Genomic DNA, 325,000 nt, shown 5'->3' on the forward strand with positions numbered 1-325,000 from the left:
CGAGGAACCCGAGGAGCTGCGCCAGCTGGTCGAAAGCGCCGACACGCTCGAGGGCTTTGCCACCGGCGTTGCCGACCTCGACAACGACATCGGCGCACCGATGGAGGATTTCGCCTCGGCCAAGGGCAGCCTGCCGATGCCGGTGATCGGCTCGGTGCTGCGCCAGTTCAACGAGGCCGACGCCGCCGGCATCCGCCGGCCCGGTCTGGTGGTGGCGACGGCGCCCGCCTCGCTGGTCACTGCGCCCTGGCCGGCGACGATCCGCTATCGCGGGCCGCTGCTCGACTACGGAAATGTGATGATTCTCGAACCGGCGAAGGGCTATCTTCTGGTTCTGGCCGGGCTGGGCACCGTCTATGGTGAAACCGGCGACGTGCTGGCCGCCGGGGCCCCGGTGGGGCTCATGGGCGGCACGGAACCCGGCGCGCAGGAATTCGGTGCCGATTTCGTGCAGGCGGCGCAGAAGGGCGGCAGTGCGGGCCGCACCGAGACGCTGTATTTGGAATTGAGGAAGGGCAAGGCGCCCGTGGACCCCGCCGCGTGGTTCACCCAGACGAAAGACCAGGGGTAGAGTATGAAGAAGTTCGTCATGGCCGCACTCGGCGGCACGGTTGCCGGGGTGCTGATCTCGACGCAGGTCGCCCCGCTGCTGGCGCAGGAGGCCAGCAAGCCCGCCTCGGTCTATGAACAGCTCGATCTGTTCGGCGACATCTTCGAGCGGATCCGCGCGGATTACGTCGAACCCGTCGACGACAAGAAGCTGATCGAGGCCGCGATCAACGGCATGCTCAGCTCGCTCGACCCGCATTCGAGCTATCTGCCGCCCGACGATTACGCCGACATGAAGGTGCAGACGCGCGGTTCCTTCGGCGGACTCGGCATCGAGGTGACGCAGGAAGACGGCTTCGTGAAGGTCGTCTCGCCGATGGACGGCACGCCGGCCGCCGAAGCGGGCATCCAGTCGGGCGATTACATCACCCATGTCGACGGCGAGAGCCTGATGGGCCTGACCCTCGACCAGGCGGTCGACAAGATGCGCGGCCCGGTCGGCAGCGAGATCACCATCACCGTGGCGCGCCAGGGCCAGCAGGACCCCTTCGACGTGACGATGACCCGCGACACGATCAAGCTCACCGCGGTGAAGGGCCGGCTCGAGGGCAAGACCGTCGTGCTCCGGATCACCACCTTCAACGATCAGACTTTCCCGAACCTTCAGGAAAGTCTGAAAAAGGCGATCGACGAGGCCGGTGGCTTGGACAAGGTCGACGGCATCGTGATCGACCTGCGCAACAACCCGGGCGGGTTGCTGACCCAGGCGATCTCGGTCTCCGACGCCTTCCTCGACAAGGGCGAGATCGTCTCGACTCGCGGCCGCAAGCCCGAGGACAGCGAGCGCTGGAACGCGACACCGGGCGACCTGGCGCAGGGCAAGCCGATCGTCGTGCTGATCAACGGCGGCTCGGCCTCGGCCTCGGAAATCGTCACCGGTGCGCTGCAGGACCACCACCGCGCAATCGTCGTCGGCACCAAGAGCTTCGGCAAGGGTTCGGTGCAGACGGTGATGCCGATCCGCAGCGAAGGGGCGATGCGACTGACCACGGCGCGCTATTACACGCCCTCGGGCCGCTCGATCCAGGCGCTCGGCATCCAGCCCGATATCGTCGTGCCGCAACCCGATGCCGCCCCGACCACCGAGGACCAGACGAGCGAGGACAAGCCCGCAGCCAAGACCCGGTCCGAAGCCGATCTGCAAGGGATTCTGAGCAACGACTCGATGACCGAGGACGAGAAGAAGCAGGCCGAGGAAGAGCGCGCCAAGGCCGAGGAGGCCGCGAAGCTGCGCCTGCAGGACTTCCAGCTTGCCTATGCGATCGACATCATCAAGGGCATGAAGGTGATGGCGCAGGACACTGACGCCGATCCGGCGACGCCCGCGGCCCCGGCCGATGCCGCGCCGGAAAAGGCACCGGAGAAGGCGCCGGTGAAACCCGCGCCGAAACCCGCGAACTGAGACAACGGGGGGCCGACCGGCCCCCCTCTTTCGCCAGGAAGAAGACCATGACCCCCGAAGAAATCTCCGCCCTCCCGTATCGCCGCAACGTCGGCGTGGTGCTGATGAACCCGCAGGGCCTGGTCTTCACCGGCCAGCGCATCGACAGCCCGGTGCCCGCCTGGCAGATGCCGCAAGGCGGCATCGACGAGGGCGAGAAGCCGAAGGAAGCGGCGCTGCGCGAGCTGTGGGAAGAAACCGGCGTGCGCCCCGATCTGGTCGAGAAGATCGCCAAGACGCGCGACTGGATCACCTATGACCTGCCCGCGGATCTGGTCGGCAATATCTGGAAGGGCCGCTACCGCGGGCAGAAGCAGAAGTGGTTCCTGCTGCGCTTCCTCGGCCACGACAGCGATGTGAACATCGCGACCGAGCATCCCGAATTCTCGGTCTGGGCCTGGAAGCCCCATACCGAGGTGCTCGAGGGCATCGTGCCCTTCAAGCGCGCGGTCTACGAGGCGGTCTTCGCCGAATTCCGCGACTATTTCGCCTGATCTTCAGAAATCGAGACCTAGGTCGAGCGTGCGCGCCGAATGGGTAAGCGCACCCGACGAGATATAGTCGACGCCCGTCGACGCCACCTCGGCAATGCGGGAAAGCTGCATGTTTCCAGAGGCTTCCAGAACCACGCGACCGCCGGCAAGGGTCACGGCGCGGCGCAGCGTCGGGGTGTCCATGTTGTCGAGCAAGATCACGTCGGCGCCGCCGACCTCCAGCGCCTCTTCCAGCTGATCGAGACGGTCGACCTCGAGCTCGACGCGCATCATGTGGCTGCGCGCCGCCTTCGCCGCCTCGAGCACGGCACGGATGCCACCCGCCGCGGCGACGTGATTGTCCTTGATGAGAATCGCGTCCGACAGGCCGAAGCGGTGGTTCGAGCCGCCGCCATGCGCGACCGCCATCTTTTCCACCACCCGCAAGCCCGGAGTCGTCTTGCGGGTGCAGGTGATGCGGGTTTTCGTGCCCCGGGTCTCGGCGACGAAGGCCGCGGTCAGCGTGGCGATGCCGCTCAGCCGGCCGGCGAAATTCAGCGCGACGCGCTCGCCCATCAGGATCGAGGCGGCATCGCCCTCGATCCGCATCAGCGTATCGCCGGGCGCGATCGGGCTGCCGTCGGTGACACACGTTTCGACGCTCAGCGCCGGGTCCACCAGGCGGAAGGCGAGAGCCGCGATCTGCATCCCAGAGACCACGCCCGCCTCGCGCGCATTCAGCCGGGCGGCATAGCGGGTGCCGGCCGGCACCACGGCACGGGTGGTGACATCGCCCATCGGCGACAGGTCTTCGGTCAGCGCCGCGCGCACCAGCGGTTCAAGCAGGAAATCGGGCAGGGGGGCGGTCATCGGTCCTCCGTCGCGCGGGCGCGGATCGCGCACGCCTCGTCAAGCGTGATGCGGGTGCGGCGGGCCCGGGTTGGGTCTGCCTGTGGAAAATCGGCGCGGAAGTGGCCACCGCGGCTTTCCTCGCGCGCCAGCGCCGCCGCCGCGATCAGCGTTGCCGTCGCGGTCATGTTGCGCAGCGAGTCGCCGGTGGTCGCGGCCTCGATCTCGGCGATGGTGCGCAGCGCGGCTTTCAGCCCGGCAGCGGTGCGCACCACGCCGACGCCATCGGTCATCGCCGCGCGCAGCCGGGTGACCGCGGCCTCATCGGTCACTTCATTTCCCTCGGGGATCTCCAGATCGACCTCGGGCGCCGATGCCATCGGCACGGCCGAAGCAATGCCCTCGGCACAGATCCGGGCAAAGACCAGTGCCTCGAGCAGCCCGTTCGAGGCAAGCCGGTTCGCGCCATGCAGCCCGGTCGAGGAGGCCTCGCCGCAGACCCACAGATGGCCGAGCGACGCGCGGCCATCCTCGGTCACGTCGATGCCACCCATGTGGTAATGCGCGGCGGCGGCAACCGGGATCGGCTGCGAAACAGGGTCTATTCCGGCCCTTTTGCAGGCCTGCGCCACGGCCGGGAAGCGGGTCAGGATCTCGGCGCCCAGACAGGCGCGGGTGTCGAGCGCGGGCGCACGACCGGCCTGACGCTCCAGATAGACGGCGCGGGCGACGATGTCGCGCGGCGCAAGTTCGGCATCCTTGTGAACGGGCAGCATGAAGCGCTCACCCCGCGAATTCACCAGAACCGCGCCTTCGCCGCGCAATGCCTCGGTCGCGAGGGGCGCAGGGTCCTCGCCACTCGCAATCGCGGTCGGGTGAAACTGCACGAATTCCGGATCGGCGATGCGGGCGCCGGCGCGCGCCGCCATGCCGATCACCTGTCCCCGGATCCGCGGCGGGTTGGTGGTGACGGCGAAAAGCCCGCCCGAGCCGCCGCCGGCCAGCAGCACCGCCGGCGCGCGGAGCAACAGCTTGCCCGAGGGCGTATGCGCCTTCTTCACCCAGACCCCGGTCACCGCGCCATCGGTCACCTCGAGCGAGGTCGCAAGCACCCCCTCGGCGACCTGGATCGAGGCCGTGCCACGCACGGCGGCAATCAGCGTCTGCATGATCTCGTGCCCGGCCTGATCGCCCTTCACCCGCACCACGCGGGCGGTCGAATGCGCCGCCTCGCGCGACATCACATAGCCGCCCTCGGGGCTGCGGTCGAAGGGCGTGCCAAGCGCCGTGAGGTCGAGGATGCGGCTCGGCGCCTCGCCCGTCACCAGCCGGGCGATGGTCGGATCGACGATGCCGGCCCCCGCGGTCTCGGTGTCGCGGGCATGGGCGGCGGTGCTGTCGCTGGCCGCCATCGCCGCCGCAACGCCACCCTGCGCCCAGGCGGAAGAGGCGCCTTCGCCCAGAACCTCGGGCGAGATCACCAGAACCGGACGCGGGGAGAGCTTCAGAGCCGCATAAAGCGCGCCGAGCCCAGCCCCGACGATCACGATGCGCGGGGTTTCGATCACTTCGCGATCTTCCGCGAGAGATCGATCATCCGCTCGACCGCCACGCGCGCCTTCGCGGCGATGACGGGATCGACGGTGACCTCCTCGGTCCCGGTATGCAGCGACCACAGTATTTTCTCGAGTGTGATCTTCTTCATGTAGGGGCACATGTTGCAGGGCCCGACGAAATCCACATCCGGCAGCGCGTCGGCGATGTTCGACGCCATCGAGCATTCGGTGACCAGCATCGCGTGGCTCGGATGTTCGCGGGTGACATAGTCGATGATTCCCGAAGTGGACCCCGAGAAATCCGATTCGGCCACGACATCGGGCGGGCATTCCGGATGGGCGATGATTCGCGTCTCGGGGTGCAACGCACGGAACTCGCGCAGGTCGCGCGCGGTGTATTGCTCGTGCACGATGCAGGACCCGGCCCACCAGACCACGCGTTTTGACGGAACCTGCTTCGCCACGTTCTGCGCAAGATATTGATCTGGCGTCATAATTACCGTGTCTTCCGGCATCGCCGCGACAATTTGCGCTGCGTTGGCAGATGTGCAGCAAATGTCAGACGCCGCCTTCACAGCGGCCGTCGTGTTGACATAACTCACGACCGGAGCGCCGGGATATCGGGCCCGCATCTGGGCGATTCCCTCGGGCGTGATCGATTCGGCAAGCGAGCAGCCGGCCTCGACATCGGGAATCAGCACCGTCTTCGCCGGGTTCAGGATCTTCGAGGTCTCGGCCATGAAATGCACGCCGCATTGCACGATCACCTGCGCCTCGACCTTCGTCGCCTCGATCGCCAGTTGCAGGCTGTCGCCCACGACATCGGCAACGCCGTGATAGATCTCCGGCGTCATGTAGTTGTGCGCCAGGATCACCGCGTTCTTCTCGCGCTTCAGCCGGTTGATCGCACGGATATAGGGGGCGTGACGGGCGAAGTCGGGCAGGGGGACGACGCGGTCCATCCGGGCATGGATGTCGCGCATCTCCTCGGCCAGTGTCAGCGACGGCGCAAGGTCATAGGCCTCGGCCAGGGTGGCACGGATCACGGCAAGGTCCAGCATGTTTCCTCCCGACACATGAGAACGAGCCAGCATGTAAGGGCTCGGACCGCCGGGTGAAACAGCAAAATTGCTGGAAAAGACGAATTTATGAAACTTTTATCGGATGGTCCGATTCAACGGTTCCAGATCGCTTTCTCGCCCAGCTTGGCCACGAAGGCAGCATGGGCCTCGGCCTCCTCCGGAGTGATGCGCGAGGGCAGGGGCGTCGGGCGCGGACGCGGGCGCCAGTCATCCTCGGCGCTCGCATTCTTCGCGCGCGAGGTATCCACCGTCAGACCGAAGACCGGCTGCCGGCCGCCGATCAGTTCGAGATAGACGTCAGCCAGAATCTCCGAGTCAAGCAGCGCCCCGTGCAGCGTGCGCGAGGAGTTGTCGATGTTGAACCGCCGGCACAGCGCATCGAGCGAGGCGGGTGAGCCCGGAAAGCGGCGGCGCGCCATCATCAGCGTGTCGAGCGCGCGGTCATTCGCGATCAGCGGCTTCTTCGCCCAGCCCAGTTCCGCGTTCAGGAATTTCATGTCGAAGGCGGCATTGTGGATGACGAGCTTGGCATCCTCGCCGATGAAATCGAGGAAGTCCTGGGCGATGGCGGCAAAGACCGGCTTGTCGCGCAGGAACTCCTCGCCCAGCCCGTGGACCTCGAAGGCCTCGGTCGGCATGTCGCGTTCGGGGTTGATGTACTGGTGATAGGTGCGGCCGGTCGGCACGTGGTTGAACAGCTCGACCGCACCGATCTCGACGATGCGGTGACCTTCGTTCGGTTCGAAGCCGGTGGTTTCGGTGTCGAGGACGATCTCACGCATGGCGGGCCCTGATCTCGGCAATCAACTGGCGCACGGCTGCGCGGGTGCCCTCGATCGTGTGGGTCTCGATCACATGATGGGCGCGGGCGCGCTTGTGCGCATCGGGAAGCTGGCGGTCGAGGATCAGGTCGAGCTGCGCCTCGGTCATCGTGCCGCGGGCCAGGACCCGGGCACGCTGATGCTCGGCCGGGACCGAGACGACAAGCACGGCGTCACAGATCTTGTCGGCGCCGGTCTCGAACAGCAGCGGGATGTCCAGAAGGATCAGATCGGCCTCGGAATGGGCCTTGATGAACTCCATCCGCGCGGCCGTCGTCAGCGGGTGAACGATCGATTCCAGCCGGGACAGAGCCTGTTTGTCGCCGTGCAGGACCTCGCGCAGGCGCGCGCGGTCGACGGCACCTTCGACCACGACGCCGGGAAAGGCCTCGGCAATCGCCGGCACGGCGGCGCCACCCGGGGCGTAAAGCGCATGCACCGTCGCATCGGCATCCCAGACCGGCACGCCTTCCTCGGCGAACATCTTCGCCGTGGTCGACTTGCCCATGCCGATCGAGCCTGTCAGGCCGAGGAGAAAGGGTCTGTTCATGCCGAAAGCACCGCCTCGCGCAGCTCGGGCGTGACCTCGGGGCGGTGGCCGAACCAGCGCTCGAAGCCCGGAACGGCCTGATGCAGAAGCATGCCCAGACCATCGACCGTGGTGCAGCCCATGGCCGCCGCCTCTTCCAGAAGTTTCGTGCGCAGCGGGGTATAGACGCAGTCGGTCACCACGGCGCGGCTGTCGAGCGCATCAAGGGGCACGCGGAATTCGGCCTTGCCCTCCATGCCGAGGGAGGAGGTGTTCACCACGGTGCGGGCGTCCTCCATCATGTTGCCGGCCTGCACCCAGTCATAGACGACGACGCGGGCGCCGAATTCGGTGCGCAGCACATCCGCCCGCGCCCGGGTGCGGTTCGCGATGCGGATCTCGGGCACGCCGACCTCGAGCAGCGAGGCGACGATGGCGCGCGCGGCGCCACCGGCGCCGATCACCGCCGCCGGTCCCTCGGCCGGTGCCCAGCCCGGCGCGCCCTCGCGCAGGTTGGCGATGAAGCCGTAGCCGTCGGTGTTGTCGGCATGGATACGGCCGTCCGGGCGGAAGATCAGCGTGTTCGCCGCCCCGATCAGCGCGGCACGGTCCGACACCACATCAGCCAGCGCCAGCACCGCCTCCTTGTGCGGAATGGTGACGTTGCAGCCGACGAAACCGGCCTTCGGCAGCGCGCGCAGCACCGTCTCCAGGTCTTCGGCCGCCACATCCATCGGGATGTAATGGCCGCGGATGCCGTATTGCTTCAGCCAATAGCCATGCAGCGCCGGCGAACGCGAATGTGCAATCGGCGAGCCGATGACGCCGGCCAGCGGAATCCGGGGATGGTCGTTCATGTCGTCAGATCTCCGCGCACATGCAGCCAGTTCAGGAACTCGATCAGCGGGAGCCCCAGAACGGCAAAGTAATCGCCTTCGACGGCAGAGAAAAGCCGCACGCCCTCTTCCTCGAGCTTGTAGCAGCCGACGGCGTGGCGAATGCTGTCCCAATTGCGCGCGACATAGTCCTCGATGAAGGCGTCGGAGAGCGGGTGCATCCGCAGCCGCACCTCGGACACATGGCGCCACAGCGGCGCCCCGTCGCGCAGCGCCACCAGCGCCGACAGCAGCCGGTGCGTCTGACCCGACAACGCGCGCAGATGCTCGATCGCCTCTTCGGGCGTCGCGGGCTTGGCAAAGATCCGGCCCTTCAGCTCCAGCACCTGATCGGCACCGAGGACCAGGTGCCCCGGCCGCCGCGCCGAGATTTTCGCGGCCTTCATCTCGGCCAGCGCATCGGCGACGTCGCGCGGCGTCGCCCCTTCGGCCTCGAGCGAGGCACGGATTGCCTCTTCGTCGATGCGGCCGGGCAGGATCTCGACCTCGATGCCGGCGGCGCGCAGCAGACGCGCCCGGATTTCGGAGGAAGAGGCGAGGGTGAGGGCGAAAGTCATGTGGACAACATCCGGGAGAACTGCCGGGGCAAAGCTGTGGAGCCGCCGGGGTATGGAATTTCCTCCCCTGTTCTGGCGCGTTTCGGCCTGGAACGAAAGCGGACTCTGCACCTGTGACTCCGCTCTGGGGGCAAATGTGAGCGACTCATGAATCGCCAGTGAGTCGTCCGGCTTTTCCACAGATTCGTCCCGCCCGATGATTTCGTGAATCTCATTGAAGCTGAAAGATAATTCCGCGACATCCCGAGTCCGGGACAAACAGATGGGGACTCTTGTCCACCCTGGGGAAAACTGTGCTGAAACTGCGTAATCCCCATTATCCACAGGGCAAACATCATCATCATCTTTTCTTTTATTTCTTTTTATCTTTATGAAGTGATGCGAACGGAGGGACCGATGACCGACTTTCTGCTGACCGCCTACCCCTGGGTCAAAAGCCTGCATGTCATGTCGGTGCTCGCCTGGATGGCGGGGCTGTTCTACCTGCCACGGCTTTACGTCTATCATGTCGAGGGCCTCAAAAAGCAGGGCGTGACCCGCGGTTCGGACATGGAGCTGCTGTTCCGGCATCAGGAACGTCTGTTGATGAAGGCGATCATGGCGCCCGCGATGCTCTCGAGCTGGTTCTTCGGGCTGCTGCTGGTCGTCACCCCGGCGGTGATCGACTGGTCTGCCGCCTGGCCCTGGGCGAAGTGCGCCGCGGTGATCGCGATGACCGGCTATCATTTCTTCCTCGAGGTCGCGCGCAAACGCTTCATCGCTGGCGAGAACCGGATGACCGGCCGGCAATGGCGGATGATGAACGAAGTTCCGACGCTTCTGATGATCGTCATCGTGCTCGCGGTGATCGTGAAGTTCTGAGCATTCGTTGACTCGCGGCCCCTCAGGGCTTATCTGCGAAATCAGCCCCGGCCGTCCGGCCGACAGGTTCTTCTGAAGACGACGATGGACACGCGCTGCCGGGACGCCGGCCGGCGCCCTTTGCGGATGGAATGCCGATGAACACCGAAACCGAACGGCTCAATCTTGCGGATCTGAAGGCCAAGAGCCCGAAGGACCTGCTGGCGATGGCCGAGGACTGGGAGATCGAGAACGCCTCGACCATGCGCAAGGGCGAGATGATGTTCTCGATCCTGAAAGAGCATGCCGAGGAAGGCGTCGAGATCGGCGGGGACGGTGTGCTCGAGGTGCTGCAGGACGGGTTCGGCTTCCTGCGCTCGCCCGAGGCGAACTATCTGCCCGGCCCTGACGACATCTACGTCTCCCCCGACATGATCCGGCAATACAGCCTGCGCACCGGCGACACGGTCGAGGGGATCATCCGCGCACCCGGCGAAAACGAGCGCTATTTCGCCCTGACCTCGGTCGAACGGATCAACTTCGAGGACCCGGACAAGGCCCGCCACAAGGTCGCCTTCGACAACCTCACGCCGCTTTACCCGGACGAACGGCTGAAGATGGAAATCGAGGATCCGACGATCAAGGATCGTTCGGCCCGGATCATCGACCTCGTGGCGCCGATCGGGAAGGGGCAGCGCGGCCTGATCGTGGCGCCGCCGCGCACCGGTAAGACGGTTCTGCTGCAGAACATCGCGCATTCGATCGCGACCAATCATCCGGAATGCTACCTGATCGTGCTTCTGATCGACGAACGTCCGGAAGAAGTGACCGACATGCAGCGCTCGGTGAAGGGCGAGGTGATCTCCTCGACCTTCGACGAACCGGCGACGCGGCACGTCGCGGTCGCCGAAATGGTGATCGAGAAGGCGAAGCGCCTGGTCGAGCACAAGCGCGACGTGGTGATCTTGCTCGACTCGATCACCCGTCTCGGTCGCGCCTACAACACCGTGGTGCCGAGCTCGGGCAAGGTGCTGACCGGCGGTGTCGACGCGAACGCGCTGCAGCGGCCGAAGCGCTTCTTCGGTGCCGCGCGCAACATCGAGGAGGGCGGCTCGCTGACGATCATCGCGACTGCGCTGATCGACACCGGCTCGCGCATGGACGAGGTGATCTTCGAAGAGTTCAAGGGCACCGGCAACTCGGAAATCGTGCTCGACCGCAAGGTGGCGGACAAGCGCGTCTTCCCGGCGATGGACATCCTCAAATCGGGCACCCGCAAGGAAGACCTGCTGGTCGACCAGAAGGATTTGCAGAAGACCTATCTGCTGCGCCGCATCCTGAACCCGATGGGCACTACCGATGCGATCGAGTTCCTGATCTCCAAGCTGAAGCAGACGAAGTCGAACGCCGAGTTCTTCGATTCGATGAACGGCTGAGGTCTTTCGACCGATGGACACCATCTTCGCCCTGGCGACGGCTCGCGGAAAGGCGGGCGTCGCGGTCGTCCGCATTTCCGGCCCGCGGGCCTGGGCGGCGGCCGAGATGCTGGCCGGGTCCTTGCCCGTGCCACGCCAGGCCGCGCTGCGCCGGCTGCGGCTGGCGGGGGACGAGCTCGACGAGGCGGTGGTGCTGTGCTTTGCCGCCGGCGCGAGTTTCACCGGCGAAGAGGTGGCTGAGCTTCATGTGCATGGCGCGGTGGCGACGGTCGCCGCGGTGCTGCGGGCGCTTGGGGGCATCGAAGGGCTGCGGCTGGCCGAGCCCGGCGAGTTTACCCGCCGCGCGCTGGAAAACGGCCGGCTCGACCTGGCCCAGGTCGAAGGCCTGTCGGACCTGATCGAGGCGGAGACCGAGGCGCAGCGCAAGCAGGCGCTGGCAGTTCTGTCGGGCTCTGTCGGTCAGGTGGTCGAGGACTGGCGCGCGCGGCTGATCCGGGCGGCGGCGCTGCTCGAGGCAACCATCGATTTCGCCGACGAGGAGGTGCCGGTCGACGTCAGCCCAGAGGTGACCACATTGATCGACGGTGTCATCGCCGCGCTGCGCGATCAGATCGCGCGGGTCGGCGCAGCGGAGCGGGTGCGCGAGGGCTTCGAGGTGGCAATCGTCGGTCGGCCGAATGCAGGCAAGTCGACCTTGCTGAATGCGCTGGCCGGGCGCGAGGCGGCGATCACCTCGGAAATCGCAGGCACGACGCGCGATGTGATCGAGGTGCGGATGGACCTTGGCGGGCTGGCGGTCACCCTGCTGGACACCGCCGGGCTGCGCGAGACCGGCGATGTGGTCGAGGCGATCGGCGTCGAGCGGGCGCTTGCCCGGGCGGCGCAGGCCGATCTGCGGATCTTCCTGCTCGACGGGGCGGAAGTGCCGCTGCTGCTGCCCGAGCCGGGCGATCTGGTGGTGCAGGGCAAGGCCGATCTTCACCCGGGTGAGGGGCTCGCCGTGTCGGGCAAGACCGGGGCGGGCCTTGACCGGCTGGTCGCCGAGGTCACCGCGCGGTTGCAGGATCGGGCCGCAGGGGCCGGCGTGATGACCCGCGAGCGACACCGGATGGCAATGGAGCGCGCATTTCAGGCTTTGGAATCGGCGCGAAATGAGGTATTGCGCGGGTCCGATCGGGTCGAGCTGGCCTCCGAAGGGGTGCGTCAGGCGGCCCGGGCGCTTGAATCCATGGTCGGGCGGGTGGATGTGGAGCATCTTCTCGACGAGATTTTCGCGAGCTTCTGCATCGGCAAGTGAGGAGTGTTTCACGTGAAACATCTTGACGTCATCGTCGTCGGCGGCGGTCATGCCGGCACCGAGGCAGCCCATGCGGCGGCCCGGGCGGGGGCGCGCACGGCGCTGGTCACGCTGCGGCGCGAGGCGATCGGCGTGATGTCGTGCAATCCGGCGATTGGCGGGCTGGGCAAGGGCCATCTGGTGCGCGAGATCGACGCGCTCGATGGCGTGATGGGGCGGGCGGCCGACTTTGCCGGCATCCAGTTCCGCCTGCTGAACCGGCGCAAGGGGCCGGCGGTGCAGGGTCCGCGCGCGCAGGCGGACCGCAAGCTCTATCGTCTGGCGATGGCGCGGCTGACCGAGGCGCAGGAAAACCTCGAGGTGATCGAGGGCGAAGCCGCCGATCTGATCGTGATCGAAGGCCGCGTCGCCGGCGTGCGTCTGGCCGACGGCAGCGAGATCGGCGCGGCGGCGGTGGTGCTGACCACCGGCACCTTCCTGCACGGTGTCATCCATATCGGCGATCAGCGCCAGCCGGGCGGTCGTATCGGCGACAAGCCGTCGATCGCGCTGGCCGACCGGCTGCGCGATCTGGCCTTGCCGCTTGGTCGGCTGAAGACCGGAACGCCGCCGCGACTCGATGGGCGCACCATCGACTGGTCGGTTCTCGACAGCCAGCCGGGCGATGACGATCCGGCGATGTTCAGCTTCCTGCACAAGGCGCCCTTCGTGCGGCAGATCTCCTGCGGCATCACCCATACGAACGAGCGCACGCACGAGCTGATCCGCGAAAACCTCGGCCGGTCGGCGATGTATGGCGGCCATATCGAGGGGGTCGGACCGCGCTATTGCCCCTCGATCGAGGACAAGGTCGTGCGCTTTGCCGACAAGACCTCGCATCAGGTGTTCCTGGAGCCCGAGGGGCTGGACGACGACACGATCTATCCAAATGGTATTTCCACCTCTTTGCCCGTCGATGTGCAGGAGGTTTACGTCCGCTCGATCCGCGGTCTCGAGGATGTGAAAATCCTGCAGCCGGGCTATGCGATCGAATATGATTTCGTCGACCCGCGCGCGCTGACCCCGACGCTGGAACTGCGCGAGCAGCCGGGGCTTTATCTTGCCGGGCAGATCAACGGCACCACGGGCTATGAAGAGGCGGCGGCGCAGGGGCTGGTCGCCGGTCTGAACGCGGCGCGGGCGGCGCAAGGGCAGGGGGCGGCCATCTTCAGCCGCACGAACAGCTATATCGGCGTGATGATCGACGATCTGGTGACGCGCGGTGTGGCCGAGCCCTATCGTATGTTCACCTCGCGCGCCGAATTCCGGCTCTCGCTGCGCGCCGATAATGCGGACCAGCGGCTGACCCCGATGGGGATCGCGCTTGGCTGCGTGGGGGGGGAGCGGCAGGCGGCTTTCGCGCAGAAGATGGAGGCGCTGGACGTCGGCCGTGCGCTGCTCGATTCGCTGATCCTGACGCCGAAACAGGCGATTTCCGCCGGGCTGAAGGTGAACCAGGACGGCAGCAAGCGCTCGGCCTTCGAACTTCTGTCCTTCCCGGACATCGGCCTGGCCGAATTGTCGGCCGTGTTCCCGCAGATGACGGAGCTTCCCACCGAGATCGCCGATCAGCTGGCCAAGGACGCGCTCTATGCCAGCTATATCGAGCGGCAGGAGCGCGACGTGGCCGCAATGAAGCGCGACGAGCATTGGGAAATTCCAGCCGATTTCGATTATGCGGCGCTGTCCGGCCTGTCGAATGAGCTGAAACTGAAGCTCGGTCGGGCGAGGCCGCAGACGCTCGCCCAGGCCAGCCGGGTCGATGGGGTGACGCCGGCGGCGCTGGCGCTGATCCTTGCCTGCCTGCGGCAGGCCAGCCGGGTGGCCTCGGCATGAGCGTCGAGGTCTTCTCCGCGGCCGTCGATGTTTCACGTGAAACACTCGACCGGCTGACCGCCTACGAGGCGCTTCTGCGCAAGTGGAATGCGGCGATCAACCTGGTCTCGCCGCAGACGCTCTCGCAGGTCTGGACGCGGCATTTCCTCGATTCGGCGCAGATCTTCGCGCTTGGCCCGGAGACGGCGCGGACCTGGGCCGATCTGGGCAGTGGCGGCGGCTTTCCCGGACTGGTGATCGCGGTGCTCGCGGCCGAAAAGCGCCCCGATCTGGTGGTGACGCTGGTTGAAAGTGACCGGCGCAAGTCGGCCTTCCTGATGACCGCGGCGCGCGAACTCGGCCTTTCCGTTGCGGTGAAAAGCGATCGGATTGAGGCACTCGCGCCGCTTCAGGCCGATATCCTCAGCGCGCGTGCGCTGGCGCCGCTGAGCGATCTTCTGGGCTTTGCCGAGCGCCACCTTGCCCCCGGCGGAACCTGTCTTTTCCCGAAAGGGGCGCGCTGGCGCGAAGAGCTTGCGCCGGCGCAAGAAAGGTGGTCCTTTCACCTCAACCCGCATCCCAGCGAGACCGAGTCCGAAGCCGTTATCCTGCAGATCGATGGAGTGAAACGTGTCTGATCCGACTCGGCCGCCCGGGCCCAGAATCATCGCCGTCGCCAATCAGAAGGGCGGGGTGGGCAAGACCACCACCGCGATCAACCTTGCCGCTGCACTGGTCGAGGCCGGGCAGCGCGTGCTGCTTGTCGATCTCGACCCGCAGGGCAATGCCTCGACCGGGCTTGGCCTCGAGACCGAGGATCGGAAGTCGAGCACCTACGAGCTGATCCTCGAAGACGCGCCGATCTCCTCGGTCGTGCAGGAAACCGGCATCGAGGGGTTGTGGATCTGCCCGGCGACCACCGATCTCTCGTCGGCCGACATGGAGCTGGTGTCGAACGAAAAGCGCAGCTTCCTGCTGCATGACGCGCTGCGCCAGCCCGACATCGACGCCTTCGCGCTTGATTATGTGCTGATCGACTGCCCGCCGTCGCTGAACCAGTTGACGGTGAACGCGATGGTCGCGGCGCATTCGGTTCTGGTGCCGCTGCAGGCGGAATTCTTCGCGCTCGAAGGCCTGTCGCAGCTGATGCTGACCATTCGCGAGGTGCGCCAAAGCGCGAATCGTGACCTGCGCATCGAAGGCGTGGTTCTGACCATGTATGACGTGCGCAACAACCTCTCCCAGCTGGTCGAGGCGGATGCGCGCAACACGCTGGGCGAGCTCGTGTTCCGCACGATGATCCCGCGCAATGTGCGGGTGTCCGAGGCGCCGTCCTATGCGATGCCGGTCACCAGCTATGATTCCGGCTCGCGTGGGGCGACGGCCTATCGCGCGCTGGCGAGTGAACTTCTTGCCCGGCATGCCGCGGCGACTACCAGGGGATAAGGGATGGCGGAGAAGAAACCCGAACGGCGTGGTCTGGGGCGTGGTCTGTCGGCGCTGATGGCGGATGTCCATCTGGCGCCCACGGCCGAACCCGCGGCGGCACCGCGTCGGGCGGAAATGTTCGTCCCGATCGAGAATATCGAGCCCAATCCCGACCAGCCGCGCCGCGATTTCGAGCCCGAGGCGCTGGATGAACTGGCGGCCTCGATCCGCGAGAAGGGCGTCATCCAGCCGCTGATCGTGCGCCGCCATCCGCGCAAGGAAGGGCAATACGAGATCGTCGCCGGCGAGCGGCGCTGGCGTGCCTCGCAGCTGGCGCAGCTGCATGAGCTGCCGGTGATCCTGCGCGAGTTCACCGATAACGAGGTGCTCGAGGTCGCGATCATCGAAAACATCCAGCGCGCCGATCTGAACCCTCTGGAAGAGGCGCTCAGCTATCGCGCGCTGATGGATCGTTTCGGCCATACCCAGGAAAAGGTGGCCGAGGCGCTGTCGAAAAGCCGCAGCCATATCGCGAACCTGCTGCGTCTGCTGAACCTGCCCGACGAGGTGCAGGGGATGCTGCGCGCGGGTCAGCTGAGCGCGGGGCACGCGCGGGCGATGATCACCGCGCCCGATCCGGTCAAGCTGGCGCGCGATACCGTCTTGAAGGGGCTGTCGGTGCGCGATGTCGAGCGGCTTGCGAAAAAGTCGGTGACGCCGCCGGGCGAGGGGGCACAGAAGCCGCGCCGCCCGTCCGAGAAGGATGCCGATACCCGGGCACTGGAAGGCGATCTGAGCGCTAGCGTTGGTATGAAGGTGTCGATCGACCACAAGGGGTCGGAGGGTGGTCTCGTCACCATCGCCTATCGCGACCTCGACGAGCTGGACCGGATCTGCTCGCTCCTCAGCGCCGGGCGCTGAAGCTCAGGGCATCAACTCCCGGATCACGCCATTCAGCACCGCGCGGCCTTCACGGGTGGCGCGGATCCGGCCATCCAAGGTTTCCACCAGACCCAGCTCGCCCAGATCTGCGAGCTTTTCGGCGGGCAGGTCGGTGCCCGAGAGCGCGCGATAGCGCGCCGGATCGATCCCCTCGCTCAGCCGCAGCCCGAAGAGCAGGAATTCGACCGCCTGATCCTCGAGCGGCAACGCCTCGCGCGGGAGTTCGCCCGAGCCGCGCTGCTCCACGGATTGCAGCCACAGGGCAGGGGCCTTGGGCGTGACCGTCGCCTGCCGCGTGCCGCCAAGGGTCAGCCGGCCATGCGCGCCGGGGCCGATGCCGGCGTAATCGCCATAGCGCCAATAGATCAGATTGTGCCGGCTTTCGGCCCCCTCGCGAGCGTGGTTCGACACTTCATAGGCCGGAAGCCCCGCCGCCTCGCAGATTTCCTGCGTGCGCAGATACATGTCGGCGGCCAGTTCCTCGTCGGGCAGGCCGGTCAGCTTGCCGGCCGCGGCACGGCGGCCAAAGGCGGTGCCTTCCTCGATCGTCAGCTGGTAAAGCGAGAAGTGATCCACCGCCATCGCCAGCGCCTCGCGCAGTTCGGCCTCCCAGGCGGACAGGTCCTGATCCTGGCGCGCATAGATCAGATCGAAGCTGACGCGGTCGAAATGGCTGCGGGCGATGTCGAAGGCGGCGCGTCCCTCGGCGGCGCTGTGCATCCGGCCAAGCCGCGTCAGATCGGCGTCGTTCAGCGCCTGCATCCCCATCGAGACGCGGTTCACGCCGCCCTCGGAATAGGCTCTGAACCGGCCGGATTCGATGCTGGTGGGGTTCGCCTCGAGGGTGATCTCGATGTCATTCGCCTGCCGCCATGTGCGCCGCACCCGTTCGAGGATCGCCGCCACAAGGTCGGGGTCCATCAGCGAGGGGGTGCCGCCGCCGAAGAAGACCGAGTTCAGCACCCGGTCCTGCGTTTCGGCGCCCAGACGGTCGATCTCGGCAAGATAGGCGCGTTGCCAGCGTGCCTGGTCGATCTCCGCCGCCACATGGCTGTTGAAATCGCAATAGGGGCATTTGGCGGCACAGAAGGGCCAGTGCAGGTAAAGGCCGAACCCGCCGTGCCGCCAATCGTCGCTCATCCCTTGAACGCCGTCACTTCGATCTCGATCTTCATCGCGGGGTTTACCAGCCCCGCGACGATCATCATCGCGGCCGGGCGGATCTCGCCGAAGGTCTCGGACAGGGCGGGGATGATTTCCTCGACATAGGCCGCATCGGTGATGACGTAATTCGCCCGCACCACATCGGCCATCGAGAAGCCGGCGCCTTCCAGAACGCCCCGGATCGTGGCGAGCGTGTTGCGCGCCTGCTCCAGGACGCTGTCCGGGAAGGTCTTGCTGACCGGATCGGCGCCGGTGGTGCCGGCGACGAAGCACCAGTCGCCCTGCACCACGGCGCGCGAATAGCCAAGTTTCGGTTCATAGGGCGAGCCGCCCGAGATGTTCTGTCGTGCCATTTTCGCCTCGAAACATTGCACCAGCTTGCGGAAGGCATCCGCGCGGTGGCTGATCTGGTTCTTCTTCGCCGGGTCCATCTCGGCGAAGGTGATGTCATGGCCCTCGGGCTGGAACATCGGGTCATAGCCATGGCCATGCGCACCGCGCATCGGCCAGATAAGCTGGCCCTCGGCCTTGCCCTCGAAGACCTCGTCATGGCCATCTGGCCAGGCGAGCACGAGGGTCGAGCGGAAGCGCGCGGTGCGCGGCATCGGCGCGGCGATCTTCTCGCAGGCGTCCCAGGTGCGGGTCATCGCAAGCGTGAAGTCGCGCCCGGTCGGGGTTTCGGCCCAATCGGCGGTATAGACGCCGGGGGCACCGTCGAGCGCGTCCACCTCGATGCCGCTGTCGTCGGACAGCGCCGGCAGGCCGGTGGCCTTCGCCGCCGCATGTGCCTTGATCCGGGCATTGCCGACGAAGGTCGTCTCGGTTTCCTCGGGCTCGGGCAGGCCGAAATCGTCGTTCGACAGCACGGTGATGCCGAAGGGCGCGAGCAGCGCCCGCATCTCCTCCAGCTTGCCCTTGTTGTGGGTGGCGAACAGCAGCCTGTCGCCGGTGAACTTCCTCATGCCAGCGCCGCCTTCTGCGCTGCGACCAGCTGCGCCACGCCCGCCTCGGCCAGGTCGAGAAGCTTCGTCATCTCGTCGCGCGAGAAGGTCGCGCCCTCGGCCGACATCTGCACCTCGATCAGCTTGCCGGCGCCGGTCATGATGAAGTTGCCGTCGGTGCCCGCCTCGCTGTCCTCGGCATAGTCGAGGTCGCACACCGGCTGGCCGGCATAGATGCCGCAGGAAATCGCCGCGACATGGTCAAGCAGCGGGTCCGAGGCGATCAGACCCGATTTCAGCAGCTTGTTCACCGCAAGACGCAGCGCGACCCAGCCCCCGGTGATCGAGGCGCAGCGGGTGCCGCCATCGGCCTGGATCACGTCGCAGTCGACGACGATCTGCCGCTCGCCAAGGGCCGAGCGGTCGACGCCGGCGCGCAGCGCGCGGCCGATCAGGCGCTGGATCTCCTGCGTGCGGCCCGACTGCTTGCCGGCCGCCGCCTCGCGCCGGGTGCGCGAATTGGTGGCGCGCGGCAGCATGCCGTATTCCGCCGTCACCCAGCCCAGCCCGGTGCCCTTCAGGAAGGACGGCGCGCGGTCCTCGATCGTTGCGGTGCACAGCACATGGGTGTCACCGACCTTGATCAGGCACGAGCCCTCTGCATGTTTCGTGATCCCGGTTTCGATTGAAATCGGGCGGCATTCACTTAGATTTCTGCCGGAGGGGCGCATGATCAGTCCTTTCGAAGAGTTTGCCTCATTTGAGGCCGCCCGCGCCATGATGCAACCCCGAAGCAGGGCGACGCCTGATTGACGGGCGCGGCAGGGCGGCTTTAATGCGGGGATGAGCCACGCCATGCACGACCAGACACAACTTCTGACGGAACTCAACGACCGCTCGCGCGAGGTTTTCCGGCGGGTGGTCGAGGGCTATCTCGAAACCGGCGACCCGGTGGGGTCACGCACCCTGACCCGGCAGATGAGCGAGAAGCTCTCCGCCGCGACGATCCGCAACGTGATGCAGGATCTCGAATACATGGGGCTCCTGGGCAGCCCGCATGTCTCGGCCGGGCGGGTGCCGACGCAGCTCGGGCTGCGGATGTTCGTCGACGGCTTCATGGAGGTCGGCGAGGTTCACGTGACCGACCGGCAGGCGCTGGATGCGACGCTGGGCGCGAACGAGCCCGGGGTGGGCTCGCTTCTCGACCGCGTCGGCGCAGCGCTGTCGGGCATCACCCATGGCGCGAGCCTGGTCCTGGCGCCCAAGCACGAGGCGCCGATCCGCCACATCGAATTCGTCTCGCTCGGGCCCGATCGGGCGCTGGTGGTGCTGGTCTTTGCCGACGGGCAGGTGGAGAACCGCGTCTTCACCCCGCCGCCGGGGCAGACCCCCTCGTCGATGCGCGAGGCCGCGAATTTCCTCAATGCGCTGGCCGAGGGCCGCACGCTGAGCGAGCTGCGCGCCGATATCCGCGAAGAGATCGTCGCGCGCCGGCAGGAGCTTGATACGCTCGCCGCGGAGCTGGTCGAAAGCGGGCTCGCGCAATGGGCCGATCAGGGCGCGCCCTACGAGCGGCTGATCGTGCGCGGGCGTTCGAACCTGCTCGACGGCGAGGAGGATCTCGACCGGATTCGGTCTCTGTTCGACGATCTCGAACGCAAGCGCGACATCGCCGAGTTCCTCGACCTGACCGAGGACGGCGACGGTGTGCGCATTTTTATCGGCTCGGAGAACAAGCTTTTCTCACTTTCGGGTTCCTCTCTGGTCGTCTCTCCCTATATGAACGCGGATCGGAAGATCATCGGTGCGGTCGGCGTGATCGGGCCCACGCGGCTGAATTACGGCCGGATCGTGCCGATTGTCGATTATACGGCGCAGCTGGTCGGGCGGGTTCTGTCCGGCCGCGGCAAGGGGTAGGACCATGACCGAGAAGAAAGACGAGATCCTCGAGGATCAGGAGCAGCTGAACGACCCGCTGGGCGCGGCGATGGCGGAAGGCTTCGACGAGATCGAGGCCCTGCGTGCCGAGCGCGACGAGTTCAAGGACCGCTTCATGCGCGCGCTGGCCGATGCCGAGAACGCCCGCAAGCGCGCCGATCGCGACCGTCGCGAGGCCGAGAACTATGGCGGCTCGAAACTGGCCCGCGACATGTTGCCGGTGTTCGACGCGCTGAAGCGTGCGCTCGATGCGGCGGGCGACGAGGTGCGGGCCGCGGCGCCGGCGCTGATCGAGGGGGTGGAACTGACGCAGCGCGAGCTGCTGAACGTGTTCAAGCGTCACGGCATCCAGGCGATCATGCCGCAGGTCGGCGACAAGTTCGATCCGCAGCAGCACGAGGCGATGTTCGAGGCGCCGGTGCCCGGCACCACCGCGGGCGACATCATCCAGGTGATGACCGAAGGCTTCCTGCTGCATGACCGGCTGCTGCGTCCGGCCAAGGTCGGTGTCAGCTCGATGCCGAAGAGCTGAGTCCCGGTGGGGAACCCGGGCGCCTTGCCCGGTCTGTGAAACGGCCTTCCTCCGGAAGGCCGTTTTTTTACGCCTCACCCCGGGATATTTCCGGCAATTGGAAGATCAGGGCTTGAGCAGGGCCCGGAGGCCATAAAGAGCCTCCATCGCCTGTTTCGGCGTCATCTCGTCGGGGTTGATGTCGCGCAGCGCCGCCGCGATGGCCGCGCTTTCGGGGGCGGCGGCTGCGGGCGCCGGATGCGCCGCGGCCGAGAACAGCGGCAGGTCGTCGATGACCATCTGCTTCTTCCCGCCGCCCTCGCGGTCGCCCTGTTCCAGCGCTTCGAGCACGACACGGGCCCGCGCCACCACGCTTTCGGGCAGGCCTGCGAGCCGCGCCACCTGCACGCCATAGCTGCGATCGGCCGCGCCCTTCTTCACCTCGTGCAGGAAGATCACCTCGCCCTGCCATTCCTTGACCGAGACGGTGGCGTTCTCGACGCCGTCGAGCTTCGCCGAAAGCGCCGTCATCTCGTGGTAATGGGTGGCAAACAGCGCGCGGCAGCGGTTCACCCCGTGCAGATGTTCCAGAACCGCCCAGGCGATCGACAGCCCGTCATAGGTCGCCGTGCCGCGGCCGATCTCGTCCAGGATCACAAGCGCGCGGTCGTCGGCCTGATTGAGGATTGCCGCGGTCTCGACCATCTCGACCATGAAGGTCGAGCGGCCGCGGGCAAGGTCATCGGCGGCACCCACGCGCGAGAAGAGCTGGCTCACCAGCCCGATATGGGCGCGGCGCGCGGGCACGAAACTGCCGGCCTGGGCCAGCAGTGCGATCAGCGCGTTTTGCCGCAGGAAGGTCGATTTGCCGGCCATGTTCGGGCCGGTCAGCAGCCAGATCGCCGGCGTCTCGCCCGAGGTCAGGGCGCAGTCATTGGCGATGAAGGGCTCGCCCGAGCGCTTCAGCGAGGCCTCGACCACCGGGTGGCGGCCGCCCTCGATCTCGAAGGCGCGGCTTGCGTCCACCGTGGGTTCGACCCAGTCCTCGCCCGCGGCCAGATCGGCGAAGGCGGTGGCCAGGTCGATCTCGGCAAGCGCCCGCGAGGCCTCGCCGATCGGTCCGGCATGGGCGAGAATGGCCTGTTTCAGGCTGTCATAGAGCCGTTTCTCGATCTCGAGCGCGTGGTTGCCGGCGTTCAGGATCCGGGTTTCCAGCTCGCTCAGCTCGAGCGTGGTGAAACGCACCTGGTTCGCCGTGGTCTGACGGTGGATGAAGCGCTCGTTCAAGGGCGCCGAGAGCATCTTCTCGGCATGGGTGGCGGTCGTCTCGATGAAATAGCCCAGCACGTTGTTGTGCTTGATCTTCAGCGAGGTGATGCCGCTTTCCTCGATGTATTGCGCCTGCATCCGGGCGATGACGCCGCGGCCCTCGTCGCGCAGCTGGCGGGTCTGGTCGAGCTCGGCGTCATAGCCGGTCGCGATGAAGCCGCCATCGCGCGCCAGAAGCGGCGGCTCGGCGACGAGCGCCGCATCCAGAAGTGCGGCGAGGGCATCGTGGCCCACGAGCACCGCGGCCGCCTCGGCCAGAAGCGCCGGCGGCTCCACCGGGGCAAGGCTCGCGGCGATGCGTCCGGCCTGGTCGAGCCCGTTGCGGATCGCCGCCATGTCACGCGGGCCGCCGCGGTCGAGCGAAAGCCGGCTCAGCGCGCGGTCCATGTCGGGGCAGCGCCGCAGATCGGCGCGCAGATCCTCCGAAAATCGACCCTGTTCCAGCAGGAAACGCACGGCATCATGGCGGGCGTGTATCTGGTTCAGATCGCGCGAGGGGGCCGAGATGCGGCGCTCCAGCAGCCGTGCGCCGGCGGCGGTCACGGTGCGGTCGATGGTGGTCAGCAGCGAGCCCTCGCGCCCGCCCGACAGCGCCTGCGTCAGTTCGAGGTTGCGCCGGGTTGCGGCGTCGATCTGCATCAGGCTGCCGGCCTCTTCGCGCAGCGGCCGGCGCAGCAGCGGCAGCTTGCCGCGCTGCGTCAGCTCCAGATAGTCGACGATCGCCCCCATGGCCGAAATCTCGACCCGCGAGAAGCTGCCGAAGGCATCGAGCGAGCCGACCGAGAACAGGCCCAGCAACCGCCGTTCCGCCCCCTGGCTGTCGAAGCTTGCGCGTGCAAGCGGGGTCAGCGCCGCCTTCAGATCAGAGACGATCTCGGCGCAATCGGCCTCGCGCAGCTCGCTCACCAGCACCTCGCGCGGGGCAAGGCGGGCCAGTTCTGGCGCAAGCCGGGTCAACGGGCAGGGCATCACCCGGAACTCACCGGTCGAGATGTCGACCCAGGCCAGCGCGCCCTCGCCGTGCATCTCGCTCCAGGCGGCCAGGAAGTTGTGGCGCCGCGCCTCGAGCAGGCTTTCCTCGGTCAGCGTGCCGGGGGTGACAAGGCGCACCACGTCGCGCTTCACCACTGATTTCGCGCCGCGCTTCTTCGCTTCGGCCGGGTCTTCCAGCTGTTCGGCGATGGCGACGCGGAACCCCTTGCGGATCAGCGTCAGCAGATAGCCCTCGGCGGCATGGATCGGCACGCCGCACATCGGGATTTCCTCGCCCAGATGCAGCCCGCGTTTCGTCAGCGCGATGTCGAGCGCGGCCGAGGCCGCGACGGCATCGTCGAAGAACATCTCGTAGAAATCGCCCATCCGGTAGAACAGCAGCGCCCCCGGATTCGCCTCCTTGATTGCGAGATATTGCGCCATCATCGGCGTGATTGTCGGCTCGGCCATGCGTTCCCCCGTTTGGCGCGACCCTACAAAAGGCGGAATCCGGGTGCAAATCCATTGAGACGTGCCAGAGGTGGCGTTATGAGAAGGCGCGACCGGAGGAGCACCATGTCAAGCAAGAACCGCATCACGCCTGAAGAGGCGCTGGCTTACCATCTCGACCCGACGCCCGGGAAATACGAGATCACGGCGTCGAAGCCGATGACGACGCAGCGCGATCTGAGCCTTGCCTACAGCCCCGGCGTCGCGGTTCCGGTCGAGGCGATCGCCGACCGGCCCGAGACCGCCTATGACTACACGGTCAAGGGCAACATGGTTGCGGTGATCTCGAACGGCACGGCGATCCTTGGCATGGGCAACCTTGGCGCGCTCGCCTCGAAACCGGTGATGGAAGGCAAGGCGGTGCTGTTCAAGCGCTTTGCCGACGTCAACGCGATCGACATCGAGCTCGACACCGAGGACCCGGACGAGATCATCAAGGCGGTGAGCCTGATGGGCCCGACCTTCGGTGGCATCAACCTCGAGGACATCAAGGCGCCCGAGTGCTTCATCATCGAGCAGCGGCTGAAGGAGATCATGGACATCCCGGTGTTCCATGACGACCAGCACGGCACGGCGGTGATCTGCGCGGCCGGCCTGATCAACGCGCTCGAGCTGAGCGGCAAGAAGATCGAGGATTGCCGGATCGTGCTGAACGGCGCCGGCGCCGCCGGCATCGCCTGCCTCGAGCTGATCAAGGCCATGGGCGCGCAGCATGACAACTGCATCATGTGCGACACCAAGGGCGTGATCTGGCAGGGCCGCACCGAGGGCATGAACCAGTGGAAATCGGCCCATGCGGCGAAGACCGACGCGCGCACGCTGGAAGAGGCGATGGTGGGTGCGGATGTCTTCCTCGGCGTTTCGGCCAAGGGTGCGGTGACGCCCGAGATGGTGGCGAAGATGGCCGACAACCCGGTGATCTTCGCGATGGCGAACCCCGATCCGGAAATCACCCCGGAAGAGGCGCATGGCGTGCGCCCCGACGCGATCGTGGCGACGGGCCGGTCGGATTATCCGAACCAGGTGAACAACGTCCTCGGCTTCCCCTATCTCTTCCGCGGCGCGCTCGACATCCATGCCCGCGCGATCAATGACGAGATGAAGATCGCCTGTGCCAAGGCGCTGGCCGAGCTGGCCCGCGAGGACGTGCCCGACGAGGTGGCGATCGCCTATGGCCGCAAGCTGACCTTCGGGCGCGACTACATCATCCCGACGCCCTTCGACCCGCGGCTGATCCACGTGATCCCGCCGGCGGTCGCCCGGGCCGGGATGGACACCGGCGTCGCGCGCCGGCCGATCATCGACATGGACGCCTATGTGCTGGGCCTGAAGACGCGGATGGACCCGACGGCGTCGATCCTGCAGGGGATCCAGGCGCGGGCGCGGCAGGCGCAGGCGACGATGATCTTCGCAGAGGGCGACGATCCGCGCGTGCTGCGCGCCGCGGTGGCCTATCAGCGCAACGGCATGGGCCGGGCGATGGTCGTCGGCCGCGAGAGCGACGTGCGCGAAAAGCTGGAAACGGCGGGGCTGGGCGATGCCTATCGCGAGCTGACCGTGGTGAACTCGGTCAATTCGAAGCACATCGAGGCCTACAAGGACTTCCTCTATACCCGGTTGCAGCGTCAGGGCGTGGACCGCGAGGATGCGCACAAGCTGGCCACCCGCGACCGCCATGTCTTTGCCGCGCTGATGCTGGCGCATGGGCATGGCGACGGCATGGTCACCGGCGCCACCCGCAAGTCGGGCCATGTGATGGAGCTGATCAACAAGGTCTTCGACGCGCGCCCCTCGGATGGGGCGGTGGGGATCACCGCGCTTCTGCACAAGGGGCGCGTGGTGCTGATCGGCGACACGCTGGTGCACGAATGGCCCGACGAGCATGACCTCGCCGATATCGCCACCTCGGGGGCGCAGGTGGCGCGAGCGCTCGGGCTCGAGCCGCGGGTGGCCTTCTGCTCCTTCTCGACCTTCGGCTATCCGGTGTCGGAACGGGCGACGAAGATGCATATCGCGCCGCAGGTCCTGGACGAGCGCGGGGTCGATTTCGAATATGATGGCGAAATGACCGTCGATGTCGCGCTGAACATGGAGCAGATGAAGAACTATCCGTTCTGCCGTCTGACCGGGCCGGCGAACGTTCTGGTGGTGCCGGCGCGGCATTCGGCCTCGATCTCGGTCAAGCTGATGCAGGAGATGGCCGGGGCGACGGTCATCGGCCCGATCCTGACCGGCGTCTCGGCGCCGATCCAGATCTGTTCGACGGTGTCGACGGTGAACGACATCCTGAACATGGCCTCGATCGCCGCCTGCAAGCTCGGCCAGCGGCGCTGACCCCGGCCCCGGGGGCCTCGCGCCCCCGGACCCCCGCGAGGTATTTCGGGCAAGATGAAAGGCAGCCGCATGACCGTCTACACCTTGGGCTCGATCAATGCCGATCATCTCTACCGGCTGCCGCATCTGCCGGCGCCGGGCGAGACGCTGGCGGCGCTGTCCTATTCCGTCGGGCTTGGCGGCAAGGGCGCGAACCAGTCGGTGGCGCTGGCCCGCGCCGGGGCCACGGTGCGCCACATCGGCGCGGTCGGGGCCGACGGGCTGTGGATGGTGGCGCGGCTGACCGAGGCGGGCGTCGATTGCGCGGCGGTGTCCGAGGTCGAGGGGGCCTCGGGCCATGCGATCATCGCGGTCGACGCGGCGGGCGAGAATGCGATCCTGCTCCATCCCGGCGCGAACCGGCAGATCGATGCCGCGATGGTGCGTGCGGCGCTAGAATGCGCCCGTGCAGGCGATATGCTGATGCTGCAGAACGAGACCTCGGCCCAGGTCGAGGCGGCGCGGATCGGGCAGGAACAGGGTCTCTTCGTCGTCTATTCCGCCGCGCCCTTCGAGGCCGAGGCGGTCGAGGCGGTGCTGCCCTATCTGTCGCTTCTGATCATGAACGAGGTCGAGGCGGCGCAGCTGTGCTCGGCGCTGTCGCTGACCTTCGAGGCGCTGGCGGTGCCGCATGTGGTGGTCACCCGGGGGGCGCGCGGCGCCGAATGGCATGACCGCGCCGGCGCGGTGGTGCACCGCGCCCCGGCCTTTGCGGTGACGCCGGTCGACACCACCGCGGCGGGCGACACCTTTGCGGGCTATCTGGTCGCCGGGCTGGCCGAGGGGCTTGGCCCCGAGGCCGCGATGCGGTTCGCTTCGGCTGCGGCGGCGCTGAAGGTGACGCGGGCGGGAACGGCCGATGCCATCCCCGCCCGCGATGAGGTCACGCGCTTTCTGGCGGCTCAGCCGAGCGAATAGCCGGTGCCGCGCACGGTGCGCACCGGGTCCGCCCCGCCATTCGCCATCAGCGCCTTGCGCAGCCGCCCGACATGGACGTCGATGGTGCGGGTGTCGACGTAGATGTCGCGCCCCCAGACCCGGTCGAGCAGCTGGTCGCGGGTCCAGACCCGTCCGGGTTTCTCCATCAGCGTCGAGAGCAGCCGGAATTCGGTCGGGCCGAGTTTCAGCGGTGCGCCGTCACGGAAGACGCGGTGCTCGGCGGCGTCGAGGATGATGTCCTCGAACTGCAGCCGTTCGCCCATCGTCGCCGGGCGGGTGCGGCGCAGCTGGGTGCGCAGCCGCGCCATCAGCTCGACGACCGAATAGGGCTTCACCACATAGTCGTCGGCGCCGGTCTCGAGGCCGCGCACGCGGTCGGCCTCTTCCGACCGGGCAGAGAGCATGATGATCGGGATCGAACGGGTCTCGGGGCTGGCTTTCACGCGCCGGCAGATCTCGATTCCCGAGACATTGGGCAGCATCCAGTCGAGCACGATCAGGTCGGGTTTTTCCTCCCGGACCATCAGCAGCGCCTCGTCGCCATTCACTGCCATGGCGACGCGGAATCCCTCGGCCTCGAGGTTGTATTGCAGAACCTCACGCTGGGCCGATTCATCCTCGACCACCAGCACGCAGGGCTGTTGGGCGGGGCTCATGCGTCAGTCCTCCACCTTGTCCAGGCTCACGCTGTCCGACTTCGGCCGGTCCTCGTCGGGCATTTCGCCGGTGACGAGATAGATCACCTGCTCGGCGATGCCGGTGGCCAGGTCGCCCATCCGCTCGATGTTCTTCGCGATGAAATGCAGGTGCATGCAGGCGGTGATGTTGCGCGGATCTTCCAGCATGTAGGTCAGGAATTCGCGGAACAGCGCGTTGTACATCTGGTCCACCTCGATGTCGCGCGAGCGGACATCGGCGGCCAGTTTCTCGTCGCGCTGGATGTAGCTGTCGATGGCATCCTTCAGCATGCCCTCGACCGCCTGCGCCATGCGCCGGATCGCGCCGGCCGAGCCGCTGATCGTCGGCATCTGCGACAGCACCTGGGTGCGCTTGGCGATGTTCTTCGAATAGTCGCCGACGCGCTCGAGGCTGCCCGCGATCTTGATCACCGAGAGCGCGACGCGCAGGTCCGAGGCGGCGGGCGAACGCAGCGCGATCAGCCGTGCGGCCTCGCCGTTGATCTGCTCCTCGAGCTTGTCCACCGCCTTGTCGCGGCGGCGCACGGTCTCGGCAAGTTCGTCGTCGCGGGTTTCAAGGGCCTGGGCGGCGTCGAGAAGCTGGGCTTCGACGAGGCCGCCCATCTTCACGACCATCGCCTGAACCGCCTCGAGGTCGCGGTCGAAAGAGGAAACGATATGCTGGCTCATGTGTCTCTCCGTCAGCCGATCCGGCCGGTGATGTAGCTCTCGGTGCGGGGATCCTTCGGGTTGGTGAAGATCTGCCCGGTCTCGCCGTATTCGACGAGATTGCCGAGGTGGAAGAAGGCGGTGCGCTGGCTGACGCGCGCGGCCTGCTGCATCGAGTGGGTGACGATCACCACCGAGAAGTTCTCGCGCAGCTCGTCGATCAGTTCCTCGACCTGTGCCGTGGCGATCGGGTCGAGGGCCGAGCAGGGCTCGTCCATCAGCAGAACTTCGGGCGAGGTGGCGACGGCGCGGGCGATGCACAGGCGCTGTTGCTGGCCCCCCGAGAGGCCGGTGCCCGGCGCGTCGAGACGATCCTTGACCTCGTTCCACAGCGCCGCCTTGCGCAGCGAGCTTTCGACGACCGCGTCGAGTTCGGCCTTGTTCTTCACCAGGCCGTGGATCTTCGGCCCGTAGGCGACGTTGTCATAGATCGATTTCGGGAAGGGGTTCGGCTTCTGGAACACCATCCCCACCCGGGCGCGCAGCTGCACCGGGTCGACCTTCTTGTCATAGATATCCTCGCCGTCGAGCAGGATCTCGCCCTCGACCCGGCAGATGTCGATGGTGTCGTTCATCCGGTTCAGGCAGCGCAGGAAGGTCGACTTGCCGCAGCCCGACGGGCCGATGAAGGCGGTCACCGTCTTGTCGAGGATGTCGATGTGCACATCCTTGATCGCGTGCGAGGCGCCATAATAGACCTGCACGTCATGTGCGGCGATCTTGATGTCCTTGGTCTCCACGGCTCTCTCCGTCAGTCGCATGTCGTTCATGGTGGTCACTCCTCACCAGCGCCGCTCGAACTTGCGGCGCAGGACGACCGCGAGCGAGTTCATCACGAGAAGGAAGACGAGCAGCACGATGATCGCCCCCGAGGCGCGCTCGGTAAAGGCGGGATCGGCCCGCTGCGTCCAGCTGTAGATCTGCACCGGAATGGCCGAGGCAGGGTCGAAGAAGCCCTCGGGCGGGGCGGCGGGATAGTCGCGCACGAAGGCCACCATGCCGATCAGCAGAAGCGGCGCGGTCTCGCCGAGCGCCTGGGCCAGGCCGATGATCGCGCCGGTCAGGATGCCCGGCATGGCAAGCGGCAGCACGTGGTGGAAGATCGTCTGCGTCTTCGAGGCGCCGACGCCAAGGGCGGCGTCCTTGATCGAGGGCGGCACCGATTTCAGCGCGGCGCGGGCCGGGATGATGATCCGCGGCAGCGTCATCAGCGTCAGCACCAGACCGCCGACCACCGAGGAGGACTGCGGCAGCCCGCCGAAGTTGATGAAGGCGGCGAGGCCGAGGATGCCGAAGACGATCGAGGGCACGGCGGCGAGGTTGGCGATGTTCACCTCGATCAGGTCGGTGAAGCGGTTCTTCGGCGCGAATTCCTCGAGGTAGATCGAGGCGGCGACGCCGATCGGCAGCGACAGCACCAGCACGATCAGCATCATGTAGGCCGAGCCGAGGATCGCGACGCCGAGGCCCGCGGCCTCGGGGCGCAGTTCCGAGGCGTCGGGGCTGAAGATGAAGCCCGGGTTGAACTTCAGCGCCAGCAGGCCGGCATCGCGCATCGCCTGCGCCAGCTCGAGCTGCACCGGCGAGACGTTGCTGTCGAGCTTGGCGCTCTCCATCGTCACGCGGCCCTTGAAGAAGCCGTCGATGCGGCCGTTCGCCAGCGCGTCGAAGCTGACGGTGGTGCCGATCAGATCAGGATTGGCCAGCACCAGATTGCGCAGCTGCGCCGGCGCTTCCTTCGAGATCATGCCGCCGACGTCCTTCGGTTTCATCCCGGCGGGAAGCAGCGCCTTTTCGGTCAGCTCGGCGGTCAGCGCGTCCTGCAGCAGCTTGCCATAGGCGATGGTCGTCACCTTGGCGATCGCGGCGGGGTCGCGGGTGCCCTCCTTGTCGAGCACGGCGGCATCGAGCGGCACCTGCATCGTCAGCACGCTCTGGCGGAAGGCACCAAGGCCCGAGCCGAGCACCGAGCTGAGCAGCACGACGAGCGCGAGCAGGCCGAAGCCGACCGCGGCGACGCCATACAGGCGGAAGCGCTTCTCGGCGGCGTTGCGGCGCTTGGTGCGGGGATCGATGGCGTAAAGCGAGGGGCGGGCCTTCGCGGGCATGTTCGTGGCCTCGGCGGTCATTCGTATTGCTCCCGGTATTTGCGCACGATGACGAGCGCCAGGATGTTGAGCCCGAGCGTGAAGACGAACAGCGTCAGGCCGAGCGCGAAGGAGACGAGGGTCTCGGGGCTGGCGAATTCGGTGTCGCCGGTCAGCTGGCTGACGATCTTCACGGTAACGGTGGTCATCGCCTCGAACGGGTTGAGCGACATCTTCGCCGCGGCACCGGCGCCGAGGACCACGATCATCGTCTCGCCGATCGCGCGCGAGGCGGCCAGAAGGATCGCGCCGACGATGCCGGGAAGCGCGGCCGGCAGGATCACCTGCCGCACGGTCTCCGACTGCGTCGCGCCAAGGCCATAGGAGCCGTCACGCAGCGACTGCGGCACGGCGTTGATGATGTCGTCGGACAGCGACGAGACGAAGGGGATCAGCATGATGCCCATGACGAGGCCCGCGGTCATCACCGAGCTCGAGGAGGTGCCAAGGCCGAGCGGCTGGGCGAACCAGTCGCGCAGCACCGGGCCGACGGTGATCAGGGCGAAGAGGCCGTAGACGATGGTCGGGATGCCGGCGAGCACCTCGAGCAGCGGCTTCGTCATCGCGCGCACCTTCTTGCTGGCATATTCGGCCAAGAAGATCGCGGCGAAGATGCCCACCGGCACCGCGACGACAAGCGCGATCACCGAGATGTAGAGCGTGCCCCAGATCAGCGGCCAGATGCCAAGATCGGAGCCACCACCAAATTTCGGGTTCCAGGTGGTGCTCAGGAAGAACTTGCTGGCAGGATAGAGCCGGAAGAAGTGGATCGTCTCGAACACCAGCGACAGCACGATGCCGACGGTGGTCAGGATCGCGACGAGCGAGGCGGCGATCAGCAGCACGCGCACGAAGCCTTCGGAGACGTTGCGGGCGCGGAACTCGGGACGGATGCGCGAGAGCGCATAGCCAAAGCCCGCGAGCGCGAGCGCCAGCACCGCGACGGTCAGCGCCAGATGGCCGCTGTGCGACAGATCGCGATAGGCCTTGGCGGCCTCGAACACGCCGGGTTTCACATTGGTGCCGACGGCGACGCCCACCTCGGCCAGACGGCTGCGCACGTCGGCCAGATCGGCGCGCATCGCGGCGATGTCGGTTTCGCCCAGTTTGCCCCGGGCAAGGATCAGGTCGATGCCCTCGGCGACGCGACGCACGTCGGTCATCACCAGGCTGGCCGAGCTGCCATCGGGAATGTCGGCAGCCGAGATCATCGAGGTCACGCGGGTCTCGATCAGCAGCGGCTGCACCAGGAGCCACAGCAGCATCAGCAGAAGAGCGGGAACGGCAGTGAAAAGAAAGACGGTCTGGCCGTAATAGCCGGGAAGGGAATGCAGGCGCCGGATGTCACCCCCGGCCTTCGACAACGCAAGCTGCCGACCGATGAGAAAGCCGGCGGCGGCAAGGGCGATCACGATCAGGGAAAGAAGGCCGATGCTCATGGGAAATTCCAGCTGAGAAGGGAAAGGTGGCGCCCGAAGGCGCCACCGGAGTTCCTTGCGAGGATCAGTTCAGCGGACCCATCGCGACGTCGTTCTTCACCATCTCCTGGGTCTTGGCCAGTTCCGGATCGGGAACCAGGCCGTAGGCCGCCAGCGGGCCGTTCGGGCCGGCCATGTCGTCCGAGACGAAGAAGTCGATGTATTCCTGCAGGCCCGGGACCACGCCGATATGCGCCTTCTTCACGTAGAAGTAGAGCGGACGCGAGACCGGGTAGTCGCCCTTGGCGATGGTCTCGACCGACGGCATCACGCCGTCCATCGTGGCGACGCGCAGCTTGTCGGTGTTGTTCTGGTAGAACGACAGGCCGAAGACACCGATGGCGTTCTTGTTCGCGTCGATGCGCGACAGGGTCTCGGTGTAGTCGCCGTCGATGTCGACCGAGGTGCCGTCGGTGCGCAGCGTGTTGCACTGGGCGACAGCGGCCTTTTCCTTCGCCTTGTCGTCGCCTTCGGCGGCGGCGAGGAACAGGTCATAGGCGCCGGTGGCCTTGCAGCCGGCCTCGATCACCTTGGTGTCGAAGACTTCGCGGGTGCCGTGCTTGGTGCCCGGGATGAACATCAGGATGTCCTGCGCCGGGAAGTCGGCCTTGACGTCGGCCCAGGTCTTGGCGGTGTTGGCGACGACCTTGCCGTCCTTCGCCACGTTCGCACCGATCGCGCCGTAGATGTCGGCCGGGGTGAAGGCGAATTCCGCACCGTTGATGTCGCTGGCGAAGACGATGCCGTCATAGCCGAAGCGGACTTCCATGATCTCGTTGACGCCGTTCGCCTTGCAGGTGTCGATGTCCGACTGCTTGATGCGGCTCGACGAGTTGGCGATGTCGATGGTGTTTTCGCCCACGCCTTCGCACAGCTTCTTGCGGCCGGCGCCCGAACCACCCGATTCCACGACCGGGGTCGGGAAGCTGAAGTTCTCGCCGAAGGCTTCGGCAACGATGGTCGCGTAGGGCAGCACGGTCGAGGAACCGGCCGACTGGATCTGGTCACGGGCGAGGGCACCCGAGGCCGAGGCAGCCACGATGGCCACGGCCGAGACGGTGAGTTTCACGGACTTCATGGAACACTCCTGAGTTCACTTGCGGGGCCGGTCGCGGCCTCGGGCTTCTCCTAGGATCTGCCCGTGACGCTTATGCAAAACATATGTGACAGTTGCGTGACAAACCCTTTCGGGCAAGTCTCATCGTGTCAGGGAACGGGCGATCAGCGCCGCTGCCTCGGGGTGTTCGCCGATCGCAGGCAGAAGCGGGCCGGTGAAGCCCGCGGTGGCCAGAGCCTCGGGAATGTCCTCAGCGACATGGCCGGCACGCTGGGCGAAGAAGGGCAGGCACAGGCCGGAAAGGCTTTCGGCCGCGACATCGGCCAGAAAGGGGGCCTCCTCGATGAAGGCGGTCCGGATGCGCCAGAAGCGGGTGAGCGGGCGCAAGCGGCGCGCCATCGCCTGCGCCGTATCCTTCGAGCGCCGCGCCACCTGCGAGCCATGCGCCACCAGGATCAGATCGGCACTTTCAGGCTCGATGCCAGCACTTTTTGTCGCTTCCGTGACAGTTTTCGCAATCAGACCCGGCAGGTTCGGCTCGGTGCCGAAGGGCGGCAGGACCCGTGCCGTCACCCCGGCGAGTGCCAGCCGGCGCGGCAGCTCGCGCCGGGTGAACCAGCCCTCGGCCATGAAGAACGGATAGATCTCGGGTGCGTCGAACCCACTGAGCGCCGCCTCGAGCGCGCCCGGCAGCGCCAGCGTCGCGCCGCGGATCTGATGCTCCGGGCACAGCGCCTGCACCCGTGCGGCAATCGATTTCAGCCCGGCATCAAGCGGGGCCGGGTCGGAGGGCGAGCCATGGGAGACGAGGATGATCTGACGCATGGGAGGCAAGCTAGGGGCCGGCAGCGAAACGGCAACGGGCGGGGCGCCTGACCGGGGCTCGATTCGGCAAGATTGAGTAAAATTGAAACTGTTACGTCGTTGAGGCGAATCGCCCGCTGGCATACCCGGAAGGCAATCGGCTGACAGGGCCGGTGGTCCGGACCGGGCCGGCAGGAGCAGACCTCCGGCCCGGGTCTTTCGCGGGCACATGCGGGGTGAAGGAAGGGCCGGCAGCCCCGGCCTTCACTTCGCGGCCGCGCTCAGGGCTCGACGCCGCCAAGCGCGCAGAGAATCCGCCATTCCTCCTCGGTCACCGGCTGCACCGAGAGCCGCATCGAGGTGACGAGCGACATCTCGGTCAACCGCGGGTCGGCCTTCACCTCGGCCAGCGTCACCGGCCGGACGAAGGGCTTCACCGCGCGGATGTCGACGCAATCCCACCGCGGGTCCTCGGTGGTGCTGTCGTGATGCGCCTCGGCGCAGACCTCGGCGATGCCGACGATCTCCTTGCCGATGTTGGAATGGTAGAAGAAGCCGCGGTCACCGACCTTCATCTCCCGCATGTTGTTGCGGGCAAGGTAGTTGCGCACCCCGTCCCATTCCTCGCCGGCTGCGCCCTTCGCCACCAGCATCTCCCAGGAGAACTTGTTCGGCTCGGACTTGAACAGCCAGTATGCCATCAGCCGACGACCTTCTTCCATTCGGTGACCGAGACGCTGTCGAAGAGCCCCGCCTTCGCATAGGGGTCGTTCGCTGCCCAGTCCTGCGCCGCAGCCATGCTGTCGGCATTCAGGATCACCAGCGAGCCGACCATCTGGCCCTCTTCGAGGAAGGGGCCGGCGACGAAGACGATGCCGGTTTCCTCGATATAGGCGAGGTGAGCGGCGCGGTTGTCGAGGCGGGTCTGCAGGGCGCCGGGCTTGTCGCGGCAGATCACGGCATAGGGCATTTCATTCCTCCTTCAGGGGGCGGGACAGCAACGCCTGCGCGGCGTCGGAAACGGTGATGCGGTGCTCGCTCAGCGCCGCGACCATGGTCGCGATCGGCATCTCGACACCACGCTTTTGGGCCAGAACAGAGACGGCCTTGGCGGTGGCCACGCCCTCGACCGTGGTGGTCGGGTCGAACTCCTCGCCGGCGCCAAGCGCCTGACCGAAGCGGAAGTTGCGCGACTGTGCCGAGGTGCAGGTGAGCACAAGATCGCCAAAGCCCGAGAGGCCCGCCAGCGTCTCGGCCCGCGCGCCAAGGCGCAGCGCCAGCCGGCTCATCTCGGCAAAGCCGCGGGTCATCAGCGCGGCGCGGGCGGAATCGCCAAGCCCCGCGCCGATCACCACGCCGGCGGCAATGGCGATCACGTTCTTCAGCGCCCCGCCGAGTTCCGCGCCGAGCGGGTCGGTGCTGCGGTAAAGCCGCAGCGTCGGGGTCGACAGCCGGGCCTGCAGCGCCTCGCAGTCCTCGGCGCAGGCAAGGGTGAGGGCCGTGGGCAGGCCGCGGGCGATGTCGGCGGCAAAGCTCGGCCCGGTCAGGATCGCGGCCGTCGCATCGGGGCAGGTGGCGGCGATCAGCTCGGTCGGGCCCCGGCCCGTCGTCAGGTCGATCCCCTTCGAGCAGGCGACGAGGGTCTTGCCGGCAAGGCGCGCGGCATGGGCCGTCAGAAAGCCGCCCATCTGCTGCATCGGCATCGCCAGAAGCAGCACCGGCGCCTGCGTCGCCACCTCGATTTCCGCCGTCACAGAGACGTTTTCGGGCAGAACGGTCATCGGCAGGCGGCGGTCATTGCGCCGGCTGGCCTGCATCTCGGCGACGTGGGCAGCGTCGCGGGCCCAGAGCGTGACGGGCCCGTTCTGCGCCAGCGTCACCGCCAGCGCCGTGCCGAAAGCCCCTGCGCCCAGCACCGCAACCGTCATGCCTTCGCCCCCTTCTTGCCCGAGCCGAGCATCGCCGGCGCGGAACGGTCAAGCGGCCAGCGCGGCCGGGCCGACAGGTCCATCCCGTCCTGCGCGCCGGCCTCGAACCGCGCGATCCCGGCATAGGCGATCATCGCCGCATTGTCGGTGCAGAGTTTCAGCGGCGGCGCAGCGAAGGTCGCGCCGAATTCGGCCGCCACCTGCTCGAGCCGCGCGCGGATGGTCGCATTCGCCGCCACGCCGCCCGCCACGGCAAAGGCCGGGTGTTCGGGGGCATGCGCCAGATACTCGCGCAGAGCGCGGCGCGATTTTTCCGCCAGAACGTCGGTCACCGCCGCCTGGAACCCGGCGCACAGGTCACGCCGTGCCTGCTGGCGCAGACCGCCGTGTTCGGCCACCTCGGCGTCGCGGGCGCGCAGAAGGGCGGTCTTCAGCCCGGAAAACGACATGTCGCAGCCCGGCCGGTCCAGCAGCGGGCGCGGGAAGTGGACGGCCTTCGGATCGCCGCTCATCGCCTCGGCCTCGACCGCCGGCCCGCCCGGCTGTGGCAGGCCCAGAAGCTTCGCCGTCTTGTCGAAGGCTTCCCCCGGGGCGTCGTCGATCGTGCCGCCAAGGCGGGTGAAGTTTTCGGGCCCGTGCGCGATCAGGAACTGGCAATGCCCGCCCGAGACGAGCAGCAGCAGATAGGGGAAGGCGAGCCCCTCGGTCAGCTGCGGCGTCAGCGCATGGCCCGCAAGGTGGTTCACGCCAACGAGCGGCAGACCCGCCCCCGCGGCGATACCCTTCGCGCACATCACCCCCGACATCACGCCGCCAATGAGCCCGGGCCCGGCGGTCACCGCCACCCCGTCGAGATCGGCAAGCGTCACGCCGGCCTCGGCCAGCGCCTCCTCGACACAAAGGTCGAGCTTCTCGGCATGGGCGCGGGCGGCGATCTCGGGCACGACGCCGCCATAGGGGGCGTGCAGCGCGGTTTGCCCGGCGACGACCGAGGCCAGGATGCGCGGCCCGGTCGCCTCCATCCGCACCACGGCGGCGGCGGTGTCGTCGCAGCTCGACTCAAGTCCGAGGAAGGTGAGGGTGCGGGTCATGGCGCCTCGGTTGCACGGTGCTTTCTTCGCAGGTAACACCGGGGCACAGACCCTGCAATCCCGGGACGTGCCGTGACCGAGGCCAATTCCCCCCGTCCGCCGCTGCTGCTGACCCGCCCTCGCGCGGGATCGGAGCGGTTCGCTGCGCAGTTCCGCGCCCGTTTCGGGGCGGACTGGCCGGTGCTGATCTCACCCTTGACCGAGACCCGCCCGACCGGGGCCGAGCTGCCCGCGGCCGAGGCGCTGATCTTCACCTCGGAACAGGCGGTGGCGCCGGTCGTGGCGGTCGGCCCCGCGGCGGGACGGCGTGCCTATTGCGTCGGCGCGCGCACGGCCGAGGTGGCGCGGGCGGCAGGCTTCGACGTGGTCGAGGGGCCGGGCGAGGCGCGGGGCCTTGCCGCGCTGATCGCGGCGCAGCACCGCGGCGGTCGCCTGCTGCATGCGCGCGGCCGCGAGGTGGTGGCGCCGCTGGCCGACTGGCTGAATTCCGCCGGAACAGAGACGATCGAGGCGGTGGTCTACGCGCAGGAGGCGCTGCCCCTGTCCACGGCCGCGCGCGATCTTCTGGCCCGGGCGCCGGTGGTTCTGGCCCCGGTGTTCTCGCCGCGCAGCGGGCGCCTTCTGGCACAGGCGGTTTCGGGGGCACGGGCGGCGCTGTGGCTGGCGCCGATCTCTGCCGCGGCGGCCGAGGGCTGTGCCGGGATCGCCGCGCGGATCGAGGTTGCGCCGACCCCGGATGCCGCGGGCGTGCTGAGCGCGCTTGCGCGGCTTCTTGGCGCGGAGGCACCCGGGACGGACAAGGCGGGTTGAGCCATGTCGACCGGGCCACTAGACTGCCGCTGACAAACGTTGGTTGCGCATCGTCGCGCCGGGACTGGAGGAGCTGCCGTGGCACATACCGAACACGAGAAATCCGAAGCGGCCGAGGTCAGCGCGGCACAGGACACCCCCGAGACGAAAGCGCCGATCGACGAGGCCGAGGTCGTCGAGCCCACGGTGGCCGCACCGGCCTCCGCCCCCGCGGTGGAGACGAAAGCCGACCCCGCTGCACCCCGCCGGGGCGGCTTCGTGCCGCTGTTCCTGGGGGGCGTGATCGCGGCGGCGCTGGGGGCCGGCGCGACGGTCTGGGCGCTTCCGAACCTGCCGCCGCAGCTTGCCGCGATGATCCCGATGGGGACCGACCGCACCGCCGCGCTCGAGACCGAGATCGCCGCCTCGAACGCTAAGATCGACAGCCTGACGGCCGAGCTGAAGACGCTGAAATCCGCCGCGCCGACGCCGCCGGACCTGTCGGGCGTGCAGGCCGCGCTGGACGAGGCGGGCTCGGCCACGCGCGCGGTGCAGGAGACGCTGGCCGCACTCGAGGCGCGGGTGACGGCGCTGGAAAACCGTCCGGCGGCCCCGGTTGCGGGCGGTGCCGCGCCGGTCGATCTGAGCGGGATCCAGGCGCAGATCGACACGCTGCGCGCCGAGATGGCGACCGGGGGGCCGGCCGAAGCGGCCGCGCGCGCGCAGATCGCGGCGGCGGTGGCCGAGGCGCAGGCGCAGATCGGCGCGGTGCGTGACGAGGCCGGTAAGCTGAGCGCCGGGGCCGAGGCTGCGGCGCAGCGTGCGGTGGCGCAGGCCGCCGTCGCCCGTGTTGCCGCCGCCTTCGAAAGCGGTGCGCCAATGGCGCCGGCGCTTGCCGATGCGCAGGCCGCGGGCCTGACCGTTCCGGCCGTTCTGTCGGGCGATGTGCCGACGCTTTCGGCGCTGCAGACCGCCTTCCCCGAGGCGGCGCGGGCGGGGCTTGCCGCCTCGCGCAAGGCCGCGCCGGGGCAGACGCTGGGCGCGCGGTTCAAATCCTTCTTCATGGCGCAGACCGGGGCGCGGTCGCTGGAACCGAAGATGGGCGAGGATGCCGATGCGGTGCTGTCGCGGGCGCAGGCGGCGGTGGATGCCGGCGATCTGGTCACCGCGATGACCGAGATTTCGGCGCTGCCGCAGGCGGGGCAGGCGGTGATGACCGGCTGGCTGACGCAGGCGCAAAAGCGGCTCGATGCCGCCCGGGCGGTGAGTGATCTCGCGCAGTCGGTGAAGTGAGGAGGGGGCGATGATCAGATCCTTTGTGAAAGTCGCGCTCTTCCTCGTTCTGGTGGCGGCCGTCGCCCTTGGCGCTGCGCATCTCTCCGACAGCGGCGAGGGCGTGCGGGTGATCGTGCTGGGCACCGAATACAGCTTTGGCCCGCTGCAGGCGGCGATCGGGCTTGTCGTGGTGCTGGCGGTCCTGTGGCTGGTGATGAAGCTGGTGGGCCTTCTGATCGCCTTCCTGCGCTTCCTGAACGGCGACGAGACCGCGGTCAGCCGCTATTTCGACCGCAACCGCGAGCGCAAGGGCTATCGCGCGCTGGCCGAGGGCATGCTGGCCGTCGCCTCGGGCGAGGGGCGTCTGGCGCTGGCCAAGGCGACGAAGGCGCAGCGGCTGTTGCAGCGGCCCGAACTGACGAATCTTCTGGCGGCGCAGGCGGCCGAGGTTGCGGGCGACCGGGTGAAGGCCACCCGCGCCTACAAGAAGCTGCTCGAGGATGACCGCACCCGCTTCGTCGGCATTCGCGGGCTGATGCGGCAGAAGCTGGCCGAGGGCGACACCGAGACGGCGCTGAAGCTCGCGCAGAAGGCCTATGCGCTGAAGCCTGCGCATGAAGAGGTGCAGGATACGCTGCTGAAGCTGCAGGCGGAAAAGGGCGACTGGAAGGGCGCGCGCGAGGTGCTGAGCACGAAACGCGCGCAGGGCCAGCTGCCGAAGGATGTGCATCGTCGCCGCGATGCGGTGATGGCGCTGCAGGAGGCGAAGGGCGTGCTCGAGGAAGGCGCGACCGTCGAGGCGCGCGAGGCGGCGATTGCGGCGAACAAGGAATCGCCCGATCTGATCCCCGCCGCGGTGATGGCCGCGCGCGCCTATATCGAGGCCGGCAGCCCGAAGAACGCGGCGCGGGTGCTGCAAAAGGCCTGGGAGGCGCAGCCGCATCCCGACCTTGCCGCGGCCTATGCCGAGATCGCCCCCGACGAGGCCCCGGCCGACCGGCTGCGGCGGTTCGAGAAGCTGCTGTCCCTGCGCCCCGATCACGAGGAAACGCGGCTTCTGCGCGCCGAGCTGCTGATCGCGGCCGAGGATTTCCCGGCGGCGCGGCGCGCGCTGGGCGATCTGGTCGAAACCCATCCGACGGCGCGCGTGCTGACCATCATGGCGGCGGTCGAGCGCGGCGAGGGCGCCGAGGATGCGGTCGTGCGTGGCTGGCTGACCCGGGCGCTGACCGCGCCGCGCGGGCCGCAATGGTGCTGCGACAAATGTCAGAACATCCAGGCCGAATGGACGCCGATCTGCGACAATTGCGGCGGGTTCGACACGCTGAGCTGGCGCGAGCCGGTGCAGGCTGAGATGCCGCTGCCGCATGGGGCCGAGATGCTGCCGGTGATCGTCGGCAAGCCGCAGCCGCGGCCGGGCGACATCCCCGAGGCCGATCTGGCCGACCCGGCACAGGGTTCTGACGCGAAAGACGAAAATTAGGGCTACACATCGGCGCGCGGGCATGCTAGTTGCGCGCCACCCACCGTGCCGGTGTAGCTCAGCTGGTAGAGCACGTCATTCGTAATGATGGGGTCGGGGGTTCGAGTCCCTTCACCGGCACCACCATCCTTCCCGGGATGGTGGTTTTTTCTTTCCCGCAGACAGGGTTCCCGATTGCCCCTCGGCCGGCGCTTTCGCCTTGAGCCGATCGGTCGATTGGTCGAAGCTGCCGGGATGACCGATGTTTCCTCCCCCTCCGAGACCGCCGCGACGGGCACCGCGCTTGCCCTGATCGAGGCGGCGGTGCGCCTCTTTGGCACCAAGGGCTTTGCCGCCACCACGACGCGCGAGATCGCCGCCGCCGCGGGCACCAATGTCGCCTCGATCGCCTATCATTTCGGCGGCAAGGAGGGGCTGCGGCGGGCCTGCGCGCAGGAATTCGCGCGGCGCATGGGGGCGATGCTGGCGGCCCTGCCGCAGCCCGACCCGTCGAGCCCGGCCGAGGCCGCCGCGGCACTGCGCGCGATGATCCGCCAGATCGCGCCGCAGGTGGTGGCGAACGAGGCCTGGCGGCCGATGATCGCCTTCATGCTGCGCGAGGTGGCCGAGGACGGCGCCGGCGCCCCGGCGATTTACGAGGGGATGATCGCGCCGCAGCACCGCCGCCTGTGCCGGCTCTGGGGGCTCGCCACCGGGCAGGCCCCGGAAAGCGACGCGGTGCGGCTCACGGTCTTCACCCTGATGGGGCAGATGCTCTATTTCCGTCTCGGCGGGCCGATGGTGGCGCGCCGGATGGGCTGGGCCGAGATCGGCCCGGCCGAGGTCGAACAGATCGTGGCGCGGCTGCTGGCCAATGTCGATGCGCTGATGGCGGCTGCGGCCCGGGACGTGCCGTCACCGGCATCGTGATGTGCATCTGCAGAATTTCATCGTAAGATCAAAGCGAATCGAATTATTTCCTGCGGTCGGTTGCTGCCTTTGCGCGGTCGGACGCTGGTTCGGCAGAAGGGAACCGACGATGGCGGGCATTTCCCCTTTCTCGCGAAACCTCCCTGCGACGCGGGGGCAGCGATGAGCGATGCGGTGGTGACGGCGGTGCGCGGCCCGGTGCTTGACCTGCGGGTCGGGGGCGCGCTGCCCGCGATCAATGACATCTTCGAGATCCCCGGCCCCGCCGGCACGGTGGTGGCCGAGGTGCAGGCGCATCTCGACGCCCGGCATGTGCGCGCGATCGCGCTGCAATCGACGCAGGGCGTGGCGCGTGGCAGCGTCGCGCGCATCCCCGGCGGGCCGCTTTCCGTGCCGGTGGGCGAGGCGGTTCTGGGCCGGTTGCTGAACGTGCTGGGCGCGACCGGCGACAATGGCCCGGCGCTGCCCGCGGACGCGCCGCGCGCCCCCATTCACCGCGCCGCGCCGCCGCTTGCCGCACAAAGCGCGCAGACCAAGGTGTTCTCGACCGGGATCAAGGTGCTCGACCTGCTGGCGCCGCTCGCGCAGGGCGGCAAGTCGGCGATGTTCGGCGGGGCGGGGGTGGGCAAGACCGTGCTGGTGATGGAGCTCATCCGCGCCATGGTCTCGGGCTATGACGGGATCTCGGTCTTCGCCGGCGTCGGCGAGCGCTCGCGCGAGGGGCACGAGATGCTGAACGAGATGCGCGATTCCGGCGTGCTCGATCAGACCGTGCTGGTCTATGGCCAGATGAACGAGCCGCCGGGCGCGCGCTGGCGGGTGCCGCTGACCGCGCTGTCGATCGCCGAGCATTTCCGCGATGTCGAGGCGAAGAACGTCCTGCTGCTGATGGACAATGTCTTCCGCTTCGTTCAGGCGGGCTCGGAAGTGTCGGGGCTTCTGGGCCGGATGCCCTCGCGCGTGGGCTATCAGCCGACGCTCGAGACCGAGGTGGCCGATCTGCAGGAACGCATCGCCTCGGTCGGTCGGGCCTCGGTCACCGCGATCGAGGCGGTCTATGTGCCCGCCGACGATTTCACCGACCCGGCCGTGGCCGCGATCTCGGCCCATGTCGACAGCACCGTGGTGCTGTCGCGCGCGCTCGCCTCGGAAGGGATCTATCCGGCGATCGACCCGATCTCGACCACCTCGGTGCTGCTCGATCCGGGGGTGGTGGGGGTCGAACACGCCAGCGTCGCCGGCCGGCTGCGCGAGGTGATCGAGCACTATCAGGAACTGCGCGACGTCATCGCGCTTCTGGGCGTCGAGGAGCTGGGCCGCGAGGAGCGGCTCTTGGTCGGCCGGGCGCGGCGGCTGCAACGCTTCCTGACCCAGCCGTTCTTCGTCGCCTCCGCCTATACCGGGATGGAGGGGCGCTCGGTGCCGATCGCCGAGACGGTGAAGGGCTGCAAGGCGATCCTCGACGGCGCCTGCGACGACTGGGACGAGGGCTCGCTTTACATGATCGGCACGCTCGACGAGGCGCGTTCGCGCGAGGAGGCGCGCCGTGCCAGGGGGAAGGCGGCATGAGCGGGCTGCACCTCACCGTGACCACGCCGCTTGCGGTGGTGCTGGACGAGGGCGCGGTCGCCTCGATCCGGGCCGAGGACGAGAGCGGGGGGTTCGGTCTGATGCCCGGGCACGCCGATCTGCTGACCGTGCTGCGCCCCTCGGTGCTGCACTGGCGGCGGGCGGATGGCACCTGGCATCACGTCGCGCTGCGTGGCGGGGTGATGCGGGTCGCGGGCGATGCCGTGCGCGTCGCCTGCCGCGAGGCGGTGGCGGGTGATGATCTTGACCGGCTCGAGGCGCTGGTGGTCGAACAGGCCGCCGCCCAGGCCGATGCCGCCCGGCGCGCGCGTGGCGAACAGCTGCGCCTGCATACCGCAGCGATCCGCAACCTGATGCGCAAGCTCGGCCCCGGTGGCGGGCCCGAGCCCGAGTTCGACGAGATCGGGGAGGCGTTTCGATGATCGACGATGCAGACCCGAAACTGCGCCGCGCCGTCAACGAGGCGCGTGGCCGGGTCGAGGCCGGCCAGAAGGATCCAGAACCGCCGCTGGCCCGCCGTTTCGGCCAGATCGGCGTGCTGGGCTGGGTGATCGTCGGGCCGACGCTGGCGGGGCTGGGGCTCGGCCATTGGATCGACGGGGCCCTGAACTCCGGCATCACGGTGAGTGCGGCGCTGACCATGCTGGGCGCCGGGCTTGGTCTCTATCTCGCCTTCAGATGGATGCATCAGCAATGAGCCAGAGCGCACAGATCCTTCTTTCGCTTGCGGCGCTGGGGCTGGGCACCGGCGCGGGCTGGCTGCATTTTCGCACGCTGCGCGCGGTGTCCGACCGGCTTCTGTCGGGCGATCTGACCGCCGTCGCGCTGCAGGTCGGCCGCTTTGCGGTGCTCGGCCTCTTCCTCTTCCTGTGCGCCAAGGCGGGCGCGGCGCCGCTTGTCACTGGCGCGGCGGGGGTGCTGATCGGGCGGCGCATCGCGCTGAAACGGATGGAGGCCGCGGCATGATCCAGTCACCGCTGTCCGGCGATATCCTGTTCTCGATCGGCCCGCTTGGCGTCGACAAGGCGGTGGTCACCACCTGGGTGCTGATCGGCGCGCTCGGCTTCGGCTCCTGGGCGGTGACGCGGCGGCTGACCCTGCGCCCGGGCAAGGTCCAGGCGGTGGTCGAGCTGGTGGTCACCACGCTTGATGCGCAGATCCGCGCCACCATCGCGGGCGAGCCCGCGCGCTTCCGCCCGCTGATCGGCACGCTTCTGCTCTACATCCTGACCGCGAACTGGTCCTCGCTGATCCCCGGGGTCGAGCCGCCGACGGCGCGGCTGGAAACCGACGCCGCGCTCGCCGTGATCGTCTTCGTCGCGACCATCGCTTACGGCATCCGCGCGCAGGGCCTTGGCGGCTATCTGGCCAGTTTTGCGCGGCCAAGCTGGGTGATGGTCCCGCTCAATCTGGTCGAGCAGGTGACCCGCAACTTCTCGCTGATGGTGCGCCTCTTCGGCAATGTGATGAGTGGCGTCTTCGTCATCGGCATCGTGCTGACGCTCGCCGGTCTTCTGGTGCCGATCCCGCTGATGGCGCTCGATCTGCTGACCGGCGCCGTGCAGGCCTACATCTTCGCCATCCTCGCCCTCGTCTTCATCGGCTCTGCCGTCGAGGGCGAAGGCAGCAGGAATCCTCCCCCGAAACAGGAGAAAGACGCATGAACTGGGTCGAAATCGTCAGTATTCTCGGCGCGGCGCTTGCCGTGTCCTTCGGCGCGATCGGGCCGGCACTGGGCGAGGGGCGCGCCGTCGCTGCCGCGATGGAGGCGATCGCGCGTCAGCCCGAGGCGGCGGGCACGATCTCGCGCACGCTCTTCGTCGGCCTCGCGATGATCGAGACGATGGCGATCTATTGCCTCGTCATCGCGCTGCTTCTGCTCTTCGCCAACCCCTTCGTTCACTGACATGAGCTTCGACTGGGTCACATTCGGCTTCCAGCTGGTGAACGTTCTGGTTCTGCTGGCGATCTTGCAGCATTTCCTGTTCCGCCCGGTGGCCGAGATCATCGCCAAGCGTCAGGCGGAAACGCAGGAGGCGCTGCGCCGTGCCGAGGCGGCCGAGCAGGATGCCGAGGCGGCCGAGCGCGCCGCCGAAGAGGCCCGCCATCAGACCGAGGCCGCGCGCCATGACGTGCTGACCGCGGCCCAGGACGAGGCCGAGACGCAGCGCAAGGCGATCCTCGACGCGGCGCGGGCCGAGGCGGCGTCGCTGGTGCAAAAGGCCACGGCGCAGGCGCAGGCGACGGTCTCCGGCGCGGCGGCCGAGACGCTGACCCGCGCGCGTGATCTGGCCGAGGTGATCGCGCGGCGCGCGCTGTCCGCGCAGCCTGACGGCGCGGGCTATGCCACGCGGCTGGCGCAGGCGCTGACGGCTCTGCCCGATGACCAGCGCGCGGCGATCCTGTCGGGGGCGAACCTGCGGCTCGCGGCCCCGGCACCACTGAGCGCCGCCGATCAGGCCGCGGCACTGGCGGCACTCGGCCTTGAAAACATCGGTTTCGAGCAGGATCAGAGCCTGATTGCCGGGCTCGAGCTGCGCTCGGACACCGGCCTTGTGCACAACTCGCTGGCGCATGATCTCGACCGGATCGCGCAGGCCCTGACGGCGGAGGCGGCGGCATGAGCGACGCCCCCCTCGACGGGCTGAAGGCGAAGGTGGCCACGGCCGCGCTTGGTCCCGAGGCCGAGGAGATCGGCACCGTCACCCATCTCGCCGACGGTCTGGCCGATATCTCGGGCCTGCCCGACGCGCAATTCGGCGAGATCCTGGTCTTCGACACCGGCGCACGCGGCTTCGTGCAGATGCTCGACACCGACAGCGTCAAGGCGGCCTTCCTCGACCCGATGACCGGGGTCGAGGCGGGATCGGTGGTGCGCCGCACCGGACAGCTTCTGTCGGTGCCGGTGGGCAAGGGGCTGCTCGGCCGGGTCGTCGATCCGCTCGGCCGGCCGCTCGACGGGCTCGGACCGATCGTGGCCGAGGCGATGATGGAGACCGAACGCCCCGCCCCCGAGATCATCGAGCGCGATTTCGTCGCCGAGCCGGTCGAGACCGGGATCCTGGTCGTCGACGCGCTCTTCGCCGTGGGGCGCGGCCAGCGCGAACTCATCATCGGCGAGCGGCAGACCGGCAAGACCTCGATCGCCATCGACGCCATCGTGAACCAGAAACGTTCCGACATCATCTCGGTCTATGTCGCGATCGGGCAGCGCAGCACCGCGGTGCGCCGGGTGATCGAGGCGGTGCGCGAGAAGGGCGCCTTCGAGCGCACGATCTTCGTCGTCGCCCCCGCCACGGCCGAGCCCGGGCTGCGCTGGCTTGCACCCTTTGCAGCGACGACGATGGCGGAATGGGTGCGCGACAGCGGCGGGCATGCGCTGATCGTCTATGACGACCTGACGAAACACGCCGCCGTGCACCGCGAGCTGGCGCTGCTGTCGCGCCAGCCGCCGGGGCGCGAGGCCTATCCGGGTGACATCTTCTACCTGCATTCGCGGCTCCTCGAACGGTCGGCGAAGCTGTCGAAGGAGAAGGGATCGGGCTCGCTCACCGCGCTGCCGATCGCCGAGATCGAGGCCGGGAACCTGTCCGCCTATATCCCGACCAACCTGATCTCGATCGCCGACGGGCAGATCGTCACCTCGGCGGCGCTGTTTGCCGGCAACCAGCGGCCGGCGGTCGATATCGGCCTGTCGGTCAGCCGGGTCGGGGGCAAGGCGCAATGGGGGGCGCTGAAGGCCGTTTCGGGCCGGGTTCGGCTCGATTACGCGCAATATCTGGAAATGAAGATGTTCTCGCGCTTTGGCGGGTTTGGCGATGCGGCGATGAAGGCGCGGCTGGCGCGGGGCGAGCGGATCGGCGCGCTGCTGACCCAGCCCCGGTTCGAGCCGCTGTCGACGCCCGCGCAGGTGGCGTTGCTCGCCGCGCTGGACGCGGGGGGGCTCGACACGATCGAGCCCGGCCAGATCGCCGCGGTGAAACAGGCGCTCGAGCCGCTGATCGCAGCCGAGCCGAAGTTGGCCGCCTTCCGCGAGAGCCCGGCGAAGCTGAGCGACGAGTTGCGCGCGGTGCTGGTCGCCTGCGTGAAATCGGCGGTCGGGCGGATCACCGGGGGGGCGACGTGAGCCGGCCCGAGGAGATCCGCGACCGGCTGGCGAATGTTCACCAGATCGGCTCGATCATCTCCACGCTGCGCGCGATTGCCGCCGCGCATCAGGCCGAGGCGAAGGCGCATCTGCAGGCGATCCGCGCGCAGGAGGCGGCCGTGGCCGAGGCGCTGTCGGTGGCGCTGGCACTTGGCGGGCCGAATGGCGCCGGCGCTCCGGCGCCGGGCATCACGATTGTCATCGGCGCAGCGCAGGGGTTTTCGGGCACCTATGGCGAGCGCATGGCCGAAGCCGCGCAGGCCGCCGTGCGGGCGGGCGACCGGCTGATGGTGGTGGGCAGCCGCACCCTTGGGGCGCTCGCCGATCAGGGGCTTGCGCCGGACTGGAGCGCCGAGATGGCGCCGCATGCGCCCGAGGTGCCGCCGCTGGCGATCCGCATGGCCGACGCGCTGTTCGAGCGGCTGGCAGAGGCGCCCGAGGCCTCGGTGCGGATGATCCACGCCGACCCCGACGACATCGCCGCCGGGCCGCGGAGCCGCAGCCTGTTTCCCTTCGACACCAGCCGCTTTCCGCCCGACGCCCGGCCCGCGCCGATGCTGAACCTGCCGGCACAGAGCCTGATTGCGTCGCTGATCGAGGAATATGTCTTCACCGAGATCTGCGAGGGGCTGATGCTGGGCTTTGCCGCCGAGAATGCCGCCCGGGCCGAGGCGATGGGGCGCGCGCAGACCGCGGTGAAGCGCATCGCGGGCGACCTGCGGCAGGAGTTCCAGCGGTCGCGGCAAGAGCAGATGACGACCGAGATCGTCGAGCTGGCCACCGCGGCCGAGGCGGTGGGCCAGGCCTGACATGGAAAGGGCCGCCCCGGGGCGGCCCTTTCGGCGTCGTTTCCCGTCCGGTCAGACCGGCGGCTGACCGCGCAGCGCGCGCGCCAGCATGGCGACGACGAAGAGGATCAGGAAGATCACGAACAGGATCTGCGCGATCCCGGCGGAGGCGCCGGCGATGCCGCCGAAACCGAGCGCCGCGGCAATCAGCGCGATGATCAGGAAGGTCAGTGCCCAGCCAAGCATGGTGTCTCTCCTTGTGAATGGGGGATGCGGGCTGTCCCTGCATCTCATGCCATTCCAACGTCCGGCGCCCGATGGGGTTCCGGTTTGGCGCGCGCGGAAATTTTTCGTCCCGGCGGGAACCCGAACGGCAAAGCCTGCGTTTCCCCCGCGGATTGCAGGCGAGGACATCGGCGATGGGCGGCAACATCATGCATCTGAACGGGGTCTGGGGGCTGGTGATCCTGGCGCTCGATCTCTGGGCGCTGGTCTCGATCGTCACCTCCGGCCGCAGCACCGGGTCCAAGGTTCTCTGGGCGCTTCTGGTGATCCTGCTGCCGGTTCTGGGCTTTCTCGTCTGGCTCGTGGCGGGGCCGCGCGCCTCGTCTCGAAACGGTTGATCCGCCGCGTTTTCCCTTCCCTCACCTGGCCCCGCCTCTTCGGATGCGGGGCCTTTTTCTGTGCGCTCAGCCGGGCAGACGGTTGCAGGTCAGCAGCACGCGGGCGCCGCTGACGCCGCTGCGGGCATTCTCCTGCGCCAGTTCACGCCAGGCCGAAACCGCCCGCACAGGGTCGAAAAAGCCTTCGCCCGCCACCTCGGGCAGCCAGTGCCGCATCAGCGCGCTGCGCAGCGCGCCGATGTCGTCGCCACGGCGCAGATAGAGCCCGGCATGGGTTTCGGCGCGCAGCGCGCGGCGGCTCAGATCGGCCGAGCCGGCGATCGCCGCCTCCTCGTCAAACAGGGTGACATTGGCGCAGCCCCCGGGCGCAAGGCCCAGAAACAGCCGGGCGCCGAAGGCCCGCGTCACGAGTGAGAGCGCCTGTCGCTGGCGCAGCCGGTCGAACCAGTTGCGGTCCGCGGGTTCGGTCGCGGGCAGGATCAGGATCAGGCCCAGCTGTGGTGCCGCCGCCGCGCGCTGCGCGAAATGGCGGGCCAGGCCGAGGCAGTCGAAGTTCTGGGTCTCGACATAGACCAGCCGCTGCGCCCGGCGCAGCAGCATGTGATGCGCGGTCTCGAATTCGGTCGCGAGCTGGCGCGGCACGAAAAGCCCCGCAAGCCCGGGCCGCGGGCAGGAGAGCGTGCGCAGCAGCCGTTGCGCAGGCGGCGGCGGGCGCGTGCCCGCGGTGAAGGCCGCGAAGCCGTCGAGATGGCGGCGGGCCTCGGCCACCACCGGGCCCTCGGCCTGCAGGAACAGGCTGCGCCCGGTGGTGGCCGTGCCCGCAGGGGTGCCCGACAGGAACAGCCGCCGGTCGTCGATCAGCGCGAGGGATTGCCGATGGCCGCGCGGGAACAGCGCGAAGGGCAGCAGGGGCGACCGGCGCGCCGCGGGATGTGCGACGCGCGTCACCGTCAGCCGGCCGGCCATGCCGCTTGCCTCGGCCGCCTGCGCGATCGCGGCCAGGGCGTCGGCGTCTGCTGCGCCCTCGGTCGCGTCGAGCGCGATCGACACGGTGACGCCCCGGCGCAGCAGGTGATGCAGCAGATCCGCCCAGGAGGGGCCGAAGCGCCGCGCCCGGGCCGAGATCAGCGGCCGGGTCGGATCGAAGCGCTGAAAGCTTGCGTCGAGGCTGTGGCGGGCATCCAGCACCGCGGCCTCGAAGGCGATGCGCGCCTTCGAGCCGTCAAGCTCCCAACCGATCCGCCCGCGGGCGTTGATGCCTGCCTGTCTGAGCCGTTCCATGGTCCTTCCTGCTGCGCCTCCCCGGCCGTCTTTCCGGATGAACGAGGATCGCCCCGTCCGGTTCCCGGAAAAATCAGCCCCGCGCCCCCTCCTCGTGTCGCAGCTCGGCCTCGTCGAGCGGGCGCAGCTCGAAGCGCACCGTCAGCGCATAGCTTCCGGGCGGCGCGTCGATCTCCATCTGCCCGCCCAGCTGCTGCACGAAGGCGCCGACCAGCTGCGAGCCAAGCCCCGTGCCCTCGGCCGCTTCGGGCGGCGCCTGATGCGCGGCCTCGGTCGCCACGGTGTTGCGCACGACGAGCAGGGCGCGTCCCGCTTCGGGCGTGACCAGCGTCACGCTCAGCTGCGGCGTGCCGGCATCGGCCGAGGCGTATTTCATCGCATTCGTCATCGCCTCGGTCACCAGCAGCGACAGCGGCACCGCCTGATCGGGGGTCAGGCGGATCGGCGCGATCTCGGTCGTCACCTCGATGCGGCGGCCCGGCCCGGTGGCAAGGCGGGTGATCTGGCGCACGATGTCGGGGATCAGCTCGTTCGCGCTGATGTCCGACAGGCCCGAGGTCTGGTAAAGCCCGCGGTGGATGGTGGCGAGGCTGATCACCCGTTCCTGCAGCGAGCGCATCATCCCCTTCGCCTCGGGCGAGCGGGCCTTGCGCATCTGCATGTTGATGATCGAGGCGATGAGCTGCAGGTTGTTCTTCACCCGGTGGTGCACCTCGCGCAGCAGCACCTCCTTGTGGTGGATCATGTCCTCGAGCTCGGCTTCGTCATGCAGGATCGTCTCGGTCATCTTCTCGTAATTCTCGGCGAGATCGCGGATCTCCTGCGGCGCCCCCTCGACCTCCAGATCGCCGACGATGCGGTTGCCCGAGGCAAAGCTGGCAAGCGCCCGCGACAGTCTCTGCACATGCCCGATCACCAGCTTCTGCATCGCGAAATAGGCGACGAAAAGCGAGGCCGCCCACATCAGCGCCGGAAACAGCACCGGCGGGAAACGGGTGACGGGGCCGAAGCCGAAGGCCTCGTCCGCGGGCCAGGAGCCAAGCGCATAGAGCAGGTCGGGCACCAGCTCGACCACGGAATAGACCCGGGTGTTGCCGCGCCGCGACTCGGCGGTGAAGGTGGTCGCGCGGTCGCGCGCCAGTTGCTGCAGCGAATGATCGACGGGCAGGCGGCTTGGCGCATCCTCGACCCCGCCCGAGGAGGTCAGGATATTGCCATCGGCATCGAAGGTCATGATCACCAGCGGCCGCTCGTCGGATGGCGCCTGCGCGTCTTCGGCCCGGGCGAGTTCCGAATGCGGCAGCGACAGCGAGATCACGCCAAGCCGGTTGCCGGCGTCGTCGGTGACCGGGTGGGCAATGCCGAGGATCGAGGCTTTCGAGATCGGCCCTGCCGGATTCACCGCAAAGGAGGGCCCTTCGGCCGCGAGCATCCGCTCGAACAGCGGGTTGCCGGAAAAGTCATAACCCCGCCCGGTCGAGGCACAGGTCATCTGGCCGTCGCGCGGGATGAAGGCGGCGAGCGAGATGTGCCCGTCGGAGGCAGCCACCCGGCGCATCAGTGCCGAGCAGGCGATGGGGTCGCCGATCAGCGGCCGCACCGCGTCGCTCAGCAGCCGCGCCTCGGCTTGCGCCTGCTGGATCAGCCGGGTCTCGCCCGAGACCGCGCGCAGCGTCTCGCCCATCAGCGCCGCCTCCGAGCGGGCGCGGGTCTCGCGCATCGTCGACAGGGATTGCACGATCGCGATCAGCAGCAGCGGGAACAGCGCAACCGCCAGCAGGAAGGCAAGCCGCACCCCCAGCCTGCCGAAGGGATGGCTGCGCGCCGTGTCGCCGGCTTCGGTGCTCATGCAGCCGCGATCCCCGATTGACCGAGAACGCCAAGTGCGGCCTTGTCGGCATCGACCAGCAGATCCTCGCCGTCCTCGAGATGCAACAGCTCGGCCAGGCGGGCGCGGGCGCGGTTTGCCCGGCTTTTGACCGTGCCGACCGCGACGCCCATCATCTGCGCCGCCTCTTCATAGGCGAAGCCCGAGGCGCCGACGAGCACCAGAACCTCGCGGTGTTCGGGCGACAGCTGGTCGAAGGCCTGCAGGAAGTCGTTCATCGCCAGCCGCCCGTCATGCGCGGGTTTCTCGCACAGGCTGGCGGCGTGGATGCCGTCGGGGTCGGGCAGCTCGCGCTTGCGCTTGCGCTGGTCGGAATAGAAGGTGTTGCGCAGGATGGTGAAGAGCCAGGCGCGCAGGTTCGTGCCGGCCTGGAACTTGTCGATATTGCTCCAGGCCTTGACGATCGTGTCCTGCACGAGGTCGTCGGCACTGGCGGAATTGCGGGTCAGCGACATCGCGAAGGCGCGCAGCGCCGGCAGATGCCCGGGCAGCTCGTCGCGCGGATCGGTCAGGGTGTCGGAGGGCGCCGTCATTTGCCGCCCTCCTTTTCTCTGAGTTGTGCCAGCAGGATCTTGAACCGATCGGGAACCTCTTCCTTCAGCGTGTCCTCATAGACCCGCTTCAGGTTTTCGTTGATCTGCTCCCGGATGCTGGCTTTCGACGTATCGTCAGCCATGTCTTTGTACATTTTCCTCGGATCCCCGTAACTTCTCATGGAACCAAACGCGGGGCCAGACGTTTGGTTCCCGAAAAAACGAAAAGAGGGAGCTTTTCATGTCCACCGATCTCGCAGGGTCCATTGGCGCGAACCTGCCCTACCTGCGCCGCTATGCGCGGGCCCTGACGGGCAGTCAGGACTCGGGCGACCGCTTCGCCGCCGCGACGCTCGAGGCGATTCTGGCCGATCCGACGCCCTTCGACGGCGCGGGCGATCCCAAGGTGGCGCTGTTCCACGCCTTCCACCTGGTCTGGGCCTCGGCCGGGGCGCCCTTGGGCGAGCCCGACACGCGGCTCTCGGCGCGGGCGCAGGACCACATGGCGACGCTGACACCGAACACCCGCGAGGCGCTGCTCTTGAACACGATCGAGGGCTTCCGCGTCGAGGAGATCGGCGCGATCATGCAGATCGGCGCCGAGGAGGCGGCCGGACTGATCGATATCGCGCTGCGCGAGATGGAGGCCTCGGTTGCCGGCAAGGTGATGATCATCGAGGACGAGGCGATCATCGCGATGGATATCCAGAGCATCGTCGAGGAGATGGGCCACCGCGTCACCGGCATCGCCGCCACCCGCAGCACCGCCGTGGCGCTGGCCGCGCGCGAAAAGCCCGACCTGATCCTTGCCGACATCCAGCTGGCCGACAATTCCTCGGGGATCGACGCGGTGAACGACATCCTCGAGCAGTTCGACGAGCTGCCCGTCGTCTTCATCACCGCCTTCCCCGAGCGGCTGCTGACCGGCGAACGCCCCGAACCCGCCTTCCTGATCACCAAGCCCTATACCGAGACGCAGGTGCGCTCGGCGGTCAGCCAGGCGATGTTCTTCTCCTCGACCGAGACCCTCGTCGCCTGAGGACCGGTTGGAATGACGCAGGGCCCCGGCATCATGTCGGGGCCTTTCTCATGCGGATTTCCGCCGGAACAGGGTCTGTTGACGCGATCGTGCCGGAACCGGGGCCGTCGCTCGCTGGTTTCCCTTCCATCAGCGGACGACGTCCGCCCATGAAGGAGAGAGACCCATGATCCGCAAGATCCTGATGACCACGACCGCGACGCTGCTTCTGGCTGGTGGGGCGTTCGCCCAGCCGACCCCGGTGCAGGAGATCGACGTGAACGCCGATCTGACCGCGATCAAGAACCCCGCCGCCGCGGCCTATTTCGCCAAGCTGCCCGACGATCTTCAGGCGCGCATCGCCGCCGATCTCGCGCCTGACCGGCTGGTGACCGAAGGCGGCTCGAAGATCACCGTCGACATCGACGCGCTGGCGCTTGCCAGCAGCTGGGCCGCGCTGAACGACCTGTCGCAGTCGACGCTGACCGGCACGGTGAGCGTGACCTCCGACGTCGACAACTCGAACTTCGACAATTACACGCTGACCGTCGCCTATCCGGACGTGATCGCCTTCCTGCCCGAGGGGGCGGACGTGACCAGCCTGACGAAGGACAGCCCGATCTACTACCAAGCGATGGTCAACGCCTTTGCCGACCATGTGGTGAAATCGCTGAAATAAGCCGGCACAGAGCCTTTTTCACGCCCCGGGGCCCTTGGCCTCGGGGCGTTGTCGTGCCCCGCTCAGCGCACCAGAAGCACCGGCACCTTGCACGAGCGGATCATCGCCGTGGTGGTCGAGCCGATGATCAGCGAGCGGATGCGCGAATGGCCATAGGCGCCCATCACCAGCATGTCGAAACCGGCGCTGTCGACCAGATTGCCAAGTGCCACATCGGGAACGCCGCCCACCGTCAGCGTCTCGGTCGCGATGCCGCCGGCCCGCAGCAGCGCCGCCGCATCGGCCAGCCGGCGCTCGGTCTCGGCGGTTTTCACGCCGACCGCGACGACGGTGATCTGCAGATCGGGGAACAGCGGCGAGCGCGCGATATAGTCGATTGCCTTCAGCGACGAGGCGCCGCCGTCATGCGCCACCAGCACCTTCTTAATCGGCCGGAAGGCACGCGAGGCGACCAGAACCGGATGCTGTGCCGAGCGCACGATCCGTTCGAGATTCGAGCCGAGGTGTTCGATGGCGAAATCGGCCGCCTCGCCGCGCTTGCCGATCAGCACCATCTCGGCGCCCATCTCGTGCCGCGCGAGCGTGTCGAGCAGATCGCCATGCACAAGCTCGCTCGAAACCGCCTGCACGCCGCCCTTGGTCAGCATGTGGCGCGCATCCTCGAGGATGGCGATGCCGCGATGGGTGACAAGGCGGGCGCGCTGTTCATCGACCGCGGCAAGCTCGGCCTGCAGCGCCGACCGCGTGCCCAGCCCCTCCGAGGGGGCAGCGGAGCCGCGCCGACCCAGAACGTGCAAAAGCTCGACCGAGGTGCCCATGCGTTTGGCCACCCAGGCCGCGTGATCGCACACGCTGGCCGAATAGATCGAGCCGTCGACGAAGGCGATGATCCGTTTGCTCATGACAACCTCGAAGCGCCAGAGGAACCTTTCGATATCGCTAGCCTTTTCGAAGCCGGACGGAAAGGGCCTTGCAGTCGCAGTTGCGTGTGCCGGCATGGTTGCGCCGGTCGCCGCCTTGGGGGAAGGTGGCGAAAAAGGGTTTTCGCGTGCGCGGCATCTGGACATTTCTTCTGGCGCTGGCCGGTCGGCTGGCCGACACCAAGATCACGCTGATCGCGGCGGGCGTCGCCTTCTACGCGATGCTGGCGGTGTTTCCCGGCATCTCGGCGACGATCGCGGTCTGGAGCGCCTTTTCCGATCCGATGGTGATCGAATCCTATCTGCAGGTGGCCGATGATTTCATTCCGCCCGAGGCCTACGAGATCCTGAACACGCAGATTCTGGCGCTGCTGAACGGGCCGCGCGACAGCATCGGGCTGTCGACGCTGATCTCGGTCGCCGTCGCGCTGTGGTCGGCGCGGGCGGGCGTCGGCGCGCTGATCGAGGGGCTGAACGTGATCCACGGCACGCATTCACGCACCACGCTGCTCAGCTATCTCTTCGGCTATGTGATGACGCTGGCGCTGGTGGGGGTGATGCTTGCCGCGCTGGCGACGATCGTCGTGGTGCCGATCGCGGTGAACTTCCTGCCGTTTCACGCGCTCACGGGCTGGCTGCTGTCGGGGCTGCCCTGGGGCGGGATGCTGCTTCTGATGCTGACCGCGCTTGGCATCCTCTACCGCTACGGGCCGAACACCCGCGGCGGGCGTGACCCGATCCTGACCTTCGGCGCGATCCTCGCCGCGCTGGTCTGGGCCGGGGCCTCGCTGGCGCTGACCTATTATCTTGCGAACTTCGGCAGCTACAACAAGATCTATGGCTCGATCGGCGCGGTGATCGCGCTGATGATGTGGCTCTATCTCAGCGTGTTTTCGGTTCTGCTGGGGGCGGCCCTGAACGCGGAACTGGCCGCGTGCAGGGCGCGCCGTGCCCTTCAGAAGAACGCCTGAAGCCCGGTGATCGCGCGGCCGAGGATCAGCGCATGCACGTCATGCGTGCCCTCGTAGGTGTTCACCGTCTCAAGGTTCACCATGTGGCGGATCACCTGGAACTCGCCCGAGATGCCGTTGCCGCCGTGCATGTCACGCGCCAGCCGCGCCGCATCCAGCGCCTTGCCGCAGTTGTTGCGCTTGATGATCGAGATCATCTCGGGCGCGGCATTCGCCTCGTCCATCAGCCGGCCGACGCGCAGGCAGCCCTGCAGGCCGAGGCTGATCTCGGTCAGCATGTTGGCGAGCTTGAGCTGATACAGCTGGGTCTGTGCCAGCGGCTTGTTGAACTGCTTGCGATCAAGCCCGTATTGCCGCGCGGCATGCAGGCAGAACTCGGCGGCGCCCATCACGCCCCAGGCGATGCCATAGCGGGCGCGGTTGAGGCAGCCGAACGGGCCCTTCAGCCCCTCGACGCCGGGCAGCAGCGCGTCTTCGCCGACCTCGACATTGTCCATCACGATCTCGCCGGTGATCGAGGCGCGCAGGCTGAGCTTCTTGCCGATCTTCGGCGCGCTCAGACCCTTCATCCCCTTCTCGAGGACGAAGCCGCGGATCTTGCCGCCATGCGCCTCGGACTTCGCCCAGACGACGAAGACATCGGCGATCGGGCTGTTCGAGATCCACATCTTCGAGCCGTTCAGCACATAGCCGCCGGCGGTCTTCTTCGCCACGGTCTTCATCGAGGACGGGTCCGAGCCCGCGTCCGGCTCGGTCAGGCCGAAGCAGCCGATATATTCGCCCGAGGCGAGCTTCGGCAGGTATTTCATCCGCTGCTCTTCCGAGCCGTAGGCATAGATCGGGTACATCACCAGCGAGCTTTGCACCGACATCATCGAGCGATAGCCCGAATCGACCCGCTCGATCTCGCGGGCCACAAGGCCATAGGCCACATAGGAGGCGCCGATGCCGCCGTATTCCTCGGGCACGGTCACGCCCAGAAGGCCCATCTCGCCCATCTCGCGGAAGATCGCCGGATCGGTCTTCTCATTCTCGAAGGCCTCGATGGCGCGCGGCTGCAGCTTTTCCTGCGCATAGGCGCGGGCCGCGTCGCGCAGCATCCGTTCTTCTTCGGTCAGCTGCAGATCCAGGCGGAAAGGGTCTTCCCAGTTGAAGCTGGAGAGGTCAGGGGCGTCTTTCGGCTTCAGGGCCATCGGGGTCCTCCATGTGTTTCATGCTTTATGGGCCTGTTTCCTGCGTGTTTCTACCGCTATTCTGGCGGCAGATCATGCACGGAGCACATACATGAGCCTGCCGCGCCGCTATATCCCCTCGGTCTCGCTGCTGTCTGCCTTCGAGGCGGTGTGCCGGCTTGGCTCGACCGCCGCCGCGGCGCGCGAGCTGAACCTGACGCAAGGCGCGGTCAGTCGGCTGGTGCAGAACCTCGAAGGACAGCTCGGCGTCACGCTGTTTCGCCGCGAGGGGCGGCGGTTGCAGCCGACAGAGCCCGCGCTCGCCTATGCGCGCGACGTGCGCAAGGCGCTCGAGCTGATCGCGCGGGCCTCGCTCGGGCTGCGGGCGAACCCGGGGGGCGGGGTGCTGAACCTCGCGATCCTGCCCACCTTCGGCACGCGCTGGCTGGCGCCGCGGCTTGGCGCCTTTCTGGCCGCCAATCCGGGGATCACGCTCAATCTCGGCACCCGGATGCGGCCCTTCGATTTCGCCTCGGAAACCTTCGATGCGGCCATTCATTTCGGCGTGCGGCCCTGGCCCGGGGCCGAGCATCTGACGCTCTTCGAGGAGCGGATCGTCGCCGCCTGCTCGCCCGAATTTGCCCGCCAGCATCCGATGACGGTGCCGGCGGATCTAGAAAAACAGTCCCTGTTGCAGCTGGAATCGCGGCCGAATGCCTGGAACGCCTGGTTCGCGCATCACGGGCTCGAGGCGCCGCACACGCAGGGCATCATGTTCGACCAGTTCGCGCCGATGACCCAGGCCGCGGTGCATGGCGTCGGCATCGCGCTCTTGCCCGAGTTCCTGGCCCGCACCGAGATCGACGAGGGGCGGCTGGTGCGCACCCCCGGCGACGTGGTCGCGGGGGTGGGCACCTATTCGCTGGTCTGGCCGGCCGATGTCGCGCCCTCGCCGCCGCTGATCGCCTTTCGCGACTGGATCGCCTCGGTCGCGGCTCAGTAGTCCTTTTCGAAGTAGAGGCCGAGCGCGCTATCGCCGGTCGAATCGACGCTGCCGCGCGCCGTCAGATGCGAGGTCAGGTCGAGGTTCAGGTTGATCGCGGTCGAGCCCGAGCTTTCCACCTCGACGTCGGTATAGATGTTCTCGGACAGGTATTTGCCGGCGCGCAGCGTGGCATTGCCCGAGGCATCCGTGCCGATGTCGAGGTCATCGAGGCCGAAGCCCTGGCGCAGCTTGGCCACGATCCCCTCGCCGCCCTTGCCGGCGAGCGAGGCGACGGCCGAGGCGAGCTGCGCCGCCTGAAGCGGCGACAGGTTGGTCAGGCCGCGGTTGAACAGCAGCCGCGCCAGCACCTCTTCCTCGGGCAGTTCCGGCGAGGAGGAGATCTTCAGCTCGGGCGCCGAGGCTTCGCCTTCAAGCGTCAGGGTGATGGTGTAGCCGTCCTGCTCGGTCACCGCGCTGAACAGGATCCAGGGCACCAGCGCCCCCTGCATCGCGACCTGTCCCTCGCTCAGCGTGAAGCGCTTCGCCAGCACGTCGAGCCGGCCGCGGATCAGGCTGAACTGACCCACCGGCACGATGTTCGCCGTGGTGCCGGTCAGCCGCAGCGCCCCGCCCAGCTCGGCGTCAAGGCCGCGGCCGCGCACGAAGATCTGCTTCGGCGCCGAGATCGTGATGTCGAGCGCATAGGGTCTGCTGCTGCCCGAACCGCCCGCGCTGTCCTGCTGCAGCAGGCCCGCGCGGGCACGGGTGGTGCGGGTGGCGGCGGATTCGTGCAGGTGGGTGATGTCGGGGATCGCGGCCGCGCCGCCAAGCCCGGTTGAGGGCACGCGCAACTCGGTCTCGGCCAGCGTCAGCGCGCCCGAGATCTTTGCGCCGCCCGCCATCGGTCCGGCGATGCGCAGCGCTCCCGAAACGCGGGTGTCATACAGCTCGGGGTCGCGCAGATGCGCGCCGTTCAGCGTCAGCGCAAGGTCGGCCGCATAGGGCGCCGACAGCGTCACCGGCCCCTTCAGCGCGACGGTGCCGCCGCCCTTCAGCGCGCCGTCGAGCGCGAGCTGCACCCGCCCGCCCGACAGATCGGCACGCAGCCCGATGTTTTGCAGAACCAGACCGAAGGTCGGCGCGGTCAGCCGCAGATCGGTGCCGCTGATCCGGCCCGACAGCGCCTGCAGCCCGGGTGCCCCCTTCATCTGCAGATCGAAGCGCAGCGGCCCCTGCACCGAGCGCGGCGAGAGGAAGGTGTTCGCCAGCGCGGTCTCGGTGGTGCCGGCGATCTTCAGGTCGGTGCTGGCGAAATCGGCCGCGACCGAGCCGGTGACGGCGGCCTGGGTGCCGCCCGGGCCGGTGCCCTTGAGGTCGACGCCATAACCCTTGCCGGTGTCGGTGACGGTGCCCGCAAGGGTGACCGGCCCGGCAAAGCCCGGCGCCAGCAGCGCCGCATTCGCGAGCCGCGCCGAAAGTGCGATGCGTTGCCCCGCGCCCTCGGCCGTGCCGCTCGCCTTTGCCGTCAGCTGCGGCGCGGCGAGGTCGAGGCTCTTCAGCAGCGTGCGTCCGTCCTTCTGGTCGATCAGCAGCGAGATGCGGCTCTCGCCCGCCAGAATCCGGTCGATTTCGGCCCGGCCGGAGGCCAGGTTCTTCGCCACTGCCTCGGCGCTGATCTCGCGCGCGCCCTCGACGTCCGAGACCCGTGCCGTGGCGTTCAGCGCGCCGCGATAGCCGCGGCCCAGCACCGAGAGATCGGGCAGGGTGATCTTCGCGGTCAGGTCGTTCTTGCCGGTCGAGAGCCTGCCCGAGGCGGTGGCATCAAGGCTGCCGGCACTGGCGTGGAAGCTGCGCAGCAAGAGCCCGGTCTCGTCGCGCTTGGCCGAGGCCTCGATCACCGAGGTGCCGGCGAGCAGCGCATCCGCCTCGGCGACGCCGGTCTTGATGTCCTGGGCGGTCAGGGTCGTCTCGAGGTCGAAGGCGCCGGTGAGCAGGGTCATGCTGCCCTTCACCTTGCCCTCGGCCGCGCCCGACAGCGGCTGGCCGGCCAGCGCGGCAAAGTTCGACAGTGCCGCGGCGCGGGCGTCGAGATCGGCGGTCACGTCCACACCGCCCGACAGGTTGTCGAGGGTGAGAAGGCCCGAGAGCGACAGGTCGCGGCCGATCAGCTTCAGCGCCGGCAGGCGCAGCGGCTTGCCCTGCTGCCAGAAGAACACGGTGCGGCCGGTGACGAAGGGGCCGATCGCCGAGGCGAGCGCCGGGTCCGTCATCTCGATGCCGTTCGCGGTGAAGGTCAGCGTGCCGCCGGCGGTCGGGGTGCCGCTCGCCGTGCCGATCCGGCCCGATCCGGCAAGGCGCAGGCTTTGCACCCTGGCCGTCGGCTGTTCCAGCGCGTCGAGCCGGGCGTCGAGTGTCCAGCCATCCGCGGTGGCGCTGTCATAGGCGAGCGAGACGGTGCCCTTCTGGACCATCGTCTGCCCGCCCGACACCGGCAGCAGCACCGGCGCGCCCGAGGCAAGGCCAAGCTTCGCCGTCAGGTCGAAACGCGAGGGCAGACCCGAGGGCAGCAGGTCAAGCTGCCCCGAGAGGTCAAGTGCGTCGCTCTTGACGCTCAGGCTCGTCAGGCTGAGAGCGCCGCTGGGAGCCCGCTCGCCCGCGACCGAGATCGCGCTCTGGGTGCCGAAGAAGTCGTGGTATTCGGGCGGCAAAAGCGGCGTGATGTCGCCGCCCAGAAGCGCGCGGAAGCCCTGCACCGGGGTGCTGCCCGCGGGCGCGCCCTTCGGCACGGCAGAGGTCAGCGTCACCTTGCCGGTCAGCCGCGGCGCGCCCTCGGTGCTGAGCACGGTATCGGCGGTGAAATCGTCAAGCGTGCCCGAGCCCGCAACGGCCAGCGTCAGCGCCGGCGTGCCGGGCAGGCCTGCCAGTTTCGACACGATCCCGTCCTTGCCCTCGTCGACCAGCAGGTCGAGAGAGAGCGCCCGGCTGGCATTGGCATAGCTGCCGTTGAACGAGACCTTGCCCTTCGGCCCGCCGCTGCGGGTGACGTCGAGCTTCGCGCTGCCCTCGCCGCCCGAGAGCGACATCGCGCCGTTCACCGCAAGCGTGACCTCCTCGCCCAGAACCGGGGCGCCGAGCACCACCTTTTGCGCCTTGAGCGCGCCGATCTCGACCGAGACGGGCAGCTCGGGCAGCGAGAAGGGCTTGGCCTCGGGGCTTGGGGCGCTGCTCGCGGCGGCGACCGGCAGGCGGGGCAGGTCGATCTCGTCGGCCGACAGCTCGCCGATCTTGATCCGCCCGGTCAGGATCGCGGTGCGGTCCCAGGCGAGCGCGCCGTTGCGGATGGTCAGCCAGACCCCCTCGTCATCGGCGATGGTCAGCGTGTCGAAGGTGGCGCGCGACGACAGCGCGCCCTTGAACCCCTCGAGCCGGATCGTGCGGCCCGCGCCCGAGAGATTGTCCTCGATCAGCCCGGTCAGATAGGAGCGGTCGCGCTCGGTCTGCTCGGCGGTGGGTTCGGCGGGGGCCTCGACCGTGGCGGGCGCGTCGGGAAGCGTCGCGTCCTGTGCGGCGGCGGCGATCGGGGTCAGAAGCAGGAGGAGAAGAGCCAGAATGCGCATCAGAAGGCCTGCCCGATCCCGAGATAGATCTGTGCCCCGTCGCCGGTGCTGCCGCTGACCGGCGCCGCGACATCAAGCCGGATCGGCCCGATCGGGGTGTTGTAGCGCAGCCCGAGGCCCGCGCCCGATTGCCATTCGCCGCCGCTGAAATACGCGTCGGCGCTGATGAAGCCCGCGTCATAGAAGGCGACGATGCCGATCGCATCGGTGATGCCGGCGCGCAACTCGCCCGAGACGCCGAGGAAGCGGGTGCCGCCGGTGCGCAGCGTGCCGCCCTCGAGCACGTCGACGCCAAGCGATTCATAGGGCTGGCCGCGCACCGTGCCGCCGCCGCCCGAATAGAAGAGATAGTCACGCGGCGTCGCGGCCAGGCTTGGCCCGAAGACGCCGCCGATCTGCGCGCGCCCGGCAAGGACAAAGCGGTTGTCGGTGCCGAACCCCTTGTAGGCGCGGAAATCGCCCTTCAGCTGCGCCCCCGATCCGGTGTCGCCAAGCCCGACGAAGGGGGTCAGCGCGACCATGCCGTAATAGCCCTTCGTGGCATTGGCGGCGACGTCGCGGTTGTCCCAGGTGAGGGTGTTCGGGAAGGCCACCTGGCGGAAGATGGTCTTGCCGGCGGCGTCGTTCACCTCCGACCACTGGTATTCGACCGCGCTTTCGCCGGTCAGCCGGTCGCTGAAGATATGCGACAGGCCGAAGCCGAGGGTGAAGGTGCGCTCGTCGTAATCCTCCTCATAGGTCTTGGCGATTTCCGAGACGACGAAGGCCGAGGTGTCTGGGGTGAAGGTGGCGGGCCGGTCGAGCCGGGCGCCGAGCGTGTAATCGGTGCCGCCGGTCGCGCCGCCGATGCCGGCGACCTCGGCGTCGATGCGCAGCTTCTCGCCGCCGCCGAAAAGGTTGCGGTGCAGCCAGTAGCCGTTCAGGGTCAGCCCGTCGGAACTGGCGATCTCGGCGCCGGCGCCCATCCGGCGCAGCTTTTCCTCGACCACGGCCAGCTCGACATCAAGGCTGTTGCCGGGGCCGAGCTTTTCGGCCTCGGTCAGGGTGACCGAGCTGAAGATGCCGGTGCGGCGCAGCCGGGTGCGGACCTCGTCCATCTTCTCGGGCGCGTATGTCGCGCCGGTCGGAAAGCCCGCGATCTCGACCAGACGCTTGGTGCGCAGCCGCTCGTTGCCCGAGGTGCGCAGGTCGCCGAAATGCACCACCGGGCCGGGGGCCAGAGTGACATCGGCGGCAAGGGTGTTCTCGCGGTGATCGGCGATGATCTTCTGCCCGGCGACGGCGGCCTTGGCGTGGCCGGCCTCGCGCCAGCCGCTGACACCCGCGGTCGCCGCCTCGACGATCAGGCCCGAGCGGGCGGTGGCGCCGATCCTGTAGTCCTTCGGCAGCTGGGTGCCGGGGGCGACCGGGGCGATCGCCGCCTGCGAGAAGACGAAGCGCGGGCCCGGTTCGATCGTCAGCTCGATCTTGCCGATCCGGGCCGGCGCATCCATCGGCGCGATCGCTGCCGCCTCGTGCCCGTCGATGCGGATCGAGATCGTGCCCGAGTAATAGCCCTGATCGTAGAGCACGCCCAGAAGCCGGGCGTAATCGGCCCGGGCAGAGGCGAAAAGATCCTGTGCGTTCGGGGTCTTGGCGGCCCCGGCCTCGCGCGAGAGCGAGGCGTTCTGCAACGTCGTGCGCAACGCCTCGTCGGCGCCCGGAGTGATGAAACTGACAAGATCCGCGGCATGGGCCGGCCCGGCCAGAACCGAGGCCGCGAGAATGGCGGAAAACACGAATTGCGGACGACGCACGGAAACACTCCCATCACAGTGTTTCCAAGATGCAGGATCGGGTGCCGAATGCCCAGAGCCGAGGCCCCGCCCTGCGGGGTTTTTCCGGCCATCGGCGGAAAATTGACCGCGCGCTCAGCTGCGGATCAGCGCGCCGAAGATCCGGTCCATGTGCTCGGCCAGATAGATCGCCAGCCATTTCGAGAAGCGCTCGGGGTGGCGGCGGACCTCGGCGGCAAGGTCGTAAAGCCCGACCCAGCGGATCTCGGCGACTTCCTCGGGGTTCGGGGTGATCGTCATGCCGGGGCGGGCATAGGCGAGGTAGATGTCCACCACCTCATGTTCGATCAGACCGTTGCCGACCTCGGCGCGGTATTCGAGCCGGTCGGCATGGGCCGGATAGAGGCCGGTGATGCCCAGCTCCTCGTTCAGCCGGCGCAGCGCGCAGTGCTCGGGCCGCTCGTTCCATTTCGGATGGGTGCAGCAGGTGTTCGCCCAAAGCCCGGGCGAGTGATATTTCGTCTCGGCGCGGCGCTGGATCAGCACCTTGTCGCCGTCGAGCACGAAGATCGACACCGCCGGATGGCGCAAGCCCTGACGGTGCACCTCCATCTTGTCCATGGGGGTCAGCCGGTCGCCGACCCAGGCGGGGATCTGGTCGTTCATCGCTGTCCTGCGGGAATGGAAACGCCGCCGCAGAATGCTCGCGGCGGCGGTCGATGTCATCGGGTCATGGCGCCCCTGAGGCAGCGTGCCGCGGCCCCGGACGGGCTCAGGACACGTGGGCGGGCGCCTCGGCGGCCTGCAGTTCGGCCCGGCGGGCAAGCTCGGCGCGGTAGAGCGCGACGAAATCGATCGGCTCGAGGTTGAAGGGCGGGAAGCCGCCGTCGCGCGTCACGTCCGAGACGATGCGCCGCACATAGGGGAACAGCTGCCGCGGGCATTCGATCAGCAGGAAGGGGTGCATCTGCTCTTCCGGCACGCCCTCGATGTGGAAGATCCCGCCGTAATCGACTTCGAGCAGGTAGAGCGGCGTGTTGTTCGCCTTGTTGGTGGCGGTGATCTTCAGCTTCACCATCACCTCGAACTGGTGCTCGACCGAGCGCTTGCGCGCGTCGAGGCTGACCTGCACCTGCATCTCGGGCTGCACGTCGTTGCTTTGCAGCCCCTTCAGCGCCACCGCGTTCTCGAAGGACATGTCGCGCACGAACTGCGCGAGGATGCTCATTTTCATCTGCGGCGCTTCGGGCGCGGCGCCGTTCGTCTGCTGGGTCATGGGTCCCTCCACAATCTGTCTGCGCCGGGTGTAGCATCCCGGCCCGCGCGTCTCAATGGCGCGTCCAGCCCGAAGGACCGCGCGGCGGCAGGTTCGTGGGGTCGATCTCGTGGAAATCGCCGTCGATCACGCCGGGGCCCGTGCCGGGACCGGTGTCGCGCCGGCCGAAATCCTGCGTGCCGAAGCCCTGCGCGGCCCCGCCCATCGAGAAGCTCGCCACCTGCACCCGCTTCGACAGCCAGCGCAGCACGGCGTCACGCACCTGCGGGATCAGCAGCAAAAGGCCGCAGGCATCGGTGAAGAACCCGGGGGTCAGCAGCAGCGCGCCGGCAAAGAGGATCATCGCGCCATGCGCCAAGGGCGCCGTCGGATCGCCCAGTTCCGCCATCGAGCGGCGCAGATCCGCCATCGCCCGCGCCCCCTGGCTGCGCACCAGCGCCGTGCCCAGCATCGCCGTCAGCACCACGATCGCCAGCGTCGGCCACAGCCCGATCAAGCCGCCGACGCGGATGAACAGGGCAATCTCGATCACGGGCACGGCCAGGAAGGCCAGAAAGATCCACATACATCACTCCTTGGGCGCCGGTGGACTTGATCGCGCCCGTAGCCTACATAAGTGGGGAGTGCGAATTTACAAACCTGCCTCGAAACGGAACCTCATGTCGAACGCCGTCATTCAGCTCATCGTCCTCGCCGGGATCGCCATTTTCCTGATCCTGCGGCTGAAGAACGTGCTTGGTACCCGCGACGGGTTCGAAAAGCCGGTCGTGCCGCCGCTCGAGGCGCCCGAACCGGCCGAACGCCGCGCCTTCGAGGTGATCGAGGGCGGCCCCGACCGCGATATCATCGACCATGTGCCCGAAGGCTCGGACGCCGCCGTGGCGCTGGCGCAGATGAAGCGGCTCGAGCCGGCCTTCAGCGTGGCCGAGTTCCTGAAAGGGGCGCGCGGCGCCTACGAGATGATCGTGATGGCCTTCGAGACCGGCGATCTGGAGAAGGTGCGCCCCTTCCTGTCGCCCGACGTCTTCGACGCCTTCAACGCGGCGGTGCAGGACCGCGCCGCCCGCGGGCTCGAGGTGCAGGCGGAATTCGTCGGGTTGCGCGAGCTCGTGCTGAGCGAGGCGAGCTTCGACCCCGCCACGCAGGAGGCCGAAATCACCGTGCGCTTCGGCGGCGAGCTGATCTCGGTGGCGCGCGACGCCGCGGGCACGGTGGTCGAGGGCGATGCCCGCGCGCCGCGCAAGCAGCGCGATCTGTGGACCTTCGCGCGCAAGATGGGCAGCGCCGACCCGAACTGGCAGCTTGTGGCGACGGGCGGCTGAGCCATGCGCCCGCTCGACTGGGCAGAGATTCCCGGCTGGGACGCAGACGATCACGCCGCCGCACGGGCGGCGTTTTGCGTGACGGGCGTGGCGCCCGAGGGCGATGCCCGCAGCTGGTTCGAGGCGGCGTTCGAGCCGGTCGAGGTGACCGATCCGGGAAGCGCGCATTTCACCGGCTATTACGAGCCCGAACTTCCGGCCTCGCGGTCGCGCTCGGTCCGCTTTCCGGCGCCGCTTTACGCGTTGCCCGCCGGGTTCGATTTCTCCCGCCCCTGGGCCAGCCGGGCCGAGATCGTCGCGGGCGATCTGCTGGCGGGCTATGAGATCGCCTTCGTCGAAAGCGCGATCGAGGCGTTCCTGGCGCAGGTCCAGGGCTCGGTGCGGTTGCGGCTTACCGAAGGCGGCACGCTGCGCCTCGGCTTTGCCGGCAAGAACGGCCAGCCCTATCGCTCGATCGGGGCGGAACTGGTGGCGCGCGGCGTGGCGCCGGTGGCCGAGATGACGCCCGACCGCATCCGCCGCTGGTGCGCGCAGAACCCGGCCGCGGTGCAGGATCTGCTGAACACCAACCCGTCCTTCGTCTTCTTCCGTCTGCTCGACCTGCCCGAGGGCACGGGCCCGATCGGCGCCATGGGCCAGCCGGTGACCGCCGGGCGCAGCCTTGCGGTCGATCCGGAGGTCATCCCGCTTGGCAGCCCGGTCTGGGTCGATTGCCCGGGCTTCGGCCGGCGGCTGATGGTGGCGCAGGACACCGGCTCGGCGATCCGCGGCGCGGGGCGCGGCGATCTGTTCCTGGGATCCGGGGGCGAGGCCGGGCGGCAGGCCGGGGCGATCAACGCCCGCGGGCGGATGATCTGGCTGCGGAGGCGGGGATGAAACGGCGCCGCAAGCTGAGTTCGGAAGAGCGCGAGCTGTGGGACAAGGTCGCGGCCTCGGCCCGGGCGATGCACCCGAAACACCCGAAACCGGCCGAAACAGAGCCTGTTTTGCCGCCCGACCCCGTCTTGCCGGCGAAGCCGCCGCGGTTCGAGGCGAAGGCCTTCCGTCTTGGCCAGACCGCTGCGCCGCCGCGGCACGGCCATGACCTTGCCCCCAGCATCGGCGAGCATCTGGCACGGCAGCCGGTGGTGATGGACCGCAAGGCGCATCGCGCCATGACCCGCGGCAAGCTCGAGCCCGAGGCGCGGCTTGACCTGCACGGGATGACGCTGTCCGAGGCGCATCCGGAACTCATTCACTTCGTGCTCAGCGCAGCCGATCGCGGCTGCCGGCTGATCCTGGTCATCACCGGCAAGGGCAAGCGCGGCCTTGACGACGGACCGATCCCGCAGCGCATGGGCGTGCTGCGCCATCAGGTGCCGCACTGGCTGCGGCTGCCGCCCTTGGGCGCAGTGGTGATGCAGGTGAGCGAAGCGCATCTGAAGCACGGCGGCTCGGGCGCCTATTACATCTACCTGCGCCGCCGCTAGCCGCCGATCGCCTGCACCGGGGTCAGGATCACCTGCTTGGCGTCCTGCACCGTCATCACCACGCCGGCGATGAAGGTGGAGTTGGCCGATTGCGCGCCCTCGAGGATCTGTGCAAGCCGGTTCGAGCTGCGCAGAAGCTGGATCAGTGCGGGCGAGTTGCCGATGTTGAAATGCCCCTCGCGGGTGTTGAAGGCGCCGGTGTCGACCACCGTCACCTTCAGATCGGCGAGCCGGTCGACCCCGGTCATGTTGCCCAGCCGGGATTTCTCGCCGCTCAGCCGCGAGGACAGCAGCAGCGCCTTGTCCTTTTGCGAGGTGAAGATGATGAAGGGCTGCGGCAGCCGGCCGATGCGTTTCGCCTGCGCGCGGAACACGTCGACGTCGATGTCGGGCGAGATCAGCACCACGCCCGAGACCCGCGACATCGTCTCTGTGTCGGCTGAAATTGCCACCTGCCGCAGGGTTTCCATGCTGAGCGCCGCGCCCATCGAATGGGCGACGATCAGGATGTGGCGCGCGCCCGCAAGGCGCAGGTCGCGCAGCAGCGTCTCGAACCCGTCGCGCGCGAACAGCGCCGAGTCGCGGTCATAGGCATAGCCCATCACCTGCCCGCGCGAGGGCCAGGAGTAATGCACCAGCACACCGGGCAGGTCGAAATCGGCGCCAAGCTGGGCAAAGCGGTAGAGCCCCTCGGCGAAATTGGTGTTGTAGCCGTGCACGAAGACGATCGCCTCGTTGCCGTTTTGGGCGAGCGCACGGTGCAGGTCGGTGCGGAAGGCGGCGGGGGTCGGGTAGATCTCGGAGCGGGCGACGAGGAAGTCGCGCTTCGGGTCGGGCCTGCGCCCTTCCTCGGGCACCTGCAGCTCGCCCGTCTTGTGCTCGGGCGGCACCGCCACGTCGAAGCGCGCCAGTGCCAGCGCCGGGCTGCGGGCAAAACCGAAGTCCTGCCCGCTTTGCAGGTTCGCGCCCCGGGTCGAGCCGACGAAGATCGGCCGCGCCGGCGCGGCGGGATCGGGCGCATAGGCGATCTCGGCGCGCGGGGCGCAGCCGGCAAGGGCGATCAGCAGGGCGAGGACGATCTTGCGCACGGGGCCTCCTTGACTGCGCGCAAGATAGCAGATGCCGCCCGCTTCACCAGCCGCGCGTCACAACACGTAGCGGCTCAGATCGGTCGAGCGGGACAGATCGCCCAGATGCTTCTCGACGAAGGCCGCATCCACCACGACGCTTTCGCCGCCGCGGTCGGGGGCCGAGAAGGACAGCTCCTCGAACACCCGCTCCATCACCGTGTAGAGACGCCGCGCGCCGATGTTCTCGATCGTGCGGTTGACCTCGGCGGCGATGCGGGCGAGCGCCGCGATGCCCTCGGGGGTGAAGCTGACGGTGACCTCCTCGGTGGCCATCAGCGCGGTGTATTGCCGGGTCAGGGCGTTGTCGGTCTCGGTCAGGATCCGGGTGAAATCGTCCTCGGTCAGCGCCCGCAGCTCGACCCGGATCGGCAGGCGGCCCTGCAATTCGGGCAGCAGGTCCGAGGGCTTGGCGATGTGGAAGGCGCCCGAGGCGATGAACAGGATGTGGTCGGTCTTCACCGGGCCGTATTTCGTCGAGACGGTGGTGCCCTCGATCAGCGGCAGCAGGTCGCGCTGCACGCCTTCGCGCGAGACATCGGCGCCGCGGGTCTCGGCGCGGGCGGCGACCTTGTCGATCTCGTCGATGAAGACGATGCCCGATTGCTGCACCGCCTCGAGCGCCGCGGTCTTCACCGCCTCGTCATCGAGAAGCTTGTCCGCCTCTTCCTGGATCAGCACCTCATAGCTTTCCGCGACGGTCATCTTGCGCCGGGTGCGCCGTGCGCCGCCGAAGGCCTTGAACAGGTCCTGCAGACCCTGCATCTGCGTTTCCATGCCCGCACCGCCCAGGCCCATCATCGGCATCGCCGGGGCGGCATCGGCTACCTCGAGCTCGATCACCTTGTCGTCGAGCTCGCCCTTCTTCAGCTTCTGGCGGAACAGGTCGCGCGTGCCCTCGCGCGCGTCGGAACCGGCGAGCGCCTCGATCACCCGGTCCTCGGCGGCCTTGTGGGCGCGCGCCTTGACCTCCTCGCGCATCCGCTCGCGGGTCTCGGTCACGGCGACATCGGTCAGGTCGCGGATGATCTGCTCGACATCGCGGCCGACATAGCCGACCTCGGTGAATTTCGTCGCCTCGACCTTGAGGAAGGGCGCCTTCGCAAGCTTGGCCAGGCGGCGCGAGATCTCGGTCTTGCCGACGCCGGTCGGCCCGATCATCAGGATGTTCTTCGGATAGACCTCCTCGCGCAGCTCGGGCGCAAGGTGGCTGCGCCGCCAGCGGTTGCGCAGGGCGACGGCGACGGCGCGCTTGGCGTCGCCCTGGCCGATGATGAAACGATCAAGTTCCGAGACGATCTCGCGCGGGGTCAGGTCGGTCATTTCGCGATGCTCTCCACCGTCAGGTTGCCGTTCGTGTAGACGCAGATCTCGGCCGCGATCGCCATCGCCTTGCGGGCGATCGTTTCGGCGTCGAGATCGCTGTCGATCAGTGCCCGTGCCGCGGCGAGCGCGTAATTGCCGCCCGAACCGATCGCGGCGATGTCATGCTCGGGTTCCAGCACGTCGCCCGCGCCGGTGATGACGTAAAGATCGGCACCGTCGGTGACGATCAGCATCGCCTCGAGGTTGCGCAGATACTTGTCCATGCGCCAGTCCTTCGCCAGCTCGACGCAGGCGCGGGCCAGCTGTCCGGGCGCGGCCTCGAGCTTCTTCTCCAGCCGCTCGAGCAAGGTGAAGGCATCGGCGGTCGAGCCGGCAAAGCCCGCCACCACGTCGCGCCCGCCGGGCGAGAGACGACGCACCTTGCGCGCCGTGCCCTTGATCACCGTCTGGCCAAGGCTGACCTGCCCGTCGCCCGCCACCACAACGCGGCCACCCTTGCGCACGCCGATGATCGTCGTGCCGTGCCAGCCGGGGAATTTGTCTTCCGCCATGTCACCCTCCGTTTGCGCTGCCAGATATGAGGGCGCTTCGGTCGCGCTGCAACCCTTGCCGGGCGCGTGCCGCCCGCGTAGCCTGCGCGCCATGAGTTCCCGCGAGACCCTGACCCTGTATCTTGACGCCCCCGCGCTGCGGCGGGTCGAGGCCGGCACGCACAACTTCTTCGGCAAGGTGATTGCGGCGGTGACGAGCGCGGGCTGGCAGGTGGCGCTTGAAGAAAGCACGCTGGCAAGCCGCCTTGCCGCGCCGGCGCGGCCGGGTCATGCGCTTTTCCACATGGAGGAGCCGACGCATGAGCGCGCGCTGACCTGCCGGCGCAGCTATGTCGGCGCCTTCTGGCAGATCGAGGCGGTGGCGGAGCGCTGGAACTGGCCGGTGGCGCGCACGGCCTTCGACCCCGAGACGGTCGATGCGCGGCAGGCGGGCATCTTCTTCCGGAACTGGAGAAACAGGCTCTGGCCCGGCGGGTGCGACACCACCGACCGGGGCCATATCTTCGTGCCGCTGCAGGGGCGGCTGCTCGATCATCGCAGCTTCCAGTCGATGAGCCCGGTTGCGATGCTCGAGACCCTGCTGGCGCGGACCGACCGGCCGATCATCGCCACGCTGCACCCGAACGAGATCTATCTCGACGACGAGACCGCAGCGCTCGCGGCGCTGGCCGCACGCCATCCGCGGCTCACCGTGCAGAAGGGCGGTTCGGCCGAGGTGCTGGCAGGCTGCACCATGGTCGCCTGCGAGAACAGCGCGATGGCCTTCGAGGGGTATTTCCTGGAAAAGCCCGCGCTGCTTTTCGCGCAGATCGACTTTCATCACATCGCGGCGAGCGTGCCGCGCGACGGGATCGAGGCGGCCCTTGCGTCGCGGCCCGCGCCCGATGTGCGCCGCTATCTCTACTGGTTCCTGCAACAGCGTGCGATCAACGCCGGGCGGGGCGACAGTGGCGACCGCATCCTGGCCGCCTTGCGCCGCAACGGCTGGCCGATCTGAAAAAGGGCGCCCGAAGGCGCCCTTTTTTGTCAATCCGGTCTGGCGGCGATCAGAGCGCCGATTCGATCCACGACTTCAGCGCGGCCTTCGGCGCGGCGCCGACCTTGTTCGAGACGACCTGGCCGTTCTTGAACAGGAACAGCGCCGGGATGCCGCGCACGCCCAGAACGGCCGGGCTGTCGGGGTTCTCGTCGACGTTGACCTTGGCGATCTTCACCTTGCCTTCGAACTCGGCCGCGATCTCCTCGAGCGACGGGCCGATCATGCGGCACGGGCCGCACCATTCAGCCCAGAAGTCGACGACGACGGGGATGTCGGAATTGCGCACTTCCTGATCGAAAGTGGCGTCGGTGACGGCAACAGTGGTCATGGGGTTCTCCTGAGGGTCTGGTTGCGGGGAAGGTAGGCCCCGCCCCCCGAAGCGTCAAGACGCGGGGGCTGTGCGCAATGCCGCATCCATCTGTGCGTCGTCAAGCCGTGTCAGCGTGGCGCTACGGGTCCAGACCAGCAGGCATTCGATGCGCCGCCCGGGATAGATCTGCCGCAGCGCCGCGCGATAGGCGGCGAGCTGGCGGACAAGGCCAAGCGGCACCTCCTCGGCGCTGCCCGGCAGCACCGCGTTCGACTTGTAATCGAGCACGCTGACCAGATCGGGCGTCACCCGCAGCCGGTCGATGGTGCCATGGATGCGCTGGTTCTCCAGCTCGGGCAGGGTCGCGGTGATTTCCACTTCGGCGAGCGTGTCGGGGCCGAGAAAGCCCATCTCGTCCAGCCGGTCGAGCACCGGGGTGACGAGGGTCAGAAGTGCCTCGGCCTCGGTCGCGTCGGTGCGGTCCGGTCCGGTGGCCAGCAGGTCGCGCGCGACCTCGGGCCAGTCCTCTCGCGGCCGCTCGGGCAGGTGTTCAAGGAGCAGGTGCAGCTGTCGGCCGCGGCGCTTGCTTTCCTCCTCGGTGGTGAAGTCGGTCTCGCCCGGCAGCGCCTTCGCCCCGCCAAGGTCCGAGGGCGAGAGCGTCGCCGCCGGCCGCTCGCCCCGCGGCGCCCGGCGGCGGATCCAGTCCGGCAGGGCGGTGGCATCGGAGCGCGCCGCAGCCGCGGGCGCGGCCGGCTGGGGCCAGTCGCCATGCGCAAGGCGCGCGACGGGCCCAAGCGCCTGCGCCTGCACCGATTGCGCCGAAACAGGCTCTGTTCCGGCCCGTTCGAGCCCCGCCTGCACCAGCGTGTACCAGCTGTCCTCGCCTTCGCCGACATCGCCCGCCGCCGCCACGATCAGCCATTTCTCGGCCCGCGTCAGCGCCACATACAGAAGCCGCATCCGCTCCTCGCGCGCCCGCGCAATCGCCGCTTCGTGCAAGTCGCGCAGCACCGGCGGCATCTCGGCCGTGGGCCCCTTCCAATAGGCCGTGCCCTCGGGCGTGGTGTAGACATCCGACCCATTCGGCGGGCGGGGCTTCGCGGTATCGGGCAGGATCACGATCGGCGCCTCGAGCCCCTTGGCGCCGTGCACGGTCATCACCCGGACGGTGCGGCCCTCGTTCTCGAGCTGCCGCTTGACCTCGATCTCCTCGGCGCCGAGCCAGCCGAGGAAGCCGGTGAGGCTGGGGATTTCCGTGCTCTCATAGGCCAGCGCCTGCGAGATCAGCTCATCGATGCCATCCTCCGCCTCGACGCCAAGCCGTGCGATCAGCCGCTCGCGCGCGCCGTGACGGTTCAGCAGCCGCTCGATCACGTCATAGGGGCGCAGGAAGTCGGCCTGATCGAGCAGGTCCTGCAGGATGTCGAGCGTTTCGGGGTGAGTGCCGTCGCGCCGCAGCGCCTGCCACAGATAGCCCTTGCGGGGCTGGGCGAGCGCGTAAAGTTCGCGCTCGCTCCAGCCGAAGATCGGCGAGCGCAGCGCCTCGGCGAGCGACAGGTCATCCTCGGGCGTGGCCAGAAAGGCCAGAACAGAGCCGATATCCTTCACCGCAAGCTCGGCGCCCAGCTTGAGCCGGTCGGCGCCGGCGACGGCAAGTCCCGCCGCCTTGCAGGCGCGGATGATCTCGGCAAAGAGCGGGCCGCGGCGCTGCACCAGCACCAGGAAGTCGCCCTCGTGCACCGGCCGCGCGCCCGCGCCCTCGGGGATCTGCACACCGCGCGCGATCATCGCGGCGATCTCGGCGGCGATGGTGCGGGCCAGAACCACCTGCGCATCCTCGGCACCGGGCAGATCGACCGGGGCCTCCCAGTCGTCCTCGCTCTCGTCCTTCGACTGCTCGATCGCGGGCCAGAGGTCGACGCGGCCGGGCAGGCCGGTCTTGAAGGCGATATGCTCGGGCACACCGCCCAGTCCGCCAGCCGCCTCGCCCGCGAAGGTCAGGTCGACCAGTCGCAGGATCGCCGGCGAGGAGCGGAAGGAGTGCTGCAGCTCGCTCACCTGCAAGGGCCGCTCGATCGCCGCGAATTTCGCCGAAAAGTGGCTCTGCATCGCCTCGAAACGGTGCAGGTCGGCGCCCTGGAAGGAATAGATCGACTGCTTGCGGTCGCCTACGACAAAGATCGTGCGGGTTTCCTGCCGGGCGCCCTCGCCGGCGGTGAACTCGTCGGCCAGCCGCTCGATCACCGCCCATTGCCCGGGGCTGGTGTCCTGCGCCTCGTCGACGAGGATGTGGTCGATGCCGCCATCGAGACGGAACAGCACCCATTGTGCCACCGAGCCGCGCGACAGAAGCTGTGCTGCGCGGTCGATCAGGTCGTCGAAGTCGAGCCAGCCGCCGAGCGTCTTGCGCACCCGATAGCGCGGCAGGAAGACGCGGGCGAAGCGGTGGAGCGCCAGGGTGCGCGCGACATTGGCCAGCGCGAATTCGGCGCCGCGCGCCTCGGCCACGCGCTCCATCAGGGCGCGGAAGGCGTCGGTCAGCTCCTCGCCCAGTTCCTTGACTGCGCCCTTGGTCAGCAGGCTGGCGCTTTTCGCCTCGGCGATGCGCAGGCCGTCCTTGCTGTAGAGGAACTGTGCGAACAGCGGGGGCAGTGCCGCGGGCCCCGGGTCGCGCCAGTCGATCGCGGCCAGCACCTCGGCCAGCTTCTTCATCGTCGCGCTTTGCCCGCGCAAGACCGGCAGAACCGCCTCGATCAGGGCCGCCTCGCTGCCGTCGAAGGCTATCTCGGGCAGATCGTCGGGGCCGAAACCGGCGGGCAGGCCCAGCCCCTCGAGCAGCGCGGCGCGGTCCGGATCGTGCTGGAAAGCGACCCTGTTCTTGCGAATCTCGTCGATGATCTCGCCCAGATCCTCGCCGGTGTGGAAGGCGAGAAGGTCATCCAGAACCGCCCGCTCCGGTCCCGCCGCGATCTCTTCCAGCACATCGGCGCGCAGCTCGGCCGCGCTGCGATCGTCAAGCTCGGTGAAGCCGTGCGGCACCCCCGCCTCGAGCGGGAAGCGGCGCAGAAGCGCACCGCAGAAGGAATGGATCGTCTGGATCTTCAGCCCGCCCGGGGTCTCGATCGCCTGCGCGAAGAGGCGACGCGCCTGCGCCAGACGCTCGTCGGTGATCGGCCCCGCCTCGCCCAGCCGGTCAAGCTCGCCCCGCAGCGCGCCGTCTTCCAGCATCGCCCAGGCCCCGAGCCGCTTCAGCAGCCGGTTCTGCATCTCGCTCGCCGCGGCCTTGGTATAGGTCAGGCACAGCACCTTCTGCGGCTCGGTCCCGCCCAGAAGCAGCCGCGCCACGCGGTCGGTCAGCACCTTGGTCTTGCCCGAGCCGGCATTCGCCGACAGCCAGGTCGAGGCGGCGGGATCGGCGGCGCGGATCTGCCGCTCGGTCGCCAGATCGGGTCTGTTCATGCCAGATCCTCCGGTTCGGCCCGGTCGCTCAGCTGCCATTCTCCAAAGCGCGAGAGCTGGTCGTAATCGCTGACATCGCGGGTCGAGCGCAGCGCGCGGCGCGCGGTATAGCCGGTCTTCGGGTCGAGATAGCGCGCGATCAGCCGGGTGAATTTCTCCCAGCTCTCGGCGACCTCCTCGCGCGGGATGGCCAGGTCGCGGGTCTCACCCTCGCCGCCAAGGCGAATATAGGTCATCGCCGCCACCTCGCGCGGGCCAAGCGCGGTGAAGGCGCCGCGCTCGATCATCGCGGCTTCCAGCAGCAATTGCTTGTCGTAATAGCGCACTTCCTTGTCCGAGGGCGGCAGGCCGGATTTGTAGTCGAACAGATGCGCGCGCCCGTCGGTGCGGATGTCGATGCGGTCGGGTTTCGCGGTCAGGGTGAAGCCGAGCGCGGGCAGGGCCTGGGTGCCGCGAGTCTCGATCACCACGGGCGTGCCCTCGGCCTGACGGCGGGCCTCGTCCTCGACCAGGCGGCGGGCGATGCGGCGGATCCGGGCGAGCCAGAGCCTTTGTGCGCTTGGCCAGGGGATCTCGGTCGCAAGCACGTCTTCGGCGATGGCAAGGAGCCGGGCCTCGGCTGCGTCAAGGCTTTCGACCTCGGGCCGGGTCTTCAGGAAGCGTTCGACGATCAGGTGCAGCACCTGACCGCGCAGCCGCGGATCGGGTTCGGGCCGCAGCGGATCGAGCGGGCGCAGGCGCAGGATGCGCCCGGCGTAAACCGCGTAAGGGTCGCGGATCAGGGTCTTGATCGCGGTCACCGGCAGCTCGCGCGGGCGGACCTCGGCGGGCGGACGGGGCGCGGGGCGGGGGGCGGGCGGCAGGCTCAGCCGCGGCGCCTCGGCGGCCTCGGCGAGTTGCAGCCAGGCGCTGCCGCGTGCCCGCATCGCCGCCAGCGCCTCGGGGCCATGCCCGCCAGTCAGGCCGCCGAGCAGGTTCGTCAGCCGGTTCAGCCAGCGCGAGGGCACGGTTTCCGCATCGGCATCGCGGCGCGAGCGCGACAGCACCACCTGCCGTGCGCCGATCGCCTGCTGGAAGTCATGCGCCGACAGGCCGATCTGGCGTTCGGGCAGTGGCAGGCCGGCATCGAGCCGCATCTTGCGGCTCAGCCAGGGGTCGGGGGCCGGCGCCTCGGGCCAGCTGCCCTCGTTCAGCCCGCCCAGAAGCACAAGCCCCGCGCCCTGTACGCGGGCCTCGAGCGCGCCGAGGAAGGTGATGCCAGGATGCACGGTCAGCGGGTTGCGCACCTGCCCCGCGCGCAAGAGCGTGTCGACCAGATCGGCGTAATCGGCGGGGCCATAGCTGCCGCCGTGTTCGGCCTCGGCGGCAAGCTCGGTGAAGACCCGCAGGCATTCCTGCCCGGCGTCCAGCTGCCAGAAACCGCTGGCCTCGGGCGAGCCGTCGGGGCCGGCGGCCAGCGTGGCCACCAGCGCCAGATGCGTCTCGATGCAGGCCGAAAGCGGCTGAACCGGGGCGTCCTCGAAGCGCGGCAGAAGGGCGGCCAGCCAGTCGGCCCAGGCCTGTTTCGCCGCATCCCCCCCGGCCCAGCGGGTCAGCGCCGCGGCATCGGGGAAGGCCGGGCCATGACGGCGCAGCCAGAGTTCAAGCTCGCGGGTGAAGCGCAGGTGATGGCCGCGCATCGTGGCGCCGGCGCCGGTCAGCGGATGCTTGAGCAGCACCAGAAGCGGTTCGATCATCAGCGTGCGGCCGCGCAACCGCGCGACATGGCGCAGCAGACGGCCGGGGGCCGACAGGTGCAGCGGCGCGCCGGCGCTGTCATCGGGCAGGATGCCCCAGCGGTCGAGCGTGGCGGCGACGCGGCGGGTCAGCATCCGGTTCGGGGTGATCAGCGTGGCGGGCTCGCCCCGCTCCGCCGCTTCGCGCAGGATCAGTGCAAGCGCCAGCGCCTCGTGCCGCGGATCGGGCGCCTCGATCAGCGAGAGCCCCTCGCAGGCGGGGCGCAGGTCACCGAGCTGCGCGCCCTCGTTCAGCCATTGGTCTGTGACCGGCGCCGGCCGCAGCGCGAGCGAGACAAGCGCATTGCGATGGCCGGTGTCGGGTTCGGCATCGGTCCAGCGCTGCACCTCGGCCGGGCTGCGGTGAAGCCGGTCGAGCAGCGCGCGGAAGCGGAATTGCGGATGATCCTCGATCGGCATCTTGCCGGAACAGAGACTGTTCCAGGCCGGTTCAGGCATCTGGAAATCGAAGCCCGGCAGCACGATCAGCCCGTTCGGCAGCGCCGCCACCGCCTCGATGAAGAGCGCCGTCGCCCCGTGCGAGCCGGTCGAACCGGCAACGACGATCCGCTCGTCCGTGGGCGCGTCGCGCCAGCGCGCGGCCAGCGCCTCGACGATGCGGCGCTGGCGGGCCTCGATGTCGGGGGCGCTGTCTTCCTCGAAGAAGCGGGCGACGATGCGGATGAACTCGAGGCTGAACTGCCAGTGCTCGGCATGGCTGTCGCGGATGTCGAGCGCCTCGAGCGCCTCGGGCGGCACGCCTTCGCCCTGCATCTCGGACATCAGCGTGGCAAGGCTGTCGGTCAGGCTGAACAGACCCGCACCGGCCTCGAAAGCGGGCAGGCGTGAGACCAGACCCGCCACCAGCTGAGCGAGTTCCAGCCGCCGGCGCAGCGGCGAGACATTGGCCGGGATGCCGGCAACGGGCTCGCGCCGCAGGTCGGAGATCAGCGCGAGGCGGGGCAGGAAGCGGGCGCCGGCGCGGTCGAATTCCTCGCGCACGCGGCGCATCATCCGGCCCGAGTTCAGGTACAGCCGCAGCCGTGCCATCGCCTCGGGCGGTTCGGCCTGCAGTCGCGCGATCAGGCCGGTGACAAGCTCGCGCGCGAAATCGACGCCCGGCGGCAGGGCGAAGAGCGGCGCCTCAGCCATGGCGGGCGCCCAGCATCGCCTCGGCGAGCGGAATGCTTTCGGGCCGACCGACGTCGCACCAGCCGCCCGGATGCACCACGCCGAAGACGCGGCCCTCGGCCAGCATCCGGTCCCAGAGCCGGTTGAGCGAGAAGACCTCGTCCGAAATCGTCTCTATTCCGGCCGGATCGAGGATCTGGGCGCCGGTGTAGACATAGCCCGGCCCGCGCTGGATGCAGCCATCGGGGGCCAGCGAGAAATCGCCCGTGCCGTTGTGGCCGGTGGCGCGTTCGACCGGCACGAGGGCAAGCAGCGCGCCCATCCGGGCGGGGTCCCATCCGGCGCGCAGTGTGGCGAGCGGGTTCGGCCCGGTCCAGATCGCGTCGGTGTTCAGGGTGAAGACGGGGCCGGGGCCAAGCAGCGGCAGCGCCTTGCGCAGCCCGCCGCCGGTCTCGAGGATGCGCTCGCTCTCGTCCGAGATCCGCACCCCGCTGCCGGCAAGATGTGCCGCGACCTGTTCGCCAAGGTAATGCGTGTTTGCGACGATCCGGGCGACGCCCGCCGCGCGCGCGATGTCGAGCGCGTGGTCGAGAAGCGGCCGTCCGGCCACCTCGACCAGCGGCTTCGGCCGGCTGCGGGTCAGCTCTCCCATCCGGGTGCCGAAGCCCGCGGCAAACAGCATCAGCGCGTCGGGGCTCATGCGGCCTCCTGCTTCAGCCGGGCGATGAGCGCGGCATCGGGGGCGGGGAAGGCCGCGGTGACCGTCGCCGCCAGATCGGCGAGCGCCGGATGGGCGAGGTTGTGCATCAGGTTCGCCCAGTTGCGCGGCATCAGATCGAGGTAATGCGGCTTGCCGTAAAGCTTCGCGAGGCGGGCGAAGACGCCCTGGATGCGCAGTGCCCGCTGTGCGCCGAGAAGGGCGCAGGCCCTGTCGAAATCGGCCGGATCGAGCCCGCGCGCCGCCGCATAGCGGGCCCTTTCGCGTGCCTCGACTGCGGGCGAGACGGCGCGGCGCACGTCCTGCAGTGCCGAGACGAGGTCATAGGCCGGGTGCGCGGCAACGGCATCCTGGAAGTCGAGCAGGCCAAGCCGCGCCGTGCCTCTGCGCTCGGGCAGCCAGAGCGCATTCTCGGCATGGAAATCGCGCAGGCACAGCACCGGGGCCACGGGGACAAGCCCGGCGTAAAGCGCCGTGATCGCGCCGGGCACCGCCTCGGCGGCGGTCCGCGACAGGGTCGGATAGTGTTCGACGGTCAGCTCGACCAGCTCGGCCAGCGCCGGCCCGTCGAGGGGCGCGACGAACTCCGGCGCGGGCAGGCGGTGCAGGTCGAGCAGGAAGTCGGTGACGAAGCCATAGATCTCGCCCTCGCGCGCCGGGTCGTCGTGCAGCAGCCGCGACAGCAGGTCATCGCCCAGATCCTCGAGCAGCATCAACCCCGCCGCCGCGTCCTCGGCGAAGATCTCGGGGGCGGAAAAGCCCGCCGCGCGCAGCCAGCGGCCGATGCGGGAAAAGCGGGCGATCTCACCGGGCGAGGGCGAGATCATCAGCACCGCGCGGGCGCCCGTGGGGCGCGCCAGGCGTTCATAGCGGCGGGCCGAGGCATCGCCCGCCAGCGGGCGGCGGCTGGCATCGGCCCAGCCGGCCGCGGCGAGGAAGGCATTGAGTGTCTCAGGCATCGGGCCAGCTTTCCAACGGCTGCAGGCGGGTGCGCCAGCCGGCATCGCCCGCGATCTCGACTGCGCGCGCCGCGCCGCCCGCGCGCAGCGAAAAGCGCAGGGTGAGGGCACCCGCAGGGGTCAGATCGCCCAGCCGGTCGGGCCACTCGACAAGGCAGATCGCGCTCTCGAACGCCTCTTCAAGGCCGAGCTCGATCGCCTCGTCGGGATGGGTCAGCCGGTAGAGGTCGGCGTGCCAGATCTCGGGCGCGGCATCATAGCTTTGCACCAGCGTGAAGGTGGGCGAGGGAATATCCTCGTGCCGGCCAAGCGCCGCGAGCCGGGCCGAGATCAGGGCCCGGGCGAAATGCGTCTTGCCGGCGCCGATCTGGCCCTCGAGCAGCAGAACGTCGCCCGCATGCAGCAGCGGGGCGAGGGTTTCACCCAGCCGGGCGGTGGCCTCGGCATCGGGCAGGGCAAGCGTGAAGAGGGGGGGCGTCTCGGTCGGCATGGGCGCACTCTACCGCGCCCGGTCCGCGCCGCAACCCGTATCAGATGCTCGGCTGCGGCAGGACGACGGCAGGGACCCGGGCGGGGGTGAAGCCGGCCATCATCGCCCCGCCCTGGATCGGCACGAAGCGGCAGTGCAGCGGCGCGCCGTCGGGCAGGGGCACCTCGCCCTCGATCGTCAGCCGTTCCGCCGAGCGCAGGCAGAAGGCGCGCGCCTGCGGCCAGAGCATGCTTGCGCCGCAAACCTCCTGCCAGCGCCGGGTTGCATCGAGGATGGTGACGCGGCCCAGCGTGGTGCCGGGCTCCACCTGCCACAGCCGGTCATAGGTCCGGTTCGACAGCGCAAGTTCGCCCGAGGCGCGGAAGACCGCGACGGCTTCGGGCATCAGGTCGAGCACCTCCTGGCTCAGTTCCAACTCGGCGCGGAAGCGGCGGGACAGCGAGATCTCGGCGGTGATGTCCTCGAACAGGAAGGCGACGGCCCCATCGGGGTGGGGGCGGCCGGTGACGCGATAGGTCTGCCCGCCCGGCAGGCTCCAGGTCTCGGTGTGAAAGCCCGCGGCGGCGGCCTTTTCCAGCGCCGTCATCTGCAGCCGCCAGCTGCGATAGTCCTTCGGTTCGGGCATCATCCGCGACTCGCGCAGCCGGTCGAGCAGGGCATAGAGCGTCGGCCGGGCCGAGAGGAAATCGGGGCTGAGCTGGGTCAGGTCGATCAGCGCCGGGTTGAACAGCTGCAGCCGGCGCTCGCGGTCGAAGATCGCAAGGCCGATCGGCAGGCCGGCGAAGGTCTTCGTCAGGGTCTGCACGAAATCGCGCAGTGCGGTCTCGGCACGCACGGCGGCATCGGCGGGCTGGGCGTAATGCAGCGTGCCGTCGGTCAGCGCGAAGCTGTGGCAGTCGAACCAGACCGGGCCGCTTTGCCGGGCCAGACGCAGCCGGCGCGGCGTCGGATGCGGCGCCTCCTCATGCGGGAACAGCCGCGGCAGCGGCCAGACGAGGCACTCCTCGCTGTCACCGAAGGCCTCGGACAGCAGCAGATAGGCGCGGTTCGCCCAGCAGATGCCGCCCTGCGCATCTTCGCGCCAGACCGGGGCGGGCAGCGAGTCGAAGGCCTGGCGCAGCAGGGAGAGCTCGTCCTCGAGGGCGCGCTGCGACAGCCCGTCGACCAGCACGCCGCTGCCCTCGGCCGCCGGGTCGATCAGGGTGATGCGGGCCAGGCCGCCGAGATGCTCGGCCAGCAGCCGCAGCGGTGGGCGGCGCTCCGGATCGGGCACCGAGGTCAGCTCGATCCGGCCCTGTTCGGCCAGTGCGCCCATGGCGCGGGAAAAGCCCTCGAACCGCGGCGCGAGGAAGGCGCAGAGCCGGTCCCAGTCGCTGCCGCTGGCGCGGGTCGCGGCGATCAGGCTGCGGGCGGGGCCGGTGGCATCGACAAGGTGATGATCGTCGAAGAGGAACACCGCGGGTTCGAGAACCGGATGCGCGGCGGCGCTCGGGCGGGCAGGGGCGCGGCGCGGCGCGAGATGCGACAGCAGCAGCAGCGCCAGCATCGCCGCACCGATCGAGGTGGTCACGATGATCACGGCCTCGAGCCATCCGCCCTGCATCGCCCATATCCTTTCCGCCCTTCGAGGGAATCCTCCGGGCAGATTGGCTAATTACACGTTAAGCGTGTATTGCGCGAGAGTTTTCGCCCTGGGGTTATGCCGTGATCGGGACATTTTCGCCCAGAGGGCCGGTTTCGGGGGCAAGAAGGCGCGCCGCGGGCCAGCGCACCTCGACGACCGCGCCCGAACGGCGCGGCGTGGCGCCGTCCTCGCCCGCGGGTTCCGAGCCATTGGCGAATCGCAACCGGGCGCCGGTGCGCTCGAGCAGGGTCTTGGCGATGAACAGGCCAAGACCCATGCCCTCGTATTCCGGGCGGGTGCCGCGTTCGGTCGGGCGGCTGTGCAGGAACGGGTCGCCGATCCGGCCGATCACCCCCGGCGCATAGCCGCGGCCATCGTCGGTGATGCGCACGGTGATCTGCTGGCCGGTCCATTCGGCGTCGACCCAGACCGTGCTCTGCGCGAAGTCGACGGCGTTCTGCACCAGGTTGCGCAGCGCGTGGATGAGCTCGGGATAGCGGTAGATCGTCGGCTGCCGGTCGGACCCGCCGGGGGCCGGGGTGGCCTCGAAGCGGATCTCCTTGCCACGGTCGAGATGCGGCTCGGCCGCCTCGCGCAGCACGGCAAGCAGCGGTGCCGAGCGCAGATGCAGGTCATCCTTTCCGGCGCGGCCCATCGAGCGCAGGATGTCGCGGCAGCGGTCGGCCTGCTCGCGGATCAGCAGCGCGTCCTCGTACAGCTCGGGCCGGTCATCAAGCTCGTCGGCAAGCTCCGAGGACACCAGCTTGATCGTCGCGAGCGGCGTGCCGAGCTCATGCGCCGCCGCCGCCACCACGCCGCCGAGGTCGGTCAGCTTCTGCTCGCGGGCCAGCGCCAGCTGTGTCGCCAGCAGCGCATCGCCCATCGAATGGATCTCGCCGGCGATGCGGTGGGCATAGCCGCCGAGGAAGATCACCCCGACCACGATCGCGACCCAGGTGCCGAATTCGATCACCGGCGGCATCGCCAGCTCGATCCCGTCCCTGGTCGTCAGCGGCAGGTTGAACAGTGCCACGAAGGAGATCATCGCGATCGTCGCGGTGCCCAGAAGCAGCGTCGGGCGCAGCTCGAGCGCGGTGGCGGCGATCGTCGCAGGCACCAGGATCAGCAGCGCGAAGGGGTTGTTCAGCCCGCCGGTGAGGGCGAGCAGCAGCGCGAGCTGGGCGGTGTCGAAGAGCAGCGTCGCCGTCACCTCGGCCTGGCTCAGCCGCCGGCTTTCCGGGAACAGCCGGATCGCCACCAGGTTTGCCGCGACCGCGGCGCCGATGGTGGCCAGGCACAGCGGCAGATCAAGCGCGATGTCGAACCAGTAAAGGGCGACCAGCAGCGCGCCAAGCTGCCCTGCGATCGCCGTCCAGCGCAGGAAGATCAGCGTGCGCAGGCGGACCCAGTCCTGATGGCTTTCGGCCAGGCGCAGTCCGGGTTCGGGCCGTTCCGCCATCTCTGCTCCGATCCGGACCCGCAATTGATGGGTCCTGTTGTCACATTTTCCGTCGCGAACCTTGATAGTAGCGTCCCGCCCTGCGATCAATGCACAGCCCACCGGAAGGACCGACGATGAAGATCACCCCGAAAGCCGCCGCCATCGCCGCCGCCGTCCTCGTGGTCGCCGGACTGGGCGCCACCTGGCTTGCCACCCGCGGCGGAGATGCCGATATGTTCGTGCAATGCCGCAAGAGTGTCGTCGGCGGCACCGCGAAGATCGGCGGGCCCTTCACCCTGGTCGACGAGAACGGCAAGACCGTCACCGACAAGGACGTCTTCACCAAGCCGAGCCTGCTCTACTTCGGCTATACCTATTGCCCCGATGTCTGCCCGATGGACAATTCGCGCAATGCCGAGGCGACGGATATCCTCGACGGGCGCGGCTATGACGTGACGCCGGTGTTCATCTCGGTCGACACCGACCGCGACACGCCCGAACTGCTGCGCGAATTCACCGATATCATGAGCCCGAAGATGATCGGGCTCACGGGCTCGAAAGAGCAGGTGGCGGCGGCCTCGCGCGCCTATCGCACCTATTTCAAGGTGCAGAATCCGGGCGACCCCTACACGCTGATCGACCACTCGACGCAGACCTATCTGGTCTTCCCCGAGATCGGCTTTGTGGAATTCTACAACCGGGACACCACCGCCGAACAGATGGCCGACTCGGTCGCCTGTTTCGTCGATGCGTGGAAGGGCGCGGGAAAATAAGGGATTTCCGGCGCAGCCGGAAATTGACCCGTTCCGCCTGACGCCTTAGAACCGTCTCAGCAAACATGCGGGGGACGGAAGATGGCCGAGGACGATTTCGCGGAACTGGGGGCGGACCGGACGCTGCTTCTGGTCGATGACGACGTGCCCTTCCTCACCCGTCTCGCCCGGGCGATGGAAAAGCGCGGCTTCGAGACCGAGACCGCCGAGACCGTCGCCGCCGGCAAGGCGATCGTGCAGGGCCGCCCGCCCGCCTATGCGGTCATCGACCTGCGGCTTGAGGATGGCAACGGGCTCGAGGTGGTCGAGGCGCTGCGCGAGAAGCGCCCCGATGCGCGGATCGTGGTTCTGACCGGCTATGGCGCGATCGCGACAGCGGTGGCCGCGGTGAAGATGGGGGCGACCGACTACCTGTCGAAGCCCGCCGATGCGAATGACATCACCAGCGCGCTTCTGGCGAATGGCGAGGCCCTGCCGCCGCCGCCGGAAAACCCGATGAGCGCCGATCGCGTGCGCTGGGAGCATATCCAGCGTGTGTATGAATTGTGCGACCGCAACGTTTCTGAAACCGCACGCCGGTTGAATATGCACCGCCGCACGCTTCAGCGCATTCTGGCGAAACGCAGCCCGCGCTGATTTTTCAAAAAACTTGAAACCGACTCCATTTTGGTGTTTATCTCGGGAAAACGGACCCCGGAGGCTCTGGAATGGATATCAGTTTCGACGATCTGACGCTTGCCGAACTCAAGACGCTGCGTGCGAAAGTCGACCGTGCGATTGAAACCTACGAGGATCGCAAAAAGCGCGAGGCGCTGGCCGAGCTTGAGGAAAGCGCGCGCAAGATGGGCTATTCGCTTGCCGAACTGGCCGAGCTGAGCAGCGCCAAACCCCGCAAGACGGTGGCACCGAAATATGCCAATCCCGAAAATGCGGAAGAAACCTGGACCGGGCGCGGGCGCAAGCCGAAATGGGTCGAGGCAGCGCTGGCGGCCGGCAAGTCTCTGGAAGATCTGGCAATCTGAGGCTCAGACCTCGGCTTTCAGCCAGTCGACGAAAATCTGTGCTGCCGGGCTCAACGGGCCCGGTGGCCAGACCAGATAATAGCCGAGGCTTTCCTCGTTCAGCTCGCGGATTTTAATCAGCCAGCCGATTTTCAGGTCTTCCTCGATCAGCGCCTCGGTTTCGAGGTGTAGGCCAATGCCTTCGCGTGCGGCCGACAGCGCCAATTCCTCGTTCGGGAAGTCGACGAATTTCAGCGCGGCGGGTTTCAACCCGATGGATTCCAGCAATTGCATCTGTTCTGGCCAATCGCCTTCGCGGATCCAGGGCAGCATCGACATTTCACGCAGGCTGAGTTTCTGCCGCCCGCCCAGCAATTCCGGTGCGGCGACCACGATTTGCGGAGCCGAGGTGAGAAATTCGGAATTCACCCCCGGCCAGCGGCCATTGCCGAAGCGGATGCCCAGATGCGCGCCCATTTCGCGCAGATCGCCGACGCGCGGTTCGGGCAAGAGCGAGAGCGCAATTTCCGGATGCCGTTTCCAGAATTTCGCCAGCCGCGGCATCAGCCATTCCGCGGCGAAGGCCGGGGGCAGGGTGACGGTCAGCGGCCGTTCCGTGCGCGCCGCGCGCAGCCCCTCGACCGCGGTCTGGATCAGCAGGAAGCCATCGGTCAGCGCCGAGGCCAGCCGCTCGCCCTCGGCCGTCAGATGCACGTGCCGGCCCTCGCGCCACAGCAGCGCGATGCCAAGCTCGGCCTCGAGCGCGCGCACCTGCTGCTGCACCGCCGCATGGGTGACGTTGAGCTTGCGCGCGGCGGCGCTGAAGCCACCCTCGCGCGCCGTTGCGGCAAAGGCGCGCAGCGCCGTCAGCGCCGGCATGTGACGCCAGTCGATTTCACTCATCTGTTAGCCATTCTTGCAGGTCTGGAAAAATTCCTGACTCGCAAAAATCCGTGCGTCAACGCAAATACAGGGCATCAACACAAGAAAGGAGATCAGGAAATGATCCGCATGCTTGCAGAAGTGATGACCCTCGCCATGGGCGGCTATGCGCCGCGTGCCGCGGGCAAGGGTGAATACAAGTTCAATCGCTGAGCGCGCTCAGCAAGGCCATGTGGCGCGCGGTATAGTCCGCGCGCACCTCGGCCGGGGGGCGCAGCCGGATCGCGAGCCCCCGCATCAGCCCCGCATCGGGGCGCCCGAAGATCCGGTCCGCCTCTTCTCGTGAAAATCCCGCGATCGCCTCGGCCTCGAGCCGCGCCGACAGGATGTCCGCCTTCTTGATCGCCGTCTTGATCGGGCCGGGCAGCACCGCGGGCAGGCCAAAGCGCAGGTGCACCGCCGCGCTCAGCCGCGCATCGAGTTCACCATAGCCCTCGCCGATCGCTGCCTTCACCGGGCTGATCATGTCGCCCAGAACGTATTCGGGCGCATCGTGCAGCAGCGCGGCGAGTTGCCAGCGCGCGCCGACGCCCGGGTTCTGCCGGTCGAAGATCTGCTCGACCAGCAGTGAATGTTCCGCCACCGAATAGGGGAAATCTCCCCTGGTCTGGCCGTTCCAGCGCGCCACGAAGGCAAGGCCGTGGGCGATGTCCTCGATCTCGATATCGACCGGTGTCGGGTCGAGCAGGTCGAGCCTGCGCCCCGAGAGCATCCGCTGCCATGCCCGTTTCATGCCGCCCTCCCTGTGGTCCTGCCCGTGCTAGCGAAAGCGTGCCGGGCTGTAAACGGCGCGGAACCGGATCGGCACGGCCCGCGTTCCCCCCTTGAACGGATGACAGGAGAGGATACGCATGACGCCCGATCCGAAGAAGCTTTCCGCCGCGGCCGCTGTGATGGCGATCGCCCTTGCGGGCTCGGTCAGCATGGCCGTCTCGATGGTCGGCCCGCGCGAGGCCGCACCGCTTGCCCGCACCTCGGTCTTCCCGCAGGTGCCGGCCGGCGCCGATCGGCCGATGGATGACGTCGGCCCCGATCTCAGCTGGGGCGATCTGTCGGTGTTCGACTCGATCTCCGAGATCGGCGCGGCGCAGTCGCCCGATGTGCCCTATTGCGATCACCGCCGCGCGCTGCTCGACACGCTCGACCATGACTTCGCCGAGAAGCAGCGGGTGATCACGCCGCTCGAGCAGAACCGCTCGGTCGAGCTCTGGGCGTCGGACATCATGGGCACCTGGACGGCGGTCTATACCCGTGCCGATGGGGTGGCCTGCGTGATCTCCTCGGGCGTCGGCTGGGAGAAAGGTGACAACCCCGTTGCGCTGCTGAAATCCGAGGGGCTGCTGCCCGCCTGAGCGCGGCCGCCCCCCTGATTGCCGCGCCGGCCCCGAAATGATAGACAGCGCCCCAATTCCGACATTTGGGAGCCTCTCATGGCCGATTACATCGTCAAGGACATCGCTCTGGCCGACTTCGGCCGCAAGGAGCTCGATATCGCCGAAACCGAGATGCCGGGCCTGATGGCCTGCCGCGAGGAGTTCGGGAAGACCAAGCCGCTCAAGGGCGCGCGCATCGCCGGGTCGCTGCACATGACGGTGCAGACCGCGGTGCTGATCGAGACGCTGAAGGTGCTGGGCGCCGATGTCCGTTGGGCCTCGTGCAACATCTTCTCGACCCAGGACCACGCCGCCGCCGCGATCGCCGCGACCGGCACCCCGGTCTTCGCGATCAAGGGCGAGAGCCTCGAGGAATACTGGGCCTATACCGACCAGATCTTCCGCTTTGCCGAGGGCACGGCGAACATGATCCTCGACGATGGCGGTGACGCGACGCTCTACATCCTGCTCGGCGCGCGGGTCGAGGCGGGCGAGACCGACCTGATCGCGGTGCCGACCTCGGATGAAGAGGTCTGCCTGTTCAACCAGATCAAGAAGCGGATGGCGGAAACCCCCGGCTGGTTCACCCAGCAGCGCGCCGCGATCAAGGGCGTGTCCGAGGAAACCACCACCGGCGTGCATCGCCTGTATGACCTGCACAAGAAGGGCCTGCTGCCCTTCCCGGCGATCAACGTGAACGACAGCGTCACCAAGTCGAAGTTCGACAACAAGTATGGCTGCAAGGAATCGCTCGTGGACGGCATCCGCCGCGCCACCGACGTGATGATGGCGGGCAAGGTCGCCGTCGTCTGCGGCTATGGCGACGTGGGCAAGGGCTGCGCCGCCTCGCTGCAGGGTGCGGGTGCGCGCGTGAAGGTGACCGAGGTCGACCCGATCTGCGCGCTGCAGGCGGCGATGGACGGCTTCGAGGTGGTCCTGCTCGAGGATGAGGCGCCGAAGGCCGACATCTTCGTCACCACCACCGGCAACAAGGACGTGATCCGCATCGAGCACATGCGGGTGATGAAGGACATGGCGATCGTCGGCAACATCGGCCATTTCGACAACGAGATCCAGGTCGCCAGCCTGCGCAACCACAAGTGGACGAACATCAAGGATCAGGTGGACATGATCGAGATGCCCTCGGGCAACCGGATCATCCTGCTCTCCGAAGGGCGTCTGCTCAACCTCGGCAACGCCACCGGTCACCCGAGCTTCGTGATGTCGGCCTCCTTCACCAACCAGGTGCTGGCTCAGATCGAGCTCTTCACCAAGGGCGATGAGTATGCGCCGGGCGTCTACATCCTGCCCAAGCATCTCGACGAGAAGGTGGCGCGGCTGCATCTGGCGAAGATCGGCGTCAAGCTGACCGAGCTGCGCCCGGATCAGGCCGAATATATCGGCGTCACCGTCGAAGGCCCCTACAAGGCCGATCACTACCGCTATTGAGCCGCCCGACCGGCGACATCAGGCCGCGCCTCCTCCCGGGGGCGCGGCTTTCGCGTTTCAGGGGGCCTGATCGGCGGATTTTCCCCTGTGGGGATCTGCCGCGGAAGAATGACTTTGTTCCCGGCGCGCCCTGTCCTAGGCTTCGACCGCGAGGCCGCCCCGAAGACGGCCGCGAGATCGACATTTCAGGTGAGGATTCCGGGATGGGGAAGAGAGACGAACTGATTGCGAAATACGCGGAGGACCTGCAGTCCAAATGCGGCATGACGCCGGACATGGATCTGCTGACCAAGGTCACGATCGGCTGCGGCCCGGCGATCTACAATGTCGATGCCGAGACCGTCGCCGCTTCCGACCCGAGCGAGCTCGAGACGGTGAAGACCAATTTCCTGATGAAGAAACTGGGCCTTGCCGACGGGCCCGAGCTGATGGACGCGATCGACGCCGTGGTCGAGACCTATGGCCGGTCGGAACGCAACAAGTATCGCGCCGTGGTCTATTACATGCTGGTCAAGCAATTCGGCAAGGAAGCCGTCTACGCCTGAGCTGCAAGGCTGCCGAAGGCGCCCGGGGCACTCCCGGGCGCCTTCGTTTCAGAACAGCGCCTTGATCCCGGCGATATGCGCGGGCGCCGCGGCCCCGGCATCGGCGGCCAGCGCCGTGACGGTCTCGGCCATCGCCTCGGGGGCGACGATGCGGTCGATCAGCCCCCAGGCCAGCGCCTCCTCGGCCTCGATCTTCTGCCCCGCCATCAGGATCATCTTCGCCCGCGCCGGCCCGATCAGCGCCGCCATCCGGCCCGGGTCCGAGGGTTGCGGCAGGAAGCCGAGCTTCATCACCGGATAGAAGAATTTGGCACCCGGCACCGCAAGGCGCAGGTCACAGGCCAGCACCATCCCCATCGCGCCGCCCGCCAGCGTGCCGTTCAGTGCCGCGATCGTCAGGCAGGGCATGCGCGCGATCGCGCCCGACAGCCGTTCCCAGACCGGGCTGGTGGCCAGACCTGCCCGCGCCTCGTCAAGGTCGGCGCCGGCCGAGAACACCTTGCCGGTGCCGCGCAGAACGAAGACCTTCACCCCGGCCTCGGCCGCCGTCTCGGCCGCCACGGCGATCGTCGTCAGCATCTCGGTGGTCAGCGAATTGGCCTTTTCCGGCCGGTCGATGGTGACGGTGCGGACCCCGTCCGCGGTTTCAACCTGGATCATCCTTCTCCCCTCGCGCGCGTGCTCGTGCTTTCGGCAGAGTCCTAGCAAGGCCGCGGGCTCTTGACCATCACCCCGGGCCAAAGGATGCTTCGCGCGACAGTTCTTTTGGAAGGGTGCACAATGGCACGGGTCGGTTCCGCGGCGATGAGCGCGGCGATTTTCACGCTGATGGCGACGACGGCGCTTCATGCCGATGTGACGGCCGACGAGGTCTGGCAGGCCTGGACCAAGCAATACACGGCCTATGGCTATCAGGTGGCGGTGGGCGACAGCGTCCGCGCCGGTGACATGCTGACGCAGCGCGATGTGCGGCTGACGAACCATGTCGAGGGATCGGACTTCACCATGACGATCCCCGAGCTGCGCCTGCGCGAGATGGGAGACGGCACCGTCGAGGTGACCGGCTCCGAAAAGATCAGCGCCCAGGCAACGAGCGCGGTCGAGGGCCAGACGCCGCTGCAGATGGAAATCGGCATCACCCAGGCGAACGGGGTGACGATCGTCTCGGGCACGCCCGATGCGCTGTCCTATCACGTCACCGCGCCCGAGCTGGTGATCGACATGGACCAGACCACCGCGGGCGCGCAGACCGAGGTGCCGGTGAAGGTGTGGATGTCGATGTCGGGCATCGACGGGGCCTATCAGGTCACCACGGACGGCGGCCAGAACGAGACCTCGGACTTCGCCATCGCCGGGATGAAGATGACCGCCTCGGGCGCCGATCCCGAGACCAACGGCACCTTCAACCTGGCGGCCAGCCTGGTGAACCTGAAGATGAAGAGCACCATGAGGATGCCCGAGGGCGCCGATCTCGAGGATCTGGGGGCGGCGCTTGGCAAGGGCCTCGCCATGGATGTCTCGGGCAGCTACGGCGCCACGACCTTCAGCGTCGACGCGGCCGCCGCCGAGGGGCCCTCGGGGCTGTCGGGCGGGGCGCAATCGGGCAGCTTCACGATGACGCTGGCGCCCGAGGGGATGAAATACACCGCGACCGGCGAAGGCGCGACGATCGAGGCGAAGACGGCGCAGGTGCCGGTGCCGCTGTCGGCCACGCTCGATCGTGCGGATTTCGAGGCCTCCTTCCCGCTCAAGAGCAGCGATGCCCCGCAGCCCTTCACCGGGCGGATCGCGCTCGACGGGCTCGGGCTTTCCGAGGACGTCTGGAAGATGGTCGATGCGCAGGGGCTTCTGCTGCATGATCCGGCGACGCTGGTTGTCGATCTCACCGGCACCGCGCGCCCGCTGATCGATCTGTTCTCGCCCGAGGCGGCGCAGGCGCAGATGCCGCCGGTCGAGGTCAACAGCCTCGAAGTCAAGCGGCTGCAGCTGACGCTGGCGGGGGCCGATCTGTCGGGGCAGGGGGGCGTGACCTTCGACAATTCGCTGGGCACGCCGACGCCGCTTGGCGCGGTCGATCTGAAACTGTCGGGCGCGAACAAGCTGATGGACAGCCTGGTGAAGATGGGGCTGATGCCGCAAGATCAGGTGATGTTCGCGCGCATGATGCTTGGGCTCTATGCCGTTCCGGCGGGCGATGACCTGATGACCTCGAAGATCGAGTTCAAGGAAGGCGGCAAGATCCTCGCCAACGGCCAGCAGATCCAGTAAGAGACCCACATTGCGGGGCCGCCCGGGAATTTCCGGGCGGCTTCTGAGTCACGGAGACCCCATGTCCGACACACGCCTGAGCGATCTGACCGAAGCCCTTCTCGACGCGGCGAAAAAGGCGGGTGCGGGGGCGGCCGACGCGATTGCCGTCGATGGTCGGGCGGTGTCGATCGATGTGCGCGAGGGCCGGCTCGAGCAGGCCGAGCGCGCCGAGGGCGTCGAGATCGGGCTGCGCGTGCTGCTTGGGCAGCGCCAGGCCTGCGTTTCGGCTTCGGATATTTCCGCGCGCACCATCGCCGAGATGGCGGAACGCGCGGTGACGATGGCGCGGCTGGCCCCCGAAGACCCCTATATCGGGCTGGCGGACCCCGCCCAGCTGGCGCAGGGCTGGGACATCGCGGCGCTCGAGCTTTCCGACCCCGCGGCGGAACCGGCGGCCTCCGATCTTGAGCACGACGCCCGCACGGCCGAGGCTGCGGCGCTGGCCGTCGAGGGCGTGTCGCAGGTGCAGTCGGCCTCCGCCTCCTATTCCGCGCGGCGGCTGCATTTCGCCGCGACGAACGGATTTTCCGGCGGCTATGCCCGGACCTCGCGCTCGGTCTCGGCGGTGGCGATCTCGGGCGAGGGGCTGTCGATGGAGCGCGACTGGGCGGCCGAGAGCCGCACCTTCCAGTCGGATCTGCCGGCAGCCGACAGCGTCGGCCGGCAGGCGGGCGAGCGCGCGGTCGAGCGGGCAAATCCGCGCCGCCCGAAGACCGGCGCCTTCCCGGTGCTGTTCGACGAACGCATCTCGGGCAGCCTGATCGGTCACCTTCTGGCCGCGATCAACGGCACGGCGATCGCCCGCGGCGCGTCCTGGCTGCGCGACGCGATGGGAACGCAGGTGCTGCCCGCCGGCATCAGCCTGATCGAGGACCCGCTGCGGCCGCGGATCTCGGGCTCGCGCCCCTTCGATGCCGAGGGGCTGGCCACGGCGCGGCGCGCGATCGTGGCGGATGGCGTGCTGCAGGGCTGGACGCTCGATCTGGCCACGGCGCGCAAGCTCGGTCTTGAAAGCACTGCGAGCGCCTCGCGCGGGACGGCCTCGCCGCCGTCGCCGTCGGTCGGCAATGTCGCGCTGACGCAGGGCAACCTCGGCCGCGACGGGCTGATCGCCGAGATGGGGACGGGGCTTCTGGTCACCTCCTTCATCGGCGCGACGATCAACCCGACGACGGGCGATTATTCACGCGGCGCCTCGGGCTTCTGGGTCGAGAACGGCGAGATTCTGTATCCGGTGAACGAATGCACCATCGCCGGCAACCTGCACGAGATGCTGCGCCGGATCACCCCGGCGAACGACGCGCGGGCGCATCTGAGCCATGTCGTGCCGTCGCTTCTGGTCGAGGGGCTGACGCTTGCCGGTGCCTGAGAACGACGCGGATCTTCAGCTTCTGAGCGAGGCGGCCGAAGAGGCCGGCGCGCTTGCGCTGCGCTACTGGAAGCACCGGCCGAGCGCCTGGGAAAAGGACGGCGGTGCCGGCCCGGTGTCCGAGGCCGACCTGGCGGTCAACGATCTGCTCGAGGCGCGGCTGCGCGCGGCGCGGCCCGAGTATGGCTGGCTGTCCGAGGAAAGCCTCGACGATCCGGCGCGGCTGCAGGCAGATCGGATCTTCGTTGTCGATCCGATCGACGGCACCCGCGCCTTCCTGAACGAGGAAGGCGGGTTCGCCCATGCGCTGGCGGTGGTCGAGCGCGGCCGGGTGGTGGCGGGGGTCGTGCACCTGCCGGTGCTGAACCTGCACTACAGCGCCACCGCGACCGGTCCGGCGCTGCTGAACGGCGAACCGATCCGGCCGAGCGCCACGGCCGCGGTCGACGGCAGCACGGTGCTGACCTCGAAGCTTTCGGACGATCCCGCGCAGTGGCGCGGCCCGGTGCCCGACTATCGGCGCAGCCTGCGCACCTCGCTGGCCTGGCGGCTGTGCCTCGTGGCCGAGGGGCGGTTCGATGCGACGATCTCGCTGCGCCCGGCCTGGGAATGGGACATCGCCGCCGGCAGCCTGATCGCCGAGCGTGCCGGCGCCGTCGCCAGCGACCGGCTGGGCCGCGCGATCGCCTTCAACTCTCCCAATGCGCAGGCGAACGGGCTCGTTGTGGCACCGCAGGATCTGCACGCCGATTACATCCGCCGGCTGCGCCCCTGGCCGGGCTGAGCGGCACTTACCGGATGTAAAGATTCACCCCCTAGCTTCGGCCTCGGCAAGAACTGCTGAAGCGGGGAGAATCCCATTGCAGACCCTCTGGCGCATCCTCCTGGCCGTGCTGCCCTTTTGCGCCGCGCTGCCGGCCGTCGCCGCGACGCCTGTGGAGCTGTCGGCAAGTTGCGAACGCGCGGCCGAGGATGCCTCGCGCCGAACCGGCGTGCCGGTCTCGGTGCTGAAGGCGATTGCGCTCAATGAAAGCGGGCGCAAGGTCGGCGCGGGCTTCGGCCCCTGGCCCTGGACGGTGAACATGGAGGGCGCCGGGCACTGGTTCGACACGCTCGACGAGGCGCGCGCCTATGTCTATCAGGAGTTCAAGCGCGGCGCGCGCAGCTTCGACGTCGGCTGCTTCCAGATCAACTACAAGTGGCACAACGAGAATTTCTCGTCGATCGACGAGATGTTCGACCCGATGTCGAGCGCGGTCTACGCCGCGAAATTCCTCGCCGAGCTTTATGCCGAATCCGGGTCGTGGAACACGGCAGCGGGCGCCTATCACTCGCGCACCAAGGAATTCGCCGATCGCTATGCCGCCCGCTTTGCCACGCTGCGGCAGCGGTTCGCCGCGCAGGACGGGATGCCGCTGCCGCCCGGCGGTTCCTCGGCGCCCGGGGACGGGATCCCCGAGATCCCGGATATCGTGATGGCGATGAACGGGCCCGAGCGGCCGCCGCGGGTGAACACCTATCCGCTGTTGCAGCGCAAGGAGGACGCCGCGCCGCCGCCGCTTGGCGCCGCCGCGGGCGCCAGCCTGTTCGCCGCCGCTCTGACCCGCGCCGGGGTGGAGTGAGAATGCAGCGCCTTCTGCTGACCACCCTGTTCCAGCCGACGATCCTGCTTGCCCTGGCGCTGATGGCGGTGATCGTGATGATGATCCTGCCGGTGCCCTCCTTCGTGCTCGACATCGGCCTCGCCACCTCCTTCGCGCTGGCGATCCTGATCTTCACCGTCACCCTGTTCATCGAGCGGCCGCTTGATTTTTCCGCCTTCCCGACGATCCTGCTGGCCTCGCTGATGCTGCGGCTGTCGCTGAACGTCTCCTCGACCAAGCTGATCATCGGCCAGGGCCACACCGGCACCGGCGCCGCGGGGCACGTGATCCAGGGCTTTGCCAATTTCATCATGGGCGGCTCGGTGCTGATCGGCCTTGTGGTCTTCGGCGTGATCCTGATCGTCAACTTCATCGTCATCACCAAGGGCGCCGGCCGCATGGCCGAAGTGGGCGCGCGCTTCGCCCTTGATGCGATGCCGGGCAAGCAGCTTGCGATCGACAGCGACATGAATGCCGGCGCCATCGACCACGCCGAGGCCCGCGCCCGGCGCGAGCGCGAACAGGCCGAGACCACCTTCTTCGGCTCGCTCGACGGCGCGTCGAAATTCGTCAAGGGCGATGCGGTGGCGGGGCTGATGATCACGCTGCTGAACCTTGTCGTCGGGCTGATCATCGGCACCGTGGTGCATGGCATGCCGATCGGCCATGCGCTGGAAACCTATGCGATCCTGACGGTGGGCGACGGGCTGACCAGCCAGATCCCCGCGGTCATCATCTCGATCGCCTCGGCGATCCTGCTGTCGCGCGGCGGCGCCAAGGGCTCGGCCGACATGGACCTGTTCCGCCAGCTCTCGCGCTATCCGCCGGCGCTTGGCACCGTCGCGGTGCTGATGGCGCTTTTCGCGCTGGTGCCGGGGCTGCCCTTCCTGCCCTTCATGGCCGGGGCATTGATCCTTGGCGGCACTGCCTGGATGGTGCAGCGCGCCGAGCAGAAGCGTGCCCGACGCGAGGCGATGAAGATGCCGCTGCCGGCCGAGCCGAAGCGGCGCTCGATGGGCGATGTGCTCGACGTCGATGACATCCATGTCGAATTCGCGCCCGATCTGGTGACGATGGCGCTTGATCCGGCGACGGGCCTCGATGCGCGGATCACGAACATGCGCAACCATGTCGCGGCAAGCTATGGGCTGATCCTGCCCGAGATCCGGCTGACCGACGACCCGACGCTCGACCCCGGCTGCTACCGCATCCGCATCCAGGGGGTCGAGCAGGCGAAGGACCGGCTGCACCCCGATCGGGTGCTGGCGCTGATCGCCGACAACCGTGACCTGCTGCCCGAGGGCGAGGACGTGCGCGAGCCGGTCTATGGCGCCCCGGCGCGCTGGCTGCCGCGCGCGCAGCAGGAAGAGGCGTCGCTGTCCGGCTCGACCGTGGTCTCGCCGACCGAGGTGCTGGCGACGCATCTGCTCGAGGTCATCAAGCGCAACTTCTCGCGGCTGATGACGCTGCGCGCGCTGCGCCGGTTGCTCGAGGAGATGGGCAACCTGTCCGACCCGGCACGCGCCGAGTCGAACCGGCGCATCCTCGACGAGCTGATCCCTGACAAGGTGCCGATCGATCTGCTCCTTGCGGTGCTGCGGCTGCTGCTCGAGGAGCGGGTCTCGATCCGCAACCTGCTGCTGATCGTCGAGGCGATCGCCGAGGTGCGCGCGCTGCAATCGCCCGAGGCGATCTGCGAGCATGTGCGCCAGCGTCTCGGCTTCCAGCTGGTGGCCGAGCTGCGGCGCGAGGATGGCACGCTGCCGCTTCTGCAACTGGCGCCCGAGTGGGAGGAGACCTTCGCCGCCTATCAGCTGCCGGGCGATCGCGGCGCGGGCGATGTGGCCCTGCCGCCCGACAAGTTCAACCGTCTGGCCACCAATGTGGCCGAGCGCATCGCGCGGGCGGGCGAGGCCGGGATCTTCCCGGCGCTTGTCACCTCGACCCGGCGGCGGCGGTTCCTGCGCACGGTGCTGGGCGCGAAGGGGATCACCACGCCGGTGCTCAGCTTCGAGGAGATCGGCCTCGACGCGCGCCCGGCGATGGTCGGGGTGGTGCCGACATGACGGCCGATCTTGCGCAGCTGATGGCGCAGGCGCAGGGCTTTCTGGCCGCGGCCTTCGTCGTCTTCCTGCGTGTCGGTGCGGCGATGGCGCTGATGCCGGCCTTCGGCGAGCAGCTGCTGCCGATGCGGGTGCGGCTGGCGCTGGCCGTCGCCTTCACCCTGATCGTGCTGCCGGCGCTTGGCCCCGGTCTGCCCGTCGCGGGGTTTTCGCCGGTGCTCTTCGCCGAGGTGCTGATCGGGCTTCTTTTGGGAATGATGCTGCGGCTTTTCGTGCTGGCGCTGCAGGTCGCGGGCACGATGATCGCGCAGTCGATCTCGCTGTCGCAGCTCTTCGGCGGCACCGATGGCGAGCCGCAACCCGCGGTCGGCAACCTGCTGATCCTGTCGGGGCTGGCGGTGGCGGTGCATCTTGGCCTGCCGGTCAAGCTCGCGCAGCTTTTGGTGCTGTCCTATGACGCGTTGCCGCCGGGGCGCTTTCCGGACGGGGCGCTGGTGCAGGCCTGGGGGCTGTCGGGCGTGGCACAGACCTTCACCCTCGCCTTCTCCATCGCCATGCCCTTCGTGCTGGGCGCGCTCGTCTACAACGTCGCGCTTGGCGCCATCAACCGCGCCATGCCGCAGCTGATGGTGGCCTTCGTCGGCGCGCCGGCGCTGACGCTCGGCGGGTTGATCCTGCTGTTCATAGCGCTGCCCTCGGGGCTGATGCTCTGGTACGGCGCCTTCGACGCCTTCATCGCCGATCCGTTCGAGGTAAGCCGATGAGCGAGGAAGACGACAGCGAACGCGAATTCGACCCGACGCCGCATAAGCTCGAGGAGGCGCGGCGCAAGGGCGACATCGTGCGCTCGAGCGAGATCACCGTCGCCGCGGCCTATGGCGGCATCCTGCTCGCCTCGCTTGCGCTTGGCGGGCGGGCGCTGATCGCCTTTGGCGATCAGGCGATGGTGCTGCTCGATCAGGCGGACGGGCTGTCGCGGCAGATGCTCGGTGGCGGCAACGCGGTGGCCGCGGGGGTGGTGGCGCGGCTGCTGGGACCGGCGATGCTGTGGCTTCTGGCGCCGGCGGTCCTCGTGCTGCTCGCCCTGCTCGCGCAGCGGGCGATTGTCGTCGCGCCCGACAAGATCATGCCAAAGCTCAGCCGCATCGACCCGTTGGGCAATGCGCGGCAGAAATTCGGCCGCACGGGGCTTTTCGAATTCCTGAAAAGCTTCGTCAAGCTGGTGGTGATCGCGGTGATCCTGGCGCGGTTCCTGTCGGGCAAGGTGGCGCAGATCATCGCCACGCAGGAGATGGGCGTGCAGATCGCGGTGCGCGAGATGCTGCGGATGCTGCTCGATTTCCTGACGCTTCTGGCGGTGATCGCGGCGGTGATCGCGGCGATCGATTACCTGTGGCAGCGCGCCGAATTTCTGCGCCGCAACCGGATGACGCGGAAGGAGCTGATGGACGAGATGAAGCAATCCGAGGGCGATCCGCACATCCGTCAGCAGCGCCGGCAGAAGGCGATCGCGATCGCCACGCGGCAGATGATTTCCGAGGTGGCGAAGGCCGATGTCGTGGTGGTGAACCCGACCCATTATGCCGTCGCGCTGCAATGGCAGCGCGGCTCGGGCCGGGCGCCGGTCTGCATCGCCAAGGGCGTGGACGAGATTGCCGCGCGGATCCGCGAGGTGGCGCAGAAATCGGCGGTGCCGATCCATTCCGACCCGCCCACGGCGCGCGCGCTTTATGCGACGATCGATATCGGCGAGGAGATCCGGCCCGAGCAGTATCGGGCCGTCGCCGCCGCGATCCGCTTCGCCGAGAAGATGCGCGCCCGCGCGAAAGGCAGGCGGTGATGCGCGCGAAGGATCTGGCCGGGCTGAACCGCATCGCGCGGATGCGCCGCGAGATCGAGCTGGCCGAACTGGCCGCCCGCGCGGCCGAGGCGGCGCGGCTGAGTGCGGCGCGCGCCGAGCTGGCCGAGGCGGCGCAGATCGCGCGGCGCGACGGGCAGGGCTCGGTTGCCGCCGCACAGGCGGCCGAGCAGTTCGGCCATTGGGTCGACGGTCAGGATGCGGCGCTGCGTGCCGCACTCGCCGAGGCCGAGGCGCAGAAGGCCGCGCAGCGCGCGGTGGCGGCGCAGGCCGTCGGCCGCCAGCAGGTGCTTGACCAGATCACCGAGCGGCTGCGCAAGGGGCTGCGCCGCTGAACTCAGCGATTGTCCTGACGCGCGATGTCGGAGATCAGCACCACCTTCACCGTTGGCCCGAGACTGCGGCGCGCGGCCTCGAGCAGCGCCCGGCGCAGGTCCTCCATCTGCCCGGCCGAGGTGAAATCGCCGCGGAAGCCGCCGGCATTGGCATGGTCGAACAGCACCTGCAGCAGCGCATCGCGCAGCTTCGGCTCGGCGGCATAGACCGCCTCGGTGCCGCCCGTCGCGACCTCGAGGCTGAGCGACAGCACGACCAGCGAGACGATCGTGCCGTCCTCGACGTCGGGCACGATGAACTGGTTGTTCAGCTTGACGAATTCGGAGCTTGCCGCACCGCCCTCCGCGCTCTCGGTGCCTGCGGCCTGTGCTGTGGGGGCCGCCTCGGTGCCGGCCTCGGCCGCGGCCGGCGGCGCCGGGCGCAGGAAATAGCCGGCCGCGGCGCCGGCGCCGATGCCGAGCAGCGCGAGCAGGATGGGGAGGAGCAGCCTGCGCATTCCCGGGCCTCAGAACGGCAACAGCACGTCGGCGACCTGCTGGCCATAGCGCGGCTGCTGCACGTCGGTGATCTGGCCGCGCCCGCCATAGGAGATCCGCGCGCCGGCGATCTTGTCATAGGTGATCTCGTTCTGCCGGCTGATGTCCTCGGGCCGGACGAAGCCCGAGACCAGCAGCTCGCGCACCTCGTAGTTCACCCGCACCTCCTGACTGCCCTGGATCCGCAGCACCCCGCTTTGCAGCCGGTCGAGCACCGTCGCCGCCACCCGCAGCGTCAGCTTTTCCTTGCGCGCGACCGAGCCGTCGCCCTGATAGGACGAGCTTGAATTCGTCTCGTAGGCGTTCGCCATCGAGGCGCCGTCGGGCATGTGCCGGTCGATGCGCTGCGGGATGCCGCCGAGGTTCGGGATGCCCATCTTGTCAGAGCCCGAGCGGCTGCGGCCGGTGGTGTTCGAGATCTCGGCCTTGTCGTCGATCTCGATCACCACGGTCAGGATGTCGCCGCGCCCCATCGCGCGCCGGTCGCCGAGCAGCGAGCCGCGGGTGCCCGACCACAGCGAGGCCTCCTGCGCGGGGGTCTGCCGGTTCAGCCGGTCGGGCATCGCGGCGCTGTTCATCGCGAAGAATTCGTCGCCATCCTCGACCGGGGTCATGCCGGGCACCTTGCCGACGTTCTCGAGCCTCTGGCAGGCGATAAGCGATCCGGCGAGGAGGATCAGGATCAGCGGACGCATGGCAGCCCTTTCATTGCGACTGGACCTGGGTTGAGCCGTCGGCCGCAATGGTGGCGAGGACGATGGCCTTGGAGGCGGTGTTCATCACCCGGATCGTGTCGCCGACACCGCCCCGTTCGAGGGCGCGGCCCTCGGTGCGGATGTCGAGCGGGCCGCGGTGATAGGCGAGCGGCACGGTCTGGTTGCGCTCGATGATCGCGGGCGGGCCGAGATCGGCGAGCAGGATCGGCCGGCCCGGATAGATCGCGACCCGGGTCTCGAGCCCGATCGCGTCGCGCGGGTCGGTCAGAGCGCCCGGCACCGTCTGCCCGTCGACCGTCACGTCCGCGGCGGTCAGCACGGTCTGCGCGCGCAGCACGCGCGCCGCGACCAGCGTCTCGGCCGGGGCGGGGGCCGCGGCGAGCAGGGCAAGCACAAGGGGCAGCGCGGTCCGCATCAGCGCAGCTGCGTGGTGGCGCCGAGCATCTCGTCGGCGGCGGTGATGACCTTGGCGTTCAGCTCGTAGCCGCGCTGCGCCTTGATCAGCTCGGTGATCTCGCGCACCGCATCGACCGAACTTTCCTCGAGATAGCCCTGTCGCAGCGTGCCGAGCCCGTTCTGCCCGGGTTCGGAGACCTGCGGCGGGCCCGAGGCCTCGGTCTCGAGGAAGAGGTTCGAGCCGATCGCCTCGAGCCCCTTGTCATTGGTGAAATTCGCCAGCGTGATCTGGCCCAGAAGCTGCGGCTGCACCTGGGTGTTGAAATAGGCATAGACCTCGCCCGCGGCGTTGATCGCAAGCGTGCTGGCGTCGTCGGGGATGGTGATCCCGGGGGCCACCGGATAGCCGTCCGAGGTGACGATCTCGCCATCGGGCGAGCGTTTCAGACCGCCGTCGCGGGTATAGCCCGAGGCACCCGAGGGCATCGTCACCTCGAGATAGCCGGCGCCGTCGATGGCGAGGTCGAGATCGCCGCCGGTCTGGGTGAGCGTGCCCTGCGCCAGGTTCACGCTGACCGCCGTCGGGCGTACGCCGAGGCCCAGCTGCACCCCGGCCGGGATCACCGTGCCATCGGTCGAGCTGATCGTGCCGGGGCGTGTCTGCTGCTGGTAGAACAGGTCGGCGAATTCGGCGCGGCGGGCGTTGTACCCCGTCGTTGACATGTTCGCGAGGTTGTTCGAGATCACCTCGACCCGCGTCTGCTGGGCGCTCATCCCGGTGGCGGCTATCTGCAGGGCACGCATTCAGATCTCCTATTTGCCAAGCGTCGAGATGACGCCGCGGATGCGTTCATCCTCGCGGTCAAGGAAGTTCTGGCCCAGCTCGTAGGCGCGCTGAACCTCGATCATCCGCGAGATTTCGGACACGGGATCGACATTCGATCCCTCGACGAAGCCCTGAAGCAGGGTCGCCTTCTTGGTCGGCTCGACGCCCGAGGGGGCCGAGAAGCGGGTGCCGGCGACATGGCGCAATTCGGTGCGGTCGGCGGGTAGGAATACCCCCACCTGCGCCACCGGCGCGCCGGCGACCGACAGGGTGCCGTCCTGCGCCAGGGCAACCGGGCCCTGGTCGGTCGGCACGAAGATCGGCGCGCCGCCCGCGTCGAGCAGGCGAAAGCCGTCGGGGGTGACCAGCTCGCCCTCGGCCGAGGGGGTGAAGCTGCCGGCGCGGGTCAGCTGATTGCCCTCGGGCGTCTCGATCTGGAAGAAGCCGTCGCCCTCGATCGCGAAGTCGAAGGCGCCGCCGGTCTGGTCGATCGGGCCCTGCGACAGGTCGACGTTGCGGCCATGCGCATAGGCCATCGAGAGCGGTTCGCTCTCGAGCCCGAGATCGGCGACATATTCCGAGAAGATCACCCCCTCGCGCCGGAAGCCGGTGGTCGAGACGTTCGCGATGTTGTTCGCGACGCTCTGCATCTCGCGCATCAGGCCGGACTGGCGGGCAAGGGTGGCGTAGATCGCGTTGTCCATGGCTCAGCTCCCGGCGATCATCGGAATGATCCGCGTGGTGAAGAAATCGACCAGCGTTTCCGACATGAAGGACATCGACACCCAGAACACCACGAGCATCGCCCCCACCTTCGGCACGAAGGTCAGCGTCATCTCCTGCACCGAGGTCAGCGCCTGAAACAGGCCGATGGTGACGCCGGCGATCAGCGCCACGGTCAGCATCGGCGCCGAGATCATCACCGCGATCCACAGCGCCTGGCGCATCGTGTCGAAGAAGACGAGGTCGTTCATCTCACACCGGCATCCGCAGGATTTCCTGATAGGCCTCGACCACCTTGTTGCGCACGGTGACCGCGGTCTCGACGGCAAGCTGGGTCTCGGCCAGGGCCTGCACCAGCGAATGCGGATCGGCCTTGCCGAGCATCGTGGCCTTGGCCGTTTCCTCGCCCGAGCGCAGCGTCGCCTCGAAGCTGTTGGCGAGCGAGCCGAGCGTGGTTTTCGCGGGTGAGCCCGTGTCCGGGGCTGCGGCGGTCCGGGCGCGGGCATAGGCCTGGGCGGCGACGGAGGTATTGAGTTCCATGGGGGGGAGGGGCCTTTCCGGATCAGCGGCGCAGCAGGTCGAGCAGCGCCGAGGACATCTGTCGCGTCTGGTCGAACATCTTCAGGTTCGCCTCGTAGCTGCGCTGCGCCTCGCGCGCGTCGGCGATCTCGACCACGAGGTCGACATTCGAGCCCTGGTAATAGCCGGTCTCGTCGGCCAGCGGGTTCGACGGGTCATAGACCTGCTCGAGCTCGGACCGGTCCAGCTCGACCGGGCCGAGGGCGACCGCGCCGGTCGTCTCGCCCATCTCGGCGACCTGTTCGAAGGACGAGATCTTGCGGTGATAGCCGGGGGTGTCGGCATTCGCGATGTTCTCGGACACGTGCCGCAGCCGCTGCGCCTGCGCCTTCATCCCCGAGGCGGCGAGCGAGAAGGCCGAATTGAAATCGTTCACCGTCATTTCCCTCCGAGGCTGGTGCGCAGGATGTCGAGCGAGCTGCGATAGACGGTGAGCGCCAGAGTGTGCGAGCGCTGCACCTCGGCCGATTTCACCATCTCGTCCTCGAGCGAGACGGAATTGCCGCTGGGCGAGGTCGCCTCGGCCTTCGGGTCGGGGGCCATCGCCACGGTGAGGCCGTTCGAGGCGCCAAGGTGGCCTGTCCGCGTTGTCCGCATCGGGGTGGCAAGTTCTTCCTGATAGGTCTCGGCAAAGCTCGGCACGTCGAGGGCGCGATAACCGGGGGTGTCGGCATTGGCGACGTTCTGCGCCACGGCATTTTGCCGGAACGCGGCCTGCTGGGCCATCGACTGGGCCATCTGCATCAGCTGGATCTTCTCGAACATCGGGGTTTCTCCTCCGAGCCATCAACACTCGCTTAAGGGCGAATCATTTAAGAAAACCTTTCAGAAACACGGGAGTGCAGGATGGCGTCAGCGGGGCTTGAACGGCTGTGTGCGGAAATCTCGCAGATCGCGGCGCTGCGCCCGGTGGGGCGGGTGCTGGGCGTGGGCGGCGGCACGATCGACGCGGGCGGGTTGTCGGTGCGGGCCTCGCTGGGCGATCGCGCGCAGATCCGCTGCCGCTCGGGGCGCCTTTTCGGCGCCGAGGTGATCGGGCTGAGGCCCGAGGCGGTGACGCTGCTGGCCGATTGCGCGCCCGAAGGCGTCGCGATCGGCGATGCGGTCGAGGTGCTGGGTCAGACCGGCATCGCCCCCGATGACAGCTGGATCGGCCGGGTGATCGACCCGTTCGGCCGCCCGCTCGATGGCCGGCCGATCCTGCGCGGCACCGCCGAACGGCCGCTGCGCGCCGACCCGCCGCCCGCCGCGCAGCGCCGTCGTCTGGGGGCGCGGCTGGAGACCGGGCAGGCGGTGTTCAACACCTTGCTGCCGCTGGTGCGGGGCCAGCGCATCGGGCTCTTCGCGGGCTCGGGCGTGGGCAAATCCTCGCTGCTGGCGAAATTCGCGCGCGGGGTGGCGGCCGATGTCGTCGTCATCGCGCTGGTGGGCGAGCGCGGGCGCGAGCTGCGCGAATTCGTCGAGAAGGTGCTCGGCCCCGAGGGGATGGCGCGCTCGGTGATCGTCGCCGCCACCTCGGACCAGTCACCGCTGGTGCGCCGCCGCTGTGCCTGGGCGGCGATGGCGGTGGCCGAGCATTTCCGCGACGCGGGCCGGCAGGTGCTGTTCCTCGCCGACAGCGTCACCCGCTTTGCCGAGGCGCATCGCGAGGTGGCGCTGGCTGCTGGCGAACCGCCCAGCCTGCGCGGCTATCCGCCCTCGACCGCGCATCAGATCATGGCGCTGGCCGAACGCTCGGGGCCGGGGCCCGAGGGGGCGGGCGACATCACCGCCGTGTTCTCGGTGCTGGTTGCGGGCTCGGACATGGAGGAGCCGGTCGCCGACATCCTGCGCGGCACGCTCGACGGTCATGTCATTCTCGACCGCACCGTTGCCGAACGCGGCCGCTTTCCGGCGGTGGATCTGCTGCGCTCGGTCTCGCGCGCCTTGCCCGATGCCGCGACCCCGGCCGAGAATGCGCTGATCGCCCGGGCGCGGCGGCTGCTGGGCGCCTATGACCGGGCCGAGCTGATGATCCAGGCAGGGCTTTATGCCGCAGGCTCCGACCCGGTGATTGACGCCGCGATCCGGGTCTGGCCGGCGCTGGACGGCTTCATCGCCCGCGACGAGCCCGACGATACCGCCGCAAGTTTCACCACGCTCGCCACGATTCTGGCCGACACGCCCTGAGGGGCGCCCCTCAGGCGCGGTGATAGGGGGTGCCGGCGAGGATCTGGCCGGCACGATACAGCTGTTCGGCCAGCATCACCCGCACCAGCATGTGCGGCCAGACCATCTTCCCGAAGCTGAGCGACCAGTCGGCCTTGGCGCGCAGGGCGGGGGCGATGCCGTCGGCGCCGCCGATGACGAAGGCCAGATCGCGCCCGGCATCGCGCCAGCCCGCGAGTTTCGCGGCGAATTCGGGCGAGGAGACCAGATCGCCGCGCTCGTCAAGCGTGACGAGCACCGCGCCGGCCGGGATCGCGCGCTCGAGCAGCGCCGCCTCCGCCTCCATCCCGAGGTTCTTCTTGTCCTCGACCTCGACGACCGAGGCCGGGCCCAGCCCGTAGGACCGCCCGGCCTTGGAGAACCGTTCGAGATAATCGGAGATCAGGTCAAGCTCGGGCCCCTTGCGCAGCCGGCCGACCGCGCAGACCGTCACCTTCATCGCCGGATCAGACGTGGGCGCCCGAGGGCATCCACATCTTCTCGAGCTGATAGAACTCGCGCACCTCGGGGCGGAACACGTGGACGATGACGTCCTGCGTGTCGATCAGGACCCAGTCACCCTGGTCCTTGCCCTCGATCTTGCTGTTGCGCCCGAAGTCTTCCTTCAGCCGCTCGACCAGCTTCTCGGCGATGGCGCCGACCTGCCGCGAGCTGCGCCCCGAGCAGATCACCATGTAATCCGCGATCGACGACCGGCCGCGCAGGTCGATCGTGATGATGTCCTCGGCCTTGTCGTCCTCGAGCGAAGAGATCACGCGCGCCAGGATCTGGTCGCTCGTGGGGTCGGCCCCGGCGAGCTTCGTGCTCATGGGTGCCGCCTTTGCGTCCGAGACACCGGACGCGAGTGAGAGATGAGACAGGACATTGTCCTCCGAAGGTTCGCGCGCCGCCTCCGCCCCGGCGCGGGGCATGACAAAAACGTAGCATCGCGCCCCTGAAATCTCAACCGATCGGAGCGCGCAATCCGAGCCGGCTCTGCGATTTGGTGCCGATTGTCAACCCCTGCGGCCCTTGCTGCGCTGCGGCGGGGCGAGATTTTCTTGCCTGAGAGCAGGGGATCGCCTATATCGCCGGGCATGATCACCGTTTTCGACATGGATGACCGCGCCCGGCTGAAAGAGCGCTTCTACGGCGAAAGCCGCTCCATCCTCGCCCGACTTTGATGTCGGCGCGGGGGCGCCGTGTTGCGTCCCTGTCGCCCGCGGCCGCGCCCTTTGCCCGGCGGCCCGCCCGATCCGTTACAAGCCATCGAAAGAGAGAGCCATGTCCGCTCCGAAGACCCTCTATGACAAGATCTGGGATGCCCACGTCGTCTCCGAAGACGCCGACGGCACCTGCCTGCTCTACATCGACCGCCACCTCGTGCACGAGGTGACCAGCCCGCAGGCCTTCGAGGGGCTGCGTCTGGCCGGGCGCAAGGTGCGCGCGCCGGAGAAGACCATCGCCGTTCCCGACCACAACGTTCCGACCACCCCCGACCGCGAGCAGGGGATCAAGAACGAGGAAAGCCGGATCCAGGTCGAGGCGCTCGACAAGAACGCCAAGGATTTCGGCATCAACTACTACCCGGTCTCCGATATCCGTCAGGGCATCGTGCACATCGTCGGGCCCGAGCAGGGCTGGACGCTGCCGGGCATGACCGTGGTGTGTGGTGACAGCCACACCGCGACGCATGGCGCCTTCGGCGCGCTCGCCCATGGCATCGGCACCTCGGAGGTCGAGCACGTCCTGGCGACGCAGACGCTGATCCAGAAGAAATCGAAGAACATGAAGGTGGAGATCACCGGCAAGCTGCGTCCGGGCGTCACCGCCAAGGACATCACCCTCGCGGTGATCGGCAAGACCGGCACCGCCGGCGGCACCGGCCATGTCATCGAATATTGCGGCGAGGCGATCCGCGATCTGTCGATGGAAGGCCGGATGACGGTGTGCAACATGGCGATCGAAGGTGGTGCGCGCGCCGGCCTGATCGCCCCCGACGAGACCACCTTCGAATACATCAAGGGCCGTCCGCACGCGCCGAAGGGCGCGCAGTTCGAGGCCGCGCTGACCTGGTGGAAGACCCTCTTCACCGATGAGGGCGCGCAGTTCGACAAGGTCGTCACGCTGAAGGGCGAAGAGATCGAGCCGGTCGTGACCTGGGGCACCTCGCCCGAGGACGTGCTGCCGATCTCGGGCGTGGTGCCCTCGCCCGAGGACTTCCACGGCGGCAAGGTCGAGGCGGCGAAGCGCTCGCTCGACTACATGGGGCTGACGCCCGGCATGAAGCTGACCGACATCGCCATCGACACCGTCTTCATCGGCTCGTGCACCAACGGCCGGATCGAGGATCTGCGCGCCGCGGCCGAGATCGTGAAGGGCAAGAAGGTCAAGGACGGTATGCGTGCCATGGTCGTGCCTGGCTCGGGCCTCGTGCGGCTGCAGGCGGAAGAGGAAGGCCTCGCGCAGATCTTCATCGACGCGGGCTTCGAGTGGCGCCTTGCCGGCTGCTCGATGTGTCTCGCGATGAACCCGGACCAGCTGAGCCCGGGCGAGCGCTGCGCCTCGACCTCGAACCGCAACTTCGAGGGCCGTCAGGGCCGCAACGGCCGCACCCACCTCGTCTCGCCGGCGATGGCGGCGGCGGCGGCGATCACTGGCCACCTGACCGACGTGCGGGAACTGATGTGAACAGCGGACGGATGGGGTAAGCTTTCGGCAAACCTCACAGGAGTGGACCCATGAAAGGCACGACTTCCCTTTTCGTCGCCGGCACGCTCGCCCTTCTGGGCGGGCTGGTCGCGATTTTGTTCCCGCTGCCCGCCTCGCTTGCCGTGGCGGTCTTCGTGGGCTGGTTGTTCCTGTTCAGCGGCGTCTTCGCCCTTTGGGCCGGGTTCTCCGACCGGACGATTCCGGCCCGCGGCTGGCTGATGGGCTTCGGCCTGCTCGACCTCGTCGTCGGCGTCTGGATCCTGGCGAACCCGCTCGCCGGTCTCGTCTCGCTGACGATCGTGGTGGGGGCGCTGTTCCTCATCTCGGGGATCGGGCGGCTGATCGTCGCCTTCGCCTTCAGCGGCAGCTCGACCTTCTGGGCGATGCTGCTGTCGGGGGTGATCTCCGGCGGGCTGGGCCTGTTCATCCTGTTCACCGTTCCGGACTCGAGCCCGATCCTGCTTGGCACGCTGCTTGCGGTCGAGCTGGTGGTGATCGGCTCCTCTCTCATTGCTCTGGGCCTTGAGCTCAAGAAAATCGGAAAAAACTGAAATGCAGAAGTTCACGAAACTCACGGGGATCGCGGCGCCGATGCCGCTGGTCAACATCGACACCGACATGATCATCCCGAAAGGCTTCCTGAAGACGATCAAGCGCACCGGGCTTGGCGTCCATGCCTTCGACGAGATGCGCTACAACCTCGACGGCACCGAAAAGCCCGACTTCGTGCTGAACAAGCCGCAGTATCGCGCGACCGAGATCCTCGTCGCCGGCGACAACTTCGGCTGCGGCTCCTCGCGCGAGCATGCGCCCTGGGCGCTGGCCGATTTCGGCATCAAGGCGGTCATCTCCACCTCCTTCGCCGACATCTTCTTCAACAACTGCTTCAAGAACGGCATGCTGCCGATCGTTCTGCCGCAAGAGCAGGTCGACATCCTAATGAAGGATGCCGAGAAGGGATCGAACGCGCGCATGACCGTCGATCTCGAGGCGCAGGAGATCACCACCTCGGACGGCGTGGTGATTCCCTTCGAGATCGACCCGTTCAAGAAGCACTGCCTGCTGAACGGCCTCGACGACATCGGGCTGACGCTGGAAAAGGTCGCGGCGATCGACGCATTCGAGGCGCAGGCCGCGCAGTCGCGCCCCTGGGTCTGATCCGGTCTAGTGGCTGCAAGCCCTTGAAACACAAGATGAAGGCCGCCTTTCGAGGCGGCCTTATTTTTGCGCCGGATTTGATGCAATGCGGCACCAGTTCCTTCACCAAATCGCCCGATTGTCGCGCCATTGGTTAACCAGACATTGCCAGCCGAGGCAAAAATGGACAAAATCAAGGCAATATTGAGGCAGTCCGTCACAATTGGCGGGTCCAGACGGCGAAACCCCGGCATCCGATCGGGGGCGCGGAAGGCAAAGGGCAGAATCGTGGTTTCTCGCTATGCAGGCGCATTGCTGCGGGCGTTGCTCGTTGCATTGGTGGTTTCCATCCCGTCGATGGCGCTGCGCGTCGTCAGCGACGATGCCACGCAGATCGTCGCCCTCGTCTCCTTCTTCGCCGCCGCGATCACCTTCTTCGAATATGCCTCGGTCTATCCCGGCCTGATCGAGTTCCGCGACGCCCCGCCCTACAACCGCATCCGCTTCACCGCGCTCTTTGCCATGGTGACGCTGCTTTCGGTGACGGCGCTTGCGCAGATCGAGCCCTCGACGCTGTCGCAATTCGTCTATGTGCTCGGCGCGATGATGGCGCGCTCGGTCGACATCCCCTACAGCCCGGTGCGTCTTCTGGTGCTGATCCTGCCCGAGGACGCCCCCGCCGCGCGTGTCGAGGCGCTGCGCACCGCCGCCGGGATCGCCTACATGACGGCGCTGATCGCGCTTGGCTATTTCGTGGTGACGATCCGCGCGCTTGGCTGGCCGAAGTCGCAGGGCAGCTTCAACGTCTGGGTGAACCTGCCCACCTTCGAGCCGACGGCGGGCGCCGATGTGGTCGAGCGGCTGCGCCGCGACGCCTGGTTCAACATCTCGCTGGGCTTCCTTCTGCCCTTCCTCGTGCCGGTGGTGATCAAGGCGGTCTCCGTCTCGGTCTCGCCGGTCACGCTCGACAATCCGCTGACGATGATCTGGGTGGTGACGGCATGGGCCTTCCTTCCGGCAAGCCTTTTCATGCGCGGCATCGCGGTCGGCCGGATCGCGCAGATGATCGAGGACAAGCGCCGCGAGGCGGGGGCCCGCGGTCTGCTGCCGGCCTGATCGCGGCGCTGTGCCTGCTGGCCGTGCCGGCCGCGGCCGAGAGCCTGCGGCTCGCCACCTGGGACGCGGGGTTGAGCCGGCGCGGGCCGGGGCTCTTGCTGGCAGACATCGAGACGGGCGATCCGCAGGTGACGGCGGCGGCGGCGCTGATCGCCGGGGCGCGGCCGGACGTTCTGCTGCTGACGGGCTTTGACTGGGACCACGACGGGCGGGCGCTTGCGGCCTTTTCGGCGGCCCTCGGCGCCGCCGGGCTGGTCTTGCCCCATCGCTACGCACCACGCCCGAATGCCGGGGTGCAAAGCGGGCTCGACCTTGACGGCAACGGCCGGATGGGCGAGCCGCGCGACGCGCAGGGCTATGGCCGCTTCACCGGGCAGGGCGGCATGGCGCTGCTGTCGCGCCTGCCGCTGCGGACCGAGGCCGCGCGCGACTTCTCGGCCTTTCTCTGGGACGATCTGCCCGGCAGCCTGATCGAGGGGGCGGGGCTGTCGCCTGCGGCGCGGGCGGTGCAGCGGCTGTCCTCGACCGGGCATTGGGATGTGCCGGTCGCGCTGCTCTCGGGGCGGGATCTGCACCTGCTGGCCTTCGCCGCGACGCCGCCGCTCTTCGACGGGCCCGAGGACCGCAACGGCCGGCGCAACCGCGACGAGACGGCCTTCTGGCTGCGCTATCTCGACGGCGCGTTGCCGGTGCCACCGCCGCTCGCATCCTTCGCGATCCTGGGGGATGCCGATATCGACCCGGTGGCGGGCGAGGGGCGGCGCGATGCGCTGGTGGCGCTGCTCGCTGACCCGCGGTTGCAGGACCCGCGCCCCGAGGGCGCGCAGGGCACGGCCACGGCCCTCTATGGCGCGCCGCTGCGGCTTGACTACATCCTGCCCTCGGCCGATCTGCGCGTCACCGGCGCGGGGGTGATCTGGCCGGAGGCGGGCGAGGCGGCGCCCCGTCGCGCCCTTGTCTGGGTCGATATTTCCCTGCCCTGAGAGGGGCCGCGCTTGACCCCGGGCGGGGCATTCGCTAGGCCGCTTGCAACCCTTTTTTCTATGGGAGGAAAGCATGTCGAACCCCTCTATCCTGATCCTTGCCGGCGACGGCATCGGCCCCGAAGTCATGGACGAGGTGAAGAAGATCATCACCTGGTATGGCGACAAGCGCGGTCTTGCCTTCGACGTGACCGAGGATCTCGTCGGCGGTGCCGCCTATGACGCGCATGGCGTGCCGCTGACCGACGAGACCATGGCCAAGGCGCAGGAAGTGGACGCGGTCATGCTGGGCGCCGTGGGCGGCCCGAAATACGACGTGCTCGACTTCTCGGTGAAGCCCGAGCGCGGCCTGCTGCGCCTGCGCAAGGAGATGGACCTGTTCGCGAACCTGCGTCCGGCGCAGTGCTTCGACGCGCTCGCCGACTTCAGCTCGCTGAAGAAGGACGTGGTCGCCGGGCTCGACATCATGATCGTGCGCGAGCTGACCTCGGGCGTCTATTTCGGCCAGCCGCGCGGCATCTTCGAGGAGAACGGCGAGCGCGTCGGCCTGAACACGCAGCGCTACACCGAAAGCGAGATCGCCCGCGTCGCCCGCTCGGCCTTCGAGCTGGCCAAGCGCCGCGACAACCGCGTGACCTCGGTCGAGAAGGCGAACGTGATGGAATCGGGTATCCTGTGGCGCGAGGTCGTCACCGCGATCCGCGACGCCGAATACCCCGAGATCACGCTGAACCACATGTATGCCGACAACTGCGCGATGCAGCTGGTGCGCGCGCCCAAGCAGTTCGACGTGATCCTGACCGATAACCTCTTCGGCGACATCCTGTCCGACTGCGCCGCGATGCTGACCGGCTCGCTCGGCATGCTGCCCTCGGCCTCGCTCGGTGCGCCGATGGCGAACGGCCGGCCGAAGGCGATGTACGAACCCGTGCACGGCTCGGCCCCCGACATCGCCGGCCAGGGCAAGGCGAACCCGATCGCCTGCATCCTCAGCTTCGCGATGGCGCTGCGCTACAGCTTCGACCGGGGCGACGAGGCCACCCGTCTCGAGAAGGCGGTCGAGAAGGTGCTGGCCGATGGCGTGCGCACCGCGGATCTGATGGGCCCCGAGGGCGGCACCCCGGTCTCGACCACCGAGATGGGCGCCAAGATCATCGCCGCGCTGGACGCGAGCCTCTGATCTTCCCGAAATTTCGGATCGTTCTGAAAATACAAAAGGGGCAGCCGATGGGCTGCCCCTTTTGCTTTCGGGCGACCTCAGTCGGCGCCGAAGAGGTCGCGGGTGAAGACCTTGTCGGCGACGTCGCCGAGTTCGGGCACCATCCGGTTCGCCAGGATCAGATCGGACGAGGCCTTCAGCTCGGCCAGGTCATGCGTCACCCGCGAGCCGAAGAAATCCGCCTCCTTCATCGCCGGCTCATAGACGATGACCTCGACGCCCTTCGCCTTGATCCGCTTCATGATCCCCTGGATCGAGCTTTGCCGGAAATTGTCCGAGCCCGCCTTCATCACCAGCCGGTAGACGCCGACGCGTTTCGGCTTCCTGGCAAGGATCTGATCGGCGATGAAATCCTTGCGGGTGCGGTTCGCATCGACGATCGCGCTGATCAGGTTCTGCGGCACATGGCTGTAATTCGCCAGAAGCTGCTTGGTGTCTTTCGGCAGGCAATAGCCGCCATAGCCGAAGGACGGGTTGTTGTAGTGCCGGCCGATGCGCGGGTCGAGGCAGACGCCGTCGATGATCTGCCGCGTGTCCATCCCATGCGCCAGCGAATAGCTGTCGAGCTCGTTGAAATAGGCGACGCGGAGCGCAAGGAAGGTGTTGGCGAAGAGCTTGATCGCCTCGGCCTCGGCGGAATCGGTGAGCAGCACCGGCACATCGGGGTCGAGCGCGGCTTCCTTCAGCAGACCGGCGAAGGCCGCGGCCCGCTCCGAGCGCTCGCCGACGACGATCCGCGAAGGGTGCAGGTTGTCGTAAAGCGCGCGGCCCTCGCGCAGGAATTCGGGGCTGAAGATGATCCGGTCGGTGCCAAGCTCGGCGTTCAGCCGGCGGGTATAGCCCACCGGGATCGTCGACTTGATGACGATCGTCGCCGCGGGCGCGATCGACAGCGCCTCCCTCACCACCGCCTCGACCGAGGAGGTGTCGAAATAGTTGGTGTGCGGGTCATAGTTCGTCGGCGTCGCGACGATGATGAACTCGGCATCCTCGAAGGCCGCGGCGGGATCGGTGGTCGCGGTCAGGTCGAGCGGCTTTTCGGCGAGATAGGCCTCGAGCTCGGTGTCGATGATCGGGCTCTTGCGATCGTTCAACAGCTTGACCCGCATGGGGTCGACGTCGAGGGCGCGGACGCGGTTGCGCTGCGACAGCAGAACCGCATTGGAAAGGCCGACATAGCCGATGCCGGCAACGGCAATTTTTCTTCCAGACATGTGTTCAATGACCCGTTGTGCAAGATCAGTGTCGGCCGGACAAATGCGGCGTCCCCCAAAGGGCTAGCATCCGGCTGCCTCATTTGGGAGGGGAATTGCGCCGAAAACGGCACCGACTTGCGCCATTTCCGAGGTTTTCTGGCCGGTTTCGTCGCGTCCACTGCGTGGTTCGGTCCGGAACGGGAGGGCGGCGCCGGGCTTCAGACCACGAAGATGTCGGCCGCATCGAGATCCGGGCGGGTGGTGAACTCGGCCACCAGCTGGGCCCGGATGTCGCCGGTGCCATCCGGATCATACCAGAGCGCACCATTGTCGTGATCGTAGAAGAAGCGGTCATTGGCGTCCTGCGCCTCGGTGCCCTCGGCAAAAAGCGCATTGCCGAGCCGTCCGGCGCCGATGCCGGTGAAGACGGCCATGCGCAGCACCAGCCGGTCACGCCCCGGTTCGAAATCGACGATCGAGTCGACGGTGTCCTCATCCGGCGCGGTGTCGAAAAGGAACGTATCCGCACCGGCGCCGCCGGCCAGCGTGTCGTTGCCGTCGCCCCCGATCAGCGTGTCGTCGCCCGCGCCCCCGGCAAGGCGGTTGTCGCCTGTGTTGCCGGTCAGCACATTCGCCAGCGCATTGCCGAAGCCCTGCAGGTTGGCGGTTCCGGTGAGCGTCAGGTCCTCGACCGCGGCGGAAAGCCGATAGCTGACGCTGCTGACGACGGTGTCGCGGCCGGCCCAGGCGGGCAGCTCGAACACCACGTCATTCGGATTGTCGACGAAGAAGCGGTCGGACCCGGGGCCGCCGGTCATCCGGTCGATGCCGGCGCCGCCCATGATCGTGTCATCGCCGGCGCCGCCGAAGATGGTGTCGGCGCCCGCCCCGCCGACGAGCAGGTTGTTGCCGGTGTTGCCGGTCAGCACATTCGCCAGCGCATTGCCGAAGCCCCGCAGATTGCCGGTTCCGGTGAGCGTCAGGTCCTCGACCGCGGCGGAAAGCCGATAGCTGGCGCTGCTGGCGACGGTGTCGCGGCCGGCCCAGGCGGGCAGCTCGACCACCACGTCATTCGGATTGTCGACGAAGAAGCGGTCGGACCCGGGGCCGCCGGTCATCCGGTCGATGCCGGCGCCGCCCATGATCGTGTCATCGCCGGCGCCGCCGAAGATGGTGTCGGCGCCCGCCCCGCCGGCCAGCAGGTTGTTGCCGGTGTTACCGGCCAGAACATTCGCCAACGCATTGCCGAAACCCTGAAGGTTGGCGGCGCCGGTGAGCGTCAGGTTCTCGATCGCCGTGGTGGCGCCGAGGCGGAAGCTGACGCTGCTGACGACGGTGTCGCGGCCGGCCCAGGCGGGCAGCTCGACCACCACGTCATTCGGATTGTCGACGAAGAAGCGGTCGGACCCGGGGCCGCCCACCATCCGGTCGGCGCCGGTCCCGCCCCAGATCGTGTCGTCGCCGGCGCCGCCGAAGATGGTGTCGGCGCCCGCCCCGCCGGCCAGCGCGTTGTTGCCGACATTGCCGGTGATCACGTTCGCCAGCGAATTGCCCGTGCCGTTCAGGGCGCGGGTGCCGAGCAGGGTGAGATTCTCGACATCGGCGCCGGCGCTCAGCCGGTAGGTGACGCGGCTCAGCACCGTGTCGACGCCGGGCGCGCCCGCCGCCTCGACGATCACGTCATTCGGATTATCGACCCAGAACCGGTCGGAGCCCGGTCCGCCCACCATGCTGTCCGCCCCCGCCCCGCCGATCAGCAGGTCGTTTCCGGCGCCGCCGATCAGCGTGTCGTTGCCGCCGCGCCCTTCCAGGCGGTCGGCGCCGGCGCCTCCGGCGAGGCTGTTCGCCTGATCGTCGCCCAGAATCACCGAGACCGTGCCGGGGGGCTCTGGCCCGGTGGTGTCGGTCGGGTCTTCGGGCAGGTAATGGGCGATGCTGATGATGCCATCCGCCGCCAGCGCCGCAGCACCGATTGGCCGGCCATCGCGCGAGACGATGGTCAGGCTCTCGCGGCCGAAGGTGATCGTGGCGCCGGTCGCGGTCTCGGTGATCGTCAGCTGCGAGACCGAGCGCAGCATCGGCCAGAGCGACAGGTCGATGCGGTCGGTGGCGAGGTCGAAGCCGGTGATGACGTCATGCATCCCGTCGGGCGACAGCACGAAGATGTCGGTGCCGGCGCCACCGATCAGCGTATCGGTGCCCGCTCCGTCGATCAGCACGGCGCCGTCGCTGCCGGCCTCGATCCGGTCGTTGCCGGCGCCGCCGTCGATCACGTTGCGTCCCGCGGCCGCGCCCGACAGCGTGTCGGCGCCGTGGCTGCCGAGGAGTGTCGCACCGATCGGGCCGAGCGTCGCCTCGAGCGTGGTGATCCCGGCTTCGGTGCCGCTTGCCACATGGATCTGCACCGCCTCGTCGGTCGCGGTCATCGCCAGCGCCGAGATCGCGTCGAGCGTCATCGCATCGCTGTCGGCCATGGTGTCGAGCAGCAGCAGATAGCCGCCGGGCAGCAGCTGGAACAGGCTGACGCCATCGTCCGAGCCGCTGACGGCGATGAAGCTCTGTCCGTTCACCTCGGTGATCGCGAGGTGGGAGGCATTGGCGAAGCGGGTGCCGAGATCGTCGATCACATGGTCATGCGCGACGAGGGCACCGGTCGCGGTGATCTCGACCACGCTCAGGCTGTTCGAGGTGGCGCCGGTCAGCACCGCATAGGTGACGCCGGCGACCGTCGTCGTCTGCATCTGCACCGCGCCCGCGATGCCAAGGCCGCTGGTCACGTCGAGCCGGCCGGTCTGGGTGACGGTGCCGTTCGGCCCGACGGAATAGGCGGCAAAGGCCGTGGCGCCATCGAAGCCCGCGAGCAGGAAGGGCGTGCCGTCAATCTGCACCTGCTCGAGGCAGGTGAGTCCGGTGGCGCCGCCGATTGCCCCGCTTGCGAGGGTGACATGGTTGCCAAGCGTGCCATCCGCCCCGACCTGCCAGCGCTCGAGCCCGTCCGAACCATGCACCGCGCCGAAGACGAAGCGGCGGCTTCCGACCTCGACCAGCTCGATCTCGGAGAGGCCTGCGGGCAGGGCGGCGGTGGCAAAGCTGCGGGTGCTGGCGCCAAGGCGGCCCGCGTCGTCGATCTCGACCCCGGTCAGCCCGCTGCTGCCGACGCCGGTCAGGGTGACCACCTCGCTCTCGCCGTCGAAGGAAACCACTTCGATCGTCGGTTCGACCCCGACGGTGGCCGCCCCCGCGATCGGCTTCCGGCTGACGAGGTCGAGCCCGTCGCCTCCTGCGTCAAGCTCCCACACGGCAAGGCCAAGCCCGCCATCGGGCCGGGTCACGGAGAGGATGCGCGGCCCGTCCGGCCCCTGCTCGACGACGAGATCGGTGATCCCCTCGAGCCAGGTGTCGCCCGCCGCCGTCTCGGTGCCCAGATGGGTGAGCCTGATCTCCGCCATCGCGCGATCCCCCGTGTTCGCCAGGATCCATCCTGCGCCTGTCGCCGTTAACGGGGGCTGAGCGGATTGCGGCGCAACGGTGGTCTTTGCTTCCGATTTGAATGACATTGTCCGGGCCCCGCAGTGCGGCTGCGGCCGGAAGCTGCCGGTCACGGGGTTTTCATGCCGGCGCGCCCTTGCGGTCCGGTGGCAAAGGCGCTTGATACGGCCTATATCTCGCTCGACAGCATCGAAGGGGACAGGCGTGGCCATCCATCTGCACAAAAACGACCTGCCCGAGGGGCTCGACCTCGGCCCGGTGGTCGCGATCGACACCGAGACGATGGGGCTCGACCCGCGGCGCGACCGGCTTTGCCTCGTGCAGATGTCCTCGGGCGACGGCAATGCGCATCTGGTGCAGATCGCCAAGGGGCAGACTGAGGCGCCGCGGCTGTGCGCGATGCTGGCCGATCCGGCGGTGGAAAAGCTCTTTCATTTCGGCCGTTTCGACATCGCCGCGCTGTACAACGCCTTTGGCGTGGTGACGGCGCCGGTGTTCTGCACCAAGATCGCCTCGCGCCTGGTGCGCACCTTCACCGACCGGCACGGGCTGAAATACCTGCTGCAGGAGCTGGTGGGCGTCGATGTCTCGAAGCAGCAGCAGACCTCGGACTGGGGGGCGGCCGAGCTGACCCCGGCGCAGCTCGATTATGCCGCCTCGGACGTGCTTTACCTGCACGCGCTGAAGGCCGAGCTGGTGAAGCGGCTGGCGCGCGAGGGCCGGACCGAGCTGGCGCAGGCCTGTTTCGACTTCCTGCCGACGCGCGCGCGGCTCGACCTGATGGGATGGGACGAGCCCAATGACCTCTTCCACCACTGAGTATCTGGCCACCGGGCGCAAGGTCATCGCGATCGAGGCCGAAGGGCTGACGGCGCTCGCCGCCAGCCTCGACGACAGCTTTGCCCGCGCGGTCGAGACGATCCTGCAGGCGAAGGGCCGGGTGATCGTCTCGGGCATGGGCAAATCGGGTCATATCGCGCGCAAGATCGCGGCGACCTTCGCCTCGACCGGCACGCCGGCGCAATTCGTCCACCCGGCCGAGGCAAGCCACGGCGACCTTGGCATGGTCACCCGTGACGACGTGGCGCTGGTGCTGTCGAATTCGGGCGAGACGCCGGAGCTCGCCGACATGATCGCGCATACCCGGCGCTTCTCGATCCCGCTGATCGGCGTGGCGAGCCGGCCCGAGTCGACGCTGCTGCGGCAGTCGGACGTGGCCCTCGTGCTGCCGCAGGCGCCCGAGGCCTGCGGTTCGGGTGTGGTGCCCACCACCTCGACGACGATGACCCTGGCGCTTGGCGACGCGATCGCCGTGGCGCTGATGGAGCATCGGCACTTCACCCCCGAGATGTTCCGCACCTTCCACCCGGGCGGCAAGCTCGGCGCGCGGCTGTCGAAGGTGGCGGACCTGATGCACGACGACATGCCGCTGGTCGGCGAGGCGACGCCGATGTCCGAGGTGCTGCTGGAAATCTCGCGCAAGGGCTTCGGCGTCGTCGGGGTGACCGACGCGCGCGGCGATCTGGTCGGCATCATCACCGATGGTGACCTGCGGCGCCACATGGCGGGGCTTCTGGATCACGCGGCGGCCGAGGTGATGACGCGCAACCCGCGCACCATCGCGCCCGGCGCATTGGCCGAGGCGGCGGTGGCGCTGATGAACGAGCGCAAGATCACCTGTCTCTTCGCCGTCGACGGGCGCCGCCCGGTCGGCATCCTGCATATCCACGACTGCCTGCGCGCCGGGGTGGTCTGATGGTGTTCGACAACCGCCATTCGCGGCTTGTGGCCCTGGCCAAGGTCGCGCTGCCGCTGGCGGCGCTGGCGCTGTTGTCGACGATGTTCCTGTTCTCGGACAAGGTCGATCCGACCACCGCGACGCCCTATGCCAATGTCGACGTGACCGAGCTCGCGAACGAGCCACGGCTGACCACGCCCGAATATTCGGGCCTGACCGAGGATGGCGCATCGATCACGGTGAAGGCGAAGACCGCCTTTCCCGATGCCAAGGGCGGATCGGGGGCCAGCGCCCAGGCGATCGTCGCCAAGCTCGAGGCGAAAAGCGGGGTGGTCGCCGATCTGACCGCGAAGGCCGGGGTGATCGACCCGCAGTCGAAGCAGATCCACCTGAGTGAGGGCGTCGCGCTGCAGACCTCGACCGGCTACCGGATGAGCACGGCGGCGGTCGACATGGCGACCGACCGCTCGAGCCTGGTGGCGCCCGGGGCGGTCTCGGCCGAGGCACCCTATGGCACGATCACCTCGGGTGCGATGCAGATGACCCGCGCCACCCCCGAGACGCCCTATGATCTGGTTTTCAACGGCGGCGTGAAGCTGATATATCAGCCGCAATAAAGAGGTTCCGATGCGTTTGCCCGCCGTTCTCGCCCTGCTGTGCCTTGGTCTTCTGCCCGGGCCGGTCCTTGCCCAGCAGATCGCGCTTGGCGGTATCCGCGCCGATGCCAAGGCCCCGGTCGAGGTGACCGCGGACAGTCTTGCCGTGAACCAGACCGACGGCACCGCCACCTTCACCGGCAATGTGCTGGTGGTGCAGGGCGGCATGCGGCTGAAAGCGGCCGTGGTGAGCGTCGAATACGACCCCAAGGACCGCAGCAAGATCAACCGCATGCATGCGACCGGCGGGGTGACGCTGGTGTCGCCCACCGAGGCCGCCGAGGCGAAGGAGGCGGTCTATGACGTCGCCGCCTCGAATGTGGTGATGACCGGCGATGTGCTGCTGACGCAGGGCCAGAACGTGATGTCGGGCCAGAAGCTGACCGTCGATCTGAAGACCGGCACCGGCCAGATGGACGGGCGGGTGCGCACCATCCTGCAGCCGGAGACGAAGAAATGAACGATCTCGATCCGGTGGCGGATCTCGGCCTGCAGGCGCCGGCCGAGACGGGCGGGCTGCGCGTCGTCAACCTGCGCAAGAGCTATCGCAAGCGGCTGGTGCTGCGCGACGTGTCGCTGCATCTCGATCGCGGCGAGGTCGTGGCGCTGCTCGGCCCGAACGGTTCGGGCAAGACCACCTGCTTTTACGCCATCGCCGGGCTGATCAGCCCCGATTCGGGCAAGGTGACGATCGACGGCCGCGAGGCCACCGGCCTGCCGATGTATCGCCGCGCCCGGATGGGCATCGGCTATCTGCCGCAGGAGGCCTCGATCTTCCGCGGCCTGACGGTCGAGCAGAACATCATGGCCATTCTCGAGATCGCCGTGCCCGAGCCGCACCGGCGGCGCGAGCGGCTCGAGGAGCTGCTGGGTGACTTCTCGATCGCGCATCTGCGCCAGGCGCCGGCGCTGGCGCTGTCGGGGGGCGAGCGGCGCCGGGTGGAGATTGCCCGCTGCCTCGCCGCCGACCCGAAATATCTGCTGCTCGACGAACCCTTTGCGGGCGTCGACCCGATCGCCGTCGGCGAGATCCGCGCTCTGGTGTCGCACCTCAAGGAACGCGGCATCGGCGTGCTCATCACCGACCACAACGTGCGCGAGACGCTGGAGATCGTGGAACGGGCCTATATCCTGCATGATGGGCAGGTTCTGATGTCCGGAACCACCGACGAGGTTGTGCGCGACGAGAACGTCCGCAGGGTCTATCTGGGCGAGAATTTCCGGATCAGCTGACCGGTGCTGCGCCGCGGCGTAGGTCCCCCGTTGACACCCCCGCCGTTCCGTTCCCAAATGAGACAAATGCGTGAACACCGCCCCCCTTCCCGAGCGACCGCGCCGCCTCAAACACGGCATCATTGGGGCTTTGCTTCCAGGGTGCAATGTGGCAGTTCCCCCAAGGATTTAACCAGCCTGCCGCGTGGACGTTCCGTCCCGCTCGCAGGTCACTGACGTGAAGGAGAAGCCATGCGTTACCAGATCAGCGGAAAACAGATCGACATCGGGGAAGCGCTGCAAAGCCACGTGAAGTCCGAACTGGGCGAAACCGTGGACAAGTATATGCAGCGTCCGACCGATGCGACTGTCGTCTTTTCGCGCAACGCGCATGAATACATCTGCGAGGCCACGGTCCACCTGTCCACCGGCCTCACCGCTTCCGCCAGCGGGCGCGCCACCGAGGTCTATGCGGCCTTCGAAGCGTGCCGCGAGAAGATGGACAAGCAGCTGCGTCGCCACAAGCGCCGCCTGAAGGACCACCACAAGGAGCGTTCGGAGCCGGTTGAATTCGACGCCGCGGATCTGTATGTGCTCGCCTCGGATGAAGACGAGTCGGCGGCCGAGGGCGAAAGCCTCACCCCGGTCATCGTCGCCGAGATGGAGACCCGCGTCCCCACGATCTCGGTCGGCGAGGCGGTGATGCAGATGGAACTCGCTTCCAAGCCTCTGCTCGTCTTCCGCAACGAGAAACATGGCGGGGTCAACGTCGTCTACCGTCGCGACGACGGTCACGTCGGCTGGATCGACCCGCGCCACAGCAAGTGAGCGTCTGATCCATGGCGGGCGCAGAAAAAGGACAGATGGATCTTTCGACATTGCTCAAGCCGGATGCCGTCAAGGTATTGGCGACTGTCACGAGCAAGAAGCGCCTGTTCCAGGACCTTGGCGACATCGCGCATTCAGCCTACGGGCTGGATGCGATCCAGACCGTCGACGCGCTGCAGGAACGCGAGACGCTCGGCCCCACCGGCGTGGGGCATGGCGTGGCGTTGCCGCATGCGCGTCTGCACGGTCTGAAGACGGTGATCGGCGTGTTCCTGCGGCTGGAAAAGCCGCTTGATTTCGACGCGGTCGACCGGCAGCCGGTCGACCTCGTCTTCGCGCTGTTCGCGCCGAAGGATTCCGGGGTCGAACACCTGAAGGCGCTGGCGCTGGTGTCGCGCACGATGCGCAACGCCGAGACCTGCGCCAAGCTGCGGGCGAACACCGACCCGGCGGCACTGCACGCGGTGCTGACCGCGGCGCAGGGCGCGCAGGCGGCCTGAGTCAGGCCCGCTTCCAGTCCGAAAACCCGAATTGCATGAAGTCGCGCGTGTAAGCCTCACGCGCGGCTTTTTCCATAGACGGGGTCCAGATCTGCGCAAGCTTCACCGGCGCGGTGTCGCCGTCCTGCGCCGCGAAGGCCGGCGCCTCGATCCCGGCGGCGCGGGCGAGATAGGCGAGGTCGTCCGCCAGCTGGTCTTCGCGCGCGACCAGATCGGGCGGTGCGACCTGCGCAAAGCCCTGCAGTGCGGCCGACTGGCTGGCCCAGAGCGTGTGCACCGGCAGGCTCGTCTGCGCGTTCAGGTTCGACTTCAGCCAGCCGAGGAAGGCCTCGAGCCCCGCGGCCCAGTCGGCGGCGGAGAGGGTCTTGCCCTCCTCGGGCAGGGGCAGCTTGTAGGTGTCGCGCAAGACGGCCCGGGTCTCGGCCAGGTTGTTCCAGCTTTGCACCGCGGCAAAGGCCAGATGGGCGCGCAGAAGCGGGTGGCGCAGCACGGTGAAGCTGCGATGCCCCGGGCGCTGGCGCTTCCACTGCCGCAGGGTCTTTTGCGAGAAATCCTCGGTCAGCGCGCCAAGCCCGCCCAGCCAGGCGCGCAACGGCCCGTCCGAGGCCGGGCGCAGCGGCATGTAGAGAAGTCCGGCATCGCAGCCGATGAACCCGGGCACGTTCGGGCCGCGGCGCGGCTCGAAATTCGGGGTGCGCGACAGGTTGAAACGGTCGATCCGGGCAAGCGAGGCCTCCATCTCGGGGAAGTTCGTCACCTTCGCCTCGAGCGCCTCGGGGTTCTGCACCACAAGGCTCGAGGGCAGGGCGCTCAGCCGCCCCGCGACGCCCAGCCAGGCGGCGAGCCCGTTCAGCACCTCGAGATCCTGCGCGTCCTCGTAATCGATGTAGAAGGCGCTTTGCCCCGAGACCTGCAGTGCGTGCATCAGCAGCACCTGGAAATCCTGCAGCTCGGCCAGATGTTCCTCGAACCCGGCGGCGTCGAAATGTGCCTGCGCCGCCTTGCGGTGCTTGGCATCGCCGAGCTTCCACTGCCCGGTGGCGCGGGCGATCTGCAGGCTGACATAGCTTTCGATCGGGTTGCGCGTCAGAACGATCTTGGCGCAGCGCGGATCGTCCAGCATGGCGCGCAGAACGCGCGGGTCGTGGTCGTGGAAATAGCGGCAGCCGTTCAGCCCCGGCGCGCTGCGGATGCGGTCCCACAGCACCATCGGGTCGGCGTCGCGCTCGGCCCGGCTGACGCCCAGAAGCGACGTCTTCTTCGGATAACCGATCAGCGCGGGGTTGAAGGCCTCGCCGTGGCAGGTGACGCCGTCGAGCAGGTTCAGTGCCGCCTCGAGCAGGTTCGAGCCGGTGCGCATCTCGGCAAAGATCACGAAGCTGTCGAAGGAGGCCATCTCATTTCACCAGATAGGGGCGCCCACGGCGCGTGTGTTTCGGCTGCGGGTCGTCGCCCACGGGGAAGTCGCCCATCAGGCGCGGCTGCATGCCCTGGTTCTTCAGGTTCTGCAGGAACTGGCCGAAGCCGGTCAGGTCGACCATCTGCGGCGCCTCGGTCAGCCGGCGGGCGCTGCGCGGGCTGATCTCGTCGATGATCGTCTGCAGCGGCTCCATCGGGTTCTCGATGAAATCGGCCATGGTCCAGATCCGGACCCGGGCCTTCACATACATCGAGCGCAGGATGTCGAGGTGATAGGTCTCGATCCGCTGCAGCCGCGCCGCCTCGCGCCGGATGTCGCGGAAGTTGCGGTTCGAGCGGAACAGCGGCACCGCCCAGGCCCCGCTGATCACCGAGATCTGCGCATTCGGGTCGGTGGCGGTGAACCAGTCGATCGACTGGTTGTCGCGCGGCGAATACATGAAGCACTGCCGCTCGCCGCGGGCGTTCCAAATCAGGTTGGTCAGGAAGCCGCGCGGGTTGTAGTCGCGCAGCTTCGCGCTGTCGGAGAGGCAGCCGTTGAACATCGTCTCGCCGCCGGCGAACTCGGCCCGGTCATGGGCGAAAAGATGGCCGTGCACCCGGGCGACGACGTATTTCGCGAGCCAGCCTTCGAAGTTTTCGAAAAGATCGGAAAATCCCTGGAACACCGAGTAGGGCGCCGAGGTCTTGCCGTTTTCCTGGTCCTGACGGGGAAAGCGGCTTTGCATGTAAAGCCCCGGCCGCCCCTTGGTGCGCCGCTCGACCGCCTTCGAGAACAGCCGGTCGATCTTCGCCGGATTGGGCTCGGCCGGCGGGCTGACGGCGGGGCGGGGGGCGAGGAAGGTGGCGTAGAGCCGGTCCGCCTTGGGCCAGATCTTGCGCGCGACGAAACAGTCCGAGCGGCGCAGCAGCTGCAGGTGGTCATCGTAGAAGATATGCGGCTTGCCCTGATAGTCGAACTTCGACAGCGTCAGCGAGCGGCTTTCGATGCTGGTGGCATAGAGCCGGGCGAGCGACTGGAAATAGCTTTCGTCGGGGATCCAGACCCGCTTGAAGAAGCGGTCATACATCGGCCGGTCCGGGTCTTCGAGGATGGCGCTGAGCGTCTGCCGGGTCAGGCACCACCACTGGCTGCCCAGATGCGGCACCAGCCCGTCGGGCAGGCGGCGCTTGACGCCGATGCGGCGCTGGAAATCGACATAGCGGTCGAAGAGCCGGCGCTGCTTTTTCCAGGAAAACGGGAAGCGCAGGGTGAAGCGCTCCATGTCGATGCCGCCGACGGTCCAGCCGACCTCGGCGGTGGTGACGCTCTCGATGAAATCGGTGTGCGGGCGGGCGTCGAGATAGTCGACCAGCTCCTCGACCGGGCGCAGCGGCAGGCAGGACCCCGAGGCGAGGAAGACGTGGCGCACGTCGGCGTGGCGGGCCAGCAACTGCTCGGCCCCCGATTGCGCCGCGGCGACCAGCGAGAAGGTGCCCCATTCGCACTTGTAGCGCTTCGAGAAGGAGACGGTGTCGAGATCGGCAAGGCTCTTGCCGAGCGCGGCATAGTCCTTCGACGGCACGCGCGCATCGACATGGATCACCACCGGTGCGCCGCTTTCGGCCCAGTAGCGCGCCACCTGCGCCGCCCGGTGCAGCGCCGTGTGGCACATCATCACGAACCCGACCGTCACCGCCGCCCCCTCATGCCCAGTTGCCCTTCGACATGAGGCCGAGAATTTCGAGCTGGCGCCAGTTGATGTATTTCTCGGACCATTTCGTCCACAGGTCCGGCTCGGCGCTCAGCGTCTCCTGATAGGCGGCATATTCGCGCGAGCCGGCGTAATGCTCGCGCCGCTTCATCTCCTCGGCGACCTTGGCGGTGAGGGGCGAGAGGAACTTTGCGTGCAACAGACAGCCCGAGGCCTTCTCGCCGCCCCATTCGTCATAGACCATGTTCAGCCCGCGCGGCAGCAGCATGTGGGTCGAGGAGGCGAAGACGAAGTCTCGCTCCCATTTCACCAGCGGGATCTTGTTCAGCGAGGGCGCCGCCTCGGGTGTCTTCGAGAAGAACATCCGCGCTCGCGGCCCGCCCTGGATCCAGAGGTTCTGGAAATACCAGTTGCGCGCGATCGTGTAATTGCCGGCATCGAACCACGAGGCGATCTCGAACGGGTTCTGCCCCTCGCGATAGGGCACCGCGTCGATCGGCCCCTTCGGATACATGTCGATCAGCATCGCCGGGAAGGAGCGGATGTCGTAGGTGTCGAGCCAGTCGGTCAGCGCCTCGATCGGGCGGGTGTCGCAAAACGGGTAGACGAAGAACTCGTCCGGATCGACGGTCAGCGTCCAGTGTCCGGTGCCGTAATGGCGCAGCAGGTGGTTCAGCCAGTCGACACCGAAGGACGAGGCCTTGTAGCTTGCCCCGGTGCTCCACAGCGACACGTCTTCCTGCGCCTCGAGATAGGTGTCCGAGCCGTCGTCCGAACCATTGTCGACGATCAGGAAGTGCTTGATCCCCAGGTTGCGGTAATAGCGCAGGAAATAGGGCAGGCGGATGCGTTCGTTGCGCAAGGTGACGAAGGCGAGGATGTCGGAGGGCGCGATCGCCTTGGTGCGGTCGATGACGATGCGAAGCTCCCGCCGCTTGCGGAATGCGCGCAGCTGACGTCGCCGGCGCTCCATCCTCAGGCGATATAGGCTTCTCAGGTTCACCGATCGTCTCTCACCAGAAATCTGCATAGCCGGCCAGAATGTGACGGAAAGCCGTTGAAACAGGGTAAAATCGTCTCCGTTCCGGAAACATCTTGCCCGCCTCGCCCGCCCGTTCCTTCCGGCCTCACGAATTCGGGGGAAGAATAGGCGGTCGCGGCGGTCGCGTAAACAATTGTCTCTGTGTGGTCAACGGTTTGGCTCCTGCCAGTTGCCGCGCGTCATCAGTCCGAGGGCCTCCAGATCGCGCCAGTCCGAAAGCCGGTGCGACTGCGCATCGCGCAAGACCGGATCGGCGATGATCCCGTCATAGTAACCATCATAGCGCTCGGCATGGGTGAAATGCTCGCGTCGCAGCTTTTCATCGCGGGATTTCGCGATCACCTCGCCGAGGAACTTGGTGTGCAGGAGCACCCCGGTCGGCGCGTCGAGCCGGACATCGAAGCCCGCATTCAACCGCCGGGGCAGGGCGATATGGGTCGAGCTGACATAGGCATAGCGCCAGTGCCAACGGATCAGCGGGGTCTTGTGCAGATGCGGCGCACGGTCCGGGGCGTCGGCGAAGAAGACGCGCTGGCGCACCCCACCGCGGATCGAGATATTGCCGAATTTCGGCTGATATTCCCAATCGTAACCCTCGGCATCGAAGAGCGGCAGGGCCCGAGACGGGTCCTCGCCGGGCGCGGCATGGGCGGCGGACAGCGGCCCCTCGGGATAGAGGTCGAGCATCATCGCCGCCATCATCGGCAGGCCGCGCGCATCGAGTGCCGCGGTCAGCTCGCGCAGCGTCGCGCGATCGCCATGCGGAATCAGCAAAAGCTCGTCGGCGTCGACGGTCAGGCACCAGTGCCCGCTGCCGTGGCGCGCGAGCAGCCCGTTCAGCCAGTCCATCCCGAAGCGGGAACCGCGATAGCTGGCCCGCGTCGTCCAGAGCGACACGTCGGGTTCGGCCGCCAGCGCCTCGGGGCTGCCATCGTCGCTGGCATTGTCCACGAACAGGAAATGATTCACCCCAAGCGCGCGGTAATGGCGCAGGAAGAACGGCAGTCGCGCCGCCTCGTTCCGGATCGTGGCGAAGAGAAGGATATCCCCTTTGCGGATCTGCGCCGTCCGGTCGACGCGCGACGTGAGATGACGCCGCCGCCGCCGGATCGCGCGGGCCAGCAGGTAGCGGCGCTTCGCGCGCAGCCGTCCTGCCTGCCACAGATCAGCAAGTGAAATCATGGCACCCCCCGTGGGGTGTCATTTTTCATAATGTCCGCTCTGATGCCAGCGCCAAGCGTCGGCAATCATCGTCGTCAGGTCGGCCCGCTTCGGGGTCCAGCCCAGCGTGTTGACCGCCTTGGTCGAGCCCGAGACCAGCACCGCGGCATCGCCCGGCCGCCGGTCGCCCTCGATGATCGGCACGTCGCGGTTCGTCACCGCCCGCGACTGCGCGATCACCTCGCGCACCGAGAAGCCCTTGCCGGTGCCGAGGCAGAACACCTCGGACGGCTTGCCCTCCTCGAGCCATTTCAGGCCGAGCACATGCGCATCGACCAGGTCCGAGACGTGGACATAGTCGCGGATGCAGGTGCCGTCGGGGGTGGCATAATCCGAGCCGAAGACGGTCAGCGCCGGGCGCCGCCCGTCGATCGCGTCGAGCATCAGCGGGATCAGATGCGTCTCGGGGCGGTGGAATTCGCCGACCTCGGCCTCCGGGTCGCAGCCCGCAACGTTGAAATAGCGGAAGATCACCGAACGCAGCCCGTGGCTGTTGCCGAAATCGCGCAGGATGTCCTCGATCGCGCGTTTCGAGCCGCCATAGGCGTTGATCGGCATCTGCCGGGTCGTCTCGTCCAGCACCACCCCGTCCTGGTCGCCATAGGTGGCGCAGGTCGAGGAGAAGACGAAATCGAGGCAGCCGGCCGCGGCGGCCGCCTCGATCAGGGTGAGTGACGAAAGCACGTTCGCACGCCAGTATTTGCCGGGGTCCTTCATCGACTCGCCGACGAGGCTGAGCGCGGCGAAATGCATCACCGCGACCGGTTTCCACTTGGCGAAGACCTCGTCGAGCCGCGCGCGGTCGGCAAGCTCGCCCTCTTCGAGCGGACCGAACTTCACCGCGTCGCGCCAGCCGGTGACGAAGCTGTCATAGGTGACGGGCACATAGCCCGCCGCCCGCAGCGCCTTGCAGGCGTGCGAACCGATGTAGCCGGCGCCGCCGGTGACCAGAACGTGCTTTGCCATCGTCGCTTACTCGGCCGCCTTCTGCATCGCCATGATGTCGGAAAGGAAGCCCGCGAACTCGTCGCGCAGGTCGGGACGGGCAAGGCCGAAGGCCACCGTCGCCTGCAGGAAGCCCGCCTTCGAGCCGCAGTCATAGCGCTGGCCGCGGAAGCGGAAGCCATAGACCGGGTTGCCCTTGGTCAGTTCCTCGGCGATCGCGTCGGTCAGCTGGATCTCGCCGCCGGCGCCCTCCTTCTTCTGGTTGAGGTTGTTCATCACCTCGGGCGTCAGGATGTAGCGGCCGATGACGGCGAGGTTCGAGGGCGCCTCTTCCGCCTTCGGCTTCTCGACCATGTGGCGCACCTTGACCATCTGGCCGTTCTCGCTCTCGATGTCGAGGATGCCGTAGGACGAGGTCTTCTCGGTCGGGACTTCCATCGCCGCGACGACGTTGCCGCCGGTTTCGGCATGGGCTTCCATCATCTGCTGCAGACAGGGCTTGTCGGCGGCGATGACGTCATCGGTCAGGATCACCGCGAAGGGCTCGTCGGCGACGAGCTTGCGCGCGCACCACACCGCATGGCCAAGGCCGAGCGGGCGGTTCTGACGAACGTAGGCGATGGCGCCGGAATCCATGTTGGTGGCCTGGAGCGCTTCGAGAAGCTCGGTCTTGCCCTTCTTGCGCAGCGACGCTTCGAGTTCGGGGGCGTCGTCGAAATAGTCTTCCAGGGCGGACTTGCCGCGCGAGGTCACGAAGATGAATTCCTTGATGCCGGCCGCACGGGCCTCGTCAATCGCGTATTGAATGAGCGGCCGGTCAACCAGGGTCAGGATCTCTTTCGGGATCGACTTGGTGGCCGGGAGGAAGCGGGTCCCGAGGCCGGCGACGGGAAAAATCGCTTTCGTGACCTTGCGTTTCATTATGCACCTTTTTGATTTGAGCCTGCCGGCTCGCGTAGACACCGCGGCATTCTCTTCCAGAACAGCCGGGTTCTCAAGCGCGCTGCAGAGCGGAAAAATGAGTTGTGAGAAAAAGCTGCGGATTTCGGCTCATTGTTGCCGGGCGGGATATTCCCGGGCCCTGACGGTCGCGCGCTGCGCCGCAAAGGCCCGGGATGCATTGGATGCCGCGGCGAATCGGGGGCAGGCCGCGGCGGTTCCCGTCACTTCACCAGCAGAACGCCGGGAGCGTAGGCGATGAAGAACGGGTTGGCGAAGCCTTCCTTGCCATAGACGAAGGGGGCGTGATCCTCGAAGCGGACCATGGTGCCGCCCGCGCCGCGCAGCACGGCATCGCCCGCCGCGGTGTCCCATTCCATGGTGCGGCCAAGGCGCGGGTAAAGATCCGCCTCGCCGGTGGCGACCAGGCAGAACTTCAGCGAGGAGCCGGCCGAGGTCATGTCCTTGACCGCATAGCGCGCGATGTAATCATCCGTCGCCTGGTCGCGGTGCGACTTCGAGGCGACGACCATCAGGCCGCGGTTGTCGGGCACCGAGACGGTGATCGGGCGCTGTTCGCCGGGCGCGTCCTTGGCGAAGTCGGGGCCGATCTCCTCGACCGAGCGGCCATCGGCGAGGGTGTAGAAAAGCCGCCCCTTCGCCGGGGCATAGACCACGCCACGCAGCGGCACGCCGTTCTCGACATAGGCGATGTTGACGGTGAAATCGCCGCGGCGCTGGACGAATTCCTTCGTGCCGTCGAGCGGGTCGACGATCAGGAAGGTGCTGACGTGCTGGCTGTGCGAGGCGGCCTGCTCCTCGGTGACGAGCGCCATCTGCGGGAAGGCCTCGGCCAGCCCTTCCGAGATCAGCGCATCCGCCGCCTCGTCGGCCTCGGTCACCGGCGAGTTGTCGGATTTCGATTTTACCTCGAAGTCGGGCGAGTTGTAGATCTCCATGATCCTGTCGCCTGCCTCGAGGGCCAGCCTGCGCATGATCGTCGCGAGACGCACGAAATCCATTTTCAACTCCATTCCGGCCACATCCAGGCCCAATTGCCATGATCTGACGGGGAACTTAAGATGACTGTCAAGGGATCGGCAAGGTTCCCGGGCCACAATCGTCGCAAGGCAGCAGGGCGGGACCATGTTCAGGGCAGAGCGCAGCAAGAGTACCCTCGGGTCGACCTTCAGTCTTCTGGAGCTGATCTATCACGCCACGGTGCGGCACATCCGCCGCTCGCAGGGCAATGCCATCCTCGGTCTGCTGCGCAACATGGCGCAGACCTTCCTGCTCGTGCTCAGCTTCTACATCATGTATTCGGTGCTTGGTCTGCGCGGCAACACCATCCGTGGGAATTTCCTGCTCTACATCATGAGCGGAATCTTCCTGTACCTGACCCACACCAAGGCCATGGGTGCGGTGTTCGGCGCCGAAAGCTCGACCTCGGCGATGATGAAGCACGCGCCGATGACCACCGCGGTCTCGATCACCTCCGCGGCGCTGAGCGCGCTGTATCTGCAGGTGCTGTCAATGGTGGTGGTGCTCTACATCTACCACGCCGCCTGGGGACCGATCGAGATTTACGACTGGGTGGGCGCGATGGCGATGGTTCTGCTGTCGTGGTTCACCGGGGTGGCGCTCGGCCTCGTCTTCCTGGCGGCCAAGCCCTGGGCGCCGGGGTTCGTCGGCATCGTGCAGGCGATCTATTCGCGCGCGAACATGATCGCCTCGGGCAAGATGTTCGTGGCGAACAACCTGACGCACAAGATGCTGGCGCTGTTCAGCTGGAACCCGCTGTTCCACACCATCGACCAGGCGCGCGGCTACACCTTCATCAACTACAACCCGCATTTCTCGAACTGGCACTATCCGCTGGTCGTCGGGCTGGCGTTGCTGATGATCGGGCTGATGGGCGAGTTCTACACGCGGCAATATGCCTCGCTCAGCTGGGCCGCGCGGCGCTGATCAGCGCCGGCGGTCAGCGCTGGCGGATCGTGTCGCCGAGCTGCAGCACGGGTTCGAGTTCGATCACCTCGCCGCCGATCATGCCGCTGTGCGGACGTCCGGCGATGATCTCGGCGGCCTTGCGGCCGATCTCGCGCCGGCAGGCGTCCATCGTGGCCAGCCGCCGCGGCAGCCCCTCGAGCAGGTCGACGCCGTTGAACCCCGCAAGGCCCAGCCGTTCGGGCACGTCATAGCCGTTCTCGAGGCACCACAAGAGCCCGCCCGCGCCGATCATGTCGTTCGAGTAATAGAGGAAATCGAGCTCCGGGCTGCGCGCGAGGATCGCCTGGGTCATCTCGCGCCCCTTCAGCAGCGCCGAGCCGCCCGAGTAGAACTCGGTGTCGTTCACCGCCAGCCCGGCGGCGGCGAGGCCCTCGCTGAAGCCCTCGAAGCGTTTGCGGGCGCGGTGGTCCTCGGGCATCTTGGTGCCGAGGAAGCCGATCTTGCGATAGCCCGCGGCGATGATCGCCTCGGCCATGTGCCGCCCGGCGCGCCGGTGCGAGATGCCGACGACCGAGTCGACCCCCTCGCCGTCGACATCCATGATCTCGACCACCGGCACGCCGGCGTTCTCGAGCATGGCGCGCGCCGCCTCGGTGTGTTCGAGGCCGGCGATGATGACCCCAGAGGGGCGCCATGACAGCATCTCGTAGAGCACCGCCTCTTCCTTGTCGGGGCGATAGTTGGTGACGCCAACGACCGGCTGCAGCCCGGTGTCCTCGAGCTCGGCCGAGATCCCCGAGAGCACCTCGGGGAAGACGAGGTTCGACAGCGACGGGATGATCACGCCGACCAGGTTCACCCGCTGCGAGGCGAGGGCGCCGGCGATCTTGTTCGGAACGTAGCCGAGCGTGCGCGCCGCCTCGAGCACCTTCTCGCGCGTCGTCTCGGACACGTCGCCACGGTTGCGCAGCACGCGGCTGACCGTCATCTCCGAGACCCCCGAGGCCTCGGAAACGTCACGCAGGGTCAGGGGACGACGCGGGTCAACGGGAGAGCGAGCCAATCGAAAACCTTTCGTGAATGTCCTTCATGCTTAGCGCCAAATATTTCCCTTGCGCAAGCATCTGGCAAGCTCTATGTTAGCGATAACGGCGACGGGCGAGACTCCGAAAAACCCGAGACCGAACAGCTGCCGCGTGTAGACTCCGATCGCAGCAGAGGAATTGAGGGGGGGAGCGGTGGGCCAATACGCTCCCCCTTTTCATGTCCGCAGTTTCCCGTGTCCTTGTCCTGCGCATGCTTGCGTTTCAGCGGTTTTCCCCGCAAAAGAGACCGGCGTGGCCCCGTGGCTCAACTGGATAGAGCAGCCCCCTCCTAAGGGGCAGGTTGGTGGTTCGAATCCACTCGGGGTCACCAGATTTTCCAAGACATCGAGGGATGGTTCGGCGGGGGCCAATTCTGCGGGGGCCAATTCTTCGGTGCGCCCGCTCCGGAGGCGGCGCGGGCCTCAGATGTCGCCGCGACGCGGGGCACGGCCGCCGAGCCAGGCACAGGCGAGCACGATCGCCGCACCCAGAAGCTGCACTGCACTCAGCCTTTCGCCGAGAATCATCCAGCCCAGCAGCACCGCGGTCAGCGGGCTGAGAAAGCCGAAGCTCGTCACCGTGGCCGGGCCGAGCCGGGCGATGCCGCGAAACCAGAAGAAATAGCTCAGCGCCGCGCCGGCGAGGCCGAGCCAGAGGAAGCCCGCGATGTTGGCAAGGCTCGGCGACGGCAACGGCGGTTCCACGATCAGCGCGACGGGCAGCAGGAGCACCCCGCCCGCCGTCAGCTGCCAGGCGGTGAAGGTCAGTGCCGGCACCGCGGGGCGCCATTTCCCGGTCAGCACGACGCCAAGCGCCATCGACAGCGCGCCGATCAGCGCCGCCGCCACGCCCACCGGATCAAGCCCGGCCTGCGGGCCGAGGACCAGCAGCGCCACACCGGCGATCCCGGCCAGTGCCACGCCGATTCCCCGCGCGCTCAGCGGCGTGCCCAGCAGCCCCCGCGCCAGAAGCAGCACGAAAAGCGGCTGCACCGCCCCGAGCGTTGCGGCGACGCCGCCGGGCAGACGATAGGCCGCGACGAAAAGTGCCGCCCAGAACAGCGCGAAGTTGAGTGCGCCGAGAATCGCCAGCCGGCCAAGCCAGGCTAGGGGCGGCAGCTGCCTGGTCAGCGCGATCAGCAGCAATCCCGCCGGCAGCGCGCGCAGCGCCGCAGCGCTGAGCGGATAGCCGGGCGGCAGCAGTTGCGAGGTGACGATATAGGTGCTGCCCCAGATCGCCGGGGCGCTGGCGGCAAGAAGGGCATCAGTGGTTCGCGACATCGGCGGCTCCATTATCTTGACGTCAAGATAACTCCGCCGGAACTATCTTGACGTCAAGATGATTCTTCGCCATTGCTGTCTGCATGGATCAGGTTGACCGCATTCTCGCCCAATGGCGGGCCTAGCGCCCGGATCTGGACGTCGGCCCGATGGGCACCTTCGGCCGGCTGAAACGCCTGTGCGATCACCTCGCGGCCGAGCTGGCCGGGGTCTACAAGGCGCATGGGCTGAGCGCGGCGAGCTTCGACGTCCTGGCGACGCTGCGCCGGTCGGGCGCGCCCTATGCGCTCAGCCCCTCGGCGCTGATCGCCTGGACGATGGTCACCTCGGGGACGATGACGAACCGGCTCGACCGGCTCGAGGAGGCCGGGCTGATCGAGCGGCGCACCAACCCCGAGGATGGGCGCGGCTCGGTCGTCGCGCTGACCGGGGCAGGGCTTGCGCTGATCGATGAGCTGTTGGGCGCCCATGTCGCGAACCAGCATCGCCTGATTGCGGCCCTGCCCGAGGAGGTCCGGGCGACGCTGGATGCGGGACTGCGCGCCTGGCTTGCCCCGTTCGAGGGCGGAGCCGGGCCGGGCTAGGCGCCGCGTCGTTCCTCAGCGCAGGATCGACGGCCGGCCGGCGGGGGCAAGCGCGTCCAGAAGCGCATCGCGCCGGCCCTCCATCGCCTCGGCCAGCAGCAGTCCCGTCGTCGGGCCAAGGGTGAAGCCCTGATGGCCATGCCCGAAGTCGAGCCACAGCCCCTTGTGGCGCGGCGCCTCGCCCAGCAGCGGCAACATGTCGGGCAGGCAGGGGCGGTGGCCGAACCACTGCGGTTCCTCGACGCGCGGGCCAAGCTCGATCAGGTCGGCGACGGCGGCCGCGCCGCGGCGCAGCTGCACCGGGTCGGCGGGCGCCTTGCGGTCGACGAGTGCGGCCCCCGTGGCCAGCCGCAACCCGAAGCGGGTGGGGGTCATCACCACCCCGTTCGCGTCGTCGATCAGCGGCCGGTTCAGCGGTGCGGGGCTGTCGAAATGGCCGTGATAGCCACGTTTCCACAGCATCGCGACGCGATAGCCGAAGCGGGCAAGCAGGTCCGGCGCCCAGGGGCCGAGCGCCACCACCACCCGTTCGGCATCGATCCGGCCGGCCTTGGTTGCGACCGACCAGCCGGCGCCCGACTGCGCAAGGCTGAGGGCGTCGCCGGTCAGGAAGCGGCCGCCGCGGCGCACGAGAAGCGCGGCATAGGCGGCGGTCAGGCCGCCCGGATCGGTACAGGTCCAGCAGTCGTGCCAGAAGAGCGCGCCGGGCACGGCGGTCTTGAGCGCGGGTTCGGCGCGGGCCAGGGCGGGGCCGTCGAGCACCTCCGAGGCGGTCCCATAGTCGCGCTGCAGCCGCTCGGCCCCGCGCGCGGCGCGCTCAAGGGCGCGGGGGTCGCGGTAGACCTGGCCATAGCCGGTGCGGCGGATCAGGGCGTCCTGACCCGAGGCCGCGATCAGCGGCTGATGATCCGCAGTCGCCCGCTGGGTGAGCCTGGCATAGATCGCCGAGATCTGCCGGTGCCGCGCCGGGGCGGAGTTGCGGAAATAGGACCACAGCACGGGCGCCATCTTCGGCAGCGCGCCGGGGTCATAGACGATGTCGTTCGTCCGCCCGGCGGCATAGGCGATCAGCGTGCGCAGGTCGCGCGGGATCGGGTAGGGCTCGACCGCCTCGGCCTGGATGAAACCGGCGTTGCCGAAGCTCGTCTCCTCGCCGGGGCCGCGCCGGTCGACCAGCGTCACGTCGTGGCCACGCGCCTGCAGGGCGAGGGCCGCCCCCGCGCCGACCATTCCGGCGCCCAGAACGATGATCTGCGCCATCGCGGTTCTCCTGTAGGGGGCCGCGCCGGCACCTGTTCCGTCGGCCGACGGCGTGCCGGGGCGGACGGGGCCGCTAGAGCAGCAGGTCGCGCAGCGCCAGGCTGCCCGAGATCTGAAGGGCGAAATCGGCCGTTCCGTCGCCGTCGACATCGCCCAGAAGCAGGACATGCCCGTCGGCGGAGGCAACGCGCAGCTGCCCTGCGGCGCTGAACGTCTCCGACCCGATGTACTGGAAGGCCTGGTCGCCTGCGCGGGTGAGGTCGGCGTCAAGCGCGCTCAGGTCGATGCGGTCGACGCGGGTGATGAAATCGCCGATCACGTCCATCGCCTCGGGCGTGCTGTCCGAAAGATCGGTGAAGACGAAGCGGTCGGCGCCGGCGCCGCCCCACAGCGTGTCGGCCCCCGCCCCGCCATCGAGGCGGTCGCGCCCGTCGCCGCCGTTGAGCAGGTCGTTCCCGTCGCCACCGGCCAGCGAATCGTTGCCGCCATCGCCCGCCAGCGTGTCGGCGCCGTCACCGCCCACGAGGGCGTCATTGCCGCGTGCACCGGTCAGGCTGTCATTGCCATGGCCGCCGTCCAGCCGGTCGTTGCCGCGCCCGCCGTCCAGCAGGTCGTTGCCGTCGCCGCCCTCGAGCGTGTCCGATCCGGCGTCGCCGAACAGCCGGTCATCGCCATCGCCGCCATAGAGCCGGTCGCTTCCGTTCCCGCCCAGAAGCGTGTCGGCACCCGCGTCGCCGTTCAGCCGGTCGTTGCCGGCGCCACCGTCGAGCCGGTCATCGCCCTGGCCGCCCGAAAGCGTGTCGCCACCGCCGCCGCCCAGCAGGGTGTCATCCCCGCCCAGCCCGTCGACGAGATCATTGCCGCCGCGCGCGTCGATCCGGTCGGCACCGTCGGTGCCCGCGAGGATGTCGCCGCGCCCCGTCGCGGTGATCGAGGTGCCCACGACCACCACCGGCGCGGGGTCCTGCGTCGGCACGGTATAGCCGCCCGAGGCCGGGATCAGCGCCGCGGTGAGCGGATCACTCGCGAGATCGGTCACGAAGTCTGAAAAGAAGGTCGAGGCAAGGGTCATCGCGAAGGTCCGGGCTGCCGCTGGGAAGGAAAATCCCGGGCGAGAGTGCCTCTGCCCGGGATGATTTGCAATGTGTCGCGCGGGGTCAGATCGCGCCGTCGACGCCGTCGGGGCCGATCACCCGGCTCGGCAGGCCGATCTTGCCCAAACGCTCGAGGAAGGGCCGCGCCGGCAGCTCCTCGACGTTCGCCATGCGGTGCACGTCCCAGGTGCCCTCGGCCACCATCAGCGCCGCCGCCACGGCGGGCACGCCCGCGGTGTAGGAGATGCCCTGCGAGCCGACCTCCTCATAGGCTTCCTTGTGATCGGCGACGTTGTAGACGAAGACCTCGGTCTCCTTGCCGTCCTTGAGCCCCTTCACATAGTCGCCGATGCAGGTCTTGCCGGTGTAGTTCGGCGCCAGGCTGGCCGGATCGGGCAGCACCGCCTTCACCACCTTCAGCGGCACCACCTCGAGCCCCTCGGCGGTCTTCACCGGCTGTTCCGACAGCAGGCCGAGGTTCTTCAGCACGGTGAAGACGTTGATGTAGTGATCGCCGAAGCCCATCCAGAAGCGCACGTCGGCCTGCGGGTAATTGGCCGAGAGCGAATGCACCTCGTCATGGCCCGACAGATAGGCCTTCTGCTTGCCCACCACCGGCAGATCCCATTCCTTGCCCACCTCGAACATGGCGTTTTCCTGCCACTTGCCACCCTGCCAGGAATAGACCGTGCCGGTGAACTCGCGGAAGTTGATCTCGGGGTCGAAGTTCGTCGCGAAATAGCGGCCGTGGCTGCCGGCGTTGATATCGACGATGTCGATCGCGGTGACGGTGTCGAGATACTCGTCGGCGGCGAAGCGGGCATAGGCGTTCACCACGCCGGGGTCGAAGCCCGCACCCAGGATCACCGTCACGCCCTTCTCGGCGCAGAGCTCGCGCTTCTTCCACTCGTAATTGCCATACCACGGCGGGATCTCGCAGATCTTCGCCGGGTCTTCGTGGATCGCGGTGTCGATATAGGCGGCGCCGGTCTCGATGCAGGCATCCATCACCGTCATGTTGACGAAGGAGGAGCCGACGTTGATCACGATCTCTGCGCCGGTCTTGCGGATCAGCGCGGCGACTGCGGCGCTGTCCATCGCGTCGACGGCGTGTCCCTCGAACGTGCCCGGCACTTTCATCGCCTTCTTCTCGTGGACCGAGGCAATGATCGCGTCGCATTTCGCCTTGGTGCGCGAGGCGATGTGCAGGTCACCCAGGATGTCGTTCGACTGCGCGCATTTGTGGGCGACCACTTGCGCCACACCGCCGGCACCGATGATGAGCACGTTCTTTTTCACTTCAGCTGGCTCCTTTCACGAGCAAGGGGAAGGGGGGCGTCTCGGCCCCTCAGGAGAGCGAGGAGAGATAATCCTCATAGGTGAATTCGCGGATCAGCTCGACCGCGCCATCGGTGCGACGGATCGCGATCGAGGGCATGTTGACGCCGTTGAACCAGTTCTTCTTGACCATCGTGTAGCCCGCCGCGTCGCGCACCGAGATCCGGTCGCCGACCTGCAGCGGCGCGGCAAAGCGCGCCTCGCCGAAGATGTCGCCCGCCAGGCAGCTCTTGCCCGCGATCTGATAGGGGAAATCACCGTCCTGCGGCAGCTTCGCGCTTTCGCGGTAGATCAGCAGGTCGAGCATATGCGCCTCGATCGAGCTGTCGACGATGGCGATCTGCTTGTCATTCTCGAGCAGGTCGAGGACCGAGACCTCGAGCGTGGTCGATTGCGTGATCGAGGCCTCGCCGGGTTCCAGATAGACCTGCACGCCGAAGCGCTCGGAGAACGCCTTCAGCCGCGCGGCCAGTTCCTCGATCGGGTAGTTCTCGCCGGTGAAATGGATGCCGCCGCCCAGGCTGACCCAGTCGAGTTTTTCCAGAAGCGGCGCGAAGTCGCGCTCGATCCGGCCGAGCTGTTCGTCGAAGAGCGCGAAATCGCGGTTCTCGCAATTGTAGTGGATCATCACGCCCGAGATCAGATCGGCCACGTCGAGCAGTTTCGCGATGTCCCATTCGCCAAGCCGCGAGAACGGGCGCGCCGGGTCGGCCAGATCGAAGCCGGAGGTCGAGAACCGCGGGTTCAGCCGCACGCCGCGCTGGATGCCGGCCGATTGCGCCTCGAAGCGTTTCAGCTGGCCGGTGGTGTTGAAGATGATCTTGTCGGCGTAACCGCAGGCCTCGTCGATCTCGCGGTCGGACCAGGCGACGGAATAGGCGTGGGTTTCTTTGCCGAACTTCTCGCGGCCAAGGCGCAGCTCGTAGAGCGAGGACGAGGTGGTGCCGTCCATATACGGGCGCATGATGTCGAAGGCCGACCAGGTCGCGAAGCATTTCAGCGCCAGCAGCGCCTTCGCCCCGGACGCTTCGCGCAGGGCGGCGATCTTGCGCATGTTCTCGAGGAGACGCGCTTCGTCGATCAGGTAGAAGGGTGTCGGAATCATGGGCCCCCCCAAGCGGCAAAGTGAAGCCGCGATATAGGCCCCCGCCCCTGCCTTCGCAAGGAAAACTCAGTCGACCCGCAGCGCGTCCTTGGCTACCGCCAGAGTGTAACCCTTGCGTGAAATGTTCCTGACAAGCAGTTCCGAGACAAGCGCGTTGCCGAGCCCGTCGCGCAGCCGCTTGATCCTTGTGGCGCCGGCGGCCTCGTCGCACTCGGCCTCTGGCTTGCCCGAGATCACCGATTCGATCTGCGCGCCGGTGAGGATGTCGTCGTCCATCCGCGCCTCCGCCAGCACGGCCAAGGTCTCGATCGCGGCGGGGGTCAGCGAGAAGGCCATGTCGTTCAGCATCACCGCATTCTCGGCGCGGCGGATGCGCAGGCTCTGCACCTCGATCCCGGTGCGGCGGATCTCGCCCATGCGCCGGTTCAGCCCGACGATGGTCAAAAGCAGCACCAGGGCCGCCACCATCAGCGCGGTGGCAAAGACCAGCAGGATGAAGATGATGATCCGATAGGAGGTCAGCATCTCGGAAAAGGCGGTGCCCGACTGGCCCAGAACCTCGAGCAGGCGCAGCTGCGTCGGGTCGGTGAGCGCATCGTTTTGCACGAAGATCTGCTCGACGCGCGCGTTGAAAGCATCGGCGTCGGGCAGCGACAGGAACAGCAGCGCCGCGGCAAGACCGAGGATCGCGGTGATGCCCGCCACCCCCCAGGTCACCGCGCGGGCGCCGGTCTTCAGCCCCTCAGTAACGGAGGAAGTATGGTCCGGCACTGGCTTTCCTCTGCTCGAGTCCTTCGGGCCCGAAAATGGACACGATGTTGAGCAGCGTCCAGCCGTCTCGCGCCAGTCGCGGCGCCAATGCGCGGGAGGCCGCCTGTTTCGTGCAGGCATTGTCGGGCAGCTGTGCCACGCCGTAGTGGAGGCGCAGCGGATCGTCCCGCTTGGCCTTGTAATCGGCATAGCACTGCGCCTGCGCCGGGGCGGCGACCAGCACGACAAGGGCAATGGCAAGGGCGGAGAGCGCGTGTGTCATCATGCCTGACAGGCTGCGATGGGATGCGAGGTTATGCAATGACAAAAGGGGTTTGCGCCCGTTGTTATCGGATAACCGGGGGCTGATATTGCGCGGCGGAGGGGCTCTGGCCAAGGGTGAGGGCATCGCAACTGCGGGCCCTCCCGCATCAGCCAGGACAGATCCCATGACCGGACTTTTCCGCACCCGCCTGACCGCCGCCATCACCGCTGCCGCGGTGGGGCTCGGCGCTCTCGCCACCACCGCCACCCCGGCTGCCGCGCTCAGCGACGACGGCCGGCAGGCGCTCGGCTGGGTCGTCGGCATCGGCGCCGCGGCGCTGCTGCTGAACGAACTCGACAAGGACAAGGGCCGCCGCCGTGCCGCCCCCGCTCCGGTCTATGCGCCGCCCGCCGGATATTACGGTGGCGACCACGACCGCTATGACCGCTACGACCGGGACGACCGCCGTGCCTATTCCCCCTCGCGCAATTCCGTCCCGGGCAGCTGCCTGATGCAGGTGCGCACCCGTGACGGCCGCCGCGAGGTGATCGACGGCAATTGCGCGCAGCGCGCGCTTGGCCGGGTCGAACTGCCGCGCAGCTGCGCCTTCGACCTGCTCACCGACCGTGGCCGGCGCGAGCGCGTCTATGGCCGCAACTGCCTCGAGGACCGGGGGTTCCGCATCGGCCGGTACTGAGTCGGCCGACTGCGGCGAGAGGGCGGGGGGATCCCCGCCCTTTTCCGTTGCGCGGCAGGGGCCGAAAGGGCAGGACGGGGCCATGACACAGGCACCCGATTATTCCTTCGAGCTGGCGGCGCAGGCGCGCGGCCTGCTCCGTATCGCCGGCACCGACGAGGTCGGCCGCGGCCCGCTGTGCGGCCCGGTCACCGCCGCCGCGGTGATTCTGGATCCCGCGCGCATCCCCGCAGGGCTGAACGATTCGAAGAAGCTGACGGCGAAGCGCCGCGCCGCGCTGGTCGAGGAGATCACCGCCTCCGCCGACTGGTGCGTGGCCCACGCCAGCGTCGAGGAGATCGACAGCCTCAACATCCTGCGCGCCAGCCATCTGGCGATGTGCCGCGCCGTCGCCGGGCTGAGGACGCGCCCCGATCATGTTCTTGTGGACGGGAACCGCTTGCCACAAGATCTAGGGGTCTCGGCCGAGGCGATCGTGAAGGGGGACGGGCGCTCCGTCTCGATCGCGGCGGCCTCGATCCTGGCCAAGGAAGCGCGCGATGCGCTCATGGTGGACTTGGCGCAACAATACCCCGGCTACGGCTGGGAACGGAATGCGGGCTACCCGACACAGGATCACCTACAGGCCCTTCTAGATCTTGGCGTGACCCCCGTTCATAGGCGTTCCTTCAAGCCCGTACACAACATCTTGTGCCAAGCGAAATCTGTAAGTGCTTGATTCAAAAAAGAATTTGACGGGGAATCGCCTTTGACTCATGTTTGACCCCACCAGATCGGCACAAGCCGACACCCATACGGGCAAGCCCGCAAAGGGCAGAACGAGGCAGACATGACGAAAACCACCGTGCGGGCGCAGCAGCCATTGCTGCCGCTCAACCAGATTCTTGCAGGCGACTGCATCGAGATGATGAACAGCTTGCCCGAGGCAAGCGTCGATCTCATTTTCGCCGATCCGCCCTATAACCTGCAGCTGCGCGGCGAGCTGCACCGGCCCGACAATTCCAAGGTCGACGCCGTCGATGACGCCTGGGACCAGTTCGGTTCCTTCGACCATTACGACCGCTTCACCCGCGACTGGCTCGCCGCCGCGCGCCGGATCCTGAAGCCGAACGGGGCGATCTGGGTGATCGGCTCCTATCACAACGTCTTCCGCCTCGGTGCCGAGCTGCAGAATCAGGGCTACTGGATCCTGAACGACGTGGTCTGGCGCAAGTCGAACCCGATGCCGAACTTCCGCGGCAAGCGGCTGACCAACGCGCACGAGACGCTGATCTGGGCCTCGAAGGGCGAAGGTGCCAAATACACCTTCAACTACGAGGCGCTGAAGGCGCTGAACGAAGGCGTGCAGATGCGCTCGGACTGGGTGCTGCCCATTTGCACCGGCAACGAGCGGCTGAAGGACGACGCCGGCGACAAGGCGCATCCGACGCAAAAGCCCGAGGCGCTGCTGCACCGCATCATCCTCGGCACGACGAATCCGGGCGACGTGGTGCTCGACCCGTTCTTCGGCACCGGCACCACCGGCGCCGTGGCGAAGATGCTCGGCCGCGACTACATCGGCATCGAGCGCGAGGAAGCCTATCGCAAGGTCGCTCTGAAGCGGCTCGAGAAGGTGCGCAAGTTCGACAAGGAAGCGCTCGAGACCACCACCTCGAAACGCGCCGAGCCGCGCGTGCCCTTCGGCCAGCTGGTCGAACGCGGCATGCTGCGCCCGGGCGAAGAGCTTTACTCCATCGGCAACCGCTTCAAGGCCAAGGTCCGTGCCGACGGCACGCTCGTCGGCAATGACGTGAAGGGGTCGATCCATCAGGTCGGCGCCCATCTCGAGGGCGCGCCGTCCTGCAACGGCTGGACCTACTGGCACTTCAAGCGCGAGGGGAAACTCGTGCCGATCGACCTGCTGCGTCAGCAGATCCGGGCCGAGCTGAACTGATCCCGATCACGGGTTACCGCCAGTGCCCGTGGTCCGCCCGCGGGTACGACCTTGCCCCGCCGTTCGCTCGGCGGGGTCTTTTGGCCAAGGGCCGCCGCACTTTTCATCTTGCCTGAAATACCTCGCGGGGGTCCGGGGGCGCGCAGCCCCCGGCGCGTTCCACCCGAACCCGCTCAGCCGTCCTCGAGATGCGCGCGCAGCTCGCGCAGCACCGGCAGCACGGCCCGCACCTTCTCCGGGCCAACCGAGCGCACCACATCCGCGATCACCGGCATGAAGGCCGCCAGCGCCGCGTCGCGGGCATGCCGCCCGGCGGGCGAGATCGAGACGAACTTGCGCCGCGCATCGTCCCAGTCGGGGCGGATATGCACATGCCCCGCCCATTCGAGCTTCGACAGCGTGTTGGTCATCGCGCCGCGGGTGACGTGAAAGGTCGCGGCGAGCTGAGCGGGGGTGCGCTCCTCGCCGATATGGGCGAGATGGTTCAGCACCGAGAAATGCGAGATCTCCATGCCGCGCGGCAGCGCCCGGCTCACCGTGTTGCGGGCAAGCTGGTCGACCATGAAGACCTCGGCGAAAAGCGAGGCGGCCAGCGGATCCGAGCCGTCGTTCATGGGCCCTCGAAGTCGCGGTCGTGGGAAAGCGAGGGCACGCGGCCGCGGGCCTCGGCGACGCGCGCCATGTCGATCTCGACGAGCGTCACCCCGGGTGCCTCGCCACCATCGGCCAGCACCTCGCCCCAGGGGGCGACGGCCAGGCTGTGGCCCCAGGTGCGCCGCAGCCGCTGGCCGGGGGTGGCGTCATGCACGGCATGGGCGCCGCATTGCGCGGGGGCAAGGACGAAGCAGGTGTTCTCGATCGCGCGGGCGCGGATCAGGCTTTCCCAATGTGCCGCGCCCGTGGTGTCGTTGAAGGCGGCGGGCAAGGTCAGGATCTGTGCGCCCCCCTTCGCGGTGCGGCGGAACAGCTGCGGGAAGCGCAGGTCATAGCAGATCGCCATGCCGATCTTCGCAAATCCCGCATCGGCGACCACCGCCCGCGTGCCGGGGCGATAGCCCTCCGATTCGCGGTATTTCTCGGTTTCCGAGACATCGACGTCGAACATGTGGATCTTGTCATAGCGCGCGACGATCGCGCCCGAGGGGCCGATCAGGAACGAGCGGTTGGCGAACCGGCCATCGGCGTCATGCGTCTTCAACCCGAGCGAGCCGATCAGCAGGGTGATGCCAAGCTCCGCGGCCTCGGCGCGCAGCGCGGCAAGGGTCGGGTCGTCTTCCTCGTGGCACAGCACCTCGCGCTGCCAGCCGCGGTCCGAGGACAGCAGGTTGGTGCATTCGGGGGTCAGCACGAAGCTGGCGCCGGCGGCCGCGGCCTCGCGGATGAAATTCAGCGTGACCGGCAGGTTGGCCGCCGGATCGTCGCTGACCGACAGCTGGACAAGAGCGGCCTTCATGCGTCGGCCAGCATCGCGTCGAGCTTGCCCGCCGCGTCAAGCGCATGCAGATCGTCGCAGCCGCCGACATGCGCGCCGCCGATGAAGATCTGCGGCACCGTGCGCCGGCCGTTCGCCCGCGCCATCATCGCGCTGCGCAGCGACGGATCGGCGCCGACATCGGTCTCCTCGAAGGTCACGCCCTTCTTCGTCAGCAGCGCCTTGGCGGCAATGCAATAGGGGCAGGTGCGGGTGGTGTAGATCTCGACGCGTTTCATGGGCAATCCCTCCGGTCCGGGCAGATTAGAGGGATTTAGGCGTCTTTCGCAACGCGCGCCAGTGCCGCGACCGAAACCCGCGCCGCGCCGGCCTCCAGCACCGCCTGCGCCGCGGCGGCAAGGGTGGCGCCGGTGGTCATCACGTCATCGACGATCAGCACCGGCCGGCCGGCGATCGCGGCGGCGTGGCGTGCCCGCACGGCGAGCGCGCCGTCGAGATTGGCGAAGCGTTCGGCAGGGCTGCGGCCGTCCTGGCTGGGCGTGGCGCGCAGGCGCACCAGCAGGTCGGGCAGATGCCTGCCCCCCGCCGCCCGCGCCACCTCGCGCGACAGCAGCGCCGCCTGATTGTAGCGCCGCCGGATCAGCCGCAGCCGGTGCAGCGGCACCGGCGCGATGATCGTGTCCTCGCTCAGCAGTGGCGCCGCGGCGCGGGCGAGCCAGCCGCCAAGCGGGCGCGCCAGGTCAAGCCGGTCGCCGTGTTTCAGTGCCAGCACCAGTTGCCGCCCGGTGCCGGCATAGTGCAGTGCCGCGCGCCCCTGCGCCCAGGGCCGCGGCGTGGCAAGGCAATCGTCGCACTGGACCTGCCCCTCGGCCTCGCCCGGCAGCGGTGCGCCGCAGGCGTCACAGGCCAGCCCGGTGATGAAGCCGGTCTCGCTCCAGCACGGGCCGCACAGGCCGAAGTCGGTGGCCACCGCCGCGCCGCAGGCGATGCAGCGCGGTGGCAGCACGACATGCAGCAGCTGCAGCGCCATGGCGCGGATCGCCGCTGGCATCCGTTCGCGGATCGCCGTAATCTCCGGCCCCATCATGACCACGCCGCTCCCCCTGACCGATCGAGACGCGCTGACGCGCCACCGCCGCCGCGCCGCCGCAGAGCCCGCGCTGTTCCTGCACGAGGATGCCGCCGCCGAACTTCAGGAGAGGCTGCTCGAGGTTAACAGAACGTTTACGGACCCGGCCCTGGTGACGAATTTCCCGGGTCCCTGGCGCGCCGTGCTGCCCGGGGCGACGGTCGTCGCCGATGACGAGGTGCTGACCCTGGACCCCGGCGCGCATGACCTTGTCGTGCACGCGCTGTGCCTGCACTGGTCGAACGACATCGTCGGGCAGATGGTGCAGGCGGCGCGCGCGCTGCGGCCCGACGGGCTGTTCATCGCGGTGATGTTCGGCGGCCAGACCCTGACCGAGCTGCGTGCGGCGCTTGGCGAGGCCGAGATCGCCATCACAGGCGGGCTCAGCCCGCGGGTGTTGCCGATGGGCGAGATCCGCGACCTCGGCGCGCTGATCCAGCGCGCGGGGCTCGCGCTGCCGGTCGCCGACAGCGTGATCCGCAAGGTCACCTATCCCGACCCGCTGCGGCTGCTGACCGATCTGCGCGCCATGGGCGAGACCAACGCGCTGAGCGCGCGGCCGCGCCATTTCACCCGCCGCGCGGTGATCGCCGAGGCACTGCGCCACTATGCCGAGAATTTCGCCGAGCCGGACGGCCGGGTGCGGGCGACCTTCGACATGGTCTGGCTGACCGGCTGGAAGCCGCATGAAAGCCAGCAGAAGCCGCTGCGCCCCGGCTCGGCCGCGCACCGGCTGGCCGAGGTGCTGGGCACCTTCGAACTGCCGGCGGGCGACAAGGCCGGGCGCTAACCAAGCGCGGTCAGGAACCCTTTCGACCACCAGTGCACATCCTTCTTCAGAAGGAGCTGCATCATCCCCTCGTGCCGGCGCTGGCGCTCGGTCAGCGGCATGGCGAGTGCGGTCATCATCGCCGTCGCCATCTGCTCGGGGTCGTGCGGGTTCACGGTGAGCGCGTCGACCAGCTGCTCGGAGGCGCCGGCGAACTGGCTCAGGATCAGCACGCCGGGGTCGTCGGGGTCCTGCGCCGCGACGAATTCCTTCGCAACGAGGTTCATCCCGTCCATCAGCGGCGTCACCAGAGCGATGTCGGCCGCGCGGTAGAGCCCGGCCAGCACCTCGCGCGGGACGGGGCGGTTGATGAAGCGGATCGGCGTCCAGGTGATGTCGGCGAAGGTGCCGTTGATCTGGCCCGAGAGATGCTCGGTCTCCTGGCGGATGTCGTCATAGGCCGGCACCCCCTCGCGCGTCGGCGGCGAGATCTGGATCAGCGAGACGAGTCGGTGCCAGTCCTCGTGCCGGTCGAGGAATTCCCCGAAGGCGCGAAAGCGCTGCGGCACGCCCTTGGTGTAGTCGAGCCGGTCGACACCGATCATCAGCCGCCGGTTCGGCTTCACCAGCCCCTCGGGCAGTTTCGTCACCTGCTCCTCGGCGAGCGTGCGGAACTCGGCCGCGTCGATGGCGATCGGGAAGGCGGCGATGCGCACCTGCCGCGGCTCAAGGTGGATGAAGCCGCCGGCAAGCTCGGTCGCGCCGCCGATCTGCACCATCGCATCCATGCAGTTGCGCACGTCGCGTTCGGATTGCAGGCCGACAAGCTCGTAATGGGAAAGCCATGCGCACAGCTCGGGCCCGTTCGGCAGCGCCTGAAGGGCAAGCGGCGTCGGGAAGGGGGTGTGCAGGAAGAACCCCATCCGGTTCTCGGCACCCAGCACCCGCAGGTCATGGGCCAGCGGCAGCAGATGGAAATCATGCACCCAGATCCGGTCGTCGGGATCCAGCACCTCGAGCAGCATCTTTGCCAGGCGCCGGTTCACCGCCTTGTAGCCCGCGAGATAGTCGCCGCGGATGTCGAGCAGGTCGGTGCGGCCGTGAAACAGCGGCCAGAGCACCGAGTTTGCATAGCCGTGGTAATAGCTTGCCTGCTCCTCGGGGCTGAGGTCGAAGGCGAGGCGGCGGAACGGGCCGCCCTCGATCTCGGTGAAGCGGTTCTCGGGCGTCTCGGAGAGCTCTCCCGAGGTGCCGATCCAGACCCCGCCGCGTTCGGCCAGGGTATCGGCAAGGGCGACGACCAGCCCGCCCGAGGGGGTGGGGCCAAGCGGCAGGCGGTTCGAGAGGCAGATCAGGCGTCCCATCTCAGCCCTCCATGCCAAGCCAGTGCAGCACCGCCTGCGGGTCCGGCAGGCGATAGCGCGCGGCACTGTCGCCGGGGCCGACCTTGATGCCGAAACCGCCCTGCCGGCCGGCCCAGGCCAGCGCCGGCTCGTCGGTGGCGTCATCGCCGAGGAACACCGGCGCGCGGCCGGCAAAGGCGGGCAGCGCGGTCAGTGCGGCCAGCGCCCGGTCCTTCGAGGCGCCCTCGGGTTTCAGCTCGAAGGCCATCTTCGCGGGCTGCACGGCAAAGCCGGGGCTCGCCGCGGCAAGGGCCTCGACGAAGGCGGCCACCGCGGCCCCGGCCGCGGGCCGGTCGCGGAAATGCACCGCCCCGCCCAGCGTTTTCGGCTCGTAAAGCAGGCCTTCGCGTGCGGCAAAGCCCGAAAGTGCAGCCTGCACCGCGTCGATGCCGGCGGGGGGGCGGGCGAGGGGCGGGGCCATCCCCCGTGCCTCGGCGCCGTGGCTGCCGACGAGGAGCCCGTCGAAGCCGTCGAGGAAGCGGGCGAGTTCGGGCAGGGAGCGGCCAGAGACGATGGCGAGCGCACCGTCAAAGATCTCGCTCAGCCGGCGCAGATGCGCGGCAAGGCCCGGCGGGACCACCACCGCGTCGGGTCGCGGCGCAATGCCGACGAGGGTGCCGTCGAAGTCGAGGAAGAGGGAGGCGCGCGCGAAATCGGGCGCGGGCGGGGCGCTTGCGGAAAAGGGGCTGTCGGAAGTCATGGCTGAAGGGTAGGTCATCCTGTCCTGATTGCAACGGTCGCATTGACCCGGGGGGAAAACGCGATAAGTCGGGGGTGGTTCCCGAAGCGACAGGACATGAGATGAAGATCGACCCGAACCCGCGCCTTGCCCACGCCCCCGCCGACCACCCGCCGGTGCCGCAAGCGAAGATCGGGGTGCTCTTCGCCAATCTCGGCACGCCGGATGCGACCGACTATTGGTCGATGCGGCGCTATCTGAACGAATTCCTCTCGGACAAGCGGGTGATCGACATCCCGTCGTGGAAATGGCAGCCGCTGTTGCAGCTGATCATCCTGACGAAGCGGCCCTTCACCTCGGGGGCGAATTACCGCTCGATCTGGAATACCGAGGCGAATGAAAGCCCGCTGATGACGATCACCAAGAGCCAGGTCGCGAAGCTGCGCGAGGCAATCGAGGCGCGCTTCGGCGCCGGCGTGATGGTCGATTTCTGCATGCGTTACGGCAATCCCTCGACCGCCTCGGTGGTCGAGCGGATGGTGCAGGCGGGCTGCGAGAAGATCCTGTTCTTCCCGCTTTACCCGCAATACGCCGGCGCGACGAGCGCCACCGCGAACGACGCTTTCTTCCGCGCGCTGATGACGCAAAAGCGCGCGCCCGCCGCCCGCACCGTGCCCGAGTATTTCGACCGGCCGAGCTATATCGATGCGCTCGCGCAGTCGGTCGAGCGGGTCTATGCCACGCTGCCTGCCCGCCCCGACGTGCTGGTGGCCTCGTATCACGGCATGCCCAAGCGCTATCTGATGGAAGGCGACCCCTACCATTGCCAGTGCCAGAAGACCTCGCGCCTGCTGATGGAGCGGCTTGGCTGGCAGAAGGGCGATATCGACACCACCTTCCAGTCGGTCTTCGGCCGCGAGGAATGGCTCAAGCCCTATACGGTCGAGCATGTGGCCGAGCTTGCGAAGGCCGGCAAGAAGAACATCGCGGTGATCTCGCCGGCCTTCTCGGCCGATTGCATCGAGACGCTCGAGGAGATCAACGGCGAGATCCGCGAGGCCTTCGTGCATGCGGGCGGCGAGAGTTTCACCTACATCCCCTGCCTCAACGACGACGAACCGCATGTGCGTGCGCTGATGGAAGTGGTCGAGGAAAACCTCGCCGGCTGGATCGACTGACCGCTCAGAAGATCTCGAACAGACCCGCCGCGCCCTGGCCGCCGCCGATGCACATCGACACGACGCCAAGGCGCGCGCCGCGGCGGTGGCCCTCGATCAGCAGGTGCCCCGCCATGCGGGCCCCCGACATGCCGTAGGGATGGCCGATCGCGATCGCGCCGCCGTTCACGTTCAGCCGTTCGTCGGGAATGCCGAGCCGGTCGCGGCAGGGCAGCAGCTGCGCCGCAAAGGCCTCGTTGATCTCCCACAGGTCGATGTCCGCGACGCGCAGCCCGGCGCGGTCGAGAAGCCGCGGGATCGCGCGCAGCGGGCCAAGGCCCATCTCCTCGGGCGCGCAGCCCGCCACCGCAAAGCCGCGCAGTGCGCCAAGCGGGGTCAGCCCGCGCCGCGCCGCCTCGGCCGCCGACATCAGCACGCAGGCCGAGGCGCCGTCGGAAAGCTGGCTCGCATTGCCGGCGGTGACGCAGCCCTCGGTGCCCAGCACCGGGGCCAGCGCCGCCAGCCCCTCGGCCGTGGTGCCGGGGCGGTTGCATTCGTCCTGTTCAAGCCGCACCGGCTCGCTCCGGGTCTCGCCGCTCGCCTTGTCGGTGACGCGGCGCAGGGCCTCGACCGGCACGATCTCGGCTGCGAACCGGCCCGCCACCTGGGCCGCGGCGGTGCGCGCCTGGCTTTGCAGCGCATAGGCATCCTGCGCCGCCCGGCTGACGCCGCAGCGCTGCGCGACCACCTCGGCGGTCCCGATCATCGTCATGTAATAGCTGTCGGGCACCCCCGGGCAGCGGTAGCGGGTGCCGTTCCACGTCGCGTTCTGCACCAGCGAGATGCTGTCGAGCCCGCCGGCAAGGGCCACCTCGACCCCCTCGACGGCGATCATGTGCGCGGCCGCGGCAATCGCGTTCAGCCCCGACGCGCATTGCCGGTCGACGGTCGCCGCGGCGACCGTGTCGGGCAGGCCCGCGGCCAGCACGGCGTGGCGTGCGACGTTCACCCCGGTGCTGCCCTGGGTCAGGGCCGAGCCGAGGATGGCCTCCTCGATCTCGCCGCCCTCGAGGCCGGCGCGGGTTACCGCGGCGCGGATCGCGTGGGCGGCCAGCGCCGGCCCCTCGAGGTCGTTGAAGGCGCCGCGATAGGCCTTGCCGATCGGCGTGCGGGCGGTTGAGACGATGACGGCTTCGCGCATTCGTTGGATCCTCAGACGGGTTCGACGCCGCACCAGTCGGCGATGAAAAGGGCGGTGGAGCGGGTGACGCGGCGGAGGCTTTCCAGCTCGACGCGCTCGTCGAAGCCGTGGATCGCCTCGGCGCGCGGGCCATAGACGATGGCCGGCGTGTCGGCATAGAGGCCGAAGAAGCGTGCGTCGGTGGTGGCGGTGATGGCGCGGCGCGGCAGTGCCTCGCCGGTGGCGCCCAGATGCGCGCGGTCGATCGTGTCGATCGCGGCGCGGGCCTTGGCCGAGACGTCGTCCGACAGCGCATACCCCTCCGCCATGAAGCCGTGATAGACGAGCTCGGGCAGGGCGTCGCGCAGGAAGGGATTGGCGCGGGCGGCGTCGCGGATCACCGCCTCGATCTCGGCGCGGGCGGTGGCCAGATCCTGCCCCGGATAGACCGCGATGCGCAGGTCGAAGACGCACCAGGCGGGCACCGAGCTCGGCCAGTCGCCGCCGGTGATGCGGCCGATGTTCAGGTTCACCGGGTGATGCGCATGGGCGAAATCGTGATGGCGGCAGGCCGGAGCGTTCCAGCGCGCCTCGAGCCCGTGCAAGGCCTCGATCAGCGGGAAGGCCGCCTCGATCGCATTCGCGCCGCTGCCGGCATAGGCGACATGGGTCGGCAGGCCGCGCAGATGCACCTGACACCAGATCACCCCGAGCTGCGCGGTGACCAGGCTTTCCTCGAAGGGCTCGGGGATCAGTGCCGCATCGGCGCGATAGCCGCGCACCAGACAGGCAAGGGCGCCATTGCCGGTGCATTCCTCCTCGACCACCGATTGCACGAAGACATCGGCCGCCGGCTGCAGCCCGAGCGCGCGCAGCGCATCGAGCGCGAAGAGGTTCGAGGCGAGCCCGGCCTTCATGTCGCCCGCGCCGCGGCCGTAAAGCCAGCCGTCCTCGACGCGGGGCGCGAAGGGCGGGGCGCTCCACATCTCCTCGGGGCCTGCCGGCACCACGTCGACATGGCCGTTCAGGATCAGCGAGCGGCCCTTGCGGCTGCGGCTGCGATGACTGCCGACGACGTTCCAGGCGTCCTCATAGGGGGTGAGCACGGGCGAGAAGCCGGGCTGGTCGCGGATCTCGTCGAGCGAGATCTGCCAGCGGTCGACGGCGAGGCCGCGCGCGGCCATCTCGTCCGCCATGAAGGCCTGTGCGCTCTGCTCGTTGCCGCGGGTCGAGGGATGCGCGGTCAGCTCGCACAGGAAGTCGATCTCGCGCTCGAAGAGCGTGTCGACCGCCGAGAGGATGCGGGTGGAAAGGTCGGGGTCCATGGGGATGCCTCAGAATGTTGGGATCTCGCCCGCGGGCAGGGCAAGGGGGGCGCCGGTCGCCTCCTGCACCTCGCGCGCGGTGATGCCGCGGGCCAGTTCGCGCAGGGCGAAGCCCGTGGGGGTGATGTCGACCACCGCGAGATCGGTGAAGATCCGCGCGACGTGCGCGGTGGCGGTCAGCGGCAGCGTGCAGCGCGACAGGAGCTTCGGATTGCCCTTGCGGTCGGTGTGGGTGGTCAGCACCACCACCCGCCGTGCCTTCTGTGCGAGTTCGATCGCCCCGCCCGCCCCCGGCGAGAACCGCCCGGGGATCTTCCAGTTCGCCAGATCGCCGGTCTCGGCCACCTCGAAGGCGCCGAGCATGGTCAGGTCGAGCCGGCCCGAGCGCACCAGCGCAAAGCTCACCGCGCTGTCGAAATAGGCCGAGCCCGGGATCGGCGAGACATAGGCGCCGCCGGCATCGATCAGGTTGCGGTCTGCCTCGGCCACGGGCAGCGTCGGGCCGATGCCGGCCATGCCGTTCTCGGTGTGCAGGCAGACCGGGAAGCCCGCGGGCAGGTGGTCGACCACCTGGGTGGGCAGGCCGATGCCGAGGTTCACCACCATGCCCGGGGTGATCTCGCGGGCGGCGCGGGCGACCATGCGCCGGCGCGGATCGGGGGTCTTATCGTCTGACAACGCCGTATTCCTCGCTGATCTCGGTGAGCGGACAGATCCGGTCGACGAAGACGCCGGGGGTCTCGACCGCGTCGGGGGCCAGCCCGCCCAGCGGCAAGAGCGTCTCGGTCTCGGCGATGACGAGGCGCGCGGCCATCGCCATCAGCGGGTTGAAGTTCCGCGCCGTGGCGACATAGGCGAGGTTGCCGAAACGGTCGGCGCGGTCGGCGTGGATCAGCGCCGCGTCCGCACGCAGCGCGGTCTCGACCAGCAGGGGGCGGCCCTCGACCTCGATGCGCTGCTTGCCGGCGGCCAGTTCGGTGTCGAGCCCGATGTCGGTCAGGATCGCGGGCAGGCCCGCGCCGCCCGCGCGGATGCGCTCGGCCAGAATGCCCTGCGCGCAGAACTCGACCTCGAGCCGGCCCTCGTTCATCGCGGCGATGGCATGGGCGTTCAGCCCGATATGGGTGGCGATCAGCTTGCGCACCCGGCCCGCGGCGATCAGGTGGTCAAGGCCCATGCCGGTCTCGTTGGCGTCGTTCTTGATCAGGGTGAGCCCGGTCTGCCCCTGCCGCAGCAGCTCGCGCAGCAGGGTGAAGGGGGTGCCGGGCACGCCGAAACCGCCCACCATGATCGTGGCGCCGTCGGGGATGGCGGCGATGGCCGCCTCGATCGAGGCGGTCTTGTCGGGAAGGCTGGTCACGCCGCGGCCTCCGCCTGCACCGGCAGGTCATGCGCCGCGGCAAAGGCATCGAGCGCGTCGGTCAGGATCGCCATCAGCTCGTCGATCTGCGCCGCGGTGATGATCAGCGGCGGGCAGACGAGGAAATGGTCGCCCTCGACCCCGCCGCGGGTGCGGCGCGAATAGATGATGAGACCGCGCGCATAGGCGAGTTCCACCAGCTCGCTAAAGGCGTTCCATTCCTTCGGCAGCGGCGCCATCGTGGCGCGGTCCGAGACCATCTCGAAGGCCAGAAGCAGCCCCTTGCCGCGGACATGGCCGATGAAGGGATAGCGCTCCATCAGCGCCTCGAGCCGGGCCTTCAGCAGCTCGCCCATCTGCGCGCCATGCTCGATGATCCCGTGCTCTTCCATCTCGTCGAGCACGGCGAGCCCCGCGGCGCAGGCGAGCGGGTTGCCGGCATAGGTGAAGCCGTGCAGGAAGCCGCCGGCGTCGAGCAGTGCCTCGACCATGTCGGCGCGTGCCGCCACCGCACCGAGCGGCGCATAGCCCGCGCCGAGCCCCTTCGACATCGCCACGATGTCGGGGGTGATGCCCCAGTGCTCGCAGGCCAGGAAGGTGCCGGTGCGCCCGGCGCCGGTCATCACCTCGTCATAGATCAGGATCACGCCGTATTCGTCGCAGATCTCGCGGATCCGGGTGTAATAGCTGTCGGGGGCGACGAGCGCGCCGGTCGAGGCGCCGCCCACCGGCTCCATGATGAAGGCAAGCACGGTCTCGGGGCCCTCGGCCTCGATCCGCTCGCGCAGCATCTCGGCATAGCGGATGCCGCGCGCCTCCTCGGTCAGGTTGTCGAGGTCGAGATAGGTCTGCGGCGCCTTCACATGCGGCATCTCGCGGAACATCGGCGCGAAGGGGCCGGCGAACAGCTTGCCCCCGGTCAGCGCCAGCGCGCCAAGGGTGCCGCCGTGATAGGCGGGGCTGCGCGAGATCACCTTCCAGCGGCTGTGCTGGCCCTGGGTGACGGCATATTGCCGGGCGAGCTTCTCGGCCGTCTCCACCGCCTCCGAGCCACCCGAGACGAAGAAGATCCGATCGAGCCCCGCCGGCATGCGCGCGGCCAGACGCGCGGCCAGATCCTCGGAGGGGCGGGTGCGGAAATGCAGCCGGTAGCCGAAGGTGGCGCGGTCCATCTGCGCCTTCATCTTCGCGAGCACCGCCGGGTTCGAATGCCCGATGTTCGACACCATCGCCCCCGACGAGCCGTCGATGTAGCGCTTGCCGCTCTCGTCATAGAGATAGATCCCCTCGCCCCGGTCGAGGAAGGGGCGCGGCTGGCGCGACTGGTAGAACAGATGGGACTGGTTCTCGGTCATTTTGCACCTTCGAGATATTTGCGCAGGAAGTTCCGGGTCCGCTCCTGGGCGGGGGTCTTGAACACCACCGAGGGCGGGCCCTCCTCGACGACGACACCGCCGTCCATGAAGATCACGCGGTCGCAGACCGAGGCGGCGAAATCCATCTCGTGGGTCACGATGATCATCGTCATGTGTTCCTCGGCGAGGCGCTTCATCACCTGGTTCACCTCCTCGACCAGCTCGGGGTCGAGTGCCGAGGTCGCCTCGTCGAACAGCATCAGCTTCGGCTTCATCGCCAGCGCCCGGGCGATCGCGACGCGCTGCTTCTGCCCGCCCGAGAGCTGCGAGGGGTAATAGTCGATGCGTTCGAGCATGCCGACATGGGCGAGCTGTTCCTCGGCCAGCCGGTTCGCCTCGGCCTCGCCAAGCCGCTTGAGCAGCTTCGGCGCCATCGTCACGTTCTGCCGCACGGTCAGGTGCGGGAACAGGTTGAAGTGCTGGAACACCATGCCGATGTGCTGGCGCATCTCGTTGATATGCGCCTCGTACGCGCGGTGCGGCAGGGTCTTGTTCACCTGCACGCCCTCGAGCAGCACCTCGCCCGCGCTGAGCGGATCGAGATCGTTGATCGCGCGCAGCAGCGTCGACTTGCCCGAGCCGGAGGGGCCGATGATCGCGACGATCTCGCCGCGGTTCACCGTCAGGTTGACATCGCGCAGCACCTCGAGCGCGCCATAGGATTTCTGTGCGTGGCGGATTTCGACGAAGGGGGTCTGGGTCATGTCGCTTCCGATCTCTCAGCGGGAGAGCCGGATGCGCCGTTCGATCCGGCGCAGGACGGCTTCCATCCCGAGGTTGATGACGTAGTAGAGAACCGCGGCCGCGGCGTAGAATTCAAAGGCGCGGTAGGTACGGCCGATGGCGAGCTGTGCGGCGAGGGTCAGCTCGGCCACCCCGATCACCGAGACGAGGGCCGAATCCTTGAGCAGCGCGATCAGGTTGTTGCCGATCGGCGGCACTACCGAACGCACCGCCTGCGGCACGACGATCCGCATCAGCGCCTGCGGCCGTGACAGGCCAAGGGTGCGGGCGGCCTCCATCTGGCCGCGGTCGACGGCCAGGATCGCGGTCTGGATCAGCTCGGAATTGTAGACCGCGTAATGCAGGCCAAGTCCGATCACCCCGGCGACGAAGGCGGGCAGGTCGATGCCGATCTGCACCAGGCCGAAATAGATCAGGAACAGTTGCAGCAGCAAGGGCGTGCCCATGAAGAGCCAGGCGACGAAGCGCGCGGGCAGGCGGATCGCCCAGGGCCCGTAAAGCGCGATCACCGCAAGCACGATGCCGCCCAGGAAGCTGAGCAGGGCCGAGACGACGGTCAGGAGCACCGTCCAGAGCGCCCCGAGCAGCAGCGGCCCGGCGAAGGACGGCACGGCGGAGAAATCAAGCCCCATGGCGTGCACCTTTCGGCTGGAGGGGGAGACGGGCGCGGCTCATGGCAGGCGCACCCGGCGATCGAGGAAGGTGATGACCTTGCCCGTCGCGGTGATGATCGCGAGGTAAAGGACGCCTGCCAGCAGGAACATCTCGAACGGCTTGTAGGTCGAGCCGATGTAGCGCTGTGCGGTATAGGTCAGCTCGATCACCGAGATCGCCGAGACGAGGGCGGTGGCCTTGATCTGCGCGTTGATGTTGACGCCGAGCGGGCGGATCATCAGCCGCAGCGCCTGCGGCAGCACCACCTTGCGGAAGGCCTGCGCGCGCGAGAGGCCCAGGGTGCGGGCGGCTTCGGCCTGGCCATGGTCGACGGCGACGATTGCGCCTCGCATCGTCTCGGTCATGTAGGCGCCGATGTTGATGCCAAGACCGATCACCCCGGCCGAGAAGGCGTCGAGCTGAATGCCGATCTGCGGCCCGCCGAAATAGAGCAGGAACAGCTGGATCAGCGCCGGCGTGCCGCGGATCACGCTGACATAGGCGGCGCCGAGAAAGCGCAGCGCGGCGTGGCGCGACAGCCGCGCCGCGGCGCCGAGCGCGCCGCAGGCAAGCCCGATCAGCACGGTCAGCACCGAAAGCTCGACGGTGACGACGGCCGCCTGCAGGAAGAAGGGGGTGACCTTCAGGATGAGATCTGTGTCCATGACGGTCGGACCTGTCGCTTGGGGGATCGGACGCGGCGCACCGCCCGGGCGCGAAGGGCCGGGCGATGCGGGCGGGGGCGGGCGTCAGCGGATGTCGCCGCCCACCCATTTCTGCGCGATCGCCAGATAGGTGCCGTCGGCCTGCATCGCGTCAAGCGCGTCCTGCATCGCCTTGTGCAGCTCGGGGTTGCCCTTGCGGATGGCGATGCCGGCCTCGTCGGCGACGCCGGGCAGTTCGACCTCGAGCTGGCGCACCGGCGCGTCCTGGCTGCGGATCGCCAGCAGCACCGGGATGTCGTCGTTGACGATCGCGTCGACGCGGCCGTGCTCGAGCTCCATCAGCAGCTCGGGCAGGCCCTTGTAGGTGCGCACCTTGTAGCCCGCCTCGCGCGCCCATTGCTCGTGCGTCTCGCCCAGCGTGGCGCCGAGCGTCGCCGACTTCAGGTCGTCGAGCGTGGCGATCTTGCTGTCCTTGGCGACGAAGATGCCGCGGCGCATCCGGTAATAGGGGCCGACGAAATCGACGACCTGCCTGCGCTCGTCGGTGATCGACATCGAGCCGACGATGGCGTCGTACTTGTTCGCCAGCAGCCCGCCGATGATCCCGTCCCAGGCGGTGGTGACGATCTCGACCTTCAGGCCCATGCGCTTGCCGATCTCGGCGCCGATCGCCGGGTCGAAGCCAACGACCTGGTTGCTGTCGTCGACGAAGTTGAAGGGCGGGTAGGCGCCCGACATGGCGATGCGCAGCACGCCCTTGTCCTTCAGCGTGGCAAGCTCGTCGGCCATGGCGGGGCCGGCAAGGCCAAGCGCCACCCCTGCAACGAGGGCGGATTTGAGAAAACTTCTGCGGCTGGTCATTTCGTGCACTCTCCTGTTGGGGGACGCCGTCGGTGCGGCGACTCTTGGTGATTTTGTGCCGCGGCACGGGGCCGCGCTGTGATGGAGGTTGCACGTCGCGCAGTATTACGCAAATAAGTAATGAGAATTCTAAATATAGATAAGATCTATGGTCAGGCCCTACGAACAGCGTTTCCCCTGGACCCTCGACTGGAACCTGCTGCGCACCTTCATGGTGGTGGTGGAACAACGCGGCATTTCCCGCGCGGCCGATTTCCTGGGGCTGAAACAGCCCACGATCTCCTCGGCGCTGAAGCGGCTCGAGGACAGCGCGGGGCATCAGCTGATCGTGCGAAAGCCCAATGATTTCAGGGTGACGCGCGCGGGGCAGCTGCTCTATGCCGAATGTTCCTCGATCTTCGGGGCGGTGTCGCAGCTGCCCTCGCTGCTGGAAACCGGCAGCACCGAGCTGCGCGGCCATATCGCCATCGCCACCACCTCGCATGTGGTGTCCGAGCATTTCGACGAGGTGCTGCGCGCCTTCACCGAGCGCCAGCCGAAGGTGACCTTCTCGATCACCGTGGCGGAAAGCGACGAGGTCGTCAGCCGGATCAGCCAGAACCGTGCCTCGCTCGGGATCTGTCTGCTGAACCGGATTCCGCCCGAATTGCAGGCACAGGTGCTCTATCGCGAGTATTTCGGCCTGTTCTGCGGCCCGCATCACCGGCTGTTCCACCAGCCGCAGATCGCGCTGTCCGAACTCGAGGACGAGCGCGCGGTGTCGTTCCAGACCGAGGTCGAGGGCGGTGCGCTGGAACCCGTCACCCGGCTGCGGCTGCGCGCCAAGATCTCCACGCGCTGGAGCGGGGTGTCGTCGAACCTGCTCGAGCTGCGGCGGATGATTGTGTCGAATGTCGGCATCGGCGCGCTGCCGCTGCATGTGGCACGCTCGGATGTCAGCCAGGGGCTGTTGCGCCAGCTGCCGCCCTATGACGAGCTGCCGCTGGTGAACATCTATCTGCTGACCAACCCGCGCCGGCGGCTGTCGGATGCCGAGGCGGCGCTGGTGAAGGCCTGCAACGAGATGCTGCAGCGCGTCGACCTGCGCGAGCGCACCTACAGCTGAGCCGGCCATGAAAAAAGGGCCCCGAGGGGCCCTTTCGCATCCGGCTTGCGGCGTGGGGTCAGATCAGCACGACCTGGGTGCCGACCTTGGTCAGGCCGTAGAGTTCCTTGATGTGCTGGTTGTAAAGACCGATGCAGCCGTTCGACGACTTGCGCCCGATCTTGCGCGTGTCGTGGGTGCCATGGATGCGGTAATACTGCCAGCTGAGATAGAGCGCGTGGGTGCCAAGCGGATTGTCCGGGCCCGCGGGCACGAAATCCGGCCAGTCGGGGTTGCGCTGCTTCATCGAGGGGGTGGGCGACCAGGTCGGGCCCTCGACCTTGCGGATCACCTCGGTGCGGCCGCGGCGGGTCAGCTCGTTCGAGACCGGAACCGAGGTCGGGTAGAGCTTGTAGACCGACTGATCCTCGGACCAGAAATGCAGGCAGCGCGAGATCGTGTCGACGAGGATGATGCCGTTCGTCGTGTTGCTGAAGTAATCATGCCAGTCGAGCTCGCGGAAGCTCGAGATGTTGCGCCGCATGTTGGTGTTCGCCGATTCCTCGAAGGTCTCGAGCCCGGCGTCGGGGGTCTGCGCGAACACGGCAGGAGCGGCAAGGCTTGCACCGGCAAGGGCCGCAGTGCCGAGGAAGGCGCGACGATCAAGCGTTTTGCGCGCGATGGTCATGGGTCAACTCCGCTTGCGGCCGAGTCCCGCGGCCGCTTCGCGCGCAGCATTAGTGCGCCTTTGCCGCAGGTGCAAATCAAACCATCGTCATCAGGCGATTTCACGCAACTGTGGGTTTGCGTGGCCTTTGCGCGAGGTGTAAGGCTCGGCGCTGAAATTCCGGGGGACAGAGAATGACCAGCGTGAAAGCCCTGATGCTGCTTGCCGTGATGGCGGTGGCCGCCTGCCAGCCCGCAGGGCCCGAACTCGGCCCTGACGGCAAGCCCTTGCCGCAGGTGTACCAGATCACCTCGAAGGTCGGGAAAGAGATTCCCGGTCGCGTGCTCGAGGCGGTGAACTCGTTGCGTGCCGCGCGCGGCACGGCACCTGTCGTGCTGAACCCGCAGCTGATGGCGGCGGCGGCGGCGCATTCGCAGGACATGGCGCAGCAGAACCGGCCGTGGCACTGGGGGTCTGACGGCTCCTCGCCGATCGACCGGGCGCGCCGGCAGGGCTTCACCGGCGAGCTGGTGGGCGAGAACATCTCCGAGACCTACGAGACCGAGACCGAGACGCTCTCGGCCTGGATGGGGCTCTCCGACACCCGCGACGTGATCCTGAACCCGACCGCGACCGAGATGGGCTTTGCCTGGTATCAGGAGCCCTCGGGCAAGATCTGGTGGACCATGGTGACCGGGCACAACTGAGCCCGGTCCGCCACCGACAGCGCATGAAAAAGGGCCCCGCGGGGCCCTTTGCCGTCTCCGGGATCTGTCCGCCGCTCAGGGCATCAGGAAGACCGGGGTGCCGGTTCCGACCATGGCATAGATCTCCTCGATCTCGGGATCGGTCACCGCGACGCAGCCGGCGGTCCAGTCCTGGCGGCCGCCGTCCTTGCCGGCGCGGCCATGGATGAAGATGTCGCCACCGGGCTTGCGGCCGAGCGATTCGGCGAAGACGCGGTCCTGGTCGTTCGGATAGGAAATGCCGAGCGACAGGTGATAGGCCGAGTTCGGATTGCGGCGGTTGATGTAGTAAAGCCCCTCGGGGGTGCGGCCGTCGCCCTCGAACTGCTTGCGTCCGACCGGGTTGCCGCCAAGCGCGACCTTGTAGTCGCGCACGACCTTGTCGCCCGAGATCAGATACATCTCCCGCTGCGCCTTGTGCACCTGGATCTGGGTCACGGGCGGGCCGGAATAGCGTTGGAACTTGGTGGAATCGCCGCCACAGGCGGAGAGGAACGGGACGGTCGAAAGTCCCGCAAGAAGCGTGCGCCGGTGCATGTTCATGCCTGTTATCTGCTGCTCATTTTTCGCCGACCCTAGCACAATTCTCGGATCGCGCGAAGCCCCTAGCGCCGTTCGAAACGTGCGGCAAGCTCGACATGCGCAGACCAGCGGAATTGATCGACGACGATCAGTTCTTCGAGCGAAAAACCGGCATCCAGCAGACGGCGGGCGTCGCGCGCGAAGGTGACGGGGTTGCACGAGACATGCACCAGCCGGCCGAGTCGCGAGGCGGCGATCTCGCCGATCTGGGCCTCGGCGCCGGCGCGCGGCGGGTCGATCACCACCGCGTCGAAGCGGTCGATCTCGTCGGGCAGCAGCGGGCGGCGGAACAGGTCGCGGGCCTCGTGGGTGACACGCTTGAGGCCCTGCGCCTCGCGCCAGCCACGATCGAGCGCGGCCAGCATCGCCGCTTCGCCCTCGACGGCGTGGACCTCGGCGGTCTCGGCGAGCGGCAGGGCGAAGGTGCCGCAGCCGGCAAACAGGTCGGCGACGCGGGCGGCCTTGCCCACCGCCTGCCGCACGAAGCCCACCAGCGCCGCCTCGCCCTCGGCCGTTGCTTGCAGGAAGGCGCCGGGCGGCGGGGTGACACGGGCGCGGCCGAAGACCTGCTGCGCCGGGCGCCGGGCGGCGACGGTTTCCTCGCCCCAGCTCAGCCGGGCAAGATCGTGGCGGCGGGCAAGGTCCGCGAGCGCCTCGAAGAGTGCCGGGTCCATGTCCTTGCCGCCCTTCGCGGCGATCTCGACGCCGGCCTCGCTCAGGGTCAGGGCGAAGGCGATCTCGCCCTTGCGCGAGGCGCCAAGCGCGGTCGCCTCCTGCAGTGCAGGCACCATCGCCAAAAGCTCGGGGCGCAGGATGCGGCAGCCGGGCACCTCGACCAGCGTGTCCGAGGCGCGGGCGTGAAAGCCCACAAGCGTGCCCTTCTTCGTGCGCCGGCCCGCAAGCGTGGCGCGGCGGCGCGAGAATTCGGGCGAGGTCTCGACGCGGGCGACCGACGCCTCGATGCCGCGCTGCGCAAGCGCGTTCAGCACCACCGAGGCCTTCCAGCCGGCGACGAACCCGTCCGAGCCATGCTGCAGCACGCAGCCGCCGCAGGCGCGGTAATGCGGGCAGGGCGGCTTCACCCGGTCGGCCGAGGGGGTGAGGATGCGCGGCGCGGCGATGCGGCCGGCCTCGACCTCGCCCTCGACCTCCTCGCCGGGCAGGACCATGGCGACATGCACGGTGCCCTCGGGGCCGCGGGCAACCCCGTCGGCGTGCAGCGAAAGGCGGTCGATGGTCAGCGTCATGGCAGGGCTCCTTTGCGCGGGAAGTAGCAAAGCCGGGCCCGCCGCGCCATCGTTATTGCGCGGCCTCCTCCTCGGCCGTGTCCTCCTCGGTGCCGAGGAAGCCGCCCGATTGCCGGCTCCAGTAGCGGGCATAGAGCCCCTGCGCCGCCAGCAGCTGGGCATGGCTGCCCTGTTCGACGATGCGGCCGCGGTCGAGCACGACGATGCGGTCCATCTCGGCGATGGTCGACAGCCGGTGCGCGATGGCGAGCACGGTCTTGCCCTCCATCACCCGGGTCAGCGCCTCCTGGATCTGCGCCTCGACCTCGCTGTCGAGCGCCGAGGTCGCCTCGTCCAGCACCAGGATCGGCGCGTTCTTGAGGAAGGCGCGGGCGAGCGCGATGCGCTGTCGCTGCCCGCCCGAGAGCCGCACGCCGCGTTCGCCAAGCGCCGCGTCATAGCCGCGGTTGCCCTGGAAATCGACGAGGCCACGGATGAACTCGTCGGCCTCGGCGGCCTTCGCGGCGGCGATCATCTCGGCCTCGGTCGCGTCGGGGCGGCCGTAAAGGATGTTCTCGCGCGCCGAGCGGTTGAACATCGCGGTCTCCTGCGTGACCATGCCGATCTGCCGGCGCAGGGATTCCTGCGTCACCGCGCGCAGGTCGTGGCCGTCGACGCGCACCGCGCCCTTCTCGGTGTCATAGAGCCGCAACAGCAGCGCGACGAGGGTCGATTTCCCCGCCCCCGAGGCGCCGACGATGCCGATGCGTTCGCCCGGGCGGATGGTCAGGGTGACGTCATCGAGCCCGCCCGCCTGCCGGCCATAGGCGAAGGAGACGTGGTCGAAGGCGATCTCGCCCCGCACCCGCTCGAGCGCGATCGCGTCGGGGGCATCGGTCAGCTCATGCGCCGGGGTCAGGGTGCGCATGCCGTCCTCGACCTCGCCGACATTGCCCCACATCGCCATCAGCGCCTGCGACACCCAGCCCGACATCTGCGCGATGCGGATGGCGATGGCGCCGGCCGCGGCGATGTCGCCGGGGGTCGCGGCGCCCTTTTGCCACATCAGGATCGCGCCGCCGACGAGCAGAATGGGCAGCAGCCCCGAGAAGGTGATCTGCGACAGCCGGTACCAGGTGCTGGTGACACCGAAATCGCGGGCGCGGTCGCGGAAGGTCTCCATCGCGCCAAGCGCGGCGCGGTCCTCGTGCTCGGCATGGGCGAACAGCTTCACCGTCTTGATGTTGGTGATGGTGTCGACAACCTGCCCGGTGACCATCGCCCGGGCCGAGGCCCGCGCCTTCGAGCGGCCGCGCACATGCGGCAGGAAGCTGCGGATCAGCGCCAGATAGGCCACAAGCCAGATCGCCAGCGCCAGCGCCCCCCAGCCGTCGATGCCGGCCAGCAGCACCACCGAACCGACGATTGATGCGAGCGCGAAGAACACCGTGCCGATCACCTCGGACACGGTGTCGGTGACGGCGCGGGCGGTCTGCATCTGCTTTTGCGCGATGCGGCCGGCAAAGTCGTTGTCGAAGAAGGTGACGGCCTGGCCCATCGTCCAGCGGTGCAGCCGCGACAGCACGAGCGGCAGAACGTTCGGCCCGATCAGCATGTTCGACGACCACGTGGAAAGCCCGAAGGCCGCCGGCCGGATCACCAGGTAGAACAGCGGAAAGGCCAGCAGCAGCGCCCAGTTGTCGTGCAGGTAGCTCGGCCCCGGGGTGCCGGTGGCGCTGTCGATGACCAGGCCAAGCAGCCAGGCGGCGGCGACCTCCATCGTGCCGGCGGCGGCCGAGAAGAAGCCCGAGACCCAGATCGCGGGCCAGGCCCCGCGCAGGCACCAGCGGAAAAAGGCGCCAAGGCGCTGCGGCGGTGGCCCCTCGGCGGGGCGGAATGCGTCGATCATCGAAAACCCTTTCTGCCCGCCGAATATAGGGGCGGGGCGGCCGGGGGAAAGGGCTCAGCCCAGAAGGGCGGCGCGGTCGAGGGCAAAGCCCGAGGCGATCCAGCGCGCCTCGAGCTCCTTCAGACGGGCGCCAAGCGCCGCGCCCTGAAGTGCGGGCATCAGGTCGGCAGCCTGCACCGGGAAGCGCTGCGCGGCGCCGAATTCGACCCTGTTCCGGCTCGTTTCCGCGGGCGGCATGCCGGTCAGCGCGGCCTGGATCAGCACCGCATCCAGCCCGTCGCGCGCGCCCAGCCGATAGCCCAGAACCGCCGGCCCCTCGCCCGAGAGCGCCCCCTCGCGCAGCCGCTCGAGCCGCCGCGCCTCGGGTTTCGACAGCCGCAGCCGCTCGGCCGGATCGGTGCCGCCCAGCACCACCAGCCGGCGGATCGGGTCGGCGGGCAGCCCGGCCTCGAGATGAACAAGCGGCGCGAGCCCGGCCGGATCGGCGCCCGGAAGCACATGCGGCAGGATGCCGGTCGTGGCCATCGCGGCGATGGCGGGCGCGGGGTCGGGGGCGCCCAGAAGCTTGCGCATCTCGTGGCCGACCCGCTCGCGCGAGAGCCGCTCGATCCCCTCGGCGAGCATCGCGCAGGCGGCCAGCCCTTCGGCATCGAAGCCCTCTTCGGGCGCGCCATACCAGGCGGTGAAGCGGAAGAAGCGCAGGATGCGCAGGTAATCCTCGCGGATGCGCTGCGTGGGTTCGCCGACGAAGCGCAGCCGGCGCGCCGCCAGATCGGCCAGCCCCTCGCCCAGCGGGTCGAGCACGGTGCCGTCGGCGCGGGCGTAGAGCGCGTTCATCGTGAAGTCGCGCCGAGCCGCGTCCTCCTCGATCCGGGTCGAGAAGGCGACGGTGGCGTGGCGGCCGAAGGTCTCGATGTCGCGGCGGAAGGTGGTGATCTCGTGCGGCTCGTGATCGGCGATCACCGTGACCGTGCCATGCTCGATCCCGGTCGGCACGGCGCGCAGCCCGGCCGCCTCGGCCAGCGCCACGACCCGCTCGGGCCGGGCGTCGGTGGAAATGTCGATGTCCGAGACCGCGGTGCCAAGGGCGGCGTTGCGCACGCAGCCGCCGACCAGGAAGGCCAGATGCCCGCCCGCCTCGAGCAGCGCCAGAACCCGCTGCACATGCGCGGCCTCGATCCAGGCGCCGGTCAGCCTCATGGCGCCATCCGGTCGCTCAGCGCGCGCAGGATCCGCGCGGTTGCCCCCCAGATGTAATAGGGGCCGAAGGGCGCGACGTAATAGCTGCGCCAGGTGCCGCGCCAGCGCCGCTTCTCGATGCGGAAACGCGCGGGGTCGGCGACATGGGCGAAGGGCACGGTGAAGATTTCCTCGACCTCGCCGGGTTCGGCCTGCGGCACGAAGGGGCGGGCGACGCGGGCGATCACCGGGGTGACGAGAAAGCCGGTCACGGTCTCGTGTGGATCGAGCGTGCCGAGGATCTCGACGTTCTCGGGGGGCAGGGCGATTTCCTCGCGCGCCTCGCGCAGCGCGGCCATCGCCGCGCTCGGATCGCCGCTTTCGACCTTGCCGCCCGGAAAGGCGATCTGGCCGGGGTGGTGGCGCAGATGCGAGCTGCGCTTGGTCAGCCACAGCCGCAGCCCCGCCTCGTGTTCCTCGAGCGCGACCAGAACCCCAGCCGGGCGCAGCTTGCGCCCCTCGGGCAGGACGACGTCCGGGTTCAGGTCGTAATCCGAGGAGGGCCGCCCCGGACGGGCCAGGGCGGCCAGAACCGGGGCGAACGCATCACTCATCGGCAGCCACCTTCGGCGTGCCGTCGGGGTTCACCGTCGCCTCGAAGCCGAGCGAGGCGGGGTCGAACTCGTAATGTGCGCCGCAGAACTGGCAATCGGCGGTGACCTTGCCGTCTTCGGTGGTCATGTGGCCGATGTCCTTGGCGGAATAGATCGCCAGGCTGTCGCGCACCCGCTCGGCCGAGCAGGTGCAGCCGAACTCCACCCGCTGCGGATCGAAGACGCGCGGCACTTCCTCGTGGAACAGCCGCACCAGCAGGCCGGTCAGTTCGACGCCCGGGCCGATCAGCTCCATGTCCTCGACGGTGTCGAGCAGCACGTTGGTGCGCACCCAGTTCTCGTCCTCTTCCCCCGCAAGGATGTCGGTGTGGCGCAGCAGGCCACCCTCGCCCGAGCCCTCGCGCGCGGCGCCGGCAACGGCGGGCATCATCTGCAGCATCACGCCGCCCGCCCGCCAGCGCTCGCCCTGACCGGGCAGGATCGAGCGGCCATAGGCCAGCTCGAACCGGGTGGGCAGCTGTTCGGACTGCGCGAAGTAGGTCTCGGCGCAGGCGGTCAGCGAGCCGCCGTCGAGGGGCGTGATGCCCTGATAGGGCAGCGTGCCCTCGCCCTGGTCGATCAGGATGGCGAAATAGCCCTCGCCGATCTGGGCGAAGGGCGGTGCGCCGGGGTCGAGCCGGTCGGCGTCGAAGCTCGCCCAGCCACGGATGCGGGCGGGTTCGCCATTCTCGCCGGGGCCGTAGTAATCGGTGGCGAGGATGCGGATCGGGCCATTGCCGCGCACCTGGATCGAGAGTTTCCAGCGCAGCTTGATGGTCTGGCCGATCAGCGCGGTGAGCAGCGCGACCTCGGCCACCAGGGCCTCGACCATCGGCGGGTAATTGTGCTGTGCGAGCACCTGCTCGAGCACGCCGTCAAGGCGCGCGATACGGCCGCGCACGTCGGAACGGTCGAGCTGGAACGGCAGGACGGTATCGTCCCATGCGATTTGCGAAAGCGTGGTCATGTATTTCCCGGGGGTTTTCGTTCAGCCCTTGGGCTGCCATACCCTGCCTATATAGGCGCGGCAACCTTTCGACCAAGGGGGCGCAGCACAGGAGGGCAGGATGCGGCGGTTTGGAGAGGCGATCGTGCGGGGGCAGGCCTATCGGCCGCGGCCGGGGGCCTATGCGGTGCTGATGCGCGCGGGCCAGGTGCTGATCACCCATCAGTCGCGGCCACACCCCGAGTTCCAGCTGCCGGGCGGCGGCATCGACCCGGGCGAGGGCGCGTTGCAGGCGCTGCACCGCGAGGTATTCGAGGAAACCGGCTGGTCGATCGGCGCGGCGCGGCGGCTTGGTGCCTATCGCCGCTTCGCCTACATGCCCGAATACGACCGCTGGGCCGAGAAGATCTGCACCGTATTCCTCGCCCGCCCGGTGCTGCGCCGCGGTCCGCCGAGCGAGCCGGGCCACAGCGCGGTCTGGACCGCGCCCGAGGAGGCGATCGACCTGCTTGCCAGCGAGGGCGACCGGCATTTCCTGGCGCAGGTGCTGCGCGGGGGCGAGGTCTAGTCGGCGTTCTGCTTGGAGCCGTCGAACTCGAACAGGATCGCCGAGACGTCATCGCTCAGCTGCCCGCCGGTGAATTTCTCGAGATCCCAGTAGAAGGCATCGAGGAAGGCGGGGCCGCGCAGGCCGCTGCAGCTGCGCATGATCCGCGCGAGCCCCTCCTCGGCCAGCAGCATGCCGTGCTGGCTCGAGGCCTCGGTGATGCCGTCGGAGGCCAGAAGCAGCCGGTCGCCGGGGTTGAGCTGGGTGGTGATGGTCTCGTATTGCGCATCGTCGATCAGGCCGATCGGCATGCCGCCGGTGCCGAGAAACTCGATCTCGCCGCCCTTGCGCTGCACCGCCGGGTAGGGGTGGCCCGCCTGCACCAGCGCCACCCGGCCCGAGATCAGGTCGACATCGGCATAGATCAGGGTGAAATAGCTGTCAGTCGACATCTCCTGCAGCACGAGCGCGTTCAGGAAGGCCGCCAGCTCGGCCGGGTCGCGGGCGTCGTAGATGCCGTATTCGGTCTGGATCAGGGCGATGTTCTGGTCTGGCGAGGAGCCCGACAGATAGCCCGACAGCCGCGCCGTCATCAGCGCCGAGGTGATGCCGTGGCCCGAGACGTCGATCCCGTAGAGGCCGACGCGGCGCGCGTTGATCGGGAAGAAACCGACCAGATCGCCGCCGACATGACCCGAGGGATGCAGCATCAACGACACCTGTGCCGAACCGAAGGAACGATAGCGTTCCTTCACCAGGCTCTGCTGCAGCTTGCAGGCCTCGGTCAGGTCGCGGTCGACCGAATCATAAAGCCCCTGCAGCTCGCGCAGGGTGGAGGAGAGCATGCGGTTCTTCTCCTGCAGCTCGCGCTCCATCGTCAGGATCCGCTCGCCCGCGGCAAGGCGGGCGCGCAGCTCGGTGCCGTTCACCGGCTTCGACAGATAGTCGTCGGCACCGCTCTCCAGCCCGTAACTGACGTCGTTCTTGTCGTTCTTCGAGGTCAGAAGAACGAAATAGCCATAGCTCGCGCGGTCCATCTGGCGGAAGCGGCGACAGAATTCGATGCCGGTCATGCCGGTCATCATCCAGTCGGACAGCACGATGTCAGGCTCGATCTCGGTGCAGATCTCGAGGGCTTCCTCGGCAGAGCCCGCCTCGATCACCTCATAGCCGGCGCGGGTGAGCTGCGCCGAGAGGATGCGCCGCTGCATCCGGCTGTCGTCGACAACCAGGACGCGTCGGGTCGTGCGGAAGGTGGCCGCGTCTTGCGCGGACCTGCGCTGGGGCAGCATCGTCTGACTCGAACTCTCGGCAAGGGCCATCTGCATCGCTCGGAGTGTCCGGCGACGGGCTTAAGATCAGGTGAATCGATCTGGTTAAGCCTTCCGCAAGCATTGCCGCCTAGCTTGCGCATCAGGAGACATGCCGAGGAGGCGCGCGCGATGATTGACTGGGAGCGGGTGACGGAGTTGCGGGAGGAGGTTGGCGCCGAGGAATTCGCCGAGGTGGTCGATCTGTTCCTCGACGAGGTCGAGACCACGCTCGCCCGGCTTGGCGAGGCCCCGGGGCAGCTCGAGGACGAGCTGCATTTTCTCAAGGGCTCGGCGTGGAACCTCGGTTTCCGCGAATTCGGTGCGCTGTGTCAGGACGGCGAAAGGCAATGTGCCGCGGGGCGGGGGGGCAGCGTCGAGATCGGCGCGGTGCGCGAAAGCTATGCCCGCTCGAAGCAGGCCTTCATGGCCCGCGCGGCGGAATTCCTGTCCCGCCCCGAGGCTCAGATCAGGAATTCGGCCAGCGCCTCGTCATCGGTGATGTCGCGATAGGTGAAGCCCGCCGCATCGAGCTGATCGGTCAGCGCGGCAAAGGCCCCGGCCTGTTTCGTCTCGATCCCGATCAGCACCGAGCCGAAGTTGCGCGCCGATTTCTTCAGATACTCGAAGCGGGCGATGTCGTCGTCCGGGCCCAGCATCTGCAGGAATTCCTTCAGCGCGCCGGGGCGCTGCGGCATGCGCAGGATGAAATACTTCTTCAACCCCGAGAATCGCTGCGCGCGCTCCTTCACCTCGGGCAGGCGCTCGAAGTCGAAATTGCCGCCCGAGGTGACGCAGACCACGGTCTTGCCGCGGATCTCGGGGCCGAGCTCGGGCAGGGCGTCGACGGCAAGCGCACCGGCGGGCTCAAGGACGATCCCCTCGACGTTCAGCATCTCGAGCATGGTGACGCAGATCCGGTCCTCGGGCGCGCGCAGGATCTGTTCGGGCGCGACCCAGTCGAGTGCGGCGAAGGGCAGCGCGCCGATCCGCGCCACCGCGGCGCCGTCGACGAAGCTGTTCACCTGTTTCAGCGTCACCGGCTCGCCCGCCGCGATGGCCGCGGTCAGGCTGGCGCCGCCCGCGGGCTCGACGAAGCGGAAATCGGTGCCGGGCGCGGTCGCCCGCAGATAGCCCGTGACCCCGGCCGCCAGCCCGCCGCCGCCCACCGGCAGCACCACCAGATCGGGCGCCCGGCCAAGCTGGTCGAGGATCTCAACGCCGACCGAGGCCTGGCCCTCGATCACGTCCGTATCGTCGAAGGGGGCCAGGAAATGCGCCTGCACATCGGTGCAATAGGCCTTGGAGGCGGCCAGCGTCTGGTCGAAGTAGTCGCCCGTCAGAACGATCTCGACCGCGTCGCCACCGAAGGTGCGGGTCTTGTCGATCTTCTGCTGCGGCGTCGTCACCGGCATGAAGATCGTCCCCTTCACCCCGAAGTGACGGCAGGCGAAGGCCATGCCCTGGGCATGGTTGCCGGCCGAGGCACAGACGAAATGGCGCGCCTCGGGGTCGTGCTCGCGCAGCTTGCGCATCGCGGTGAAGGCGCCGCGCAGCTTGTAGCTGCGCACCGGCGTCAGATCCTCGCGCTTGAGCCAGATCTCGGCGCCATGGCGCTTCGACAGGAAGTCGTTGCGCTGCAGCGGGGTCGGCTCGAACAGCGCACGCAGGGCGCGGGTGGCGGCGAGGGCGGAAAGGGCGAACTGGGTCATGGCGCCAGCTGTGGCGCGCAAACTTCGGGCAGGCAAGCCGATTCCCTTTGTGTCGGGAACAATTCCGCGCCCCCCTGCATGCTTGCAGGCCTTGAGATGCAGGGCAAAACGCACTATCCCGCGCCAAAACCATATCCGGAGGCTCTCCATGTCCGCGCCCAAGAAAGTCGTCCTCGCCTATTCGGGCGGCCTCGATACCTCGATCATCCTGAAATGGCTGCAGACCGAATACGGCTGCGAGGTGGTGACCTTCACCGCCGACCTCGGCCAGGGCGAAGAGCTGGAGCCCGCGCGGCAGAAGGCGCTGATGCTGGGCATCAAGGAAGAAAACATCAACATTCTCGACCTGCGCGAGGAATTCGTGCGCGACTTCGTCTTCCCGATGTTCCGGGCGAATGCGCAGTACGAAGGGCTTTACCTGCTCGGCACCTCGATCGCGCGGCCGCTGATCTCGAAACATCTGGTCGAGATCGCGCAGCGCACCGGCGCCGATGCGGTGGCGCATGGCGCGACCGGCAAGGGCAACGACCAGGTCCGGTTCGAACTGGGCGTCGCGGCGCTCGATCCCTCGATCAAGACGATCGCGCCCTGGCGGCTGTGGGATCTGACCTCGCGCACCAAGCTTCTGGAATTCGCCGAACAGAACCAGATCCCGATCGCGAAGAACAAGCGCGGCGAGGCGCCGTTCTCGGTCGACGCGAACCTGCTGCACACCTCGTCGGAAGGCACCGTGCTGGAAAACCCGGCCGAAGAGGCGCCCGACTATGTCGCGCAGCGCATCGTGCCGGTCGAACAGGCCCCGAACGAGCCCGAATTCATCGAGGTGACCTTCGAGAAGGGCGATGCGGTTGCGATCAACGGCGAGAAGATGTCGCCCGCGACGATCCTGACCAAGCTCAACGAGCTCGGCGGCAAGCACGGCATCGGCCTGCTCGACTTCGTGGAAAACCGCTTCGTCGGCATGAAGTCGCGCGGCGTCTACGAAACCCCCGGCGGCACCATCCTGCTGGAGGCCCACCGCGGCATCGAGCAGATCACCCTGGACAGCGGCGCGGGCCACCTCAAGGACTCGATCATGCCGCGCTATGCCGAGCTGATCTACAACGGCTTCTGGTTCTCGCCCGAGCGCGAGGCGCTGCAGGCGCTGATCGACAAGACCCAGGAATACGTCACCGGCACCGTGAAGCTGAAGCTCTACAAGGGCTCGGCGCGGACCGTGGCGCGCTGGTCGGACTACTCGCTCTATTCCGAGAAGCACGTGACCTTCGAGGAAGACGCGGGCGCCTATGACCAGCGCGACGCGGCGGGCTTCATCCACCTGAACGCGCTGCGGCTGAAGCTGATCGCGACCCGCAACGCGCGCGTGGCGAAGAAATGAGCCTCTCGCAGCCCCGCGCCGCCATCGTCACTGTCTCCGATCGCGCCTCGCGCGGCGAGTATGAGGACAAGGGCGGCCCGGGCTGCGAGGCCTGGCTGCGGGAGGTGGTCACCACCCCCCTCGCCATCACCCGCCACATCATCCCCGACGGGCGCGAGAGCGTGGCCGACACGCTGCGCATGCTTGTCGGGGAAGAGGCGGACCTGATCCTTGTCACCGGCGGCACCGGCCCGGCGCCGCGCGACGAGACGCCCGAGGGTGTCGTGCAGGTGATCGAGAAGGAACTCGCTGGCTTTGGCGAGGAAATGCGCCGCGCCTCGCTGCTCGAAGTGCCGACGGCGATCCTGTCGCGCCAGTCGGCGGGCATCGCCGGCAAGTCGCTGATCATCACCCTTCCGGGCAAGCCCTCGGCGATCGCCACCTGTCTGAATGCGGTCTTCGCCGCCGTGCCCTATTGCCTTGATCTGATCGGCGCCGCCTTCCTCGAGACCGATCCCGCGAAGATCGCGGCGTTCCGTCCGAAGGCGAAGTGACGGCCAGCCACGGGCCTTTCGCGCCCCCGGAGGGCGCAGGCCGCTTTCCCGCTTCCAATTGCCTCAAATATCCCGGGGTCCGGGGCAGCGCCCCGGTTCAGCGCTTCACGCTTGCGGTGACATAGTTCACGCTCAGATCGCGGTCCGACAGCGACCAGCGCCAGGACAGCGGGTTGAACACCATCCCCTTGCGGTCGACCGGATCGAGCCCCGCGCCGCGGATCAGCGCGTAAAGCTCGTCGGGCGTCACGAATTTCGACCAGTCATGCGTGCCCACCGGCAGCCAGCGCATCACCCGTTCGGCACCGATGATCGCCATCATGTAGCTTTTCGGATTGCGGTTCATTGTCGAGCAAAACATCAGCCCGCCGGGCGCCAGCAGCTCGGCGCAGGTGTTCACGAAGCCCTGCGGATCGGCGACATGCTCGATGATCTCCATCGCCAGCACCACGTCGAAGCGCTCGCCCGCCGCGGCCAGGTCCTCGGCCGCGCAGTGGCGATAGTCGATCGTCAGCCCCGACTGCTCGGCATGCAGTTTCGCCACCGGGATATTGCCGCCGGCGGCATCGGCGCCGACCACGGTCGCGCCAAGCCGCGCCATCGGCTCGCTCAGCAGCCCGCCGCCGCAGCCGATGTCGAGCAGCCGCAACCCGTCAAACGGGCGCGGCGCCTTCAGGTCGCGGCCGAACTGCGCGGCGATCTGCGTCACCAGATAGTCGAGCCGGCAGGGGTTGAGCATGTGCAGCGGCTTGAACTTGCCGTTCGGATCCCACCATTCGGCGGCCATTGCCTCGAATTTGGCCACTTCTGCCGGGTCGATCGTCTGCGTCGCAGCTTCCATGCCGTCCTCCGTCATTCCTTGCGCCTCCCCCGTGGCGGGCGGAGCTGAGCCGTTATATAGTCGGATCATGGATAGAAACGCAGGGCAAAAACGCGCAGCCGGCGCCTTTCTCTACCCGCCGGTCGAGCCCTTCGACCAGCGCATGCTCGACGTGGGCGATGGCCACCGGATCTATGTCGAGCAATCGGGCCATCCGCAGGGGCGCCCGGTGGTGGTGTGTCACGGCGGGCCGGGGGGCGGGTGCAGCCCGGCGATGCGGCGGTTCTTCGATCCGGCGCATTACCGGGTGATTCTGTTCGACCAGCGCGGCTGCGGTCTGTCGCGCCCGCATGCCTCGGTGGCGAAGAACACCAGCTGGGATCTGGTCGCCGACATGGAGAAGATCCGCCTTGCCCTCGGGCTGCGCAGCTGGATCGTCTTCGGCGGCAGCTGGGGGGCGACGCTGTCGCTGCTTTATGCCGAAACCCATCCCGAGCGGGTCGACGCGCTGGTGCTGCGCGGGGTGTTCCTCGCCATGCGCAGCGAGCTCGACTGGTTCTATGGCGGCGGCGCGGGGCAGTTCTTCCCCGACCTGTGGGAGCGTTTCACCCGGCCGATCCCGGAGGACGAGCGCGGCGACCTGATCGCGGCCTATCACAAGCGCCTCTTCTCGGGCGATTACGCCGAGGAGGCACGCTTCGGCCGGCACTGGGCGATGTGGGAAAATGCCCTTGCCTCGGTGGATTACGACGGGTTCCCGGGCGAGGCCCCGGCCGATTACGCCCGCGCCTTCGCCCGCCTCGAGAACCATTATTTCACCCATGGCGCCTTCCTCGAGGAGGATGGCCAGATCCTGCGCGACCGCAGCCGCATCGCGCACATTCCGGCGATGATCGTGCAGGGGCGGATGGACATGATCTGCCCGCCGGTCTCGGCCTGGCGGCTGGCGCAGGGCTGGGATCGGGCCGAGCTGCGCATGGTGCCCGCCGCCGGCCACGCGCTGAGCGAGCCCGGCATCGCCTCGGCGCTGGTCGCGGCGATGGACCGGATGCGCTGAGGGAAATCCGATCACGACCTCTTGAAAGCCCGGGGCCGCTTCCCATCTGCTCCCGGCGGGCCGGGCCCCTCTGGCGTTTCCTGTGAGACGCGATGTCGGACCGCATCGAGTGCGCTCGATGTCGGCCCGGTGGCACGGTCGACCTCGGCGCGTTGCAACACGAGGTCATGGTGGAATTCCTTCTCTTTGCGTTCCTGGGCACTCCGGTCTGGATGTGGCTCGTCTTCGTCGCTCTGGTTCTGGCGCTTCTGGTGCTGGATCTGGGCGTTCTGAACCGCACCGATCACGAGATCGGCGTCGCCGAAAGCCTGCGGATGTCGGCGCTTTACATCACGCTTGGCCTGTCCTTCGCGGGCTTCGTCTGGTTTCTCAAGGGGGCGGAGGCGACGGCTGATTACGTGACCGCCTTCGTCGTCGAGAAGACGCTCGCGCTCGACAACATCTTCGTCATCGCGCTGATCTTCGGCTTCTTCCGCATTCCGCGCAAATACCAGCACAGGGTCCTGTTCTGGGGCATCCTCGGCGTGATCGTGCTGCGCGGGCTGATGATCGGCTTCGGTGCGGCGATCGTCGCGCAATATCATTGGGTTCTGTATCTTTTTGCCGTCTTCCTGGTGCTGACCGGCGTCAAGATGCTGTTCACCCGCGAGGAGGCGCACCCGGACCTGTCGAACAACCCGCTGCTGAAGCTGCTGCGCCGGGTGCTGCCGGTCACCGACCGGATCGAGGGGCACGCCTTCACCGTGAAGCAACCGGACCGGACGGGGCGGATCGCGCGCCACGCCACGCCGCTGCTCCTTGCGCTGCTGATGATCGAGTTCGCCGATATCATCTTCGCGGTCGACTCGGTGCCGGCGGTGTTCACCATCACCACCGATCCCTTCGTGGTCTACACCTCGAACATCTTCGCGGTGCTCGGCCTGCGCGCGCTCTATTTTGCGCTGTCGGCGATCCTGCACCGCTTCGCCTATCTCAAATATGCGCTGGCGATCCTGCTGGTCTTCATCGGCTCGAAGATGTTCGTGGCCGACCTGAGGGGATGGGAGAAATTCCCGCCGGTCTGGTCGCTTGGTATCACCGTCGCGATCCTCGCCACCGGCGTCGTCACCTCGCTGTTGCGCACCCGCGCGGGGCGCCCGGTGTGAAACGCTTGCAGACTCGGGGCGTTTGCCCTATATGGCTTCTCAACAGCGGCGCGCCGGGGTCCAAACCTGACGCCCACCGGAGAAGTGTGACGGGCCGCTTCGGCCCGTTTTTTGTTATTCAGAGGATCGGAACATGACCGACCTGATCGCCAAGACCGCGATCGACCGGCGTCTTGCCGAGATCGTTTCCCCCGTGATCGAGGGGCTGGGCTTCGAGCTTGTCCGTCTGCGGCTGCAGGGCGGGCGCCACCCGCTGCTGCAGATCATGGCGGACCGGCCCGAGGGCGGCATCGTCGTTGACGATTGCGCCGCAATCTCGACCGCGGTCTCGGCCGTGCTCGACGTCGAGGACCCGATCGAGGACCAATACACGCTCGAGGTCTCCTCGCCCGGCATCGACCGGCCGCTGACCCGGCTGAAGGACTTCGATGTCTGGGAGGGCTACGAGGCGCGTCTTGAGACCTTCGAGCAGATCGACGGGCGCAAGCGCTTCAAGGGCATCCTGCGTGGCACCGAGGGCGACGAGGTGCTGGTCGAGATCGAGGAGAAGGGCGAGATGGTCACCATCGGGCTGCAGTTCGACTGGCTGTCGGACGCGAAGCTGGTGCTGACCGACGAGCTGATCGAGGAGATGCTGCGGCAGAAGAAGGCCGACGGCACGCTCGACGAGACGAAGTTCGACGAGATCGAAGAAGAAGACGACACGAATTCCCCCGACGAGGAGATCTGAGAGATGGCAATCACCTCTGCCAACCAGCTCGAACTGCTGCAGACGGCCGAAGCCGTCGCGCGCGAGAAGATGATCGACCCGGATCTGGTGATCCAGGCGATGGAGGACAGCCTCGCGCGGGCGGCAAAGTCGCGCTACGGCAGCGAGATGGACATCCGCGTCCACATCGACCGCAAGACGGGGCGCGCCACCTTCACCCGCGTGCGCACGGTCGTGGCCGATGAAGAGGTCGAGAACTATCAGGCGCAGCTGACCGTCGCCCAGGCGAAGCAGTACAAGCGCGATCCCGAGATCGGCGACGAGATCATCGACGAGGTGCCGCCGGTCGATCTGGGCCGCATCGCGGCGCAATCGGCCAAGCAGGTGATCTTGCAGCGCGTGCGCGAGGCCGAGCGCGATCGTCAGTTCGACGAGTTCAAGGAGCGCAAGGGCACGATCATAAACGGCGTGGTCAAGCGCGAGGAATACGGCAACATCATCGTCGATGTCGGCCGTGGCGAGGCGATCCTGCGCCGCAACGAGAAGATCGGCCGCGAGAGCTATCGCCCGAACGACCGCATCCGCGCCTATGTGAAGGATGTGCGCCGCGAGACCCGCGGGCCGCAGATCTTCCTCAGCCGCACCGATCCGCAGTTCATGGCGGAACTGTTCAAGATGGAAGTGCCGGAAATCTATGACGGCATCATCGAGATCAAGGCCGTCGCCCGCGACCCGGGCTCGCGCGCCAAGATCGCCGTGCTCAGCCATGACAACTCGATCGACCCGGTCGGCGCCTGCGTCGGCATGCGCGGCTCGCGCGTGCAGGCCGTGGTGGGCGAGCTGCAGGGCGAGAAGATCGACATCATCCCGTGGAACGAGGATCAGGCGACGTTCCTGGTGAACGCGCTGCAGCCGGCCGAAGTGTCGAAGGTGGTCGTCGACGAGGACGCCGGCAAGATCGAGGTCGTGGTGCCCGACGAGCAGCTGTCGCTCGCCATCGGCCGTCGCGGCCAGAACGTGCGCCTTGCCTCGCAGCTGACCGGGCTGGATATCGACATCCTGACCGAGGCCGAGGAATCGCAGCGTCGTCAGGCCGAGTTCGCCGAGCGCACCAAGCTCTTCGTCGATGCGCTGGATCTGGACGAGTTCTTCGCCCAGCTGCTGGTGGCCGAGGGCTTCACCAACCTCGAGGAAGTGGCCTATGTCGATCTCGATGAGCTGCTGTCGATCGAGGGTGTGGACGAAGGCACCGCCGAGGAGCTGCAGGCGCGCGCCCGCGACTACATCGAGGAACAGAACCGCAAGGCCATCGAGGCCGCCAAGGCTCTGGGTGTCGAGCAGTCGCTGTTTGACTTCGACGGGCTGACGCCGCAGATGATCGAGGCGCTGGCCAAGGACGACGTCAAGACGCTGGAGGACTTCGCCACCTGCGCCGACTGGGAACTTGCCGGTGGCTGGACCACGGTGAACGGCACCCGCGTCAAGGACGAGGGCATTCTCGAGAAGTTCGGCGTGAGCCTCGAGGACGCGCAGAGCATGATCATGACCGCACGCATCCAGCTTGGCTGGGTCGACCCGTCGGAGCTCGCCGAAGAGCCCGAGGAGTCGGAAGAGGAGGTCGAGGAGTAAGATGAGCCGCGGGGGCCGGGAAAAGGAAAACGAGCTGCCGGAACGGCGCTGCATCGTCACGGGTGACGTGCAGCCCAAGCCGGGGCTTGTGCGTTTCGTCGTCGGCCCCGATGGCACGATCTTCCCGGACCTGGCGGAAAAGCTGCCGGGCCGGGGGATCTGGGTGACCTCCGATCGGGAGGTCATCGAGAAGGCCGCGGCGAAGGGATTGTTCGCCCGCGCGGCCAGGGCGCAGGTGCGGGTGCCTGAAAACCTTGCCGACATGGTCGAGGAAGGGCTTGCGCATCGCGTGGTTGAGCTTATTTCTCTGGCGAGGAAGGCCGGCGGCGCTGTCGTCGGATTCGAGAAGGTCAAGGGCTGGCTTGCCGACGGCAAGGCGAAAGTCCTCCTGCAAGCCTCCGATGGATCGGAGCGCGGCAAGGGCAAGCTCTGGACACCGGAGGGCGGGCGCTGGTTTGGCTGCCTGACCTCCTCGGAATTGGGTTTGGCTTTCGGCCGCGATCATGCGATACACGGCGCGCTTGCGGCTGGCGGACTCACCCCTCGTGTGATTAGAGAAGCGGCAAGGCTTGCGGGGTTGCGCAGGCAGGACGGCGGCAAGACCGCCATGAAGGATAGTAAGACGGCATGAGCGATACGGACGGCAAAAAACCCCTCGGCCTTGGTGGCGGCGCGCGACCCGGTTCGGTGAAGCAGAGCTTCAGCCACGGGCGCACGAAGAATGTCGTGGTCGAGACCAAGCGCAAGAAGGTGGTGGTGCCGAAACCCGCAGCCGCAGCCCCCGTGAAGGGGACCGGCAAGGCGCACCTGGGCGATCCGTCGCGCCGCCCGGCCGGGATCTCCGACGCCGAGATGGAACGCCGTCTCGCCGCCTTGCGGGCCGCCAAGGCCCGTGAGGTCGAGGAAGCCGCGCAGCGTCAGGCCGAGGAAAAGGCCCGCGAGGAAGAGCGCGAGCGCCGGCGTGCCGAGATCGAGGCCAAGGAGCGCGAGGAACGCGAGCGCGAAGAGGCGCTGCGCCTGAAGGCCGAGGAAGAGGAACGCAAGGCCCGCGAGGCGGAGCTGCGCGAGAAGAAGAAGGAAGAGGTCCGGGCGAAGCCCGCGCCGAAGCCCGAGACCCCGGCCGACCCGGCCGCGGCCGAGGCTGCGGCCGCGCGCGCCGCGACCAAGGGCGTTTCGGCCACCGGCCCGCGCAAGACCGACCGCGACCGTGACGATCGCTCGACCGTGGCCGACCGCGACAGCCGCGGCAAGGGCAAGGGCGGCGACGGTCGTCGCGCCGGCAAGCTCAGCCTGAGCGAGATGGAAGGCGAAGGCGGGCGTCAGCGCTCTCTTGCGGCGATGAAGCGCAAGCAGGAGAAGGCGCGGCAGAAGGCCATGGGCATGGGCCACAAGGCCGAGAAGCAGGCCCGTGACGTGCAGCTGCCCGAGACCATCGTCGTCTCCGAACTGGCGAACCGCATGGCCGAACGCGCCGCGGATGTCGTCAAGGTGCTGATGAAGATGGGGATGATGGTCACCGTCAACCAAACCATCGACGCCGACACCGCGGAGCTGGTGATCGAGGAATTCGGCCACCACGCCGTGCGCGTCTCGGACGCGGACGTCGAGCAGGTGATCGACACCGTCGAGGACAAGGACGAGGACCGGCAGCCGCGCCCGCCGATCATCACGATCATGGGCCACGTCGACCACGGCAAGACCTCGCTGCTCGATGCGATCCGCTCGACCAACGTCGTGTCGGGCGAAGCCGGCGGCATCACGCAGCACATCGGCGCCTATCAGGTGACGACGGAATCGGGGGCGGTGCTGACCTTCCTCGACACTCCCGGCCACGCGGCCTTCACCTCGATGCGGGCCCGTGGCGCGCAGGTGACCGACATCGTCGTGCTGGTCGTCGCCGCGGATGACGCGGTGATGCCGCAGACGATCGAGGCGATCAACCACGCCAAGGCTGCGAAGGTGCCGATGATCGTGGCGATCAACAAGATCGACAAGCCCTCTGCCAACCCGCAGAAGGTGCGCACCGATCTGCTGCAGCACGAGGTTGTCGTCGAGGAGATGGGCGGCGACGTGCAGACCGTCGAGGTGTCGGCCAAGACCCGCAAGGGGCTTGATACGCTGCTCGAGGCGATCGCGCTGCAGGCCGAGATCCTCGAACTCCGCGCCAACCCGAACCGGGCGGCGCAGGGTGCGGTGATCGAGGCGAAGCTCGATGTGGGCCGCGGTCCGGTCGCAACCGTCCTGGTGCAGAACGGCACGCTGAAGAAGGGCGACATCTTCGTCGTCGGCGAGCAGTGGGGCAAGGTCCGCGCGCTCATCAACGACAAGGGTGACCGCGTCGACGAGGCCGGTCCGTCGGTTCCGGTCGAGGTGCTTGGCATCAACGGCACGCCCGAGGCGGGCGACGTCCTGAACGTCGTCGAGACCGAGGCGCAGGCCCGCGAGATCGCCGATTACCGGATCAAGGCCGCCAAGGACAAGCGCGCCGCCGCCGGGGCCGCGACCACGCTCGAACAGCTGATGGCGAAGGCCAAGGCCGACGAGAACGTGGCCGAGCTGTCGGTGGTGGTGAAGGCCGACGTGCAGGGCTCTGCCGAGGCGATCGTCCAGGCGCTCGAGAAGATCGGCAACGACGAGGTGCGGGTGCGCGTCATCCACTCCGGCGTCGGCGCGATCACCGAAAGCGACATCGGCCTTGCCGAGGCGAGCCAGGCGCCGGTCATCGGCTTCAACGTCCGTGCGAACGCCCCGGCCCGTGCCGCGGCGAACCAGAAGGGCGTCGAGATCCGCTATTACTCGATCATCTATGACCTGGTCGACGACATCAAGGCGGCGGCCTCGGGCCTGCTGAAGAACGAGGTTCGCGAGAACTTCATCGGCTATGCCACGATCAAGGAGGTCTTCAAGGTCTCCGGCGTCGGCAAGGTCGCAGGCTGCCTCGTCACCGAGGGCGTGGCACGCCGCTCGGCGGGCGTGCGCCTGCTGCGCGACAACGTGGTGATCCACGAGGGCACGCTGAAGACGCTCAAGCGCTTCAAGGACGAGGTGAAGGAAGTCATCTCCGGCCAGGAATGCGGCATGGCCTTCGAGAATTACGACGATGTCCGCCCCGGCGATGTCATCGAAATCTTCGAACGCGAAGAGGTCGAGCGCAGCCTGTGATCGCAGGGTGCCGCACGAAATGCGAAGGGGGCCCGGTGGGCCCCCTTCTTCGTTTCCGTGAGTGGTGTGCGCGGCACAGGCTGCGGCAAGTGCCGCTCAGTCGGCCTTGCGGGTGACAGGGCGCCCGACAAAGAGACGCCCGTCGACGCGGACGGAGACCCGGCCGTCGTCATGTTGCATTTCGAAGGTGCCCTGCACGGACACGCAGCTTCCAACCGTGATGGTGCGGAGCATCAGATATCCTCCAAATCTCTCATGCTGGCCCATTGTCACAGAACATTGTTAATTGGCAAACAAAAAAGACCGCTTTTCGCGGTCTTTGGATGCGTTTTGGGCAAAATGTGAAGCGGGGCCGGAGCGGTCAGAGCCAGTCGCGCAGGATCGGGATCAGCGGCTCGTCTGCCGGCGGCATCGGATAGTCGCGCAGGTTCTGCGCCCGCACCCATTTCAGCACCTGGCCCTCGCGCGGCATGGGCGTGCCTTCCCAGCGGCGACAGGCGAAGAGCGGCATCAGCAGATGAAAGCCCTCGTAGCTGTGCGAGGCGAAGGTCAGCGGCGCCAGGCAGCTGTGCCAGGTATCGATGCCGAGCTCCTCGCGCAATTCGCGGATGAGGGCCGCCTCGGGCGTCTCGCCGGGTTCGACCTTGCCGCCCGGGAATTCCCACAGCCCGGCCAGCGACTTGCCCGCCGGGCGCTGTGCCAGAAGCACGCGCCCGTCGGTGTCGATCAGGGCGACGGCGGAGACAAGCAGCACCCGCCCCGGGGAAACCGGGGCCGGCGCGCCTTCGGGGCCGCAGCCGCCGCTCAAGAGCGGTAATCCGCGTTGATGTCGATGTAGCGATGCGTCAGGTCGCAGGTCCACACCGTCTTCGCCGCCGAGCCAAGGCCGAGATCGACCGCGATCACCAGCTCCTTGTTCTTCATGTAGGCCGAGGCCGCCGCTTCGTCGTAATCGGGCGCGCGCCAGCCGTTCTCGGCCAGAACCATGTCGCCAAAGCCGATGCGCAGCTTGTCGCGGTCGGCCTTCGCGCCGGACTTGCCGACGGCGGCGACCACGCGGCCCCAGTTCGCATCCTCGCCGGCAAGCGCGGTCTTCACCAGCGGCGAGTTGGCGATCGACATCGCGACCTTGTGCGCGTCCTCGGGCGTCTCGGCGCCGGTGACCCGGACCTCGACGAACTTCGTCGCGCCCTCGCCGTCGCGCACCACCTGCTGCGCAAGATCGAGCATCACGCCCCGCAGCGCCGCCTCGAAGGCATGCGCGGTCTTCGAGCGCAGGTCGTCGATCTCGGCCGCGGCCGAACGGCCGGTGGCGGCGAGGATCAGCGCGTCCGAGGTCGAGGTGTCGCTGTCGACGGTGATCGCGTTGAAGGTGTCGTCCACGTTGCGCGACAGGATCTTCTGCAGATTCGCGGCCGAGATCTTCGCATCGGTGAAGATGTAGACCAGCATCGTCGCCATGTTCGGCGCGATCATCCCCGAGCCCTTGGCGATGCCGGCGATCGTGATCGTGCCGCCCTCGCCCTCGATCTCGGCGGTGGCGCCTTTCGGGAAGGTGTCGGTGGTCATGATCGCGCGTGCCGCGGCCTCGATGCCGGTGGCATTGAGGCCCGCCTTGAGCGTGTCGATCGCCGCGACGATGCGGTCATGCGGCAGCGGCTCGCCGATCACCCCGGTCGAGGAGGAGAAGACGCGCGCCGCCGGCACGCCGAGCGCTTCGGCGACGGCGCCGGTCACCGCATCGACCGAGGCTTGGCCAAGCGCGCCGGTGAAGGCGTTTGCATTGCCCGAGTTGACGATGATCGCGGCGCCCGCGGTCTCGTCCACCGGGCCCGCCAGTTTCGCCTGGCAATCGAGCACGCAGGCCGCACGGGTGGAGGAGGTGGTGAACACCCCGGCGATCGCCGAGCCCGGCGCGATGCGGGCGAGCATCACGTCGGTGCGCCCGGCATAGCGCACACCGGCGGCGGCGGCGGCGAAGTCGACGCCGTCGATCACCGGCAGCGCCGGGAAGGCCTCGGGGGCGAGCGGCGAGACGGGGTTGGCCGTCTTTACCTTTGCCTTGGCCTTCTCGACGATCTCCTCGCGGATCTCGCCCAGAACCGCCGCGGCCACCGCGCCCGCGTCGCCGGCCACATCGGCCAGCTCGGTCTTCAGCTTCTTCACCTTGGACTTCAGCTTTTCGACCTTGTCCTCGAGGTCCTTCTTCTTCGCCATGGGCTCACCCCCTCCGAAATCGGCTCACTCGCCGAGGATCTTGTCGTCTTTCAGGACGGCAGGGTCGATGCCATCCGTCTTCTTCTCGACCTTCGCCTTGGCGATGGTGTCGTTGACGCGGTCCTCGACCGCCTTCTGACGCAGATCGCCGGTCAGCTGGTCGCGCACGTCGTCAAGCTTCGGCGCCTCGGCCATGCGGGTGCCGTAGAGCTTGACCACATGCCAGCCGTATTCGGTCTGGATCGGGCCGACCACATCGCCGTCCTTCATCCCGGCGATGGCATCGGCGAAGGGCTGCACCATCTTGTCGAGCGCGAACCAGCCAAGGTCGCCGCCATTCGCCGCGGCGCCGTCCTGCGACTTGGCCTTGGCCTCCTCGGCAAAGTCCTTGCCGCCGTCGATCTCGGCCTTGATCGCCTTCGCCTCGTCCTCGGTCGGCACGATGATATGGGCGGCGTGATATTCCTTGGTCGGCTCGGCCTTGGCGTATTTCTCGTCATAGGCCTTCTGCAGCGCCTCGTCGGACACCGCCTTCTTCGCGGTGCTGTCGAGCACGACGCCGGCGAGATAGGCGCGGCGGTCGACCTCGAGCGCGATCTCGTCGCGGTGGGTCATCATCCCCTCGCCGATCTGCGACAGCGCGGTCTGCTGGACCAGCTGGTCGAGGATGCCGTTGAACAGCACGTCATCGGGCAGCTGCTTGTATTCGGCGGGCAGGCCGTTGCGCACGGTCACCATCTCGCCCAGCGTGATGTCCTTGCCGTTCACCGTGGCGACGACGGTATCGGCGCCGAGGTCGGTGCGGGGCGCCGGTTTCGCGTCCTCGGCCAGGGCCGCGCCGCCAAGACAGGCCACCAGCGCGGCGGTGCCCAGAAGTTTCGTCAGTTTCGCCATCAAGGCCACTCCAGCAAGGGCCGCGGCAGCCCGCGGCGTTGACACTCTGACGGCCGCCCCTTACATCGCCTAGGGACCTGTGAAGGCAGCTCCGCCCTGTATTCGTTCGCTGTTCTAGGCAACGGCCGGGGGGGCGGCAAGGCCGCAATGCACACGATTTGGTCAGACCAACCCGCGGAGAAAACATGCTGGGCCTCGGAACACTCGCGAAAAAGGTCTTCGGGACGCCGAACGACCGCAAGGTGAAATCGGTCCGCCCGCTGGTGGCGAAGATCAACGCGCTCGAACCCGATTTCGTGAAGCTCTCGGACGCCGAGATCATCGAGAAGACGCGCGAGCTGCAAAAGCGCGCGCAGGAGGGCGGCGAAAGCCTGGATTCGCTGCTGCCGGAAGCCTTTGCCAACTGCCGCGAGGGCGCGCGCCGCGCCCTTGGCCTGCGGGCTTTCGACGTGCAGCTGATGGGCGGCATCTTCCTGCATCAGGGCAATATCGCCGAGATGAAGACGGGCGAGGGCAAGACGCTGATGGCGACCTTCCCGGCCTATCTGAACGCGCTGGCCGGCAAGGGCGTGCATGTCGTCACGGTGAACGACTACCTCGCGCGGCGCGACGCCGAATGGATGAGCAAGGTCTATGGCGCGCTTGGCCTGACCACGGGTGTCGTCTATCCGTTCCAGCCCGACGACGAGAAGCGCATCGCCTACGCCGCCGACGTCACCTATGCCACGAACAACGAGCTCGGCTTCGATTACCTGCGTGACAACATGAAGGGATCGGTCGAGGAAATGATGCAGCGCGATCATTTCTTCGCGATCGTCGACGAGGTCGACAGCATCCTGATCGACGAGGCGCGCACGCCGCTGATCATCTCGGGCCCGTCGCAGGACCGCTCGGAACTCTATGTCGCGCTCGACAAGTATATCCCCGAGCTGACCGAGGCGCATTACACGGTCGACGAGAAGACCCGCAACGCGACCTTCACCGAAGAGGGCAACGAATACATGGAGCGCCGCCTGCACGAGGTCGGCATCCTGCCCGAGGGGCAATCGCTCTACGACCCGGAATCGACGACGATCGTGCACCACATCACCCAGGCCCTGCGCGCGCACAAGCTGTTCCACAAGGATCAGAACTATGTCGTCGCCGGCGGCGAGATCGTGCTGATCGACGAGTTCACCGGCCGCATGATGAAGGGCCGGCGCCTGTCCGACGGTCTGCATCAGGCGATCGAGGCGAAGGAAGGCGTGGCGATCCAGCCCGAGAACGTGACCCTCGCCTCGGTCACCTTCCAGAACTACTTCCGCCTTTACGACAAGCTGGCCGGCATGACCGGCACCGCCGCCACCGAGGCCGAGGAATTCGCCGAGATCTACAGCCTCGGCGTGGTCGAGGTGCCGACGAACCGCCCCGTCGCCCGCAAGGACGAACACGACCGGGTCTATCGCACCGCCGCCGAGAAATACGCCGCGGTGATCGAGGCGATCAAGGAGGCCCATGCCAAGGGCCAGCCGATCCTGGTCGGCACCACCTCGATCGAGAAATCCGAGATGCTGTCCGAGATGCTGAAGAAGGATGGCATCCCGCACAACGTCCTGAACGCCCGCCAGCACGCGCAGGAAGCGCAGATCGTCGCCGATGCCGGCCGTCTGGGCGCCGTGACCATCGCCACCAACATGGCCGGCCGCGGCACCGACATCCAGCTTGGCGGCAACGTCGAGATGAAGGTGCATGACGAGCTGGCCGCCCACCCCGAGGCGAATCCCGACGCGCTGCGCAGCCGCATCGAGGCCGAGCACGCCGAGGAGAAGCAGAAGGTGATCGAGGCCGGCGGCCTCTTCGTTCTGGGCACCGAGCGGCACGAGAGCCGCCGCATCGACAACCAGCTGCGCGGCCGGTCTGGCCGTCAGGGCGACCCGGGGCGTTCGCTGTTCTTCCTGTCGCTCGAAGATGACCTGATGCGGATCTTCGGCTCGGACAAGCTCGATGCGGTGCTGTCGAAGCTTGGCATGAAGGAAGGCGAGGCGATCATCCACCCCTGGGTGAACAAGTCGCTCGAACGCGCACAGGCGAAGGTCGAGGGCCGCAACTTCGACATCCGCAAGCAGCTGCTGAAATTCGACGACGTGATGAACGACCAGCGCAAGGCGATCTTCAGCCAGCGCCGCGAGATCATGGAAGCCGAGGACATCTCGGAAATCACCCGTGACATGCGCCTGCAGGTGGTCGCCGATCTGCTCGACACCTACATGCCGCCGAAATCCTATGCCGATCAGTGGGATGTCGAGGGCATGCGCGCCGCGGTCATCGACCAGCTGAACCTGGACCTGCCCTTCGCCGAATGGGCGGCCGAGGAAGGCGTCGATCAGGACGTGGTGAGCGAGCGGCTCGAGGCGGCAACCGACGCCTACATGGCGCAGAAGGCCGAGGCCTTCGGCGACGAGACGATGCGGGTGATCGAGAAGCAGATCCTGTTGCAGACGATCGACGGCAAGTGGCGCGAGCATCTGGTGACGCTCGAACACCTGCGCTCGGTCGTCGGCTTCCGCGGCTATGCGCAGCGCGACCCGCTGTCGGAATACAAGACCGAGGCGTTCCATCTGTTCGAGACGATGCTCGACGGGCTGCGCGTCGAGGTGACCCGCCGGCTGGCGCAGATCCGCCCGCTGACCGACGAGGAGCGCGCCGCGATCCTGGCCCAGCAGATGCCGCAGATGGCCGCGCCTGAGATCGAGCCCGAGCCGGACCTGCCGGCCGGTGCGGCGCCGCAGCCCGGCACGCCGGCGCCCGGTTTCGTCGAATCGGATCCGACCACCTGGGGCAACCCCTCGCGCAACGATCCGTGCCCCTGCGGCTCGGGCGAGAAGTTCAAGCACTGCCACGGCCGGATCGTCTGACCGAATTGCGGCACCCTTGGGGCGGCGCGGTGGCGACACCGGCCGCCCTTCTCATATCCAGTTGATCGCATTTGATTTTCTGCGCGTGAACAACGCCGCCTCTTCGTCCTGATTTTGGAAACATTGCCCCATCGGGGCCATGGCCTTGCCCGTTTCGCCCACTACTCCTGCGACTCGTGGAAGTTCCGGAGGCGGCGATGAAGGCCCTGCACAAGATCACGACGGCGGCGATGATGGTCACGCTTGCGGGCATGATGGGCCATGTGATGCAGAACGCCTCGCAGTTCGGTCTGGCGTCGCAGCCGGCAGGGCTTGATGTCGCCGGCCTGACCAATGTGACCGCCGTCGCGAATATCGCCGATGCCCCTGCCGGGGTCGAGGTGACGGGCGTGCGCATGGGCGCGGTGGCCGAGCTGCCGGCGCTGCCGCAGCGCACCGTGGCCGCGGATGCCGCAATCGGGCCGCTGCCGCTCGCCGAGGCGCCCCCGGCCGGTTTTGCCCGCTGCGCCGCGCCGACGCTGAAGCTTGCCCCCGCCGCGGGGGCTTCGGTTCTGCTGAGCATCTCGGCGCCCTGTGCGGCGGATGCGGCGGCCGCGATCCGGCACGAGGGGCTGGTGATCCCGGTGCAGCTCGATGCTGCGGGCGACTGGAGCGGGCTGGTGCCGGCGCTGGCTCCCGTGGCCGGCTATGCCCTCGAGCTGCCCGAGGGCCAGACGCTCGCGGCCTCGGTCACGGTGTCGGGGCTCGAGGCGGTGAACCGGGTGGTGGTGAGCTGGACCGGCGCGCCCGCGTTCCTGCTGAACGCCTTCGAGCGTGGCGCCTCCTGGGGCGGGGCCGGCCATGTGCGGGCCGAGGCGCCGGGCATGCCCGAGGCGCCGGGAACGGGCTGGCTCTTGAGCTATGGCCTGGCCGAGGACGGTCCGCATCTGCAGGTCTATACCGCGCCCGCGGGGCTCACGGGCCTTGCGCTCGACCTCGAGGCGCCAGTGAGTGACGTGACCTGCGGCACCGATCTGCGGGCGGGGATGCGGCGGGTGATCGCCGGCCGGGCCGAGGCGCCCGAGGAGATCGCCGTCGCCATGCCCGGCTGCGACGATCTGATGGGCGATGTGGTCGTGCCGCTGCCCGACCTGCCGGTCTCGGTCGCCACGAACTAAAGATAGCCGGCGGCGCGAAAGCTGACCTCGCGGCTCTTGCCGATCACCAGATGGTCGTGCAGCACGAGGCCCAGAAGCGCGCCGGCCTGCCGGATCTGCTCCGTCATCGCGATGTCGGCCTCTGACGGCGTCGGGTCGCCCGAGGGGTGGTTGTGCACCAAGATCAGCGCCGAGGCGTTGATCTCGAGCGCGCGGCGGATCACCTCGCGCGGATAGACCGGGACATGGTCGACGGTGCCGCGCGCCTGCTCCTCGTCGGCGATCAGGACGTTGCGGCGGTCGAGGTAGAGCACACGGAACTGCTCGGTCTCGCGATGCGCCATCGCGGTGTGGCAGTAGTCGAGCAGCGCATCCCAGGACGACAGCACCGGCCGCTGCATCACCTTGGCGCGCGCGAGCCGCAGTGCCGCGGCCTCGGTGATCTTCAGCTCCTGCACCACCGCCTCGCCGACGCCCTCGACCTCCATCAGTCGCAAGGGCGCGGCCGAGACCACCCGGCCGAAATCGCCAAAGCGGTCGATCAGGCGGCGGGCGAGGGGCTTCACGTCCTGCCGGGGCAGGGCGCGGAAGAGGAGAAGTTCCAGCAGTTCGTAATCCGGCATTGCCGCCGCGCCGCCCTCGGTGAAGCGGGCGCGCAGCCGCTTGCGATGGTCGCGGATGTAGGAGGGCAGGCGCTCGCCCGTCAGCGCGGCCGGCTCCGCCTCGTCGGCATCGCCGAAAAGCGGCAGCGTCGCGTCATCAAAGGCGGGGTCCGGGCGGGTCATGCGGCAAGTGTGCCTGCGCCTGGTTAACGAAACCTGAAGGCGAAAACTGGAAAGGGCGCCCGAAGGCGCCCCTCTCAACCCGTCATGCTGTCCCAGAAGCTCTTGACCTTCTTGAAGAACGACGCCCCCTCGGGGTTGTTCTCGGCCTCGATCTTCTCGAATTCGCGCAACAGTTCCTTTTGTCGTGTGGTCAGGTTCACCGGTGTCTCGACGGCGAGCTCGATCACCATGTCGCCGACCGCACCGCCGCGCAGCGCCGGCATCCCCTTGCCGCGCAACCGCATCTGCCGGCCCGACTGGCTGCCCGCCGGGATCTTCACCCGCGAGCGGCCGCCGTCGATCGTCGGCACCTCGACCTCGCCGCCGAGGGCGGCCGAGGTGATGCTGACCGGCACGCGGCAGAACAGGTGCACGCCGTCGCGCTGGAAGATCGCGTGCTCGCGCACCTCGAGGAAGATGTAGAGATCGCCCGCCGGTCCGCCACGCAGCCCGGCCTCGCCCTCACCGGCAAGCCGGATGCGGGTGCCGGTCTCCACCCCCGCGGGGATGTTGACCGAAAGCGTGCGCTCCTTCTCGACCCGGCCGGCGCCATGGCAGACGCGGCAGGGGTTCTTCACCACCTGGCCCTGGCCGCCACAGGTGGGGCAGGTCCGCTCGACGGTGAAGAAGCCGTTCTGCGCTCGCACCTTGCCCAGACCCGAACAGGTCGGGCAGGTCTGCGGCTCGGCGCCACCCTCGGCACCGGTGCCGTTGCAGGCGGTGCAGGCCGAGGAGCCGGGCACGGTGATCGTCTTCTGCGCGCCCTTGAAGGCCTCTTCCAGCGTGACCCGCATGTTGTAGCGCAGGTCCGAGCCGCGGGTGGCGCGCGAGCGCCCGCCCTGGCCTCCACGCCCGCCCATGAAGTCGCCGAACAGGTCCTCGAACACATCCGAGAAGGCCGAGGCGAAATCGCCCTGGCCGCCGCCATAGCCGCCGCGGCCGCCGCCCATGCCACCCTCGAAGGCCGCATGGCCATAGCGGTCATAGGCCGCCTTCTTCTCGGCGTCCTTCAGCACGTCATAGGCTTCGTTCACTTCCTTGAACTGCGCCTCGGCGTCGGGGTTGTCCTTGTTGCGATCGGGGTGAAGTTCCTTCGCCTTGCCGCGATAGGCCTTCTTGATCTCTTCGAACGAGGCCGTGCGGACAACGCCCAGCACCTCGTAGAAATCGCGTTTTGCCATTGAAGCCCCCTTCGGGGAACGGGAACGGGCCCCATGGGGCCCGCTCCGCTGTTCCGGCGCTTACTTGCGCTTGTTCTCGCCCATGTCCTCGAAGTCGGCATCGACGATGTCGTCGTCATCCGACGACCCGCCACGGGCCTCGTCCTCGGCCTCGGCATCGCCGCCGCCCTGCGACTGCTGCGCCTTGTAGATCGCCTCGCCCAGCTTCATCGCGGCATCGGTCAGGTTGCTGATCGCGCCCTTGATCTTGCCGGGCTCTTCCGACTTGAGGGCTTCTTCCAGCGCGTTGCAGGCCAGCTCGATCACCTCGACGGTCGAGCCGTCGACCTTGTCGCCATGCTCTTCCAGCGACTTGCGGGTCGAGTGCAGCAGGCTTTCGCCCTGGTTCTTGGTTTCGACCAGCTCCTTGCGCTGCTTGTCGGCCTCGGCATTGGCTTCGGCGTCCTTGACCATCTTCTCGATCTCGTCGTCGGACAGACCGCCCGAGGCCTGGATCGTGATGTTCTGCGACTTGCCGGTGCCCTTGTCCTTGGCCGAAACCGAGACGATGCCGTTCGCGTCGATGTCGAAGGTCACCTCGATCTGCGGCACGCCGCGCGGCGCCGGCGGGATGTCCTCGAGGTTGAACTGGCCAAGCAGCTTGTTGTCCGCGGCCATTTCACGCTCGCCCTGGAAGACGCGGATGGTCACGGCCGACTGGTTGTCCTCGGCGGTCGAGAAGATCTGCGACTTCTTCGTCGGGATCGTGGTGTTGCGGTCGATCAGACGGGTGAAGACACCGCCCAGCGTCTCGATGCCGAGCGACAGCGGGGTCACGTCGAGCAGGACCACGTCCTTCACGTCCCCCTGCAGCACGCCGGCCTGGATCGCCGCGCCAAGCGCCACGACCTCGTCCGGGTTCACGCCCTTGTGCGGTTCCTTGCCGAAGAACTTCGTCACTTCCTCGACGACCTTCGGCATGCGGGTCATGCCGCCCACCAGAACGACCTCGTCGATCTCGTCCTTCGAGACGCCCGCATCCTTCAGCGCCGCGGCGCAGGGCTTGAGCGAGGCCTTGATCAGGTCGGCGACCAGCTGCTCGAGCTTCGAGCGGGTCAGCTTCATCACCATGTGCAGCGGCGTGCCCGAGGAGGCATCCATCGAGATGAACGGCTGGTTGATCTCGGTCTGCTGGCTCGACGACAGCTCGATCTTCGCCTTTTCGGCCGCTTCCTTCAGACGCTGCAGCGCCATCTTGTCCTTGGTCAGGTCGACGCCATGCTCCTTTTTGAACTCCTCGGCGAGGTAGTTCACGATCCGCATGTCGAAGTCTTCACCACCGAGGAAGGTATCGCCGTTCGTCGATTTCACCTCGAACAGACCGTCGTCGATCTCGAGGATGGTGATGTCGAAGGTACCGCCGCCGAGGTCATAGACCGCGATCGTCTTGGTGTCCTTCTTGTCGAGGCCATAGGCAAGCGCCGCGGCCGTCGGTTCGTTGATGATGCGCAGCACCTCGAGGCCGGCGATCTTGCCGGCGTCCTTCGTCGCCTGACGCTGGGCGTCGTTGAAATAGGCGGGGACGGTGATGACGGCCTGGGTGACGGTCTCGCCGAGATAGCTTTCGGCGGTTTCCTTCATCTTCTGCAGGATCACGGCCGAGATCTGCGCGGGCGAATACTTGTCGCCCTTCACCTCGACCCAGGCGTCGCCATTGCCGCCGTCGACGATCGAGAAGGGAACGAGCTTCTTGTCCTTCTGCACTTCGGCGTCGGTGACGCGGCGGCCGATCAGGCGCTTCACGGCAAAGACGGTGTTGGTAGGGTTGGTGACGGCCTGACGTTTGGCAGGCTGGCCGACAAGGCGTTCATTGTCGGTGAAGGCGACGATCGACGGCGTGGTGCGCGCGCCTTCGGAGTTTTCGATCACCCGCGGCTGAGCCCCGTCCATGATGGCGACGCAGCTGTTCGTGGTGCCGAGGTCGATCCCGATGACTTTGGCCATTTCAATACCTCTTCTTTCGGCGATACGGCGGGGCCGGGTCCCGTCAGGCCCCCGTCCCCTATCCCAGGGTTCAAGTCTCTGCCCGTGCGGGAACTGTCCTCTCCGGGCTTCTGGGCGTATATAAGGAGGGGTCCGGGGCCCTGCAAGAACCCGTTCCGGGGGAAGATCGCAACAAATGACGGAATCTGACAAGAACGCGGCGGAACGCCCGCAAGCGCAGGAAATCCGGGACTTTCTGCATTACCCGGGCTGGCTGTCCCCGGCCGAGCAGCGGCAGATGCTTGCCGATCTGCGTGCCGTGGTGGCCGCGGCGCCGATGGTCACGCCGGTGACCCCCTCGGGCCGGCCGATGTCGGTGCGGATGAGCGCGGCCGGGCGCTTCGGCTGGGTCAGCGACCGGCGCGGCTACCGCTATGCCGAGACCCATCCGCAGGGCACGCCCTGGCCCGCGATCCCCGACAGCGTCCTTTCGGTGTGGGCCGCGGTCTCGGGTTCGGCGCGGCAGCCCGAATGCTGCCTGATCAACTTCTACGATGCGGGCGCACGCATGGGCCTGCATCAGGATCGCGACGAGGCCGATTTCGGCGAACCTGTGGTGTCGATCTCGCTCGGCGACGACGGGCTCTTCCGCATCGGCAATGAAAGCCGCGGCGGGGCGACGCAAAGCCTGTGGCTGCGCTCGGGCGATGTGCTGGTGATGGGCGGCGCGGCGCGGCTGCGCCATCACGGCATCGACCGGATCGCGGCGGGCACCTCGATGCTTCTGCCGAAAGGCGGGCGCCTCAACCTGACGCTGCGCGTGGTGACCTGAGGCAGATGAATATTCGGGCCAGGACAAAGCACGGGTCCTTCCCGCAAGACCGGCTGCTTTCTTCTTGCCGAAAATACCTCGCAGGGGTCCGGGGGCGCGAAGCCCCCGGCGGGTTCAGACCGAGCCGCGCGGCATCGGCGTGGTGCCTTCCCTGTAGGGGGTCCAGTCCTCGATGTGCGGGTAATAGCGCTTGCGCCAGGCCCGCACCCGCGGGTTCATCCGGCGCCGCCACAGCGGCGGCACCATGGCGAGCGCGGTCATCGCCGGATAGCCGAAGGGCAGCTGCGGCGCCTCCTCGGGCGCATAGGTCTGCAACAGCGGGAAACGCCGGTCGGGCTTGTAATGGTGGTCCGAATGGCGCTGCAGATTGATCAGCAGCCAGTTCGACGCCATCTGGTCGGCGTTCCAGCTGTGCCGCGGCAGGACATGCTCGTACCGCCCCTCGCCTTTGTATTCGCGGGTCAGCCCGTAATGCTCGACGTAATTCGTCAGCTCGAGCTGCCAGACGGCGAAGAAGGCTTGCAGCACGAAGAGCCCGACGCCCAGCCATCCCCCGACCGCAAAGGCCAGCGCCAGCGCCAGCAGTTGCAGCGCGCCATAGCGCCAGAACGGGTTGCTGGCGTGCCAGACCGGCCGGCCGGCACGGGCAAGCTTCAGCCGCTCGGCACGCCAGGCACTTGCGGGGCATTCGGCAAGCACGCGCCAGAAGAAGTGGTGGAAACCTTCATTGTAGCGCGCCGTCACCGCGTCGCGCGGCGTGCCGACCCAGAGGTGATGCACCAGAAGATGCTCGGTGCGGAAATGCGAGTAGAGCACGGAGGCGAGCAGCAGATCGCCGAGCCAGCGCTCGCCCCGGGTCTTCTGATGCATCAGCTCGTGGCTGTAGACGATGCCGATCGTGCCCGAGATCACGCCGACCCCGAAGAAGAGCGCGACGATCTCCCAACCGCGCAGATGGTCGGTATGGGTCACCCACCAGATCAGCCCATAGATCACCACCGCCTGGATCGGGAACCAGATCAGGGTGATCAGCCGATACCAGAACAGATCCTCGACCGGGGTCGAGACATCGGGCTGGTCCTCGTTGCGGCCGAGGATCTGGTCGAGCACGGTCACCGACCACCAGGCATAGGTCGGCAGCAGGAGCAGCGACCAGCCGCCGAAGCGCGCCTCGATCGCGGCAAGCGGCAGCGTGCCGAGTGACACCCAGAAGGGCAGGGCCCGGCCGGGCCGGCGGATCTCTTCACGGCTGGACATCGTTCCCCTCTCTCGCGCCGCGCCATGATAGCCGAGGACTTTCCCGAGGCAATCACTCGGGATGCGGCGAAAGCGCGCTTTGCGCGGCGTCCCAGACCTTGCGCATCACGGTGGGCAGCGATGCCGGACGGAACTCGGCGCGCGGGGTGAAGCCCGCCCCCTCCGCCTGCGCGGCGAAGACCCGCAGCTGCAGGTGGAAATGGGTGAAGGTGTGGCGCACCATCGAGGGCGCCTCGCGCCAGTCGGCGGCCAGCGGCGGGGTGAATTCGGGCGCCGGCCCCCAGTCCGAGCCCGGAAAGCCCAGCATCCCGCCCAGAAGTCCCTTTTCCGGCCGCCGTTCCAGCAGCACGCCCCCCGCGCCGTCGCGCGCGACGAAGGCAAAGCCCTGCCGCACCGGCTTTTCCGCCTTCGGCGCCTTGCGCGGCAGGCTGTCGGCGATGCCCTGTGCCGCGGCCGCGCAGAACGGCCGCAGCGGGCAGATCGCACAGGCCGGGTTGCGCGGCGTGCAGATCGTCGCGCCAAGGTCCATCATCGCCTGCGCATGATCGCCGGGGCGCGCCGCGGGCGTCAGCCGGCCGGCCAGCGCCGTCAGCTCGGCCTTCGCCCCGGGCAGCGGTGTCTCGACGGCCCAGAGCCGCGACACCACCCGCTCGACATTGCCGTCGACCACCACCGCGGGCTCGTCATGCGCGATCGCGGCAATGGCGGCGGCGGTATAGGGGCCGATGCCGGGCAGGGCGCGCAGCCCCTCGGAGGTCGCCGGGAACACCCCGCCGTGGTCTTGCGCCACCGCGCGGGCGCATTTCAGCAGGTTCCGGGCGCGGGCGTAATAGCCAAGCCCCGCCCATTCCGCCATCACCGCGCCATCCTCGGCCGCGGCCAGATCCTCGACCCGCGGCCAGCGCGTGGTGAAGCGGTGGAAATGGTCCTTCACCGCGGCGACGGTGGTCTGTTGCAGCATTACCTCGGACATCCACACCCGATAGGGATCGGCGCGCTCGCCCGCGGCGCGCTCCGCCGGCCCCACCCGCCAGGGCAGCACCCGCGCGGCGCGGTCATACCAGGCCAGAAGGGCCTCGCCCGCCGCCGCTTCGTCTCCGTCACGCAATCTTTATGCTCCCCTTCCCGTCCGGGATCTGGCAAAGCCCCGGCGGGAGCCTAGAATAACGCCGAACGCCGGGAAGGACAGGCCGGAAGGAGCCGATGAGCGACACGTCTCGCACCACGCCGAATGCAGAGCGCCGCACCCGCGGCTTCGAGCCCGCCTCGAAGCTGGTGCGCGAGCGTATCCGCACCGCGGGCGAGGCGCGCGGGTTCGCCGTGGCGCGGCTCTTCACCCATTGGCCCGAGGTGGTGGGAGAGGATCTCGCCCGCCTCACCCGCCCGGTGAAGATCGGCTATGCCAAGGGCGGCTTCGGCGCGACGCTGACCCTGCTGGTCGAGGGCGCCGCCGCGCCGATGGTCGACATGAGCCGCGAGCGCATCCGCGAGAAGGTGAACGCCTGCTACGGCTACAACGCGATCTCGCGCGTGGTGCTGACGCAGACCTCCGCCACGGGCTTTGCCGAGGGCCAGGCGCAATTCGCCCCGGCCCCGCGCCCGGCCCGCCCCGAACCCACCCCCGCGCAGCGTGCCGAGGCACGCGAGACCGCCGGGGGCTGCGCGGATGCCGGCCTGCGCGCCGCACTCGAACAACTTGCTGAAAACGTCCTGATGAAGTCCGCGAGGCGGGCGAAAGAAAGAAAGGCTGACTGATGAACCGACGCACCCTCCTCCTCGGGCTGTCCGGGGCCGCCGTGATCGCCGTCGCAGGCGGCTGGATCGCCACGCGCCAGGGCGCGGGCCAGACCGGCTTTGACGTGCCGGCGATGGCCGAGGACGCCCCGGCGGCAGACCTGCTGCCCGACCTGCCGCTCGGCAGCCCCGACGCGCCGGTGACGCTGATCGAATACGCCTCCTACACCTGCCCGCATTGCGCGCATTTCCATGACGAGGTCTTCGGCGCGCTCAAGCGCGACTACATCGACACCGGCAAGGTGAAGTTCATCCACCGCGAAGTCTATTTCGACAAGTTCGGTCTCTGGGCCGGGCTGATCGCGCAATGCGGTGGCACGATGAAATATTATGGCATCGTCGACATGCTCTACGGCACGCAGAAGGACTGGATCGGCGACGGCAAGGAACAGACGATCTCGGACAACCTGCGCAAGATCGGGCTGAAGGCCGGGCTGACCGGCGAGCAGCTCGACACCTGCCTGAAGGATCAGGCCCGCGCCGAGGCGATGGTGACCACCTTCCAGAAGCACGCGACCGATGACCAGATCGAGGGCACGCCGACGTTGATCATCAACGGCGAGAAATACTCGAACATGAGCTACGAGGAGCTGAAGAAGATTCTCGACGCGAAGCTTGCGGGCTGAGGGGTTCGGGGGGCGCTGCCCCCCGCTGCGCTCCTCCCGGAGCATTTGCGCCAGGGAAAAACCCATCGGAAAGATCTTTGGGCTTTCTCCTTGCCGGAATTACCTCGGGGGTGAATGCGCCGTCAGGCGCAGAGGGGGCAGCGCCCCCTTTTCCTTTGCCTAAAGGCCAAGCCGCGACAGCGCCGCATCGAGTGCTGTGGTGTCGGCGATCTGCAATCGCACGGGCAGCGCCAGCACCTGCGGGCGGAAGCGTGCGGGCAGGCGCACCGCGTCCTTCTCGGTGGTCACCAGCTGCGCGCCCAGAAGCCGCGCCTCGGTCTCGAGGCGGGTGAGCAGCCGCTGGGTGTAGGGCTGGTGATCCTCGAGCGCCTCGGCGCGCAAAAGCTCGGCGCCCAGTCCCCGCAAGGTGGCGAAGAACTTTTCCGGATGGCCGATGCCCGCGAAGGCAAGGACCCGCAGCCCCTCCCAGTCCATCCCGGTCTGCAAGGGCTCAAGCGCGCCGGTCAGGTGCGGCACGGCGATCTTGTCGCCCCACTCGGCCGCAAAACCGGCCTGAGCGAGGGCGGGGCCGATCGAGAGCAGCAGATCGGCACGGGCAAGCCCGGTGGCGACGGGCTCGCGCAGCGGGCCCGCGGGCAGGCAGCGGCCGTTGCCGAAGCCCTTCGCCGCATCGACCACCACGATCGACAGGTCCTTGATCAGCGCCGGGTTCTGGTGGCCGTCATCGAGCACGATCGCCTGTGCCCCGGCTGCGACCGCCGCGCGGGCCCCCGCCGCGCGGTCCTTCGCCACCCAGGTCGGCGCAAAGGCCGAGATCAGCAGCGGCTCGTCCCCGGTCTCGGCGGCGCGGTGGCGGCGCTCGTCGACCTGCACCGGGCCCGCCAGGCTGCCGCCATGGCCGCGGCTGACGACATGGGCGGTGATGCCGCGCGCGGCGAGGTGCTGCACCAGCGCGATCACCGTGGGCGTCTTGCCGGTGCCGCCGGCGTTGATGTTGCCGACGCAGATCACCGGCACGCCGACGCGCGCCCCGGGCCGGCGCAGGCGCCGCGCCGTCGCCACCGCATAAAGCGCCCCGAGCGGGGCAAGAAGCCGCGCCGCAAGCGCCGGGCGGCCGGGCGGGGTGAACCAGAACAGCGGTGCGCCCATCAGCGGATCTCCCCGGTCGTCGTGGTGTCGAGTGTGCCGAGGATGGTGCGCGCCACGGCTTCGGCCGCGCCCGCCCCGCCCGAGGTCACCGCCCAGGCGTTGTGCGCCAGCATCGCGGCGCGGTCGGGCGCGATCAGATCGGCCAGCGCATCGCCGAGCGAGCGCGCGTCATAGATCGCGCGGGCGGCGCGGGCGGCATCAAGCCGGCTGTAGTCCGCGCCATAGGGCGCCGTCTGCGGCCCGTGCACCACCGCCGAGCCGAGCGCCGCGGGTTCGAGCGGCGAGCGCGCGTGGCCTGCCGCCCCGCTCAATGTGCCGCCCAGATAGGTCACGGGCGCGATGCGATACCACAGCCCGTATTCGCCCGGGTCATCGGCCACGAAGATCTGCATCTCGTCGTCCGGCTCGCCCTCGAGCGTGCGCCGCCCCGCGGCCCATCCCATCGCCTCGAGCTCGGAGACCAGCTCGGCGCCGTCGACGGGCAGGTCCGGGGCGAGGATCAAGAGCATGCGGTGCGCATGGCGCTGTGCCTGGGCATGGGCGGTCAGCACCGCATGTACCTCGCCCGCCGGCACCGCGGCGGCAAGCCAGACCGGCCGGGTGCGGGTGATCTGCGCGATCGAGGCGCGCTCGGTCTCCGAGCAGTGCAGCGGCTCGGGCGGTTCGGACAGGATGCCGCCGACCTCGATCCGGGCCGGATCGGCGCCAAGGCGGATGAGCGCCGCCTGGCTTTCGGGATCGCGCACGCTGATCCGGGCGAGGCGCGTCAGCAGCGCGCGTTGCAGCCGGCGCGCGAAGAAGCCGCGCCGCGCCGCGTGGCCGGGCGCATGGGCGTCGATCAGCATCACCGGCACCGAGGCCTCGCGCGCGCCGTCGATCAGCGCGGGCGGCAGCGCATTGCCCATCAGCACGACCAGGTCCGGGCGCCACTGTGCCAGTGCCAGCCGCACCGCGGCCGGGGCATCCTCGACCGGGGCGATGCGGATCACGCTGTCGGGCAAGGGGGTTTCAAGCGTCGGCGGGACACTGACCAGCAGCGAAAGCCCGGGGCGCTGCTGGCGCAACCGGCGCAGCAGCAGCGCGGCATTGGCGCCGGTGTCATGCCCGTCCGCGGCGCCCGGGTCGGGCACCAGCCAGATCAGGGGGCCCGCCGGACGCGCCGGGGCCTCGCCCGCCAGCGCCGGCCGGCGCGAGCGGGTCAGCGCGAGGCGCAGCCACAGCAGGAAGGACCGGCGCATTGCAGGCTCCGTCAGGGATCAGGCGCCGAGTTCCTCGGTCGGCGAGGCGGGAACCTCCTCGTCGCGCAGCCGGTGCAGGTGGGCGATGAAATAGCGCATGTGGGCGTCATCGACCGAGCGTTGCGCCTCGGCCTTCCAGGCGTTGAAGGCGCTCGAATAGTTCGGGAAGATGCCGACGATGTGGATCTTGCTCACATCCTTGAACTGCGTGTGCGCGGGGTCGATGAGCTCGCCGCCGAACACGAGGTGCAGCCGCTGGGTCGATTTGGACATGATCTCTCCTGTCGTTGAGATGGCGGGCGAACCCTATGCCAAGCGCGCCCTGCGCTCAAGCGGCGCCCGTGCGCGAATGTCGCAGCGAGCGCTTTTCAAGCGTCGGCCAAGCGGCTAGGGAAAGGGCATGAAACAGAGCCTGCTGCAAATCTATGACGCCCGTGTCGCCGCCGGCACGCTGCACGCCGACGCGGCGCAGCGCGCGGTCCTGCCGCTGATGGAGCGGATCCGCACCGAGCTCGAGGCGCCGGTGAAGAAGCCGGGTCTCTTCGGCCTCTTCGCCAAGCCCCCCGAGACGGTGCGCGGGCTTTACCTGTGGGGCGGCGTCGGGCGCGGCAAGTCGATGCTGATGGATCTGTTCTGCGGCGCGGTCGAGGTGCCGAAGCGGCGCGTGCATTTCCACGCCTTCATGCAGGAGGTGCAGGCGCAGATCGAGGCGGCGCGGCGGGCGAAGACCGAGGATGCGCTGTTGCCGGTGGCGAAGGCGATCGCGGCCGAGGTGCGGCTTTTGTGCTTCGACGAGATGCAGATCACCGATATCGCCGATGCGATGATCGTCGGGCGGCTCTTCGACGAGCTGTTCAAGCGCGGCGTGACCGTGGTCACCACCTCGAACCGGGTGCCCGAGGATCTCTACAAGAACGGGCTGAACCGGCAGCTGTTCCTGCCCTTCATCGGCATCATCCGCGCCGAGCTCGAGGTGCAGGAGATCGTTTCGGAAAACGACTACCGCCAGCACCGGCTGTCGGGGGCGCAGGTCTATTTCACCCCGCTCGGCCGGCCGGCGACCGAGGCGATGACGGCGCTGTGGGAAGAGCTGTCGGGCCATGACGACAGTGCGGTGCTGCGGCTCGAGGTGAAGGGGCGCGAAGTGGTGATCCCGCATTTCCACAACGGTGTCGGCCGCGCCACCTTCTGGGACCTCTGCGCCGCGGCGCTCGGCCCGGCCGATTACCTCGCCATCGCCGGCGCCGTGCGGGTGCTGATGATCGACGACATCCCGCATCTGTCGTCGTCGAACTTCAACGAGGCGAAGCGCTTCGTCACCCTGATCGACACGCTCTACGAGGCGAAGGTGCGGCTGATCTGCTCGGCCGCCGAGGAACCCGAGCGGCTTTACATCGAGGGCGAGGGCAGCTTCGAGTTCGAGCGCACCGCCAGCCGACTGCGCGAGATGCAGTCGGCCGACTGGGCCCGCGACTAGGCGAGCAGGTCGCGCACCCGCGGGATCACCTTCTCGCCGTACAGCGCGATGTTGCGCAGCTGCACCTCGGGCCGCTGCGGGCCGGAAGAGTATTTCAGCGTGAAGCGGTCGAGGCCCAGCACCCGCACCGTGCGCGCGATCTTCTGCGCCACCGTCCCGGGCGAGCCGATGTAGAGCGAGCCATGCGCGATCTCGGCCTCGTAGGCGGCACGGGTCAGCCGCGGCCAGCCGCGCGAGCGGCCGATCATGTCGTGCATCGTCGCATAGCCCTCGAAGAACTCCTCCTTCGCGCTCTCGTCGGTCTCGCCGACATGGCCGGGCGAATGCACGCCAAGCGGCAGCATGGGGCCCTCCATCTGTGCGCGGGCGCGGCGGTAGAGATCGGCGAGCGGCGCGAAGCGGGCGGCGTCGCCACCGATGATCGCCATCACCAGCGGCATGTCCATCGCCGCGGCTTCCACCACCGATTGCGGGCTGCCGCCGACACCCCGCCAGATCTTGAGGGGCGTTTCCGCGCGCGGATAGACGGTGACGCCCTTCAGCGTTGGCACGTGCCGGCCCTGGAAGCTGACCTTCTCCTGCGTCTGCAGCAGGTGGAGGAGCTGCGATTTCTCCTCGAACAGGGTCTCGTAATCGTCGAGCGCGAAACCGAAGAGCGGGAAGCTTTCGGTGAAGGAGCCGCGGCCGATGGTGATCTCGGCGCGGCCCGGCGCGATCGCGTCCAGCGTGGCAAAGCGCTGATAGAGCCGGATCGGATCGTCCGAGGACAGCACCGTCACCGAGGTGCCGACATGGATCCGCTGCGTGCGGGCGAGGATCGCGCCGATCAGCGGTTCGGTCGCCGAGATCGCGAAATCGGGGCGGTGATGCTCGCCCAGGCCGAAATAGTCGACGCCGACGGCTTCGGCGAGTTCCGCCTCGGCCAGGGTGTCGCGGATCACCTGGGCGCCCGAGCGGCGCCCGGTGTCGTCGCGGGTGATGTCCCCGAAGGTGTCGAGGCCGAATTCGAGGGGCGTGGCTTGCGTCATGACGGGGCTCCTGTTGTGCAGCCGCGAAGATAGGGGCCGGCGGCGCCGGCGCCTAGTCGCAGGGCTGCACAGGGATCTTCGCAGAAATGCGGAGCTCAGCCGTTGTCGCGCAGCACCTTGCCGGCGAGGTAGAGCGAGCCGCAGATCAGCACCCGGGCAGCGGGATCGGCCGCTGCGAGCGTGGCGAGCGCCGCCGCGACCGAGGGGGCGGTGGCGGTGCGCGCAAAGCCCGCGGCGCGGGCGGCGGCCTCGGTCACCTCGGCAGGCTGCGAGTTCGGCTCCTCGGGGATGGTGATCGCGGTCAGGCTTTGCGCGACGGCGGCGAGCGGGCGCATGTAGCCCGCCTCGTCCTTGGTGTTGATCATGCCGCAGATCAGATGCGTCGGCCGTTCGGGCAGGCGCGCCAGCGTCGCCGCCACCGCGGCCCCGCCCGCCGGGTTGTGCCCGCCATCAAGCCACAGCTCGACCCCCGGCGCGCTTTCCGCGAGCGGGCCGCGGCGCAGCCGCTGCATCCGGGCGGGCCATTCGGCGCGGGTGACCGCGGCCTCGCAAGCCTCGGCGTCGAAGCCCAGCAGGCGCAGCGCGGCAATCGCGGCGCCGGCGTTCTGGATCTGATGCGGCCCGGGCAGCACCGGCAGCGGCAGATCAAGCAGCCCGGTCTCGTCCTGATAGACCAGCCGGCTGCGTTCCTCGAAGGCATGCCAGTGCTGGCCATGCACGAAGAGCGGCGCGCCGACGCGGGCGGCGCGGGCCTCGATCACCTCGAGTGCCGCCTCTTCCTGCGGGCCGACGACGCAGGTCACGCCGCGTTTCAGGATCCCGGCCTTCTCGCCGGCGATCTCGGGCAGGGTCTCGCCCAGGAAGGCCTGATGGTCGATCGAGACCGGGGTGATGATGGTGAGCGCCGGTCGCTCGATCACATTCGTCGCATCGAGCCGGCCACCCAGCCCGACCTCGAGCAGGGTGAAATCGGCGGGCGTGCGGGCGAAGGCCAGGAAGGCCGCGGCGGTGGTGATCTCGAAGAAGGTGATCGGCTCTGCCCCGTTCACCTGCCGGCATTCCTCGAGCAGCGCGGCAAGCGCGGGTTCCGAGATCAGCGTGCCGGCCAGCCGGATGCGCTCGTGGAAGCGGGCGAGATGGGGCGAGGTATAGGCGTGCACGCGCTTGCCCGCCGCCTCGAGCCCGGCGCGGATCATCGCCTGGGTCGAGCCCTTGCCGTTGGTGCCGGCGATGTGGATCACCGGGGGCAGCGCGTTTTCGGGATGGCCGAGAGCGGCGAGCAGCCGCTCGACCCGGTCGAGGGTGAGGTCGATCACCTTCGGGTGCAGCGCCATCAGCTGCGTCAGGATCGCGTCGGAGGGAAGGGTCGTCTCAGCAGCCATCGGGGCCCCCGGAATGGTCAGAGGCCGGGGGCGCTGCCCCCGGACCCCCGAGGTATTTTCGGCAAGATGAAGGGCTCAGGCCTTCGCGAGGTCTTCGACCTTGCCCGGGGCGGGCAGGTCGCCGGCGATGGCGGGGGTGAGGCCCATCAGCATGCGGGTGATCGTGACCAGCTCTTCGCGCAGTTTCTTGCGGTGGGTGACGCGGTCGAGCATGCCGTGGTCGAGCAGGTATTCGGCGCGCTGGAAGCCCTCGGGCAGTTTCTCGCGGATCGTCTGCTCGATCACGCGCGGGCCGGCAAAGCAGATCAGCGCATTGGGTTCCGAGATCTGCACATCGCCGAGCATGGCATAGGAGGCCGTGACGCCGCCGGTGGTCGGATGGGTCAGCACCACGATATAGGGCAGGTGCGCTTCCTTCAGCATCTGCACGGCGACGGTGGTGCGCGGCATCTGCATCAGGCTGAGGATGCCTTCCTGCATCCGCGCGCCGCCCGCCGCGGCAAAGAGGATCAGCGGGCGCTTCGTCTTCACCGCGCGTTCGGCCGCGGCGACGATGGCGTTGCCGACATACATCCCCATCGAGCCGCCCATGAAGGAGAAGTCCTGCGCGGCGGCGATGATCGGGGTGCGACCCATCTCGCCCTCGGCGACGAGCATCGCCTCTTTCTCGCCGGTCGATTTCTGCGCGGCGCGCATCCGGTCGGGGTATTTCTTCTGGTCGCGGAACTGCAGCGGGTCGGCGATCGGCTCGGGCACCTTGACCTCGGAGAAGATGCCGCCGTCGAACAGCGCGGTGAAGCGCGCGCGCGGCGAGATCGCCATGTGGTGGTCGCAGTTCGTGCAGACGTTCAGGTTCTCGGCGAGTTCGCGGTGGAACAGCATGGTCCCGCATTCGGGGCACTTGGTCCACAGGTTCTCGGGCATCTCGCGGCGCGAGAACAACGAGTTGATCTTCGGTTTGACGTAGTTCGAGATCCAGTTCATCGGTCTTGAGCCCCTTTCGTGCGCTTGCCGCGACGTCTGGTCCAGATAAGCCGGCAGGCCGGGAATTGCAATCAGACGCGCAAGGCAAGCCGTGCGGCAAGCCAGGCGACGAGGATCGCGGCGACGTCGGCGGCGAGATAGGGACCGAAGGCCGCCGGGTCGCGCGGGTTGATCACGATGGTGTAGAGCGCGAGCCCGTCGAGCTGGCCGTAGAGCCCGACGAGGACCATCGAGGAGAGGTTGTTGGTGAAGTGCAGCGCCAGCGCCGCGCCGAGGTTGCCGGTGCGCGCGGTCAGGTCGGCGGCAAGGCAGCCGAAGCCCATGGCCCAGAGTGCGGGCCAGAGCGCCATCGGCCCGAATTCGGCCGGCGAGTAGTGCAGCGCGCCGAACAGCACCGAGGGCGCGACCATCCACACCCAGGGCGAACGGCTGCGCGCGCCCAGTTGTTGCAGCAGGTAGCCGCGGAAGATCAGCTCCTCGGCGGCGATCTGCACGAAGAGGAGCGGCAGCATCACCGGCAGCCAGCGCAGCACCGTCGCCAGGGGCACCGAGCGGCCGACGTTCGGATCGAGCAGCGACAGCGGGAAGAGCACGAGGGCAAGGCCGAGGAGCGGTCCTCCCACGCGCAGCGCGTCGCGCCCGGCGCCGGCCCCCAGGAGGCTTGGCAGGCCGCGCCGGTGCAGCACCCGCGCCACGACCAGCACGGCAAGCGCCATCGGCACGAAGGTGGCAAGCAGCATCGCCAGCCCCGCAGGCGTGCCGGCGCGGGCGATCTCGTCCATCAGCCGGGCAAAGCGGATCTCGCTCAGCTGACGGCCGATCAGCATCAGCGGGCCGAAGACCCCGCCCCAGTAGAGCGCGACGATCAGCACAAGTCCAAGCGCCGTGCGCCACAGCTCGGCCCGCGGGCGCGCCGGGGCGGCAAAGGCCGCGAGCGGGCGCCAGGCGGGCGTCATGCCGCGCCGCCGAGGGCGACGTGATCGTCGGTATAGAGCTTGGCGATGCGGGCGCGGATTTCGGGGGTGAGCAGCGCCTCGCGCCCGTCGCCGGCGCGCGAGGTGCGGTTCATCCGCGGCAGCGCCTCGAGCCGGGCGAGCGCCTCGGCGGGCACGCCGAATTCGGCAAGCGCGGGGATCAGCTCGCTGTCCAGCCGCTCGAGCGCGAAGATCCGGTCATAGCGCAGCCGGCCAAGCCCGATCATCCGCGCCTGCGAGGCGAAATGGCTGTCCCATTCGGTGCCGTGCTCCTCGAAGCCGCGCAGGAAGCGCTCGAAGGAGATATGGGACAGCATGTGGCGGTTGCCGCGGTTCACGTCGCCCCAGGCGCGCGGCCCCTCGAAGGCCTGGCACAGCTTGCCCCAGAGATAGACGGGCTTTGCATAGCGCTTGGCGAAGCGGTTGATCTTGCTGAAATAGCCCGACAGGAAGCGCTGCGCCGGGTCGCGCATCACGGTCACCAGCCGGTCTTCGGGGTGGGTCTCGTGCAGCGCAATCAGCGCGGGAAGCGGCATCGCCTCCATCGTCAGCCCATGCGCGGCCATCAGCGCGGTGCTGCCCTCGCTGCGGCGGAACTGGCGGGGCGCCCTGGCCTTGTCGCCCAGCCCGGCGAGGATCAGGAAGGTCGAGATCAGGGTGGTGGAGCCGCATTTCGGAATCACCACCATCGTCAGACGGGCGGGTTCGTAACGGATCACCAGGAGGTTGAAGGGCATTGCTTCCTCGGTTTGCGCAGGCCGCCGCAGGCTAATGCTGCGGCGCGCGGGGGGCAAGGCGCGCTTTACATTGCCCGGGCGGCGGAGGAAGAAGCGCCGCCCGCGGCGCGCCGGGCGCAACGGCGGTTTTCCCGATGTTCGAAGTGTCTCTCGACCTTGCCCTGATGCTGATCGGCGCGGCCTTTGCTGCCGGTTTCGTCGATTCGATCGCCGGCGGTGGCGGGCTCATCACCCTGCCCGTGCTTCTGCTGGCGGGGGCGACGCCGCTGCAGGCGCTGTCGACGAACAAGGTGCAGGGGGTGTTCGGCGCGGCGACGGCGGCGCTCGCCTATGCGCGGGCGGGGCATGTGCGGCTGTCGCATCAGCTGCGGCCGGCGGTGCTGGCCTTCCTTGCCGGGCTTGCGGGGGCGGGGCTTGTCTCGGTGATCCCGACCGGCGGGCTGCGGATCGCGCTGCCGGTGGTGCTGATCGCCATCGCCGGTTTCTTCGCGCTGAAGAAGGGGCTGGATGACACCGACCGGGCCGAGCGGATCCGACCGGCCACCTTCACCGCCGTCGTGGTGCCGCTGATCGGATTTTACGACGGGCTGATCGGGCCCGGCGCCGGGGCCTTCTACATGATCGGCTTCGTCACGCTCGCGGGCTATGGCGTGCTGAAGGCCACCGCGCATACGAAGTTGCTGAACTTCGCCTCGAACCTCGGCGGGCTGATCGCCTTTGCCGCGGCGGGGGCGCCGTGGTGGGCGATGGGGCTGGCCATGGGGCTCGCGCAGGCGGCCGGCGCCCGGCTGGGCGCGCGGCTGGCGATGCGGGTGGGGGCGAAGGTGATCAAGCCGCTTCTGGTGACCACCTCGACCCTGCTCGCGCTGCGGCTGATCTGGCAGATGCTTTAAGGTTCAGGCGAAGCCCGGGGCCAGACGCATGCCGCCGGTGACGAGGCCGCGCCAGTTCTTCTGCACGCTCGGGATCAATTCCTCGACCACCGGATGCGCGGGATCGAGCGCGCCGAGTTTCACCAGAAGCGCGGTGATCGCCGCTTCCGAGGCGCGGGTGCCGCCGTCGACAATCTTCAGCGCGATGCCGCGTTTCTGCGCGGGCAGGATCGCGATATAGACCGCCTCGGCTCCGGTCTTCACCGCAACGGTGCCGCCCATGGCACGCATCAGCCGGGTGCAGGCGCGCTCCTCGCCCGCCACCATCTCGGGGAAGGCGGCCATGGCGCGGGCCAGCCGGGCGGCAGCGGCCTCGCGGATCGAGCCCTCGGGGTTTGCCGCGGCGAAGAACTGCATCGCGCGGGCGAGCCCCGTCACCGTGCAGGCGAAGTTCGGCGCCGAACAGCCGTCGATGCCGTAGCCCGGCGAGGTTTCCTGCGTCACCTCCTCGAAGGCGGCCTTCACCGCGCGCTGCACGGGGTGGTCGATCTCGACATATTCGCTGCCGCCCTTCAGGTGGCGGTTCAGCGTGAGAAAGCCCGCGTGCTTGCCCGAGCAGTTGTTGTGCAGCTGGCAGGGCGTCTCGTGGGTGCAGGTCAGGCGGGTGTTCTCGGCCTTGTCCCAGGGCATGTGCACGCCGCAGCGCAGATCGCCCTCGGCCATGCCCAGATCGGAGAGCCAGTGTGCCACCGCATCGCGGTGCAGCGCCGCACCCGAATGGCTGGCGCAGGACAGGGCAAGCTGGCGCTCGCTCAGCCCCGCCGCATCGGCCGCGCCGCTTTCGAGAAGCGGCAGCGCCTGCAGCATCTTGCACGACGAGCGCGGGAAGATCACCGCCTCGGGGTCGCCCCAGGCCGCCTCGATCCCGCTCGGGCCGAAGACCACCGCATGGCCCGCATGGACCGATTCGAGCATCCCGCCCCGCCACAGTTCGATCATCGGCACTGCCGTCATTGGCTTTTCCTCTTCACGCATGCGCGAAATGCGGCCCGGGGGGCTTTCGTCCCCGGGCACTTTCTTGTTATCTGGGGGATATCGAGTTGAATCCGCAACCGCCATTGTCAAGAAGGGCCAAAGGCCCGCGCGGGCGGTCTAGAGGCATCAGGCAGCTGGAGGCTGTAACAATGAAGACTTTCATCCTGCGGGGCGCTGCGATTCTGGCTGCTTCGCTTCTCGTTCCCGGGATCGCCGGCGCGCAGCAGACCTCGAACCGCGTCGCCGCCAAGACCGACTGGAGCGTCTTCGTCGAAGAAAAGCCCAAGGAATGCTGGGGCGTCACCTCGCCCAAGGAATCGGTGAACACCAAGGACGGCAAGCCCACCCAGGTGCGGCGCGGCGACATCCTGCTGTTCGTCACCTTCCGTCCGGGCAAGGGCGGCGAGGTCTCGTTCATGGGCGGCTATCCCTTCGCCCCGGGCTCGACCGCCGACATGGTGGTGAACAACGGCACGAAGTTCCAGCTCTTCACCGATGGCGAGGGCGCCTGGGCGGGCTCGGCCGATCAGGACGCGAAGATCATCGCGGCGCTGAAGGGCGGTGCCGACGTGACGATCACCGCGCATTCGGCGCGCGGCACGCAGACCAGCGACAAGTTCTCGCTGATGGGCTTCACCGCCGCGATGGACGAGGCCGCCAAGCGCTGCAAGTAAGCCAGGCGCCCCGTTGCGCGACGCAGGCCCCGGCAGTGCCGGGGCTTTTGCATTTGCACTACCGTTTCGGGCGCGAATCCCCTATATGAAGCGCTTCATTGCCGGGACATTGCCATGACCACGCCCTCCGCACCGATCACTCAAGACGTGCTGACCATTCCGCGCAAGCTGCCCGAAGGCGGCAAGGTGAACCTTGTGGGGCTCACCCGCGACCAGCTGCGCGCCGCGCTGATCGAGGCCGGCACGCCCGAGAAGCAGGCGAAGATGCGCGTCGGCCAGATCTGGCAGTGGATCTATCACTGGGGCGTGCGCGACTTCGCGCAGATGACCAACCTGGCCAAGGACTACCGCGCGCTGCTCGACGAGACGTTCGAGATCGGCCTGCCCGAGGTGGTGACCCGGCAGGTCTCGCTCGATGGCACCCGCAAGTACCTGCTGCGCATCGCCGGCGGGCACGAGGTGGAGATGGTCTACATCCCCGAGGAGAGCCGCGGCACGCTGTGCATCAGCTCGCAGGTGGGCTGCACGCTGACCTGCACCTTCTGCCACACCGGCACGCAGAAGCTGGTGCGCAACCTGACGGCGGGCGAGATCGTCGGCCAGGTTCTGGTGGCGCGCGACGACCTCGGCGAATGGCCCGAGCCGGGCGAACCGAAGAACGACGTGCGGCTGGTGTCGAATGTCGTGCTGATGGGCATGGGCGAGCCGCTTTACAACTTCGACAACGTGCGCGACGCGATGTCGGTGGTGATGGACGGCGAGGGGATCTCGCTCAGCCGCCGGCGGATCACGCTCTCGACCTCGGGCGTGGTGCCCGAGATCGCCCGCGCCGCCGAGGAAATCGGCTGCCTGCTGGCGGTCAGCTTCCACGCCACCACCGACGAGGTGCGCGACAAGCTGGTGCCGATCAACAAGCGCTGGAACATCGAGACGCTGCTGAACACGCTGCGCGAATACCCGCGGCTGTCGAACAGCGAGCGGATCACGTTCGAATACGTGATGCTGAAGGACGTGAACGACACCGATGACGACGCGCGCCGGCTGGTCAAGCTGATCCGTGGCATCCCGGCGAAGATCAACCTGATCCCGTTCAACGAATGGCCCGGCGCGCCCTATCAGCGCAGCGACTGGGAACGGATCGAGGCCTTCGCCGACATCATCTACAAGGCGGGCTATGCCAGCCCGATCCGCACCCCGCGCGGCGAGGACATCATGGCCGCCTGCGGTCAGCTGAAATCGGCGACCGAGCGGGCGCGCAAGTCGAAGGCGCAGATCGCCGCCGAGGCGGGGCTCTAAGCCCCGCGCCCGGCCGCGCGCGGCGGCCGGGATCGCGATCGTTTCAGGACGTTCTCAGCGGCCCTGCCACAGGCACCAGTCGGCGCCGTAGAAGTGGATGCGGTGATCGGGTTCGCCCGGCCGCTTCACCGCCTTGCACTCGGTCGCCAGCATGCCGCCCGGGTGCGTGCTCAGCCAACCCTCGGCCTGTTCCGGTTCCAGCACGTCGACGGGCTTCGTCAGCCGCCCCTCGAAGCCGAATTCGGCATTGTAGCGATCGGTGACCACGGCCATGCCCTGGTCCTGATGGGCGGCAAGGATCTGCGCGATCGGGGTGGTGTCATAGGCCGGCGCCAGCCCGGTGGTGCCGATCAACCCCAGCAGCGCCAGCACGAAGCCAAGGCCCAGCGTGGCAAGACCCGCGACGCGCGGCAGCACCAGCGCGGCGATCGCAAGGATCAGGCACAAGACCGCAAAGCCCGCGACCGGGGCGAGCGGTTGCAGCATCGCGACCGTCGTCGCATCGCCCTTGCCAAGTGCGACGGCCAGCGCCGCCCCGCCCGCAAGCAGCACCAGAACGGCCGCCGGCAGCGCGCCGAACCCGCGCACCTCGCCCCGCCCGCCCGCGATCAGCGCGCGGGCGAAGATCAGCGCCACGGCCGGAAGCTCCGGGATCAGGTAATGCACCTGCTTGCCCGAGACGAGCGAGAACAGGACAAGCCCCGCCCCGGCCTGGATCAGGCACAGCCGCAGCGCGCGGTCCGACAGCGACAGCCGCCGCAGTCCGCGCCACAGCGAGGGCGTCCAGACCCAGGGGAAGAGCAGCAGCGGCGTCAGCGCCAGCAGCCAGTACCACGGCCGGGCATGGGCAAAGGATTGCACGGTGCGGCCCGCGGTCTGTTCCCACAGGATCATGTGCCGGTATTCCGGCCCGCCAAGGATCGCCGCCGGCACCACCCAGAGCCCGACGATCGCCAGCGCGATGACAAGGGCGAGCGCCGCGCCGCGCGCGATCTCGCCGCCGCTCGGCCGGCGGATGGAATTCGCCCAGAGCGGCACCGTCAGCAGCGCCGGTCCGAGGTGCAGCAGGATCACCGGCCCCTTCGCCAGCACCCCGAAGGCCAGCGCCAGGCCAAAGCCCGCCCAGGCCCGCCGGTTCACCCCCGGCGCCGCGGCCGCGCTGACCAGCGCGAGCAGGCCGCCGACCGTCGCCGCGGCGAGCATCGTGTCGAACATCACCGCGCCGCCATAGATCGCGAAGAAGCTCGTTCCGGCCAGAACCGCGGCGGCGATCGCCCCCGTCGTCTCGTCCCACAGCCGCGCGCCAAGCCGCCAGCTGCCCCAGACCGCCGCGAGCCCGAAGGCCGGCCCGACCAGCCGCGCGCCGATGTCGCTGACATGGCCGGTGAGGAACCACACCAGGTTCATCAGCCAGAACAGCATCGGCGGCTTGTCGGTGTAGATCTCGAAGTTCTTGTGCGGCACCAGGAAATCGCCGGTCACCCGCATCTCCCAGGCGACGTCGATATAGCGCGTCTCGTCGATCGGGATCAGCGGGCGCAGCACCACGCCCGCCACGGCGACAGCGGCAAAGGCCGCCAGCATCGAAAGCGCCAGGGCGCGGGCGCGGGTCGTGTCCATCGGATCACTCACAATCGTAGTCCCAGCCGTCGATGATCTCGAGCGCCTCGCCCGCGGTCTCGACGAAGGAGATCAGTTCAAGGTCCGCGGCCGCGATCGTGCCCGACTCGGCCAGCAGCTCCCAGTTCACCACCTTCTTCCAGAACTCGGTGCCGAAGAGAATGAAGGGCACCCGCCGCATCCGCCGGGTCTGGATCAGGGTCAGCGCCTCGAACATCTCGTCGAGCGTGCCGAAGCCGCCCGGGAAGACGCAGATCGCCCGCGCGCGCATCAGGAAATGCATCTTGCGGATGGCGAAATAGTGGAAGTTGAAGCTGAGGTCGGGCGTCACCCAGGCGTTCGGCGCCTGCTCGTGCGGCAGCATGATGTTGAGCCCGATCGACTGGCCGCCGGCCTCGTGTGCGCCAAGGTTCCCCGCCTCCATCACGCCCGGCCCGCCGCCGGTGCACACGACCAGCTGCCGGCCATAGGTCTCGAGCGAGCGCTCGGTCACCGCGCGGGCAAAGCGGCGCGCCTCCTCGTAGAAATGCGACAGCTCGGCCAGGGCCGGGGTCTTGGCCGTCTCCTTCTTCTCGGGCGCGGGGATGCGGGCGCCGCCGAACATCACCACCGTGCTCTCGATGCCGCGCTCGTCGAGCACCATCTGCGGCTTCAGCAGTTCGAGCTGCAGCCGCACCGGGCGCAGCTCGGGGCGCATCATGAACTCTTCGTCGATGAAGGCGAGCCGGTAGGCGGGAGAGCGGCTTTGCGGCGTGTCCGGGATGCGGTGCGAGGCCTTCGCATCCTCGATCGAATCACGGAAGGTGTGGCTGCGGTGCTCTTCTGTCATGGCGGTCCTGCTCGTTGCGCCTGCGGCTGCTACCAACTATAGGGAGAGGCAAGCAGAAGCCACCTGAAACCGCAAGATCCGGAGGACGCCCATGTCCAACTTCCCGCTCGAAGCCGCCATCGAAGTCGCCTGGGAAACCCGCGACACCATCACCCCCGCCACCAAGGGCGCGGTGCGTGACGCGATCGAGGAGACGCTCGCCGCGCTCGACACCGGCAAGCTGCGCGTCGCCGAGAAGCTGGCCGACGGCAGCTGGCATGTGAACCAGTGGGCGAAGAAGGCGGTGCTGCTCGGCTTCCGGCTGAAGGACATGGCGATGCAGTCGGGCGGGCCGCAGGGCTCGAGCTGGTGGGACAAGGTCGACAGCAAGTTCGCCGGCTGGGGCGAGCCGGAATGGACCCAGGCCGGGTTCCGCGCCGTGCCGAACTGCATCGTGCGCCGCTCGGCCTTCATCGGCAAGGGCGTGGTGCTGATGCCGTCCTTCGTCAACCTCGGCGCCTATGTCGACGAGAACACGATGGTCGACACCTGGGCGACGGTCGGTTCCTGCGCGCAGATCGGCAAGAACGTGCACCTGTCGGGCGGCGTCGGCATCGGCGGCGTGCTGGAACCGATGCAGGCCGGCCCGACGATCATCGAGGATAACTGCTTCATCGGCGCCCGGTCCGAGGTGGTCGAGGGCGTGATCGTGCGCGAGGGCTCGGTCCTCGGCATGGGCGTGTTCATCGGCAAGTCGACGAAGATCGTCGACCGCGAGACCGGCGAGATCATGTATGGCGAAGTGCCGCCCTATTCGGTCGTCGTCTCGGGCTCGATGCCGTCGAAGAACGGCGTGAACCTCTATTGCGCGGTGATCGTGAAGCGCGTCGACGCGCAGACCCGGTCGAAGACCGGCATCAACGAGCTGCTGCGCGACTGAGCGCGACCGGGGCGGGCCCGCGGGCCTGCCCCCCTTTTCCGGAGCCCCGCCATGACCGAGACCCCCGAGGACAAGCCCGCCAAGGCGAAACGGCCGCAGCAGGTCTATACCCTGCTGGTTGAGGTCGGCCGGCACGAGAACGACGGTCTGCCCAAGGGCGCGACCGGGGCGGGGCTGTTGATCTATGCCTCGGGCGTCGACGAGGCCGAGGCGGTGCGCGAGACCGTGGCGATCCTGAAGCAGGCCGATCTCGCGCCGCTCGACGTCACCGGCTATGGCACGCTCGCCGAGCGCGAGAAGCTCGGCCACGAGATCGACGACGAGGAACGCGCGCTGATGGATCGCGCACTGGCCGAGAACTCGGTGATCGTGGCGCAGATGACCCCCTTCTACGGCGAGGACCGCGGCGATCTCGGCTGAGCGATCGCCCGCCGAGGCGGATTGCGACCGGGCGCCGGCCTGCTACACTGTTTCGCAACAACGAACAGCCGAGCAGAGCCCATGATCCGTGTCGTCAAGATTGCCACCCTGTCCCTCGTCGCCCTTGCCGGGCTTTCGGCCTGCGCCGGCCCGATCGGCCGCGCCGAGCAGCCGAAACGCGCGGAGAGCCCGATGATCGAAGAGATTCCCGCCGTCGACCCGGCCGTGCAGCGCGGCTTCGAGAACTGGCTCGTCACCTTCAAGCCGCGCGCGATGGCCTCGGGGATCAGCGAGGCGACCTGGGCCAACGCGACCCGCGGCATCCGCTACAACCCGAAGGTGATCGAGCGCGACCGCAATCAGGCCGAGTTCACCAAGACGATCTGGCAATATCTCGACAGCGCGGTCTCCGACACCCGGATCGAGAACGGCCGCGCGGCGCTGCGCGAGCATGCGGCGCTGCTGAACCAGATCGAGGCGCGCTATGGCGTCGAGAAGGAGGTCGTCGTCGCGGTCTGGGGCATGGAGTCGAACTTCGGCAACAACCGCGGCAAGGTGCTGATCGTGCCGGCGCTGGCGACGCTCGCCTATGACGGCCGCCGCGGCAACTTCTTCGCGCAGCAGTTCATCGACGCGCTGAAGATCATCCAGGCGGGCGACACCGATGCGCGGCACATGACCGGGTCCTGGGCGGGGGCGATGGGGCACACGCAGTTCATCCCCTCCTCCTACCTGTCCTTCGCGGTCGATTTCACCGGCGACGGCAAACGCGACATCTGGTCGGACAACCCGGCCGATGCGCTCGCCTCGACCGCGGCTTACCTCGCCCGTTCGGGCTGGTCGAAGGGGCAGCCCTGGGGCGTCGAGGTGCGCCTGCCGCAGGGGTTCAACTTCAACCTCGCCGGCAAGAAGACGAAGAAGTCGCCCTCTGACTGGGCGGCGCTCGGGGTGCGCACGATGGGCGGCGGCACGGTGCCGAATTACGGCCCGGCCTCGATCCTGCTGCCCGCCGGCGCGGACGGCCCGGCGCTGATGATCTTCGGCAATTTCACCGCGATCTCGCGCTATAACAACGCCGATGCCTATGTGATCGGGGTGGGGCATCTGTCCGACCGGCTGAAGGGGGCGGGGCCCTTTGTCCATCCCTGGCCGCGCGATGCGCGCTCGCTGACCCAGGCCGAGCGCAGCGAGCTGCAGACGCGGCTCACCGCGCTTGGCTATGACACCCAGGGCACCGACGGCATGATCGGCGCGAACAGCATCGCCGCGATCGAGGCCTATCAGCGCGCGAACGGGCTGGCGCCCGATGGCTATGCCTCGCTCTCGCTGCTGGAACGGCTGCGCTGAGCGCGGCCGTCAGGGCAGGGGCGTGACGCCGATCACCGGCGCGTGCAGGTGCCACAGCGCGACCCAGGCGAAAAGCCCCAGGCCGAGCCGGGCAAGCGACGGACCCCGCGTCGGGCGCCAGCGGCCGGTGAGCAGCGCCTGAAACGGCACGGCCGAGGTGCGGGCCGAAAGGCGTGCGAATTCGGCCGCGCCCCAGGCCTTGCGCTTGCGTGCTTCCATCGCCCGCATCCCGGTGACCGAGAAGATCAGGAAGGCGCCGAACAGGATCACATGGGCGAGGTCGCCGTTCACCAGCAGGTGCACGCCCGACCACAGCACCAGCGCCCACAGCAGCGGCTGGCGCACCAGTCCGGCGATGCCGGGATGATCCGGGTCGAAGCCCTCGGTGCGGCCCTCGAAGGCGAAGGGGTTGGGGGCGGCGATGCCGAAGGCGGCCAGAACGATCGCCACCGGCATCACCAGATTGGCGAGCCAGCGCATCCAGTCCTGCTGCATCCACAGCACCACAGCGGGCGCACGCCCGGCCGCGAAGATCAGCCAGAACAGCAGCGCCGTCGAGATCAGGCTGAAGGCCCAGACCCATCCCCGCCGGCCGAGCCGCGCGATCAGCAGGGCCTTCAGCTGAGGATTCGCCGGCACCAGATGCGAGGCGATGAACAGACCCCCTGCCAGAAGAAATTCGCCCCAGCCTGCCATCGTGCCGCCTCCTCTTGGACCGTCCCCAGAAATGATGCAAAGCTGGGGAAACCGCAATCAGCCGAGCTGCCCATGACCACGCCCCTTGCCCGCGCGCTTGCCGCGCTCGATACCGCCAATGCCGCCGATCCGACGCGTGAGGATGGCGAACCCGCCGCGCTGCTCTATGGCCGGCGGATGTCGGCGGAACTCGCCCGGCTGGTTCCTGATGCCTCGGAGCCCTTGCAGATCGCTGCCCGCGGCCAGCATGTCGAGCGCTGGCTCCTGCCGCGCAAGAACTATCCCGAGGGGCGCACGGGCTATCTGGAGTGGCGCCGCGAGCAGGGCCGTCGCCATGCCGAGCGGGTGGGCGCGATCATGCGTGCGGCGGGCTATGACGAGGACGCGATCGCGCAGGCCGGGCGGATGCTGCGCAAGGAGGGGATCAAGCGCGACGCCGAGGTGCAGGCGCTGGAAGACGTGATCTGCTTCGTCTTCCTGCGCCACTACTTCGCGCCCTTCGCGCCGACGCAATCGTCCGAGGCGCTGTTGAAGATCGTCGAGAAGACGGCGCGCAAGATGTCGGCCGAGGGCCGCGCCCGGGCGCTGGCCGAGTTCGACCTGCCCGAGCCCTTCGCCGCCGCCTTCCGCGACTAGGCCTGTTTCGAGAGCTGGACGGCAAGGATGCCGCCGGCGATCACCGCAACGCCGAGCAGGTCGAGCGCGCCAAGCCGCTCGCCCAGCACCGCGGCCGCGATGGCGACGCCGAAGAACGGGTTGAGGAAGTGGAAGGTCGCCGCCTTGACCGCGCCGATCCGGCCCACAAGCTTGAACCAGACCCAGGTCGCCAGCACGCCCGGGATCAGCACGGTATAGGCGAAGGCGCCGAGCAGCCGCGGGCTCATCTGCACCGCGCTCCAGTCCTCGGTCGCCGCCGAGACGATGGACAGCACCGCGGCGCCGACGAACATCTGCAACCCGACGATCATCATCACATTGCCCCCGCCCGAGGCGCCGCGCACGGTGAGCGTGGCGATCGAGAGCGCCAGCGCGGCGGCAAAGCACAGCGCCATGCCGACCGGATCGACCCCGCCCGACAGCCGCGCCCCCATGATGATCGCGACGCCGATCACCCCCGCGACCAGCCCCGCAAGGCCGAGCGGCCGCACCCTGTCGCGAAACACCGCCCAGCCGAGGAAGGCCACCATCAGCGGCATGGTCGAGGCGATGATCGAGGCGACCGAGGCCTGCACCCATTGCATCGCGACGAAGTTCAGCCCGAGGTAAAGCGCGTTCTGGCACAGCCCGAAGATCAGCGTCGCGCGCCACTGCGCCCGGGTCAGCCGCGCGCTCTGGCCAAGGGCCAGCGCGATGCCGACCCCGATCACCCCGGAGAACAGGAAGCGCAGTGTCAGCGCGAAAAGCGGCGGCGCCTCGGCCACGATCATCCGCGCCGAGGTGAAGGCCGAGGACCACATCAGGGCGAAGGCCAGCCCCATGCCGATTGCGCGCAGATCCATGCTGTTCTCCTGCCCTGCGGGGGGCAAAGAAAAAGGCCGCCCCGATTGCTCGAAGGGCGACCCTGTCCGATCCTGGCGCGCCCCGCAAGGGGGGCGGCGGACGATCAGCCGTTGACGCTGTCCTTCAGGACCTTCGCAACGGTGACCTTGACCTGCTTGTCGGCCGGCTTGGTGATCGTTTCACCGGTGGCCGGGTTGCGCACCTGGCGCTCCGGACGGGCCTTGCAGGAGACCTTGCCGATTCCCGGCAGAGTGACGGCGCCACCCTCGGCGACTTCCTTGGTCACGACCGCCGCAACGGCATCGAGCGCGGCCGAAGCGGTCTTCTTGTCCGAGCCCATCGCTTCGGCGACAGCTGCCACGAGCTGGGTCTTGGTCATCGGTTTCGACATGAATCTTCCTCTCATGTGCCCCGTGGTCCGGGGTCATCAGCTTCCGCGTGACGCGGCTTCGTGCGCCCTCTAACACACGGTTTTTCCCAGCATGGCAAGCGATTTCGGCGCCCTTGGGCGGATTTCCACGCGTCAGAGGAAGGCTGTTTCCTCGAAGCTGCGCAACTTCCGGCTGTGGATGCGCTCAAGCGGCATGTCGCGCAACTTCTCCATCGCGCGCACGCCGATGCGCAGGTGATTGGCGACCTGGGTGCGGTAGAATTCGGTCGCCATGCCGGGCAGTTTCAGCTCGCCGTGCAGCGGCTTGTCCGAGACGCACAGGAGCGTGCCATAGGGCACGCGGAAACGGAATCCGTTCGCCGCGATCGTCGCCGATTCCATGTCGAGCCCGACGGCGCGTGACTGGCTCAGCCGGTGCACCGGGCCGGACTGGTCGCGCAGCTCCCAGTTGCGGTTGGCGATGGTGGCGACGGTGCCGGTGCGCATGATCCGCTTCAGCTCGTAGCCCTCGAGCCGGGTGATCTCGGCCACCGCCTCCTGCAGTGCCACCTGCACCTCGGCGAGCGCCGGGATCGGCACCCAGACCGGCAGGTCGTCGTCCAGCACCCCGTCCTCGCGCAGATAGGCGTGGGCCAGCACGAAATCGCCCAGCTGCTGCGAATTGCGCAGCCCCGCGCAATGGCCGACCATCAGCCAGGCATGCGGGCGCAGCACCGCGATGTGGTCGGTGGCGGTCTTGGCGTTCGAGGGGCCGACGCCGATGTTCACCAGCGTGATGCCGTTCCCGTCGGCGCGCTTGAGGTGATAGGTCGGCATCTGCGGCATCTTCGCCAGCGGCGGGATCACCCCGTCGGGGCTGGTGATCTCGGCATTGCCGGGGGCGACGAAGCTTGTATAGCCCTCGGCCGGATCGGCGAGCTTCGCCCGCGCCACCTTCTCGAATTCCTCGACGTAGAACTGGTAGTTGGTGAAGAGAACGTGGTTCTGGAAATGCTCGGCCGCGGTCGCGGTGTAATGGCTGAGCCGCGCGAGCGAATAGTCGACGCGCTGCGCGGTGAAGGGCGCAAGATGGCCCGAGCCGTCCGGGTTCCGCCCGGCGGTGCCGTTCACGATGTCGTCGTTCATCGTGGCAAGGTCAGGCACGTCGAAGACGTCGCGCAGCGAGAAGGCGAGCACGCCTTCCTGCGGCACGGTCACGCCGGGCTGCGCGGCAACGGCGAAATGCACCGGGATCGGCGTGGCCGAGGGGCCGATCTGCACCGGCACGCCGTGATTGCGGATCAGAAGCCCGATCTGCTGCGTCAGATAGTTGCGGAACAGGTCGGGCCGGGTGATCGTCGCCACATAGGTGCCCGGCAGCGGCACATGGCCGAAGCTGAGCCGGCTGTCGGCCTTGAGATGCGAGGAGACGGTCAGACGCACCTCGGGGTAGAAGGCGCGAAACCGCGCCATCGCGCGGCCGCTCTCCAGCACCTCGTTGAATTTCGTCAGCAGGAACTCCGTCGCCTCGGCGTAAAGCTGTTCCAGCCGCGCCACCGCGGCCTTCGCATCGGTGAACAGCTCGGGCGCGGGGGAATGCGGCGTCAGGATGGTCAGCGGTTCGTTCATTCGAAAAGATCCGTCAGTTCAAAGCGCGTCACGTCGACGAGGCCGAGATCCGAGATCCGGATCTCGGGGATGACGACGAGCGCGAGCAGCGAATGCTGCATGTAGGCGTTGTTCAGCGTGCAGCCGCACTCGGCCATCGCGGCGACCATGCGGCTGGCGCGGGCGGCGACCTCGGCCGCCGGATCGTCCGACATCAGCCCGGCGATCGGCAGCGGCACGGCGGCGATCTCGGCGCCGTCCTTCCACACGGTGATGCCGCCGCCCATCTCGCCCAGCCGGTTCGCCGCGGCGGCCATGCTGTCGCGGTCGGTGCCGACGACGATCATGTGGTGGCTGTCATGCGCGACGGTCGAGCCGATCGCCATCCGGCCGGTATAGCCGAAGCCCGAGACGAAGCCGTTCACCACGCCGCCGGTGCCGCGGTGCCGCTCGACCAGCGCGATCTGGGCGATGTCCTTCGCCGCGTCGGGTTGGGCGAGGCCGTCGGCCACGGCGAGCTCGGCGGTCAGCGCCTTCGTCGGTGCCTGGTTCTCGACCACGCCGATCACCTTGGCGGTGACGGTATTCGCCCCCTCGGGCGCGGCGATGGCGAAATCGGCCGCCGTCAGGTGCTTGCCCAGATGCACGGTCTGGCGCGCGCTTTCGGGCCAGTCGTAATGCGGGCACTCGGCCAGCAGCCGGCCCCCCTCGGCGACGATCCGGCCGCGGGCGATCACCGTCTCGACCGGCAGCATGACGAGATCCGAGGACAGGATCACGTCCGCCCGCCGACCGGGCGCGATCGAACCGAGCTCGCGCTCCAGCCCGAAATGCGTCGCGGTGTTGACCGTGCACATCTGCAGCGCCACCAGGGGCGGGCAGCCGCAGGCAACCGCGTGGCGATAGACGCGGTTCATGTGGCCGTCTTCCACCAGCGTGCCGGAGTGGCAATCGTCGGTGCACAGGATGAAGTTGCGCGGATCGAGGCCCTTTTCGGTGACCGCGGTGATCTGCGTCTTGACGTCATACCAGGCGGAGCCGAGCCGCATCATCGAGCGCATGCCGTTCCGCACCCGCGCGATGGCGTCCTCCTCGCGCGTGCCCTCGTGATCGTCAGCCGGCCCGCCGGCCAGATAGGCACGGAACGGCGCGCCCTTGTCGGGGCTGGCGTAATGGCCGCCCACGGTCTTGCGCGCGTTCTGCGTCGCCGCGATCTCGGCCAGCATCTTCGGATCGCCGGCGATCACGCCCGGAAAGTTCATCATCTCGCCCAGCCCGATGATGCCGGGCCAGGTCATCGCCTCGGCGACGTCCTCGGCCGAGATCTCGAAGCCGGTGGTCTCGAGCCCCGGCGCCGAGGGGGCGCAGGAGGGCATCTGGGTGAAGATGCTGATGGGCTGCAGAGCCGCCTCGTCATGCATCATCCGCACGCCGGCAAGGCCAAGCACATTGGCGATCTCGTGCGGGTCGGTGAACATCGTCGTGGTGCCGTGCGGGATGACGGCGGCGGCGAATTCCGCGGGCGTCAGCATCCCCGATTCGATGTGCATGTGGCCGTCGATCAGCCCGGGCAGCATGAAGCGCCCGTTCGCCTCGATCACCTGGGTGTCGGGGCCGATGGCGCCCGACAGATCCGGTGCGATGGCGGCAAAGCGCCCCTCGGCGATGGCGATGTCATAACCGTCCAGCACCTCGCGCGACTGGACGTTGACCCATTTGCCTTGCCGGATCACGGTGTCGGCAGGCGCCCGGCCCGCAGCGACGGCGATCAGACGCGGCGCGGCCTCGGGCCATGATTTCAAGGTGTTCATCTGTTCCATGTCTCAGGGTGCCACCAGTGCCGGGCCCGTGCAAGTGATGTTGTGATGACAGGGGGTGCGCGCTACATCTTGGGGATGGAACAGGCTCAGAAACCCCGCATCACGATCACCTATTGCACCGGCTGCAACTGGTTGCTGCGTGCCGGCTGGATGGCGCAGGAGCTGCTCTCGACCTTCGGCGAGGAGCTGGGCGAGGTGGCGCTGATCCCCGGCCATGGCGGCGTCTACGAGGTGCGGGTGGGCGAGACCCTCGTCTGGGAGCGCAAGCGCGACGGCGGTTTCCCCGAGGCGAAGGTGCTCAAGGCCCGCATCCGCGACATCATCGAGCCGGGCCGCGACCTTGGCCATATCGACCGGAGCGGCGCATGAGCGTGCTGCTGTCGGTGGGGCACGGCTATTCGGCGCAGGCACTGGCGCGGGTGCTGCGGCCGCAGGGCTGGCGCATCATCGCCACCACGCGCAGCGCGGAGAAGGCTGCGGCGCTGCGCGCGACCGGGGTCGAGGCGCAGGTCTGGACCGGCGGTCCGCTGCCGCTTGCGGGGGTCACCCATCTGCTGAGCTCGGTCGCCCCCGATGCGGCGGACGATCCGGTGCTGACGGCCTGCGGCGCGCAGATCGCCGCCGCGGCCGGGCAGCTTGACTGGGTGGGGTATCTCTCGACCGTGGGCGTCTATGGCGACCATGCCGGCGGCTGGGTCGACGAGGACACGCCCCTGACGCCCGCGACGAAGCGCGGCGAGATGCGGGTGGCGGCGGAACGTGCCTGGGCCGCGATCCCGGGATTGCCGCTGCACATCTTCCGCCTTGCCGGCATCTACGGCCCCGGCCGCGGCCCCTTCGAGAAGGTGCGCGAGGGCACGGCGCGGCGCATCCTGAAACCGGGGCAGGTGTTCTCGCGCATCCATGTGGACGACATCGCGCAGGTTCTGGCGGCCTCGATCGCGCAGCCGAACCCGGGGCGGGTCTATAACGTCTGTGACGACGACCCGGCCCCGCCCGAGGATGTGCTGAGCCATGCCGCGGCGCTTCTGCGCCTGCCCGAGCCGCCGGGCGTGCCCTTCGACGCAGCAGACCTCAGCCCGATGGCGCGCAGCTTCTATGCCGAGAACAAGCGGGTGCGGAACGACCGGATCAAGACCGAGCTGGGCGTGCGGCTGCGCTACCCCGACTATCGCGCGGGGCTCGCGGCGCTGCTTCAGGCGGGCTGAGCCGCCATCGGCCGCTCGCGCACCGGCAGGTGGACGAGCGCCGAGAAGGCCCCGACCCCCACGCCGACCCACCACACCATGGTGTAGTTGCCGTAAAGGTCATAGAGCTTGCCGCCCAGCCAGACGCCGAGGAAGGCGCCGATCTGATGGCTGAGGAAGACGAAGCCATAGAGCGTGCCCATGTAGCGCAGCCCGTAGATATAGGCGACAAGCCCCGAGGTCAGCGGCACCGTGGCCAGCCACAGCGCGCCCATGACGAGCGAGAAGATCAGCACCGAGGCGGGCGTCATCGGCACCAGGATGAACACCGCCGCGGCGATGGTGCGCAGCGTGTAGATGCCTGCGAGCAGGTATTTCTTCGACCAGCGCTTGCCCGCCCAGCCGGCATAGATCGAGCCCACGATATTGGCGAGCCCGATCACCGAGATCGCCACCGCGCCAAGCGCCGATTGCGAGGAAATCCCGAGCCCGGCCAGCATGCTGTCAGGCGGCACCGCGCCGCACATCTCGGTCACCATCGCGGGGAAATGCGCGGTGATGAAGGCCAGCTGATAGCCGCAGCTGAAGAAGCCGAGGAAGATCAGCGTGTAGGACGGGTCGCGGAAGGCGCGGACCAGCACCTTGCCCATGCTTTCCTCAAGCTCGGCGCGGCTCGCGCGGGGCTCGGCGCGCAGCATCGGCAGGGCAAAGAGGCTGGCGAGGATCACCACGGCGAAGATCACGAACACGCCCTGCCACGGCAGCACGGAGAGCAGCGCCTCGGCCACCGGCGCGCCGAACACCTGCCCGGCCGAGCCCGCCGCTGTCGCGATGCCAAGCGCGAGCGAGCGGTTCTCGTCGGAACTCGCGCGGCCGACGACGGCAAGGATCACGCCAAAGCCGGTGCCGGCGATGCCGAAGCCCACCAGGATCTCGAGCAGGTCGTGCTGCCAGGGCGCGACGGAGAAGGCCGAGAGCACCAGCCCCGCGGCATACATCAAGGCCCCCACGACGATCGCGCGGCGGTCGCCGAAACGTTCCGCCAGCGCGCCGAAGATCGGCTGGCCGATGCCCCAGGCCAGGTTCTGGATCGCGATCGCCAGGCTGAACTCGGACCGCGGCCAGTTGAACTCTGCCGCGATCGGAATCTGGAACACGCCGAACGAGGCGCGGACGGCGAAGTTCAGCATCAGGATGACGCAGCCCCCGATCAGCACGGGGGTCAGCAGACGGGCCTTGGTCATGTGTGGTCTCCCTGCGCGCATCTCCCGGCGCGCGGAGGACCACTTTCGCCATGCCCGCGCGGCTGCGTCAACGGGGCGATTGTGCCGGGAACAATGCCGCTTGCACCTGCCCGCGCCGCGTGGCCCAATGCGCGCGAAAGGGGGGCGACATGTATACGGTGATCGGAACCGCGGGCTCGCGCGTGATGCGGGTGCTGTGGATGCTCGAGGAGCTCGGCCAGTCCTACGACCATGTGAAGACCCATCCGCAGCCCGACGGCGTGGCCGAGATCGCCCCCGCCGGCAAGGGCACGGTGCTGATCGTCGACGGCACGCCGGTGTCGGACACGACGGCAATCATCCAGTATCTGGCCGACCGCCACGGCGCCTTGACCCACAAGGCCGGCACCTTGCCGCGGGCGCGGCAGGACGGGCTGACGCAGTTCCTGCTTGATGAATTCGATGCGGCGCTGTGGATGGCGGCGCGGCACAGCTACATCCTGCCCGAGGAGCTGCGTCTGTCGGGCATCCGCAATACCTTGCGGTGGGAGTTCGAGCGCTCGCAACATGTGCTGGTCAGCCGGATGGGCGAGGGCGATTTCGTCATGGGCGACGCGATGACGGTGCCCGACCTGATCCTGACCCATTGCCTGACCTGGGCGCTGAGCGCCAAGTTTCCGATCGTCGAGCATCGCCTGACGGAGTATCTGGCACGGATGCGGGCGCGGCCGGCCTGGGATCGGGCCGCGGCGCATGAGGCTCAGGACTGACGGAGAGGGCGATGATTCCGGTTTTTGACGGGCACAACGATTTCCTGCTGCGCCTGCTGCGCGAGCCCGTGCGGCGCGAGGCGCTGTGGCTCGAGGGCACGGGCGAGGGGCATCTCGACCTGCCGCGGATGCGTGCGGGCGGCTTTGCGGGCGGCTTCTTCGCGGTCTGGGTGCCCTCGCCGATGCCACCCGACGCGCCCGATTTCGATGCGATGCTGCGCCATCCGCCCTATGCCGTGCCACTGCCCGAGCCGGTGCCTTACACCGACGCGCTCGAGGTCGCGGTGGCCGAGATCGGGCATCTTCGGTGGATGGAGCGCACCGGCACGCTGGCGATCTGTCGCAGCGTGGCCGAGATCCGCGCCGCGATGGCGGCGGGCAAGATCGCCGCGGTGCTGCACATGGAAGGGGCCGAGGCGATCCTGCCCGACCTTGATGCGCTGCATGTCTGGCACGCGGCGGGGTTGCGCTCGCTGGGCCCGGTCTGGTCGCGGCCCACGGCCTTCGGCCATGGCGTGCCCTTCGCCTATCCGTCCTCGCCCGATACCGGCGACGGTCTGACCGAGGCGGGCAAGCGGCTGGTGCGCGAATGCAATGCGCTGAAGATCATGCTCGACCTCAGCCATCTGAACGAGAAGGGCTTTGACGACGTCGCGGCGCTGTCCGACGCGCCGCTTGTCGCCACCCATTCGAACGCGCATGCGGTGTCGCCGCACAGCCGCAACCTGACCGACCGGCAGTTGCAGGTGATCCGCGACAGCGACGGCATGGTCGGGCTGAACTATGCCGTGGGCTTCCTGCGCCCCGATGGCGTGGGCGAGAGTTTCACCGGCTGGGATCCGGTGCTGCGCCATCTCGATCATCTGATCGGCATCCTGGGCGAGGACCGGGTGGGGCTCGGCTCCGATTTCGACGGGGCGACGGTGCCGGCGGATCTGGGCGATGTCGCGGGGCTTCCGCGGCTGCTGGCGGCGCTGCACGACCATGGCTTCGGCGCGGCGCTGGTCGAGAAGCTTGCCTTCCGCAACTGGCTGGCGGTGCTCGAACGGACCTGGGGCGTTTAACGCCCCAGCCGCCGCGCCGCCGCGCGCCCGGCAACCCGCCCGGTGGCAAGGCAGCCGGTGAGCAGATAGCCCCCGGTCGGTGCCTCCCAGTCGAGCATCTCGCCCGCGGCGAAGACACCGGGCAGGGCGGCCAGCTCCAGCCCCTCGCCGAGCGCGGCGCGGGTGATGCCGCCGGCGGACGAGATCGCCTCGGCCAGCGGCCGGGGCCCCATGTGGCGCACCGGCAGCGCCTTCACCCGCTGTGCCAGCGCGATCGGGTCCGAGGGCAGCGGCCGGCCCCATTCGTTCAGCAGCGCGAGTTTCACCGGGTCGAGCCGCAGCGCCTTGCGCAGCCGGTTCGAGGCGCTTTCCTTCGGGCTGACATGGGCGATGCGGCGGGCGAGCGTCTCGGCATCGCCATCGGGCACGAGGTCGAGGGTCAGCGGCGCCCCCTCGCGCACCGCGGCGGCGATGGCATAGACCCCGCCGCCCTCGATGCCGCGGGCCGACAGCACGAATTCGCCGCGTGAGCGGGCGCCCGGGGTGACGAGCGCCGCACCCTTCACCGGCTGGCCGAGGAAGGGCGCCATATGCGCCGACCACTCGACCACCAGCCCCATGTTCGCCGGGCGGAAGGGGGCGATCTCGACCCCGCGCGCGGCAAGCCAGGGCACCCAGGCGGCATCCGAGCCAAGCCGCGGCCAGCTTGCCCCGCCAAGCGCCAGGACCGTGACCTCGGGGCGCATCTCGACCCGGCCCTCGGGCGTGTCGAAGACGAAGGTGTCGCCGTCAAAGCCCTGCCAGTGCCAGCGGGGGCGGAGCTCGACCCCCATGCCGGTCAGCCGCGCGATCCAGGCGCGCAGCATCGGCGAGGCCTTCATCCCGGTCGGAAACACCCGCCCGGTGGTGCCGGTGAAGAGCTCGATCCCCAGCCCGCGGGCAAAGGCGGTCACCGCCGCCGGGCCGAAGCCCGCGATCAGCGGCCGCACCCAGTCGGGCGAATAGGCGGTCAGGAACCGGTCGAGCGGCTCGTCCCTGGTCAGGTTCAGCCCCGATTTCCCCGCCATCAGGAACTTGCGCGCGAGCGTCGGCTTCGCCTCGGCCAGCAGCACCGAATGGCCCGAGCGGGCGATCTCCTCGGCGGCCATCAGCCCCGCCGGCCCGCCGCCGATGACCAGCGCCCGCGCCATCAGTGCCGCGCCAGCATCGACAGGCGCAACAGCGCGCGTTCCATCACCGCCATCTGCGGCGCCTTCGAGGCCGAGCGCAGGGTGAGGTCAGTCTCGATCAGCAGCTTCAGCGCCTCCTCGAGGCGGAACATGCCCCAGCGGCTCGCCTGCGCCTGCATCCGGTCGCGGCGCGGGCCGAAGACCGGCGGTCGCACCCGGCCGATGCCGGCGCCGGGCCCGCCCGGGTCCGAGGCCGCGGCATGCAGGGTGCGGAAATGGCGCAGCGCCATGATCGCCAGCGTCACCGGCAGCACGCCCTGCCCCTCGATCCGGCGCATCATCGGGCCAAGCTCCTGCGGCCGGCCCTCGGCCACGATGTTCAGCACGTCGTCGACCTCGGCCTCGACCGTGGCGGGGGCGCAGGCGGCGATCTCGGCCGGTGTCAGCGGCGCCGAATCGCCGTATTTGTAGAGCGCGATCTTCTCGACGGTCTGGCGGAAATCACCGGGATCGAGCGCCTTCGCCAGCGCCAGAAGGTCGGTCATCGCCGCCTGATCGATGTGGCGCAGCCCGGCGCGATGCAGGATCTCCTCGATCTCCTCGCGGGTCGGCGGATCGTCGTAGATGCCGATGGCGACGGCGTTCGGATGCGGCTCGAAGAGCTTGCGCAGCGCCGATTTCGCGGTGAGCGAGCCGGCGGTGACGATGATCTGTGCATCGCCCTCGCGCCAGTCCTTGAGCGCGGCCGAGACGGTGGGGGCAAGGGTGTCGGTCGCATCCTCGACGAAGACGACGCGCGGGCCGGGGAAGAAGCCCACGGCTTTCACCGCGTCGATCAGCGCCGCGCCGTCCTTGCGCAATTCGGAGGCCGGGATCCGGGTCAGGCGCATCTCGGCCTCGCCCTCGGGGCCGACGAGGGCGGCGATCACCTCCTGCCGGCGCAGCGCCACCCGCATCGCGTCGGCGCCGTAGATCAGCAGCCCGGTGCGCGCGGGATCGGGCTTGGCGAAATAGCGGACCGCTGCGACGCCCGCGAGCTTCATTGCGGCAGCGAGCCCGCCTGCGCGAGCAGCCGGGTGACGATCTGGTCGGCCAGCATCGACATCAGCCGGCGGTGCGCGTCTTCCTCGGCGGAATCGGTCGCCACCACCGTGCCGGTCGCCGACCAGGAGGTGAAGGAGGCGACCTTGCCCGCCATCAGCACGGCATCGGTGCCGATATCGTGCAGCGTGTAATCGACCGTGCCGGTGAGCGAATAGCGCGTCGTCGCATTCGAGGGGGTGATCGCCTGGCCGAGCGCCTGGGTCTTGACCGTGTAGGCCAGCCGGTAGCGCGCGGTTTCCAGCGGGCCCAGCCGTTCGCTCAGCCGCCGGATCAGGGCGAAATCGTCGCGGGTCTTCGGCGAATCGGTCTGCACGGTGCCGAGGAGCCGGGCGCCCCCGCCCTGCGGGCCATAGGCGGGGGTGAAGCCGCAGCCCGCAAGGGCCGCGGCAGCAAGAAGCAGGAAGGTTCTGCGGTCAGATGACGACATTGACGATGCGCCCCGGCACGACGATGAGCTTCTTCGGCTGGCCACCGGCCAGCGCCTTGAGCACAGCTTCGTCCGCCAGCACGCGCTTTTCAACCTCGTCCTTCGGCATGTCCTTGGGAACGGTGATCTCGCCGCGGCGCTTGCCGTTGATCTGAATGGGCAGCGTCACGCTGTCCTCGGCCAGCATCGCCGGGTCGGCCTTGGGCCAGCCCGCCTGAACGACAAAGCCCGCGCCGCCCAGCATCGACCAGACGTCCTCGGCCAGATGCGGCACCATCGGCGCCATGATCTGCGCCATCAGCTTCATCGCCTCGCGCTTCGCCCCGTTCGAGGCGGCCGATTTCGACAGCGTGTTGGTCAGGCCATAGATCGCCGCCACCGCCTTGTTGAAGGCGAAGCCGTCGATCGAGCGGGTGACCTCGTCGATCGTCTTGTGCACGGCCTTGAGCAGTGCCTCGTCCTCGGCGCCGCCATCACCGCCCGCGCCCTGCGCGATCTCGTCGGCGATGCGCCAGACGCGCGCGAGGAACTTCGAGGTCGCCTCGGCACCGGCCGCGGTCCATTCCACGTCGCGCTCGGGCGGGCTGTCCGACATCACGAAGAATCGCGCGGTGTCGGCGCCGAAGGAGGCGATGATGTTCATCGGGTCGACGACGTTCTTCTTCGACTTCGACATCTTCGCCGAGGGGATGATCTCGAGTTTCTCGCCGGTGGCCTTCACCGTGCCGGCCTCGCGGTCGATGTCCTCGGGCAGGTGATAGACCGGGCGGCCCGACGAATCGCGGGTCATGTAGATCTCGTGGGTCACCATGCCCTGGGTGAAGAGCGCGCTGAACGGCTCGATCGCCTTTGCCGGCAGATGGCCGGTGCGGTGCATCGCCCGGGCGAAGAAGCGCGAATAGAGCAGGTGCAGAATCGCGTGCTCGATGCCGCCGATATACTGGTCGACATTCATCCAGTAATCGGCGTCCTCGGCCACCGTCGGCGTCGTCGCATGCGGCGAGGTGAAGCGCGCGTAATACCACGACGAATCGACGAAGGTGTCCATCGTGTCGGTCTCGCGCCGGGCCTTGCCGCCGCATTTCGGGCAGGTGCAGTCGCGCCAGGTCGGGTGGCGGTCGAGCGGGTTGCCGGGCTTGTCGAAGGTGACGTCGTCGGGCAGGCGGACCGGCAGGTTTTCCTTCTTCTCGGGCACCACGCCGCAATCGGGGCAATGCACCACCGGAATCGGGCAGCCCCAATAGCGCTGACGGCTGAGGCCCCAGTCGCGCAGGCGATAGTTGGTCACGCCGCGGCCGATGCCATTCGCCTCGCAAAACGCGATGGCGGCGGCGACGGCGTCTTCGCCGGTCTGCACCTCCTCGCCCGAGAAGCCGCGGATGTAGCGGACCTTCTCCGACTTCAGCGGAACGAATTCCTCGGTGGGCGGCAGGTCGGCCTCGGCCGCCTCGTCGGCCACCGGGCGGAACACCGAATGGATCGGCAGGCCGTATTTGGTGGCGAATTCGAAGTCGCGCGCGTCATGCGCCGGGCAACCGAAGATCGCGCCGGTGCCGTAATCCATCAGGATGAAGTTCGCGATCCAGACCGGCAGCTCCCAGGCCTCGTCGAGCGGGTGGCGCACCCGGATGCCGGTGTCGATGCCCAGCTTCTCGCCGGTCTCGATCGCTTCCTCGGTGGTGCCGCCGCGGCGCGCCTCGGCGATGAATTTCGCCATCTCGGGGTTGTGGCGTTCGAGATGCTTGGCCAGCGGATGGTCGGGCGAGATCGCGCAGAAGCTTGCCCCCATCAGCGTGTCGGGGCGGGTGGTATAGCACTCGATGCGGTCGAAGCCCTCCGGCGCGTCGATCGTCGAGAAGGCAAATTGCAGCCCGCGCGAGCGGCCGATCCAGTTCGCCTGCATCAGGCGCACCTTCTCGGGCCAGTGCTCAAGCCCGTCGAGTGCGTCGAGCAGCTCGCCGGCGAAATCCGAGATCCGGAAGAACCACTGGGTGAGTTCCTTGCGCTCGACCGCCGCGCCCGAGCGCCAGCCCTTGCCGTCGATCACCTGCTCGTTCGCCAGGACCGTCATGTCGACCGGGTCCCAGTTCACCACCGCGTTCTTGCGATAGACAAGGCCCGCCTCGAGCATGTCGATGAACATCGCCTGCTGCTGGCCGTAATATTCGGGGTCGCAGGTGGCGAATTCGCGCGACCAGTCGATCGACAGGCCGAGCGGCTTCATCTGCCCGCGCATGTCGGCGATATTGCCGTAGGTCCAGTCCTTCGGGTGGCCGCCACGCTCCATCGCCGCGTTCTCGGCCGGCATCCCGAAGGCGTCCCAGCCCATCGGGTGCAGCACGGAATAGCCGCAGCTCATCTTGTAGCGCGCCACGACGTCGCCCATCGTGTAGTTGCGCACATGGCCCATGTGGATGCGCCCCGACGGATAGGGGAACATCTCGAGCACATAGTATTTCGGTCTGGCCGGGTCGCGTTTCGCGGTGAAGACGCCGGCGTCATCCCAGGCGGCTTGCCATTTCTTCTCGGTCTCGGCGGGTGCGTAGCGCGTCATCTCGGCCCCTCAAACGAAGTCTGCGAGGCGCTTGCTACACCGTGGCGGGGCTCAAGGTCCAGAGACGAGCCGGCGGGCGGGGGCAAAATTCCCCGCCCGGCCGGGCTCAGAGCTTCGAATCGGCGATCCGCAGCTGACGGGCGCGGGTGAGAATCGCATCCTCGACCGCGCGCACGGTGTCGGGCGAGACCGCGCCGCCCTTGCTTTCGAGCGACACCTTGAGGCTGCGCGCATCGAGCGCCGGATCGGTGATGTGGATCGTGGCGCGATAGGCGCGGCCACCGCCCGGGGGCGTGCCATAGCCGGTGACGATCAGCCCCGAGAACGGGTCGACGGTCTGGATCGGCAGGAAATCGAGCACCTCGAGCGTGGCGTTCCAGATGTACTTGTTGACCTCGAGCTTCACGTTCGGATCGTCGCTGTTCGAGAACAGATCCCACACGGTCGAGGACTTCTGGCGATATTCCCAGTCGTTGTTGGTGCCGCTCAGGTGGGAGACTTGCGTCGGGTCCGGCATGGGCCCGGTCGTCTCGGTCTGCGCGGCCTTCCGCGAGCCGCCACCGAAGAGATTCCCGCTGGAAATGCCGCCGCAGCCCGCGAGCGTGAGGGTGACACCTGCAATGGTCCCGGCGCGCAGGATGTGTCGGATTTTCATCGGATGCAGTCCCCGTGAGCTTCGAGCTGTTGGCCTTGACCGTCTCTAGCCCAAGCCCCGCGAGGCGACAAGGATTTTCCCGGCAGGACGCGCCCTTGCACGCCTCATCCGGCGGGTTGCCGCTTTCACGTGGGCGTGTGCGGGCCGTGTGCGCGGGGCTGCGCCGAGGGGGCTGTGCGGACTGTGGCAAGAGTGCACCACGCCCCGCGTCAATGCCTCTGCGGCAGTCGTTTTCATTGCAATGAGAGGCGCCGGGAGGGAAAAAGCAGCCATACCCAATTCGGATTTCCCTGAGTTGGGGCTTACCTTAGAGACAATGAGGGAAAACGATGAAAAAGGTTCTCTTCGCGACGACCGCCCTGGTCTTCTCGGCTGGCTTCGCCGCTGCTGAAGTGACTCTGTCGGGCGACGGCCGCATGGGCGTCACCTACAACGGTTCCGACTGGAACTTCTCGAGCCGCGCTCGCGTGACCTTCACGCTCTCGGGGCAGACCGATGGCGGCCTCGAGTTCGGCGGTTCGTTCCGCGCTGACCAGGCTGGCGACTCGATCGCCAACAACGGCGCCGCCTACGGCACCGAGGGCTCGGTCTACATCTCGGGCGCCTTCGGCAAGATCGAAATGGGCGACGTCGTGTCGGCTCCGGAAGCCCTGTTCGGCGACCTGCCGGAAATCGGCTACACCGACCTCGCGACCTCGGTTGCCGGTCTGGACAACGACATTCCGTACCTGACCCTCGACAACAACACCCAGTCGGCTCTGCTGTACACCTACACCGCCGGTGCCTTCTCGGTCGCCGCGTCGCTGTCGGACGGCTTCGTCGACCAGACCTCGGTTGACGCGAACCAGGCTTACGGCGTTGCCGCTGCCTACACCTTCGGCAACTACACCGTTGGCCTCGGCTACGAAGACCTCGAGCTCGCCGCTGGCGGCAAGATGACCCAGGTCGAGCTGGCTGGCGTTGCCACCTTCGGCGACACCTCGGTCAAGGCCTACTACGCTTCGGGCGACGACCTGAACCCGGTCGACAACGCCTACGGCCTCGGCGTTTCGTCGGTCTTCGGCGCGACCACCGTCATGGGCTATGTGCAGAAGGCTGAGTTCGTCGGCGGCACCGACGTGACCTGGTACGGCCTCGGCGCGGCCTACGATCTGGGCGGCGGCGCTTCGGTCGTCGGCGGCATCGCTGATGACGACGTCAAGGGTTCGGACCCGGTTGCCGACCTCGGCGTGAAGTTCAAGTTCTGATCTTTCAGAACCTGATGGGAAAGAGCGGGCCTTGCGCCCGCTCTTTTCTTTTGTGCCATCGCGTGGTTTCTGGGGCGCGATGGAGGATGCCATGGGACTTGACGAAATCACCCGCCGCGTCGCCGCGGCAGAGGCGGCTGCGGGCCGGGCTGCCGGTTCGGTGCAGCTGATCGCGGTGTCGAAGGTGCAGCCGGCCGAACGGGTCGAGGCGGTGCTGCGCGCCGGCCACACGCTTTTCGGCGAGAATTACGTGCAGGAAGCGCAGGGCAAGTGGCCGGCCTGGCGCGCGGCTTTCCCGGGCGTTGCCGTGCACATGATCGGGCCGCTGCAGACCAACAAGGCGAAGATCGCAGTCGAGCTCTTCGATGCGATCCACACCCTCGACCGGCCGTCGCTGGCGACGAAGCTTGCGCATCTGGCGCAGGCGCGCGGCGCGAGCCCCGAGCTTTTCATCCAGGTGAACACCGGCGCCGAGCCGCAGAAGGCTGGCGTGCTGCCCGAGGGCGTCGACGCCTTCGTGGCCGAGGCGCGGGGCATGGATCTGCCGGTCGTCGGGCTGATGTGCATCCCGCCCGAGGGCGAAGACCCGGCGCCGCATTTCGCCGCCCTTGCCGGGATGGCGGCACGCAACGGGCTGGCCGGGCTGTCGATGGGGATGAGTTCCGATTTCGAGGCCGCGATCGCCGCCGGGGCGACGCATGTGCGCGTGGGGTCCGCGATCTTCGGGGCGCGGGACTATGGGCCGCGGGCGGGCTGAGCCTCAGGCCTTGTCGCGGGACGGGCGGGCGTTCCGGGGCGCTGCCCCGGACCCCGAGGTATTTTTGCCAAGATGAAAGCAGGCGAGATCGGGAAACACGATCCCGGTCCCCGGGGGCAGGATGCGCGCGAGGCGGATCAGGTCGGCCCGGCGCAGGGCGAGGCGCCCCGCTGTCGGAACGCCCGCGCGGCGGCGCTGGTGAATGAAGATCGCCGAGCCGCGGCCGGGTTCTGCCTGCGGATAGGTCCAGTCGGTGACCCGCAAGATGTCATCCATCGGATCGGGGCAGGCGAGGCGCCCGCGGCTGGCCGCGAAGGGGGCGCGCCGTCACCCTCGCGTTTCACGCGGCAGCCCGCCGCGGCCGATCTCGACCGGCAGGCGGCGCTCGCCCACAAGCCGCCTGCGCGGTGTCAGGCGCCCCGGCGCGCTCACAGGATATGGCCCGACTTCGCCGCCTTTGTCGCCAGATAGGCGGCGTTGTGGCGGCTGAGGCCCACCTTCAGCGGCACGCGTTCCACCACCTCGATGCCATTCGCCTCGAGCATCCGCACCTTGGCGGGGTTGTTGGTCAGCAGCCGCACCTTCGAGAAGCCGAGCTTCTTCAGCAGCGCCGCGCCGATGCGGAAGTCGCGCTCGTCATCCTCGAAGCCGAGGCGGTGGTTCGCCTCGACGGTGTCGAAGCCCTGGTCCTGCAGGTCATAGGCGCGCATCTTGTTGGCAAGGCCGATGCCGCGGCCTTCCTGGTTGAGGTAGAGCAGGATTCCCGCCCCCTCGTGCCCCATCTGCGTCAGCGCGGCATCAAGCTGCGGCCCGCAGTCGCATTTCAGCGAGCCGAGCACGTCGCCGGTGAAGCAGGCCGAATGCAGCCGGGCCAGCACCGGCTGGGAGCGGTCGGGCGAGCCGATCTCGACGGCGTAATGCTCCTCGCCGCCATCGTCGGGGCGGAAGATATGGAGCCGCCCCTTTTCGGCCGCGCGCATCGGCACGCGGGCGGCCGAGACCGGGGCAAGCACCGCGGCGGCCGAGATCTCGCGCAGCACCTCGGCAGCGTCGAGCGTGGTCAACCCCTCGGGCGCCGGATCGGGAAGCGGGGCAAGCAGCGCCGCGGGCAGCAGCTGCGACGTCTTGGCCAAGGCGATCGCGGCGCGGGCAAGGGTGGCGTCGCCCTCGCGGCGGCTTGTCAGCGGCCCTTTCATCGGTATGCGCAGGTCGTCGGCCGGATCGGCGATCGCCCGCAGCCAGGCAAGATCGGCGTCCGCGGGCACCACGATCCGGGCGAGGTCATTGTCATAGACGCGGGCCTTCAGCGTCTCGGCGCGCCAGGAGGTGATGGCGAGGGTGAGCGGGCCGAGCGTGGCAAGCGCCGCCAGCCGCTCGGGGCTCAGCGTCTCGATCGCCACGGCAAGCTGCCCCGACAGCACCACGGGCAACCCCATGCGCAGGTCGGCGCGGGCACGGTTCAGGCGTTCGGCGGCAGTCGGGCCAAGGGAGAAGGGCGTCATCATGGCCCAAGAGATAGCGATGCCTGAAACAAATTGAAACATGGCGCGGTGCTGCGACACGAGCGCGTGAGAAAGATTTCACGCCCCTTGCCGTTCGCGTGATCGGGCATCAGCTTTGCACCGAACGCAGGACACCGACAGAAACGGAGGCCCGAACAAGATGGCTGGACTGAAAAAGATCCTTCTGGTGGACGACGATACCGATCTGCGCGAGGCGCTGGCCGAGCAGCTGGTCGCCACCGAGGATTTCGAGGTGTACGAGGCGGGCTCGGGCGCCGAGGCGGTGGAGAAGGCGAAGGAAGCGCTCTATGACCTTGTGGTGCTGGATGTCGGCCTGCCCGACACCGACGGGCGCGAGCTGTGCAAGAAGCTGCGCAAGCAGGGGGTGAAATGCCCGATCGTGATGCTGACCGGGCATGACACCGACGCCGACACCATCCTTGGCCTCGACAGCGGCGCGAATGACTACGTGACGAAGCCGTTCAAGTTCCCGGTGCTTCTGGCGCGTCTGCGCGCGCAGCTGCGCACGCATGAACAGTCGGAAGACGCGGTGTTCCAGCTTGGCCCGTATACCTTCAAGCCAGCGATGAAGATGCTGGTCGATGCCAAGGATCGCAAGATCCGGCTGACCGAGAAGGAAACCAACATCCTCAAGTTCCTCTACCGCGCCACCGATGGCGTGGTGCCGCGCGATGTGCTGCTGCACGAGGTCTGGGGCTATAACGCCGGGGTCACCACCCACACGCTCGAAACCCACATCTACCGGCTGCGGCAGAAGATCGAGCCCGATCCGCAGAATGCGCGGCTTCTGGTGACGGAATCGGGTGGCTACCGGCTGGTGGCGTAAGCGATGAGGGCGGGGGTTTCACACCCCCGCACCCCCGTGAGGTATTTGAGGCAAGATGAAAGAGACATGGTTTTTCATCTTGCCTCAAATACCTCGGGGTGAATTCGCCGCAGGCGAAGAGGGGCAGCGCCCCTCGATCCGCGTTCAGACGGAGGGGTCGATGCCTTCCTCGGCTTCCTCGAGGCTGATATCGAGCGCGTTCAGGCCGTCTTCGAGGTAATCGGCCAGCATCGGCACGCCGAGCAGGTAATCCTCGGTCGGAGCGCTCGCCTCGGCCTTGGCGGTCTCCCAGGCCTCGTCGAATTCGCTCGCGTCAAAGGTCTCGCGGCCGATCCACATGATCGCGGTCAGCGCCGCCTGCTCGTCCTCGTTCAGCGACGCGATGAAGGCGCGCAGCTCGCGGCCCTGGCCCGAGCCGGGAATGTCGGCGTCGAACTTGCGGGCGCGGATGATGACATGGGCGACTTTGGACGGGCTGATCGGCAGCTGCATGGAGACCTCCTGTGGTCTTGCAGTGTCGCCCCAGACGGCGGCGGGCGCAAGGCGCATCTGTCAGGGCAGCAGCCCCGGGGGGCGCGTCACATCAGCGCCGGGGGCAAGCTCCTCGAAGTCGAAATTGTCGAGCCGATGCGCGCGTTTTCCGGCCTTGTCGGCGGAGATCCGGATCTCCTCGATGTCCTTCGCGGCCTGCGAGAAATGCCGGTCGAGGTTGCCCACGCGCTGGCCGAGCCGGTCGATATCGGCGTAAAGCGCGGCCAGCTCCTGGCGGATCGCGCCGGCCTGCTCGCGCATCCGCGCGTCCTTCAGCACCGCGCGCATGGTGTGCAGCGTCGCCATGCAGGTGGTCGGAGAGACGATCCAGACCTTCGCCGCAAAGCCCTCGCGCACCAGTTCCGGGAAATTCGCGTGCAGCTCGGCATAGACCGCCTCGGAGGGGAGGAACATCAGCGCACTGTCGGCGGTCTCGCCCTGCACGATGTAGCGCTCCGCGATCGCGCGGATATGGGCGCGCACGGCGATGCGCATCATCCGCTGTGCCTCGATCAGGGCGCTTTGGCTTTTCGCGCGGCGCAGCGCCTCGTAGGCCTCGAGCGGGAACTTGCTGTCGATCACGATCGGGCCGGGCGGGTTCGGCATGTGGATGAGGCAATCCGCCCGCCGCCCGTTCGAGAGTGTCGCCTGCATCGTGTAGCTGTCGGCGGGCAGCGCCTTCAGCACGATGTCATGCAGCTGGATCTCGCCGAAGGCGCCGCGGGTCTGCTTGTTCGACAGGATGTCCTGCAGGCCCAGCACGTCGCCCGACAGCTTCTCGATATTCGCCTGCGCCTTGTCGATCGCGACAAGGCGTTGCTGCAGGTCGCCGAGCGAGCGCGCGGTGCGGGTGGCGGTGCCGTGCAGGCTTTCGGTCATCGCCCGGTTCACCTCGGCCAGCCGTGCCTCCATCAGCTGCAGCACCCGCGCCTGGCTTGCCGCCTGCGCCTCGGAGACGTGGTGGAGCCCGCCGGCAAGCTGGTGCTGCCCGTCCGAGAGCGCCTGCACCCGGCCGCCAAGCGCGGTGAGCTGCGCCACCAGCGGATCGAGCGCGCGGGCCGAGCGGCCGGCGGCGCGCAGCACCAAGAGCAGCAGCACGACGACCAGCGCCGCGCCGCCGAGCCCGGCGAGGACCAGCGGATCATTCAGGGCGGGGAGCGTCGTCATGTCCGTCCGAACAGCCGTTCGATGTCGCTCAGCTTCAGCTCGACATAGGTCGGTCGGCCGTGGTTGCATTGGCCCGACAGCGGCGTCGCCTCCATCTCGCGCAGCAGCGCGTTCATCTCGTCCACCCGCATCCGCCGGCCCGAGCGGATCGAGCCGTGGCAGGCCATGCGCGACAGCACCGCGTCGATCTTCGCCAGCACCAGCTCGCTGTCGCCAAGGTCCGAGAGTTCGTCGAGCACGTCGCGCAGCAGTGCCTCGGCGTTGATCTCGCCCAGAATCGCCGGGGTCTCGCGCACCGCGATCGCCGAGCCGCCGAAGGGCTCGATCGTCAGGCCAAGGCGGGTGAGATCGTCGGCGGCTTCCAGAAGCCGCGCCGCGTCGGCGGGCGAAAGCTCGACGATCTCGGGGATCAGCAGCGCCTGCGCGGCGACGCCCTTCTCGGCCATCTGCCGTTTCAACCGCTCGTAGACCAGCCGTTCATGCGCGGCGTGCTGATCGACGATGACGATGCCGCGCTCGGTCTGGGCGATGATGTAATTCTCGTGCACCTGGGCGCGGGCGGCGCCGAGGGGGGCGTGGGTCAGCGCCTCGTCCTGCGCGGGCGGCACCTCGGCGCGCGCGCTTGGCGCGTCGTAGAGGACGGGCTCGGGCGGCCAGGCGGGGGCAGCGAAGGGGGCCGGGGCCTCGGCAAGGCCGGGCTCGGGCGCGGGCATCAGCGGCATCTGCGCGGCATAACTCGTGCGCATCGCGCCAAGGCTCGGCCGGTCCATCTGATAGACCCGCGGCGGCATCTGCGCGGGTTCGGGCCGCATCGCGCCGAGCGTCGCGGTGGCGACGGTCGAGGAGGCGCGGTGCCCGGCCTCGGCCAGGGCGTGGCGGATCGCGGTGACGATTAGCCCGCGCGGGATGCCAGATTCGCGGAAACGGACCTCGGCCTTCGCCGGATGCACGTTGACGTCGACGCGCTCGGGATCGCAGCCGAGGAACAGCACCGCCGCCGGGTGGCGGTCGCGGCTGAGCACGTCCATGTAGGCCGCCCGCAGCGCGCCCAGAAGCATCTTGTCGCGCACCGGGCGGCCGTTCACGAACAGGAACTGCTCGACCGCGGCGCCGCGCGAATAGGTGGGCAGGGCCGCATAGCCGGTCAGGCGGATGCCCTCGCGTTCGGCATCGAGCGGCAGGGCATTGTCGCTGAAGGCGCGGCCGAGCACGCGGCCAAGCCGGCCGGCGAGCGCGCCGAAGAGCTCGCCCTGTTCGGCATCGGCGCGGAAGATCTCGCGCCCCTCGCCGCCGCCCGAGACGTCGCGCAGGGTGAAGCTGACATAGGGTTCGGCCATCGCCAGCCGCTTCACCGCATCGGCGATGGCGCCGGCCTCGGCGCGGTCGGTGCGCATGAACTTGAGCCGCGCCGGGGTGGCGAAGAACAGATCGCGCAGCTCGACCACCGTGCCGCGGTTCAGCGCCGCGGGCCTGACCGCGCCGATCTGCCCGCCCGCGACGGTGATCGCCGCCGCCTCGAACCCCTCGGCGCGCGAGGTGATGGTCAGCCGGCCGACGGCGCCGAGCGAGGGCAGCGCCTCGCCGCGGAAGCCGAAGGTGTGGATGTTCAGAAGGTCCGAGCCGTCGATCTTCGAGGTGGCATGCCGGCTCATCGCCAGCGGCAGATCCTCGGCGGTCATGCCGCAGCCGTCGTCGGTGATCCGGATCAGCGTCTTGCCGCCGTCGGCATAGGCGATGTCGACGCGCCGCGCCCCGGCGTCGAGCGCGTTCTCGACCAGCTCCTTCACCGCCGAGGCAGGGCGTTCGACCACCTCGCCGGCCGCGATCCGGTTCGCCGCGGCGTCGTCAAGCTGCCGGATGACCGGGCGTTCGAGGCTGATCTGGGGGGGCTGTGCGTTCATTCCACAAGGGATAGCACAGCCCCGGGGCGAGCCCAATTGATTCGGGCGCGTCCCGGGGCCGGGCTCAGTTCAGGCCGACGGGCTTGCCCACCACCACGAAGCGCAGCGCATCGGCATCGAGCAGCCGCTTCGCCACGCGGGCGATGTCGTCCTTCGTCACCGCGTTCACCTTGTCGTTGCGGGTCGCGATGTAGTCGATCGGCATGTGGCCGAGCTGCATGCCGGCGAGGATGTCGGCGATGTTCGCATTGCCGTCGAAGCGCAGCGGATAGGCGCCGGTCAGGTAGGTCTTGGCGTCCTCGAGTTCCTTGTCGCTGACCGTGCCGGTCGCGGCTTTCGCCCATTCCTGCTTCACCAGCGTCACCGCCTCGGCCACCTTGTCATTGGCCGAGGCGAAGCCGCCCTGCCAGGTCTCGGACAGGTCCTTCGGCACCAGATAGGTGTAGATGCCATAGGTCAGTCCGCGCTTCTCGCGCACCTCGTCCATCAGCCGCGAGGAGAAGCCGCCGGCGCCGAGGATCTGGTTCAGCACATAGGCCGGGAAGAAGTCGGGGTCGTCCATCGCCAGCCCCTTCTGGCCGAACATCACCACCGATTGCGGGCTGTCCCAGTCGACGGTGGTGATGCCGCCGGTCAGCTTCAGCTCGGCCTTGGGCGGCATCGGCGCGCCGGTCGCAGGCAGATCGCCGAGCAGCCGGTCAAGCATCTGGCCAAGCGCCTCGGGGGTGATGTCGCCGACCGCCGAGACGACCAGCCGGTCCTTCGCCATCACCCGCGCCTTGGCGTCGAACAGATCCTCGCGGGTCAGCGCCTTGACGCTGTCTTCCGTGCCGTTGAGCGAGCTGCCATAGGGGTGATCGCCCCAGGCGAGCTTGCGGAAGGTCTTGCCGGCGATGGCGTTCGGGTCCTTCGCGTCCGAGGCGAGGATCGAGAGCACCTGGCCGCGCACCCGGTCGACCGAGGCCTGATCGAAATGCGGATCGGTCAGCGCGCCGCGCAAGAGTTCCACCGCCTTGTCGCGGTTCTCGCTCAGCATCCGGGCCGAGACCGACAGCGTGTCGTCGTCGACGTCGAAGCCGAATTTCGCCGCCAGCGCCTCCTGCGCGGCGGCAAAGCCCTGGCTGTCGAGATCGGCCGAGCCTTCCTCGAGCGTCGCGGTCATCAGGTTGATCGCGCCGCGCTTGCCCTCGGCATCGAGCGAGGCACCGCCGCGAAAGCGGATCTCGAGCGCGGTGAAGGGGATGTCATGCGCCTCGACCAGCCAGGCCTTGATGCCGCCGGGCGAGGTCACTTCCTCGATGTCGAGTGCCTGCGCCGGCACCGAGAAGAGAAGCGCCGCAAGGGTCAGCGCGGCAAGGCGCAGCGGGGTAGACAGAACCACGCGGATCATTGCGTCACCTCCTGGGTGGCGGGCAGCGAGACGGGGGCATCGGGGGCGGGGGGCGGCGCGTCCTTCGGCCGCTCGACATAGCCCGTCACCGAATCGGCGGGGGTCAGCACCTCGCGCGCGGCGGCCATCACGTCATCGGCAGTGACCGACATCAGCACGTCGGGCCAGCTTTGCACGTCCTCGACCGAAAAGCCCGAGGCCAGCGCCTCGCCATATTGCTGGGCGAGGCCCTGCGCATCGTCCTGCTGATAGATCTGCGCGGCGCGGATCTGGGTGCGGATGCGCTCGAACTGCGCCGGGTCGATGCCTTCCTTCAGGAACTCGTTCAGCGCCGCGTCAAGCGCCGCCTCGGCCTCGGGCAGGGCGACGTCCTGCGCCGGCATCAGCGCGATCGAGAAGGTGGTCTTGTCGATCGACATGCCGTCGTAGAAGGCCGAGGCATAGATCGCATCGCCCTTGTCGAAGACCAGCTTGCGCGACAGCACCGAGGTCTGCGGATTGCCGCCGAGGATCTCGGCCAGCATCGTCAGCGCCGCGGCCTTCTTCTGGTCGCCCGGGTTGCGCTCGGTCGCGAGATAGGAGCGGCTCAGATAGGGCTGTGCCACGCGGTCGTCGGTGAAGGTCAGCCGGCGCGCGGCAAGCTGCGGCGGCTCCTGCGGGCGGACACGCGGCGGGATGTCGTCAGAGGGCGCAAGGGGGCCGTAATATTCGGTGGCGAGGGTCTTCACCTCGTCCGGCGTGACATCGCCCGCCACCACCAGCACGGCGTTGTTCGGCGCATAGAAGCGGCGATACCAGGCCAGCGCGTCGTCGCGGGTCAGCTGCTCCATCTCCTGGCGCCAGCCGATCACCGGCGTGCCATAGGGGCTGTTGAGGAATTGCGCGGCGCGCGACTGCTCGCCGAAGAGCGCGCCCGGATCGCTGTCGGTGCGCTGCGCGCGCTCGGCCAGAATCACGTCCCGCTCGGTCTGCCAGTCGTCGGGCGAGATCTTCAGATGCCGCATCCGGTCGGCTTCCATCTTCATCACCAGCGGCAGACGGTCGGCGGCGATGCGCTGGAAATAGGCGGTGTAGTCATAGGAGGTGAAGGCGTTGTCCGAGCCGCCATTCGCCGCCACGGTCTTCGACAGCTCCCCCGCCGCCATCGTGTCGGTGCCCTTGAACATCAGGTGTTCGAGGTAATGCGCGATGCCCGAGCGGCCGCGCTGCTCGTCGGCGGAGCCTGCCTTGTACCAGACCATCTGCACCACAACCGGGGCGCGGTGATCCTCGATCACCACGGCCTCGAGGCCATTGGGCAGGGTGAAATGGCTGACAGGGGCGGCCTCGGCCGCAAGGGCGGAGGCCTGGAAGACGGCGAAGGCCGCGAAAGCGGTGGCAAGCGATGCGCGCATGGGCTCCTCGTTGATGACGGGCGAACTTTACGTCGCCCGTCGCACGAGGCAACCGCCGATGCGCCGAAAAACGCGGAGTTGAACGGGTGTTACGGCAGCGCCTGCTGTGCCACGCCCGAGGGCGGGGCGGCCGGCGTGGTCAGGCCGAGCCGGCGCCAGCGTTCGAGTTCCGCCTCCTGGTTCAGCGCCATCGGCCGGTAGGCCTTGTAATAGACGTTGACGCTGAGCATCCGCTCGAGCAGGCGGCCGTCGTTCTTCTTGCGGTATTCGTAATCGGCCGCGGCCAGCTCCTGGCGGATGCCGGCATCGGTGCCGTAACGGCCCGCCCGCGCGACCAGCGCGCCATCGCCCGCAGGCACGCCCTTGCCGGCGACCGGCGGCTTGCCGCCAAGCGCGGTGACCGCGTCGGCCACGGGGGTCGGATCGGTGATGTTGCTGCCGCCCGGCGTCGGTGCCGGCAGCTCGGTCAGGCTCTCGGGCATCTGCAGCGGCTTCGTCGGCAGGATGCCGAATTCGTCCGGGCCGTTGGTGGTCGAACGCAGGTGCATCAGCTCCGGCGTGCGGTTCGAGGAACAGCCGGCCGCCAGCAGGGCAATCGCGAGTGCGATCCCGATCTTGCCGAAAGACCCGTGCATGAAGCTCTCCCTCACCGTTTCGATCCCGTCTTAGCCTATCGCCTTGCGTCCGTCACGCCCTGATCGGCGTCAGCGGCGGCGTTTCGCCCCCGTCTCGCCCGACAGGAAGACAAGCCCCACCGCGCCGACGAAGATCGCGATATCGGCGACGTTGAAGGAGAAGGGGTTGCGCCAGAAGGGCAGCGACATGTTCAGGAAATCGGCCACCGCGCCATAGAGGAGCCGGTCGATCACATTGCCGAGCGCGCCGCCGATCAGCAGCCCCGCCGACACCCGCAGCCCGCGCCCCGCCGCGCCGTCACGCGCGATCCAGCGCCAGACCCAGACGACGATGACAAGCGCCAGCGCGATCAGCCCCCAGCGGGTGAGCGCATCCTCGCCCGCAAAGAGGCCGAAGTTCACGCCCTGGTTCCAGGCCATGCGGAAGTTGAGCCAGGGCGGCAACACCTCGATCGCCCCCACCCGGTCGAGCCCCATCAGGTGCACGACCACGTATTTCGAGATCTGGTCGACGATCAGCACCGCCGCCGCAATCCAGGCTGTCAGCCGCATCCGCGCTCCTGTCTCCGCTGTCGGAAAGGCCCGCGCCGCAGGGCACGGGCCGGGGTCGTGTCAGTGGCGGAAGTGCCGCATGCCGGTGAACACCATGGCCAGGCCACGTTCGTTCGCCGCATCGATCACTTCCTGGTCGCGCATCGAGCCGCCGGGCTGGATCACGCAGGTGGCGCCCGCCTCGACCGCCTCGAGCAGGCCGTCGGCGAAGGGGAAGAAGGCGTCCGAGGCGACGGCCGCGCCCTTGGCCGGGCTTTCGGCAAGGCCCACGGCCTTCGCCATCCGCTCGGCCTTCTTCGCGGCGATCATCGCGCTGTCGACGCGGCTCATCTGGCCGGCGCCGACGCCGACGGTCTGGCCCGCCTTGGCATAGACGATGGCGTTCGACTTGACGTGCTTGGCGACCTTCCAGGCAAAGAGCAGATCCTTCAGCTCTTCCTCGGACGGGGCGCGCTCGGTCACCACCTTGAGGTCATCGAGGGTGATGTCGCCGTTGTCCTTGCCCTGCACGAGGAAGCCGCCCGCCACCTGGCGATAGGTGGTGATCTCGGCCTTCGGGTCGGGCAGCGCGCCGGTCACCAGCAGCCGCACGTTCTTCTTCTTCGCCACGACCGCCTTCGCCGCCTCGTCGACGGCGGGGGCGATGATGACCTCCGAGAAGACCTCGGTGATCGCCTCGGCGGTTTCCGCGTCGAGCGTCTGGTTCAGCGCGATGATGCCGCCGAAGGCCGAGGTGCGGTCGCAGTCGAAGGCGCGCTTGTATGCGTCGAGCAGGCTGGTGCCGGTGGCGACGCCACAGGGGTTGGCATGCTTGATGATCGCGCAGGCCGGGGTCTCGGTGCCGAATTCGGCAACGAGTTCGAAGGCCGCGTCGGTGTCGTTGATGTTGTTGTAGGACAGTTCCTTGCCCTGCAGCTGCTGCGCCGTGGCAACGCCCGGACGGTTCGTGCCGTCGAGGTAGAAGGCTGCCTTCTGGTGCGGGTTTTCGCCATAGCGCAGGGTCTGGGCGAGGGTGCCGGCAAAGGCGCGCCGGCGCGGCGTGTCCTCGTGGATCGCGCCGGCCATCCAGGTGCTGACCGCCGCGTCATAGGCCGCGGTGCGGGCATAGGCGATCTGCGCGAGGTTCTGGCGGAACTCGTAGCTGGTGGCGCCGTCCTGCGCGTCCAGTTCCTTCAGCACCGCCGCGTAATCCTGCACGTCGACCACGGTGGCGACGAAGGCGTGGTTCTTCGAGGCGGCGCGGATCATCGCCGGCCCGCCGATGTCGATGTTCTCGATGCAGGTCTCGTAATCGGCGCCCTTGGCGACGGTTTCCTCGAACGGGTAGAGGTTGACGACGAGCAGGTCGATCGCCTCGATGTCATGGGCGGCCATCGCGGCGAGGTGTTCCTCGTTGTCGCGCAGCGCAAGCAGGCCGCCATGCACCTTCGGGTGCAGCGTCTTCACCCGGCCGTCCATCATCTCGGGGAAGCCCGTCACCTCGGCCACGTCGCGCACGCTCAGCCCGGCCTCGCGCAGCGCCTTGGCGGTGCCGCCGGTCGACAGCAGCTCGACGCCACGGGCGGCAAGCGCGCGGGCAAAGTCGATCAGCCCGGTCTTGTCGGAGACGGAGATCAGGGCGCGGGTGAGGGGGACGTTTCTGGTCACGGCTGGCAGTCCTTATGCTCAGAGGTCGATTGGCGCATCGGCAATGGTGTCGCGGATGGCGGCGGGGGTATCCTGTGCCTTGGCCAAGGTCCAGCCGATTTGGACGGCATGGTCATAGAGGCGGCCGGAAAGCACGATCTGACGGGTGGCGCGCGGCCGCAGCCGGCCCTTTTCCAGGTAGACCGAGGGGGCGAGGCTGAGATCGACCGGGGCGTCGAAGCGGAACACCCAGATCTCGCCCGATTTCAGCGCCATCGAGACCGCCCATCCGCCCATGTCGAGCGCGGCGTCGACATCGGGGTGCAGATGGAAGCGGACCTGGAAGGGGATGCCGCGCATCCCCTCGCGCTCGAACACGGTGTCGAAGCGCTTGCGGTCGGCGGTGATCATCGCGCCGAGCGTGTCCTCGCCGCGCAGGGTGCGGCCGTCGGGGCTCAGCTCGAGCTCGCGCACATGGGTCAGCCCGTGCGTCGGCACATAGCCGTCATGGCCGAAGAGCGCGTGGCGCGCCGGGTCGCTTTCGGGCCGCATCCAGACCTCGCGCGGGGTCTCGTCGAGCCAGGTGCGGGTGGTGGTGCCGAAGCGGCGTTCGGGGCCGAGCCGCGACGAGGAATAGCCCTCGATCGCCAGCGTCGAATGGCTGTCGGTGGCGCGTCCCGCGCGCGCCCATTCCGGCCCGAACAGCCGGCCCGAGCCGCAGTTGACGATCAGCGGCCGGCGCCCCGAGGTCAGCTCGAAGGCCAGCGTCGAGGCATGGGCATTGGCCGAGGCCTCGCCCTGCGGCGGGGCGGCGGCATCGAGGATGAGCGTGGTGCGCCCGGCGTGGAGCCGCGCAAAGCCCATGGCCAGGCCCGGCCGCGCCGGCGCCCGCGCGCCCGAGGCGCCAAGCGCGGTATCAAGCCGCCCCTCGGCCCCGCGGCCGCCGCCATGGAAGCGGGCAAGCCCGCCATCGGCATGGCGCAGCGCGCGCAGGGTGGGGGCGATGCGGGCGATGGCATCGCGATGGGCCTGCGCCGGGGTGCGGCCGGCGGCGGTCAGCGCATCGGCGGCCCAGATCAGCAGGGTGAAGACCTCGAGCAGCTCCTCGGGGTTGCGGGTGGCGATGCCGCCCGTGGCGTCGATCTGGCTGGCGCAGTCGCGCGCCAGCGCCTCTTCGGCGGGGCCGGCAAGGCGGTCCATCCCGCTCAGCGCGAGCCCGGCATAGATCAGCCCGGTCAGCGCCTCGAAACGCGGCAGGCCGGGTGCGGCCGAGTGCCAGCGCCGCGCGAGGAACAGCGTCTGCTGCGAGAGCGCGCGGAAGAAGAGCTCCGAGGCGGCGCGGTCGCGGCCGTTCAGGATCAGGAGCGCGTGGTTGATCATCCGGATCAGCCGCCGCCCGGTCAGCTCGGGCGTCCAGCCCGGGCCCTTGCCCGCGCCATAGCGCGCGATCCAGTCGAAGACCCAGTCCTGCGCCCGCTCGCGCGCGGCGCGGTCGCCGACAGCGGCAAGGTCGTCGAGCCAGGTGCAGCCCTGCAGCTCTTCCTCGAAGGAGGGATCCGGCATCGGCAGATCCCAGATCTTCAGCCCCGGCCCCTCGATCAGGTAGCCCGCGAACAGGAAGTTGCCGGCAATCAGCTGCCGTCCGCGGGCGAAGGAGCCGATGGTGCGCGGTTCGGGGTGGCTGGCAAAGCCGGTCGCCGGGCGGGCGCGGGTGGCGCGCAGCACGGCCAGCCGGTCGAGCGTGCCTGCCCACCGTCCGCGCATCCCGTTGCTGCCCGTGCCCTGTTTCGTGCCCGTCATGGTTGTCGCGGACTCAGCCCGTCTCTGCCTGTCGAAGTCGCGCGCACCATAGTGCGGGGGGCGGCGGCTGTCATCGGCGTTTTCCGGGGCTCAGGCGGGCCGGCGCAGGCGGGCGATGAAGAAGCCGTCCATGCCGCCACGCTCGGGCCAGAAGTCGGGCCGCAGCCGCAGCGCGCCGCTGTCCGTGTGCCAGGCGGGCTCGATGCCGGGCAGGTCGGGCGCCTCGACGCTGAGCTCGGGGTGACGCTCCCACAGGCCGGCAAGCTGCGCCTCGCCCTCTTCGGGCAGCAGCGAGCAGGTGCAGAAGACCAGCACCCCGCCCGGCGCGACGAGCTCGAGCGCGCGCTCGATCAGCGCGGTCTGCAGCGCGAAAAGCGGCTTGATCCCGGCCGCATCCTTGACGAAGGGCAGGTCGGGGTGGCGCCGGATCGTGCCGGTGGCCGAGCAGGGGGCATCCAGAAGCACGGCGTCGAAGGGCGCCGGGGGCTGCCATTCGAGCGCGTCGGCGGTGACGGTCTCGGCCTTCAGGCCGCAGCGGGCGAGGTTCTCGCGCACCCGTTCCATCCGCGCGGGCGAGATGTCGAGCGCGGTGACCTCGGCCCCCATGGCGGCGAGTTGCAGTGTCTTGCCGCCGGGCGCGGCGCAGAGGTCCAGCACCCGCGTGCCGGGGGCGGGGGCCAGCACCTTCGCCGCCATCGCCGCCGCCGCGTCCTGCACCCACCAGGCGCCCTCGGCATAGCCCGGAAGCTCCGAGATCTGCATGCCGGGGGCAAGCCGCAGCGAGCCGGTGGGCAGCAGCGTCGCACCGAGCCGCCCGGCCCAGCCCTCGGCATCCGCCTTGACGCTCAGATCGACCGGCGCGCCGGCAAGATGCGCGGCCTCCATGTGCTGCACCGCAACCTTGCCCCAGGCCGACATCAGCCGGCCGCGCAGCCAGCCCGGCAGGGCGGGCTCGGGCAGGCGCGCCCAGCGGTCGGTCTCGGCCGCGACCTTGCGCAGCACGGCATTGACGAGACCGGCATAGCCCTCGGTCCGCCGGCCGCCGGCATGGGTCAGCTCGACCGCGGCGCTGACCACGCCATGCGCCTCGCCACCGGTGCAGAGCTCGACCGTGGCAAGCCGCAGCAGTGCGCGCAGATCGGCGGGGGGCGCCTTGCGCAGATGCGGCTTCAGCATTGCATCGGCGCGCGGCAGGGCGCGCAGCGTGGCGATGGCAAGCCGCTGCGCCCGGGCGCGGTCGGGCGGCGCAAGGCCCTCGAGCACGCTCGCCTGTTCGGCAAGTGTCTCGTGCGCCTCGGTCACCCCGGCGATCAGTGCCGCGGCCGCGCGGCGCGCAAGGTCGATGCCGGCCATGGCTGCCCTCCTGAGCTTTCTTGTTCCGTGTCGAGGGGCGGCCTATAACAAGCGCCGTGCCCTGACAAGGAAACGGAGGTCGCGATGAGCGAAGAGCCGAAGAAGGAACTGCCCGCCGCCGCGCTGCGCGCGCTGGCCGAGGCGGAGGAACGGCGCAAGGCCGACAAGGGGCTGGGCCTGCCGCCCGAGCTGGGTGGCCGCGAGGGGCCCGAACCGGTGCGCTATGGCGATTGGGAGAAGAAGGGGCTCGCCATCGACTTCTGAGCCGATGGCGGCGGCGTCGGTGGGGCGCTGCCCCGCCGAGGCAAGGCCTCGGCCCCCCGAGGTATTTTCGGCCAGGATGAACGGCGCGGGCGGCTTACAGCCCGAGCACGTCCATCATGTCATACTGGCCGGGCTTGCGGTCCAGCCCCCAGAGCGCGGCCTTGAGCGCGCCACGGGCGAAGATCGCGCGGTCGGTGGCGATATGGCGCAGCACGATCCGCTCGCCCGCCGTCGCGAAGATCACGTCATGCTCGCCGACGATGTCGCCGCCGCGGATCGAGGAGAAGCCGATCGCGCCCGGCTTGCGCGCGCCGGTGATGCCGTCGCGACCCGATTCGCGGTTGTCCTCGAGCGAGATGCCGCGGCCCGCGGCCGCCGCCTCGCCCAGCATCAGCGCCGTGCCCGAGGGCGCGTCGACCTTGCGGTTGTGATGCGCCTCGACGATCTCGACGTCCCACTCGGCATCGAGCGCCTCGGCCACCTTGCGGGTCAGCACGGTGAGCAGGTTGACGCCGAGGCTCATGTTGCCGGCGCGGATCTGTGCGCAATGGCGCGCGGCCGGGGCGAGCGCCTCGATCTGTTCCTTCTCGAAGCCGGTGGTGCCGATCACATGCACGCAGCGCGCCTGCGCGGCGATCTTCGCGAAGGCGAGGGTGGCGGCGGGGGTGGTGAAGTCGATCACCGCCTTGGCGCCGGCAAAGGCGGTCAGCGGGTCGTCGGTGACGGTGACCCCCATCGGCGCGGTGCCGAAACAGGTGCCGAGATCGCGGCCGATCCAGTCGTGACCGCTGCGCACGACCGCGCCGGCGAGGCGGGCCTTGCCCGAGGCGGTGATGACCTCGGCCAGCATCCGGCCCATCCGGCCCGAGACCCCGGTGACGACGATACCCGGCAGATCGCTCATGAAACCCTCCTGTTTTGCCGCGTTCTAGCCCGTTGCGGCGGGCTTGGCAAAGGCTCGAGACACTCCTTGTTGCGGGGGCGCGCACAAGGCACTATGTGCGGGTCATGGCAAAGAACCGTTTTTCCTCGGGCGATGGCCCTTCGCAACGTCAGCTCCGCGTCGGCGAGCTGATCCGGCGCACCCTGTCGGACGTGCTGATCCGTGGCGAGGTGCACGATCCCGACCTCAACCGGATCTCGATCACCGTGGGCGAGGTGCGTCCCTCGGCCGACCTGAAGGTGGCGACGGTCTATGTCGCGCCGCTGGGCGGCACGCTCGGCGGCGAGACCGCCGAGGCGATGCTCGCGGCACTGCGCCGCCACACCGGCGAGTTGCGCCACCATGTCGCCAAGGCGATGACGCTGAAATACGCGCCCGACCTGCGCTTCCGGCTGGACGAGACCTTCGACCGGCTGGACGAGACGCGGCGGATGTTCTCGGACGAGACGGTGCAGCGCGACATTGCGCAGCGCGACGACGATGAAGACGAAGACGATCTGGGCTAGCCTGTTCGCCGCGCTGGCGCTCATTGTGCCGCGCGTCGCGCTGGCCGCGGATCCGTGCCGGACGCAGGAGTTCGAGGGCATCCCCTTCTCGGTCTGCGAAGCGCGGGCGGGCGATGACATCCGGCTGTGGCTGAAGGACGGAACCGGCGCGCTGATCGGCACGCCCGAGCGGTTGCGGGCGCAGCTCGCCCCAAGCGAGCGGCTGGTCTTCGCGATGAACGCCGGCATGTATGCGCCCGACCGGCATCCGGTGGGGCTGTACATCGAGAACGGCGTCGAGGCACGGCCGATCGTCACCGCCGAGGGGCCGGGGAATTTCGGCCTGCTGCCGAATGGCGTCTTCTGCATCGGCGAGCGGCTGCGGGTGATCGAGAGCCGCGCCTTTGCCGCGGCGCCGCCGGCGTGCCGCTTTGCCACCCAGTCGGGGCCGATGCTGGTGATCGACGGGGCGCTGCATCCGCGCTTCCTGCCCGACAGCGACAGCACCAATATCCGCAACGGCGTCGGGGTCTCGGCCGAGGGCGACCGGGCCTGGTTCGTGATCTCGGACCGCCCCGTCACCTTCCACCGCTTCGCCCGCTTCTTCCGCGACGTGCTGGGCGCGCGCGATGCGCTTTATCTCGACGGCTCGATCTCGCGGCTGATCGTGCCGGCCGAGGGGCGCGCCGATCTCGGCCTGCCGATGGGGCCGATCGTCGGCATGGTGGCGCCCGTCGACGGGCAAGATTGACCCCGGTCCCGCTTCGCGTTAGCAGGCGGGCCTTCTGAGACGGAGGGCATGATGGGCCGCAAGAAGGGACGCGACATCTCGGGCTGGGTCGTGATCGACAAGCCGGCGGGGGTGACCTCGACCTCGGTCGTGGGCAAGGTGCGCTGGGCGTTCGACGCGAAGAAGGCGGGGCATGCGGGCACGCTCGATCCGGCGGCGACCGGGGTGCTGGCCGTCGCGCTGGGCGAGGCGACGAAGACCGTGCCCTATGTCACCGATGCGCTGAAATCCTATCGCTTTCAGGTCCGGCTGGGTGCCGCCACCACCACCGACGATGCCGAGGGTGCGGTGCTCGAGACCTCGGATCTGCGCCCGACCGATGTCGAGATCGAGGAGGCCTTGAAGGCGTTCCGCGGCGACATCGAGCAGGTGCCGCCGCAGTTTTCCGCGGTGAAGGTCGAGGGCGAGCGCGCCTATGATCTGGCGCGCGAGGGCGAGGTGATGGATCTTGCCGCCCGTCCGCTCTGGGTCGAGAGCCTCGATTTCGTCGCCCGACCCGACCGCGACACCGTTGAACTGGAGATGGTCTGCGGCAAGGGCGGCTATGTCCGCTCGATCGCGCGCGACCTGGGGCGGGCGCTTGGCTGTCTGGGCCATGTGCTGTGGCTGCGCCGCGACTGGGCCGGCCCGTTCCGTGCCGAGGCGGGGCTGAGCCTTGATGAGGTCGACCGGCTGGCCCGCACGCCGGAACTTGAAAACCACCTGCTGCCGCTCGAATACGGGCTGGCCGATCTGCCCGAGGTGCGGGCGACGGCCGAGGGCGCGGTGCGGCTGTCGCATGGCAATCCGGGGCAGGTGATCGCCCGCGATGTCGAGTTCGGCGAGGAGGCCTGGGCCAGCTTCGAGGGTCGCGCGGTGGCGGTCGGGCGCTACATGGGCGGCGAGCTGCACCCCGCACGCGTGTTCAACACCGCCGGGTCATGATCACCCGCAGCCACATCAAGGGCGATGCCCCCTCGGTCGCGGTCTATTCGGATTGCGAGCACTACCGCTATTTGCTCACCCGGGTCTGGGACGAGACCCGGCCGCGCGCGCTTTTCGTGATGCTGAACCCCTCGACCGCGACCGAGGTGCAGAATGACCCGACCGTCGAGCGCTGCGAGCGGCGGGCGCGGACGCTGGGCTTCGGCGCCTTCCGGGTGACGAACATCTTCGCCTGGCGTGCCACCGACCCGAAGGAGATGCGCGCGCAGCCCGATCCGGTCGGGCCCGAGAACGATGCGGCGATCCGGGCGAGCGTCGACTGGGCCACGGGCGCGGGGGCGAAGATCGTCTGCGCCTGGGGCGCGCATGGCGCGCATCTGGACCGCGGCGCGGCGGTCGAGCGGCTTCTGCGCGCGACCGGGCGCGAGCTGTGGCACCTCGGCCTGACCAAGGCCGGCGCGCCGAAGCATCCGCTCTACATCGGCTATGACCGCCAGCCGGAACTCTGGCCGCGCTGAGCCGTTCACCTTCGGTCAGGGATTTCGCGCCTAAGCTGACGGCGGTGCGGGCGGGGCCCGGGGCCGCAGGCTTGTGCGGGGGGTGGAAAGCGGTGACAGTGGCAAGATCACGGCGACGGGCGGGGCGCGCGGAGGCGCAGACGCGGATGATCGGGGCGGAAAGCGACAGCCAGGACCAGACCGGCGGCGAGCTTTTCGCGCTCGGCGACTGGATCGACCCGCGCGACCCCGCGACGATTTCCGATTATGACGCCTGGGAGGATCAGATCGTCGTCGTCTATGACCCCGATGCGGGCGTGGCGCCGCGGCTGAGCATCGAGCCGTCCGAGACCCACGGCGCCGCCTGGGTGGTGCTGAATGGCACGCGGCTGGCCGAGGTGCTGGGGGCCGGAAGCCTTGCCGCGCAGGATGTGCTGCTGCTCACCCCGGCCGAATTCGCCCATTTCTGAGCCGGCGCGGGTTTTGCCCTTCCTTTTCGGGCGATTCTCGCCTATAGGCGCGCATCCGTCCGCCGGTCCTCGGTCCGGGAACGGATGCCTCCACGGGCCTTGCTGGACGACATCCCGGCTCGCGCCATCACCCTTTTGACACAGGAGATCCCGATGTCGATCACCGTCGAAGACAAGAACCGCCTGATGAAGGAATTCGCCACCAAAGAAGGCGATACCGGTTCCCCCGAAGTCCAGGTTGCGCTGCTGTCGAAGCGCATCGCCAACCTGACCGAGCACTTCAAGATGCACAAGAAGGACAACCACTCGCGTCGTGGCCTTCTGATGCTCGTCGCGCAGCGCCGCAAGCTGCTCGACTACCTGAAGAAGAAGGACGAGTCGCGCTACGCCACGCTGATCGAGCGTCTCGGCCTGCGCCGCTGATCCTGTTCTGACCGGATTGCAGACGTCCGTCTCGAAAGAGGCGGGCGTTTTGCATTGCGCGGCGGTTCCGGGGTGCGGCGCGGTTCCGGGCCGTGCCGCACATCCGGTGTGCGGTGGTATACAACCCTTCCGTCTCGACACCGCGCAGGGTGGGGCTATCTCTGGGGCAGGGTCGAAAGACCTTGAACAACAAGACCTTGCGCTGGGTGGGCGCGAGGGGTGACCCGCTTCCAGGATGCTCTTCCCCGATGCCCGCGCGCCCCGCGCCACTGCGCAAGCGGAAAGGAGAAGACCATGAAAGCCCTTCGTTTCCACGCCGCCAAGGATCTGCGCATCGAGGAGGTCGCCGATCTGCCGGCGCCCGGCCCGGGCCAGGTGGCGGTGAAGAACCGTTTCGTCGGCATCTGCGGCACCGATCTGCATGAATATGTCGCCGGCCCGATCTTCGTGCCGAGCGCGCCGCACCCGTTCACCGGAGCGCAGGCGCCGCAGGTGCTGGGCCATGAATTCTCGGGCGAGGTCACCGCGGTCGGCGAGGGCGTCACCAACGTCAAGGTCGGCGACCGGGTCTCGATCCAGCCGCTGGTGATGCCGCGCTCGGGCGATTACTACGCCGATCGCGGCCTGTTCCACCTGAGCGAGGATCTGGCGCTGGTCGGTCTCAGCTGGGACTGGGGCGGCATGGCCGAGGGCGCGATCGTCAACGATTACAATGCCGTCAAGATCCCCGATGCGATGAGCTGGGAAGAGGCCGCGCTGGTCGAACCGACCGCGGTCGCCGTCTATGCGGCCGAGCGTGGAGGTGTGAGCGCGGGCGACAGCGTGCTGGTCACCGGCGCCGGCCCGATCGGCATGCTGGCGATGCTGGCGGCGAAGGCCTATGGCGCGACGAAGATCTTCCTGTCGGATGTGAACGAGACCCGGCTGGCGCTGGCGCGTGACATCCTGCCCGGCGTCGTCACGCTGAACCCGATGCAGGACGATGTCGTCGCCCGGATCCGGGCCGAGACCGAGGGCGGCGTCGGCGTCGACAAGGTGATCGAGGCCTCGGGCAACGAGGCGGCGCTGAACACCGGGCTGCAGGCGGTGCGCAAGCAGGGCGTGATCGTGCAGGTCGGGCTGCACACGAAGGACAGCCGCCTGCACTGGCATGACGTCACCTTCAAGGATGTCGACCTGCGCGGGGCCTGGGCCTATCCGACCCATTACTGGCCGAAGGTCGTCGACCTGATCGCCTCGGGCGCGCTGCCGGCGCTCAAGGTGGTGACGAAGAAGATCGCCCTCGACGAGGCCGTCACCGAAGGCTTCGACGCGCTGCTTTCGCCCTCGGGCGAGCATGTGAAGATCCTGATCGACCTGCAGAGATGATCTCTCGATGCGGCGCGGCAGACCCCGGAGGTCGTCGCGCCGCCTTCGGGGGCGGCGACCCGGGCGCCCGTCTGGCAAGAGACGGGCGTTTTGCCGTGCCGCGATGGTGAAATCTCTGGCGGTTGTCGCGGCCGGGCCGCAATATGGGATGACCTTCGGAGGATCGTTTTTTGGCCGTTCACACCCTTTCCCTCAATTCATCCCTGCGCGATTTTCTCTGGGAAAAACGGATTATTCCAAAGCCCTGGCCGCTCGAGGCGGATCTGTCGGGGCTGCAGCGCATCGTTTTCCCCGATGCGCTGCGGGTCGAGCCCTACACCCGCCACATGATCCGGCCGGTGAAGGAGATGGTCATCGGCTCTCTTGCCCACATGAGCTATTCGCACTCGCCGCTGATGGGGTTGCAGATCGGCGCCTTCTGCGCGATCGCGACGAATGTGAAGGTGATGGGCGACCAGCATCCCTACGAGCGGGTGTCGAGCCATTCGCTCAGCTATGCCGAGTATTACCGGGTTGCGGCGGCAGAGCTGGGCGCGCGGGAGATCCGGCTGGGCACCCCCTTCGTGCGGGCGCAGCCGCCGGTCGTGGTGGGCAATGACGTCTGGATCGGCCAGGACGTGCTGCTTGGCGGCGGCGTGACGATCGGCGACGGCGCGGTGATCGCGGCGCGCGCGGTGGTCACCAAGGACGTGCCGCCCTATGCGATCGTCGGCGGCGTGCCGGCGCGGGTGATCAAGTCTCGCTTCCCCGAGGAGCTGCGCGCGCGTCTTCTGGCGACGAAGTGGTGGGACTATTCGCTGAAGGATCTTGCCGAGTTCTCCTTCGACGATCCGGCGCGGTTCTGCGATGCCTTCGAGCGCCGCCGCCCCAGCCTGCGCCCGCGCGAAAAGACCTGGGTCACCGCGCGCGATCTGCTTGCTCTGGCCTAGGCGGCGGGGCGGCCGACTCAACTCCCCGCTTTCCAAAACCCCTGTTTTCCTGTATGGCCCGGGCCATCTGCGACGTGACGCCCAGAGCCCCCGGGCACATGCAAAGGATCAGGGGGCGGCGGCAATGGGGCCGCCATGCAAACGGGAGACCCGGAGGGTCCGGAGTTTCCCAGACAGGATACGCTGAATGTTCAACGTTATGAAAAAATCCATCCAGTGGGGCGACGAGACGCTGACGCTGGAAACCGGCAAGGTCGCCCGCCAGGCTGACGGCTCGGTCATCGCCACGGTCGGCGAGACCTCGGTCATGGCGAACGTCACCTTCGCCAAGCAGCCGAAGCCCGGCCAGGACTTCTTCCCGCTGACCGTGCATTACCAGGAAAAATACTACGCCGCCGGCAAGATCCCGGGCGGCTTCTTCAAGCGCGAGGCGCGCCCGTCGGAGAAGGAGACCCTCGTCTCCCGCCTGATCGACCGCCCCTGCCGTCCGCTCTTCGTGCCGGGCTTCAAGAATGAAGTCCTGGTGATGGCCACCGTGCTGTCGTGCGACCTCGAGAACGATCCCGACATCGTCGCGATGATCGCTGCCTCGGCCGCGCTGACGATCTCGGGCGTGCCGTTCCGCGGCCCGATCGGCGCCGCCCGCGTCGGCTTCAAGGATGGTGCCTACATCCTGAACCCGAAGATGGACGAGATGACCAAGCTGCGCGAGAACCCCGAGCAGCGGCTCGATCTCGTCGTCGCCGGCACCAAGGACGCGGTGATGATGGTCGAATCCGAAGCCTATGAGCTTTCGGAAGCCGAGATGCTGGGCGCGGTCAAGTTCGGCCACGAGCAGATGCAGCCGGTGATCGACCTGATCATCTCGCTGGCCGAGGTCGCGGCGAAGGAACCCTTCGACTTCACCCCGCCCGACTATGCCGCGCTCTACGCCAAGGTGAAGGCCGCCGGCGAGGCCGACATGCGCGCCGCCTTCGCGATCAAGGACAAGCTCGCCCGTCAGGACGCCATCGCCGCCGCCGTGGCGACCGCGAAGGCCGGCCTGAGCGAGGAAGAGCTTGCCGATCCGAACCTGGACATGGCGATCAAGAAGCTTGAATCGTCGATCCTGCGCGGTGACATCATCAACGGTGGCGCCCGTATCGACGGCCGCAACAACACCACCGTGCGTCCGATCGTGTCGGAAACCGGCGTCCTGCCGCGCACCCACGGCTCGTCGCTGTTCACCCGCGGCGAGACCCAGGCGCTGGTCGTGACCACGCTCGGCACCGGCGATGACGAACAGATCATCGACGCGCTGAACGGCAACTTCCGCTCGAACTTCCTGCTGCACTACAACTTCCCGCCCTACTCGGTCGGCGAAGTGGGCCGCGTGGGCTCGCCCGGCCGTCGCGAGATCGGCCACGGCAAGCTTGCCTGGCGCGCGCTGCAGGCGGTGCTGCCGGCGGCGACCGACTTCCCCTACACGATCCGCGTCGTGTCGGAGATCACGGAATCGAACGGCTCCTCGTCGATGGCTTCGGTCTGCGGCGGGTCGCTGTCGATGATGGACGCGGGCGTGCCGCTGAAGGCGCCGGTCGCGGGTGTGGCCATGGGCCTGATCCTCGAGGACGACGGCCGCTGGGCGGTGCTCACCGACATCCTCGGTGACGAAGACCACCTCGGCGACATGGACTTCAAGGTCGCCGGCACCGAGAACGGCATCACCTCGCTGCAGATGGACATCAAGGTCGCGGGCATCACCCCGGCGATCATGGAGCAGGCCCTCGCCCAGGCGAAGGACGGCCGGATGCACATCCTCGGCGAGATGGCCAAGGCGATCTCCGCGCCGCAGGGCTTCTCGGAATACGCGCCGAAGATCGAGACGATGCAGATCCCGACCGACAAGATCCGCGAAGTGATCGGCTCGGGCGGCAAGGTCATCCGCGAGATCGTGGAAACCTCGGGCGCCAAGGTCGACATCAACGACGACGGCGTCATCAAGATCGCGTCGAGCGATGCCGAGGCGATCAAGCGCGCCTACGACATGATCTATTCGATCGTGGCGGAGCCGGAAGAAGGCAAGATCTACCGCGGCAAGGTCGTGAAGCTCGTCGATTTCGGCGCCTTCGTGAACTTCTTCGGCAAGCGTGACGGCCTCGTGCACGTCAGCCAGATCGCCAACAAGCGCCTGAACCATCCGTCGGATGCGCTGAAGGAAGGCCAGGAAGTCTGGGTCAAGCTGCTCGGCTTCGACGATCGCGGCAAGGTCCGGCTCGGCATGAAGATGGTCGACCAGGAGACCGGCGAGGAACTCGCCGCCGAGAAGAAAGAAGAAACGGCCGAATAAGGCCGGAGCCGGCGCCCTTCGGGGCGCCGGCCGCATCTTGCGGAGCGCGCATGACGACGCCCCCTGTGTTTCTCATCAATCTCGATCGCAATCCCGAGCGGCTGGAGACGGCCCGCGCGGCGCTGGCGCCTGTCGGCATCGTCCCCGAACGGGTGGCGGCGGTCGACGGCCGCGCGCTGCCGCCCGGGCAACTGGCGCAGATCGAGGCGGCGGCGATGGCCGCGATCGGCCGGGCGCTGAGCCCGGGCGAGGTCGGCTGTTTCCTCAGCCATCTGGAGGCGGCGCGGCGGATCGTGGCGGCGGGGCTGCCGCATGCGATCGTGCTCGAGGATGATGCGCGGCCCGGGCCGGAGCTTGCGGCGGATCTTGCGGGTCTGATGGCCGCGCTGCCCGCGGCGGCGGATCTGGTCAATCTGGGGCGGGCGCCCTCGAAATTCTTCCGGCCCGAGCGGGTGCTGCCCTCGGGGCGCGCGCTTGGCCGGGCCTATTACTTCCCGGTGACGACCAGTGCGCTGCTGTGGTCGCGCGCCGGGGCGGAACGTTTCCTGGCCGAGCACCGGCTCGAGGCGCCGGTCGACGTGTTCTTGCAGCGCTGGCTGAGCGGCAGCGGCCGGGGCTGGGCCTGCGCGCCTGCGCTCTTCGGCCTTTCGGGCGCGGCAAGCGAGATCGGCAGCGGCGCCGGACGCAAGGGCACGCGTGCGGCGGGCTATACCGCCTTGCGGCTGCGCCGGCAGGGGGGCAACCTGCTGAAGGCGGCCCTCGGCCGGTTGCGCGGCGCGTGAGTCGACGGGGCTTGCCGCCCGGGCCCGCAAGGTGAAAGAAGACAGCATGAGCGCGAAAGTATCCCTGGCGAAACGCCCGAATTTCCTCAAGGCGCAGCTGCTTGCGCCGTTCTCGGCGCGCTATCGCGCGCGGCTGACGCTGCGCGGCGAGCCCGAGGCGCTGCTGGCGATCGCCACCCATATCGTGCTGACCCGCGATCACCGGCTGGCCTTCGTGAAGAACTCGAAGGCGGGCTGCACCACCGTCGCGCAGGTGCTCTATGCCTGCGACACCGGGGCGACCTTCCAGGGCCGGGTGCATGACGCGAAGAAGCAGATCGCCGGCCACCTGCATGTGCGCGAATGCCTCGACGCGCTGCGCGACCCGAAGGTCTATGCCTTCTCCTTCGTGCGCGATCCGCTGGCCCGCGCGGTCTCGGCCTTTCAGGATTTCGTGCTCGACCGCACCAACCCGGGCACCCGTCACCACCTGCCCCGGCTGCGCGAGTTCGGCTGGCGGCCCGACACCTCCGAGGAGCGGCAGTTCGACGTCTTCCTCGATTATGTCGCGGCGAGCTTCGCCGAAAGCGAGCTTTGGACCGACCCGCATTTCCGCCTGCAAAAGCACAACCTTGCGCTTGGCACGGTGCAGTATCGCCGGATCTGCCGGCTCGAGAATTATGCGGCCGAGATGACCCGCGTGCTGCAGGAATCGGGGGTCTGGCGGCCCGAGCTGGAGCGGCTTCTGACGATGCGCACCAATGTCTCGCGGGCGCGGAAATACAGCCCGACCGAGGCACAGGCGGCGCGGGTGCGCGCGATCTATGCCGCCGATTACGAGGCCTTCGACTACTGAGGCCCGAAACGGAAACGGGGGCCCGAAGGCCCCCGTCGCGTCGAAACGGTCAGATCCGCCTCATTCCGGCTTCTTGACGAAGCGCAGGTAGGGCAGCTTGACGTCCACGTCGCCGAACTTCGCCTTGCCGTCCTCGGTCGAGACCGAGAGCGCGAGGATCACGTCCTCGCCCGGCACCCAGTTCGCGGGGGTGGCGAAGGGCACGCCGTCGGTCGCCTGGATCGCGTCGAGCGCGCGCAGCACCTCGGCGAAGTTGCGGCCGACCGACATCGGATAGATCATCATCAGGCGGATCTTCTTGTCCGGGCCGATGATGAAGACGGTGCGCACGGTCGCGGTGTTCGCGGGCGTGCGGCCCTCGGGCAGATAGGCCTCGGCGGGCAGCATGTCATAGAGCTTCGACACGGTCAGCGAGGTGTCGTCAATGATCGGGAAGGTCGCCGGCGCGCCGGCATAGGCCGAGATGTCGGCCTTCCACTTCTTGTGTTCCTCGACGGTGTCGACCGAGACGCCCATCACCTTGGTGTTGCGCTTCGCCCATTCGTCGGCGAGCTGCGCGACGGCGCCGAACTCGGTGGTGCAGACCGGGGTGAAATCCTTCGGGTGCGAGAACAGGATGGCATAGTTGTCGCCGATCCAGTCGTGGAAGCTGATCTTGCCCTCGGTGGTGTCGGCGGTGAAGTCGGGGGCGATGTCGTTGATGCGCAGAGCCATGCTGGTCTCCCTGGTTGACGTTTCGGGCGGAAACTTAAGACAGGCAGAACGAAGTTTCATCCCCCTGCGGTGAATTCGCTGCAGAATGGGAGGAAATGCCACCCGCACTCGCCGCGGTGGAACGTTCTTCTGCATCCGCCGGGCTTGCCGATTTGCGCAGCCGCTGCGCGAAGCGCCGGCTTGCCCTTGCCGCGCGCGGGTGCCACCCTGCGCGCCAACAGGAGGTTTCCATGATCGAAAAACGCGATTTCTACATCAACGGGCGCTGGACCGCCCCGGCCGCGGCGCGCGACTATGCGGTGATCGACCCGTCGACCGAAGAGCCCTGCGCGGTGATCTCGCTCGGCGATCGCGCCGACACCGAGGCCGCCGTCGCCGCGGCGAAGGCGGCGCTGCCCGCCTGGCGCGCCACCGCGCCCGAGGAACGCCTCGCCTATGTCGAGAAGATCCTTGAAATCTACAAGGCGCGCTACGAGGAGATGGCCGAGGCGATGAGCCTCGAGATGGGCGCGCCGATCGATTTCGCGCGCTCCGAACAGGCCGGCGCCGGCACCTGGCACATCGAGAATTTCATCCGCGCGGCGAAGGAATTCGAATGGGTCCACCCGCTCGGCGACGGCACCCCGGGGGCGATGATCGCCTATGAGGCGATCGGCGTCGTCGGCCTGATCACGCCGTGGAACTGGCCGATGAACCAGGTCACGCTGAAGGTGATCCCGGCGCTGATCGCGGGCTGCACCATGGTGCTGAAACCCTCGGAAGAGGCGCCGCTCAGCTCACTGCTCTTTGCCGAGTTCATCGACCAGGCCGGCGTGCCCGCAGGCGTGTTCAACCTGGTGAACGGCGATGGCGTCGGTGTGGGCTCGCAGCTCTCGACCCATCCCGACATCCAGATGATCTCCTTCACCGGCTCGACGCGGGCCGGCAAGGCGATCTCCATCGCCGCGGCCGAGACGCTGAAGCGCGTGGTGCTGGAACTGGGCGGCAAGGGCGCGAACCTGGTCTTTGCCGATTGCGACGAGAAGGCGGTGAAGCGCGGCGTGCGCCACATGTTCGAGAACACCGGGCAGTCGTGCAACGCGCCGAGCCGGATGCTGGTCGAGCGCAGCTATTACGAAAAGGCGCTGGAAATCGCGGCGCAGACCGCGGCCGAGACCCAGACCGGCAACCCGCGCGAGCCCGGCCGTCACCTTGGTCCGGTGATCAACAAGAGCCAGTTCGAGAAGATCCAGGGCCTGATCGAGAGCGGTATCAAGGAAGGCGCGCGGCTGATCGCGGGCGGTCTTGGCCGGCCCGAGGGGCTGAACAAGGGCTATTACGTGCGCCCGACGATCTTTGCCGACTGCACCCCGGGCATGACGATCATGCGCGAGGAGATCTTCGGACCGGTGCTGTCGATCATGCCCTTCGACACCGAGGAAGAGGCGGTGGCGATCGCCAATGACACCCCCTACGGGCTGACGAACTACCTGCAGACGCAGGACCCCGTGCGCACCAACCGGCTGCTGCGCGCGCTCGACGCGGGCATGGTCGTCGCAAACGGCAAGAGCCGCGGCGCCGGCGCCCCCTTCGGCGGCGTCAAGGCTTCGGGCCGGGCGCGCGAGGGCGGCCGCTGGGGCATCGAGGAGTTCTGCGACGTGAAATCGATCGGCGGCTGGGTCGAGTAACCCCGCCGTCGCCCCCGGCCCCGGCGTTGCACGGTGAGTCTTTGGGCCAGGAAAAAGCCGATGCGCCTTTTCCTTGGAAAAATACTCATCTGTCGCCGGGGCCGGGTGCCTTGCCCTTCCGGTCCGCGCGGGTGAAACTGCGCGGCCTGAGAGGAGAGCCCCCATGACCTTCACCCTTGCCACCTGGAACATCAACTCGGTCCGCCTGCGCGAGGGGCTGGTCGAGAAGCTGATGCGGGAGGAGGCGCCCGACGTGCTCTGCCTGCAGGAATGCAAGAGCCCGGTCGAGAAGATCCCGCTCGAGCGCTTCCGCGCGCTTGGTTACGAGTGGATGGTGGCGCGCGGGCAGAAGGGCTACAACGGCGTCGCGATCCTGTCGAAGCTGCCGCTCGTCGAGGCGGGGGCGGGCGATTATGCCGGGCTCGGCCATGCCCGGCACGTGGCCGGTCGGCTCGAGAACGGGGTGACGATCCACAATTTCTATGTGCCCGCGGGCGGCGACATCCCGGACCGCGACGAGAACGAGAAATTCGGCCAGAAGCTCGATTTCCTGACCCACATGCGCGACGACTTCTTCGCGAACCGGCCCGAGAAGGCGATCCTGGTGGGCGATCTGAACATCGCGCCGCGCGAGGATGACGTCTGGAGCCACAAGGCGCTCTTGAAGATCGTCTCGCACACGCCGATCGAGGTCGAGCATCTGGCGCAGACGCGCGACGCCGGGAACTGGGTCGACGTGACCCGGCAGGACATTCCCGAGGGGCAGCTCTATTCCTGGTGGAGCTATCGCGCCAAGGACTGGGACGCGGCCGACAAGGGGCGGCGGCTCGATCACGTCTGGGCGACGCCCGACATCTCGAACGCGGCGCATGGCAGCCGGATCCTGCGCGCCGCGCGGAGCTGGGAGCAGCCCTCCGACCACGTTCCGGTCTTCGCGACTTTCGATCTCTGAGGCGATCCGCCCCTTGGCGAGGGGCGCCCCGGCGCGCATATAGGGAACAAAAGATCTGGGAGAGGCGACCATGATTGGCACCGAAGCGAAAACCACCCATTCCGAATTCGTGAAAGACGTCGACGAGACCACCTTCATGGCGGAAGTCGTCGACAAGTCGATGACCGTTCCCGTGATCGTCGACTTCTGGGCGCCTTGGTGCGGCCCGTGCCGGCAGCTTGGCCCGGCGCTCGAGGCGGCGGTCGAGGCGGTCAAGGGCAAGGTCGTGATGGTCAAGGTCAACGTCGACGAGAACCAGATGATCGCCGGCCAGATGCGGGTGCAGTCAATCCCGACCGTCTATGCCTTCTGGCAGGGCCAGCCGGTCGACGGGTTCCAGGGCGCGCTGCCCGCCTCGCAGCTGAAGACCTTCGTCGACAAGCTCGCGGCCCTTGCGGGCGACGGCGGGCTGGCGGATGCGGTTGCGGCCGCCGAGGAGATGCTGACCGAGGGCGCCGCGGTCGATGCGGCCGAGACCTTCGCCGCGATCCTCGGTGAGGACGCCGAGAACGCCGAGGCCTATGGCGGGCTGATCCGCGCCCATCTGGCGCTCGGCAATCTCGAGCAGGCGGAACAGTTCCTCGCCGCGGTGCCGGCCAAGATCGCGACCGCCGCGCCGGTCGAGGCCGCGCGCGCGCAGCTCGCGCTGGCGAAGCAGGCGGCGAAGGCCGGCCCGCTTGATGCGCTGAAGGCGAAGGTCGAGGCTGACCCCGCCGATCATCAGGCGCGCTTCGACTATGCCACCGCGCTCCATGCCGCGGGCGAGGTCGAGGCGGCGGTCGAGCAGCTTCTCGAGCTGTTCCGCCGCGACCGCGAGTGGAACGAGGGCGCCGCGAAGACGCAGCTCTTCACCATCTTCGACGCGCTGAAGCCCACCGATCCGATCGCGGTGAAAGGCCGTCGGCGTCTTTCGTCGATGATATTTGCCTGATCGCGCGGGCGGGCTAGCTCATGCGCATGATGAAAGCCTGTGACCTGCCAGATCTGATCCCGCTGTTTCCGCTGCCCGGGGCGCTGTTGCTGCCCCGGGGGCGGTTGCCGCTCCATATCTTCGAGCCGCGCTATCTGCAGATGGTCGAGGATTGCCTGAAGACGCCGCACCGGCTGATCGGGATGATCCAGCCCTGCAAGGGGCGCGACGGGACGGCGAAGCTGAACGCGATCGGTTGTGCGGGGCGGCTGACGGGGTTCTCGGAGACCGAGGACGGGCGCTACATGATCACCCTGTCGGGGATCTCGCGGTTCCGGCTGTTGCGCGAGCAGGAGGGGTTCTGCCCCTATCTCCGCGCCGAGGTCGGCTGGAGCGATTTCGAGCGCGACCTTGGCCGGGCCGAGCATGACCCGGGCTTCGACCGCGACGGCTTCCTTGAACTTCTGGCGCGGTTCTTCCACTCGCAGGGGCTCGACACCGACTGGGAGACGCTGAAGGAGGCGGAGGACGAGCTGCTGATCAACTCGCTCTCGATGCTCCTGCCGCTCGAGCCCGAGGACAAGCAGGCACTGCTCGAGGCGCCGAGCCTGACGACGCGGCGCGAGACGCTGGTGACGCTGCTGGAATTCCACCTGCACGGCGGCTGCGAGGAGCGTGAGCAATGAGCGATGTGCCCGAGGAAGAGGACCGTGCGGCGTTCGATCGGCGGATGCTCGAGGCGCTGGTCTGCCCGCTGACGCAGGCGCCGCTGCACTATGATGCGGCGCGGCAGGAGCTGATCTCGAAACCCGCGCATCTTGCCTATCCGATCCGCGCGGGCATCCCGATCATGGTGCCCGACGAGGCGAGGCCGCTGGAGTGACCCAGACTGCTTGACTGAAAAGGCCGCCCCGAGGGGCGGCCTTTCCGGTCAGATCGCGCGGCCCTGCAGCAGCCGCGGCAAGGGCCCCGACAGCCCTGCCGCCTGCCGCATGAAGGCGCGCCGCAACGGGCCCGCCGCCTGCACGATCCCGAGCCCGAGGTCGCGCCCGGCCCGCAGGATCGGGTTGTCGTTCGAGAAGAGCTTGTTCACCGTGTCCATGCCAAGCGCGAGCGAGACGGAATCGAAGCGCCGCCAGCCCTGATAGCGTTCGAGCACATCGGGGGCGCCGAGATCCTCGCCGCGGCGTGTCGCCTCGACCAGCACCTCGGCCAAGGCCGCGACATCGCGCAGGCCGAGGTTCAGCCCCTGTCCGGCGATCGGGTGCACGCCATGCGCCGCATCGCCAATGAGCGCCACCCGCGGCGCGACATAGCTTTTCGCCAGCGTCAGGTTCAGCGGATAGCTGAAGCGCGGCCCGGCCAGCCGGATCTGGCCGAGGAAATCGCCGAAGCGCGGCCGCAGGATCGCGAGGAAATCCTCGTCCGACAGCGCCGAGATCACCTTGGCATTCGCGTCCGTCTCGGACCAGACGATCGACGAGCGGTTGCCCGGCAGCGGCAGGATGGCGAGCGGCCCGTTCGGCATGAAGAACTGCTGCGCGATGCCCTGGTGGGGCAGTTCGTGCTCGATCGCCGCAACCAGCGCGGTCTGGCCGTAACCCCAGCCCTCGCGGGTGATGCCGGCGCGCTCGGCCACGCCCGAGCGGCGGCCGTCGGCGCCGACCAGCAGCTTCACCAGCCGCGTGCTGCCATCCGACAGCGTCACCTTGATACCGCCCGGCACCACCTCCTGCGCGGTGACCGCGGTCTGGGTGAGCAGGGTGATCTTCGGGTCGACCTCCATCGCGTGCAGGAAGGCGCGGTAGAGGAAGCGGTCCTCGAGCATGTAGCCGACCGGCGTCTGGTCAAGCTCGCGGCTGTCGAAATGCAGGAAGAACGGCGCGGCGCCTTCGCCCGGCCGCCCGTCCGAGGCCTTCACCTCGAGCATCGGCTGGGCGTTCGTCGCCAGCATCGGCCAGAGCCCGATTGCGGAAAGCAGCTTTTGCGAGGCAAGCGCCAGGGCATAGGCGCGGCCGTCGAAGTCATCCTCGGCCCGCGCCCGCGCGGGGGCGGCGTCGACGACGGTGACGGTCAGCCCCGATTGCGCGAGGGCGAGGGCAAGCGCGGGGCCGTTCAGCCCGCCGCCGGCGATGAGGATGTCTGAATCATGTGTCATGGCGCGGAGTATGGCGCGGCGCGCGCGATTGTCCATGCGCGGGATTGTCCGGGTGGGATTGTCCGGCGGGCGGGCAATGGCTAGCGTGGCGCAAACGAGCGGAGGGCGCGATGGACGAACGGTTCTGGTCGGCGGCGGAGCTGGGGCGGGCGATGGCCAGGGGCCGGCTTGATCCGGTGGAGATGGCCGAGGCCTATCTCGAGGCCGCGGCGGCGGTGCCCGACGTCTATGCCCGCCTCACCCCGGAACGGGCGCGGGGCGAGGCGATGGCGGCGCGGGCGCGGCTGCGGCTTGGCCTCGGGCGCGGGCCGCTCGACGGTGTGGCGCTGAGCTGGAAGGACCTGTTCGACAGCGCTGGCACTGAGACCGAGGCGGGCTCGCGCCTGCTCGAGGGCCGGGTGCCCGAGGCGGACGCCGAGGTGCTGGCGCAGGCGACGCTGGCGGGCACGGTCTGCCTTGGCAAGACTCATATGACGGAACTGGCGTTCTCCGGCCTTGGCATCAACCCGATGACCGCGACGCCGCCGAATGCCGTGACCCCGCATCTCGCCCCGGGCGGGTCGAGCTCGGGCGCTGCGGTCTCGGTGAAGCTGGGGCTGGCCGCGGCGGCGGTGGGCTCGGACACCGGCGGCTCGGTGCGGATCCCGGCCGCCTGGAACGACATCGTCGGGCTGAAGACCACGCATGGCCGGGTGTCGACGCGGGGCGTGGTGCCGCTGTGCCGGCGTTTCGACACGGTCGGGCCGCTCGCCCGCAGCGTCGAGGATTGTGCGCTGGTTCTGGCGGCGCTTGAGGGTCAGCCGGCGCCCGATCTGCGCGGCGCGACACTTGCGGGCGCGCGGCTTCTGGTGCTCGAGGGCCTGCCGCTCGAGGGTGCGCGGACCGAGCCGCTGCGCGGCTTCGAGGCGGCGGTCGAGCGGCTGGGCCGTGCGGGCGCGGTGATCGAGCGGCGCGCGCTGCCGATGGTGGCGCCGGCGATGGCGCTGTCGGGGCTTCTGTTTGCGCCCGAGGCCTATGGGCTGTGGCAGGCCGAGATCGAGGCGGCGCCCGAGAAGATGTATCCGCCGATCCTCGAGCGTTTCCGCGGCGGGGCAGGGGCGTCCGCCGCCGATTACGTCGCGGGCTGGGCGGCGCTGGACGACTATCGCGCGCGCTGGCTGGCGGCGACGGCGGGCTATGACGCGGTTCTGGTGCCGACGGCGCCGATCCTGCCGCCCGACGCCGCCCGGCTGCAGACCGATCCCGCCTATTTCGCCGCCGAGAATCTGCTCGCCCTGCGCAACACCCGGATCGGCAACATCTTCGGGCTGTGCGCCCTGACCTTGCCGACCGGCGAACCGATGTGCGGAATTTCGCTCATGGCCGCGCCGATGGCCGAGGAACGCCTGTTGCGACTGGGGATCGCGGCCGAGGCGGCGCTGCACTGAAAAGCCACAGGCACGCCCGGCAAGCCATGGCGCGGGCGTGCTTTTTCTGGACGCGGGCGCCCGGCTTCGGTAACCTGCCGACATACGGGGCGACACGACCCCGATGAACGAGGCACAGATGGATTATCCCGAGCGGTTTGCGAACCTGCCCGAATACGCATTCCCGCGTTTGCGGGCGCTTCTCGATTCGCACGCTCCGGGCGGCGAAGCGGTGGCGTTCACCATCGGGGAACCGCGCCATCCGATGCCCGCCTTCGTCGGTGAGGTTCTGGCGCAAAGCCTTGCGGAATTTGGCAAATACCCGGCGAACGACGGCACGCCCGAACTGCTGGCGGCGATCTCCGCCTGGCTGAAGCGGCGCTTTCACGTCGAGGTCGCGGAAAACCGGATCATGGCGCTCAACGGCACGCGCGAGGGGCTGTTCAACGCCGCCGTCGCGCTGAGCCCCGAGACGAAGCGCGGCAAGAAACCCGTCGTGCTGATCCCGAACCCGTTCTATCAGGTCTATGCCGTGGCCGCGGTCGAGGTCGGCGCCGAGCCGGTCTTCGTGCCCGCGACCGAGGAAACCGGCTTTCTGCCCGATTACGCAAGCCTGCCGGCCGAGGTGCTCGACCGCGCCACGATCGCCTATCTGTGCTCGCCCGCGAACCCGCAGGGCGCTGTGGCCCCGCGCGACTATCTCGCGCAGCTGCTGCATCTGGCCGAGAAGCACGATTTCCGCGTCTTCGCCGATGAATGCTATTCCGAGCTGTGGCGCGAGGCGCCGCCGCCCGGCGCGCTCGAGGTCGCCGCGGCCGAGGGCATCGACCCCGAGCGGGTGGCGGTGTTCCATTCGCTGTCGAAACGCTCGAACCTGCCGGGCCTGCGTTCGGGCTTCGTCGCGAGCGGCGTCGAGAACATCCGCCATATCCGCCGGTTGCGCGCCTATGCCGGGGCGCCGCTGCCGCTGCCGATCCAGCGGGTGTCCGAACGGGTCTGGGCGGACGAGGCGCATGTGGTGGAAAACCGCGCGCTCTATGCCGAGAAATACGCCGATGCCGCCGAGATCTTCGCCGGCGTCAACAGCTTCCGCCTGCCCGACGGCGGCTTCTTCCTCTGGCTGCCGGTGCCCGACGGCGAGGAAGCGGCGCTGAAGCTGTGGCGTGAGACCGGGGTGCGGGTGCTGCCCGGCGCCTATCTCGCGCGTGAGGTGAACGGGGAAAACCCCGGCAAGGGATATATCCGGGTGGCCCTGGTCGCCCCAAGAGAAGAAACGCAGCGCGGGCTGATCCGGCTCCGCGACTGCCTGTATACGTGAGGACGGTAGAGCATGGCATCCTATCAGGCACGGCAACGCGACCCGCTTCTGGACCAGAACACCCAGGCAGCGCTTGAACGGCGCGGCAAGGAATTGCTGGGCGGGGTTCTGGTCTTTGCGGGCGTTCTGGTGGGGATGCTGCTGGCGAGCTATTCGCCCGACGATCCGAGCTGGATGGCGGTCTCGGATGCGCCGGTGCAGAACTGGCTCGGCCGGATCGGGGCGGGGATCGCCTCGCCGCTTTACGTCATCGTCGGGCGCGGTGCCTGGCTGCTGCCGCTCGGGCTGATCGCCTGGGGCGTGCGCCACATCCTGCACCGCGGCGAGGAACGGCTGGGCACCCGTGCCGTGTTCCTGCCGATCGGCGTGGCGCTGGCCTCGGTCTATGCCGCGCTGCTGGTGCCGAGCGCCGACTGGGGCCAGGCCTTCGGTCTGGGCGGCCATTTCGGCGACATGATCGCCGGCTCGCTTCTGGGCATGTCGCCGGTCTCGGGCTCGATCGGGCTCAAGCTGATGTCGCTGGTGCTGGCACTCGCGACGATCGCGATGAGCGCTTTCGTGCTGGGCTTCGACCGGGTCGAGATCCAGACCATCACCCGCTTCCTGCTGCTCGGCTCGGTGGCCGCCTATGACGCGGCGCTGACCGCCTTTGGCCGTGGCGCCGCCGCCTCGGTGCGGATGGCGCAGGGCGCGGCGCAGCAGGCCGCCGAACGGGCGCGCCAGCGCCGGGCCGAAGCGGCCGAACGTGCCGCCGATCTGGCCGCCTGGGAGGCGCAGCAGGCCGCCTGGGACCAGAGCCAGGGCTATGAGCCCGCGGCCGCGCAGCCGGCGATGAGCACGGGCGGGCAGAAATCCTCGCTGCTGTCGCGCATCCGCCGCGCGCCCGAGCCCGAGTATGCGCCCGATGACATGCTGTTCGAGCCCGAATCCGAACTGGTCGAGCGCGGCTGGCAGGTTCCGGCGGCGGAAGCCCCGTCCGAGGACCGGATTCGCGCCCGCATCGCGCAGGCGGTGAAGACCCGCGCCGTGGCGCCGATGGTCCATGCCGAGCCCGAGGAATGGGAGATCGAGCCCGCGCCGATGCAGGCGCCGACGCCCGAGCTGCGCGCGACGCCGCGCCATGTCGAGCCCGCGCCCGTCTATCACGCGCCGCAGCCGGCGCCCGCGCCCGCGACGCCCGCCTCGGTTCTGGCGGCGGTTGCCGCGCGGCTGGCCCGCGGTGCCCGCCCGGCCGCCCCGGCCCCCGCGGCGCCTGTCCGGCGCTCGGAACCGCCGCTGCAGGCCCGCCCCCGCTATCTGCCGGGCTCGGTCGCCGCGCCGGTGCCGCATCTGAACGAACCCGTTCTGCGCGCCGCCGCACCGGTCGCCCCGCAGGCCGTGGCGCCCGAGCTGCCGCCGGTATGGGAAACCGCCGTCGACGAGGGGCCGCTGCAGGCCCCGGCCTATCACGATGCGGCCCCCGCCTATGTCGCGCGCGCCGTGCCGCGCGAGGCGGTCGACCCGGCCATGGGCGGTTGGGACGCGCCGCTGTCGGCCCCCGAGCCGCTGCCGGCCGACGACTGGTCCGAGACCGATTTCGACCGCAACGCCTTTGCCGATCTCGACGAGGAGATCCCGCAGGTTCCGGCCTCGGCGCCGCGGATCATGCTGAACCGTCAGGTGATCCCGCCCGCGCCCGAGCGCCGCGTGGTGGCGCCGCCGCGCAAGGCGCAGGCGCCCTCGAAGCAGGCGATCGCCGAGGCCCAGCCGAAGCTGCGCTTCGAGCCGCCGGCGCATCCGGCCTACGAGCCGCCGCCGCTGAACCTGCTGACCAATCCGACCACGATCCAGCGCCACAGCCTGTCGGACGACGCGCTGGAAGAGAACGCGCGGATGCTGGAAAACGTGCTCGACGATTACGGCGTGAAGGGCGAGATCGTCTCGGTCCGTCCCGGCCCCGTGGTCACGATGTATGAACTCGAACCCGCGCCGGGTCTGAAGGCCTCGCGCGTCATCGGTCTGGCCGACGACATCGCGCGTTCGATGTCGGCGCTGTCGGCGCGTGTCTCGACCGTGCCGGGCCGTTCGGTGATCGGCATCGAACTGCCGAACGTGCACCGCGAGAAGGTCGTGCTGCGCGAGATCCTCGCCGCGCGCGATTTCGGTGACAGCAACCTGCGGCTGCCGCTGGCGCTTGGCAAGGACATCGGTGGCGAGCCGGTGATCGCCAACCTCGCGAAGATGCCCCACCTGCTGATCGCCGGCACCACCGGCTCGGGCAAGTCGGTGGCGATCAACACGATGATCCTGTCGCTCCTCTACAAGCTCTCGCCCGAGGAATGCCGGCTCATCATGATCGACCCGAAGATGCTGGAACTCAGCGTCTACGATGGCATCCCGCATCTGCTGTCGCCCGTCGTCACCGATCCGAAGAAGGCGGTCGTCGCGCTGAAATGGGTCGTCGGCGAGATGGAAGAGCGCTATCGCCGGATGTCGAAGATGGGCGTGCGCAACATCGAGGGCTACAACGGCCGCGTCCGCGAGGCGATGGACAAGGGCGAGCTGTTCAAGCGCACCGTCCAGACCGGCTTTGACGAGGAGACCGGCGAGCCCGTCTTCGAGACCGAGGAATTCCAGCCGCAGCCCTTCCCCTATATCGTCGTCATCGTCGACGAGATGGCCGACCTGATGATGGTGGCGGGCAAGGAGATCGAGGCCTGCATCCAGCGTCTGGCGCAGATGGCGCGTGCCTCGGGCATTCACCTGATCATGGCGACGCAGCGCCCGTCGGTCGATGTCATCACCGGCACGATCAAGGCGAACTTCCCGACCCGGATCTCGTTCCAGGTGACCTCGAAGATCGACAGCCGCACGATCCTGGGCGAGCAGGGGGCGGAACAGCTGCTGGGCATGGGCGACATGCTCTACATGGGCGCCGGCTCGCGCATCACCCGCATCCACGGGCCCTTCGTCTCCGACGAGGAGGTCGAGGAGATCGTCAACCACCTGAAGAGCTTCGGCCCGCCGCAATACATGTCGGGCGTGCTCGAGGGGCCGGACGAGGAAGTGGCGAGCGATATCGACGCGGTCTTGGGCCTCGGCTCGGGCGACGACGCCGAGAACGCGCTCTACGACACCGCGGTCGCGATCGTCATCAAGGACCGCAAGTGCTCGACCTCCTATATCCAGCGCAAGCTGGGCATCGGCTACAACAAGGCCGCGCGGCTGGTCGAGCAGATGGAGGAGCAGGGCGTGGTCAGCCCGGCGAACCACGTCGGCAAGCGCGAGATCCTCGTGCCCGAGCAGTGATCTGGCACGAACGTGATGCGACGCCCCGCCCGAAGTGATCGGGCGGGGCTTTTTCTTTGCCGCACTTGGATTAGATTTCCGCCATGACCCTGCTTCGCTTCGCTCTCGCGCCCGTCTTCGCCCTGGTTCTTGCGGTTCCGGCCATGGCCGGGGCGCTGTCGCTCGACCAGATCTCGACCTATCTGAACGGGTTGCAGACGGCGCAGGCGGATTTCCTGCAGGTGAACGCGGACGGCTCCACCTCGAAAGGGGTGCTCTACATCAAGCGGCCGGGGCGGGTGCGGTTCGAATACACCACCGACAAGACGCTGGTGATGGCCTCGGGCGGGCAGGTGGCGATCTTCGATCCGAAGTCGAACCAGCCGGCCGAGCAATATCCGCTCGCCCGCACGCCGCTGAACCTGATCCTGGCGCCGACGGTGGACCTTGGCCGGGCGAAGATGGTGGTCGGGCGCGAAAGCGATGCCAGCACCACCACGATCGTCGCGCAGGACCCCGATCACCCGGAATACGGCACGATCCGGCTGGTGTTCACCAATGCGCCCGTGGCGCTGAAGCAGTGGATCATCACCGATGACAGCGGCGCGAAGACCGCCGTGGTGCTGAGCGATCTGAAGACCGGCGTCGACCTCGGCGCACGGCTGTTCAGCCTGTCGGCCGAGCTCGACGCCCGCAAGAAGTGATCACTTGCCGCAGGCGCGCAGCTGCGACTGATACATGTTGGCGCGGGCCTGCACCTTGTCGGCAACCGAGAGCAGCCAGCCCTTCGAGTTGTGGCTGCCGTTGGCAAAGCCAGACCGGCCCTCGTGATAGGCCAGATACTGGTTGCGCGCGTCGTATTTCGACACGCCCAGCTTCTTCGCCGTGCCGTCCATGTACCAGCCCATGAAATCGGTCGCGTCCTGGATCCGGTTGCGCTTGGCGCTGAAGCGGCGCGTGGCCTCGCGGTAATCGTCCCAGGTGGAATCGAGCGCCTGGCTGTAGCCATAGGCCGAGCTGGTGCGGCCGAGCGGAATCACCCCAAGGGCAAAGCGATAGGGGGTCTTGGCGTTGCCGACGAACTTCGATTCCTGATGAATCGTCGCCATCTGGACATGCACGGGCACGCCCCAACGGGCCTCGGTGCGCTTCATCGCCGAGAAATACTGTGGCTTTTCGCGTGCCAGAAGGCAGGCGTTGTCGAGATTGCGCGGCGCCTGCGAGCTGCCACCCCCACAGGAGGCGACCATCAGCAAGACGGCCAGCTTGAGGTACTTGTTCATCACTGCTCTGCCAGATCGGTCTTGTTTTTGGGCATTTTTACAGGAAATCCCCTTTGGGGGAAATGACAAAGCCATGATCCTGCCGCCCGATTGCGGCAACTGTTGGGCAGCGGACCACAATCTGTTTCCCCCGATATCGCCGCTGCGCGGTGGACAGCGGGGCAGGTAAGGGATTACTTACCTTTTCATTGGGGGCCGACATGCAGACCACAAGCGCGAAATACGCCATTGGCCAGATCGTCCGGCACCGGAACAAGTCGTTCCGGGGCGTGGTCTTTGACGTCGACGCGATCTTCTCGAATACCGAGGAATGGTATCTGGCGATCCCCGAAAGCAGCCGGCCGAAGAAGGATCAGCCCTTCTATCACCTGCTGGCGGAGAATGACGAAAATTATTACGTCGCCTATGTTTCCGAGCAGAACCTGGTGGCCGATACGACCGGCGAGCCGGTCGAGCATCCCGATCTCGACGATCTGTTCGGGGCGTTCACCGACGGGCGCTATCCGCTGCAGTTCCAGCTGAACTGACCCGCCTCACGGTGCCAGGGCAAGCGGCGCGAGCGGCAGGTGAAAGACCAGCTCGTTGCGGCCGTCGTGGCGAGAATACTGCAAATCCTCGACCAGATCCCGAATCAGGAACCAGCCGAATCCGCCTTCGGGCAGGGTGTCCGGCACCGGGCGCGGATGGTCGCCGATGCCGGACAGGCAGCGGTCGGGCAGCGCGATCCCCTCGTCGCTGACCAGGCAGCTCAGCCCGCGCGGATCGCGCGAGAGGGCGATGGTGATCGTGCCCTTGCCGCTGTCGCCATAGCCGTGCTTGACGATGTTGTTGAACACCTCGGCCAGAACGATCTCGAGCGTGCCGGCCTCCTCCTCGGTCATCTGGCGGATGAAGCGGGCAAGGGTGGTGCGCAGCGCGGCCCGAACGGACAGCGGATCGGCGCAGAAACTGTGCCGGAACCCCTCCCGGTCCGGCGCTGAGGGGTCCGGCCGGGGAGCAGGGTGAGAGCTCCTCTCAACCTGCATCGCGCAACCTCTCGGATGTGGCGGCGGCAACGTCCGGATGAATCCGGAACACCGTGTCCATCCGGGTCAGTCGGAACACCTTCTCGACCGTGGGTGTCAGTCCGGCCAGTTCGAGCTGCCGGGCGGGGGCGAGCGATTTCATCACCGCGACGATCGCGCCAAGGCCGGAACTGTCGAGGAAGGTCACGTCGGACAGGTCGAGCACGACGCGCGAGGAGGGCTGCAGCGCCACCTCCCGCATCCGGTCCTTGAAGCGGATGGCGATCGCCGCATCGAGGCGTTCTTCCTGCAGGTGCACCACCAGCGCCCCGCCGAGGGCTTCCGCATAAAGGTTCATCACTGCGTCTCCGACTACCGATCACGGCTGCAGACTAGCCGGAAATGCTTACCAAAGCGTATCTTCGGCCCGGAGAGGACGCGGCAGGGGGTGACGCATTCGCGCATCAGCGCCGCGCGGCGTGCCGTTTTCCCCCTTTTGCGGGCCGCCCCCGGGGCCCATATTGAGGCTAAAACCGGAGAACCCCATGCAGGTCATCGCCCTCATCATCATCGGCGCGGCGGCGGGCTTCATCGCCACGCGGGCGATGAAGATGGAAACCGACATTCCGACCACCGTCGCCATCGGCGTGATCGGCGCGCTGATCGGCGGGCTGGTGCTGCGCTTCCTGGTGGCACTGACCGGCGCGCTTGGCGGCTTCGTCGGGGCGCTTCTGGGCGCTTTCGTGCTGATCTGGCTGTGGCGCCAGTACGGGCGGCGCTGATGTGGGGGCCGCTTTTCGGACTGGCCGGCATGGCGACGACGCGGTTGACGCTGTGGTCGCTCGCTGTCGCGATCTGGCTGTTGCGCCGGCCCGGTGGCTGGGCGGTGCTGGCCGTCGCGGCGCTGGTCGGCGTGAAGCTTCTGCCGCAGAAATGAGACCCACCGCGCCGCGCCGAGCCGCCGCGCCTGACCCCCGGGAGGCCCCATGACCTTGCAAGATTTCCTCGGCGGCAATGCCGTGTTCCTGGCTCTCGCCGCCTTCGTCATCGTCGCGGTCTATCAGGGCGTGCGGATCGTGCCGCAGTCCGAGAAATACGTGGTCGAGCGCTTCGGCCGGCTGCGCGCGGTGCTCGGGCCGGGCATCAACTTCATCGTGCCCTTCCTTGACCGCGTGGCGCACAAGGTCTCGGTGCTGGAGCGTCAGCTGCCCACCACCCGGCAGGATGCGATCACCGCCGACAACGTGCTGGTGCAGGTCGAGACCTCGGTCTTCTACCGGGTGACCGAGCCGGAAAAGACCGTCTACCGCATCCGCGACATCGACGCCGCGATCTCGACCACCGTCGCGGGCATCGTGCGCGCCGAGATCGGCAAGATGGAACTCGATACCGTGCAGTCGAATCGCGCCGGGCTGATCCACACGATTCAGGAGAATCTGGCGAATGTCGTCGACGACTGGGGGATCGAGGTCACCCGGGCCGAGATTCTCGATGTGAACCTCGACGAGGCGACGCGGGCGGCGATGCTGCAGCAGCTGAATGCCGAGCGGGCGCGGCGCGCCCAGGTGACCGAGGCCGAGGGGCGCAAGCGTGCGGTGGAACTGGCGGCCGATGCCGAGCTTTACGCCGCCGAGCAGCAGGCGAAGGCGCGCCGCCTCACCGCCGAGGCCGAGGCCTTCGCGACCTCGGTGATCGCCGAGGCGATCGCGAAGAACGGGCTCGAGGCGGCGCAGTTCCAGGTGGCACTGAAACAGGTCGAGGCGCTGAGCATCGTCGGCAAGGGCGAGGGCAAGCAGGTCGTGCTGCTGCCGGCTGCGGCGCTCGATGCCTTCGCGAATGCCTTCGGGCTGTTGAAGGGGCGGTCGTGATGCTGTGGGAACTTGCCTGGGTCTGGATCGCCGGCGGCGTGGTGCTGGCGCTGCTCGAGATGCTGCTGCCGGGGTTCATCCTGCTCGGCTTCGCGATCGGGGCGGTCTGCGTCGGCGTGCTGATCTGGATCGGCCTTCTGGTCACGCTGCCGCCGATGCTGCTGGTGATGGCGGTGGTGGCGGCGATCGCCTGGGGGCTGCTGCGCCGGGTGATGGGCGTGCGCCGCGGTCAGGTGAGGATCTGGCACCACGACATCAACGAGAAATGACCGCCGCGCGCCAGCCGGGGCTGGATTTTCGGGCCCCGGGGCCCTAGTGGACTCGCATCCCGAGATGGAGAGGCGCGATGTACGACGATTTTCCCGAAGAGGCGAAAGGCCTCAAGTATTTCCTCAAGATGGTGACGATTGCCCTGGTGGGCGTCGTGGTCTGGATTCTGGTGACGCATCCGATGAACGGCGATGCCAGCTCGACCACCACGCTGGCGGTCACGCATCAGCCCTGATCCGGCCGACCCGGCCCGGAACGGAAACGGCGGCCATCGGCCGCCGTTTTTTCATGCCTCAGCCGCGGATCTCGGCCAGGATCGCCTGCGCCGCGGCGCGCGGGTCTGCGGCCTGCCAGATCGGACGGCCGACGACGAGGTGATCGGCGCCCGCCGCCAGCGCCGAGGCGGGCGTCTCGACCCGCTTCTGATCGCCAAGTGCGGCACCCGCCGGGCGCACGCCCGGGGTGACGATCAGCTTGCCGGCCGCCCCCGGCAGCGCGCGGATCGCCGCCGCCTCGCGCGGCGAGGCGATGACGCCATCCGCCCCGGCCTCGAAGGCGCGCGCGGCGCGTTCGGTGACCAGCGCCTCGATCTCGCCCGCCTTGATCAGCGCCCCGTCGAGGTCGGCGCGGTCGAGCGAGGTCAGGATCGTCACCGCGAGGATCTTCGTGGCCGAGCCCGCCGCGCCCTGCTTCGCCGCCTTCACCACATAGGGGTCGCCGTGCACGGTGAGGAAGTCGAGGTCATAGCGCGCGATGCCGCGCACCGCCGCCTCGACCGTGGCGCCGATGTCGAAGAGCTTCATGTCGAGGAAGATCTTCTTGCCCTGTTCCTGCTTCAGCTCGTTCGCCAGCGCGAGCCCGCCGCCGGTCAGCATGCCAAGGCCGATCTTGTAGAACGAGACGCTGTCGCCGAGCGTCTTCGCAAGCGAAAGCCCGTCGAGCGCGGTGGGCAGGTCGAGGGCGACGATCAGGCGGTCGTCGGCGGGCAGCAGATCGGTCATGGCATGGCTCCGGGCATGGCTGGGGAATGGCAGGCAAACGCCGGCCTTTTGCGCCCGAAGCCCGCATCGGTCAAGGAAAAGCAGGGTGCCGGCCGCGCCGGCCCCGCCCGGTTTGCCTTTCGTTCCCGCGCTTTGCGGGATGCGGATTTTTTCGGCACAGCCTGTCGCACCCCCCTTGAAGCGCCCCCGATCCGCCTCCACCTCCCTCTCAAGACCCGGACCAGAGCGTGCCGTCATGGGCGTTCGATTTCCCGGGGGCTTCAGAAAAGGAGATACCCGATGAACATGGAAAAGTTCACCGAGCGGTCGCGGGGCTTCATTCAGGCCGCCCAGACCATCGCGATGCGCGAGGGGCATCAGCGGGTGGTGCCCGAGCATCTGCTGAAGGCATTGATGGATGACGATCAGGGGCTGTCGTCGAACCTGATCCGGCGTTCCGGCGGCGAGCCGCAGCGCGTGCAGGAGGCGGTCGATCTGGCCGTGTCGAAACTGCCGAAAGTGTCGGGCGGTGACGGTCAGGTCTATGTCGAACAGTCGCTGGTGCGCGTGCTCGACGAGGCCGAGAAGATCGCGCAGAAGGCGGGTGACAGCTTCGTTCCGGTCGAACGCATCCTGATGGCGCTCGCGGTGGTCAACACCCGCGCCAAGGACTGTCTCGATCAGGGCGCGGTGACCGCGCAAAAGCTGAATTCCGCGATCAATGATCTGCGCAAGGGCCGCACCGCCGATTCGGCCTCGGCCGAGGAAGGCTATGACGCGCTGAAGAAATACGCCCGCGACCTGACCGAGGCCGCCGAAGAGGGCAAGATCGATCCGATCATCGGCCGCGACGAGGAGATCCGCCGCGCCATGCAGGTGCTGTCGCGCCGCACCAAGAACAACCCGATCCTGATCGGCGAGCCGGGCGTGGGCAAGACCGCGATCGCGGAAGGCCTCGCGCTGCGCATCGTCAATGGCGACGTGCCGGAGAGCTTGCGCAACAAGAAGCTGCTTGCGCTCGACATGGGCGCGCTGATCGCCGGGGCGAAATACCGCGGCGAGTTCGAGGAACGGCTGAAGAGCATCCTGAAGGAGATCGAGGCCGCGGCGGGCGAGGTCATCCTGTTCATCGACGAGATCCACACCCTTGTGGGCGCGGGCAAGTCCGAAGGCGCGATGGATGCGGCGAACCTGATCAAGCCGGCGCTCGCGCGCGGGGAACTCCACTGCGTCGGCGCGACCACGCTGGATGAATACCGCAAGTATGTCGAGAAGGACGCGGCCCTTGCCCGCCGGTTCCAGCCGGTGATGGTCGAGGAACCGACGGTCGAGGACACGATCTCGATCCTGCGCGGCATCAAGGAGAAATACGAACTCCACCACGGCGTGAAGATCTCCGACTCGGCGCTGGTGGCGGCGGCGACACTCTCGCATCGCTACATCACCGACCGCTTCCTGCCCGACAAGGCGATCGACCTTGTCGACGAGGCGGCGTCGCGTCTGCGCATGGAAGTCGACAGCAAGCCCGAGGAGCTCGATGCGCTCGACCGGCAGATCCTGCAGATGCAGATCGAGGCCGAGGCGCTGAAGAAGGAGGATGACGCGGCTTCGAAGGACCGTCTCGTCACGCTCGAGAAGGAGCTCGCCGAGCTCATGGACCGGGCCGCCTCGATGACCGCGAAATGGCAGGCCGAGCGCGACAAGCTCGAGGCCTCGCGCGATCTGAAGGAACAGCTCGACCGGGCGCGCGCCGAACTTGACCAGGCCAAGCGCGAAGGCAACTTCGGCAAGGCGGGCGAGCTGCAATATGGCAAGATCCCGGAACTCGAGCGCAAGCTGGGCGAGGCCGAGGAGAAGGAAGACGGCCAGATGGTTTCCGAGGCCGTCCGTCCCGAGCAGATCGCCGAGGTGGTCGAGCGCTGGACCGGCATTCCGACCACGAAGATGCTGGAAGGCGAGCGCGAGAAGCTGTTGAAGATGGAGGAAGAGCTGCACGGCCGGGTCATCGGTCAGGATGCGGCGATCACCGCCGTCGCCAATGCGGTGCGCCGTGCGCGTGCCGGGCTGAACGACGAGAACCGGCCGCTCGGCTCGTTCCTCTTCCTCGGCCCGACCGGCGTCGGCAAGACCGAGCTGACCAAGGCGGTCGCCGAATATCTCTTCGACGACGACACCGCGATGGTGCGCATCGACATGTCCGAGTTCATGGAGAAACACTCCGTGGCGCGGCTGATCGGCGCCCCGCCCGGCTATGTCGGCTATGACGAGGGCGGCGTTCTGACCGAGGCGGTGCGGCGCCGGCCCTATCAGGTCGTGCTGTTCGACGAGGTCGAGAAGGCGCATCCGGACGTGTTCAACGTTCTGCTGCAGGTGCTTGACGATGGCCAGCTGACCGATGGTCAGGGCCGCACGGTCGACTTCAAGCAGACGCTGATCGTGCTGACCTCGAACCTCGGCAGCCAGGCGCTGAGCATGCTGCCCGAGGGCAGCGATTCGTCCGAGGCGCGGGACGAGGTGATGGGCGCGGTGCGGGCGCATTTCCGCCCCGAGTTCCTGAACCGTCTGGACGAGATCGTCATCTTCGACCGGCTCACCCGGGCGAACATGGACGGCATCGTCTCGATCCAGCTCAAGCGGCTCGAGAAGCGGCTGGCGGCGCGCAAGATCACGCTCGATCTCGACGCCGAGGCGCGCAAGTGGCTGGCCGACGAAGGCTATGACCCGGTCTATGGTGCGCGTCCGCTGAAGCGGGTGATCCAGCGCAGCCTGCAGGACCCGCTGGCCGAGCTGCTGCTGGGCGGCGAGGTGAAGGATGGCAGCACGGTGCAGGTGACCGCAGGCCCCGACGGGCTGGTGGTCGGGGGCCGGGTCTCGGCCTCGGCGCGCACGCGCCCGGCCGACGCGCCGCTGCAGTAAGCGCTGCCACAGGACAGGAAGGGGGCGGGGCAACCCGCCCCCTTTTTCATGCCCGCCCGGGCGCGCTAGGATGGCGATCATGCCCGCCCTGTGCCGCGACTGCCTTGCCACCTTCGACGACGCCCCCGCACGCTGCCCGCGTTGCGGGCGCCCGCGCGTGCTCTCCCACCCCGAGCTTTTCGATCTGACCATCGCGCATCTCGATTGCGACAGCTTCTATGCCTCGGTCGAGAAGCGCGACGACCCGACGCTCGCTTCGCGCCCGGTGATCGTCGGCGGCGGCACCCGCGGCGTCGTCTCCACCTGCTGCTATGTCGCGCGGGTTTCGGGCGTGCGCTCGGCGATGCCGATGTTCCAGGCGCTGAAGCTCTGCCCCGACGCGGTGGTGATCCGGCCGCGGATGGAGCATTACGCCGCCGTCTCGGCGCAGATCCGCGCGAAGATGGCGGCGCTGACCCCGCTGATCGAACCGCTCTCGCTCGACGAGGCCTTCCTCGATCTCGGCGGCACGGCGCGGCTGCACCATGCGCCGCCGGCGCTGCTGATGGCGCGGCTCGCGCGCGAGATCGAGACCGAGATCGGCGTCACTGCCTCGGTCGGGCTGTCACACACCAAGTTCCTGGCCAAGGTCGCCTCCGATCTCGACAAGCCGCGCGGCTTCTCGGTGATCGGCCGGGCCGAGACGGCGGAGTTCCTGCGCGATCAGCCGGTGTCGATGCTCTGGGGCGTGGGGGCGGCGACGCGCGCGGCGCTGGGGCGGGCGGGGCTGCGCACGCTCGCCGACATCCGCCGGGCGGGACACGCCGCGATGGTGGCGCGATTCGGCGCCTCGGGCGCGCGGCTTCATGCGCTGGCGATGGGCGAGGACCCGCGCCGCGTCACCCCCGATGCGCCGGTGAAATCGGTATCGAACGAGACCACCTTCGACACCGACATCGCCGATCGCGCCCGGCTCGAGGCCTGGCTCTGGGTGATGTGCGAAAAGACCGCGGCGCGGATGAAGGCGAAGGGGCTGAGCGGGCGCACCGCGGTGCTGAAGCTGCGGCGGGCGGATTTCTCGGCGCTGAGCCGGCAGCAGCGGCTCGACGAGCCGAGCCAGCTTGCCGACACGCTGTTTCGCGCGACGCTCGCGCTGCTCGAGGCGCTGCCCGAGGAGGGGCCGTTCCGGCTGATCGGCGCGGGCTATGCCGATCTTGCGCCCGCCGACGGGCGCGACCCGGTGGGCGACCTGCTCGACCCGGGCGCCGGCCGCCGGGCAGAGGCGGAACGGGCGGTCGACGCGATTCGCGCAAAATTCGGCGCCGGGGCGATCCGCAGCGGGCGCAGCCTTGGCACCGGCGACAAGCCCCCGCGCGGCTGAGCGCTATTCCGCGGCCAGCGAGCCGTGGGTCGCGGTGCTTTCGCGCCCGATCGCCGCGATGCCGGCCACGGCACGTGCCATGCGCGCGTGAAAGACCTCGTAGTCCGGCAAGGGCCGAATCGCCGCCTCGTCCATGTAGAGGCCGCGGTTCACCTCGACCTGCACGACCTCGATCCCGCTCGCCGGGCGGCCGTAATGCTGGGTGACATAGGCGCCGGCAAAGGGGGTGTTGCGCGCCACCCGCAGCCCGAGACGCGCAAAGACCGCCTCGATCGCGGCGACCGTCTCGGGCCGGGCCGCGGCGCCATAGCGGTCGCCCAGAACCACATCCGCCTGTCGCGGGCCGGCACCGCTGACCGCCTCGGAGGGCATCGAATGCAGGTCGATCAGGATCGCCCGGCCAAAGCGCGCCCGCACCTCGCGCAGGAGCGCGGCGAGGGTGGCATGATAGGGGCGCCAGACGGTGGCGATCCGCATGTCCGCCTCTTCGCGCGTCAGCTTGCCGGAATAGATCGCCCGGTTCGCCGAGACGACGCGGGGAATCACCCCGAGCCCGGCCAGCACCCGCGGCCCGGCCTGGCTGCGCGCCACCCCCTCGATCAGGGCGGGATCAAGCTCGGTCTCGTCGCGGTTCAGGTCGACCCAGGCGCGCGGCAGCCGCGCCGTCAGCGCCGCCGCCCCCTCGCGCGGGGCGCCCTCGAGGAAACGGTCGACGAAGGCATCCTCGGAGGAGCGCAGCCGTTGCAGGTCAAGCACCGAGCGTGCCAGCATTTCAGGCGGATAGTCGCGCCCGGAATGGGGCGAGGCGAAGATGACGGCGGTGGTCATCCTCTCCGGCGTCCACAGCCGGTACACTCCAGTCTCGCGCAGCTGAACGGCCATTTTTCTCCCCGGTTCAGGAAACAGACTACACCGGATTGTTTTCCTTCCAAAACCCTCTTGAAAGCCGCGCCGACTCCTTTTATAGACCGCCAGACCGAAGCGGTTCCGCCCCGGAACGCCCCGAAACGGGCCAGATGGAAAGCGGGATCACGAGGCTTCACGGGCGGTTAGCTCAGCGGTAGAGCACTACGTTGACATCGTAGGGGTCACTGGTTCGATCCCAGTACCGCCCACCATTCACCGCCCCTTCGGGGGCACATCAGTTTCAGGCGCACGCGCGCCGCGACTAGGAGAAGACCGATGAAGGTCCGCAACTCGCTCCGCTCGCTCAAGCAGCGTCATCGCGATTGTCAGATCGTGCGCCGCAAGGGCCGCGTCTACGTGATCAACAAGACGCAGAAGCGCTTCAAGGCCCGTCAGGGCTGAAGCAGGCTTCGAGCCTCGGAAATGGATGGGCCGCGCCGGAGAGATCCGCGCGGCCTTTTCCTTTGTGCGCGTCGCTTGCGGGAAGGTCGCGGGGGCGCCGCCCCCGTCGCCGTTCCAGCGACTCCCCCGGGATATTTTGGGCAATTGGAAGCGGGAGACGCCCTTCTCTTCCAATTGCCCAAAATATCCCGGGGGTGACTTCCGCGCGCAGGCGCGGAAGAGGGGGCAGCGCCCCCTGCCTGGCTCAGCCGTAGGTGCGCAGGTCCTCGATCACCTTGCCATCGTTCGGCAGGCTGCCGGGCGCCACCAGCTCGATCGCGCCGCGCAGTTTCAGCGCCTCGACCACGCCGCCGGCATAGCGCCGCGCATCGGTCGAATCGGTCTCGATCCGCACCGTCATCACGTCCATCTCGCCGTCGCGGCTGGCGATGACGCGGGCGCGTTTCACCTCGGGATGGGCGGCGACGAAGGCCGCGACCTGTTCGGGGCGCACGAACATGCCCTTGATCTTGGTGGTCTGGTCGGCGCGGCCGAGCCAGCCGCGGATGCGCGCGTTGGTCCGGCCGCAGGGCGAGACGCCGGGCATCAGCGCGCTGAGATCGCCGGTGGCGAAGCGCACCAGCGGATAGTCGGGGTTCAGCGTGGTCACCACGACCTCGCCCACCTCGCCCTCGGGCACCGGGTCGCCGGTGCCGGGGCGGACGATCTCGACGATCACGCCCTCGTCGAGAATCATCCCCTCCATCGCCGGGCTCTCGTAGGCGATGTTGCCGAGATCGGCGGTGGCATAGCATTGCAGGCAGGCGATGCCGCGATCGGCGTATTCCTGGCGCAGCGAGGGGAAGAGCGCGCCGCCGCCCACGGCCGCGCGGGTGATGGCGAGGCGCTCGCCCATCTCCTCGGCCTTGTCGAGGATCACCTTCAGGTAGTCGGGCGTGCCGGAATAGACCGAGGTGCCGACATCGACCGCGGCGCGCACCTGCAGTTCGGTCTGGCCGGTTCCGGCGGGCAACACCGCGGCACCGACCGCGCGCGCCCCCGATTCGAAGATCATCCCCGCGGGCGTCAGGTGATAGCCGAAGCAGTTCTGCACGATGTCGCCGGGGCCGACGCCGCAGGCATGCAGGAAGCGCCCCATCCGCCACCAGTCGGCGCTGACATCGCCGGGCTCGTAGATCGGGCCGGGGCTCTGGAAGATATGGGCGAAGGCATGGGCGGGTTTCGCCGTCAGCCCGCCGAAGGGAAAGGCCGCCTTCTGCGCCGCGCCGAGGTCGGACTTGCGCAGCAGCGGCAGCCGGGCGAGATCCGCGCGCGAGGTGATCGCGGCCGGATCGACCGGGCCGAGATGCGCCGCAAGCCCGGGGGCGGTGAGCGCGCGGGCGATCACCGCGGGCAGGTCGCGCGCCAGCGCGGCCTCGCGTTCATCCTGCGAGCGGGTTTCCAGCGCGTCGAAGTAGCGGCTCATCGGGGTCTGTCTCCGGGTCTGTCCTGGTCGATGCTGCGGCGCAGAATGCTGCGCAGCAATCCTGTGGTTTCAATCTGTTGCGTCACGCGAGCCAGCGCTTGCGGCGGCGATAGCTGCGCACCTCGCGGAAGGATTTCCGGCCCTCGTCCGACATCCCGAGGTAGAATTCCTTCACGTCCGGGTTCTCGCGCAGCGCCTGCGCCGGGCCGTCCATCACCACCCGCCCGCTTTCGAGGATATAGCCGTAATGGGCATAGCGCAGCGCGACGTTGGTGTTCTGTTCGGCGAGCAGGAAGGTCACGCCCTCGCCCTCGTTCACCGCCTTCACGATCTCGAAGATCTGTTCGACGAGCTGCGGCGCGAGGCCCATCGAGGGTTCGTCGAGCAGGATCATCTCGGGGCGCGACATCAGCGCGCGGCCCATGGCGACCATCTGCTGTTCGCCGCCCGAGGTATAGCCCGCCTGGCTGCGGCGGCGCTCCTTCAGGCGCGGGAAATAGGTGTAGACCATCTCGAGGTCGCGGGCGATCGCGGCGCGGCCGTCGGTGCGGGTATAGGCGCCGGTGAGCAGGTTTTCCTCGACGGTGAGGTGCTCGAAGCAGTGGCGGCCCTCCATCACCTGGATCACGCCCTTCTTCACCAGATCGGCGGGCGCCATGTCCTGCAGCCGTTCGCCGCGGTAGATCACCGAACCCTTGGTGATCTCGCCACGCTCGGATTTGAGCAGGTTCGAGATCGCCTTGAGCGTCGTCGTCTTGCCCGCGCCGTTGCCGCCCAGAAGCGCGGTGATGCCGCCCTTCGGCACGGCCAGGCTGACGCCCTTCAGCACCAGGATGACGTGGTTGTAGATCACCTCGATGTTGTTCACCTCGAGCAGGGACTCGGTCTTGGCGGCGTCGAGCATGGCGTCCTCCGTGGGGGTGGTCCCCCGGCCCGTGGGCCGGGGGAGGGGGGTCATTTGCAACGTTCGGTGAGGCCGGCTTCCTTGGCGTAGGCCTCGGAATCGGCGGCGATCAGCGGATCGAGAACGTCCTTGTCAGGGGCGATGAAGTCAGTGACGAGGGTCCACTTGCCCGCGGCCGCGTCCCACTGCTGGATCATCGCGCCGCCCGGGCCGCCGTGATCGGCGCAGGTGGCGGCGAAGGGCTGGCCGAAGTTCGGCAGGCCCAGCTCGGCCATCCGCGCGTCGGTGATCTCGAGCGCCTCGAAGCCGTTGCGAACCTCGGCGGCGTTCACGTTGGCATGGCCGGCCAGTTCCTGCGCCTTGCGGATCGCCTCGGCGATGACCACGGCGGCATACATGCCGCGCGAATAGATCACCGAGCCCTCGGCCTCGGCCGGGCCGCTCGCCTTGCCGGGATCGTAGACGTATTTCTTCAGGTCGGCATAGATCGGATAATCGGTGCCGACGCCGTGCATGGTCAGCGCCTTGTAGCCGTTCGCGCCGGCGCCGGCGGGCTTGACGTCATTCTCCGAGCCCGACCACCAGATGCCGATGAAATGGTCCATCGGGAACTTGATGTTCGCGGCCTCCTGGATCGCGACCTGGTTCATCACGCCCCAGCCCCAGAACAGCACGTAATCGGGCTTGTCGCGGCGCACCTGCAGCCATTGCGACTTCTGCTCCTGGCCGGGGCTGTCGATCGGCAGGGCGGTTAGCTTGAAGCCGTGCTTCTTCGCCAGTTCTTCAAGGGTGCGGATCGGTTCCTTGCCATAGGCCGAGTTGTGGTAGAGCAGGGTGATCTTCTTGCCCTCGAGGCTGCCGCCCGACTGGTCGAGAAGGTATTTCACCGCGACCGAGGCGCCGTCCCAGTAGTTCGCCGGGTAGTTGAACACCCATTCGAAGACCTTGCCGTTCGCGGCCGAGGTGCGGCCATAGCCCGGGGTGTAGAGGGTGATGCCGTCGGCGGCCATCTTCGGGATCAGCTGATAGGTGATGCCGGTCGACAGCGGGTTGTAGGCGAGCGCGCCCATGCCCTTGGTGCTTTCATAGCACTCGACGCCCTTCTCGGTGTTGTAGGCGGTCTCGCATTCCGGCACGACGACCTTCTCGCCGCCGATGCCGCCGTCGCGCTCGTTGAGCAAGGTGAAGTAATCGTTGAACCCGTCGGCATAGGGGATGCCGCCGGCCGCGAAGGGCCCGGTGCGATAGCTCAAGTTCGGCACCACCAGTTCGGCCGAGGCCGGCAAGGCGGTGGCGGTGATGGCCGCGGCCACCAGGGCTGCAAAGGTCTTCTTCATACGCTATTCCTCCCAGAACGTATTCGGTTGATTTCCCGTGACTTTCCCGCCCTCCTCAGTGCGGGAACGGCCACAGGCGCAGTTTCTCCTTCGCCACCCGCCACAGTTGGGCGAGGCCATGCGGCTCGGCGATCAGGAAGACGATGATGAGCCCGCCCACGATCATCAGTTCGATATGGGCGGCCAGGTCGGTGGGCCAGCCGAGGCCGCCGACGAGCACGTTTTTCAGGAACACCGGCAGCAGCACCAGGAAGGCCGCCCCGGCGAAGGAGCCGAAGATCGAGCCAAGCCCGCCGATGATCACCATGAAGAGGATCAGGAAGGACTTGTTGATGCCGAAGGCCTCGCCCACTTCGGCGGCGCCGAGATAGACCGAGAAGAACAGCGCCCCGGCGATGCCGATGAAGAACGAGCTGACGGCGAAGGCGGTGATCTTGGTGGTCAGCGGGTTCACCCCGATGATCTCGGCGGCGATGTCCATGTCGCGGATCGCCATCCACTTGCGGCCGATGGTGCCGCGGGTGAGATTGCGGGCGACCAGCGCGACGAGGGTCAGCAGGATCAGGCAGAACATGTATTTCGCCGTGGCCGAGGTCTGCGCGCCGGTGACGAAGACGCCGAACATGCTGCGGTCGGGCGCGGTGATCTGGCCCGAGGCCGAATAGTTGTAGAACCACGGCACCTTGTTGAAGAGCCAGACCAGGAAGAACTGCGCGGCAAGCGTCGCCACGGCCAGGTAGAAGCCCTTGATCCGCAGCGAGGGCAGACCGAAGAGCACGCCCACGGCGGCGGTGATGCCGCCCGCAAGCAGAACGTGGATGAAGATCGGAACATCCGGGAAGGCGGTCATCAGCTTGTAGACCGCATAGGCGCCCACGGCCATGAAACCGCCGGTGCCAAGGCTGACCTGCCCGGCATAGCCCACGAGGATGTTCAGCCCGATCGCCGCGATCGCGTAGATCAGGAAGGGCACGAAGACCGCATTCGCCCAGTAGTCGTCGATGACGAGCGGGATCACCCCATAGGCCACGGCCAGCGCGACATAGAACCCCATGCGGTCGAAGCGGATCGGGAAGGTCTGGTTGTCCTCCCGGTAGCTCGTCTTGAAATCACCTGCCTCGCGGTAGAACATCAGGCTTTCCCCCCGTTGATCGTGCGGGGGAAGGCGTGGTCCGTCCCCCTCAGCAGCCGCGCTTCAGACGTGCCCAGGCCAGCAAGGCCGCCCCGGCACCGGCCGCGGCCAGTAGGATGTTGAGTGAATGCAGCGCCGTCGGTTCGTCCGGCGGGGCGGCGAGCGCAATCCAGCCGAAGGCCAGCGCCGCGCCCGAACCGATGGTGAAGACAGTCGCACAGGTTTTCATGACCAAAGGACCTCCCAATCCCTTGCGCGGCCATGATGGGCCGCGTCAGCAACCCTTCCCTCCGACCGGGGCCTCCCTGCCCCTGCGCGATCGGATCTGCGACAGGATGTCGCATCCCCGCCCGGCACTCAACGAAAATCGTGTTTGCGCTAGCAGCCATCGTCACACCCGCTCGATGATGCGTTCGCCGAACAGGCCCTGCGGCCGGAACACGAGGAAGACGAGGGCGAGCACATAGGCGAACCAGTTCTCGGTGGCGCCGCCGATCAGCGGGCCGAGGAAGAACTCGAACAGCTTCTCGCCCATGCCGATGATGAGACCGCCGACGATCGCGCCGGGGATCGAGGTGAAGCCGCCCAGCATCAGCACCGGCAGAGCCTTCAGCGCGATCAGGCTGAGCGAGAACTGCACGCCCGATTTCGAGCCCCACATGATCCCGGCGACGAGCGCGACGATGCCCGCGATCGACCACACCAGCACCCAGATGAAGCGCAGCGAGATCCCGACCGACAGTGCCGCCTGGTGGTCGTCGGCCACCGCGCGCAGGGCGCGGCCCTGTTTCGAATACTGGCTGAAGAGGGTCAGCGCGGTGACCAGCGCCACCGCGACCAGCGCCGCGACGACATCGAGGTTGTCGATGAAGAAGCCATAGCCGAAGAGGCCGTCGGTCACGCTCTCGAGCGTCTCGTTGATGCCCTGCGGCAGGCCGACGTCCAGCGTCTTGATGTCGGCGCCCCACATCACGTCGCCGAAGCCCTCGAGGAAATAGGCCAGCCCGATCGTCGCCATGAACAGGATGATCTCGGCCTGGCCCACCAGATGCTTCAGCACCAGTTTCTCGATGACGATCGCCAGCAGCACCATCACCCCGGCGGTGAGCAGGATCGCGAGGACCGAGGGCAGCTGCCAGCCGAAGCTTTCGAGATGCCCGCCGGTGATGGCGTTGATGACATGGGCGAAGGGCACCTGGCCCTGCTGGATGCCGACGAGCGTCAGCGCGGCAAAGAGCGCAAGCACCCCCTGCGCATAGTTGAAGATGCCCGAGGCCTTGTAGATCAGCACGAAGCCGAGTGCGACAAGTGCATACATCACCCCCGCCATCAGGCCGTTCAGGGTCACTTCCATCGCGTAAAGCAGCTGGTCAGGCATGGCGGCCTCCCTTCGAGTTCGGTTGCGGACGGGCGTCAGTCATGGGCCACCCCCAGATAGGCGTCGATCACGGCCTGGTTGCTGCGCACCTCCTCGGGCGGGCCGTCGCCGATCTTCTTGCCGTAATCCATCACCACCACGCGGTCGCTCAGGTCCATCACCACGCCCATGTCGTGCTCGATCAGCACGATGGTGGTGCCGAACTCGTCGTTCACGTCGAGGATGAAGCGGCACATGTCCTCCTTCTCCTCGACGTTCATCCCCGCCATCGGCTCGTCGAGCAGCAGGATCTTCGGCTCGGCGGCCAGCGCCCGGGCCAGCTCGACGCGCTTCTTCAGGCCATAGGGCAGGCGGCCCACCGGCGTTTTCCGGATGTTCTGGATCTCGAGGAAGTCGATGATCTTCTCGACCTTCTCGCGATGCGCCTCTTCCTCGCGGCTGGCGCCGCCCCACCAGAAGGCCTGGCTGAAGAGCCCCGATTTCATCAGCGTCAGCCGCCCGGTCATGATGTTGTCGAGCACTGACATCCCGTCGAAGAGCGCGATGTTCTGGAAGGTGCGCGCGATGCCGAGCTGGGCGACCTGATAGGGCTTCATCGGCCCGCGCTGATAGCCCTTGAACCAGACCGAGCCCTCGGTCGGCACGTAAAAGCCCGAGATCACGTTCAGCATCGAGGATTTGCCGGCGCCGTTCGGGCCGATGATCGCGCGGATCTCGCCGTCGCGGATGTCGAAGCTGATGTCCTTGATCGCCGTCACCCCGCCAAACTTCAGCGTGATGTTGCGCAGCTCCATCAGCACGCCACCGATCTTGCGGCCGTCGGCGGTGACCCAGCCTTCGTTCATGTCCTTCATTCTGCGGCCTCCGCCAGCTGCACCCCGGGAGCGACGGTCGCGTCGGCAAGCGTCAGCGTCGCCTTGATCGCCCCCTTGCGGCCGTCCTCGTAGGTGACCTCGGTCTCGGTGTAGACGCTGTCGCGCCCGTCATAGAGCGCGTCGATCAGGTCGGCGTATTTCTCGGCCACGATGTTGCGGCGCACCTTGCGGGTGCGGGTCATCTCGCCATCGTCCGCGTCGAGTTCCTTGTGCAGGATCAGGAAGCGGTGGATCTGGCAGCCGGAGAGCATCGGGTCGCGCGCCACCGAGGCGTTCACCTCGTCGATGTGACCGCGGATCATGTCATAGACCTTCGGGTGCCCGGCCAGTTCCTGATAGGAGGCATAGGCGATGTTGTTGCGCTCGGCCCAGTTGCCGACCGCGGTCAGGTCGATGTTGATGAAGGCGGTGCAGCGGTCGCGACCCGCGCCAAAGACGACAGCCTCAAGAATGCTTGGGTAGAACTTGAGCTTGTTTTCCACGTATTTGGGAGCGAAGAGCCGGCCATCGGCCAGTTTGCCGACGTCCTTGGCGCGGTCGATGATGCGCAGGTGCCCCGAGCCTTCCTCGAAGAACCCCGCATCCCCCGTGGCAACCCAGCCCTCGGCGTCCTTGGTCGAGGCGGTGCTGTCGGGGTTGTTGTAATACTCGACGAAAGTGCCCGGCGAGCGATAATAGACTTCACCGTTCTCGCCGATCTTCACCTCGACGCCCGGCGAGGGCACGCCGACGGTGTCGGAGCGGACCTGGCCATCGGGCTGCTGGGTGATGAAGACCGAGGCCTCGGTCTGGCCGTAGAGCTGCTTCAGGTTGATGCCGAGCGAGCGGTAGAAGTCGAAGATCTCGGGCCCGATCGCCTCGCCCGCGGTGTAGCCCACGCGGATGCGCGAGAAACCGAGCGTGTTCTTCAGCGGCCCGTAGATGAAGAACCCGCCAAGCGCATAGCGCAGCCGGTCGAGCATGCCGACGGGGGCGCCGTCGAGGATCGCGGGGCCGACCCGGCGGGCCAGCGCCATGTAATGGTCGAAGAGCCACTTCTTCACCCGCCCCGCATCTTCCATGCGGATCATCACCTGCGTCAGCTGGCCCTCGAACACCCGCGGCGGGGCGAAGAAATAGGTCGGCCCGATCTCGCGCAGGTCGGTCATCATCGTCGCGGCGTTTTCCGGGCAGTTCACGGTGAAGCCCGCCCAATAGGCCTGCCCGACCGAGAAGATGAAATCGCCCACCCAGGCCATCGGCAGATAGGCGAGCACCTCTTCCGCCCGGGTCAGCCGGTCGAAGGAGACCGAGTTCTTCGCCGTCTCGATGATGTTGCGGTTCGACAGAACCACGCCCTTCGGCTTGCCGGTGGTGCCCGAGGTGTAGAGCATCACGCAGGTGCTGTCATAGGTCAGCTCGGCGATGCGGGTCTCGAGCTCGTGCTCGTAGCGGTAGTGCCCCGCCTTGCCCTCGGCGACGACATCGGCCAGCGCATTCATCCGGGAATGGTCGTATTTCCGCATGCCGCGCTTGTCGGTGTACATCACGTGCTCGATCGTGTGGATGCGGTCCTCGACCTCGACCACCTTGTCGACCTGCTCCTGATCGCCGCAGACGACGAAGCGCGCGCCGCAATGGCCCAGGACATAGGCCATCTCCTCGGCCACCGCGTCCTGATAGAGCGGCACCGGCACCGCGCCGCACATCTGCGCCGCCACCATCGCCCAGTAATGCGCCGGGCGGTTGCGCCCGATGATCGCGATGTGATCGCCGCGGGCGACGCCAAGGCTCAGCAGCCCCATCGCCAGCGCGCGGATCTCCTCGTTCGCCTGGGCCCAGGTCCAGGTCTGCCAGATCCCGAATTCCTTTTCGCGATAGGCCGGATAGCCGCCATACCGCGCCACGTTCCGCGCCAGAAGCGCAGGAATCGACTGCGCGGAGTGCTCCGCCGCCGTTCTGTCCGCCATGTGTCCTCCCTCACGCCGGTCGCCCGGCGTCCTCGCCGCAGGAGGCGATTCCTCCATCGCCCGCCGCGTCATGCCCGAAGGCTGCGGGTCAAAGTTTTCCTGACTTTTTCCGAAATCTAACGAATCCTTTCCGGCGCCCCTTGCCCCTTTGCCGGACCCCGCCGGGATGCTAGCGATGGCGGGGGAGGAGACCGGATGACCGCAGAGGACACCCATGCGCGGCTGATGGAGGCCGGGCTGAACATGATCGGCCAGGCGCTGTCGATCTATGACAGCGAGTTGCGGCTGGCGGTGTGCAACCGGCAATTCGCGCTGATGTTCGATCTGCCCGAGGCGCTGACCCGGCCGGGCACGCCCTTCGAGGACACGATCCGTTTTCTGGTGACGCGCGGCGAATACGGCCCCGTCACCGATCTCGAGGAGGCGGTGCGGCTGCGCGTCGCGCAGGCGCGGACCTTCGCGCCGCATTACATGGAACGCGCGCGGGCGAACGGACGCACGATCGCGGTCGAGGGGGCGCCGCTCGCGCAGGGCGGCTGGGTCACGGTCTATACCGACATCACCGAGATCAAGCGCCAGGAGGGGCTGTTGCGCGCCCGCTCTCAGGAGCTGTCGGTGCAGGTGCTCGACCATGCCGAGCGGCTGGCGGCGGCGAACCGCGAGCTTGGCGCGACGAATGCCGCACTTGCCGAGACGCAGCGCGAGCTGACCGCGATCGAGGCGCGCACGCGGCAGGTGACCGAGATGATGCCGGCCCATATCGCGCATGTGGACCGCGGGCTGATCTACACCTTCTCGAACCGCAAGCTGCCCACGGTGATGCCGGGCGCGGTGCTCGATCCGGTCGGGCGCCATGCCTCCGAGACGCTGGGCGCCGACACCTTCGCGCGGCTTGAGCCCGGCTTCCTGCAGGCGCTGGCGGGCGAGGCGAATGTGCGCGAGATCACCCATACCCCGTCGGGGCGGCGGGTGCGCGTGGCGCTGACCCCCGATCGCGATGCGGCGGGCGAGGTGGCGGGCGTCTATATCCTGTCGACCGACGTCACGCACGAGGCGCAGGCGCGCGCCGCACTCGCCCAATCGGCCAAGCGCGAGCTCGCCGGGCACCTGACCTCGGGGCTTGCGCATGATTTCGCGAATCTGCTCACCGTCATTCTCGGCCTGCAGGGGCGGCTTGCGCGCTTGCCCGACCTGCCCCCCGCCGCGGCAGAGATCGCCCGCGGCACGCTGGCCGCGGCGCGGCGCGGTGGCACGTTGCTGGACCGGATCGCCGCGATCTCGGGCCGGCGCGTGCTGCGCCCCGAGGCGGTCGAGCTGCGCCCGCTGGTCGAGGATATCGCCGCGATGGCACGTCCGACGCTTGGCGATGCGATCCGGCTCGAGACCTTCGTCGGCGGGCTCGACCGGCCGGTTCTGGTCGATCCGGGGCAGCTGCAGGACAGCCTGCTCAACCTGCTTCTGAACGCGCGCGACGCGATGGGGCCGCGCGGCGGCAAGATCCGGGTCGAGCTGCATCCGGTGCGCGACACCTGGGTCGAGATTTCCGTCACCGACACCGGCCCCGGCTTCTCGGCCGAGGCGCTCTCCCGCGGGCTCGATCCGTTCTTCACCACGAAGGGCGGCGAGGGCTCGGGGCTTGGCCTGTCGATGGTCTATGACCAGACGAAGCTGGCGGGCGGCACCGTGCAGCTCGAGAACACCGAGGAGGGCGCGTGCGTCACCCTGCGCCTGCCGCTGCGGCCCGCCGGCGCGCCGGCCGCGCCGATGCTGGTGCTGCTGGTCGAGGACAATGACGATATCCGCGCCAACGTGCGCGAGATGCTGCGCGGCCTCGGCCACACCGTGATCGAGGCGGCAAGCGTCGCCGAGGCCGAGGCGCTCTCCGCGCTGCCCGATATCGGGCTGGTGCTCTCGGACATCCAGCTGCCGGGCGAGGCGACCGGGGTCGAGCTCGCGCGCCGTCTTGCGTCGCGGGTGCCGGTGGTGCTGATGACCTCGCTGCCGCCCGGGGATCCGCTGCGCGCCTCCGCTCCCTGCGCGGTGCTGCAAAAACCCTTCTCCGCGCGCGAACTCGCCGCCCTGATCGACGGAGCCCGCCGATGACCGCCCCGCATGTCGCCATCCTCGACGACGAGCCCGAGATCCGCCGGATGCTGTCGGACGCGCTCGAAGAGGCCGGGTTCCGCACCACCTGCTATGCCCGTGCGACCGAATTCGAGGCGGGGCTGAAGCGTGCCCAGCCCGACGTCTGCCTTGTCGATCTGGGCCTGCCCGACCGCGACGGGCTGGCGCTGGTGCACCGGCTGGCGCTGGAACAGGGGGCGGCGATCATCATCATCTCGGGGCGCGCGCAGGTGCATGACCGCGTCACCGGGCTGGAACTCGGCGCCGACGATTACATCATCAAGCCCTTCGACCCGGCCGAGGTCGTGGCCCGCATCCGCGCCCGGTTGCGCAAACCCCGCGCCGAGGCGGCGCCGGCCGTCCAGACCGCCGATTTCGCCGGCTGGCGCGCGCAGTTCGACCGCTATGTGCTGACCGATGCCGGGGGCCGCGAGACGCCGTTTTCGCACGCCGAGGGCGAGGTGCTGCGGCTCTTCCTCGAAAGCCCGAACCGGCTCATCACCCGCGCCCAGATGCAGGAAGCGCTGGGCAGCGGCGCGGGCGAAAGCTTCGACCGGGCGATGGATGTGCGGATCTCGCGGCTGCGCACGAAGCTTGGCGAAGACCCGAAGAACCCGCGGCTGATCAAGACGATCTATGGGGCGGGCTATATCTTCCTGGGCGAGGTGCGCTGGAGCTGATTTTGCGCTGGCAATGCCGGCGCGCTTCTGATTCCCTTGGGCCAGATCCCTGCGCAAGGCACTGCCATGCTGACCATCCTGCTCCATCGGGCCCCGGCGCGCGCCTTCTATCGCGTGGAAATCTCCGACAACCTGTTCGGTGAATATACGGTGCTGCGCGAATGGGGTCGGGCGGGGCGGCTCGCGGGCGCGCGGGTGAACTGGTTTTCCAACCTGCGCGACGCGGTGCAGGCCGCCGATCGCTGGCGGGGGCGGGCGATCTCGCGCGGCTACCGGCTGAGCGAGCGGCGTGCCGCGCGCGGCTGAGGAGGGCGGCGATGGCGATGATCCATTGGTGCGGAACGGGGCTGAGTTCGGGGCCGGGGTTGCGCCGGCTGGTCGACGCGGGGCGCGCGCTCACCGTCTGGACGATCGAGCGGCCGCAGGCCGAGGCGCTGCTTGCCGGCCGCCGCGCCCGCATCGCCGAGTACAGCCTGCCCGCGCTCGAGGCGACGCTGCGGCCGGGCGATGTCGTCGTCTCGATGCTGCCCTCCGATCTGCATCCGGCGCTCGCCCGCATCGCGCTGCACCGGCAGGCGCATTTCGTCTGTGCCTCGGAGCTGACGCCCGAGCTGCGCGGGCTCGATGTGGCGGCGCGCAAGGCGGGCGTCGCCGTGCTGGGCGAGGTCGGGCTTGCCCCCGGCATCGACCATCTGATGGCGCATGATCTGGTCGCCGATTACCGTGCCTCGGGGACGATCGCGCCGGGCGATACGGTGTCGTTCCACAGCTATTGCGGCGGCATCCCGGCCCGGCCGAACGCCTTTCGCTACAAGTTCAGCTGGTCGCCGCTTGGCGTGCTGCGGGCGCTGAAATCGCCCTCGCGCTCGATCCGCCATTTCACCGAGCTGCGCCTGGCCCATCCCTGGGAAGGGGTGACGCGCTATGACGCGCCGCTGCCGCACCCCGAGACCTTCGAGGTCTATCCGAACCGCGACAGCCTCGGCTACATCGGCGAATACCGCTTCGATCCGAGCTGGCGGATCGAGGATTTCGTCCGCGGCACGCTGCGGCTTCTGGGTTGGGCCGAGGCCTGGCAACCGGTCTTCGCGGCGCTCGGCGATACCTCCGACGGGGCGGAGCGCCGCCTCGCGCAGCTGGCCGAGCGGCTGTTGCGCGAGAACGGCTATGGCCCGGACGAGCCCGACCGGGTGGTGGCGGTCGTCACGCTCACGGCGAAACGTGCCGGGCGCGCGGTCTTCGACCGGTCCTGGGTGCTCGAGGCGACGGGCGACATCCGTGGCAGCGCGATGGCGCGGCTTGTTTCCGGCACGGTCTCGCTCGCGGTCGAGGCGGTGCTGGCCCATGACATCCCGGCGGGTGTCCATGCCGCGCCGCATGACCCGAAACTGGTGCAGGGCTGGCTTTCCGCGCTGCAGGTGCAGGCGCAGTATCTGGCGAAGGTGGATCACCTGGCCTGACGGGCGCAGGGGGCCAGCCCCCTCTTTCGCTGACGCGAAATTCACCCCCGGGATATTTGGGGCAATTGGAAGCAGGGAGCTGTGCTCCTCTTCCAATTGCAGTCAAATATCCCGGGGGTGAGGCCGCAGGCCGAGGGGGCAGCGCCCCCTTGCCTCAGAACGGGCAGGGTGCGGTGAAGGTCATGTGGCGCCCGCCGTCGGGATGGCGCAGGCGCAGGCTTTCGGCGTGCAGCATCAGCCGCGGGAAGTCCCGTGCCGGCCCTTCGGCATAGAGCGGATCGCCAAGGATCGGATGGCCGGTCTCCCGCATGTGCACGCGCAGCTGGTGGCTGCGGCCGGTGAGCGGGGTCAGCCGCACCCGCGTGGTGCCGTCCGCCTCCAGCCGCAGCACGCGCCAGTCGGTCTGTGCCGGCCGGCCGTTTTCATGGTCGACATGCTGGCGTGGCCGGTTCGGCCAGTCGACGCAGAGCGGCAGGTCGACGTGGCCCTCCTTCGGCTCGAGATGGCCCCAGAGCCGGGCGAGGTAATGCTTCTTCGTCTGCCGGTGCTCGAACTGCAGGCCGAGGTGGCGTTGCGCGTGCGGCGTCAGGCCGAAGACCATCACCCCCGAGGTATCCATGTCGAGCCGGTGGACCAGCAGCACCGTGGGATAGGCTGCGCGCAGCCGCGCGATCAGGCAATCGGCGCGGTCCTCGCCCTTGCCGGGCACCGAGAGCAGCCCGGCCGGCTTGTCGACCACGAGGATCTCGTGATCGGCGTGCAGGATGCGGGGCTGTTCGGTCGTGGGGGTGTAGACGAAATCGGTCATGCCGCCCAGATGGCGCGCGGGCGCGGCAAAATCAAGCTCAGTCGAGGGCGAGCCTGGCCGCGAGCCCGCCGAACAGCAGCGCCGCGACCTTGTTCAGCACTCCCATCCGCCGTGCGAGCCGGGTGCCGAGCCAGCCCGCCGAGGCGCCGTAGCCCATGGTGATCAGCGTGCCGCCGGTAAAGACGATGCCGCCGAGGATCAGCATCTGCTGCCACAGCGGGCCGATTGCCGGGTCGGTGAACTGCGGCAGGTAGGCCAGCATGAAGAGGGCCACCTTCGGGTTCAGCACATTGGTGATGACGCCGCGGCGGAAGGCGTCGCGGGGCAGGAGCGCGCCGCCCACGCTTTCGGGCGGCGGCACCACCGCGCGCCAGCTCTTCACCGCGATCCACAGCAGATAGGCCGCCCCCGCCCAGCGGACGAGATCGAGTGTGCCGGGATGGGCCGCGACCAGCGCAGCAAGGCCGAAGGCCGTGGCGCAGGTGTGGAAGATGCCACCGATGCCGACGCCGAAGCCCGCGGCCATCCCCGCCTTCGGCCCGCCCTGCAGCCCCGAGGCGATGGCGAACAGCACGTCCGATCCGGGCGTCAGGTTCAGCACCAGCGCGCCGGCCAGAAAGGCAAGCAGCGTCGCCGGCGGAAAGGCCATCAACGTGTCGAGCATCCGGGGAACTCCTTCGGGCGGTCTCGCGCGACGCTAGCCTAGAGCGCCGCCGCCGTCACCTCGACTTCGACGAGGAATTCGGCGCGGGTGAAGCCGGTGACGATGACGAGGGTCGAGGCGGGCAGGTTGCCCGAGCCCTGAAGCCATTCGTCGCGCGCCGCCATGTAGTCCGGGAAATGCGCGCGGTCGGTGACGAAGGCGTTGATCCGGATCACGTCGGCCGGGCCCATCCCGGCCTCGGCGAGGATCGCGGTGACATTGGCAAAGCACAGCCGCGCCTGTTCGCGCACTGTGGGCGGGGCGATGTCGTCGGGGCCGAGGCCAAGCTGGCCCGAGGTCATCACCAGCCGCGCGCCCTTCGGCACCTCGATGCCATGGGCATAGGCGCCGAAGGGCGGACGGATCGAGTTCGGGGCAAGGGCACGCATGGAAAACCTCCGGTTTCTTCGGCCGCGATCCTGCCCCCGGCGCCCGGCGAGGGCCATGCTTCCTGACCAAACGGGCAAAATTTTCGGCATCTGCCGAAAACCCGGGCAGAGGTAAGGAAAACCTGCCCAAAGCCGCGCCGTCTTCTGCCGGCATGCGGGTTTTTGCCGCACCGCCTCCTGAGCATCGGGCCGCGCCCTCCTAGGCTGGCCGCAGAGAATCACACCCCGGAGTCGCGCATGCGCAAGATTGTCCTTTCCCTGCTTCTGACGACCGTCGCCACTGCCGCCTCGGCGAATACGGCGGTGACTTTCGGCACCAACTGGCTGGCGCAGGCCGAGCATGGCGGCTTCTACCAGTCGGTGGCCGACGGCACCTATGCGGCCTGCGGGCTTGATGTGACGATCCAGCCGGGCGGGCCGCAGGTGAACAACCGGGCGCTGATGCTGGCGGGCAAGATCGACTTCAACATGGGGGGCAACCTGCTCGAGGAATTCTCGGCGGTGCAGGAGGGCATCCCGGTCGTCGCCGTTGCCGCCACCTTCCAGAAGGAGCCGCAGGTCATCCTGACCCATCCGGGCGTGGCGAAAAGCTTCGAGGACCTCAAAAACCTCAAGCTGCTCATCGGCGATGCGGGCTATGCGTCCTATTATCAGTGGATGATCAAGGCCTATGGCTTCACCCCCGAGCAGCGCGAGGTCTACACCTTCAACCCCGCGCCCTTCATCGCCGACGAGAAGTCGGGGATGCAGGGCTACCTCTCGTCGGAACCGCTGATGGTCGAGAAGGAGGGCGGCTTCAAGCCGGACGTCTGGCTGCTCGCCGATGCCGGCTACTCGACCTATTCGACGCTGATCGAGACCATGGCCGACACCGTCGCGAAGAAGCCCGAGGTGGTGAAGTGCTTCGTCGATGGCTCGATCAAGGGCTGGTACAATTTCCTCTACGGCGACAACAGCGCCGCGAAGGAGATGATCAAGAAGGACAACCCCGACATGACCGACGAGCAGATCGCCTTCGGCATCGCCCAGCTGAAGGAGAAGGGCATCGTCGATTCGGGGGATGCGCTTGAAAAGGGCATCGGGGTGATCACCGACGCCCATGTGAAGGACTTCTTCGACAAGATGGTCGCCGCCGGGGTCGTGCCCGCCGATCTCGACTACAAGGCCGCCTACACCACCGATTTCGTCGGCGCGGGCGTGGGCCTTGATCTGAAGAAGTGATCTTCCCGGGGCGGGCCTATGGTGGCCCGCCCGAACCTTTCCGAGACGAGGCACCGATGGTGGTGACCTGGCGCAAGCCGAAACCGCTGGGCGAGCGGGCGAAACTTCTGGAGATGGCCGCGGTCGACAAGGCCTTTGCCGGCGGCACGCTGGCGCTCAGGGAGATGAACCTGACCGTGAACGAGGGCGACTTCATCTCGCTTCTCGGCCCCTCGGGCTGTGGCAAGTCGACGGCGCTGCGGCTGATCGCCGGGCTGATGCACCCGACGCGCGGGCAGATCCGCTGGGAGGGCGGCGAGGCCGAGATCGGTGTCGTCTTCCAGGAGCCGACGCTGATGCCCTGGGCGACGGTCGAGCAGAACGTCTATCTGCCCTTCCGGCTGAAGGGGCAGAGCTTCGTGCAGGTGCGCGATGACATCCATCTGGCGCTGAAGCTGGTGGGGCTCGAGAAATTCGCCAAGGCCTATCCGCGCGAGCTGTCGGGCGGGATGAAGATGCGGGTCTCGATCGCGCGGGCGATGGTGACGCGGCCGCGGCTCATTCTGATGGACGAGCCCTTCGCCGCGCTGGACGAGATCACCCGCCACAAGCTGAACAAGGATCTGCTCGAGCTGAAGGAAAAGATCGCCTCGACGGTGATCTTCGTCACCCATTCGGTGTTCGAATCGGTGTTCCTGAGTGACCGGATCGTGGTGATGGCGGCCCGGCCCGGCCGCGTCTCGACCGAGCTCACTGTCGACGCGCCCTATCCGCGCGGCGAGGATTTCCGCACCTCGGCCGATTATGCCGCGCTGTGCCGCACCGCCTCGGATGCGCTCCATGCCGCGATGGGAGAGACCGCATGAGCCTTGCCGATCCCGCCCTTGCCGCAGGCGACACCCCGGTCGATGCCGACGAGCTGGCGCGTGCCCGCGCCCGCCGGCGCGAGCGGGTGCTGCGCTGGCTGCTGCCAAGTGTCACCGTCGTGCTGATGATCGTGCTGTGGGACCGCATCGTCGCTTGGAACGAGATCCCGCATTACATCCTGCCCGGGCCCGGCCTTGTCGCGCAGACGCTGGTCAAGGACGCGCCGATCCTGCTGCCGGCCCTGGGCGTCACGCTGCAGATCACGCTGATGGCGCTCGCCGTCGCGGTGGTGGGCGGCGTCGGCCTTGCGGTGCTCTTCAGTCTCAGCCGCTGGGCCGAGATGTGCTTCTATCCCTTCGCGGTGATCTTGCAGGTCACCCCGGTCGTCTCGATCGCGCCGCTGATCTTCATCTATGTCGACAACCGGCTGGCGGGGCTCTTGCTCTGTGCCTGGATCGTCGCCTTCTTCCCGATCCTGTCGAACACCACGCTCGGGCTGAACTCGACCGACCACAACTTGCGCGACCTCTACCGGATCTATGGCGCGACCCGCTGGCAGCGGCTGCGCTATCTGCAGATCCCGACGGCGCTGCCCTATTTTCTCGGCGGTCTGCGCATCGCCGGCGGGCTGAGCCTGATCGGGGCGGTGGTGGCGGAATATGTCGCGGGCACCGGCGGTATCGGCTCGGGCCTGGCCTTCCGCATCCTCGAGGCGGGATACCGGCTGAACATCCCGCGGATGTTCGCGGCGCTTGTCCTCATTGCGCTCACCGGCGTCGTCATCTTCGCGGTGCTGAGCCTGATCACGCATCTGATGCTTCACAAATGGCACGAGAGTGCCATCAAACGGGAGAATTGATGGATTTTTGCGTTCTGCCCAGCGGCACGTATCGTCTGATCAATCTGAAAACCCCGGCCTGCCTCCTCGGACAAGAGGGCGACCTCGCCCAGATCGACCTGGCCATCTCGGATGGCCGGATCGTCGCGGCGGTGCCGCCCGACGCGCCCGTGGTGGACATGGCCGGCAAGATGGTCTTTCCGGCCTTCGTCGACATGCACACGCATCTCGACAAGGGCCATATCTGGCCGCGTGCAGCGAACCCCGACGGCACGTTCGAGGGCGCGCTGGCCGCCGTCGGCGCCGACCGGGTGGCGAACTGGTCGGCCGAGGATGTGCGCGCGCGGATGGAGTTCGCGCTGCGCTGTGCCTGGGCGCATGGCACGCGCGGGGTCCGCACCCATCTCGACAGCCTCGCGCCGCAGGATGCGATCTCCTTCCCGGTCTTCGCCGAGCTGCGCGAGGACTGGGCCGGGCGGATCGCGCTGCAGGGCTCGTGCCTCGTGCCGATCGACATGGTGGAGGAGGGCGGCCCCTTCGGCCGCACCGCGGCGATCGTCGAACGCGCGGGCGGCGTGCTTGGCGCCGTCACCTATCCGGTCCCCGACCTGCGCCGGCGGTTGCGGGTGTTCTTCGACCACGCGGCGCGGCGCGGGTTGCAGGCCGATTTCCACGTCGACGAGACCGGCGACGCCTCGGTCGCGACGCTGAAGGTGATCGCCGAGGTGGCGCTGGAAATGGGCTTCGACGCGCCGGTGACGGTGGGGCATTGCTGTTCGCTTGCCGTGCAGCCCGAGGCCGAGGCGGCGCGCACGCTCGATCTGGTTGCGAAGGCCGGGTTGAATGTCGTCAGCCTGCCGATGTGCAACATGTACCTGCAGGACCGCACGCCCGGCCGCACGCCGCGCTGGCGCGGGGTGACGCTGGTGCACGAGATGGCGGCGCGCGGCATCAACGTCAGCTTCGCCTCCGACAACACCCGCGATCCGTTCTATGCCTATGGCGATCTCGACATGATCGAGGTGATGCGCGAGGCGACGCGGATCGCGCATCTCGACCACACCGGCACCGACTGGCCGCGCGCCTTCACCGCGAACCCCGCCCGCGCCTGCGGCTTCGATGCGCCCTCGCTGGCCCCGGGTGCGCCCGCCGATCTGGTGATCTGCCGTGCCCGCAGCTGGACCGAGCTCTTCGCCCGCCCGCAGGCCGACCGCATCGTGCTGCGCGCCGGGCGGCAGATCGACCGCACCCTTCCCGATTATTCCGAACTCGACGGACTGATGACATGAACATTGATGCCGCAAAGGCTGCGCTCGCCCATCTCGAGCTTGACGACAACCCCGCCTCGATCCGCTCGAAAAGCCGGGATTTCTTCTGGTATTCGCCGGTGCTGAAGGCGCGGCTCGATCACGTCGTCGCCGATTTCGTCGTCTCGCCGCGCGACGAGGCCGAGGTGATCGAGGTGCTCAAGACCTGTTACGCCCATGACGTGCCGGTCACCGTGCGCGGCGCCGGCACCGGCAATTACGGTCAGGCGATGCCGCTGGCGGGCGGCTGCGTGATGCACCTGAAGAACATGAACCGGATCCGCGAGATCGCCCCCGGCCGGGTGGTGGCGGAACCGGGCATCGTGATCCGCGACCTCGACGCGCAGACCAAGGCGCAGTCGGGGCAGGAGCTGCGGATGATGCCCTCGACCGCGGCCACGGCGACGCTTGGCGGTTTCATCGCCGGCGGCTCGGGCGGCGTGGGCTCGGTCCGCTGGGGCGCGCTGCGCGATCTGGGCAACATCATCCGGCTGCGCGTCGTCTCGATGGAGGCCGAACCGCAGATCCACGAATTCACCGGCGAGGAGCTGCACCGGGTCAGCCACGCCTATGGCACGAACGGCATCATCACCGAGATCGAGATGCCGCTCGCCCCGGCCTATGACTGGGTCTCGACGGTGCTGACCTTCCCCGGTTTCGCCGAGGCGGCGCGTTTCGGCGCCGAGCTTGCGGCCGAGGACGGGATCCTGGTCAAGCTGATCACCGTCTGCGAGGCGCCGATTGCCGCGCAGTATTTCCAGCGCTTCAAGGGCCATGTCGACGAGGGCGACAATACCCTGCATCTGATGGTCGCGCCGCAGTCGATGCCCGCGCTCGAGACCTTCCTGGCGCGCTGGCCGGCGGGCAAGATGATCTTCCGCTCGGACGCGCACGACTGGAGCCGCGACCCGGGCGTCGCCTATGAATACGGCTGGAACCACACCACGCTGCGTGCGCTGAAGGTCGATCCCGACATCACCTATCTGCAGGTGCGCTATCACGGCGCCGATTTCCTCGAGGTGATCGAGGCGGTCCGTGCCCGTTTCGGCGCCGAGCTGATGCAGCACCTCGAGGTGATGCGCGAGCATGGGCAGGTGATCTATGCGGGGCTGACCATGGTGCGCTTCACCACCGAGGAGCGGCTCGAGGAGATCGTGCGCGAGCACGAGGAGATGGGCGCGATGATCTTCAACCCGCACCGCTACACGCTCGAGGAGGGCGGGCGGCAGTCAGCCGATGCGCGCCAGCTTGCCTTCAAGCGCGAGGCGGATCCGAAGGGGCTTCTGAACCCCGGCAAGATGATCGCCTGGGACGTGCCGGACTGGGGCTATGAGACGATCTATGCCTATGCCGGGATGAGGGCCGCAAAATGACCTGCGCCGGTTCCTGTGGCTGGGGGCAGAGTGAGGAGTTGGGCCGGGAAAAAGCCGCTCTGCCCTTCCTTGGAAAACTACTCCCGCCGGAGGCGTCCGCGGGCCGGGCCGGGCGCGGAGGGCGGGCATGACGCGCGCGATGGTTCTCTTCGCCCACCCCTGCGCCGAAAGTTTCTCGGCGGCGCTGCACCGGCGGGTGTGCGACACGCTTTCGGCGCGGGGCTGGCAGGTCGATGACTGCGACCTGTATGCCGAGGGCTTCGCGCCGGTGCTGAGCGCGGCCGAGCGGCGCGGCTATCACGACATCGGGCCGAACCTCGATCCGGTGGCGGAGCATGTCGCGCGGTTGCGCGCGGCCGAGGCGCTGGTGCTGGTGTTTCCGGTCTGGAACATGGGCTATCCGGCGATCCTGAAGGGCTTCCTCGACCGGGTGTTCCTGCCCGGCGTGTCGTTCCGGATGGAGAACGGCCAGACCGTGCCGAACCTGACCCATATCCGCCGGCTGGCCGCGGTGACGACCTATGGCGGCTCGCGCTGGCGGACCTTTCTGGCGGGCGATCCGCCGCGCCGGCTGGTCACGCGCCATCTGCGCTACATCACCCGGCCCGAGCGTTTCCGCTTCCTCGCGCTGCACGACATGAACCGCGCGACGCAGGCCGGGCGCGAGGCTTTCCTGGCCCGCGTCGGCCGCGCGATGGAGGCGTTCTGATGCGCGCGCTTGTCGTCTATTGCCACCCGCGCGCCGACAGCTTCAACGCCGCCGTGCGTGACGTGGTGCTGGAAAAGCTGGCCGCGGCCGGGGCCGAGACCCGGCTGATCGACCTGTATGCCGAAGGGTTCGACCCGGTGATGTCGGGGCCCGAGAATGCCGCGTATCTCGACCTGACGATCGGCACCGAACACATGGAGCCCCATGTCGCGGCGATCCGCTGGTGCGACACGCTGATCTTCGTCTATCCGACCTGGTGGTACGGGCTGCCGGCGATGCTGAAGGGCTGGCTCGACCGGGTGCTTCTGCCCGACGTGGCCTTCCTGATGCCCGAGGACGAGAACGGCACGATCCGGCCGGGGCTGCGCCACATCACCCGGCTTGGCGTCTTCACCACCGGTGGGGCCTCACGGCTGCTGACCTTCTTCGTCGGCGCGCCGGGGCGACGCACGCTGCTGCGGGGGCTCGGCCTGTTGTGCAAGCCCGGCCGGCGCACCGCCTTCGCCATGCATTACCTGATGGACAGTTCCACCCCGAAAACCCGCGCGCGGCATTTGCAACGGGTCGCGCGCCAGATGGACCGGCTGATCGGGCCGGTGCCGCAACGACAGGAGGTCAGGGCATGACCCGCCACGACTGGGCGTTCCACCGCGCGCCCGCTTTCAAGGGGCTCGATCCGATGACGACCATCGCGATCCTGCCCACTGCCGCGATCGAGCAGCACGGGCCGCATCTGCCGGTGGGCACCGACACGCTGATCATGGAGGGGATGCTGGCCGAGCTGCGCCGGCAGCTCGATGCCGCCCCCGATGCGCCCACGGTGCGGATCCTGCCGGTGCAGGCCGTGGGCAAGTCGAACGAGCATCTGTGGGCGCCCGGCACCGCCACGCTGACGGCCGAGACGGCGCTGAGCGCCTGGGTCGAGATCGGGCTGTCGGTGGCACGGGCGGGGATCCGCAAGATCGTGCTGGTGAACAGCCACGGCGGCAACCTCGATCTCGTGTCGATCCTGTCGCGCGAGCTGCGGGTGCGGGCGGGGATGTTCGCGGTGAAATGCCAGTGGACGGCCTTCGGCCATCCCGACGGCATGTATCCGGCGAAGGAGCTGACCTATGGCATCCATGGCGGCGATGTCGAGACCTCGCTGATGCTGGCCTTCAACCCCGAGACCGTGGACATGGGCGCGGCGCAGGATTTCACCTCGAGCGCCGAGACCGGGCTGATCTCGCCGGTGGGGCCGATCTCCTATGGCTGGATCGCGTCCGATGTGAACCCGCTGGGCGCCGTCGGCAATGCCGCGGCGGCGACGGCCGGGAAGGGCCGGGCGACGGCCGTGCATCAGGTGGCAGGCTTTGTCGAGCTGTTGCGCAAGGTGGCGGCGCAGCCGCTCGACGGGTTCGCGCCGGTTCCCGGGTGACGCGCGCCGGGGGCTTCGCGCCCCCGGACCCCCGCGAGGTATTTGTGGCAAGATGAACGCCGGGCCGTCAGGCGCGGCGAGGGCCGGTCAGGCGAGGTGATCGGGGAGGGTGAGGCCCTTCAGCACCTCGGTGGCGGGCATCGGGCGTTTGCCCTCGCGCTGCGCCTCGAGCACCTCGAGCGCGCCGCTGCCGCAGGCCACGGTGAAGCCGCCGAGCACCTGGCCGGGGGTGCCGCTGCCCGAGGCCGGGGCCGCGCGCAGCAGTTTCAGCCGCTCTTCGCCCGCAAGGCACCATGCGCCCGGGAAAGGGGAGAGGCCGTTCACCTGGCGCACGAGCTCGGCCGCCGGGCGGGTCCAGTCGATCCGCGCCTCGGCCTTGTCGATCTTCGCCGCATAGGTGACGCCCGCTTCGGTCTGCGGTTCGGGGGTGAGCGTGTCGAGCCGGTCGAGCGCCTCGAGGATCAGCGTGGCGCCCATCTCGCTCAGCCGGTCATGCAGCGCGCCGGTGGTCTCGGTCGCGCCGATCGGGGTCGTGGCGCGCAGCAGAACCGGGCCGGTATCGAGCCCGGCCTCCATCTGCATGATGCACAGCCCGGTCTCGGCATCGCCGGCCATGATCGCGCGGTGGATCGGCGCGGCACCGCGCCAGCGCGGCAGGAGCGAGGCGTGGATGTTCAGGCAGCCGTGTCGCGGCGCGTCGAGCAGCGCCTGCGGCAGGATCAGCCCGTAGGCGACCACCACCGCGACATCGGCCCCGAGGGCAGCGAAGGCGGCGCGGTCTTCCTCGGCGCGGAAGTTCAGCGGCGTGCGCACCGGCAGGCCAAGCTCGAGCGCCTTCATGTGCACCGGCGTCGGGCGGTCCTTCTTGCCGCGGCCGGCGGGGCGGGGCGGTTGCGAATAGACCGCGACCACCTGATGATGCGCCGCCAGCGCCGCGAGCACCGGCACCGAGAACTCGGGCGTGCCCATGAAGACGACGCGCATCGGCTTACCTCCGGGCGAGTTTCGCCGCCTTCTGCACCAGCATCTTGCGGCGCAGCGGCGAGAGATGGTCGAGATAGGTCTTGCCGTTCAGATGGTCGATCTGATGCTGCACCGAGGTCGCCCAGAGTCCGACGAAGTCGCGCTCCTCGATCTCGCCCGCCTCGTTCAGGAAGCGCACGGTGACGGCGCGGGGCCGTTCGATCGTGGCGAAGACGCCGGGCAGGTTGGGCGAGGCCTCGTCATGGCGGCGCAGCTGCACCGAGGCGTGCAGCACCTCGGGGTTCGCCATCTTCACCGCCTGACCGCGCTTGTCCGAGGCATCGACGACGGCCAGACGCAGCATGATCCCGATCTGCGGCGCGGCAAGGCCCACGCCCGGCATCGCCTCCATCGTCTCGACCATGTCGTCCCAGATCATCCGCACCGTCTCGGTCACTGCCGTCACCGTCTCGGCGGCCGTGTGCAGGCGGCGGTCATCGTAGGGAATGAAGGGACGCGCGGCCATCAGAGGATGCTTTGGTCCTTCGCGGCGCGGGCGCGCTCGCGTTTCAGCTTTTCCATCTTGCGGGTGATCATCTGCCGCTTCAGGGGGCCGAGGTAGTCGATGAAGAGCTTGCCATCGAGGTGGTCGTTCTCGTGCTGGGCACAGGTCGCCCAGAGCCCGTCGAACTGCTCCTCGTGGATCTGCCCGTCAAGGCCGAGCCAGCGCATCCGCACCTCGCGCGGGCGGGTCACCTCGGCATATTGGTCGGGGATCGAGAGGCAGCCTTCCTCGTAGACGTTGGTCTCTTCCGAGGTCCAGGTGACCTCGGGGTTGAGCATCACCATCGGTGCGGGGGCGGTCGCCTTGTCCTTGACGCAATCCATCACGAAGAGGCGCTTGAGCACGCCGACCTGCGGTGCCGCAAGTCCGACGCCGGGGGCGTCATACATCGTGGCAAGCATGTCATCGGCAAGTTTGCGGATCTCGTCGTCGACGGTGACGACGGGGTCGCAATGCTTCTTGAGCCGGGGGTCGGGATGGATCAGGATCGGGCGCAGTGTCATGGCGTTGATGTAGGGGATGGCGCGACGCCGTGCAATGGCCTGGTGAAATCGGAAAAGCGTTCCATGTTGATCGAAAATTCAGGGAATATATCCCGATGAATGGATCTTCATCGGGACGTTGTGCTGCGATATTCATCCGGTGAGGACTAAAATTTCGACAGGAGCGTGAAGAGATGACCCTTGCCCCCGACTTCGACGAGGTGATCGACCGCGTCGGCACCCATTCGGTCAAGTGGGACTGCATGCAGGAGCTTTACGGCGTGGGCCCCGAAGAGGGAATCGCGATGTGGGTGGCCGACATGGACTTCCGCCCGCCGGCCTGCGTGCAGGGCGCGCTCGAGACGATGGCGGCGCAGGGCGTCTATGGCTATTGGGGCGACGACCGCGCCTATCACGCCGCGATCGGCTGGTGGATGGCGAACCGGCACGGCTGGCAGGTCAAGCCGGAGTGGATCTTCACCACCCATGGGCTGGTGAACGGCACGGCGATCTGCGTCGACGCCTTCACGCAACCGGGCGACGGCGTGGTGCTGATGACGCCGGTTTATCACGCCTTCGCGCGGGTGATCCGGGCGGCGGGGCGCACCGTCGTGGAATGCCCGCTGAAGCTGGTCGATGGCCGCTATCAGATGGATTTCGACGCCTGGGAGGGCATCGTCGACAGCTCGGCCAAGATGCTGATCCTGTGCTCGCCGCACAATCCGGGCGGGCGGGTCTGGACCGCCGAGGAGCTGCGGGCCACCGCCGAGTTCGCGCGCCGGCATGACCTGGTGCTGGTCTCGGACGAGATTCACCATGACCTGGTGATGCCGGGCCACCGCCACATCCCGATGGCGACGGCGACCGATTACCCGGTGGTGATGATGTCGGCGACGACCAAGACCTTCAACATCGCCGGCACCCATTCGGGCAATGTCATCATCGCCGATCCGGATCTTCGGGCGCGGTTCGCGGGCCGGATGGCGGCGCTTGGCATCTCGCCGAACAGCTTCGGCCTGGCGATGGCGACGGCCGCCTACAGCCCCGAGGGCGCGGCCTGGCTCGACGCGCTGATCGCCTATCTCGATGGCAACCGGAAGATCTTTGACGAGGGGGTGAACGCGATCCCCGGGCTGCGCTCGATGCCGCTCGAGGCGACCTATCTCGCCTGGGTCGATTTCGCGGGCACCGGGATGAGTGCCGAGGAGTTCACGGCGCGGGTCGAGAAGGGCGCGAAGATCGCGGCGAACCACGGGCCGAGCTTCGGCACCGGCGGCGAGAGCTGGATGCGGTTCAACCTGGCGACGCCGCGGGTGCGCGTGGAGCACGCCGTCGCGCGGCTGCGGGCGGCGTTTTCCGACCTGCAGTGACCGATGCGGCGCGCGGGGTGGCTGTTCTCGGCGCTGAGCCTTGCGGGGCTCGTCGTCGCGGTCTGGGCGCTGATCGCGGTGCCGCCGCGGCCCGTGCCGCCCGTCGGACCGCTCGAGGGGCCGGTGAGCCGCATCCTCGTCGAGAAGGCGGCGCGGCGCATGACCGTCTATGTCGGCGGGCAGGCGGTGCGGGTCTACCGGGTGCGGCTTGGCTTTGCACCTCAGGGCGACAAGCTGGCGCAGGGCGACGGGCGCACGCCCGAAGGGGTGTTCCGCATCGACCGGCGCAACGCGCAAAGCGCCTATCATCTGTCGCTTGGCCGTGATTATCCGCGCCCACAGGACCGGGCCCGCGCGGCCGCGGCGGGCGTCGATCCGGGCGGAGACATCTTCCTGCACGGCCAGCCGCGGGTTCTGCCCGCGGGGCTGACCCTTGGCCATGACTGGACCGCAGGCTGCATCGCACTCTCCGATGCCGAGATCGAGGAGCTGTTCGCGGCCACGCCGCTTGGGGCCGAGGTCGAGATCCGGCCCTGATCTGTTCAGGCCGGCGGCAGCAGCCCCGCCGGTGCACCCTCGTCGCGGACGAAATCGAGGGGCGGGCGATCGGTCACCGCAGTTTCGCGCTTGACGGTGCAGATCAGCTCGTCCCCCTCGATCTCCGAGGCGACGATCAGGCAGGTGGCCAGCTGGCGGCTGCCCTCATAAAGATCGACAAGGCCGCGCAGGGTGTGGATCTGCGCGGCATCAAGGGCGAAGCCGCCACGCCAGCGCCGCAGCACCGGCCAGCTTTCCGCGCCCGCCTGAATCCGCAGCCGCGAGCGGCGCCGGCCGCCCTGAGTCGCCGCGCGCAGCCCGGCGAGAAGCTCTTTTGGCAGAATCTCCATCTCCCCCTCCGATGGTCATTCCCTTCTCACAAGTCTGTGCACGCGCCTGTAAAGATCAAGCGACGATGCCGGCCGCAGTGCAGCATGTGCCCGAAATGTGACTCCGCCGCGCGCGGTTGCTCCACGGCGCGGCCGCGGCTACCGTCGGGGTGTTCTTTCCGGGAGTTTTTCGATGCGCCGCCTGTTCCTTGCCACCTGCCTTGCCCTCGCCGTTCCGGCACTTGCCCGGGCGGCCGAGTGCGGCGGCGATTTCGGCGCCTTCGTCGCCGGGCTGAAGGCCGAGATGCGGGCCGAGGGGCTGAGCGCGGCGCAGGCCGACGCCTTCTTCCGCGGCGTGAGCCAGGACGCGCGGGTGCTGCGCGCCGACCGCGGACAGGGCGTTTTCCGAAAGGATTTCCTGGACTTCTCGGCCTCCGTCATCAGCCAGAACCGGCTGACGATCGGGGCCCGGATGGGGACGAAACATGCTGCGGTCTTCGACCGGGCCGAGCGCAGCTTTGGCGTGCCGCGCGGCGTGCTGCTGGCCTTCTGGGGGCTCGAGACCGATTTCGGCGCGGTGCAGGGCGATTTCAGCACCCGCGACGCGCTGGTGACGCTGGCGCATGATTGCCGTCGGCCCGACCTGTTCCGGCCGCAGGTTCTGGCCGCGGCGCGGCTTGCGGCGCGGGGCGATTTCGACCCGGCGCGGACCCGCGGGGCCTGGGCGGGCGAGATCGGGCAGGTGCAGATGCTGCCCGCCGACATCCTGGTGAACGGTGTCGACGGGGACGGTGACGGCCATATCGACCTGAAGGGCTCGGCGCCCGATGCGCTGATGTCTGGGGCGAAGATGATCGCCGGCATGGGCTGGCGTGCGGGCGAGCCCTGGATGCAGGAGATCATCGTCCCCGCCGATCTCGACTGGCGCCAGACCGGGCTGAACCATGCGCTGCCCGCCGCCGACTGGGCGCGGATGGGGGTACGGGCGCGGACCGGGGCGCTTGCCCCGGGGCAGGGCTCGGTGCTCTTGCCGATGGGGCGCAAGGGGCCGGCCTTCATGGTCTATCCGAATTTCCGGGTGCTCTTCGAGTGGAACAAGAGCTTCGTCTATGTCACCTCGGCTGCCTATTTCGCCACGCGTCTCGAGGGCGCGCCGCGGCTTGACCCGCGCGCGCCCGAACCGGGGCTGAGCGCCGATCAGATGAAGGCGCTGCAGGCGAAGCTTGCCGCACGCGGCCATGACGTCGGCAAGATCGACGGTATCCTTGGCGAGAAGACGCGCGAGGCGGTGCAGGCCGAGCAGGCCCGTCTGGGCCTGCCCGCCGACGCCTGGCCGACCGCGGCGCTGCTGGGCCGGCTTTAATCCTCGCGGAAGGCGCGGTTGAAGTAATCGGCGAAGGGCTTCACCAGATAGGCCAGCGGCGAGCGGTCGCCGGTGCGGATGTAGACCTCGACCGGCATGCCGGGCAGCAGCGTCAGCGCGCCGAGCTTGGCCTGCTCGCCCGGGTTCAGCATCACCTCGGCGCGGTAATAGGAGGTACGCGTCGCCTCGTCGGTGATCGCGTCGGCCGAGATCCTGGTGACCTGGCCCAAAAGCTGCGGCGTGGCGCGGCTGGCGAAGGCCGAGAAGCGCAGCTGCACCGGCTGGCCGATCGAGATCTCATCGATATGGATCGGCGAGATCCGCGCGGCGATGACCAGCGGCCGGTCCTGCGGCACGATATAAAGCACCGGTTCGGCCGCGCGGATCACCGCGCGCGGCGTGGTGACGGTCATGCCATAGACCACGCCCGAGACCGGCGCACGCAGGTCGAGCCGCTCGATCTGACCGCTCAGCGAGCGGCGCCGCTCGGCCAGCTCCAGTTCGCGATAGCCGATGTTGCGCAGCTCGGTCTCGGCATCCTCGCGCCGCTGCGAGCTGAGCCGCAGGGTCTCGAGCTCAAGCTCGGTGATCCGGCCTTCGGCCTGGGCGCGCTGCGCCGTCAGCTCGCCGACCTGGCCCGCAAGGTTCGCCGCCTCGCGTTCGAGGGCCAGCACCCGGCTTGATTGCGCGAGCCCCTTCGCCAGCAACCCGCGCTGATCGGTCAGCTCCTGCCCGATCAGGTCCTGCTGGGTGGCGAGCGCGGCAAGCTGCGCGTCGATGCCGGCGATCTGCGATTGCGTCTGCTCGCGCCGCTTTCCCACCTGCTCGAGCGACTTCGTCAGCGTGGCAAGCCGCGCATCGAACAGCCGCTGCTGCCCGTCGACAAGCTCGGCCACGTCGGGGTTCGCCTGCGCGGCGGCCAGAAGCTCGGGCGCGAAGCTGATCGCGGAGGCGTCGGCGCGTTCGGCCTCGAGCCGGCCGCGGCGGGCCAGAAGCTCGTAGAACTGGCCCTCGACGATCGCATGTTCCGAGCGCAGCATCTCGCCATCAAGGCGGATCAGCGTGTCGCCGGCCTGCACGTGGTCGCCGTCATGGACGAGGATCGCGTCGACGACGCCGCCGTCGGGGTGCTGCACCACCTGCCGGCGCTGGTCGACCTCGATCTGGCCGCTCGCGACGACCGCGCCGGCAATCGAGCTGACGGTGCCCCAGACGCCAAAGCCGCCGACCAGCACGAACAGCGCTACGAAGCCCGCGATCAGCGAGCGGCGGGCCGAGAGGTGGTGGCCCTTCGGCGGCTCGGGCGGCGGCGGGGCGGCGGGCTCGGCCTTCACCGGATGCGTCGGGATCGCCTTGCGCACCAGCGCCATCGAATCGGGGGTGCCGCCGGTCGGCACCGGGGGCTTCGGGTCGGGGTTCACGCCGTGGCTCATGCCACACCTCCGGGGCCGGACTTGCGGGTGATTTCGTTCGCGTTCTGCACCATGGCGCGCAGCACCTCCTCGCGCGGGCCGAAGGCGCGGCGCAGCCCGCCCTCGAGCACCAGAAGCGTGTCGCATTCGGCGATGGCGGCGGGGCGGTGGGCCATGATCAGCACCGCGCCGCCGGCGGCCTTCATGCTGCGCACCGCGGTGTTCAGCGCGAGGCTGCCCTCGTTGTCGAGGTTCGAGTTCGGCTCGTCGAGGACCAGCAGCACCGGATGGCCGTAAAGCGCGCGGGCAAGGCCGATGCGCTGGATCTGCCCGCCCGAAAGCCGCCCTCCGGCCTGGTCGACGCGGGTGTCATAGCCCTCGGGCAGATCGAGGATCATCTGATGCGCCGCGGCACGTTTGGCCGCCTCGACCACCTGTGCAGGGTCGGGTTTGGGCGACAGGCGCGCGATGTTCTCGGCGATGGTGCCGTCGAACAGCGTCACCCGCTGCGGCAGATAGCCGATCAGCCCGCCGAGCACGTCGGGGTCGTATTGCTCGAGCGTGGCGCCATCGAGCCGGATCCAGCCGCCCGCCGGCCGCCACACCCCGCACAGCGCGCGGGCGAGGGTCGACTTGCCGGCGCCCGAGGGGCCGATCACGCCCATGGCCTGCCCGGGTTCGAGCCGGAACGAGACCATGCGCAGCGTCGCGGCGGAATGGCCGGGCGGCACCACGGTGAGGTTGTTCGCCTCGAGCACGGCGCGCGGGCGCGGCAGCGCGGTGCGCGCGGTCTCGGCCGGGACCGAGCTGAGCAGGACCAGCAGCCGGCCCCAGCCCTCGCGGGCGCGGGCGACGACGGACCAGCCGGTCACCGCCTGTTCGACCGGGGCGAGGGCGCGGCCCATCAGGATCGAGCCCGCGATCATCGCCCCCGCGGTCATCTCGCCGCGCAGCACGACGAAGGCGCCAAGCGCCAGCATTGCCGATTGCAGGAAGACGCGGAAGGTGCGGGTGAAAGTGGCAAAGCCGCCGCCGATGTCGGTGGCGCGCAGCGCGGCCTCTTCGGCGCGCGCGCGCGCGGCCTTCCAGCGCAGGAACGAGGCGCGGCGCATGCCGAGCGCCTGCAATAGCTCCGATTCGTCGCGCAGGTGATCGGAGAGCCGGTCCGAGGCGATATGGGCGCCATTCGCCTGCATCAGCGGCTGCATCGTCATCGCCTGATTGAGCAGCGTCACCGCGACCAGCAGCGCGCCGCCGGCAAGCGCCAGAAACCCGAGCCAGGGATGGAAGAAGAAGATCGCGGCGAAGAAGATCGGCGACCAGGGCAGGTCGAAGAGGGCAAGGAAGACCGGCGCCGCCAGCAGCTTGTGCACCGCATCGAGGTCGCGCAGCGACGAGACCGCCACCGGGTCGTTCGGCGCGACCGCATGACGGCGCAACGCCGCGTCGAAGACCCGGGCCTCGAGCCGGGCCTGGAACTGCGCCCCGACCCGCGCCATCACGCGCGCGCGGACGTAATCGAGCACGCCCATCATCGCGAAGAGGAAGACGACGAGGAGGAAGAGCGCGGTCAGCGTCTCGACCGAATGGGCACCGAGGACGCGGTCATAGACCTGCAGCATGAACAGCGGCCCGGTCAGCATCAGCAGGTTGACGAAGGCCGAGAACAGCCCGACCGACCAGATCAGCGCATTGCTTTCCGCCCGCGCGCCGCGCAGCTCGGCCCGGCCCTTGGCGAGTTCGTCGCGTTTCATCTGGATCCCCCTCCGGACAGACGGGGTGCCCCCCGAATCGGCGTTTCCTCGCCACAGTTCATCCAAATCGATGCGGGTTTCCCACCCGTGAACAGAAAATGCCGCCTCTGCGCCTTGTCTCTGCGGTGCCGCAACCTTAATCCTTGGACAGAGGTTTACCCTCAAACGCAGCGGGGAGTCACCCCGCTTCGCTGCCGTCAGGGGCGAGGGAAACGGAACGGGAGAACGGGATGGCCAGGGCACTTGGCGGCGCCGCTGTGGTGGTGCTCGCACTTGTCGGCTGCGCAGCGCAGAGCGAGTCGCCGACCGGGATCAACGATCCCTACGAAAAGACCAACCGCCAGGTTCACGCCTTCAACAAGGGCGTCGACGAGGCACTGTTCAAGGCTCGCCCGGGGCAGCCGCGCACGGTCGACAACGGCTTCGTGCGCTCGGTCTCGAACGTGGGCTCGAACCTCGGGCTGCCGAGCAAGGTGGTGAACTCGCTGCTGCAGGGGCGCCCCGAACCGGCGGTGAAGAACACCTTCCGCTTCCTGATCAACTCGACGATCGGCGTGGCGGGCATCTTCGATCCGGCGGGCTCGTCCTTCTCGCTGCCCGAGACCGACACCGACTTCGGCGAGACGCTGGCCGTGTGGGGGGTGGGCGAGGGCGCCTATGTCGAGCTGCCGGTCTTCGGCCCCTCGACCGAACGCGATGCCGTCGGCACCGTGGTCGACATGGCGATGAACCCGGTGGGGCAGGTGCTGAAGGGCGCCGACGCCACGGCGGCCAGCTCGGCGCGCGTCGCCGGTAAGGTGGCCGACCGCAAGATCCACGGCGATGTCGTCGAATCCATCCTTTATGACAGTGCGGACAGCTATGCGCAGGCCCGCCTCCTTTATCTGCAGAACCGGCGTTACCAGTTGTCCGGACAGGAGTATAACGATGCTCAGGCATGGGACCCCTATGCTGACCCTTACCAGCAACAGCAATGAGCGCGGCCTGCGCCGGCCCGTCGGGCGCCGCGCCTTCCTGCGCGGCGGCGTCGCGCTGGCGGCCACAGCCATCGCGCTGCCCGGCGCAGCGTCCGCGCTGAACGACACCCAGGCCCGCGCCCTGATCGGCAAGGCCGTCGACGACGTGAACTCGGCGATCGACTCGGGCAAGACCGGGCCGGAGCTGTATGCGCTGTTCGAGAACCTGTTCGTGAAATACGCGGACGTGCCGACGATTGCGCGTTCGGCGCTTGGCGTTGCCTCGCGTTCGGCGAGCCCGGCGCAGATGGCGGCCTTCACCACCGCTTTCCGCGGCTACATCTCGCGCAAGTACGGCAAGCGCTTCCGCGAGTTCATCGGCGCCCGTTTCGAGGTGGCCGAGGCGCGCCAGGTCAAGACCTTCTACGAGGTGCGGACGGTTGCCTATCTGCGCGGCCAGTCGCCCTTCGAGGTGCTGTGGCAGGTCTCGGACAAGTCCGGCAAGGATCTGTTCTTCAACATCATCATCGAGGGCGTGAACATGCTCGCGGCCGAGCGCACCGAGATCGGTGCGATGCTCGACGCGCGGCGCGGCGACCTCAATGCGCTGATTGCCGATCTGAAGACCGCCGGCTGATCCGGCACCGGCCAGCATGGCAGTGAAAAAAGGCGCGGTCCCGGTCGGGGCCGCGCCTTTGCCCTTCGGGGCTGCCGCCCTCAGTAGAGCGAGTGCAGCAGCGATTCGATCTTGTCGCCGAGGGTTTCCTTCTTCTGCGGCGCGGGGCGGACAAGCTCGCCATCCACCACCGGCACGCCGCCCTCGGGGATCGGGCCGCCCTCGGTCCAGGGCGCGGGGGTTCCCTGCGCGACGGGCTGGTTGCGCCATTCGGACGGATCGGCCTTGGGCAGCGGCGTCGAGGGCACGTCGGCCTCGACCCGGGCCATCACCTCGTGCCAGATCTCGGCCGGAAGGCCGCCGCCGGTGACGCCCGAGAGCGGGCGGTTGTCGTCGTAGCCCATCCAGACCCCGGTGACGTAATCGGCGGTGAAGCCGATGAACCAGGCGTCGCGTGCCGATTGCGTGGTGCCGGTCTTGCCCGCGACCTCGTGCCCGTCGAGGCGCGCGCGCCGGCTGGTGCCCTGCTCGACGCCCTGGAACATCATCCACATCAGCTCGCGCGCGGCGCGCTCCGAGATCACCCGCTCGCCCATGCCGCCGCCCGCACCGAAGAGCGGATCCGTGTCGCCCTTCAGCCGCAGCTCGGTCAGGCCATAGGGTTTCACCGAGGAGCCGCCGTTCAGGATCCCGGCATAGGAGCCGGTCATCTCGAGCAGCGTCGATTCGGACACGCCGAGCACCACCGCCGGCCCCGCCGCGAGATCGGAGGCAAAGCCGAAGTCGGTGGCGACCTTGCGCACCGCATCGAAGCCCACGGCCTGGCCCACGCGCACGGTGGCGGTGTTGATCGATTCGGCGAGCGCCTTCCACAGCGGGATCTCGCCCAGATACTTGTTGGTGTAGTTCTTCGGCGACCACGGGCCCGAGCCCTTGACGTTGATCGTCAGCGGGCCGTCGAGAATGGGCGTGTCGGGCGTCCAGCCCATGTCGAGCGCCGCGGCATAGACGAAGGGCTTGAAGGTGGAGCCGGTCTGCCGCTTGGCCTGGGTGGCGCGGTTGAAGGCGCCCGAGACCTTGGTCTTGCGCCCGCCCACCATCGCCCGCACCGCGCCGTCCGAGGACATCACGACAATCGCCGCCTCGGCCGAGGAGCCGTCCTTGACCTTGTTGTCGAAGACGGCCGCAAGGGCCTCCTCGGCCTTGCGCTGCAGGCTCTGGTCGAGCGTGGTGCGGATCACCACGTCCTCGGTGGTGTCCTTCGACAGGAAGTCGGGGATCGTGTCCATCACCCAGTCGGCGAAATAGCCGCCGGCGCGCGCCTGCGCCGCCTCGGAGAGCGTGGCGGGGTTGTCGCGCGCCTCGGCCCAGTCCCGGTCGTTCAGGAAGCCCTGCTCGTGCATCAGCGCCAGCACCATCCCGGCCCGCTCCTGCGAGCGTTTCAGGTTCGAGGTGGGCGCGTAGTAGGAGGGTGCCTTCAGCAGCCCGGCCAGCATCGCCGCCTGTTGCGGGTTCACATTGGCGGCCGAGGTGCCGAAGTAGCGCTGTGCCGCCGCCTCGAAGCCGCGTGCGCCGGCGCCGAGATAGGCGCGGTTGAGGTAGATCGTGAGGATCTGGTTCTTGGTGTATTTGAACTCCATCGCCAGGGCGAAGGGGATCTCCTTGATCTTGCGCTTGACCCCGCCCGAACGGCAGTCGTCCTCATAGGCGGCCTCGGTCTTCCAGCGCTGCGGGTCATAGGCGACGCCGAGGCAGAGCAGCTTCGCCACCTGCTGGGTGATCGTCGAGCCACCGTTGCCCTCGAGCGGGCCGCGCCCCTCGCGCAGGTTGATCGCGACCGCCGAGGCGATGCCGCGCGGCGAGACGCCGAAATGCTTGTAGAAGCGCCGGTCCTCGGTGGCGATGATGGCGTTGCGCAGGTTGGGCGAGACATTCTCGGCGGTGATCTGACCGCCGAAGGTCTCGCCGCGCCAGGCGAAGACCTCGCCGCCGCGGTCGAGCAGCGTGACCGAGCCGCGGTTGCGGCCGTCGAGCAGCGCCGTGTACTCGGGCAGCTGCGAGTAGAAGTAGAAGGTCGCAAGCCCGACGATCAGCGCGATCACCGCGCCGACCCGCCAGGCGGTGCCCCAGACCACACGCCAGATGAAATGCGCAAAACCGTAGAGCGCATTGCGGATCGGCCCGCGCCGGCGCGGCGGCCGGGGCGAGGAAGACCCCGGAGATTTCTGCGAGGGGGCAGGGGTCTGCGCCGCCTTCCGGGGGGCCTTTGCCCCGGTCGGATAACGCCTGTCTGCCACCAGCGGCCCTTGCCGCCCGCCTGTTTCTGCCATCGTTTCTTCCGCTGCCTGCCTTTTTGAGCAGGTTACATGGATGCTTTCGGCTTGTGGAGCAACAAGCTTTCACGATTCGGTTTTTGTGAAGATGAAATTTTGGGCAGCCTGCCTGTTTTCTGTGACTTTCCTGCATAAAGGGCGGGAGAGACGCGGCGGCCCATACGCGCTCCGCTTGTGTGAAAGAGGGGGAAAAGGCCTTCTGCTGGCGTGCGGTGCCCGTGCTGGCATCGGGGCTGCGGACCATAGGAAGGGAAATCCAGTGAAACTGATCATTGCAGCAGTCAAGCCGTTCAAGCTCGAGGAGGTGCGTGAGGCGCTCACCGCCATCGGCGTGCGCGGCATGATGGTTACGGAAATCAAGGGTTTCGGCGCTCAGTCCGGCCACACCGAGATCTATCGCGGTGCGGAATATGCGGTGAACTTCGTGCCCAAGGTGAAGCTCGAGATCGTGGTCCCCGACAGCCTCGCCGACGAGGTCGTGGATACGATCCTCAAGTCGGCGAAGACCGACAAGATCGGTGACGGCAAGATCTTCGTCCTCGACGTGAACCAGGCGGTTCGCGTGCGCACCGGCGAAGCTGGCGACGACGCGCTGTAAGAAACGCTCAGGGGAAGTGAAACAATGAAAAACCTTACCAAGATTGCGGGTCTCGCCGCGGCGCTCGCTGCCGCAGCCGCCCTGCCGGCCTTCGCGCAGGATGCGGCGGCGGAAGCGGCGCCGGTCATCGACAAGGGCGACGTCGCCTGGATGATGGTCTCCTCGGCGCTCGTGCTGTTCATGACGATCCCGGGCCTCGCGCTGTTCTACGGCGGCCTCGTGCGCACCAAGAACATGCTCTCGGTGCTGATGCAGTGCACCATGATCACCGCCGTCGTGATGATCATCTGGATCCTCTACGGCTACTCCTTCGCCTTCGGCGGCGGCACCTCGCCGTTCTGGGGCGGCCTCGGCAAGCTCTTCCTGTCGGGCGTGACGATGGATTCGACCGCCGCGACCTTCACCGACGGCGTCGTGCTGCCGGAATACGTCTTCATCGCGTTCCAGATGACCTTCGCGGCGATCACCCCGGCGCTGTTCATCGGCGCCTTCGCCGAGCGCATCAAGTTCTCGGCCGTGATCCTGTTCACCATCCTCTGGGTGACGGTGATCTACTTCCCGATCGCCCACATGGTGTGGGACGGCTCGGGCCTGATCTTCAACATGGGCGCCGTTGACTTCGCCGGCGGCACCGTGGTCCACATCAACGCCGGGATCACCGCGCTCGTCGCCGCGCTCGTCATTGGCCCGCGCATCGGCCTTGGCAAGGACATGATGGCGCCGCACTCGATGACGCTGACCATGACCGGCGCCGCGATGCTGTGGGTTGGCTGGTTCGGCTTCAACGCCGGTTCGAACCTCGAAGCGACCGCCGGCGCGACGCTTGCGATGCTGAACACCTTCGTGTGCACCGCCGCTGCGATCGTCAGCTGGGGCCTCGTCGAGACCCTGACCCGCGGCAAGGCCTCGGGCCTCGGCGCCGCGTCGGGCATGGTTGCCGGCCTCGTCGCCATCACCCCGGCCTGCGGCACCACCGGCCCGGTCGGCGCGATCGTCCTCGGCCTCGCCGTCTCGCCGATCTGCTACTTCTTCGTCACCACGGTGAAGTCGAAGTTCGGCTATGACGACAGCCTCGACGTCTTCGGCGTGCACGGCGTCGGCGGCATCATCGGTGCCATCGCCACCGGCATCCTGATGGCTCCGGGCCTTGGCGGCACGGGCGGCGACGACTTCGCGATGGGCGCCCAGGTCCTCATCCAGATCAAGGCCGTCATCATCACCCTGCTGTGGTCGGGTATCGGCTCGCTGATCCTGCTCTACATCGTCAAGGCGATCACCGGTCTGCGTGTCTCGGTCGACGACGAGCGTCAGGGCCTCGACCTCACCACCCACGGCGAAAGCGCCTATCACTCGTAAGAGCGATGTCCCGCGCGAGCGGGAGGGTCGACGGAAACTGGAAAGGCCCGGGGGTTTCCCCCCCGGGCCTTTTCCCTTGCGTGGATGCGGGCGCTCAGTCGGCGTGGATCGTCGCCGCCTCGCCCGCCTCGCTCAGCCCCGGGCGGCGCAGCACCAGCACCAGCGGCACCGCGGCAAGGGTCACCCACATCATCGCCTTGAAGTCGTCGACATAGCCCACCATCGCCGCCTGCTGGGTGACGAGCTGGTTGACGATCGTCCAGACCGCGCCGTCACCATATTTCAGCGTCAGCATCTTCAGCGCGCCGGCCAGCGGCCCGTTCGTCAGCTGGGTGAAATCGGGGTCGAGCGCCGAGACCTTCTGCACCAGCTCGGTGTGGTTGATCTGCGTGTTGCGGGTCAGCAGCAGCGTCACCACCGAGATCCCGATCGACGAGCCGATGTTGCGCACCAGACTGTAAAGCGCCGTCGCGTCGCCGCGGAAGCGCGCCTCGATCGTGGCGAAGGAGACGGTCGAGAGCGGCACGAAGACAAGGCCCAGCCCGAAGCCCTGCACGAGGCCCGAGATCACCACCAGCCGCGCGTCCATCTGCGGGCCGAAGCCGGTCATGATGTCGAGCGAGAGCGCGGTCAGCAAAAGCCCCGTCACCACCAGGAGGCGCGCGTCGATGAAGCGCAGCAGCTTGCCCGCCGCCATCATCATGATCATCGTGCCGACGCCGCGCGGCGCCATCACCATGCCGACGGTGATGACCGGATAGCCGAAGATCCCCGACAGCATCGGCGGCAGCAGCGCCAGCGAGGCGAGCAGGATGATGCCGACGATGAAGATGAACACGAGCCCGGTGGCGAAGTTGCGGTCAAGGAACATCCGCGGGTCGAGGAACGGGTGCTCGGCGCCGATGATCCAGACCACGAAGACCCAGAACCCCGAGATCGCGATGGCGAACTCGATCCAGATCTCGGCCGCGTTGAACCAGTCGACCTCGCCGCCGCGGTCGAGCATCAGCTGCAATGCGCCCACCCCGATGCCAAGCGCGGCAAAGCCGAAGAAGTCGAACTGCCGCAGCCGGCGGCCCATCTCGGGCAGGTAGGCCATGCAGCCGGCCAGCGCCACCGCCCCAAGCGGAACGTTGATGTAGAACACCCACCGCCAGTTGAAGGTGTCGGTCAGATAGCCGCCGAGGGTGGGGCCGATGATCGGGCCGACCATGATCCCCGCGCCCCACATCGCCATCGCCGAACCGTGCTTTTCCTTCGGGTTGATGTCGAGCAGGAAGGTCTGGCTGAGCGGCACGATCGCGGCGCCGAAGACGCCCTGCGCCATGCGGAACAGCACCATCGTCTCGAGGCTCCAGGCGATGCCGCACAGCATCGAGGTCAGGATGAAGCCCGCGACCGAGGCGACGAAGATCTCCTTGCGGCCGAAGCGCTCCGACATCCAGCCCGACAGCGGCGTGACGATCGCCGCGGCGACGATGTAGGAGGTCAGCACCCAGTTGATCGTGTCCGAGGACGCGCCGAGGTCGGCGCGCATCGAGGGCAGGGCGACGTTCGCGATGGTGGTGTCGAGCACCTGCATGATCGTCGCGAGCATCAGCGAGAGGGTGATCAGCCCGTGGTGCTTGACCTCGCCCGGGGCGGAGACGGCGGCGGCCGACATGACTTACTTCTCCACCGTCGCGCCATGCGCGAAGATCGCGCCGAGACGGGTCTCGGCCTTGGTATCGACGGTGACCGAGGCCGACAGGCCCGAGCGCAGCCCGCTCAGGTCCGAGCCCTCCGCCAGCCGCAGCCGCACCGGCACGCGCTGCGTGACCTTCACCCAGTTGCCGGTGGCGTTCTGCGCCGGCAGGATCGAGAATTCGGCGCCGGTGCCCGCGCCCACGGATTCGACCGTGGCGGTGTAGTCGCGGCCCGGGAAGGTGTCGAACTCGATGTCGGCGGTCTGGCCCGGGCGCATGCCGCCGATCTGGGTTTCCTTGAAATTCGCCTCGATCCAGGTGTCGCCGGTCTCGACCAGCGAGAAGAGCGTGGCGCCCGCGGTGACGAACTGGCCGGGCTTGAAGCTGTCGGCCTTGTAGATCACCCCATCGGCGGGCGCCTTCACCGTGGTCAGCGACAGGTTGTAGGCGGCCTTGTCGCGCGCCACGATCGCCGCCTGCACGGCCGGATGATCGTCGGTGGCGATTTCCGGGTCGCTGCCGAGCGCGGCGAGAGCCGCTTCGACGCCCTGTTGCGCGGCGGCGAGCGTCTCGCGGGCGGATTTCGCATTGTGCCGCGCCGCATCGAGGGCCGATTCCGTGCCCGCCCCGCGACCGGTGATCGCCTGCTGCCGCTTCAGTTCGGATTCGAGATAGTCGAGGTTGTCCTGGGCGACCTTGGCCTGAGCGAGAGAGACGCGATAGGCGGCGCGCAGCTGCTCGATGCCAAGCCGGGCCTGCGACAGCGCGGCCTCGGCTTGCGCGAGGGCGAGCTTGTAGGGCTCGGGGTCGACCCGGAACAGGTCCTGCCCGGCCTTCACCTGGGTGCTGTCGCTCACGAAGACCTCGGTCACGCGGCCCGACAGGTCCGAGGCAACCGAGATCCGCGCCTGCCGGACCGCGGCGTTCTCGGTGGTCTCGTAGCGCCCGGCATCGAGCCAGATCCAGGTGCCGCCGATGACCAGCGCCAGCGGCAGCGCGGCCATCAGCCATTTCTTCGGTTTCTTCTGAACGTTCTCAGCGGTCATCTTGCGCCTCGGGGCTGTCGGAAAGGTTGAGGATGATCCGGCGCAGCGCGTCGGTCAGGGTTTCAAGTGCGCCGGGCGGCAAGCCGGCCAGCGCCTGTTCGTAAAGGTCATCGGCGATCTGCTTGGCATTCTCGAAGGCGGCATAGGCCTTGCGCTTCGCGACAACGCGTTTCACCCGGCGGTCGTTCGGGTCGGGTTCGCGTTCGACCCAGCCCGCTTCCTGCATCCGGTCGACGAGGCGCGAGACCGAGATCGGCTCGATCTCGAGGAACTCGGCCAGCCGCGCCTGCGACAGCGGCCCGCGCCGCAGCAAATGCACGAGGACGCGCCATTGCGCGGAGCTGAGGCCAAGCTCGGCGGCGCGCTGCTCGAACCGGCGGCGGATTGCGCGGGTGGCATCGGTCAGCAGGAAGCCGAGGCTTTCATCGGGGACGGGGGAACAGGACATGCGACTCGCCTTCTGGAAGGTGAGCAGAGATATTATAAGCCTGCTTACTAAATCAAGTGAAATGCGCAAAAGAAAAGCGCGGTGGCAGGTCTGCCACCGCGCAGGGGATGTGCGGCAATGCGCGGCTCAGACGCCGGCGGCGATGATCGCGCGGGCCAGAACCGGCACCGATTTCTCGTTCAGCCCGGCGACGTTGAAGCGCGAGTCGCTGACCATGTAGATGCCGTTCTCGGCACGCATGGTCTCGACCTGTTCGGCCGTCGCGCCAAGGCGCGAGAACATGCCGCGGTGCCGGGCGAGGAAGTCGAAGCGGTCCGAGTTCGACAGCTGGCGCAGTTCGGCCGCAAGCTGCTCGCGCAGACCCAGCATGCCGTTGCGCACCTCTTCCAGCTCGGCTTCCCATTCGGCGCGCAGCGCCGGATCGGTCAGCACCATCGTCACCAGCCGCGCGCCGTGGTCGGGCGCGAAGGAATAGGTCTGCCGGTTCAGATAGGCGAGCGTGCCCTGCGTCGTTTCCTTCGCCGCGGCGTCCGACAGCACCATCAGGCAGCCGGTGCGCTCGCGGTAGATGCCGAAGTTCTTCGAGCAGGAGGCGGCGATCATCACCTCGGGCAGGCGCGACGCGATCAGCCGGGTGCCGGCGGCATCGGCCTCGAGCCCGTCGCCGAAGCCCTGATAGGCGATGTCGACCATCGGGATCGCGCCGGTCTTCTCGAGCAGGTCGGCGACCGCCGCCCATTGCTCGATCGTCAGGTTGGCGCCGGTCGGGTTGTGGCAGCAGCCGTGCAGAAGCACCACGTCGCCCGCCTTCAGCGCGGCAAGGTCGGCCATCATCGCGTCGAAGTCGACGGCGCGGGTCTCGGCGTCGAAATAGCGATAGCTTTTGCGCGGCATGTGCATGAAGTCGAGGATCGACAGGTGGTTCGGCCAGGTCGGGTCCGAGGCCCAGACGGTGCAGTCGGGGTTGGCCATCCGCGCGAGCTCGAAGGCCATGCGCACGGCGCCGGTGCCGCCCACGGTCTGCAGCGCCGAGAGCCGGTCCTTGGGATAGTCGGCGCCCAGCACCAGCCCCGCCATCGCGGCGTGGAAGGCGGGCTCGCCCGCGAGCGCGGTATAGGTCTTGGTGGTCTCGGCGTCCCAGAGCTGCTTTTCGGCGGCCTTGATCGCGCGCATCACCGGGGTGCGGCCGTCCGCGTCCTTGTAGACGCCCACGCCGAGGTCGACCTTGGTGGGCCGGGGGTCGGCGCGGAACATGCCCATGAGGGCCAGGATCTTGTCCTGCGCCTGCGGCTTCAATGCGTTGAACATCATGCTTCTCCGGTTGCGACCTTGAGGTCGTTGTACATGCCCCATTCCGACCACGAGCCGTCATAGACGGACCAGTCGCGGTGGCCGATGCGTTCGAGCGCAAGCGCCAGGATCGAGGCGGAGACACCCGAGCCGCAGGTGCAGATCACCGGCTTCGTGGTGTCGACCTTCGCCTCGGCGAAGAGCGCGCGCAGCTCGTCGGGGGATTTCAGCCGGCCGTCGGCGGTGACCACCGTCTGCCAGGGCAGGTTCTTCGAGCCCGGGATATGGCCCGAGCGCAGACCCGGCCGCGGTTCGGGCGTGGCGCCGGTGAAGCGGTCATGGGCGCGGGCGTCGACGATCTCCTGATCGCCGAGCTTGGCGGCATGGGCGACCTGGGTGACGTCCTTCACCAGGCTCGCCTGACGCTGCACCGTGATGTGGCGGTCGCGCATCACTGGCGGCAGATCCTCGATCTCGCGGCCCTCGGCGATCCATTTCGGCAGCCCGCCATCCAGCACCGCGATGTCGCTCTTGCCCATCAGGCGGAACAGCCACCACACCCGCGGCGCCGAGAACACGCCGGCCTGGTCATAGACCACCACCTGATGGCCGTCGCCCACGCCCATGGCGCGCATCCGCGAGATGAACTTCTCGACCGGCGGTGCCATGTGCGGCAGCGGCGAGCGGGTGTCCGAGATCTCGTCGATGTCGAAGAACCGCGCGCCGGGGATATGGGCGGCGTCATAGCCCTTGCGGGCGTCACGGCCGTCGTCGGGCATGAACCAGCTCGCGTCGAGAATGCGCAGGTCGGGGTCCTGCAGGTGGGCTGCCAGCCACTCGGTGGAAACAAGCGTCTTCGGATCGTCCATGGCCATCGCGCCCCTCCGTTTTCTCGGTCTTGTGCTTAGACGCAAGGGGGGCAAGGACGCAAGGCTCAAGGGGCGATCGGCGCCCTCCGGCGCCCGGAAAGCGGGCTCAGCTGTTCTGTTTCAGCAGGCGCTGCTTTTGCCGGTTCCAGTCGCGCTTGGCTTCGGTCTCGCGCTTGTCGGCGACCTTCTTGCCCTTGGCGATGCCGAGCAGCAGCTTCACCCGGCCCTTCTCGTTGAAATACATCTTAAGCGGCACGATGGTCATGCCCTCGCGCCCGATCGCCTGCCACAGCCGCGCGAGCTCGCGCTTCGAGACCAGAAGCTTGCGGCGGCGCCGTTCCTCGTGGCCGAAGACGCCCGCCTCCTTGTAGGCGGCGATGTAGCCGTTGATCAGCCACAGCTCGCCCCCCTCGACCGAGGCATAGCTTTCGGCGATGTTCGACTGCCCGGTGCGCAGCGACTTCACCTCGGAGCCGGTCAGCATGATGCCGGCCTCGAGCGTGTCCTCGACGGCATAATGGTAACGGGCCTGCCGGTTCTCGGCGATCAGCTTGGAGTTGGGGTCGGATTTCTGCGCCATGATCGCACCGAGATAGGCGAGGGGAGGGCGTCTGTCCAGTGCGGCGGCGTGCCGCTTGACCGAAGCGGGGGCGGGGATGTAGCGCGAGGCCGGGGAGGACGGCGATGTTCATACAGCTTTTCATCGGTTCGGTCATGATGCTGCTGACGGTGGTGATTGCCGCCTTCAGCGCCTGGGGCATGGAATGGGCCTTTGCCCGATCGCATTTCTG

General features: G+C 68.3%; 329 protein-coding genes, 3 tRNA genes and 1 pseudogene (2 of these 333 only partly in view). 156 read left to right on the plus strand and 177 right to left on the minus strand.

From position 1 onward, the window contains the following. The 3 genes in view from AC0QTQ_RS00755 to AC0QTQ_RS00765 are tightly spaced (at most 47 nt apart) and all read left to right on the plus strand, a layout consistent with a single transcriptional unit that may run on beyond the window. Positions 1–571: the 3' portion of a murein hydrolase activator EnvC family protein gene (locus AC0QTQ_RS00755; RefSeq protein ID WP_480257848.1), read on the plus strand. It extends 569 nt beyond the left edge of the window; 571 of the gene's 1,140 nt are visible here — the last part of the coding sequence; its start codon lies off the left edge, out of view; the stop codon is at positions 569–571. A 3-nt stretch (positions 572–574) separates the two neighbouring features. Next, positions 575–2,011: a S41 family peptidase gene (locus AC0QTQ_RS00760; RefSeq protein ID WP_480257849.1), complete on the plus strand. Its 1,437-nt coding sequence runs from the start codon at positions 575–577 to the stop codon at positions 2,009–2,011. 47 nt (positions 2,012–2,058) lie between these two features. Next, entirely contained in the window at positions 2,059–2,544 is a 486-nt protein-coding gene (locus tag AC0QTQ_RS00765; protein WP_121530960.1) for an RNA pyrophosphohydrolase, read from the plus strand. A gap of 3 nt (positions 2,545–2,547) precedes the next feature. Here the strand turns inward: AC0QTQ_RS00765 and nadC are convergent, their stop codons facing one another. The 7 genes from nadC to AC0QTQ_RS00800 all read right to left on the minus strand — a co-directional run bounded on the left by nadC (position 2,548) and on the right by AC0QTQ_RS00800 (position 8,813). After that, positions 2,548–3,393, minus strand: coding sequence for a carboxylating nicotinate-nucleotide diphosphorylase (nadC, locus tag AC0QTQ_RS00770; RefSeq protein ID WP_480257850.1), 846 nt, complete (start codon positions 3,391–3,393; stop codon positions 2,548–2,550). Continuing rightward, entirely contained in the window at positions 3,390–4,940 is a 1,551-nt protein-coding gene (locus AC0QTQ_RS00775) for an L-aspartate oxidase (protein WP_480257851.1), read from the minus strand. Before AC0QTQ_RS00775 ends, nadC begins: the two co-directional genes overlap by 4 nt. Further along, a complete protein-coding gene (gene nadA / locus AC0QTQ_RS00780) occupies positions 4,937–5,989 on the minus strand; it encodes a quinolinate synthase NadA (RefSeq protein WP_480257852.1) in 1,053 nt (350 codons plus the stop codon). Before nadA ends, AC0QTQ_RS00775 begins: the two co-directional genes overlap by 4 nt. Positions 5,990–6,102: 113 nt before the next feature. After that, complete coding sequence (gene dnaQ, locus AC0QTQ_RS00785) at positions 6,103–6,792, minus strand: DNA polymerase III subunit epsilon (protein WP_121530952.1); 690 nt, start codon at positions 6,790–6,792, stop codon at positions 6,103–6,105. Continuing rightward, positions 6,785–7,381 (minus strand): dephospho-CoA kinase, encoded by a 597-nt coding sequence (coaE, locus tag AC0QTQ_RS00790; protein ID WP_480257853.1) that lies wholly within the window; start codon positions 7,379–7,381, stop codon positions 6,785–6,787. Before coaE ends, dnaQ begins: the two co-directional genes overlap by 8 nt. Further along, a complete protein-coding gene (locus tag AC0QTQ_RS00795; RefSeq protein WP_480257854.1) occupies positions 7,378–8,217 on the minus strand; it encodes a shikimate dehydrogenase in 840 nt (279 codons plus the stop codon). Before AC0QTQ_RS00795 ends, coaE begins: the two co-directional genes overlap by 4 nt. Further along, positions 8,214–8,813 carry a Maf family protein gene (locus AC0QTQ_RS00800; protein WP_480257855.1) on the minus strand — a complete coding sequence of 200 codons (600 nt, stop codon included), beginning with the start codon at positions 8,811–8,813 and terminating at the stop codon, positions 8,214–8,216. Before AC0QTQ_RS00800 ends, AC0QTQ_RS00795 begins: the two co-directional genes overlap by 4 nt. A 396-nt stretch (positions 8,814–9,209) precedes the next feature. Between AC0QTQ_RS00800 and AC0QTQ_RS00805 the strand changes: the two genes are divergently transcribed. The 7 genes from AC0QTQ_RS00805 (at position 9,210) to AC0QTQ_RS00835 (ending at position 16,589) form a co-directional block, all read left to right on the plus strand. Further along, complete coding sequence (locus AC0QTQ_RS00805; RefSeq protein WP_480257856.1) at positions 9,210–9,674, plus strand: CopD family protein; 465 nt, start codon at positions 9,210–9,212, stop codon at positions 9,672–9,674. Positions 9,675–9,805: 131 nt separating this feature from the next. After that, positions 9,806–11,089: a transcription termination factor Rho gene (rho, locus tag AC0QTQ_RS00810; RefSeq protein ID WP_480257857.1), complete on the plus strand. Its 1,284-nt coding sequence runs from the start codon at positions 9,806–9,808 to the stop codon at positions 11,087–11,089. Positions 11,090–11,102: 13 nt separating this feature from the next. Next, positions 11,103–12,386: a tRNA uridine-5-carboxymethylaminomethyl(34) synthesis GTPase MnmE gene (gene mnmE / locus AC0QTQ_RS00815; RefSeq protein WP_480257858.1), complete on the plus strand. Its 1,284-nt coding sequence runs from the start codon at positions 11,103–11,105 to the stop codon at positions 12,384–12,386. A gap of 12 nt (positions 12,387–12,398) precedes the next feature. Next, positions 12,399–14,261, plus strand: a complete 1,863-nt coding sequence (gene mnmG / locus AC0QTQ_RS00820) for a tRNA uridine-5-carboxymethylaminomethyl(34) synthesis enzyme MnmG (RefSeq protein ID WP_480257859.1) — start codon at positions 12,399–12,401, stop codon at positions 14,259–14,261. Continuing rightward, complete coding sequence (gene rsmG, locus AC0QTQ_RS00825) at positions 14,258–14,878, plus strand: 16S rRNA (guanine(527)-N(7))-methyltransferase RsmG (protein ID WP_480257860.1); 621 nt, start codon at positions 14,258–14,260, stop codon at positions 14,876–14,878. The genes mnmG and rsmG overlap by 4 nt, the downstream gene beginning before the upstream one ends. Continuing rightward, positions 14,871–15,686 (plus strand): ParA family protein, encoded by an 816-nt coding sequence (locus AC0QTQ_RS00830; protein ID WP_121530936.1) that lies wholly within the window; start codon positions 14,871–14,873, stop codon positions 15,684–15,686. Before rsmG ends, AC0QTQ_RS00830 begins: the two co-directional genes overlap by 8 nt. Positions 15,687–15,689: 3 nt before the next feature. Beyond that, positions 15,690–16,589, plus strand: coding sequence for a ParB/RepB/Spo0J family partition protein (locus tag AC0QTQ_RS00835; protein WP_480257861.1), 900 nt, complete (start codon positions 15,690–15,692; stop codon positions 16,587–16,589). Positions 16,590–16,592: 3 nt separating this feature from the next. Here the strand turns inward: AC0QTQ_RS00835 and hemW are convergent, their stop codons facing one another. The 4 genes and pseudogenes from hemW to rph all read right to left on the minus strand — a co-directional run bounded on the left by hemW (position 16,593) and on the right by rph (position 19,446). Beyond that, complete coding sequence (gene hemW, locus AC0QTQ_RS00840; protein WP_480257862.1) at positions 16,593–17,750, minus strand: radical SAM family heme chaperone HemW; 1,158 nt, start codon at positions 17,748–17,750, stop codon at positions 16,593–16,595. Next, positions 17,747–18,127, minus strand: a complete 381-nt coding sequence (locus AC0QTQ_RS00845; protein WP_480259181.1) for a RidA family protein — start codon at positions 18,125–18,127, stop codon at positions 17,747–17,749. Before AC0QTQ_RS00845 ends, hemW begins: the two co-directional genes overlap by 4 nt. A 9-nt stretch (positions 18,128–18,136) precedes the next feature. Further along, positions 18,137–18,736, minus strand: a pseudogene (gene rdgB / locus AC0QTQ_RS00850) (RdgB/HAM1 family non-canonical purine NTP pyrophosphatase); the annotation flags it as partial. Continuing rightward, the gene (gene rph / locus AC0QTQ_RS00855; RefSeq protein WP_480257863.1) at positions 18,733–19,446 is read right to left on the minus strand and encodes a ribonuclease PH; all 714 of its coding nucleotides are present in this window, start codon (positions 19,444–19,446) and stop codon (positions 18,733–18,735) included. The gene rph and the pseudogene rdgB, both read right to left, overlap by 4 nt. Positions 19,447–19,570: 124 nt before the next feature. Here rph and hrcA point away from each other — a divergent pair, with 124 nt between their 5' ends. Both hrcA and AC0QTQ_RS00865 read left to right on the plus strand, forming a co-directional pair. Next, a complete protein-coding gene (hrcA, locus tag AC0QTQ_RS00860; protein WP_480257864.1) occupies positions 19,571–20,632 on the plus strand; it encodes a heat-inducible transcriptional repressor HrcA in 1,062 nt (353 codons plus the stop codon). Between the two features lie 4 nt (positions 20,633–20,636). Further along, positions 20,637–21,185, plus strand: coding sequence for a nucleotide exchange factor GrpE (locus tag AC0QTQ_RS00865; RefSeq protein ID WP_480257865.1), 549 nt, complete (start codon positions 20,637–20,639; stop codon positions 21,183–21,185). 105 nt (positions 21,186–21,290) lie between these two features. On the opposite strand, the gene mutS is transcribed toward AC0QTQ_RS00865, so the two are convergent. Then, positions 21,291–23,936, minus strand: a complete 2,646-nt coding sequence (gene mutS, locus AC0QTQ_RS00870; RefSeq protein ID WP_480257866.1) for a DNA mismatch repair protein MutS — start codon at positions 23,934–23,936, stop codon at positions 21,291–21,293. A 105-nt stretch (positions 23,937–24,041) separates the two neighbouring features. Here mutS and AC0QTQ_RS00875 point away from each other — a divergent pair, with 105 nt between their 5' ends. Both AC0QTQ_RS00875 and AC0QTQ_RS00880 read left to right on the plus strand, forming a co-directional pair. After that, on the plus strand, positions 24,042–26,309 hold the full coding sequence (locus tag AC0QTQ_RS00875) for an NADP-dependent malic enzyme (protein WP_121530922.1): 2,268 nt from the start codon (positions 24,042–24,044) through the stop codon (positions 26,307–26,309). 69 nt (positions 26,310–26,378) lie between these two features. Then, positions 26,379–27,266 (plus strand): ribokinase, encoded by an 888-nt coding sequence (locus AC0QTQ_RS00880; RefSeq protein ID WP_480257867.1) that lies wholly within the window; start codon positions 26,379–26,381, stop codon positions 27,264–27,266. On the opposite strand, the gene phoB is transcribed toward AC0QTQ_RS00880, so the two are convergent. The 11 genes from phoB to tsaD form a co-directional block, all read right to left on the minus strand. Further along, entirely contained in the window at positions 27,251–27,943 is a 693-nt protein-coding gene (gene phoB, locus AC0QTQ_RS00885; RefSeq protein WP_128149712.1) for a phosphate regulon transcriptional regulator PhoB, read from the minus strand. The two genes, AC0QTQ_RS00880 and phoB, sit on opposite strands and share 16 nt — an antisense overlap. Before the next feature lie 3 nt (positions 27,944–27,946). After that, positions 27,947–28,654, minus strand: coding sequence for a phosphate signaling complex protein PhoU (gene phoU, locus AC0QTQ_RS00890; RefSeq protein ID WP_121530917.1), 708 nt, complete (start codon positions 28,652–28,654; stop codon positions 27,947–27,949). An 11-nt stretch (positions 28,655–28,665) separates the two neighbouring features. Next, positions 28,666–29,463 (minus strand): phosphate ABC transporter ATP-binding protein PstB, encoded by a 798-nt coding sequence (gene pstB / locus AC0QTQ_RS00895; RefSeq protein WP_121530916.1) that lies wholly within the window; start codon positions 29,461–29,463, stop codon positions 28,666–28,668. 12 nt (positions 29,464–29,475) lie between these two features. Continuing rightward, positions 29,476–30,822 (minus strand): phosphate ABC transporter permease PstA, encoded by a 1,347-nt coding sequence (gene pstA, locus AC0QTQ_RS00900; RefSeq protein WP_128149708.1) that lies wholly within the window; start codon positions 30,820–30,822, stop codon positions 29,476–29,478. Further along, positions 30,819–32,279 (minus strand): phosphate ABC transporter permease subunit PstC, encoded by a 1,461-nt coding sequence (gene pstC, locus AC0QTQ_RS00905; RefSeq protein WP_480257868.1) that lies wholly within the window; start codon positions 32,277–32,279, stop codon positions 30,819–30,821. The genes pstA and pstC overlap by 4 nt, the downstream gene beginning before the upstream one ends. A gap of 64 nt (positions 32,280–32,343) precedes the next feature. Then, positions 32,344–33,396, minus strand: a complete 1,053-nt coding sequence (locus AC0QTQ_RS00910; protein WP_480257869.1) for a substrate-binding domain-containing protein — start codon at positions 33,394–33,396, stop codon at positions 32,344–32,346. A 120-nt stretch (positions 33,397–33,516) separates the two neighbouring features. Continuing rightward, positions 33,517–34,200: a CbiX/SirB N-terminal domain-containing protein gene (locus AC0QTQ_RS00915; protein WP_480257870.1), complete on the minus strand. Its 684-nt coding sequence runs from the start codon at positions 34,198–34,200 to the stop codon at positions 33,517–33,519. A 260-nt stretch (positions 34,201–34,460) separates the two neighbouring features. After that, on the minus strand, positions 34,461–34,880 hold the full coding sequence (locus AC0QTQ_RS00920) for an EVE domain-containing protein (protein WP_480257871.1): 420 nt from the start codon (positions 34,878–34,880) through the stop codon (positions 34,461–34,463). Continuing rightward, a complete protein-coding gene (locus AC0QTQ_RS00925; RefSeq protein ID WP_480257872.1) occupies positions 34,880–35,149 on the minus strand; it encodes a YciI family protein in 270 nt (89 codons plus the stop codon). Before AC0QTQ_RS00925 ends, AC0QTQ_RS00920 begins: the two co-directional genes overlap by 1 nt. 1 nt (position 35,150) lies before the next feature. Then, the gene (locus AC0QTQ_RS00930) at positions 35,151–36,107 is read right to left on the minus strand and encodes an NAD(P)H-dependent glycerol-3-phosphate dehydrogenase (protein WP_480257873.1); all 957 of its coding nucleotides are present in this window, start codon (positions 36,105–36,107) and stop codon (positions 35,151–35,153) included. After that, positions 36,104–37,198: a tRNA (adenosine(37)-N6)-threonylcarbamoyltransferase complex transferase subunit TsaD gene (gene tsaD / locus AC0QTQ_RS00935; protein ID WP_480257874.1), complete on the minus strand. Its 1,095-nt coding sequence runs from the start codon at positions 37,196–37,198 to the stop codon at positions 36,104–36,106. Before tsaD ends, AC0QTQ_RS00930 begins: the two co-directional genes overlap by 4 nt. Positions 37,199–37,270: 72 nt before the next feature. On the opposite strand from tsaD, the gene AC0QTQ_RS00940 reads away from it, so the two are divergent. From AC0QTQ_RS00940 to AC0QTQ_RS01005, 14 genes are all read left to right on the plus strand, one after another. Further along, positions 37,271–38,008, plus strand: coding sequence for a uroporphyrinogen-III synthase (locus AC0QTQ_RS00940; protein ID WP_480257875.1), 738 nt, complete (start codon positions 37,271–37,273; stop codon positions 38,006–38,008). 78 nt (positions 38,009–38,086) lie between these two features. Then, positions 38,087–39,280, plus strand: coding sequence for a COG4223 family protein (locus AC0QTQ_RS00945; RefSeq protein ID WP_480257876.1), 1,194 nt, complete (start codon positions 38,087–38,089; stop codon positions 39,278–39,280). Between the two features lie 10 nt (positions 39,281–39,290). Further along, positions 39,291–40,745 (plus strand): heme biosynthesis HemY N-terminal domain-containing protein, encoded by a 1,455-nt coding sequence (locus tag AC0QTQ_RS00950; protein ID WP_480257877.1) that lies wholly within the window; start codon positions 39,291–39,293, stop codon positions 40,743–40,745. 47 nt (positions 40,746–40,792) lie between these two features. Beyond that, positions 40,793–40,868: transfer RNA gene (locus AC0QTQ_RS00955), tRNA-Thr, on the plus strand. Between the two features lie 111 nt (positions 40,869–40,979). Beyond that, a complete protein-coding gene (locus tag AC0QTQ_RS00960; protein WP_480257878.1) occupies positions 40,980–41,654 on the plus strand; it encodes a CerR family C-terminal domain-containing protein in 675 nt (224 codons plus the stop codon). Positions 41,655–41,816: 162 nt separating this feature from the next. Next, positions 41,817–43,223, plus strand: coding sequence for a F0F1 ATP synthase subunit beta (atpD, locus tag AC0QTQ_RS00965; RefSeq protein WP_480257879.1), 1,407 nt, complete (start codon positions 41,817–41,819; stop codon positions 43,221–43,223). Further along, positions 43,220–43,666 carry a F0F1 ATP synthase subunit epsilon gene (locus tag AC0QTQ_RS00970; protein ID WP_480257880.1) on the plus strand — a complete coding sequence of 149 codons (447 nt, stop codon included), beginning with the start codon at positions 43,220–43,222 and terminating at the stop codon, positions 43,664–43,666. The genes atpD and AC0QTQ_RS00970 overlap by 4 nt, the downstream gene beginning before the upstream one ends. Beyond that, positions 43,663–43,941: an AtpZ/AtpI family protein gene (locus tag AC0QTQ_RS00975; protein ID WP_480257881.1), complete on the plus strand. Its 279-nt coding sequence runs from the start codon at positions 43,663–43,665 to the stop codon at positions 43,939–43,941. Before AC0QTQ_RS00970 ends, AC0QTQ_RS00975 begins: the two co-directional genes overlap by 4 nt. Then, positions 43,938–44,210: an N-ATPase subunit AtpR gene (locus AC0QTQ_RS00980; protein ID WP_480257882.1), complete on the plus strand. Its 273-nt coding sequence runs from the start codon at positions 43,938–43,940 to the stop codon at positions 44,208–44,210. Before AC0QTQ_RS00975 ends, AC0QTQ_RS00980 begins: the two co-directional genes overlap by 4 nt. Continuing rightward, entirely contained in the window at positions 44,207–44,908 is a 702-nt protein-coding gene (locus AC0QTQ_RS00985) for a F0F1 ATP synthase subunit A (RefSeq protein ID WP_480257883.1), read from the plus strand. Before AC0QTQ_RS00980 ends, AC0QTQ_RS00985 begins: the two co-directional genes overlap by 4 nt. Further along, a complete protein-coding gene (locus AC0QTQ_RS00990) occupies positions 44,905–45,150 on the plus strand; it encodes a F0F1 ATP synthase subunit C (RefSeq protein ID WP_113898359.1) in 246 nt (81 codons plus the stop codon). The genes AC0QTQ_RS00985 and AC0QTQ_RS00990 overlap by 4 nt, the downstream gene beginning before the upstream one ends. 1 nt (position 45,151) lies before the next feature. Next, the gene (locus AC0QTQ_RS00995; RefSeq protein ID WP_480257884.1) at positions 45,152–45,868 is read left to right on the plus strand and encodes an ATP synthase F0 subunit B; all 717 of its coding nucleotides are present in this window, start codon (positions 45,152–45,154) and stop codon (positions 45,866–45,868) included. After that, the gene (locus tag AC0QTQ_RS01000) at positions 45,865–47,370 is read left to right on the plus strand and encodes a F0F1 ATP synthase subunit alpha (RefSeq protein ID WP_480257885.1); all 1,506 of its coding nucleotides are present in this window, start codon (positions 45,865–45,867) and stop codon (positions 47,368–47,370) included. Before AC0QTQ_RS00995 ends, AC0QTQ_RS01000 begins: the two co-directional genes overlap by 4 nt. Then, positions 47,367–48,200 (plus strand): F0F1 ATP synthase subunit gamma, encoded by an 834-nt coding sequence (locus AC0QTQ_RS01005; protein ID WP_480257886.1) that lies wholly within the window; start codon positions 47,367–47,369, stop codon positions 48,198–48,200. The genes AC0QTQ_RS01000 and AC0QTQ_RS01005 overlap by 4 nt, the downstream gene beginning before the upstream one ends. A gap of 51 nt (positions 48,201–48,251) precedes the next feature. Here AC0QTQ_RS01005 and AC0QTQ_RS01010 read toward each other — a convergent pair whose 3' ends face one another. Next, positions 48,252–48,425, minus strand: coding sequence for a DUF1328 domain-containing protein (locus AC0QTQ_RS01010; protein ID WP_121530877.1), 174 nt, complete (start codon positions 48,423–48,425; stop codon positions 48,252–48,254). Positions 48,426–48,598: 173 nt separating this feature from the next. Between AC0QTQ_RS01010 and AC0QTQ_RS01015 the strand changes: the two genes are divergently transcribed. Next, entirely contained in the window at positions 48,599–48,802 is a 204-nt protein-coding gene (locus AC0QTQ_RS01015) for a PLD nuclease N-terminal domain-containing protein (RefSeq protein ID WP_480257887.1), read from the plus strand. Positions 48,803–48,868: 66 nt separating this feature from the next. Here AC0QTQ_RS01015 and AC0QTQ_RS01020 read toward each other — a convergent pair whose 3' ends face one another. The 4 genes from AC0QTQ_RS01020 to AC0QTQ_RS01035 all read right to left on the minus strand — a co-directional run bounded on the left by AC0QTQ_RS01020 (position 48,869) and on the right by AC0QTQ_RS01035 (position 52,647). Then, entirely contained in the window at positions 48,869–50,083 is a 1,215-nt protein-coding gene (locus AC0QTQ_RS01020; protein WP_480257888.1) for a hypothetical protein, read from the minus strand. A gap of 73 nt (positions 50,084–50,156) precedes the next feature. Continuing rightward, complete coding sequence (locus AC0QTQ_RS01025; RefSeq protein ID WP_480257889.1) at positions 50,157–51,932, minus strand: sensor histidine kinase; 1,776 nt, start codon at positions 51,930–51,932, stop codon at positions 50,157–50,159. Next, entirely contained in the window at positions 51,929–52,504 is a 576-nt protein-coding gene (locus AC0QTQ_RS01030; protein ID WP_480257890.1) for an RNA polymerase sigma factor, read from the minus strand. Before AC0QTQ_RS01030 ends, AC0QTQ_RS01025 begins: the two co-directional genes overlap by 4 nt. Next, positions 52,501–52,647, minus strand: coding sequence for a NepR family anti-sigma factor (locus AC0QTQ_RS01035; RefSeq protein WP_480257891.1), 147 nt, complete (start codon positions 52,645–52,647; stop codon positions 52,501–52,503). The genes AC0QTQ_RS01030 and AC0QTQ_RS01035 overlap by 4 nt, the downstream gene beginning before the upstream one ends. A gap of 98 nt (positions 52,648–52,745) precedes the next feature. Here AC0QTQ_RS01035 and AC0QTQ_RS01040 point away from each other — a divergent pair, with 98 nt between their 5' ends. Together AC0QTQ_RS01040 and AC0QTQ_RS01045 are read left to right on the plus strand one after the other, a co-directional pair. Next, positions 52,746–53,543, plus strand: coding sequence for a response regulator (locus tag AC0QTQ_RS01040; protein WP_480257892.1), 798 nt, complete (start codon positions 52,746–52,748; stop codon positions 53,541–53,543). A 166-nt stretch (positions 53,544–53,709) separates the two neighbouring features. Next, a complete protein-coding gene (locus tag AC0QTQ_RS01045) occupies positions 53,710–54,201 on the plus strand; it encodes a hypothetical protein (protein ID WP_480257893.1) in 492 nt (163 codons plus the stop codon). A 62-nt stretch (positions 54,202–54,263) separates the two neighbouring features. Here the strand turns inward: AC0QTQ_RS01045 and AC0QTQ_RS01050 are convergent, their stop codons facing one another. Further along, entirely contained in the window at positions 54,264–55,103 is an 840-nt protein-coding gene (locus AC0QTQ_RS01050) for a universal stress protein (protein WP_480257894.1), read from the minus strand. A gap of 146 nt (positions 55,104–55,249) precedes the next feature. Here AC0QTQ_RS01050 and AC0QTQ_RS01055 point away from each other — a divergent pair, with 146 nt between their 5' ends. Next, positions 55,250–56,092 (plus strand): YihY/virulence factor BrkB family protein, encoded by an 843-nt coding sequence (locus AC0QTQ_RS01055; protein ID WP_183077438.1) that lies wholly within the window; start codon positions 55,250–55,252, stop codon positions 56,090–56,092. Here AC0QTQ_RS01055 and AC0QTQ_RS01060 read toward each other — a convergent pair. Beyond that, a complete protein-coding gene (locus AC0QTQ_RS01060; protein ID WP_121530861.1) occupies positions 56,077–57,285 on the minus strand; it encodes an acyl-CoA dehydrogenase in 1,209 nt (402 codons plus the stop codon). The genes AC0QTQ_RS01055 and AC0QTQ_RS01060 overlap by 16 nt on opposite strands. Before the next feature lie 91 nt (positions 57,286–57,376). On the opposite strand from AC0QTQ_RS01060, the gene AC0QTQ_RS01065 reads away from it, so the two are divergent. After that, positions 57,377–58,267, plus strand: a complete 891-nt coding sequence (locus tag AC0QTQ_RS01065) for a LysR family transcriptional regulator (protein WP_480257895.1) — start codon at positions 57,377–57,379, stop codon at positions 58,265–58,267. Here the strand turns inward: AC0QTQ_RS01065 and AC0QTQ_RS01070 are convergent. The 5 genes from AC0QTQ_RS01070 to AC0QTQ_RS01090 form a co-directional block, all read right to left on the minus strand. Further along, on the minus strand, positions 58,261–61,866 hold the full coding sequence (locus AC0QTQ_RS01070) for a translocation/assembly module TamB domain-containing protein (RefSeq protein WP_480257896.1): 3,606 nt from the start codon (positions 61,864–61,866) through the stop codon (positions 58,261–58,263). The genes AC0QTQ_RS01065 and AC0QTQ_RS01070 overlap by 7 nt on opposite strands. Continuing rightward, the gene (locus AC0QTQ_RS01075; protein ID WP_480257897.1) at positions 61,866–63,662 is read right to left on the minus strand and encodes an autotransporter assembly complex protein TamA; all 1,797 of its coding nucleotides are present in this window, start codon (positions 63,660–63,662) and stop codon (positions 61,866–61,868) included. The genes AC0QTQ_RS01070 and AC0QTQ_RS01075 overlap by 1 nt, the downstream gene beginning before the upstream one ends. Positions 63,663–63,776: 114 nt before the next feature. Beyond that, positions 63,777–64,307 (minus strand): isopentenyl-diphosphate Delta-isomerase, encoded by a 531-nt coding sequence (idi, locus tag AC0QTQ_RS01080; protein WP_480257898.1) that lies wholly within the window; start codon positions 64,305–64,307, stop codon positions 63,777–63,779. Between the two features lie 106 nt (positions 64,308–64,413). Further along, complete coding sequence (gene secB, locus AC0QTQ_RS01085) at positions 64,414–64,917, minus strand: protein-export chaperone SecB (protein ID WP_121530853.1); 504 nt, start codon at positions 64,915–64,917, stop codon at positions 64,414–64,416. 52 nt (positions 64,918–64,969) lie between these two features. Next, positions 64,970–65,482 carry an FxsA family protein gene (locus AC0QTQ_RS01090; RefSeq protein ID WP_480257899.1) on the minus strand — a complete coding sequence of 171 codons (513 nt, stop codon included), beginning with the start codon at positions 65,480–65,482 and terminating at the stop codon, positions 64,970–64,972. A gap of 94 nt (positions 65,483–65,576) precedes the next feature. Between AC0QTQ_RS01090 and AC0QTQ_RS01095 the strand changes: the two genes are divergently transcribed. The 3 genes from AC0QTQ_RS01095 to AC0QTQ_RS01105 are packed head-to-tail and all read left to right on the plus strand — an operon-like array spanning position 65,577 to position 67,708. After that, positions 65,577–66,239 (plus strand): Tim44/TimA family putative adaptor protein, encoded by a 663-nt coding sequence (locus AC0QTQ_RS01095; RefSeq protein ID WP_121530849.1) that lies wholly within the window; start codon positions 65,577–65,579, stop codon positions 66,237–66,239. Between the two features lie 3 nt (positions 66,240–66,242). Continuing rightward, a complete protein-coding gene (locus AC0QTQ_RS01100) occupies positions 66,243–67,115 on the plus strand; it encodes an MltA domain-containing protein (RefSeq protein WP_480257900.1) in 873 nt (290 codons plus the stop codon). Next, on the plus strand, positions 67,112–67,708 hold the full coding sequence (locus AC0QTQ_RS01105; RefSeq protein ID WP_480257901.1) for a Smr/MutS family protein: 597 nt from the start codon (positions 67,112–67,114) through the stop codon (positions 67,706–67,708). Before AC0QTQ_RS01100 ends, AC0QTQ_RS01105 begins: the two co-directional genes overlap by 4 nt. Here the strand turns inward: AC0QTQ_RS01105 and AC0QTQ_RS01110 are convergent. From AC0QTQ_RS01110 to hslV, 3 genes are read right to left on the minus strand one after another with little or no spacing between them, the layout of a single operon-like run. Beyond that, positions 67,705–68,796, minus strand: a complete 1,092-nt coding sequence (locus AC0QTQ_RS01110) for an alpha/beta hydrolase (RefSeq protein ID WP_480257902.1) — start codon at positions 68,794–68,796, stop codon at positions 67,705–67,707. The genes AC0QTQ_RS01105 and AC0QTQ_RS01110 overlap by 4 nt on opposite strands. 57 nt (positions 68,797–68,853) lie before the next feature. Next, entirely contained in the window at positions 68,854–70,158 is a 1,305-nt protein-coding gene (hslU, locus tag AC0QTQ_RS01115; protein ID WP_480257903.1) for an ATP-dependent protease ATPase subunit HslU, read from the minus strand. After that, on the minus strand, positions 70,155–70,712 hold the full coding sequence (hslV, locus tag AC0QTQ_RS01120; protein ID WP_121530839.1) for an ATP-dependent protease subunit HslV: 558 nt from the start codon (positions 70,710–70,712) through the stop codon (positions 70,155–70,157). Before hslV ends, hslU begins: the two co-directional genes overlap by 4 nt. A 91-nt stretch (positions 70,713–70,803) precedes the next feature. Here hslV and AC0QTQ_RS01125 point away from each other — a divergent pair, with 91 nt between their 5' ends. Next, positions 70,804–71,709: a hypothetical protein gene (locus AC0QTQ_RS01125; protein WP_480257904.1), complete on the plus strand. Its 906-nt coding sequence runs from the start codon at positions 70,804–70,806 to the stop codon at positions 71,707–71,709. Between the two features lie 49 nt (positions 71,710–71,758). Here the strand turns inward: AC0QTQ_RS01125 and trxA (AC0QTQ_RS01130) are convergent, their stop codons facing one another. The 8 genes from trxA (AC0QTQ_RS01130) to regB form a co-directional block, all read right to left on the minus strand. Beyond that, on the minus strand, positions 71,759–72,079 hold the full coding sequence (gene trxA / locus AC0QTQ_RS01130) for a thioredoxin (protein WP_121530835.1): 321 nt from the start codon (positions 72,077–72,079) through the stop codon (positions 71,759–71,761). A gap of 54 nt (positions 72,080–72,133) precedes the next feature. After that, entirely contained in the window at positions 72,134–75,520 is a 3,387-nt protein-coding gene (addA, locus tag AC0QTQ_RS01135) for a double-strand break repair helicase AddA (protein ID WP_480257905.1), read from the minus strand. Further along, a complete protein-coding gene (gene addB / locus AC0QTQ_RS01140) occupies positions 75,517–78,447 on the minus strand; it encodes a double-strand break repair protein AddB (protein ID WP_480257906.1) in 2,931 nt (976 codons plus the stop codon). The genes addA and addB overlap by 4 nt, the downstream gene beginning before the upstream one ends. Beyond that, positions 78,440–79,126, minus strand: coding sequence for a nucleotidyltransferase family protein (locus AC0QTQ_RS01145; protein ID WP_480257907.1), 687 nt, complete (start codon positions 79,124–79,126; stop codon positions 78,440–78,442). Before AC0QTQ_RS01145 ends, addB begins: the two co-directional genes overlap by 8 nt. After that, on the minus strand, positions 79,123–80,103 hold the full coding sequence (locus AC0QTQ_RS01150; RefSeq protein WP_480257908.1) for an aminoglycoside phosphotransferase family protein: 981 nt from the start codon (positions 80,101–80,103) through the stop codon (positions 79,123–79,125). The genes AC0QTQ_RS01145 and AC0QTQ_RS01150 overlap by 4 nt, the downstream gene beginning before the upstream one ends. Beyond that, entirely contained in the window at positions 80,096–80,593 is a 498-nt protein-coding gene (gene tsaE / locus AC0QTQ_RS01155; RefSeq protein ID WP_480257909.1) for a tRNA (adenosine(37)-N6)-threonylcarbamoyltransferase complex ATPase subunit type 1 TsaE, read from the minus strand. Before tsaE ends, AC0QTQ_RS01150 begins: the two co-directional genes overlap by 8 nt. Positions 80,594–80,633: 40 nt before the next feature. Continuing rightward, positions 80,634–82,196: a PAS-domain containing protein gene (locus AC0QTQ_RS01160; protein WP_480257910.1), complete on the minus strand. Its 1,563-nt coding sequence runs from the start codon at positions 82,194–82,196 to the stop codon at positions 80,634–80,636. A gap of 94 nt (positions 82,197–82,290) precedes the next feature. Next, positions 82,291–83,676, minus strand: coding sequence for a sensor histidine kinase RegB (gene regB / locus AC0QTQ_RS01165; protein WP_480257911.1), 1,386 nt, complete (start codon positions 83,674–83,676; stop codon positions 82,291–82,293). A 116-nt stretch (positions 83,677–83,792) separates the two neighbouring features. Between regB and AC0QTQ_RS01170 the strand changes: the two genes are divergently transcribed. The 3 genes from AC0QTQ_RS01170 to AC0QTQ_RS01180 all read left to right on the plus strand — a co-directional run bounded on the left by AC0QTQ_RS01170 (position 83,793) and on the right by AC0QTQ_RS01180 (position 85,453). Further along, entirely contained in the window at positions 83,793–84,431 is a 639-nt protein-coding gene (locus tag AC0QTQ_RS01170) for an SCO family protein (protein ID WP_480257912.1), read from the plus strand. Positions 84,432–84,512: 81 nt separating this feature from the next. Then, positions 84,513–85,067 carry an ActR/PrrA/RegA family redox response regulator transcription factor gene (locus AC0QTQ_RS01175; protein ID WP_480257913.1) on the plus strand — a complete coding sequence of 185 codons (555 nt, stop codon included), beginning with the start codon at positions 84,513–84,515 and terminating at the stop codon, positions 85,065–85,067. A 71-nt stretch (positions 85,068–85,138) separates the two neighbouring features. After that, positions 85,139–85,453: an H-NS histone family protein gene (locus AC0QTQ_RS01180; RefSeq protein ID WP_480257914.1), complete on the plus strand. Its 315-nt coding sequence runs from the start codon at positions 85,139–85,141 to the stop codon at positions 85,451–85,453. 3 nt (positions 85,454–85,456) lie between these two features. Here AC0QTQ_RS01180 and AC0QTQ_RS01185 read toward each other — a convergent pair whose 3' ends face one another. Both AC0QTQ_RS01185 and AC0QTQ_RS01190 read right to left on the minus strand, forming a co-directional pair. Beyond that, entirely contained in the window at positions 85,457–86,335 is an 879-nt protein-coding gene (locus AC0QTQ_RS01185; RefSeq protein ID WP_121530815.1) for a LysR family transcriptional regulator, read from the minus strand. A gap of 181 nt (positions 86,336–86,516) precedes the next feature. Further along, positions 86,517–87,107: an HD domain-containing protein gene (locus AC0QTQ_RS01190; protein ID WP_121530813.1), complete on the minus strand. Its 591-nt coding sequence runs from the start codon at positions 87,105–87,107 to the stop codon at positions 86,517–86,519. 118 nt (positions 87,108–87,225) lie between these two features. On the opposite strand from AC0QTQ_RS01190, the gene AC0QTQ_RS01195 reads away from it, so the two are divergent. The 3 genes from AC0QTQ_RS01195 (at position 87,226) to AC0QTQ_RS01205 (ending at position 89,741) form a co-directional block, all read left to right on the plus strand. Then, the gene (locus AC0QTQ_RS01195; protein ID WP_480257915.1) at positions 87,226–87,726 is read left to right on the plus strand and encodes a hypothetical protein; all 501 of its coding nucleotides are present in this window, start codon (positions 87,226–87,228) and stop codon (positions 87,724–87,726) included. A 78-nt stretch (positions 87,727–87,804) separates the two neighbouring features. Then, positions 87,805–89,196, plus strand: coding sequence for an adenosylhomocysteinase (gene ahcY / locus AC0QTQ_RS01200; protein WP_480257916.1), 1,392 nt, complete (start codon positions 87,805–87,807; stop codon positions 89,194–89,196). Positions 89,197–89,399: 203 nt separating this feature from the next. Then, positions 89,400–89,741 carry a DUF2853 family protein gene (locus AC0QTQ_RS01205; protein WP_480257917.1) on the plus strand — a complete coding sequence of 114 codons (342 nt, stop codon included), beginning with the start codon at positions 89,400–89,402 and terminating at the stop codon, positions 89,739–89,741. 48 nt (positions 89,742–89,789) lie between these two features. Here AC0QTQ_RS01205 and AC0QTQ_RS01210 read toward each other — a convergent pair whose 3' ends face one another. Next, the gene (locus AC0QTQ_RS01210; RefSeq protein ID WP_121530805.1) at positions 89,790–90,401 is read right to left on the minus strand and encodes an enoyl-CoA hydratase/isomerase family protein; all 612 of its coding nucleotides are present in this window, start codon (positions 90,399–90,401) and stop codon (positions 89,790–89,792) included. A gap of 120 nt (positions 90,402–90,521) precedes the next feature. Between AC0QTQ_RS01210 and AC0QTQ_RS01215 the strand changes: the two genes are divergently transcribed. From AC0QTQ_RS01215 to AC0QTQ_RS01250, 8 genes are all read left to right on the plus strand, one after another. Beyond that, positions 90,522–92,009, plus strand: coding sequence for a DUF2125 domain-containing protein (locus AC0QTQ_RS01215; protein WP_480257918.1), 1,488 nt, complete (start codon positions 90,522–90,524; stop codon positions 92,007–92,009). 61 nt (positions 92,010–92,070) lie between these two features. After that, entirely contained in the window at positions 92,071–93,420 is a 1,350-nt protein-coding gene (locus tag AC0QTQ_RS01220; protein ID WP_480257919.1) for a TldD/PmbA family protein, read from the plus strand. After that, positions 93,413–94,204: a 3'(2'),5'-bisphosphate nucleotidase CysQ gene (locus AC0QTQ_RS01225; RefSeq protein WP_480257920.1), complete on the plus strand. Its 792-nt coding sequence runs from the start codon at positions 93,413–93,415 to the stop codon at positions 94,202–94,204. The genes AC0QTQ_RS01220 and AC0QTQ_RS01225 overlap by 8 nt, the downstream gene beginning before the upstream one ends. A 76-nt stretch (positions 94,205–94,280) precedes the next feature. Continuing rightward, positions 94,281–95,042 carry a transglycosylase SLT domain-containing protein gene (locus tag AC0QTQ_RS01230; protein ID WP_245965178.1) on the plus strand — a complete coding sequence of 254 codons (762 nt, stop codon included), beginning with the start codon at positions 94,281–94,283 and terminating at the stop codon, positions 95,040–95,042. A gap of 2 nt (positions 95,043–95,044) precedes the next feature. Continuing rightward, positions 95,045–97,129, plus strand: coding sequence for a flagellar biosynthesis protein FlhA (flhA, locus tag AC0QTQ_RS01235; protein ID WP_480257921.1), 2,085 nt, complete (start codon positions 95,045–95,047; stop codon positions 97,127–97,129). Further along, positions 97,126–97,890, plus strand: a complete 765-nt coding sequence (locus AC0QTQ_RS01240; protein WP_480257922.1) for a flagellar biosynthetic protein FliR — start codon at positions 97,126–97,128, stop codon at positions 97,888–97,890. The genes flhA and AC0QTQ_RS01240 overlap by 4 nt, the downstream gene beginning before the upstream one ends. Further along, entirely contained in the window at positions 97,887–98,966 is a 1,080-nt protein-coding gene (locus tag AC0QTQ_RS01245; protein ID WP_480257923.1) for an EscU/YscU/HrcU family type III secretion system export apparatus switch protein, read from the plus strand. Before AC0QTQ_RS01240 ends, AC0QTQ_RS01245 begins: the two co-directional genes overlap by 4 nt. Next, positions 98,966–99,319: a hypothetical protein gene (locus tag AC0QTQ_RS01250; protein WP_480257924.1), complete on the plus strand. Its 354-nt coding sequence runs from the start codon at positions 98,966–98,968 to the stop codon at positions 99,317–99,319. Before AC0QTQ_RS01245 ends, AC0QTQ_RS01250 begins: the two co-directional genes overlap by 1 nt. Before the next feature lie 2 nt (positions 99,320–99,321). Here the strand turns inward: AC0QTQ_RS01250 and AC0QTQ_RS01255 are convergent, their stop codons facing one another. Genes AC0QTQ_RS01255 through AC0QTQ_RS01295 form a run of 9 tightly spaced genes read right to left on the minus strand, consistent with a single transcriptional unit; the run spans position 99,322 to position 103,861 of the window. Continuing rightward, positions 99,322–99,816, minus strand: coding sequence for a flagellar basal body-associated FliL family protein (locus tag AC0QTQ_RS01255; RefSeq protein ID WP_480257925.1), 495 nt, complete (start codon positions 99,814–99,816; stop codon positions 99,322–99,324). Positions 99,817–99,825: 9 nt separating this feature from the next. Next, a complete protein-coding gene (gene flgH / locus AC0QTQ_RS01260) occupies positions 99,826–100,551 on the minus strand; it encodes a flagellar basal body L-ring protein FlgH (protein WP_121530788.1) in 726 nt (241 codons plus the stop codon). 10 nt (positions 100,552–100,561) lie between these two features. Further along, positions 100,562–100,987, minus strand: coding sequence for a flagellar basal body P-ring formation chaperone FlgA (flgA, locus tag AC0QTQ_RS01265; RefSeq protein ID WP_121530786.1), 426 nt, complete (start codon positions 100,985–100,987; stop codon positions 100,562–100,564). Next, positions 100,987–101,772, minus strand: a complete 786-nt coding sequence (gene flgG, locus AC0QTQ_RS01270) for a flagellar basal-body rod protein FlgG (RefSeq protein ID WP_121530784.1) — start codon at positions 101,770–101,772, stop codon at positions 100,987–100,989. Before flgG ends, flgA begins: the two co-directional genes overlap by 1 nt. A 9-nt stretch (positions 101,773–101,781) precedes the next feature. Next, on the minus strand, positions 101,782–102,498 hold the full coding sequence (locus tag AC0QTQ_RS01275; protein WP_480257926.1) for a flagellar hook-basal body complex protein: 717 nt from the start codon (positions 102,496–102,498) through the stop codon (positions 101,782–101,784). Between the two features lie 3 nt (positions 102,499–102,501). Then, complete coding sequence (locus AC0QTQ_RS01280; protein ID WP_121530780.1) at positions 102,502–102,768, minus strand: flagellar biosynthetic protein FliQ; 267 nt, start codon at positions 102,766–102,768, stop codon at positions 102,502–102,504. A gap of 1 nt (position 102,769) precedes the next feature. After that, positions 102,770–103,057 (minus strand): flagellar hook-basal body complex protein FliE, encoded by a 288-nt coding sequence (fliE, locus tag AC0QTQ_RS01285; RefSeq protein ID WP_121530778.1) that lies wholly within the window; start codon positions 103,055–103,057, stop codon positions 102,770–102,772. A gap of 22 nt (positions 103,058–103,079) precedes the next feature. Next, positions 103,080–103,472, minus strand: a complete 393-nt coding sequence (flgC, locus tag AC0QTQ_RS01290; RefSeq protein WP_480257927.1) for a flagellar basal body rod protein FlgC — start codon at positions 103,470–103,472, stop codon at positions 103,080–103,082. Between the two features lie 2 nt (positions 103,473–103,474). Then, positions 103,475–103,861, minus strand: coding sequence for a FlgB family protein (locus AC0QTQ_RS01295; protein ID WP_480257928.1), 387 nt, complete (start codon positions 103,859–103,861; stop codon positions 103,475–103,477). 81 nt (positions 103,862–103,942) lie between these two features. On the opposite strand from AC0QTQ_RS01295, the gene AC0QTQ_RS01300 reads away from it, so the two are divergent. Further along, a complete protein-coding gene (locus AC0QTQ_RS01300) occupies positions 103,943–105,265 on the plus strand; it encodes a FliI/YscN family ATPase (protein ID WP_480257929.1) in 1,323 nt (440 codons plus the stop codon). Between the two features lie 10 nt (positions 105,266–105,275). On the opposite strand, the gene rlmH is transcribed toward AC0QTQ_RS01300, so the two are convergent. Both rlmH and rsfS read right to left on the minus strand, forming a co-directional pair. After that, positions 105,276–105,743, minus strand: coding sequence for a 23S rRNA (pseudouridine(1915)-N(3))-methyltransferase RlmH (gene rlmH / locus AC0QTQ_RS01305; protein ID WP_480257930.1), 468 nt, complete (start codon positions 105,741–105,743; stop codon positions 105,276–105,278). A gap of 7 nt (positions 105,744–105,750) precedes the next feature. Further along, positions 105,751–106,113: a ribosome silencing factor gene (gene rsfS / locus AC0QTQ_RS01310; RefSeq protein WP_121530766.1), complete on the minus strand. Its 363-nt coding sequence runs from the start codon at positions 106,111–106,113 to the stop codon at positions 105,751–105,753. Positions 106,114–106,567: 454 nt separating this feature from the next. Between rsfS and leuC the strand changes: the two genes are divergently transcribed. From leuC to leuB, 6 genes are all read left to right on the plus strand, one after another. Further along, positions 106,568–107,974 (plus strand): 3-isopropylmalate dehydratase large subunit, encoded by a 1,407-nt coding sequence (gene leuC / locus AC0QTQ_RS01315; RefSeq protein WP_480257931.1) that lies wholly within the window; start codon positions 106,568–106,570, stop codon positions 107,972–107,974. Positions 107,975–108,024: 50 nt separating this feature from the next. After that, the gene (locus tag AC0QTQ_RS01320; RefSeq protein WP_480257932.1) at positions 108,025–108,546 is read left to right on the plus strand and encodes an HdeD family acid-resistance protein; all 522 of its coding nucleotides are present in this window, start codon (positions 108,025–108,027) and stop codon (positions 108,544–108,546) included. Between the two features lies 1 nt (position 108,547). After that, positions 108,548–109,153: a 3-isopropylmalate dehydratase small subunit gene (gene leuD / locus AC0QTQ_RS01325; protein WP_121530760.1), complete on the plus strand. Its 606-nt coding sequence runs from the start codon at positions 108,548–108,550 to the stop codon at positions 109,151–109,153. Positions 109,154–109,420: 267 nt separating this feature from the next. After that, a complete protein-coding gene (locus AC0QTQ_RS01330) occupies positions 109,421–110,248 on the plus strand; it encodes a hypothetical protein (RefSeq protein WP_480257933.1) in 828 nt (275 codons plus the stop codon). A 23-nt stretch (positions 110,249–110,271) separates the two neighbouring features. Continuing rightward, positions 110,272–111,231, plus strand: coding sequence for an endonuclease/exonuclease/phosphatase family protein (locus AC0QTQ_RS01335; protein ID WP_480257934.1), 960 nt, complete (start codon positions 110,272–110,274; stop codon positions 111,229–111,231). Positions 111,232–111,304: 73 nt separating this feature from the next. Beyond that, positions 111,305–112,411, plus strand: a complete 1,107-nt coding sequence (leuB, locus tag AC0QTQ_RS01340) for a 3-isopropylmalate dehydrogenase (RefSeq protein WP_480257935.1) — start codon at positions 111,305–111,307, stop codon at positions 112,409–112,411. A 77-nt stretch (positions 112,412–112,488) separates the two neighbouring features. On the opposite strand, the gene AC0QTQ_RS01345 is transcribed toward leuB, so the two are convergent. Next, positions 112,489–113,664 carry a nucleotide sugar dehydrogenase gene (locus AC0QTQ_RS01345; protein WP_480257936.1) on the minus strand — a complete coding sequence of 392 codons (1,176 nt, stop codon included), beginning with the start codon at positions 113,662–113,664 and terminating at the stop codon, positions 112,489–112,491. A gap of 200 nt (positions 113,665–113,864) precedes the next feature. Further along, positions 113,865–117,095 carry a M10 family metallopeptidase C-terminal domain-containing protein gene (locus tag AC0QTQ_RS01350; protein WP_480257937.1) on the minus strand — a complete coding sequence of 1,077 codons (3,231 nt, stop codon included), beginning with the start codon at positions 117,093–117,095 and terminating at the stop codon, positions 113,865–113,867. Positions 117,096–117,339: 244 nt separating this feature from the next. On the opposite strand from AC0QTQ_RS01350, the gene AC0QTQ_RS01355 reads away from it, so the two are divergent. From AC0QTQ_RS01355 to AC0QTQ_RS01385, 7 genes are all read left to right on the plus strand, one after another. Next, positions 117,340–117,954 (plus strand): ribonuclease D, encoded by a 615-nt coding sequence (locus AC0QTQ_RS01355; protein ID WP_121530751.1) that lies wholly within the window; start codon positions 117,340–117,342, stop codon positions 117,952–117,954. Continuing rightward, on the plus strand, positions 117,935–118,891 hold the full coding sequence (locus AC0QTQ_RS01360; protein ID WP_480257938.1) for a KpsF/GutQ family sugar-phosphate isomerase: 957 nt from the start codon (positions 117,935–117,937) through the stop codon (positions 118,889–118,891). The genes AC0QTQ_RS01355 and AC0QTQ_RS01360 overlap by 20 nt, the downstream gene beginning before the upstream one ends. Beyond that, a complete protein-coding gene (locus tag AC0QTQ_RS01365) occupies positions 118,891–119,490 on the plus strand; it encodes a hypothetical protein (RefSeq protein ID WP_480257939.1) in 600 nt (199 codons plus the stop codon). The genes AC0QTQ_RS01360 and AC0QTQ_RS01365 overlap by 1 nt, the downstream gene beginning before the upstream one ends. Before the next feature lie 10 nt (positions 119,491–119,500). Further along, positions 119,501–119,989, plus strand: a complete 489-nt coding sequence (lptA, locus tag AC0QTQ_RS01370) for a lipopolysaccharide transport periplasmic protein LptA (protein ID WP_121530746.1) — start codon at positions 119,501–119,503, stop codon at positions 119,987–119,989. Then, entirely contained in the window at positions 119,986–120,762 is a 777-nt protein-coding gene (lptB, locus tag AC0QTQ_RS01375) for an LPS export ABC transporter ATP-binding protein (protein ID WP_480257940.1), read from the plus strand. Before lptA ends, lptB begins: the two co-directional genes overlap by 4 nt. A 231-nt stretch (positions 120,763–120,993) precedes the next feature. After that, a complete protein-coding gene (hpf, locus tag AC0QTQ_RS01380; RefSeq protein WP_121530742.1) occupies positions 120,994–121,569 on the plus strand; it encodes a ribosome hibernation-promoting factor, HPF/YfiA family in 576 nt (191 codons plus the stop codon). Positions 121,570–121,604: 35 nt separating this feature from the next. Beyond that, positions 121,605–122,069, plus strand: a complete 465-nt coding sequence (locus AC0QTQ_RS01385; protein ID WP_128149543.1) for a PTS sugar transporter subunit IIA — start codon at positions 121,605–121,607, stop codon at positions 122,067–122,069. A gap of 1 nt (position 122,070) precedes the next feature. Here AC0QTQ_RS01385 and AC0QTQ_RS01390 read toward each other — a convergent pair whose 3' ends face one another. The 7 genes from AC0QTQ_RS01390 to cysQ all read right to left on the minus strand — a co-directional run bounded on the left by AC0QTQ_RS01390 (position 122,071) and on the right by cysQ (position 130,351). Continuing rightward, a complete protein-coding gene (locus AC0QTQ_RS01390) occupies positions 122,071–123,465 on the minus strand; it encodes a nodulation protein NodH (protein WP_480257941.1) in 1,395 nt (464 codons plus the stop codon). A gap of 1 nt (position 123,466) precedes the next feature. Next, positions 123,467–125,164 (minus strand): DUF5927 domain-containing protein, encoded by a 1,698-nt coding sequence (locus AC0QTQ_RS01395; protein WP_480257942.1) that lies wholly within the window; start codon positions 125,162–125,164, stop codon positions 123,467–123,469. 10 nt (positions 125,165–125,174) lie between these two features. Further along, entirely contained in the window at positions 125,175–126,155 is a 981-nt protein-coding gene (locus AC0QTQ_RS01400; RefSeq protein ID WP_480257943.1) for a glycosyltransferase family 2 protein, read from the minus strand. Between the two features lie 216 nt (positions 126,156–126,371). Continuing rightward, positions 126,372–127,406: a glycosyltransferase family 2 protein gene (locus AC0QTQ_RS01405; protein WP_480257944.1), complete on the minus strand. Its 1,035-nt coding sequence runs from the start codon at positions 127,404–127,406 to the stop codon at positions 126,372–126,374. Positions 127,407–127,424: 18 nt separating this feature from the next. Then, positions 127,425–128,411 (minus strand): UDP-glucose 4-epimerase GalE, encoded by a 987-nt coding sequence (gene galE, locus AC0QTQ_RS01410; protein WP_121530730.1) that lies wholly within the window; start codon positions 128,409–128,411, stop codon positions 127,425–127,427. Between the two features lie 6 nt (positions 128,412–128,417). After that, positions 128,418–129,311, minus strand: coding sequence for a UTP--glucose-1-phosphate uridylyltransferase GalU (gene galU / locus AC0QTQ_RS01415; protein WP_183077434.1), 894 nt, complete (start codon positions 129,309–129,311; stop codon positions 128,418–128,420). Positions 129,312–129,553: 242 nt separating this feature from the next. Then, entirely contained in the window at positions 129,554–130,351 is a 798-nt protein-coding gene (cysQ, locus tag AC0QTQ_RS01420) for a 3'(2'),5'-bisphosphate nucleotidase CysQ (protein ID WP_480257945.1), read from the minus strand. A 124-nt stretch (positions 130,352–130,475) separates the two neighbouring features. Here cysQ and AC0QTQ_RS01425 point away from each other — a divergent pair, with 124 nt between their 5' ends. Continuing rightward, positions 130,476–131,297, plus strand: coding sequence for an ABC transporter permease (locus AC0QTQ_RS01425; protein WP_480257946.1), 822 nt, complete (start codon positions 130,476–130,478; stop codon positions 131,295–131,297). Between the two features lie 13 nt (positions 131,298–131,310). Here AC0QTQ_RS01425 and AC0QTQ_RS01430 read toward each other — a convergent pair whose 3' ends face one another. After that, entirely contained in the window at positions 131,311–132,267 is a 957-nt protein-coding gene (locus AC0QTQ_RS01430) for a LacI family DNA-binding transcriptional regulator (RefSeq protein WP_480257947.1), read from the minus strand. Between the two features lie 351 nt (positions 132,268–132,618). Between AC0QTQ_RS01430 and AC0QTQ_RS01435 the strand changes: the two genes are divergently transcribed. Continuing rightward, a tRNA-Arg gene (locus AC0QTQ_RS01435) sits at positions 132,619–132,695 on the plus strand. Between the two features lie 91 nt (positions 132,696–132,786). Here AC0QTQ_RS01435 and AC0QTQ_RS01440 read toward each other — a convergent pair. Further along, a complete protein-coding gene (locus AC0QTQ_RS01440) occupies positions 132,787–133,644 on the minus strand; it encodes an EamA family transporter (protein WP_480257948.1) in 858 nt (285 codons plus the stop codon). A 149-nt stretch (positions 133,645–133,793) separates the two neighbouring features. Between AC0QTQ_RS01440 and AC0QTQ_RS01445 the strand changes: the two genes are divergently transcribed. After that, positions 133,794–134,228 carry a MarR family winged helix-turn-helix transcriptional regulator gene (locus AC0QTQ_RS01445; protein ID WP_480257949.1) on the plus strand — a complete coding sequence of 145 codons (435 nt, stop codon included), beginning with the start codon at positions 133,794–133,796 and terminating at the stop codon, positions 134,226–134,228. A 15-nt stretch (positions 134,229–134,243) separates the two neighbouring features. Here AC0QTQ_RS01445 and AC0QTQ_RS01450 read toward each other — a convergent pair whose 3' ends face one another. The 6 genes from AC0QTQ_RS01450 to AC0QTQ_RS01475 form a co-directional block, all read right to left on the minus strand. Further along, the gene (locus AC0QTQ_RS01450) at positions 134,244–135,488 is read right to left on the minus strand and encodes an NAD(P)/FAD-dependent oxidoreductase (RefSeq protein ID WP_480257950.1); all 1,245 of its coding nucleotides are present in this window, start codon (positions 135,486–135,488) and stop codon (positions 134,244–134,246) included. A gap of 73 nt (positions 135,489–135,561) precedes the next feature. Then, entirely contained in the window at positions 135,562–136,560 is a 999-nt protein-coding gene (locus AC0QTQ_RS01455) for a calcium-binding protein (RefSeq protein WP_480257951.1), read from the minus strand. 85 nt (positions 136,561–136,645) lie between these two features. Further along, entirely contained in the window at positions 136,646–137,881 is a 1,236-nt protein-coding gene (locus AC0QTQ_RS01460) for a saccharopine dehydrogenase family protein (protein WP_480257952.1), read from the minus strand. 49 nt (positions 137,882–137,930) lie between these two features. Then, a complete protein-coding gene (locus AC0QTQ_RS01465; RefSeq protein WP_480257953.1) occupies positions 137,931–139,025 on the minus strand; it encodes a carboxynorspermidine decarboxylase in 1,095 nt (364 codons plus the stop codon). Between the two features lie 66 nt (positions 139,026–139,091). Continuing rightward, on the minus strand, positions 139,092–139,796 hold the full coding sequence (locus AC0QTQ_RS01470; RefSeq protein WP_121530700.1) for a winged helix-turn-helix domain-containing protein: 705 nt from the start codon (positions 139,794–139,796) through the stop codon (positions 139,092–139,094). Continuing rightward, a complete protein-coding gene (locus AC0QTQ_RS01475; protein ID WP_480257954.1) occupies positions 139,768–140,058 on the minus strand; it encodes a hypothetical protein in 291 nt (96 codons plus the stop codon). The genes AC0QTQ_RS01470 and AC0QTQ_RS01475 overlap by 29 nt, the downstream gene beginning before the upstream one ends. Before the next feature lie 166 nt (positions 140,059–140,224). On the opposite strand from AC0QTQ_RS01475, the gene AC0QTQ_RS01480 reads away from it, so the two are divergent. From AC0QTQ_RS01480 to AC0QTQ_RS01490, 3 genes are all read left to right on the plus strand, one after another. Further along, positions 140,225–140,737 carry a hypothetical protein gene (locus tag AC0QTQ_RS01480; protein WP_480257955.1) on the plus strand — a complete coding sequence of 171 codons (513 nt, stop codon included), beginning with the start codon at positions 140,225–140,227 and terminating at the stop codon, positions 140,735–140,737. An 82-nt stretch (positions 140,738–140,819) separates the two neighbouring features. Continuing rightward, positions 140,820–141,455 (plus strand): ribonuclease HII, encoded by a 636-nt coding sequence (locus AC0QTQ_RS01485; RefSeq protein ID WP_480257956.1) that lies wholly within the window; start codon positions 140,820–140,822, stop codon positions 141,453–141,455. Between the two features lie 111 nt (positions 141,456–141,566). Next, a complete protein-coding gene (locus AC0QTQ_RS01490) occupies positions 141,567–142,670 on the plus strand; it encodes a site-specific DNA-methyltransferase (RefSeq protein ID WP_128148916.1) in 1,104 nt (367 codons plus the stop codon). Between the two features lie 173 nt (positions 142,671–142,843). On the opposite strand, the gene AC0QTQ_RS01495 is transcribed toward AC0QTQ_RS01490, so the two are convergent. From AC0QTQ_RS01495 to AC0QTQ_RS01510, 4 genes are read right to left on the minus strand one after another with little or no spacing between them, the layout of a single operon-like run. Then, positions 142,844–143,284: a MarR family winged helix-turn-helix transcriptional regulator gene (locus AC0QTQ_RS01495; RefSeq protein ID WP_121530690.1), complete on the minus strand. Its 441-nt coding sequence runs from the start codon at positions 143,282–143,284 to the stop codon at positions 142,844–142,846. Then, positions 143,281–144,123 carry a carbon-nitrogen hydrolase family protein gene (locus tag AC0QTQ_RS01500; protein ID WP_480257957.1) on the minus strand — a complete coding sequence of 281 codons (843 nt, stop codon included), beginning with the start codon at positions 144,121–144,123 and terminating at the stop codon, positions 143,281–143,283. Before AC0QTQ_RS01500 ends, AC0QTQ_RS01495 begins: the two co-directional genes overlap by 4 nt. Further along, the gene (gene grxC / locus AC0QTQ_RS01505; RefSeq protein WP_121530686.1) at positions 144,120–144,380 is read right to left on the minus strand and encodes a glutaredoxin 3; all 261 of its coding nucleotides are present in this window, start codon (positions 144,378–144,380) and stop codon (positions 144,120–144,122) included. The genes AC0QTQ_RS01500 and grxC overlap by 4 nt, the downstream gene beginning before the upstream one ends. Before the next feature lie 35 nt (positions 144,381–144,415). After that, entirely contained in the window at positions 144,416–145,132 is a 717-nt protein-coding gene (locus AC0QTQ_RS01510) for a ComF family protein (RefSeq protein WP_480259182.1), read from the minus strand. Between the two features lie 55 nt (positions 145,133–145,187). On the opposite strand from AC0QTQ_RS01510, the gene AC0QTQ_RS01515 reads away from it, so the two are divergent. Beyond that, the gene (locus AC0QTQ_RS01515; protein ID WP_480257958.1) at positions 145,188–146,021 is read left to right on the plus strand and encodes a methyltransferase domain-containing protein; all 834 of its coding nucleotides are present in this window, start codon (positions 145,188–145,190) and stop codon (positions 146,019–146,021) included. On the opposite strand, the gene AC0QTQ_RS01520 is transcribed toward AC0QTQ_RS01515, so the two are convergent. Together AC0QTQ_RS01520 and otsB are read right to left on the minus strand one after the other, a co-directional pair. Further along, on the minus strand, positions 146,018–147,364 hold the full coding sequence (locus AC0QTQ_RS01520; RefSeq protein ID WP_480257959.1) for an alpha,alpha-trehalose-phosphate synthase (UDP-forming): 1,347 nt from the start codon (positions 147,362–147,364) through the stop codon (positions 146,018–146,020). The genes AC0QTQ_RS01515 and AC0QTQ_RS01520 overlap by 4 nt on opposite strands. Position 147,365: 1 nt before the next feature. Then, positions 147,366–148,121 (minus strand): trehalose-phosphatase, encoded by a 756-nt coding sequence (otsB, locus tag AC0QTQ_RS01525; protein ID WP_480257960.1) that lies wholly within the window; start codon positions 148,119–148,121, stop codon positions 147,366–147,368. An 83-nt stretch (positions 148,122–148,204) separates the two neighbouring features. Here otsB and hemH point away from each other — a divergent pair, with 83 nt between their 5' ends. Then, positions 148,205–149,260: a ferrochelatase gene (hemH, locus tag AC0QTQ_RS01530; RefSeq protein WP_480257961.1), complete on the plus strand. Its 1,056-nt coding sequence runs from the start codon at positions 148,205–148,207 to the stop codon at positions 149,258–149,260. 4 nt (positions 149,261–149,264) lie between these two features. Here hemH and AC0QTQ_RS01535 read toward each other — a convergent pair whose 3' ends face one another. The 9 genes from AC0QTQ_RS01535 to AC0QTQ_RS01575 all read right to left on the minus strand — a co-directional run bounded on the left by AC0QTQ_RS01535 (position 149,265) and on the right by AC0QTQ_RS01575 (position 157,443). Next, positions 149,265–150,440 (minus strand): acetyl-CoA C-acyltransferase, encoded by a 1,176-nt coding sequence (locus AC0QTQ_RS01535; protein WP_480257962.1) that lies wholly within the window; start codon positions 150,438–150,440, stop codon positions 149,265–149,267. Between the two features lie 11 nt (positions 150,441–150,451). Beyond that, positions 150,452–151,744, minus strand: coding sequence for an ArgE/DapE family deacylase (locus AC0QTQ_RS01540; protein WP_480257963.1), 1,293 nt, complete (start codon positions 151,742–151,744; stop codon positions 150,452–150,454). Positions 151,745–151,753: 9 nt separating this feature from the next. Further along, complete coding sequence (locus AC0QTQ_RS01545) at positions 151,754–152,422, minus strand: 3-oxoacid CoA-transferase subunit B (protein WP_480257964.1); 669 nt, start codon at positions 152,420–152,422, stop codon at positions 151,754–151,756. Next, a complete protein-coding gene (locus tag AC0QTQ_RS01550; protein ID WP_480257965.1) occupies positions 152,409–153,104 on the minus strand; it encodes a CoA transferase subunit A in 696 nt (231 codons plus the stop codon). The genes AC0QTQ_RS01545 and AC0QTQ_RS01550 overlap by 14 nt, the downstream gene beginning before the upstream one ends. Then, positions 153,101–154,459 (minus strand): aminotransferase family protein, encoded by a 1,359-nt coding sequence (locus tag AC0QTQ_RS01555; RefSeq protein ID WP_480257966.1) that lies wholly within the window; start codon positions 154,457–154,459, stop codon positions 153,101–153,103. Before AC0QTQ_RS01555 ends, AC0QTQ_RS01550 begins: the two co-directional genes overlap by 4 nt. Beyond that, positions 154,456–155,223: an amino acid ABC transporter ATP-binding protein gene (locus AC0QTQ_RS01560; RefSeq protein ID WP_480257967.1), complete on the minus strand. Its 768-nt coding sequence runs from the start codon at positions 155,221–155,223 to the stop codon at positions 154,456–154,458. Before AC0QTQ_RS01560 ends, AC0QTQ_RS01555 begins: the two co-directional genes overlap by 4 nt. Positions 155,224–155,238: 15 nt before the next feature. Next, entirely contained in the window at positions 155,239–155,895 is a 657-nt protein-coding gene (locus AC0QTQ_RS01565) for an amino acid ABC transporter permease (protein WP_480257968.1), read from the minus strand. A 39-nt stretch (positions 155,896–155,934) separates the two neighbouring features. After that, a complete protein-coding gene (locus AC0QTQ_RS01570; protein WP_480257969.1) occupies positions 155,935–156,582 on the minus strand; it encodes an amino acid ABC transporter permease in 648 nt (215 codons plus the stop codon). Between the two features lie 84 nt (positions 156,583–156,666). Continuing rightward, the gene (locus AC0QTQ_RS01575) at positions 156,667–157,443 is read right to left on the minus strand and encodes a substrate-binding domain-containing protein (RefSeq protein WP_480257970.1); all 777 of its coding nucleotides are present in this window, start codon (positions 157,441–157,443) and stop codon (positions 156,667–156,669) included. 148 nt (positions 157,444–157,591) lie between these two features. Here AC0QTQ_RS01575 and AC0QTQ_RS01580 point away from each other — a divergent pair, with 148 nt between their 5' ends. Next, positions 157,592–158,548 (plus strand): LysR family transcriptional regulator, encoded by a 957-nt coding sequence (locus AC0QTQ_RS01580; RefSeq protein WP_480257971.1) that lies wholly within the window; start codon positions 157,592–157,594, stop codon positions 158,546–158,548. 58 nt (positions 158,549–158,606) lie between these two features. Here AC0QTQ_RS01580 and AC0QTQ_RS01585 read toward each other — a convergent pair whose 3' ends face one another. Then, on the minus strand, positions 158,607–159,215 hold the full coding sequence (locus AC0QTQ_RS01585) for a L,D-transpeptidase (RefSeq protein WP_121530676.1): 609 nt from the start codon (positions 159,213–159,215) through the stop codon (positions 158,607–158,609). Positions 159,216–159,388: 173 nt separating this feature from the next. Between AC0QTQ_RS01585 and dalA the strand changes: the two genes are divergently transcribed. After that, positions 159,389–159,901 carry a divisome-associated lipoprotein DalA gene (gene dalA, locus AC0QTQ_RS01590; RefSeq protein WP_480257972.1) on the plus strand — a complete coding sequence of 171 codons (513 nt, stop codon included), beginning with the start codon at positions 159,389–159,391 and terminating at the stop codon, positions 159,899–159,901. A 75-nt stretch (positions 159,902–159,976) separates the two neighbouring features. On the opposite strand, the gene AC0QTQ_RS01595 is transcribed toward dalA, so the two are convergent. The 6 genes from AC0QTQ_RS01595 to hslO form a co-directional block, all read right to left on the minus strand. Beyond that, entirely contained in the window at positions 159,977–160,477 is a 501-nt protein-coding gene (locus AC0QTQ_RS01595) for a L,D-transpeptidase family protein (protein WP_121530992.1), read from the minus strand. 68 nt (positions 160,478–160,545) lie between these two features. Further along, entirely contained in the window at positions 160,546–161,769 is a 1,224-nt protein-coding gene (locus AC0QTQ_RS01600; protein WP_480257973.1) for a class I SAM-dependent RNA methyltransferase, read from the minus strand. A 52-nt stretch (positions 161,770–161,821) separates the two neighbouring features. Further along, positions 161,822–163,657: an ABC transporter ATP-binding protein gene (locus AC0QTQ_RS01605; RefSeq protein WP_480257974.1), complete on the minus strand. Its 1,836-nt coding sequence runs from the start codon at positions 163,655–163,657 to the stop codon at positions 161,822–161,824. Positions 163,658–163,711: 54 nt separating this feature from the next. Further along, a complete protein-coding gene (locus AC0QTQ_RS01610) occupies positions 163,712–164,857 on the minus strand; it encodes a CCA tRNA nucleotidyltransferase (RefSeq protein ID WP_480257975.1) in 1,146 nt (381 codons plus the stop codon). Next, on the minus strand, positions 164,854–165,450 hold the full coding sequence (locus AC0QTQ_RS01615) for a CoA pyrophosphatase (RefSeq protein WP_480257976.1): 597 nt from the start codon (positions 165,448–165,450) through the stop codon (positions 164,854–164,856). Before AC0QTQ_RS01615 ends, AC0QTQ_RS01610 begins: the two co-directional genes overlap by 4 nt. Further along, positions 165,443–166,456, minus strand: a complete 1,014-nt coding sequence (gene hslO, locus AC0QTQ_RS01620; RefSeq protein ID WP_480257977.1) for an Hsp33 family molecular chaperone HslO — start codon at positions 166,454–166,456, stop codon at positions 165,443–165,445. The genes AC0QTQ_RS01615 and hslO overlap by 8 nt, the downstream gene beginning before the upstream one ends. Before the next feature lie 100 nt (positions 166,457–166,556). Between hslO and AC0QTQ_RS01625 the strand changes: the two genes are divergently transcribed. Next, positions 166,557–167,003, plus strand: coding sequence for an NUDIX hydrolase (locus AC0QTQ_RS01625; protein WP_480257978.1), 447 nt, complete (start codon positions 166,557–166,559; stop codon positions 167,001–167,003). Here AC0QTQ_RS01625 and AC0QTQ_RS01630 read toward each other — a convergent pair. Then, positions 167,000–168,193, minus strand: coding sequence for a PP2C family protein-serine/threonine phosphatase (locus tag AC0QTQ_RS01630; RefSeq protein ID WP_480257979.1), 1,194 nt, complete (start codon positions 168,191–168,193; stop codon positions 167,000–167,002). The two genes, AC0QTQ_RS01625 and AC0QTQ_RS01630, sit on opposite strands and share 4 nt — an antisense overlap. A gap of 231 nt (positions 168,194–168,424) precedes the next feature. On the opposite strand from AC0QTQ_RS01630, the gene AC0QTQ_RS01635 reads away from it, so the two are divergent. After that, positions 168,425–168,805, plus strand: coding sequence for an Hpt domain-containing protein (locus AC0QTQ_RS01635; protein WP_121530660.1), 381 nt, complete (start codon positions 168,425–168,427; stop codon positions 168,803–168,805). Here AC0QTQ_RS01635 and ilvA read toward each other — a convergent pair. Beyond that, positions 168,757–170,004, minus strand: a complete 1,248-nt coding sequence (gene ilvA, locus AC0QTQ_RS01640; RefSeq protein WP_480257980.1) for a threonine ammonia-lyase IlvA — start codon at positions 170,002–170,004, stop codon at positions 168,757–168,759. The two genes, AC0QTQ_RS01635 and ilvA, sit on opposite strands and share 49 nt — an antisense overlap. A 148-nt stretch (positions 170,005–170,152) precedes the next feature. Between ilvA and AC0QTQ_RS01645 the strand changes: the two genes are divergently transcribed. Next, entirely contained in the window at positions 170,153–171,382 is a 1,230-nt protein-coding gene (locus tag AC0QTQ_RS01645) for an argininosuccinate synthase (protein ID WP_121530656.1), read from the plus strand. After that, entirely contained in the window at positions 171,379–171,915 is a 537-nt protein-coding gene (mog, locus tag AC0QTQ_RS01650) for a molybdopterin adenylyltransferase (protein ID WP_480257981.1), read from the plus strand. The genes AC0QTQ_RS01645 and mog overlap by 4 nt, the downstream gene beginning before the upstream one ends. Before the next feature lie 97 nt (positions 171,916–172,012). On the opposite strand, the gene ubiG is transcribed toward mog, so the two are convergent. Next, entirely contained in the window at positions 172,013–172,756 is a 744-nt protein-coding gene (gene ubiG / locus AC0QTQ_RS01655) for a bifunctional 2-polyprenyl-6-hydroxyphenol methylase/3-demethylubiquinol 3-O-methyltransferase UbiG (protein WP_480257982.1), read from the minus strand. A gap of 67 nt (positions 172,757–172,823) precedes the next feature. Between ubiG and pip the strand changes: the two genes are divergently transcribed. The 6 genes from pip (at position 172,824) to infB (ending at position 180,437) form a co-directional block, all read left to right on the plus strand. Then, positions 172,824–173,792: a prolyl aminopeptidase gene (gene pip, locus AC0QTQ_RS01660; protein WP_480257983.1), complete on the plus strand. Its 969-nt coding sequence runs from the start codon at positions 172,824–172,826 to the stop codon at positions 173,790–173,792. A 167-nt stretch (positions 173,793–173,959) separates the two neighbouring features. After that, positions 173,960–174,937, plus strand: coding sequence for a TerC family protein (locus tag AC0QTQ_RS01665; protein WP_480257984.1), 978 nt, complete (start codon positions 173,960–173,962; stop codon positions 174,935–174,937). 133 nt (positions 174,938–175,070) lie between these two features. Further along, the gene (gene rimP, locus AC0QTQ_RS01670) at positions 175,071–175,667 is read left to right on the plus strand and encodes a ribosome maturation factor RimP (RefSeq protein ID WP_121530648.1); all 597 of its coding nucleotides are present in this window, start codon (positions 175,071–175,073) and stop codon (positions 175,665–175,667) included. Positions 175,668–175,670: 3 nt separating this feature from the next. Continuing rightward, complete coding sequence (gene nusA / locus AC0QTQ_RS01675) at positions 175,671–177,275, plus strand: transcription termination factor NusA (protein WP_480257985.1); 1,605 nt, start codon at positions 175,671–175,673, stop codon at positions 177,273–177,275. 1 nt (position 177,276) lies between these two features. Beyond that, positions 177,277–177,906 (plus strand): RNA-binding protein, encoded by a 630-nt coding sequence (locus tag AC0QTQ_RS01680; protein WP_480257986.1) that lies wholly within the window; start codon positions 177,277–177,279, stop codon positions 177,904–177,906. Next, complete coding sequence (gene infB / locus AC0QTQ_RS01685; protein ID WP_480257987.1) at positions 177,903–180,437, plus strand: translation initiation factor IF-2; 2,535 nt, start codon at positions 177,903–177,905, stop codon at positions 180,435–180,437. Before AC0QTQ_RS01680 ends, infB begins: the two co-directional genes overlap by 4 nt. A 96-nt stretch (positions 180,438–180,533) precedes the next feature. On the opposite strand, the gene AC0QTQ_RS01690 is transcribed toward infB, so the two are convergent. The 4 genes from AC0QTQ_RS01690 to AC0QTQ_RS01705 form a co-directional block, all read right to left on the minus strand. After that, positions 180,534–180,671, minus strand: coding sequence for a hypothetical protein (locus tag AC0QTQ_RS01690; RefSeq protein WP_183077433.1), 138 nt, complete (start codon positions 180,669–180,671; stop codon positions 180,534–180,536). 127 nt (positions 180,672–180,798) lie between these two features. Then, positions 180,799–181,191 carry an 8-oxo-dGTP diphosphatase MutT gene (mutT, locus tag AC0QTQ_RS01695; protein ID WP_240664615.1) on the minus strand — a complete coding sequence of 131 codons (393 nt, stop codon included), beginning with the start codon at positions 181,189–181,191 and terminating at the stop codon, positions 180,799–180,801. 50 nt (positions 181,192–181,241) lie between these two features. After that, positions 181,242–182,654 carry a bifunctional glutamate N-acetyltransferase/amino-acid acetyltransferase ArgJ gene (gene argJ / locus AC0QTQ_RS01700; RefSeq protein WP_480257988.1) on the minus strand — a complete coding sequence of 471 codons (1,413 nt, stop codon included), beginning with the start codon at positions 182,652–182,654 and terminating at the stop codon, positions 181,242–181,244. 24 nt (positions 182,655–182,678) lie between these two features. Next, positions 182,679–183,548 carry a peptidylprolyl isomerase gene (locus tag AC0QTQ_RS01705; protein WP_480257989.1) on the minus strand — a complete coding sequence of 290 codons (870 nt, stop codon included), beginning with the start codon at positions 183,546–183,548 and terminating at the stop codon, positions 182,679–182,681. 185 nt (positions 183,549–183,733) lie between these two features. Here AC0QTQ_RS01705 and secA point away from each other — a divergent pair, with 185 nt between their 5' ends. Together secA and AC0QTQ_RS01715 are read left to right on the plus strand one after the other, a co-directional pair. Continuing rightward, positions 183,734–186,442 carry a preprotein translocase subunit SecA gene (gene secA, locus AC0QTQ_RS01710; RefSeq protein ID WP_480257990.1) on the plus strand — a complete coding sequence of 903 codons (2,709 nt, stop codon included), beginning with the start codon at positions 183,734–183,736 and terminating at the stop codon, positions 186,440–186,442. A 197-nt stretch (positions 186,443–186,639) separates the two neighbouring features. Beyond that, on the plus strand, positions 186,640–187,599 hold the full coding sequence (locus AC0QTQ_RS01715; RefSeq protein WP_480257991.1) for a hypothetical protein: 960 nt from the start codon (positions 186,640–186,642) through the stop codon (positions 187,597–187,599). Here the strand turns inward: AC0QTQ_RS01715 and radC are convergent. From radC to dnaK, 3 genes are all read right to left on the minus strand, one after another. Continuing rightward, the gene (radC, locus tag AC0QTQ_RS01720) at positions 187,596–188,363 is read right to left on the minus strand and encodes a RadC family protein (protein WP_480257992.1); all 768 of its coding nucleotides are present in this window, start codon (positions 188,361–188,363) and stop codon (positions 187,596–187,598) included. The genes AC0QTQ_RS01715 and radC overlap by 4 nt on opposite strands. Positions 188,364–188,437: 74 nt before the next feature. Continuing rightward, the gene (gene dnaJ, locus AC0QTQ_RS01725) at positions 188,438–189,583 is read right to left on the minus strand and encodes a molecular chaperone DnaJ (RefSeq protein ID WP_121530629.1); all 1,146 of its coding nucleotides are present in this window, start codon (positions 189,581–189,583) and stop codon (positions 188,438–188,440) included. A gap of 60 nt (positions 189,584–189,643) precedes the next feature. Next, positions 189,644–191,566 carry a molecular chaperone DnaK gene (dnaK, locus tag AC0QTQ_RS01730; protein WP_480257993.1) on the minus strand — a complete coding sequence of 641 codons (1,923 nt, stop codon included), beginning with the start codon at positions 191,564–191,566 and terminating at the stop codon, positions 189,644–189,646. Between the two features lie 175 nt (positions 191,567–191,741). Here dnaK and AC0QTQ_RS01735 point away from each other — a divergent pair, with 175 nt between their 5' ends. Further along, positions 191,742–192,377 carry an alpha-ketoglutarate-dependent dioxygenase AlkB family protein gene (locus tag AC0QTQ_RS01735; protein WP_121530625.1) on the plus strand — a complete coding sequence of 212 codons (636 nt, stop codon included), beginning with the start codon at positions 191,742–191,744 and terminating at the stop codon, positions 192,375–192,377. Positions 192,378–192,491: 114 nt separating this feature from the next. On the opposite strand, the gene AC0QTQ_RS01740 is transcribed toward AC0QTQ_RS01735, so the two are convergent. Both AC0QTQ_RS01740 and mutY read right to left on the minus strand, forming a co-directional pair. Next, positions 192,492–193,634, minus strand: a complete 1,143-nt coding sequence (locus AC0QTQ_RS01740) for an alkane 1-monooxygenase (RefSeq protein WP_480257994.1) — start codon at positions 193,632–193,634, stop codon at positions 192,492–192,494. Positions 193,635–193,686: 52 nt separating this feature from the next. Then, positions 193,687–194,742, minus strand: a complete 1,056-nt coding sequence (gene mutY, locus AC0QTQ_RS01745; protein ID WP_480257995.1) for an A/G-specific adenine glycosylase — start codon at positions 194,740–194,742, stop codon at positions 193,687–193,689. A gap of 95 nt (positions 194,743–194,837) precedes the next feature. Here mutY and AC0QTQ_RS01750 point away from each other — a divergent pair, with 95 nt between their 5' ends. Then, entirely contained in the window at positions 194,838–195,389 is a 552-nt protein-coding gene (locus AC0QTQ_RS01750) for a DUF721 domain-containing protein (RefSeq protein ID WP_480257996.1), read from the plus strand. Beyond that, complete coding sequence (locus AC0QTQ_RS01755; protein WP_480257997.1) at positions 195,389–196,054, plus strand: DsbA family protein; 666 nt, start codon at positions 195,389–195,391, stop codon at positions 196,052–196,054. The genes AC0QTQ_RS01750 and AC0QTQ_RS01755 overlap by 1 nt, the downstream gene beginning before the upstream one ends. A 159-nt stretch (positions 196,055–196,213) precedes the next feature. Here the strand turns inward: AC0QTQ_RS01755 and lpxK are convergent, their stop codons facing one another. From lpxK to AC0QTQ_RS01770, 3 genes are read right to left on the minus strand one after another with little or no spacing between them, the layout of a single operon-like run. Further along, entirely contained in the window at positions 196,214–197,203 is a 990-nt protein-coding gene (gene lpxK / locus AC0QTQ_RS01760; protein WP_480257998.1) for a tetraacyldisaccharide 4'-kinase, read from the minus strand. Further along, positions 197,203–198,441 (minus strand): 3-deoxy-D-manno-octulosonic acid transferase, encoded by a 1,239-nt coding sequence (locus AC0QTQ_RS01765; protein WP_480257999.1) that lies wholly within the window; start codon positions 198,439–198,441, stop codon positions 197,203–197,205. Before AC0QTQ_RS01765 ends, lpxK begins: the two co-directional genes overlap by 1 nt. Before the next feature lie 18 nt (positions 198,442–198,459). Then, a complete protein-coding gene (locus AC0QTQ_RS01770) occupies positions 198,460–198,714 on the minus strand; it encodes a DUF4170 domain-containing protein (RefSeq protein ID WP_113898545.1) in 255 nt (84 codons plus the stop codon). Positions 198,715–198,841: 127 nt separating this feature from the next. Here AC0QTQ_RS01770 and zapE point away from each other — a divergent pair, with 127 nt between their 5' ends. Continuing rightward, the gene (zapE, locus tag AC0QTQ_RS01775; RefSeq protein WP_121530614.1) at positions 198,842–199,918 is read left to right on the plus strand and encodes a cell division protein ZapE; all 1,077 of its coding nucleotides are present in this window, start codon (positions 198,842–198,844) and stop codon (positions 199,916–199,918) included. Here the strand turns inward: zapE and AC0QTQ_RS01780 are convergent. From AC0QTQ_RS01780 to AC0QTQ_RS01800, 5 genes are all read right to left on the minus strand, one after another. After that, entirely contained in the window at positions 199,915–200,946 is a 1,032-nt protein-coding gene (locus AC0QTQ_RS01780; protein WP_480258002.1) for an LLM class flavin-dependent oxidoreductase, read from the minus strand. The genes zapE and AC0QTQ_RS01780 overlap by 4 nt on opposite strands. A 95-nt stretch (positions 200,947–201,041) precedes the next feature. After that, positions 201,042–202,328: a bifunctional folylpolyglutamate synthase/dihydrofolate synthase gene (locus AC0QTQ_RS01785; protein ID WP_480258003.1), complete on the minus strand. Its 1,287-nt coding sequence runs from the start codon at positions 202,326–202,328 to the stop codon at positions 201,042–201,044. Between the two features lie 75 nt (positions 202,329–202,403). Continuing rightward, on the minus strand, positions 202,404–203,312 hold the full coding sequence (gene accD, locus AC0QTQ_RS01790) for an acetyl-CoA carboxylase, carboxyltransferase subunit beta (protein WP_113898549.1): 909 nt from the start codon (positions 203,310–203,312) through the stop codon (positions 202,404–202,406). Positions 203,313–203,383: 71 nt separating this feature from the next. After that, on the minus strand, positions 203,384–204,268 hold the full coding sequence (locus AC0QTQ_RS01795; RefSeq protein WP_480258006.1) for a CPBP family intramembrane glutamic endopeptidase: 885 nt from the start codon (positions 204,266–204,268) through the stop codon (positions 203,384–203,386). Next, complete coding sequence (locus AC0QTQ_RS01800; RefSeq protein WP_480258007.1) at positions 204,265–205,023, minus strand: sulfotransferase family 2 domain-containing protein; 759 nt, start codon at positions 205,021–205,023, stop codon at positions 204,265–204,267. Before AC0QTQ_RS01800 ends, AC0QTQ_RS01795 begins: the two co-directional genes overlap by 4 nt. Positions 205,024–205,157: 134 nt before the next feature. On the opposite strand from AC0QTQ_RS01800, the gene AC0QTQ_RS01805 reads away from it, so the two are divergent. Continuing rightward, a complete protein-coding gene (locus AC0QTQ_RS01805; protein WP_480258008.1) occupies positions 205,158–205,916 on the plus strand; it encodes a TSUP family transporter in 759 nt (252 codons plus the stop codon). Between the two features lie 3 nt (positions 205,917–205,919). Here AC0QTQ_RS01805 and AC0QTQ_RS01810 read toward each other — a convergent pair whose 3' ends face one another. Next, positions 205,920–206,909, minus strand: coding sequence for an asparaginase (locus tag AC0QTQ_RS01810; protein WP_480258009.1), 990 nt, complete (start codon positions 206,907–206,909; stop codon positions 205,920–205,922). Positions 206,910–207,079: 170 nt separating this feature from the next. Here AC0QTQ_RS01810 and AC0QTQ_RS01815 point away from each other — a divergent pair, with 170 nt between their 5' ends. Together AC0QTQ_RS01815 and rlmN are read left to right on the plus strand one after the other, a co-directional pair. Continuing rightward, entirely contained in the window at positions 207,080–207,604 is a 525-nt protein-coding gene (locus AC0QTQ_RS01815) for an invasion associated locus B family protein (RefSeq protein WP_113898553.1), read from the plus strand. Positions 207,605–207,718: 114 nt separating this feature from the next. Next, positions 207,719–208,900: a dual-specificity RNA methyltransferase RlmN gene (gene rlmN, locus AC0QTQ_RS01820; protein WP_480258012.1), complete on the plus strand. Its 1,182-nt coding sequence runs from the start codon at positions 207,719–207,721 to the stop codon at positions 208,898–208,900. 54 nt (positions 208,901–208,954) lie between these two features. Here rlmN and AC0QTQ_RS01825 read toward each other — a convergent pair whose 3' ends face one another. Further along, on the minus strand, positions 208,955–210,520 hold the full coding sequence (locus tag AC0QTQ_RS01825) for an ArnT family glycosyltransferase (protein ID WP_480258013.1): 1,566 nt from the start codon (positions 210,518–210,520) through the stop codon (positions 208,955–208,957). A gap of 4 nt (positions 210,521–210,524) precedes the next feature. After that, positions 210,525–211,349 carry an LOG family protein gene (locus tag AC0QTQ_RS01830; protein WP_480258014.1) on the minus strand — a complete coding sequence of 275 codons (825 nt, stop codon included), beginning with the start codon at positions 211,347–211,349 and terminating at the stop codon, positions 210,525–210,527. A 91-nt stretch (positions 211,350–211,440) separates the two neighbouring features. Between AC0QTQ_RS01830 and dapD the strand changes: the two genes are divergently transcribed. The 3 genes from dapD to AC0QTQ_RS01845 all read left to right on the plus strand — a co-directional run bounded on the left by dapD (position 211,441) and on the right by AC0QTQ_RS01845 (position 214,035). Further along, complete coding sequence (gene dapD, locus AC0QTQ_RS01835) at positions 211,441–212,268, plus strand: 2,3,4,5-tetrahydropyridine-2,6-dicarboxylate N-succinyltransferase (RefSeq protein ID WP_121530593.1); 828 nt, start codon at positions 211,441–211,443, stop codon at positions 212,266–212,268. 51 nt (positions 212,269–212,319) lie between these two features. Then, complete coding sequence (locus AC0QTQ_RS01840; RefSeq protein WP_480258016.1) at positions 212,320–212,688, plus strand: hypothetical protein; 369 nt, start codon at positions 212,320–212,322, stop codon at positions 212,686–212,688. An 81-nt stretch (positions 212,689–212,769) separates the two neighbouring features. After that, on the plus strand, positions 212,770–214,035 hold the full coding sequence (locus AC0QTQ_RS01845) for a lytic murein transglycosylase (protein WP_480258017.1): 1,266 nt from the start codon (positions 212,770–212,772) through the stop codon (positions 214,033–214,035). Between the two features lie 9 nt (positions 214,036–214,044). Here the strand turns inward: AC0QTQ_RS01845 and AC0QTQ_RS01850 are convergent, their stop codons facing one another. After that, a complete protein-coding gene (locus tag AC0QTQ_RS01850; protein ID WP_480258018.1) occupies positions 214,045–214,731 on the minus strand; it encodes an NnrU family protein in 687 nt (228 codons plus the stop codon). A 72-nt stretch (positions 214,732–214,803) separates the two neighbouring features. Between AC0QTQ_RS01850 and AC0QTQ_RS01855 the strand changes: the two genes are divergently transcribed. Beyond that, positions 214,804–215,367 (plus strand): DUF4202 domain-containing protein, encoded by a 564-nt coding sequence (locus AC0QTQ_RS01855; protein ID WP_480258019.1) that lies wholly within the window; start codon positions 214,804–214,806, stop codon positions 215,365–215,367. Here the strand turns inward: AC0QTQ_RS01855 and AC0QTQ_RS01860 are convergent. The 4 genes from AC0QTQ_RS01860 to ade all read right to left on the minus strand — a co-directional run bounded on the left by AC0QTQ_RS01860 (position 215,364) and on the right by ade (position 220,029). Further along, positions 215,364–216,230, minus strand: a complete 867-nt coding sequence (locus tag AC0QTQ_RS01860; protein ID WP_480258020.1) for a DMT family transporter — start codon at positions 216,228–216,230, stop codon at positions 215,364–215,366. The two genes, AC0QTQ_RS01855 and AC0QTQ_RS01860, sit on opposite strands and share 4 nt — an antisense overlap. 104 nt (positions 216,231–216,334) lie before the next feature. Next, a complete protein-coding gene (locus AC0QTQ_RS01865; protein ID WP_121530582.1) occupies positions 216,335–216,622 on the minus strand; it encodes an HU family DNA-binding protein in 288 nt (95 codons plus the stop codon). 132 nt (positions 216,623–216,754) lie between these two features. After that, positions 216,755–218,230 carry an AMP nucleosidase gene (locus AC0QTQ_RS01870; protein ID WP_480258022.1) on the minus strand — a complete coding sequence of 492 codons (1,476 nt, stop codon included), beginning with the start codon at positions 218,228–218,230 and terminating at the stop codon, positions 216,755–216,757. Further along, positions 218,227–220,029 carry an adenine deaminase gene (ade, locus tag AC0QTQ_RS01875; protein ID WP_480258024.1) on the minus strand — a complete coding sequence of 601 codons (1,803 nt, stop codon included), beginning with the start codon at positions 220,027–220,029 and terminating at the stop codon, positions 218,227–218,229. The genes AC0QTQ_RS01870 and ade overlap by 4 nt, the downstream gene beginning before the upstream one ends. A 45-nt stretch (positions 220,030–220,074) precedes the next feature. Between ade and AC0QTQ_RS01880 the strand changes: the two genes are divergently transcribed. Next, positions 220,075–220,398, plus strand: coding sequence for an Rdx family protein (locus tag AC0QTQ_RS01880; RefSeq protein WP_480258026.1), 324 nt, complete (start codon positions 220,075–220,077; stop codon positions 220,396–220,398). Next, the gene (locus tag AC0QTQ_RS01885) at positions 220,395–221,237 is read left to right on the plus strand and encodes an SDR family oxidoreductase (RefSeq protein ID WP_480258028.1); all 843 of its coding nucleotides are present in this window, start codon (positions 220,395–220,397) and stop codon (positions 221,235–221,237) included. Before AC0QTQ_RS01880 ends, AC0QTQ_RS01885 begins: the two co-directional genes overlap by 4 nt. Here AC0QTQ_RS01885 and AC0QTQ_RS01890 read toward each other — a convergent pair. Beyond that, on the minus strand, positions 221,225–222,460 hold the full coding sequence (locus AC0QTQ_RS01890) for an MFS transporter (protein ID WP_480258029.1): 1,236 nt from the start codon (positions 222,458–222,460) through the stop codon (positions 221,225–221,227). The two genes, AC0QTQ_RS01885 and AC0QTQ_RS01890, sit on opposite strands and share 13 nt — an antisense overlap. Positions 222,461–222,609: 149 nt before the next feature. On the opposite strand from AC0QTQ_RS01890, the gene AC0QTQ_RS01895 reads away from it, so the two are divergent. Then, positions 222,610–223,209: a glutathione S-transferase family protein gene (locus AC0QTQ_RS01895; protein ID WP_480258030.1), complete on the plus strand. Its 600-nt coding sequence runs from the start codon at positions 222,610–222,612 to the stop codon at positions 223,207–223,209. 11 nt (positions 223,210–223,220) lie between these two features. Further along, entirely contained in the window at positions 223,221–224,273 is a 1,053-nt protein-coding gene (locus AC0QTQ_RS01900) for a dipeptidase (protein WP_480258031.1), read from the plus strand. Here the strand turns inward: AC0QTQ_RS01900 and AC0QTQ_RS01905 are convergent. The 5 genes from AC0QTQ_RS01905 to AC0QTQ_RS01925 form a co-directional block, all read right to left on the minus strand. Beyond that, a complete protein-coding gene (locus tag AC0QTQ_RS01905) occupies positions 224,270–225,442 on the minus strand; it encodes a TIGR03862 family flavoprotein (RefSeq protein WP_480258032.1) in 1,173 nt (390 codons plus the stop codon). The genes AC0QTQ_RS01900 and AC0QTQ_RS01905 overlap by 4 nt on opposite strands. Then, complete coding sequence (gene holA / locus AC0QTQ_RS01910) at positions 225,442–226,464, minus strand: DNA polymerase III subunit delta (RefSeq protein ID WP_480258033.1); 1,023 nt, start codon at positions 226,462–226,464, stop codon at positions 225,442–225,444. Before holA ends, AC0QTQ_RS01905 begins: the two co-directional genes overlap by 1 nt. Beyond that, positions 226,461–226,952, minus strand: coding sequence for an LPS assembly lipoprotein LptE (lptE, locus tag AC0QTQ_RS01915; RefSeq protein WP_480258034.1), 492 nt, complete (start codon positions 226,950–226,952; stop codon positions 226,461–226,463). The genes holA and lptE overlap by 4 nt, the downstream gene beginning before the upstream one ends. Then, positions 226,939–229,506, minus strand: coding sequence for a leucine--tRNA ligase (leuS, locus tag AC0QTQ_RS01920; protein ID WP_480258035.1), 2,568 nt, complete (start codon positions 229,504–229,506; stop codon positions 226,939–226,941). The genes lptE and leuS overlap by 14 nt, the downstream gene beginning before the upstream one ends. A gap of 106 nt (positions 229,507–229,612) precedes the next feature. Beyond that, positions 229,613–230,161 carry a DUF3576 domain-containing protein gene (locus AC0QTQ_RS01925; protein WP_480258036.1) on the minus strand — a complete coding sequence of 183 codons (549 nt, stop codon included), beginning with the start codon at positions 230,159–230,161 and terminating at the stop codon, positions 229,613–229,615. A 329-nt stretch (positions 230,162–230,490) separates the two neighbouring features. Here AC0QTQ_RS01925 and AC0QTQ_RS01930 point away from each other — a divergent pair, with 329 nt between their 5' ends. Both AC0QTQ_RS01930 and AC0QTQ_RS01935 read left to right on the plus strand, forming a co-directional pair. Next, positions 230,491–231,408 carry a porin gene (locus AC0QTQ_RS01930; RefSeq protein ID WP_480258037.1) on the plus strand — a complete coding sequence of 306 codons (918 nt, stop codon included), beginning with the start codon at positions 230,491–230,493 and terminating at the stop codon, positions 231,406–231,408. A 91-nt stretch (positions 231,409–231,499) separates the two neighbouring features. After that, the gene (locus AC0QTQ_RS01935; RefSeq protein WP_480258038.1) at positions 231,500–232,165 is read left to right on the plus strand and encodes a YggS family pyridoxal phosphate-dependent enzyme; all 666 of its coding nucleotides are present in this window, start codon (positions 231,500–231,502) and stop codon (positions 232,163–232,165) included. A 3-nt stretch (positions 232,166–232,168) separates the two neighbouring features. Here the strand turns inward: AC0QTQ_RS01935 and AC0QTQ_RS01940 are convergent, their stop codons facing one another. Continuing rightward, positions 232,169–232,429, minus strand: coding sequence for a hypothetical protein (locus AC0QTQ_RS01940; RefSeq protein ID WP_480258039.1), 261 nt, complete (start codon positions 232,427–232,429; stop codon positions 232,169–232,171). Positions 232,430–232,593: 164 nt separating this feature from the next. After that, complete coding sequence (ribA, locus tag AC0QTQ_RS01945; RefSeq protein ID WP_480258040.1) at positions 232,594–233,670, minus strand: GTP cyclohydrolase II; 1,077 nt, start codon at positions 233,668–233,670, stop codon at positions 232,594–232,596. A gap of 157 nt (positions 233,671–233,827) precedes the next feature. On the opposite strand from ribA, the gene AC0QTQ_RS01950 reads away from it, so the two are divergent. Beyond that, a complete protein-coding gene (locus AC0QTQ_RS01950; RefSeq protein WP_113898578.1) occupies positions 233,828–234,514 on the plus strand; it encodes a response regulator transcription factor in 687 nt (228 codons plus the stop codon). A gap of 144 nt (positions 234,515–234,658) precedes the next feature. Here AC0QTQ_RS01950 and AC0QTQ_RS01955 read toward each other — a convergent pair whose 3' ends face one another. The 10 genes from AC0QTQ_RS01955 to AC0QTQ_RS02000 form a co-directional block, all read right to left on the minus strand. Then, the gene (locus AC0QTQ_RS01955; RefSeq protein WP_121530556.1) at positions 234,659–235,006 is read right to left on the minus strand and encodes a DUF3775 domain-containing protein; all 348 of its coding nucleotides are present in this window, start codon (positions 235,004–235,006) and stop codon (positions 234,659–234,661) included. A 60-nt stretch (positions 235,007–235,066) separates the two neighbouring features. Then, complete coding sequence (locus AC0QTQ_RS01960) at positions 235,067–236,212, minus strand: DNA recombination protein RmuC (RefSeq protein ID WP_480258041.1); 1,146 nt, start codon at positions 236,210–236,212, stop codon at positions 235,067–235,069. Then, entirely contained in the window at positions 236,209–238,113 is a 1,905-nt protein-coding gene (mutL, locus tag AC0QTQ_RS01965; protein ID WP_480258042.1) for a DNA mismatch repair endonuclease MutL, read from the minus strand. Before mutL ends, AC0QTQ_RS01960 begins: the two co-directional genes overlap by 4 nt. A 64-nt stretch (positions 238,114–238,177) precedes the next feature. Then, positions 238,178–239,503 (minus strand): M16 family metallopeptidase, encoded by a 1,326-nt coding sequence (locus tag AC0QTQ_RS01970; RefSeq protein ID WP_480258043.1) that lies wholly within the window; start codon positions 239,501–239,503, stop codon positions 238,178–238,180. Further along, positions 239,500–240,897, minus strand: a complete 1,398-nt coding sequence (locus AC0QTQ_RS01975; protein WP_480258044.1) for a M16 family metallopeptidase — start codon at positions 240,895–240,897, stop codon at positions 239,500–239,502. Before AC0QTQ_RS01975 ends, AC0QTQ_RS01970 begins: the two co-directional genes overlap by 4 nt. Before the next feature lie 89 nt (positions 240,898–240,986). Further along, positions 240,987–241,532, minus strand: coding sequence for a DUF3035 domain-containing protein (locus tag AC0QTQ_RS01980; protein ID WP_480258045.1), 546 nt, complete (start codon positions 241,530–241,532; stop codon positions 240,987–240,989). A gap of 69 nt (positions 241,533–241,601) precedes the next feature. Continuing rightward, positions 241,602–242,084 (minus strand): signal peptidase II, encoded by a 483-nt coding sequence (lspA, locus tag AC0QTQ_RS01985; protein ID WP_480258046.1) that lies wholly within the window; start codon positions 242,082–242,084, stop codon positions 241,602–241,604. Positions 242,085–242,144: 60 nt separating this feature from the next. Then, entirely contained in the window at positions 242,145–243,731 is a 1,587-nt protein-coding gene (gene purH / locus AC0QTQ_RS01990; protein ID WP_480258047.1) for a bifunctional phosphoribosylaminoimidazolecarboxamide formyltransferase/IMP cyclohydrolase, read from the minus strand. 18 nt (positions 243,732–243,749) lie between these two features. After that, on the minus strand, positions 243,750–245,474 hold the full coding sequence (locus AC0QTQ_RS01995) for a heparinase II/III family protein (protein WP_480258048.1): 1,725 nt from the start codon (positions 245,472–245,474) through the stop codon (positions 243,750–243,752). A 126-nt stretch (positions 245,475–245,600) separates the two neighbouring features. Next, positions 245,601–246,863, minus strand: a complete 1,263-nt coding sequence (locus AC0QTQ_RS02000; RefSeq protein ID WP_480258049.1) for an RsmB/NOP family class I SAM-dependent RNA methyltransferase — start codon at positions 246,861–246,863, stop codon at positions 245,601–245,603. Between the two features lie 84 nt (positions 246,864–246,947). Here AC0QTQ_RS02000 and AC0QTQ_RS02005 point away from each other — a divergent pair, with 84 nt between their 5' ends. Next, a complete protein-coding gene (locus AC0QTQ_RS02005; RefSeq protein WP_113898589.1) occupies positions 246,948–247,127 on the plus strand; it encodes a DUF1674 domain-containing protein in 180 nt (59 codons plus the stop codon). Positions 247,128–247,221: 94 nt separating this feature from the next. Here AC0QTQ_RS02005 and dapB read toward each other — a convergent pair whose 3' ends face one another. Next, entirely contained in the window at positions 247,222–248,031 is an 810-nt protein-coding gene (gene dapB, locus AC0QTQ_RS02010; RefSeq protein WP_480258050.1) for a 4-hydroxy-tetrahydrodipicolinate reductase, read from the minus strand. Between the two features lie 104 nt (positions 248,032–248,135). On the opposite strand from dapB, the gene rbfA reads away from it, so the two are divergent. The 11 genes from rbfA (at position 248,136) to AC0QTQ_RS02065 (ending at position 257,902) form a co-directional block, all read left to right on the plus strand. Then, the gene (rbfA, locus tag AC0QTQ_RS02015; RefSeq protein ID WP_121530546.1) at positions 248,136–248,576 is read left to right on the plus strand and encodes a 30S ribosome-binding factor RbfA; all 441 of its coding nucleotides are present in this window, start codon (positions 248,136–248,138) and stop codon (positions 248,574–248,576) included. Continuing rightward, entirely contained in the window at positions 248,551–249,306 is a 756-nt protein-coding gene (locus tag AC0QTQ_RS02020; protein ID WP_480258051.1) for a phosphodiester glycosidase family protein, read from the plus strand. The genes rbfA and AC0QTQ_RS02020 overlap by 26 nt, the downstream gene beginning before the upstream one ends. 51 nt (positions 249,307–249,357) lie before the next feature. Beyond that, positions 249,358–250,269, plus strand: coding sequence for a tRNA pseudouridine(55) synthase TruB (gene truB / locus AC0QTQ_RS02025; protein WP_480258052.1), 912 nt, complete (start codon positions 249,358–249,360; stop codon positions 250,267–250,269). Then, complete coding sequence (locus AC0QTQ_RS02030; RefSeq protein WP_121530543.1) at positions 250,266–250,787, plus strand: DUF1643 domain-containing protein; 522 nt, start codon at positions 250,266–250,268, stop codon at positions 250,785–250,787. The genes truB and AC0QTQ_RS02030 overlap by 4 nt, the downstream gene beginning before the upstream one ends. Before the next feature lie 146 nt (positions 250,788–250,933). Next, positions 250,934–251,236: a hypothetical protein gene (locus AC0QTQ_RS02035; RefSeq protein WP_480258053.1), complete on the plus strand. Its 303-nt coding sequence runs from the start codon at positions 250,934–250,936 to the stop codon at positions 251,234–251,236. Positions 251,237–251,389: 153 nt separating this feature from the next. After that, positions 251,390–251,659: a 30S ribosomal protein S15 gene (gene rpsO, locus AC0QTQ_RS02040; RefSeq protein ID WP_121530541.1), complete on the plus strand. Its 270-nt coding sequence runs from the start codon at positions 251,390–251,392 to the stop codon at positions 251,657–251,659. A gap of 294 nt (positions 251,660–251,953) precedes the next feature. Beyond that, on the plus strand, positions 251,954–253,027 hold the full coding sequence (locus tag AC0QTQ_RS02045) for a 2,3-butanediol dehydrogenase (protein WP_480258054.1): 1,074 nt from the start codon (positions 251,954–251,956) through the stop codon (positions 253,025–253,027). A gap of 170 nt (positions 253,028–253,197) precedes the next feature. Further along, positions 253,198–253,956, plus strand: a complete 759-nt coding sequence (locus AC0QTQ_RS02050; protein ID WP_480258055.1) for a CatB-related O-acetyltransferase — start codon at positions 253,198–253,200, stop codon at positions 253,954–253,956. Positions 253,957–254,143: 187 nt separating this feature from the next. Further along, positions 254,144–256,285 (plus strand): polyribonucleotide nucleotidyltransferase, encoded by a 2,142-nt coding sequence (gene pnp, locus AC0QTQ_RS02055; protein WP_121530539.1) that lies wholly within the window; start codon positions 254,144–254,146, stop codon positions 256,283–256,285. A 50-nt stretch (positions 256,286–256,335) separates the two neighbouring features. Next, the gene (locus AC0QTQ_RS02060) at positions 256,336–257,067 is read left to right on the plus strand and encodes a glycosyltransferase family 25 protein (protein WP_480258056.1); all 732 of its coding nucleotides are present in this window, start codon (positions 256,336–256,338) and stop codon (positions 257,065–257,067) included. Positions 257,068–257,113: 46 nt separating this feature from the next. Beyond that, a complete protein-coding gene (locus AC0QTQ_RS02065; protein ID WP_121530537.1) occupies positions 257,114–257,902 on the plus strand; it encodes a sulfotransferase family 2 domain-containing protein in 789 nt (262 codons plus the stop codon). 60 nt (positions 257,903–257,962) lie between these two features. On the opposite strand, the gene AC0QTQ_RS02070 is transcribed toward AC0QTQ_RS02065, so the two are convergent. Beyond that, entirely contained in the window at positions 257,963–258,616 is a 654-nt protein-coding gene (locus AC0QTQ_RS02070) for a peroxiredoxin (protein WP_121530536.1), read from the minus strand. Between the two features lie 230 nt (positions 258,617–258,846). Here AC0QTQ_RS02070 and AC0QTQ_RS02075 point away from each other — a divergent pair, with 230 nt between their 5' ends. The 5 genes from AC0QTQ_RS02075 (at position 258,847) to AC0QTQ_RS02095 (ending at position 263,067) form a co-directional block, all read left to right on the plus strand. Then, a complete protein-coding gene (locus tag AC0QTQ_RS02075; protein ID WP_480258057.1) occupies positions 258,847–260,283 on the plus strand; it encodes an aldehyde dehydrogenase family protein in 1,437 nt (478 codons plus the stop codon). Between the two features lie 163 nt (positions 260,284–260,446). Then, on the plus strand, positions 260,447–261,235 hold the full coding sequence (locus tag AC0QTQ_RS02080; protein ID WP_480258058.1) for an exodeoxyribonuclease III: 789 nt from the start codon (positions 260,447–260,449) through the stop codon (positions 261,233–261,235). Between the two features lie 70 nt (positions 261,236–261,305). After that, positions 261,306–262,205, plus strand: a complete 900-nt coding sequence (gene trxA / locus AC0QTQ_RS02085) for a thioredoxin (RefSeq protein ID WP_480258059.1) — start codon at positions 261,306–261,308, stop codon at positions 262,203–262,205. Positions 262,206–262,231: 26 nt separating this feature from the next. Continuing rightward, positions 262,232–262,870, plus strand: coding sequence for an LON peptidase substrate-binding domain-containing protein (locus AC0QTQ_RS02090; protein WP_128150226.1), 639 nt, complete (start codon positions 262,232–262,234; stop codon positions 262,868–262,870). Next, positions 262,867–263,067 (plus strand): Trm112 family protein, encoded by a 201-nt coding sequence (locus tag AC0QTQ_RS02095; protein ID WP_480258060.1) that lies wholly within the window; start codon positions 262,867–262,869, stop codon positions 263,065–263,067. The genes AC0QTQ_RS02090 and AC0QTQ_RS02095 overlap by 4 nt, the downstream gene beginning before the upstream one ends. A gap of 48 nt (positions 263,068–263,115) precedes the next feature. Here the strand turns inward: AC0QTQ_RS02095 and AC0QTQ_RS02100 are convergent, their stop codons facing one another. Next, on the minus strand, positions 263,116–264,342 hold the full coding sequence (locus AC0QTQ_RS02100) for an FAD-dependent monooxygenase (protein WP_480258061.1): 1,227 nt from the start codon (positions 264,340–264,342) through the stop codon (positions 263,116–263,118). A 110-nt stretch (positions 264,343–264,452) separates the two neighbouring features. On the opposite strand from AC0QTQ_RS02100, the gene AC0QTQ_RS02105 reads away from it, so the two are divergent. From AC0QTQ_RS02105 to AC0QTQ_RS02120, 4 genes are all read left to right on the plus strand, one after another. Beyond that, positions 264,453–265,769, plus strand: coding sequence for an amidase (locus AC0QTQ_RS02105; RefSeq protein ID WP_480258062.1), 1,317 nt, complete (start codon positions 264,453–264,455; stop codon positions 265,767–265,769). A gap of 118 nt (positions 265,770–265,887) precedes the next feature. Further along, the gene (locus AC0QTQ_RS02110; RefSeq protein WP_480258063.1) at positions 265,888–267,066 is read left to right on the plus strand and encodes an aminotransferase class I/II-fold pyridoxal phosphate-dependent enzyme; all 1,179 of its coding nucleotides are present in this window, start codon (positions 265,888–265,890) and stop codon (positions 267,064–267,066) included. Between the two features lie 12 nt (positions 267,067–267,078). Continuing rightward, a complete protein-coding gene (locus AC0QTQ_RS02115; RefSeq protein WP_480258064.1) occupies positions 267,079–270,354 on the plus strand; it encodes a DNA translocase FtsK in 3,276 nt (1,091 codons plus the stop codon). Between the two features lie 83 nt (positions 270,355–270,437). Continuing rightward, entirely contained in the window at positions 270,438–271,037 is a 600-nt protein-coding gene (locus AC0QTQ_RS02120; RefSeq protein ID WP_480258065.1) for a LolA family protein, read from the plus strand. On the opposite strand, the gene AC0QTQ_RS02125 is transcribed toward AC0QTQ_RS02120, so the two are convergent. Further along, positions 271,038–271,616 carry a transglycosylase SLT domain-containing protein gene (locus AC0QTQ_RS02125; protein WP_480258066.1) on the minus strand — a complete coding sequence of 193 codons (579 nt, stop codon included), beginning with the start codon at positions 271,614–271,616 and terminating at the stop codon, positions 271,038–271,040. Between the two features lie 200 nt (positions 271,617–271,816). Between AC0QTQ_RS02125 and hspQ the strand changes: the two genes are divergently transcribed. Then, positions 271,817–272,143, plus strand: a complete 327-nt coding sequence (gene hspQ / locus AC0QTQ_RS02130) for a heat shock protein HspQ (RefSeq protein ID WP_121530527.1) — start codon at positions 271,817–271,819, stop codon at positions 272,141–272,143. 6 nt (positions 272,144–272,149) lie between these two features. On the opposite strand, the gene AC0QTQ_RS02135 is transcribed toward hspQ, so the two are convergent. Next, the gene (locus AC0QTQ_RS02135) at positions 272,150–272,497 is read right to left on the minus strand and encodes an ATP-binding protein (RefSeq protein ID WP_245965169.1); all 348 of its coding nucleotides are present in this window, start codon (positions 272,495–272,497) and stop codon (positions 272,150–272,152) included. A gap of 133 nt (positions 272,498–272,630) precedes the next feature. Next, positions 272,631–272,978, minus strand: coding sequence for an STAS domain-containing protein (locus AC0QTQ_RS02140; RefSeq protein WP_121530525.1), 348 nt, complete (start codon positions 272,976–272,978; stop codon positions 272,631–272,633). Positions 272,979–273,165: 187 nt separating this feature from the next. On the opposite strand from AC0QTQ_RS02140, the gene AC0QTQ_RS02145 reads away from it, so the two are divergent. The 5 genes from AC0QTQ_RS02145 to AC0QTQ_RS02165 all read left to right on the plus strand — a co-directional run bounded on the left by AC0QTQ_RS02145 (position 273,166) and on the right by AC0QTQ_RS02165 (position 274,993). After that, positions 273,166–273,402 carry a GlsB/YeaQ/YmgE family stress response membrane protein gene (locus AC0QTQ_RS02145; protein WP_480258067.1) on the plus strand — a complete coding sequence of 79 codons (237 nt, stop codon included), beginning with the start codon at positions 273,166–273,168 and terminating at the stop codon, positions 273,400–273,402. Continuing rightward, positions 273,402–273,557 (plus strand): hypothetical protein, encoded by a 156-nt coding sequence (locus tag AC0QTQ_RS02150; RefSeq protein WP_183077431.1) that lies wholly within the window; start codon positions 273,402–273,404, stop codon positions 273,555–273,557. The genes AC0QTQ_RS02145 and AC0QTQ_RS02150 overlap by 1 nt, the downstream gene beginning before the upstream one ends. A 49-nt stretch (positions 273,558–273,606) precedes the next feature. After that, on the plus strand, positions 273,607–274,488 hold the full coding sequence (locus AC0QTQ_RS02155; RefSeq protein WP_121530523.1) for an SPFH domain-containing protein: 882 nt from the start codon (positions 273,607–273,609) through the stop codon (positions 274,486–274,488). Further along, positions 274,488–274,757, plus strand: coding sequence for an NfeD family protein (locus AC0QTQ_RS02160; RefSeq protein ID WP_480258068.1), 270 nt, complete (start codon positions 274,488–274,490; stop codon positions 274,755–274,757). The genes AC0QTQ_RS02155 and AC0QTQ_RS02160 overlap by 1 nt, the downstream gene beginning before the upstream one ends. A 77-nt stretch (positions 274,758–274,834) precedes the next feature. Beyond that, positions 274,835–274,993, plus strand: coding sequence for a hypothetical protein (locus tag AC0QTQ_RS02165; protein WP_480258069.1), 159 nt, complete (start codon positions 274,835–274,837; stop codon positions 274,991–274,993). A gap of 58 nt (positions 274,994–275,051) precedes the next feature. Here the strand turns inward: AC0QTQ_RS02165 and pyrF are convergent, their stop codons facing one another. After that, positions 275,052–275,759: an orotidine-5'-phosphate decarboxylase gene (pyrF, locus tag AC0QTQ_RS02170; protein WP_480258070.1), complete on the minus strand. Its 708-nt coding sequence runs from the start codon at positions 275,757–275,759 to the stop codon at positions 275,052–275,054. Between the two features lie 279 nt (positions 275,760–276,038). Here pyrF and clpB point away from each other — a divergent pair, with 279 nt between their 5' ends. Next, on the plus strand, positions 276,039–278,654 hold the full coding sequence (gene clpB, locus AC0QTQ_RS02175) for an ATP-dependent chaperone ClpB (RefSeq protein WP_480258071.1): 2,616 nt from the start codon (positions 276,039–276,041) through the stop codon (positions 278,652–278,654). A gap of 79 nt (positions 278,655–278,733) precedes the next feature. Beyond that, on the plus strand, positions 278,734–280,014 hold the full coding sequence (locus tag AC0QTQ_RS02180) for a DNA polymerase IV (RefSeq protein WP_480258072.1): 1,281 nt from the start codon (positions 278,734–278,736) through the stop codon (positions 280,012–280,014). 3 nt (positions 280,015–280,017) lie between these two features. Here AC0QTQ_RS02180 and AC0QTQ_RS02185 read toward each other — a convergent pair whose 3' ends face one another. Continuing rightward, positions 280,018–280,896 carry an N-formylglutamate amidohydrolase gene (locus tag AC0QTQ_RS02185; RefSeq protein WP_480258073.1) on the minus strand — a complete coding sequence of 293 codons (879 nt, stop codon included), beginning with the start codon at positions 280,894–280,896 and terminating at the stop codon, positions 280,018–280,020. Positions 280,897–281,057: 161 nt separating this feature from the next. Between AC0QTQ_RS02185 and AC0QTQ_RS02190 the strand changes: the two genes are divergently transcribed. Both AC0QTQ_RS02190 and ykgO read left to right on the plus strand, forming a co-directional pair. Further along, positions 281,058–281,132, plus strand: a tRNA-Val gene (locus AC0QTQ_RS02190). Positions 281,133–281,196: 64 nt separating this feature from the next. Next, a complete protein-coding gene (ykgO, locus tag AC0QTQ_RS02195; protein ID WP_013069105.1) occupies positions 281,197–281,322 on the plus strand; it encodes a type B 50S ribosomal protein L36 in 126 nt (41 codons plus the stop codon). A 244-nt stretch (positions 281,323–281,566) separates the two neighbouring features. On the opposite strand, the gene AC0QTQ_RS02200 is transcribed toward ykgO, so the two are convergent. The 8 genes from AC0QTQ_RS02200 to AC0QTQ_RS02235 form a co-directional block, all read right to left on the minus strand. Beyond that, positions 281,567–282,787 (minus strand): phenylacetate--CoA ligase family protein, encoded by a 1,221-nt coding sequence (locus AC0QTQ_RS02200; protein WP_121530518.1) that lies wholly within the window; start codon positions 282,785–282,787, stop codon positions 281,567–281,569. Positions 282,788–282,869: 82 nt separating this feature from the next. Next, a complete protein-coding gene (locus AC0QTQ_RS02205) occupies positions 282,870–283,691 on the minus strand; it encodes an ABC transporter ATP-binding protein (protein WP_480258074.1) in 822 nt (273 codons plus the stop codon). Positions 283,692–283,741: 50 nt separating this feature from the next. Then, positions 283,742–285,028 carry an ABC transporter substrate-binding protein gene (locus AC0QTQ_RS02210; RefSeq protein ID WP_480258075.1) on the minus strand — a complete coding sequence of 429 codons (1,287 nt, stop codon included), beginning with the start codon at positions 285,026–285,028 and terminating at the stop codon, positions 283,742–283,744. A gap of 55 nt (positions 285,029–285,083) precedes the next feature. Beyond that, on the minus strand, positions 285,084–286,160 hold the full coding sequence (locus tag AC0QTQ_RS02215; protein ID WP_480258076.1) for a branched-chain amino acid ABC transporter permease: 1,077 nt from the start codon (positions 286,158–286,160) through the stop codon (positions 285,084–285,086). Positions 286,161–286,209: 49 nt separating this feature from the next. Continuing rightward, complete coding sequence (locus AC0QTQ_RS02220) at positions 286,210–286,389, minus strand: hypothetical protein (RefSeq protein WP_113898621.1); 180 nt, start codon at positions 286,387–286,389, stop codon at positions 286,210–286,212. 162 nt (positions 286,390–286,551) lie between these two features. After that, complete coding sequence (locus AC0QTQ_RS02225) at positions 286,552–287,538, minus strand: branched-chain amino acid ABC transporter permease (RefSeq protein ID WP_480258077.1); 987 nt, start codon at positions 287,536–287,538, stop codon at positions 286,552–286,554. A 35-nt stretch (positions 287,539–287,573) separates the two neighbouring features. After that, positions 287,574–288,392, minus strand: a complete 819-nt coding sequence (locus AC0QTQ_RS02230; protein WP_121530513.1) for an ABC transporter ATP-binding protein — start codon at positions 288,390–288,392, stop codon at positions 287,574–287,576. After that, on the minus strand, positions 288,389–290,362 hold the full coding sequence (locus tag AC0QTQ_RS02235) for an AMP-binding protein (RefSeq protein ID WP_480258078.1): 1,974 nt from the start codon (positions 290,360–290,362) through the stop codon (positions 288,389–288,391). The genes AC0QTQ_RS02230 and AC0QTQ_RS02235 overlap by 4 nt, the downstream gene beginning before the upstream one ends. Positions 290,363–290,557: 195 nt before the next feature. Here AC0QTQ_RS02235 and AC0QTQ_RS02240 point away from each other — a divergent pair, with 195 nt between their 5' ends. From AC0QTQ_RS02240 to AC0QTQ_RS02255, 4 genes are all read left to right on the plus strand, one after another. Beyond that, a complete protein-coding gene (locus AC0QTQ_RS02240; RefSeq protein ID WP_480258079.1) occupies positions 290,558–292,465 on the plus strand; it encodes a PAS-domain containing protein in 1,908 nt (635 codons plus the stop codon). Continuing rightward, the gene (locus AC0QTQ_RS02245) at positions 292,462–293,166 is read left to right on the plus strand and encodes a response regulator transcription factor (RefSeq protein ID WP_480258080.1); all 705 of its coding nucleotides are present in this window, start codon (positions 292,462–292,464) and stop codon (positions 293,164–293,166) included. Before AC0QTQ_RS02240 ends, AC0QTQ_RS02245 begins: the two co-directional genes overlap by 4 nt. A 66-nt stretch (positions 293,167–293,232) precedes the next feature. Continuing rightward, a complete protein-coding gene (locus AC0QTQ_RS02250) occupies positions 293,233–293,472 on the plus strand; it encodes a WGR domain-containing protein (protein ID WP_121530509.1) in 240 nt (79 codons plus the stop codon). Between the two features lie 11 nt (positions 293,473–293,483). Then, positions 293,484–294,626 carry a saccharopine dehydrogenase C-terminal domain-containing protein gene (locus tag AC0QTQ_RS02255; protein WP_480258081.1) on the plus strand — a complete coding sequence of 381 codons (1,143 nt, stop codon included), beginning with the start codon at positions 293,484–293,486 and terminating at the stop codon, positions 294,624–294,626. Positions 294,627–294,780: 154 nt separating this feature from the next. Here the strand turns inward: AC0QTQ_RS02255 and AC0QTQ_RS02260 are convergent, their stop codons facing one another. From AC0QTQ_RS02260 to AC0QTQ_RS02270, 3 genes are read right to left on the minus strand one after another with little or no spacing between them, the layout of a single operon-like run. Further along, positions 294,781–295,434: a pseudouridine synthase gene (locus tag AC0QTQ_RS02260; protein ID WP_113898684.1), complete on the minus strand. Its 654-nt coding sequence runs from the start codon at positions 295,432–295,434 to the stop codon at positions 294,781–294,783. A gap of 37 nt (positions 295,435–295,471) precedes the next feature. Continuing rightward, on the minus strand, positions 295,472–296,098 hold the full coding sequence (locus AC0QTQ_RS02265) for a LysE family translocator (RefSeq protein WP_480258082.1): 627 nt from the start codon (positions 296,096–296,098) through the stop codon (positions 295,472–295,474). A gap of 38 nt (positions 296,099–296,136) precedes the next feature. After that, positions 296,137–296,526, minus strand: a complete 390-nt coding sequence (locus tag AC0QTQ_RS02270) for a RidA family protein (protein ID WP_480258083.1) — start codon at positions 296,524–296,526, stop codon at positions 296,137–296,139. Between the two features lie 237 nt (positions 296,527–296,763). On the opposite strand from AC0QTQ_RS02270, the gene AC0QTQ_RS02275 reads away from it, so the two are divergent. The 8 genes from AC0QTQ_RS02275 (at position 296,764) to AC0QTQ_RS02310 (ending at position 304,237) form a co-directional block, all read left to right on the plus strand. Beyond that, complete coding sequence (locus tag AC0QTQ_RS02275; RefSeq protein WP_480258084.1) at positions 296,764–297,747, plus strand: ABC transporter substrate-binding protein; 984 nt, start codon at positions 296,764–296,766, stop codon at positions 297,745–297,747. A 56-nt stretch (positions 297,748–297,803) separates the two neighbouring features. Then, complete coding sequence (locus AC0QTQ_RS02280; RefSeq protein ID WP_480258085.1) at positions 297,804–298,592, plus strand: ABC transporter ATP-binding protein; 789 nt, start codon at positions 297,804–297,806, stop codon at positions 298,590–298,592. Next, entirely contained in the window at positions 298,589–299,452 is an 864-nt protein-coding gene (locus AC0QTQ_RS02285; protein ID WP_480258086.1) for an ABC transporter permease, read from the plus strand. The genes AC0QTQ_RS02280 and AC0QTQ_RS02285 overlap by 4 nt, the downstream gene beginning before the upstream one ends. Then, a complete protein-coding gene (locus AC0QTQ_RS02290) occupies positions 299,452–300,720 on the plus strand; it encodes a cytosine deaminase (RefSeq protein ID WP_480258087.1) in 1,269 nt (422 codons plus the stop codon). Before AC0QTQ_RS02285 ends, AC0QTQ_RS02290 begins: the two co-directional genes overlap by 1 nt. After that, the gene (locus AC0QTQ_RS02295; RefSeq protein ID WP_480258088.1) at positions 300,717–302,111 is read left to right on the plus strand and encodes an FAD-binding oxidoreductase; all 1,395 of its coding nucleotides are present in this window, start codon (positions 300,717–300,719) and stop codon (positions 302,109–302,111) included. Before AC0QTQ_RS02290 ends, AC0QTQ_RS02295 begins: the two co-directional genes overlap by 4 nt. A gap of 127 nt (positions 302,112–302,238) precedes the next feature. Further along, complete coding sequence (locus tag AC0QTQ_RS02300) at positions 302,239–302,820, plus strand: NAD(P)H-dependent oxidoreductase (RefSeq protein ID WP_480258089.1); 582 nt, start codon at positions 302,239–302,241, stop codon at positions 302,818–302,820. Further along, a complete protein-coding gene (locus AC0QTQ_RS02305; protein WP_480258090.1) occupies positions 302,820–303,446 on the plus strand; it encodes an NAD(P)H-dependent oxidoreductase in 627 nt (208 codons plus the stop codon). The genes AC0QTQ_RS02300 and AC0QTQ_RS02305 overlap by 1 nt, the downstream gene beginning before the upstream one ends. Continuing rightward, positions 303,443–304,237, plus strand: coding sequence for a creatininase family protein (locus AC0QTQ_RS02310; RefSeq protein WP_480258091.1), 795 nt, complete (start codon positions 303,443–303,445; stop codon positions 304,235–304,237). The genes AC0QTQ_RS02305 and AC0QTQ_RS02310 overlap by 4 nt, the downstream gene beginning before the upstream one ends. Positions 304,238–304,324: 87 nt before the next feature. Here AC0QTQ_RS02310 and fmt read toward each other — a convergent pair whose 3' ends face one another. The 3 genes from fmt to def (AC0QTQ_RS02325) are packed head-to-tail and all read right to left on the minus strand — an operon-like array spanning position 304,325 to position 306,268. Next, complete coding sequence (gene fmt / locus AC0QTQ_RS02315; RefSeq protein WP_480258092.1) at positions 304,325–305,221, minus strand: methionyl-tRNA formyltransferase; 897 nt, start codon at positions 305,219–305,221, stop codon at positions 304,325–304,327. 4 nt (positions 305,222–305,225) lie between these two features. Continuing rightward, the gene (def, locus tag AC0QTQ_RS02320) at positions 305,226–305,726 is read right to left on the minus strand and encodes a peptide deformylase (protein ID WP_480258093.1); all 501 of its coding nucleotides are present in this window, start codon (positions 305,724–305,726) and stop codon (positions 305,226–305,228) included. Continuing rightward, the gene (gene def / locus AC0QTQ_RS02325; protein WP_121530497.1) at positions 305,726–306,268 is read right to left on the minus strand and encodes a peptide deformylase; all 543 of its coding nucleotides are present in this window, start codon (positions 306,266–306,268) and stop codon (positions 305,726–305,728) included. The genes def (AC0QTQ_RS02320) and def (AC0QTQ_RS02325) overlap by 1 nt, the downstream gene beginning before the upstream one ends. Positions 306,269–306,441: 173 nt before the next feature. On the opposite strand from def (AC0QTQ_RS02325), the gene AC0QTQ_RS02330 reads away from it, so the two are divergent. Further along, the gene (locus AC0QTQ_RS02330) at positions 306,442–307,617 is read left to right on the plus strand and encodes a MalY/PatB family protein (RefSeq protein ID WP_480258094.1); all 1,176 of its coding nucleotides are present in this window, start codon (positions 306,442–306,444) and stop codon (positions 307,615–307,617) included. 3 nt (positions 307,618–307,620) lie between these two features. Next, positions 307,621–308,154 (plus strand): L,D-transpeptidase family protein, encoded by a 534-nt coding sequence (locus tag AC0QTQ_RS02335; protein WP_480258095.1) that lies wholly within the window; start codon positions 307,621–307,623, stop codon positions 308,152–308,154. A gap of 5 nt (positions 308,155–308,159) precedes the next feature. Here the strand turns inward: AC0QTQ_RS02335 and AC0QTQ_RS02340 are convergent, their stop codons facing one another. Then, positions 308,160–308,504, minus strand: coding sequence for a hypothetical protein (locus AC0QTQ_RS02340; protein ID WP_480258096.1), 345 nt, complete (start codon positions 308,502–308,504; stop codon positions 308,160–308,162). Between the two features lie 172 nt (positions 308,505–308,676). Here AC0QTQ_RS02340 and AC0QTQ_RS02345 point away from each other — a divergent pair, with 172 nt between their 5' ends. Then, complete coding sequence (locus tag AC0QTQ_RS02345) at positions 308,677–309,846, plus strand: lytic murein transglycosylase (RefSeq protein WP_480258097.1); 1,170 nt, start codon at positions 308,677–308,679, stop codon at positions 309,844–309,846. Here the strand turns inward: AC0QTQ_RS02345 and AC0QTQ_RS02350 are convergent. Beyond that, entirely contained in the window at positions 309,843–311,279 is a 1,437-nt protein-coding gene (locus tag AC0QTQ_RS02350; protein ID WP_480258098.1) for an HlyD family type I secretion periplasmic adaptor subunit, read from the minus strand. The two genes, AC0QTQ_RS02345 and AC0QTQ_RS02350, sit on opposite strands and share 4 nt — an antisense overlap. Next, positions 311,276–313,012 carry a type I secretion system permease/ATPase gene (locus AC0QTQ_RS02355; protein WP_480258099.1) on the minus strand — a complete coding sequence of 579 codons (1,737 nt, stop codon included), beginning with the start codon at positions 313,010–313,012 and terminating at the stop codon, positions 311,276–311,278. Before AC0QTQ_RS02355 ends, AC0QTQ_RS02350 begins: the two co-directional genes overlap by 4 nt. A gap of 230 nt (positions 313,013–313,242) precedes the next feature. On the opposite strand from AC0QTQ_RS02355, the gene AC0QTQ_RS02360 reads away from it, so the two are divergent. Both AC0QTQ_RS02360 and AC0QTQ_RS02365 read left to right on the plus strand, forming a co-directional pair. Beyond that, positions 313,243–313,989: an MlaA family lipoprotein gene (locus AC0QTQ_RS02360; protein WP_480258100.1), complete on the plus strand. Its 747-nt coding sequence runs from the start codon at positions 313,243–313,245 to the stop codon at positions 313,987–313,989. Beyond that, positions 313,961–314,605, plus strand: a complete 645-nt coding sequence (locus tag AC0QTQ_RS02365; RefSeq protein ID WP_480258101.1) for an MlaC/ttg2D family ABC transporter substrate-binding protein — start codon at positions 313,961–313,963, stop codon at positions 314,603–314,605. Before AC0QTQ_RS02360 ends, AC0QTQ_RS02365 begins: the two co-directional genes overlap by 29 nt. Positions 314,606–314,685: 80 nt before the next feature. Here the strand turns inward: AC0QTQ_RS02365 and AC0QTQ_RS02370 are convergent, their stop codons facing one another. Beyond that, positions 314,686–316,914, minus strand: a complete 2,229-nt coding sequence (locus tag AC0QTQ_RS02370) for a transglycosylase domain-containing protein (RefSeq protein ID WP_480258102.1) — start codon at positions 316,912–316,914, stop codon at positions 314,686–314,688. A 262-nt stretch (positions 316,915–317,176) separates the two neighbouring features. On the opposite strand from AC0QTQ_RS02370, the gene AC0QTQ_RS02375 reads away from it, so the two are divergent. Both AC0QTQ_RS02375 and AC0QTQ_RS02380 read left to right on the plus strand, forming a co-directional pair. Further along, positions 317,177–317,515: a P-II family nitrogen regulator gene (locus AC0QTQ_RS02375; protein WP_113898648.1), complete on the plus strand. Its 339-nt coding sequence runs from the start codon at positions 317,177–317,179 to the stop codon at positions 317,513–317,515. Between the two features lie 24 nt (positions 317,516–317,539). Continuing rightward, entirely contained in the window at positions 317,540–318,871 is a 1,332-nt protein-coding gene (locus tag AC0QTQ_RS02380; protein ID WP_480258103.1) for an ammonium transporter, read from the plus strand. A 94-nt stretch (positions 318,872–318,965) separates the two neighbouring features. Here AC0QTQ_RS02380 and AC0QTQ_RS02385 read toward each other — a convergent pair whose 3' ends face one another. The 6 genes from AC0QTQ_RS02385 to smpB all read right to left on the minus strand — a co-directional run bounded on the left by AC0QTQ_RS02385 (position 318,966) and on the right by smpB (position 324,789). Further along, on the minus strand, positions 318,966–320,534 hold the full coding sequence (locus AC0QTQ_RS02385) for a DHA2 family efflux MFS transporter permease subunit (protein ID WP_121530487.1): 1,569 nt from the start codon (positions 320,532–320,534) through the stop codon (positions 318,966–318,968). Between the two features lie 3 nt (positions 320,535–320,537). Next, complete coding sequence (locus tag AC0QTQ_RS02390) at positions 320,538–321,602, minus strand: HlyD family secretion protein (RefSeq protein WP_121530486.1); 1,065 nt, start codon at positions 321,600–321,602, stop codon at positions 320,538–320,540. Beyond that, positions 321,592–322,050, minus strand: coding sequence for a MarR family winged helix-turn-helix transcriptional regulator (locus AC0QTQ_RS02395; RefSeq protein ID WP_121530485.1), 459 nt, complete (start codon positions 322,048–322,050; stop codon positions 321,592–321,594). Before AC0QTQ_RS02395 ends, AC0QTQ_RS02390 begins: the two co-directional genes overlap by 11 nt. A 126-nt stretch (positions 322,051–322,176) precedes the next feature. After that, the gene (locus AC0QTQ_RS02400; protein WP_480258104.1) at positions 322,177–323,358 is read right to left on the minus strand and encodes an amino acid aminotransferase; all 1,182 of its coding nucleotides are present in this window, start codon (positions 323,356–323,358) and stop codon (positions 322,177–322,179) included. Continuing rightward, positions 323,358–324,215, minus strand: a complete 858-nt coding sequence (gene sseA, locus AC0QTQ_RS02405) for a 3-mercaptopyruvate sulfurtransferase (RefSeq protein WP_480258105.1) — start codon at positions 324,213–324,215, stop codon at positions 323,358–323,360. Before sseA ends, AC0QTQ_RS02400 begins: the two co-directional genes overlap by 1 nt. A gap of 100 nt (positions 324,216–324,315) precedes the next feature. Then, on the minus strand, positions 324,316–324,789 hold the full coding sequence (smpB, locus tag AC0QTQ_RS02410) for an SsrA-binding protein SmpB (protein WP_121530482.1): 474 nt from the start codon (positions 324,787–324,789) through the stop codon (positions 324,316–324,318). Between the two features lie 104 nt (positions 324,790–324,893). On the opposite strand from smpB, the gene AC0QTQ_RS02415 reads away from it, so the two are divergent. Continuing rightward, positions 324,894–325,000, plus strand: partial view of an ion channel gene (locus tag AC0QTQ_RS02415; RefSeq protein WP_480258106.1) — the 5' end (the start) only. Its footprint extends 340 nt past the window's final position; only the first 107 of its 447 coding nucleotides appear in the window; it begins with the start codon at positions 324,894–324,896; its stop codon lies beyond the right edge, outside the window.

Source organism: Paenirhodobacter sp. YD-8 (genome assembly GCF_056590935.1).

What these genes read in the sequence shown, in the direction of transcription:
- AC0QTQ_RS01780 (WP_480258002.1), bottom strand. Translation starts at nt 200,946, where the DNA reads ATGACGCAAGCCACGCCCCTCGAATTCGGCCTCGACACCTTCGGGGAC.
- AC0QTQ_RS02270 (WP_480258083.1), bottom strand. Translation starts at nt 296,526, where the DNA reads ATGCGTGCCCTTGCCCCGAACTCGATCCGTCCGCCCTTCGGCGCCTAT.
- AC0QTQ_RS02360 (WP_480258100.1), top strand. Translation starts at nt 313,243, where the DNA reads ATGGCCAGGGCACTTGGCGGCGCCGCTGTGGTGGTGCTCGCACTTGTC.
- AC0QTQ_RS01630 (WP_480257979.1), bottom strand. Translation starts at nt 168,193, where the DNA reads ATGCAGCGGCGCATCCTCTCGGCGCAGCTCACCCGCGCCGGCTATGAG.
- AC0QTQ_RS00835 (WP_480257861.1), top strand. Translation starts at nt 15,690, where the DNA reads ATGGCGGAGAAGAAACCCGAACGGCGTGGTCTGGGGCGTGGTCTGTCG.
- tsaE (WP_480257909.1), bottom strand. Translation starts at nt 80,593, where the DNA reads ATGCCGACCGAGACGCCCCCCCTCTTCACGCTTGCCCTGCCCGATGCC.
- AC0QTQ_RS01615 (WP_480257976.1), bottom strand. Translation starts at nt 165,450, where the DNA reads ATGAGTGATGCGTTCGCCCCGGTTCTGGCCGCCCTGGCCCGTCCGGGG.
- AC0QTQ_RS02335 (WP_480258095.1), top strand. Translation starts at nt 307,621, where the DNA reads ATGCGGCGCGCGGGGTGGCTGTTCTCGGCGCTGAGCCTTGCGGGGCTC.
- idi (WP_480257898.1), bottom strand. Translation starts at nt 64,307, where the DNA reads ATGAACGACCAGATCCCCGCCTGGGTCGGCGACCGGCTGACCCCCATG.
- AC0QTQ_RS00880 (WP_480257867.1), top strand. Translation starts at nt 26,379, where the DNA reads ATGACCGTCTACACCTTGGGCTCGATCAATGCCGATCATCTCTACCGG.
- AC0QTQ_RS01690 (WP_183077433.1), bottom strand. Translation starts at nt 180,671, where the DNA reads ATGCTCCGCACCATCACGGTTGGAAGCTGCGTGTCCGTGCAGGGCACC.
- accD (WP_113898549.1), bottom strand. Translation starts at nt 203,312, where the DNA reads ATGAACTGGATCTCGAACTACGTCAAACCGAAGATCAACTCGTTGTTC.
- AC0QTQ_RS01240 (WP_480257922.1), top strand. Translation starts at nt 97,126, where the DNA reads ATGACGGCCGATCTTGCGCAGCTGATGGCGCAGGCGCAGGGCTTTCTG.
- AC0QTQ_RS01195 (WP_480257915.1), top strand. Translation starts at nt 87,226, where the DNA reads ATGACGCCCGATCCGAAGAAGCTTTCCGCCGCGGCCGCTGTGATGGCG.
- AC0QTQ_RS00950 (WP_480257877.1), top strand. Translation starts at nt 39,291, where the DNA reads ATGATCAGATCCTTTGTGAAAGTCGCGCTCTTCCTCGTTCTGGTGGCG.
- AC0QTQ_RS01840 (WP_480258016.1), top strand. Translation starts at nt 212,320, where the DNA reads ATGACCGAGACCCCCGAGGACAAGCCCGCCAAGGCGAAACGGCCGCAG.
- AC0QTQ_RS01645 (WP_121530656.1), top strand. Translation starts at nt 170,153, where the DNA reads ATGTCCGCGCCCAAGAAAGTCGTCCTCGCCTATTCGGGCGGCCTCGAT.
- AC0QTQ_RS01905 (WP_480258032.1), bottom strand. Translation starts at nt 225,442, where the DNA reads ATGGCGCGGGCGCTGGTCATCGGCGGCGGGCCGGCGGGGCTGATGGCC.
- AC0QTQ_RS02120 (WP_480258065.1), top strand. Translation starts at nt 270,438, where the DNA reads ATGACCCTGCTTCGCTTCGCTCTCGCGCCCGTCTTCGCCCTGGTTCTT.
- leuS (WP_480258035.1), bottom strand. Translation starts at nt 229,506, where the DNA reads ATGACGCGCTACGCACCCGCCGAGACCGAGAAGAAATGGCAAGCCGCC.
- AC0QTQ_RS02080 (WP_480258058.1), top strand. Translation starts at nt 260,447, where the DNA reads ATGACCTTCACCCTTGCCACCTGGAACATCAACTCGGTCCGCCTGCGC.
- AC0QTQ_RS02225 (WP_480258077.1), bottom strand. Translation starts at nt 287,538, where the DNA reads ATGCCTGACCAGCTGCTTTACGCGATGGAAGTGACCCTGAACGGCCTG.
- AC0QTQ_RS01440 (WP_480257948.1), bottom strand. Translation starts at nt 133,644, where the DNA reads ATGTCGCGAACCACTGATGCCCTTCTTGCCGCCAGCGCCCCGGCGATC.
- AC0QTQ_RS01020 (WP_480257888.1), bottom strand. Translation starts at nt 50,083, where the DNA reads ATGGAACGGCTCAGACAGGCAGGCATCAACGCCCGCGGGCGGATCGGT.
- AC0QTQ_RS02135 (WP_245965169.1), bottom strand. Translation starts at nt 272,497, where the DNA reads ATGACCGAGGAGGAGGCCGGCACGCTCGAGATCGTTCTGGCCGAGGTG.
- AC0QTQ_RS01880 (WP_480258026.1), top strand. Translation starts at nt 220,075, where the DNA reads ATGACAGGGGGTGCGCGCTACATCTTGGGGATGGAACAGGCTCAGAAA.
- AC0QTQ_RS01635 (WP_121530660.1), top strand. Translation starts at nt 168,425, where the DNA reads ATGATTGACTGGGAGCGGGTGACGGAGTTGCGGGAGGAGGTTGGCGCC.
- fmt (WP_480258092.1), bottom strand. Translation starts at nt 305,221, where the DNA reads ATGCGCGTCGTCTTCATGGGCACGCCCGAGTTCTCGGTGCCGGTGCTC.
- AC0QTQ_RS01680 (WP_480257986.1), top strand. Translation starts at nt 177,277, where the DNA reads ATGAGCCGCGGGGGCCGGGAAAAGGAAAACGAGCTGCCGGAACGGCGC.
- AC0QTQ_RS02110 (WP_480258063.1), top strand. Translation starts at nt 265,888, where the DNA reads ATGGATTATCCCGAGCGGTTTGCGAACCTGCCCGAATACGCATTCCCG.
- AC0QTQ_RS01895 (WP_480258030.1), top strand. Translation starts at nt 222,610, where the DNA reads ATGTATACGGTGATCGGAACCGCGGGCTCGCGCGTGATGCGGGTGCTG.
- AC0QTQ_RS01815 (WP_113898553.1), top strand. Translation starts at nt 207,080, where the DNA reads ATGAAGACTTTCATCCTGCGGGGCGCTGCGATTCTGGCTGCTTCGCTT.
- AC0QTQ_RS02155 (WP_121530523.1), top strand. Translation starts at nt 273,607, where the DNA reads ATGACCTTGCAAGATTTCCTCGGCGGCAATGCCGTGTTCCTGGCTCTC.
- AC0QTQ_RS02235 (WP_480258078.1), bottom strand. Translation starts at nt 290,362, where the DNA reads ATGGCGGACAGAACGGCGGCGGAGCACTCCGCGCAGTCGATTCCTGCG.
- AC0QTQ_RS02180 (WP_480258072.1), top strand. Translation starts at nt 278,734, where the DNA reads ATGCCCGCCCTGTGCCGCGACTGCCTTGCCACCTTCGACGACGCCCCC.
- AC0QTQ_RS00765 (WP_121530960.1), top strand. Translation starts at nt 2,059, where the DNA reads ATGACCCCCGAAGAAATCTCCGCCCTCCCGTATCGCCGCAACGTCGGC.
- AC0QTQ_RS02380 (WP_480258103.1), top strand. Translation starts at nt 317,540, where the DNA reads ATGAAAAACCTTACCAAGATTGCGGGTCTCGCCGCGGCGCTCGCTGCC.
- mutS (WP_480257866.1), bottom strand. Translation starts at nt 23,936, where the DNA reads ATGGCCGAGCCGACAATCACGCCGATGATGGCGCAATATCTCGCAATC.
- AC0QTQ_RS01495 (WP_121530690.1), bottom strand. Translation starts at nt 143,284, where the DNA reads ATGAACGACGGCTCGGATCCGCTGGCCGCCTCGCTTTTCGCCGAGGTC.
- AC0QTQ_RS02165 (WP_480258069.1), top strand. Translation starts at nt 274,835, where the DNA reads ATGTACGACGATTTTCCCGAAGAGGCGAAAGGCCTCAAGTATTTCCTC.
- zapE (WP_121530614.1), top strand. Translation starts at nt 198,842, where the DNA reads ATGAAACAGAGCCTGCTGCAAATCTATGACGCCCGTGTCGCCGCCGGC.
- AC0QTQ_RS02020 (WP_480258051.1), top strand. Translation starts at nt 248,551, where the DNA reads ATGAAGACGAAGACGATCTGGGCTAGCCTGTTCGCCGCGCTGGCGCTC.
- AC0QTQ_RS01960 (WP_480258041.1), bottom strand. Translation starts at nt 236,212, where the DNA reads ATGACGACGCTCCCCGCCCTGAATGATCCGCTGGTCCTCGCCGGGCTC.
- cysQ (WP_480257945.1), bottom strand. Translation starts at nt 130,351, where the DNA reads ATGGATTTCGTGCGTCTCGCGACGATCATGCGCAGGCTGGCCCTCGAG.
- AC0QTQ_RS01105 (WP_480257901.1), top strand. Translation starts at nt 67,112, where the DNA reads ATGAAACGGCGCCGCAAGCTGAGTTCGGAAGAGCGCGAGCTGTGGGAC.
- AC0QTQ_RS01885 (WP_480258028.1), top strand. Translation starts at nt 220,395, where the DNA reads ATGAGCGTGCTGCTGTCGGTGGGGCACGGCTATTCGGCGCAGGCACTG.
- AC0QTQ_RS01035 (WP_480257891.1), bottom strand. Translation starts at nt 52,647, where the DNA reads ATGGCTGACGATACGTCGAAAGCCAGCATCCGGGAGCAGATCAACGAA.
- AC0QTQ_RS01220 (WP_480257919.1), top strand. Translation starts at nt 92,071, where the DNA reads ATGTCCGACACACGCCTGAGCGATCTGACCGAAGCCCTTCTCGACGCG.
- AC0QTQ_RS01450 (WP_480257950.1), bottom strand. Translation starts at nt 135,488, where the DNA reads ATGGCGCAGATCATCGTTCTGGGCGCCGGAATGGTCGGCGCGGGGGCG.
- AC0QTQ_RS01010 (WP_121530877.1), bottom strand. Translation starts at nt 48,425, where the DNA reads ATGCTTGGCTGGGCACTGACCTTCCTGATCATCGCGCTGATTGCCGCG.
- AC0QTQ_RS00925 (WP_480257872.1), bottom strand. Translation starts at nt 35,149, where the DNA reads ATGCCCTATGCCGTGATCTGCCGCGACAAGCCCGGCGCCCTGCAGACC.
- regB (WP_480257911.1), bottom strand. Translation starts at nt 83,676, where the DNA reads ATGGCGGAACGGCCCGAACCCGGACTGCGCCTGGCCGAAAGCCATCAG.
- AC0QTQ_RS01170 (WP_480257912.1), top strand. Translation starts at nt 83,793, where the DNA reads ATGAAGATCACCCCGAAAGCCGCCGCCATCGCCGCCGCCGTCCTCGTG.
- AC0QTQ_RS02035 (WP_480258053.1), top strand. Translation starts at nt 250,934, where the DNA reads ATGATCGGGGCGGAAAGCGACAGCCAGGACCAGACCGGCGGCGAGCTT.
- AC0QTQ_RS01765 (WP_480257999.1), bottom strand. Translation starts at nt 198,441, where the DNA reads ATGCGCCGGTCCTTCCTGCTGTGGCTGCGCCTCGCGCTGACCCGCTCG.
- hrcA (WP_480257864.1), top strand. Translation starts at nt 19,571, where the DNA reads ATGCACGACCAGACACAACTTCTGACGGAACTCAACGACCGCTCGCGC.
- AC0QTQ_RS01580 (WP_480257971.1), top strand. Translation starts at nt 157,592, where the DNA reads ATGGTCAGGCCCTACGAACAGCGTTTCCCCTGGACCCTCGACTGGAAC.
- coaE (WP_480257853.1), bottom strand. Translation starts at nt 7,381, where the DNA reads ATGAACAGACCCTTTCTCCTCGGCCTGACAGGCTCGATCGGCATGGGC.
- hslU (WP_480257903.1), bottom strand. Translation starts at nt 70,158, where the DNA reads ATGACCGACCTGACCCCGCGCGAGATCGTCTCGGAACTTGATCGTTTC.
- AC0QTQ_RS01275 (WP_480257926.1), bottom strand. Translation starts at nt 102,498, where the DNA reads ATGGACAACGCGATCTACGCCACCCTTGCCCGCCAGTCCGGCCTGATG.
- AC0QTQ_RS01735 (WP_121530625.1), top strand. Translation starts at nt 191,742, where the DNA reads ATGACGGAATCTGACAAGAACGCGGCGGAACGCCCGCAAGCGCAGGAA.
- AC0QTQ_RS01610 (WP_480257975.1), bottom strand. Translation starts at nt 164,857, where the DNA reads ATGAGGCTGACCGGCGCCTGGATCGAGGCCGCGCATGTGCAGCGGGTT.
- AC0QTQ_RS01145 (WP_480257907.1), bottom strand. Translation starts at nt 79,126, where the DNA reads ATGAGCCCCGACGCGCTGATGCTGTTTGCCGCGGGCTTCGGCACCCGG.
- AC0QTQ_RS02125 (WP_480258066.1), bottom strand. Translation starts at nt 271,616, where the DNA reads ATGAACAAGTACCTCAAGCTGGCCGTCTTGCTGATGGTCGCCTCCTGT.
- AC0QTQ_RS01320 (WP_480257932.1), top strand. Translation starts at nt 108,025, where the DNA reads ATGAAAGGCACGACTTCCCTTTTCGTCGCCGGCACGCTCGCCCTTCTG.
- AC0QTQ_RS01100 (WP_480257900.1), top strand. Translation starts at nt 66,243, where the DNA reads ATGCGCCCGCTCGACTGGGCAGAGATTCCCGGCTGGGACGCAGACGAT.
- infB (WP_480257987.1), top strand. Translation starts at nt 177,903, where the DNA reads ATGAGCGATACGGACGGCAAAAAACCCCTCGGCCTTGGTGGCGGCGCG.
- AC0QTQ_RS02150 (WP_183077431.1), top strand. Translation starts at nt 273,402, where the DNA reads ATGTGGGGGCCGCTTTTCGGACTGGCCGGCATGGCGACGACGCGGTTG.
- addB (WP_480257906.1), bottom strand. Translation starts at nt 78,447, where the DNA reads ATGGCTGAGGCGCCGCTCTTCGCCCTGCCGCCGGGCGTCGATTTCGCG.
- phoU (WP_121530917.1), bottom strand. Translation starts at nt 28,654, where the DNA reads ATGAGCCAGCATATCGTTTCCTCTTTCGACCGCGACCTCGAGGCGGTT.
- trxA (WP_121530835.1), bottom strand. Translation starts at nt 72,079, where the DNA reads ATGACCACTGTTGCCGTCACCGACGCCACTTTCGATCAGGAAGTGCGC.
- AC0QTQ_RS01050 (WP_480257894.1), bottom strand. Translation starts at nt 55,103, where the DNA reads ATGAGCAAACGGATCATCGCCTTCGTCGACGGCTCGATCTATTCGGCC.
- AC0QTQ_RS00910 (WP_480257869.1), bottom strand. Translation starts at nt 33,396, where the DNA reads ATGAAGTCCGTGAAACTCACCGTCTCGGCCGTGGCCATCGTGGCTGCC.
- addA (WP_480257905.1), bottom strand. Translation starts at nt 75,520, where the DNA reads ATGAACAGACCCGATCTGGCGACCGAGCGGCAGATCCGCGCCGCCGAT.
- AC0QTQ_RS00795 (WP_480257854.1), bottom strand. Translation starts at nt 8,217, where the DNA reads ATGAACGACCATCCCCGGATTCCGCTGGCCGGCGTCATCGGCTCGCCG.
- AC0QTQ_RS02300 (WP_480258089.1), top strand. Translation starts at nt 302,239, where the DNA reads ATGACGCGCGCGATGGTTCTCTTCGCCCACCCCTGCGCCGAAAGTTTC.
- AC0QTQ_RS02005 (WP_113898589.1), top strand. Translation starts at nt 246,948, where the DNA reads ATGAGCGAAGAGCCGAAGAAGGAACTGCCCGCCGCCGCGCTGCGCGCG.
- AC0QTQ_RS01520 (WP_480257959.1), bottom strand. Translation starts at nt 147,364, where the DNA reads ATGGGACGCCTGATCTGCCTCTCGAACCGCCTGCCGCTTGGCCCCACC.
- AC0QTQ_RS01950 (WP_113898578.1), top strand. Translation starts at nt 233,828, where the DNA reads ATGGCTGGACTGAAAAAGATCCTTCTGGTGGACGACGATACCGATCTG.
- AC0QTQ_RS01455 (WP_480257951.1), bottom strand. Translation starts at nt 136,560, where the DNA reads ATGACCCTTGCCTCGACCTTCTTTTCAGACTTCGTGACCGATCTCGCG.
- AC0QTQ_RS01975 (WP_480258044.1), bottom strand. Translation starts at nt 240,897, where the DNA reads ATGCGCGCATCGCTTGCCACCGCTTTCGCGGCCTTCGCCGTCTTCCAG.
- AC0QTQ_RS02105 (WP_480258062.1), top strand. Translation starts at nt 264,453, where the DNA reads ATGGACGAACGGTTCTGGTCGGCGGCGGAGCTGGGGCGGGCGATGGCC.
- AC0QTQ_RS01090 (WP_480257899.1), bottom strand. Translation starts at nt 65,482, where the DNA reads ATGTGGATCTTTCTGGCCTTCCTGGCCGTGCCCGTGATCGAGATTGCC.
- AC0QTQ_RS02140 (WP_121530525.1), bottom strand. Translation starts at nt 272,978, where the DNA reads ATGAACCTTTATGCGGAAGCCCTCGGCGGGGCGCTGGTGGTGCACCTG.
- AC0QTQ_RS01390 (WP_480257941.1), bottom strand. Translation starts at nt 123,465, where the DNA reads ATGGCCTCCTTCGACAGCTTCGTGATCTTTGCCGAGATGCGCACCGGC.
- flhA (WP_480257921.1), top strand. Translation starts at nt 95,045, where the DNA reads ATGCAGCGCCTTCTGCTGACCACCCTGTTCCAGCCGACGATCCTGCTT.
- AC0QTQ_RS02330 (WP_480258094.1), top strand. Translation starts at nt 306,442, where the DNA reads ATGACCCTTGCCCCCGACTTCGACGAGGTGATCGACCGCGTCGGCACC.
- rlmN (WP_480258012.1), top strand. Translation starts at nt 207,719, where the DNA reads ATGACCACGCCCTCCGCACCGATCACTCAAGACGTGCTGACCATTCCG.
- AC0QTQ_RS02355 (WP_480258099.1), bottom strand. Translation starts at nt 313,012, where the DNA reads ATGAAACGCGACGAACTCGCCAAGGGCCGGGCCGAGCTGCGCGGCGCG.
- AC0QTQ_RS01770 (WP_113898545.1), bottom strand. Translation starts at nt 198,714, where the DNA reads ATGTCCAAATCGACCCAGCGGCTGCACCTCGTGTTCGGCGGCGAGCTC.
- AC0QTQ_RS01565 (WP_480257968.1), bottom strand. Translation starts at nt 155,895, where the DNA reads ATGGGGCTTGATTTCTCCGCCGTGCCGTCCTTCGCCGGGCCGCTGCTG.
- hpf (WP_121530742.1), top strand. Translation starts at nt 120,994, where the DNA reads ATGCGTTACCAGATCAGCGGAAAACAGATCGACATCGGGGAAGCGCTG.
- AC0QTQ_RS02230 (WP_121530513.1), bottom strand. Translation starts at nt 288,392, where the DNA reads ATGAAGGACATGAACGAAGGCTGGGTCACCGCCGACGGCCGCAAGATC.
- leuB (WP_480257935.1), top strand. Translation starts at nt 111,305, where the DNA reads ATGTCGAACCCCTCTATCCTGATCCTTGCCGGCGACGGCATCGGCCCC.
- AC0QTQ_RS01150 (WP_480257908.1), bottom strand. Translation starts at nt 80,103, where the DNA reads ATGCCTGAGACACTCAATGCCTTCCTCGCCGCGGCCGGCTGGGCCGAT.
- AC0QTQ_RS01995 (WP_480258048.1), bottom strand. Translation starts at nt 245,474, where the DNA reads ATGCGCGGACGGTGGGCAGGCACGCTCGACCGGCTGGCCGTGCTGCGC.
- dalA (WP_480257972.1), top strand. Translation starts at nt 159,389, where the DNA reads ATGACCAGCGTGAAAGCCCTGATGCTGCTTGCCGTGATGGCGGTGGCC.
- AC0QTQ_RS02385 (WP_121530487.1), bottom strand. Translation starts at nt 320,534, where the DNA reads ATGTCGGCCGCCGCCGTCTCCGCCCCGGGCGAGGTCAAGCACCACGGG.
- AC0QTQ_RS01385 (WP_128149543.1), top strand. Translation starts at nt 121,605, where the DNA reads ATGGATCTTTCGACATTGCTCAAGCCGGATGCCGTCAAGGTATTGGCG.
- lptA (WP_121530746.1), top strand. Translation starts at nt 119,501, where the DNA reads ATGCGTTTGCCCGCCGTTCTCGCCCTGCTGTGCCTTGGTCTTCTGCCC.
- rpsO (WP_121530541.1), top strand. Translation starts at nt 251,390, where the DNA reads ATGTCGATCACCGTCGAAGACAAGAACCGCCTGATGAAGGAATTCGCC.
- sseA (WP_480258105.1), bottom strand. Translation starts at nt 324,215, where the DNA reads ATGGCCATGGACGATCCGAAGACGCTTGTTTCCACCGAGTGGCTGGCA.
- AC0QTQ_RS00970 (WP_480257880.1), top strand. Translation starts at nt 43,220, where the DNA reads ATGAGCGGGCTGCACCTCACCGTGACCACGCCGCTTGCGGTGGTGCTG.
- clpB (WP_480258071.1), top strand. Translation starts at nt 276,039, where the DNA reads ATGAACATGGAAAAGTTCACCGAGCGGTCGCGGGGCTTCATTCAGGCC.
- AC0QTQ_RS01870 (WP_480258022.1), bottom strand. Translation starts at nt 218,230, where the DNA reads ATGAACGAACCGCTGACCATCCTGACGCCGCATTCCCCCGCGCCCGAG.
- rlmH (WP_480257930.1), bottom strand. Translation starts at nt 105,743, where the DNA reads ATGAAGGTGACGGTCTGCGCGGTCGGCCGGCTGCGCAAGGGGCCCGAG.
- AC0QTQ_RS02345 (WP_480258097.1), top strand. Translation starts at nt 308,677, where the DNA reads ATGCGCCGCCTGTTCCTTGCCACCTGCCTTGCCCTCGCCGTTCCGGCA.
- holA (WP_480258033.1), bottom strand. Translation starts at nt 226,464, where the DNA reads ATGAAGCTCGCGGGCGTCGCAGCGGTCCGCTATTTCGCCAAGCCCGAT.
- hslO (WP_480257977.1), bottom strand. Translation starts at nt 166,456, where the DNA reads ATGACCACGCTTTCGCAAATCGCATGGGACGATACCGTCCTGCCGTTC.
- AC0QTQ_RS02310 (WP_480258091.1), top strand. Translation starts at nt 303,443, where the DNA reads ATGACCCGCCACGACTGGGCGTTCCACCGCGCGCCCGCTTTCAAGGGG.
- AC0QTQ_RS01255 (WP_480257925.1), bottom strand. Translation starts at nt 99,816, where the DNA reads ATGCGCAGGCTGCTCCTCCCCATCCTGCTCGCGCTGCTCGGCATCGGC.
- AC0QTQ_RS01060 (WP_121530861.1), bottom strand. Translation starts at nt 57,285, where the DNA reads ATGGCCCTGAAGCCGAAAGACGCCCCTGACCTCTCCAGCTTCAACTGG.
- AC0QTQ_RS01045 (WP_480257893.1), top strand. Translation starts at nt 53,710, where the DNA reads ATGATCCGCAAGATCCTGATGACCACGACCGCGACGCTGCTTCTGGCT.
- AC0QTQ_RS01860 (WP_480258020.1), bottom strand. Translation starts at nt 216,230, where the DNA reads ATGGATCTGCGCGCAATCGGCATGGGGCTGGCCTTCGCCCTGATGTGG.
- AC0QTQ_RS01245 (WP_480257923.1), top strand. Translation starts at nt 97,887, where the DNA reads ATGAGCGAGGAAGACGACAGCGAACGCGAATTCGACCCGACGCCGCAT.
- AC0QTQ_RS02060 (WP_480258056.1), top strand. Translation starts at nt 256,336, where the DNA reads ATGACGACGCCCCCTGTGTTTCTCATCAATCTCGATCGCAATCCCGAG.
- AC0QTQ_RS02200 (WP_121530518.1), bottom strand. Translation starts at nt 282,787, where the DNA reads ATGAGCCGCTACTTCGACGCGCTGGAAACCCGCTCGCAGGATGAACGC.
- AC0QTQ_RS02305 (WP_480258090.1), top strand. Translation starts at nt 302,820, where the DNA reads ATGCGCGCGCTTGTCGTCTATTGCCACCCGCGCGCCGACAGCTTCAAC.
- AC0QTQ_RS00760 (WP_480257849.1), top strand. Translation starts at nt 575, where the DNA reads ATGAAGAAGTTCGTCATGGCCGCACTCGGCGGCACGGTTGCCGGGGTG.
- AC0QTQ_RS02350 (WP_480258098.1), bottom strand. Translation starts at nt 311,279, where the DNA reads ATGAGCCACGGCGTGAACCCCGACCCGAAGCCCCCGGTGCCGACCGGC.
- smpB (WP_121530482.1), bottom strand. Translation starts at nt 324,789, where the DNA reads ATGGCGCAGAAATCCGACCCCAACTCCAAGCTGATCGCCGAGAACCGG.
- AC0QTQ_RS01890 (WP_480258029.1), bottom strand. Translation starts at nt 222,460, where the DNA reads ATGACCAAGGCCCGTCTGCTGACCCCCGTGCTGATCGGGGGCTGCGTC.
- leuD (WP_121530760.1), top strand. Translation starts at nt 108,548, where the DNA reads ATGCAGAAGTTCACGAAACTCACGGGGATCGCGGCGCCGATGCCGCTG.
- AC0QTQ_RS01365 (WP_480257939.1), top strand. Translation starts at nt 118,891, where the DNA reads ATGGTGTTCGACAACCGCCATTCGCGGCTTGTGGCCCTGGCCAAGGTC.
- ribA (WP_480258040.1), bottom strand. Translation starts at nt 233,670, where the DNA reads ATGATGACGCCCTTCTCCCTTGGCCCGACTGCCGCCGAACGCCTGAAC.
- nadC (WP_480257850.1), bottom strand. Translation starts at nt 3,393, where the DNA reads ATGACCGCCCCCCTGCCCGATTTCCTGCTTGAACCGCTGGTGCGCGCG.
- lspA (WP_480258046.1), bottom strand. Translation starts at nt 242,084, where the DNA reads ATGCGGCTGACAGCCTGGATTGCGGCGGCGGTGCTGATCGTCGACCAG.
- AC0QTQ_RS01755 (WP_480257997.1), top strand. Translation starts at nt 195,389, where the DNA reads ATGAACCGACGCACCCTCCTCCTCGGGCTGTCCGGGGCCGCCGTGATC.
- AC0QTQ_RS01560 (WP_480257967.1), bottom strand. Translation starts at nt 155,223, where the DNA reads ATGACCCAGACCCCCTTCGTCGAAATCCGCCACGCACAGAAATCCTAT.
- rsmG (WP_480257860.1), top strand. Translation starts at nt 14,258, where the DNA reads ATGAGCGTCGAGGTCTTCTCCGCGGCCGTCGATGTTTCACGTGAAACA.
- grxC (WP_121530686.1), bottom strand. Translation starts at nt 144,380, where the DNA reads ATGAAACGCGTCGAGATCTACACCACCCGCACCTGCCCCTATTGCATT.
- AC0QTQ_RS02295 (WP_480258088.1), top strand. Translation starts at nt 300,717, where the DNA reads ATGAACATTGATGCCGCAAAGGCTGCGCTCGCCCATCTCGAGCTTGAC.
- mog (WP_480257981.1), top strand. Translation starts at nt 171,379, where the DNA reads ATGAGCCTCTCGCAGCCCCGCGCCGCCATCGTCACTGTCTCCGATCGC.
- rph (WP_480257863.1), bottom strand. Translation starts at nt 19,446, where the DNA reads ATGCGCCCCTCCGGCAGAAATCTAAGTGAATGCCGCCCGATTTCAATC.
- AC0QTQ_RS01810 (WP_480258009.1), bottom strand. Translation starts at nt 206,909, where the DNA reads ATGACGGCAGTGCCGATGATCGAACTGTGGCGGGGCGGGATGCTCGAA.
- AC0QTQ_RS02145 (WP_480258067.1), top strand. Translation starts at nt 273,166, where the DNA reads ATGCAGGTCATCGCCCTCATCATCATCGGCGCGGCGGCGGGCTTCATC.
- def (WP_121530497.1), bottom strand. Translation starts at nt 306,268, where the DNA reads ATGACACTGCGCCCGATCCTGATCCATCCCGACCCCCGGCTCAAGAAG.
- pstA (WP_128149708.1), bottom strand. Translation starts at nt 30,822, where the DNA reads ATGACCGCCGAGGCCACGAACATGCCCGCGAAGGCCCGCCCCTCGCTT.
- rho (WP_480257857.1), top strand. Translation starts at nt 9,806, where the DNA reads ATGCCGATGAACACCGAAACCGAACGGCTCAATCTTGCGGATCTGAAG.
- galE (WP_121530730.1), bottom strand. Translation starts at nt 128,411, where the DNA reads ATGGCAAAGCACGTTCTGGTCACCGGCGGCGCCGGCTACATCGGTTCG.
- AC0QTQ_RS01400 (WP_480257943.1), bottom strand. Translation starts at nt 126,155, where the DNA reads ATGGAGCGCCGGCGACGTCAGCTGCGCGCATTCCGCAAGCGGCGGGAG.
- AC0QTQ_RS01605 (WP_480257974.1), bottom strand. Translation starts at nt 163,657, where the DNA reads ATGATCGACGCATTCCGCCCCGCCGAGGGGCCACCGCCGCAGCGCCTT.
- AC0QTQ_RS00980 (WP_480257882.1), top strand. Translation starts at nt 43,938, where the DNA reads ATGAGCCAGAGCGCACAGATCCTTCTTTCGCTTGCGGCGCTGGGGCTG.
- trxA (WP_480258059.1), top strand. Translation starts at nt 261,306, where the DNA reads ATGATTGGCACCGAAGCGAAAACCACCCATTCCGAATTCGTGAAAGAC.
- dapB (WP_480258050.1), bottom strand. Translation starts at nt 248,031, where the DNA reads ATGAGCGATCTGCCGGGTATCGTCGTCACCGGGGTCTCGGGCCGGATG.
- AC0QTQ_RS01980 (WP_480258045.1), bottom strand. Translation starts at nt 241,532, where the DNA reads ATGCACGGGTCTTTCGGCAAGATCGGGATCGCACTCGCGATTGCCCTG.
- AC0QTQ_RS01065 (WP_480257895.1), top strand. Translation starts at nt 57,377, where the DNA reads ATGAGCCTGCCGCGCCGCTATATCCCCTCGGTCTCGCTGCTGTCTGCC.
- AC0QTQ_RS02000 (WP_480258049.1), bottom strand. Translation starts at nt 246,863, where the DNA reads ATGGCCGGCATCGACCTTGCGCGCCGCGCGGCCGCGGCACTGATCGCC.
- AC0QTQ_RS02255 (WP_480258081.1), top strand. Translation starts at nt 293,484, where the DNA reads ATGGCGATGATCCATTGGTGCGGAACGGGGCTGAGTTCGGGGCCGGGG.
- AC0QTQ_RS01930 (WP_480258037.1), top strand. Translation starts at nt 230,491, where the DNA reads ATGAAAAAGGTTCTCTTCGCGACGACCGCCCTGGTCTTCTCGGCTGGC.
- AC0QTQ_RS02265 (WP_480258082.1), bottom strand. Translation starts at nt 296,098, where the DNA reads ATGCTCGACACGTTGATGGCCTTTCCGCCGGCGACGCTGCTTGCCTTT.
- AC0QTQ_RS01705 (WP_480257989.1), bottom strand. Translation starts at nt 183,548, where the DNA reads ATGGCGAAACTGACGAAACTTCTGGGCACCGCCGCGCTGGTGGCCTGT.
- AC0QTQ_RS01795 (WP_480258006.1), bottom strand. Translation starts at nt 204,268, where the DNA reads ATGACGCCCGCCTGGCGCCCGCTCGCGGCCTTTGCCGCCCCGGCGCGC.
- dnaK (WP_480257993.1), bottom strand. Translation starts at nt 191,566, where the DNA reads ATGGCCAAAGTCATCGGGATCGACCTCGGCACCACGAACAGCTGCGTC.
- pyrF (WP_480258070.1), bottom strand. Translation starts at nt 275,759, where the DNA reads ATGACCGATCTGCTGCCCGCCGACGACCGCCTGATCGTCGCCCTCGAC.
- AC0QTQ_RS02075 (WP_480258057.1), top strand. Translation starts at nt 258,847, where the DNA reads ATGATCGAAAAACGCGATTTCTACATCAACGGGCGCTGGACCGCCCCG.
- AC0QTQ_RS01665 (WP_480257984.1), top strand. Translation starts at nt 173,960, where the DNA reads ATGGTGGAATTCCTTCTCTTTGCGTTCCTGGGCACTCCGGTCTGGATG.
- pstB (WP_121530916.1), bottom strand. Translation starts at nt 29,463, where the DNA reads ATGAACGACATGCGACTGACGGAGAGAGCCGTGGAGACCAAGGACATC.
- AC0QTQ_RS01480 (WP_480257955.1), top strand. Translation starts at nt 140,225, where the DNA reads ATGACCGGACTTTTCCGCACCCGCCTGACCGCCGCCATCACCGCTGCC.
- AC0QTQ_RS02240 (WP_480258079.1), top strand. Translation starts at nt 290,558, where the DNA reads ATGACCGCAGAGGACACCCATGCGCGGCTGATGGAGGCCGGGCTGAAC.
- AC0QTQ_RS01180 (WP_480257914.1), top strand. Translation starts at nt 85,139, where the DNA reads ATGGATATCAGTTTCGACGATCTGACGCTTGCCGAACTCAAGACGCTG.
- AC0QTQ_RS02070 (WP_121530536.1), bottom strand. Translation starts at nt 258,616, where the DNA reads ATGGCTCTGCGCATCAACGACATCGCCCCCGACTTCACCGCCGACACC.
- AC0QTQ_RS01845 (WP_480258017.1), top strand. Translation starts at nt 212,770, where the DNA reads ATGATCCGTGTCGTCAAGATTGCCACCCTGTCCCTCGTCGCCCTTGCC.
- AC0QTQ_RS02045 (WP_480258054.1), top strand. Translation starts at nt 251,954, where the DNA reads ATGAAAGCCCTTCGTTTCCACGCCGCCAAGGATCTGCGCATCGAGGAG.
- leuC (WP_480257931.1), top strand. Translation starts at nt 106,568, where the DNA reads ATGTCCGCTCCGAAGACCCTCTATGACAAGATCTGGGATGCCCACGTC.
- AC0QTQ_RS00915 (WP_480257870.1), bottom strand. Translation starts at nt 34,200, where the DNA reads ATGCGTCAGATCATCCTCGTCTCCCATGGCTCGCCCTCCGACCCGGCC.
- AC0QTQ_RS01585 (WP_121530676.1), bottom strand. Translation starts at nt 159,215, where the DNA reads ATGACCATCGCGCGCAAAACGCTTGATCGTCGCGCCTTCCTCGGCACT.
- AC0QTQ_RS01715 (WP_480257991.1), top strand. Translation starts at nt 186,640, where the DNA reads ATGAAGGCCCTGCACAAGATCACGACGGCGGCGATGATGGTCACGCTT.
- AC0QTQ_RS00865 (WP_480257865.1), top strand. Translation starts at nt 20,637, where the DNA reads ATGACCGAGAAGAAAGACGAGATCCTCGAGGATCAGGAGCAGCTGAAC.
- AC0QTQ_RS01830 (WP_480258014.1), bottom strand. Translation starts at nt 211,349, where the DNA reads ATGACAGAAGAGCACCGCAGCCACACCTTCCGTGATTCGATCGAGGAT.
- AC0QTQ_RS02260 (WP_113898684.1), bottom strand. Translation starts at nt 295,434, where the DNA reads ATGACCGATTTCGTCTACACCCCCACGACCGAACAGCCCCGCATCCTG.
- AC0QTQ_RS01125 (WP_480257904.1), top strand. Translation starts at nt 70,804, where the DNA reads ATGAGTTCCCGCGAGACCCTGACCCTGTATCTTGACGCCCCCGCGCTG.
- fliE (WP_121530778.1), bottom strand. Translation starts at nt 103,057, where the DNA reads ATGGAACTCAATACCTCCGTCGCCGCCCAGGCCTATGCCCGCGCCCGG.
- AC0QTQ_RS02340 (WP_480258096.1), bottom strand. Translation starts at nt 308,504, where the DNA reads ATGGAGATTCTGCCAAAAGAGCTTCTCGCCGGGCTGCGCGCGGCGACT.
- hemH (WP_480257961.1), top strand. Translation starts at nt 148,205, where the DNA reads ATGAAGATCGACCCGAACCCGCGCCTTGCCCACGCCCCCGCCGACCAC.
- pstC (WP_480257868.1), bottom strand. Translation starts at nt 32,279, where the DNA reads ATGAGCATCGGCCTTCTTTCCCTGATCGTGATCGCCCTTGCCGCCGCC.
- AC0QTQ_RS02365 (WP_480258101.1), top strand. Translation starts at nt 313,961, where the DNA reads ATGCTGACCCTTACCAGCAACAGCAATGAGCGCGGCCTGCGCCGGCCC.
- AC0QTQ_RS02210 (WP_480258075.1), bottom strand. Translation starts at nt 285,028, where the DNA reads ATGAAGAAGACCTTTGCAGCCCTGGTGGCCGCGGCCATCACCGCCACC.
- AC0QTQ_RS01865 (WP_121530582.1), bottom strand. Translation starts at nt 216,622, where the DNA reads ATGTCGAAACCGATGACCAAGACCCAGCTCGTGGCAGCTGTCGCCGAA.
- AC0QTQ_RS02280 (WP_480258085.1), top strand. Translation starts at nt 297,804, where the DNA reads ATGGTGGTGACCTGGCGCAAGCCGAAACCGCTGGGCGAGCGGGCGAAA.
- AC0QTQ_RS01250 (WP_480257924.1), top strand. Translation starts at nt 98,966, where the DNA reads ATGCGCGCGAAGGATCTGGCCGGGCTGAACCGCATCGCGCGGATGCGC.
- AC0QTQ_RS01535 (WP_480257962.1), bottom strand. Translation starts at nt 150,440, where the DNA reads ATGCGCGAAGCCGTCATCGTCTCAACCGCCCGCACGCCGATCGGCAAG.
- AC0QTQ_RS01785 (WP_480258003.1), bottom strand. Translation starts at nt 202,328, where the DNA reads ATGGCTGCTGAGACGACCCTTCCCTCCGACGCGATCCTGACGCAGCTG.
- AC0QTQ_RS01850 (WP_480258018.1), bottom strand. Translation starts at nt 214,731, where the DNA reads ATGGCAGGCTGGGGCGAATTTCTTCTGGCAGGGGGTCTGTTCATCGCC.
- flgA (WP_121530786.1), bottom strand. Translation starts at nt 100,987, where the DNA reads ATGCGGACCGCGCTGCCCCTTGTGCTTGCCCTGCTCGCCGCGGCCCCC.
- AC0QTQ_RS01095 (WP_121530849.1), top strand. Translation starts at nt 65,577, where the DNA reads ATGTCGAACGCCGTCATTCAGCTCATCGTCCTCGCCGGGATCGCCATT.
- AC0QTQ_RS01595 (WP_121530992.1), bottom strand. Translation starts at nt 160,477, where the DNA reads ATGCACCGGCGCACGCTTCTTGCGGGACTTTCGACCGTCCCGTTCCTC.
- AC0QTQ_RS01425 (WP_480257946.1), top strand. Translation starts at nt 130,476, where the DNA reads ATGTTCAGGGCAGAGCGCAGCAAGAGTACCCTCGGGTCGACCTTCAGT.
- hemW (WP_480257862.1), bottom strand. Translation starts at nt 17,750, where the DNA reads ATGAGCGACGATTGGCGGCACGGCGGGTTCGGCCTTTACCTGCACTGG.
- AC0QTQ_RS01935 (WP_480258038.1), top strand. Translation starts at nt 231,500, where the DNA reads ATGGGACTTGACGAAATCACCCGCCGCGTCGCCGCGGCAGAGGCGGCT.
- AC0QTQ_RS00975 (WP_480257881.1), top strand. Translation starts at nt 43,663, where the DNA reads ATGATCGACGATGCAGACCCGAAACTGCGCCGCGCCGTCAACGAGGCG.
- AC0QTQ_RS01015 (WP_480257887.1), top strand. Translation starts at nt 48,599, where the DNA reads ATGGGCGGCAACATCATGCATCTGAACGGGGTCTGGGGGCTGGTGATC.
- AC0QTQ_RS02220 (WP_113898621.1), bottom strand. Translation starts at nt 286,389, where the DNA reads ATGAAAACCTGTGCGACTGTCTTCACCATCGGTTCGGGCGCGGCGCTG.
- ubiG (WP_480257982.1), bottom strand. Translation starts at nt 172,756, where the DNA reads ATGGAAGCTGCGACGCAGACGATCGACCCGGCAGAAGTGGCCAAATTC.
- ade (WP_480258024.1), bottom strand. Translation starts at nt 220,029, where the DNA reads ATGGAACAGATGAACACCTTGAAATCATGGCCCGAGGCCGCGCCGCGT.
- secB (WP_121530853.1), bottom strand. Translation starts at nt 64,917, where the DNA reads ATGACCCAGCAGACGAACGGCGCCGCGCCCGAAGCGCCGCAGATGAAA.
- flgH (WP_121530788.1), bottom strand. Translation starts at nt 100,551, where the DNA reads ATGCGTCCGCTGATCCTGATCCTCCTCGCCGGATCGCTTATCGCCTGC.
- AC0QTQ_RS01825 (WP_480258013.1), bottom strand. Translation starts at nt 210,520, where the DNA reads ATGGACACGACCCGCGCCCGCGCCCTGGCGCTTTCGATGCTGGCGGCC.
- lpxK (WP_480257998.1), bottom strand. Translation starts at nt 197,203, where the DNA reads ATGGGCGCACCGCTGTTCTGGTTCACCCCGCCCGGCCGCCCGGCGCTT.
- AC0QTQ_RS01515 (WP_480257958.1), top strand. Translation starts at nt 145,188, where the DNA reads ATGACCACGCCGCTCCCCCTGACCGATCGAGACGCGCTGACGCGCCAC.
- AC0QTQ_RS02205 (WP_480258074.1), bottom strand. Translation starts at nt 283,691, where the DNA reads ATGCTCGACGCCGCCAAGACCGAGTCCCTGCTCGAGGTGAACAACATC.
- AC0QTQ_RS01740 (WP_480257994.1), bottom strand. Translation starts at nt 193,634, where the DNA reads ATGTCCAGCCGTGAAGAGATCCGCCGGCCCGGCCGGGCCCTGCCCTTC.
- AC0QTQ_RS01600 (WP_480257973.1), bottom strand. Translation starts at nt 161,769, where the DNA reads ATGACGCTGACCATCGACCGCCTTTCGCTGCACGCCGACGGGGTTGCC.
- AC0QTQ_RS00920 (WP_480257871.1), bottom strand. Translation starts at nt 34,880, where the DNA reads ATGGCATACTGGCTGTTCAAGTCCGAGCCGAACAAGTTCTCCTGGGAG.
- AC0QTQ_RS01070 (WP_480257896.1), bottom strand. Translation starts at nt 61,866, where the DNA reads ATGCGCATTCTGGCTCTTCTCCTCCTGCTTCTGACCCCGATCGCCGCC.
- AC0QTQ_RS02245 (WP_480258080.1), top strand. Translation starts at nt 292,462, where the DNA reads ATGACCGCCCCGCATGTCGCCATCCTCGACGACGAGCCCGAGATCCGC.
- AC0QTQ_RS02095 (WP_480258060.1), top strand. Translation starts at nt 262,867, where the DNA reads ATGAGCGATGTGCCCGAGGAAGAGGACCGTGCGGCGTTCGATCGGCGG.
- hslV (WP_121530839.1), bottom strand. Translation starts at nt 70,712, where the DNA reads ATGGCGGAAGACAAATTCCCCGGCTGGCACGGCACGACGATCATCGGC.
- ykgO (WP_013069105.1), top strand. Translation starts at nt 281,197, where the DNA reads ATGAAGGTCCGCAACTCGCTCCGCTCGCTCAAGCAGCGTCATCGCGAT.
- dnaJ (WP_121530629.1), bottom strand. Translation starts at nt 189,583, where the DNA reads ATGGCAAAACGCGATTTCTACGAGGTGCTGGGCGTTGTCCGCACGGCC.
- AC0QTQ_RS01295 (WP_480257928.1), bottom strand. Translation starts at nt 103,861, where the DNA reads ATGTTCGAGAAGATCCAGCTGATGCAGATGGCCCAGTCGATGGCCCAG.
- AC0QTQ_RS01360 (WP_480257938.1), top strand. Translation starts at nt 117,935, where the DNA reads ATGACCTCTTCCACCACTGAGTATCTGGCCACCGGGCGCAAGGTCATC.
- AC0QTQ_RS01500 (WP_480257957.1), bottom strand. Translation starts at nt 144,123, where the DNA reads ATGAAGGCCGCTCTTGTCCAGCTGTCGGTCAGCGACGATCCGGCGGCC.
- AC0QTQ_RS00930 (WP_480257873.1), bottom strand. Translation starts at nt 36,107, where the DNA reads ATGACGGTTGCGGTGCTGGGCGCAGGGGCTTTCGGCACGGCGCTGGCG.
- AC0QTQ_RS01040 (WP_480257892.1), top strand. Translation starts at nt 52,746, where the DNA reads ATGTCCACCGATCTCGCAGGGTCCATTGGCGCGAACCTGCCCTACCTG.
- rsfS (WP_121530766.1), bottom strand. Translation starts at nt 106,113, where the DNA reads ATGAGCACGAAGCTCGCCGGGGCCGACCCCACGAGCGACCAGATCCTG.
- tsaD (WP_480257874.1), bottom strand. Translation starts at nt 37,198, where the DNA reads ATGACCCGCACCCTCACCTTCCTCGGACTTGAGTCGAGCTGCGACGAC.
- AC0QTQ_RS02185 (WP_480258073.1), bottom strand. Translation starts at nt 280,896, where the DNA reads ATGGCCGTTCAGCTGCGCGAGACTGGAGTGTACCGGCTGTGGACGCCG.
- AC0QTQ_RS01030 (WP_480257890.1), bottom strand. Translation starts at nt 52,504, where the DNA reads ATGACGGCGCCCTCCGACACCCTGACCGATCCGCGCGACGAGCTGCCC.
- phoB (WP_128149712.1), bottom strand. Translation starts at nt 27,943, where the DNA reads ATGAGCCCCGCCCAACAGCCCTGCGTGCTGGTGGTCGAGGATGAATCG.
- AC0QTQ_RS00800 (WP_480257855.1), bottom strand. Translation starts at nt 8,813, where the DNA reads ATGACTTTCGCCCTCACCCTCGCCTCTTCCTCCGAAATCCGGGCGCGT.
- AC0QTQ_RS01210 (WP_121530805.1), bottom strand. Translation starts at nt 90,401, where the DNA reads ATGATCCAGGTTGAAACCGCGGACGGGGTCCGCACCGTCACCATCGAC.
- hspQ (WP_121530527.1), top strand. Translation starts at nt 271,817, where the DNA reads ATGCAGACCACAAGCGCGAAATACGCCATTGGCCAGATCGTCCGGCAC.
- AC0QTQ_RS01800 (WP_480258007.1), bottom strand. Translation starts at nt 205,023, where the DNA reads ATGCCCTTCAACCTCCTGGTGATCCGTTACGAACCCGCCCGTCTGACG.
- galU (WP_183077434.1), bottom strand. Translation starts at nt 129,311, where the DNA reads ATGAAACGCAAGGTCACGAAAGCGATTTTTCCCGTCGCCGGCCTCGGG.
- AC0QTQ_RS01970 (WP_480258043.1), bottom strand. Translation starts at nt 239,503, where the DNA reads ATGATCCGCGTGGTTCTGTCTACCCCGCTGCGCCTTGCCGCGCTGACC.
- AC0QTQ_RS01475 (WP_480257954.1), bottom strand. Translation starts at nt 140,058, where the DNA reads ATGACACACGCGCTCTCCGCCCTTGCCATTGCCCTTGTCGTGCTGGTC.
- secA (WP_480257990.1), top strand. Translation starts at nt 183,734, where the DNA reads ATGCTGGGCCTCGGAACACTCGCGAAAAAGGTCTTCGGGACGCCGAAC.
- AC0QTQ_RS01175 (WP_480257913.1), top strand. Translation starts at nt 84,513, where the DNA reads ATGGCCGAGGACGATTTCGCGGAACTGGGGGCGGACCGGACGCTGCTT.
- AC0QTQ_RS00875 (WP_121530922.1), top strand. Translation starts at nt 24,042, where the DNA reads ATGTCAAGCAAGAACCGCATCACGCCTGAAGAGGCGCTGGCTTACCAT.
- AC0QTQ_RS01350 (WP_480257937.1), bottom strand. Translation starts at nt 117,095, where the DNA reads ATGGCGGAGATCAGGCTCACCCATCTGGGCACCGAGACGGCGGCGGGC.
- AC0QTQ_RS01205 (WP_480257917.1), top strand. Translation starts at nt 89,400, where the DNA reads ATGGGGAAGAGAGACGAACTGATTGCGAAATACGCGGAGGACCTGCAG.
- AC0QTQ_RS01510 (WP_480259182.1), bottom strand. Translation starts at nt 145,132, where the DNA reads ATGGCGCTGCAGCTGCTGCATGTCGTGCTGCCACCGCGCTGCATCGCC.
- AC0QTQ_RS02090 (WP_128150226.1), top strand. Translation starts at nt 262,232, where the DNA reads ATGATGAAAGCCTGTGACCTGCCAGATCTGATCCCGCTGTTTCCGCTG.
- AC0QTQ_RS02275 (WP_480258084.1), top strand. Translation starts at nt 296,764, where the DNA reads ATGCGCAAGATTGTCCTTTCCCTGCTTCTGACGACCGTCGCCACTGCC.
- AC0QTQ_RS02100 (WP_480258061.1), bottom strand. Translation starts at nt 264,342, where the DNA reads ATGACACATGATTCAGACATCCTCATCGCCGGCGGCGGGCTGAACGGC.
- AC0QTQ_RS01750 (WP_480257996.1), top strand. Translation starts at nt 194,838, where the DNA reads ATGAGCGACACGTCTCGCACCACGCCGAATGCAGAGCGCCGCACCCGC.
- ahcY (WP_480257916.1), top strand. Translation starts at nt 87,805, where the DNA reads ATGGCCGATTACATCGTCAAGGACATCGCTCTGGCCGACTTCGGCCGC.
- AC0QTQ_RS02250 (WP_121530509.1), top strand. Translation starts at nt 293,233, where the DNA reads ATGCTGACCATCCTGCTCCATCGGGCCCCGGCGCGCGCCTTCTATCGC.
- AC0QTQ_RS01000 (WP_480257885.1), top strand. Translation starts at nt 45,865, where the DNA reads ATGAGCGACGCCCCCCTCGACGGGCTGAAGGCGAAGGTGGCCACGGCC.
- AC0QTQ_RS01465 (WP_480257953.1), bottom strand. Translation starts at nt 139,025, where the DNA reads ATGATTCCGACACCCTTCTACCTGATCGACGAAGCGCGTCTCCTCGAG.
- AC0QTQ_RS01955 (WP_121530556.1), bottom strand. Translation starts at nt 235,006, where the DNA reads ATGCAGCTGCCGATCAGCCCGTCCAAAGTCGCCCATGTCATCATCCGC.
- AC0QTQ_RS01805 (WP_480258008.1), top strand. Translation starts at nt 205,158, where the DNA reads ATGTTCGAAGTGTCTCTCGACCTTGCCCTGATGCTGATCGGCGCGGCC.
- AC0QTQ_RS00845 (WP_480259181.1), bottom strand. Translation starts at nt 18,127, where the DNA reads ATGGCACGACAGAACATCTCGGGCGGCTCGCCCTATGAACCGAAACTT.
- AC0QTQ_RS01490 (WP_128148916.1), top strand. Translation starts at nt 141,567, where the DNA reads ATGACGAAAACCACCGTGCGGGCGCAGCAGCCATTGCTGCCGCTCAAC.
- AC0QTQ_RS01575 (WP_480257970.1), bottom strand. Translation starts at nt 157,443, where the DNA reads ATGACCAGCCGCAGAAGTTTTCTCAAATCCGCCCTCGTTGCAGGGGTG.
- lptB (WP_480257940.1), top strand. Translation starts at nt 119,986, where the DNA reads ATGAACGATCTCGATCCGGTGGCGGATCTCGGCCTGCAGGCGCCGGCC.
- AC0QTQ_RS01345 (WP_480257936.1), bottom strand. Translation starts at nt 113,664, where the DNA reads ATGTCTGGAAGAAAAATTGCCGTTGCCGGCATCGGCTATGTCGGCCTT.
- AC0QTQ_RS01300 (WP_480257929.1), top strand. Translation starts at nt 103,943, where the DNA reads ATGGCGTCAGCGGGGCTTGAACGGCTGTGTGCGGAAATCTCGCAGATC.
- AC0QTQ_RS01855 (WP_480258019.1), top strand. Translation starts at nt 214,804, where the DNA reads ATGACCACGCCCCTTGCCCGCGCGCTTGCCGCGCTCGATACCGCCAAT.
- AC0QTQ_RS01405 (WP_480257944.1), bottom strand. Translation starts at nt 127,406, where the DNA reads ATGATTTCACTTGCTGATCTGTGGCAGGCAGGACGGCTGCGCGCGAAG.
- AC0QTQ_RS02030 (WP_121530543.1), top strand. Translation starts at nt 250,266, where the DNA reads ATGATCACCCGCAGCCACATCAAGGGCGATGCCCCCTCGGTCGCGGTC.
- AC0QTQ_RS02390 (WP_121530486.1), bottom strand. Translation starts at nt 321,602, where the DNA reads ATGACCGCTGAGAACGTTCAGAAGAAACCGAAGAAATGGCTGATGGCC.
- AC0QTQ_RS01445 (WP_480257949.1), top strand. Translation starts at nt 133,794, where the DNA reads ATGGGCACCTTCGGCCGGCTGAAACGCCTGTGCGATCACCTCGCGGCC.
- AC0QTQ_RS01540 (WP_480257963.1), bottom strand. Translation starts at nt 151,744, where the DNA reads ATGGACCCCGACCTTTCCACCCGCATCCTCTCGGCGGTCGACACGCTC.
- ilvA (WP_480257980.1), bottom strand. Translation starts at nt 170,004, where the DNA reads ATGACCCAGTTCGCCCTTTCCGCCCTCGCCGCCACCCGCGCCCTGCGT.
- AC0QTQ_RS01025 (WP_480257889.1), bottom strand. Translation starts at nt 51,932, where the DNA reads ATGAGCACCGAAGCCGGCGACACGGCGCGCAGCCATCCCTTCGGCAGG.
- AC0QTQ_RS01625 (WP_480257978.1), top strand. Translation starts at nt 166,557, where the DNA reads ATGCGGCGGTTTGGAGAGGCGATCGTGCGGGGGCAGGCCTATCGGCCG.
- AC0QTQ_RS02115 (WP_480258064.1), top strand. Translation starts at nt 267,079, where the DNA reads ATGGCATCCTATCAGGCACGGCAACGCGACCCGCTTCTGGACCAGAAC.
- pnp (WP_121530539.1), top strand. Translation starts at nt 254,144, where the DNA reads ATGTTCAACGTTATGAAAAAATCCATCCAGTGGGGCGACGAGACGCTG.
- rbfA (WP_121530546.1), top strand. Translation starts at nt 248,136, where the DNA reads ATGGCAAAGAACCGTTTTTCCTCGGGCGATGGCCCTTCGCAACGTCAG.
- AC0QTQ_RS02370 (WP_480258102.1), bottom strand. Translation starts at nt 316,914, where the DNA reads ATGGCAGAAACAGGCGGGCGGCAAGGGCCGCTGGTGGCAGACAGGCGT.
- rimP (WP_121530648.1), top strand. Translation starts at nt 175,071, where the DNA reads ATGACCGACCTGATCGCCAAGACCGCGATCGACCGGCGTCTTGCCGAG.
- AC0QTQ_RS02400 (WP_480258104.1), bottom strand. Translation starts at nt 323,358, where the DNA reads ATGTTCAACGCATTGAAGCCGCAGGCGCAGGACAAGATCCTGGCCCTC.
- AC0QTQ_RS02215 (WP_480258076.1), bottom strand. Translation starts at nt 286,160, where the DNA reads ATGTTCTACCGCGAGGCAGGTGATTTCAAGACGAGCTACCGGGAGGAC.
- nusA (WP_480257985.1), top strand. Translation starts at nt 175,671, where the DNA reads ATGGCAATCACCTCTGCCAACCAGCTCGAACTGCTGCAGACGGCCGAA.
- AC0QTQ_RS00995 (WP_480257884.1), top strand. Translation starts at nt 45,152, where the DNA reads ATGAGCTTCGACTGGGTCACATTCGGCTTCCAGCTGGTGAACGTTCTG.
- flgG (WP_121530784.1), bottom strand. Translation starts at nt 101,772, where the DNA reads ATGCGTGCCCTGCAGATAGCCGCCACCGGGATGAGCGCCCAGCAGACG.
- nadA (WP_480257852.1), bottom strand. Translation starts at nt 5,989, where the DNA reads ATGCTGGACCTTGCCGTGATCCGTGCCACCCTGGCCGAGGCCTATGAC.
- AC0QTQ_RS02065 (WP_121530537.1), top strand. Translation starts at nt 257,114, where the DNA reads ATGAGCGCGAAAGTATCCCTGGCGAAACGCCCGAATTTCCTCAAGGCG.
- AC0QTQ_RS01215 (WP_480257918.1), top strand. Translation starts at nt 90,522, where the DNA reads ATGGCACGGGTCGGTTCCGCGGCGATGAGCGCGGCGATTTTCACGCTG.
- AC0QTQ_RS01190 (WP_121530813.1), bottom strand. Translation starts at nt 87,107, where the DNA reads ATGAAACGGGCATGGCAGCGGATGCTCTCGGGGCGCAGGCTCGACCTG.
- argJ (WP_480257988.1), bottom strand. Translation starts at nt 182,654, where the DNA reads ATGGCGAAGAAGAAGGACCTCGAGGACAAGGTCGAAAAGCTGAAGTCC.
- atpD (WP_480257879.1), top strand. Translation starts at nt 41,817, where the DNA reads ATGAGCGATGCGGTGGTGACGGCGGTGCGCGGCCCGGTGCTTGACCTG.
- AC0QTQ_RS00990 (WP_113898359.1), top strand. Translation starts at nt 44,905, where the DNA reads ATGAACTGGGTCGAAATCGTCAGTATTCTCGGCGCGGCGCTTGCCGTG.
- AC0QTQ_RS01570 (WP_480257969.1), bottom strand. Translation starts at nt 156,582, where the DNA reads ATGGACACAGATCTCATCCTGAAGGTCACCCCCTTCTTCCTGCAGGCG.
- AC0QTQ_RS01900 (WP_480258031.1), top strand. Translation starts at nt 223,221, where the DNA reads ATGATTCCGGTTTTTGACGGGCACAACGATTTCCTGCTGCGCCTGCTG.
- mutL (WP_480258042.1), bottom strand. Translation starts at nt 238,113, where the DNA reads ATGAACGCACAGCCCCCCCAGATCAGCCTCGAACGCCCGGTCATCCGG.
- AC0QTQ_RS02160 (WP_480258068.1), top strand. Translation starts at nt 274,488, where the DNA reads ATGCTGTGGGAACTTGCCTGGGTCTGGATCGCCGGCGGCGTGGTGCTG.
- AC0QTQ_RS00960 (WP_480257878.1), top strand. Translation starts at nt 40,980, where the DNA reads ATGACCGATGTTTCCTCCCCCTCCGAGACCGCCGCGACGGGCACCGCG.
- AC0QTQ_RS00805 (WP_480257856.1), top strand. Translation starts at nt 9,210, where the DNA reads ATGACCGACTTTCTGCTGACCGCCTACCCCTGGGTCAAAAGCCTGCAT.
- lptE (WP_480258034.1), bottom strand. Translation starts at nt 226,952, where the DNA reads ATGTCGTCATCTGACCGCAGAACCTTCCTGCTTCTTGCTGCCGCGGCC.
- radC (WP_480257992.1), bottom strand. Translation starts at nt 188,363, where the DNA reads ATGACCCGCCCGGACCCCGCCTTTGATGACGCGACGCTGCCGCTTTTC.
- AC0QTQ_RS02290 (WP_480258087.1), top strand. Translation starts at nt 299,452, where the DNA reads ATGGATTTTTGCGTTCTGCCCAGCGGCACGTATCGTCTGATCAATCTG.
- def (WP_480258093.1), bottom strand. Translation starts at nt 305,726, where the DNA reads ATGGCCGCGCGTCCCTTCATTCCCTACGATGACCGCCGCCTGCACACG.
- pip (WP_480257983.1), top strand. Translation starts at nt 172,824, where the DNA reads ATGGATAGAAACGCAGGGCAAAAACGCGCAGCCGGCGCCTTTCTCTAC.
- dnaQ (WP_121530952.1), bottom strand. Translation starts at nt 6,792, where the DNA reads ATGCGTGAGATCGTCCTCGACACCGAAACCACCGGCTTCGAACCGAAC.
- AC0QTQ_RS01185 (WP_121530815.1), bottom strand. Translation starts at nt 86,335, where the DNA reads ATGAGTGAAATCGACTGGCGTCACATGCCGGCGCTGACGGCGCTGCGC.
- AC0QTQ_RS01160 (WP_480257910.1), bottom strand. Translation starts at nt 82,196, where the DNA reads ATGCAGGGCGGATGGCTCGAGGCCGTGATCATCGTGACCACCTCGATC.
- AC0QTQ_RS01485 (WP_480257956.1), top strand. Translation starts at nt 140,820, where the DNA reads ATGACACAGGCACCCGATTATTCCTTCGAGCTGGCGGCGCAGGCGCGC.
- AC0QTQ_RS00985 (WP_480257883.1), top strand. Translation starts at nt 44,207, where the DNA reads ATGATCCAGTCACCGCTGTCCGGCGATATCCTGTTCTCGATCGGCCCG.
- AC0QTQ_RS01430 (WP_480257947.1), bottom strand. Translation starts at nt 132,267, where the DNA reads ATGACGGTCAGCCGCGTGCTGCGCAACCGTGGCGACGTGTCCGAGACG.
- mnmE (WP_480257858.1), top strand. Translation starts at nt 11,103, where the DNA reads ATGGACACCATCTTCGCCCTGGCGACGGCTCGCGGAAAGGCGGGCGTC.
- AC0QTQ_RS01280 (WP_121530780.1), bottom strand. Translation starts at nt 102,768, where the DNA reads ATGAACGACCTCGTCTTCTTCGACACGATGCGCCAGGCGCTGTGGATC.
- AC0QTQ_RS02285 (WP_480258086.1), top strand. Translation starts at nt 298,589, where the DNA reads ATGAGCCTTGCCGATCCCGCCCTTGCCGCAGGCGACACCCCGGTCGAT.
- dapD (WP_121530593.1), top strand. Translation starts at nt 211,441, where the DNA reads ATGTCCAACTTCCCGCTCGAAGCCGCCATCGAAGTCGCCTGGGAAACC.
- truB (WP_480258052.1), top strand. Translation starts at nt 249,358, where the DNA reads ATGGGCCGCAAGAAGGGACGCGACATCTCGGGCTGGGTCGTGATCGAC.
- AC0QTQ_RS01555 (WP_480257966.1), bottom strand. Translation starts at nt 154,459, where the DNA reads ATGACCGAGAACCAGTCCCATCTGTTCTACCAGTCGCGCCAGCCGCGC.
- otsB (WP_480257960.1), bottom strand. Translation starts at nt 148,121, where the DNA reads ATGACCTACCCTTCAGCCATGACTTCCGACAGCCCCTTTTCCGCAAGC.
- AC0QTQ_RS02395 (WP_121530485.1), bottom strand. Translation starts at nt 322,050, where the DNA reads ATGTCCTGTTCCCCCGTCCCCGATGAAAGCCTCGGCTTCCTGCTGACC.
- AC0QTQ_RS01925 (WP_480258036.1), bottom strand. Translation starts at nt 230,161, where the DNA reads ATGAAAATCCGACACATCCTGCGCGCCGGGACCATTGCAGGTGTCACC.